Raw genomic sequence first — 461373 nt, forward strand, 5'->3', positions numbered from 1 at the left:
TCGTTACCGAAGGGGTCGACGGCGACACCGTCGTACTCGAAGGGGATGCTCACCTCGCGGGTGACGTCCTTGATGGTGAGGTTGCCCTCGACGTCCAGGCCCTCGCCGGCCGCGGTCACCTTGGTGGAGGTGAAGCGGATGGTGGGGTAGGTCTCGACGTCGAAGAAGTCGCCGGAGCGGAGGTGACCGTCGCGGTCCGCGTTGCCGGTGTCGATGGACGAGGCCTGGATGACCACGTTGATCTTGGCGTCTTCCAGGTTGGCACCGGTGGCGGCCGTGCCCTCAAAGTCGGTGAACGAGCCGCGCACCTTGGTGACCATGGCGTGACGGGCGGTCCAGCCGATCTCGGTGTGGCTGTTGTCGATGACGTAGTTGCCGGACAGGGCGGTGAGTGCAGTCATGGGGTTCTCCCGGGATTGGGGCGAGCTCATCACTCACCGGTTGTTGAAGATGCTACTACTCTAGCGACACTTACTTGAAACGTCAACTATTGACGAATCGAGGGTCACCGATTCACGCCCGGGCCCTTGGGACTAGGCTCACCGAATGACGACGTGGTGGGGCTGGGCTGCACGCCGTGCCCGCGCCTCATCGCTCCTGCTGGCGACGCTGTTGGCCCTGGTCACCGTCACCACGGCGATCCTCGCCTTCGTCGTCGGGCAGGCCGGCACGCTGGCCACCGACGCTGCGCGCGCCGCCCTCTCCACCGCCGCACCGGGCGCCGGGGCCGTCCAGGCCCAGACCCGCCTCGGCCCGGATCCCAGGGCCCAGGACGGGGTGGCGCGCAGCGCGCTCACCGAAGGCTTCTCCCCCGCGCCCGTCACTGTCCACACCACCCACGTGTCCGAGCCGCGTCGCCCCACCGTGGACGGCGGCGAGGCCGCCCAGCGGGTGACGCTGTGGTCCGGCGAACACCTCTCCCCCGGCCTGCTGAGTGTCAACAGGGGCGCCTGGCCCTCTGCTGCGGACGAGGCCGCGCTCCATTCCGGGGCGGCCGCCGAGCTGGGGCTCTCCACGGGAGACACGCTGACGGTCGACGGCCACAACCTCAGGATCACCGCCCTCTGGGAGGCCTCGGAACCGTCCTCGCCGCTCTGGTTCGGCGACCCCCTCGTCATGGACGGCGCGGACCCCGCTTCGGTGGGTCCGCTCATCGTGGACCGCTCGGTTCTGACGGGCGGCAACCCGTTCATCCGGTGGTCCGTGGTCCCGGATGCGGAGCGCATCACGCCCGAGGCACTCGACGTGTTGGCCGCCGGGGCCGACCGCGCCAAGGCGCTGGTGGCCGGGGCCGACGTCACGGGGCGGGGCATCGTCGTCGACGGCGACTTGGCGTCGACGGCGGAGCGGGCCTCCCGCGACTGGGAGGTGGGCCGCGCCTTCGGCATCGTGCCGGTGAGCGTGCTGCTGCTGGTGGCCGCCGTCGGCCTGGTGCAGGTCTCGGGGCTCCTCGCCGCCACCCGACAGCGGGAGCATGAACTGCTCGCCGCCCGCGGCGCTGCCCGCCGCCAACTCCTCGTCACAGGGCTGGCCGAGTCCACCCTGGTGGCCGTGGTGGGGGTAGCACTCGGCTCCGCCATCGCGCTGGGGCTGCTGTGGCTGACATCGCGCAACACGGCGCAGTTCGACATCGTGTTGCTGGGCGGAGCGGGCAGCCTCCTGCTCACCGTCGTGGCGCTCTGGACCGTGACCATCCGCGCCACGTCCTCCCTGACGGGACGGCTGCCTGCAGACAGGGTGCGGGCCGTGGCGGGCGCAGCGGCGCTGGTGGTGGTGTTCGCGGCCGCCGCCCTCACCACGTGGCAACTCCGCGGAGCGGACAGCCTGCAGTTCCTGCCGGCACTGGCCCCCGCCTTCCTCCTGGCTGCCGCGGCCGTCCTGGGCCTCGCAGCCCTCGGCCCCATCACGAGGCTCGTCGAGGCGGCGGGCAGGTTGGCCGAGACCTCTGCCTGGCTCGCCGCCGCGCAACTGGCCCGCGGCCTGCTGGTGCACGCGGTGCCGGTGACACTCACCATCCTGGCCACCGGCACGGCGACCTTCGCGTCGCTCTATGCCGGCACCGCGGCCACCACCCACCGCGACCTGACCATGCTCGTCACGGGCGCCCCCCTGCGCGCCACGCTCTCCAGCCTCGACGCCGGCACCCAGGGTCTGCAGCTTCCAGACCTCGCGGCTGTCGACGGGGTGTCCGCCTCGGTACCCGTCTGGCTCGACGACTCCGGCAGGGTCGGCGACACCCCCGTCGCTGTCCTCGCAGGGCCCCTGGACCGCCTGTCGGAGGTGGCCACGCTCCCGGCCGGCCTGGCGTTCCCCGAGCTCCCGGGTCGCGTCGAGGGCGTCGAGCCCCTCACCGTCCCCGACGGCGCCACCACCCTGCACGCCCAGTTGGACGGCCGGGTGTACCTCGATGAGTGGCAGCAGGAGTACTTCGACCGGGCGGACGAGTTCAACCGCGCAAGCGCCGCGGACCTTCCGCCCCAGGAGGCCGAGTTCCTCGCCCAGGTGTGGACGGAGGACTACCTGGACCGCGTCTCGCGGACCTCGTCCTACTCCCTGCGCCTCACGCTGCGGGACGTGACCACCGGGGTGAGCCGCACTGTCAACGGGCCGTCCGTCTCGATCAACCAGTCGGACCCCGACGGCGCCACCCCTCCGGGGGACCGGCCCTTCTGGAACGACCTCGTGGGCACCGCCGCCGCCGACATCGCCCTCCCGCAGGATGGTGCGGTCGTGGTGGACAGCGTCCAACTCGTCGGCCCACCCGATGACCACGCGGACCGCAGCACGCGGCTGGAGATCACGCTCAGTGCCGACGGCGTGCCCCTCGGCGGGGTGGGGGACTGGACCTCGGACCTGGCCGTCACCGAGGAGTTGGCCGGGCCCTACCGGGAGGCCCTGGCGGCCGTGGCACCCGCCTGGGAACCGCGCACCGACACCGTGACCTTCGAGGACGGCACGACGCAGACCTTCCACAACCCCGTCAGCAACAAGCCACCCGTGCCCCAGGCCACCGTCGACGCCCGTGGCGAGGTCTGGCGCGTCGAGACCAGTCCGGCGCTGCCACTGATCACCTTCGGGGCCAACGTCTCCTTCGAGGGGCACGACCCCCAGGGCGTGATGGCGGGGGCGGCTCCCGCCCAGCCCGCACCCGTGCCTGTCGCCATCACCACGGAACTCGGCGACGCCACCACGCTCGGCCCCGGAGACGCCCTCGACCTCGCCGCGTTCGGCCGTCGCATTCCCGCCATCGTCGCGGCCGTGACACCGGCCCTGCCGGGCCTCACCACCGAGCTCGGTGTCCTTGCAGATTCCGGCGCGGTGTCGGCCCACCTCGCCACCACCGCCAACGCGTTTCGCTGGCCCTCGGAGCTCTGGGCCACTCTCGATGGTGACCCCAGCGCGGTCCGGGCCGCCGCGGCGCAGTTCCCCGGCATCTCGGCCCTCCGCACGCCGGACGAGACGCCCAGCCGCACGGCGACGGCGGCCCGCTCGCTCTGGATCGCCGCCGGGTGCGCGCTCCTCCTGTCCCTCACCGGCCTCGCGGCCGCGGCCGCCACCCAGCTGGCGGCCAGGCGCTCCGAGGTGGCGGTGCTCCGGGCGCTCGGCATGACGCCCCGCGCGCAGCGGCGCAGCCGCACGCTTGAGTCCGGCGGGCTGCTCGTCATCGCCACGCTGGCCGGCATCGCCTCGGGCGTCGCGGTGGCGTGGCTCGTCGTCGACCCCCTCGTGCAGGCCGCCCAGCCGGCCGGCCCCGGCTACCGCAGCCCCCTGACCGCAGAGGTCCTCCCCTGGGCGGCCCTGCTCGGCGCGGGCGCCGTGGCGTTGCTGCTCATCCTCTGGCTGGTGGGACGCACTGTGCAGCGTCAGGCGCTGGACCCGGAGTACCGGGAGGAGGTCCGGTGACCGCGCTGAAACTCCTGTGGCGGCAGTTCTCCTCGGAGCGCTGGCCCGCTCTGCTGCTCGCGCTGAGCGTGCTGATCATCGCGGCACTCACCACCGCCACCCCACGCCTGATGGCGAACCTCGACGACCGTCAACTCGCCCAGACGCTCTCCGGCCTCTCTGCCCTCCAAGGCGATGTCGCCGGCACCTGGGCACAGGACACCATGAACTCCCCGGTTGCGGGCCTCCAGGACCCATGGGAACCGCATCGGGAGTCGCTCGAGACCCTCAGGGGTGCCCAGCCGGAGCCCCTGCGCTCGCTCCTGGCGGCGCCCCAGTTCATGGCGGAGGTGCCGTCCGACCTGACCGTGGCGCCGCCCACGGCCACGGGCTACTTCGAGGCGCGCTTCCTGTTCTTCGTCGACCCTGACCTGGCCGAGCACGCACAACTGGTGGCCGGTTCCTGGCCCTCCCCGCGGCCAACCACCGAGGGCCCGGAGGGTGCCACACCCACGGGCCCCCAGAAGGTCGCGGCGCTGGCGGAAGTGGCTGAGCGCCTGGGCTGGGAGATCGGTGAGCAGATCAACGAGTCGGTGACCCTGAGCGGCACGTTCCGCCCACTCGATGAGCGGGACACCCGCTGGGAGCACATCCCCTACGCCCGCACCATCGTCGAGCAGCAGGACGCGAATCTCGGTACCCGCCTGGTCACCGGCCTCTTCCTCCCGCCGTCCTACCTCTCCAGCGGCATCCCGGTCGAGAAGCTGGGCCCCGGCGTCACGGAGACGCTCACGATGCACGCCTGGTTCGGCGTCGATACCGCCGGCCTCGCCGACGTGGACGTCCGCGAGCTGCGAGCGCAACTGACCGGCCTGCTGGCGCAGCGCCACCCGGTGCTGCCCGCGGACCCGGAGTCCGACGGCCCGTCCCCCACCCAGTTCCGGCTGGAGTCCGAACTGGGTGGGGCGCTGACCTCGGTCGCCGCCCAGCAGGACGTCACCCGTGCGGCCGTAGCCGTGGCCGCGGTCGGGCCGCTCGCAGTGGGGCTCGCCCTCCTGGTGCTGGCCGCCCAACTGGTCATCGAACGACGGCGGGGCACCGTCGAACTCGTCACGGCACGCGGCCTGTCCTGGCACCAGTTGCGCTCGTTGCTCAGCCTCGAAGGGCTGCTGCTGGGCGTGCCCGCGGCGGTGCTCGGTCACCTGCTGGGGGAGGCCGTGACGCCGGGTGGCAACTCACCCTGGGGGTGGGCCGCCACGCTGCTCATCGGGGCGGCAGCCGCCCTCACCCTGTCCTGGGCTGCCAGGCACATCGGTCCCGCCAGCATCCGTGCCGACCTCACCCTGCGGCCCGGCCGGTGGCGCGTCGTCGCGGAGGTCCTGACCGTCATCTCCGGCGCCGCCGGCCTCTGGGCCCTGCTCAGCCGCGGCGACACCCCCACCGGGGGCCTGGACCTCCTCGCCACCGCCACACCGGTCCTCCTCACCGTGGCAGCCTGCCTGCTCGCGCTCCGGCTCTATCCCCTCCCTCTGCGGGTGGCGGCCCGATGGCTCCGGCCGGGGCGGGGGGTCGCCGGGTTCCTCGGCTCGGTGCGCGCCCACCGGGATCCGGCGGGCGGCCTGACGCCGGTGTTCACGGTTGTCATGGGCACCACCATCGCGGTTCTCAGCGCCACCCTGCTCGGCTCCGTCATCGCCGGCACCGAGCGCGCCACGTGGGAGGCCAACGGCTCGTCGGTGCACATCAGCGGCCCCCGGATCACCGACGAGATGCTCGCGGAACTGCAGCGCGTCGACGGTGTGCTCGCCGTCGCCCGCATCCACGACGCCGGCTCCAACCACCGCCTCAGCCAGGGCGGCGAGACCCGGGTGCGGCTGTGGCTGGCGGAGCCGGCCATCGAGGACGCCTACGCGGCGTCACCGTTCGGGTCTGCCCTCCCTGCGGGGATGTTCGCCTGGGAGGGTGCGCCGGGGATCGTGCTCGGCGACTCCGTGCCGGTGAAGGCCGGCGTCGCTCGGCTGGAGGGCATCGGGGACGTGACGGTGCTCGACACGTTGCCGGCGCCGCCGGGCGTCCGGACCGGAGCCGCCTGGGCGATGATGAGTGCAGAGCGCTGGGCCGAGGGCCAACCCCTGCCGCCCGCCACCCTGGCGTTGGTGTCCTTGGCGCCCGGCACCGATTCCCGGGCCGCCCGCGCACGGATCGGCGAGGTGGTGGGCAACGCGCGCATCACCGTCGCCGACGAGGAACTCCGCGCCATCCGTGAGACGCCCACCGTGTCCGGGCTCACCACCACCTTCGCCGCCCTCACGGCAGCCACCGCCACCCTGCTGACGCTCACCCTGCTGGGTTCGCAGCTGATGGCCACCCGGGCACGCACCCGGCTCGGCGCCGTCCTGCGGACGCTCGGCATGGGGCGACGGGAACTCCGGGCGCTGACGGCCTGGGAGATCGCGCCCAGCGCTCTGCTCGGCCTCCTCCTGGGTGTGGGGGTCGGCATCGCCCTGGCGGCGCTGCTGCTCGCCACCCTGGACTTCCGCAGCCTCACCGGCGGCTCCCAGCCGCCCCCGCTGCACCTCGACCCGGCGCTGCTCGGCGGCGTCGGCGCCCTGTTGACCCTCACCGTGGCCGTGGCCATCGCCGCCACCGCCTGGCTCGTGGGCCGAACCAATCTCGCACAGGAACTCCGCATCGGAGAGGAACGATGAACGACACCATCACCCGCAGTCACCACGGCCCAGACATCTGGTGCGAGGACCTCGTTCGCATCCACACGACGGAGGGCGTCGAGGTCCAGGCCCTGCAGGGGCTCAGCCTCACCGTGGACCCCGGCGAGGTGGTCGCGGTGGTCGGCGCCTCCGGCTCCGGCAAGTCCACGCTGCTCAACATCCTCTCCGGTCTCGACCGGCCCACCGGCGGCCGGGCCCGGGTCGCCGGGCATGACCTCACCGCGATGGGCAGGCGGCAACGCATCGACTTCCGTCGGCACAGCGTGGGCTTCGTCTTCCAGCAGACCTCCCGCAACCTGCTGCCGTTCCTCACTGGCGCGGAGAACGTGACGATGCCCATGGTGATCGCCGGGCGCTCCCAGCGGCGGGGGCGGGCGCTGCAACTGCTCGAGCTGCTGGGCGTGGCCGACTGCGCCAACCGCGTCCCCCGGCAGCTGTCGGGCGGCCAACAGCAGCGCGTGGCCATCGCCACCGCACTGGCCAACTCCCCCGACGTGCTGCTGGCGGACGAGCCCACCGGCGAGCTGGACGAGGTGAATTCAGCCGAGGTCCTCGACCTGATGCGCGCGGCGGCCACGGAGCTGGGCACCACGGTGCTGATCGTGACCCACGACCCGATGGTCAGCGACCACGTGGCGCGCACCGTCCAGATCCGCGACGGCCGCACCTCCACCGAGGTGCTGCGCCGCACGGAGATCGGCCCCGACGGGGTGGCCCGCGAGGTCGCCGAGGAGTACACCGTGATCGACCGTTCCGGCCGGCTGCAGCTGCCGCCGGCACACGTCGAGGAACTCGGGCTGCACGACAGGGTGCGCATTACCCGCGAGACCGGCCACGTCGGGGTCTGGCCCAATGGCTCGCGCGCCCGCCGTTCGGCCCCTGAGGAGGACGCATGACCACCACAGCACGGATCGCTGGCGTTGACCTGCGCCGCACCTTCGGCGCGGGCGACACGGAGGTGCACGCCCTCGACGGCGTCAGCATCGAGGTGCACGCCGGCGAACTCACCGTCGTCACCGGCCCGTCCGGCTCCGGCAAGACCACGCTGTTGAACCTGCTGGGCGGCCTGGACCGGCCTACCGGCGGCCGCGTGGTGCTCGACGACGGGCGGGTCCTGTCGGAGCTGCCGGAGAGCGAGGTGCTGGCCACCCGCCGGGAGCGGATCGGGTACGTCTTCCAGACCTTCGGGCTGATCCCCGTGTTGTCTGCGGCGGAGAACGTCGAGGTGCCGCTGCGGCTGGCCAACGTCCCTGCGGCGCAGCGCACCGAGCGGGTCGCGGCGATGTTGGAGCGGGTGGGCCTCGCCCGGCACGCCAAGCAGCGGCCCCACGAGCTCAGTGGCGGTCAGCAGCAGCGGGTGGGCGTCGCCCGCGCCCTCGTCGCCCGCCCTCACATCCTGATCGCCGACGAACCCACCGGTCAGCTCGATTCAGACACCGCAGCCACCATCATGGACCTCATCGTGGAACTCACCCACGAATTGGGCATCGCGACGGTGGTGTCCACCCATGACCCGTTGCTGCGGCAGCGGGCCGACAGGGTCGTCGAACTGCTCGACGGGGTGCTCGCCGGTCAGCCGACGACCACCACGTAGGCCACGAAGGCCGCCACGCTGACCAGCGTGTACAGGCTCAACACGTTGTTGGCGAACGTGATCTCCGCCGACCGCCGCGGCGGCAGGTACAGGGGCACGATGAACGGCGGCGGCAGGATCAGCAGCATGAACACCGCGGCCTGCACCGGCACCCCCAGCCCGAGCCACCGCCCCACCACGAACAGCGAGACCACGACGGCCAGGACCAGGCAGACCAGGAAGCGGACGGCCACGAACCCCGCCGCCTCCCGCACTCCGCCGAGGGTGAGCCGGGCGCCGAAGCCGACGATGACCAGGATCAACGGCACGATCATGGCGGCCAGGTAGCCGGCCGCCGCCAGCAGCGCGCCGGAGAACGGGTTCGCCTCCAGGGTGGGCCTGAGTCCGAGCGCGTTGAGCGCCAGGCCGAGCGCGATCGCGATGATGACGGGCGACGTGGCGAAGGAACGCACGGTCTCCGCCAGCGACGAGGCCCCGTCGCTCTGCCGCTTCAGCAGCGTGACGAAGACGAACCAGATGAAGAACTCGTGCCCAAGGCCGACGATGGCGGCCACCGGCGCCCGCTCCAGGCCGTAGGCGGCGGTGAACAGCGCGAGGCCCACCATGCCGAACTCGAACCCGGTGAACAGGAAGGTGCCGACCGGCGGCACCTTCAGCCAGCCGGTGACAAGCTTCCCGGCCCCGAGCAGCAGCACGCACAACAGCGGCACCAGGATGATCAGGGCGACGTACTCGCGCTGGAACTCCAGGCCCAGGAAGGCGAGGAACAGCACGGCCGGCAGGACGACGTTCAGCACGAACCGCTTGAGACCCTCGACGGTGGTGGCGTCGAGGACGTTGAGCCGGCGCAGCAGGACGCCCAGCGCGATCAGCAGGAGGATGGGCACGATGCTGGCCAGAGTGGGGCCGAGGGCTGAGCTCATGCTCCGATGATCGCAGGGCGGATACCGGCCCCTGACCCCGGTGGGGCTTATGCCCCCGCGGGAGGCGGCCCACCTCGTCGCGCGTCGGTCAGATACGCAGCGGGGGTCAGACGAGGACGGCGGCGCCGGGGCCTTCCACGGCTTCGACCTCGCCCAGCACCCAGGACGGGACGCCACGGCCGTTCAGCAGCCTCAGCGCGGCGTCGACCTCGCTCTGCGGCAGCATCGCGACCATGCCCACGCCCATGTTCAGCGTGGCGTCGATGTCCGGCTGCGAGATCTCCCCCACCTCCTGCACGAGGCGGAAGATCGACGGCGGGGTCCAGCTGGAGCGCTGCAGCACGGCCGTCATGTCCGTGGGCATCACGCGGGCCAGGTTGTTGGCCAGGCCGCCGCCGGTGACGTGGCTCATGGCGTGCACCTCGACGTTGCGGATGAGGTCCAGCACGTCGAGCGCGTACACCTTGGTGGGCTCGAGCAGTTCCTCGCCGAGCGTGCGGCCGAGGTCGTCGACGTGGCGGTCAAGGTTCCAGCCAGCCTGCTCCAGCAGGACGTGGCGCACCAGCGAGTAGCCGTTGGAGTGGAGACCGGAGGAGGCCATGGCGATGACCGCGTCGCCCACGCGCACGCGGTGCGCGCCGAGGATCTTGGACTTCTCCACGACGCCGGTGGTGGCACCCGCGATGTCGTACTCGTGGGGGCTGAGCAGGCCGGGGTGTTCGGCGGTCTCGCCGCCGATGAGGGCGCAGCCGGCGGCGACGCACGCGTCGGCGATGCCCTGCACGATGGCGGCGATGCGCTCCGGCACCACCTGACCGCAGGCGATGTAGTCGGTCACGAACAGCGGCTCGGCGCCGGCGACCACCAGGTCGTCGACGAGCATGCCGATCAGGTCGAACCCGATGGTGTCGTGCTTGTCCATGGCCTGCGCGATGGCGACCTTGGTGCCCACACCGTCCGTGGACGTGGCCAGCACCGGGTGGTCGTACTTCTTGAACGCGGCGGCGTCGAAGAAGCCGGCGAACCCGCCGAGGCCACCCAGCACCTCGTGCCGGTTGGTGCGGGCCACGTGGGCCTTCATGAGTTCGACGGCGCGGTCTCCGGCCTCGATGTCGACGCCGGCGGCGGCGTAGGCACTCTGGTTCACATTTCCTCCAGGTTCAGCAGCTTGGCCTGTGCGCGTGGGATGGCCACGGGGTACTTGCCGTCGAAGCAGGCGCGACACAGGTTGTCCGCCGGCACGGTGGTGGCGTCCGTGAGCCCCTCGAGCGAGATGTAGCCGAGCGTATCGGCGCCGATGGAGCGGCGGATCTCTTCCAGCGAAAGGCCGGGGGCCAGCAGTTCTGCACGGGTGGCGAAGTCGATGCCGAAGAAGCACGGCCACTCCACCGGCGGCGACGAGATGCGCACGTGCACCTCTGCGGCGCCGGCTTCGCGGAGCATCCGCACCAGGGCGCGCTGCGTGTTACCGCGCACGATGGAATCGTCCACCACGACGAGGCGCTTGCCGGCGATGACGTCGCGCAACGGGTTGAGCTTGAGGCGGATGCCCAGTTGCCGGATGGTCTGCGTCGGCTGGATGAACGTGCGGCCCACGTAGGCGTTCTTGACCAGGCCCTGCCCGTAGGGGATGCCTGAGCCCTGCGCATAGCCGATGGCCGACGGGGTACCCGAATCCGGCACCGGGATCACGAGGTCAGCGTCCACGGGGTGTTCCTCGGCCAGCTTGCGGCCGATGTTGACGCGCACCGAGTGCACGTTGCGGCCGGCGATGGTCGTGTCCGGGCGGGCCAGGTAGACGTACTCGAAGATGCAGCCCTTCGGATCCGGCGCGGCGAACCGCTGCGACCGCAGGCCACGCTCGTCGATGGAGATGAACTCGCCAGGATCCACCTCGCGTACGAAGGTGGCGCCGACGATGTCCAGCGCCGCGGTCTCCGAGGCGATCACCCAGCCGCCCTGCAGCCGACCGATGACCAGCGGCCGCATGCCGTGCGGGTCACGCGCCGCGTACAGGGTGGTCTCGTTCATGAACGACAGGCAGTAGGCGCCCCGGAGGCGCGGCAGCACCTTGAGCGCGGCCGCTTCCAGGCCGCCCTCGTCGAAACTGGCGATCAGTGCCGAGATCAGCGCGGTGTCGCTGGTGGAGTCCATGACGCGGTTCTTGTGCGGCACGGATTCCGCGGGCGCGATCTCGTGCAGCCACTCCTCGAGTTCCTCGGTGTTGGTGAGGTTGCCGTTGTGGGCCAGAGCGAGGCCGCCGTGGGGCGTGGCGCGAAACGTGGGCTGGGCGTTGTTCCACTCGCTGGCGCCGTGCGTCGAGTAACGGGTGTGGCCGATGGCGAGGCGGCCCGGCAGCGATTTCAGGGTGGATTCGTCGAACACCTGGGACACCAGCCCCATGTCCTTGAACACCATGATGCGGTTGCCGGTGCTGGCCGCGATGCCCGCCGATTCCTGTCCGCGGTGCTGCAGGGCGAACAGCCCGTAGAAGGTCAGCTGGGCGACATCTTCCTCTGGCGCGAAGACGCCGAAGACGCCGCACTCTTCCTTTGGACCCTCGTAGTCGCGGGGATCGTCATTGCTGATCACCCGCCAAGACTACCGCCCGAGCGCCTGGGCGCTGTCATCGCGATCAGCCCTGATACAACGCAACCTGGGTCGCCTTGAGGACCGCCAGCACCCGGTCCCCCGGCGCCAGCGCCATCTCCCGGACGGCTTCCGGGGTGAGGTCAGCGGCCAGGCGGTGCCCCGCCACGCGCAGGATCACGCGCTGCACCGGCCACCGGTCCTCCACCAGTTCCACCACCGCTGGCAGCACGTTGCGCGGGCTCCCGTGCGGAGCGGTACGGAAGACGGACACCGCCGTGGGAGGGAAGACGGCCCGCGCCTCGCCGCGGGTCAACCCGTGCTCCGCGAGCCCGGCCACGGCGACCCCCTCGCCCAGCGCCAGGGCCCCGTCGTCGTCGATGACCCCGCGCAGCAGGTTGAGCCCCACGAAGTGGGCCAGAAACTCCGACGACGGCCCCTGCGCCACGTCCTCGACGGCGCCGCCCCCCACGACGGAACCCTTTCCCAGCTCGATGACGTGGTCCGCCAGCGACACCACGTCGAGGAAGTCGTGGGTCACCAGCACGGTGGTCAGCCCGCGCAGCCGGGCGCGCAACAGTCGCCGGAGTTCGGGAGTGACCGTGGCGTCGAGCGCCGCGAAGGGTTCGTCGAGCAGCATCACGTCGGGATCGATGGCCAGGGCCCGGGCCAGCGCCACGCGCTGCGCCTGGCCCCCGGACAGTTGCGCCGGCCGCCGCTGCCCGAGTTCCCCCAGCCCGATCTCCGCCAGTTCCCGCGCCGCGCGCTCCTGCGCCTCAACCTTCGACGCGCCACGGGAGCGCGGCCCGTAGGCGACGTTCTCGAGCACCGTCAGGTGCGGGAACAGCAGGGCGCGCTGCTCCAGGTACCCCAGCCTGCGACGGTGCGCGGGCAGCATTCGGCCGGGTGCCGACACCGTGCGGCCGAGCATCGTCACGGAGCCGGTATCCGGGGCCAGGCTCCCGGCGATGAGGTGGATGAGGCTCGATTTGCCGGCGCCGTTGGGCCCGACCACTGCGACGGTCCCGCCCTCAGGGATGCCGACGGCGAGGTCCAGGCCGCGTGCGGCCACCGTCGCCTCGATGCGCACCGCGTCAGTCATGCATGCTCCTCAGCCCGTGCGAGAGGCCCACCACCAGCGCGGCGACGGCCAGCAGCACGACGGCGAGCGCGAGCGCCAGGTCAGTGTCGCCCTCGCGGAGGAGGTAGATCTCGAGCGGCAGCGTGCGGGTGACGCCCTGCAGGGAGCCTGCGAAGGTCAGCGTGGCGCCGAACTCCCCCAGCGCCCTGGCGAAGGCGAGCGCGGTGCCGGAGCCGACGGCCGGCGCCAGCATGGGCAGCGTCACGGTGAAGAAGGAGCGGGAGGGGCTGGCGCCGAGGTAGGACGCGGCCCGTTCGTAGTCGCCGCCGGCGGCGCGGAAGGCGCCCTCCAGGGAGACCACCAGGAACGGCAGCGCCACGAAGGTCTGCGCCACGATCACGGCCGCCGTGGTGAAGCCGATCTCGATCCCGAGCACCGACAGGTGCTGACCGATCAGCCCCCGGCGCCCGAGCGTGATCAGCAGCGCCAGGCCGGCCACCACGGGCGGCAGCACCATGGGCACCGTCACCAGGGTGCGCACCCACCGCGCCCAGGCGGCCCTGGAGCGGGCGAGCACCAGCGCCGTGGGGGTGCCGATGACCAGCACGATCAGGGTCGAGACGACGCACGTGGCGAGGCTCAGCGTGAGCGCGTCCATCGCGCGTTCCGAGGCCAGGAGTTCGGGGAGGCGCCCCCAGGGAGCGCGGATGACGAGCGCCAGGAGCGGGACGGCCAGGAGGGCCACCGCGACGCCGAACGGCAGCCAGGCCCACCGTGGGACGTTCATGACGGCGAACCGAACCCGAAGCCCTGCAGTTGTGCGCCCCACTGACCCGCGAGCCTTTCCGCGTAGGCACGCGCAGCTTCGGGGCGGGCGGCGCCCTTCAGCACGGCCACCCAGTACGTGGTGGGATCCTGCTCCGCCCCGGGCACCGGGAGGATCTCGACGGCCTCGGAGGTGGCCGCATCGGTGGCGTAGACCAGCCCGGCGTCCGCTTCGCCCGAAGCCACCTTGCCGAGCACGTCGGTGACCTTGGTCTCTTCCGACACGGGGCTCAGCGCCACGCCATTCGAATCGGCCAACCGCCGGCTGGCGGCGCCGCAGGGCACCTCCTCGGCACAGACCACCAGCTTCACACCGTCGAGCGAGGCGTCGAACCCCGTCACGCCGCCAGGGTTGCCGGTTGGCACCACCAGGACGAGGTGGTTCGTCGCGAACATCACGGGCTCGCCGTCGATGAGTCCCTCCCTGACCGCGCGGTCCATGGTGTTCCTGTCCGCAGAGGCGAACACATCGGCCCGTGCGCCACCGGCGATCTGGTCGACGAGGCCGGAGGACCCGTCGAATGAGTAGTCGGCATCCGGCTCGAGTTGCGGGAGCACCTGATGGAGCGAGGCTGCGGCGAAGACCCGCAGCGGGCCCCCGGAGGTGGGCGCGCACCCGGTCAGGGCCGAGGCGGCCAGTGCGAGGCCGAGCACCCAACGCATGGCACCCCTCCTCGCCTCGTCGCCAACGCCGTCCTCCACAACCTATCGCCTAGGCTGGAATCCATGAGCCATCCCGCCGCCGTGATCACCTGCTCGGACCGCGCCTTCGCCGATGTCTACGAGGACCGCTCCGGCCCCGTGGCCGTCCTCGCCCTGAGGGAAGCGGGGTTCGACACGCCGGATCCGGTGATCGTGCCTGACGATCCTGAGCAGATCCGGCTCGCCGTCGCCAGTGCGGTGGACGCGGGTGCCCGCGTGGTCGTCACCAGCGGGGGTACCGGGGTCAGCCCCACGGACATCACCGTCGAGATCACCCGCGACCTCATCGCCTACGAGGTGCCCGGGCTGATGGAGGAGGTCCGCCGCCGGGGCGCCGAGAGGCAGCCCCTGGCGCTCTTGAGCCGCGGCGTGGCGGGCGTGCTGGCCCTCCCCGACGCGAAGCGGGCGTTGATCATCAACGCGCCGGGGTCACGCGGCGGCGTTCGCGACACCATGGCCGTGGTGGGCCCCCTGTTGGGTCATATCGTCGACCAGCTCGACGGCGCGGACCACGACATGAGCGCGCCCCCGTCGCAGCCCTAGGGGCGCACCCAGTCGCCTGAGCGGCCACCGCTCTTGGCTGTGATCTTCGCCGAGACGATCTCCGCGCTGCGGTCCACGCCCTTCACCATGTCGACGATCGCCAGGGCCGCGACGGTGACCGAGGTGAGGGCCTCCATCTCGACGCCGGTGCGGTCAGCCGTGCGCACGGTGGCGGTGATGTCCACGCCGCCGTCGGTGATCTCGAGCTCCACCGTGCAGCCGTGCACCCCGATGACGTGCGCCAGCGGCAGCAGGTCGGGCGTCTTCTTCGCCGCGGCGATGCCGGCGACGCGGGCGACGGCGAGCACGTCGCCCTTCGGCACCGTACCGGACCGCAGCGCCTCCACAACCTCGGGCGAGGTGCGCACGGTGGCGACCGCGGTGGCCGAGCGGACCGTCGGCTGCTTGGCGGTGACGTCGACCATGAAGGCCTGGCCCTGACCGTCGAGGTGGGTGAATTCCATGCGCCAAACCTACCGTGCGGGCTGCGGACCGGATGGGGGCCCGAGCGCCTAGCCTTGGTGGATGCCGTTGTTCACCGTCGGACATTCAGACCGCAGTATCGAGGAGTTCATCGACCTGCTCGCCGCCCACGAGGTGGGCGTGCTGGCCGATGTGCGCAGCCTGCCCGGGTCGCGCAAGTTCCCGCACTTCAACAGCGAGGCGCTCGCCACCTCCCTCCCGGAGCGCGGCATCGAGTACCTGCGGATCGAGGACCTGGGTGGGCGCCGGAACAAGTCGAAGACGGTGGACCCCTCGGCCAACGGGATGTGGCGCAACCAGAGCTTCCACAACTACGCGGACTGGGCCATGGGCGAGGATTTCGGGCGGGCGTTGCAGCAGTTCCGGGCGCTCGGGCCCCGCCGACCCACCGTGATGTGTTCCGAGGCGGTCTGGTGGCGGTGCCACCGCCGGATCATCGCGGACCACCTCCTGGCGCTCGGCGACGACGTGCGGCACATCATGTCGCCCGCCAAGGCAGACCCCGCCACCCTGACCCCCGGGGCTCAAACCGACGGCGCGACCGTCACCTACCCTGCCGAGGACCCCCCGTCCGGAGATGACTTCAGCGGGTGATCAGCACCTCGACGGTCTCCCCAGGCGACTCCCGGTCCTCAGGCACCATCGCCATGCCGTCGGCACGGTGCAGTGACGCGATCAGGTGCGAGCCGGAGCCCAGCCCGTGGGAGGGGGCGACTCCCCCGTCGACGAGCCGCACCGGGATGTACTGGCGGCGGCTGGAGGATTTGCGCCAGGTCTCGCGCACCGGCAACTGGAGGGTGAGGGGCTTCTTCGCCGCTCCGGTGAGCTCGGCCAGGAGCGGACGGAGGAACAGCCAGGCGGAGACCCAGGTACTGACGGGGTTGCCTGGGAGGCCCAGGAAGGGCACGCCCCTGCCGTCCGCGGCTCGCAACAGCCCGCTGGCCTGCGGTTTCCCCGGCTGCATGTTCACCCGGACGAACTCGATGTCGCCTTCCACCACCTGGCGCACCACCTCGAAGGCCCCCACGGAGACGCCGCCCGTCGTGACCACGACATCCGCGGCGAGCGCCTCGTCGAGCGCCGCGCGGAACTGGGCTGTGTCGTCGCCGACGGCGCGCCTCAGGACGACGTCGCCGCCGAAGCGCGACACCAGCGCCTCGAGCAGATAGGAATTGGAATCCGGGATCTGGCCGAAGCCCAGTTCTTCACCCGGCGCGACGAGTTCGTCTCCCGTGGCCAGCACCGCCACCCGGGGGCGACGACGCAGCGGCACGCTCCCGTAACCGATCGACGCGGCGGCCGCCGTGGCCTCCGCACTCCACACAGTTCCCGCGGGCAGCACCAACTGGCCGACCGGCACGTCCTCGCCCCTGTGGCGCACGTGCCTCCCCGCGTCGACGGTCTCGTGCACGACGACCCACTCCGGCAGGGGCGCGTCGCCCATGGGCTGGTCCGTCAGTTCCACCGGCACCACGGAATCGGCCCCGGGCGGCAGTGGCGCCCCCGTCATGATCCGCGCGCACTCCGCCGCGCCGACGGTGGGGGCCCACGAGGCGCCGGCGGGCACGTCGCCGATCACCCTCAGCCGCACGCCGGCCGAGAGGTCTGCGGCCCGGACAGCGAAACCGTCCATCGCCGAGTTGTCGAAGGGCGGCACGGCGAACCGCGCGGAGAGTCCCTCGGCCAGCACGCGGCCGACGCCGTCGGACACCGCCACGTCCTCCGCAGGCACCACGGTGGCCAGGCTGACGACGCGCGCGAGGTAGTCCTCAACGCTCAACATCAGGCGGCCCTTCTCAGCGGGAGCACAGCCCAACGGCCGCGGGCCGCGTCGAGCACCATCACCCGCCCGACCAGCGGTTCGCCGTAGCCGGCCAACAGCTTCACGGCCTCGGTGGCCTGTAGGGCGCCGATCTGGCCCACCATGGCCCCGAGCACGCCGATGTCGGTGGCCTTGGGATAGTCGCCCTCGGCCGGCTCGACGGGGATGAGGTCGCGCAGGTACAGCCTGTCCCCGTGCGCATCAGGGACGCCGAAGACGGAACACTGGCCCTGCATGCCCACCGCGGTGGCCCACACGAGGCGTGCGCCCACGGCCTCCGCGGCGTCGGAGATGAGGAACTTGGCGCCGAAGGTGTCACAGCAGTCCATCACCAGGTCGAACCCGGTGAACAGTTCCTTGGCCCGCTCGAGATCGATGTACTCGGGGAACTCCTCGACGGTGACGTCCGGGTTCAGCGCCCGCAGCCGCTCGGCGCCCGAGGCGGCCTTGTTGCGGCCCAGTTCGGTGTGCAGCACCTGGCGCTGCATGTTCTTGAGTTCCACGTGGTCGCCGTCGACGACTCCGATCCGGCCGACGCCGGCGGCGGCCAGGTACGGCAGCGCCGCGGACCCCAGGCCCCCGGCGCCGATCACCAGCACCGACGACGACAGGAGCCTCTGCTGCCCTTGAACGCCCATGCCCACCACGTCGATGTTGCGGACGTAGCGCTCGAGTTGTTCCTCCGTGAGCGGTGCCGGCGTCACGGGCATTCGGACCACTCGTGCGTGCCGTCCGCGAGGAACTGCTTCTTCCAGATGGGGAGGCTCTCCTTGACCCGGTCCACGAGGTCCGACGCGCACTCGAACGCCTGCTTGCGGTGCGAGGCCGCGACGGCGACGAACAGCGCCACTCCCCCGATGTCGAGGTGACCGACGCGGTGCTGGGCGGCGATGGCGTGCACGCCGTCGCGACCCACGAACTCCTCCACCACCTGACGCATCACCTGGTCCGCCGACGGGTGCCCGACGTACTCGATGCCCGTGACGGCCTTGCCGTGATCGTGGTCGCGGACCACCCCGGCGAACGAGACCACGGCGCCGGCCCGGTCGTCGTTCACGGCCGAGAGGAGCGCGCCGGTGTCGACGTCTGTGGAGGTCACGCCAGCGGTTCGGATCATGGCTGCCATGGTATGTCCTTCGATCGTTTCCCTCGCTCCCCTCGCAGGGTCACCGTGCCGGCTCAGCTGGGCTTCGGGGCACCGGGCCGCGCGTAACGAACCCAGGCGATGCCGATGCACATCACCGCGAAGACGGCGCCGATGATGTAGAACGTCGTGGGCGACATGATGGTGAGGCCCACGCCGAACAGGAACGGCCCGAACGCGGCGATGGCGCCCGTCCAGCCGATCACACCGCCCGCCTGGCGTCGCTCGAAGATCATCGGCATCTGCTTGAACGTGGACGCGTTGCCGATCCCGGAGAACAGGAAGATCGCCAGCATGCCCCAGAGGAACAGGTTGAACGAGCCCTGAAGGGCCTCCGCGCTGGAGTAGTCCGGCGTCAACGACGGGATGGTGATGAGGATGGACACGAAGATGCCGATGCCGGACACGAGGGTCCAGACCGCACCGCCCATGCGGTCCGTGAGCGGTGAGAACAGGATGCGCGCACCGGCCCCCACCAGCGGGCCGAGGAAGACGAACTTCACCGGATCCGGCACCGAATAGCCCTCGATGAGCACCTGCGCAGCGGCACCGGCGCCCTCCACGATCTGCGGGTTCGCGGCACCGTAGAGGTTGGCCATCAGCAGGCCGAACTGCGCCGACAGGCCCGAGAACGTGCCGAAGGTCATGATGTAGAGCAGCGTCATCAGCCAGGTGTCCGGGTTGTTGAAGATGTCGAACTGCTGCTTGATGTTGGCCTTGACCGGCACGGACTTCAGGACGATGTAGGCCCAGATGGCGCCCGCGATGATGAAGGGGAGGTAGACCAGCGCCGAGTTCTGGTACCAGATGGTGACCGGCTGCTCACCGGAGACCGCCATCTGCTGCGAACCCAGGAACGTGAACATGCCGAACGAAATGAGCCAGGGCGTCAGCAGCTGCACGAGCGAGACACCGAAGTTGCCGATCCCGGCCTGCAGGCCCAGCGCGGTGCCCTGCATGCGCTTGGGGAAGAAGTAGGAGGTCGACGGCATGAAGCCGGAGAAGGCGCCGCCGCCGATACCGGCCAGGAACGCCAGCCCCATGAGGCGCCAATAGGGCACGTCGGGGTTGGTCACTTCGAAGCCCCAGCCGAGGACCGGCAGGATCAGCAGCAGGGTGGTGAGCACCACCATCTTGCGGGTGCCGATCTTGGGCGGGAGCACCATCCAGACCAGACGCAGGAGGCCACCGGAGAGGCCCGGCATCGAGGCCATCCAGTACAGCTGCGCCTTGGTGAAGGTGAAGCCCAGCGCGTTCAGCTTGGGGATGATGGCGCTCGGCAGGAACCACGCCACGAAACACAGGGTGAGCGTGAACGTCGACACCGTCAACGTGTTCCAGGCGAGCTTCTTGTCCCACTTGGACTCGTCCTCGGGGTCCCACGAGACGAGCCAGTCGCCCTTCGTCTCCAGCTTTGTACTCATTGCGTGGCCTCCTCCATGGGGCGTTCGATCGTGCCGGCGAGTTGCGGGGTCTCCTCATGGAGCATCCGGACGATGGTGATGTGCATCCAGGCGGCGCAGATCACCGTGAGGACGAAGATGACGAAGAACGTGCTGCTCGGGAACCCGGACCACGTCTTCGAGTAGGCGAACAGGGGCGGCAGGATGAAGCCGCCCAGGCCGCCGAGCGTGCCGACGAGCCCGCCGACCGAGCCGACGTTCTCCGGGAAGTACTCGGGGATGTGCTTGAACACCGCCGCCTTGCCGAAGCCCATGGCACAGCCCAGCAGGAACACCACGAGGACGAACCAGGGCAGTTGCATGGAGTAGTGCAGGTGCTGGGTCTGGGCACCGTCGGGATGCACGATGGTGATGTGGCCGTTGGGCATCATGAGGATGCCGCTGGTGACCAGCATCAGGGCGAACGTCCAGTACATGACCTTGCGGGCGCCCCACCGGTCGCTCATCCAGCCGCCGACGGGCCGCAGCAGCGACGCCGGGAAGATGAAGGTGGCCGTCAGCAGGCCCGCGACGGCGAGGTCGACGTCGAAGTTGTCCACGTAGTACTTCGGCAGCCACGCCGACAACGCCACGTAGGCGCCGAACACGGCCACGTAGTAGACGCTGAAGCGCCACACGCGCACGTTACTGAGCGGCTTGAGCATCTCGGAGACGGGCTTCGCGGTGCCGGGGGCGCGATCCACGCGCGGCACGATCAGCCACGTGGCGACGCCCGTGATGACAAGCAGCACCGCGTAGATCACGGGGATGAGCCGCCACCCACCCTGGATGCCCAGGAAGAAGGTGGAGCCGGCTGTGGTGGTGATCAGGACGGGGCCGATGAATTTGGTGACCGACGCGCCGACGTTGCCGGCCCCGAACACGCCCAGCGCGAGACCCTGGCGGCTCTTCGAGTGCCACGCGGAGTTCCAGGTGGTGCCCACGGAGAAGAGGTTGCCCGCGAAGCCCACGAGGAACGCCAGGACCAGGAGCATCGTGTAGTTGTCCGCGAGCGAGACCAGATAGGCGGGGACGGCACAGGCGAACAGCAGGAAGAGCGTGACCTTACGGCCGCCGATGCGGTCGGCGATGATGCCCGCGGGCAGCCGCCACATCGACCCGTTGAGGACGGCCAAGGCGGCGATCCAGCTGAGTTCTTCGTCCGAGATCCCCAGTTCCTTCTGGATGGGGATGCCGAGGATGCCGAACATGAGCCACACGGCGAACATCAGGGTGAATGCGATGGTGGACATCGTGAGTACCCGGCCTGCGCCCTTGCCGGTGTCGTGGATGGGCGCGACCTCGATGAGGTGTTTGGTCAACGGGGGTCCTAGCGGCGGGTTTTCTCGTTGTCACGGGTCCCCACCGGATCCCATCCGCGACCCGTGCGGGTGGCGGAGTGGCGCGGCGAGGTGTCGCGGGTGCGGTACACGATGTAGGGACGGAACAGGTAGTGGAACGGTGCTGAGAAGGCGTGCACCAACCGGGTGAACGGCGTGATGGCGAACAGCAGCAGGCCGATGACCACGTGCGTCTGGAACTGCCAGGTGGAAGCGGCCATCGCGTCCACGTCGGGCTGGAGGACGAACAGTGAGCGGAACCAGATGGAGACGGTCTCGCGGTAGTTGTGTTCGGTGCCGTCGGCGAACCGGTCGCCGGTGAGGGTGGCGACCATGCCCAGGCCGATGACCGTGGCGAGGACCAGATACATGATCTTGTCGTTCCAGGTGGTGGCCGCGAACACCGAGCCGGTGCGCCGACGACGCCAGATCAGCAGGGCCAGGCCGACGACGAGCGCCAGGCCGGCGAGACCGCCGCCGTAGTAGGCACCCAGGTGGTACGAGTGCTGGTCGAGGCCGACCCAGTCCGTGAACACCTTGGGGATCAACAGGCCCACGAGGTGGCCCATGAGCACGGCGATCAGCGCGAAGTGGAACAGCGGGGAGGCGACCTTGAGGAGCTTGGACTCGTACATCTGCGACGATCGGGTGGTCCAGCCGAACTGGTCGAACTTGTAGCGCCAGATCAGGCCGCCCACCAGGACGAAGAGAACGACGTAGGGCAGCACGCCCCAGAGCAGGAATTTCATCGTGCGGCTCCTTGCATCGTGGGATATGGCAGGAGGGTCTGCTCCAGGCCGACGGTTTCAGCAGGCGGTCCGGCCATGAGGTCGCGCACCTCGGCGCGCGACTGCGGCGAGGCGCCGCCCAACTCGGCGCAGATGGCGGCCAGCAGCCCTGTCTGGGGCAGCTTGTCCTCAGCCAGGCCGATGCGCAGCAGTTCGAGCGAAGCCCGGAACTTGTTGAGCAGTGCGACGCCCAGCTCGGGATTCCCGACCGCGGCGAATTCGAGCACCATCGGCAGGAAATCCGGCAGTTCGCCGTCGAGGTCGACGAGCAGGCCGGAGTCGCGGTAGGTCTGCTTGATCGCGGCCAGCACCTCCCCGCGACGGCGGGTGTCGCCGTCGGTCCAGTACGTCAGGTGGAGCGCGTGGCGGCGGGACAGGTCGAACTCCTGGACGTGCCAGGACTGCAATTCCATCAACGGCATGGAGCGCAGGTGGGCGATCGTCGGCGCGAAGTCGGCGGCGGCGCGGGTCTGCCCCACCGCCTCCTCCACGAGGTCGAGGCGGCTCAGGAGCTCCTCATCGGGGTACGTCAGCAGCAGGCCGGCGGCCTGGAAGATGACGGCGCTCATCACACCGCCCCCGGGTCCGTCTGGCGGGCCTTCGCCGAGGCGAAGCTCTCGATGGCCACGGGGATGGGACGCCCGGACGACGAGCCGAACGGCCCCTCGCCACCGGCGCCCGGTCCGCCTTCGAAGTCGAGCGAGCAGCCCATCTCCTCCAGGTTGTGGGCGTCCTCCCGGTGCGCCTTGGGGATGACGTAGCGCTCGTCGTACTTCGCGATGGCCAGCAACCGGTACATCTGCTCCAGCGCCTTGGGCTCCATGCCGACGGCGTGCGCCAACTCCGGCTGCCGCTCGCGGCCGAGCGTCACGTCACGCATGTACGAGCGCATGGCCGCCAGCTTCTGCAGCACCAGGGTGACCACGTCGGCGTCGCCCGCGGTGAACAGTTCCGCCAGGTACTCCACGGGGATGCGCAGCGTGTCGATGGCGCCGAACAGGTTGCCGCCCGCCTCGGAGTCGTGGCCCTGCGCCTTCAGCAGGTCCACCACCGGCGACAGCGGCGGCACGTACCAGACCATCGGCATGGTCCGGTACTCCGGGTGCAGCGGCAGCGCGACCTTGAAGTGCTTGATCAGCGCGTAGACAGGGGAACGCTGGGCGGCCTCCAGCCAGTCCGACGGGATGCCGTTGGCCTTGGCGTCGCGGATGACCTCGGGGTCCTTCGGGTCCAGCATCAGGTCGAGCTGGGCCTCGTAGAGGTCCTTGTCATCGGCGAGCGCGGCCTTGGTGACCATGTCCGGGTCGTAGAGGATGATGCCGATGTAGCGCAGGCGCCCCACGCAGGTCTCGGAGCACACCGTCGGCAGCCCCACTTCCAGGCGGGGGTAGCACATGGTGCACTTCTCGGCCTTGCCGGAGCGGTGGTTGAAGTAGATCTTCTTGTACGGGCAACCGGTGATGCACTGGCGCCAGCCGCGGCACTTGTCCTGGTCCACCAGCACGATGCCGTCTTCCGCACGCTTGTAGATGGCGCCCGACGGGCAAGCGGCCATGCAGGACGGGTTGAGGCAGTGCTCGCAGATGCGGGGCACGAAGAACATGAAGGTCTTCTCGTACTCCGCCTTGATCTCCTGGTTCGCCTCTTCGCGCAGTTTGCGCACGATGGGGTCCTGGTCGATCGTCTCGCTGATGCCGCCCAGCGAGTCGTCCCAGTTGGCCGAGGCCGAGATCGCCATGTTGTCGCCGGTGATCAGCGACTTGGGGCGCGCAACCGGGAAGTCGTCGCCGAGCGGGGCCTGGATGAGGTTCTCGTAGTCGTAGGTCCACGGCTCGTAGTAGTCGCCCAGTTCAGGCTGCACGGGCGAGGCGAAGATGCTCAGGAGCTTCTTGAACCTGCCGCCCGAGCGCAGCTTCAGCCGGCCCGACTTGGTGCGGACCCAGCCGCCCTGCCACTTCTCCTGGTCCTCGTACTGCCTGGGGTAGCCGAGGCCCGGGCGGGTCTCCACGTTGTTGAACCAGACGTACTCGGTGCCGGCGCGGTTGGTCCACGCCTGCTTGCACGTCACGGAACACGTGTGGCACCCGATGCACTTGTCCAGGTTCATCACCATGGCCACCTGGGCCATGACACGTCGCTGCTTTGCCATCAGTACTGAACCTCCTGCGAGCGGCGGCGCACCGTCGACACGATGTCGCGCTGGACGCCGGTGGGGCCGATGTAGTTGAAGGCGTACGCCTGGTGCGCGTATCCGCCGATGAGGTGCGTCGCCTTGAGCAGGATGCGGGTCACCGAGTTGTGGATGCCGCCGCGGCGGCCGGTGGCCTCCGACTTCGGCACGTCGATGGTGCGTTCCTGCGCGTGCTGCACATAGGCCACGCCGTCGGGCAGTTTCGGGGTGACGACGGCGCGGGCCACGAACACGCCATTGGCGTTGGTGAGCTCGATCCAGTCGTTGTCCCGGACGCCGATCGACGCCGCGTCGGCCACGCTCAACCAGGCCTGTGGACCGCCTCTGCCCAGGCTCAGCATCAGGAGGTTGTCCTGGTACTCGGAGTGGATGGACCACTTGTTGTGCACCGTGAGGTAGCGCAGAGTGATCTGCTTCTCCCCGGTGGGGCCAAGTTCAGGCTCGCCATAGGCGGCCGTCATGTCGAGCGGGGGCCGGAAGGTCGGCAGGTTCTCGCCCGCGTCCGTCATCCAGTCGTGGTCGAGGAAGAAGTGCATGCGGCCCGAGAGGGTGTGCCACGGCTTGAGCCGCTCCACGTTGATGGTGAACGCGGCGTAGCGGCGGCCACCGGTCTCCGAGCCGGACCACTCCGGGGAGGTGATGACGGGCTGCGGGGCCTGCTGGGTCTGGGCGAAGGTGATCCGGCGCTCTTCGAGGCCCTCCGACAGGTCTGCCAGGCGGCGGCCGGTCTTCTTCTCCAAGGTGCGGAAGCCCTGCGTCGCCAGTTCGCCGTTGGTGGTGCCGGAGAACATCAGGATGGCTTCTGCCAGGCGCTTGTCGGTGTTGATCGCCGGGCGACCGGCGGCCGGGCCCGAGGGGTAGACACCGTGCAGCTTGCCGAGCTCGCCCACCTGGTGCGAGACGTCGTAGGTGATGTTCTTGACCGTGAAGCCCAGCTCCTCGGCCAAGGGGCCGACGGTGAGCAGCTTGTCGGCGATCGCCGTGTAGTCGCGCTCCACCACCTGCAGGATGGGCAGGTTCCTGCCGGGCACGGCCGGAAGATCCGTGCCCCGCCAGTCCGGCACCGTGCCGCCCGGCTGGGCCAGCTGGCCGGGGGTGTCGTGCTGCATCGCCACCGCGACCAGGTCCCGGCGGGTGTCGAGGCGCCCCTTGGCCATCTCGGAGAACTTGATGGCGAGCTCAGCGAACACGTCGAAGTCCGATTTCGTCTCCCACGGCGGGTCGATCGCCGGGGTGAACGCGTGCACGTAGGGATGCATGTCGGTGCTGGACAGGTCGTACTTCTCGTACCAGGTGGCGGCCGGGAACACGATGTCGCTCAACAGGGTGGAGCTGGTCATGCGGAAGTCAGCGGTGATGAGCAGGTCGAGCTTGCCCTCCGGGGCCTCGTCGTGCCACTTCACCACCTCGGGACGGAGGTCTGCCCCGTGCTGGTTCTCCATCACGTTGTTGTGGGTGCCGAGCAGGTGCTTGAGGAAGTACTCGTTGCCCTTGGCGGAGGAGCCGAACAGGTTCGAGCGCCACAGGATCATGGTGCGCGGCCAGTTCTGGGGCGCGTCGATGTCCTCCACGGAGCTCTTGATCTCACCGGACTTCAGTTTCGCGGCCACGTAGTCCTGCACGCTGGCGGCCTCACCCCGGTCGACGGCGGCCTGCGCCTCGTCCGCCAGGTCCAGCGGGTTCGCGTCGAACTGCGGGTAGAACGGCATCCAGCCCAGCCGGTGCGACAGCGCCACCGCATCAGCGGTGTGCACGCCGTCGAGGCTGCCGGTGGACAGCGGCGACTTGATCCGGTCTGCGGAGAAGCCGTCGGTGCGCCACTGGTCGGTGTGCATGTACCAGTAGGCGGTGCCGATCATGGTGCGCGGCGGGCGCGACCAGTCCATGGCGTTGGCCATGTTGAACCAGCCCGTCATGGGGCGGCACTTCTCCTGGCCGACGTAGTGGGCCCAGCCGCCGCCGTTCTTGCCGATACACCCGGTGAGCATGAGCAGCGCCATGATCGAGCGGTAGGTGGTGTCGGCGTGGAACCAGTGACAGATGCCGGCCCCGATGATGATCATCGTGCGGCCCTTGGATTCCTCGGAGTTCTGCGCGAACTCGCGGGCCGTGCGGATGCAGGCCTCGGCGGGCACGCTGGTGATCTCGGCCTGCCACGCCGGGGTGTAGGGCGAGTCGACGTCGTCGTAACCCTTCGCCCAGGTGCCGGGCAGGCCGTCGCGGCCGACGCCGTACTGGGCGAGCATCAGGTCGAAGACGGTGGTGACCAGGTGGTCACCGACCTTCCGTGCGGGGACGCCTCGGCGGATGATGGAGCCCACACCCTTCGGGTCCTCGAAGACGGGCAGGGCCACTTCGACGCCCTGGGTGCCGTCCTGGCCGAGGAGCGACAGGGCCGGGTCGATGCTGCCCAACTCCAGGTTCCACTGGCCGGCGCCGTCCTCGTTGTAGCGGAAGCCCATCGAGCCGTTCGGCACGGCCGGCCCGGCGGCGGCCTGGTCCCACATGACGGTCTTGAAGGCCGCGTCCGGCTTGTCGGCGTGCTCGGGCAGGTCTGCCGCGGTGAGGAACTTGCCGGCGGTCAGGCCGTGGCCGTTCGGGTGCTCCACCAGCGTGATCAGCATGCCCAGGTCCGTGTACTGCTTCACGTAGTCCTGGAAGTAGGGCACCTGGCGGTCGACGAAGTTCTCCTTGAGCATCACGTGGCCCATCGCCATCGCCAGGGCGGCGTCGGTGCCCGCCTGGGCGGGGAGCCACTCGTCGGCGAACTTCACGTTGTCCGCGTAGTCCGGGGCGACGGTGACCACCTTCGTGCCGCGGTAGCGGACCTCGGCCATCCAGTGCGCGTCCGGCGTGCGGGTGACCGGCACGTTGGAGCCCCACATCATGAGGTAGGTGGCGTCCCACCAGTCGCCGGATTCCGGCACGTCGGTCTGGTCGCCGAAGACCTGGGGCGACGCGACGGGAAGGTCGGCGTACCAGTCGTAGAAGCTCGTCATGGCGCCGCCGATGAGGTGCGTGAAGCGCGTGCCGATGGCGTGGCTGACCTGGCTCATCGCCGGGATGGGTGAGAACGACACCACCCGGTCAGGGCCGTAGTTCTTGATGGTGTTGACGTAGCTGGCGGCGGCGATCTCGAGCGCCTCGTCCCAGCTGATCCGCACGAGGCCACCCTTGCCGCGGGCCTGCTGGTAGCGGCGGCGCTTGGCGGGGTCCGTCGAGATCTCGCGGAACGCCTCCACCGGGTCGCCGAGCCGCTTCTTGGCCTCGCGGTACATCTCGATGAGGACGCCGCGGCCGTACGGGTAGCGCACCCGCGTCGGGGAGTAGGTGTACCAGGAGAACGCGGCGCCGCGGGGGCAGCCGCGCGGCTCGTACTCGGGGCGGTCAGGACCCGTGGTGGGATAGTCGGTCTGCTGGGCCTCCCACGTGATGATGCCGTCCTTGACGTAGACCTTCCACGAGCAGGATCCGGTGCAGTTCACGCCGTGCGTCGAGCGCACCACCTTGTCATGGCTCCACCTGTCGCGGTAGAACACGTCGCCTTGGCGTCCGCCCTCGCGGAACACGGCCCGATCATCGTCTGTGGTCTCCCATTGAGTGAAGTACCGCCCGAGTTTGAGGAGGGCGTCAGAGGCGGGGCCGTCAAGGCGCGCGGAATCTGTACTCATGCGCCACAGTCTGCCTGCATCGGGGCCCGTTTGTTCGACATTTTCGAAATTATGTCTTACGGCGTGTCGTAGAGCAACCGGCCTGCTTGAGCGAACTGATCCGGGGTGTCCAGGTCTGCCGTGACCGACGGCGGCGCGGGCAACTCGGCGACGTCCAGGCCGCCCAGGAAACGCCGCACGGAGAGGTCACGCACCTCTCCCACGTCGTCGACCGCCCGACGCAGCGCGTCGAGGCGGTAGCGGCCCGCGAGGTACTGGCGCCACCCCTCGGCATCGACCAGCACCACACCGTCCTTTCCCAGCTGTGCCACGGCCAGGAGGTCGACGACCGCGTCGGGGTTGGCCAGGTCCCCCGCCAAGATGACCACCGAGTCCACCGGGTCGTTCCCGGGTGGTGTGTCCAGGGCCAGCAGCCCGGCCACGATGCCCGCCACCGGACCCCCGTAGGGCGGGTCCTCCAGCGCGAACTCGACGTCGAGCCCGGGCTGCTCGTGACCCGCCACCACCACGCGCGCGGCGACGCCGGCTGCGGCCGAGCAGGTGCGCGCCAGCAAGGTGGCGCCGTCGAGCTCCAGGGCCAGTTTGTCCGTGCCCATGCGGGCCGATCGGCCACCGCCCAGCACGATGGCGGCGATCACCGGCTCATCCCCCGGCGAAGGGCGGCAGCACGTCCAGCGACTGGACCTCTGAGAGGTCCGTGCTGCGGTCCGTGATGCGGGTGCCGTCTGCCAGCAGGGCGCTCACGTTGAGCACCTTGGCCAGGCGTTCATTGCCCTCGGCGAGTTGGCTCACCACCTGGTCCGCGGTCAGGCCGCGGGCCTCGATGATTCGGCTGTCGGCGCCTGCCGCTTCGGCAGCGCCGGCGAAGAACCGGACCTCCACAGATTCATCTCCCTACTGTCAACCGCCGATGGCGCTCATCGTGCGGTCTGGCTGGACAAAATCCACCTCGTCGATCCCGTGGGCCTTCGGCTTGGTGCGGTGGGCGCCGGTCCAGGCGGCGACGAGGTCGTCGTCGGAGCCGCCATCGCGCAGGATGGCGCGCAGGTCCGTCTCCGTGCGGGAGAACAGACAGGTGCGTACGTGGCCGTCCGAGGTGATGCGGGTGCGGTCGCAGTCGCCGCAGAAGGGGTGCGTGACCGAGGCGATCACGCCGACGAGCCCACCGGGCTGCGCGTCGTCGGCCGCGACCCGCCACAGCTGCGCCGGCGCCGCACCGCGCGGCTCTTCCGCGGGGCTGAGGTCGAACTGCTCCTCCAAGGCACCGAGGATCTGGGCGGCGGTGACCATGGCGTCGCGGTCCCACTCCCCCTTGGGGCCGAGCGGCATCTGCTCGATGAAGCGCAACTGGTAGCCGCGCTCCAGGCAGAACTGGGCGAGCGGCACGATGTCGGGCTCGTTCGCCCCGCGCATGATGACGGCGTTGATCTTCACCGGCTCCAGACCGGCGCGTTGCGCGGCTTCGATGCCGGCGAGCACGTCTGGGAGCCGGTCGCGCCGCGCGAGCTGCGCGTAGCGTTCCCGATCCAGTGAGTCCAGGGAGATGTTGACCCGGTCCAGCCCTGCAGAGACGAGCCCGTCGACGCGCTTGTCGAGGCCGAGGCCGTTGGTGGTCAGCGCCAGTTCCGGTCTGGGTGTCAGCGTGGCGGCCACCGCGACGATGCGCTCGAGGCCGGCACGCAACAGGGGCTCACCTCCCGTGAACCGGATGCGGGTCACTCCGAGCCGCTCGACGGCGACCTTGATGACCCGCGACACCTCGTCGTCGGTGAGGGTCTCCTCGACGGGCTGCCAGAGCAGGCCCTCTGCGGGCATGCAGTAGGTACAGCGCAGGTTACAACGGTCAGTGAGCGAGACGCGCAGATCACGCGCCGTACGTCCATATCCGTCAACCAGCATGTCCCGCATGCTACCCGGACTTTCACCACACCCCTCGTGCAAATGCCCTGCAACGCTGTGTTTAAATGGTTGGATGCACGGCCTAGGTCCCACTCGTACCCGCGTTCTGTCACTCCTGCAGTCGGCCAGCGGGCCATTGACCGTGGGCGCAGTGGCCCAGCAACTGGACCTGCACAAGAACTCGGCCAGGTTCCACCTCGACGCCCTGGTCGACTCCGGTTTCGCGGAGCGCTCCACGCAGCCCAGCGGCCGCACCGGCCGCCCACCGCTGCTCTACTCCGCCACCAGCGAGTCCCCCACCATCGGCAACACGCACCTCCTGGAACTGGCCAACGCTCTGCTGGGCGAGTTCGTCGCCCCGGAGAGCGACGGCCCCGAAAGGGCCCGGCACGCCGGCAAGAGTTGGGGCGCACGGTCCCGGGACCCCGAGGCGCTGGATGTCGAGGGCCTCAAAGCCCACCTCAGCCAGCGTGGCTTCGGCGTGCTGACCACGGAGGACTCGCTGACGTTCACCCGCTGCCCGTTCCGCGAGGTCATCGATGTCGACCAGCTGCCGCTGGTCTGCTCCGTGCACCAGGGCCTGCTGGACGGCATCACCGAGGGCTCCCGGTTCACCGTGGGCCACCTCGAGGTGGGCCCACGGGTCTGCCGGGCAGCGCTCAGCGTCGACGCCTAGGCCTTCTGCGCCTCGCTTCCTGGGCGAGAGGTCGACGGGGACCTGTGGCGTCAGCCCTTCACGCCACCTGCCGTCAGGCCGGAGACGATGTACTTCTGGAGGTACATGAACAGCAGGATGATCGGGATGGCGGCGATGACCGCGCCCGCCGCGAACAGCCCCCACGGGGCGTTTCGCTCATCGGAACCCCAGACGTACAGGCCCACCGCCAGCGTGTAGTTCTCCGGGCGGGCCAGGATGACCTTGGCCAGGATGAACTCACCGTAGGAGCCGACGAAGCTGAGCAGGCCCACCACCGCGAGGATGGGCGTCACCAGCCGCATGATGATGCCCCAGAACACCTGGGCATGCGTGGCTCCGTCGATCTTGGCGGCCTCGTCGATGTCCATCGGGATGGTGTTGAAGAAGCCGTACATCAGGAAGGTGTTGGCGCCCAGCGCGCCGCCCAGGTAGATGGCGATGAGCTGCAGGTGCGAGCCGATGCCGAGGATCGGGAAGATCTCGCCGAGGGTCAGCGCCAGCAGAAAGATGGCGATGAAGGCCAGCATCTGCGGGAACATCTGGATGATCAGCAGCGCCGTCAGCCCGCCACGGCGACCTCTGAACCGGAAGCGACTGAAGGCGTAGGCCGCGGCCGCGCCCATCAGCACGGTGCCGATGGCGGTCACCGAACTGACGAAGAACGAGTTGATCATCCACTTCGTGAAGTCCGTGGTGAACAGGCGCTCGTAGTGCACGCTGCTGAACGCTCGGAACAGCCGGTTGGAGCCCGTCAGGGTGCCGCCCGGGTTGAGTGAGGCCGACAGCACGTAGAGGATCGGGAACAGGCAGTAGGCGATCACCACCAGGGCGAGGATGTGCTTCCACCCCACTTGGCCCCACCAGCGGCCGCCGCGCAGGCGGGTGTCGTTGTCACCGTTGGCTAGCTTCCTGGCCATCACATGATCTCCTCAAGCTTGCGGGTCTGGCGGAAGCCCAGCCACGAGATGAAGCCGACCACCACGAAGATGAGGATCGACATCGCGCTGGCCAGGCCGAACATCCGGTTGCCGCCCTCGAACGCGATGGCGTAGACCATCGAGATGAGGATGTCGGTCTCACCGATCGGCCACGGTGCGCCCGCATAGTTGGGCCCACCGCCGGTCAACATGAAGATCAGCGAGAAGTTGTTGAAGTTGAACGCGAAGCTCGCGATCAGCAGCGGAGCGACCGACACCAGCAGCAGGGGCAGGGTGATCGACCAGAACCGGCGCAGCGGACCCGCGCCGTCCACCACCGCGGCCTCGGTGAGCTCACCGGGAATGGACTGCAGCGCTCCGGTGGCCACCAGGAACATGTACGGGAAGCCCAACCAGAGGTTCACGCCCAGGATGGCCAGCTTCGCCATGGTGCCGTCCGTCAACCACGGGATGGCCGCCCCTCCCAGCAGCACCTCGTTGATGAAGCCGAAGTCGCGGTTCAACATGCCGCGCCAGACCAGCGCCGCGAGGAAGCCGGGGAAGGCGTAGGGAAGGATGAACAGGGCCCGGTAGAGGGTGCGGCCCTTGATCCGGGGATCGTTGAAGACCACTGCCAGCATCATGCCGAAGGCGAAGGTGGTGAGCACCGACAGGATGGCGAAGGCGAACGTCCAGCCCAGCGCTGCGAAGAACGGTCCGGCCAGGCGGCCGTCGGTGAACATCGTGGTGAAGTTGTCGAAGCCGACGGTGACCCGCCAGCCGGGCGTCAGCGTCGAGCCGTCCTCGGCGACGAACAGGCCCTGGCTCTCGTCAGCCGTGTAGACCTTGCCGTCGGGATCCGTGAAAGTGTCGGCCGCCTCGTCATAGGTCAGCAACGACTTCGCTACATAGGCCATGGCGGCGTTGTCGGTGCGCAACCACCCGTCGTCGGGGTTGTCCGTCATCGACACGCGCAGGTCGAGCACGTCGCGTTGGCGTTGCTGGATCTCGGCGAGCGTGAGCACGTCGGCGCCCGGCACCTCGGTGACCCTGTCACCGTCGACCACCGCGTCGGCAATCTCCTCGAGCGGGGTATCGGTGTCGCCCACCTTGGCCACGCCGTCCTGCACGACGGCGAACGCCACCTCGCCTTCGCGCTCCAGCACGGTGACGGGATAGGTCTGGGTGCCCTCGACGCGGCGGTCGGCCGTCTTCATGATCTGCGTGATCGCGGGGGCCTTGGCGTCGTTGTGGCCATCGCCGTAGTTGGTGAAGGCCACGTAGGCCGTGTTGGCCATCACATAGATCTGGAACACGATCAGGAACAGCAGGCCCGGCACGAGGTACTTCGCGGGGACTGCACGCTTCGTGAAGTACACGTAGTCGACGACGATGAGGGCCAGGGCCAGGAAAATGAGGACTCCCCATTCCTGCTGGCCGTAACTGGCCAGGATGCCGTACAGGCCAAGGGCGTTGACCAGCATCATCAGGACGAGCTTCACATAGAAGCCCGGGCGCGAGATGTCGCGCGCGTGGGAGAGCCGCGGCGACGGGTCTGTCGAGCTGCTCACAGTTGATCCACCTTCGCTTCGTTGCGGGATTGATAGTGACTATAGGGGTACGGATCGCTCCGGGCGTGGAAAAGGGGCCGCGCCGGCGTACGGCGCGGCCCCCCGATCAGGTGTTATCAGCCTTCGACGGCGCCGAAAGCTTCCTTGATGTTGGCGTTCATGGCGTTCCAGGCTTCGGCCGGAGCGGCCTGGCCGTTGATGATGCTGACCTCAGCACCGCCCCAGAACTGCCACACGGCGCCCATCTCCGGGATGGCCGGCATGGGCTGGCCGTCCTTGCCCGCCTCGCCGAAGCCGGCGAGCAGTTCGTCGGAGACGGCGTCGGCGGACTCGGTCAGTGCCGGCAGACGGCCGCCGTCCTCGAAGAGCACGTCCTGGGCTTCCTTGGTGGCCATGTAGTCGATGAACTGACCCGCGAGGATGGCGTTCTCGGACTGCGAGGAGAGGAACACGCCCTGGACGCCCACGAACGGGGCGGCGGGCTGGCCGCCGGCCGAGGGGACAGGGAGGACAGAGATGTCCATGTCAGCGGCCGCGAACTCGGTGGTCCACCAGGGGCCGGTGATCATGTACGGGGTCTTGCTGTCGAGGAAGGCCTGCTTGGCCTGGTCGCCGCCCATGGAGACGGAGACGACGCCCTCGTCGGCCAGCTTCTTCAGGTACTCGGCGAAGGCAAGCCCCTCGGGGCCTTCCATGCCGAGCTCAGCGGTGTAGTCGCCGTTCTCGTCGGTCGTGAACACCGGTGCGCCGAACGAGGTCTGGATCGGGTACAGGTGGTACGCGTCACCGTCCGGGCCCTGCTGGATCACGACGGGGAACTCGGCGCCTTCGGCGGTCTTGCCCTGGGCGATCAGCTCGTCGAACGTGGCGGGGGTGTCCTGCACCATGGCGTTGTTTCGCACCAGCGCGATGTTCTCGACGGCGTAGGGGACGCCGTAGGTCTGGCCGGCGTTGGTGAACGCGCGGAGCGAGACGTCGGCGAAGGCGTCGGCCTTGTCACCGAGCTCGACTGGAGAGATGACGCCGTTCTTGACGAGGTCGCCGGTCCAGTCGTGCGCGCCGACGATGAGGTCGGGACCCTGGCCCGTGGGGGCCTGCGCGATGAAGTCGGTCTTGATGTCCTGCGACGGCTTCTGGACGACGTCCAGGGTGACGCCGGTGGAGGTCTGGAACGTCTCGCCGAGGGCCTTGAAGCCTTCGATGCGGGTCTCGTCGACCCAGACGGTCAGCGTGCCGGTCGCTTCGGCGGGAGTGGATTCGGTGCTCGCGTCCGCCGAGGCCGAAGCCTCGGTCGAGGGGCTGGCGCTGCCGGCGGTCTCTTCGGCAGGGGGCTCAGTGGTCGTCGTGGCGCCGTTGCCGCCGCCACAGGCGACGAGCGTCAGCGAAAGCCCGGCCGCGGCAACGGCGAGGAGGCTCTTGCGCATGTGGGTTCTCCTTGGTTTGGGTCGGGTCGCCTCGGTGCTGACCCGCTGAATACGATAGTAACGGTTTTTGCAAAGTTTGCAACCCCCTTGCGTAACAAGTCGATAACGAACAGGGTGACGTCGGCTACGTCACCGAAGCCCCACACCCCGGACGCCGTTTCCGTCGCTCATGGCGGGGATTCCGCGCGCCGGACCAGTTTCTGCAAAGAGCTTGCAACGGGTTGCAAAGTGTTGCAGGATGGGCGGCAACTGATCAGTTGCAACGCGCACGTCTTTTCAACGGAGAGGAGGCAACGTGATCCCCCAGGGCGCAAAACTCGCGGACCTCGCTCGGGCCGCCGGAGTGTCGACCGCCACGGTGTCCCGGGTCCTGAACGGGAAACCAGGCGTGGCAGAGGCCACGCGCCGGACGGTGCTGTCCTCCATCGAGGCGCTCGGCTACTTCGTCGACGACCAGCGCGCCGGTGCGGACGACGGGTTCATCGCCGTGATGGTCCCCGAGCTCGGCAACCCGGGGTTCGCTGCCTTCGCCGCCGAACTCTCCCTGCAACTATCGGCGGCCGGCCGGCACATGATCCTCTGCACCGCCGGCCCCGGAGCCACCACGGAGGTCGCCTACCTCGACGCCCTGCTGGGCGTGGAGATCTCCGGCATCATCTCGGTGTCCGGAACCCTCGCCGACAAGCTCGTCGGGCACGACCACTACCAGCGGCTCATCTCCGCGGGAGTGCCCGCGGTCTTCATCAACGCCCATGACCCGAACATCGACGGATCGTTCTTCTCCACCTCCGACGCGGAGGCCGTGGCCATGTCCCTGGCCCACCTGCGCCAGTTCGGGCACGTGAAGATCGGGCTCGCCGTCGGTCAACAGCGGTACCTTCCGGCCCAGCGCAAGATCGACGCGTTCCTCGCCCACGGCCTGTCGCGCGGCAGCATCGTGTCCACCATCTTCAGCGTCGAGGGCGGGCAGTCCGCCGCCGCGCGCCTCTTGGAGGCCGGCCATACCGCCATCATCTGCGGCTCGGACCTCATGGCGCTGGGCGCCATCCGCGAGGCGCACGCCCGGGGCCTCGACGTCCCCCGCCACGTTTCGGTGGTCGGCTACGATGACTCGCCAGTGATGGCTTTCACGTCTCCCGGGCTCACCACGGTGCGTCAGCCGGTGGCCGCTCTCTGCCAGGCCGCCGTCGGCGCATTGATGAGCGCGATCCGGGGTCTCCCCACAGATTCAACCGAGATGTTCTTCCATCCCGATCTCATCATCCGACAATCAACAGGACCTCACCATGGCAACTGAGTGGTGGCGCGACGCCGTCATTTACCAGATCTATCCTCGCTCGTTCGCAGACTCCACCGGCGACGGTTACGGAGACCTGCCCGGCATCATCGACCGGTTGCCGTACCTGCGCCAACTGGGCGTCGACGCCGTGTGGTTGTCGCCGTTCTACACCTCCCCCATGTCGGATGCCGGCTACGACGTGGCCGACTACTTCAGCGTCGACCCGCTCTTCGGCGACATCACGGACGCCGAACGGCTGATCGAGCGTTCGCACGAGCTCGACATCCGGGTGCTCGTGGACCTCGTCCCGAACCACACCTCGGACGAACACAAGTGGTTCCGCCAGGCGCTGGCCAGCGGGCCCGGCTCCCTGGAACGCGGCCGCTACCACTTCGTGGACGGCCTCGGGGAGAACGGCGAACTGCCCCCGAACAACTGGAAGTCCGTCTTCGGCGGCCCGGCCTGGACGCGGGTGAGCGACGCGGCCGGCAACGGTGAACGCACCCAGTGGTACCTCCACCTCTTCGACGTGAAGCAGCCGGACCTCAACTGGAGCAACGAAGAGGTCCGCCAGGGCTTCGACGAGATCCTGCGGTTCTGGCTGGACAAGGGCGTCGACGGTTTCCGCGTCGACGTCGCCCACGCCCTCGTCAAGGAGCACGGCCTGCCGGACTGGGACGAGGAGCAGGCCATGCTCGACGGCCTCAGCGGCCCCATGTGGGACCAGGACGGCGTGCACGACATCTACCGCCGCTGGCGCCGCATCCTTGACGAGTACGACGGCGACCGCAGCCTGGTCGCGGAGGCCTGGGTCTCAGACCCGGACAGGCTCGCGCTGTACCTGCGCCCAGACGAGATGCACACGGCCTTCAACTTCCAGTTCCTGGACAGCCGGTGGGATGCCGAGGAGTACCGCACCAAGATCGCGCGGACCCGCGCGGCCGACGCGGAGGTGGGTGCGCCCACCACCTGGGTGCTGAACAACCACGACGTGGTGCGCAGCGTCAGCCGGTTCGGCCTGGCAGACCCCGGCTCCAGTCATGAGGGCCTCGGCTCCGAGGACGAGCAACCCGACAACGAGGTGGGCCTCCGGCGCGCCCGGGCGGCCGCGCTGCTGATGTTGGGCCTGCCGGGCTCCGCCTACCTCTACCAGGGCGAGGAGCTCGGCCTGCCCGAGCACACCACGCTCCCCGACGAACTGCGTCAGGACCCCACGTGGTTCCGCTCGGAATTCACCCGGGTGGGCCGCGACGGCTGCCGCATCCCCATGCCGTGGGAAGCGGACAGGGGGGCGTTGGGCTTCTCGCCCAACGGCGCGCGCTGGCTGCCGCAGCCACCCGAGTACCGCAGCCTCGCCGTCGACCAGCAGGTGGGGGTGGAGGGGTCCACCTGGGAGCTCTACCATTCCGCCCTGGCACTGCGGAAGGAGCTGGGCCTCGGTTCCGGTTCGCTCGACTGGGTGCACGCGGGCGAGCACGTCGTCGCCTTCGACAACGGGCGCGTCAGGGTCATGACCAACGTACTGGGCGAGACGGCGCCGCTGCCCGAGGGTTATCGCGTGCTGCTCTCCAGCACTCCCCTCGACGACGGCGTGCTGCCGACGGACGCGTCCGCCTGGCTCACCGCCGAGTGACGCCAACCGTCAAACCAGTTGCAGCTCCCCGACCGCCGCTGACCTCGCGTCAGTGGCGGTCGGTGCTTTGAGCACCGCTTCGGCTGCGCGGCGGCACTTCTCGACGGAGACCTTCGCCAACTGCACACCCACTCCTGGCACGGCCGCCGCCGCCATCGACAGGCTGGTGATGCCCATCCCCACCAACACACAGGCCAGGGCGGGATCCGCCGCCGCCTCGCCGCACACCCCCACCGGCTTCCCCACCCGCTGGCCGGCATCGGCGGTCATCTTCACCAGCCGCAGGACACCCGGCTGCCAGGGGTTGGTCAGATGGGCCAACTCCGGTGCGAGGCGGTCCGCCGCCATCACGTACTGGGCGAGGTCGTTGGTGCCGATCGACACGAAATCCACTTCCCGCAGGATCTCCTCGGCCAGCAGCGCGACGGCGGGCACTTCGACCATGATCCCGGCGACGAGGTCCCGCTGCCGGCATTCGCGGGCGAATCCGCGCGCCTCGTCGACGGTGGCGATCATCGGTGCCATCACCCAGGGCCTCGGCTCGCGACCCCGGGCGGCGAGTGCGATGGCGTCCAGCTGCCGCCGGACCAGGCCCGGTTGCGACATCGCGAGCCGGTGCCCGCGGATGCCGAGGGCGGGGTTCGGCTCGTGGGGCAAGGAGGCGAAGGGCACGGGCTTGTCCGTGCCCGCGTCGAGGGTGCGCAGGACGACCTTGCGCCCCGGGAACGCGTTGAGCACCTGGGCGTACGTGTCGGCCTGCTGCGCGACCGGTGGCTCGGTGAGGGAGTTGAGGAACCCCAGTTCCGTCCGGTAGAGGCCGACTCCGCTCACCGGGCCGGTCGCCGCGGCGCGGGCGGCGGCGCCGTCAGCGACGTTGGCCAGCAACTGGACGGCGGTGCCGTCGGCAGTGGCAGCCGGGCCCGTCCACCCGTCGATGACGGCGCGCCGGCGCAGGTCGGCCGCGACGAGCGCGTCGGCGTCCAGCTCCGAGAGCCGCCTGGAGAGGGTACCGGCGGCGCCGTCGAGCAGCACCACGTCACCGTCGGCGATGGACTCCAGGTCCGTGACGCCCACGACGCAGGGCAGGCCCCGCTGCCTGGCGATGATGGCGGTGTGGCTCGTGGGCCCGCCGAGACGGGTGGCGATGGCGATGATGAGATCGAGGTCGAGATCTGCGGTGTCGGCCGGCGACAGGTCGTCGGCGAGCAGGATGGAGGGCCGCTCCGGCGTCGGCACCCCGGGCTCCGGCTGGCCGGACAGCCTCGACACCACCCGGTCGCGGATGTCGCCCAGGTCTGAGACCCGCTCCGCCATCACCCCGCCCAGGCGCCGGAACGTCGCGGCGATGGATTCGATGGCGTTGATGGCGGCGGTGGAGGCCGGCACGCCGGCGGCGATGGCCTTCAGCGCGGGCCGCACCCAGCCGCGGTCGCTGGCGAGTTGAGCGGTAGCCGTGAGCACCTTCGCCGCGGCTCCATCGGCCCGACGGGCCCGCTCCTCGTACCCGGCAGAGACGCTCTGCACGGCCTGCATCAATTCCTCAGCGGCCGCCTCGCGGTGGTCCGCGGCAAGCGCGTAGAGCGGCGCGGGAGGCGTCAGGTTCGGCCGCTTCCACACCACGGGCGCCTTCACCACTCCGGCAACGACTCCAGTGCCGCGCACGACGTCAGTCATGGTCCTCCCACCTCCAGGGTCGACGCTGTCAATGTACTTCCCCTTCGGCCACATGGCTATGCTGGGGCGGGAGTCCGCGCAAAGTCGCGCCTGGGCCGTGAAAGGAGCCGCTCGTGCCGAGCAAGACTGTGACCGTGGGGTCGACGGTGGGCCTGCATGCCCGCCCCGCAGCCCTCATCGCCGCCGCCGCCGGGGAGTTCGACGACGACATCACGCTGTCCACGGGGGGCGAATCGGTGGATGCCGCATCCTCATTGCTGATCATGACGTTGGGGGCCGAGAAGGGCCACCAGGTGACGGTCACCTCAGACAACGTCGCTGCGGTCGAGCAGATCGCCACGATGATCGAGCAGGACCTGGACGCGTAGCGCCTCACACATCGAACCAACCGTCGCCGGCCGTCTCCAGCGCCGCCTGCGTGGTGTTGCCCACCTCACGACCGACGGCGGCGTACTTCTCGTAGGCCCGCGTCAGGTAGGTCTTCACCGAACTGAGAGAGATCGGCGGGTCGAACTGCCGGCCGATGGCCTTCACCGGCACACCCTCCCCCGCCAGCCGGAGGCACTGCAGTTCCTGCGGCGAGAGGCTGGGGACGCTCTCGGCCTCTTGGAGGAGCGTGGCGGCCATGACGCTGCTCTGCGACCATCCCCCGTCGGCGACATCGCGGATCGCCTGGACCAGCACCTGGGCGGGGTCCGATTTCAGCACCAGCCCCCGGGCACCCGCCTGCATGGCCAGCATGACCGGCACCCTGCGGTGCTCCGCGGTGAAGGCGATGCTCCACACGTTGCGGGCGGTGAGCGCCTCGATCGTTTCGTGTCCGGAGATCCGGCCGTCGAGGAAGAGGTCCACGACGGCGACGTCCGGGCTGATGCTGTCCAGATCGGCGAGCATGGCCGACGGCTCCGTGTAGGAGCCCACCATCTCGAGGTCGCCCCCTGCGAGCTGGGGCAGGTCGCCCAGCGAACGCAGAATGAACTCGTGGTCGTCGAGGACGACAACCCGGATGGGTACAGGCTGAGCCACGTCAACTCTCCTTGCCGGTTCTGAACTGGGTGAAATCCGGGTCAGCAACGCTGACCCAGCGTTGCAGGGGTGAATGCTCCGCCATGGCGACGGCGGGGGTCGCCGTCACGGTGGCGGTGCCCTCCTCGGCTGAAACCAGCAACTGGGCCTGATCCTCGCCGGGCCGCCCCAGGTGCCCGAGCAGCTCAGCGAGATCGTCCGACATCGAGCCGACGTCGCCGGTCAGCAGCCGGGCATCCCACCCCGCACCGCGGAGCCTGTCGAGTTCCGAGGCGAGGCGCAGTGGACCCGGCCACAGGCGCAGTTCATCGCGCATGCGGGCGCCGAGGCGGGCCGCACGCGCACGCGTCTCCGGGGCGAAGGGGTCGCGACTGCCGTCGGCGATCTCTCCGAGGAAGGCGCCGGTGAGTTTCTCGGCGCGCGCGAGCCAGCCGTGCCAGACCCCGTCGCGCACCTGCGCCGCCTGGGCGCGGAGTTCCGCGGCGGCGGCGAGACGTCGGGTGACATGCAGGTGCCGCGACACCGCCTGCGCCCCGAACACCAATACCAGCGTCACGATCGTGTAGAGAAGCACGGCGAGGATGCCGCCGAAGTGCGAGCCGATCGTGGCCTGCCAACCGAGCGTGAGCCAACTGGTGGTGACCGCGCCCACCACCACGACTCCGGCCAACGGCACCGCCACCCTGACGGGCTGGCCGGGCAGGCCGATGATCAGGAGCGCCGACACCAGCGACGGTGCCCACAGGTCCCAGTCGGTGCTCGGTCCGCCCTGGACGGCGGCGTAATTGACGATGAACGTGATCATGCCGACGCCGCACAGCACCGCCGACTGCCACGGCGCCAGGCCGCCCCCGCGCACCGCGACGGCGCCCACCGCGATCAGCAGGGCGACGATGACCGTGATGGCCATGGGGAAGGCCGCGCCGGGCCACTCCAGGGTCAGGATGTGCAGGGCGCTGGCCGCGACCAGCGGAAAGGGGCACCAGGAGATCAGGCGGCGGGCCCGCTCCCCCAGGCCGCCCGGCTCGGGAGGCGGCGCCGGCCACTGCATCTCGACCGTCGTCCCGTTGGCCCCGGAATGCACGCGCGCCTCGCCCCCGATGGCCGCTACGCGCTGCACCACGGAGCCTTCGAGGCCCAGGGACTGCCCGCGCGGTGCCATCACGTCGAATCCCGGCCCCTCGTCGGTCACGGTCACACGCACCGTTCCGCCGCGCTGGACCAACAGAACCTCCGGGATGCCCGACGTGTGCTTCAAGGCGTTGCGGACGGCCTCCCTCGTGGCGCCGACCAGGGCCTGGGCAACGGAGAGCGGGACGAGGAGGGTCTCCGGTTCGCAGGTGATGACCTGCCTGCGGGGCTTCAGTGAGCGGTGCAGCATGGCACACACGTCGACGGGCTTGTCGTCTGTGAGCGGCTCCGGCATCTGGGCGAGTCTCTGGCGGGCCTCCTCACAGGACGCGCGCACCTCGTCGGCGCTGGCTGCACTCCACGTCGCGCCCATGCGCTGCAGGGCGTGCAGCAGCGAATCATGCATCTCGCGCCGCAGACCGGCGAGGGCCTCTGCGCGGGCGGCCGACTCCCCCGCCTCCTGCTCCTGTTCGGCGCGCAACTGCCGGCTGGCGAGGTATTCCTCGGTGATGGCGATCGTGATCAGGCGGGCCACCACGAGGACGCCGAGCCCACTGAGCGTGTAGGCGAGGCTGCGGACCTGCGGCCTCCATTCGAGCTGCTGGGTGCCCACGACGACGGCCAGGCCGAGCACGAAGGTACCGGCGAGGACCACGAGTTGAGGCTTGTTGTGGCGCAGCACGATGCCGTAGGTGAGCAACGTGCCGAACCACGCGTCGGTGCGCCAGTGACCGGGCACCGCGAGGCCTTCCCCCAGTTGGCCGACGACGATGATGGCGGTGGCGACGACGGTGAGGCCGACGATGAGCCAGCCGAGCCTCCGGAACCACAGGCAGTCGATGGCGACGAGGACGTGAGCGACGAAGAGGATCCCCACGCCGGTGAGGAGGTACGTGGGGTCGTCCTGGGAGATGCCTCCGACGAGCTTGGGCATGCCGAGGATCGCGATGATCGCGACGGCGACTTCGATCGGCCTCTCACGTGACGCCCCGCCTCCGCGCGGCCAAGGCCGCAGAACCTCCTGCGGCCGACCCTGCCGGCGGTCAACGTCCGGCGGCTCCGTCGTCTCCAGCGCCACGGGTTCACAATAACGCGAAAAGGAGGATGATGCCCCTGGTCTCCCCCAAATGGCCAGGGACATCACCCTTCACGAGAAGGACCCCCCATATGCGCCCGACTCTGGTCATACTCCACCACTGTCCGCGACGTCCGTACAGTCGTCCATACGGACGACACTGGAGGCGGCTAGGGTGGGGCACCCCGGCAACGTCGCTAGGAGGCCCCATGCCGCTCCCAGAACCACTCGCCCGCAGACTCCGCCTGCCCGTGGTCGCCGCTCCGTTGTTCCTGGTCTCCGGCCCGGAACTGGTCATCGCAGCCTGCCGCGCGGGCGTGCTCGGCGCGTTCCCGGCGCTCAACCAGCGCACCACGGAGGGGCTCGTCAGCTGGCTCGAACGGATCGACGGCGCACTCACCGCCTCGGACGCGCCCTACGCGGTGAACCTCATCGTCCATGCCACCAACACCCGGCTGACCGCCGACCTCGAGGCCGTCGTCTCCCACAGGGTGCCGGTCGTCATCACGTCGCTGGGCGCGGTGCCTGACGTCGTGGAGGCGGTGCACTCCTACGGCGGGCTCGTGCTGCACGACGTGACCACGCTCCGGCACGCGCAGAAGGCGGCCGACGCGGGGGTGGACGGCCTGATCCTCGTCTCGGCCGGAGCCGGCGGCCATGCGGGCACCACCAATCCGTTCGCACTCATGGCATCCGTGCGGCCATGGTTCGACGGCATCGTCGCACTGGCCGGCGGCATCACCAGTGGGGCCGACGTGCTCGCCGCGCAGGCGCTCGGGGCGGACCTCGCGTACATGGGCACCCGCTTCGTCGCCACCGCGGAGTCGCGCGCCTCGGACGACTACCGCAGGCTGATCGTCGAGGCCGGAGCCGCCGACATCGTCTATACGCCCGAGGTCAGCTCCATCCCTGCGAACTTCCTCGCCGCGAGCCTCGCTGCGGCCGGTGACGAGACCCGCGACGAGTACACGGCGTGGCGCGACATCTGGTCCGCCGGCCACGGGGTGGCGGGCATCCATGACATCCCGACGGTCGCCGAACTGGTCGACCGCCTCGCGGCCGAGTACGACGCGGCCCGCACGCGGGTGGGTTAGGACTGGTCGCGGCGGTCGGCCGCGTCGAGCTTCTCCTCCATCTGCGCGATGAGTTCCGGCGTCATCGCCGGCAGGCGGCCCGTGTCGAAGAGCCCGCCGGAAAGGTCCGCCGGGTCTAGGGCGTCGTCGATCTCCTCCGCGGTGAGGTTGCCCTCCGCCAGCACCAGTTCCCGGATCGAGCGCCCGCTCGCGAGGGCCTCCTTGGCGATCTTGCTGGCATGCAGGTAGCCCAGCTTCGGCATCAGCGCCGTGACCACGCCGACGGACGTCGACACCTGCTTGTCCAGGCTCTCGCGGTTGACGGTGATGCCGTCGACGCAGTTGATCCGCAGCGTGCGCACAGCGCGGCGCAGCCAGGTGCAGTTCTGCAGCAGCACGTGCGCCATGACGGGCTCGAACGCGTTGAGCTGGAGCTGCCCGGCCTCGGCCGCGAAGGACACGGTGATGTCGGCGCCCGCGATCACGAACGCCACTTGGTTGACCGCCTCCGGGATCACCGGGTTCACCTTGCCCGGCATGATCGAGCTGCCGGCCTGCACGGGCGGGAGGTTGATCTCCCCGAAGCCCGCCTGCGGCCCCGAGCTGAGCAGCCGGAGATCGCTGCAGATCTTGCTGAGCTTCATCGCGGCGCGCTTCATCACCGACGACGCGGAGATGAACACGCCGGTGTCGCTGGTGGCCTCGATCAGGTCCGGGCCGTTGTGGAGTTCGGGGTGTCCCGTGATCACGCGCAGGTGCCCGATCACCGCCTTGGCGTAGCCGTCGGGCGCCGTGATGCCCGTGCCGATGGCCGTGGCGCCCAGGTTCATCTCCTCCAGCAGCGGCAGGACGTCCTGGATGCGGTCGATGTCCTCGCCCAGGGTGGTGGAGAACCCACGGAACTCCTGACCCACCGTCATGGGCACCGCGTCCTGCAGCTGGGTGCGCCCCACCTTCAGCACGTCCTTGAACTCGCGGCCCTTGGAGGCGAAAGAGTTTCGCAGCAGCCTCATCTCCTGACTGAGCCGCTCCATGGCGTAGACGAGGCTGAGCTTCACCGCCGTCGGGTAGGTGTCGTTGGTGGACTGCGAGCGGTTCACGTGGTCATTGGGCGAGATGTAGTCGTAGTCGCCGAACGGCCTCCCGGCCAGCTCCAGCGCGCGGTTGGCGATCACCTCGTTGAAGTTCATGTTGGTCGAGGTGCCGGCCCCGCCCTGGATGACACCGACGACGAACTGGTCGTGGAGTTCGCCGTCGACGATGTCCTGGGCCGCCCTGTCGATGAGGTCGGCGCGCTCCGCGTCGAGCACCCCGATGTCGCGGTTGGCTCTCGCCGCGGCCTGCTTCACCTGGGCGTAGGCGACGATCAGGTCCGGGTACACCATGATCTGGCGACGGCTGATGTAGAAGTTCTCCACTGCCCGCAGCGTGTTGATGCCCCAGTAGACGTCATCCGGGATCTCACGCTCCCCCAATGAATCACGCTCGATGCGGACCACGATTCCTCCTCGCTGAAGAACAACACCGTCACGCTACCCGACATGGTTGAGTTACCACCATGGATCTGATCGCCTGGGTGATTCTGAGGGACGACGTGGACCGCGTGCTGCTGGCACGGCGCAGCGGCACCGTGCTGGCCGACGGGCTGTGGAACCTGCCCGGCGGCCACATCGAGGACGGTGAGCCCGCCGTCGTCGCCGCGGCACGGGAGGCGTGCGAGGAGATCGGGGCCACCGTCGACGCCGGGGACCTGTCCCACGTCGGCCTGCAACGCTTCGACGTGCCCTACGGCGCCACCCGGGCGCAGGGCTTCAACTTCTTCTTCGAGTCGACCGTGTGGCACGGCGACCTGGCGCCGGGCGAGGCGACGTCCGAGGTGGGATGGTTCGCCGTCGACGACCTGCCGGAGGACTCGCTTACGTGGCTGCCCGCGGCCCTCCACACGCATCTGGTCGAGGGCCGCTTCTACGTCGAGGATGTCGGCTGACAGGTATTTTTGCCCGCCGGACCCTTGCACTACATAACGTAGTAGAGTCCCCGTAACTCCACCCACCGTCGTCGAGGAGGCGAGCAGCGTGGCCCGGCCCGGCATCAGCACCTGGTTGACCGCCCCCAACATCCTGCGCGCCCTCATCATCTTCGTCATCGGATCCCTGTTCGGAGTGGGCCTCTTCACCTTCGGCTACGCGAAGGGCGCCTCCTACCTGAGCAACAACCCCGAGACCTGCATCAACTGCCACGCGATGGAGAGTCAGTGGGACGGGTGGAAAGCCAGTAGCCACAGCGCTGTGGCGGGCTGCAACGACTGCCACGCCCCCCACGACAACCAGGTGCACAAGTGGCTGGTCAAGGGCGAGAACGGCTTCTGGCACGCGCTGAAGTTCACCACTGGGTGGTATCCGGAGAACATCGAGATCCGTGAGTCGAACCTGAAGGTCACGAACAACGCGTGCCTGTACTGCCACGCCGATTACGTGGACGAGATCCACCTCACCAGGGCCGAGGGACAGCAGGTCACCTGCACCCAGTGCCATTCCGACGTCGGACACAAGTAGGGATCATGAGCACCAGTGCACACCAACCTCGCCAGAAGAGACTGTGGGCGGACTCCGGTAAGTGGATCGTCGCCATCGCCGTGGTGGCGGTGGCCACGTTCGGGCTGACCGCACTGCTGATCACCATCATGGAGCGCCAGACCGAAGCCCAGGCGCCGTTCACCAAGGTGGTGGAACTGGAGGAGACCACCGTCGATCCTGCGGTCTGGGGCCAGAACTTCCCGGTGCAGTACCAGGATTACCTGAAGACGGCAGAGATGGGCCCGACGAAGTGGGGCGGCAGCCACCCCGTCGCCCAGGACGTCGACGGCGACCCGCGCACCGAGATCTCCTCGAGCCGCCTCGAAGAGGACCCCCGTCTGGTCACCATGTGGGCCGGCTACGCGTTCGCGACCGACTACCGCCACGCGCGGGGCCACGCCTACATGCTCGAGGACCAGCGCCACACGCTGCGCGTCCAGGACTTCGACCAGCCGGGGACCTGCCTCAACTGCCACGCCTCCACCGTCGCGCTCATGGACGAGCTGGGCGACGGCGACCGAAACGCCGGCTTCGCGAAGATGAACTCCATGTCCTACGCCGAGGCGAGCGACATGGTGGACCACCCGGTCGCCTGCCTCGACTGCCACGACCCCGACACCATGCAGCTGCGCATCACCCGCCCCGCCTTCGAGGAGGGCATCAAGGCACTCAAGGCCTCCGAGGGCATCGAGGACTACGACGTCAACAGGGACGCCACGGCACAGGAGATGCGCAGCTACACCTGCGCCCAGTGCCACGTCGAGTACTACTTCGAGAAGGACACCAAGGAGCTCGTCTTCCCCTGGACCAAGGGCATTGACATCGACGACATCTGGGAGTACTACGAGGAGGACGGCCACGTCGACTGGGTGCACAAGGAGACCGACGCCGAAATGCTGAAGGCCCAGCACCCCGAGTTCGACATCTGGTCCAACGGCATCCACGCCGCGTCCGGCGTCAGCTGCGCTGACTGCCACATGCCCTACGTGCGCAACGGTGCGCAAAAGGTGTCGGACCACCACCTGCAGAGCCCCCTGTTCGACGCCAACGCCTCCTGCGGCACCTGCCACAACGAGAGCGGCGAGGAGATGACGACGCGGGTGGAGAACATCCAGGACCGCTACCTCCATTCCCGCAACCAAGCCTTCGACGCGCTCGTCGACCTCATCGACGGGATCAAGCGGGCGCAGAGCGACGGCGTGGACGCCGCGCGGATAGCCGAGGCCCAGGAACTGCAGAAGAAGGCCAGCTTCTACCTCGACTACGTCTACTCGGAGAACTCCAACGGGTTCCACGCCCCCGCCTACATCCACCGCATCCTGGGCGACTCGCTCGACGCGTCCCGCAAGGGCCAGATCGTCCTGACCGGCGTGCCGGTGGCCGACTTGGGTCCGAGCGACGTCACCAGGCAGTACGAGGAGCTGATCGCCGGTGAAGACAACTGACATCCTCGAGTTCCTCGACACCGCCCCGGACGAGGTCCGCCCGTGGGCGGAGGAACAACAAAGGGTCCTGCGGGCCGGCGGGGAACCGGCCGCTGCAGCGAAGGGTGTGCCGCGCCCCCGCTTTCGACGCCTGATCGACACGTGGGCCAAGCCGCTACTGATGGCGGCGACCGTCTTCGCCATCATCTTCGGCGTCTGGTTCCTCGGTCGGCCCCCCGCAGAGCCCGCAACCGCCCCGCAACAGACGCAGCTGGGCGAGGCGGCCTCGCGTTCGGTCGATGTGCAGCGGGTGGCGGAGTTGACCGCCCAGGTGCGGGCCACCCCGTCGGACATCGACGCCCGGCTCGAGCTGGGCGTCCTCCTGCTGGAATCCGGCGACCCGGTGGGCGCCGAGGAACAGTGGCTGGCGGCCGCCGACCTCGACGCCGAGCGGGTCGAAGCAATCTACAACCTCGGCTTCCTCTACATGTCGAAGGAGCCGGCCGACGAACAGAAGGCCCGCGACGCCTGGGAGCGGGTGCTCGAGATCGAACCAGATTTCCCGCAGGCCGACGTCATCCGAAACCACCTGCCGCAGGGATAGCCCATGAGCCAGCTCGACGACCGACCCCTGAGCGCCCCCGAGGACCCGCTCGTGCTCGGTGATGAGCCCGAGGACGCGCCGAGGGGGCGCCGCGAAGGGCCGTTCCGCTCCGTCTACCGGTTCCTGCACAACAAGGTCGTCGGCCTCGCCATCATCCTGGCCATGGCCTTCCTCACCCTCCTCGGCACCCTGGTGGCGCAGGCGCCAGGCAGCGTGCTGGATGACCCTGCCTCGGCGCAGCAGTGGCTCGACTCCGTCCGCCCACGCTTCGGGGGCTGGACCGATGTCCTCCACTTCCTCGGCTTCTTCAACATGTACCGGTCGGTGCCCTTCCTCGCCGTCGTGGCCCTGCTGGCCCTGTCGATCATCGCCTGCACCACCCACCGGGTCCCCATGCTGTGGAAGCGCGCCACGCGTCCCCACCTGCACGTGACCGAGGGCTTCTTCAGCCACGCCCGCTACCGCGCCGGGCGCACCATCCCCGTCGCGCCGGAGCGGGTGGAGGCGGTGGCCCGCAGGGCGCTACGGGGCCGGCGCTTCCGGGTGCTCGACGACGACCGCGGCCCCGGCCTGAACCTCTACGCCGACCGGTTCCGCTGGGGGCCCTTCGGCACCGCGATCGCCCATGCGAGCTTCGTCATCATCCTGATGGGTTTCGTAGTGAGCGCGTTCTGGGGACTCGACACCCACCTCAACGTCCCCGTCGGGACGAAGGTCGCCGTCGGCAACGGCACCGGCTACGAGGTGGAGGCCGTCTCCTTCCATGACGCCTACAGCGAGGACGGCCGCCCCGTCGACTACGTCTCGCACCTGGTGGTGCACGAGGACGGCGTCCCGGTCGCAGAGCAGCGCGAGGTGCGGGTCAACGAGCCGCTGCGCTTCGACGGCGTCAAGTACCACCAGGCCAGCTTCGGCATCGCGACGATGATCCTCGTGGCCGAAGGCGACACCACCCTGTTCATCGGCGGCGTGCCGCTGCAGTGGACCAGCCGCGACGGCAGCAACGCGCTCGGCCGCTTCGAGATCCCCGACAAGGGCCTCGAAGTCATCGTCGTCACCCCCGCGTCGGGCCGCTCGGGGTCGACGATCCCCGCCGGCGAGGCCGTCTTCGAGGTCTACCCCGAGGGCGCCGACGAGCCGCTGGCCGTCCTGCCCGCCGCGCAAGGTGCGCCCGTGGAGGCTGGTGGGCTCACATTCACGTTCGAGCGCGAGATCCAGTTCACCGGTATCACGGTGCGCTCCGACCCGGGCACCGCGTGGGTCTGGGCAGGATCGGCGCTGATGGTGTTCGGCATGTTCCTGACCTTCATGCTGCGGCACCGGCGCATCTGGGTGCGCATCACCCCCGACGGCGACGGCAGTTGCGTGCGCGTCGCGTCGTCGGAGAAGGTCGACGTCCTGTTCGAGCGCGAATTCACGCGCGTCGTCTCTGAGATCACCACCGGAAGGGCACCGAAGCCATGATGGAACTCGCTGAGTACTGCCTGACGGGCGCGGTCATCGTGGCCGGGTTGGCGCTCCTGCTGAACATCGGCGCCGTCACCTCGAAGAAACGGGCCCTCGAGCGGGCCGAGGCTGCCACGTCGCGGGAACTCGTGGGTAGCGGCGGGCCCACCGTCGGTGGCCTGCCAGCGCCCGATTACGCGGACTACGGGGTCACGCCGCAGGCCGACACCGCCCGCACGGGCAGCCACGGCCTGGCGTGGTACGGCACCGCGTTCACGGTCATGTCGCTGCTGCTGCTGACGGCCTACATCGGCATCCGCATGTCGGTGACGGGCCACGGCCCGTTCTCCAACCAGCACGAGTTCGCCGTGGCCTTCGCCTGGGGCATCCTGCTGGCCTATCTGGTGTTCGAGTGGCTCTACCGGCTCCGCGCCCTGTCGCTGGCGGTGCTGCCGGTGTCGCTCGGGATGATGGTCTACGCGATGAACCTCGACGCGACCGTCAATCCGCTGGTGCCGGCACTGCAGAACTCGGTGATGCTGACGCTGCACGTCGGGTTCGCTGTGATTTCCTACGGCACCGCCTGCGTCTCGTTCGCCGCCGCTGTCCTCTGGCTGGTGCGCCCGAAGGTCAAGGCGCGCTGGCTGCCCGGCCAGGACACCCTGGACGACATCGGCTACCGCGCCGCGGCGCTCACGTTCCCGCTCATCACGATCATGATCGTGCTGGGCGCGATCTGGGCCGACACCGCCTGGGGTCGTTACTGGGGCTGGGACCCGAAGGAGACCGCAGCGTTCGTGACGTGGCTGATCTACGGCGGCTACCTGCACGCCCGTGTGGTGCGGAACTGGCGCGGGAAGAAGGCCGCGTGGTTGCTGGTCATCGGCTTCGCCATGGTGCTGTTCGCCTACTTCGGCAACCACTTCTTCGGCGGGCTGCACTCGTATGGGTAACAACCGCATCGTCTCCGTCGTGGTGCTCGTGCTCACCACCGCTCTGATCCTGGGCGGGGTCTGGCTGCTTCGCGGCGGCACCGCCGAGGGCGCCGTGAGCGAGGTGACAGTCGCCGAAGGTGGCGGCCGCGCCCCGAGGGTCGGCGAGAGCGCCGCCGACTTCGCCGCCCTCACCATCGACGAAGCTGCCGTGCGGCTCTCCGATTACGAGGGCAGGCCGGTGTGGCTGATGTTCAACGCGACGTGGTGCGCCTCCTGCCGGGCGGAGAACCCCGACGTCCAGGCAGCCCATCTGGCCCACGACGACGTCGAGGTGCTGGCCGTGTACCTGGGCGAGACCACGCGCGACGTCGCGCCCTACGCCGAGAAACTCGGGCTGTCGTACACGCACCTCGTGGACCCCACCACGCAGGTCTCGGCCCAGTACCAGGTGCGCGGCGTGCCTATGCACTTCTTCATCGACGCGGACGGCAGCGTGCGGTCTGTCCGCGCCGGCACCCTGAACCGCGCCCAGATGGACGAGGAACTAGCCAAGATCGCCGGTTGAGAGCTTCTGCAGGAGGAGGGTTTCCGCCAGCGCAGCTTTGGCGAAGTCGCCCAGGTCCAGGGACTCGTCGGTGCCGTGCATCCGCGAGGTGGGATCCACCACGGCGGTGACCAGCACCAGCGCGCCCTCGTTGCGGCTGGCGAACTCACCGACGATCGGGATGGAGCCGCCGATGCCCATCTCCACGGGCTCGACACCGAACGCCTCGCGGATGGCGGCAACGGCGGAGCGGGCTCGCTCGTCGTCGAGCGAGGTGCGGCTGCCCGCTCCCCCGCGCTCCGACTGGATGTCGATCTGGGCCCCCCAGGGGGTGTGCCTGATCAGGTGCTCGCGCAGCGCCCGGTCCGCGGCGACGGGGTCGTCGCCCGGGGCGAGGCGGACGCTCACCTTGGCGCGGGCCGACGCGATGAGCGTGTTCGACGCGTCCTTGACGGACGTGGCGTCGATGGCCAGCACGGAGCAGGCAGGCTTCGTCCACATGCGCGCCGAGGCCTTGCCCTCGCCGATCCACTGCACGCCGTCGAGGATGCCCGCCTCCGCACGGAGCTGTGCGTCGTCCTCGTAATCAATGGTGGGCTCGGGGTCGACGGCCAGCCCCTCGATGGCGACGTTGCCCTTGTCGTCGTGCAGGGTGGCCAGCACCCGGCACAGGGTGGTCAGCGCGTCTGGCGCGAGGCCGCCCCATTGGCCGGAGTGCACGCCAGATTCGAGCGTGGAGACCGTGACCACCGCGTCGATGAGGCCGCGCAGCGTGGTAGTGAGCGCCGGCTGGCCCACCGTCCAGTTCATGGAATCCGCGATGATGAAGACATCGGCGGCCAGTTGTGCGCCGAAGGTGTCCAGGAGTTGCTGCATCGACGGGGAGCCGATCTCCTCCTCGCCCTCGATGAAGACCTTCACGCCCACCGGGGGCTTGCCCTCGAAGGCGCGCAGCGCGGCCAGATGAAGCGCGACGCCCGCCTTGTCGTCCGCGGACCCGCGCGCGTACAGGCGGCCGTTGCGCTCCGACGCGCTGAACGCCGGCGTGGTCCACGCCTCGGGATCCCCGATGGGCTGGACGTCGTAGTGGGCGTACAGCAGCACTGTGGGCTGCCCCTCGGGCGCCGGGAAATGACCGTAGACGGCCGGCTTGCCGCCGGCCTCGAGGAACTCCACCTGGGGGCACCCCGCCTCGCGCAGCAGTTCGGCCACCATCTCCGCGGCTGTCAGTACGTCATCATCGTGCTGGGGCACCGACGAGATCGAGGGGATGGCGATGAGACGCTCGAGGTCGGCGAGGACGGACGGCAGTACAACGTTGACGCGGTCATGCAGGCTCATGGGCCCAGACTACTACTTCCGCGTGAGCCGAAGATGTATTCTGTTTGCATGAAACAACGGCCCCCGATGATCGCGCCGCTCCTGCGCACGGACCTCCAGGGGGAACTGCTGGCCGCGCTGTTCCTGCACCCGGAGAAGGAGTACACGCTCACCGACCTCTCCCGCCTCCTCGACGCGGGGCTCAGCACGGTGCACACGGAGGTGGAGCGGCTGGCCGAGGCCGGCATCATCCGCGAGCGCCGCATCGGGCGGGCCCGGCTGGTCCGGGCGGATCCCGCGCATCCGCTCACGCCGTCGCTCACCGAGATGCTGACGCTCACCTACGGACCCCCCGCGGTGCTGCCGTCCCTGCTGTCACGGCTGAAGGGCGTGGAGGAGGCCTACCTCTACGGGTCCTGGGCCGCGCGCCGGTTGGGCGACCCCGGCCCGTACCCCGAGGACGTCGACGTGCTGGTGATCGGCGCCGTGTCCCGCCGCTCGGCGAGCCGAGTGCAGGCCGAGGCGACCGGGCTCCTGCGCCGCGACGTCAACCTGACGGTGCTCCCCGCGGAGGAGTGGCACCAGCCCACCACGGGCTTCGCCAAGACCGTCCGCTCCGGCCCACTCGTGCCACTGACGCTGTCGTAAGCTGGCAGCATGTCGCGCTCGGCCCTGGCAGACCTCATCAAAGAGCGCCGCGTCGAGTCCGTGGCGCGGGACCCCCAGCAGGTGGCCACCCTGCGCGAGCAGGCGCGGGCACACCTGGCCAGTTCGCGGATGATCGGGCACACGGACGTGGCCGGCGCCTTCTCACTGGCCTATGACGCCATCCGCAAGGAACTCACGGCGCTGCTGCTGGAACACGGGCTCCGGGCGAAATCCGCCGGCTCGCACGCGGCCACCGGTCAGGCCGCGGGCATCCTGCTCGAGGGGTTCGACACCTTCGGTTTCGAGTGGTTGCGCCTGGTGCGCAACGCCACCGAGTACGGATCGACGAAGCGCCCCGGCGCCACCATGGAGGACGTGGAAGAGGCGTGGGAGTTCGCGCGCGAACTCGGCGAGTTGCGGCCTAGGCCATCGCAGCGGGAATCGGCGAGAGCCAAACGCTCCTCGCCTCCTCAGCCGACACCGTGAACTGACCGACGAACTCGAACTCGTCACCCTCCGTGACCTCGCCCAGGCGCTGCACCGGCACGCCGTGCTCGGCGCAGAGCGCCTCGAAGTCGGCGACGTCGCCGCCGGCCAGCGACACGATCGCGCGCGCCGCGGACTCCGCGAACAACTCGACGGTGGGGTCGCCCTCGGGCAGCGTCACCGCGAAACCGGTGCCACCCTTGAACGCCGACTCCGCGAGCGCCACCCCCAGGCCGCCCTCGCTCAGGTCGTGCGCCGACGAGAGCAGGCCGCGCCTGGCGGCCTCGCCCATGACCTTGGCCAGTGCCATCTCGGCGCCCAGCTTGACCACCGGCGGCAGGCCGCCCAGGTGGCCGTCGTGCGCGGCCGCCTCCCAGATGGAGCCGGAAAGTTCCTCGCCGGTCTCGCCGAGCAGCAGGATGGAATCACCGGGATGCGTGAACGACGCGCGGATGCGGGTGGCCACGTCGTCGATCACGCCGAGCACGCCGACGGTGGGCGTGGGGAGGATGGGCTCCTCCGCCGTCTGGTTGTACAGCGACACGTTGCCGCCGGTGACAGGGATGCCCAGCTCGCGGCAGGCGTCGACCAGACCCAGGATGGCCTCCGCGAAGGTCCACATGACCTCCGGGTCCTCCGGCGAGCCGAAGTTCAGGCAGTCCGTGATAGCCACCGGTTCCGCGCCGGTGACCGCCACGTTGCGGTAGGCCTCGGCCAGCGAATGCTGGGCGCCCAGGTACGGGTTGAGGTAGGTGAAACGCGAGTTGGCGTCCAGCGCGAGCGCGATGCCCAGGCCGGTCTCCTCGTCGATGCGCAGCATTCCCGAGTTCTCCGGCTGCGCCAGGATGGTGTTGCCGCGCACGTAGCGGTCGTACTGCTGCGTGACCCACGTCTTGTCCGCCACGTTGCCGTGCGCCAGCACCCGGAGCAGCGCGGTGCGCAGGCCCTCGGCGGTGTTGTCGCGCGGCAGGTCCTCGGCGCGGTCCGCCTGCACGTCGTCCAGCCACTCGGGGCGGTGGTACGGGCGCTCGTAGACCGGGCCCTCGTGCGCGACAGTCTTGGGATCGACGTCGACGATGGTCTCGCCGTTCCATTCGATCAGCAGGCGGTCACCCTCGATGACCTCTCCCACGACGGTGGCCTGGACGTCCCACTTGCGGCAGATCTCCATGAACCGCTCGACGTTGCCGGGCTCGACCACGGCCATCATGCGCTCCTGCGACTCGCTCATGAGGATCTCCTCAGGAGCGAGGTTGGGGTCACGCAGCGGCACCAGGTTGAGGTTGACGAACATGCCGCCGTCGCCGGCGGAGGCCAGTTCCGAGGTGGCGCAGGAGATGCCTGCGGCGCCGAAGTCCTGGATGCCGTTGATGATGCCCGCCTGGAACAGCTCCAGGGTGCACTCGATCAGCAGCTTCTCCATGAACGGGTCGCCCACCTGGACGCTGGGGCGCTTCGCCGGGCCGTCCTCGTCGAACGTCTCCGACGCGAGGATTGACGCGCCGCCGATGCCGTCGCCGCCCGTGGCCGCACCGAACAGGATCACCTGGTTGCCGACACCGGAGGCGTGCGCCAGGTGGAGGTCCTCGTGGCGCAGGACGCCCACGCAGAGGGCGTTGACCAGCGGGTTGCCCAGGTAGGAGGTGTCGAACTGGACCTCGCCGCCGATGTTGGGCAGGCCGAGGCAGTTGCCGTAGCCGCCGACGCCGGAGACGACGCCGGGCAGCACCCGCCGGGTGTCGTCGGCGTCGAGGGGGCCGAAGCGCAGCGAATCCATCACGCCGATGGGACGCGCGCCCATGGCCAGGATGTCGCGGACGATGCCGCCGACGCCGGTGGCGGCGCCCTGGTACGGCTCGACGAACGACGGGTGGTTGTGGGACTCCGCCTTGAACGTGACGGCGTAGCCCTGACCGATGTCGACGACGCCGGCGTTCTCGCCGATGCCCGCCAGGAGCGGTCCCCGCGGGGTCTCCTGGGACAGGGTGCCGAACTTCTTCAGGTGCACCTTCGACGACTTGTACGAGCAGTGTTCGGACCACATCACCGAATACATCGCCAGTTCCGCCGACGTGGGGCGCCGGCCGAGGATGTCACGGATCATCTGGTATTCGTCGTCCTTGACGCCGAGCGCAGCGTACGGCTGCTCGACGTCGGGGCTCTGGAAGGCATTCTCAACGGTGTCTACCACGGGGACAATCTACCGCGCCGCGCTCGGAACCGCCTCGCGTGCTCAGCGACGACGTCCTGACCCCCAGGGGTGGAAGACCCGCCTGTGCCGATCGGCAAGGGGAGAGACTGACCTCCTCGTCCTGCATGATGACCCATTCCTTCTCCACGACGAAGTAGTCGTGGACATTCCCAGGTTGGATCCGTACGAGGTCCGGACGCTGCTCACCACCACTGCTGACCCCTTCATCTGAGGCTTCTTGCCCCAAGATGGGCTGGCCGAACCGGTGCACCGCCAGGGCGGCGGCCTCGTGGACATCCCGCACGCCATCAGGGCCGCGGTAAGCGCTGACCCCTGACCGAGGTGGCGATCTCGTCCTCGTGGATCTCCTCGCGGACGAGTCGCACCAAGGTCGCCGGGGCGTCGGGGTGCGAGGCGAGCCAGTCACGGCCCGCCGCGTGCCCGCCCTCCGGGAACCCGCCCCGCACGAGCCGCATGGCGATCTCGATGGGGTGGTCGCGCCACACCTCCTCAAGCGAGGCGAAGTACCGTCCCGCGTACGGTTCCCTCAGTTCCCGTTGGCCGGGTGCCGTGAAGCCGGCCAGCAGGGCGTCGACGGCGTCGTTGGTCTCCCCGCCGACGGCGTGCGCCCGGCGCCACGCCTCCTCCTTCACCGCCGCCTCCGGGCGCGAAGCCCAGGCCCACAGGCGCGCCGTGCGCCCGGCCGCGGTGTCGTCGGCCGCCAACGCGGCATCGAGTTCGGCATCGGTGGCGGCGCCCTGCGTCGAGAGGCTCTGCCACGCCAGCCAGGTGAGATCCGGCGAGAGTTCGAGCCCGTCGATCCCACCGTCGAGCACCCACCGCACGTCCTGGGCGGCCAGCGCGGCCGCGCGGAGGTACGCGCGGGCCCATAGCAACTGCTCCGGGGAGCCGGCCTCGGCGGCCCCGGTGGCCGCGCGGGCACCGTCGCGCCACTGCTCGGCCAGGCGCGGGTCGGTGCTGTACCGCGACACCGCGATGAAGGCGCGCTCGAGCAGCGAGGCGAGCACGCCGGTCTGCCTCTCGCCAGCCCCCAGCACCGACGCGACGAAGGCGCCCGTCTCCAGGTGACCGGCGCGGACGTCCTGCCACAGCGCGGTCCAGGCGACGGCCCGCGGAAGCGGCTCGAGGTCGCCGACGTGGCCCAGCAGGTAGCCGCGCGACGTCTCGTCGAGGGCGACCCGGGCGAAGGTGTGATCCAGGTCGTTGAGCAGCACGGCGTCCGGCAGCGGCCGGCCGACGGCGGCGGCCACGGGCGTTTCACCGGCGGTGAGCACCACGTCGTGGCGGCTGTCGAGCTCCAACCGGTCACCCACCAGGCGGTAGAGGCCCACCGTGGTGGCGTGGGGCCGGCACGCGTCGGTGTCGCCGGCGCCGAAGAAGTCGCGGTGCACGACGAGTTCGCGCACGGTGCCGTCGTCCGGCTCGGCCAGGACGGTGGCGCTCAGGGTGTCGTGGCCGGAGGTCTGCAGCCAGGCAGCGCTCCAGGTGCTCAGGTCCCGGTCGGTCTCTGCGGCCAACGCGTCGATGAAGTCCGCCAGCGTGGCGGAGGAGAAGGCATGCGCCGTGAAGTAGCGACGCGATCCCGCGAGGAACGCGGGGAGGCCGACGAAGTGCACCAGCTGCGTGAGAGCGGAGGCGCCCTTGGAGTAGGTGATGCGGTCGAAGTTGGTCTTGGCCGCCTCGAGGTCCGGGATGTCGGCGACCACGGGATGGGTGGTGGGCATGGAATCGGCGAGGTAGGCGCCCACCTTGCGCTGGGTGGCGAAGTTGACCCAGCCCTCGTCGAAGCCCGCGGCCTCGACGGAGACGTGGGTGCCCATGAACTCGGCGAAGGATTCCTTCAGCCACAGGTCTCCCCACCAGCGCGGGGTGACGAGGTCGCCGAACCACATGTGGCTCATCTCGTGCAGCACGGTGTTGGCGCGCCCCTGCAACTGCGCCGGCGTGGGAGTGGAGCGGAAGAGGTACTGCTCGGTGAACGTGACCAGCCCCGGGTTCTCCATGGCGCCGAGGTTGTATTCGGGCACGAAGATCTGGTCGTACTTGGTGCCCCACGGGTACGGGCCGAAGTTCTCGGTGAACCAGTCGAGGCCGGCCCTGGTGACGCGGAACAGTTCCTCGGCGTCCAGGTGCTGCACGAGGCTCCTGCGGCAGAGCAGCCCGAGTTCGAGTTCCCGGGTTCCTGACGGGCCCGTGGGTTGGCGAGCGCCCAGCGGAGCACCGGTCCACGCCGCGGTCACCCGGTGGTACGGGCCCGCGCAGAGGCAGGTGATGTACGTCGACAGCGTGGCCGTGGGCTCGAAATCGACCCGCACCACGCCGTCGGAGACCGGCGTCCGGTTCGCTTCGGGCTGGTTGGAGCCGAACCACCAACCAGCCGGACCGGTGAGCGAGAAGGTGAAGGGGGCCCGCACATCGGGCTGCTCCATGGTGGGGAAGACGCGCCGCGCGTCGGCGGGTTCGTACTGCGTGTACAGGTAGGTCTCGCCGTCCACCGGGTCCACGAAGCGGTGCAGGCCCTCCCCCGTGCGGGAATAGCGGGCGCGCGCCCCGACCAGCACCTCGCAGCGACGACCCACCGGCAGGTCGGTGAGGCGGAGCCGGGCGCCGTCATACTGCACGGGTTGCGGCTCGCCGTCGAAGAGCAGACTGTCCACTTCGCCGAGGAAATCGAGCCACGTCTCGCCCTCGGCCGCGGTGAGGGTGAGGAGCGCCGCGACGGGGAAGTCGTGGTGCGCCGGATCGACCGCGTCCCGCACGTCGACCTCGACGTGGTACGCGTGCACCTCGAGGGTGGCGGCACGATGGGCGGTTTCCTGCTGGCTGAGGTTCGCAGACGACATGGAGCCTGAGTCTAGACGTGAGCATCGCGCCACCTCGGCGTGCGCCTCCGGTGTGGAGCAGGATCGTCCAGTGGGATCGGCCCGGTGACAGGGGGTACTTCAGGTTCGGGGGTGCGGTTAGGGTTTCCCTAGAAGTAAGGGATACTTCCATGGCGAAAGACGAGGATGTCTCATGTCCTACACCGTGAACTGCTCCATCCTCCTGACCGGGCTGCCGCTGCTCGAGCGCGCGCAGGCAGCACGGGACGCGGGATTCGATGCGGTCGAGTTCTGGTGGCCCTTCGCCACCTCCATCCCGCAGGCAGCCGAGATCGGGGCCTTCGAGGCCTCGCTGCGCAACGCGGGCGTGCAACTCACCGGCCTCAACTTCAACGCCGGGGACATGGCACGGGGTGAGCGTGGCCTCGTGTCGCTCCCGGGCCGAGAGGATGAGTTCGTCGCCAACCTGGACGTGGTCGCCGGCATCGGGGAGCGCACCGGCTGCCGCGCCTTCAACGCGCTCTACGGCCTACGCGACGACGCCTACACCCCGGACGAACAGGACGCGCACGCCGTAGCGATGCTCCGCAAAGCTGCGGACGCCGTCGACCGGATCGGTGGCACCGTGCTCGTTGAGCCCGTGTCGGGTGCCGAGGGCTACCGCCTGAAGACCGCCGCCGATGTGCTCGCCGTCATCGCCGAAGTGGGTCGTGACAACGTCAAGCTGCTCGCCGACTTCTTCCACCTCGCCGCCAACAATGACGACGTCGCCGCCGTGATCGAGGACCACGCAGCCGACTTTGGCCACATCCAGATCGCCGACTTCCCCGGCCGGGGCGCCCCCGGCACCGGCAGCCTCCCGCTGGCCACCTGGCTCGAACGCTCGAAGGAACTCGGCTACGACGGCTACATCGGCCTTGAGTACAAGCTGCCCGACGAGCCCTTCGCCTTCGTCGGCCAGGGAGTCCTCCCCGGCATCTGACCCGCTCCCACCCATTCTTCGAAAGGCGTTCTCATGACCAACATCGCATTCATCGGCCTGGGCATCATGGGGCTCCCCATGGCAAGGAACCTCGTCAAGGCGGGCCACCCCGTCGTCGCCTTCAACCGCAGCCCAGGGAAGGTGCAGCAGTTCGCCGCCGAAGGCGGCCAGGGCGCCACGTCCGTCGCCGAGGCAGTGAAGGACGCCGACGTCATCATCACGATGGTGCCGGATTCTCCCGACGTCGAGGCCGTGGTGACCGGTGACGAGGGAGTGTTCGCCAACGCGAAGCGGGGCGCCATCTGGATCGACACATCCACCATCCGCCCAGACGTCGCCCAGCGCCTCGCGCAACAGGCCACCGAAGCCGGCATCCGCGCCATCGACGCCCCCGTGTCGGGCGGCGAGGCCGGTGCGGTCGAGGGCAGCCTGTCGATCATGGTGGGCGGCGACTCGGGCGTGTTGGAGGAGGCCCGCCCCGTGCTCGAGGCCGTCGGTACCACCATCGTGCACGTCGGCCCGGCCGGTAGCGGCCAGACGGTCAAGGCTGCCAACCAGCTCATCGTGGCCGGCACCATCCAGCTCGTGGCCGAGTCGCTCGTCTTCCTCGAGGCCCACGGCGTCGACCTCGAAGCCGCCGTTCAGGTACTCGCCGGGGGCCTCGCCGGGAACCGCATCCTCGACCGCAAGGCCGCCTCGATGATCAAGGGCGAGTTCGCTCCCGGGTTCCGCATCGACCTGCACCACAAGGACCTCGGAATCGTCACCTCTGCGGCCCGCGAGGCGGGGGTCATCCTCCCCGTCGGCGCGATCGTCGCCCAGCTCATGAACTCCGCCCGCCAGCGCGGGTACGGATCGCTGGACCACTCGGCTCTGCTGAAGCTCGCGCAGGACCTGGCCGGCAAGAGCTGAGCCACTCCCCCCAGCCGGACCATCCACGACGACGACAGTCGCACCCACTAAGGAGACCCCTCATGACCCGGTCCTCATCCACCTGCGTATCGACGTCCAGATGACGGAGCTCGAGTCCGACATCGAGACCCGCGGACCGTCGCCCGCCGGCGACTGAGGAGGCCTTCGTGTTGGTCGTCATCGCCCCCGACAAATTCAAGGGTTCCCTGGCTGCGGATGAGGTTGTCGAGGCCATCGCCGCGGGTATCCGCGACGTGATGGGTGAAGGCGCAGAGATCGTGTCCCTCCCCGTCGCCGACGGCGGGGAGGGCACGGTCGAGGCGGCCATCTCGGCCGGTTACGAGCGGCGCACCGCCACGGTGCACGGCCCACTCGGCCACGGAGTCAACGCCCACTGGGCACTTCGCGACTCGGAGGCCGTCATCGAGATGGCGGCGGCCTCCGGCCTCGAACTCATCCCCGCAGCTGAACGCGATGGTCTCCGGGCCTCGTCGTTCGGCACCGGAGAACTGGTGCGCGAAGCACTCGATGCCGGGGCCAGCACCATCGTCCTCGGCGTGGGCGGCTCCGGCTCCACCGACGGTGGCGCAGGCATGTTGGAAGCCCTCGGGGTCCGGCTCCTTGCCGCCGATGGCTCCCCAGTGGGTCCCGGTGGCGGTCCGGTGGCCGACCTCGCACTGGTCGACGCCTCCGGGCTCGACCCGCGGCTGGCCGCCACGCGTTTCGTGCTGGCCAACGACGTGGACAACCCGCTCTGCGGACCCAGAGGCGCCGCTGCCGTGTTCGGGCCCCAGAAGGGCCTGACCCCGGACGCCATCCCCGTCATCGACGACGCCTTGGGGCGCTGGGCGAACCTCCTCGGCGAGGCCATCGGGCTTCCGCCAGGAGTGGATCTGCTCCCGGGCGCGGGCGCGGCCGGTGGGGTCGGCTTCGCGGCCCTCGCTGGGCTCGGGGCTGAATCACGACCGGGGGCCGAACTCGTGGCCGAGCTCGTGGGCGTGCCTCAGGCATTGGTCGGGGCGGATCTCGCCATCACCGGCGAGGGCAGCCTGGACGAGCAGTCCCTGGGAGGCAAGGCCCCGATGGGCGTGCTCGCCGCCGCCAGGAAGGTCGGGGTGCCCGCCGTGATCGTGTGCGGCAGGTCCCTGCTCGACGACGACCAATGGCAGCAAGCAGGATTCACCGCTCTCTACGCGCTCACCGATCGGGCCACCAGCCCGGAGGAGAGCATGCGCGAGGCGGCGAGGCTCCTGCGCGAGGTCGGACGAGAGTTCGCGATGTCGATGTTGACGCCGCTCCCCCAGCGAAAAGGCCACGCCTGACGAACTACCAGCCCCAGGGCGCCGTCGGCACCTGCAACGTGCCGACGCGGAAGAGGCGCTGCGTCAGCGCCGTATGCCGCGCGGCGCCCGGCCGGGCGGTTGTTGACCCGCGGCGAGTAGGGTCAGTCAGAGCTATCCGACAGGGTGCCGCTCACACCTTGGCTGCCCGGTACCCGGCCGCCTCTGCCGCGCTACGCGTTGCGAAGCACTCCTCGGGCTGCGTGCGGCTGTAGTAGCGCTGATCGGGCATGTGGTAGATCATCGAGTTCGCGTTGCCCTTGATGGGATATGCCGACGGGCAGTTCCAGCCATTCGGCGAGGCGGACCCCGACGTCGGCGCCGGGGCCACCGTGACGGGAGCCGCGATCGCCGCTGGCCTGGGCGCGGCAGCTGCGCTGAGGAGTTGCTTGGGGCCCGGAGCCGGCGGCGCCAGGTACGGTGCCGGGGCCGGGATCGTCGTCACGGCGGGTACCGTGGAGGTGGAGAAGCGCACCATCGAGTTGAAGACCTCCTTGGTCTCCTGCTTCACGACTCCCCCGGCCTCCGAGGCGACGGTGGCGACGATGTAGTTGCGGCACGCGCCCCAGCCGGTGGCCGCGGTGTCACACTCGGTGCGCCACGTGCGGCCGTCCGTCGAGGTCCAGGAGCCGGTGTTGCCCAGCGGGTTCGATGCCCACGCCTGGCGTGCCGAGGGGAGGTAGGCGAGGTTGTTGAAGGCCCAGGTGTTCTGCTTGTACCACTGGCCGTTCTCCATGAAGACCTTGGTGGCGAAGATGTCCGTGGTGCACCGGATGATGGTCGCCGAGTAGTTGGAGCACGACGTCTGCCAGTAGCGGTCGTTGATGAGTTGCACACCGGGCGTTGAGTACACGTCGCCCGTGGTGGCCTGTGCGGGCGTCGGGACCAGTAGCCCCGCCGTCGCTATGACGGCTGCGGCGATCCCCGCGAGAATTTTGCGCATGGACATGTCATTTCCCCAATCACCGGGACCCCCGCCCGGTTCCGAGCAGTCTGACACAGCCGGAACTGGGCGCCATCCCCGGGGTGGGGCTATGCAGCCGAAAGCGTCAGACGCGGGCGCCGAGGAACCCGATGACCGACTCGAAGAACCTCGCGCCGTCCGTGGTGGGCGACGTGAGCGGCTCGACGTTGTGCTCCGGGTGCGGCATGAGACCGACGACGTTGCCGCGCTCGTTGGTGATGCCGGCGATGTCATTGGCGGAGCCGTTGGGGTTGTCCAGGTACCGGAAGACGACCTGGTCGTTGTCCTCGAGCTTGCGCAGCGTTTCGGGCGTGGCCTGGTAGTTGCCCTCGCCGTTCTTCAGCACGATGGTGATCTCGTCGCCCTTGGTGAAGGCGGCGGTCCAGACGGTGTCGATGGTCTCGACGCGCAGACGCTCGTCGCGGCAGATGAACTGCTGGCCGGCGTTGCGGATCATGGCGCCCTCGAGCAGGTGCGCCTCGCAGAGGAGCTGGAAACCGTTGCAGATGCCGAGAACGGGCATGCCCTTGTTCGCGGCGTCGATGATGGTGTCCATGATCGGGCTGAAGCGGGCGATGGCGCCACAGCGCAGGTAGTCGCCGTAGGAGAAGCCGCCGGGCAGGATGATCGCGTCCACGCCGTCGATCGAATCCGAGCCGTGCCACAGCGGGACGGCCTCGGCGCCGGTGAGTTGCACAGCGCGCAGCGCGTCGTGGTCGTCGAGCGACCCCGGGAAGGTGACGACGCCGATGCGGGTCATCAGTCGGTCACCACATCGAAGGATTCGATGACCGTGTTGGCCAGCAGGGTCTCTGCGGCCTTACCGATCTGCGCGAGCATCTCGGGGGTGACGTCGCCGTCAACCTCGATCTCGAAGCGCTTGCCCTGCCGCACGGACATCCCGTGGAAGCCCAGCCGCTGCAGGGCACCGGTGACGGCCTTGCCCTGAGGATCCAGGATCTCGGGCTTGGGCATGACGTTGACAACGACGCGTGGCATGGGGGCAATCGTACCGGAAACGGGCTGGGCGGCCCGAAGTGTCTCTCCGAGCCGCCCACGTCCTGTGTCTGATCAGCTGAACAACACGATGTTGTTCAGGCGCCAACCGGTGTGCTGCTCGAACCGGTAGGCCCCGGCGGGTCCGGGCTTGGCCGACACCGCCGTCGCCCGGACGTAGGAGCGGCAGGCGCCATGGCCTGTGGCGGCCGTGTCGCACTCGGTTCGCCAGTCACGGCCGTCGGAGGCCCGCCATTCACCGGTGGCTGCGAGGGGGTTGCCCTCCCAGACCGCGCGTTCCACAGGGAGGTAGGTGAGGTTGTTGAAGGCCCAGCCCTGGCGCACCTCGTACCGGCCGTCCATCTGGGTCACGGTGGTGGCCCAGATGTCGGTGCGGCAGCGTTCCGTGACCGAGTAGGTCTCGCAGTCGGTGTACCAGCGGCGACCACCTACGTCGTGGAGCCCGGGCCGCGTGTAGGGGGCGGTGCGCCCAGCCGTCGCCTGCACGGTGTGCGTGACCACCGCCGTGGCGGTCACGGTGGGCGCCGGCACCGGCATGGCGGTCTCAGTGACGACGGCGGTGGCGGTGACGGTGGGCGTGGGGACGGGTACCGGGTCAGCGGCCGTCACGAGCACGGAGCCCGCGAAGGTACCCCGGCCGGTCACCGTGCTGTTCCAGGTGAGCGTGTACGCCCCCGGCTCCTCGAACACCAGCCGCCCGCCGACAGTGCGGCTGACGGTGGCGGGCAGCGTCAGGGCCACGTCCGACCCATCGAGGTGCGTGATGGACGTCGCGTTCACGGCTCGGCCGGTGTCCACCTGCTGCTCCACGCTCTGGTAGCGCGCCCGTACCTTGCTGGCATCCGTGACCACGAGGTCCTGCAGCGGGCTGAGGTCGACGATGGCGTTGCTGCTCAGGTCGAGGGAGGTGAGCGACTCGAAGGCCGCCAGCGGCGTGACGTCCGAGATCTTGTTTTTCGACACCAGCAGCGACGCCAAGGAAGGCAACCCGCTGAGCGGAGCCAGATCGGAGATCTGGTTGCCCTGGGCGGCGAAGGTCTGCAACGACGTGAGCCCGCGCAGCGACTCGAGCGAGGAGAAGCCGTTGTCGTGCGCTACCACCCGGGTGAGGTTGGGCATCCCGGAGAGGTCCAGCTCGGCGATGGAGTTGGCGTCGATGGTCAGGTCGCCGATCGAGTCGCTCACCAGGTTGCTGACGCTGGTCAACTGGTTACGGCTGAGGCCCACGGTCTTCAGCCGCAGCAGGGATGACAGTGCGCCGGCATCGGAGACTGCGTTGGAATTCAGCATGAGCGAGGTCAGATCGGTCAGCCCAGCCAGCGGCGTGACGTCTGTGATCTGATTGGTCGCCAGCCACAGGGAGGTCAGCCCCGTGAGGCCGGCCAGCGCCGAGACGTCGGTCAGCGCGTTGCCCGTCAGGGTGAGCGTCTCGAGGTTCTTGAGCCCGCTCAGGGGCGTCAGGTCCGCCACCTTGTGTCCGCTGAACGACAGCGACGAGATCCCGGTGAGGTGCTCGGCGCCGGTGACGTCCGTAATGGTGCGGTACTTCGACGCGGCGCAGGTCAGTTCGCCGGTCAGCCCGGTCAGGAGCTTCTGCGAGAGTGGCTTGTCAGCCGCGATCCCGAGCCGGTCGGTCAGGCACAGACGGAACTTCGCGTCCGGCACCTCCACCGCCGTCGGGTCGGTCACGGCCAGGCCTGCAGGCTCACTGCGCAGCGTCCCGGCCTCGTTCGTTGCCACTGCACGCACCTGGCGGCCGTCATCGGCCAACGCGACGGAGGCGAGCGTGAGGGTGGCGCCTGTGGCGCCGTCGACGGGGACCCAGGCGACGCCGTCGGTGGAGGACTCCCAGGTGATGACAGGCGTGGGCCGTGCCTTCACCGCTACGGTGAACCGCGCGTCGTACCCGGTCTCGGTGACCACATCCACCGGCTGGGCCTCGATCACCGGGGCGAAGGGCGCGGGATCCGGCAGTTCCCCGGGCGCGTAACCCGCCCACCGCGGAGCAACCCCGCCGAACACCGACGACGGCGACACCGACCAGCCCTCCACGCTCCCGGGCTCGGGGGTGTAGCTACTCGCACCCAGGTCGGAGAGCGTCCAGCTTCCCCAGCCGGAGTCGTCACTCCAGTGCCGGTGCCAGTAGGTCCACCACTGCCCGTCGAGCACGAAATCGGCCCGGATGCCGTTGATGACCTTCACGAACGACGGGTTGTCCACCGTGAAACCGGCTCAGGCAAGTGCGGCTGAACCGGTGGCGAATTCCGTCGCGCAGCCGCCCAGGAGTTCACCGGCCCCGGGGTCGACGAGGACCCAGACGTTGTCGTCGTAGATGCATTCGAGCACGTCCGTGTCCGTGAAGGTGAACTCGGTGTCGGCCCGGGCGACCGGTGAGAGCGAGAGCCCCATGGCGAGGGTGAGGGCGCCCACGAGGGCGCGTTTGATGATGGTGGCGTGTTTCATGCTGCCTGTCCTTCTCGCGACGAGCGTGACCAGGGCAGCAGAGCCGCACCGGACGCAGCTCGCTATCCGCGGCGATTACTGATTCCTGGAACAGGTTTTGGTCCGGCTCGCCGGAGTGCGGGACTCCGGTCACGGTTGCGGGTCAGCCTGGGATTTGCACCCAGTTCGCCACCTGTCTGGGCAGCACCCTATCCCTTTCTGCGGACAGGGTCAGGCGGCGAAGGCCGCCACCAGCTCTTCCAGGCTCACCTGCGGTTCACCCGCGACGGTGCCGTCCGGGTTGACGTCGACCTGGTGCAGCGCGTCGTCCGAATGCCAACAGACGCTCCAGTCGACCCGGGCCGTCAGGAGTTTCTCGATGGTGCGGTCCACAAGCTCTCCGGCCTCAGTGACCGAACAGTTGAGCCCGAGCGTCTCCTCCTGGCCCATCAGGAACACGGCGCACGAATCCTCGTACCGGAAGGCGAAGATCGATTGGGTCTCGCCCAGCGGCGCGATGACCTGCAGGTGCTCGGTGGCTGCCGCCACCGTCGAGGCCAGCTGGCGTTCCAGCCCTCGGGCGCTGTTCGTGGAGACGGCCGGCGACAGCGGGAGATCCTCCGGCGTCATACCCAGCAGGCTGAGCGCGAGCCGGCCTTCTTCCCCAGAGGCCAACAGTTCCAGGAACTGCGGCACCGCCAACACAACTGCACCTTCGGATGTGGTCATCTTGCCCCCCAAGAATCGACACGGGTGGAAATCCACCGATTATCAACAATAACAGCCTAGAATCCCCGCGCGATACGCTCTGCTGCATGCCTTCCCGTCGTTCCGCAGTGCCGCCGTTCGAGGTGATGACCGTCCTGGACCAGGTCGCCACGATGCGCGCCGCCGGCCGCGACGTGATCTCCCTCTGCGCCGGCGAACCCGCGGGCGGTGCGCCGGCGGCCGTCAATCGCGCCGCGGCAACGCTCCATGCTTCGGGGCGGGTGTTCGGGTACACCTCGGCGCTGGGCATCTGGCCCCTGCGCGTGGCCCTCGCAGAGCACTACCGACGCTGGTACGGGCTGGACATCGACCCTGCCCAGGTGGCAGTCACCACGGGTTCATCGGGAGGCTTCCTCCTGACCTTCCTGGCCGCGTTCGAGGCCGGTGACCGGGTGGCACTGGCGCGCCCGGGCTACCCGGCCTACCGCAACATCCTCACGTCGCTCGGGTGCGAGGTGGTCGACATCGAGAGCGGCCCCGACGTGCGCTTCCAGCCGACCGTCGAGCAGCTCGCCGCAGCACACGCTGAACGGGCGTTGCAGGGGCTGATCCTCGCCTCCCCTGCCAACCCCACCGGGACCATGGTCAGCCGCGACGAACTGGCGGCCCTGGTGGACTGGTGCCGGGCCGAAGGCGTGCGGTTGATCAGCGATGAGATCTACCACGGCGTGACGTACCCCGTCGGCGGCCACCGCGGCACCTCCGCCTGGGAACTGAGCGAGGACGCCGTCGTGGTGAGTTCATTCTCGAAGTACTGGGGCATGACGGGCTGGCGCATCGGATGGTTGTTGCTGCCTGCCGGTCTGGCCGACGCGGTTGACGCGCTGGCCGGCAACCTCGCCCTGTGCCCGCCGGCCCCGGCGCAGTACGCGGCGCTCGAGGCGTTCACCGACGAGTCCTATGCGCAGTGCGACGCCGCCGTCGCCGGTTTCGCAGAGGCCCGCGGCCTGCTGCTGGCCGCGGAGGACCGGCTGAACTGGGGCGTGGCCGCGCCGGCGGACGGCGCCTTCTACTACTACGCGGACCTGGGTCCCCAATTGGAGCATTGGGCCGACTCTCGGGCGTACGCCTCGGCGCTGCTCGAGGCGGCCGGGGTCGCAGTGACGCCCGGCCGGGATTTCGACACCGTGCTCGGTGACCGCACCGTCCGGCTGTCGTTCGCGGCCGGGGCCCCGGCCATCGCTGAGGCGATCGAACGGATCGTGGCCTTCCAGTCCTAGCAGCTCCTGGAGTTATCCACAGCTGCATCGGTAGCCCTTGTGAAGATCCCCCGGGGCTCTATCTTTTAGAACATGCATGTTAATCGACGCAGCACTCAGGGGGCCCTGGAGGTCGCCCGGGAGGCGTTGTCGTCGATCGATCACAGCGAGCGCGAGGGGTTGACCGCGGCGGAGTTGGTGGGGCTGATGCAATTGGCCCGCAACCTGGCGGACCGGTTCTCCGCCTTGGCATCGACCGTGACCAGCGAGGTGGACCGCCGCAGGTCTGCGCGGGAGGCAACCGGCACGGAACTGACCGCGTTGATCTCCACGACGGAGGGCCTGGATTCGCGCGATGCAGCGGGTCAGGTGTTTCAGGCGGCGGAGATCAGCAGACACGAACCCGTGCGCGACGCCGCCCTGGCCGGCGATATCTCACCGAAGCAGGCCGCCGCGGTGGCCAAGGGCATGGCCACACTCCCCGAGTTGCCGGTGGAGATTCAGCGCAAGGTCGAAGAGGCCTACGTCGGCAGGGCTCTGGAGATCGGCGCCACACCACGCAAATTGAGGGACATCGCGCCCTTGGTGCTGGCGGAGGTGGCACCGGAACTGCTCCCCTCACGGGAGTCGGCGCAGGAGCACTTGGCAGCCCAGGCGGAGCGTGCCAGGGCCAGGCGGTATTTCGACTACGCGGACGACGGTGCGGGTGCGGTGAAGTTCCACGGCTGCCTACCAGAACTCGAGGCCGTGCCACTGTTGAAACTGGTGGAGGGCTACGTCGAGCGTGATCGCCGCGCCCAGCGCCGCCGGTTGGCCGGGCTGGCAGGGGCCAGGGCCAGCGCCTCGGCAATCCGGTCCCAGCGGGTGCTGGACCTGAACCGGACCCCCGGGCAGCGTCGCGCCGACGCACTCCTCGCCCTGATCGCCGACCACAGAGAGGGGCCGGTCACCTCCGGAGACCGGCCACGAGTTGTCGTTGAGATGACGCTCCAGGAACTGCGGGGGCACGCGGAGGAAGCCCGGCTCCTGCCTGAGGGGAAGCAGGTCACGGCAGGGGACCTGCGGCGGCTGCTGTGTGACGCCGACGTGATGCCCGCCGTCCTGGGCGGCCGCTCCGAGGTGCTGGACGTGGGCCAGGCGCAGCGGCTGGTGACCCCCGCGATGCGACGGGCGTTGACAATCCGCGACAAGGGCTGCATCTTCCCCGGTTGCTGCAAACCCGACGCCTCATGCGAGGCCCACCACGTGATCCCCTGGTGGGCCGGCGGTGCCACCTCGCTCCGAAACCTGGCGTTGTTGTGTCCCTTCCACCACTCCCAGGTCGAACCGGACAGGTACCGGCGATCCGATCAGTGGAAGGTCATCATGGACCCCCTCACCCAAAGACCCAGAGTCGTCCCACCCGACAGGCATTCGGTGTTCACCCGTAGGGGATCAGGATCGGCCAGGGGGCCGGACTAGGCGCGCCCGCGGGAGACGGTGGGGTCGTCAGCGATGGAGAACCGCAGCGGGTAATCCGTGGCCACGCTGATGCCCACGCGCGGACCGGACACTGTCACGGGCGCGGGGCCGGTGCGAGGGCTGAGGAGCAGGCCGGTGGAGCCGTCGAGCGGCGCCCCGGTATCTGCGAGGGTGATGCCCATGGCCACGGTGAGCCTGGCCGGGCCCGCGGCGAGGTCGTGATCGGTGCGGGTCCGCCCCTTCGCGGAGCGGCGGGCACGCGCTATGTCCACTCCCTCGACGACCTCCCCGGCGCGCACCAGCACACCGGTGGCCGTGCCCTCCGGTCCCACCTTGATGTTGAAGCAGGTGTGGAGCCCCATGTGCCGGTAGACGTAGGCGTGCCAGGGCGGGCCGAACATCGCCGCGTTGCGCGGGTTGGGGCCGCGGTAGGCGTGCGAGGCCGGGTCGTGCGGCCCCGCGTACGCCTCCACCTCCGTGATCCGCAGGGTCACCGGCCCCGGTTCGCGGTCGACCGTGAGGTGGGCGCCCAGCAGCCCCCGGGCCTCTCGGGCCACGAGGTCGAGGGCCGCCAGGGCGTCGGCACCGAGGTGGGTGAAGAGGATGTCGCGGGGAACCAGCACCCCTCCGACTCTACGTGTCTCCGCTAGCCTGAGAGCCAGTTCAATGACGAGCGGAGGCAACAAGAGCAGGGTGTTAGTGGCGGGCGAGTCCTGGGTCAGCGCCGTGGACGACCACAAGGGCTACGACGTCTTCCCCCATACGCAGGTCCACATCGGCTGCGCTGAACTGCTCGTGGCGCTGGCGGAGGCGGGCACGAGGTGACCCACCTGCGCTCCCACGACGTCGCCACGGATTTCCCCCTCACCTTGGAGGAACTCGACGCCTACGACGTGGTGATCCTCTCCGACGTCGGCGCCAACACCCTGCTGCTGCCGCCCTTCGCCGCGAACTGGATCGTGCCGCTCACCTCGGTGCGTCAGCCCCCCGCGACATGAGCGAGACCGCTGCGCGACTGCTGATCGACCACGTGACCCATCCCGGGCACGAGCACCAGAGGGTGGTGCTGGAACCCGTGCTGGTGGTCCGCCGGTCGTCGGGCTGCTACGAGGAGTAGCCGGGCATCTTCAGCAGGCGGCACACGTCGTCGTGGAGCGGCGACACGGGCAGCTCACGGCCATCGGCCTGCGTGATGCGCGCGGCCAGCCGGCCGCTGGACAACAGCCAGGCACCCCGGGCCCGGAAGAGGTCGTCGACGGTGATGGGCTTCACTTCCACACTGAGCCCTGCGGCGGGTGCCTCGTCGAGGAGTTCGGCGATCGTGATGGAGCGCAGGATGCCCTCGAGCGGCGGAGTGGTCAGCACCCCGTCGAGGTCCAGCACGACGCTGGAGGTTGGGCCCTCGAGGATGGTGCCCGACGGGGTGATGAAGATGACGTCGTCGGCGCCGTTGGCGATGGCGTAGCGGCGCGCGGCCATGTTGATGCCGTAACTCAGGGACTTGGCGCCGGGCAGCAGCCATGGCAGGTCGACGATGCCGGAGCCTTCAAAGCCCCGGTCGAGCATCAGGACGCGCACGCCGTCGCGGCGCTCGCGCAACGTGCGCTCGTCCATGGGGGCTGCCATCACCCAGCCGTTGGGCTCCTCGATGCCCTCGGCCCCGCGGGTCATGATGAGGCGCAGCACCGCTTCCCGGTCGGCCTGCCAGTCCCAGGCCCGCACGACCGCCTCGATCGCCCGCCGGTAACCGGCGGCATCCGGCGCAGGCAGGTGCAGGATCTCGGCGGACCTCGCCAGCCGCGCGAGGTGCTCCTCGACATGGAGCGCGGCCCCGTCGACCGCAAGCAGGGCGTCAAACACCCCGTCGCCCCGGACGACGCCCTGGTCGTCGGCGCGGACAATGGGTTGGGAGGGGTCGATGATCGTGCCGTCGAGGAGTGCAACCATGCGGATAGCCATGGCTGGACTCTACGCGGCCGGCGCTCAGGCGGGGCCTGACTGACCGAGGAGATCCTCGGCCTGCTGCCGGTGGGGCGCCGGGTCGATTCCGTGCTCGGCCAGCCATGAGTCGTGACCGTAGGTGGCCGCGTAGCGCTCGCCGGAGTCACAGATCAGCGACACGATGCTGCCGTTCTCCCCCGCCTCGTGCATCTGGCGCGCGATCTGCAGCGCGGCCCACAGGTTGGTGCCGGTGGAGGGCCCGACGGTGCGGCCCAGCACACCGGCGACGGCCTGGGCCATCGCCACGGAGGCTCCGTCCGGCACGGCGATCATGCGGTCGACGACCCCTGGCACGAAGCTCGGTTCCACCCGGCTGCGGCCGATGCCCTCGATGCGCGAGCCGCGGTCCGTGTGCACGCCAGGGTCGCCGTCGCGCCAGCCGGGCAGGAACGCGGAGAAGTCCGGGTCCGCCACCGCGAGGCGGGTGTGGTGACGGCGGTAGCGCACGTACCGCCCGATGGTGGCGGCCGTACCGCCGGTGCCGGCGCTCACCACGACCCACGACGGGATGGGATGACGCTCAAGCTCCAGTTGGGAGAAGATCGAATCGGCGATGTTGTTGTTGCCCCGCCAGTCCGTGACCCGCTCGGCGTGCGTGAACTGGTCGAGGTAGTGCCCCCCGGTCTCGCTGGCGAGGCGGGCGGCCTCGTCGGAGATGGCCGTCGGGTCGTCGACGAGGTGGCAGGTGCCGCCGGCGCGTTCGATGAGGCCGATCTTCTCCCCACTGGTGGAACGCGGGATGACGGCGATGAACTTCAGCCCCAGCAGCCGCGCGAAGTAGGCCTCGCTGACGGCCGTGGAGCCGCTGGAGGATTCGATGACGGTGGTGTGCTCATGGATCTGCCCGTTGCACAGCGCGAAGAGGAACAGCGAGCGCGCCAACCGGTGCTTGAGCGAACCCGTCGGATGCGTCGATTCGTCCTTGAGGTAGATGTCGACGCCGGGATAGGCGCGCAGTGGCAGCCTGAGCAGATGCGTCTCCGCGGAGCGGTTCGCGTCGGCCTCCACCTTGCGGATGGCCTCGTGGACCCAGGCGCGGTCCACGGCGTCCGAGCGGTCGATGTCCTGGCCAGGTGTCATGTCAGGCCGCCGTGAAGTCCTCGCCCGTCAACCGGCGGTAGGCCTCGAGGTAACGGCTGCGGGTGGCGTCGACCACGTGCTCGGGCAGTGCCGGCGGCGGGGTGTCGGAGGCCCTGTCCCAGCCGGATTCCTTCGCCAGCCAGTCACGCACGTACTGCTTGTCGAAGCTGGGCAACGACTCGCCCGGCGCCCAGAGGGCGGCGTCCCAGAAGCGCGACGAATCCGGGGTGAGCACCTCGTCGGCCAGCACCAGCGTGCCGTCGGGGCGGCGGCCGAACTCGAACTTGGTGTCGGCCAGGATGATGCCGCGCTCTGCGGCGATCTCGGCTGCCCGCGAGTAGATCCGCAGCGTGAGGTCGCGCAGCTGTGCAGCGAGCTCCTCGCCGTGGATGCCGGCGATGGTGGCGTAGTCGACGTTCATGTCGTGCTCCCCCATCGGCGCCTTGATGGCCGGCGTGAAGATGGGCTCGGGCAGCTTGTCGCCGTCGCGCAGGCCCTCGGGCAGCGGCACCCCGCACACCGTGCGCGACTCCTGGTACTCCGTCCATCCGGACCCGGTGAGGTAGCCGCGCGCAACGCACTCCACCTCGACCATGTCCAGCGACTCCACCAGCGTGGCGCGGCCGGCAACCGCCTCGGGTACCTCCGTCGAGACGACGTGGTTCTCGACGAGGTCCGTGAGCTGGGCGAACCACCACAGCGACAACTGGGTCAGGATCGCGCCCTTGTCGGGGATGAGCGTGCTCAGCACGTGGTCGTAGGCCGAGATGTTGTCCGTGGCGACCATCAGGATGCGGCCGTCCGCTTCGTACAACTCGCGGACCTTGCCCGCGTGCAGGAGGGGGAGGTTGAGGAGGTGCCCGTACTGACTCACCGGGTGAGCGTACCAATCCCCGCGCCGTCGCCCTGCGCCTGATCGAAGTCCTCTTCGATCAGCGCCCTGTTCTCCGCACCGCCCGTCATGCCCCCGGCTCCCAGCCCGCCGCGCATGTGCGCCGTCTAGGGGTTGTGTGGGCTGCCAATGTCCACCACGAGGACCCGACGACCGGCGTGCCCATGCCGGAGATCTGCCAGGCATTCTTCAGAATCGCCTGAGGGCGCGCCGAGGCCCAGTCAGGCGACCAGCGCTGGCGCCGCCGGATCCGCGTGCCGCGGCACAGTGACGGTGTGGTCGCCGTTCACGCGCGCCACCAGGAGATCCGCGAAGGCCCCGGTGTCGCCGATGGCACCGGGCACCATGTCGATGCCGAGCGCTGCGCACCGGTCGACCATGCGGTCGCGCAGGATGCCCTCCGCCACCATGAAGCTCACCGCGACCACCCGCGACGCCTCGTCGCGCAGGCGCGGGACGACCTCTTCGACGGCGTCCCCACCGTCGAGCGCCGCCACGGCCCAGCGGCCCCAACCCAGCCGGGGCGAGGCGGCGATGGTCTCGGCCACCGCAGTCACGGCGGGGCGGTCGGAGGATCCTGCGACGAACACCAGCACCGCGGTGTCCGGTTCCGGCGGCACACCGGCCGCAGCGAGCGCCTCCTCGCAGGCCGCGAGCAGGCGAGAGTCCGGGCCGAGGGGCGGCGTGGGCGTCACCGGGGAACCGTGCGCCCCGAGCGCCGCCACGGCGGCCGGGATGTCGACCCTCGCGTGGTAGGCCTTGGTCAGCAGCACGGGGGCCGCGACGGCGGGCCGGCCCTGCAGTGCGTGGGCCACGTCATCGATCGTCGGGCCGTGGTGGTCCAGGTACGACGTGTGCACCTCGCGGCCCGGCTGGCGCAGCCGCACGGCGTCGGCGATCCGCTCGATGGCGGCCGCGTGGCGCGGGTCCGGCGAGCCGTGCGCGATGAGCACGATGTCCATCAGATCTCCGCCCCCGCGTAGCGGTCCGGGGCGTCTGCCATCCCGGCGGCCATCGTGGCACCGTCGGCTTCGTCGATCAACAGGAACGCTCCGGTGCGCCGCAGCTCGTGGTAGTCGTCGATGGGCAGGTCATCGGCCAGCCGGATGCGGACGCGGCCGATGTCGTTGAGCTCCAACTGCTGAGGGGCGCGGGTGTATTCGACGGCCTCGATGTCGAGCTGGTCCAGGATCTCCTCCACCAACGCGCGGACGGTGCGGGTGCCGGCCCGCAGCAGCACGCGGTCGCGGGGGCGCACCGGACGCTCGGAGAGCACGCACACCATGCCGCTGACGGTGCGGGTGACGTGCCCGGGCTCTTCCGCAGAGGCGAGCAGGTCGCCGCGCGAGATGTCGATGTCATCTGCCAACCTGACCGTCACCGACTGCGGCGCGAAGGCCTCAGTGAGCTCGCGCACCGTGCCGTCGGCCTGACCCTGGTCGATGCCGACGACGCGCGAGCGGCGGCCAGAGGGCAGCACGGCGATCTCTTCGCCCACCCGGACGATGCCGGCGGAGATGCGTCCCGCGTAGCCGCGGTAATCGCGATGCCCGTCCGATTGCGGGCGGAGCACGGCCTGCACGGGCAGCCGCAGCGGCTGGGTGGCCGGGTTTGTGCCCACGGGCACCGCCTCGAGGTGCTCGAGCAACGTCGGGCCCGAGTACCAGGGTGTGTTGGCGGAGCGCTCCACCACGTTGTCGCCCCGCAGCGCCGAGAGCGGCACCGCGAGCACGTTCTGGATGTCGAAGCGCGCGGCCACCGTGCGGGCATCAGCGACGATCTCGGTGAAGCGGGATTCATCCCAGTCGACGAGGTCCATTTTGTTCACCGCGATCGCGACGTGCCGCACTCCCAGCAGCCCCGTCACCGCGAGGTGCCGACGCGTCTGTTCGACGACGCCGTGCCGCGCGTCCACCAGGATCAGCGCCAGCTCTGCCGTCGAGGCGCCGGTGACCATGTTGCGCGTGTACTGCACGTGGCCGGGGGTGTCGGCGAGTACGTAGGAGCGATTGGCCGTCGAGAAATAGCGGTACGCCACGTCTATGGTGATGCCCTGTTCGCGCTCGGCGCGCAGACCGTCGGTCAGCAGCGCCAGGTCCGGTCCCTCGAGCCCGCGCTCGCGGGACACCCGGTCCACGGCGTCGAGCTGGTCCGCCAGCACGGATTTGGTGTCGTACAACAGCCGGCCCACGAGCGTGGACTTACCGTCGTCGACGGAGCCCGCGGTGGCCAGACGGAGAAGGTCGTGCGTGCTCATCAGAAATACCCCTGCTTCTTACGGTCTTCCATCGCAGCCTCGGAGAGGCGGTCGTCGGCACGCGTGGCGCCGCGTTCCGTGATCCGCGAGGCAGCCACCTCGAGGATGACGTCCGACACCTCGCGGGCATCGGATTCGACGGCGCCGGTGCAACTCATGTCGCCGACGGTGCGGTAGCGCACCGTGCGGGTCTCGAGCGTCTCCCCGTTGGTCGGGCCGCCCCAATCGCCTGGCGCGAGCCACATGCCGTCACGCTGGAACAGTTCGCGTCGGTGGGCGTAGTACAGGCTGGGCAGTTCGATCTGCTCCCGCTCGATGTAGCGCCAGACGTCCAGCTCCGTCCAGTTGGACAGCGGGAACACCCGCACGTGTTCGCCCGGCGCATGCCGGCCGTTGTACAGGTCCCAGAGTTCGGGCCGCTGCCGACGGGGGTCCCAGGCGCCGAACGAGTCGCGCAGCGAGAAGACGCGCTCCTTGGCCCGGGCCTTCTCCTCGTCGCGGCGGCCGCCCCCGAAGACGGCGTCGAACCGGCCCTTCTCAATGGCGTCGAGCAGCGGCACTGTCTGCAGCGGGTTGCGGGTACCGTCGGCGCGCTCACGGAGCCTGCCGTCGTCGATGTAGTCCTGCACGCTGGCCACGTGGAGCCTGGCGCCGACGCGCTCGACGGTGCGGTCACGGTAGTCAAGCACCTCCGGGAAGTTGTGCCCGGTGTCGACGTGCAGCAGCGAGAACGGCAGCGGGGCGGGCGCGAACGCCTTGAGCGCCAGGTGCAGCATGACGACGGAATCTTTGCCGCCGCTGAAGAGGATCACGGGGCGTTCGAACTCGCCCGCGACCTCGCGGAAGATGTGGATGGCCTCTGATTCGAGGTGTTCCAGGTGGCTCAGGATGTAGCTCATGTGTGTAGTCCGCATTCCGTCTTGTTCTTGCCCGACCATCGGCCGGCCCGGGGATCCTCGCCGGCCGCGACCGGCCGGGTGCAGGGCTGACAACCGATGGACGGGTAGCCCTTCTGGCGCAGCGGGTTGAGGTGGACGTCCTCCTCGAAGGCGAACCGGTCGACGTCGTCGTCCGTCCACGCCGCGATGGGGTTGATCTTGATCATGGCGCGCTTGGCATCCCAACCGACGAGCGTGATGTCGGTACGGGTGGGCGCGTCGACGCGGCGCATCCCCGTCACCCATGCACTGTGCCCACTGATGGCGCGCTCCAGGGGCTCGACCTTGCGGATCGCGCAGCAGCGATCGGGGTTGGACTCGAAGAGCCGTGGCCCGTGCTGGGCAGCCTGCTCGTCGACGGTGAGCAGCGGCAGGACCGTCCGCAGCCGGACCCGGCCGGCGTAGTGGTCGCGCGTCTCGAGGGTTTCCGGGAAGTGGAAGCCCGTGTCGAGGAAGAACACGTCGAGCGACGGGGCGCTCTGGGCGATCAGCTCGACGAGCACCTCGTCGCCCATGGACGAGGCGGCCGTCACGTCGGAGCCGAACGTGTCGGCCGCCCAGCTGAGCACCTCGCGGCTGAGCGCCACCCGCCCGAGGTGCCCCTGATACCGCTCATCGGCCTCCAGCCCCGTGAAACGCGCCTGCGCCTCAGCCGCGGTGTCGATGAGGGTCATCGGAGGTCGTCCTCCTCCGCGCGGTGCGCCCACTGACGGAAGGATTCCCCGTCGATCCGCTGCGCGAGGAAGGTGCGAGCGAGCCGCTCGATGTACTCCGGCAGGTCTTCGGCCGCGACCTTCAGCGCCCGCGTCTTGCGCGCGAGCTGGGGCTCGAAGCCCAGGCCGCCGCCCAGGTGCACCTGGAAGATCTCCGTCAGGTTGCCGTCGGCGTCCTGCTGCACCATGCCCTTGAGGCCGACGTCCGCCACCTGAGTGCGGGCGCAGGCGTTCGGGCACCCGTTGACGTGGATGGTGAACGGCACGTCGAAGTCCGGCAGCCGAGCCTCGAGTTCCTCGACGACGGTGCGTGCCCGGGCCTTGGTCTCGACGAGCGCCAGCTTGCAGAACTCGATCCCGGTGCAGGCCATCACACCCCGGCGGAACTCAGAGGGGCGCGCCTGCAGGTCGAGTGGGTTGAGCGCCGCGACGAGGGCCTCCGTGTTCTCCAGGGGGACGTCGAGCACCAGCAACTTCTGGTGCGGGGTGAGGCGGACGCGCCCGGACCCGTACTGCGACGCCAGGTCGGCGATGCGCTTGAGGCGCGTGCCGGAGACGCGGCCGGCGATGGGGGCCACGCCCACCCAGAACAGCCCGTCGTTCTGCGGGTGGATGCCGATGTGGTCACGGCGTGCCTGCGACACGTCCGGGGCCGGACCGTCCACGAGGCGGCGGTGGAGGTACTCGTCCTCCAGCACCTGCCGGAACTTCTCCGGGCCCCAGTCCGCCATGAGGAACTTGAGGCGTGCCTTGTTGCGGAGGCGGCGATAGCCGTAGTCGCGGAAGATCGACGTGACGCCGGCCCACACGTCGGGGATCTCGTGCAGCGGCACCCATGCGCCCAGCCGCTGCGCGAAGATCGGGTTGACGGACAGTCCGCCGCCCACCCACAGGTCGAAGCCCGGCCCGTGCTGCGGGTGCACCACGCCGACGAACGAGATGTCGTTGGCCTCATGCACGATGTCGAGCGTGGTGTTGCCGGAGATGGCTGTCTTGAACTTGCGCGGCAGGTTGGAGAACTCCGGGTTGCCGATGTAGCGCTCCAGGATCTCCCGCACGGCGGGGGTGCCGTCGACCAGTTCGTTCGCCGCGATCCCCGCCACCGGGGAGCCGAGGATCACTCGCGGCACGTCGCCGCAGGCCTCGATGGTGGAGAGCCCCACCGCTTCGAGACGCTCCCAGATTTCAGGGACGTCCTCGATGCGGATCCAGTGGAGCTGGATGTTCTGGCGGTCCGAGATGTCCGCGGTATCGCGCGCGAACTCGGAGGAGATGCCGGCGATCACCCGCAGCTGATCGTTGGACAGGGCGCCGCCGTCGGAGCGCACGCGCATCATGAAGAATTCAGCGTCGAGCTCCTCGGGCGCCAGCGTGGCCGTCTGGCCACCGTCGATGCCCTCCTTGCGCTGCGTGTAGAGGCCCCACCACCGCATGCGGCCCCGGAGGTCGTCGCCGGGGATCGACGCGAAACCCTGCTTCGAGTACACGTCGATGATCCGCTGGCGGACGTTCAGGCCGTCGTCGGCCTGCTTGAGTACCTCGTTCGGGTTGAGCGGGGTCTTGTCGCCGTCCGCCCACGCGCCGGTCACCTGTACGCGCTTGGGCCGCGCTGCCACATCAGTCATGGGGGGTCCTTCTCTGGGGCCTTGTCACCCGCCCACAACCTCCCAGGGGGCCCACGTCATTCCCCACATCGCCTCCAGCGAACATGTCAATCGTTCAACTACGCGTCACGGGTACGCCCCGTGCGGTACCCCCGCCCTCGACGGCGATGCCGTGGATGCCGATGAGGCCGAGGAACACGGTGTCATAGGTGCCCCGCACCGTGACCTGAGCGCCCGAGGCCTGCGTGAGCCGGACGTCCGCGGTGTAGCCGGCTGCCTGGGCGAAACCGAGGGCCTCGCGCTTGCCGGCCGCGATGTCCAGCCTGACGCCGGCGTCCGTCAGCGACACCTGATGCGTGGCGGCGCGGGCTGCCTGGGCCGCGATCTCCCGGGCCTCCTGCTCGGCCGCGGCGTGTCCGGCGAAGTCCACCCCGAGGCCGACGGTGACGATGAACGCGGGGAGGGCCACCGCTGTCCAGACGGACAGCGACAGCCCTCTCTCGTTTCTGCGACGCATGCCGCCATTGAACAGGTCTCCCGGGTCACCGTGTCCGGTGCTGCGGTCAGGCTGTGGACAACTCAGAGCACGGATCCCGGGCGGTAGGCCGCGGCCTCGGGATCAGCCTCGACGATCTCCGCCACCCGGGCGACGACGCGCGCCACCTGCGCCTGGGCCGTGCCGGCCAACTCGAGGGGGCTGCCCACGAGCCCGCCCAGTTCGTCGCGCGTGAGGCCGAGCCTGTCGTCGGAGGCCAGCCTGTCGAGCAGGTCGTTGGTGCGCGCGCCCTCGCGCAGATCCAGCGCCACGGCGACGGCGTGCTCCTTGATCGCCTCGTGCGCCACCTCGCGGCCGACGCCCTTGCGCACCGCCGCCATCAGCACCTTGGTGGTGGTGAGGAAGGGCAGGTAGCGCTCGAGTTCGGCCTCGATGACAGCCGGGAAGGCGCCGAAGTCGGCCAGCACCGTGAGGAAGGTCTCGAACAGCCCGTCGAGGGCGAAGAACGCGTCGGGCAGCGCGACGCGGCGCACCACGGAGCAGGACACGTCGCCCTCGTTCCACTGGTCGCCGGCGAGCTCACCGAGCATCGACACGTAGCCGCGCAGGATGACCGCGAGGCCGTTGACGCGCTCGCAGGAGCGGGTGTTCATCTTGTGGGGCATGGCCGACGAGCCGACCTGGCCCTCCTTGAACCCCTCGGTGACCAGTTCGATGCCTGCCATCAGGCGGATGGTCGTGGCTACATTCGAGGGAGCGGCGGCGATCTGTGCGAGGGCGCTCACCGCGTCGTAGTCCAGGGAGCGCGGGTAGACCTGACCGGTGGAGGTGAACACCGCGCCGAAGCCGAGTTCCTCAGCGATGCGGCGTTCCAGCTCGGCCAGCTTGTCGGCGTCGCCCCCGAGAAGGTCCAGCATGTCCTGCGCCGTCCCGACGGGGCCCTTGATACCGCGGGCCGGGTAGCGGGCGATCAGGTTGTCGAGCCGGTCGAGCGAGACGAGCAGTTCGTCGGCGGCGGTGGCGAACCGCTTGCCGAGCGTGGTGAGTTGCGCGGCGACGTTGTGCGAGCGGCCTGTGAGTGGCTGGTCGGCGTACTGCGTGGCCAGGCGGGCGAGCTCGGAGAGCGTGGCGACGACGCGGACGCGTACCACCCTCAGCGATTCGAGCACCTGCAGTTGCTCGATGTTCTCGGTGAGGTCGCGCGAGGTCATGCCCTTGTGGATGTGCTCGAACCCGGCGAGCGCGTTGAATTCCTCGATGCGGGCCTTCACATCGTGGCGGGTGACGCGCTCGCGCTCATCGATGGAAGCCAGATCCACCTGGTCGACGACGCTCTCGTAGGCCGCGATCACTTCGTCGGCGTCAGCACCGCCGAAGTCGACGCCGAGGTCGCGCTGGGCGCGGAGCACGGCGAGCCACAGCTTCCGTTCGGAGATGATCTTGGCCTCCGGGGCCCAGATCTGGCGCATCTGCGTCGATGCGTAACGGTTGGCCAGCACATTGGGGACGCTCATGGCGCGTAATCCTATCGTCCGGGCACCTTCGGACATTTTGACCGCGCGAAAAACAGGCACCGTGCCCGGCAGGGGGCGACGTGTGCCTGTCTCGCACGCTCCAGCTATGTCACCGCGCGGTGAGCGCTCCCACGAGGTGGGGCTTGCCCTCTTTGTTCACCACGGCGAAGGTGGAGGCGCCGTCGTGACCCGCGGCGGTGAAGCCCACCTTGCCGGGCAACATGATGGGTTTGGCGAACTGCACCTGCACTTCGTACGCCTCCGGCAGGCGACCTCCCAATGCGGCCACCGCCCGCGCATGCGTCCACATGCCGTGGATGATCGGGCGCGGGAAGCCGAAGAGCCTCGCCGTGAGCGGGTACAGGTGGATGGGGTTCGAGTCACCGGAGACCCTGGCATACTGGCGGCCGAGATCCGCGGGCAGCCGCCACAGTTGCGACGGCGCCGTCGTGGGCGCAGGCAGGCGCACCGACTTCCCTGGTTCGCCGTCGACCTTCGCGCCGGTGGCCAGATAGTTGGAGGTGCCGCTCCACACCAGTTCGTCGCTCGCATGGATCTCGCCGACCATGTCGAACGCCGCGCCCTTCGCATGGGGCGCCAGGTTCTCCGTCCGCACCGACATCCTCAGGCGCTCCCCCACCCGGACCGCCCGGTGGAGACGCATCGTGTTGGTCACGTGCACGAGCCCGGCCAGGGAGAACGGGAAGTCGTCCTGCGCCATCAGCGCCGCCTGGAGCGGGAACGTCTGCACGTGCAGCCACGTGGCCGGCACCTCGTCGCGGAGGGAGAAGCCGGTGACCCGGCAGTACTGGGCGAGCCGCGCCACGTCCTGCTGGTGGTCCATCACCAGGAAGGATCGGTCCGGCAGTTGGGCGCGTCGGCCCTTCTTGGTCACCGCACCGGTCAGGGCCTTGAGCAGCAACTTGTTGACGTCGGGCAGTTCCCGCAGCTCAATCACATCGCGTCCCATGGCTCACGCCCCCACGAGGTTCTGGCCACACACCCGGAGGACCTGGCCGTCGACTCCGCCGGAGGCGGGGCCGCAGAGGTAGGCGAGCGTCTCGGCGACATCGACGGGCTGACCACCCTGGCTCAGCGAGTTGGTGCGGCGGAAGATCTCGCGCTGCAGGAACGGGATGGCCGCGGTCATCTCCGTTTCGATGAAACCCGGAGCTACCGCGTTGGTCGTGATGGGCCGGTCCTTGAGTTCGTCGCGCATCGCCCACACCAGGCCCATGACGCCTGCCTTCGAGGCCGCGTAGTTGGTCTGGCCCTTGTTACCGGCGACACCGGAGGTGGAGGCGATCCCGACGATTCGGGCCTCCTCGCTGAGCCCGCCGGGCACGTCGTTGTTCAGGAGGTACTCGTTGATACGCATCTCGGCGGCGAGATTCACGTCGAGGACGGAGCCCCACAGTTTCTCGTCGAGGTTGGCGAGCATCCTGTCGCGGGTGATGCCCGCGTTGTGGACGACGGCCCAGATTTCGCGGCCCGGGTACCGGGAGGCGACATGCGCAGCGATGCGGGCCCCCGCGTCGGGAACCGTGATGTCGAGCTGCAGCGCGGAGCCGTGCACCTCGTTGGCGACCTTGGCCAGCGCGTCGCCGGCACCGGGGATGTCGACGGCGACCACCAGGGCGCCGTCGCGGGCAAAGGTGCGTGCGATCGCCGCACCGATGCCCCGGGCGGCGCCCGTCACCACGACGATGCGGTCCGCGAACGGCCGGTCCGTCACGTCATGGGCGATCTTCGCCGGCCCGACGCGCCACGCCTGGCCGGAGACGAACGCCGAGCGGCCCTCCAGCAGGAACGACATCGTCGACGCGAGGTCCGAGGCAGACGCCCCACCGCGCAGGAACACCAGGTTGGACGTGGCGCCGCCCCGCAGTTCCTTACCGACGGTGCGGTTGATGCCGTCGATCGCCTGGGCCACGGTCTTCGCCTCGAGGCCCTCGACCTCCGAGGCATCGGTGGCGAGGAGGATGACGCGCCCGGAGGGTTCCAGCCCGCGCATGACGGGGCGCAGCAACTGGCGCAGACCTTCCAGCTGGGCGATCTCCCGCAGCCCCGTCGCGTCGACGACGAGGGCACCCGGTCGTTGGGGATAGCGCGGCGCCTGGGCGCGCCCCTTCTCGTCCTTGGTCCGGTTGTCGGCCACGTCCAGCAGCGGCTCCCCTGGCGTCACGCCCAACAGCGCGAGCGTTTCGCGGGCGATGCCGCCGCCGTCGAGTTCACCCAGCAGCACCTCGCCCGTCGGCATGGTGCGGCCACGACGCAGGGCGGGGGGTTCTGACACGCCCAGCTTGCCGGCGACGAACTTTCCGGCGGGCGTGCCGTAGATCATTTCGAGGATGTCCATGTCAGGCCTCCAGAATGGCGACGATGCCCTGGCCACCGGCCGCGCAGATCGAGATCAGCCCGCGCGAGCCGGGCCCCTTGGCTGCCAGCATCTTCGCGAGCGAGGCGGCGATCCGGCCGCCGGTGGCGGCGAACGGATGCCCCGTGGCCAGCGACGACCCCTTCACGTTCAGCTTGGCGCGGTCCACTTCGCCCAGCCCCTGCTCCTCGAGCGACTTGAGGGTGGCCACCACGGTGGATGCGAACGCCTCGTGGAACTCGTAGAGGTCGAAGTCCTGCAGCGTGAGCCCGTTGCGCTTCAGCAGTTCCGGGATGGCCCGGGCGGGGGCCATCAGGAGGTCCTCGGAGCCGGTCACGTAATCCGACGCGGCGACCTGCGCATCGACGACCTTCGCCAGCACCGGCCACCCCTTGGCCCGGGCATGTTCCTCCTCCGCGAGCAGCACCAGCGCGGCACCGTCGGTGAGTGCCGTGGAGTTGCCGGCCGTCATGGTGGCGTTGTCCCTGCCGAACACGGTGCGCAGCTTGCCCAGCGCGTCCATGGTGGTCTCGGGCCGCAGGATGCCGTCCTTCGCGACATTCAGATAGGGGGTGACGAGGTCGTCGAAGAAGCCCTCGTCCCAGGCCCCGGCGAGCCGCTGGTGCGACTGGTAGGCCAGTTCGTCCTGCTCTTCGCGACTGACGCCCCACTTGGTGGTGGTCATCGCCTGGGACTCGCCCATGCTGAGCCCGGTGCGGGGCTCCACGACGGCGGGCGGCACCGGCATCAGGTCCGCCGGGCGCAGCTTGCTCAGCGCGGCCAGTTTCTCGGGTACGTTCCTCGCCCGGTTCAGGGCGAGCAGAGCCCGACGCAGCGGTTCAGTGACGACGATGGGCGCATCCGAGGCGGAGTCGACACCGCCGGCGATCGCCACGTCGGCCTGGCCGAGCCGGATCTTGTTCGAGGCGTAGACGACGGCCTCCAGGCCGGTTGCGCAGGCCTGCTGGAGGTCGCACGCCGGCGTCAACGGCGACAGTGCCGAGCCGAGCACCGCCTCGCGGGTGAGGTTGAAGTCGCGGGTGTGCTTCAGGACGGCCCCGGCCACCACCTCGTCGACCTTCTGCCCGGCCAGCCCGAAGCGGGCGACCAGGCCGTCGAGGGCGGCCGTGAGCAGGTCCTGAGCGGAGGCCGCGGCGTACTTGCCGCCGGCCTTGACGAACGGGGTGCGGTTACCGCCGACCACCACCGCAGTGCGTGAGTTCATGAGGGATCCTCCGGAGCGCGGAAACATTATGTGTGACCGAGGGTAGCAGGTACGCGGAGTTTCGGGTACCGTGAGTTACATGAACAAGGTTGAGCAGATCGTCGACGGTCGCGCCGCCCGCTGGGAGCAGCACAACACCGAGCGTCGGCAGACGCTGGTGGAGGGCGCCGTAAAAGCGATCCGCAAGCACGGCCCGGGCGTCGGCATGGATGAGATCGCCGCCATGGCGCAGACCTCCAAGACGGTGTTGTACCGGCACTTCGGCGACAAGGCCGGGCTGTACCAGGCCGTCGTCGCGTCGGTGCACACGTTCATCCTGCGGAAGTTGCCGCTGGAGAAGGGCGAGCACATGCACCCGGCAGAGCTCGTCTCGCAGGTGGCCGACGCCTACCTCGCCGTGGTGGAACGCGACCGCAACCTGTACCTGTTCGTGACCTCGCGACCCACGGGCGACACGCCCACGTCAGACCCGGTGGGCTCCATCACCGCCCGGATCGGCGACCAGGTCGCGGAGGCGATGCGTGCCTGGTTACGGCGCGAGGGGCTCGACGAGGACCCCGCCAACATCTGGGCCCACGGCGCCGTCGGTTACATCTGGGCCGTGGCAGACCGGTGGATCGTCACCAATCTGCGCCGCCCCAGAGCCGACGTCGTGGCCTACATCAACCAGTTCTTCACCCCGGCTTTCGAAGCACAAAAGACACAAAGGAGTGACACCCCATGACCATCACCCCCACCGGCGAAGGCCTGCGACGTGCCCTGGACGGTCCGTTCCATGCGCTGAAGCAGCGTTGGCGTAACGAGGTGAGCGCAGACGACGTGGTCCGCGACACCGACCTCAGCATCGAAGAGGCCCGCGAGTGGACGTTGGACAGGCTCAAGCGGCTGGCCCAGCGCGAGTTCGTGACCGCCGGCTTCCCCGCCGCGCAGGGCGGCACCGGCACCTCGGCCGAATCAGTGGCCAACTTCGAGATGATGGCCATGGGGGACCTCTCCCTCACCATCAAGTCCGGCGTCCAGCACGGCCTGTTCGGCGGCGCCATCACCAACCTCGGTACCCAGTGGCACCACGAGACGTTCCTGCCGGGCGCGATCGACGCGTCCCTTCCCGGTTGCTTCGCCATGACGGAACTGGGCCACGGCTCGGACGTGCAGTCCATCGAGACCTCCATCACCTGGGACGCGGAGACCGGCGAACTGGTCGTCCACTCCCCCAGCCCGACGGCGGCGAAGGCCTACATCGGCAACGTCGCCCGGGACGGCCGCATGGCCGCGGTCTTCGGCCAGCTGTGGGTCAACGACGTGCACCATGGCGTCCACGTGGCGCTCGTGCCCATCCGCGACGAGCAGGGCGACCCCATGCCCGGCGTCACCATCGGCGACCACGGCCACAAGGGCGGCCTCCTGGGCGTCGACAACGGCACCCTCATGTTCGAGCACGTGCGCGTGCCGCGCCGGATGCTGCTGGACCGCTACGGCGGCGTCGACGAGAACGGCGACTACCACTCGCCGATCGAGTCGCAGAACGCGCGCTTCTTCACGATGCTGGGCACCCTGGTGCGCGGCCGCATCTGCGTGGGGGGCGGCGCCGCGTCGGCCACCCGCAAGGCGCTGAGCATCGCGGTGCGCTACGCCAACCGCCGCCGCCAGTTCCGCCAGCCGGGTCTGGGCGAGGAGATCCTGCTGATGGACTACCTGCAGCACCAGCGCAGGCTGCTGCCGGACGTGGCACGCGCCTACGCCTACGGCTTCGCGCAGAACGAGGTGTCGCTGCAACTGCAGCGGATCATGGAGGCCGACGGCTCGGATCCGCAGGCCGCCCGCGAACTCGAGACGCGGGCAGCCGGGATGAAGGCCGTGCTGACCCGCTGGGCCAACGACACGTTGCAGGAGTGCCGCGAGGCCAGCGGCGGCGCCGGCTACATGTCGGACAACGGCATCACACTCGCCCGCCAGGACGCCGACATCTTCGCCACGTTCGAGGGTGACAACACCGTGCTCCTGCAACTGGTGGCCAAGGCGCTGCTGCTGGACTACAAGTCCACCTGGGGCGACATGGACCTGGCCGGCACCGCGCAAAAGACGGCCAAGCTCCTGGGCGGCCGCTTCCTGGAGCGGACCACAGCCCGTTCGGCCATCGACAGGCTGGTGGCGACGGCGAAGCGCAAGCCGGAGGCAGAGCAACTGCGGGCCCGAGGTTGGCACGTCGAGATGTTCGAGTACCGCGAGCGCCACATGGTCGAGGGCCTCGCCCAGCGCATGCGCGCGGCGGGCAGGGCCAAGTCGTTCGAGGCGATCAACGCCTGCCAGCCGCACATGATCGAGGCGGCCAAGGCCCACGTCGACCGCGTGGTCCTGGAGGCCTTCATCGCGGGCATCGAGGAGTGCGGCGACGACTACGTCAAGGCGTTGCTGATCAAGGTGTGTGACCTGCACGCGCTGGCCACCATCGAGACGAACCGGGCCTGGTTCCTCGAGCACGAGGTGTTCGACGCCAGGCGCAGCAAGACGATCACGTCCACCGTCGATGCGTTGTGCGGTGAGTTGCGCCCGCAGTCGCTGGCGCTGGCGGAGGGTCTGGGCGTGCCGGAGGAATGGCTCGTCCATCCGCGCAGGGCCGTGCCGCCGATGATGCAGGCTGAGGCTCCCGTCGCCGAAGCGGAGGAGTTGCGCAAAGTCAGCTGATCGCGATCTCGGACTGAGTGTGGGGCAACTCCACCCAGGTGCGTCCGGGCGCCATCGCCAGGGGTCTGCCGCCGGCGACCGTGAAGGTGAACTTCTCCGCGATGGCGCCCTTCGCCCAGGTTCCCGTGACGGCCTTGCCGCCTTGGAGGTAGAAGAACGGACCGCTGTTGTCGACGATGTCGACGACGGGGTCGGCCGCGCCGCCGCCCTTCCAGATCTTGTCCATCCGCCAGGCGGCCTGGATGATGAGCACGTTGTCGCAGACCAATTGGATGTCACCCTCGACGATGTGCGGTCCCCAGGGCTGCGTGCGGGCGTACTGCCGGCTGCCGGGGTCGTACTCGTAGCTCATGGCGAAGTCGCGGCCGTAGGGCACCTCCACCCTGTGACCGGCGCTGCCCGCGGTCGCTGACGACTGCGCGGGGTCTGCCACGAAGGGGAGGTAGTCGGCCGGGGGCGGCGCCGTCATGCGTTCGGCGAGCCGGGCCATCTCCGCGGGGTGGGCCATGATCGCCCGGTCGAACTGGCTCTTGCCGTTGGCCTTGTAGATCCGTGACCGGTCCACGCTGTAGGCGCCCTTGTCGCGCCACTCGAGGTAGGTCATCCGCTCGAGGTGCTCGTCGTGGGCCTTGACGTAGTTCATCACCCATTCCGCCGCCCCGGTGTTGCCCAGCACCGGGCCCATGGGGCTCAGCAGCGGGACGTCGACCGGGCGCATGGAGCGGATGGGGCCGACTGCCGCGGGGTACCTGCTGTGGAACACCGGCACGAGGCGCGTGTAGGAATCGCCGTTGGGCTGGCAGAACCACATGTCCGCGTCGGCGAAGCCGGCGGTCTGGGGGTTCTCCTGCTTGAGGTTGGGCACCTTGACCGCGACGGCGGGGCCGAGCAGCGTCGCGGCGTCCTCCACCGGCAGCCAGGTGAGGGGCGCGCGTGTCACCGGGGCAGGCGACGGGCTGGGCGAGGGCGACGGCTTCGGCGACGCCTTCTTCGACGGCGAGGGGCTGGGGGTCGGCGACTCGACGGTGGGCTGTTGATCCGTGGCGCAGCCCGCCAGTGCAGCGGTGCCGCCGAGCATGCCGAGAAGTAGGTGCCGACGCGTCGTCACTGACGTCCCCCTTGGTCGCTTACAAAATCGCCTCATGCTAGCGGAGGCGGACGCGGCCGATCAGCGCGGGAGACGATCAGCGCCAGAAGTGATCAGTGCGGGATGCCGATGTCTGTGCGGTTGAACCCGTCGGCGTAGTCGATGCGACCCAGGAGTCCGTAGGCGTTGGCGCGGGCCTCGTCCACGTCGGCGCCTCTGCCCACCACGCCCAGCACGCGCCCGCCGGCCGCGACCAACTGGTCGCCGTCGAGGCGGGTTCCGGCGTGCAGCACGTAGGCATCCGTCTCGTCGTAAGGCAGGTTGATCGCACCGCCGGGAGACGGGACGCCCGGATACCCGGCCGCGGCCTGCACGACGACCAACGCGGCACCGTCGCGCCACTCGAGCTCTCCCACGGTGTCGAGCTCACCGCGGGCCGCGGCCCGGAGCACCCCGGCCAGCGGGGTCTTCAGCAGGGCCAGAACCGCCTGGGTTTCCGGGTCACCGAAGCGGACGTTGAATTCGACGATGCGCAGCCCCTTCGACGTGAGGGCCAGGCCCGCGTAGAGCAGCCCGACGAAGGGCGTACCGCGTCGACGCATCTCGGCGAGGGTGGGGTTGATGACCTCGTCCATCACCTGCTGGGTGAGGCCGGGCTGGGCCCACGGCAGCGGGCAGTATGCGCCCATTCCGCCGGTGTTGGGGCCGGCGTCGTTGTCGCCCACCCGCTTGTAGTCCTGGGCGGGCAGCAGGGGCAGCGCCCGTTCGCCGTCGCAGATGGCGAACAGCGAGGCTTCGGGGCCGTCGAGGAAGTCTTCGATCACGACGCGCCCGCAGCTCTCCGCGTGCGCGAGGGCCTCGTCGCGGTCGTTGGTGACGACGACGCCCTTCCCGGCCGCGAGGCCGTCGTTCTTCACGACGTAGGGGGCGCCGAACTCATCCAACGCCGCTTCGTACTCGTCGCGGGTGGTGCAGACGCGCGCATCGGCCGTCGGCACGCCTGCTGCGCGCATGACCTCCTTCGCGAACGCCTTGGAGCCTTCGAGGACCGCCGCCTCTCTCCCGGGGCCGAACGCGTCGATGCCTTCGGCGCGCAACGCATCCGCGACTCCGGCCACCAGCGGCGCCTCGGGGCCGATCACGACGAGGTCGATGGCGAGCCGTCGCGCGAGGTCCAGCACCGCTTCGGGGTCCGCGGGGTCCGCGGAGTGGAGCGTGGCGATGGCGGCGAGCCCGGGGTTGCCTGGCACGGCGTGCAGCTCGGTGACGGAGGGATCAGCGACGAGGGCGCGGCCGAGCGCATGTTCGCGGCCGCCCGAGCCCAGCAGGAGGATCTTCACCCGCGACAGCCTAGTGGGCTACCGTGAGATCAGAGCGCAGGCGGATGTTCGTCGTCGGCGATGGGCTCGTGCTCGACGTCTTCTTCGATGTGCTTCTGGGTGCCGATCCGCATGCCGAACCAGGCCACCAGAGCTGTGGCTCCCACGGGGATGACCCACCACCAGTTCCACGGGAAGCCGCCCTCGCTGGTGGCGGCGATGATGAACCCGAGGCCGAACAGGGCGGCCCCGACCGCCAGGGCGATCACGATCCATTTCATTCTCGGCTGCACGGCCCCTCCTCGGATGGTTGATTGTCCGACCCTACGCATCTGACGGGTCACGATCACCACCCCGAGAGGTGCCACGGGTGGGCTCCACCACCGGCCAGGCGACATGGACGCACCCGTCCCGCAGGCTCACGCAGGCCCGCAGCTCGCCGATCGCGACCTTCTCGATCTGCCGGATCCGCTCGCGGCCCACGCCGTAGGCCCGGCCGATCTCCTCCAGGGTCTGCGGCTCCCCGCAGAACCCGAACCGGCGGCCCAGCACGTCCACGGCGCGCGCATCGCTGAAGACGAGCGGGTCCAGGAGCACGCGGCGCAGCCACTCCCCCTCGAGCGCCTCGCCGACCCCGGCCGTCTCGTCCACGAGCACCCCGCCGAGCCAGTCTGCGCCCAGCCCGTCCTCGCAGAATTCCAGGCCGACGGGGGTGCGTAGCTCCGCCAGCCACCTGATCATCTCCGGGTTGATCCCCTCCGATTCCAGGAACTCCCGGTTGTCCTCGGTGAACCGGCGCCAAGAGCCGCTGCCCTGGGCGGCGAAGAGGCCCGCCGCGCGTCGGTACACCGCATCCGTGTGGACCGGGATGCGGATGAGGCCCCCCTGGTCGGCTTCGGCGCGCCTCACCGTCTGCGCGAGCCACCAGAGGGCATACGCGGCGAACGTGGTGCCCAGTGTGTGGTCGAACTTCTCGACGGCGCGGACCAGCGCTGCGGCGGCTTCCTGGGCCCGGTCCTCCGACGGCAGCCGGCCGTTCCCCGACGCGCCAGCCACCCGCAGCACCAAGGGCAGGTGGCGTTCGATCACCCGCCTCTTGGCCTCGGCCCCCGCCTCGGTCACCCGTTCCAGTTTGGCCCGGGCCCACCGTCGATCCCCCTGCGCCAGCAGGTGGGTGGCGTAGAGCCCAGCCTCGATAGCCGTCCACGTGCCCCGCTCGGCGCTGATCCGCTGATGCATGGTCGCTCCCCCTCATCCGGTTGGGAACGACGCTATTAGGACACTCGGACAATTCCGGGCGACGGCCCGGCTGCTAGGGGGCGTCTCCAGGGTGCTGGGCGTCGTACTCGGCGTCCGCACGGTCGGCCGCTTCCTGGGAGCGCTGGATCACCAGGCGGAACCCGACGATCACCGCGATGAACGCGCCGCCGAGGGGCACGGCCCACCACCAGTCCCAGCCGATGCTCTCCTGGGTCACGGCGATGATCACCGTGCCGATCATGAACACGGTGATCAGCGCGATGAGCGCAATGACCAGGGGACGAACCCGCACGTCAGATCAGGTTGTGGATGGCGACCGACTGCTCGCGGCCCGGCCCCACCCCGATGCCGCTGATGCGCACGCCGATGAGGTGTTCGAGGCGCTTGACGTACTCCTGTGCCTTGACCGGCAGCTCGTCGAACGTGCGGGCGCCTGAGATGTCCTCGTGCCAGCCGTCGAGGTATTCGTAGACGGGCTTGGCGTGGTGGAACTCGGACTGCGTCATCGGCATGACGTCGTGGCGCACGCCGTCGACCTCGTAGGCGACACACACGGGGATCTTGTCCCAGCCGCTGAGGATGTCGAGCTTGGTGAGGAACACGTCGGTGAAGCCGTTGATCTTGCAGGCCTGCTCCACCAGCAGTGCGTCGAACCAGCCGCAGCGACGGGGGCGTCCGGTGGTGGCGCCGAACTCGCCGCCGATCTCGCGCAGCTTCTCCCCGTCCTCGTCGAACAGTTCGGTGGGGAACGGGCCCTCGCCGACACGGGTGGTGTAGGCCTTCGCGATGCCGACGGTTCGGTCGATCCGCGTGGGGCCGACGCCGCCGCCCGTGGTGGCACCGGCCGCCGTGGGGTTCGACGAGGTCACGTACGGGTAGGTGCCCTGGTCGACGTCGAGGTGGTGCGCCTGGGCGCCCTCGAACAGCACGACCTTGCCCTCGTCGAGCGCATCGTTGACGAAGCGGCCGGAGTCGATGATGTAGGGCCGGATGGTGTCGGCGTGCGCGAGCAGCGACTCGACGATCTCCTCCGGCATGATCGGGCGGCGGTTGTACACCTTGACCAGCAGCTGGTTCTTCTGGTCGAGCGAGGCTTCGATCTTCTGCCGCAGGATGGACTCGTCCAGGATGTCCTGGATGCGGATGCCGAGGCGGTTGACCTTGTCGGAGTAGCAGGGGCCGACGCCGCGGCCGGTGGTGCCGATGCGGCGCTTGCCGAGGAAGCGCTCGGTCACCTTGTCGATCACCTTGTGGTACTCGGTGATGATGTGCGCGTTGGCCGACACGTAGGGGTGCGGCACGTCGACGCCGCGGTCCTTCAGCACGCGCAGTTCACCGGCCAGGACGTCGAGGTCGACGACGACGCCGTTGCCGATCACCGTCGTGGTTCCGGGGTTCAGGATGCCGGACGGCAGCAGGTGCAGGACGAACTTCTCGCCGCCCACCACCAGCGTGTGTCCGGCGTTGTTGCCGCCGGAGTAGCGCACACAGAGATCCACCCTGTCGCCCAGCTGGTCCGTCGCCTTGCCCTTGCCCTCGTCGCCCCATTGCGCTCCGACAACCACCACACTCGGCATCTGGCTACTCCCATTCGTACATAGAGATGGCCCCGCGCGTCGCTTGGGGCCGTGCCACCGCAGTCTACCCCTCCAGGGTGGACCCCACGCGGCGCTCCTCAAAGGGCGGCGAAAGGTTGGGCACAGAGCCCCCACCGATTGCGCACGGATGGAAGAATAGAACCTGACGCGCGCACGCGCGCCGTGCAAAGACGCAGGAGTAGCGTGATGAAGAAATTGATCAATTCCCCTGACGACGTCGTCCGGAATGCTCTGAAGGGCGTCGAGGCCTCAGATCCGGAAGTCCGCGTGGATCACGACAACCGCATCGTCTACCGCGCCCAGCAGAAGGACCAGGGCAAGGTCGCCCTCATTTCCGGCGGCGGTTCCGGCCACGAGCCGATGCACGGCGGCTTCGTCGGGTTCGGCATGCTCGACGCCGCGTGCGCCGGTGAGATCTTCACCTCCCCCACCCCGGACCAGATGCTCGTGGCGACCACCACTGTCGACGGCGGGGCGGGCGTGCTGCACATCGTGAAGAACTACACCGGCGACATCATGAACTTCGAGATGGCGGCCGAGCTCGCCGCCGACGCGGGGATCACCGTCGAGACGGTCATCGTGGCCGACGACGTGGCGGTGCAGGACTCCCTCTACACGGCGGGTCGCCGCGGTGTCGGCACGACGGTGCTGCTGGAGAAGATCGTCGGCGCCGCAGCCGAGGAGGGCCGCGACCTGGCGGCAGTGAAGGACCTGGCGCAGAAGGTCGCCGACAACGGCCGTTCGATGGGCATGGCGCTCACGTCCTGCACCGTCCCCGCCGCTGGCCGGCCCACGTTCGACCTCCCGGAAGACCAGATGGAGATCGGCATCGGCATCCACGGTGAGCCGGGGCGGCACCGCGAGCCCATCGGCGACGCGAAGTCCGTGGCCAGGCAACTGGTGGAGCCCATCCTGCACGACCTCGACTTCACCGGCGCCCCGGTCATCGCCATGCTCAACGGCATGGGCGGCACCCCGCTCATCGAGCTGTACCTGATGTACGGCGAAGTCATCGACCTGCTGGGCGAGGCCGGCGTCCGCGTCGAGCGCAACCTGGTGGGCAACTACATCACCAGCCTGGACATGGCCGGCTGTTCGCTCACTCTGCTGCGTGCAGATGACGACATCATCGGCCTGTGGGACGCGCCAGTGCGGACCGCCGGGCTACGGTGGGGCCTGTGAGCGAGAACGAACTGACCCTCGACGACCTCGCGGAGTGGCTGCGCCGGTTCGCGCAGATCGTCGACGAGAACAAGATCTACCTGACCGATCTGGATTCGGCCATCGGTGACGCAGACCACGGTGCCAACATGGCCCGCGGCACCGCGGCCGTCGTGACCACGCTGGACGAGGCCAACAGCATCGATGCGCTGTTGAAGAAGGCGGGGATGACGCTGGTCAGCACGGTCGGCGGCACCGCCGGCCCGCTCTACGGCACGCTGTTCATGAAGATGGGCATGGCCACGGGCCAGGTCGTCACGCTAGGCGCGGCAGACTTCGCGAAGGCCCTGCGCTCCGGCATCGACGGCCTGATCGCCCGCGGGAAGACGGAGCTCGAGGACAAGACGATGGTCGACGCGCTGCTGCCGGCCATCGACGCCCTCGACGCCGCGCTGGACGAGGGCGCCACCCTGAAGGACGCCATCGAATCGGCACAGGAGGCCTCGGCCGCCGGTCGTGACGCGACCGTCCCGCTGGTCGCCCGCAAGGGCAGGGCCAGCTACCTCGGTGAACGCTCGGCCGGCCACATGGACCCGGGAGCAGCCTCGGCCACCTACCTCTGGGACGCGTTGTCGCACGTGGTGCAGGCCTGATGGCTGTCGGCATCGTCGTCGTCTCCCACTCGCGGCGGCTCGCTGAGGCGGCCGTCGACCTCGCGCTGCAGATGGTCCACGACGACCCGCCGCCCATTGCCCTGGCGGCCGGCACCTTCGACGGCGGCATCGGCACGGACGCGACGGCGGTGACTTCTGCGATCTCAGAGGTGGACCAGGGCGACGGCGTGGTGATCTTCGTCGACATCGGGTCCGCCGTGATGAGCGCGGAGCTGGGTATCGAGCTCTACGGCTTCGGCGGCCACGACATCCGCCTCCTCGCCGCGCCCTTCGTCGAGGGCATCATGGCCGGGGTGATCAAGGTGGCCAGCGGAGCCGGCATCGACGAGGTGGAGGCCGAGTGCGTGGCGGCGATGGGCCCGAAGCAGGCCCACCTCGGCACCCCGGAACAGGTGAGTGCGGCCCCCGAATCGAACCGATCGGCGCAGGCGCGCGGTGAGGCGCGGTTGGTGAACGAGGCAGGGCTCCACGCCCGGCCGGCTGCGATGTTCGTCGCAAAGGCCCGTCAGTTCGACGCCCAGGTCCTGGTCAGCAAGGGCGTCATCGGCCCGGTTCCCGCCACGAGCAGCATCGGGCTCGCCACGCTGGACGCCCGGATGGGCGACTCCCTCTTCATCGAGGCCACCGGCGCTCAGGCGCAGGAAGCCGTCGACGCACTGGTGCGTCTGATCGAGTCCGACTTCGCAGGCTGAGCCTTCAGGCAGGCTCGGTGGCGAGCGCCTGGTACGCCTCTTCGGACGAGTCACGCAGGAACTGCGCGCAACGGTCCTGTTCCTGGGCTTCACCGATCCGACCCGCCGCAACGCTCAGCGCGTACAACGCCCGGAGGAAGCCCCGGTTGGGCTCGTGCGCCCAGGGGATCTGACCGCTGCCCTTCCAACCGTTGCGACGCAGCAGGTCCAGCCCGCGGTGGTAGCCGGTGCGGGCGTAGGCATAGGCGGCGATGTCGTTGCCCAGGTCGCCTTCAGCCAGGCAGGTCTCGGCGAGCAGTGCCCAGCAGAGCGAGCTCTCAGGATGCGACGCCACGACGTCGAGGAAGCCCCCGCTGCCCCGCTCCACGATCGCTTCGAGAGCGGGGTCCTCGGGCAGGTGGACCACGACGTCGGATGCCATGAGATTGGGGTGCGTCTCGCTCATGGCGACAGCCTACACAGCCCGCGTCACAGCACCCCGAAGGCACTCCGCGTCGGTCCCCGGCGACGCCCCGGCGTCCAGCACCGATGCTCAGACGTTTGCTCATGCACCTCACTGGTACCTCCAGCCTGCTCCCCGCCGACCGGCGACACCATGGAGCTACGTCGCGTATGCGGGCCGACACGTCAGTTGCGTCAGTCGAGGCAGAACTCGTTGCCCTCGGGGTCCTGCATCACGATCCAGCCCGCCTCCCCGTTGTCGGGCGCAGGTTCCTCCCGCCGCACCCGTCTGGCGCCGAGGCCGACGAGCCGCCCGCACTCCGCTTCCAGCACCTCCATCCGGTCGGCCCCCACCTGCCCGGGCGCGACCCGCACGTCGAGATGGAGCCGGTTCTTGACCACCTTGCCCTCCGGCACCCGTTGGAAGAAGACCCTCGGGCGCACGCCGTCCGGGTCGATGATCGCGTTGATCGAGTTCCACTGGTCCCGGGGCACACCCCAGGCGACGAGCTGTTCCTCCCAGGTGTCGAATTCCGGCGGCGCCTCACGCACGTAGCCCAGCACCTCGCACCAGAATTGGCCGAGCGCCAGGGGGTCAGCGCAGTCGAAGGTAACCTGGAAGTCGAAGCGTCGCGGCATGCCACCAGTGTGGGCCTTTTTCTCCGTGGCCGCTTGCGGGCCGTACACTTTCCCGCGGCCCTCCGCCTTCTATCTCTGGGAGACCCCCATGCCCCAACGTTCCGATCTGCGTAACGTGGCGATCATCGCCCACGTCGACCACGGAAAGACCACCCTCGTCGATGCCATGCTGTGGCAGTCGGGTGCTTTCCGGGAAGGCTCGGACGTCAACAACCGGGTGATGGACTCGATGGACCTCGAGCGCGAGAAGGGCATCACCATCCTCGCGAAGAACACCGCCGTGCACCACCGCCGTCCCAACGGCGAGGACACCATCATCAACATCATCGACACGCCCGGCCACGCCGACTTCGGCGGTGAGGTCGAGCGCGGCCTCGAGATGGTCGACGGTGTGATCCTTCTCGTGGACGCCTCTGAGGGTCCGCTCCCCCAGACCCGCTTCGTCCTGCGCAAGGCGCTCGCGAAGAAGCTCCCGATCATTGTGGTGGTCAACAAGGTGGACCGCGCGGACGCCCGCATCTCCGCCGTCGTCGAAGAGACCTACGACCTGTTCATCGACCTGCTCGACGACGACGCGGCCGATGGCCTCGACTTCCCCATCGTCTTCGCCTCCGCCAAGGCGGGCCGCGCGTCGACGACCCAGCCGGCGGACGGCACCATGCCCGACAGCCCCAACCTGGAACCGCTGTTCGACACCCTGTTCGACACCATCCCCGCCCCCGAATACGAAGAGGGCGCCACGCTGCAGGCGCACGTCACCAACCTCGACGCCTCTCCGTACCTGGGTCGCCTCGCGCTGCTGCGCGTCGTCGCCGGTGAACTGAAGCGCGGCCAGCAGGTGGCCTGGTGCAAGACCGACGGCACCATCCAGAACGTCAAGCTCACCGAACTGCTGCGCACCGAGGCCCTCGACCGGGTGCCCGCGGAGAGCGCCGGCCCGGGCGACATCGTCGCCATCGCCGGCATCCCGGACATCATGATCGGCGAGACCCTTTCGGATCCGGAGAACCCCAAGCCGCTGCCGCTCATCGCGGTCGACCAGCCGTCGATCTCCATGACCATCGGCATCAACACGTCGCCGCTCGCCGGCAAGTCCGGCAAGAACCTGACGGCCCGCCTCCTCAAGGCCCGCCTGGACCAGGAACTCATCGGCAACGTCTCCATCCGCGTCTCGCCCACCGAGCGTCCCGACACCTGGGAGGTCCAGGGCCGAGGCGAACTGCAGCTCGCCATCCTCGTCGAGATGATGCGCCGCGAGAACTTCGAGCTCACCGTGGGCAAGCCCCAGGTGGTCACCCAGGTCATCAACGGCAAGGTCCACGAGCCGATCGAGCGCCTCACCGTCGACATCCCCGAAGAGTTCGTCGGCACTGTGTCCCAGCTCATGGGGCTGCGCCGCGGCCGCATGGAACAGCTGGTCAACCACGGCACCGGCTGGGTCCGCCTCGAGTTCATCGTCCCGGCACGCGGCCTGATCGGCTTCCGTACCGAGTTCCTCACCGAGACGCGCGGTACCGGCATCATGAACCACGTCGCCGAGGGCTACGAGCCCTGGGCCGGCGACTTCCGCACCCGCCCCACAGGCTCGCTGGTTGCGGACCGCACCGGCTCGGTCACGTCGTACGCGCTGTTCAACCTGCAGGAGCGCGGCACGCTGTTCGTCTCCCCCGGCGCGGAGGTGTACGAGGGCATGATCGTGGGCGAGAACCCGCGTCCCGAGGACATGGACGTCAACCCCACCAAGGAGAAGAAGCTCACCAACGTGCGCTCCTCCACCGGTGACGAGCTCGAGCGGCTGATCCCCGCCAAGCAGATGTCGATGGAACAGCAACTGGAGTTCTGCGCGGCCGACGAGTGCCTCGAGGTCACCCCGGCCGTCGTGCGCATCCGCAAGGTGGTCCTCAACGGCAACGAGCGTCAGCGCGAGCGCAACCGCCAGAAGAAGAACTAGCCCGGACACGTAGAACGCCGGGCGTGCCTTGGGGGGATCTGCACGCCCGGCGTCCATGTTGCGGCCACGTTGCCGCTAGGCAAACACTCCGCCGACGGTGGAAAACCGTGTGCATCTACGGTACGACGGCAGGAGGGTCATTTACAAGGATTCTCCGGCCAGTTCACGCTCAAGATTGGCCCGCGCGGAGCCCTCCCACCGCTCCAGGCCAAGCTCCGTGGCGAAAATACGGGGCCGCTCCAGCATGCGCTGGGCGAAGGCCCGACGGCGGGCCCGCCACTGCGCCGGAGGCAGCCCCGGGAGCTCCGCCCTGATCGCCTGCACGTTGGCCAGGTACCGCTCCCAGGTGAGCCCCAGACCGTGCAGATCCGCATCCGCGACGCGGGCGGCCCGCTGGTCCCCGGCTGTGGGCGCGTGGGAAATCGTGATCAACACCAGCCGGCACACCTCATCCACCTCAGTGGGAGTCAGGTGCGGTGCGAGGAGAGCGCGGGCCACCTCTGCCGAGGCCAGTTCGTCCTGGGGGGAGGTGTTGGTGTGCACCGCGTCGTGGCACCAGTAGGCCAGACGCTCGAGGTCACCGGCCCCCAGCAGCTCAAGGGCCTCCAGCCCGTCGGCGAGGTGCGAGACGCCGTGGTAGCGACGGTGGGGTTCGCGCCAGCGGGCCAGCAGCTCCGCCGCCACCTCCTCCGGGAGCGGGTCCGTCACCACAACCGCACCACCCCGTAGGCGATGCCCGCCCACAGCGCGGCCCACAGCACGCTGGCGAAGGTGCCGATGATGAACAACTCACCCTTACGGGAAGTGCCGGACGCAGAGGTGGTCTTGAGGTCCGCGTAACGCCCGAGCCCCTTGACCGCGAGCACGATGGCGATGCCCTCCGGGAACCCCGCCACGAGGCAGCAGTAGATGGCGATGCGCTCGAGGATGCCCACCCACCGCCCGCCGGGCAGTTCCTGCTGGGCCGCCACCAGGCCCAGATTCCTCCGGGTCTGTTCCAGATCGTCTTCCACCCTGCGGGCAACCTGGTCGATGCGGCGCAGCAGCCAACGGATCACCCCGTTGCCGAGCAGCGCGAACGCTCCGCCCGCCACCAGGACGGCACCCTTCATCAGCAGATCCAGCACGCGTCAGACGCTACACGGCGACACCGACACCCGGGGGCCGGAAGATGGGGCACTTGCCCGATGCGCAGGGCCTACGCCGCTGTCACCGAGGTGGTTGAGCCGGGCGTGCTGCGCTGATCTGATCGCTGCACGGGACCTTCACTTCGCCGTTCTTAAGCTAATATCTTCATATGGCACAAATGAAGGCTTGGTCTAACGTGGTCGGCGTCCTCTTCGACGTCGTCGGCTCCCGCGGTGAATCCCGCGCGCAACGTCACCGTGCCCTGCTGTCCGCCGTCGACGACACCAACAGGCGGGTGTCGGCGCTGGACGCCCTGCGGTTCACCGTCGGCGACGAACTGCAGGGCATCTACGCCTCATTGGAGGAGGCGCTACGGGCGGCCTACTTCCTGCGCCTGACCCTGGCGCCGGAGGTGGACCTGCGCGTGGGCCTCGGCGTGGGCGAGGTGAAGGTGATCGACGAAGAGCGGGGCATTCAGGACGGCACCGCCTGGTGGCGCGCCCGGGAGGCGGTCGACGCCGTGCGCGCCAAGGCTTCTGACGCCGGCTACCGGGGAACCCGGACGGCCATCGTGGGCCTTGAGCCCCCGTCGGTCCTGCCCTCGACGGTGGGGCTCATCGACGCGCACCTCGCCCGGCTCCGGGGGGCCACCGTCGGGTCCCTGCTGGGCCTGCTCGACGGGCTGAGCAACGCGGAGATCGCGGAGCGGGAGTCCATCTCGGAGTCCGCGAACTCCCAGCGGGTGATCAACAACGACCTCCGGCCGCTCGCCGACGCCATCCGGGCGGTCACGGGCTGCTAGCCCGAGGCTCAGTCCTCGTGCTCCTCTGGCTCCTCGGCCATCCGGTTCTTGCGGCCCATGGTCACGATCAGCGGGTCGACCGGCTTGATGACCGAGGGGTCCTTGCCGTCGTAGTCGTGCAGGCCGAGGAACAGGCGCATGGCGTTGAGCCGGGCGCGCTTCTTGTCGTTGGACTTGATGCGGTACCAGGGGGCGATCGCCGTGTCGGTGTGCTTCAGCATCGCGTTCTTCGCGGCCGTGTAGTCGTCCCACCGGCCCAGCGACTCCAGGTCCATCGGCGACAACTTCCACTGCCGCACGGGATCGATCTGACGGATGGCGAAGCGCGTGCGCTGCTCGCGCTGCGTGACGGAGAACCACAGTTTCGTCACCGTGGTGCCGGCCTCGATGAGCATCTCCTCGAACAACGGCGCCTGCCGCACGAAGGTGTCGTATTCCTGGTCCGAACAGAACCCCATCACGCGCTCCACGCCTGCCCGGTTGTACCAGGAGCGGTCGAACATCACGATCTCGCCCGCCGTCGGGAGATGCTGGATGTAGCGCTGGAAGTACCACTGGCCCCTCTCCCGTTCCGTGGGCACGCCCAGTGCCACGGTGCGGGCGTAGCGGGGATTGAGGTGCTCGGTGAATCGCTTGATGGCGCCACCCTTGCCCGCCGCGTCGCGGCCTTCGAACAGGACGACGTGCTTGGTGCCGCGGTCCTGCGCCGAATACTGGAACTTCAACAGTTCGATCTGCAGCTGCCGCTTCTCGATCTCGTACTCGTTGCGCCCCAGGAGGACGTCGTACGGGTAGCGGTCGCGCCAGGTCTCGACGGCCTGTCCGAGCGGGTCGATGAGGTATGGGTCCTCGCCGTGCACATCAGTGACGGCGAAACCATCCGCGAGGAGTTGGTCGATGTATTCGCGCAGGCTCGATTGACTCATAGCAGGATCCAACCACTTCCGGGTGAACAGAGGGCGAACACACGCGCGACCACCCCTGTTCGCCGACAGGGGACGAGACGCACCGGTCGCCGTTTGGTTGCATGGGCAAGGATCGGGGCATGGCTGATATCACCCACAAAGGAAACCCCGTCCGTACCGTAGGCGAACTGCCCGCAGTCGGCTCCACCGCCCCGGATTTCGTGGTCACCGGCACCGACCTCGCCGAGGTCCGGCTGTCCGACTTCGCCGGCAGGAAGCTGCTCATCAGCATCTTCCCGTCGCTCGACACCGGAGTGTGCGCCACCTCGCTTCGCACCTTCAACGAGAGCGCAGCCGGCCTCGAGGGCGCCACCGTCCTGAACGTCTCGCGCGACCTACCGTTCGCGCACGCCCGGTTCTGCGAGTCTGAGGGCATCGACAACGTCGTGGTCGCCTCCGATTTTCGCACCGACTTCGGCGAGAACTACGGCGTCACGCTGGAGACCGGCGCGCTCAAGGGCCTGCTCTCGCGCTCCGTCATCGTGATCGACGAGCACGGCAAGGTCGTCTACACCGAGCAGGTGCCGGAGATCGGCCAGGAGCCGGATTACCAGGCCGCGCTGGCCGCGCTGAACTGACCCGAACGCGACACCCCCACGCTCGGCTGATGCCGAGCATGGGGGTGTGTGTCGTTGGCGGCGGCGTCAGCCGAGCACGGGCCGGATGTGCAGGCCGACCTCCGGGTCCACCAGCATCTCCTGGGCCGCGGCGATTCCGTCGGCCAGCAGTTCCGCGTCGACAGGAACGTTGCGCTTCACCAGAGCAAGGGCGATGGGGCCCAGTTCGTGGTGGCGGGCCGACGAGCCCACGAAGCCGACGGTGCGGCCGCCGTATTCAACAGGGGAGCCCTGTTCCGGCAGCTGCGACAGTGAACCGTCCAGGTGCAGCTGCACCAGCCGCCGGGGCGGCCGGCCCAGCGTGTGCACGCGGGCGACCGTCTCCTGCCCGCGGTAACAGCCCTTGTTGAGGTGCGTGCCGACCAGGCCGATCTCGTTCGGGATGGTCTTGTGGTCCGTGTCGACGAAGAAGCGCGGCACACCGGCGGCCACGCGCAGGGCGTCGAACGCCCAGGTGCCGACGGTGGGCTCCACCTCTGCGTCCACCGGGAGGAAGACGTCCAGCCCGCCGACGTCGGAGTCGCGGACGCGCCACCGGGGATCCAGTGGCACCCTGTGCCCGACCCAGGCGAGGCGCAGGTCCGTGCGCCGGGTGACCTCCACGCGCATCACGAACCGCATGGAGTCGAGGAACTTCACCAGCGCTTCGGCCCTGCCCGGTTCGGTCCAGGCGAGGAAGCTGGTGCCGTCGTCGATGCCGTAGAGCACGTGCTCGATGTGCCCCGTGGGAGACAGGATCAGCGCCGTGGTTGACTGCCCCGCCCCCAGGCCGGACAGGTGTTGCGTGGTGATGGAATGCAGCCAGGTGAGGCGGTCCGCGCCGGAGATCTCGACGACCTCGCGGTTGCGCAGGTCCACGACACCCTCGCCCGAGGCGAGCGAGCGGGCCTCTGCGACGGGGTTCCCGAAGTGCCAGATCAGCCCCGCGTCGAGGCCCTCATCCATGGCGACGGCGGCCATCAGACCCTCTTCAGGCGGGCCCACATGTGCGGGCGCAGGTCGTGGGCGGTGGTGGAGCGGTCGAGCGCGTACATGAGGTCTCCCTCGACCTTGCCGTACAGCCGCTGTCCGGACATGTGCTCGACGGCGGCGGACTCGCCGCGCACCACCGCGTCTGTGGTCATGTCGATGCGGGTCACCTGGATCTTGCCGATCAGGATCTCGGTCCAGCCCTCGGAGTTGGCCAGTTCCACCTCGACGGAGGCGTCGGGCTTCGGGCGCCAGAACCCGGTCTCCATGCCGAGCACCTTGGTGGCCCGGCCGATACCGTGCACGGCCTCCTGCTGCTCGGCGGGGTCTGCGTCGAGCAGGAAAGTCTGTGAGATGTAGTAGAGGTAGTCGTCCCCGTTGTGCTGGAACTCCATGCGCTGTTCGAACTGGAAGCCGTTGCCCTCATGGTCCGTGCCGTGGCCGGTGCCTTCCCAGCGACCGACCATCCAGCCCAGCGCCGTCAGTGCGGGATTGAGCCCCTCAGGGACCTCGATGTCAATATTCATCTGCGGTTCGGTCGACATGCGGGCCAGTATACGAAGCAGCCACAATGGGCACCATGCGTGTTGTGGTGACCAGGGTGCTCGAGGCCTCCGTGAAGGTCGACGGCGAGTTGGTCGGTGCGCTCGAGCGCCCCGGTCTGCTCGTCCTGGCGGGCGTCGGCCACGACGACACCTCCGACGACGCGGCAGCGCTTGCCCGCAAGATCTGGTCGCTGCGGATCCTCGCCGACGAACAGTCGGCCAGCGACATCGACGCACCCCTGCTGGTCGTCAGCCAGTTCACCCTCTACGCCTCGACGCGGAAGGGGCGCCGGCCGTCCTGGAGCCGCGCGGCAGGCGGCGGCGTGAGCGAGCCGCTCGTCGAGGAGCTCTGCCGGCAGTTGGAGTCGTTGGGCGCGACGGTGGCGCGGGGCCGCTTCGGCGCCCACATGCTCGTCAGCTCCGTCAACGACGGCCCGGTGACCATCACGATGGACACGAAGAACTGGGAGTGAGCCGGTTCAGGCCGGGGTGAGGAACTCCACCGAGCTGAGCGACACGGCGTCGGCGTTGGCCTCGCCGTCTCCTGGAGCCGTGGCGTCCAGCACCGTCATGGTCACGCCCGTGGCGGCCAACGGCGGGAAGCGCACCTCCTGCGGGTTGCGGTTGTTCGCCGCCAGGCCCTGCACGAAGAAGGACCCGTCGTCGAACTCCCACCTGATGCTGAGGATGCGCCGCTCCGTCAGGTAGCGGTCGGACCAGGCGGTGTTGCCGTTGACCACGCGCACGCCGACGAGGGGCCGGCGCCCGCTGAACGTGAACGTCACCTGCTCCCCCACACCCTCGCCGTTGCAGCGCCACAGGGTGCCCGAGTCGTCGTCGATCAGCATCGCCGGCGTGTCCCGCGTGCCTCCCTCCAGGCACTGCCCCTCGGCCGCCAACACGTTGGCGACCACGACGGCGTCCGAATACGGCACGCCCGCGGTGCTGGGTGGGGCGGAGGTCGTCGCGGTGGGCAGCGGCGCAGGGCTCACGGTCACCATCGGATCCTGGTTGCTGCGGAAGAAGAACAGTCGCCCGACGGCGAAGGCCAGCAGCACTGCGAGCACCAGGATGCCGGCCAGCATGCGCAGCGAAATCCCGTCCTGCCCCAGCGGGACCGTCTTGACCGACGACCGCTCGGGCGCGTGGGACCGCTCCGGTTCCCGGCGCGCCTCCTCGGGCCCTTCCTCGGCCCCTTGCCGGAACAGATCGTCCGGAAGGTCCTGCGTCATGGGCAACATGGTAGCGGTGGAGCTCAGGCCGCCCCCGGAACGTGCGTATCGCGGGGGGCGACGTACCACTAGGATGAGGTCGTCCCGCGGAGCGCGGAAGGAGGGCAGCCATGAGCAACATCGTGTTCGTCTCCTCCAAGGAAACGCCTCCGGAACTGGCACTGCTGAGCCACCAGATCACCACCGTAACGTCGGCCGCCCAGGCGTTGATCGACGCGGAGGGCGCTGATGTCGTCGTGGTGGACGGCACCGTGGACCTCGCGGGCGCCCGCTCCACCTGCCAGGCGCTGTCGCGCGGCGGGAACGCCCCGGTGCTGCTGATCGTGGCGCTGTCCGGCCTTGCCGTGCTGTCGCCGGACTGGGGCTTCAACGACTTCGTGGCCGCGGGCAGCGAGCCGGCCGAGATCGACGCGCGCATCCGGGTGCTCACCCGCTCCAGCGCAGACCCCGATCTGCTGGTGGCCGGGCCCATCCGCGTGGACGGTGCCGCCTACACCGCCACTCTCGACGGGGCACCGCTCGACCTGACCTACACGGAGTTCGAACTGTTGCGCTACCTGATGCAGCACCCCGGCCGCGTGCTGTCGAGGGAGACCCTGGTCAGCCAGGTGTGGGGGTACGACTACTACGGCGGCACCCGCACCGTGGATGTCCACGTGCGCCGGCTTCGGGCTAAGCTCGGCCAATTCGACTACTACATCGGCACTGTGCGCAACGTTGGTTACCGCTTCGCCAGTGCGAGGGAGGCTCACCGTGCTGGTTAGCTTGACGACGCTGACACCGACGATGCGCGACGCCCTGCGCGGCCTCGTCGACGCGATCACTGAGCATGACGGCATCTCCCCGGTCAACGAGTCGGGCTCGCTCGGCATCGACGGCGTGCGCGAGGCCGACTTCTTCTTCATGGGCAAGCGCAAGGACCCGTACGGCTTCGTCGTCTGCGACGAGCGCGACGGCACGCTGCTCGTGGGCGTCCATCCGGACCACCGTCGTGAGGGCATCGGCACCGAGCTCCTGACGGAGGCGCTGCGGGCCCACCCCGAGTCGTCGGCATGGGCCTTCGGGACGCTGCCCGGCGCGCCCCAACTCGCCACCCGCGTCGGCATGCAGCCGGTCCGGTCCCTGCTCCGCATGGAATCCCGCGCCGACTACTCGCAGCCGGTCACCGGCTCCCTACCTGAGGGCTACACCCTCGACACCTTCACCCCTGCAGACCGGGAACAACTGGTCGCCGTCAACGCCGCCGCGTTCGCCCACCATCCCGAGCAGGGCCGGCTCACCGTCGCGGAGTTCGACGACCTCACCCGCCAGCCGTGGTTCGATCCCCACGGCCTGTTCGTCGCCCGTCAGGACGGCGCCGTGGTGGGCTTCCACTGGACCAAGCGCCATGGCGGCGGCCTCGGGGAGGTCTACGTGATGGCCGTCGCGCCGGAGCACGAGGGCAGGGGCCTGGGTCGCGTCCTGCTGGCCGCCGGTCTCCACCACCTCGCACAGCAGGGCGACGACCGCATCCAGCTCTATGTCGAGGGCAGCCAGGAGCGCGTGGTGGACATGTACCGCAAGGCGGGCTTCGAGATCGTCCAGACCGACACGAGCTTCCACGCCGAGAGGACCCCTGCATGAGCGATCCCGCCATCGACGCCACCGACGACGCACGGTTGCCGGCAGACCGCTACCTCGACCGTGAACTGAGCTGGCTGGCTTTCAACAACCGCGTCCTGGACCAGGCCAAGGACGCGCTCCGCGTCCCGCTGATCGAGCGCGCCAAGTTCCTGGCGATCTTCTCGTCGAACCTGGACGAGTTCTTCATGGTGCGCGTCGCGGGCCTGAAGCGCCGCATCGCGGCCGGCGTGGCCGTCCCCACAGTGCTTGGCAAGATGCCCGGCGAACTGCACGCCGAACTGCTCGCCAAGGTGGGTCGCCTGGTGAACGAGCAGTCGTTGGTGTTCCAGAAGGACGTCCGCCCCGCGCTGCGCGCCGAGGGCGTGGAGATCCTCAAGTGGGAGGAACTCACGGCCAACGAGAAGGACGCGATGCGGGCGCTGTTCGCCGAGCGGATCTTCCCCGTGCTCACCCCCCTCGCCGTGGACCCGTCGCACCCCTTCCCCTACATCTCGGGCCTCTCACTGAACCTGGCGGTGCTGCTGCGCAACCCCGTCACGGGCACCAGGCAGTTCGCCCGCGTGAAGGTGCCGCCGGTGCTGTCGCGCTTCGTCCGCCTCGCGGAGGGCCGCTACCTGCCGCTGGAGGAGATCATCTCCCGCCATCTCGGGCAGTTGTTCAGCGGCATGCAGGTGCTGTCCCACACCACCTTCCGGGTCACCCGGAACGAGGACATCGAGGTGGAGGAGGACGACGCCGAGAACCTCCTGTTCGCCCTGGAGAAGGAACTGCTGCGACGCAAGGTCGGTCGCCCTCCGGTCCGCCTCGAGGTCGAGGACGACATCGACGAGAAGATGCTCGACATGCTCATCAGCGAGCTCGACATCAACGCCAACGAGGTCTACCGGCTGCAGGCGCCGCTGGACCTCACGGGCCTGTTCTCGCTGGACGACTCCAACCGGGAAGACCTCAAGTACCCCAACTTCCTGCCCATCACGCACCCGGACCTGGCGGAGGTGGAGAGCGCCAGCCCCGCGGACATGTTCAAGGCGCTGAAGCTGCGCGACGTGCTGGTGCAGCATCCGTACGACTCGTTCGCCACCTCGGTGCAGCGCTTCATCGAGCAGGCGGCGGCTGATCCCGCGGTGCTCGCCATCAAGCAGACGCTGTACCGCACCTCCGGCGACTCCCCCATCGTCGACGCCCTCATCGAGGCGGCCGAGATGGGCAAGCAGGTCCTGGCCATCGTCGAGATCAAGGCCCGCTTCGACGAGCAGAACAACATCGGCTGGGCGCGGAAGCTGGAGAAGGCCGGTGTCCATGTGGTCTACGGCATGCTCGGGCTGAAGACCCACTGCAAGCTGTCGCTGGTGGTGCGGGAGGAGGCAGACGGCCTGCGCCGCTACGCCCACATCGGCACCGGCAACTACAACCCGAAGACCGCCCGCCTCTATGAGGACATGGGTCTGCTGACGGCGCACCCCATCATCACCGACGACCTGGCGCGGCTCTTCAACCACCTCTCGGGCATGACGCAGGAGACGCACTACCGCCGCCTGCTGGTGGCCCCGGACGGCATCCGGCGCGGGTTGCTGGACTACATCGACGGCGAGATCGCCAATCAGCGACGCGGCCTGCCGTCGGGCATCAAGATCAAGGTCAACTCCATCGTCGACGAGGCCATCATCGATGGCCTCTACCGCGCGTCGCAGGCCGGCGTGCCGGTGGACATGTGGGTGCGCGGCATCTGCACGATCCGGCCGGGAGTCCCCGGCCTGAGCGAGAACATCAGGGTCCGGTCCATCCTGGGCAGGTTCCTCGAGCACTCCCGCATCTATTCGTTCGTGGGGGGCGGCCAGCCCATCGTGGGCATCGGCTCGGCAGACCTCATGCACCGCAACCTGGACCGCCGTGTGGAGGCCATCGTCGGGCTCAGCAACCCGGCGCATCTGCGCCACATCGACGAACTCTTCGCGATGGCGTTCGACCCGGGCACCGTGCACTGGGAACTCAACGATTCGACGTGGACGGCGCACACCACCGGGCCGGACGGCTCCCCGTTGAGAGACATCCAGGAATGGCTCATCCAGCAGACCGCGGCCCGGCGCTCGACCCGATGAGCCGCCGCGTCGCCATCCGCGCGGCGGGTGCCGTCGTGCTGAGGGGCACCGGCGACGACGTCGAGGTGCTGATGATCCACCGCCCGGCCTACGACGACTGGTCACTGCCGAAGGGCAAGGGCACCGTCGACGAGCTCGCACCCCGGACGGCGGTGCGCGAGGTGTTCGAAGAGGCCGGGGTCGCCGTCCGGCTGGGGCTGCGGCTGCCCCCCATCGAGTACAAACTCTCCAAGGGGCTCAAGGCCGTCCAGTACTGGCGCGCCGAGGTGCTGGCGGAGCATCCCTTCGAACCCAACCGCGAGGTCGACAAGATCCGCTGGGCCCGGATCGACAAGGCCATGCGCACCCTCACCTACGCCGACGAGCGGCGCCTGTTGTCGACGGCGCTGCTGAAGCCGCGCACCACCCCCCTGCTGCTGGTGCGCCACGGCAAGGCCATGCTCCGCAAGGACTGGAGCGGGCCGGACCAGGAGCGTCGTCTCACGGGGCGCGGCCGGCGCCAGGCCAGGGATCTGGCCCAGTTGTTCGGCGCCTACGGCGTCGAGAACCTGGTGAGTTCCTCCTCCACCAGGTGCGTGCAGACGTTGCGCCCCTACGCGGATCAGCGCGGGCTGGAGATCGTCACGGAGGACGTGCTCACCGAAGAGGAGGGCACGGTGCATCCGAGGGAGGTCCGCCGCTTCGTCGCCCGCCTCTTCAAGCGCACCACGGCGCCCACCGCGCTCTGTGGGCACCGCCCCGTGCTACCGGCGATGTTCGAGGGTCTGGGGATCAAGGCCAAGCCCATGGTCGTGGGCGAGGTCGTCGTCGTACACCGGGACGACGACGGTGGCCTCGTCGCCATCGAAGTGCACAAGCCGACGGCCTGAGCCCGGATCTCTGTCCTGGGATGCCCGGGGGGTAACGCTCCCGTCACAAATACCCGAGAAAACCCCGGGCGGGGCGAGAACTCGTCCGCCGTTCATCATCTGTTAACCAAACCCGGACCATTCGGTTACCTGGTCGTCCTACGTTCACATGCAGGAACACACAGTTCGTTCAGTTCCAGGGCCAACTTGCGGCCCATTCCCGTCTCGGAAGGTATCCCGAAATGAAGATCCGCCTGACCGCCGCTGCCGGCCTCTCGGCCGCCCTCCTCCTGTCGGCCTGCGCCGCCAACGAGGGCACCACCAACGCTCCCGCGGAGAACACCCCCGCAGCCAGCGCCTCCGAATCGGCTGGCACCGAAGAAACCGCCAGCACGGAAGCGGCCGCCCCCGCCTCGAACCTCGAGGGCACCCTCTCGGGCATCGGCGCCTCGGCGCAGGAAGTCGCCCAGCAGACCTGGATCGCCGGCTTCCAGACCGCTAACGAGGGCGTCACCATCAACTACTCCCCCGAGGGCTCCGGCGCCGGGCGCGAAGCCTTCATCGGCGGCGGCGCGGACTTCGCCGGCTCCGACCGGGCCTTCAAGCAGGAAGAGATCGACGAGAACACCTTCTCGCAGTGCGTCGACAAGCCGATCAACCTGCCCGTCTACATCTCCCCCATCGCCGTTGTCTTCAACGTCGAGGGTGTCACGGACCTGAACCTGGACGCCGACACGCTGGCTGCCATCTTCAAGGGCGACATCACCAAGTGGAACGACGAGAAGATCGCCGCGCTGAACGAGGGCGTCGAACTCCCCGACCTCGACATCACCGCCGTGCACCGCTCCGACACCTCGGGCACCACCGAGAACTTCACCGACTACCTCGCCGCCGCTGCCCCCAGCGTGTGGGACGCCGAGAAGTCCGGTGACTGGCCGTACGAGGGTGGCGAGGCCGCCGCTCAGACCCAGGGTGTTGTCTCCGCCGTCTCCGGCGGTGTCGGCACCATCGGTTATGTCGATGCCTCGCAGGCCGGCGACTTCTCCACCGCCAAGCTCGGCAGGGACGGGTCGTTCCACGGCCCCACCACTGAGGCCGCCGCCGCCATCGTCGAGAACTCGCCGGTGGAAGATGGCCGCGCCGAGAACGACATGGCCATCAAGGTCGACCGCGAGGCCGAGGGCTACCCCATCGTGCTCGTGTCGTACCTGATCGCCTGCCAGGATTACCAGGACGACGCCAAGGCTGAGCTCGTGAAGGCCTACGCCACCTACATCGCTTCGGAAGAGGGCCAGTCGGCCTCCGCCGAGCGCGCCGGTTCCGCGCCGCTCTCCGCCGCGCTGTCCGAGCAGGTCACCGCCTCGATCGACTCCATCCAGTGATCATCAGCCTCTGATCGATGCGAAGTCGCGTCGCCCGAAACGGGTGACGCGACTTTGCACGCTCAGGGGCGTGTAATCTGCAAACCGCTACTCTCGTTTCGATTCAGGAGCGCCCATGTCGGCAACGGAAGCCCCCGAAGCCCCGCAGACAGACACCGGACCCGAGTCCGAGTCCCATTCGCTCACCCGCAGCAAGAAGCGTTTCGGCGATTCCTTCTTCCGGGGTCTGTCCACCGGATCGGGCGTCCTGATCCTCGTCATCCTGGCCGCCGTGGCCGCCTTCCTCGTGGGTCTGGCGCTGCCGGCACTCCTGGCAGACCCCGAGACGTTCCAGTTCGGGCGCGGTCAGAGCTTCTGGTCCTACGTCGCCCCGTACGCCTTCGGCACGATGTGGTCCGCCCTGCTGGCCATGGTGATGGCCGTCCCTGTCGCCGTCGGTATCGCGCTGTTCCTCACGCACTACGCGCCCAAGCGGGTGGCCTCGTCGTTCGGCTACATCATCGACCTGCTGGCCGCCGTGCCGTCCGTCGTCTTCGGCCTGTGGGGCATCGCGGTGCTGGCGCCGGCCATGCGCCCGCTGTTCCTCTGGCTCAACGAGAACGCCGGCTGGATCCCGCTGTTCAGCGGCCAGGTGTCCGGCACCGGCCGCACCATCTTCACCGCCTCCGTCGTGCTGGCCGTCATGATCCTGCCGATCATCACCGCCATCTCCCGGGAGGTGTTCCTGCAGACGCCGAAGCTCCATGAGGAGGCTTCGTTGGCGCTCGGAGCCACCCGCTGGGAGATGATCAAGCAGGCCGTGATCCCGTTCGGCATGCCGGGCATCGTGTCGGCCTGCATGCTCGGCCTCGGCCGTGCGCTCGGTGAGACGATGGCCGTCGCCATGGTGCTGTCAGGCTCGGGCATCATCAGCTTCAAGCTCCTCACCAGCCAGAACCCCAACACCATCGCGGCCAATATCGCGCAGTCCTTCCCCGAGGCGCACGACATCGGCCGCAACGAGCTCATCGCAACCGGCCTGGTGCTGTTCATCATCACCCTGATCGTCAACATGACCGCGCGGTGGATCATCAACCGCCGCAAGGAATTCTCGGGAGCCAACTGATGAGCACGACACAGACCGCACCGTCCCCGAAGACGAACGTGACGCCGAAGCCCACCCCCCTGACACACGGCAGCCTCCCCGCGTACACGGGCGTCGCGGCGCTCGTCGTGTCCGTGGCCGTCGCCGCGGGCCTGTTGGCGCTCCTGAAGTCGGCCAACATCGCCAGTGTGGTCGCGGTGGCCGCCGTGCTGTTCCTGCTGGCGATGTTCGTGCTCTCCAGCGCCGTCGAGGGCGGCCGCCGGGCCAAGGACCGCCTCGCGAAGTACGTCGTGACGGGGTTCTTCCTGATCGCGCTGACCCCGCTGGTCTCCCTGGTCTGGGGCACGGTGGCCAACGGTCTGGCCCGCTTCGACGGCGTCTTCTTCTCCTGGTCGATGCGCAACATCCTCGGGGAGGGCGGCGGCGCCGTCCACGCCATCTGGGGCACGCTGATCGTGACTGGCATCGCCACGCTGATCTCGGTGCCCGTGGGCCTGATGACGGCGATCTTCCTCGTCGAATATGCCGGCAACGGCAAGCTCGGGGCCGCGATCCGATTCTTCGTCGACGTCATGACGGGCATTCCGTCCATCGTCGCGGGCCTGTTCGCCTACACGTTGTTCTCCATGGTCTTCGGCGCCGGCCACAAGTCCGGCATGTCGGGTGCCGTCGCGTTGTCGGTCCTCATGATCCCGACGGTGGTGCGTTCCACCGAGGAGATGCTGCGGATCGTCCCCAACGAACTGCGCGAAGCCTCCTACGCCCTGGGTGTGCCGAAGTGGCGCACCATCGTGAAGGTGGTCCTCCCCACCTCGATCGCGGGCATCGTCACCGGTGTCGTGCTGGCCATCGCCCGCGTCATCGGCGAGACCGCGCCGCTGCTGGTCACGGCCTCCATCACGTCGTCGATGAACCTCGACCCCTTCGACAACCCCATGGCCACCCTGCCGGTGTTCGTGTACAACCAGTACATGTACGCGCCCGGCATTGATACGGCGGCGTACCATGCACGTGCATGGGCCGGCGCGCTCACCCTCATTCTGATCGTTATGGGACTGAACGCCATCGGGCGATTCATCGCCTGGAAGTTCGCCCCCAAGGCCGGACGCTGAGTTAAGGAACCTGGAAATGTCCAAGCGTATTGAGATCAAAGACCTTGACATCTATTACGGCAAGTTCCATGCCGTGAAGTCGGTCAACATGACCATCGAGCCCCGCGCGGTCACCGCGTTCATCGGGTCGTCCGGCTGCGGCAAGTCCACCGTGCTGCGCTCGCTGAACCGCATGCACGAGGTCATCCCCGGCGCCTACGTCGACGGCCAGGTACTCCTCGACGGCGTGGACCTGTACGCCGCCAACGTGGACCCGGTGCGCGTGCGTCGCCAGGTGGGCATGGTGTTCCAGCGCCCCAACCCGTTCCCCACGATGTCAATCAAGGAGAACATCCTGGCCGGCGTCCGCCTGAACAACGCGCGCATCTCCCGCAAGGACGCCGACGAACTCGTCGAGAAGTCGCTGCGCGGCGCCAACCTGTGGAACGAGGTCAAGGACCGCCTTGAGCGTCCCGGCTCGAGCCTCTCCGGTGGCCAGCAGCAGCGTCTGTGCATCGCCCGCGCCATCGCCGTCGAGCCTGACGTGCTGCTGATGGACGAACCCTGCTCCGCGCTCGACCCCATCTCGACCCTGGCCATCGAGGACCTGATCAAGGACCTCAAGGAGGACTACACCGTCGTCATCGTCACGCACAACATGCAGCAGGCTGCTCGGGTGTCCGACCGGACGGCCTTCTTCAACCTGAAGGCCCACGGCCAGCCGGGCGAGCTCATCGAGATGGGCCCGACGGAGAAGATCTTCCACAACCCGGAGCAGAAGGCCACGGAGGACTACATCACCGGCCGCTTCGGCTGAGCCTGGGAACCACCGAGTGACGGCGTCGCCTCTGGCGGCGCCGTTTCCCGTCTGGGGTCGGCGTCGGTGCCGCCAAATCTAGATTCGGGGTCGTCCGGCACCACAGATCCAGATGCAGTTGCTTCCTGCCTTCGGCCAGGAGCGACGCCGCACACCCCAAATCTAGATTCGAGGTCGTCCGGCACCCCAGATCCAGATCCAGGTCCTCCGGGACCACCCGCCGGTCGCTCGCGATGGTTACGCCATCACCCCCGGGGAGCCGACGACGGACGCCACGGAGGTGCGCGGCAGTGTGCTGCAGTGTTGTCCGAGTGGGCCACGGTGTTGTCCAACGGGCGCCAGGTGTTGTCCCTCCACCTCCTGGTGTTGTCCGTTGCAGCCCAGGTACAGACAACGAGCCACCCTGCATGCGAGCGTCGGCACATGTACCCGCGTCAGTCTCTGCCCATCAACCTGGTCTCCCTCGCCAGGCAACAGGCCGGCATGCTCACCACGAGGCAAATGCTCGACGGTGGCCTCAGCCGTACTGTCATTCGTCGCTTGACCGGACCATGGACCCGTCTCATGTACGGCTTGTACTGCACGGAGCGACCCACCTGGAAGTCGGCCGTCTGGGCCGGCCTCCTGGCTGGTGGGGACTCCGCCTCCGTGGGCGGCGCAGCGGCGCTCTACCTGGACGAGATCCTCCGCGATCCCCCAGAGCTGGTTACCGTGTGGAGCGCCGAAAGCCGGGCCAATCTCGCCTTGGGCGAGTGGTCGATCCTGCTCAGGCGCGGAGAACGCACCACGACCGGAACCGTCCCCCGGACGCGTGTGGAGGAAAGCCTACTGGATATGGCGGACCACGCTGCCCAGGATGACCTGACTGACGCCGTCGTACGGAGTTTCACCAATGGGAGAACCACGGCCAGTCGTCTTCTCGAAGCCCTGAAGGCGCGGGGTCGCAACGCGCATCGTCGGCACCTGCACGATCTTTGCCAGCATGCCGCCCGAGGCATCGAATCGGCCCTCGAATGGCACTTCAGTCGCTCGGTGATCGCGGCGCACGGGCTGCCGGAACCGATACTCCAGCCGAAGAGCGAGCACGGTCGCTCAGATGGCCATTGGCCAGAGTTCAGGCTTCGGTTCGAACTGGATGGTCGCCGCGACCATACAGACGCAAGTAGAGACTGGTACAGGGACAACGCCCACAAGATCCACAACGACGAAGACACTCTTCACTACGGCTGGAACTCGTCCACGAAGCAGGCGTGCCGCACGGCAGCGCAGCTCGAGGACGGTCTGCGGAAGCTGGGCTGGCCGGGGCGAGCCCGCCCCTGCAGGGCGGCGTGCGACCTGCATACGCTTCGCGCAGCCTGAACCCGCCGTCGGGGAGTTCCCGAATCTGGATCTGGCGCGGTCCGCGACCTCGAATCTTGATTCGGGGTCCATCGCCAACCGGAGCCAGATTGGACCGAATCGTGATGTGGGTCCGTCCGCGACCCCGAATCAAGATTTGGCGTCTCCCCCGTGCGTCAGCGCTTCGCCGCGGCAGCGGACGACGCGACCCGGGTCCGGGAGCGACGCGCCACCCAGCCCATGCCGCCGGCCGGCAGGATCAGCACCGCAGCGACCAGCGCGAGGCCCCCATACCCCAGCCAGGCCAGAACGGGGCCGCCGATGAGCGCGGCAGCCGCGCCCGCGTAGTTCATCAAGGCATCGGTGGCGCCCTGGAGGGGCACGCGCATGTCGCCGGAGTTCGTGCGCGCCAGCAGCGCGGAACCGGAGATCATCGTGAACGACCAGCCGACGCCCAACAGGACCAGCGCCACCGTGACCAGCGGGAAGGACTTCGGGGCGACGAGGATGATCCCGGCCGTCGACGCCAGGAGCAGCAGGCCGACGGCAGCGGTGCTCATGGCGCCGAAGCGGTCGGCGAGCCAGCCGACGACGGGGCTCAGCGCGTACATCCCCATGATGTGGAGGCTGATCACCAGGCCGATGGCGGACAGCCCGTGCCCCTCGTGCCCGAGATGCACGGGGGTCATCGACATGACGCCCACCATCACGGCGTGCCCCACGACGATGAGCAGCACCGCGAACCGCGCCACGGGGTGCGTGGCGGCCCACCTCAGTGCCGCCACGGCGCCAGTCTTGGAGGCCGGAACCGCCACTGCCGCCGTCACCGTCGTCACCGCCGGCGCGACGGAGGGCCGGTTGCTGCGGTAGAGCGCCACGATGGCCACCCCCGCCAGGGCGAAGCCGGCGACGCTGAACAGGTAAGGCCCCGCGAGTTCCGGTAGCCGGATGCCCGACCCGAGCGCCGCACCGGCGCCGCTCAAATTCGGCCCCACCACTGAGCCGATCGTCGTCGCCCACAGCACGATGGACATCAGGGTGGCCCGACGGTCCGGGCTTGCCAGGTCTGCCGCCGCGTAGCGCGACTGCAGGTTTGTCGCCTGCGCAGCGCCGAACGCCACGAGCCCCGCGAGGACGAGCAACAGCGAACCCAGCCAGGCGCCGATCAGGACGACCACAGCACCCGCCGCCGCGATCACGTAGCCCAGGACCAGCGCGAGCCGACGGCCCCGTCGCACCGCCAGATTGGCCAACGGCACCGCCAGCACCGCCGCGCCGAAGATGCTGACCGCCTGACCGGTGCCGGCCAGGTGATCGCCGCCCATGGAGGCGACCAGCAGGGCCCCGACGGCGATGCCTGACGCCACCCCGATCCCCCCGAAGGTGTTGCTCAGCAGCAGAGCGGTGATCGACCGGCGGGAACTCATGCCGGGAGGCGGGGCTCGACGCGCCAGTAGTAGAGCGGCTCGGCAGGCTTACCGCAACTGAAGGGGGCCGCGCCGTCCGTCGTGACGCGGTGCACGTCCACCGTGATCTCCCAGCCCCGCAGCCGCACGCGCACGGCGGCGCCGTCGTCGATCAGTTCGCTGGAGAGGTCGACGGCGGGGACAGGCATGAGCGAGATGCCCGCCGTATCCGGGTGCGGGGTCTCGTCGCGGCGTCCGAACTCGGCCAGCGCCCAGGCCTCAGCGGCCTGCTGCTCCGGCGGGAGGTGGGAGCGGCCCCGGTCCTTGCGAGCACCGCCCGGCCACAACGCCTTGCTCTCGGCCGCGCGGTAGGCGCTCACCGCTGCCACCGCATTGAGCCGCCCGAGGACCTGGCCGGTGGGCAGCAGCAGCATGGTGGGGGCGAAGCGGTGCCCGCCCAGGTGGGAGGCCTCCCAGATGGATTCGGGACCCACCTCTCTGGTGAGCGCCGCCAGGATGGGACGGCCTGCCAGGGCGCAGCACTGGTCGCGCCGGGCGTGGCTGCACACCAGCATGGCGGCACCGCCGTCGCGGCCTTCCGGCACACCGGCGCCACCCCAGGCTCGGATCATTTCGAGCAGCTCGGTGGGATCCGAGACCTCCGAGCGGCGCAGCCAGCCACCGTCGTCGAATCCTCCGGACAGGAGCACGGCGAGGGGATCCGTCCCGATCGTGCGGCGCTCCGGGTGCCGGATCAAGATGAAGCGGCCGCCCAGCCCTGTGATGGTGTCCTCCAGTTCCGCGCCCACCGCGGGATCCAGCAGGCGGGCGCCCGTCGCGGCGAGCGGGCCCCAGGGGCCGGGGATCTCCAGGCAGACATAGAAGGTGGCGCGCGCGGCGGTGCCCCAGGCGGGGAGGTCGGCGCGCGACCACTCCATCGAGCAACGCAGCATGGGGTCGAGACTACTCGTTCGGCACCTGGACACCGGGTGACGCCACGGGCCGGTACCCCCGGTAGGTGAGCCTCACCTTGATTGAAGAAGCCGTTCGAATGGCGAAGACTGGCGTCATGGCTGGCTTCATCAGGCGTTACCCACTCGTGGCGGCCACCCTGACCGCCCTGGTTACGGTGCTCGCGCTCCACTTCGCCGGGCAGGGCGTCGCCGCCCAGTGGATCGGCACCGGCTACGTGGTCTTCATCGTCGCCCTCACCGCCGTGGGCATGGCCAGGGACATCGCACGGGGGCACTACGGCCTCGACATCCTCGCCGTCGTCGCCATGGCAGCGGCCATCGGCGTGGGGGAATACATCGCGGCGATGATCGTGGTGCTGATGCTGACCGGCGGCGAGGCGCTGGAGGACTTCGCCGCGGCCCGGGCCACCCGCGACCTCGACGCGCTCCTCAAGCGCGCCCCCGTGACCGCCCACCGCCTGGCTTCCGAGGAACCGACCGCCGCCGTCACCGACATCCCGGTCGACGAAGTCCGCCCCGGCGACCTGCTGCTCGTCAAGCCCTCCCAGGTGGTGCCCGTCGACGGCGACCTCCTCACCGATGAGGCGACCTTCGACGAGTCATCGCTCACCGGCGAATCGCTGCCCGTCGCGAAGACCCTCGGCGACCCCGTCCTCTCGGGCTCGCTCAACACCCAGCGCGCGGTCCGCATCCGGGCCACCGCCGACGCGGCGTCGTCGCAGTACCAGCAGATCATCGCGCTCGTGCAGCAGGCGGAGGACGCCAAGGCCCCCACCGTGCGTCTCGCCGACCGCTACGCCATCCCCTTCACCCTCATCTCGCTGGTGCTGGCGGGCCTCGCCTGGTGGCTCTCCGGCGACCCCGTCCGCTTCGCCTCCGTCCTGGTCCTCGCCACCCCGTGCCCCCTGCTCATCGCCGCACCCGTCGCCTTCATGGGCGGCATGAGCGCCTCCGCGCGCTCCGGCATCATCGTCAAGGGCGGCGCCACCCTTGAGGCCCTCGCCAGGGCGAAGTCGATCGCCTTCGACAAGACCGGCACCCTCTCACACGGCGAGCCCGAACTCGTCGACGTGATCACCGCCAACGGCACCTCGCCGGAGGAACTGCTGAGGCTAGCTGCGTCCGCGGAGCAGTACTCGTCGCACGTCCTCGCCAAAGGCGTGATCCGGGCCGCCCGGGAGCGTGGCCTGGCGCTCAGCAGCACCCACGACGCGGAGGAGATCGCCACCAACGGCGTGCGGGCGCGCATCGACGGCCGGCGCGTCGTCATCGGCAAACTCGCCTTCGTGCGCGCCGAGGACCCCGCCGCCCACTCCGTGCCGCTGGGCGCCGGCCAGACCTCCGTCGCGGTCGCCGTCGACGGTCGCTTCGCCGGCACCCTCCTGCTGGCGGACCGGCTCCGGGAGAACGCGGCCCTGACCGTCGAGCAATTGAGGGGGCTAGGTTTCGAGAAGATCGCGATGCTCACCGGTGACAACCAGGACACCGCCGGGACCCTCGCCGATCAGGCCGGGATCGGGCACGTGCACGCTGAACTACTGCCCGCAGAGAAGGTGGAGCGGATCCGCGCGATGCCCGGCCCCGTGATCATGGTGGGCGACGGCGTCAACGACGCCCCCGTGCTCGCCATGGCGGATGTCGGCATCGCCATGGGCGCCCGCGGCTCCACGGCCGCCAGCGAATCGGCGGACGCCGTCATCGTGCGCGACGACGTGCACCGGGTGGTGCGCGCCGTTGAGATCGGCCGGCACACCTATCGCGTGGCGCTGACCGCGATCTGGATCGGGATCGTCCTGTCGCTGGGCCTGATGGTCGTGGCCGCGTTCGGGTACATCCCGCCCGTGGCGGGGGCGCTCACGCAGGAGGTCGTGGATCTCGCGGCCATTCTCTACGCACTGCGCGCGCTGACAGGCGGTAAGCCCGACACTCAGGCGCAGTCCACCAGCCCGACGGCCGACTTGAGCCGCAGCACGCGGCTGGTGGAATCCAGCACCTGAGCCGCGAACGACTCGTCGTCGCCCGCCGCTTCCAGGGTGGCTGTCACCATGTCGCGCATGATCGACGGGTTGGCGTTGATCACGAGGTCACCGCCGGCGTCGAAGAACCGGACCGCGCGCTCCCCCGGCTTCACGGCCTTCACGGCGGCGGCGGCGCCGAGGTCGTCGGCGATCACCACACCGTCGAAGCCCAGTTCCCCGCGCAGCAGTTCCGTGATGACGATCTGCGAGAACACGCCCTCGTTGTCCGGATCGATCTCCTCGAACACGGCCGACGACACCATGACCGAATCCACCCCCGCCTCGACGGCGGCACGGAACGGCTCGAGGTTCGGCGAATCCCGGGTTGTGTCGGTGTCCTGCGCGGCGCCGTGGTCCGTGTTCGTGGTGACCTCACCCAGGCCCGGGAAGTGCTTGACCGAGGTGGCGATCCCGGCTGACCGCATGCCTTCGATGAACCCCACCACCGAATCAGAGACAGCTTCAGGATCGGCACCGAAATCTCGCTTCAGCTTGCCGATGGGCTCGTTCGACGAGCGCTTGCCCTCGGGCACCACGTCCGCGACGGGGGCCAGGTCGTAGCGGACCCCTGCCGCATGGAGTTCCTCTGCCCAGCCGGCCGCTGCGTCGCGCAGTTCGGACGCGGGCAGGGCGCCCTGGTCGCGTGCCGACGGGATGGCGTCGAAGCCCGAGCCCTTCAGCCGCTGGACCGCGCCGCCCTCCTGGTCCACCGCGACGAGGAGCGGTAGCTGCGCGGTGCCGAGGCTGCCGAGTTCCGCCGTCAGCTTCCGCAGCTGGCTGGTGCCCGCCGTGGAGTTGCCCAGCAGCACCACCGACCCGATGCGGGAATCCGAGATGGCCGAGCGCGTCGTCGGGTCAAGCCCGCCGGTGTCGACGCCGACCATGAACAGCTGGCCCACCTGCTGCTCCAGCGACAGCTCCTCCGCCAGCGCGCGGCACTCGTCGGCGGGCGCCGCCTCGGGCGAGATCAGTTCCTGTGTGGTTGTCCCGCCGTCCGCGACGGGGGCGGACTGCGCCGACTCCAGGGCCGGCTCAGCCGTGCGGTACTGCGGCGGGATCAGCGGTTCTGTGGCGCAGCCGGTCAGCCCGAGCGCCGCCACCCCCACCGCTGCCAGGATGCGCCTCACTTGTGCTGCTCCGCATGCCGCTGGGCGGAGAGCAGGCCGAGCAGCGCGTTCTCCACCACCTCCGGCAGCGCGGGGTGGATCCAGTACTGGCCGCGGGCCATCTCGTCGACCCGCAGGCCGAAGCTCATCGCCTGGATGAGGGGCTGGATGAGGGTGGGCGCCTGGGGGCCGATGATGTGGGCTCCCAGCAGCCGCCGGCTCCCCGGATCTGCGAGCAGCTTGACGAAGTGCCCCTCGTCCTCGAGCGCCCAGCCGTACGCCACGTCGCCGTAGCGCTGGCGGGCGGCGACATACGGGGTGCCCCAGTCCTTGAGCTGCTCCTCCGTGGCGCCGACGGCCGCCACCTGCGGGTCTGTGAAGACGGCGTAGGGGACGTAGCGGTGGTCCGTCTCGATGGGGCGCTCCGGGTGCAGGAGGTTGTGCTGCACCGTGCGCATCTCCGCGTTGGCCACGTGCTTGAGCAGGTAGTCCGACGAGACATCGCCCAGCGCCCACACGCCCTCGGCGCTGGTGCGCTGCTGCGCGTCCACCCGGATCTGGCCGAAGGCGCGCATCTCCACTCCCCCGGCGGCCGGGTCCAGGGCATCGGAGTTGCGCTCCCGTCCGACGGCCACCAGCACGGCGTCGGCGTAGTACTCGTACTCGATGCCGTTGCGGTCTGTGGTGACTACGGTGACCCCGCCGTCGGCGCTGCGCTCGAAGGACGACAGCGCCTGGTTGAGGCGCAGCTGCACGCGCCGGCCCAGCTTGTGGGCGAACTGCTCCGAGATCTCGCGGTCCGCGCCGCGCAACAGCACCTCCGAGCGGTTGATCAGCGTGACCTTCGTGCCGAGCGAGGCGAACACGTGCGCGAACTCAGCCGCGATGAAGCCACCGCCGAGGATCACCAGACGCTTGGGGCGCTCGTCGACCCGCATGATGGTGTCTGAGGTGTAGAGGCTGCTGCGGATGTCGTCGATGCCCGGCACGTCCACCATGCGGGGCCGCGAACCCGTGGCCAGCACGATACGGTCCGCGCTGATCTGGACATCCCCCACCTGGAGGGTGCGCTCGCCGATGAAGCGCGCCTCGTCACGGAAGACGGTCACGTTCGGCGACCGCATCCGCCAGTCGAGGCCGCCGGCGGAGATGGGGTCGATGCGGCCGAAGATGCGGTCGCGGATGGCCGCCCAGTCTGAACCCTTGTACTCCAGGTCCACCCCGAGGCGGGCGGCCTCATGCGGCGAGGCCGCCAGGTCTGCCGGCAGCACGAACATCTTGGTGGGGATGCAGCCGCGATTGAGGCAGGTGCCGCCGAACGTCTCGTCCCGGTCGATGAGTGCGATGTTCCACTTGTCGAACCGTTCATCGATGAGGGAGTTTCCAGAGCCGGAACCGATGACCACGAGATCGAAATGCTGCATGGCGCCCATTGTTCCATGCGTAAGGTAAAGGCCATGAGCAACACGTGGTCTGTGGTTACCGGAGGATCGACAGGGCTGGGGGTGGCGTTCGCCGAACGCCTCGCCGCCGAGGGCAGCGACGTCTGGCTCGCTGCCCGCAGCGAGGAGCAGATGCAGGATGTCGCCCGCCGGCTGGAGTCCGAGTACGGCGTCGCCACCCGTATCTCGACAGTGGACCTGACGCACCGTGAGGCGCGGCGCGCGTTCGTCGAGGAGGTCCGTGCGGCCAAGGTGGGCCACCTGGTGAACAACGCCGGCTTCGCCCAGCTCGGCCGGTTCGCCGCCTCAGACCCCGAGGGCACCACCGACATGTTGGAACTCAACATCGTCGCGCTCACGGACCTCACGCACGCCGTCCTGCCGGGGATGCTGGAGCGCGGGCGGGGCGCCATCGTCAACGTCGCCTCCACCGCGGCGTTCCAGGCGACGCCCAACATGGCCGCCTACGCGGCGAGCAAGGCGTACGTCCTGCGATTCAGCGTCGCGCTGTGGCGCGAGCTCAAGCCCACCGGCGTGCGGGTCATCGCCAGCTGTCCAGGGGCGACCGAGACCGGGTTCTGGGCCCGGGGCGGCGACGAGAACATGATGCGCAACCGCCGCGCCCCGGAACAGGTGGCGACGGTGACGTTCGACGCGCTGCGGAAGCACCGACCGTTCGTCGTGGACGGCACCGTGAACCGGGTGATGGCGTTCGCCACCCGCCTGGTCCCGACGGGCCTGCAGACGCAGCTCGCCGACGTCGTCACCTCGTCGCGTTAGGAGACCGTGACGGCCTTGTTCTCCTTGACCTCGGTCGGCGGATCGCCGTCGAGGACGGTCACGGTGATGTCGAGGCTGCCCTTCGGCAGTGAGGTGGTCACCGTCCACACCCGCCAGCCCTCGACGTTGACGCCGGCCGTGGTCTGAGCGGTGGTCTCGAGGATGACCTCGCCCGAATCCTGATCCGTGATCCGGACGACGGGCACACCCACGCCCTCCTTCACGGTCCCGATGATCGAGGCCTGCCCCGCGCTCAGGGTCGCCCGGTTGCGGGGTGAACTGATCCACACCGCCGGCATCGGGGCCAGACCGGTGCGCCCGTACCCCTCGGGATCGTCGAAGCCCTCGGGCGGGGTGCCACCGTCGGAGCGGAAGAACACCTTCAGCCGCGGGTTGCCCACCAGCTCGGAGGCCGTGTAGATCACCTGGTCACGCGCGCGGGCGATGGCCACGGGTGACGTCAGGCCCTCGTAGGCCTCCGCCGACAGGTCCACGACCAGCTCGTCGCCGTGGATCTCGGCGCTCAGCAGCTTCCCGGCACTCCAGACGGTGCGGTAGTCCGGGTCCATCGGCACGAGGCCCAGCAGCGAGTTGAGCGCCGCCCGCACCAGGTTCCCGGTGGAGGGCAGATCGCGCAGTTCCCGGTAGAGCCGCCAGTCGCTGGCCACGTAGTACAGCGGCGTGTTGCGCACCGTGGCGTTGATCGACCGCGACTCCACCGCCGTCGGTGTGACCACCGGTTCAGCGGCGGGTTCGACGGTGGTGCCGATGTCGTCGCGCATCAACGCGGCCAGCACGATCCCGACGAGGACGGCGAGCACTGTCAACACCACCACTGCACGCGGCCGGAACCTGGTGCCGCGGTCTTCGGAGATGTGCTCCAGTTCACCCTCGAGCATGTCCGTCTCCGGCACCGCGGTGACGCGGGCCGCGGAGCGCAGCGCGGCCGTCAACTCCTGGGAGAGTGACTCGATCACACCGGGCTGGCTGCCGAGCGTCGGCGCACCGACCCTGGCACGCAGTTGTTCGAGCGCCCCCTCGAGCTTGACGTTCGCGCCGCGCACCGAGAGCCGCATGATGCCGGCCAGGTCCGGGCCGAACACCGAGAGGTAATGGCTGACGATGAGGAGCTCCGCGGTGCGCGGAGCCATGGCCGACACGGCGCGGAGGATCTCGTCCTGCCGGGGCTCATCCACCTGCGGCAGGTGCAGGGGCTGCAGCGCAGGCCGCGTGGCGCGCGCCAGATGCACGACGTGTTCCTGCACGAAGTAGACCCGCTCGACGGGGTCGATGAGCCGGTTGGACCGGCGCTGCAGCGCCAGCAGCGCGCTACGCACGATGGTGGCGGACCGGTCCTCGGCACCGAGGAGGACGCAGAGCCGGTGCAGGGTCGGCCCTTCCTCCTCGTACAGCCTGGGGAGCCAGTCTTCCGCCTCGTCGCCCGCCACGGGTCAGATACCGGCGTACGAGTGCAACCCACTGAACAGCAGATTGACGCCCACGAAGTTGAACCAGAAGGCGAACACGCCGATGACCGCGATGATCGCGACCGGGCGGCCACGCCAGCCCGCCGTCGCGCGGGCGTGCAGGTAGGCCACGTACACCACCCACGTGATGAACGACCACGTCTCCTTGGGGTCCCAGTTCCAGAACCGTCCCCAGGCGTACTGCGCCCAGATGGAGCCGGCCACGATGGTGAACGTCCAGAGGGGCACGGCGAACGCGTGCAGCCGGTAGGAGAGGAGGTCGAGCTTCGCGGACGACGGCACCTTCGCCAGGTAGCCCCGGATTTCACCCTGCCCCGCCTGGGCCCGGCTCTCGGCGCGTTCCCGGAGCAGGTAGAGGATCGAGGCGAGCGCCCCCACGTTGAAAGCCGCTCCGGCGATGGCCGCGGCCACGATGTGGATGACGAACCAGACGCTGTGCAGCGCCGGCACGAGCGGCGCGACCTCGACGTACCACTGCGTGACGGCCAGTCCGACCCCGACGGTGAACAGCAGCGTCATGCCCAACCCGAGCCAGCGCATCCCCCACTTCAGGGCCACCACGAGGTACAGGACCGCAGCGAAGGCCATCGTCGAGGTGATGAACTCGTACATGTTGCCCCACGGCGGACGCCCGGCCGCCACGCCCCGCAGCACGACGGCCGAAACCTGCATCAGTGCGGCCACCACGGTGAAGATCAGACCGAGCCGGCCGAACAGGTCCACGCGGGTGCGGGCACCGTCCTCAGAACCGTCGAGGGGACGCACCGGGGACTGTCCGCGCGCGGAGGACCATTCGACGGTGTGCGCGGCGAACGCGATGAGGTACACCACCGCGGCATAGACCATCAGGGTGTAGGACCACTCGGACAGGGTCGTCATGCAACGGGCTCCTCGTTGTCGGGGTGGGGCGCGGCCCCACCATTGTGCCCCGGTTCGCCGGTCACCGCCCCCAGCAGGGCGGCCACCTCCTCGTCGAGGCCTGTTGCCGTGTCGGTACGGTCGAGGCCGCCGACGATGACCTCACCGTCGGCGATGCGCACGAACAGCCGCCGGGGCCGGATGTACAAGCTAAGCGTGAGGCCGATGACGCCCACCGAGATGGCGATGAGGGTGAGCACGTTGCCGGGGGTCTCACTGACCTGGAGGCGCACCCACCGCTTGTAGCCGTCGAAACTCACGGAACCGAGGTCGTCCGGCAATGACATGTGCGCGCCGGGCAACATCCGGGCGCTCAGCACCTGCCCGTCATCGCCCGGCACCTGCTGCATGCCCTCGCTGTTGAGGACGTACACGTTCTCCGGCGCGCCGGTCTCGACGGCGGGCTCACCGAACCACGCGTTGAGGAAGACCTCCGGGTTGAGCGCATCCGGGAACACCGAATGGGGACCGGTCTCGTCCAGCACCGCAGTGGGGAGGAACCACGCCTCGAACGCCAGGCGCTGGGGGCGCGCGTCCGGCACCTTGATGACGCCGGCGGAGGAGAAGTTGCCGTCCTGGGGCAGGAACACGACGGGGCCGCTGAAGGCCACGTCGCCGTTGCCGTCCGTCACGGTGAAGATGGGGGCGTAGCCGTGGGCCTGCAGGTTCACCTGGGTGCCGCCGGCCGTGATGAGCGGTTCGTTGACCGTCATCTGCACGGGGCGCGTGCCCTGGGAATCCGAGAGCGTGACGTCGGCGTCGAAGACCCGGGCGGCGCCGCGCTGCACGTCTCCCGTCTCGAACTCGGCATGGAACTCGTCGATGGTGACGCTGAAGCGCTCCAGGTGGTCCGTGTCGAGGAAACCACCGGAGGTGAAGTCGTCGTACTGCGTGATGACGTTGGAGAAGCCGCGGCCCTCGACGACGATCGCGCTGCCGGAAAAGCCCCACAGGTTGGACCAGGCCAGCCCCACGAGCACGGCCAGGAGGGACAGGTGGAAGGTGAGGTTCCCGAACTCGCGCAGGTAGCCGCGTTCGGCGCTGACGCCCGCGTCGGTCACCCGGGTGCGGTACCGCTTGGACTCCAGCCACGCCTCCGCCCGCGCCTCGGGGGCCTGGCCCGCGGACGCCGTCGGGGCAAGGGCTGCGCGTGCCGTCACCGGCAGCCGCTCGATGCGGGCCGGCACGTTCGGCGGGGGTTTGCGCACCGCGCGCCAGTACTTCGTCACGCGCGGGATGATGCAGCCGATGAGCGAGGCGAACAGCAGGAGGTAGACGGCCGAGAACACCGCCGAGGTGTAGATGTCGTAGAAGCCCAGCGGCTCGAGGATGCGGTCCCAGAAGGGGTTGGCGGCCTTGAAGTCGATGACCTCGATGGGTTCGGTGTTGCGCTGCGGGATGATCGAGCCCGGGATGGCGGCGATGGCCAGGAGGAACAACAGCAGCAGCGCCGTGCGCATGCTCGTGAGCTGACCCCAGGCCCACCTCAGTGTCTCCGTGACGGGGTTGCGCCGGTTCACAGGATCGTCCCGAAGTTGGCGGCCCACTGTCGGAGCACCACCATCAGCATGTCCCAGAGGCCGGTGATCATCGCGACGCCCACCAGCATCATGACGATGCCCCCGATGCGCTGCATCAGACGTTGGTTGCGCTTCATCCAGTTCAGCCGCGGCGCCAGGGTCGTGAAGGCCAGCGCGAAGGCGACGAACGGCAGGCCGAGGCCCAGGGCGTAGAAGAAAGCCAGGATGCCGCCGCGCGTGGCGGAGCCCTCATTGAGCGCCATGGTGAGCACCACAGACAGCGCGGGTCCGATGCAGGGCGTCCAGCCCAGGCCGAACACCATGCCGAGGAACGGCGAGGCCCACACCCCCATCTTCGGCGTCACGCTGGGCGTCCACATGCGCGGCATGGGGAGGAAGCCGGCGAACGCGGCGCCCAGCACCAGGATGATGAAACCGAGCACGATCGTGATGAGCGAGGAGTTGCTGAGGAGCGCGCCACCGATGCCGCCGATCAGCGCCCCGGTGAGCACGAAGACCACGGAGAAACCGAGGATGAAGCCGAGGGTGCCGAACAGCAGCAACCGCTTCTTCGCCGTGCCGTCGGCGATCTCGCTGGCCCCCAACCCCGACGCGTAACTGAGGTAGCCGGGCAGCAACGGGAGCACGCACGGGGAGGCGAAGGACACCAGGCCGGCGAGCACCGCGACAGGGATGGCGAGCAGCATCGACGACCCGAGGGCCGTCTGCACCCAACTCTCCAACAGGATCACGAGGCGTTCACGTCCTCCACGATGCCTTTCAAGGTCGATGCGCTGACCTCTCCGAGCACGCGTGCGGCGACGCGGCCCTCCGCGTCGATGACCACCGTGCTGGGGATGGCCTTGGGCGGCAGCTGGGCGAATTCCAGCAGGAGGACGCCGTCGGGGTCGTGGAGCGACGGGTACCCGATGCCGAACGAGCGCTCGAACGCCAGGGCGGCGGCAACGGTGTCGCGGGTGTTGATGCCGAGGAAATTGGCCGTGCCCTCGAGTTCTTCGGAACTCTTCACCAGCTCGGGGGCCTCCGCGCGGCACGGGGCGCACCAGGATCCCCATACGTTGATGATCAGTGGCTGCCCGGCGAAGTCCGCCGTCGAGAGCGTCTCCCCGTCGAGCGTCTCGCCTTCCAGCACCGGGGCCTCGGAGCGTTCCTCCGGCGCGATGATGGTCACGCTGCCGTCGCCCCCGACGAAACCGGCCGTGCCCCCGGCGCCTTCGTCCTCTGCCGTGGAACAGGCGCTCAAGAGGAGCGCGGCAGCGGCGAGCCCGGCGACCAGTCGGGTCACGTGCCCACCCTCCACCTGCGGCCGGCCTTGACCGGCAGGAGGTCTGCGGCGGGCTCCGCGTAGTCGACGGCGGTCACCCGGCCGTCGCGGAGGGTGAAGCTGGTCACGGAGCAGAGCGTGCACTGCCGCTTCCGCGGGTCGTGGGCGAAGCGGCGGCCCTCCGCGGCCATCCGCGCGATCCAGATGGACAGCTGGTGGCTCACGACGAGGGCCTGACCGCCGTCACCGGCGGCGACGGCCGCGTCCTGGATGGCGGCGGCCATCCGCTTGGCGATCTCCGTGTACGGCTCACCCCAGCTGGGAAGGAGGGGGTTGCGCATGTGCCAGAACATCCTGGGGTCCCGCAGGGCGCGGTTGTCGCGGCCGAAGGACTTGCCCTCGAACTTGTTGTCGGCCTCGATGACCCGCTCGTCCTCGACCACCTCGAGCTGCGGGAACAGCGCCGCCGTGGGCGCCAGGGTCTCCTTGGCGCGCTGCAGCGGGGAGGTGCGCAGGTGCGTCAACGGCACGTCGCGCCAGTGGTCGGCCATGCGGGCGGCCATCTGGTGGCCGAGTTCTGAGAGGCCGAAGCCGGGGAGTCTGCCGTAGAGCAACCCGTCCGGGTTGTGCACCTGGCCGTGCCGCATGACGTGCACCGTAGCTGTGGTCATGGGGAGAGCCTACGCAGTGGCTTCAACGGGCTTGCGCCGGCGACGCCGCTTCCGTTGCGAGGGCTTCGTGAGCGGCAGCCCGGCGTCGATCTGGTCCTGCCTGCGGCGGTCTGCGAAACGGGCGAGCGACTCGGCCAGCGACTCGAACGTGGGAGCGTCGGCGGTCACGTCGACGCGGAGCCCGTGGATCTCGCAGGCGGCGGCAGTTGCCGGCCCGATGGCGGCCACGACGGTGGCGGCGTGGGGCTTACCCGCGATGCCGATCATGTTGCGGACCGCGGTGGCGGACGTGAAGACGACGGCGTCGAAGTTGCCGGTCTTGATGTCCTCGCGCACCTCCGGCGCGGGAGGCGCTGCACGGACGGTGCGGTAGGCGGTGACCTCTTCCACTTCCCAGCCGAGCTTGCTCAGCCCGACGAGGAGGGGCTCGACGGAAACGTCGGCGCTGGGCACGAGTACCCGGTCCAGCGGGTCGATGAGGTCGTCGTAGGCCGGGAACTCATGGGCGAGGGCGCCGGTGGTGTTCTCCACCACGGGGACGAGGTCCGCCTTGATGCCCAGCCTGGTGAGCGCCTCGACAGTGCCGCGACCGACGGCGGCGAGGTTGATTCCGGAGAGCGCGCGTGAGTCCAGGCCGTACTCGTCGAGCCGCTCGGCGATGGCGCCCACGGCATGGGGCGAGGTGAACACGACCCACAGGTAGCGACCGTCGACGAGGCCGCGAACGGCGCGTTCCATGGCCTGCTCGGTGCGGGGCGGCTCAATGGTCATGGTCGCCACGATCTCCGTGGAGGCGCCGTAGTGGGCGAGTTCCTCGACGAGGGGATCGAGCGGGTCCTTGGTGCTGGGGGCGACCACCCGCCAGTCGAACAGGGGCTTGCCCTCGAACCAGGCGTAACGCTGGCGGCGGGATTCCTCGATGCCGGGGCCGACGATGAAGAAGCACTCGTCTGCGTCCGAGCTGTCCACCTCGGCCCAGGTGAGCAGTTCGCTGACCTGGCCAGTGCTGCCCACGCCCGTGAGCGAGAGGCAGGAGCCGTCGGCGCCGTAGCGCTGGATGGCCTGCTCGGCCAGCCGGCCGGCGGATTCGCCGGTGGCGCGCACGATCAGCGTCTCGGCGGCGGGCCATCTGTTGATGTCCGGCACCTCGAGCGTGGCGTCGAGAGCAGCGAACGACGACGTCGCCGCAACGGCACCGAACGACAGGGCGGCGCTCCACCGGTTGATGCCCGGCACGACGTTGACGCGCAGACCTGCGGCCTGGAGAACTTCCGGCAGCACCCCACCTGCGTCGGCGTCGGTGAAGAAGTCTCCTCCGTGGAGACGGACGACCTTTCGCCCCTTGGCGACCGCACTGAGAATGGCCGTGACCTCGTCGTCGCCACCCGCGAACCGGAGTTCTGCGTGAGCGGGGACGAGATGACTGACCGGTTCCTCGTCGTCGTCCTCGTCGATGATGACCAGATCCGCCATCCGGAGGGCGCGGGACCCGCTCATCGTCAACAGGCCCAGGTCTCCGGGGCCAGAGCCGACGAAGGTCACAGAACCTCCAGTTGGTTCAAACTCCGGCGGGGAGGCCGGGGAGGTTGGTTCCAAGGAGCTGGTCACGTCGAGGATTTTCCGTTCTTAGGCCTTCAGGGGGTCCAGTCTGCGGAGGTGAGCTGAGGCGCGCTGGTAACCAGCGCCGCACGCAACGCCTTCTCGTCGACGAACCAGTAGCCGTGCAGCTCCTGATCCACGAAGGTCACCGGGACGTGGTCTGTAAACCGCGCCCGAAGATGTTCGTGGGTGTCGACATCAATGACGCGCCAGCCCACTCCCATATCCTCACAGGTTCTGCGGATGACGGCTTCGGCTTCCACACAGAGGTGGCAACCGTCGCGGGTCAACAGCAGTACCCGGGAGGGTGGAGTCACTACTTACCGGCGCGGCGACGCTGAATACGAGTGCGCTTCAGCAGCTTGCGGTGCTTCTTCTTCGACATGCGCTTACGGCGCTTCTTGATGACAGAACCCACTGTGTGCCTTTCTAGCCGGGGTTGTACTACGGACGTATCGACTGTCCTGCGGACGGTCAGACTCTCAATCTTAACCTGCACCGGGCAGGTTCAACCAATCCCGCTCCCGCGCGGGCACGGTCAGTGACTAGCTCTTGCCCATCTCGATGCCGCGGGTGCGGCACGCCTCGATGGCGTCGAGGAACGCGGCGCGCACGCCGTGGTCGTCGAGCGAGCGCAGGGCGGCTGCTGTGGTGCCTGCCGGCGACGTGACCATCTCACGCAGTTGGGTGGCCGACTTGCCGGTTTCAGCCAGCATTGCGGCCGATCCGACGAACGTCTGCGTCACCAGCTCGGTGGCCTCCGCGCGGGTGAGCCCCTGGTGCACCCCGCCTTCGATCATGGCCTCGGCGACATAGAAGAGGTAGGCGGGACCGGAGCCCGACAATGCGGTCAGCGCGTCCAACTGCTTCTCGTCGATCACGACGGCGCGGCCCACGGCGTCGAGGAGCCCACGGACCCGCTCGACGTGCTCCACGGTGGCCTGGTTGCCGCGGACGACACCGGCCATCCCCTTGCCCACCAGCGCGGGTGTGTTCGGCATGACGCGGATGACTGCGCGCCCCGGCACGGCGCTCTCCAGCGCTGCGAGGGTCACGCCGGCGGCGATGGAGACCACCAGGCTCTCCCCTGCCAGGTCGTCCTTCAGCACCTTCAGGATGCCGTCGATCTGGTGCGGTTTGACCGCCAGGACGACGGTGTCTGCCTGCGCAGCCTCCGCGAGCGACACCCCGGTCACGCCGTGGCGCTCCTCGAGCTCCTGCACGCGCGGCTCGTAGGCGTCGACGATCACGATGTCGGAGCTGGGGATGCCAGAAGCCAGCCAGCCGGCGATGAGGGCCTCCCCCATGGCCCCGGCGCCGATGACCGCGATCATTTGACGAGCAGTTCTGCGATCTGGATGGTGTTCAGCGCGGCGCCCTTGCGCAGGTTGTCGTTGCTGATGAACAGCACGAGGCCCTTGTTGCCCTCGATGCTGCGGTCCTGACGGATGCGGCCCACCAGCGACGTGTCGCCGCCCGCGGCGGCCAGCGGCGTGGGCACGTCGGAAAGTTCGACACCGGCGGCTTCCGCCAGCACGGCGCGCGCCTCGTCCGGGGTGATGTCGCGGTCGAAACGGGCGTGGACGCTGAGCGAGTGACCGGTGAACACGGGCACCCGCACGCAGGTGCCGGCGACGAGCAGGTCAGGGAGATGGAGGATCTTGCGCGACTCGTTGCGCAGCTTCTTCTCCTCATCCGTCTCGCCCTCACCGTCGTCGACGAGGTTGCCCGCCAACGCCACCACGTTGAACGCGATGGGGGCGACGTACGGGCCGGTGCTGGTGGGCTGGAACTGCGAGCCGTCGTGCGCGAGCACGGTGGGGTCCTCGATCTGGCCGAGTTGGCCCGCGAGCGCCTCCACCCCGGCGACGCCGGAGCCGGAGACGGCCTGGAACGTGGTCACCTGCAGCGCGGCGAGGCCCGCCGCGTCGTGGAGGGCCTTGAGCACCGGCATGGCCGCCATGGTGGTGCAGTTGGGGTTGGCGATGATGCCGAGTTCGGCCTTGTCGACGTCCTCCGGGTTCACCTCGGAGACGATCAGCGGCACGCGCTCGTCGAGGCGCCAGGCGCTCGAGTTGTCGACGACGGTGGCGCCCGCTGCGGCGACCTTCTCGGCGTACGCCTTGGAGGTGGAGCCTCCCGCAGAGAACAGGGCAACATCGAGACCGGCGAAGTCTGCCTTCGCCATGTCCTCCACGATGATCTCCTCGCCCTTCCAGGGCAGCGTCCGGCCGGCGGACCGCTCGGAGGCGAAGTAACGGATCTCATCGACGGGATAGTTGCGCTCCTCGAGCAGGGTACGAAGGACTCCGCCGACCTGCCCCGTGGCACCAAAAATTCCAACACGCATGGGCGCATTGTAACCGCCGATGCCGACGTCGCCATGGTCGGCGAGTGGCTGTGGACGGCTGGGGCAGAACGCGCTCGTCCGCACGGGCACAAGCTGGAAATGGCGGGCTTCAGGTTCCAGACTCAGTGCTGGGTTTGGCGCCGTCCTTGGCATCAAAGCCAGCAGTGAACAGCCAACCCGATTTCGCTGCTGGATGTGGCGCCCTTGACGATGGGCACCGTCAAACCGGAAGGCTGACCTCAGAGGCCGACCCACCCCATCACCACGGGCAGCAGCGGTGCACCGAGGAAGGCGACGATGTCCAGCAACGTGTGCACGACCACCAGCGGCATGACCCGCGTGATCTTCAGGTAGAGCCAGCCGAAGACCAGGCCCATGACCAGGTTGCCGATGAAGCCGCCGAAGCCCTGGTAGAGGTGGTACCCGCCCCTGATCACGGCGCTCACCACGAGGATGACCCACATCTGGCCGCCTCGCTGGGCCCATCGGGTGAACAGGTAGCCCACCATCACGACCTCTTCGAGCACGCCGTTCATCACCGCCCTGGCCAGCAGCATGGGCACCGTCCACCAGTTGTCCGCCAGGTTCGCCGGTTGGACCTGGGTGTTGATGCCGATCTGGAAGGCGAAGATGAAGAAGGCCAGGCCCGCCACGCCGATGACGGCGAACACGCCGAGACCCCACGCCACGTCGAAGCCGGGTCTGCGGAGGTCGAAACCCATCACGCGCCAGGGCCCCTCGGCCGGGCGGTGGTGCACGGCCAGCAGAAACAGGACGAGCACCACGGGCATCAGCGGGAAGATGAGGCCGGCCAACTGGTACGCGAGGTCGAGCCAGGGCCGGTCCGGTGTGGTGGACGTGTTCATCCGCGTCACCTGCTGCGCCAGCGGCTCCGGGCGGGTGAGCTTGTTGATGATCGACAGCAGTGCGTAGACCGCGGACTGGCCGAGCGAGATGAGCAGCACCACCACGATCTCGGTGCGCAGGCGCTGGAGCCCCGGGCGGGGAACGGACGTGACTGTCATGGCCTCAACTCTTGTCGGCCACCGCGCGCAGGTAGCTGAACGCTGTGCGGGGGCGGGCGGCGATGCGGGTGGTCAGGTACTCGAACCAGCCCGGCCCGAAGGGGACATAGGTGCGCGACGTGAAGCCGATGTCCGTCAGGCGACGCTGTTCCAGCGGCCGCACGCCGTAGAACATCTGGAACTCGAACCCGTCGCGGGGGATGGCGTTGCGGCGCGCAAGGTCCTGGGCGATGGCGATCAGCGTGGGGTCATGCGAGGCCAGCATGGCGTAGGAACCCGATTCCATGGCGACGCGGAGGCAGCGCACCAGGGCAAGCTGCTTGTCGCGCTCCCTGCGGTAGCCCATCGACGGCGGCACGGGGTAGGAGCCGACGCACAGCCGCACGCGGGCACCGGCACCGGCAGCTGTGGCCAGGTCACGCTCGGCGCGTCGGATGTCGGCCGGCAACGTGATGCCGAGGAGGGGGTGGTCCAACCGGGCCCGCTGCCAGAGGTCCAGCGTGGGCTGGTACTTGTCTGCCCCCTGCATCTCCAGCGTGATCAGGGCCCCGGCGTCATCTGCGGCCCGGCACAACCCGTCCAGCACCGCTGCTGCTGCCACGCGGTCGTCGCGGAGGCCGAGGGACGACGGCTTGACCGACAGTTCAGCGCCCCGGGCGAGGTCCCCCAGATGCTCGAGTGTCTCGAGGATCCGGCCCGGCGACTCCGACTCGTCGTCGCTGGTGGGCAGGTAGGCCAACGAGATCTCGAGGCCCTGCTTCTTCAGCTTACGGGCCACCGCGATGGCGTCGGCCTCGGCGGGCACCACGTACGCGCTGGCGAATTCCTCGGCCACGCCGCTACTGAGGGCGGCACCCTGAACCCACCGAGACCGGATCACGGAGCGCACTGCGCTGTGGAGCCGCGACATATCAGTGGGCCCCGGCCTGCGCCTTGGCGAGCGTGTCGCGCACGGTCTGCAGGGCCCCGCCCAAGAGGTCCTCGCGTTCGTGGCGCGAGCGGGCGCGGCGCGTCGACACCTCGAGCACGATGTGCCCCGTGTACCCGGCACGCACGATCTCAGCCAGGACGCCCCAGGCGTTCTGGTCCCCCTCGCCGGGAAGCAGGTGTTCGTCCTTGAAGGACCCGCGACCGTCCGTGAAGTGCACGTTGGCCAGCCTGTCTCCCCAGGCGTGCACGAAGTCCATCGACTGACGCTGCGAGGTGGAGGCATGGGACAGGTCCAAGGTCAGGTGGTCATAGTCATAGGGCGTGGGATCCCAGCCGGGCAGGTAGGTCTGCATCGGACCTGCAGGCGTACGCCAGGGGAACATGTTCTCCACGCAGAACTTCACGCCCCCCTCGGCGTTGAGCCGCTTGATGCCGTCCACGAAGCCGGCACCGTACTCACGCTGCCAGCGGAAGGGGGGGTGCACCACGACGATGTCGCCGCCCAGGTGCTGCACCGCCTCGCCGGATCGCTTGAGTTTGCCCCACGCGTCGGAGCCCCAGGTGCCCTGGGTAATCAGCAGGGTGGGCGCGTGCACCGACAGCACCGGCACGCCGTGGTAGTTCGCCAGTTTCTCCACAGCCGCGATGTCTGTGGACAGGGCGTCGACGCCGACCATCAGTTCGATGCCGTCGTACCCGAGCGCAGCCGCCAACTCGAATGCGCTGGCGGAGGCTTCCGGATACACGGAAGTGGTCGACAAGAGAACCTTCGACTGGGTCACATCGCCACCCTACCGCGCACACAGATCCCGCCGGTTGACCCGTGGGATCGCGATCGCCGACACCACGCCGATAGCCGCCCGGCAAGCCCCGATTAGTCGTTTCGCCCCCACGAGGGGAAGAATGTCGGTATGCACGTCGACCATTTGATCTTCGCAACCGGTCCCGCAGGTCTCAAGGGTGAGGCTGAACGACTGGCTGACGCACTGGGCACCGAATACAAGGACGGCGGTTTCCACCCCCGGTTCGGTACGCGCAACCACATCATCCCCTTGGCGGACGCCCGCTACATCGAGGTGGTCGAGGTGCTCGACCACCCCGCAGCGGACAAGGCCGCCTTCGGCCAAGCCGTCCGCGCCCGCTCCGAAATGGGCGGCGGCTGGCTCGGCTGGGTACTGAGCGTCAACGACATCTCCCCCTACGAGAAGCGCCTCGACCGCTCCGCAGTGCCCGGCTCACGCCTGTTCCCCGACGGCCGCCGGCTCGAGTGGGTCCAGATCGGCATCCGCGGGCTCATCGCCGATCCGCAGCTCCCCTACTTCCTCGAATGGAAGTCGGACGATTCGCTCCGCCCCGCCGCCCTCCACGGCGACTGCGCATTGAAGGAACTGCAGATCTCGGGCTCGGCGGACCGCCTCTCCGAATGGCTGGGCGTGGACGTCGCGGACCAGATCGACGGCATCAAGCTGGACCTGGTGTCGCCCAACGGCACCCCCGGCCTCAACTCCGTCACGTTCGACACCCCCTCCAAGGGCACCGTCACCATCTAACTCGTGGCGCCATCGACGACGGCTCGTCCGACTTTGTCTGCGCCGTGACCTAGGCTCAAGCGCGTGGCGAAGAAACAGGACACCTACAACTGCACCGAGTGCGGCTGGACGTCCGTGCGCTGGGTCGGCCGCTGCGGCGAATGCCAGGCCTGGGGCACGGTGGTCGAGCGGGGGGCGCCACGGCTGCGCGCGGTGGCCTCCTCCGTGCCCATGCAGCAGGCGGTGCCCATCTCGCAGGTGCCCACGGATTCGGCCCAGCGCAAGCTGACCACCATCGCCGAACTGGACCGCGTGCTGGGTGACGGCCTCGTTCCCGGTGCGGTCGTCCTGTTGGCAGGCGAGCCCGGTGTCGGCAAATCCACGCTCCTGCTCGACGTCGCCGCCAAGTGGGCCCGCTCCGGTGAGAAGACCCTCTACATCTCCGGCGAGGAGTCCGCGTCCCAGGTGCGGCTACGCGCTGAACGCACCGGCGCCGTCGACGACGAGCTGTACCTCGCCTCGGAGACAGACCTCGGCACGGTGCTGGGCCACATGGAACAGGTGCGCCCCTCCCTGCTGGTGCTGGACTCGGTGCAGACCATCTCTGCCGCGGACGCGGACGGCGCGCCGGGCGGCCCCAGCCAGGTCCGCGAGATCACCGCCGCCATCGCCCGCGTCGCCAAGCGTGAGAACATGGCGGCGATCATCGTCGGGCACGTCACGAAGGACGGCGGCATCGCCGGTCCCCGCACGCTGGAGCACCTGGTGGACGTGGTGCTCACCTTCGAAGGGGACCGCCATTCAGGTTTCCGCATGGTGCGGGCCACGAAGAACCGCTACGGCCCCGCAGATGAGGTGGGCTGCTTCGAGATGAGCGAGAACGGCATCGTCGAGGTGCCGGACCCGTCCGGGCTGTTCACCACCGCCCACAATGAGCCGGTGCCCGGCACCTGCGTCACCGTCACGCTCGAAGGCCGGCGTCCGTTGCTGGCGGAGATCCAGGCGCTCATCGCCCCCTCGCCGCAGTCGTCGCCGCGCCGCACCACGCACGGGCTCGACGGCTCCCGCATCGCCATGGTGCTGGCCGTCCTCGAGCGCAAGGTCAAGCTGCCGCTGTCGGCGCTCGACGTCTACGCCTCGACGGTGGGCGGAGCCCGGGTCACGGACCCTTCGGCAGACCTCGCCGCGGCAGTGGCCATCGCATCAGCCGCCCTGGACAGGCACTACCCCAAACGGCTCCTGGCCCTAGGCGAGGTGGGCCTGGCCGGAGACCTCCGCAGGGTGCCGGGTGCCGAGCGTCGCCTGGCAGAGGCGGGCCGGCTCGGCTTCGAATTGGCCATCATCCCCACCGGCTCGCGCGACGTCACGGCCCGGGTGCCGAAGCTCGGGAACCTGCGCGTGGTCGAGGTTCCCACTCTGGCAGACGCCCTGGGGGTACTGGATCTCCGGCGGCCCTGACCTCGCCCGGCCCCGTTGGGCGATTTTGCCGCGGTGACAGGATGCGCACGCCGCCACCGCGCGGCGCGGCTTAGGATACGAGGGCGCAGACAGCAGACGGAGGGCAGCAACACGTGAAGACCACCACCTCCATCCCGGGGCTGTTGGTACTGCACCTGAACGTGCAGTACAACGACGACGGGTGGTTCAAGGAGAACTGGCACCGGGGGTCCTTCGGTGCGGCCGGGTTGCCGGATTTCGGGCCGGTGCAGCAGAACGTCACGCACACCGTGGACCGCGGCGTCACGCGCGGCTTCCACGCCGAGCCATGGGGCAGGCTCATCACGCTCACCAGCGGACGCGCCATGGGCGCCTGGGTGGATCTCCGGCCCGGCGAGTCCTTCGGCCGCACCTTCTACTGTGACCTGGACACCTCGGTGGCCGTGTTCGTGCCGCGCGGGGTGGCCAACGCCCACCAGGTCCTGGAGGACGGCACCACGTTCTCCTACCTGTTGGAGCACCACTGGACCCCCGATGCGCGCAAGCAGTCCGCCACCGCGAACCTCTTCGACCCGGCGCTGAACATCCCGTGGCCGATCTCACGGGACCGCGCGCTCGTCGCCCAGCGCGACGCGTCGCTGCCGCTACTGCAGGACGCCCCGCCGATGCCCCCACGACGCACGCTGGTCGTCGGCACCGACACCTCGTTGGGCAGGGCCCTGGCCCGCCAACTCCCTCAAGCCGTGGGCCTGCCCTCCTCCGCCTTCGATGCTGGAGCTGCCCCCATCGACCTCTGGGCGTTCGACACCATCATCGGGGCAGCCGGCAGACTCCCCACCGGGCTCCCGGACCAGTTCGAGCGCGAAGAGACGTGGTCGTCCGCCGCCGTCCGGGCACACCGGCTCGCGGAGATCGCCCGCACGCACCGGCTGCGCTACGTACACCTCTCGGACGACGGGGCACTGCAAGGCCCGGGTCCGGAGCACGGTGAAACCGACGCGCTGGACCTCGGTCATCCGCACGGGCAGGCGCTGGCGGCCGGCGAACTGATCGCCGCGACGGTCCCCCGCCACCTGATCATCCGGACCGGCTGGGTGATGGACCCGGATGAGGGGTTCCTCCGCGACATGACCGCCCGGGCCCGGCACCATCAGCCCGTCACCGTGCTGGGAGATCACTTCGGCCGGTTGACCTTCACGGACAACCTCGCGGCGGGAATCATCCACCTCGTCCGGACGGTGGCCGCTCCCGGCGTCTACAACCTGACCGGTGACGGCCGGTCGGTGAGCTGGGCGCAGGCGGCGCAGCGGGTGTTCCAGATCGTCGGCGCAGATCCGGCTCTGGTGCACAGTTCGGCTGTTGCCGATGCCCCATCCCCCGCCCTGCTGCGGCTCGACAAGATCAAGGCCACCGGCTTCACACCGGACAACGCGTGGCTGGGCCTCATCGACAAGGTGCACGGGGCCAAGCCCGCACCGCTGCAGGCCACCGGGGAGGCCGCTACAGCAGCGGCAAGGATGCCGGGCAGGCCCTACACGGTCATGTTCGTCTGCACGGCCAACATCTGCCGCTCGGCCTATGCAGATGTCGTCGCCCGGGCGCGCAGGGTGCCGGGTCTCCGCTTCCTCTCGGCAGGGATCCAGGCCCTCGTCGGGCATGAGATCGACCCGCCCATGGCGGCACGTATCGTGGACGGCGACTCCTCCACCCACCGCGCCCAGCAACTGACCCGGGCCATGCTCGAAGAGGCAGACCTGGTGATCGCGATGGCCGCAGACCACCGTCGCTACATTCTCGACAGTTGGCCGGCGCTGGGCCGCAAGGTGTTCGTCATCGGGCACATCGCCCGGGAACTCGCCACCCTGCCGGAGTCCGCCACCCTCAGCGGAGTCACGGAGCACCTCTGGAGGCACCGCACCTCGGACACCGCTGATGACGTGCCGGACCCGTACGGCCGCGGCGACGCGGCGGCCAGGACGGCAGCGGACAGCATCGACACCCACCTCGACATCATCCTCGGGGCTCTGACCGAGCTGGCCGGCCGTGACTGAGTGGCTCCGCATCGGCGAGGTGTCACGCCTCACCGGCCTGACGCACCGCACGTTGCGGCACTACGACGAGCTCGGCCTGCTGGTGCCAAGCGGCCGTTCCTACTCTGATTACCGGCTCTACTCGCCGGAAGACATGGAGCGGCTGCTGGCCGTTCAGCACCTCAAGTCGCTGGGCCTCAGCCTGGACGAGGTGCGGCAGGTGCTGGACGACCCGGGAACGGACGCGGCTGAACTGATCGGCCGGCACATCGTGGCCGTCGAGGCGCGCATCGGCGAGGAGCAGGAACGGCTGGCCCGGCTCCAGCGGCTGCGGGCAGCCGCGCAGACCGGGTGGGACGACGTGCTCGACGTGCTGTCGCTGGGCGAACAACTCCAGCACGAGGACCCCAATGTGCGGTTCCGGGCCGCGCTCACCGAGCAGGGGGCGGCCGCCGTCGAAGACCTCGTGGAGAGGCTCCGCTCAGATCCGGAGCCGGGCGTCAGGGAGGCGGCCACCTGGGCGCTGGTGCACCGCGGCGCCGTCGTGATGAACGCCATCGCGTCGCTCGGAGACGGTGACGAGCAGGCCCGCCGGTCACTGGCCCACGTCCTGGGCAAACTCCGCGACCCGGTGGGGATCGCCACGCTGGGAGAGCTCGCGCACGACGACTCCGAGGAGGTCGCCGCCAGGGCTGCCTTCGGGCTGGGACAGGTCGGCGGCGAGGCCGCAGCGAAGCTGCTGGTGCCGTTGCTCTCCGATGAGCGCGGCGCGGTGCGTGAGGAGGTGACCCGGAGCCTCGGGCGCATCCCCGAAGCTGGATGGTTGCTCAGGGACGCAGCCGTCGACGCTTCGGCCGTCGCGCGCTTGCACGCCATCGAGGCCCTCGCGGGTCACTCGGACCCGGCCGACGTGCCGGTGCTCATCGCCGCGCTGCACGACGCGGACCCCGAGGTGCGCCTGGCCGCCCTGCTGGCGCTGGGCGAACGACCCGAACCCGAGGCGGCCGCCGCCATCCGGGAGGAGGCCTCGTCGACAGACGATCGCACCCGGTTGGTGGCGCGGCGGTTGCTCGGGTCGTCCTAGCCCGCCGCCCCACGTCGCGTCGCCGCTGACCGCCGATTGAGCGCCCCGGCTGGTAGCGTCGATCACCCGAAACAGGAGGACGGCAATGAACAGCGACCAGTACCACGGCAGCGGCCAGCTCCCAGAGGACATCACTCCCCTCCCCGGCGTGAAGGCGCAGGACCCGGACACGGGAGCGGAGGACCCCCGCCGCTCGGACGAGGAGATCGCCGACGAACTCGAAGACGATCCGGCGATCGATTCCGACACCGGCACCGTCCTGGATGCGGACGACGACAACCTTGACGATGACATCGACGAGGACGGCACCGACGACCTCGGCGCGGTGCCGTTCACACCCGTCCAGCCCAAGCATCTCGGCGGCTGACCGGGGCCTGTCGGATTGACCGACGGGCCCCGGCCGCCACTGGAGCTCAGGAGGGGTTGTGCACCCGCTCCTCGAGGAAGCGACGCGCGACGGCCGCGAGCGAGCGGTCGTCGCCCTCAGCCACGCGGGCCAGTGCTTCGTCAGAGGCGTAGCCCAGTTGACCGAGCGCGGAGACGGCGGCGAGCCGCACGTCGGCGTCCTCGTCGGCCGTGGCCTTCTCCAGGGCTTCAGCGGCGCTGTCCGCCTCGGGTCCGCCGACGTAGCCGAGCGCCTCGGCGGCGTGCTCACGCACGGCCGTCGACTCGTCGGTCAGCCGTGCCACCAGTGCGGCCACACCGCCCTGGCCGAGCTTGCGGAAGGCGTCACTCAGCGCGTCGCGTTGCCAGTCGTCGCCGTCGCCCAAGCGGGCGGCCAGGTCACCGGCGGCCAAATGGCCGCCCGTGTTGGCAGCGGCCCGGTACGCCTTGAGCGCGACGTCCTTGTGCGGGTCCGCCACCAGCCCACGGACGTGCTCGAAGTGCTCCGGGTTGCCCACCTTGCTCACCACGTGGGCCCCGGTGAAACGGACGTGCTCGGAGTCGCTCTGCAGCATGGCGAGGATCTCGTCGTTAGCCTCGTCGGCGTGCTGCACCACGGCCCACGTGAGGTCCTCCCGCACGCGTCCGTCGGTCTCCGTCTTCAGGTGCGCCAGCAGCGCCGGGACGACGGCCGGGTCCTTGATGGACCCGAGAGCCAGCGCGGCCATGCGACGGTCGGTGCCGACGGGGGAATCGAGCTGATTGATCAGGGTCTGGGCATTTCGTGTCATGCCTCAGAACGTAAAGCCTCACGTCGCGTGAAGGTCAACCGGCGAAACCGGGGTCGACTACGCTGTGGGCAGAACCAGGGACAGGGAGCAACGATGCCGGACATGGCCATGATCACCAGGTTGGGCACGCTGCTGGTGCGCCACATGGGCGCCTTCAGCACGCAGAGCTCCGAGATCCCTGGTGACTCGCCGGACAGCAACAAGACGGCTGAGGACGCGCGCAACTTCACGCGGTCGCTCGAGGAGATGGGCCCCACCTTCATCAAGTTCGGGCAACTCCTGTCCACGCGGCGTGACCTGCTGCCCGCCGTCTACACCGACGAGCTCAGCCGGTTGCAGGACGACGTCGAAGTGGTGCCCGTCGAACAGATTCGCGCGCGCATCGAAGAGTCGCTGGGCGCGTCCGTGAACGCGATGTTCTCGGAGTTCGACGACGTGCCGATCGCCGCCGCCTCCCTCGCGCAGGTGCACCGGGGGGTGACGAAGTCCGGCCGCGACGTCGTCGTGAAGGTGTTGCGCCCCGGCGTGCGCGACCGGGTGCGCAACGACCTGGATTCCCTCGCAGGCCTGGCAGATTTCGTGGACCACAACACACCCGTCGGCCCCCGCCTCGGTGCCGCGCGGATGCTGGCCCAGTTCCGGCGCTCCATGGCCGACGAGCTGGACTACCGCAAGGAGGCGGCGAACCTGCGCCTGTTCGCGGACCTCGCCGAGGACGAACGCGACCTCGTGGTGCCCACCCCCATCGACGACTACTCCACAGACGAGGTGCTCACGCTCGAGTTGATGCCCGGGAAGAAGATCACCGACGTCGGCAGGATCGAACTGCTCGACGTCGACGGCCCGGCGCTGGCGGGTTCGCTGTTCCACTTCATGCTGAAGGCCATGCTGGTGGACGGCATCCTCCACGCGGATCCCCACCCCGGCAACCTGTTCCTCACCCCGGACCACCGCATCGCCATCCTCGACGTGGGCATGGTGGTGCGTCTGCCCGCGCGGGTCCGGACGTCGCTGGTGAAGCTGCTCGTGGCCATCGGCGACGCCGACGGCGAGGCCGCGGCCATGGTGCTGGCCGGGATGGGCCACCCGCTGGAGGACTACGATGCGGCGGCCTTCCGTGACTCCGTCACCCACCTCGTGTCCACCACGCTCGCCATGGGCCCGGATCTCCAGGCGGGCACCGTGCTGATGGAACTGGCCCGGCTCTCAGGGGAACACGGACTCCGTCCTCCCGCGGAGATGACGATGGTGGGCAAGGCGCTGCTGAACCTGGATCAGGCCACGCAGCACCTGGATCCCGGCTTCACGCCCATCGAGGCCATCCGCGCCAACGTCTCCACCATCCTCCGCGCCGGTTTCAGCCCGAGCGCCGGCCAGACGCTGCTGAGCGGGCTGGAGGGCAAGGAGTTCATCGAGCGGCTCCCCCGCCGCGCGAACCGCATCCTCGACTCCCTCGCCGAGGGCGAGTTGAGCTTCAACATCAACGCCGTCGACGAGGACCGGCTCCACATGGTGCTGCACCAGGTGGCCAACCGGGTGTCGGTCGCGCTGATCCTGGCCGCGATCACGGTGGCGGCCGCCCTGCTGATGGTCGCCGACGTCGGGCCCCACCTACTGGGCTACCCCGCGCTGGGCGCGATCTTCTTCCTCATCGCCGCCATCGGGGGCCTCGTCATGGTGGTCGGGATCCTCTTCGAGGACCGGCCCCCGGTCCGACGCGTCAAGCGCCGTGACAGGCGCCGCAAGCTGTACGACGACGCCCCGTAGACTGACCCCGACGTAAGGAGTCCAGGTGCCAAGGTCCGCCATCCGCCGCTATCTGCGGTTGCTCGCGCCGGGCACCCAGCTGCGCGGGGGCCTGGATCGCATCCTGCTCGGCCGCACCGGCGCCCTCATCGTGCTCGGCAACAACACGAGGGTCCAGCAGGTGTGCTCGGGCGGCTTCCAACTCGGCGTCGACTGCACCGAGCAGAATCTCCGCGAACTCGCGAAGCTCGACGGGGCGATCATCCTCTCCAACGACCTCAGCCGCATCGTGGCCGCCGGCGTGCACCTCGTGCCGGAGGGCGATCTTCCCACGGCCGAGACGGGCACCAGGCACCGGTCGGCGGACCGCACGGCCCAGTCTGCCGGCGTGCCGGTGGTCACCGTATCGGCCTCTATGAGCACCGTCTCCCTCTTCCTGGGGGGCCGGCGCCATCCCGTCGAGACCGTGCCCCAGGTGATCAGCCGGGCGAACCAGACGCTGGCCACTCTGTCGCGCGTCGTCACGCGGCTCACAGACCAGATGGAGCAGTTCACGCTGCTCGAGATCGGCGAGCAGGTCACCCTGCGCGACCTCACCCACGTCGCGCACCGCCTGGAACTCACCCGCAGGTTGTCCACGGAGATGCAGTTCCATGTGGACATCCTCGGGGTCGAGGGGAGGATGGTCGCGCTGCAGCACACGGAACTGGCCAGCCACTTCGAGGGGGTCGCGGATCTGCTGACGGAGGACTACGCGCACAACCTGTCGGACCCCTCGGAATTCGACCTGCTGGCCCTGCACAACTTCTCTCCCGAGGAACTCTTCAGCGGCGGCCTGGTGGCGGAGCGGCTGGGGTTCGGGGCGAACGCCAACCTGGAACAGAGCCTGGAGACGCGCGGCGTGCGACTCCTCTCCCGGGTGGGCCGGTTACCGGCGCCGATGGTGTCGAAGCTGGTGGGCAGGTACACCCTGCAGGAGATGTTCGGCGCCTCCGTGTCGCAGTTGATGGAGATCGACGGGATCGGCCCACGCCGTGCGCGCCAGATCCGCGACGCCCTGCTGCGGATCACGGACTCCAGCGGTTCCTGACAGACGCCCGTCAGCCGCGAACCCCCTGGAGAGCACTTCCCGGACTGCGCTAAGGTGGACGCCGAACACAGGGGAGCGCCACCGGGGCGCTGAGAGTGCGGGAGGCCGCAGACCCTCAAACCTGATCCGGTTAGCACCGGCGTAGGGAGTTGGGAATTCTCCTCGGCATCCGCCGAGCCCTCCTCTTGAAGGAGCGGACATGAAGTTCTTCGTACACTCTGCCATCGCGGCCGCCGCCGTGCTGGCGCTGGCGGCCTGCGGCGGAGCGGCCACCCCGGGGGGCACGGAAGGCCCCGCGCGCGAGACGTCCGAGGCGCTCACCTCGTCGTCGACCTTGACGGTGGTGACCCACGATTCGTTCAGCCTGCCGGACGACCTCAAGGCCCGGTTCGCCGAGGAATCCGGCCTGGACGTGACCTACGTCCAGCCCGGCGACAGCGGCACCCTGGTCAACCAGCTCATCCTCACGAAGGACTCGCCGCTCGGCGACGTGGTGTTCGGCATCGACAACACCTACGCCTCGCGCGCCGCGGAGGAGGGTGTCCTCTCCGGTTACGAGTCAGAGGCCCTCCCGGAGGAGGCCAGGGCCATGGCCACCGAGGGCCTCACGCCCATCGACTTCGGCGACGTGTGCATCAACGCCGACAAGCGCTGGTTCGCCGAGCACGACCTGACCATCCCGGCCACCCTCGACGACCTCCTCAAACCCGAATACAAGGACCTCCTCGTCGTGACCCACCCGGCGTCCTCCTCGCCGGGCCTGGCCTTCCTGCTCGCCACCATCGGCGAGAAGGGCGACGGCTGGCTCGACTACTGGTCCGCCCTGGCGGACAACGGCCTGAAGGTCGCCTCGGGTTGGACCGAGGCCTACTACACGGACTTCTCGGGCGCCGACGGCGCAGGGCCCCGCCCGCTGGTGCTGAGCTACGCCACCTCCCCCGCGTACACAGTGGACGGGGACGAATCCACCACCGAAGCGCTGCTGGACACGTGCTTCCGCCAGGTCGAGTACGCCGGCGTCCTCGCGGGCGCCCAGAACGAGGAAGGCGCCCGCGCCTTCGTCGACTTCCTGCTCAGCCCCGAGGTGCAGAGCGTGTTCCCCACCGAGATGTACATGTACCCTGCGGCGACCGACACCGAACTGCCCGAGGAGTGGGCCCGCTTCGCGCCGCTGGCACCGTCGCCGGTGGAGGTCTCCCCCGAAGAGATCGACGCGAACCGCGACCAGTGGATCCGTGACTGGACCGAGGCCATGGGGTGAGATCGACCCTGGGTTGGCGGCTGGGATGGGCGCTGACGGCGCTCGTTCCGGCCGCCTTCCTGACGCTCTTCTTCGCGTGGCCCGCCGCCGCGCTCGTGCTGCGGGGCTTCCACGACGACACCTCATGGACGCTCGAGGGTTTCAGTTCAGTCTTCGGCTCCCGCCGCACCTGGGGGGCCATCTGGTTCACCCTCGGCACGGCCACCGCCTCCACGCTGCTGTGTCTGGTGCTCGGGTTGCCGGGCGCCTACCTCCTCTACCGCTGCCGGTTCCGCGGCCGCGACACCTTGCGCGCCCTCATCACCATCCCCTTCGTGCTGCCCACGGTGGTGGTGGGCGTCGCATTCGGCTCATTGCTGCGCCCCGACGGGCTGCTCGGCTGGCTCGGCCTGGCCGGCACCCCGGCCGCCATCCTCGCCGCGATGGTGTTCTTCAACTACTCCGTGATCGTGCGCACGGTGGGCACCCTCTGGGCGCGCCTCGACCCGCGCCTGGCCCAGGCCGCCGGCACGCTGGGCGCCTCTCCCCTCCGCACACTGCGCACCGTGACGCTGCCGGCCCTGACGCCGGCGATTGTCTCCGGCGCATCCCTGGTGTTCCTGTTCAGCGCCTCCAGCTACGGCATTGTGATGGTGCTGGGCCAGACCCGCTACCGCACCATCGAGACCGAGATCTGGTTCCTCACCACGCAACTCCTCGACCTGCCGTCGGCCGCCGCCCTGTCGATCACCCAGCTCGTCATCGTGTCCGCCGCTCTCTGGCTGAGCGGCCGCGCCCAGGCCCGCATGACCCGCGCCCTGAGGCTGCAACCCGACGTCGACTCGGAGCGCGGCCTCTCCCTGCGCCGCGACGGTCCGGCGCTCGGCCTGACGCTGGCCGTGGCCGTGGCGCTGCTCGGCCTCCCCCTCGCCAACCTCGCGTGGCGCTCACTGCACCGCGACGGTGGGTTCACCGTCGTCAACTACCTGCAACTCGCCGCCGAGGGCGGCGCCGGAGTGAGCGTGTGGGCAGCACTCCGCACCTCACTGGTCACAGCCATCGCAGCGACGGCCATCGCCGTGACCCTCGGGCTGCTCGTGGCGCTCGTCGCCTCCAGGCGACCCCGACGCGCGGCGGGCAGATCCGCACTGGCCGTGGTGGAGTCGCTGTTCCTGCTGCCGCTGGGCGTGTCCGCCGTCACCGTGGGCTTCGGCTATCTGATCACGCTGAACCGGCCGCCGCTGGACCTCCGCTCCAGCATCGTGCTCATCCCCGTGGCCCAGGCCGTCGTCGCCCTGCCGCTCGTGGTCCGCACACTGCTGCCCACCCTGCGCGCCATCGACCCCCGCCAACTCGAGGCCGCGGCCACGCTGGGCTCCACGCCCTGGCAGGTGGTGCGCCGCATCGAGCTGCCCCATCTCGGCCGGGCGGTGGGCCTGGCGGTGGGGTTCGCCTTCGCCACCTCGCTGGGTGAGTTCGGTGCCACGAGTTTCCTGGCCCGGCCGGACAACCCGACGCTGCCTGTGTTGATCTTCCGGCTGTTCGGCCGCCCGGGCGCAGAGAACTACGGCGTGGCGCTGGCCGCCTCCGTGGTGCTGGCAGGATTGGCAGGGATCACGATGGCCGCCGCCGAACGCCTGCGGCCGAAGGAGGTGGCCGCGTGGTGACCGGTCTGGAAGTACACGATGTGTCGGTCCGTTACGGCCGCACGGTCGCCGTCGACGACGTGTCGCTCCGGGTGGAGCCGGGCACGATCGTGGCGCTGCTGGGCGCGTCCGGATCCGGCAAGTCGACGCTGCTGCGGGCCATCGCCGGCCTGCAACCCCTCTCGTCGGGGGCCATCCTCTGGGACGGCGAGGACCTCGCCCCCGTGAAGGTGCACAAGCGCAACTTCGGCCTGGTGTTCCAGGACGGCCAACTGTTCCCGACAATGAACGTGGCCCGCAACATCGCCTACGGCCTGGGCAGACTCCCCAAGCCGGAGCAGTACGAGCGCGTGGAGGAGATGCTCGAACTCGTCGGCCTGGCAGGCTACGGCAGCCGCCGGCCCACCGAACTGTCCGGAGGCCAGGCCCAGCGGGTGGCGCTGGCCCGCTCGTTGGCCCCGTCGCCACGGGCCCTCCTCCTCGACGAGCCCCTCTCCGCGCTCGACACCGGTCTGCGCCGCCGGCTGGCCGACGACCTCGCCAGGATCCTGCGCGAGACCCACACCACCGCCGTCTACGTCACCCACGACCACCAGGAGGCGTACACCATCGCGGACTTCGTGGCCGTGCTCGACGAGGGCCGGCTGCTCCAGCTGGCCTCCCCCGAGATCCTGCGGGAGCGGCCGCACAGCAGGCAGGTCGCCGCCTTCCTGGGCTACCGCGCGTTCGTCGTCGAGGCCGAGGCGCGCCGCCTGGGCTGGACGGGCAGCCTGGCCACGGGCGAGCTGCTGGGCATCGGCCCCGCCTCGCTCCAGTTGGATCCGCACGGTCTCGAGCTGGCGGTCGTCGACCAGACGCTCACCATCGACGACGTCGAGGTGAAGGTGCTGTTGCCCGACGGCCAGACCGCGACGGTGGCCTCGCCGTCGAAACTCGACACGCTCTCAGTTCGGGTGACCCTGGTCGGGGGCGCGATCGTTCCGGCGTGACACAATGTCGCCATGCCGAAGATCGCCGCTGCCTCCGTCGCGGAGCACCGCGCGCAGGTTGAGGTCAAACTCCTCGACGCAGCCGAGGCGCTGCTCCGCGCCGGGCTACCCCTCACCGCTGGGAAGGTGACGCAGGACGCGGGCATCGCGCGCAACAGCATCTACCGCTACGTGGACAGCATCGACGACCTGCGCGGCATGGTCGTGGCCCGCTACCTCCCCCTGTGGTCCAAGACGGTCGGTGATGCCGTCGCCGAAGTGACGGACCCCGGGGACCAGGTTGTCGCCTGGGTGCGGGCCAACCTCGAGGAGGCCGCCAGCAGCGGTCACGGGTGGCTCATGCAGATGGCCCAGCAGCCGGGCGCCTCCAAGGTCACCTCCGCCATCGCGGACCAGGCCCACACCGTGCTGCGCGCCTCGCTCATCAGCGCCTGGCGCGCGCTGCTGAAAGACCCTGACCTGGTCCGGCTCAACGTCGCGCTGACCCGAGGCATCCTCCAGGCGGCGTTCGTGCAGATTGATCAGGGATTTCCGCCTGAGAAGCTGATTCCCTCCGTGGTGGACGCCGCTCGGGCGATGGTGGACGCCGCAACCGGCACCGCCGCACGCGTAAATTAGTTTCGGGCCCCTGCCCCCGCAGCGGTACCCGGGGATAAGATTGGCCCGAACGGTGCCGGATGGGCGCGGAAGGTGCGGGGGCATGTCACCACAGATGGCAGATCGGCTGGTCGCCGTCCTCGCGCGGCTGTCGCCGGGGGTGGTGTGCGTCAGCGGAGGCGCAGCAGCTGACCGTTCCACCCTCATCCTGGGGGCCCTGCAGCGGTTGACCAGCCAGTACCGCGAGCCCTCCCACGTCGACCTGACCACGCTCGACGCCGATCAGGCACTGGCTCGGGTCCTCACCGCGATGCGCAGGCTCCCGGCCCGCCGAACCTCGGCACCAGGGCGGTCCTCCATGTGGGAGCCGGAACTCCTCGTCGCACACCACGCCGAGAACCTCGCTGGCCGCGAGGCCCAGACCGCGGCCGCCGCGGAACGCGAAGGCGTGACCGTGCTCGCTGTGTCCCAGCACCGCCTCGGCGGCGGCCTTCTCGCGTCCCTCTCCCTCGGCCCGGTGGACCACCGACAACCGCCCCGGGCGTCGTCGGAGGACGGCGCGCCGGTGGGCCCCGAGCAGTACGCAGCCATCGCCCGGCAGGCGGCCCTCCACCGTTCAGGCGGCGACGACCTGTCGGCCATCGCTCTGCTGGCCTCCACCTACGATGCCGCCAGGGGGGCCGTCCACGAGCTGGAGGCGGTCAACCCGCCGATGGCGGCGCGGCTCGCCGTCGACCTGCTGCCGGAGGCGGACCGCCGGGGCGACGAGGACATCATCGGCGACGTCCTGTACCGCCTCCTGAAGAGGGCCGACACTCCCCTGGAGGTGAAGCTCGACGGTTTCACGTGGCTGGCCCTCATCGAGTCGTTCACCTCCGACGCGGTCCAACGGGTGCCACGCATCCAGAAGAACCTCAACACGGGGGTGGCGATAGCGGAGGCCCTGGGGCGTCCTGAGGACCTGCTGTTCCCGCGCCTGGCCGAAGTCCTGACCCTGGGGGTGCTGCGCGACTACGACCGCGCCGGCAAGGCCGCCGCTGACGGTCTCGAGATCGCGACGCGCCTCGGACTGGACGGCTGGCGGGCCCGCTTCGAGTTCGGTGTCGCCACCATCCGCCACGTGCTCGGCGACCACAAGGGTGCCACCGACATCGCCATGTCCGCCTGGCAGCGGGCCGAACAGGCCGGGGACCAGAAGGCGATGATCTACAGCGCCCTGCTGCTCGGGCGGCTGCCCTCGACCACACCTGATTCTCCCGGCGGCCTGCCGGCGCTGCGACGGGCCCTGGCGCTCGCCCGCGACCTGGGAGACCGGCGCCTGGAGTCCTTCACTCTGGTCCTCCTGGCGGTTCAGGCGCTCTCTACGGCAGACCCGGCCAGCTCCGCGCCCTGGCTCATCGCGCGCTACCGGCTCGTCGCCCGTAACCGCAACGGCAACGCCCTGGTACCCCACGTGCTGCTGACGCTGCGGCTGGCCGCCCGGATGGGGCACCCCAGGGTTGCGGCCCGGTTGCACGGCTCGCTGCTCCAGTGGAACGAACTCATCCTCGGCGCGCTCCCCTCGGTGCTGCAGACCCAGTACTACGAGGCCGTGGCGATGGCCAGTGCCTCGTTGGGCGAGAACGAGTTCGACCGATGCGCCGAGGAGGGCACGTACCTCTCACTGGAGAGCGCCGCGGCGGAGGCGGTCGATTACGTGCTGCGGATCGCGAACCCCGGTGCCGCGGAGGCACCCGCCTTCTCACCGCCGAGCGAGCTGACCGCCCGCGAGCGCGACGTGCTACGCCTCCTGGTGAGCGGTCACCGCAACAAGGAGATCGCCGAGCGGCTGGTCCTCTCGCCGAAGACCGTGATGCACCACACCAGTGCCATCTACCGCAAGCTCGGGGTACGCGGGCGGGCCGAGGCCGCCGTCGCCGCCGTGCGGGTGGGCATCATCCCGCCCCCGTGAGGCGGGCAGGAACGCAGCGTGGGGTGGGCCCTTTCGGACCCACCCCACGTCGTCTGTGCGGACGCTTACTCCGCGGTCTTCGCCGGTTCCAGTTCCTCGACGGCGGACTTGGCGACGCCGGTGAACGAGAACGGCAGTTCCGATCCCTCTTCCGCGACATCCACCAGGACGATCTGACCGGCGATCAGGTCACCGAAGAGAATCTTCTCGGCGAGGATGTCCTCGATGTCGCGCTGCAGGGCACGACGCAGCGGGCGGGCACCCAGCACGGGGTCGAAGCCCCGCTTGGCGATCAGCGTCTTGGCCGCGGACGTGAGCTCGATGCCCATGTCCTTGTCCTTCAGGCGGCCCTCGATCTGGGCGACCATCAGGTCGACGATCCGCTCGATGTCCTCCTGCGGAAGCTGGTGGAACACGACGATCTCGTCCACGCGGTTGAGGAACTCGGGGCGGAAGTGCTGCTTGAGCTCGTCCGACACCTTGTTCTTCATCTTCTCGTAGCTCGAGCCATGGTCGTCGGCCCGGGAGAATCCCAGGTTGACCGACTTCGAGATGTCGCGCGAACCGAGGTTCGTCGTCATCACGATGACCGTGTTCTTGAAGTCCACGACCCTGCCCTGCGCGTCCGTGAGGCGACCCTCGTCGAGGATCTGCAGGAGCGAGTTGAAGATGTCCGGGTGGGCCTTCTCGATCTCGTCGAACAGCACGACGGAGAACGGCTTGCGGCGCACCTTCTCCGTGAGCTGGCCGCCCTCCTCGTAGCCGACGTAGCCGGGGGGCGAGCCGAACATCCGGGAGGCGGTGTGCTTCTCGGAGTATTCAGACATGTCGAGCGTGATGAGCGCGTCCTCGTCGCCGAACAGGAACTCCGTGAGCGCCTTGGTCAGCTCGGTCTTGCCGACGCCCGAGGGGCCGGCGAAGATGAACGAGCCGCTGGGACGCTTCGGGTCCTTGAGGCCTGCGCGGGTGCGTCGGATGGAGCGCGACAGTGCGTGCACCGCGTCGCTCTGGCCGATGATCCGCTTGCCGATCTCGTCCTCCATGCGAAGCAGCCGCTGGGACTCCTCCTCCGTCAGCTTGAACACCGGGATGCCGGTGGAGCCGGAGAGCACCACCGCGATCTCCTCCTCACCGACGACGGCGGGGATGTCCGAATCGCCCTGCTTCCAGGCCTCCTCCTTCTCCGCACGCTGCGCCCGGAGCTTCTGCTCCTCGTCGCGGAGACGGGCTGCCTTCTCGAAGTCCTGCGCGTCGATCGCGGAGTCCTTCTCCCTCTTGTTGGCAGCGATCATCTCGTCGAACTCACGCAGGTCCGGTGGGGCGGTCATCCGCTGGATACGCAGGCGCGCGCCGGCCTCGTCGATCAGGTCGATGGCCTTGTCCGGCAGGAACCTGTCCTGGATGTAGCGGTCCGCCATGGTGGCCGCGGCCGCCAGGGCCTCGTCGGTGATCGTGATGCGGTGGTGGGCCTCGTAGCGGTCGCGCAGACCCTTGAGGATGTCGATGGTCAGCGCGACGGAGGGCTCGGCAACCTGGATGGGCTGGAACCGGCGCTCCAGCGCGGCGTCCTTCTCGATGTGCTTGCGGTACTCGTCGAGTGTGGTGGCACCGATGGTCTGCAGCTCACCGCGCGCCAGCATGGGCTTCAGGATCGACGCTGCGTCGATGGCACCCTCGGCCGCGCCGGCGCCGACGAGCGTGTGGATCTCGTCGATGAACAGCATGATGTCGCCGCGGGTCTTGATCTCCTTGAGCACCTTCTTCAGGCGTTCCTCGAAGTCACCGCGGTAGCGGGAGCCGGCGACCAGCGCACCCAGATCCAGCGTGTAGATCTGCTTGTCGCGCAGCGTCTCCGGCACGTCACCACGGACGATTGCCTGGGCCAGACCCTCGACGACGGCGGTCTTGCCGACGCCGGGCTCACCGATCAGCACCGGGTTGTTCTTGGTGCGGCGGCTGAGCACCGTCATGACGCGCTCGATCTCGTGCACGCGGCCGATCACCGGGTCCAGCTGGTTCTCGCGCGCAGCCTGCGTGAGGTTGCGGCCGAACTGGTCCAGCACCTGCGAGCTGGACTTCTCCGCGCCGGTCTCGGGCGCACCGGACATGGAGGACTCGCGTCCCTGGTAGCCGGTGATGAGCTGGAGCACGGTGTTGCGCACGCGGCTGAGATCCGCACCGAGCTTGATCAGCACCTGGGCGGCCACACCTTCGCCTTCGCGGATGAGGCCGAGCAGGATGTGCTCGGTACCGATGTAGTTGTGGTTCATCTGCAGAGCCTCGCGGAGCGAGAGCTCGAGCACCTTCTTGGCGCGCGGCGTGAACGGGATGTGCCCCGTCGGCACCTGCTGACCCTGGCCGATGATCTCCTCGACCTGGTCACGCACGGCTTCGAGGGCGATGCCCAGCGATTCCAGAGCCTTGGCAGCCACGCCCTCGCCCTCGTGGATGAGGCCGAGCAGAATGTGCTCCGTGCCGATGAAGTTGTGGTTGAGCAGCTTAGCCTCGTCCTGCGCCAGCACTATCACGCGGCGGGCTCGGTCCGTGAACCGTTCGAACATAAGAACTTCTTCCCTTCCCGTTGCCGCGCGACGCGCACGGAGGCAACTTGAGTCTCAAGCTTACTAACGCTTGGAGAGGAACAAAGGTCCTACGCTTCTCCCGCGGCGAACAGAGCCGCGGATGGACCAAGGTGCCCGGCGGTGGTAATCCGCCGGGAGATCAGTTGGCGGCTTCGTACGCGGCGACGATGTCGGCTGCGATCCGGCCACGGTCGGAGACCTTGTACCCGTTGGCGCGAGCCCAGTCGCGCACGTCCGAGTTGGTCACCTTCTTGGCACCACCGCGACCGGAGGAGGCACGCCGACGGCCGACCTTGTCCGCCTTGGCGATGTAGGGGGCGAGCAGTTCCCGCAGCGCCTCTTCGTTTTCAGGCGTGAGATCGATCGTGTAAGCGTCTCCACCGATAGAGAATTCCACCGGCTTAGCCCCCTCGGCGCCGTCGAAGTCGTCGATGTGAACCACGCGGACCAGTCGGGCCATTGAAATCTCCTTATTAGTGTATCCGGTGAAAGCTAGGATAGCCAGCAGATTAGCGCTTCGGTCGGGTCTATGAATAGAGGGTGCCACGGTGAATTCCACGAGATACAGCGTTGGCGGGCTCGCATTCCCTGACCACCAACCGATCACCCTGGGTCCACGCCACCCCACGAGCGCCGGCCTGATCACGCTCGCCGTGGATACGGAGGCCGATCGTATCGTCGCCGCAGATGTGACCAGCGGTTACGGCCACCGGGGCGCGGAGAAGCTCTTCGAGGTACGGGATTACCGGGCCATGATCATGCTCGGGGACAGGCACGATTGGCTCGCGGCATTCAGCGGTGAATTGTCGCTGACCCTCACGCTGGAGAATGCGATGCGCCTCAGCGCGCCGCCGCGGGCAATCATTCTCCGCACCCTCCTCGCGGAATTGGCCCGCATTCACTCCCACCTTTCATTTCTCAGCTATTTGTCATCCGGCACGGAGCCGAATGAGCGTCTGTGGCGGGTGGTCGAGGAGATCCGCAGCCGCTTCCTCGCCTGGACCGGCAACCGGGTCCACCCCATGCTGAACCGGGTGGGCGGCCTCGCCACAGATGCCCCCGACGGATGGCTCGCCACCCTGGACGAACTGTTGGACGACGTTGCCCGGCTCTCTGCAGACCTCCGCGCGATCCTCGACCGGACCAGCCGGTTCTCCGGTCTGGGTATTCTCGACCAGTCCGCGTGCCTCGGATTCGGGTTGACCGGCCCGGTGGCACGGGCCGCCGGATTCGACCCGGATCGGCGAGCCGACGGCTACCTCGCTTACGGGAGCGTCTTCCGCCCCGTCCACACCCGCACCGCCGGCGACGCCGAGGCCCGCCTCGGGGTGCTGATCGACGAGGTGGGGACCTCCGTCGACATGATCCGCGTGGCCCTCGCCCTGGCCGCCCAGACGCCTGGAGAGGTCAACATCAAACTCTCTCGTCGCCTCCGGGTGCCGGAGGGTCAGCACAGCACTGACATCGAGGCACCGTGGGGAATCGCCTCGTGCCTGATGAACTCGCGGGGCGGGCAGACGCCCTGGCGGGTGGCGCTGCGCACACCGTCGTTCGCCAACGTCTCGGCGCTGGGAAAGGCCCTCGAGGGCGCCACCACAGCACAGATCCCCGACGTCATAGCCTCATTGGGCTACTCCATCGGGGATCTGGACAAGTAGGGCGGGGCTGCGCCTCTCAGGCGTGCCTGCGCAGGTCCGGCAGTACGTCGAGGTTGAGCTTGGCGATGTCCACCATGGTGGGGTGCTCGTCCTCGCCCCAGATGTCGTCGATGCTGGGATGCAGCGCGCGGCTGGGGAGTTCGACGATGTTGGCGGTGTTCTCGGCCTGACGCTCGGCGCGCTCCGCCTCCAGGTCCGCGATGCGCTTCTCCAGGGCGACGATGCGGGCCTGCCGCTCCGCCACCTCGGCACGCAGCCAGACGCTGTTGCCGCGCATGGAGCTGAGCTCCGACTTGGCGGCTCCCAGCTGGCCACGCAGCTTCGCGATGACCGCCTTGAGGTTGTCTGCACGGGCGTTGTACCGCTCGATCATCGCGACGGATTCGGCGTGGTGCCGGTCCGCCTGTTGCGAGCGCAGATCCACCTCATGCTTGAGTTCCTCTGAGTGCAGCACCCGCTCGAAGCTGAGCTGACGCCACACCACGTAGACCGCAGCGACCGCCATGAGGACAGCGACGATGACCCCCGCACGCACGAGCCAGACGTTGCCCGCCATCGAGGCGAGCGAGACAACGGTGCCGACGGCGAGAATTGTGAGTGCAATAGTGCGCTCTGAGGACTTGTGAGCTGCGCGACGACCAACCATGGCGCCCATTGTAGGTACGCTCGAACAAACACCCGTGTATTGAAACGGGCATGTTGCGGTGTTTCCCAGTGCGTCGCGCCGCAGGCTGCTATTTCAGGCCGGCGAGGGCGAGGAGCCGTCGGGCTTGTCCTCGTCATCGTCGTCGTCGTGGATGACGCACGCCCGCTCCAACAGCGCGCCGGCGCCGGCCAGGAGGAGGGCGGCGGCGATGGTGGCGCTGCCCTGGATCACGCGGGCCGACGGCAATGCCGCGTCCAGCTGGGAGAGGTAGCGCATCACGTAGACGATGTGCCCACCGGCGAACAACGCACCGGTCATGATCATCGACTTGCCGACGGCGAGGGCGGCCAGGCCCTCCTGCGGCACGAGGCGCTTCTCCTCGATCCGCTTGGGCAGGGCCCTGCTGTAGATGGCCACGGCCAGGGCTAGGCCGACCAGCATGATGGGCACGGACCAGGGCACCACAGGTGGGAAATGGCCGGCGGCCTCGAACCCGAGGATGACTAGGGCGAAGATCACCGCCCCGGACAGGACAGACACGACGGCCTGGCGAGGTGTGGTCAACCCCAGCTTCGGCCTGGGTTCCCTGCTGCTCAAAAGCCAGTGTTGGCTTGGATCGTGATGTCGCGGCGTGGCGTGAGCACGCTGACATCGATGTCGTCCAGCAGCTCAGCGATGGGGCCGTGACCTGCGATCTCGCCGTTCGGGTCCACGTCGTGCCACGGAACGAGGACGAAGGCGCGCTCGTGGGCGCGGGGGTGGGGCAGCTCGATGTCTCCCTCGGAGATGCGCTTGCCCACCATGATGATGTCGATGTCGAGCGTGCGGGGGCCGTTGCGGACCTCGCGGCTGCGGCCGAAGTTCTCCTCGATCGCCAGGCAGCGGTCCAGGATGGTGAGCGGCTCGAGGGTGGACTCGGCCACCACCACCATGTTGAGGAAATCGCTCTGGTCCGGGCCCTCCCCCACCAGTTCGCTCTGGTAGACGGGCGACACATCGACGAGGATCAGGTCAGGCGTCTCCGCGAGGAAATCAACTGCTTCCTGGAGGATTGCGGCCGAGTCACCGAGGTTCGAACCCAGGCTGAGCACCACCTTGGAGATGGGGCGCAGGTTGCCGAGGGTGTCGACATCGATTTCGAAGGGGCCGTTAGACATGTCTGCTCCTGCTGATCGTGACGGATACGTCCGTGAAGGTCTGGTTGATGGGGGCCTTGGGCTTGTGCACCGTAACCGTGACCCGGTCCACTCTCCCATGGCTGAGGCACCTGTCCGCAATCTCGCCTGCGACGGTCTCAATGAGATTTCGCGGTTCGCCGGTGACGACGGCTTCGACATCTGCGGCGATCTCGGCGTAGTTCACGGTGTTGGCCAGTTGGTCGCTGACGGTGTCAACGGTCAACTCCAGTTCGACGTCGACGACGAAGGGTTGACCCTCGCGGCGTTCCTGCGGGAAGACACCGTGAAAGCCGGTGGCCGTGAGCCCGGTGAGCGTGATTCGGTCGATGACGGGGTCCCCCTTAGCTTCCACTGGCACCTTACCGGACCTCTTTCCCGAGGGGAGCTTCGCGGTCCAGTCGACGGGCGACGGCGATGGCGTCGGCCTGCCCACCGACGTCATGGGTGCGCACCGCCCACACCCCGTGGAGCGCGGACCAGAACGACACGGCCGCCGTCGCGCCGTCGCGGCCCAACGGTTCGCGGCCGCCGAGCAGTTCACCGAGGAAGGCTTTGCGGGAGGCGCCTACCAGCACCCGGTGCCCCAGTCCCTGGAACCGGTCGAGGTGGCGCAGCAGTGTCCAGTTGTGGTCCCACGTCTTCGAGAATCCCAGGCCAGGATCCAGGATGATCCGGCCTTCGGGGATGCCCGCCTCGAGGGCCTTGTCGCGCTGCCCGAGGAGTTCGCCCAGCACATCGGCGACCACGTCGCCGTACTGCGCGGTGGACTGGAACCGGGCGGAATGGTCGCGCCAGTGCATGAGCACGAAATCCGCCGACGACTGGGCCACCACCCCGAGCATGTCCGGGTCCGCCAAGCCACCGGAGACGTCGTTGATGATGCGGGCACCGGCGTCGATGGCGGCCGAGGCCACCTTGGCGCGCATGGTGTCGACGGAGACGGTGATGCCGTCCGCTGCGAGCGCGGCCACGATCGGCACCACCCTGCCCAGTTCTTCCCGCAGACCCACCCGGGCCGAGCCCGGGCGCGTCGACTCGCCGCCGACGTCGATCATGGACGCCCCGGCGGCCAGCATGGCCCGGGCGTGGGTGATGGCGACATCCGCGTCCAGGTAGGCGCCGCCGTCGGAGAACGAATCGGGCGTCACGTTGAGGATGCCCATCACGAGTGTCATCAGGTCACCGCCCGATGATCAGGCTCATGGCCTCCGCCCTGGTGGCAGGGTCGCGCAACAGGCCGCGCACCGCCGAAGTCACCGTGCGCGAGCCCGGCTTGCGCACGCCCCGCATGGTCATACAGGTGTGCTCGGCCTCGATCACGACGATGACGCCCCGCACACCGAGGTGCTCGACGAGGGCCTCGGCGATCTGCGACGTGAGGCGTTCCTGCACCTGGAGGCGACGGCCGTACATCTCGACGAGGCGGGCGATCTTGGACAGGCCCGTCACCCGGCCGTCGGTCGACGGGATGTAGCCCACGTGCGCCACGCCGGTGAACGGCAGGAGGTGGTGTTCACAGAGGCTCACGAGCTCGATGTCCTTCACCAGGATCATCTCGTCGTGGGAGATGTCGAACGTGGTGCCGAGGATCTCGGTCACGTCAGCGCGGTATCCGGCGCTCAGCTCCCCCCAGGCGCGGGCGACCCGGTCAGGGGTCTCCAGCAGCCCCTCCCTGTCGGGATCCTCGCCGAGGGCGATGAGCAGTTCCCGGATGGCGGCCGCGGCGCGCGGCTGGTCCACGGCCATCAGTGGCTCGGGGGTGCGGTGGGGGGCCCCCACGGGGAGGGACCTGTCTCGGGCAGCGGCAGCTTCGTGGGCTGTTCGGGGAGCGGTTCCGGTGCGGGGGGCACCTCGACCGGGGGTTCGGTGGACGGGACGCGGAGATCGGAGCCAGTCCAGGCGGGACGCTTGTCGCGCCTGGCGAGCCCCTTGAACACCTCGTCGACCTCCTTGCGGTTCAGCGTCTCCTTGGCGAACAGTTGACGCACGAGTTCGTCGAGGACCGCTCGGTTCTCCACGAGCACGTCGAACGCCTCCTGGTGCGCGGTGTGGATCAGCTTGGCCACCTCCTCGTCGACGATCGCGGCCATGTGCTGCGAGAACTCCTGGCTGGAATCCGTGCCGCGCATGCCCATGAACGGCTCCGAGTCGCCGCCGCCCAGCTTGACGGAGCCGACGCGCTCGCTCATGCCGTACTGCATCACCATCGCGCGGGCCACCTTGGTGGCCTTCTCGATGTCGTTGGCGGCGCCCGTCGTCGGGTCGTGGAAGATGAGTTCCTCCGCGGCGCGGCCACCCATCATGTAGGCCATCTGGTCGAGCAGTTCGCCGCGGGTGCGGGAGTACTTGTCCTCGTCCGGCATGACCATCGTGTAGCCCAGCGCGCGGCCGCGGGGAAGGATGGTGACCTTCTGCACCGGGTCGTTGCCCGGCATGGCCGCGGCGACCAGGGCGTGGCCGCCCTCGTGGTAGGCCGTGATGAGGCGTTCGCGGTCGTCCATGAGGCGGGTGCGCTTCTGGGGGCCTGCGATCACGCGGTCGATGGCCTCGTCCAGCATGGGCTGGCGGATCATCTCCTCGTTCATGCGGGCAGCCAGCAGCGCCGCCTCGTTGAGCACGTTGGCCAGGTCCGCGCCGGAGAAGCCGGGGGTGCGGCGGGCGATGGACACGAGGTCCACGTCGCTGGCGAGCGGCTTGCCCTTGGCGTGGACCTGGAGGATCTTGGCGCGTCCGTCGGCGTCCGGGGCGTCGACGCCGATCTGGCGGTCGAAACGGCCGGGGCGCAACAGCGCCGGGTCGAGCACGTCGGGCCGGTTGGTGGCGGCGATGAGGATCACACCGCCGCGCACGTCGAAGCCGTCCATCTCGACCAGCAGCTGGTTGAGCGTCTGCTCGCGTTCGTCGTGGCCCCCGCCCATGCCGGCACCGCGGTGCCGGCCGACGGCGTCGATCTCGTCGATGAAGATGATGGCAGGGGCGTTCTCCTTGGCCTGGTTGAACAGGTCACGCACGCGGGAGGCGCCCACGCCGACGAACATCTCGACGAAATCAGAGCCGGAGATGGAGAAGAAGGGCACGTTCGCCTCCCCCGCGACCGCTCGCGCGAGGAGGGTCTTGCCGGTGCCGGGCGGGCCGTAGAGCAGTACGCCCTTGGGGATCTTGGCGCCCAGCTTCTGGAACTTCGCGGGCTCCGCCAGGAACTCCTTGATCTCTTCCAGTTCCTCGACGGCCTCGTCAGCGCCGGCGACATCGCCGAACGTGGTCTTGGGCGTGTCCTTGGACACCAGCTTCGCCTTCGACTTGCCGAAGGACAGCGGTCCGCCTGCGCCGCCGCCGGACATGGAGCGCATCAGCCAGAAGAAGACCAGGATGATGATGAGGAACGGCAGGCCCGTGTAGAGGAACATCTGCAGCAGGCCGGGCGTGGGGTTGCGGCCGGTCCACTTGTCGATGGTGCCGTCCTCGGCACGCTTCTCGAGCAGCGGCACCACGTCGTCGACCTGGTTGCCCACCCACTGGGACTGCGTCTTCTTACCGGTGTGGTCCGTGACCTGGATCTGCTGTTCGCCGTCCACCAGGATGACTTCGGTCAGCTTCGTGTCGCCGGCGAGCAGTTCCAGGGTCTCCGAAGTGGGGACCGTCTGGTAGCCGGTAACTGAACTGATCATCTGCATCCCCAGCATGAGGAACACGATGCTGATGAGAATCCAGGCGAACGGGCTCTTGAAAAATCTCTGCAACTTAGGGTCAGCTCTCTGGCGGCGTTAAGGACGCGCCCTGAGTTGACGCGGGCGCACGATCACATTACCAGCGGCCGCAAGACCTCCGGCTCCGCTGAGAGCGGACGGGGCGCAGGCTCAGGCGTAGATGTGGGGCGCGAGCGTGCCGACGTCGCGCAGGTTGCGGTACCGGCCGGCGTAGTCGAGGCCGTAGCCGACGACGAATTCATTGGGGATCTCGAAGCCCACGTACTTGACGTCGACGTCCATCTGGGCGGCGTCGGGCTTGCGGAACATCGTCATGATCTCGAGGCTCGCGGGGTTGCGGGTGGCCAGGTTGCTCATCAGGTAGCTGAGGGTCAGGCCGGTGTCGATGATGTCCTCCACCACGATGACGTCGCGGCCCTCGAGGTCGGCGTTGAGGTCCTTCAGGATGCGCACGACACCGGAGGACTGTGTGCCTGCGCCGTAGCTGGACACGGCCATCCAGTCCATCTCCACGTGGCTGCGCATCGCGCGCTGCAGATCACTCATGACCATCACCGCGCCGTTCAGCACCCCCACCAACAGCAGGTTGCGACCCACATAGTCGGCGTCGATCTGGGCGGCGATCTCGGCCACGCGGGCCTGGATCTCGTCGTTGGTGAAGAGGACCTTCTCGAGGTCGCCTGAAACGTCTGCAGCATCCACGAGGACGAGCCTATCGCACGGTGAGCAGGTGTCCGACCCTCAGCACCTGGCCACCCGGGACGGCGAGGGCCCCCTGACCGCGCCAGTCCGTGACGAGCGCGTCGACGGCGAGCACGTGCTGGAATTCCACCGTGGGCGACACCCGGGCCAGCCAACGGTGCAGTACCCGCCAGCGCAGCGCGTCTGGCAGGGGGGCGAGGTCGTCGACGGTGAGGTCGCCGTCGACCGGCACCGCCCGGGCGGCCAGTTCGTCGAGCAGGTCGGCATCCGCGCGGGCGAGCTGCGCAGTGCGCGCCAAGGACGGCGCGAGGTCGCGGCCGACGGCCCGCCTCAACTCCGTGAGGTGCTGCCGGAAGGCGACCCTGGCGAACCTGGGGTCGTCGTTCATGGGGTCCTCCCAGGGCGTCACGTCCCAGTCGCGACAGGCGGCTTCCGTGTCCGCGCGCCGGAGCCCGAGCAGCGGCCGCAGGAGGGTCACGGCCCGGGCGTCGCCCCCCGGGGCGGACGGGGCTGCGGCGAAGGAGGTGGAGGCGGCCATCCCCGAGAGCGACCGCGTACCCGAGCCGCGCAGGAGGCCCAACAGCACCGTCTCGGCCTGGTCGTCGAGCGTGTGGCCGAGCAGCACCGGCAGGCCGGCGGCGGTGAGCGCCCCCAGCCGGGCCTCCCGGGCGGCGGCCTCCAGCCCACCGTCGGACCCGTCCACCGTGACGCGCACCACCTCTGCCGCGATCCCCCGATCGTCGAGCAGCGAAGCCACCCTGACCGCGACCTCGGAGGACCCCGCCTGGAGACCGTGGTCCACGACCACTGCCCTGACGCTGCTGCCCCGCTGCCGCGCCGCCCACTGGGCGCCGAGCGCCAAGGCCAGCGAGTCTGCCCCACCGGAGCACCCGACGACGGCCGCCTCCGGCAGCACGGCATGGACGGCGTGCGCGACGCGCAGCGCGGCCTGGCCGAGCTCGCGCCTAGCCATGGACCCGCTTCAGCCAGAGCGCCGGATCAGAGATCTCCTCCGCGGTGGGCAGGTTGTCGGGCCGTTCGAAGGCCCGCTTCAAGGCGGCGCGGTTCTTCAGCCGCTGTACGCGCAGACAGAACTCGAGCCCGTCGCGGTACTGGGCGTTCTTGTCCAGGGACTTCGACAGCCGGGCGAGCAGCCCCGCCCGCTCCGGCCTCGCGAACGCCCGGCGCATGCCGGGGATGGTGGGCGCGTGGCGCCGCCCGGCGTAGTCCGAGGTGTAGTCCGCGTGGCCTTCGAGGAACGTCATCGTCGCCGTGAGCTCGGCCATCGCGGTGGCCGCGTCGGCAGAGGTCAGGAGGGCGGAGGCGTCCCGCGTGCGGGCCCACCGGAGCAGGCCCTCGCCGAGCGGCACCTCGTCGTGGACCACCAGGCGCATCCGTTCGGCCACGTGGTCACGCAGCCACGGCGCCAACCGGAACTGCAGGGCGTGGGTCTGCTCATGGAGCGCCACCCACATCCGGAAGTGGGCAGGGGTGAAGCGGTGCGAGCGTTCGTGGGCGACGATCGTGGGCGCCACCAGGTAGAGGGTGTCCGAGCCGGTGAAGGCGTCGTACTGCCCCAGCAGCCGGCGGCTGACCGCCCGCATCCCCACGCCGATCAGCAGGCCGTTGCGCACCGCGGTGCCCCGTGCCGCGATACCGGCGTCGGCGGGTCCGAGGCCGAGTTCGGCCACGGCGCCGTCCACCATGCCGCGCACGCCCCTCCCCCAGCCGTCCCAGTCGACGACGCGGATGCGGGTGGCGCCCACCGCCTGCAGACCCAGGTGCTTCGCCGCGATCTCGCCCGCGCGCCGCGCGGTCACGCGGAGGTCCGCGACGAGGCGGGTGAGTTCCCGGGAGGTGAGGTCCGGGAGGTCGTCGGGGCGCAACGCCGCGACCTTGTGGGCCAGGCGCCAGTTGATGCTCGGGGCGTGTTCCATCAGCAGCCGCACGACGCGAGGGTGCCGGTGGCCTGGTCCGTCCAGACCCGCGCGGCGAAGCCATCCGGCGTGCCGTTGATGAAGAAGGCGAAGGCCAGGAGCCGGTCGTCCGCAGTGAGAGTGGTGCCGCCGAGAGTGGCCACCAGCGACAAAGAGCCGGTCTTGGCCCGGGCGATGCCGCGGGCCGGGCGCGAGACGGGGTCCGCGAACCTCTCGGCGAGGGTGCCGGTGACCCCTGCGGTGGGCAGCCCGTCGAGGATGACGGAGAGCCGGGGCTCCGACGCGAGCGTGGCCAGGGCCGCCGCGAGCATGTTCGGGGTGAAGCGGTTGCCCCGCGAAAGGCCCGAGGCGTCGTGCAGGACGGTGCCCTCATCCCAGATCCCCAGTTGCGTGAGCTGCTCCTGGATGGCTGCCACCGAGCCGGCGAACGTGGCCGGGTGCCCCGTCGTGACCGCCAACTGGTGACCCATCACCTCGGTGAAGGAGTTGTTGGAGCGCTGCATGAACTGTTCCACGAGGATGTGCACCGGCAGGGACTCGATCCGGGCGATCTCCTCGGCGTCGCCGGAGCCGGGCGCGGCGACCGGGGCACCGGTCACGGCGACCCCCAGGGCGCTCAGCTGAGCGGCGAACGTGGTGGCCGCCGACAGGGCGGGGGTGAGACTTCGCGGGCCGCCCCTGGGGCCGCGCCCCTCGTCGATCCACAGGGCCGAGATGGCCGTGACCTGGTCGCGGTAGTTCTCCGGCCAGGTCTCGTTCCAGCCCGGGCCGGCGAAGTGCGATTCGTCGTAGCCGAGCGTGACCGACGTCACCCCGGCGGCGCGCAGGGCCGCGACGGTGCGCTTGGCCAGTTCCTCGGTGGTGGGCAGCTGGGGGTAGGCGCCCTCCGCGTTGGCGATGCTGCGCAGCATGGGGTCGCCCCCACCGACCAGCACCAGCTGACCGGGGGCCGGCTGGACGACCCGTGTTGCGAACGTCTCAGAGCCCTCGAACGCGTTCATCACGGCCAGCGCCGTCAGCGTCTTGGTGTTCGACGCGGGGATGAGCGGGGTCTTCTCCTGCGCCGCAGCCACCACTTCGCCGCTGGCGACATCGATCACCTCGTAGCCGATCACCACGGGCTCACCGCCCTCGGCCGGGACGAGCTTGGAGGTGTCCAGGGCGCCGATCTTCGCCTCGAGCGCGGCGCGGTCCGGCAGCACGCCGGGGGCCGGCAGCTCCACTGCAGCGACCAGCCCGGTGCCGGCCGGGGGCGGCGTGGGGGACTTAGCGGGCGGCGCCTCCGGGGTGCTGGGTGGGGCGAAGAGGGTGGGGCTGACGGTGGCGGGGGCCCCGTCGCGGGTGAGGCCCGTGACCGCCAGCGCTTCCCGGTGGAACACGGAGATCAGGAAGCCGCCGGCGAGCAGTACACCAACCACGAGCCAGGTGATCACCCACTCCGCGACGCGTCCACGGCTCCGCACACCGACCTCCAAAGGGGTATCCTGCAGGGACCCGCAACGATGCGCGGGCAACGACACCAATCATAGGAGTGCCCAAGTGAGCGAAGACGCGCCTGTTGGTCTGCGGCCGATCGATCCCAGCCGTCGGGTCCTGTTCGACGTCACTGTGGAGATCCCCAAGGGCACCAAGAACAAGTACGAGATGGACCACAACACCGGCCGCCTCCGTCTGGACCGCGTGCTGTTCACCTCGACGCAGTACCCCTATGACTACGGGTTCGTGGAGGGCACGCTGGGCCTCGACGGCGACCCGCTCGACGCCATGGTCATCGGTGCTGATCCCACCTTCCCCGGCTGCCTCATCGAGTGCTACGCCGTGGCGATGTTCCGCATGACGGATGAGATGGGCGGCGACGACAAGGTGCTGTGCGTGGCCACTGCGGACACCCGCCGTGCCAACATCACCGATCTCGCTTCAGTGCCGGAGCACATGCTGCTCGAGATCGAGCACTTCTTCTCGGTGTACAAGGACCTGGAGCCTGGCAAGTCGGTCGAAGGCGCCACCTGGACCAGCCGCGCAGAGGCCGAAGCCGAGGTGCACGCGTCGTTCGAGCGCGCCAAGGGCACGCCCTACGAGCACCACCACGTCAACCTGGCCTAGTCAGCCGGTCAGCGTCCCCGTCCAGGCGGCCAAGAGACAGCCTGCGATGGTGACCAGCGAGTAACCGACGGCGATCTCGGGCCGCCTGCGGCCGAACTCGCGGGCGGCCTGCCAGCAAGCTGACGAGAACGTCGTGAAGGCACCGCAGAACCCGGTGCCCACCACCGCCAGCCAACTTCCCGAGAGGTGCACGGACGCGGCGCCCAGGATGAAGGACCCGACGAGGTTGACCCCCAGCGTCGCCTTCCAGGGTGCCCAGCGCCGGGCGACGATGACGTCGACGCCGGCCCGGGCCACAGCACCGAAGCCTCCGGCCAGGCAGATGAACCAGATCACCTGTGCTCCCGCACCGTGCTCCGCCACCCGGCGAGGTGGCCCATCCCCGCCGCGAACACGCCGAAGGCCGTCTCCAGCACCGCGGTGAGCACGCCACCCACGGACAGCGACTGCACGGCCAGCGTGGACCAGGACGTGAACGACGCCACCCCGCCGACGGCGAGGAACAGCCGCACCAGGGTGACCTTGCGGCGGTAGAGGCCCGAGATGAGGCCGAGCGCGAAACAACCGAGCAGGTTGATGGCGGCCAGGGCGATCACCTCATGCCCGATGAGGTTGAGGAGGCCCAGACGCAGCCCCGTGCCGAGCGCGCCGCCCGCGAAGACCGCCGCAGCCCTCGCCCACCATGTGTCCACCATTCCTGCAGCCATAGCTGGCAAGGATAACGCCTGGGGTTTGTGGGAAACTGACCAGATGCCCCGTTATCTGATGCTGCGCACCCCGTCTGCCAACCGTGTCTACGCCGGCGAATCCGGGCCGCTGACCGCCGCGGAGCTCGAGATCACCGCGCCGTTCGCCACGGAGATCGAAGAGCAGGACATCGCGGGCGTCGGCTACCTGGCGTTCCAGGCGCCTGAGCTGAACGAGGGGCAGTTGGCCACCGTCGCACGGCAGTCGGCGGCGTTCGCCCTCTTCGAGGACGCCACGCCTGAGGGCCTTCTGCGTCCCGTGGCGATGCCCCGGCCGTTCCTGTTCGACGACGACCTCGTCACCATCCCGAAGTACCAGGGCAAGACCAACGAGCAGTTCACCCAGCTGCTGCTGAGCGTGACGCTGGCCGCGATCACCCGCGAACCGACGGGGCCCCGGCAGGTCCTCGACCCCCTGGCGGGGCGCGGCACCACCCTCTCCATGGCACTGCTGCTGGGTCACGACGCGTTCGGCGTGGAGGGCGACGCCAAGGCCTTCGAGATGATGGCGTCCTTCTACAAGACGTATCTTCGCCGCAGCCGGATCAAGCATGTCGCCGACACCACCCCGGTGCGGCGCGAGGGCAAGAACGTGGGCAAGCGCTTCGACGCGGAGATCACCACCCCCGAGGGCAAGAGCATTCTCACGGCATTCACCGGCGACACCAGGGATTCAGCCGCCCTGTTCGGCAAGAAGCGCTTCGACGCGATCGTGGCCGACGCCCCCTACGGCATCGCGCACGGCTCCACCACAGACGTCCGCGGCGTGTCCGGCAAGCGCGACCGCTCCCCCGCCGGGCTCCTGAAGGAGGCCATCCCGGTGTGGGCCGGGCAGTTGATGCACGGCGGCGCGCTGGGGCTGTCCTGGAACACCTTCGGCCTCTCCCGGGAGGACCTCGCGCACCTGCTCACCTCCAACGGCCTCACGGTGCAGGCCGGTGGCGCCTGGGAGCGCTTCGCGCACCGCGTCGACTCCGCCATCAAGCGCGACCTCATCGTCGCCGTCAAGCGCTGATCTCCGCCGGGAGGTTTCTGCCACATCGCGCCGTACAGGGCCGATGTGGCAGGAATCTCCCTCGTTCTTCCGGGCGTAGAGTGGCCGGATGAGACGACTGGTCCTGATGCGGCACGCCCACACCGAGCCCACCAACGTCCACGGCGACAAGGCCAGGCGCCTGACCCCGCGCGGCATCCAACAGGCGCAGGAGGCGGGCGTCGAACTGCGTGCCCTCGGCGTCGACCACGCGCTGGTCTCGGCCGCGGAGCGCACCCGTCAGACCTTCGCGGCACTCGGCCTGGACGTCCCGGCCGAGTTCCAGGACGCCCTCTACCACCAGGGCACCGAGACGATCATCCAACGGATCTCCGAGACCGACGACGACGTGCAGGCGCTCCTGGTGGTCGGCCACGCCCCCACCATCCCCAGCCTCGTGGCCGAGCTGGCCTATGCCAGCAACCGGGCGGCCGCCGACGACGCCCAGTGCCACTTCCCCACCTCCTCCTACTCCGCGTTCTCCTTCGACGGGAGCTGGGCGGAGCTCGCCGACGGCGACTTCGGCCACGTGCGGCTCGATCACCTCGAGCGCCGCTGAAGTAACGCTGTCGCAACAACCGCGACCCCAGGTTGAAACCCTGGGCCCGGATCGCTAACGCGTTCGTTACCCTGCGGTGCCCACAGCCGAAATGTGCCCCCACGAGGATTCGTTGACATGGAACTCCTCGAAATTGATACCGGCGACACAGCCTGGGTCCTCATCAGCGCAGCGCTGGTGCTCCTCATGACGCCTGCCCTGGCGTTCTTCTACGGCGGCATGGTCAGAGCCAAGTCCGTCCTCAACATGCTCATGATGTCGATCGCCACCATGGGGGTCGTCGGGGTCCTGTGGATCGTCGTCGGCTTCTCGATGTCGTTCGGCAACGACATCGGCGGCGGCCTGCTCGGCAACCCGTTCGAGTACGCCTTCCTGAACGGGCTGATGTCGCCTGATGCTGTCGTCGGCACCATCCCGACGGCCGTCTTCGCCGGCTTCCAGGGCGCGTTCGCGATCATCGCGGTGGCACTGATCTCGGGCGCGGTGGCCGACCGGATGAAGTTCTCCGCCTGGCTCGTGTTCTCGGCTGTGTGGGCGCTGCTGGTCTACTTCCCCGCAGCGCACTGGGTCTTCAGCTTCGACGAGAGCGTCAGCGCCGAGGGTGGGTTCATCGCCAACTCCATCCAGGCCATGGACTTCGCCGGCGGCACCGCCATCCACATCAACGCCGGCGCGGCCGCGCTGGCACTGGCCCTCGTGCTGGGGCCGCGACTGGGCTTCGGCAGCGTGCCGATGCGCCCACACAACCTCACCCTGGTGATGCTGGGCGCCGGGCTGCTGTGGTTCGGCTGGTTCGGGTTCAACGCAGGCTCGGCGCTGAGCGCCGGCACGCTGGCCGGCGTCGCCTGGGTCAACACCCTGGCGGGCGCTGCGGCGGCGATGCTGGGCTGGCTCCTGGTGGAGCGGCTCCGCGACGGCCACGCCACCTCGCTCGGCGCCGCGTCGGGCATCGTGGCCGGCCTGGTCGGCATCACGCCGGCCGCGGATTCAGTCAGCCCGCTGGGCGCCCTCATCATCGGCCTGCTGGCCGGCGTGGCCTGCGCCTACGCCATCAGCCTGAAGAACCGCCTGGGCTACGACGACTCGCTCGACGTGGTGGGCGTCCACCTCGTCGGCGGCCTCGTGGGCACCCTGGCCATCGGCCTGCTGGCAGACCCGGCCTCCCCGGCCGAAACGGCCGGCCTGCTCTACGGCGGAGGGGTCGACCAACTGTGGCGGCAGACGCTGGGCGCCACCGTGGTGCTGGTCTACTCCTTCGCCGTGACGTACGCCATCGCCAAGGTCCTGGACCGGGTGATGGGGCTGCGCGTCCCGGAGTCCGCCGAGACCCACGGCATCGACACCGCCGTGCACGCGGAGACCGGCTACGACCTCAGCCACGTCGGCTACTCCACCTACGGCGTCAAGCAGACGCTGATCGTTCCTGTCCGAGAGGATGCCCGTTCATGAGGCTCGTCACCGCCATCGTCCAGCCCACCATGCTCACCGCCGTCCAGATCGCCCTGGCGCACCACGGCGTCGCCGGAATGACCGTCACCGAATGCTCGGGCTACGCCCGGCAGCGTGGGCACAAGGAGTTCTACCGCGGCGCGGAGTACACGATCGACTTCATCACCAAGGTGAAGATCGAGGTGCTCGTCGAGGACGCCGAGGCCGAGGCGGTGATCGGGGTGATCACCGAATCCGCCCGCACCGGCTCCGTCGGCGACGGGAAGGTGTGGTCCACCATGGTCGACGAGGTGGTCCGCATCCGCACCGGCGAGAGCGGCGCGGCCGCCGTCTAGCCGGTCACGAAGGGGAACGCGGCGAACTGCTTCTCGAGCCTGGAGGCCGTCGCCGGCGTGATGTCGGTGAACGCATCGATCTCGAACTGCCGCTTCCCCGGACGACCGCTCCTCGTCCACACGCCCACCACCGTGCCGCCGATCACCACCGAACGCCTGAACACCCCGTTGTTGCCGGGGACCAGCCGCTGGTGGTGGTCGGCGGTCATGGCGAACAGGCGGTCCTGGTAGCCGAGGACGAACTCATCGAAACCGGGCAGCAGCAGTGGCGCTGACGTGGCCCGGCCCAGTTCCCGTGACTCCTCCAGGAGCCCAGGACGCCAGTAGCTGGGCTCCTCCGCCCCGTCGGTCTCAAACTCGCCGACGATGAGCGCCAGGCCCCGCCGGATCTGGGCCAGCGTCAACTTGGTCCACCACGCGAAGTCGCGCACCGTGGCCGGCCCGTGGGTGGTGAGGTAGCGGCGCAGGAATTCTGCGGTGGCCGCGTCGTGGTCGCCGTTGAAGCGGCCCTCCAGATCTGTGCCCCGCGGCAGCCAGGCGTCGGCCAACACCACGTCCTGCTCCGTGCCGTTCCACGGCCCGTAGACGACGGTCCCCTCGGCGATGAGGTGGAACAACAGGTGGTACCCGCGCCCCCCTTTGGTGCGCAGGCCGTGCTCATCCCAGAGCTCGAACAACTCCGCCCGGGAGAAGGGCTCCCCCAGCAACCCGACGGCGAGGTCGCGCGCACGGCCCAGCTGCTGCTGGTCCAGTTCGAGCTGCTGCTTGCGCCTGTCCGCCGCCCGGATGGAGGGCCACGAGCACAGTTGAGTGATCCAGGCCGCGTCCGCCGCGGGCATCAGGAACACAGTGCCGCGCATGGGGTAACCCCGCACGATCTGGGCCTCGTTGAGGGCTGTCAGCACGTCGTCGACCGAGTTCGACGGGGTGCGCAGCGCCGCCGACGCCAGCACGCCCGGCAGGTCCTGGCCCTGCATGGCGCCGAACGCGGTGAGGGCATCAACCGGGGACGGGTAGGGACGGGTGATCAGCCCCTGGGCGACAAGGCGGCTTCTGCCGAGCGTGGATGCCATGCGCCCCAGTATTCCCGGTGGCGGGGACAGTCAGGCCAGGTTGCGTGCCACCACGGCGGCGACCTCGCGGCCGCTGCGCACCGCACCCTCCATGTAGCCGTTGAAGCGGGTGGAGTACTCCGCGCCCGCCCAGTGCAGCACGCCGTCGGGTTCTGCCAGCACCGGCCCGTTGGTGGTCCAGACGCCGGGCGAGAAGTGGGCACCGTGGCAACCGCCGGTGAACTTCTCTGTGGCCCAGTCGCGCTCGATGTAGGTGAGCGGCTCTGCCGCCTCCTGCCCAAAGCTGCGCACCACGGAATCCGTGAAGGCGCGCTCACGCAGGGTGATGGAACGACGCGACAGCGAATCCGCGTCTGCGCCCTCGAAGAAGCCCATGAGGTGTCCCTTGGAGGCGCCCACGGCCGTCGTGTCGAAGGTGACGCGGACGGCGCCCTCATCGGCGGAGGACTGCCCGCTGAGGCCGCGTTCGCGCCAGAAGGGGGTGTCGTAGATCAGGAAGGCCTTGATCACGTTGCCCGGAGCGACCTTGTCGGCCGCTTCGCCGCGCCACGCCGGCAGCGGCGGCTCATGCTCGAGCGACATCGCGAGACGGGGAGGCAGGGTGGAGATGACCTGCTTGGCCTCGATGACCTCACCGTCGGCGAGGTGGAGGGTGGCGGACAGGGGGCCGTGCTCCACCTTCACCACTTCGGCGCCCAGCCGGACGACGTCACCGAGCCTGGCGGCGAGGGCCTCAGCCACCGTCGCCATGCCGCCTTGGACGCGACGCTGGTGGAGGCCACCGTTGCTGGCGAGCATGGTTTCGAGGTCCGGGCCGGAGTTGACCTGGATGAGGCCCTCCAGCAGCGTGCAGTCCTTCGGCATGGGGCCGAACGCGGCGGAGTAGACCTCCGAGAAGCGACGCTGCGCCCCCTGCGTGCGCAGGTTGGTGGTGATCCAGCGACGGAGGGCCTGGTTCAGCCAGGCGTCGTTGGCCTTGCGCCAGGCGTTGTCGGAACGGAAACGCTCGGCGAGGCGGCGCAGGCGCAGCAGGCCCTGCCCCAGGTCTGAGACCTCGAACGGAGTGAGGGCCGGTTCGTCCTCCGACGACGGCACGGCCAGGGCCTGCCCGCGGAGACGGATGATGAGATTGCCCTCGGCGGGCAGCCCGATGACCTCGAGGCCGAGGTCGTCGATGATCTCGAGGAGCGAGTCGAATCCGGGGCCGATCCACTGGCCACCCAGTTCGACGTAGCTCCCATCGGGGAGGGTCTTGTTCTCCACGCGCCCGCCGACGCGGTTGCGAGCCTCGAGCACGGTGACACTCAGCCCTCGATCCACAAGATGCTGTGCGGCCACCAGCCCTGCAAGGCCAGCCCCGATGATGGCGCAGTCGAACACGAGTTTCCTCCTCTACCGGACGTCTTGGGCTCGTTCCCGAAACGCAGACACCAGACTACAAGGCGACCGGTGGCCCGATCCTCCTGGGTCGGCCATGGGACTTCGCTCACCCCCACCGACGCGTCGCGGCCACAAAGGCTCAGGCCCCCGGTCGGGGACCGGGGGCCTGGTTGGAGCCGCCCACGGGAATCGAACCCGTGACCTACGCTTTACGAGAGCGTCGCTCTACCGACTGAGCTAGGGCGGCAGCAAGACGGAACTATACAGAACCACGGGCACCTTGTGCCAACCGGCTAGGAGCAGCGCGTCCCCTCGTCCGGGACCACCCCGTCGTACAGGAACTCGTTGACCGCATCGCGGATGCAGGTGTTGTCGCCGGTGACCGCACCGTGACCGGCACCCTCGAGCGTGAGCAGCGCGCCCGACTCCAGTTGCTCGGCCATGGACACGGCCTGTTCATACGGCGTGGCCGAGTCGCCCGTCGTGCCCACCACGAGAATGGGGGGCGCACCCGGGCCGGTGATCTCCAGTTGCGGAGCCGAGCCCGCCGTCCAGAACTCGCAGGCATACGACGTGCCCATGTTCGGCGCCATCACCGGCGCGACGGAGAACGTCTCCTTCCACGCGGGGAGCACTGCGGCGGCGCCCTCATCCACCCCGTCGACGCAGCCCATCGCGGGGAAGGCGTACAGCGGGGTGCCGTAGCTGTCCGGCGCGCGGCCGTTGTACAGGTCCGCCAACATGAGCAGCGACTCGCCATCGCCGGCGATGGCCTCTCCGATGTACTGCGCCAGGGAGCGGTAGGCCTGGTCGTCCTCGTACAGCAGCACCGCGATGCCCAGCGCCGCCAGCGTCTGCGTCAACTGCCTCCCGTTGACCTCCAGGGGCCTCTGGTCCAGACCGGTCAACATGCTCTCGATGTCGGCCCGGATGGCGCCGGCGTCGTGGCCCAGATCACAGAGGTCTGAGCCGGCGCACCAGTCGATGAAGTTGTTCAGGGCCAGTTCGAACCCGGCCACCTGGGGCGTGGGTTCGCGATCCGTGATCTCGACGGCGGCGTCGAGCACCAGCCGACCGGTGGTATCCGGGAACAACTGGGCGTACATGGCTCCCACGTAGGTGCCGTAGGACACGCCCAGGTAGTTCAGCTTGGGCGCGCCGGAGAGGTGGCGGAGCAGGTCGAGGTCGCGCACCACGTCGATGGTGGTGAGGTGGTCGAGCAACTTCCCGGAACCGTCGCGGCACTGCTGCGCGAAGTCGATGGAGCCCTGGCGCAGCGCCTTGTCCTCCGCGGTGTCATCGGGGCTGCCGTCGAGCAGCACCATCTGCTCGGTCTCCTTGAACGTGCCGCACACCACGTGCGTCGACCCGCCGGTGCCGCGCGGATCCCAGCCGTAGGTGTCGTAGTTCTGCCAGCGGCCGGCCAGCGAGATCGCCATGTCCTGGCCACCGAACCCGGGCCCGCCCGGGTTGACGAACAGCGGGCCACGCGAGGAGTCCCCGCCGGGCACCCTCGTTATCGCGAGTTCGATCGCGTCGCCTTCGGGGTCCTCCCAGTCGAGGGGGGCCAGTACGGTGGCGCACTGGGCGCGGCCGCCCTCGCCGCATTCCTCCCACTCGACCGTCTGGGTGGCGTACTCGCCGTAGCCGCCCAGCCCGTCCAGGAAGTCGACGCTGGGCTGGCCCTCGGCCTGGTAGTCGAGTTGCCGATCCGCGTTCGCGTTGTCCACCGGGGGCATCGTGGGCTGCTCGGAGATGGCCTTCTCCGGAACTCCCGGCATCCGGGAACCGGAGGGCACCGGCGAGGGCGTCACGGTGCCTGGCCTGGTGGGTGAGGCGGGCGTGTCGCGGCTGCGGCCGCCGACCATGCCGCCGAGGAACAGGGCACCGACGAGGGCCAGCGCGATCATCGCCAGGATCATCTGGGCGACCTTGACCGACCTACTCATCAACAACCTTTCCCGCCACGCGTTCCCTACGCGCCCGCGCCGTCGAACATACCGACTCCAGCGGACAGCGCACGACCTCGCCCGTGGGCCGACGCACCGTCACGGCGTTGGACGGCACGTCGTGTCCCACCACGAGGCCGCCTGCTCCGTCGTCCGTGGTCACCTGGTCGCCGATCGACGGGGCCTTCCGCAGGAAATCCACGTACAGCGGATGCTCATACGTCAAACAGCACAGCAGCCGCCCGCACGCGCCGGAGATCTGCAGCGGGTTCGCCGGCAGCCCCTGCAGCTTCGCCAGCCGCATCGAGACCGGCTCGAAGTCCTCCAGGAAGGTGGCGCAGCAGAGGTCCCGGCCGCACTGGCCGATGCCGCCCAACACCCTGGCGGCGTCCCGTGAGCCGATCTGCCGCAGATCTATCCGGGCGTCCAGCGCCCGGGCGAGGTCGCCCAGCAGTTGGCGGAAATCCACCCGGTGCGGGGCGGTGTAGTAGATCGCGACGACGCGGTCATACTCGGCCGAACGGTCGAGGAAGTCGATGCCGACCACCTTCATCGGCAGCCGCCGCTTGGCGATCAACTCCCGGGCCACCGTGTTCGCGTTGGCGCGGAGCAGTCGGTTGCGCTCGTCGCGCTCCATATCCGCTTTCGACGCCGGGCCTGCGCAGCGCGGGAGGTCACCGTCGGCGAACTCCACGTCTTCAGGTGCCCACACGCACTGGGCCACCTCCACACCGTCGGCAGTGGGGTACCGGACCCAGTCGCCGACCGTGTAGTCGCGCTCTCCTGGGTCCAGGTAATGCAGTTGGCCGTGGCGCTCGAACGCCACCGCCATCACCCGAGTCATGCGCATAGCCTAACCAACGGCTCAATCCGCCGGAACGGGGGCGTCCCCGCGAGGAGGACCTCGCGGGGACGCTGACAGTGTCAGGCGGTCAGGGCGTCAGCTCCGGCGCGCCTCACGTGCATCCTCACGGCTGCGGTGGATGGCGCCGTCGATGCCGAACCGGCCGCCGCCGAGCGACAGGAACAGCACGCCGATGCCCGCGAGCAGCAGGTCCTTGTCGCCGAGGAACCCTTCCATGCCCTCGACGAACGGGCTGAAGCTGCCCCACCGGACCAGTACGAGGGTGGCGACGGCGAGCGCCGTCAGGAGGACGCCCACGACCCGCACGCCCAGCCCGATCACGAGCATCACGGCCATCGCCGCGAGGGTGAACCCGACGATCCAGGCCACCAGACGGGGCTCGGGAATCAGGGGCTGGCCGGCGAGGAAGTCCGCGGTGTCGTCGATGCTGTACAGCACCTGGTACGCCAGGATGCCGAGGACGCCGGCCGTGATGAGGCGCAGCACGAACAGGCCGAAGCTGCCGAAGCCGCCGACGCCCCTGCGGCGGGGACGCATTTCGCGCTCCGCGTTCGCCTGGGAGGTCTGCACCATGCCGAGGCGGCGGTCGCGCTCCTCCTTCTCGGCGCGCAGTGCTGCGGCGCGGGCCTCTTCCTCCGCGGCCTCGTCCGCGAGGCTGCGGCGCTCCGCCGTCGTGTCGAGCACCTGGGTCTCGTCGGCGTCCGTGCGGTACAGGCCCGCCATCCCGGGCGCGGCGAGGCCACCGGCGCTCGCGCCCGCGGCGCCGCCCGTGGCGGCCGCGACGGCGGCCAGCGACGTCGTGGCGTCAGCGTCGCCCGAGGGGCGGCCGAAGCTCGACTCCTCCGGGCTGCGGACGGTGGTGGGCTCGTCGTCGTCGACCCTGGTGGCGCCGGTGTCGCCGGGGCGCTCGTCGTCCAGGTACTCGTCGTCGTGGGTCTCGGTGCCGGTCTGCGCCTCGGGCAGTTCGTTGTCGTCGACGATGGTGGCGCCGGTGTCGCCGAGGCGCTCATCGTCGATCCACTCCGACACCTCACGCGTGAGGTCTTCGTCGGCGGTGTCGACCGGGCGGTCGTCCTCGAACACCGTGGCGGTGCCCGGCACGTCGTCGTCCTGGGCGGCGGCGCCGGTGATCTCCTCGGGCGTCTCCCCCAGTTCGACGGTGGACACAGGCTGGTCCTCACCGGCAACCGCGTCGTCCGGATCCGGGGCGGTGGGCAGGCTGGAGCGCTCCGCGACCGACTCGTGGCTCGCCCCGTCCTCCGGCGTTTCCGGGAGCACCGGCTGCTCTGGTGTCTCCGGCTGCGCGGGAGGATTGGGCGCCGGCATGGCCTGCTCCGACGAGTAGTCGTCCCACTCGGTGGGCTCGACGGGCACACCGTAGTCGTCGGCCTCTTCCGTCCACTCCGCACTGTCGTGCGGCGTGCCTTCCTGGACCCAATCATTGTTGGACATCGGCTGTTCCTATCCCTGGGCAGTCTTGATTTTCATCTTGGCACCGACTGGAGCCCCTGCCCGGGGTGACACGCCCGTCCGGCTCAACTCCGGCGCGCGAGCGACAAGCTGATCAGGAGCGACTCCAGCGCGAGCAGCGGGGCGACGTTGCCTTCCAGTGCGGTGCGCGCCTGCAGGATGGCGTCCAAGGCATGCACCGTCTGTTCGGGCGTGGAGCGGCGCGCGACGGGCTCGATCTCGTCCGCCAGGTCCGCGTTGACCAGCGGCACCCCCGGCGCGGTCTGGGCGGCCAGCACGTCGCGGTAGTAGCCGGTCAGTTCCGTCAACACCCGGTCGAACGAGTCGCGCTGCAGACGCTTGCCCCGCATCTTCTGCTGGTCCTCCAGTTCCCGGATGGCGGCCTGGGCGTTGCGCGGCTTGGCGCTCCCCCGCCCCCCGATGCCGAGGGCCTCCTGCAGCGCAGCCATCTCCTTGGCATCGAGTTCCGTGGTGGTCTGCTCAGCCTCCTCCTTCGCGGCGGCCACGAGGTTCTCCGCGGCGGTCAGGCAGGCCGAGACGGAGGTGAGCTTGCCGGGCAGCGTGAGGATCTCATGACGACGGATGCGGGCGGTCTCTGAGCGCGCCAGCATGCGCGCCCGGCCGACGTGGCCCTGGGCCGCGCGGGCGGCGTGGGCGGCGAGCGCCGGCGAAATGCCGTCGCGCTCCACCAGGAGCCGGGTGACCGCCTCGTCGCTGGGGGTGGCCAGCTTGATGGTGCGGCAGCGGGAGCGGATGGTCACGATCACGTCGTCCGGGTTGGGCGCGCACAGCAGGAACACCGTGCGGGGAGCCGGTTCCTCCAGGCCCTTGAGCAACGCATCCGCGCCGCGCTCGGTGACCCTGTCTGCGTCCTCTACCACGACGATCTGGTGGCGCCGCTTGACCGGAGCCATGTTGGCGCGGCCCACGAGCGCCCGCACCTCGTCGACACCGATGGACAACTGCTCCGTGCGCAACAGCGTGACATCCGGGTGGGCGCCCGAGAGCGTGGTGCGGCACTCCTGACACTCACCGCAGCCACCGCGCGGGCACTGCAGGGCGGCGGCGAAGGCCTTCGCCGCGTTGGACCGACCGGACCCGGGAGGACCGACGAACAGCCAGGCGTGCGTCATGGCGTGCCGGTGCCCGTCGACGGCGCGGCGCAGCGTGGCCACCGCCCGCTCCTGCCCGATCAGCTCAGAGAACACATCACCCATGGGGTTCATCCTGCCATCAGGCGGTGACAGCATCACCCTCAGCGACCTCACCGGCCACGCGGGACTGCTCGACGCGCCGGGCCCGCAGGTGCGCCCGCAACGACCAGCCGACGGCGGCCGCACCCAACGCGAACACCAGGAGGTAGGCCGGCAAATGTAGGCCCTCCGGCACACCGAAGCTTCGGACGAGCGAGCGGGCGTTGACCAGCACGATGGTCGCGCCGGCCGCCGCGCCCAGCACGCGGGGCGGCAGGTGCCGGACGAGCCAGGCGGCGATCGGCGCGGCGATCAGCCCTCCGAGGAGCAGCGCCCCCGCCATCCACGGCACGATCGCGCCGCCGCCCAGGCCGAGGAGGAATCCGACCGAGGCGGCGATCGCGATCAGGAACTCCGAGGCGTCGATGGTGCCGATCACCTTGCGCGGCTCCATGTGCCCCGACGCCAGCAGCGCCGGGGTCCCGACGGGACCCCAGCCACCGCCGCCGGTCGCGTCGACGAACCCTGCGAACAGGCCCAGCGGCGCGAGGAACTTCGTCGGCAGCCGCTGGCCGAGCTTGCGGGTGGAGATCCCGAAGAACGTGAAGCGCACCAGGACGTAGGCGCCGAGCACCAGCAGGATGATGGCCATCAGCGGCGCTGCGGCCTCCGTCGAGAGCCGGGAGAGGAACGTCGCACCCGCGAACGCGCCGATGGCGCCCGGGACGCCGATGCGCAGCACCACCTGCCAGTCGACGTTGCCGAAGCGGTGGTGCGAGATGCCTGAGGCCAGGGTGGTGCCGATCTCGGCGAGGTGGACGGTGGCCGAGGCCATGGCCGGGTTGGTGCCGATGGCCAGCAGGAGCGTGGTCGACGTGACCCCGTAGGCCATACCGAGGGAGCCGTCGACGAGTTGGGCGGCCAGGCCGACGAGGGCGAGCAGGACGAAGTTGAGCATGAGGTGCCTTTGTTGTGTCTGGGGTGGTGTGGGCGTGCGGGAGCGGCTAGCCCAGACACATGGCGCTGGTGGTGCGCATCAGGACGACAGGCGTGGGAGACGTCGGTGCGCTCTCGGCGGCGGAGTCGAACATGCGGAGAGTCAAGCAGCTACATCGGCGCTTCTTAACATCGAATCCCCCGGTTTCGCTGCACGCGGAACGCGGAATATCTTGCTGTCAGCCGCATGCGCGGCCGGGAAACGTCTCAGCCGGCGAGGAGCGACTCGACGCGGCCCGCGATCTTGGCGGCCATGAGGTCCCTGCCCTCCAACGCCTTCATCACGAAGTACTCCTCGGGCCGCTCGGCGGCCAGCGCGAGGAGGTGCCGGCGCACCCTGCGATGGAACTCCAGGCCCGCGCTCTCGAGGCGGTCCTTGTCCTGCTTGATCGACACCGCGTCGTCGGGATCGGCGTCGAGGAGGATCGTGAGGTCCGGCCGTAGACCGCCCACGGCCCACCAGGCGATATCGGCGACCTCGCCCAGCGCGAGGTCCCGGCCCGCACCCTGGTACGCGATCATCGAGTCCACGTAGCGGTCGCAGACCACCACCTCGCCGCGCTCCAGCGCCGGGCGGATCACCTCGTGCACGTGCTGCGCCTTGTCCGCCGCGTAGATCAGCGCCTCCGCGCGGTGGTCGACGTCGCCGGATGCGGGGTCCAGCACCAGTCGGCGCAGGGTGGCGCCGAGTTCGGTGCCCCCCGGTTCGCGCGTCACGATGTGCGGCAGGCCCCGGGTCATCAACCACGACTGCAGGCGCCGAACCTGCGTGGACTTGCCCACCCGGTCGCCGCCCTCGAACACGATGAACAGTCCGCTCATGAGGGGGGCTTCTTCAACTGCTTCGCCTGCTTCTTCCTGGCCTTCGCCAGCAGCTTCCGCGCCTCGGCCACCCGCTCGGGCCAGCGCTGGATGAAGTCGCGTCGACGCAGCGCCGCCCCGCCCCGGGTCCGCTCGTAGTCGAGGCCCAACTGGTAGGCCTGAGACGGCGACAGCCCGTCGAGTTCGGGGGTTCCGCTGCGGAGGCCCTTGGACGCCCTCCGCAGTTCGTCGAGCACCTCGTCGAGCGAACGCAGCATCTTGCCCATCATCTTGGGCATCATCGGGGCCAGCACGTTGGCTGCCACCTCCAGCTGCTCGGCCGCCCGCAGGGCCGCCTGCCAGGCCTCATCCGGCGACGCGGGCGTGAGGCTGCGGCAACGGTCGGCCAGGATGAACGTGGCCTGCTCGGCACGCTCGAACAGCAGTTTCGCGGCCGGCTGATGCGACAGGTCGCCCAGCCTGGGCGCCCGGGCCCCGGTGACCAGCGCGTCGATCGCGTGCAACGTGGGCTGCTCGATGTCCCTGGCCGAGGCGAAGGGCAGGCCGGTGAGCCCGCTCTCGACGCTCTCCCGCCAAGCGGGTTCGAGCACGGTCGCGAGGCCCCGGAGGTCACGTCCGAACTCCCACAACCGGTGGTTCAGCGCGCCCACCTCGTCGGGGTCGCCGGTGCGTCTGTCGAGGTCTGCCCGCACGATGTGGCCCAGGTGCCCGGCGAAGAGCGCGGCGACGAACTCCTCGAGGGACGCGTCGCGCCACAGTTCGCGGGGCTTGGGGAACCCGGTGAGGCCTGTGGCGGGGGCGCCCAGCCGCTGCTGGAGGTGGGGGAAGTCCGTCACCAGCGTGGACCCCCCGGCCTGGGCGGCGCTGAGCAGGAACTCGCGCTGCTGACCGGTCAGGGCCTCGCTGGGCGTGAACGTGACCTCGCGGTATTCGGAGCTGAGCACACCGTCGCGGCGCACCTGGACCTTGTCGTCGCGGACGATGGCGGCGGTCGCGTTGTCCGCGTCGCGAAGGAACCACTCGTCGCGCTCGCACGTCATGGCCGCGATGGGCCCGAGCGTCGCGCCGCGCACGAACGGCTTCACGAGGCGGGCGAACCGTTCCGGGAGGTCGCCGCTGCCGGACACGGGCTCCGCCTGCTCGCTGGGCAGGTGCGGTTCCCACGCGGGGGCGGCGAGGTACCACTGGCCGGTCCCGGCCACCACGCGGTGGGCGACGACGACGCCGGCCCTCAGCAGGCGACCGTCCGGCGCGTCGATGATGGTGCTGTCCATCACGAAACTCGCCGAGGGCCTGCGCACGAGGCGCTCCAACCCGACCGCGGTGGAGGTGAATTGTGGTGGTTCCGAGGTGAACGGGACCTCGAACCGGATCGCGCCCTTGGGCGTGCCCTTCTTCGCCATGGCTGTCAGCCTAACTACTTCTTGGGGGCTGCCTTGCGGGTGGTCGTCTTGCGCGTGGTCGTCTTGCGCGCAGGACGGGTCGACGGGCCCTTGGCCCGCTTCTCAGCGATCAGTTCGAAGGCGCGTTCCGGGGTGATGGCCTCGGGCGCGTCGTCACGGCGCAGGGTGGCGTTGGTCTCGCCGTCGGTGACGTAGGGCCCGAACCGGCCGGACTTCAGCACCACAGGCTTGCCGGATACCGGGTCTGCGCCGAACTCCGCCAGCGGGGCGGCCGCGGCGGCGCGTCCGCGCGTCTTCGGCTGGGCATAGATGGCCAGCGCCTCCTCGAGCGTGATCTCGAAGATCTGGTCCTCGGTGGTCAGCGACCGCGAATCCGTGCCGCGCTTCAGGTACGGGCCGTAGCGTCCGTTCTGGGCGGTGATCTCGTTGCCCTCCTCGTCCTTGCCGACGGTGCGGGGCAGGCTGAGGAGCTTGAGGGCGGTGGGCAGGTCGAGCGAGTCCAGCGACATCGACTTGAACAGCGAGCCGGTCCGCGGCTTCTTGGACTTCGGGGCGTCCTCGGGCAGCACCTCGGTGACGTACGGGCCGAAGCGGCCGTTCTTCGCCACGATCATGAGGCCGGACGCCTCGTCGACGCCGAGCTCGCGCTCCTCGTCGAGTGGCTGGGTGAGCAGCTCCTCGGCGACGGCGACGGTGAGCTCGTCCGGCGCCAGCTCCTCCGGCACGTTGGCGCGGCGGCCGTCAGAGGCCTCCACGTAGGTGCCGTAGCGGCCGACCCGTACGTCGATGCCGGAATCCTTCAGCGGGAAGGTGGACAGGGCGCGGGCGTCGATGTCGCCGAGCTCGCTCACGAGGGATTCGAGGCCGTGATGGGTGTCGCCTTCGGCGCCGCGGTAGAAATCCGTGAGCACCTGGAGTCGCTGCGCCTTGCCGGAGGCGATCTCGTCGAGCTGGTCCTCCAGTTCGGCGGTGAAGGCGTAGTCCACCAGTTCGGTGAAGTGTTCCTCGAGCAGCCGGGTGACGGCGAACGCCAACCACGTCGGCACCAGGGCCGAGCCCTTCTTGAAGACGTAGTCACGCGCGGTGATGGTGCGGATGATGGAGGCGTAGGTCGACGGGCGGCCGATCTCCAGTTCCTCCAGCTTGGCCACCAGCGACGGCTCGGTGTAGCGCGACGGGGGGCGGGTCTCGTGGCCCGCGGGCTCGGCCTTGGCGACGGCCAGCTCCTGCCCCTCGGTGAGCACCGGGAGGCGCGACTGCGCGTCGTCGGAAGTCGACTCATCGTCGACGCCCTGCACGTAGGCCTTGAGGAAGCCGGGGAAGGTGATGGTGCGGCCCGAGGCGACGATGCCGGCCGAGGTGGTCTCGGCGTCGGCGACCGTGGTGGCGCCGATGGTGGCGTCGATCCTGATCGAGACGGACTCGCCGCGGGCGTCGGCCATCTGGGAGGCCAGGGTGCGCCGCCAGACCAGCTGGTAGAGGCGGTAGGCGTCGCCCGAGAGACCGGTGTCGTCCGGGTGGCGGAACGAATCACCGGCGGGACGGATCGCCTCGTGCGCCTCCTGCGCATTCTTGACCTTCGAGGCGTAGACGCGGGGCTTGTCGGGGAGGAACCGCTCGCCGAACAGCGCGCGCACCGCCTTGCGGGCGGCGGTGATGGCCTCACCCGAGAGCGACACCGAATCGGTTCGCATGTAGGTGATGAAGCCCTTTTCGTAGAGTTCCTGCGCCACCGACATAGCGCGCTGCGACGAGAAGCCCAGCTTGCGGCCGGCCTCCTGCTGCAGCGTGGTGGTGCGGAAGGGCTCGTAGGGGCGGCGGGTGTAGGGCTTGGCCTCGACGGAGGCGACGCGGAGGTCACCGTCGGACAGCGCCCCAGCCAGCGCCTTGGCCGAGGCCTCGTCGAGCACCAGCGCGTTGCCGGCGGTGAGTTCGCCGTCGGCGTTGAAGTCGCGGCCCTGCGCCACCTTCGCGCCACCCACCTCGACGAGGCGGGCGGGGAAGTTGCGGGGGTCCGTGTCCGGGCCGCCGTCGAGCGTGAGGTCCAGGTCCCAGTAGGACGCGGGGACGAACGCGATGCGCTCGCGTTCGCGGTTGACGATGAGGCGGGTGGCGACCGACTGCACGCGGCCGGCCGACAGCTTCGGCATGACCTTCTTCCACAGCACCGGCGACACCTCGTAGCCGTACAGGCGGTCGAGGATGCGGCGGGTTTCCTGCGCGTCCACGAGGTCGACATCGATCTCGCGGGGGTTGCGGACGGCCTCCTCGATGGCGGACTTGGTGATCTCGTGGAACACCATCCGCTTGACCGGCACCTTGGGCTTGAGCTCCTCCATGAGGTGCCACGCGATGGCCTCGCCCTCGCGATCACCATCCGTTGCCAGGAAGAGTTCGTCGACGTCCTTGAGCTTGGCCTTCAGGTCCCGGATGGTCGCCTTCTTGTCCGGCGAGACGACGTAGATGGCGTGGAAGTCGTCGTCGACGTTGACCCCGGTGCGCGCCCAGGCCTCGCCCTTGTACTTGGCGGGCACCTCGGCGGCCTTCGTGGGGAGATCGCGCACGTGACCACGGCTCGACTCCACGATGTAGTCGCCGCCGAGGTAACCGGCGATCTTGGTCGCCTTGGTCGGCGACTCGACAATCACGAGACGCTTGCTTGACATGCAGATCTGTCCTTTAACAACGGGGAAACTCGTGAGGAACAATAGCCTGAGCTGTCAAGCTTGCCCGCTTCGGGCACTCGAACCCCTAGCCGCGGCGACGTCTGCCCTTGGCGTCCCACTGCACTTCGGCACCGGTGCGCGGGTCGATGATGCGCTCCTTCTTGGAGAGTCGCAGGAACCAGCCACCCCAGGCCGCCAGCAGGACCACGCCCAGCGTCAGCGACGCCCAGACGGGCATGCCGAACGGCAGCTCCGTCCCGTCGGAGAAGAGCGCCAGGACGCCGCTGACGAGGAACCAGCCGGCCACCGCGGTGTAGCCGAAACCGGCGAGGGCGAACAAGACCTGTCCCCGGAAGAGGCGCATCAGGAAGGGAGCGGATTGATCCGCGACGGCGACCCCGGTGGCGCTCGCCCGTTCGGCCGCATACGCCTTGACGGGGCCGAAGGCCTCGACGGGATCCTCCCCCGTCTCGGCGACGTGGGACTCCACTTCGGCCAGGATCTCCCCGATCCGGTCGCCGGGGACGTCGAGCAGGCGCAGTTCGAGAGCGAGGTCGTCGATGTAGTCGGTGGCGTTCATGAGTGCTCCTTCAGGAGGGCGGAGAGGTTGTGGGAGAAGGCACGCCAGGTGTCCGCGCGGTTGCGGAGGTCCGCCGCGCCGTCGGCGGTGAGCCGGTAGTACTTGCGGCCGGGGCCGGAATCACCGGCGCGCCAGTCGGTGTCGACGCACCCGGCCTCTTCGAGGCGGCCGAGGATGGGATAGAGGGTGCCGCCCTTGACGGTGCCGAAGCCGGCGTCGTTCAGGCGGCTGGTGATCTCGTAGCCGTAGGTCTCGCCCTCGGCGATGATCGCAAGAACGGCCACTTCGAGGAAGCCCTTGAGCCAACTCGACGGCCAGGGAGTTGCAGGTACCATGACTAGATCGTATATCTATCTAGTCAGCGATGCAACCTATATCGCGTGGGAACCATCGTCGGCGAGGATCAGCATCTGGTCGAGGAGGGCCTGACGGATCTCTGGAAGCAGCGCGGCGGCCAGCTCCGCAGCGTTGAGGTCGAGGACCTGCGCGACGGCGGCCACCACCTGGCCAACGGTCAACTCGCCGTCGAGCGCGCCGAGGGCGGCGGCCAGGGCGGTGTCGGCCTTGATGGCGCGCAGCAGCCCCACCCGTTGGCGGAACACGACGTGCTCGGGGTCTTCGGCTCCCGGCCGGCCGATGGTCTCCTGCTCGACGTCGACGAGCCGGGGCCGGGCGGCCAACAGCTCCGCGGTCGGTAGCTGGAACGCGTCGACGGCGGCAAGATGCCGGGCGAAGACGTCTCCCACCGGCTGGGCGACAGCGTGCGGCCAGCTCTCGAAACGGCGGTACGGCTCGGCCCGCTCCGCCCTGGTGACGAGCACCCATCCCATCCCGATGCTGCGCACGCCCAGGCGCTCGAAGTAGGTCAGCCACTCGTCGTAGGCCTCCCTCCACCGGTCCGTACCCGCCAGCCCTGCGTCGGTGAGCCACATCTCGATGTAGGAGAACACGTCCAAGCGCTCCCGCTCGATGATCCAGGCGTCACAGGTGTCCGGGATCCAGGCGCCGAGCCGCTCCTCCCACGGTTCATCGGTCACGGCCCAGTTGGTCAGCAGTTGGAGCGACCCCCCGGGATTGAGGTGGTCCGCGGCACCGCGGATCAGGGTCTCGACGAGGGAGTCGCCCTCGAAGTTCGCCTCCCGGTAGGTGAGGGTGTCGGCCTCGTCGGTGGGCGGACTCATGACGAACGGCGGGTTCGACACGATGAGGTCGAACCGCTCCCCCGCCACCGGCTCGTAGAGGGATCCGTTGCGGTAGTCCACCTCGACACCGCCCAGCCCGGCGGTCACCCTCGCCAGTTCAAGGGCGCGCTCGTTGACGTCCGTGGCGACCACCCGGCCGGCGTGCCGGCTGAGATGCAGCGACTGCACCCCACAGCCGGTGCCGAGGTCCAACGCGGTGTCCACAGGCGTGCGCATGGTCAGCTGTGCGAGCGTGGTGGACGCGGGCGACACTCCCAGCACGTAGTCAGGGCGGATAGGCGACATCCCGTGGTCGAGGCCCGGGGTGGGGTCGGCCACCACCCATCCGGACGCTCCGTCGTCGGGCGAGCCGTAGGGGCGGATGTCCACGACGGCGCGGACCGAATCCGCGTCCGCCCGCACGAAACCCTCCTCCAGCAGGGCGTCCACATCGACCGCAGCGGCCACCGCCTCGCGCGGCACCGCCTGTTGGAGGATGAAGAGCCTGATCAGCGCGGCCTGCGGGTCTGCGGCGGCGCCGAGCGCCACGTAGGCCGGCACGGTGCAGTTGCGCCCCAGCCCCGCCTGGCCATCCTCACCGATCCGGTCGACCACCGCATCTGAGGTGTAGCGGGCGGCGGTGAGCTGGTCGCGGAGCGCGGCGGTGTCGATGGCCATGGCGACATCTTAGGCAGGGCGGCGTCGGACGAATCGCCATCGACGAGGCCTGTCGGCCTGACCCTCCCGGTTGCGACCATGGGCGCATGGCACTGAAAAGGAACGTAGTGATCGCCGCCATTGCGGCGGCAGCATTGGGGGTCAGCGCCTGCAGCGGAACCGCGGAGACCCCCCAGACGCAGGCCCCGGCCAGCTCCACCGCAACGGCCCAGGAGACCGGAGCAGGCGGCTCGAAGAGCACTGCGGTCGAGACCTCCGCCGAGGCGACGCCGACGCAGGAGGATTCGCCCGCTGCCGAGCCGAGCGAGGAGGAGTCGCCCCCCGAAGAGGCGTCCGGCGAGCTCCCCTGGGACGAAGGCCCCGTGGACACGGAGGCCTTCCTCGACCTGTACCGCCCGGTGCAGGAGTCGATCACGACGATGAAGATGACCACCTCGACGTCGGTCCCAGGCTCCGAAACCGTCACGTACGTCGACAGCACGGACCCGACCAATCCCCGCACCTACACGGTGCTCGAGGCCGCCGGGAAGAAGGTGGAGTCGGTCACGGAGGGCACCACCGCCTATACGCGGACCGACGGCGGGGCCTGGCAGGAGCAGCAGATCCCCGACTCGGCTGAGGGGACCAAGCCCACCCTCGATGCCGAGACCCTCCGTGGCCTCGTCGAATCCATCGAACTCGTGGACAAGGACGAGCGGAAGTTCACCGTGGTGCTGGATCTGGGGGCGCTGGTGCCCTCCGCGGCGCCCGGGACGGAAGGGATCCCCACCACCTGGTGGCTCGATGACCAACTGCGCCTGGTGAAGCAGGAAATGACGATCATGGAGGCGACGGTCATCACGGAGTACTCCGAGTTCAACCAGCCGGTGGACATCCCGCAGGTGCCGTAGGCCTGAACTGGAGCGCCCGCGACGGGGACGGATCCCTGCCGCGGGCGCTTCTGCACTGGGCGAAGACGAGCGCTGCCTTGTTCCGTCACACGGAGTCGGTGGCTCCCTGCCAGAGGTTGATGCCTCCCACTCCGGAGTGCTCGTCGATCGCCGAGAGCTCGTCCTCGGTGAAGGCCAGGTTGGTGAGGGCGTCGAGATTCGCGTCGAGCTGGCGCACCGACGAGGCGCCCAGCAGCGCGGAGGTGACGGACGCTTCGCCCTGGTCGCGGAGCACCCAGGCGATGGCCATCTGGGCCAACGACTGCCCGCGGCCCTCGGCGATCCCATTCAGCGCGCGGAGGTGTTCGAGGTTCTTCTCGTTCAGCAGCCCCTCGTCGAGCGACTTCCCCGCGGCGGCGCGGGAATCAGCCGGGATGCCGTCGAGGTAACGGTCGGTGAGCATCCCCTGCGCCAGCGGCGAGAAGGCGATGACGCCCATGCCGTTGGCGGCCGCGGACTGCAGGAGGCTGGGCTCGCCGTCCTCAACCCAGCGGTTGAGGATGGAGTACGACGGCTGATGGATGACCAGCGGCGTGCCGAGTTCACGCGCGATCTGCTGGGCCTTGGCTGTCAACTCCGCCGAGTACGAAGAGATCCCGGCGTACAGGGCGCGGCCGGAGCGGACGATGAAGTCCAGGGCCTGCATGGTCTCCTCGACGGGGGTGTCCGGGTCAGGGCGGTGGTGGTAGAAGATGTCGACGTAATCGAGACCCATGCGCGCCAGCGAGTCGTCGCAGGACGCGACGAGGTACTTGCGCGAGCCGCCGAAGCCGTAGGGGCCGGGCCACATGTCCCAGCCGGCCTTCGAGGAGATGACCAGTTCACCGCGGTACCGCTTGAAGTCCTCGGCGAAGTGGCGGCCGAAGTTCGTCTCCGAGGAGCCGTAGGGCGGGCCGTAGTTGTTCGCGAGGTCGAAGTGCGTCACGCCGCGGTCGAAGGCGCGCCTCAGGATGTCGCGCTGCGTCTGGAGCGGCTTGTCGTCTCCGAAGTTGTGCCACAGGCCCAGCGAGATCGCGGGCAGTTTCAGGCCGGAGGTGCCGAGCCGCCGGTACGGCATGGAGTCATAACGGTCTTCCGCTGCAACATAAGTCATGCCGTCAGCCTATTGGCACGCCGGAGGCGGTGCTGGAGGCGGTCACGTTCCCGCGGTGGCGCTGCGCAGAAAGGTCCGTGGCGCACCAGGCAGGGCCGGCTCCAAGGGGGCACGGACCGCGATCTCGACGACGACGTGCCGGCCGCCGCCCCGCACGGCGCACTCCGCGACCGAGACCCCGTTGCGGACCGCAGCCTCGCCCGCCGCGGAGCAGGGGTCAGCGCCCTGGACCGACGCCGACACCGCTGCGAGGGCGGCGAGCTCGGCCGCCTGTTCGGCGTGCCTGGCCGCCGAGAACCACGCGATCAGGACCCCAGCCACGGTGAACGACGCCAGGAGTGCCAGGCTCATCCCCATCGTCAGCAGCACCCCTGCCGAACCGCGCTCGGTGTGGCGGCTCACGGCCCGATCCCCGGTTCGTAGGCGGCCCAGGCCCGGGCCGAGACGTCGACGACGCCCAGCCTCAGAACGGGCACCGGCAGCGTCACGCTGGCCTGGACCCCGAGGTGCTCCCTGACCACCTCTATGCGTGCGCCTTTCGGCACCCGGGCCCTGGCTTCGGCGAAGGCTTCGTCGTCACCCCGGGCGGCCTGCCGGGCCAGCTGGGCGCTGGCCTCGGCGGCCGTTGCCTGGGCCACTCCGAGGAGGGAGGCCCCGACCAGGCCAACGGTGAGGACCACGGCGAGCAGCAACCCGACGCAGAGCTCGACGGCGACCATCCCCTGTTCACCCCGCCGGGTCCTCCCTCCTCGGATCACCCTCCGACCTTGAGCAGATCGGAGATGTTGAAGTCGCCCTGCAGCACCTTGCCGAAGACGCCGGTGACCCAGTCGAAGAGCACCTGGAAGAACGCGTTGTCGGAGAAGACCCGGACCAAGAGGATGGCGACGGTGGCGGCGGCGAGCAGGCCGATGGCGTACTCGACGGTGGTGAGGCCCCGCTCAGTGAGGCGGCGCAGCTGTGTCCTACGCTGGGGGTGGAGCACGAGGTTGGACATGGAGGTTCCTTTCCCGAGGTCGGCCGCCTTTCGGCCGGTCTCACCCCCATTGATCGGAAAAGGGCACCCTGAATCACCGCGTCAACCCGCGTGTGTGGATTAGTCAGGCGGACAACACCGCGGGCTGTGGACAACGGGTGATCGCCCTAGACTCCGCGTCGAGCAGCAGCCCGAGCAGCTCGGCCGCATCCGGCTTGTTCAGCACCTGGTTGGCGTTGCCACACTTGGGCGACACCACGCAGGCAGGGCAGCCCTCGGCGCAGCCGCACCGGGTGAGGCGCTCGAAGGTGGCTGCCAGCCACTCCCCGATGACCTCGTAGCCCCGGTACGCGAAGCCGGAGCCACCCGTCATTCCGTCGTGCACGAAGATCGTGCAGAGGCCGGTGTCCGGGTGCAGGGCGGTGCTGACGCCACCGATGTCCCACCGGTCGCACGGCGCGAACGCCGGCAGGAGCCCGATGGCGGTGTGCTCCATGGCGTGGGCGGCTGCGCCCATCTGGAGTTCAGCCCAGCCCAGGCGGCCGGCGAGGTGCGCCGGGACCGTCCACCACACCGCCTGCGTGGTCATCCGGTGCCGCGGCATCTCCAGGGCGGTGGTGTCCCACACTTCATGGGTCACCTCGTCGCGCCGGAGGTAGGCCAGCACCTGGGAATCCAGCCGCACGTCACCCCGGCAGACCTCAGTGACGCCCAGCCGCTTGCGGTCCACCTCGCGGAGGATCTCGATGTCGAACGACGACTGCGGTTGCGTGTAGTACCTCGGCCTGCCCTGGACGACGAATGCCTGGTGCTCCTCGCGGTCCAGTTCATCGACGAGGAACGTTTCGCCTTGGTGGAGGTACACCGCGCCGGGGTGGACGGTGCGGTCTGCGGCCGCCATGTCCACCACGCCGACCACCCGGCCGGTGTCGCGCTCGATGATGTCGACGGGGCGCTCCCCGATGGCGCGCAGGTCGATGAAGTCGACAGCCCGGTCCGGCCTCGTCCAGAAGTAGCGGCCGGCGCGGTTGCGCAGCACCCCCTGCTGCGCCAGCGCGTCAGCCACCATGGAAGTGGTGGGGCCGAACCACCGCTCGTCGTCTGCTGACAGCGGCAGTTCCTGGGCGGCTGCGGCGAGGTGGGGCCCGAGCACCCGGGGGTTCTCGGGGTGCAGCACCGCCCGCTCGACGGGCGCGTCGAAGATCAGTTCCGGATGCTCGAGGAGGTAGACGTCCAGCGGGTTCTCCCGGGCGAGGAGCACCACGAGGGCGTCCTGGCCGCGGCGCCCCGCGCGGCCCGCCTGCTGCCAGAAAGACGCGAGTTTGCCCGGATAGCCGGACACCAGCACCGCATCCATCCCGGCGACGTCGACGCCGAGTTCCAGCGCATTGGTGGAGGCCAACCCCCGCAGCTCGCCGCTGTGCAGGGCTGCCTCGAGTTCGCGCCGGTCATAGGCCAGGTAGCCGCCGCGGTAGGAGGCGACCCTGGTGGGCTCGCGCGCCACCTCCTGCGCAGCCAGGGAGACCAGTTCGGCACCCTGGCGGGAGGGCACGAACGCGATCACCTGCCTGCCCTCGTCCGTCAGCCCCGCCAGCAGGCGGGCTGTGTCGTCGCGCAGCGACTTCTCCGGCCGCCACAGCGCCACCGTGCGGCGGCCCGACGGCGACGAGTCCTCGTCGACCACCTTCACCGGGCCGGACCCGATGAGGGTCTCCGCGAACTCCCCGGCGTTGGGCGCCGTGGCCGACGACAGCGCGACGACGGGGTCTGCCCCGTACTGCGCCGCGATCCGCCGCAACCTGCGCAGCACTTGCGCCACGTGCGCCCCGAAGATGCCCTGATAGCGATGGGCCTCGTCGACGACGATGTAGCGCAGCGAGCCCAGGAACCTCGACCACCGCTGGTGGTTGGGCAGCATGGAGAAGTGCAGCATGTCCGGATTGGTCAGGATGAAGCTGGCGTGGTCTCTGGCGAAGCGCCGCTCGGCCTCGTCCGAGTCACCGTCGAGCGGGGTGATGCGCCAGGTCTGGGGCCCGAGTGCCGCCGCCGCCCGGGCCTGGTCGTGCGCCAGCGCTTTGGTGGGCGAGATGTACAGCGCGGTGTGCCGAGGGCCGGTGAGCCGGGCACGCATCGAATCCACGCTGACGCCCACCTTGCCGTGCACGGCGCCGGTGATGATGGGCATGAGGTAGCCGAGCGACTTGCCGGAGCCGGTGGGCGTGCACACGATGCTGTGCTCGCCGTGGAACAGGGCGTCCGCGAATTCCACCTGGTGCCGCCAGGGTGCGTCGATGCCCGCTGCGGCGATCTGTTCTGCGGCCTTGACCGGCAGCCAACTGGGCCACGCCGTGGGCACGCCAGAGGAGGCGTCGCGCTGCGAAACAGCGGTCACCTCGTCGCGGCCCAGCACCCAGGAAAACGTCACCCCTCAACTGTGCCAGCCGCCACCCACAATTTCTGAATCGACCGCCGTGTCGATTCAACCCGAGAAGAAGTTCTGGATCAGCCCGGCGATGATGGGAACCACTCCGACCAGCATGAAGGCGGGCAGGAAGCACGCCATCAGGGGCACGACCGACCGGACCCCCACCGTCCGGGCAGCCTTGAGCGACCGATCACGGAAGTCCTGCCGGGCGTCCTCGGCGTGCACCCTGAGCACGCCGGAGAGGGACGCCCCGGATCGCTCGGCCCGGGCGATGTCCGCCGCCGGCTGCCCCCAGACCGGGTGCTGCCGCAGCCGTGCCCACGCCTCAGGCCCTGCCCGGCCGAGCGCGAGCTGCGCCGCCACCTCCCGTAACAGCTTCTGCGTGGCGGGTGGTGACACGTCCGCGACCGCCTCCACTGCGGCCGACATGGGTTGGCCCGCTTCCAGGCAGACGCGGAGGAACCCCAGGGCGTCCGGGAGCTCCGCCGCCAGTTCCCCCGTGTCCGGCCGTGGCGCGCGGTACCCCAGCAACACCACCGACCCCAGACCGACCACCAAGCCACCCGCCATTGCGAGCATCCCGTCGAGGGCCAGCATCAGGAGAGCGCCCATGGCCAGGCCCAGGAGCGCCCGTTGACGCAGCGGCAGGGCCCCCTCCCTGCCCTCCAGCCACGCAGGGACCCTCCGTTCGGGCCGTGCCCGGAGCCGCTCCAGCGCCGCAGCCGGCGCGGGCATCGCCACCAGCACCGCCAGGAACGCAGCCAGGGCGGCCATGAGTAACTGGTTCACCTGACCTCCCTCCTTCCCTGCGCGAGCTTGTCGATCCACAACACCCCGGCGGCCGTCAAGGTCACCGCCGTGAGCACCAGCACCTGACCGATGACGCCGCCGAACAGGAATTCCAGTGGGTCTGCGCCGGCTGCGAAGCCCAGGCCGACGGCCAGGAAGGGCAGCGCGGCCATGATGTGGCCACTCGCGCGCGCTGCAGCCAGCTCGGCCTCGATCACGGCCTGCAGTTGCCGTTGGCGCCGCAGATTCTCTGACACCGACGACAGGACGTCCGCCACCGGGGCCCCACTCCTCTCGCTCACCCGCCACGCGGAGGCGACGGACCGCATCCCGCCCTGACCGGGGACGGAGGCAACCCGCTCCAACTCCGCCCCGACATCCGAGCCCAACGCGGCGGCCGCGGCAGCAGGGGCGAGGACAGGCGAGTCCCGAGCCGCCTCGGCAAGCGCCACGGTGGGGATCTGGCCGGAGCGCAGCAGGGAACTCAACACGCGGGCGGCCGCGGCGCACTCGCCGGCCCGCCGGGAGGCGCTGCGTCGACGCCGCACGCTCGCCACCAGCCAGCCGCTGGTGCCGAACGCGATGGCGCCCACCGCCATCCAGCCGACCGCCCGGAACCCCAGCGCCCCCGCCGCCCCGACCACGGCGAGCACCCCGAGCACCACCCACGGCGACACCCGCGTGGGCAGGCGACGGCGGCGCGGCGCCAGGCGACGCAACCCGGGGGCCGGCCCGATCAGCGCCGCCGCGGAGAGGGCGGCCACCAGCGCAGCGCCGGTCACCATCCCACCAGCCTGGTCAGTTCGGCGCCGGCCTCCCCCTCGTAGCGCACCCGTCCCCCGGCGAAGGACGCCGCCGGCGCGATCTCGACCCGGCCGTCGGCGCCCCGCCTGAACAGCCCGATCTGATCCACCGCCCGGGCACCTGAGCGGCTCCGCCGGAGATGGATCACCAGCCGTAGCGCCGCGGCCACCTGGGCGTGACACGCCTCGCGCCCCAGCCCACCCAGTGCCGCGAGGGCTTCCAACCGGGCGGGCACGTCCTGCACCGAGTTGGCGTGCACCGTGCCGCAGCCCCCTTCATGCCCGGTGTTCAACGCGGTCAGCAGGTCCGTCAGTTCGGCACCGCGCACCTCGCCCAGCACGACGCGGTCCGGGCGCATCCGCAGCGCCTGCCGCACCAGCGTGGTGAGCGTGAGGGCACCTGTCCCCTCGGCGTTCGCCGGCCGGCCCTCGAGCCGCACACAGTGCGGATGATCCGGCACCAGTTCCCGCGCATCCTCCACCACGACCAGGCGCTCCTCACCGGGCACCAACGCCAGCAGGGCGGAGAGCAGCGTGGTTTTCCCTGTGCCGGTGCCACCGGAGATCAGGAAGGGCAACCGTGCCGCCACCACGGCCTGCAGCAGGCGCTCGCCCTCCGGCGGCAACGAACCGGCGGCCACGAGGTCTGCCACCGAGAAGCTCCGGCGGGCCGGCACCCGCAGCGACAGGCAGGTGCCCGGAGCCGCCACCGGCGCGAGCACCGCATGCAGCCGCACCCCGCCCGGCAGCCGCCCGTCGACGAAGGGCGACGAGTCATCGAGTCGTCGCCCGGCGGCGGCCGCCAACCGGATGGCGAGCCTGCGCACCTGTTCGTCGTCCACGAAGCGCACCTCAGCGCGCTCCAACCCCCGGCCGCGGTCCACGAACACCTCGCGGGGGCCGTTGACCACCACATCAGAGACCCCGGGCTCGGCCAGCAGGTCGTCGAGCGGGCCGGCCCCGACGCTGTTGCGCCGCAGCTGGGCGAGCACGTCGTGCACCACCGCATCGGTCACGATGACGCCCATCCCGCGCAGCGCGGTCGCCACGTCCACCGGGGTGTGGGTGCGGCCCAGCCCGGCCAGGCGGGTCTGGAGCACATCGAGTTGCACCTCAGCCACCGCGCACCTCCGCCAGCAGGGCCGCAACCGCTCTGCGGTACCGGCGCGCAGCCGTGCTGACAGGCGACAGCCCCAGCTCAACCAACCGGACCACCGCCTTGTCGTGTGGGATGGCCGCCAGGCAGGGAAGGCCCAGCGCGCGCGAGACGACCTCCGCGGGGATGGACCGGCCGGGCCCACGCCGGACCACCACCGCAGCGGGCTGCACGGACCGGCCCTCGACCAGCATCCGCGCTGAGGCGACGGACCTCACGTCCGCGCCGACGACGAGCAGCGTCCGGTCCGGCTCCACCTGCGGCGCCTCACGGCCGGCATCGATGACCACGAGGTCTGCGGAGCGGGCCAGCGAGCCGACGGCGGCCGCCACCGCCGCCGCCGGTGGCGCGGAGGGCGACTCCCGGCCCTGCGCCAGGAACGCTGCCCCCTCGGCCATGGGCAACCCGCCGATGAGATCTCCCAATTCGCCCCGCGCGTGACTCAGGTCTGGCCACCGCACGCCGTCGACGATCTCCGCTCCGACGATGAGGTCCAGCCCGCCGCCCGCCTGCGCCAGGTCCACGCACGCCGCGCGCATCCGCTGTGCCGCCGCCACCAGCGCCAGCGAGGCCGCCAGCGTGCTCACGCCCAGACCGCCGGAGGCGCCCACCAGCGCCACGACCGTGGCCCGCACCGCGTCCGCGCGCACCGCCGTCGAGATGGCCTCCGCCAGGTGACCACCGTGGTCAGGCAGCGGCAGCACCGGCAACGCGAGCGCGGCGGAGCAGCGCGCCAACTCCCGCGGCGAGTCGCCGACGAGGTGGGCCTGCCCGGGCGCGACGCCCGTCCAGCGCGTGGCGACCTCTGTGGACACCAGCCGCAGGGCCGCCTCCGGCCAGGCCAACCGCACCTCGTCAGGGTGGTGGGCCACGCGCAGCGGCACCTCGAAAGCGGCCGCCGAGACCTCCACCGCCTCGATGACGGCCGGGTCCCGGGAGCAGAGCAGAACGTAGGGTTCCATGCCCACCACTGTGGTCAACGGGCGGGCCGAATTTCGACGGATGTGCCCCGTTGTGGATAACCTTCCCCGGCGCGGCATCCTCCGTCGTGACGCACAACCCGCCAGCTAGGCTGGCCCCACCACATCAGCTACGCGGAAGGACGGCATGAGCATCACCCTGCCCGACGAGGCCCTCACCTGGCTCTCCGTGTGGCAGGACGTGCGCGGGCTGGTCCTGGCCGGCGACACGCATCTCACGCGCCGGCTCTCGGCCGCCGGGCACACCCTGTTCGCGCTGACCGACAGCCCCGCCGTCCACGTGCGGCTTGCCGAGCTCACGCGGGTCACGCCGCTGCTGGCGCGGCCGGAGGCGGTGCCGACGGATCCGCTGCAGTTCGAAGTGGTCTTCGCGCACCAGAGCCTGCACCGCTACAACCTTGACCAAGCCCTCCCCCAACTGGCCCGCGTGCTGCGCAGTGGCGGGTGCGTTAGCGCCTCCTACCTCGTGCGCGACGACTCGGTGCCCTGGGTGCGGCGCCTCGCGGCGCTGCTGCGCCGCTACGACCCCATGGCCATGAAGGGCGACTACGGCCACCAGAGCCTCGACGTCCTGGGCCGCTCCAAGTACTTCCCAGAGGTGGAGCGCCGCGCGTTCCGGATCTGGCAGGCCGTCAGCCGCGACGACCTCATCGCCATGGTGCGCAGGCAGCCGCTGGCCGGCAACCTCGACCAGAGCCAGCTCGACACCCTCATCGGCCAGGTCGTCGACCTGTTCGACGGGGCGGTACGCCCCGGCGAGAACCTGCGGCTGCCCTACCAACTGCTGTGCTGGCGCGCCTGGGTCAGCCACGAGGAACTGACCGGCCCCGTCGAATTACCCGATAGCGGCCTGGCCATCCCACTGTGATCTATGCGGTACTAGGCTGTGAGCTGCGAAAGGAGCATCCAATGCCCGCTGAGCCCCGCCACCCGTTGGTCGACATCAAGGACTCGCTCTCCGAGTTCGTCTCGAAGACGTCCGAGCTCGCCTCCGCCGAGATCAAGCCCGCCGCCAAAGCCGCAGGCGTGGGCGCCGGGTTCTTCGCCGGTGCCGCCGTCTTCGCCCTGCACGCCATCTGGATGCTGGTCATCCTGATCGCCCTGGGTGTCGGCCTGCTTCTCAACGCACTCACCTCCATGGGGCCGTTCCCCGCGATCACGCTGGGTTTCCTGGTCAGCGTCCTGTTCTCACTGCTCGTGGCCGCCGTCCTGTTCACGCTGGGCCGCGGCAAGTTCCGGGACGTGAAAATGCCGGAGGCCACCATCTCCGAGGCCCGGATGACGCTCGACGCGGTGGTCGACGCCGTCGCCTCCCGCACGAAGGACACCGACGTCGTGATCCGCTCCGAGGACCTCCCCCAATTCCGCGACGCAGACCTCGAGAAGTCGTTCGGCCGTCCGTAGTACCTTGTCTCCCATGATCAAGTGGGAATACTTCGTCGCGCCCGTCCTGTCGCACGTCGCTCAGCAGCTGCTCAACAACTTCGGCTCGGATGGCTGGGAACTGATCCAGCTCGCCCCCGGCCCCAATCCGGACACGCTGGTCGGTTACTTCAAGCGGCCCATCCAGGAGGCCTGATGCCCGCCTCCGAGCGCCTGACCGCACTCGGCATCGAACTGCCGCCGGTAGCCGCTCCCGTCGCTGCCTACGTACCGGCCACCCGGGTGGGCAACCAGATCTGGACCTCCGGCCAACTGCCGTTCGTCGACGGTGAACTCGTCGCCGTCGGCAAGGCGGGGGGCGCGGTGTCGCCCGACGACGCCGCGGCGGCAGCCCGCACCGCGGCGCTCAACGCCGTGGCGGCCGCCGCAGATCTCGCCGGTGGTGTCGACAACATCCGCCGCGTGCTGAAGGTGGTGGTCTTCGTGGCCAGCGAGCCCGGCTTCACGGCGCAGCCCGCCGTCGCCAACGGCGCCTCGAACCTGCTCGGTGACATCTTCGGCGAGTCCGGCGTCCACGTGCGCAGCGCGGTGGGCGTGGCGGTGCTCCCGCTGGATTCGGCCGTGGAGGTCGAACTCGTCGTCGAGGTCTGAGGTGGACCAGCCGGCGATCATCAACGAGACGCTCGCCGAGGCCTACCCCGACGCTCGGTGCGAGCTGGATTTCCGCACCCCGTTCGAGCTGCTCGTCGCCACGGTGTTGTCGGCGCAGTCGACGGACCGCCGGGTCAACGCGGTGACCGCAGACCTCTTCCGACGCTTCCCCGACGCCACGGCGCTCGCGGAGGCGGACAGGGAAGAGGTTGAGGTCATCATCGGACCTGTCGGGTTCTACCGGAACAAGACCACCGCCATCATCGGGCTGAGCCGGCGCATCGTCGATGAATTCGACGGCGAGGTGCCGGGCACACTCGAGGAACTCGTCTCGCTGCCGGGAGTGGGGCGCAAGACCGCCAATGTGGTGCTGGGCAACGCGTTCGGCGTGCCCGGTGTCACCCCCGACACCCACCTCATCCGCCTGGCCAACCGCTTCGGCTGGGTGGACAACACCAAGCCGGACGTTGTGGAGCGCTCGGTCGGGGCCCTGTTCCCTCCGGAGGAATGGGTGATGCTCTGTCACCGCGTCATCTGGCACGGTCGACGGTGTTGCCACGCCCGGCGCCCGGCCTGCGGAGCCTGCCCCGTCGCCGAATGGTGCCCCAGCCGCGACATCGGCGAACAGGATCCGGCCAAGGCCGCCAGGCTCATCCGCGAGCCGAGGAACTGACGTCGCACCGTTGGCGGCGACGGGCTGAGGCCCTGCCGCCGTGGGGTAATCTCGCAGCACGATGAGGATCAGGTCTGCCATCGCCGCGCTCGGCGCGGCTCTGTTGCTCGCCGCGTGCACGCCCGGCCAGAGCACCACCCCCACCGCGCCCGCCACGCCGCCGCCGGATCTCGCGGCGCTGCGCGTCGAGTACGGGCTGCCTGACTGCCCGGACACGGATCCGGCCGCCGGGCAGGTCGACGGCGGGCTCCCCCACACCCAACTGACCTGCCTGGGCAGCGACAAGACCGTCAACCTGGCCGGCCTGGAGCGCACGCCCACCATCATCAACGTGTGGGCCCAGTGGTGCGGCCCCTGCCGCGAGGAGGCGCCCTTCCTTCGTGAGGGCCTTGCCGAACTCGACGGCGTCGCCTTCCTCGGAGTCGACTACAACGACCCCCTCCCCGATTGGGCCATCGAGTTCGCCGGCCTCGTCGGCTGGTTCTACCCCCACGTGACGGACCAGGACAAGACGCTGCAGGTGCCTCTCAAGATCCCTGGCATCCCGTCGACATACTTCATCGACGCCGACGGGAAGATCGCCGGGGTCCACGCCGGGCCCATCGAATCCACCAAACAGTTGCAGGACCTGGCCGCCCGGTACCTGGGGGTCTCATGAGCATCGAGCGCGTCTTCGGCCGCCTCCGCGGCGCGCTGGCGCAACCCCAGGAGGCCCGCCACATCGGGATCGACCGCACGCCGCGCGGCGAACGCTCAGCAGCCGTTCTGGCCCTGTTCACGGACGACGGCGACCCGTCGCTGACCTTCATCACCCGGGCCACCACCATGCGCCGGCACGCCGGGCAGATCGCACTGCCGGGGGGCGCCGTCGACGACACGGACGTCGACCGTGCGGACACCGCGCTCAGGGAGGCGCGCGAGGAGATCGGACTCGACCCCACGCAGGTCACGGTGTTAGGACAATTGCCGGCGCTGTGGGTGCCGGCATCGCGCTACGACGTCACCACCGTGGTGGGCGCGTGGCCGGGTGGGGACGAGCTCAGCGTCGTGGACCCACGCGAGGTGGCTGAGGTGCACCACTACCGGGTTTCGGAACTGGCGGCCCCGGAGACACGCGTGATGGGACGCCACCCCAGCGGGTTCATGGGCCCGTCGTTCGTGGTGGGCGACCAGTTCATCTGGGGCCTCACCGGGCACCTCGTTGACTGGGTTCTGGACCTGGCCGGATGGGCACTTCCGTGGGACCGGGGCCGGGTGGCAGACGTGCCCTCGCGTTTCCTGCGGGACTGACTGATGGGTGTGGAAGCGGCGGGTGGAGTGATCCACCCGCCGCCTCTCTCTAGTGCTTCAGAGGTGGTCCACCGGCACGACCGTGAAGCCCGTGCCGTTGGTGTAGTTGACGAGCACGTCGAACCACGAGTCGATGTCGGGTCGCTGTCTCAGCAGTGCTCGACGCTCACGTTCGGTCATTCCCCCCCAGACACCCCATTCAATCCGGTTGTCGAGCGCCTCCGCGAGACACTCAGATCGGACCGGGCATCCGACGCAGACTGAACGAGCCCGTTTCTGATCTTTACCTTCTGGAAAGAGTGCGTCCGCCATGTCCCGGCATTTGGCCTGGAGCGTCCATTCACTAACCTCGGCGAGCGACATCAGCTGCCCTCCCTTGCGCAGTTTCGTCCTGTGCATCGACCGTAGCGCATGTCATGGCGTTTGCAACAGGGGGGTTCGGGTTACCGCCCATGCCAGCGGCCATTGAAACGTCTGACAAAGGGGTTTTGGACCCTCTCACGTAGAATGCGCCGTATGAAGTCTGCCTCCCTGGGCCAGAAGGGCTATTCCCTCCTGATGTTCTTCGCGGTATCACTCCTGTCGGGCCTCCTGCTCGCAGGGCTGGCCGTGCCGATGACCGCTCTCGCCGGCAACGGCGTGAAGATGGCTGCCGAATCGCTGGAGCAGTTGCCGGCCGAGTTCGAGACCCCGCCGCAGTCCGAGCGATCGCGCGTCCTGATGGGCGACGGCAAGGTGTTGGCCACGTTCTTCGACGAGAACCGCATCTACGTGCCGCTCGAGGACATCTCGCTGTTCATGCAGCAGGCGCAGATCGCCATCGAGGACCACCGCTTCTACGAGCACGGCGCTATCGACTTCCAGGGCTTCGGCCGTGCGGCCGTGAAGACGCTGACCGGCGACACCCAGGGCGCGTCGACGCTGACCCAGCAGTACGTGAAGCTCGTGCGCGTCGAGACCGCGTCGATGAACAACGACCAGGAAGGTGTCCGCAAGGCCACCGAGGTGTCCCTCGAGCGCAAGATCGTCGAGATGCGCTACGCCATGGCCGTCGAGGAGAAGCTCGCCAAGGACGAGATCCTCGAGCGCTACCTCAACATCGCCTACTACGGCGACGGCGCCTACGGCGTGGAGGCCGCGGCCCAGCACTACTTCCAGGTCTCAGCCAAGGACCTGGACCTGGCGCAGTCGGCGATGTTGGCCGGCCTGGTCCAGAACCCCGTGCAGACCAACCCCACCAAGTACACGCAGCGCGCCATCAACCGGCGCGACACCGTGCTGAACCGCATGGCCGAGCTCAAGCTCGTCACCAAGGCGGAGGCCGCAGCCGCCAAGGAGACGACGTTCGATCCGTCGAAGATCAAGCGCCTCCCCAACGGCTGCGTCGCCTCCCAGTTCCCTTTCCTGTGTGACTACGTGCAGCGCACGCTGATGACGATGCCGAGCATGGGCGAGACGGAGGAAGAGCGCCGCAACATGCTCAACCGCGGTGGGCTCACCATCCACACGCTGATCGACGCCGAGGCCCAGCTCGCCGCTGAGGCGGCTGTCGCCTCCCTGATCGCGCCGCTCGACCCAGTGTGGGGCTCCTCCGTGCTGGTGCAGCCCAGCACCGGCCTGATCGTGGCGATGGCTCAGTCACGCCCCAAGATGGGACCGGACGAGGCCGTGGGCGAGACGTTCAAGAACATCAACGTCGAAGGCTCCATGGGCGGCATCGAAGGCTTCCAGGCGGGCTCCACATTCAAGGCCTTCACCATGGCGGCCGCGCTGGACCTGGGCATGACTCCGGACCAGAAGTACGACGCCCCCAAGGAACTCGAGATCGACGGCGAGACCTTCACCAACTGTGAGGGTCCGTTCACGACCCGTGCGGACCGTCCGGTCAGCAACTACGACAGGGGCTACGGCACCATCGACATGCGCAAGGCAGCCGAGTCGTCGGTCAACACGTACTTCACGCAGCTCATCCAGGCGGTGGGGATCTGTAACACCACCACGATGGCCGAGAAGGTGGGCGTGAAGCTCGCCAACGGTGACCCCATGAGCTCCCAGGCCTCGTTCCCGTCGTTCACGCTGGGCACCGCCTACATCACGCCGCTGTCCATGGCCGAGGCCTACGCCACGTTCGCCAACCGCGGCATCCACTGCACCCCCATCATCCTGCAGTCGGTCACGACCAAGGAGGGCAAGAAGCTCGAGGTGCCCTCGGCCAACTGTGAACAGGTCATCCGGCCGGAGATCGCCGACGGCGTCAACTACCTGCTCCAGGGCGTGGCCATGAACGGCACCGGTCGCCGGGCGGCGCTGCGCGACGGTCGCGACGAGGCTGGCAAGACCGGTACCACCAACGAGAACAAGGCGGTCTGGTACGCCGGCTACACCCCGGAGATGGCGGGCGTCGCCATGATCGGCGTCGACACCGCTAACCCGTGGTGGAAGACCAACACGCAGACGGTCAAGGGCACCATGCCCGCCAGCGGCACGTACCTGGAGGGATCCGGTGGCGGCGACGCGGGCCAGATCTGGAAGGCCGCCATGACCTCGGCGCTCGCGGACAAGCCCAAGACGAAGTTCACCGAACCCACCAAGACCATCCTCGAGGGCCAGCTGGTGCCGGTGCCCGACGTGAAGGGCATGGGCTACAACGAGGCCAAGGAGACCATCGAGGCGGCCGGCTTCACCACCCGCACCCAGCGGGAGTACTCGAGCCGCCGCAAGGGCGCCTTCCTCGGCATCACGCCCTCTGACCAGGCCGTGAAGTTCTCCACCATCACGCTGCGGGTCTCAGCCGGTCCGGAACCCGCGCCGAAGCCTGCGCCGAAGCCCGTGGTCACTGAGCCCGCGGCGACGGCCCCCGCTGCCCCCGCTGCGCCCGCCGCTCCTCCGGCAGCACCTCCCGGCCAGCAGCCGGGTGGCCCTCCGGGCCAGGGCGGGGACGACGGCGACTGATGCGCGCCGCCACCAAGACCCTCGGCGGCCTGGCCGGCCTGGGCGCCGCCTGCTTCGGCTGGGGCCTCGTCGAACGGAGCCTGTACACCGTGCGCCGGGTGCAACTCGACGTGCTGCCGAAGAGCTCCACAGAGCTCCGCGTGCTTCACGTGTCGGACTTCCATCTCATGGACTCCCAGCGCGGGAAGCAGGAGTTCATCGCCGCCCTGGCTGGGCTGGAGCCGGACCTCGTGGTCAGCACCGGCGACAACATCTCTCAAGCCAGGGCCATCCCTGCCCTGATGGCGTCGCTGGAGCCCCTGCGCGGCATCCCCGGCGTGTTCGTCTTCGGGTCCAATGACTACTTCGCGCCACAGTTCCGCAACCCGCTGAGGTACCTCACACACGGGTCGTCGAACGGCCACAAGCAGCCGGAGCCTCGCCCGCTACCCACAGCCGAGCTCGCCGACCGTCTCGAGGAGCTGGGCTGGGTGAACCTCACCCAGGGCCGCGCCGTGCTGGAGGTCGCGGGGCATCGGCTGGCCTTCCGGGGCACGGACGACGCCCACCTGCGCCGCGACGACTACCCCGCCGTCGGCGGGCCGCCGGAGCCGGGCGCAGCGCTCAACATCGGCGTGACCCACGCGCCGTACCTGAGGCTGCTGGACGCCATGACCGCGGACGGCATGGACCTGATCTTCGCCGGCCACACCCACGGCGGCCAGGTCTGCGTGCCGGGCTACGGCGCGCTGATCACCAACTGCGACCTCGACACGGCCCGCGTCAAGGGCCTGTCCACCCACACCTCCGCGGGCCACACCGCGCACCTCCACGTGTCCGCGGGATTGGGCACCTCCCCCTTCGCGCCGTACCGGTTCGCATGCCGCCCAGAGGTGACGCTGCTCACTCTGGTTCCCCGGCCGGATACGGACTGACGCTCGCGGTCCCGTGGGCAACCGTGAATTCGCACCCGGGCCCGCCGTGCGCTAATCTGTTCCTTGGCTCAAAGAGCCATCGGGGTGTGGCGCAGCTTGGTAGCGCGCGTCGTTCGGGACGACGAGGCCGCAGGTTCAAATCCTGTCACCCCGACCATGTGATGTCTCAGGACATCGGACTAGCCTGAACCCTCTGGGTTCAGGCTTTTATGGTTCCCGGGGCTGGTGGTCCGCCGCGGCCCGCGGAGCGGCTCAGTAGACTGCGAGCTTGCCCTGATCGTCGTTGCAGACGAGGCCCACTCCGGTGGGCAGTTCCAACCCGGTGAGCTCCGCGCAGTCCGGCGTCGCCTGGAGCACCGTCAGGAGATGCCACTGGCGCGTCTCGCCGTCCTCTCCCCAGATCGCCTGGCCACCACCACAGTCCGTGCTGATCGTGCCGAGGATGAAGCCGTCCTGGTGCTTGCTCATCACGCTGAGGCCCAGCACGGTGCAGCCGTCCGTACCGGCGGACGTCATCGCGTTCTCCGCGTAGTCGCGGAACGCCGGTGACGCCTCCTCAAGCAGGTGGAGCTGCGAGTAGGCGACATTGTGGATGTGGCGGTCCTCCCACCCGTTGGTGGGTTGGAAGTCCGGACCCGCCCCAGCCGACTGCATCGAGGTGAGCTCGCTGGAGCGCGCAGCCGCCCTCGACATGACCTCGTCCACCTCGGCGGCGGCCTCGGCCTGCTTCTCCGCGGCAACGACCTCCTCCGGGAGCTCTTCATCGGCGGCATCCTTGGGGACACCGAACGACGGGGCCAACTGCCTGGCCGACACGGCCGACGACACCATGGAATCCGGGGCGCACGCGGGCAACAGCAGCAGCGCCGCGGCCGGGGCCGCGAACCAGGTGGCCCTCATCAGAAGTCCCGGGCCGAACCGTCGTCGCCCAGACAACGCAGGCCCGGGGCGCCTGCGGGGATGCCGTTGTAGGCGAGGTCCGCGCAGGGCACGGGGTCGCCGAACTGAACGATGTAGTGCCACTGGTTGTCGGTGATGCCCCACACCACTTCGCCGCCCGCGCAGTTCGACTCCTCAGTGCCATAGGCGAAGCCGTCGGAGTGAATGCCGTGGAGGATGACCTCCTCGGTGACGCAACCGGTCTCGTCCTCGACGCCGACGCGGCTGGTGAGGAACGCGCGCAGCGACTCCGGCAGTTCGGTGGCCTTGATGATGTCGGCACCCGAGCGCAGCGTCAGGTCCAGCTTCGTCCAGGGGCCGCCCTCCTGCGGGGGCTGTTCGACCGGGGACAGGCTGGTCGTCGACTCTGCGGTGGGAGGCGGGGCGGACTCGCTGGCCGACGCGGATTCACTGGGCGAAGCTGACTCCGACGCCACGATCTCCGTCTCCGCCGTGGGCGGTGGTTCAGTGGCGCCGGGCGTGGTCATGTCAACCGCCGGCGCCGTGGGGGACGGCGCGGCCGGTTCGGGGGAACACCCGCCCAGTGCAGCTGCACACGCGAGCACGCCCGTCAGGATAACTGCCGTTCGCACCCCAGCACTGTAGCAGCGTGAGACAAAGTCCCATCAAGTAGCAATGGATGAAAATGTCTGGCTATGGTGGAAATGGAAGCGCTCAACGGAGATGCGTGATTCCACCGCAACGAAGGGGTCCCATGACAACCGCCACCCAAGTTCACCGGAAAACACGAGCGGACCTCCCCGCCACGGGCGAGGCACCCACCCACCCGAAGCTGGTGGCATGGCTCGATGAAGTTGTCGAGCTGTGCCAGCCCGACGCCATCCATTACTGCGATGGTTCCGACGCGGAGTACGACCATCTGGTCCGCGTCCTCGAAGAGGCGGGCACTGTCATCCGCCTCAACGACGAGAAGCTACCCAACTCGATCTACGCTCGCACGGACCCGGACGACGTGGCCCGCGTTGAGGACCAGACGTTCATCTGCTCCGAGGACGAGCGCAACGCCGGTCCCACCAACAACTGGATGGCCCCGGCCGAGATGAAGCGCGTGATGAAGGGCCTCTACGACGGCTGCATGCGCGGGCGCACCCTGTACGTCATCCCGTTCTGCATGGGCCACATCGAGGCCGATGACCCGAAGTTCGGCGTTGAGGTCTCCGACTCCGCCTACGTGGCGTTGTCGATGCGGATCATGACCCGGATGGGCGCCGAGCCGCTCAAGGCGATGACGGACACCCAGGCCGACTTCGTCCCCTGCCTTCACTCGGTTGGCCTGCCCCTCGAGGAGGGCGAGCAGGACGTGCCATGGCCCTGCTCGGAGACCAAGTACATCATCCACTTCCCCGACGAGCGGATGATCTGGTCCTACGGCTCCGGCTACGGCGGCAACTCGCTGCTGGGCAAGAAGTGCTACTCGCTGCGCATCGCCTCCGTCATGGCGCGCGACGAGGGCTGGATGGCCGAGCACATGCTGATCCTGCGGCTCATCTCCCCCGAGGGACGCAAGTACCACATCGCGGCCGCGTTCCCGTCGGCCTGTGGCAAGACCAACCTGGCCATGCTCGAACCGACGGTCCCCGGCTGGAAGGTCGAGACCCTGGGCGACGACATCGCCTGGCTCCGCTTCGGTGAGGACGGCCGGCTGTACGCCACCAACCCGGAGACCGGCTTCTTCGGCGTGGCTCCCGGCACCAGCTACGAGACCAACCCCAACGCGATGCGCACCATCGCCAAGGGCAACTCGATCTTCACCAACGTCGGCCTCACCGCCGACGGCGACGTGTGGTGGGAGGGCATGACCAAGGACAAGCCCGAGAACATCACTGACTGGAAGGGTCGCCCCTGGAGCGGCTCGACCGGTCCGGAGGGTGGCCGCAAGGACGAGAAGGCGGCGCACCCCAACAGCCGCTTCTGCACGCCTATTGAGCAGTGCCCCATCCTGGCGGACGACTACCACAACCCGCAGGGTGTGCCGATCGACGCGATCGTCTTCGGCGGCCGTCGGGAGAACACCATCCCGCTGGTGACGCAGTCGCGCAACTGGAAGCACGGCGTCTTCATGGGCGCCACCTGTTCCTCGGAGACCACCGCTGCGGCGAAGGGTGCGGTCGGCGTGCTGCGCCGCGACCCCATGGCGATGCTGCCGTTCATCGGCTACCACGTGGCCGATTACGTGCAGCACTGGATCAACATCGGCAAGAAGGCCGACGAGGCCAAGCTGCCGAAGGTGTTCTATGTCAACTGGTTCCGCCGCGACGGGGACGGCCGCTTCATGTGGCCCGGGTTCGGCGAGAACTCCCGCGTGCTGAAGTGGATCGCCGAGCGCGTCGACGGCAAGGCCGACGCCGTGGAGACCCCCACCGGCTTCGTCCCCACGAAGGAGTCGCTCGACGTCGACGGACTCGACATCTCCGACGAGGACCTGGAGGCCGTGATCAGCTACCGCCCGCAGGAATGGCACGACGAGGTCCCGCGCATCGGACGCTGGTTCGACAGCTTCGGCTGGCGTCTCCCGCGCGAACTGGTCGACGAACTGCGTCACCTGGAGGTCGCCGTCGGGCGCGCGCCCAGCTCGATGTGGTGATGAACCTGCACCGACCTGCCCGCTGAGCAACGATCGCCGGCATCGCCCCGTTCGGGCGGTGCCGGCGATCGTCGTGCGGGGGATCAGCGGACGATCTCGAGCCCGTCTGCCACCTTCTGGTCCAGCGGCGACCAGTCGGTGACCGGGTTGTTCTTCAGGGACAGGAACGTCAGGTTCTCCAGAGCCGCGAACGGGGAGACGTCGGTGATCTCGTTGTCGTCCAGATTGATTGCCACCAGCAGCGGCAGCTCCGTGACGAACGAGGCGCCGGTCAGGCCCGCGTTCATGGCCATGAACGTCTCAAGGCGATCGAGGTCGGTCACGTCGGAGGCCTTCAAGCCGGTCACCGGGGCGTCGGGGCCGCCGATGAGTAGATGCTCGAGCCCGCGGAGCGCGTTCAGGTCGGACAGGTCGGCCAGCGGGACCTGGTACAGATTGAGGCTCGTCAACGTCGACAGCGAGGTCAGGGGATCCAACGAGAGGGCCCCGGCGGTGTAGCGCCGTCCCTGGATGTCGAGTTCCGCGAGATCCCTGGCCACCTCGATGCCTCCGAGGTCCTGGACGGTATATCCGTTGGCCGTGGCGCATTTCAGGGTGATCAGCCCCTCCACCTCCGAGCGCAGGATCCGGTCGTGCCCCGTCTGCGCCCGGACGCAGTTGGTCAGGGAGCGGTCAGCGAAGGTGACCTCGTCCACGGGCTGGGTCGGCTCGGGCGACGCGGTGACGGTGGGGATCCCGATCGGCACCTCAGCCACCGTGCGGTCGTCGGTGAAGCGGACGATGTTGTTGAAGACCCACTGGTCCTGCCAGCCGTAGACGCCGGCGGCACGCTCCCCCGCGGTCTGGGTGACGACGCGGCCGTCCGCGGCCGTCCAGTTGCCCGGGTTGGCGAGCGGGTTGGAGCCCCAGAGCTTCCGTGATGCGGGGAGGTAGGTGAGGTTGTTGAAGGCCCAGCCTGTAGTGCGCGTGAACGTGCGCTTCGCACCGTCGTCGAGGTGCGCGTAGGTGATCACGGTGGCCTTGATCTCCGTGCGGCACCGGGTGGTCCGGGAATACGGTTCGCAAGCGGTGCGCCATTCCCGCCCGTTGACCACGTGGATGCCCTCGGTGGTGTAAACATCGACCTCTGCATGCGCAGGCCCGGCTGGCCCGAGGAGTGCCGGCACGACCACCAGCACTGCCGCGAGAAGGAGCTTGAACCAAGAACTCATCATTGCCCCCATCACCGTGCCGTCATCGGCGCTGAGGGCGACCCTGACAGAGCCGCCGCCTCGGCCGGGCGCGACCTCGCCTAACCTGGGGCCATGCAGCGGTTCACGTGGCTCATCGTCCTCATCGCCGGTCTGGCGTTCGCCTTCTCCATCGAGGGCTGGAAGGTGACCGCCGTCAGCGCACTGCTGGCGGTGTGCGTGATTCTCCTCGCCTGGTGGATGAGCCCGTTCTCCGGCGGCCGCACCAAGCGGCACGCCGACGTCATGGCGCTGCCCGCCGAGCAGCGCCGCGTCGTGGCCTACTGGCGGCCAGGCTGCATCTTCTGCCAGAGACTCCGGGGCGGCCTCGGGAGCGATGCGAAGAAGGTCACGTGGATCAACATCTGGCAGGACCCGGACGCGGCGGCATTCGTCCGCAGCGTCAACAACGGTGATGAGACCGTCCCCACCGTCGTGGTCGACGGCGAGGTGCTGGTCAACCCTGATCCGAGGACGGTTCGCGAGGCCCTCTGAACCGCCGTTGACAACGCATTCTCTTGAGTGAGACGGTGCATGGGTGAGCGGTTCTGTGCTGGTGAGTGGTGGTCTGGTAGTCGGTCTCGACGGGGAGGGCGAGCGGGCCGTCGACGTGCGGATCCGCGACGGCGTGGTCACCGAGGTGGGGCCGGATCTGCCCGTCCGGGGCGAGGAGGTCGTCGACGCCTCGGGCTGCTGGCTGATCCCCGGGCTGTGGGACAAGCACGTGCACTTCGGCCAGTGGGCCCGCTCCACCACGTGGATCGGCCTCGCCGGCACCGCGGGCCCGGAGGAGGTCTGCGCCAGGGTGGCGCAGGCCCTGGAGATGCGTCGCGACGACGACCGCATCGCGGTGGGGTTCGGCTACCGGTCCGCGGCGTGGGAACGCGTGGGCACCGTCGCGGAACTGGACGCGGTGTCCGGATCCCAGCCCGTCGTACTGATCTCCGGCGACGCGCACAACGGCTGGCTGAACTCGGCTGCACTGGAGCGCCTGGGGGTCGCAGCCCGCCCGGACCCCATGAAGGAGAACGAATGGTTCGCCACGCTGGCCCGGCTGACGGCGATGCCGGAGCAGGCCGCAACCGTTGAGGAGGAGGGCGCCGCCGTCGGGTACCTGGCGTCGCGCGGGCTGGTGGGCATCGTGGACCTGGAGTTCGCCGACGCCTTCCGCCACTGGCCCCGCCGCGTGGCCGCCGGGATCCGCCGGCTGCGCGTGCGCGCCGGCGTCTATCCTCCGCAACTGGACGAGGTCCTCGCAGCCGGCTGGCGGACCGGCGACACGCTGCCTGGTGGCGACGGATTGATCACGATGGGACCGTTGAAGATCATCACCGACGGGTCGCTGGGCACGCGTACTGCGTGGTGCTGCGAGCCGTACCTGGGCCTGGCCGCCGACGACCCCCACGCCTGCGGGGTGGTCAACGTGGCGGGCGACGAGTTGGAGGGGCTCCTCGGACGGGCCCGCGCCGCCGGCCTGGCCCTGGCCGTGCACGCCATCGGCGACCGCGCGAACCAGGCGGCCCTCGACGCCTTCGAGGCCACCGGCGCGGCCGGCTCGATCGAGCACGCGCAGTTGCTGCGCCGCGAGGACGTGCCGCGATTCTCGCGATTGGGGTTGACGGCCAGCATGCAGCCGCACCACCTCGTCGACGACCGGGACATGTCCGAGCGCTGGTGGGGCGACCGCGCGGACCGGACGTTCCTGGTGAAGTCATTGCTCGATGCCGGCGCCACTCTCGCATTGGGTTCCGACGCGCCGGTGTCGCCGCCGGATCCGTGGCTCGGCATCGCCGCCGCGGTGCACCGCAGCGGCGACGACCGGCCGGCGGTGCAGCCGGAGGAGTCGCTGACCGCGCGCGAGGCCCTTGCCGCGTCCGTCGACGGCCGGCGCATCAGCGTCGGCGGTCCGGGCGACGTGGTGCTCCTCCGCACGGATCCGCTGGCGGACCATGGGTCGCCTGTTGCCACTGCCGCTGCCCTGCGTGCCATGGAGGTCGTCGCCACCATCTGCGACGGGGCCCTCACCTCCCAGCCATAATGGGGCCCATGATCACGCTGCCCACTTCCCGTGTCCCGGACCCAATGACCGCTCCCCCGCTGCGCTGGGGGGTGCTGGGCACCGGCTGGATCGCCGAACGGTTCTTCGACGCCGCGCACACGCACACGCAGCAGCGGCTGACCGCCGTCGGCTCCAGAACCCAGAGCAGGGCCGACGAGTTCGCGGCCCGGTTCCAGGCGCCCTGCGCGCACGACACCTACGAGGCCCTGGTAGCAGACCCTGATGTCGACATCGTCTACGTCGCCACGCCCCACAGCGAGCACCTGGCCAACGCGAAGCTGGCCATCGAGGCAGGCAAGCACGTGCTGGTGGAGAAGGCCTTCACCGAGACCGCAGCCCAGGCCCGCGAGCTCATGGACACAGCCCGCGACGCCGGCGTCGCCGTGATGGAAGCCATGTGGACGCGGTTCATCCCCCACATGGATGTCATCCGCCAGCTGTTGGCCGACGGCGCGCTCGGCGAGATCGAGACCGTCTTCGCCGACCACGGCCAGTGGTTCGCCGACGACCCGGAGTCGCGGCTGTTCGACCCTTCCAAAGCCGGCGGCGCGATGCTCGATCTCGGCGTCTACCCCGTCTCCTTCATGCACTTCGCGCTCGGCTCCCCGGGCCGTGCGCTGTCGCTCGGCACGCGGGCCTTCACCGGCGTCGACCGGCAGATCTCCGCCGTCTTCGACGGCTTCGAGGCTAGCCCGAACGCGAACGCGCTCATCAACACCACATGCAAGGCGCTCACGCCCACCCGCGCCTTCATTGCGGGCACGAAGGCCACCGTCGACGTGCCCACCTTCTTCTACGGCCCGCAGCGGTTCACCCTGCGCACCGTCGACGGCGAGACCCAGCTGAGCGAGCAGCCCACGCTGCTCGAGCACGAGGGGCTGGCCTACGAGGCCGCCCATTTCGCCACCATGGTGGCCGAGGGCCGCGTCGAATCCGAGTGGATGCCGTGGGACGAGTCCCTCGCGGTGATGGACACGATGGAGGCGCTGATCACCTCGCTGCCGCGCGCCTGATGACCTTGACGATCTCCTCGTAGACCAGGACAGCGACGCCTGCGCCCACGGCCACCGCCCAGTGGGCCAGGTCGAGCGACGTGGTGCCGAACGCGTGCTGCAGGAACGGCACCTGCACGACGGCGACCTGCGCCAGAGCGGCCCCGAGCAGCGACACCCACAGCCACGCGTTGGTGAACAGGTGGCTGAAGGCGCTGCCCATGTCGGAGCGGGAGTTCAGCGCGTTGAACAGCTGCATCATCACCAGCGCGGTGAACACCGTGGTGCGGGCGACGGCGAGCTGCTCGTCGGCCGGCGCGAGATGCTCCAATCCGCCGACGAGCCCGCCGGGGAGCGTCAGGTCGTAGATCAGCAGGCTGATCACGCCCATCACCAGGCCGATGCCGATGATGCGGGTCCACATGTGCCGGTCGATGATCCGGTCGTCATAGGCGCGCGGTTTGCGGTCCATCACGTTGTCGATCTCCGGGTCCACACCCATGGCGAGAGCCGGGCCGGAATCCGTGACGAGGTTGATCCACAGGATCTGCGTGGCCAGCAGCGGCACGACGGTGGCGCCGGGGTTGCCCGGATCCGCCAGGCCGATGACCGAACCCAGCACGACGCCGAGGAACACGGTGGCCACCTCGCCCATGTTGGAGCTGAGCAGGTAGCGGATGAACTTCTTGATGTTGTCGAAGATCACGCGGCCCTGCCGCACCGCGGCAACGATGGTGGAGTAGTTGTCGTCGCCGAGGATCATCTCCCCGGCTTCCTTGGTCACCTCGGTGCCGGTGATGCCCATCGCGATGCCGATGTCTGCGGACTTCAGCGCCGGGGCGTCGTTGACGCCGTCGCCGGTCATCGAGACGATCTGCCTGTCTGCCTGCAGCGCGTCGACGATGCGCAGCTTGTGCTCGGGCGAGACCCGGGCGTAGACGTTCGTGCGGCGCACAACCTCGGTGAGCTCCTCGTCGGAGAGGCCCTCCAGCTCCCGCCCGGTGACAGCCCCTCCGGTCCCCGAGTGTTCCCGAGGAACGAGGGAACGTATCGAGGGGTCCCCCTCCGTGATCCCCAGATCCTGCGCGATGCGGGCCGCGGTGACGGGATGGTCGCCGGTGATCATGACGGTCTTGATGCCCGCCCGGTGCGCCTGCGTGATGGCCTCGGCGGCTTCGTCGCGGGGCGGGTCGATGATGCCCACCACGCCCACCCACACGAGATCGCGCTCCGCGCTCTCGTCGAACGTGTCCGGGTCCTCGTCGTCGGCGGGCCGCCAGGCCACACCCAGCGTGCGGTAGCCCTGCTCGCTCAGCTCCACGACGGTGCGGGAGAGCTCGTCGCGGCGCTCGTCGGTGAGCGGGCGCTGGCCGCGGCCCACCTGCTCCTTGACGCAACGCTCCAGCAGCACGTCGGGCGCGCCCTTGGAAAAGACGCGCTTGTGCTCCTCGCGGTGGCCGAGGACCGACATCATCTTGCGCTCGGAATCGAAGGGCGCCTCCGCGTCGCGCTCGAACCAGCCGACGCGCTCGGCCACGCCGTCGAGCTTGTGCTGGGCCACCAGGAACGCGGCCTCGGTGGGATCGCCCTGGATGCTCCAGGTGCCGTCCTCGTCCTGATCGAGCTGCGCGTTGTTGGCGAGCACGCCGGAGGCGAGCAGGCGGCGGGCCTCCGCGGCGGCCTCGTCACCGCCGTCGACCTCCACGTCGCCCTCGGGGGCGTAGCCGGTGCCGCCCAGCTTCACGCGACCGGAGGCGGTGACCACCTCGCGCAGGGTCATTTCATTCCTGGTGAGCGTGCCGGTCTTGTCCGAGCAGATCACGGACACGGAGCCGAGGGTTTCGACGGAGTGGAGGTCCTTCATCACCGCGTTGCGGCGCGCCAGCACCTGCACGCCGATGGCGAGCACCAGGGACAGGATGGCCGGCAGCCCCTCGGGCACGGCGGCCACCGCCAGCGAGACGCCCATCAGCAGGATCTCGACGCCCTCGCTGAGGTTGGAGACGCCGTTGACCAGCGCGACGGCGGCCATCACCACCACGGCGATGATGATCACCAGCAGGCCGAGCATCTTGGAGATGCCGGCGATCTCCTGCTGCAGCGGCGAGGGCTCGTCCTCGGTCTCGTCGAGCAGGGTGGCGATGCGGCCCATCTCGGTGTCCATGCCGGTGCCGGTGACCACCGCGCGGCCCACTCCACGGGCCACGGCGGTGCCCTTGTAGACCATGTTGCGGCGGTCACCGAGCGGAGCCTCCCCGTCGAGGGTCTCGGTGTTCTTCTCCACCGCCTCGGATTCGCCGGTCAGCGAGGCCTCCTGCACCCGCAGGGACGACGATGTGAACAGCCGCGCGTCGGCGCCCACCGCGTCGCCCTCGGAGAGCACCAGGACGTCGCCGGGCACGATGTCGGCGGAGGCCACGTCGGTGAGCTTGCCGTCGCGCAGCACCGTCGCGTGCGTGGCCGTCATGTCGGACAGCGCCGCGACGGCGTCCTCGGCCTTGTTCTCCTGCACGAAGCCGAGCACGGCGTTGGCCACGACGATCAGCGCGATGACGAGGGCGTCGATCGGCACCCCCGTGGCGCCTTCGGCGAACCACGCCACGATCGAGATGACGATGGCGGCCAGCAGGAGGTAGACCAGCGGGTCTGTGAACTGCTGGAGGAACCGCTTCCAGGCGGGGTCCCGGACGGCGCCCCGGAGCTCGTTGGGCCCGTGCTTCTCGAGCCTCTCCCTGGCCTCCTGGGCGCTCAGGCCCTGCTGGGGGTCGACCGAGACCTCTGTTGCCACGTCCTGCGCAGCCCTGGTGTACGCCGGTGCCGACATGCTTTCGCCTCCACGGATGATGTTGTGTCATCCACGCTACGCCTTGCGGGCAAGGCCCGACGTTGGTCCCTGAGCGTCCGCCCGCGAGCTTGCGAGCCAGCGGACGACGAAGGGCGCCCGCAGCCGATCCGACACCTCAACCACTGTGGTCAAGATCACGATCACGCTACGGGCGCCCTTCGTCGTCGGTGGCTTCGTTCCTCGCCCGCGACGCTCAGGGACCAGCTCAGCCGACGAGGCTGCGGATCTCCTCGTCAACCAGGACAAGCACCGCCTCCCGTGCCTCGGCGGGCGACGGCGAGGCGAGCACCGCGTCGAGCATCTCCCGGCACTGCGCCAGGTCGTGGCGCGCCAGCGACGCCTTCACGGCGCCCACGCGGCCCACGGCCATCGACAGCGACGAGATCCCGGCGCCGGCGGCGACCAGAGCGAGCAGCGGGTCGCCGCCCACCTCGCCGCAGATACCGACGGGCTTGTCCCCTGCACCGCGCACCGTCATGACGATCAGTTCCCACAGGGCCGGCTGCCACCCGTTGAGCAGGCCGGCCAGGCGGCCGTCCATCCGGTCGGCAGCGAAGAGGTACTGAGACAGGTCGTTGGTGCCGATCGACGCGAAGTCGCACGCCGACAACACGTCAGATGAGCGCACGGCGGCGGCGGGAACCTCCACCATGGTGCCCGCCTTGGGCAACCCCACCTCACGGCAGCGGGCGGTGAACCACGAGGCCTCCTCCGCCGTCGCCACCATCGGTGCCATCACCCACACGTCGGCGCCGGTTGCTTCGCGGGCGCGGGCGAGTGCAGTGAGCTGATCATCGAGCAGGTCCTCGCGGGCCCGCTGCAACCGGAGTCCGCGCACGCCGAGGGCCGGGTTCTCTTCCTCGCCCAGGTCGGCGAAGGCGAGCGGTTTATCCGCTCCGGCGTCGAGCGTGCGCACCACCACCTTGCGGCGGCCGAACGCCTCGAACACACGCGTGTAGGTGGCGGTCTGCTCCTCCACCGACGGGGCCTCGGCCCGGTCCAGGAACAGGAACTCGGAGCGGAACAGGCCCGACCCCTCGACGTCTGCCAGTGCGGCACGCAATGCGTCGTCGACCGTGCCGATGTTGGCGAGGATCTGCACCGCATGCCCGTCCCTGGTGGCTCCTGGCCCCTGAGCCATGGACTGCAGCGCGAGCCTGCGCTCGTTGCGCTCCATCAGGGCGGCGGCCACCTCGTCGGACGGCTCGAGGACGACCTCACCGGTGGCGCCATCGAGACCGACGGTGGCCGGACGCGACACCATCACACCGGGCGCCTGCACCACGGCGGGGATGCCCAGTTGCGCTGCGAGGATGGCGGTGTGGGAGGTGACTCCCCCGCCCTCGGTGACGATGCCGAGCACCTTCTCCGGGTCGAGCGTGGCGGTGTCCGCCGGGGCCAGGTCGAAGGCGACCAGCACCGACGGCGTGGTCAGCGCCGGCACGCCGGGCGCGGGCAGGCCCATGAGGCGGGCGCCTGCGCGCTGGAACACGTCGCGCAGGTCGTCCTGCCGCTCTGCCATGTAGCCGCCGAGGCCGGCGAGCATCTCGCAGTACTGTTCGACCGCGCGGTACAGGGCGTCGACCGGGCCGTGGCCCTCCGCGATCTGCATGGACGCGGCCGAGAGCAGGCCGGGGTCGCGCGCCATGGTGGCCGTGGCCTCCAGCACCGGCCGGGCGGATTCCGGGGCAGTGGCAACCCGGGCGTCCATGTCCTGAGCCACCGCCTCGAGCGCCTTGGAGACGGAGGCCTCCGCCAGTGCCGGGTCATCGACGCGCTCTCCGGGCGGGGTGATCTTCACCGTCGAGACGACGACGGCGGGTCCCACCGCCGCCCCGGGGCTCACCCCGATGCCCTGGATGCTCATGCGTCCGTGGCGTCGTGGTCGATCTTGAGGAACTCGACGAGCGCGTCGAGGGCAGCATCGGCACCCTCACCCTCGGCGGCCAGGGTGACCACTTCGCCGTGCTTGACGCCCAGCGTCATGATGCCGAGCAGGCTACGCGCGTCGACGGGCGGGCGGCCCTCCTTCTGGAGCGTCACGGACAGGCCGAGCTTGTTCACCTCCTGCACGAACAGGTTGGCGGGGCGGGCGTGCAGCCCGACGGAGGATCCGATGGCAACTTCGCGGCTGGGCATCTCTACTCTCACTTCCAGATCGTGTCGAAGACATCTGCGACCAGTTCGTCGAAGATGCCGAGCTCCCACGCCACGTCGAGCGCGGTGTAGCGGGAGCGGTAGTACATGGCCTTGGGGAACATGGCCCGCACGTCGTCGCGGGTCAGGCCGATGTCCTCAGGCCGGGAGGGGGCGCCGGCGCGGCGCAGCATGTCGCTGAGCTCGGCGGTGGTGACCAGTTGGGCGCGCAGCTTCTCGACGGCGGCGGGCCACTGGTCGATCAGCGGCTGCAGCCGGGCGACGAGATCGTCTCCGGCGGCATACTTCTCGCGGGTCTCACGGGTGGCGTGATCGGCGAGCGCACCGTCGAACCGGCTGCGGATGTCGGCTTCGATCTCATCCCACGGGGCGCGGGCCGCCGCGATGGCGGGGAGATCGAGATCAGCGAGGTCGCGGGCCAGCAGCGCCTCGTAGAAGGCGCACATGGCCAGCGAGCCGATGGCCACCTTGAACCCGTGCGACAGCGGGGGCGTGCGCTCAGCGCCAAGGCCTTCGATCTCCCACAGATGGCTGAAGTAGTGCTCCGCACCCGATGCCGGGCGGGTGCCGCCGTAGGCCTGCATCGCCAGGCCGGACAGGCACAGGCCTTCCACGAGTCCGTCGAAGGCATCGGCATTGCCGGCTGCCAGGTCGTCCGGCCGGGCCAGCGCGGTGCCGACGCCGGACTGGACCATGTCCCACACATCCGCGTCGATGGGCTCGATGCCGGTGTAATCGGCCAGGATCCAGTCGGCGCCGCCGGGGATCTTCGCCACGAGGTCGCCGTAGCCGGAGGCTGTCATCGTGGGTGGGGCGGCGGCCACCACGTCGAGGTCCATGATGACCACGACGGGGGCCTTGCAGTTGCGGGTGGCCTTGACCCCGTTCTCGGTCATGGGAGCGCCCGCGCCCGTGTAGCCGTCCATGGAGGCGGCCGTTCCGACGCAGGCGTAATCGCGGCCCACCTCGAAAGCGGCGAGCTTGACCAGGTCGTTGATGGTGCCGGAGCCGAGCGCGATGGGGCTGGCGCCCCGCTCGCGGATGGCCCGCTCGATGACCACCGCGTTCTCGATGGAGGCGTAGAGCACGGGCTGGCCGGGGAAGATCCGCGGCTCAGCCAGCTCACACCCCGCATCACGCAGCGACTCGGACAGCGCCTCCCCCGCCACCGCCCAGGTGTTCTCGTCGGCGACGATGAGGTGCGGGCCGGCCCCGAGGTGGGCGGCGATCAGCCGCCCACTCTCGGCGAGAACTCCGCGCCCTACGGCCGCAGCCACCGTGTCGGTGGCGCGGGAGAGTGCATCACGCAGAGTGTCACTGGTCACTGCCGAACACCACCTCGGCGCCGAGGGTCAGGGCGGGGGTCTCGGCGACCCCGCCCAGATGGATGGCCCCCGGCATGCGCGGCTCCGCCTCACCGTCGAAGATGAGGGTCACGTGGCCGAGGTCGCGAAGGTTCTTCTCCGCGAGCTCGCCCAGCGCGGTGAGCGTCCAGGCCTGGTTCCCGATCCGCACGGGCATCCCGACGGCGAGGCTGCCGGTGAGCTCGGCGTCATCGATCAGGAAGCAGTACGAGCGCAGCGCCTCCGGCGCCTCCCCTGAGAAGGTGATGGCCATCTTCTCTTCGAGGAAGACGGGGGCGTCGGGGCCGACCTCGACGACGGTGGTGGTGTATCCCATGATCAGTTCCTTTCGGGTTAAGAAGTGGTGGAGTACAGGCCGATGCTGGCCAACCACGCTATGGCAACGCGCGGCACACCGTTGAGGAACCGCGAGTACAGCACTGCGGGCACGCCCACCTGGATGGTTTCGGGCTTGGCCTCGCCGAGGCCCATGCCCACCGGGATGAAGTCACACGCGTTCTGCGTGTTGATGGCGAACAGTGCGGGCAGCGCGAGGTGCGGCGGGATGTTGCCCTTGCCGATCTCCACGCCGATGAGCGTGCCGATGATCTGCGCGATGACGGCGCCAGGGCCGAGCAACGGAGACAGGAACGGCAGCGAGCAGATGAAGCCCAGGATCATCAGGCCCCAGCCGGTGCCGGCCAGCGGGGTGAGCAGGTTGGAGAACCAGGTGCCCAGTCCGGAGGCCTGGATGATGCCGATCAACATCGCGACGAACGCCATGAACGGCAGGATCGTGTTGATCATCATCTGCACGGCGTTGCGGCCGGCCTGGTAGAACACCGAGATGACGCGACCCGCACCCAGGCCGATGGTCTCGAGCAGGTTCTTCTTCCGCTTCTGTGCCATCTGCTCGGTGAGCTTCATGGGCCGCCCGTCCTCGCGGGTGGGGATCGTCGCTCCCGTGCTGGCGGCAGCCTCGGTGGCTCCCACGCCCGTGGTGGCCTCCGCCTCAGAGGCTGCGACGGCCGCGAGCGCGGCATCGTCGGCCGGCTGCACCTGTGCGGCGCCAACTGCCGAGACGTAGATGCCCTCGTGGATGAACTGGGCCAGGGGCCCGGACTTGCCTGTCGGCACCACGTTGACGGTGGGGATGTTCTTCTTCGGGTAGAGGCCGCAACGCAGGGAGCCGCCACAGTCGATGACGGCGACGAAGTGCTCGTCGTCCGGCACGGAGGTGTTGAAACCGTTGACCGGCTCAGCGCCCGTCAGCTCGGCGATCCTGTCGACCACCTCGGGGCGCTGACCGCCGCCGATGATGTAGACGATCTTGTTGCGCTTGGCGTCAGGGGTGAGGGTCAGGGGGCCACCGTAACCGCTGGGGCCGCGGGTGATGGTGATGGAGCGGTACTCAGACATTGGAGTGGACCTCCTTGGGCAGGACGACGCCCTGCTGCTTGGAGACGAACTTCGTGGTGAAGTCCGTCACCCAGCCGCCGATGAAGTTGAGCACGGCGCCCAGCAGGAGGTAGCGGATGGCGAGGTCGCCGGTGGGCAGGCCGAGGGTGATGATGCCCTGGGCGATGCCCATCCAGACGAACAGTTCGCCGGGGTTGTTGTGGGGGAACAGGCCGTTGTTGGTGTGCACCATCTGGGCCACCGACGCGTAGTAGCCCGGCTTGTAGCGCTCGGGGAGGAAACGGCCCAGCGTGAAACACGCGGGGTTCGTCAGGAAGAACGCACCGATCCACGGCAGCAGCAGGTAACGGCTGATGACGTTCTTACCGGCTTTCTGCGCGAACCTGTCGATGCGCTCCTCACCGATGAGGGCGATCAGTGCGTTCATCGCAACAAGCAACATGAGCACCAGCGGGACGATGCCGGACATCCAGGACAGAAACACTTCTGCGCCTGTGCTGAAGAGTCCGACGAACCACTCCGCGGCTCGTACGAGGTATTCCACCTCAGCTCCTTTCTAGGGGGCGGGTTGTGGGGCTGATGCCCCGGTTGGTTGACGTTGGTTGAGCCGCAGGTTTCGACACTGCTCGCAGAGCTCGCAGGCTGAACCAGCGTCGGAAGAGCTCGCAGGCTCAACCAGCGTCGGCAGAGCTCCCAGGCTCAACCAGCGTCAGGCGGGTTGCTTCGCCCGTCGGGTGACGACGATCTTCTGCGCAGGCGCCGCGGGCACAACGGCGGCGGGGCTGGGCAGCGTCTTCTTCTTCGGCTTGATGCCGGGAAGCTTGTCGAGCGCACGTCCGACGGCGGACGGCGGCTCTGCGGGGACCCCACCGTCGACGACCACGCGGTAGTTGTCGCGGGCGTTGGCCACGGCCCTGACCACGGATGTGCCGTAGCGGGTGGCCTCGCGGGGCTCCACCATGGACATGAAGCGCCCGTTGTAGAGGCCGAACTCCTTGAACCTGGCCAACACCGTGATGCCGTTGAGCCGGTGACCCTCGACGACGCGGTCGTCGTCGTCGAGCACGAACATCACGATCGAGCCGGCGACGACACCGCCGCTGAACTTGCCCATCGCGACCCTGCCCTTCTTGCGCAGGCTGACGAACAGCTCAGTGAAGGCCTTGGTCTGTTTGAACGACAGGAACGACTGGGCGACCCAGGCGATCCCGATCGCGGCGATGAAGATCCAGAACATGTCCCGATCACCTCTCTGTGGTGGGGTTCTTCTCGAGGAAGTAGTAGAAGTCTTCGAAGGTGGTCAGCTGGCAGAGTTGGCCGATGAGGTCGCGGCGGGCGCCCAGCCTGAGCACCTCGTCGTAGACCTGGACCAGCACGTCCTCGCTGTGGGTGGAATCGGCGGGCACGCCGAGCAGGACGATGAGCCGCACCCCGTCGTCGTCCGCCTCGCGGGGAATGACGCCGACGGCGAGCATGATGTGCTCCTGGCCCTCCAGGGTTGCGTGGGGGAAACCGACCCAGGGGTCGAGTTGCGTCTGGGCGCGGGCCTCACGCTCGCGGATCCGTTCGCCGAAACCCTTCTCCACCAGGCCGCGGGCCTCGAGGTGGCCGGCCATGAACTCGACGGCATCCTCGTACCCGGTGCCACCGGGAAGCGCGAAGAAGTGCTGTTCGTCGAGGGCGCCGGCGAGCACGGAAGCGCCGCCGGCGTCGACGTTCATGGGGATGCGCAGCTTCAGCCGCTCCAGCTGGCGGGCCAGCGCCTTGCGGTCCAGCACGCGGGTCACGTGCAGGACGGGGGCGGTGGTCTCGAGGTCGGCTTCGCCGGCCACCACCACCAGGTCCGCGCCGCGGAGCGCTTCGGGTGTGGCGTCGGCGCGGGCGAGAAGATCGAACTGCGTGGAGTTCGGCAGCACCTTGGCCAACTGCAGGCGGACGAGTTCCGCGCTGGTGCGGCCCGTGGTGCCGACGATCACCACCCGCAGATACGCAGCTGTGCGCTCACGGGCCTCGAGGAACACCTGGAAGTAGGTGGCGAGGAACCCCAGTTCAGCGTCCTCGACCGGCAGGCCCATGCGCCGCTCGATCACCCGGGAGGCGACGGTGGCCATCTGATAGGCGACGGGGAACTCGCCGCGCACGTCGGCCACGTCGGTGTCGTCCACCCAGATCCGGTAGCGCATCCGGTTGAGCATGTAGGCCAGGTGGCGCGAGAACTCGGCGAGGAAAGCAGTGCCGGTGAGATTGATGTCCATCTCGGCACGCACCGTGGTGAGCACGTCGTCGACCAACTCCTGGGCGTCAGCGGCGGCTGGGCCGCTGAGCCGGGCGGCGACCTCTGCGTCTCCGGGTGCCCGCATCCCCGCGATGGGGAGGGTGAGGAAGATGCGTTCGGCCTCGTCCAGCTCAAGGTTGAAGGCCTCGGCCAGCCTGTCGGCGACGTCGGTGGCCAGCTCGTGCGCGGGAGCCGCGGTGAGGCCTGAGTAGCGGGCGGGGAGGTACTCGATGGGCCGGGCCTGGCGCGTGCGGTCCACGCTCACCGTCGCCCAGCGGGCCAGTTCCAGGGCGTAGACCTTCTCCAGGCCCACCTCCTCAGCCCGCCGCCGCACAATCTGTTCGACGCGTTGCTGCAGGTCGTCGGCCGGGTAGGCCATGGGGAAGTGACGGCGCAGCACGTGCAGGCGTTGCTGCAGTTCGGGGCCCTCGATGGTGAGGCCCACGTTGGGCCGTCCCGCGACGGCGAGGTCGTCGTCGGCGAGGAGTTCCCGGACCCGCACGAGATCGGTCACCACGGTGGTGCGACCCACCGCCATGGCCGCGGCCAGCTCTTCCGTGCGAACGGGGGTGAGGGCACGGAAGAGCCTGGCCACGATGTAGGACGCCCGGACATCAGGGTTGTTGAACGAGATGTCATCGTCGACGGAGGTGCGCACGGCGCGGTAGCGGTGCGGGTCGGCGATCATCAGGCGGTAGCGGCCGTCGGTCAGGGAGATGGAGGCGGAGGTGCCGAGGAGGTCCTGCAGCGTGGCCACTTCGCTGGCGACGGTGCGCCGGCTGATGTCCAGCTCGGCGGCGAGGTCGTCGGCAGGCACGTGGCGCGCTGCCTCCAACAGCGCCAAGATGCGTGCCTGCCTGTTCATGACCTAACTCCTTTGTCGGTGTCGTGTGAATGGGTTGCTGAGTCCCGAGTGCCTCGCGAGTCGCCGGGTGTCACCGCAGTGTGCCTGTGCTCGCGAGGTGTATCGAGGGACGTCAGCTGCCGGAGCCGTCGGTGCCGAAGAAGGCATCCCAGGGGACGTTGACCTGCTGGTCAAGGCCGACCACCTCATAGAGGTGGCGCAGCAGCGGGAACTTCTCGGGCGCGACGACGCCGCGCTCGGTGAGCTTGACCATGGCCTCGCCGATCACCTTGATGGCGGCGGCGCCTTCGAGGGTGACGCCGGGCATCTGGCCGCGGGCCTCGCTGAAGGTCATGCCGCTGCCAACGAGGCGTCCGCACTTGACGTTGCGGCCGCCCATGGAGGTGACGAAGCAGTCCCCGATGCCGGGGAGGCCCAGCGGGGTGGTGGGCTTGCCGCCGAGCAGATCCATGAACTGGATCATCTCGATGGAGGCCTGGCCGAAGAGGGCGGCGCCGTAATTGAAGTTGACGTAGCGGTCTCCGGCGGCCTCGCCCATGGCGTCGAGGATGCCGCTCATGAAGCCGGCGCCGAAGGCGTAGCAGTTCTTGGTGGCGGCGCAGACCTCGACACCCACGAAATCGGTGTTGGTCCACACATGGTAGTAGTCGGTGGCGAAGAGCTCGCGCCACATCTGGAGCACCTCGGCGTTGTCGCCGGTGAACACGACAGATGTGTGGCGGTGCACGGCCACCTCACCGGCGATCGACGGGCCGGCGATGGCGGAGAAGGTGAGCTGGTTGCGGAGGTCCTCGGGGATCTCGCCGGCGAGGACCCGCGGGAGGATGGTGAGGTTGCCCTCCTCATCGGCCTGCATGCCCTTGGCCAGCGCGATGACGTGCATCCCGGGGCGGAGCAACTCGGCCAGTTGCTGTCCGGCCCACTGGACGCCGAACGAGTTGACGCCGCTCATCACGAGATCCACGCCGTCGAACGCGTCCGCGGCCTCCTCGAGCTGGTAGGCGGTGGTGCCCTCCGGCAGCTTCAGGCCCAGGTTGGGGTGGATGCCGGTGGCCTTGATGGAGTCGATGATGTCGCGGTCCAGGTGAGTGCCCACCAGTCGCATCGAGTGCCCGTTATCGGCCAGCGGGGTGGCCAGCGCGCTGGCCATGATGCCGGCCCCGAGAACTGCGATCGTCGCCATGAAGTGCTCCTTTGCGTGTCGCGCTGCTGTGCGCGTGATGTCGATAGTGCGACGCTACGACCAATCCGGCCGCAGATCGAGCCCCATTGATGCGGGGTTCTGCGAAGGGTCTGCAAAGCTCCGGCCTAATCCCGCCCGATGTCGTCCGGGCTGCTGGCAGGGTGGAGGGTAGCCAAACCGGAAGGCCGCCATGATGCTCACCTCCCCCACCCAGTGGTACGACGCCTACGTCTTCGACCTCGACGGCACCATCTATCTGGGTGACGACCTGCTCCCCGGCGCGGCCCGGCTCATCGAGGAACTGCGCGCCAACGGCCGCACCGTGAAGTTCCTGTCCAACAACCCCACCAAGGATCCGCACCAGTACCAGGAGAAGCTGGAGCGCCTCGGCCTGCCCACGCCCCTCGAGGACATCGCCAACACCGTGGTGACCACGACGCGGTGGCTACTGGATCACCATCCGGAGGCCGCGCTGTTCGTCATCGGGGAAGAGCCGCTGCAGCGCGCGCTGCGGGAGGCGGGCTTCAGGCTCACGGAGGATCCGGCGGAGGTGGACATCGTGGTGGCCTCGTACGACCGCACGTTCGACTACCGCAAGCTGCAGATCGCCTTCGACGCCATCTGGTTCCACAAGCGGGCGTTCCTGATCCAGACCAACCCGGACCGGTTCTGCCCCTTCCCCGGTGGCCGCGGCGAACCGGACTGCGCCGCGATCACTGCAGCCATCGAGTCCTGCACCGGGGCGAAGTGCCAGGTGTCGCTGGGCAAACCGTCGGCGCTGATGCTGGAGGCGGCGCTGGGTGGCACGGGCGTGGATCCGAGCCGCGCGCTGATGGTGGGCGACCGGCTGATGACCGACATCCAGATGGCCATCGACACCGGCATGGCCTCAGCGCTGGTGCTCACGGGCGAGTCAACCGTGGACGACGTGCTCGCCCAGCCGGAGGGCAACCGCCCCACCTACATCGTCGAGCGCATCGATCAGCTGCTGCCCGGGAGGCCCTGAGGTCAGCGGAGGAAAAGGGCCCTGAGCCTCTTGGTGGCGACGGTGACCCCGATGAGGATCATCACCGCGAAGTAGCCGAGGTGCGCCCACATCGACGGCTGGATCAGGCCCGTCGTCAACTGGCGGATCATGTCCACCCCGTGCCAGAGCGGCAGGGCCATGATCACCCACTGCACCGCCTCCGGGTAGACGGTGATGGGGAAGAACGTGGCCGAGAGCAGGAACATCGGCAGCATCACGAAGAACACCAGGTCGAGGTGCTGGAACGACGTCATGTAGCTCGTCGCCGCGAGGCCCACGGAGGCGAAACCGCAGGCCACGACCAGCGCCGCGGGGATGGCCAGCAGCGCCGTCCACGAGAGGTTGAGGCCGAGCAGCGTGGTGACCACCATGAACCCGCTGGCGTAGAGGAGCCCGCGGAACAGCGCCATGAAGATCTCGCCGAGCGCCACGTCCATGGGGCCCAGCGACGTCGAGAGCATCTGCTCGTACAACTTGCCGTAGCGCATCCGGAAGAACACGTTGGTGGTGGAGTCGTACAGCGCGCCGTTCATGGCCGAGACCGCCATCAGCGACGGTGCGATGTAGGCCGCGTAGGGCACCTCGCGGCCGTAGAACTCGACGCCACCGATCAGTGCTCCGAGGCCGAGGCCCATGGACAGCAGGTAGAACACCGGCTCGAAGAACCCCGACAGCACGACGAGGTAGTTGTTGCGGGCGATCACCTTCATGCCGCGGGCGACCACCGAGCGGGTGTTGCCGCGGTAGATGCCGCGCAGCGCCCTCGGCACCCGCGCCTGCCGGGCGAGGGAATCTGTGCTCACTGATCCAACCTCCTGCGGAAGTGGCGCACGGACAGCAGCCCGCCGACGACGGCCATGACGGCCAGGAAGCCGACGTGGATCAGGCCCATGCCCACCGTCAGGGGCGCGCCGTAGAGGGCGGTTCGGCCCAGTTCCGCGGCGTGCCACAGCGGCGACACCCAGCCGATGGGTTGCAGGTAGCCGGGCAGCGTCTCCAGCGGGAAGTAGGTGCCGGAGAACAGGGTCAGCGGCACGATGATGAACCGCTCGATGAAGCTCAACTGGCCGCGTTCATCCTTCTGCGTCGAGACCCACGCCATCACGCTGAAGCCCACCGCCACGGCGAGCAGCAGCCCGATGGGCAACAGCAGCAGCACGCCCCACCACCGGCCGATGCCGAACACGAGCAGCGCCACCAGGTAGAACCCGATCATGGGGAGGACGCGCACCATGACCGCAGCCTGGAAGCCGCCCGCCATCTGGCCAGGCGTGATGGGGGTCAACCGCATGGCGTTGAACAGGTTGGTCCACTTGAAGCCGCCGAACACGCCGAAGGTGTTCTCCTGCGAGGCCACCTGCATCGCGCTGGCCAGCACCAGCGCCGGCGCGACGAACGTGAGGTACGGCACGCCCTCGATGCCCTTGCCGTCGTCGACGAGGACCCCCAGCCCGGCGCCGAGGCCCAGGAGGTAGATGAACGGTGACCCGATCCCGGTCAGCAGCAGCGTGGCCAGGTAGGCGCGCATGTGCATCACCCACTGCTCCACCACCGCCCACCAACCCATGCGGGCGACGACGCGGTGGTCTGCCGTGAGCCGGGTGTCGATCACAGGCTTGTCCGTGGTGAGGCTCATTCGATCAGGCTCCTGCCTGTGAGGCGGAGGAACACGTCCTCCAGCGACGACCTGCGCACCAGCGAGGTGACGGGCTCCAGCCCCCGCTCGACGACGGACTGCAGCGCGTGTTCTCCGTTGTCGGCGTAGATCAGCACCCTGTCCGGGAGGAGTTCCTGCCGCTCGCCGATCCCGTCGAGCTGTCCCGCGGCCGCCTGGTTGCGCGCCGAACCGAAGCGGACCTCCAGCACCTCGCGGGTGGAGTACTGCCTGATGAGCTGCTGCGGCGAACCCTCGGCGACGATCCTGCCCTTGTCGATCACGACGAGCCGGTCACACAACTGCTCCGCCTCGTCCATGAAGTGTGTGGTCACCACCAGCGTGACGCCCTCCTCCTTCAGCCGGAAGAGACGGTCCCAGAGCACGTGGCGGGCCTGCGGGTCCAGGCCGGTGGTGGGCTCGTCGAGCAGCATCACCTTGGGGTTGTTGATCAGGCCGCGGGCGATGGTGAGGCGGCGCTTCATGCCGCCGGAGAGCCCGTCGACCCTTGCGGTGCGCTTCTCGCGGAGCTGCGCGAAGTCGAGGAGCTCCTCGGCCCGTGCCCTGACGTAGGCGCGAGGCAGCCCGAAATAGCGGCCGTAGACGTAGAGGTTGTCGATGACGCGCAGTTCCTCGTCGAGGAGGTCACCTTGGGGCACGATGCCCAACTGCGCGCGGATCTCCGGGCCGTGCCGGTTGGTGTCCAGGCCCAGCACGCTGAGTTCGCCGTCGGAGCGGGTGGATGTGGCCGCGATCATGCGCATGGTGGTGGACTTGCCGGCGCCGTTGGGCCCGAGGAACCCGAACGACTCACCGGGCGCGATGTCGAAGTCGATACCGTCCACGGCCGTGAAACTGCCGTAGCGCTTCGTCAGCCCGCGGGCGGAGATCACTGGAGTAGGCACCCCAGAAACCTACAACCTGCCCCGGACAAACCGCATCAGTCGGGCGGATCGGCGAAGGCTTTGGCCAGGGTGATCATCCGGCCGCGGAAGTCGTCGGAGGCCGGCGCGTACCCGGCCGCCCAGACGGCGTTGAGCACGAGCCGGACGAAGGTCCAGGCGTAGGCGCGGTCGAGGTCGAGCCCCGCGGCATCGGCCACGACGTCGGCGCGCAGCCGCACATGGGCCCGCAGGTTGTGCGCGCGGGCCGCCACGTCGGCGCGGTTCCACACCACCGGGGCCACGGCATAGGCCCACTCCCCGACGACGGGCTTGGGGTCGATCGCGAGCCAGTCGCCGCGTGCCGGGTCCAGGGGCGCGAGCACGTTGGCGTCGTGGAGGTCCTCGTGCACCAGCCGGCCGGGGAGGGGGGCGGCGAGGAGGTCGTCGAGCGTGCTGAGTGCCTGCTCCGCGAGGCGTCGGGGAAGGGCGCGGTCGGCCTCGGCCAGCTGGCCGCGCCACCGTCTGGCCTTGTCGGCGACCCTCGGGAACTGCGGCGAACCCTCGCGGTCGAGGCTGCGGAAGAGTCCTCCGATGGTCTCGCAGGAATCCAGGACGGAGGCTGAGGTGAGCGGACGGGAGGCGTCGAGGCGTTCCAGCAGCAGCGCGTCGGCCGCCGGGTTGGCGGCGATGAGCCGGACGGCGCCGTGGCCGGCCCAGAGCCGCAGGGCCAGGTGCTCGAGATCGGCCTCGTGGTGCGGCCAGCCCACCTTCACGACGGCGGGCTGCCCGTCGTGGAGCACCGGCAGCACCAGCGCGTTCTCGCCGTGCCACGGGTCGCCGTCGGGCGTGAGGTCCCAGCGGGCCAGGTGCTCGTCGATCAGCTTGGGGAGCCGGGCCAGCCAGGTGTCGCCGTCGACGGGGCGCGCACCGAGCACGTCGGCCGGGCGACCGGCGACCAGTGCGCGGAACGGAGCTGGGATCACGGACCCCACGCTAGTGGGGATGCGAAAGGGGCGGGCCGCCGGAGCGGCCCGCCCCCTCAGGTGGGTGTCACTTGATCTTGGCGGAACGGTTGCCCGAGGTGCGGGTCACCTGGACGACGGAGGGGCGGGGTGCCGCCACCTTGTCGCCCACCTGGACGGGGCCGCCGGCCGAGAGCTGGTCCGGCCACAGCGAGGTGTGGGCGCCCCACCTGCCGTCCTCACCCGGATGCTGCACGGCGACGAAGACCGAATCGTCGCGGTCATGGATGACGGGGCCGCAGGTCTCGGAGGCCGATGGCACGGCGAGGAACTGCTCGACGCGGCCGCGGTTCGGGCCGTCGACGGTGACCTTGTGCAGGGCATCGCAGAGGCCCAACGTGCCGGGCTGACCGTCAGTGGAGATCCAGAGGTTACCCAGGGAGTCGAAGGCGATGTTGTCGGGGCACGAGATCGGCGACACCTTGTCGGCCGGGTAGCCCGAGAAGTAGGTGCGGGTCGAGGTGCGGGGGTCCCCGCAGAGCATCAGGATGTTCCAGCTGAACTTCTCGGCAGCGTGGTCGTTGCCGTCCTCGACCATCTCGACGATGTGGCCGTCGCGGTTCGCGGTCAGCGGGTTGGCCTCGTCGACGGCGGTGCGGCGCGAGTTGTTGGTGAGCGCCAGGTAGACCGTGCCGGAAACCGGGTTGGTCTCGAGGTCCTCGGGCCGGTCCATCTTGGTGGCGCCGACGCGGTCCGCGGCGAGGCGGGTGAAGACGAGCACCTGCTCCGTGGTCATACCGGGCACCAGCGACTCGGTGCCGCGTACCAGCGGGACCCACTCGCCGTAGCCGTCGAAGGAGCCGTCGGCCGGGAGGTCGCCGTCGCCGGTGATCTCCGCCTCGAGCGAGTTGCCGTGGTAGCGCGCCACGTAGAGCGTGCCGTCCTCGAGCAGGCGCATGTTGTGCTGCTTGTCGCCCTCGATGAAGGTGCGCGACGACACGAACTTGTAGACGTAGTCGTGGCGCTCGTCGTCGCCGGAGTAGACGACGGCCTGGCCCGACGGCGCGATGACGCAGGTGCCGGCCTCGTGCTTGAAGCGGCCCAGAGCGGTGTGCTTGACCGGGGTGGAGGAGGGATCCTCCGGGTCGATCTCGACGATCCAGCCGAAGCGGTTGCCCTCGTTCGCGTACTCCTCGTTGCGGAGGTCGAAGCGGGGGTAGACCGTCTCCCAGCCGCGGCCGGTGGCGCCCGAGCCGATGCCGTAGCGCGCGTGCTCGGCCGAGCCGTTGCCGCGGAAGTACTGGTTGAAGTTCTCCTCGCCGGAGAGGACGGTGCCCCACGGGGTCGTGCCGCCGGCGCAGTTGTTGAGGGTGCCCTCGACGAGGGTGCCGGTGGGGTCGTCGGCGGTCTTCAGCAAGTCTGAGCCGGCGGCGGGGCCGGAGACCGAGAACGTCGTGAAGCCGGTGATGCGCCGGTTGCGACGGCCGGCTCGCACGTACGTCCAGGGCTGACCCTGCTTGTCGCGCCGCAGGTCGACCACCGAGAATCCGTGGGCGGCCAGGGCGATATCGACGACCTCCTTGGCGTTTCCGGTGCGGAAGGCGTCGGAGAACATGATGCCTTCGTTGGTGTATTCGTGGTTGCACACGAGGTAGCCCGAGCGGTCGTTGCCGCCGTCAGAGATGACGTTGAGATAGTCGCAGTTGTAGCCGAACTGCTGGGCCTGCGCGACGCCGGTCTGGTTCTCGATGTCGAAATCCGGGGCGTCGGCGAAGATCGGGTCGCCCCACCGGATGATCGGGTCCCAGCGGTAGCCGCGGGGGACGGTGACGGTGTCGACGGAGCGCGGCACCGGGGCGATGGCCTCGAAGGGGAGCTTCCCGCCGCCCTGCGGAAGCACGCCGTTGTCCGCGGCGGCGGTACCGGCCGTGACGTGCGACACGACGAGCGCGCCGGTGATGCCTGCGGCGCCGCCCAGTGCGGCACGGCGGGAGAACACGGCCGAAACGATGTCGCGGAACGACTCGTTCCCAGTGGTGTTCGGCTCGGGGTGCGAACAGGCGTTGCCGCACTTCAGTTCGCAGGTGATGGGCGAGCGGTTGCCGCGCGTGTGGCCGAGCATGGGAAGTAGACGCTTCATTCGAAACCCCTTGGGTGGTAGGCGATCGGGCACAGCTATCCCATCGGACCAGATGGGCAGAATCCGGTCGTCCAAGGTGACCGGTGAGTGAACAGTTGTGGACGACTGGGCCAACCGTCCGGGCGCGCCGAGCCTGCGTCGGCGGCCCAGCGGTCTGGACCGACGGAGCTCGTTGCGGCGAACGAAACGATGGGCCAGTGGGTAGGCTGCGGCCATGCACATCGACGCGTTCCGGGAGCTCCTGCTGGATCGCTCCCCCGGGGCCGCACCGCTGCCCGTGCAGGTGGCGGCCGGCATCCGCGACTTCGTCGCCCTTGGCTCCCTGCTCCCGGGCGAGGCGGTGCCGTCGACGCGCGCGGCCGCCGTCGCCCTGGGTGTCTCGCGCGGCACCGTCGCGGCTGCCTACGACCAACTCGTCGCCGAGGAATACCTCGTGGCCCGCGACCGCTCCGGCACCGTCGTCAACCCTGACCTGCGCTCGGTTTCGGCCCCCACCGTGAGCAAGTGGATGGGGTCATCGCCCCGACACGCCGGAAAACGGCCCGAAACCAACCGTGACCCCATCCAATTGCTCACGGGCTCCGACGGCGGGGCCTGGCCCGACGACGCCGCCTGGCGCAGTGCCTGGCGGCGAGCCGTGACGGACGAGCCGGTCCCCGCATTGGCGGAAGCGGTGGCCGAACACCTGCGCCACATGCGCGGCGTGGTGGTGGAGGCGGACGGCATCACTGTGACGTCCGGTGCGCGCTCCGGGCTGTCGTTGCTGCTCGCGGTGGCGGCGAGGAGGGCGGGCAGGCGCCCGCGGGTCGCCGTCGAGTCGCCCGGCTTCCCGGGCCTGCGGCGACTGCTGGAACATTCGGCCGTGGACACCGCGGCGCTGCCCGTCGGCGCGGCGGGCCCGCACCTGGAGGCGCTGAGCCGCGCCCACCGCCGCTCCCCCATCGACCTGGCGATCGTCACACCCAACCACCAGTACCCCGACGGCGGGGCGCTGTCCGCCCGCCACCGGCAGGCCATGATCGCCTGGGCGCGCGACGAGGGCGTGGTGCTGGTGGAGGACGACTTCGACTCCGAACGCCGCCACCTGGGCCCGCCGCTGCCCACGCTGTGGAGCCTAGACCCCACCGTCGTGGCCCACCTGGGCACGTTCGCGGCGGTGATCGGACGGGGCGTGGGCACCGGTTACCTGGTGGCGCCGGCGTCGTGGCATGCCGAGATCGTCGGCGCGGCCGACGCGACGGGCGCCGCTCCCCCACTGTTGCTGCAACGCGCCGTCGCCTCCTACCTGGCCGACGGCGGCCTGCGCCGGCGCCTGGCACGGGCCCGCCGTCGCGCCTCCTCCACGAACCGCGAACTCACGTTCCGCTGAAGGCCGCGCTCAGTCGACGATCTGGAACTGGACGCCCTGGTCGTCCTCCACGGTGGCCACCCGACCGTTGGGAGAATCCATCGGCCCGTCGACGAGCCGGCCACCCAGTTCCTGGATCCTGCCGATCGCCTCGTCGGTGTCCGCCACCGAGAAGTAGACGCGCCAGTAGGACACGGGCACCTTGGAGGGGACGAACTCCGAGGCGTCGCACAGGCCGGCCACCGCGTCGTCGCCCTTGCCGTTGGTGGCGTACCGCCACTCCATCCCCTGGTCGCCCACGGGCTGCACGTCCCACTGGAAGACGTCGCGGTAGAACGTCAGCGCCTCGTCGTAGTTGCCGGTCATGAGTTCGAACCAGACGGGGGCGCCCGGCTTGTCCTTCGCCTGGATGGCGACGGTGTCGCTCTGCCAGGCACCGAGGGCGGCCCCGGTGGAGTCGCTGAGGAACGCCATCGTGCCCTGCCCGGGGATCTCCATGGGCTCGACGTGGATCTCGCCGCCCGCCTGCCTGGCCCGCTCCGTCATGGCGCGGATGTCGTCTGAGCTGAGGTAGACGCACCAGGTGGGGATGCCCATCTCGGGCTGCTGCACCATGGCGCCGCCGACGACCTCGTCACCGCGCATGATCATGTGGTAATTGCCGTACTCCTCGCCGGAGTTGTCGAACCGCCAGCCGAACAGGCTGCCGTAGAAGGCCTGGGCCCTGGGGAGGTCCTGCGCGTAGAGCTCGACCCAGATGGGCGCGCCCTTGAGAGTGGTGTCGGTCATCGTTGGCCCTTCTCATCGTGAGCCCGGTGGCTCACTGAGCAGCCTAAGCCGACGGGTGGGGCAGGTCCATAGCCTTCGTCACCCGGCTGGTGCGTGCCGTTCGATGAGGATGCGGCGGCCCTCGAACGCCCTGCTCAGCGTTGCCTGGTCCGCGTATTCCAGGTCTCCGCCGACGGGTAGGCCGGACGCCGGCCTGGTCACGCGGACACCGAAATCATTGAGCATGCGGCTCAGGTACGACGCGGTGGCCTCGCCCTGGGTGTCGGGATCCGTGGCGAGGATGACCTCCTGCACCTCGCCGTCGGCGAGGCGCTGGAACAACTCGCGGGTGTGGAGGTCTGCCGGGCCGCGGCCCTCGATGGGCGAGATGGATCCGCCCAGCACGTGGTAGAGCCCCCGGAACTCGTTGGTGCGCTCGATGGCCACCACGTCCTTGGATTCCTCCACGACGCACAACTGCGAGCGGTCGCGCCGGGGATCGCGGCAGATGCGGCAGCGCTCCTCCTGCGAAACGTTGAAACACACCTCGCAGAAGCGGGCGAGCTGCTTGACCCTCCGGAGCGTGTCGGCAAGCGCGTAGACGTCCTCCTCAGGTGCATCGAGGAGGTGGAACGCGATGCGCTGCGCGCTGCGCGGACCGATGCCCGGCAGCCTGCTCAGCTCATCGATCAGTTCCTGGATTGCGCCTTCGTACACTCAGCCCCCGAAGCCCGGCATGCCGGGCATGGTGGGGAGTTCGGGAAGCGTGGCGGCCGTGGCGGCGTCCACCTCTGCCCTGGCGGAGCGGAACGCGGCCACGATGAGGGCCTGCAGCGTCTCGATGTCGTCGGGATCCACCGCGGCGGGCTGGATCTCGACCTCCTGCATGTCGCCCTTGCCGCTCAGGGTGACGCTGACGAGCCCGCCGCCGGCGGTGCCGGTGAACGACTGGTTGCCCAGTTCCTCCTGCGCCGCCTGCAGGTCTGTCTGCAGCTTCTGCGCCTGCTGCATCAGCGCGTTGATGTCAAAGTCACCAAACATGTGTCACTCCTGAGTGGGGGTCGGTTACAAGCATAGAAGCCCTGCCGGATGGCCGGGATCAGTCGTCGTCGGCATCCCGCACCGAGATGACCTCGGCGCCGAACGCAGTGCTGAGCAGTTCCTCAGCGTTGTGGCCCGCGTCGAGCACCGCGTCGTCCGCCGACACCTGCTCCGACGGCGGGGGCGGCTCCATGCGGTCGCGCTCCTGCGGCTCCGGGTGCGGCTCAGGCTCCACCGGGGCGACGGGTGCGCCCTGGGGCCGCTGCGCCGGGCGGGCATCCTGCTCGCCGCTGGCCAGCACCGACTGGATGCGCAGCTCGACGCCGATCACCTCGATGAGCGCGTCCGCCAGCACATCGGCGCTGCCGCCGGAACCGAAGTTCTCCCGGGGGCCGGGCGCATCGAAGCCGAGCACGAGGGCGCCGTCGGTGATGTCGACCACCTGGGCGTGGTTGCTGAGCAGCATGAACGTGAACCGACGGCGGCGCTTGACCTCGTCGAGCACGTTGGGCCAGACCCGCCGCAGCTCGGCAGCGGTGAGTTGTCCCTGGGAAGCGGGGCGCCGCTGCTGCACGGCAGGCTCCGGGGCGGCCTCCGGCTGCGGGGCGGGCCGCTGCTCAGGAGCCGGTCGCTGCTCGGGGGCCGGGCGCTGCTCGGGGGCCGGGCGCTGCTCGGCCGCGGGACGTTGGGCTGGAGCGGGACGTTGGGCGGGCTGCTCGGGCGTGGGCCGCTGCTGTTCAGAGACCGCCGCGTCCTCGGCGGGTGCGGGCGCCGGTGCTGGGCGCTGCCGCTCATGCTCCGCCGCGCGCGGCCGCTCGGGCTGGCGCGGGCGGGCCGCACCGGTGTCCTGCCAGTCTTCGACGGGGGCTGCCTCGCCGCTGCCCATCATTCCGACGCGGCGCTCGAGCCTGTCCATCCGGGCGTGCAGGCCGCGTTCGTCGGCGTCCGCACCGGGCAGCAGGACGCGGGCGCACATCAACTCCAAGTGGAGCCGGGGCGCCGTCGTGCCGCGCATCTCCGTGAGGCCGGTGGCGATCACTTCTGCGGCGCGCGTCAGCTCGCCCGAGCCCATCCCCGCCACCTGCGTGGCGAGGCGCTGCGCCTGATCTGCCGCCACTTCGAGCAGGCCGTTGGTGGCGGCCTCCGGCACGGCGGCGAGGATCACCAGGTCACGGAGCCGGCGCAGCAGGTCTTCGGCGAAGCGCCGGGGGTCCTGGCCCACCTCGATGACCTTGTCGATGGTGTGGAAGACACCTGCGGAATCGCCGGCGGCGAAGGCGTCCATGATGTCGTCGAGCAGCGCATCCGGCGTGTAGCCCAGGAGCGCGGCGGCCTGCGAGTAGCTGACGCCCTCCTCGTTGGCCCCGCCGAGCAACTGGTCCAGCACCGACAGCGAATCGCGTACCGAACCGGCGCCTGCGCGCACCACGAGCGGGAGCGCGGTGCGGTCCACCGCCACGCCCTCGGCGTCACAGATGCTGGCCAGGTAGTCACTCAGCACCTTCGGCGGCACCAGCCGGAACGGGTAGTGGTGCGTGCGGGAGCGGATGGTGCCGATGACCTTCTCCGGCTCCGTCGTGGCGAAGATGAACTTGGCGTGCGGCGGCGGCTCCTCCACGAGCTTGAGCAGCGCGTTGAAGCCCGCCGTCGTGACCATGTGGGCCTCGTCGACGATGTAGATCTTGTAGCGGCTGGCCACAGGCGCGAAGTAGGCGCGCTCGCGCAGGTCACGTGCGTCGTCGACGCCACCGTGCGAGGCCGCGTCGATCTCGATCACGTCGATGGACCCGGGGCCACCGCGGGCGAGGTCCACGCAGGACTGGCAGATCCCGCACGGGGTGTCCGTGGGGCCCTCCACGCAGTTGAGGCAGCGCGCCAGGATGCGCGCCGAGGTGGTCTTGCCGCAGCCTCGGGGGCCGGAGAACAGGTAGGCGTGGTTGACGCGGTTGTTCTTCAGGGCGCGTTGCAGGGGGACGGTGACGTGCTCCTGGCCGATCACGTCAGCGAACGAATCCGGACGGTAGCGGCGGTAGAGCGCCAGCGGTGCCGCGGGAGCCTCGATGCGCGGGCTGTGGTCGAGCTTCGACGGCGGCACGTGCGTCACGGCCGGCAGCTCAGGCTCCACGTCCGGCTCCACCTCCGCGAAGAGGCTGGGGCCCGTCTGCTCAGGGATGGCACCGGGCGCCGGCTCATCGTCGAACAGGCTGGGCCCGTCCATGGGCTCGGAGCCGGGACCCTCATCAGCGATGGGGGCGTACTCGTCTTCTTCGATGTACTCGTCGTCCACGATTCCCACCCTATTGCAGCCTCCGGACATTCACCGGGCAAAAAAAAGGGCCCCTCGCGCACCCGGAAGAGCTCACTTGCCCTTGCTGCCTTCCGACCCTGGGGGAGTTGGGCGAGTTACCGCCGCGCGAGGAACCTTGGATCACTCTACCCCATCCTGACCGGCGCTTCACTTCGGCGGTTTCCCCCGAATCCAGATGTGGGGCGGTCCGGTGCCCCGAATCTGGATTTGGGGCCTTCCCCGCGCGGCGGCCCGACGCCCCGGATCTGGATTCGGTCCCGTCCGGCACCACGAATCTGGATTTGGGGTCTTTCCGGCGGCGGTGGCAGGGTGGCGGAATGGTCAGCAGTCTCGATCCCGCGCTCGCCGAGGTGTGGCGCGGCCCGTACCTCGAAGCGATCCACCACGGGGCGGTCGCCATCACCGGCCCCGACGGCGTGCGCCTCGCGCTGGGGGACGCCTCCACCCCGTTCCTCGCCCGCTCAGCGGTCAAACCCATCCAAGCCGTGGCCATGCTGCGCCACGGGCTCGACGTCGAAGGCTCCGAGCTCGCGCTCGCGGGCGCCTCGCATGACGGCGAGCCCATCCATGTCGACGGCGCCCACCGCGTCCTCGAGGGCGCCGGCCTCTCCCCCGCGCACCTGCAGACCACGCTCGCCTTCCCCTCCCGCGTCCCCCTCGACGCCTGGCTCGCACAGGGCAGGGGCGCGGAGGCGATCGCCCACAACTGCTCCGGGAAACACTCGGCCATGTTGCGCACCTGCGTGCGCGCCGGCTGGCCCACCGACACGTACCGGAACCCGGACCATCCCCTCCAGGTGGCCATCCGCGAGGAGTTGGCGGTCCAGACCGGTGCGCCGGTGGGCGACCCCGTCGTCGACGGTTGCGGCGCCCCCGCCTTCCCCACCAGCCTCACCGGGCTGGCGCGCGCCTTCGGGAAGCTCGCCGGCGCGACGGATGGCCCCGAGCGGCGGCTGGCAGACGCTTTCCGCGCCCACCCCGAGTTCGCGTCGGGCACCCGGCGCGACGAGGTCGTCTACCACCGTGAGGTCCCCGGCCTCATCTGCAAGGCCGGCGCAGAGGGCACCCTGGCGCTCGGCCTGCCCGACGGCACGGGAATCGCCATCAAGATCACCGACGGTCGCCACCGCGGCACCGTGCCCGTGGCGGTCGCGGTCCTGAAGGCGCTCGGCCACACGACGGCGGCCCTCGAAGCGCTCGACCCCGAGCCCGTGCTGGGCCACGGCGACAAGGTGGGCCACCTCGCGCCGTCGCAGCAGTTGCTGGCAGCGCTGGCGGAACTCGACGCCTGACCCGGTGCGGCGCCGGAGGCACCTGGCACTTAAGATTCTCCCCGGCCCCCTGTCACCTAGCCCCCGAAGGCTGCCCATGAACGCCGTCGTGCTGTCCGTCCTCGTGATGCTGATCCTGTCGGTACTGCGCGTCCATGTGGTCCTGGCGCTGTTCCTCGGCGCACTCATCGGCGGCCTGACCGCCGGGTTAGGCCTCGAGGCGACGATGGTGGCCTTCCAGGACGGCCTCGCCGGCGGCGCGAAGATCGCGCTCAGCTACGCGCTGCTGGGCGCGTTCGCCATGGCCGTGGCGCACTCCGGCCTACCGCAGCTGCTCGCGAACTGGTTCATCGCCAAGCTCGACAGCGCCGACATGTCCACCTCGCAGAAGGTGGTTGCCTGGGCAAAGTGGGGCATGCTCACCGGCGTGCTGGCGATGGCGATCATGAGCCAGAACCTGATCCCCGTGCACATCGCGTTCATCCCGCTGCTGATCCCCCCGCTCCTGGTGGTCATGAACCGGCTGCGGCTCGACCGCCGCGCCATGGCGTGCGTGCTGACGTTCGGTCTGGTCACCACCTACATGTTCCTGCCCATCGGCTTCGGCAAGATCTTCCTGTACGACATCCTCTACGGCAACATCAACAAGTCCGGGCTCGACGTGAGCGACGTGCCGGTCATGCAGGCCATGTGGATCCCGGCGCTCGGCATGGTCATCGGCCTGGCCCTCGCCGTCGGCGTCACCTACCGCAGGCCGCGGGGCTACGACACGACCGCCGTCGTGGACGTGGAGTCGCCGAAGGTGATCGACAGGAAGAAGGTCTTCATCGCGCTGGTGGCGATCGTCGCCTGCTTCGCCATCCAGACCTGGCTGACGCTGATCGACTCGGCCGCGGACTCGCTGCTCGTTGGGGCGCTGGTGGGTCTCTGCATCTTCGTGGTCACCGGCGCCGTGAAGTTCACCGACGCCGAGCACGTGTTCACCGGCGGCATGAAGATGATGGCGCTCATCGGTTTCATCATGATCTCGGCGCAGGGCTTCGCGGCCGTCATGCAGGCCACGGGCGAGATCGGCCCGCTCGTCGAGGGCACCTCGGAACTCTTCGGCGACAACCGCGGCATGGCCGCGTTCGCCATGCTGCTCGTCGGCCTGCTCGTGACCATGGGCATCGGCAGCTCGTTCTCGACGCTGCCCATCATCGCCGCCATCTATGTGCCGCTCTGCCTGGCGTTGGGCTTCTCACCGCTGGCGACCGTCTCGATCATCGGCACCGCAGGCGCCCTCGGAGACGCCGGCTCGCCCGCGTCGGACTCGACGCTGGGCCCCACGGCCGGCCTCAACGCCGACGGCCAGCACGACCACATCCGCGACACCGTCATCCCCACCTTCCTGCACTTCAACCTGCCCCTCCTGGCCGCCGGCTGGGTCGCGGCGATGGTGCTCTGACGCTCGGGCGGAAAATCCTCCGCCGGCTCTGCAACCTTCTGGCCGGCCACCGCGTATTAGTCGATGAAGGCCCTGGCCGCCCGGGGTTAGGAAATGACCGCGGCGCCGTTTACGATTGGCAACGATGTTTGCCTGGGAGGAAGCTCGAAATGCGTAAGAAGCTGTTGGGGGTCGCAGTCGCTGCCTTGGCGATGACACTGGTCGCACCGTTCGCGACCGCTGAAGAAATCAACCCCACCCCGCCGGGGGAACTGCCACCGCTGGCGGCCTCCCCCACACCCACACCCACCCCGACGCCCACGCCCACGCCCACGCCCACGGTGCAGCCGAAGCTGACACCCGAGCAGGCCGTCTACGTCACCCCGGGCTACCACCTGGTGGCCGGCCGCTACTGGTACACCCAGTGCGAGATGTACTCCTCGACGACAGTGCGGTGCCGCACCAGCATCTACGCCTCCACGGTCTTCCAGAAGGACGGCCAGTGGTTCACGCAGAACGCGTGGGTGTTCAACAACCTGACCTACCTGCCGTCCCCGCGCTCCGTGTGGGCCAACAACCCGTTGGGCAGCACCGGCGAGTGGACCGCCACGGACGGCCGCAAGTGGCGCTCCGAGTGCGACACCGCAGCCACCGGCCGCGGCGCCTGCCGCAGCTACGCCGTCGCCACCACCGCATCGGTGGCCACCGGCCAGGTGACGCAGAAGACCGATTGGGTGTTCAACGGCATCGTCAAGTTCGACAGCCAGTACAGCCCGTGGGTCAAGAGCATCCCCGCCAGCAACCCGCGCCCGGCCGGCGTGCCGTACCCCACCGCCCCGGTGCCCGTCGTCACGCAGCCGCTCGTGCAGTCCGGCTTCCGGCTGGACCAGCGCTGCATGACCGGCCGCGCGTTCTGCGTCTCGAAGGACCAGAACAAGATGGCCTGGGTGATCAACGGCAAGGTGCAGACCATCGTCGACGTGCGCTTCGGTAGGACCGCCACTCCCACCCGCAACGGCGCCTTCAAGATCGGCTGGAAGTCGCGTGACCACTTCTCCAGCATCTACAAGGTGGAGATGCCGTTCGCGCTGTTCTTCGACGGCGGCATCGCCATCCACTACTCCGCCAACTTCGCCCGCGTGGGCTACAGCGGCGGCTCCGGTGGGTGCGTCAACGTGCGTGACTACGCTCAGATGGAGCGCTTCTTCGACATCGCCCGCGTGGGCGACAAGGTGATCGTCTACAACTGATCCACCCTTCCCCAGGCACTTCGACGGCGCGCCCACCCCGGGCGCGCCGTCGCTGCTTTTCGGCCGATTTGAGGCCAAGCGCGCAACTCCGGTAAGTTTCTCCCTGGAGGATTCGCCTAGAGGCCTATGGCGCTCGCTTGGAAAGCGGGTTGGGTTAACGCCCTCACGAGTTCGAATCTCGTATCCTCCGCCACTGCGATTCCCGCCCTGACCAGGGCGGGAATCGCTGTTTCTAGTTCAGAACTGTGTCCGAAACGCGATTCGTGCCCCAAATGTTCCCCGAGTCTTTTTGGAGTGCGGGGCTTCATGGGGGCCCTCGTATCAATTACCGAGCGGGCGCAGGACCGAATCTCGCACCCCGACGCCGCAAAATGAGTTCCGTCATGGGCGTCACCATCCACCCCCAAGCCAGCAACCATCCTTGCCCCGAATAGTTGTCCCTCCAGCAGGCTGCGCTCTTCTACGGCGTCACCACGGTCGACGGTCCCGAAATTGACTATCGCGGATCGCGGATGCATCCTTAGCGGCAGATACACGTATGCGTGCTCTGGGGGCGGTGAAATTCCGCACCGGCGGTGATAGTCCGCGACCCGGCCAACTTGTTGGCCGGTTGATCAGGTGGAAATCCTGGACCGACGGTCAAAGTCCGGATGGGAAGCGCACGCTACGGTCAGCGGCAGCGTACCTGCCGCCTGATCGTGTTGCCCCCGAGCGCGCCCGATAAGGGAAGTGGGGGCGCCGTGACCGAATCACCGGCGGAACTGGCCGCGATGCGACGCGCCCTCGGTTTGGCCGTCGCCGACGATGCGCCGATCGGGCCGAATCCGCGCGTGGGCTGCGTACTGCTGGCGCCTGAGGGTCGGCCCATCGCCGAGGGCCACCACCGCGGCGCGGGCACGCCGCACGCTGAGGTCGACGCGCTCGCGGCAGCCGGTGATCGCGCGAGGGGCGCGACCGCCGTCGTGACGCTCGAGCCGTGCAACCACACGGGCCGCACCGGACCGTGCACCGAGGCGCTGATCGCGGCCGGGGTGCGTCGGGTGGTGTTCGCACAGGCCGATCCCAACCCGGAGGCCGCCGGCGGCGCCGGGCGGCTGCGCGACGCTGGCCTGGACGTCGAGGGCGGGGTGCTCGCTGACGAAGCGGCCGAGGTGAACCGCCGGTGGACAGTCGCCGTCACCCGAGGCCGGCCCTATGTCACGTGGAAGTTCGCCGCGACCCTGGACGGGCACACGGCCGCCGAGGACGGCAGCTCGCGCTGGGTGTCCTCCCGCGCCGCGCGTGCGGACGCGCACCTGCTTCGCGCACGCTGCGACGTCATCCTCGCCGGGACCGGCACCGTGGCCGTCGACGACCCGCACCTCACGGTCCGCGACCCCGACGGCGCCCCGCTCCGGACCCAGCCGCTGCGTGCCGTCATGGGGTTTCGCGACCCGAAACCGGGAAGTCGAGTGCTCGACACGGCTGCTGAGACGGTGCATCTGCGCACCCGCGACCCACGGGCCGCCCTCGCCGAGTTGCACCGCCTTCAGCGACGGCACGTGCTACTCGAAGGCGGCCCCACCCTGGCGGCCGCGTTCCTGCGCGAGGACCTGATCGACGAGGTGGTGGCCTACCTCGCACCCACCCTGCTGGGAGCGGGAACGCCCGTGATCGGCGACCTCGGTATCACCACCATCACCGACGCTCTGCACCTGAGCCTCACCGAGGCCACCCTGCTCCCGCCGCTCGACCCTGGCGACCCGCCCAATCTGCGGCTCACCCTGCAACCGACCCCTCCCGCCCCCCTCCAAGGAGAATGATGTTCACCGGAATCATCGAAGAACTGGGCCACGTGGTGGCCCTGGAGCCCTACCCTGACGCGCTGCGCCTGACGATCACCGGGCCTTTGGTCACGAGCGACGCGACCCCGGGCGACTCGATCTCGGTCAACGGCTGCTGCCTGACCGTCGTCGCCCTCGACGGACCCACGTTCACCGCCGATCTGATGCAGGAGACCCTCGACAAGACCTCCCTCGGATCCCTCGCGCCTGGCAGCCCGGTCAACCTCGAACGCCCGGTCACCGCCACCGCACGACTCGGCGGCCACATCGTCCAGGGCCATGTCGACGGCACCTGCCACGTGGTGTCCCGCGAGCCGAGCGAGCACTGGGACACCGTCACGTTCTCGCTGCCCACAGAGCTGGCCCGCTACGTGGTGGCGAAGGGATCGATCGCCGTGGACGGCACCAGCCTCACGGTGATCTCGGTCGACGACGACGCTGGGACATTCACCGTCGGCCTGATCCCGGAGACGCTCGCCCGCACCACGCTGGGCCTGCGGCAGGTGGGCGACCCGGTCAACCTGGAGGTCGATATCATCGCCAAATACGTCGAGCGGCTGGTCACGCGATGATCCGCCTGGACACCATCGAGCGGGCGATCGCCGACGTCGCCGTTGGCCGGGCCGTGGTGGTCGTCGATGACGAGTCCCGCGAGAACGAGGGCGACATCATCTTCGCCGCCGAGAAGGCCACCGCCGAGCTGATGGCCTTCACCATCCGGCACTCGAGCGGCGTGATCTGCGCTCCCATGCCCGGAGATCTGCTGGACCGCATGCAGATTCCGCTGATGACCCGAGACAACAACGACCAGTACCGCACCGCCTTCACCGTCACCGTCGACGCCCGCCACGGCGTCGGCACCGGAATCAGCGCCGCCGACCGCGCCCACACCGTCCAGGTCCTGGCAGATCCCGACACGCAACCCGCCGATCTAACCCGCCCTGGCCACGTGTTCCCGCTGCGCTACCGCGAGGGCGGAGTGCTGGCCCGCCGCGGACACACCGAGGCCGCCGTCGACCTGGCCAGGCTCGCCGGGCTGCACCCCGTCGGCGTCCTGGTGGAGATCGTCAACGACGACGGCACCATGAAACGCGGCCAACAGCTCCGCGATTTCGCCGACGAACACGGCCTCGCGATGATTTCCATCGACGACCTCGCCGCGCACCGCGAGCGGGCCGAGCAGCTCGTCGAGCGTGTCACCGAGGCCCTGCTCCCCACCCGCCACGGCGACTTCCGCGCAGTCGGCTACCGCAGCAGACTCGACGGAGAGGAACAGGTGGCCTTGGCGCTCGGCGAGATCACCGGCCCCGAACCGGTCCTGACCCGCGTGCACTCCGAATGCCTCACCGGCGACGTGTTCGGCAGCATCCGCTGCGACTGCGGACCGCAACTGGACCTCGCCATGGCCAGGATCGCGGCAGAAGGCCGCGGCCTGCTGGTCTACCTGCGCGGGCACGAAGGTCGCGGCATCGGCCTGGTGGCCAAGATCAACGCCTACGCCCTCCAGGAGACCGGCCGGGACACCGTCGACGCCAACACCGACCAAGGGCTGCCCATCGACGCGCGCCGCTATACCCTGGCCGCGCAGATCATCCGCGACCTCGGTGTCGACGCCGTCCGCCTGATGACCAACAACCCCACTAAGGTCACTGCACTCCAGAGGCTGGGCACCAACGTCGCCGGACGTGTCTCCATCGTCGTCCCGCCAGGGGCTCACAACCTCGACTACCTGACCACCAAACGCGATCGCATGGGACACCTGATCCCCGGCCTTCCGACCGAGCAGAGAAGAGCATTGACATGAGCAGACACGGCGCACCAGAAACGCTCGACATCGACGCCCGCGGCCTCACCGTCGCCATCGTCGCAGCCAGCTGGCACAAGGAAGTGATGGACGGTCTCCTGGCCGGCTCGCTCCGCGCCTGCACCGAGGCGGGCACCGAACCGACGGTGGTCCGTGTCCCCGGCAGCTTCGAGCTGCCGATCGCCGCCGACGCGGTGGCCCGCACCCACGATGCCGTCGTCGCACTCGGCGTCGTCATCCGCGGCGGCACCCCCCACTTCGACTACGTGTGCTCGGCCGCCACCGACGGACTCACCCGAGTCGCACTCGACCACGCCACCCCCGTCGGCTTCGGTCTCCTGACCTGCGACACCGAAGAACAGGCCCTCGCCCGAGCCGGACTCGCAGACTCAGTAGAGGACAAAGGATACGAAGCCGCCCACGCCGCCATCGACACCGCACTCACGCTGCGACGCCTGCGCTGAGACCCGCGGCGTGGGGTGCCCCTGGTGTACTGGGTGGCTGAAGACGGATCCCTGCCTACGCGCTGGTCACCGAATGACCTCGAAGTTTGGCAAGCTGGGCCCATGGACCGCCTCCTGGATGACGACTTCGACCCGCTCGCGCCGGTCCACGTCGCCGACCCTTCAGACGAGGTGGCGGAGGAGGACGCCGCCAACTCCATCGCAGACCCCCAGCGGATCGTGCGGCTGTGGTTCGAGGACGGCCGCCTGACCAGGGTTTCGGTCTCCCCCATCTGGCACCGCAAACTGGGCGAACACCGCACCCTCGGCAGCGCGTTCGCGGCGGTGCTGGCCGCCGCGCGGATCCGCATCGCGGAGCCGGAGGAGCTGCCGGAGCCGGATCTCGACGGCGTGGACTTCTCCGGCCTCTGGCGCTTCGGCCCGGATCCTTTCACCACGTTCCAGTTGGCGTTGGAGAACGTCAACCGACGCTGGCAGGCCGCGGCCCAGCGGCACCTCGAGCAGCCGACCGCTGCGTCGGAACCAGTGAGCGTGGTCCAGGAGGGCGCCCTGGGGGTGCGGCTTGACGAACAGGGCCACCTGGTGGCCGTCGAGTTCGACGAGGACTGGCTGGACGAGGCGGACGTCCGCGAGATCAACGACGGTGTGCTGAGGCTCGCGCAGCAGGCCTATGCCCGCTACGCTCCCCCCGCCGATACCGCCGGCGAACTGGCCGCCATCACGCGCGAGCACGAGATTCTGATGGCCGGCCTGCGCCGGATGCTGACGGGAAGGGACCCAGCATGAGCAGCGACGAAGAACTCTGGGATCAGCTCGCGTTCCGCGTGACCCGCTCCCAGGTGGGCGGCGTCCGTGCTGAGGACGACGACCTCCTCGCCGCCGCAGACCTCCTCGAGGCCAGCATCAACCCCCACCGCGGGGCCCAGGCCGGCATGGCCGGCGGCGGCTCCCCCGGGATGATGCCTCCCATGATGATGGGCGGCGCCGGCGGCGCGGCCGGTGGTGCCGCCGCCTCCGCAGGCGGCCTCGGCGCCGGCGGGCGGCTGGCGGACCCGGCTGCCGGCCCGCTGTCCGTCCCCGCGTCAGCACCGGCGGCAGCGGGCGTCCCCGGCGACGCCACGGCCCTCCCGCGCCAGAGCGGCGGAGCGGGCGGCGGCACCGGTGCCGGCGGCATTGCCGGCGGCGCAGGGCCCGCTCCCCTCGCAAGCGGCGGCGGCCCCGGTGTCGAACCCGCGGCGGCAGCGGAGGTTGCGCCCCCCGTCGAGCAGGCCGGCGAGGTGGCGGGGCTGGCGATGGTGGCCGGTGAGACCGCAGCTCTCGGGCGTGCGGTGGCGGTGGCGCCGGCGTCGGAACCGCTCGACGGGTTCGAGGCAGACCCCACGCAGTTGCACGGGCTGGGAGAGCGCTGGTCAGGGCTTGCCGAGCAGGTCGCCGGATTGTCGCGGCATCCCGAGGCGGGCATGGGGCTGTTCAATGACGCCCAGCAGGCGCAGCACTCCCTCAGCCAACAGCTGGACTCATGGCGCACCGGCGCCGTGGAGGAGTTCGAGGCGATGGCCGAGCGGCTGCACGTGACGGCGGCCCGGTACGGCCGCGTCGACGACGAGGGAGTCGCCGAACTGCGCCGCACGGAAGGGCTGGACGCATGACCACCCGGACGCTCGTGATGAGGCTGGCACAGGTGCAGGCAAGCCTGCTGCGCCAGCAGGACGCCAACGCCACCGCCCCGAAGGCGGACTTCGACGCCGTGCGCGACGCCACCTGGGGGCTGCAACGCTCGGCTCAACGGGTGCTGGACGCGGATCTGAAGCAGAGCCGCGAGGCCGTCGCGGAGATCGCCCGTCAGCACCCGGAGATGCAGACGATCATCGGCTACCTCGTGGCAGACGGCGAACGAGCAGCCAGGGCGGATCTCGAGGAAGCGGTGGGCGAGCTGCGCAGCGCAGTGAACAGCCGGCTGAACCCCCATTCCCCCGTCCCCACCCGGCTGGAGACGCAGCAGGGTGAGGTGCTGGCGCAGGCGGACCACCTCGACGAGGCCCGGCGCACCGCCCAGGAGCTGCAGGATTGCGGCACCTGGCAGGGAGAGGCCGCCCAGGCGTACCGCACGTCGGCGGACACGCAGGCCAACGCGCTGCAGGAGTACGCGGCGGTGACGCGCGCGTCGGCGGAGTACCTCGGCCAGGCCGCGCTCCTGCACCGCGCCACCTTCTTCCTCTGCGCGGAGTCCCTGAAGGCCGCCGCCGCCCAGGTCGACGTGCTGGTCGCCGGGGATGCGGGGCACCTGTTCGCCCGCACGCGCCGGGCGATCGCGCAGGTGAACCGGGCCACCTCCCAGCTGGGCCGCGACCTCGACGGGGCCCTGCACGGCACCCCCGCACTGGATCTCGCCCGGGGACTGGAGGACCTGGTGCGGGGCGCCGAGCTCCTCAAGGGCAACTGGCCGCAGGGCGGCGAACCGCCGAAGTGACGCTGCACTCCATCGCGTGCCACGACCGCGACTTCACCCAGTGGCGCGGCGGCGCGGACCACGCCCTGATCTGGGCCGTGCTGGCTGACGTCGACGACGTGCGCGCCGCCGTCGACTCCGCCCGCGCCCACTGGGCCGACGTGCTGCTGCCGCGCTATGACCGCCAGCCCCACATCACCGTCGGCTACGGCGGGCCGGTGCCGAAGCCCGGCGCCACCCCGGAGGATGAGCCGTATACCCCCGAGCGGATCGACGCGGACCGGGCCGCCGTCGAGGCGTTGGGCCTGGCGCCGTTCGAGGTGCGGATCGGCGGCTGGGACACGTTCCAGATGGTGCCGTACCTGCGCGCGGAGGCACCCGAGCTGCAGGCCGTGGCCGGGGCGCTCCGGGAGGACCGACGGCGGCCGTACGTGCCGCACGTGACCATCGGGCTGTACGCGGTGTCGGCGCCGCTGAGCGAGTTGGCCGGGCGGGCCGCCGGGTGGGAGTCGCCGTCGATCACGCTGCCCGTGACCCGGCTCAGCCTGCTGCGCTACGACGCGGCGGACGTGGCAGGGCCGCTGACAGAGGTGGACGCGATCGACCTCAGGCGGCCAGCGCGAACGCCACGAGGAACACCGTCTGGATGACCTCGATCAGCGAGCCGAAGGTGTCGCCCGTCCAGCCCCCCAGCCGGGTCAGGAGGTGCCGGCCCCAGAGCGCGCCGACGAGAGCCGCGGCCGCCAGGCCGATCGCTGCGGCGAGCAGCGTCTGGTAGCCGCCGGCCCACCAGGCACCACCGAGGACGACGCCGGCGACGGCGACCAGGGTGATCGCCGCGGTCCTGAACTTCGTGACGCCAACGAAGAGCGCCCCGAAACCCTGCTGCCGGGCCGAGAGTTTCGAGACGCTCGCCACGGTGATGCCCAGCCGACCCGCGGCGGCCGCGGCCGCCAGCGCCACCCCGCCCAGCAAGGGAGTGGGCATGGAGGCGAGCGCGGCAGCGTCGATCAGCAGCACGAGGACGAGGGTGGCCACCCCCATCGGCCCGATGTCGGAGCGGCGCATGATCACCAGCGCCTCCGCCGGTGGGCGGCGGGAGCCGAGACCGTCGGCGGTGTCGGCCACCCCGTCGAGGTGCATCGCGCCGGTGACTCCGGCGAGGAGCGCAAGGCCGAGCATGGCCCCCAGGAACGGGCCGGCGAGGTGCCAGGCGCCGAACACGACCGCTCCCCCAGCGGCGCCGATCAGCAGCCCCAGCCAGGGGAAGGCGGCCATGGCGCGGGCAGCGAGCCTGCGGTCCACCTCGAACGCGCGCACGGGGATGATGGTGAACAGCCCCGTGGCCGCGCCGAGCGGATTCATGCCCACCGCTTCGCGATGCCGGCCACGCAGAACCAGACCTCGTCGACGGCCGTCGCAAGGCTGGCGTTGAGGCGGCCCAACTCGTCGCGGTAGAGGCGACCGGAGGCGGTGGCGGGCACCACGCCCAGACCCACCTCGTTGCTGACGAGGATGACGCTGCGGCGGGTGGCGCGCACCGCCTCGACGAGGGACTGTGTCCGGGCCGCGACGGTGTCGCGCCAGCCGGGCGCGTCGTCCCAGGCCCCGGCCTCGAGGAGGACGCGGTCGAACCAGACGGCGACGCAGTCCACCAGGACCGGCGCCTCGTCGTCGGCCCCGAGGACGGCGCCGATGTCGAGGGTCTCCGTGGTGCGCCAGGTGCCGGGCCTGCGCTCACGGTGGAGGGCCACGCGGTGCGCCCACTCGGTGTCGCCGTCGCGCAGCTCGGAGGTGGCCACGTACTCCACGTCGGCGACTCCCGCGAACTGGGCCTCGGCCCAGGTCGACTTGCCCGATCGGGCCCCACCCAGCACCAACGCGGTGCCACCACCTGTGAACTGCATCAGCCCTCCGAGACGCCTGCGCTGGCGAAGGTCGCCATCTCGCTCAGGATACGGGCGGCCGCCTGGACCATGGGCAGGGCGACGGCGGCGCCGGACCCTTCGCCGAGGCGGAGGCCGAGGTCGACGAGCGGGCGGAGCCCGAGGTGCGTGACGGCGGCCTGGATGCCCGGCTCGGCGCCGGCGTGGCCGGAGACGAGGTAGCCGCGCACGTCGTCGTTGAAGGCGACCGCGACGCACGCCGCGGAGCACGCGATGACACCGTCGAGGATGACCGGGACCCTGCGCGAGGCGGCGCCCAGGATGAACCCTGCGATGGCGGCCTGCTCGAGCCCGCCGATGGCGGCGACGGTGCCCAGCGCGTCAGTGGAGTCGGGGCGGTGGAGCGCGATGCCGCGCTCGATGACGTCCACCTTGCGGTTCAGCATCTCGTCGTCGGCGCCTGCACCGCGGCCGGTGACAGTGGCGGCGCCGGTGCCGGTGAACACGGAGATCAGGGCGCTCGAGGGCGTGGTGTTGCCGATGCCCATCTCGCCGGTGAGCAGGCACTTCGCCCCGCCGTCGATGGCCTCGAGGGCTGTCTCGATGCCCACCTCGACCGCGGCGCGGGCCTCGTGAAGCGTCATGGCGGGTCCCTCCGTGAAGTCGGCGGTGCCGGGGCGCACGCGGCGGTTCCGGATGGCGGGGTGCTCGGGCGCATCGTTGGCGACGCCGACGTTGGTGACCCAGACGGTGGCCCCGGCCTGGCGGGCGAGGGCGTTGATGGCCGCGCCGCCGGCTCCTATGTTGAGCATCATCTGCACCGTGACCTCCTGGGGCCAGGGGCTGACACCCTGCGCGCAGACACCGTGGTCGCCGGCGAAGAGGCCGATCACGGCGGGCTCCGGGACGGGGGGCGGGCAGACGCCGGCGATGGCGGCCAGCCGGTTGCCCACCGTCTCCAGATGGCCGAGGCTGCCGGGCGGCTTGGTCAGCTGGTTCTGGCGTTCCTCAGCGGCGGCCAACGCCTCCGCGGAGACGGGCTGGATGGCGGCGAGTGTGGTGTCGAGCAGCGACATGGGTTTCCTTCGGGTTGGATGGTGGGGTGATCTTGATTCTGGGCGGCACCGCGGAGGGGCGCCGGTTGGCGGCCGCGCTAGGAGGCGGGGCCGTGCTCTCGTTGGCCGGACGGACGGAGGACCCCTTGACGGTGGGCGACACCCGGCGCGGCGGCTTCGGCGGCGCCGAGGGCTTGGTGTCGCACCTGCGGGAGCACCGCGTCGAGGCGGTGCTGGATGCGACGCATCCGTTCGCCGCCACCATGTCGGCCAACGCGGTGGCCGCCTGCGCCCGGGCAGGGGTGCCGCTGCTGCGTGTGGTGCGGCCCGGCTGGGGCGGGCACCCCCTCGCAGCGACGTGGCGCTGGGTGGATTCGCACGCCGAGGCCGCGGCTGCGGCTGCCGAGGGCGAGCGGACGGTGCTGCTCACCGTGGGGCGGCAGCACACCGTCGACTATGTGCCGGCGCTGGCGGGGCATCGCGTGGTCGCGCGGGTGGCGGAGGCTCCCTCCCAGACCCTTCCGGCGGGCTGGGAGGTGCTGACTGTCCGCGGGCCATTCACCGTTGACGGCGAGCGGGAGTTGTTCCGCCGGTACGGGATCGGCGTGGTGGTGACCAAGGACTCGGGAGGCGCGGCCACTGAGGCCAAGCTGACCGTCGCCGAGGAGTACGGGGCCGAGGTGATCGTGCTGCGGCGGCCCGACCTGCCGCGGGCCGACGAGGTGGCGAGCGTCGAGGACGCCTTGGCGTGGGTCCGTCACCGGCCCACCGCCACCTGACGCAGGGCGGCCACCAACTGCGCGTGCACGCCGGGTGTTCGAACGGCGAGGCGCAGCCAGGTGGGACCGAGGCCGGGGAAGGTCTCCCCGCGCCGCACGGCGAAGCCTCGCTGAGCCAGCGCTCGACGTGGCCCTTCCATGAGCAATGGGATGGGGTCGTCGGAGGTTTGGGGTGCTTTCCTCGGCGTGTCGCGCCGTGACCCCGTCCAATTGCTCACGGTGTCGACCAGCACGAACGGGGCGGCCCCCGGCACAGGGTAGAGGCCGAGATCCGTGAGGCGCATGACGAGGTCGCGACGATGGGCAGCGGCGTCCCGCGCGAGCCCGGCCGCCTCCGCCTGGGCGCGCGGGGTGAGGCAGGCGAGCGTGGCCCGGATGGCCGGGGTTGAGACGGACCACGGCGGCTGCTGACGCTCGAGCGCCTCGATGAGGGCGGGGTCACCGACGACGTAACCCGCGCGGAGACCGGCCAGCGCCCAGGTCTTGGTGAGCGACCGCAGCACCAGCCGCCCGGGCATGCTGGGCGCGATGAGCGTCTCGGGTTCGCCGGGCACGGCGTCGAGGAAGGCCTCGTCCACCACCAGCACCCCGGCGCGCAGCGCGGCCAGGTCAGCCCCGGAGTGCAGCACCGCCGTCGGGTTGGTGGGGTTGCCCACCACGATCAGGTCGGCCGGCGGCACGACGCCGGGGTCGAGTTGAAAGTCGCTCTCGGGGGTCAGTACGTGGCGCTGGGGTGTGCGGCCGGCGGCCAGCAGAGCGGCCTCGGGTTCGGTGAACTGCGGATGCACGATCAGGGAGGAGCCGGTGACGGCGCGGGCGATGAGGGTGAAGGCCTCGGCGGAGCCTGCCGTCGGGAGCACCATCGCGGGGTCGACGCCGTGGTGCTCCGCGATGGCCAGCCTGGCGGGTTCCGGGTCCGGGTAGGCGGCCCAGTCGGCGTCGCGCATGATGGCCTCCACCAGCCACGCCGGGGTGCGGGGCTGACGGACGTTGACGGCGAAGTCGATGAGCCCCGGCGCGAGATCCTTGTCGCCGTGGTGCCACAGGTCCGTCATGCGCCCACCGCCTCGGCGAAGCGGGCCGCGAGTTGCGGGTGGCCGGCCCAGTGGACGTGGAGGTAGGACGCGTGCAGCGTGGCGGTGGCAACGCCGTCGGGGTCCGGGAGCAGCCAGGCGGGACCGGCGGCTGGACGGTTGAGGAGCCGGGTGCGGTGGAACTCGTGGCCGGTGATCCCCTCCCCCGGGCGGCCCAGCAGCGAGGCGCGCTCCGTGGTGGCAGTGCGGTACCCGAGGGTGAGCCGGGGTGCCATCGCCGCGTCCGCCTCGATCGCACCTGCCATGGGGACGCCGTCGAGGCTTCGGCAGAGGTACAGCAACCCGGCACATTCGGCGACCGTGGGGAGGCCTGAGCGGACGGAGTCGCGGATCTCCCCCATCAGGGTGGCATTGGCCGCCAACTCGGCGGCATACATCTCGGGGAAACCGCCGCCCAGCCAGAGCCCACGCGTCCCTGCAGGGAGGGAGTCGTCGAGGAGGGGGTCGAACTCGACGACGCGGCAACCCGCGGCGGCGAGCAGCTCGTCGGTCTCGGGATAGCGGAAAGTGAAGGCCCGGCCCCCCGCCACGGCGATGGTGGGCGTGCCCTCCACGACGCAGCCCGGATCCGGGCGCCACGGCACCACGCCCAGGGGTGCTGCGGTCCTGGCCACCGCCAGCACCGCGTCGAGGTCGACGTGCGCGGCCACGGCCTCGCCCATGGCGGCGATCTTCGCGTCGTCGCGCTCCGCCGCCGGCACCAGGCCGAGGTGCCGCGACGGCGCCTCGATCTCGAGGTTGCGCGGCAGCACGCCGAGCACCGGCAGGCCCACCTCCTCGACGGCGGCCCGGGCCTCCGTCGCGTGGCGGTCACTGCCCACCTGGTTGAGGATCACCCCCGCCACGCGGATTGCAGGGTCGAAGCGCGCCATCCCCAACGCCACCGCGCCGACGGTGCGCGAGGTGTGCCGGGCGTCGACCACCAGCACGACGGGGGCGTCGAGCAGCCTCGCGACATGGGCCGTCGACCCCTCACCCCCCGTGCCCAGGCGACCGTCGAAGAGGCCCATCACGCCCTCCACCACGGCGACATCGGCCCCTTCGGCCCCGTGCCTGAACAGCGGCGCGATCAACTCCTCGCCGCACAGCACCGGATCCAGGTTGCGCCCGGGCCGCCCGGTGGCGAGGCCGTGGTAACCGGGGTCGATGTAATCCGGGCCCACCTTGAACGGCGACACCGTCAGCCCGCGCGCCCGGAGGGCCGCCATCAGGCCCGTCGCGACGGTGGTCTTCCCGCTGCCCGACGACGGCGCGGCCACCACGATCCGGCTCACCATTCGATGCCCGCCTGCCCGCGCTGGCCCTGCGTGAAGGGATGCTTCACGGGCACCATCTCGGTGACGAGATCCGCAGCGTCGATGAGCGGCTGTGGGCACCGTCGGCCGGTGATGACCACGTGCTGCGTGCCCGGGCGCTCGTGGAGCACGGTGAGCACCTCGCCGAGGTCCACCCAGCCCCAGGCGATGGGGTAGGTGAACTCGTCCAGCAACCAGAAGCGGTGTCGCTCCTGGGCGATGCCTTCGCGGATCCGTGCCCATCCTTCGCGCGCCCCGGTCTCCGGGTCAGAGGCGGTGTGGGCCCGCGACCAGCTCCAGCCGGTGCCCATCCTCTCCCACGTGACGTCGCCGGGCAGCGCCGCGAACGCCGCCTGCTCCCCGGTGCGCCACTTGGCCGACTTCACGAACTGGTACACGCCCACGCTCCAGCCCTGGGCCCAGGCGCGCAGGGCCATGCCGACGGCGGCGGTGGTCTTGCCCTTCCCGTCGCCCGTGTGGACGGCGAGGACGGGCCGGTTGCGCAGTTCCTTCGTGCTCATCGCTGCAGCGCCCACGTCACGACGGTGCGCGCCGGGGTCCAGCCCAGCAGGCGACCGATCGGCTCGGCGTGCTCGACGCCGACCCTCGCCAGCGCGCCGCCCCACCGTCGATGGGCCGCGACGCACACCTCTTCGGCCTCCACGGTCACGCCGTGCACGACGATCCGGCCGCCCTCCGGCAGCCTGCCGATGGCCTGTTCCACCAGGGCGGGCGTCGCGCCGCCGCCGATGAACACGGCGTCGGGGTCCGGCAGCTCGGCGAGCGCGTCCTCGACGGCGCCCCGGACCAGCGTGTAGCTCCCGGACGGCGCCAACCGCCTGGCGTTGGCCTCCGCCCGGTCAGCCCGCCGGTCGACCCGTTCCACAGCGACGCAGCGGCAGCCTTCCGCCGCGCGGCACCACTCGATGCCCACCGACCCGGCGCCGGCGCCCAGGTCCCACAACAGTTCACCCGGCATCGGCCGCAGGTGCGCGAGCGCGCCCGCGCGCAGCGTCCGCTTCGTGATCAGCCCGTCGTGCTCGAAGACCTCCTCCGGCAGGCCGGGGGTGCGGCCGAGGACGGTGCAGTGCGGGTCGTTGATCATCGTGCCTCCAGCAGTGCGGTGACGTCGTCGAGGTGTCTGGGGGTGCCGGCCAACCCTAGGCGGCCGGCGAGCTCCAGCGGCCACGGGCGGTGCAGCCGGGCGGCGGTCAGCAGCGCAGCGTCGTTCAGCAGCGACACCGGCCCCTGCCGCACCCGGCCGTCCACCACCACGGCGACCTCGTCGGCCCAGGCCAGCGCGAACGCCACATGGTGCGTGGCCAGCAGGATCCCGGCGTCGAGGCCGTCCAGGGCCGCGAGCAGTTCGTGGACGCCCTCGGGGTCGAGGCCCGCGGTGGGTTCGTCCAGCAACAGGTAGTCGGGCCGCATCGCGACGGCGCCCGCGAGCGCCACCCGCTTCCGCTCGCCGTAGCTGAGGCGATGCGTCGGCCGCGCGGCGAGGTGCGCGATGCCCAGTTGCCGCAGCGTCTCGTCCACCCGCACTGCGGCGTCGGTCTCGGACAGCCCCAGGTTCAGCGGCCCGAACGACACGTCCTGGCGCACGTCGGCGGAGAACAACTGGTCGTCGGGGTCCTGCAGCACGAGCTGCACGCGGCGACGGTGGGCGCGCAACCCGGCGCGCGACCGCTGCAGCGGCTGATCGTCGAGGAGCACCCTGCCGGAGCGCAGTTCCAGGGCCCCGGCCAACGCGTGCAAGAGCGTGGTCTTCCCGGACCCGTTGGCGCCGAGCAGCGCCACCTTCCCGCGCCCCACCTGGATGGACGCGCCGGACAGCACGGGCCGGTCCGGGTAGGCGACCGTGATCTCCTCGGCAACCAGCATCACGCCACCGCCCAGACGGCGAGCCAGATGCCGACGACGAGCGCGGCGTCGCGCAGCACGCTCAGCCCGGCAGCGCCCGGGGCGGGCCGCAGGGTCGGCAGGTCCTCCTCGTAGCCGCGCAGCGCCAGGCCGTGCTGCAGGCGCGTGGCGCGGTCCCAGGTGCGCAGCAGGACGGTGCCGGTGGCGTCGGCGGCGTAGCGCAGCCGGCGGGTGAACGGGGCGTCGGCGGACAGTCTGGCCTGCTGCGCCTGCTGAAGAGCGACGGCGGTGCTCAGCAGCACGAACACCAGCCGGTACATCAGCTCGGCGATCTCCAGCAGCGGTGCCGGGATGCGCAACCCGCGACACCAGGCGAGCAGGTCCACCATGGTCGTGGTGGTGACCAGCAGCAGCAGGGCGAGCGTGCCCGCGACGCCATGTGCCAGCACATCCAGCGCCCTGGCCCCGCCGTCGGGCGCCCACGAGAGCACGGCAGCGCCGCCCACCTGCACGGCGAGCGGAAGGACCCCCACGGCGATGAAGACCACCGGCGGCACCGTGACAAGCGCCACGAGGGAGGCCCGGATCCGCGCGGAACCCAGCATCAGCGCGACGGCGACCGCAGCCACCAGCGCGGACCCGGGCCAGGCCGGGGTCACCAGCGCCGTGAGGACCAGGGCGAGCGACAACGCCACCCTGATGCCGACGGGACGCGCGCGCCACGGCGACCCCCAGGCCGCGTCGTCGACCGTCGCCAAGTGCGCCATGGCCCTACTCCTCCGTAGCGTCGGGAGGGACGCGACGGGTCAGGCGGCCCAGCAGGAAGCCGAGAACGACTCCCCCGACAGCCGCCTGGATGGCGAAGAGGCCGGCCTCCACCTCCGGCCCGTAGCTGGCGGGCGAGAAGAGGGGCTCTGCCCAGGGCTCGGCGGGGAGCATCGCCCCCACCGTCGCATCCGTTCCCTCGAAAGTGGCGCCGTCGGGAGCGAGGACCACCGCGAGGAGGTAGCCCACCACCAGCGCGGCGATGAGGGCGATGACGGTGACCAGCTCCCAGGTGCGGAACCTACCCCTAGACATGGGCGCCCTCGCTGAGCAGGCCCAGGCGCACCAGTTCGGGGCGCGCGGCGCGCGCCAGAAACCCGAAAACCAGGACGCCCAGCACTCCCTCTGCCGCGGCGAGGGGGATCTGCGTGAGCGCGAACACCGTGGCGAACTTGGCGAAGGCTGCAGCGAAGCCGCCCGCAGCGTCGGGGTACGCCAGCGCCAACTGCGCGGAGGTGACCAGGTACGTGGTGAGGTTGGCCACGAACATGGCGCAGCACACCGGCAGCCATGCCGGCGGGCGCAGGGCCCGGACGAGGCGGAAGGCGCCGTAGGCGGCCCACGGGCCGGCCACCGCGAAGGAGAAGACGTTGGCGCCGAGTGTCGTGAGGCCCCCGTGCGCCAACAGCAGCGCCTGGAAGAGCAGCACCAGCGTGCCGATGAGCGCCATCACGGGCGGGCCGAACACCGCGGCCCCCAACCCGGTACCGGTGGGATGCGACGACGAACCGGTCACCGATGGCAGCTTGAGCGCGCTCAGCACCAACGTGAAGGCACCGACGGCGGCGATGAGCAGTTTGTTCTCTGGACGCTCGCGTGAACTCCGCACCACGGCGACGGCGCCGTGGATCACGAACGGTGCGGACGCTGCGAACCAGGCTGCGCAATGCAGCGGTGGCAGCATCCCCTCTGCGATGTGCATGGGGATTCCTTTCGGCCGGGATGTCGCGTCCCGGCGATCGGGTGGTGGGGATCCAGTTCCTGACTCTCCGCCCGGCTGGGCGGTTCACAGTGGCGCGACCGTGCCGGCTTGTTCCGGCTTCCTGGTCTCCTCACGGGGGGTTTTGTGTTGTGTCCCCATCCAACCAGACACCCCTCCCGAGGACCGCCGGGGGGTGCACTACGGTGTCGGCGTGACCTACGACTACCTCACCGACGGCTCCGAGATCTACCGCGAAAGCTTCCGCATCATCCGGGAGGAGACCAACCTGGAGCGCTTCCCCGAGGACATCAGCCGCGTCGTGGTGCGCATGGTGCACGCCAGCGCGGCCACCGACCTCGCCGACGACGTGGACTTCACGCCGGGGGTCGTCGCAGCGGCCAACGCCGCGCTGCGGGCCGGGGCGCCCATCTTCTGCGACTCGTCGATGGTCGCCACCGGCATCATCCGCTCGCGTCTCCCGCGCGACAACGAGGTGATCTGCCACATCAAGGACCCAGCACTGGCCCAACTGGCCGCTGACAAGGGCATGACCAAGACGATGGCCGCCATCGACCTGTGGCTGCCCCGCCTCGACGGCGCCGTCGTCGCCATTGGAAACGCCCCCACCGCGCTCTTCCGGCTGCTCGAGATGGTGGCAGAAACCGGGCTCCGACCCGCCGCCGTGGTGGGCATCCCGGTGGGTTTCGTGGGCGCCGCGGAATCGAAGGCGGCGCTGGCCGCCAACAGCCTCGGCCTGGAGTACCTGGTGGTGCACGGCCGACGCGGCGGCTCGGCGTTGACGGTGGCCGCGGTCAACGCGATCGCCAGCGTGGACGAGTTGACCAACACGTCCCGGCAGGAGGGCTGATGGGCCGCGAGGTGGCGCTGATCGGCATCGGCGCGGGCGACCCGAACTGGCTCACGCTCGAAGCGGTCGCGGCGATCCGCGAACTCGACGTCCTGTTCGTGGTGGTCAAGGAGGACGAGTACGAGGAGCCCGTCGCGTTCCGGCGTGATCTGGTGGCCCGGCACCGGGGATCTGATCTTCCCGGTGTGCGCGTGGTGGAGTTGACAGACCCGCCCCGGCCCTGGCGCAGCACGCCCGACTATCCCGCCGCTGTGACCCGGTGGCGGCAGCAGCGCTTCGAGCAGTGGGGCGCCGCCATCGACGGGGCGCTCGGCGCCGGCGAGACCGGCGGCTTCCTGGTGTGGGGCGACCCCAGCCTGTACGAGTCGACGCTGGCCATCGTCGAGCGCATCGCGGAGGCCGCCGTCGAACCGTTCTCGGTCCGCGTGCTCCCAGGGATCAGTTGCGTGCTGGCGCTGGCGGCGCGGCACCGCATCCCGCTCAACCGGCAGGGCAGGGCCGTGCAGATCAGCCCAGCGCGGCTCCTGTCCGACGGGCTGCCCGACGGCGTGGACGACGTCGTCGTGATGCTCGACGGTAAGCAGACCTTCGCGACGATCGATCCCGCCGGGATCGACATCTACTGGGGCGCGTACCTGGGCACGCCGGATGAGATCCTCCTCAGCGGCCCGTTGGCCGACGTCCGGGAGGAGATCACCCGGGTGCGGGCCGAAGCGGCGGCCCGCAAGGGGTGGATGTTCGACACCTATCTGTTGCGGCGGGCGGGTCTCGACGGCTGAGTCAGCCGCCTGCGGCTGGTCGAAGGATCCCGACGCCGACCGCGATGCCCACCCGCCCGTGATCGGCCACGTGACGACGGAAATTGTCAGAGGTCAGTGCTAGCACAAGTTGCTTCTGACAACGCGTTTTCCCTTGTTTTAGACCGTGTGTTCCCTTAGAATAGTTCACATGAGCGAGGCGCGGGAACTGATGCAGCAGGGTATCGCTGCGCTCTGGGACGCCGCAGGCTCACTCCGCACTGATTCACCGGCCGCAGAACGGTTGGCCACCATGGTGCACACCGTTACCGAGGCCGAGGCCCAACTGGCCGGGCTGCGTCTCCACCTCCTGCACGAAGCCCGGCTCTCCGCCGCCGACGCAGTCGTCGAAGACGTCCGCCAGTCCGTGCGCACCACCACAGCCCAGGCCACCGCCTCGCTGAAACTGGCGCTGGATCTCGGGGAACGCTTCCCGCTGATCGCCGCGGCGTTGAACGACGGGGAGATCTCGCTGGCGCAGGCCGAGGCGATCGTCTCCGGGCTGCGGAAGCTGCCCGGCCGGTTGACCCGGGCCGATCTGGTGGAGTGCCAGAAGTCGGTGCTTGAACACGTGGACACGCTGGGGCCTTCGGAGTTGCGGGAGTTGGCGTCGCGGCTGGTCGAGGTGATTGATCCTGACCTGGCGGAGTCTGACGACGCGAAGCGTCTGGCGGCCGAAGAGCGGGCCGCGCGCAGGGGAAGGTTTCTGCGGCTGTCACCGGACCATCACGGCTCGATCCGGATCACCGGCCTGCTGCCGGTGGCAGATGCCGCGTTGTTGGCCGCGCAACTGGAGGCGTTGCTGCCGTCGGCCTCCTCCTACGCGGACGCGGGCGAAACGCCCGGGCCGGACGCTCGACGCGCCGACGCCCTGGTACTGCTGGTCCAGGCCGCCGCCGCTGGCGGTGACCTGCCTGCTCATGGCGGAGACCGGCCGCGGGTCCACATCACCATGAAACTCGACACCCTCACCACCGGGCTGGGAACGGTCGGGTTGCCGGGCCTCGACGTCGACGGCCTCACCGCAGGCGAAGCCCGACGCCTCTCCTGCGACGCGGGCGTGATCCCCATGGTGCTCGGCAGCGACTCCCAGCCCCTCGACGTCGGCCGCGAGCATCGGTTGTTCACCCCCGCCATCCGCGCTGCCCTGATGCTGCGGGACGGGGGCTGCGCGTTCCCCCACTGCACCGCCACACCGGCCTCGTGTGACGCGCACCACATCGTCCCCTGGTGGGCAGGCGGAGAATCCTCACTCGCCAACGGCGTTCTCCTCTGCCCGCACCATCACCGGCTGGTCGAGCCAGACCCACAACAGTCACCCGAATCGCAGTGGCAGGTCCACCTCGACCCGGACACCGGAAGGGCATGGTTCACCCCACCCCGACATGTCGATCCGGCGCGCAGACCCAGGCAACACCGCAGGCACCTCCTGCGCGAACACCTCGTCACCTCCACCATGGCACCACCCTGTCCAGACGAATCCGAGCCCCCTGACTTCAGCAAGCTCGACGAACTCATCGCCCGCACCGCCGCAATCTGGCAACCCGCCCGCTGAGCTAGGGCTGGCTCAGGACACGACGCTCAGGAGTCGGGGTCCGCGACGATGGCCACCACCGCGTCGCGTACCGCGCGGGACAGGCGCGGGTCCCGGTTGCCGATCACCGCGACCGTCAGCCCGTGGGCGTCCGCCGTTGCCGGCGTCCACGCGGTGCCGGCCCGTGCGTCGTCGGCCCGCACGCAGAACCGGTGGTGCGCCTCGGCCATCTGGGAGGCGGCGCGGTTCGCCGTCGGGTCATCGGTGGCGGCGAGGATGTACCAGGCGTCGCCCAGGTCGGAATCGAGGAACGCCCGCCGGGTCCATTCGAACCGGCCCTCCTCAGCGAGCGTCCGCAGCGCGGGCGTCAGATGGGGCGCCACCACCCTCAGCCGCGCCCCGGCCTCCAGCAGCCGGGGCACGCGGCGCTCCGCGACCTTGCCACCGCCCAGCACCAGCACGTCTCGGTTGCGCAGCAACAGCCCCGCCAGATAGGTGGGCGACCCATGCGGCGGCGCCTCCGGCAGCATCTCCAGGTAGCGCTCCACCACCACGTCGGCCAGTTCCGCGCACGCCCCGATCACATCGGCCACCCGCACCTCGGCATCTGGGTGGGCGGCGGCCCATTCGTCGGTCTGCCGCTGCGTCCAGGTGCTGAGCATGCCGGGGAACAGCCAGTGCCCCATCACCACGATGCGGCGTGCCCCCGCCGCGTACGAACGATCCAGGGCGGTGGGCAGCGACGGGCGGGTGACCTGGATGAACGCCGGTTCGACGTCGGCCCACTCCCCCCGCTCCAGCAGCATGCGGGCCAGGCGCACGTGATCGGCGTTCGCGTCCGGCACCAGGGCGCCACGGCCCACGAACACCACGCTGGTCTCGGCAGGTGCCCAATCGCCGCGGGCCGCGTGGAGCCGGCCCTCGACGGCCTCCATCAGGCGCGGATGCGGGCCCAGATGCGCCGCGTAGTCCACGTGCGCCCCGGGCACCGCCGAGCGAGCCTCCGCAATGAACTCCGGGATATCGGAGCGCACGTGCCCGCCGGTGCCCAGCATCAGCGGGACGACGACCGCGCGCGGCCCATGCTGCTCCAGTGCCTGGGTGAGGGCTGCGGTGATGGACGGCTCAGTGAGTTCGACGAACCCCACGTTGACCGGCACGCCAGGCACCCTCTCGCGCACCAACTGGGCGAGTTCCAGGCACGCCTCCACTCCCGCTTCGAGCCGCGTGCCGTGGGCCGCGATCAACAGGGGGGTCCTCATGCGTTGTCCTTGGGGTGTAGTTCGGGCGCCGGTCCTTGGTGAGCCTGCAGCTCGTTCGCGGCGCCCTGCTCTTCCAGAACCACCGACCCTGTCCGGTGTATTCCCTGCCCCTCTGGAACCGCCGGATCCATCCAGGTGTAATCCCGCGGGGTGACCATCAGCTGGCGCCCCCCGCCGGACGTGACGTACTTCGTCGACGACGAGCCCACCACGACAAGGGAATTCATGTCCACCCACTCGGGCCGGAACTCCGCCAGCGTACTCAGGATGACCTTCTGTCGAGGGCGCTCCGCCTGCTGGACCACCGCCACAGGGGTGTCGGGTGGGCGGTGCTCGCCGAGGATCTCCAGGGCCCGCGGGAGATGCGCCACCCGCTTGCGGGAGCGCGGGTTGTAGAGGACCGTGACGAAGTCGCCGACGGAGGCGCCGTGGAGGCGCCGCTCAATGGACTCCCAGGGGGTGTGCAGGTCGGACAACGAGATGGTGGCATGGTCGTGGCCCAGCGGCGCGCCAAGGATGGCGGAAACCGCGAGCGAGGCGGTCACGCCGGGCACGACGTCGACGTCCACGCCGTCGGTGCCCTGCTCCAGCACGGGGCTGGCCATCGCGTAGATCGCCGGGTCGCCGCCGCAGACCAGTGCGACGTTCTCGCCGGCCCGGGCCGCGTCGATCGCCGAGGCCGTGCGCTCCTCCTCGGTGCCCATCTTCGTGGCCATGATGCGGGCGCCGGGGCGGATGAGGTCGCGGATCTGCTTGACGTACGGGGCGTACCCGACGACGTAGGTGGCCTGCTGGAGACGCTGCTTCGCGCGGGGCGTGAGGAGGTCGCGGACCCCGGGGCCGAGCCCCACGACGCTGAGCCGCCCCCGCGCGGGGATACGGCCGACGGCGCACGTGGCGTCCTGGGTCTTCTGCTTGGGCACGATGAGGCGGGCGCCGCGCGCCATCACAGAGGCCTCCGAGACCGACGGCGTGCCGACGTGCTCCAGCGCGTACTGGCTGGGCGTCGGCACGTCGAAGACGGCCAGTTCCGCGGCCGGGTAGTCGAGGAGCTTGACGCCCAACTGATGGGCGAGCTGGATCAGCCCGAGCTCGCCGGCCTTGGCGTCGATGGTGGTGAGCGCGGTCACCGACTCGAGGGCCAGGCTGTGCTCAGCGAGGGTCGCCTCGAGGAGTCCGCGGAGGTGCTCGGCGGAGGTGCCCTTGTTGCAGCCCATGCCCACCACGAGGCTGGGGGGATGCAACACGACGGTGGGGACTGTTTCAGTCTCAACCAGCGTGTGGTCCGTGACGAGGATGCGGGCGACGGGGCGTTCGGCGTTCTCTGACACGTTGGCCGGCAGCGGCGGCAGCGGCCACGGCTGCCGCTTCTCCACGAGCGCCGGCCCGCCGTCGATGATGGCCCGGGTGACGGCCGCGACGTCGCCGGAGTAGGCCCAGCCCAGGGTGTCCAGGGCGGGGATGTTCAGCGCGTCGGTGGCGGTGGTCAGCACCGGCGTGGCGCCTGTGGCCTCGGCGATCCGCCGGGCGAGGTCGTTGGCGCCGCCCGCATGCCCGCCCACCAGCGGGACGGCGAACCGGCCGGCCTCGTCGACGACGACCACGGCGGGGTCGGTCTTCTTGTCCCGCAGCAACGGCGCGATGATGCGCGAGGTCGCTCCCAGGGCGAGGTGGCTGACGATGAGATCGCACCGCTGCCAGGCGGCCGCCAGCGCTTCGCGGGCCGGGCCGTCGAAGCGGAGCGTGGCTCCGACGATGCCGTCGATGGCGTCGGCGTGCCGTCGGGCCGCCGCCGAGTTGGTGATCTGACCGATGACGTTCCCTGAGCCGTCGCCGCGCCCTGAGCCGGCCCCAGCGCTGAGCGCCGGAACGGTCGAACGGCGGACGCCCGGGCCGTCGAGGATGATCACGACGTTGGGCTCCGCCACGTCTGCCGTCAGCGCCTCCTCGGGCGAGAACCAGCGCACCCGTTCGTCGGCTTCCCCCAGCCGTTCGGCGACGACGAAGCGCAACCCCTCGCCAGGGGCGAGCGCCACCGCGATCTCGCGCAGGCCGGTACCCGGCCCGGTGAGCACCGCGACCTTCGGGTGCCTGCGCGCCGCGGCCACGGCGTCGTCGATGGGGCGCCCGTGGGCGGAGACCACGACGGCGTCATCCCAGGGCAGCGCGACGGCGGCGAAGGCGGCCGCCACGGAACTCACCGCCGGCCGCACCGAGAGCTCGAAGCCGTCGGCACGGAGCCGGCGCACGATGCCGTGGAAGCCGGGGTCGCCGCTGGCGATCACCAGCGCGTCGGCGCCGTCCGGCAGGGAGCGCAGCCGCTCCAGCGCCGGGGTCAGCGCGCCGAGCACCACCCGGCGCGGCTCCTCCACACCCAGGGCCTCCAGGTGCCGCCGGCCGCCGACCACCAGCGCCGCCCGCTCGGCCAGCGCAACCGTCTCCGGGGCGAGCTGCCCCAGGTACCCGTGGACGTGGATCATGACAGTTCCTCCGTGACGCCCCGCGTGCCGTGGGCGCGCAGGTCTGCCTGCGCCTGGGGTTCGGCCGCGCGGTACTCGTGCCGGAACCCGGGATGGTAGAGATGCGAGCGGGTACTGAGCGGTCCTTCAGCCAGCGCCGGGCCCACCAGGACGACGGTGTGCTTCCACAGCTTGTGCTCGCGCATCGTCGCCGAGAGTTCGTCGAGTGCGCAGCGCAGCATCATCTCGTCGGGCCAGGTCACGCGGTACCCGACGATGCACGGGGTCTCCGGCGGGTAGCCGCCCGCCAGGAGCTCGTCCTGCAGCACCTTGTTGCGCGCCGCGGACAGGTACAGCGCCATGGTGGCGCCGTGCGCGGCGAACGAGCGCACTGTCTCCTTCGGGGGCATCGGCGTGCGGCCGCCCTCCAGCCTGGTGAGGATCAGCGACTGCGACACCTCCGGCACCGTGATCTCCACCTCCATGCGCGCGGCCGCGGCCGAGAAGGCGGAGATGCCGGGCACGGATTCGAAGTCGAGCCCCAGTTCGCGGATCAGGTCGCGCTGCTCCGCGGTGGCGCCGTAGATGGAGGGGTCGCCGGTGTGCACCCTGGCGACGGTGAGCCCCTCGTCGCGGGCCCGCTCGTAGAGGGGCGCGATGTCCTCCAGCGAGGCGGAAGCGGAATCGATGACCTCGGCCCCCGGTTTCACGCCTGCGACGATGTCGGGATGCACCAGCGAGGACGCCCAGATGACGATGTCGGCCTCCCCGATCACGCGCGCCCCGCGCAGCGTGATGAGATCAGCGGCGCCCGGACCGGCGCCGACGAACACAACCTTGCCGCTCACAGCGCACCGCCCGTCCCCGTGCGGCGCGGCGCGCTCAGCACGGTGGAGAAGTAGGGTGCCCGTTCGTCGTCGGTCAGGTCGTCCAGCGCCACGAGTCGCTGCCCCTCGAGGGACACGTTGACGCCCAGCACGGCGTCGCGCCCCTCCTCCCGGAGCACGCGCACCAGTTCGGGTAGCTTCCGGCCACCCTTGTAGGCGACCACGGTGTCGGCGGCTCCCAACAACTCCCGCACCCGGTCGAGGCCGACGGTGACCGGAACCAGCGCCAGGATCTCCTGCCCCTCCACGAGCGGCGTCTTCGACTCCGCGGCCAGCGCCTGCATCGCTGTGATCCCGGGAATCACCTCCACCTCGACGCCCTGCCGCGACTCCACGACGTGCGCCGCCAGGTACGAGAACGTCGAGTACACCGACGGATCGCCGACGGTGGCGAAGGCCACGCGCTGGGCCCCGCCGTCGAATTCCTCCAGCGCGGCCGACGCGGAGGTGAGCCACGCCTCCTTCCGCCTGTCCGAGACGCCGCTTCGGTCCGCCATGGAGAACGGGATGCGCCGGATCCGCGCGTCGGGCGCGACCTCCGCGACGATCAGCTCAGCGCGGCCCGGACCGTCGCCGGAGGCCTCCGTCGCGGGGACGAGGACGACGTCGGCCGCCCTCAGCGCCAGCGCAGCTTTGATGGTGGTGAGAGTGGGATCTCCTGGGCCGACACCGACGCCGATCAGACGTCGTGGGGCAGGGGTGGGGACGGTGGACACCGTGGCCTCCTGTGGGTTCGCTCGCCCGGACAAAGTGGCCGCGCAGACAGAGTTCCTGACTCACCCGTTAGGGCTCACAGTGGCGGGACCGCCCCGGATTCACACCGGGTTCCTCTGACGCTCTGCGCGTTGGCAGTCATCCTCGCAGACCCCCTTCCGGCGCCGACGGCGGGGTCAGCCGAACGACAGGATGCGCTCCACGTCCGCGTGTTCCTCCAGCGCGTCGGCCACCGCTTCGAGCATCATTTCGCGCCGCTGCGCGAACCCGGGCGCGGCCGACGGCGTCCAGTCACGCCCCGCGGCCTGGGCCACGACGGCGAGCCAGGCCCGGCGAAAGTCGTCTGACTCCAGCGCGCCGTGCCACATGGTGCCCCACGTCTGCCCGACGCGGACGCCGCCGAGGAACTCCTCGCCCCCGGGCGAGGGGCGCATTCGGCCGTGGTGGATCTCGTAGCCCTCCACTGGAATCCCGCGCCACTGACCCTTCGGCCGGCCCAACACCTTCTCCGCCTCGAACCGCACGTCCACCGGGAGGAGCCCCAGACCCGGCACGGGGGTGTCGTCGCCGCTCTCCACCGGGTCGACGATGGCGCGGGCCAGCATCTGGAACCCGCCGCAGATCCCCAGCACCGGCCGCCCGCCCGCCGCCCTCGCGGTCACCGCCTCGGCCAGGCCGGTCTCGCGCAGCCACGCCAGGTCGTGCAGCGTGGCCCGCGACCCCGGCAGCACCGCCAGGTCCGCCGCGGCCACCTCTGCGGGATTCGTCGTCACGCTCACGTGCACCCCCGGTTCCGCAGCCAGGGCGTCCACGTCCGTCGCGTTGGAGATGCGCGGCATCCGGATCACGGCGACGGTGAGCCCGCCGTCGGCCTTCTCCTCGCCGCGCCACCGGGCCACCTCCAAGGCGTCCTCGCCGTCGACCCACATGCCAGGCAGCCACGGCACCACGCCGAAGTTGGGCAGGCCGCACCGGCGGGTGAGTTCGTCCAGCCCCGGGTCCAGGACGGCCTGGTCGCCGCGGAACTTGTTGATGAGGTAGCCGGCCAGGAGCGCCCGGTCCTCGGTGTCGAGCAGGGCCCAGGTGCCGTAGATGGAGGCGAGGACGCCGCCGCGGTCGATGTCGCCGACGAGCAGCACGGGCAGGGTGAAGGCCCTGGCCAGGCCCATGTTGGTGTAGTCGCCCGCGCGGAGGTTGATCTCGGCCGGGGAGCCGGCGCCCTCGCAGATCACCAGGTCGTGCCGGGCCGCGAGCTCGCGGTACGCGTCATGCGCGGCTTGCGCCAAGAGCCGCCGTCCGGTGGCGTACTCCCCCGCCCGCAGTTCGCCCGCTGGTTGGCCGCGGAGGATGACGTGCGCGCGCCGGTCGCTGCCCGGCTTCAGCAGCACTGGATTCATCGCGGTCGACGGCGTGACCCCGGCCGCGATGGCCTGCAGGTATTGCGCGCGGCCGATCTCGCCGTCGGCCACCACCATGGAGTTGTTGCTCATGTTCTGGGCCTTGAACGGCACCACGTCGATGCCCCGCCGCCGCGCCGCTCGGCACAGCCCGGCGGTGATCAGCGACTTCCCCGCATCCGACGACGTGCCCGCCACCAGGAAACTCATCGCCGCCCCCTCCTCAGCAGGGCGAACCCCGCCGCCAGAGCCGTCGCCGCGCCGGTCACGAGCGTGACCAGCTGCGCCGCCTTGCGCACCTCACACGCGCCCGGTCGGGGCCCGTCGCCGAGCCGCCCCCGCTCCTCCACGCGATTGGCGTACACGTTGCGCCCGCCCAACTGCACGCCGATGGCGCCGGCCCAGGCGGCCTCGCACCAACCGCCGTTGGGCGAGGGGTGGTTGCCCGCGTCGCGCAGCGTGATGGCCCAGGCGCGCCGGGCCCAGCCGCCGACCGCGGGAGCGAGCGCCGCACCCAGCACCCCGGTGAGGCGTGCCGGCAGGAGGTCCAAGGCGTCGTCCAGCTTCGCCGACGCCGTGCCGAAGCGGCCGTAGCGCTCGTCGCGGCGCCCCACCATGGCGTCGAGCGTGTTGACGGCCCGGTGCGCCAGCAGGCCGGGGACGCCCAGCAGGGCTCCCCAGAACAGCGAGGCGACGGCGGAATCCGCCGTGTTCTCCGCCATGGATTCGACGGTGGCGCGGGCCAGTTCCGGCGCGTCGAGCTGGGCGGCGTCGCGGCCGCAGAGGTTGGGCAGCTGCGCGCGGGCGCGGGCGAGGTCGCCGATCTCCAGGCTGTCGGCCATCGTGTCGCCCTCGCGGGTGAGGCTGCGGGCGCCGAGCACGGCCCAGGTGGCGAGCGCCGTGGCAGCGGTGTGGAGCACGGGGTGCCGGCGGGTGAGCCGCTCGGCCGCGGCCCCCAGCGCCACGACGGGCGCCACCGTCGCCGTCGTGTAGACCGCCCCGGCGGCGACGGTGTCGTCGTAGAGGGCGCCTTCGGCCCGGGCGGCGAAGGAGCCGAACCAGGCCACCGGGTGGTGGCGCCGGGGGTCGCCGACGATCTGGTCGGCGAGCACGCCGAGAGCGAGGCCGAGAGCTCTGGAGATCACGGGGGAAGGCTATCGGGCCAGGTTGTGGGTGCGGACCTCGCCGTTGCCGAACTCGTGCCATTCGACGCTGCGGTGGTCCCGGCCGTCGAGCACTGCGAGCAGGATCCGCAGCGTGTCGCCGTGCGAGACGAGCACCACCTCACCGTCGACGTCCGGCAGCCCCGCCATGAAGATCGTGAGGCGCTCGTGCACGTCGCGCACCGATTCGCCGCCGCCCCAGCGCACCTCCGAGATGTGGACGCCGTCGGGCACCGGCTCCTCGATGAGGTCGTCGTAGCTGAGCCCCTCGAGCCGGCCGAGGCCCTGCTCGCGGAGCGCCGGTGTCGCCTGGACGGGCACGCCCAGCGCGCGGGACACGGCGTCGGCGGTCTGCAGCGCGCGCACCTGGTCCGAGGACCAGATGGCGGAGACCGGCCTGCCGGCGAGCAGCTCGGCGACCGACGCGGCCTCGGCATGGCCCTGCTCGGTCAGCGGCACGTCGGGGGTCTGGCCCTGGAGCCGGCGCTCCAGGTTCCAGGCGGACTGCCCGTGCCGCACCAGATGAAGAATCACGCCGGTGAGTCTAGGGTGAACGCATGAGAGACGCCGTGGACGACCTGATCTGGGACGAGGCCCCCAAGGAGGCCGGAGCGATAGCCATCCTGGACGCGCCCGCGCTCGTGGAGGACGCGCTCACCATCGCCGATGACGTGCGGGTCTTCTGCGACGACTGGCGCGACGCCGCGTCGGTGGCCCCGGAGTACCTGGTGGCCAACCCCGACGACCTCGGCGGCGTCGACCTGGCGCTCGCCCGCCTCCCCAAGAGCCTCTCGGCGCTGGACCACCACGCGGCCGTGGTGCAGGGCGCCCCGGACGTGACGTACCTGGGCGGTGCGCGCATCCGGCACATGAACCACACGATGAACGAGGTGCTCGCCAAGCACTTCGTGGCCGTGGCGGCCTCGCTGGGCCGCTCGAAGTCGCGGGTGCTGCGCGCCTGGGGGCCGCAGGGCCTGGAATCCGACTGGCCGAAGGTGCGCCAGCATGAAGACCTGGGCTACGCAGTCGCCGCCTACGGTGCGACGTTCGGCGGCACGAAGGTGGACCCCGGCACCCGCCTGCTGCTCATGGCGCTGGCCGGCGGCGGCGACCACGCCCCGCTCGAGGCCGACACCGTCCTGGACTGGGGCTGCGGCAACGGGTCCGTGGCGATGTGGCTGGCCAAGGAGGGCGTCGACACGGTGCTGGCCCGCGACGTGAGCTGGTCGGCCGTGGCCGGCACCTCCGTCGCCGCGGAGGTCAACGGCTTCCAGGTGGACGCCACCTGGGGCGACGGGCTCGACGGCTACGCCGACCAGAGCGTCGACGCGCTGGTCACCAATCCGCCGTTCCATCAGGGCACGGCGAAGGACTCCAGCGACACGCTCGACATGTTCGTGGACGCCCGACGGGTGCTGAAGCCCGGCGGCCAGCTGTGGTGCGTGTACAACTCGCACCTGCCGTACCGCCGGGCCCTCAACGAGACGCTCGGGCGCACCCGGGTCGTCGCGCAGGACAGGCACTACACCGTCACGGTCACCTCGTCGGGTCGGTGACCCGCATAGGTCCGAAGCTGACACAAAGAAACCTCACAGGAATCACATAGACTGGACGGGTTATCTAGGCGCGTACCCACCAAGGAGCCCAGATGAGCAACGAGCAGAACCAGCAGCCGGATCCGATGAACCGCCCTCCTCAGCAGTGGCAGCCCCCGGCGCACCCGCAGCCTTCTCAGCAGCAGCCCGTCCAGCCCCAGCAGCAGTACCCGCCGCGGCCCACCTACCAGCAGTCGGGTCCCTCCTTCCAGCAGTCGGCCTACCCGCCCAGGCCCGCGTACCCCAGCTACCAGCAGTCGGGGGCCACCAGCACCTCGACGCGGCCCCCGCAGAAGCGCGGCGGCGCCCAGGTGGCGGGCGTGCTCGCCATCGCGATGCTCGCGGCCGGCGTCGGCGGCGGCACGGGATTCGTCGCCTCGCGCTACGCCGCTGAGGACGCCGCGGCCCCCGGCATCACGTCGACGACGCCGAGCGCCGGCCCCTCGACGGAGACCACCGAGGACGCGTCGGGCGGCCAGCAGACCACGGTGGTACAGGGCGACCCCACGAACCCCGACTGGAGTGCCGTGGCGGAGGTGGCGTCGAAATCGGTCGTGGCCATCCAGGTGACCGGTGGCGACGGGGGCAGCCAGGGCTCGGGCGTCGTGATCGACGGCGACGGCCACATCGCCACCAACAACCACGTGGTCGCCAGCGCAGGCACCGGCGCGCAGATCACCGTGCTGCTCGGCAACACCGCCTACCAGGCTGAGGCCGTGGGCTTCGACCCGTCGACGGACCTCGCCGTGATCAAGATGATCGACCCGCCGGTAGACCTCGCCGTGATGGGTTACGGCGACTCCCGGAAACTCGTCGTGGGCGACCCCGTGATGGCCATCGGCAACCCGCTGGGGCTGGCGGACACCGTGACCACCGGCATCGTCTCCGCGCTGAACCGCCCGGTGACCACGCGAGCCGTGTCGAACGAGACCGTGGCGCAGCAGACCTCCGACAGCGTGGTGGTGACCGCCGCCATCCAGACCAACGCCGCCATCAACCCGGGCAACTCGGGTGGTGCGCTGGTCAACAGCGCCGGCGAACTGGTGGGGATCACGTCGTCGATCGCCTCCATCCCGTCGCCCGGGCAGAACCAGGCCGGCAACATCGGCATCGGGTTCGCAATCGGCTCGGACCAGGTGCAGTACGTGGCCGAGCAACTGATCGCCACCGGCCGGGCGGAGCACCCGCAGCTGGGCGTGAGCGCGAGCGACGTGCAGAGCTACGGCCCGCTGGGCGCCGAGATCGTCCAGGTCGTGCCCGGCTCCCCCGCTGAGCAGGCCGGCATCGCCGTGGGCGACCAGATCACCCAGGTGGACGGCCAGCCCGTCAGCTCCACCGAGTCGCTCGTCGCCCTGGTGCGGGCCGGACGCGTGGGTGAGGAGATGGAGATCACCCTGCTGCGTGGCGGCCAGGAGACAAAGGTGGCGGTGACCCCCATCGCCGCACCCAACTGACGCCCCGGCCCGCTCGGGCATCCCAGCCGAGGCCGAGTGAAGTTGTGCAGCTACTCCGCTGCACAACTTCATTCTGCTTGGGGGGCCGGCTGGCCGCTGGGCGCCGGACGACGGCGGTGCAAACCCCCTCTAAAGTTGGGGTCCATGGACATCCGCGTGACGCTGGCGGCCGTGGGCCCCATCCCTGAGTCGCTCCTCGCCTGCATCCCCGACCCGATCTCCAGGACCGTGGACCGCACGGCCTACGGGCAGCGGATCAACGTCTACGCCCGCCATGACGAGCCGGAGCAGTTGCGCCAGGCGCTCCGCGCCGTCGCGGGCAAGGTCGCCGTCGGGGTACTCACCAGGCCGCTTGCCGCGCAGCCGGCACAGCTGCTGCTGATGGACGTGGATTCCACGCTCACGACGACGGAGGCCGTGGACCTGCTGGCCCACCATGCGGGCGCGGGCGAGAAGGTGGCGGAGATCACCGAGCGGGCCATGCGCGGCGAACTCGACTTCACCGCGTCCCTCCGCGAGCGCGTCGCCACCCTGGGGGGATTGCCCGTCTCGGTGTTCGAAGACGTGGCGCCGGCCATGACGCTGTCGCCGGGCGCCGAGGACCTCATCCGCGCCGCGCGCGCCGTCGGGGCGAAGGTGGGCGTCACCTCCGGCGGGTTCACGCAGCTCGTCGGCCCCCTCGCTGAGCGCCTCCGGTTGGACTTCTTCCACGCCAACGAACTCGAGACCGAGACCGTCGACGGCGTGGAGCGGCTCACCGGCCGCGTGATCGGCACCGTCGTCAACCGCGAACAGAAGGCCCGCGACCTCCTGCGCTTCGCCCACGCCCACTCCATCGACCCCGACATGACGGTGGCCGTGGGCGACGGCGCCAACGACATCGACATGTTCGACGCGGCCGGCCTCTCCGTCGCCTACTGCGCCAAGCCCATCACGGCCGCGGCCGCGGATGTCGCCATCCCGTTCGCCAGGCTCGACGCGGTGGCCGCCTTCGCCTTCAACCGCTGAGCGGCACCGTCGCGGCGACGGCCCAAGGCGCCCCTCTGGACACAGAACAGCGCCTGAGCCTCCACGGCTCAGGCGCTGCCATCGACGGTTCCCGTCAGGTTCAGCTCACGAGGTGGCGCAGCGCCGCCTGGTAGAGCTCCACGAAGCGGTACTCGCGGGCGCCCTTCTCGTCGGCGTCGAACTGCTCCTCAGCCGCCAGGAAGTCGGCGATCGACTCCCCCTCGGCCAACGTGGGCTGGCCCAGCTCGTCGATGCTGGCTTCCTTCATGAGGGCCTGCACGGCCGGATCGGCGCGGAAGGCCTTCGCCTTCTCGGCCAGCATGAGGTACATCTCCATGTTCGCCTTGGCGGAATCCCAGATGCCCTGGACACCCTCGGTACGCGACGGCTTGTAGTCGAAGTGGACGGGCCCTTCGTAGCGGGGCGCCTCCGGCGAGAACGGGAAGCCGTTGACCAGGAGGTCGACGGTGAAGAAGGCGCTGATGAGGTCTCCGTGGCCGAACACGAGGTCCTGGTCGTACTTCAGGCCGCGCTGGCCGTTGAGGTCGATGTGGAACAGCTTGTTCGAGTGCAGCGCCTGGGCCAGCCCGTGGGTGTAGTTGAGGTTGGCCATCTGCTCGTGGCCGACCTCAGGGTTGAGGCCCACGATGTCGCCGTTGTCGAGCGTCGCGATGAGAGCCAGCGCGTGCCCGATGGTGGGCAGGAAGATGTCGCCGCGCGGCTCGTTCGGCTTGGGCTCGAGCGCGATGCGCAGGTCGTAACCCTGCTGCTTGATGTAGCCCGCGACGGTGTCGAGGCCCTCGGCGTAGCGGGCATGGGCCGCGTAGAGGTCCTTCGAGGACTCGTACTCGGTGCCCTCACGGCCGCCCCACATGACGAACGTGCTGGCACCGAGCTCGGCGGCCAGGTCCACGTTCTTCAGCACCTTGCGCAGGCCGAAGCGACGCACGGACCGGTCATTGGCGGTCAGCCCGCCGTCCTTGAAGACGGGGTGCGAGAAGGTGTTGGTGGTGACCATCTCGATGACCAGCCCGGCCTTGTCTGCGGCGTCCTTGAGGCGGCCCACGCGGGAGGCGCGCTCCTCGTCGGTGGAGCCGAACGGGAAGACGTCGTCGTCGTGGAACGTGATGCCCCACGCGCCGAGTTCGGCGAGCTTCTCGGCGTATTCCCACGGGTCGAAGGCGGGGCGGGTGTTGCCGCCGAAGGGGTCCGTGCCGGTCCAACCGACGGTCCAGAGGCCGAAGGAGAACTTGTCTTCAGGGGTTGGTGTGCGGTTCATGTTCTTCACTTTCCTGGGTCGGGAGAAATTATCCGGCGCGGCCGGCGGCGCGGGACTTGTTGAGAAGGTCGAAGGCCACGGCCAGCGTCAGCACGAGGCCCTTGATGATCTGCTGCCACGACGGGTCGACGCCCATGATGGAGAGGCCCATGTTGAGCACGCCCATGATCAGCGCACCGATCACGGCGCCGGACACGCGGCCGATACCGCCGGTGACGGCAGCCCCACCGATGAAGCAGGCCGCGATGACGTCGAGTTCGTAGCCGGTGCCCGCCGCCGCAGCCGCGGCGCCTGCACGAGAGGTGACGACGACGGCGGCCAGACCGCCGAGGACGCCCATGTTCACGAACAGCCAGAAGTTGACCTTCTTCGTGTTGATGCCCGAGAGCTTCGCGGCGGCGAGGTTGCCTCCTATGGCGTAGATGTGGCGGCCGAACACGGTCGAGTCCATCAGCCAGGCGTAGAGGAACACCGCGACACCCACGATGACCAGGACGTACGGCAGCGCCAGGGCGGAGCGGGCGATCCAGTAGGTGGACAGTCCGATGGCGACGGAGAGGCCCACCAACTTCGACCAGAACAGCACGCCGGGTTCCACGTCGAGGCTCCGCTTCTGCAGCGCGCGCCGCCTGCGGATGGAGTAGAACAGGACTGCGAGGATACCGATGACACCCACGATGAGGGTGAGGGCGTCGAGCATCCCGACGTATCCAGTGAGGCCCGCGACGCCGCGGTTGGAGATGGCGATGAAGTTGTTCTCGAAACCGGAACGGGTGTAGCCGACGAGGACCAGTGCCGCGCCGCGGAAGATCATCATGCCGCCGAGCGTCACGATGAAGGCCGGGACGCCCACGTAGGCCACCCAGAAGCCCTGCCACGCTCCGATCAGGCCGCCGATGACCAGGGCGACGATGACTGTGAGCCACGTGCTCCAGCCGAAGTCGATCATCAGGACGCCGATCACGCCGCCCACCGCGGCGACGACCGAGCCGACGGACAGGTCGATGTGGCCGGCGACGATGATCATCAACATGCCGACGGCAAGGATCAGCACATAGGCGTTCTGCTGCACGAGGCTGGTGACGTTGTTGGGCTGCAGCAGCCGGCCGTCGGTCAGTACCTGGAACAGCAGGACGATCAGCACCAGCGCCAGGAAGATGCCGTACTGACGTAGGCTGGCGCCCACGTTGAACACGCGCGGTGGGGTCTCCGCCGCCCGGTCCGGCTTGGTTGTTACTGCTTCGCTCATGCTCGCGCTGCCTCCATGGTCATAAGTTCCATCAACGACTCCTGGGTCGCCTCTCCTCTGGGCAACTGCCCGGTGATGCGCCCTTCGCTGAGCGCATAGATGCGGTCGCACAGACCGAGGAGCTCAGGCAACTCGGAGGAGATCACGACGATCGCCTTCCCGCTCGCCGCGAGCTCGTTGATGATTTCGTAGATCTCGTACTTCGCGCCGACATCAATGCCGCGCGTCGGTTCGTCGAGGATCAGCACGTCGGGATCCGAGAAGACCCACTTGCTCAAGGACACCTTCTGCTGGTTGCCGCCAGACAGGTTGCCCACCAGCTGCTGGATCCCCGAGGAACGGATCCGCATCTTGGTGCGGAAGTCGCGCGCGACGGCGTTCTCCCTGGTCTTGTTGAGCACGCCACGCCTGCTGATCTTCTCCAGCGCCGCGCCGCTGATGTTGTGCCGGATCTCCGCGATCAGGTTGAGCCCGTACTGCTTGCGGTCCTCGCTGACGTAGGCCAGGCCGTGGTCGATGGCGCGCGGCACGGTGTCCGTGCGGATCTCCTTGCCGTCCTTGATGACCTTGCCGGAGATGCGGGAGCCGTACTGGTGACCGAACAGGCTCATGGCCAGTTCCGTGCGTCCTGCGCCCATCAGCCCGGCGATACCCACGATCTCGCCACGGCTGACCGTCAACGAGGCGCCGTCGACGACGACGCGCTGAGGGTCTTCCGGGTGATGGACGGTCCAGTCCTCCAGGCTGAGCAGCTCCTCTCCGATCTGCGGTTCGCGCGGGGGGAAACGGTGGTCCAGCGGCCGACCCACCATGGAGCGGATGATGCGGGCCTCGGTCGCCCGGTCCCCCGCACCCTCCTCGTTCGACATCGTCTCGACGACCGAACCGTCACGGATGACGGTGATGTTGTCGGCGATGGCCATGACCTCATTGAGCTTGTGGGAGATGATGATCTGGGTGACCCCCTCCGCACGCAGTTGCCGCATGAGGCCCAGCAGGTGGGCCGAGTCCTCGTCGTTCAGCGCGGCGGTGGGCTCGTCCAGGATCAGGAGCTTGACCTCCTTGGACAGTGCCTTGGCGATCTCGACGAGCTGCTGCTTGCCCACGCCGATGTCCAGGACGCGGGTCTCCACCTTTTCGCTCAGGCCCACCCGGTCCAGGAGTTCCCTGGCCCGGCTGTTCGTCTCGTCCCAGTCGATGACGCCGAGCCTGGAGCGCTCGTTGCCGAGGAAGATGTTCTCGGCGATCGACAGGTAGGGAGAGAGCCCGAGTTCCTGATGGATGATGACGATGCCCTCGGCCTCACTGTCGCGCAGCGATCGGAACTTCGCCTCTGAGCCCTGGTACCAGATCTCCCCCCCGTACGTGCCGTGGGGGTAGAGCCCGGAGAGGATGTTCATCAGCGTCGACTTGCCGGCGCCGTTCTCACCACAGATCGCGCGGATCTCGCCGGGCATGACCGTGAGGGTCACGTCCTGCAGGGCCTGCACAGGGCCGAAGGCCTTCCCGATGCTCCGCATTTCCAGAATCGGGTCTGTCACTGTTGCACTCCTCCTCTCCGGGTCACGTGTCTCAGAGACCGACGTCCGACGCCGAGTAGAACTCCGAATCGACCAGCTGTTCCTGGATGTTCTCCTTGGTGACGACGACCGGGTCGATCAGGAACGTGGGCACGACCTTGACGCCGTTGTCGTAGGTTTCGCTGTCATTGACCGCGACCTCTTCGCCCTTGACGATCTGGTCGACCATCGTGGCCACCTGCTCGCCGAGCATGCGGGTGTCCTTCCAGACGCTCATGGTCTGCTTGCCCTGCACCATGGCCTGCACGTTGGCAAGGTCTGCGTCCTGGCCGGTCAGCAGGGGCCAGTCGACGCCCGGCTCATAGCCGGCACCTTCGAGCGCCTGCTGGATGCCCAGGGCGAGCGAGTCGTTCGGGGACAGCACGATGTTGACCTTCTTGCCGTCACCGTAGAAGGAGTTGAGGCGGTTCTCCATCTCGGACTGAGCGCCCGAGGAGGCCCAGTTCTGGATACCGATGGAGGCCCATCCCTCGGAATCGGCGGGAGCCTTGCCCGACGGCACGGTGAGCTCGCCGCTCTGCACCTTGGGGCCGATCAGGTCCCACGCGCCGCCGAAGAAGAAGCGGACGTTGTTGTCGTCGGGGGATCCGGCGAAGGGCTCGAGGTTGATCGAGCCGTCCTCGTTCTTGTACTCGTCCATGTGGTCGAGGACGTACTGACCCTGCAGCTGGCCGACCTTGTAGTTGTCGAACGTGGCGTAGTAGTCGACGTTCTCGGTGCCGTTGATGAGTCGGTCGTAGGCGAGCACCTTGACGCCGGCGTCGGCGGCCTGCTGGAGGACCGGGCCCATCGCTGTGCCGTCGATGGAGGCGACCACGACGACCTTGGCGCCGTCGTTGATCATGTTCTGAAGCTGGTTGTTCTGCTGGTCCTGCTTGTTGTCGGCGTACTGGAGGCTGGTTTCGTAGCCCATGTCCTGGAGCAGGCCCTCGAGGTGGGCACCGTCGCGATTCCACCGCTCGAGGCTCTTGGTGGGCATGACGATGCCGATGAGGCCGCCGGCTGCGGGGGCGCTGGTGCTGGTGCTGGGGGCAGCTTCGCTGCCGTCTGCGGGTGCCGGGCTGGCGCCCCCACCACGCTCGCTGCTGCAGGCTGCCAGCGTGCCCACGGCGAGCGCCGCGGCAGACATGGTCAAGAGGTTTCGACGTGACAGTGCCATGCGTGACTCTTCCCTTCCGGTGCGGCCCCTTCGCCGCACTCGATTGAAGTGAGACGCGTCATCGATGGCGCCCTCACTTTTGTTTCGTCATGAGACTAAAAACAATTGGACTGCGAAGTCAAGCCGATGCGATAACGATTCGGACACGTTGTAGTCCTACGCCATGCACAGACCGGTCCGCCGCCGCTCCGCCGTCCAATTTCGCCCCGACAGCCCCGGGGAAACGTCAGCCGGTATGGTGGGCCACGCCACCGAAATTCTTCAAGGAGGACAGATGTCAGGTCGCATCCGATACGAGGCGTTCAAGAACAAGGTGATGTCGGCCCACGACGCCGCCGCCCTCGTCGAAAACGGATGGAACATGGGCTTCTCAGGGTTCACCGGTTCCGGTTACCCGAAGGCGTTCCCCGAGGCGCTCGCCGCCATCATCGACGCCGCGCACAACCGCGGCGAAGAGTTCAAGATCGGCGTCTGGACCGGCGCCTCCACGGCCCCTGAACTCGACGGCGCCCTCGCCCGCACAGGCGGCATCTCCTACCGCGCCCCGTACCAGTCGGATCCCGACATGCGTAACACCATCAACTCCGGCGTGTCCTACTACCAGGACATCCACCTGTCCCACATGGGCCCCCAGGTCTCCCAGGGCTTCCTGGGCAAGCTCAACGCGGCAGTCATCGAGGTGACCGCCATCACCGAGAACGGCGACCTCATCCCGTCGTCCTCGGTGGGCATGAACCGCACCTACCTCGAGCACGCCGACAAGGTCATCATCGAGGTCAACGAGTGGCAGTCCGAGGGTCTCTTCGGCATGCACGACATCTACTACCCCATCGGCGCCCTGCCTCCGAACCGCGTCCCGCTGCCCATCCAGAACCCGGGCGACCGCATCGGCGGCAAGTACCTCACGGTGGACCCGGAGAAGGTCATCGCGATCGTCGTGACGAACTCGCCGGACCGCAACACGCCGTTCAAGCACCTCGACGACGACTCCCGCGCCATCGCCGGCAACTTCCTGGATTTCCTCGGCCACGAGGTCAAGGTCGGCCGTCTGCCGGAGAACCTGCTCCCGCTGCAGTCCGGCGTCGGCAACATCGCCAACGCCGTGCTCCAGGGCCTGCTCGAGGGCCCGTTCGAGAACCTCACCTCGTACACCGAGGTGATCCAGGACGGCATGGTGGATCTGCTGGATTCAGGCAAGCTCAGCGTCGCCTCCGCGACGGCCTTCTCGCTGTCGCCGAAGGCCGCGGAGAAGATGAACGACAACGCCGCGCACTACGCCAAGAAGATCGTGCTGCGCCCGCAGGACGTGTCGAACCACCCCGAAGCCATCCGTCGCATGGGCGTCATCGCCTGCAACGGCATGATCGAGGCCGACATCTACGGCAACGTGAACTCCACCCACGTGATGGGCTCGCGCATGCAGAACGGCATCGGCGGCTCCGGCGACTTCACCCGCAACGGTTGGATCTCGTCGTTCGTCACCCCCTCGACGGCCAAGGGCGGCGCCATCTCGTGCATCGTGCCGATGGTCAACCACGTGGACCACACCGAGCACGACGTCCAGGTGATCATCACCGAGCAGGGCCTGGCGGATCTGCGTGGGCTCGCCCCGCGGCTGCGCGCCAAGGCGATCATCGACAACTGCGCGCACCCGGATTTCAAGGAGCCGCTGCGTGAATACGTGAAGCTCGCGGAGAAGAAGGCCAACGGCATGCACACGCCGCACGACCTGGCCACCGCGCTGGGCTGGCACGTGCGCTTCCTCGAGACGGGCACCATGGCTCAGTGAGCTGACAGCCGCACGGGCACCGGGGGTGGGTTTCCACCCCCGGTGCCCTTTTCTGTGGGCCGGCGACGCCGGATCGTGGCGGGGCTCTGTGGCGGGCTCTGAACCTGCGTCGCCACCCGCCCCCACGCGGGCGGCCGGACTCTGGCAGGCTGAGCAGCGTCGCGCCCTGAAAGGAGCCCCCACCCCGTGCTTTCCGCCGCCTTGACGTTCTTCCTGGTCATGGACCCGTTGGGCAACGTGCCCCTCTTCCTGACCGCACTGCGCAACACCCCGGAGGAACGGCGACAGTGGGTGATCCTGCGCGAACTCCTCATCGCCCTGGCCGTCATGGTGGCCTTCCTGTTCGCGGGGGGGAGCCTGCTGGACCTGCTCAACATCGGCAACGCCGCGCTCGAAACAGCCGGTGGAGTGATCCTGTTGCTCATCGCCATCCGGATGGTGTTCCCCACCGCCGAGCGGAACCTGCGAGAGCCCCACACCGACGACGAGCCGTTCATCGTCCCGCTGGCCGTGCCCTATGTCGCCGGGCCGTCGCTGCTGGCCGTCGAGGTCGTGCTCATCTCGCAGAACCCGGCAGATTGGCCGATCTTCCTGGGGGCGCTGATCCTGGCGTGGTCGGTGACCGCCGGGATCCTCTACCTCTCGGGCTTCCTGCGCCGGGTCGTCGGCGACAAGACCCTCATCGCCATCGAGCGGTTGATGGGAATGATCCTGGTGATCCTCGCGGTCCAGATGATGCTGGGCGGCATCAAGGCCTTCTTCACGGGCTGACGCGGGGCGGCCGTCCGCCGCGACTGGTATGAATAGGGCCATGATCGACCTGGTTGCCCTACGCCGCGAATTCCATCAGATCCCCGAGGTGGGCCTGCAGCTCCCCCAGACCCAGGCCCGCGTCCTCAGCGCGTTGGAGGGGCTGCCGCTGGAGATCACCCTGGGCGAGTCCGTGACCAGCGTCGTGGGCGTGCTGCGCGGCGGGAAACCGACGCAGGGCAAGCGCCCCGTCGTGCTGCTGCGGGCGGACATGGACGCGCTGCCCGTCGAGGAGTTGACCGGCCTGGAGTACGCGTCGGCCAACGGCAACATGCACGCCTGCGGGCACGACCTGCACATGGCGATGCTCATCGGCGCCGCCCACGAACTCTCCGCCCGCCGGGCGGACCTCGCCGGCGACGTGGTCTTCATGTTCCAGCCGGGTGAGGAGGGCGTTGACGGCTGCCGCTACATGCTGGAGGAGGGCCTCCTCGACGTGGCAGGGTCGCGGCCGGACTGGGTCTACGCCATCCACGTGTGGTCCGCGCTGGACCCCCATGGCACCTTCAGCACCAAGCCCGGCACCGTCATGGCCAGCTCGGACGTCGCCCGGGTCCGGGTGGTGGGTCGCGGCGGTCATGGCTCCACCCCGCAGCTCGCGGCAGACCCGGTGCCGGCGCTGGCGGAGATCACCACCGCGCTGAACACCATGGTCACCCGCCGCTTCGACGTGCAGAACCCCGTCGTGGTCACCGTCGGGTTGCTGCAGGCCGGCACCATCGCCAACGTCATCCCGGAGGACGGCCGCCTCGAGGCGACGCTGCGCACCTTCGACACCGGAGTGCGGGCCAAGCTCATCGAGATCATCCCCCAGGTGGTGGAGGGCATCGCCGCTGCGCACGGCGTCACGGGCGAGTTCTCCCTGGTCGAGCAGTACCCCGTCACGGTCAACGACGACGCGGAGGCCGACGCCGTGGCCGCAGCGGTGACAGACCTCTTCGGCTCGGAGCGCCACCTGCGCTGGGAGAAGCCGCTCGCCGGCGCAGAGGACTTCTCGCGCCTGCTGGAGGAGGCGCCGGGCTGCTTCATCGGCCTGTCGGCCTGCCCGCCGGATCTGGACCCCGCCAGCGCACCGTTCAACCACTCCGCCTACGCCCTCTTCGACGACGCCGTGCTGGCGGACGGTGCCAGGCTCTTCACCGAACTGGCCCTGCGCAAAATCGCCTGAAAAGGCGCACCGCCACCGTACGGGTGTGGCGGTGAGGGGGCGGGTCACGGGTACTGTCGAAGGATGGAACTCGACGACGCCGTTGCGGCGGCACTGGCCCACCCACTGGTGGTAGCCGCCGCGCCCAGCAGCGAGCATCCGGGAATGGTCACGCTCACGCTGCTCACTGGTGAAGACATCATCTGCAACCCGCAACTCGCCGAGCCTGATCCCGGCGAGTCGGACGAGGACGCCCTCATGCGCTTCCATGCGTCACTGGACAAGCTCCTGGTCACCGTCCAGACCACGCTAGACGAGGAACACAGCCTCGACGACGCCATCCCCCTGGTGCGCAGCGCCGACTACTTCACCAGGCCGGAGGCCAGCCCGGCCCTGACCTTCCCCCTCACCGACTACATCGGCGTCGGGCTCGCCTTCGACCTACCCACCGCCGTCATGCCCATCAGCGAGGACCAACTCGCCGGCGACACCGCGGAGGAGGCCGTGAACCGCGCGGCCCGCGCGGTGTTGAACCTGCGCGACATGGCTGAGCAGTTCGGTCTCGCCCCCGTCGTCGAGGACAATTCGATCCTCGTCGTGCACGCCACCGAGGGCAACGACTCCGCCTGGTTCGCGGACCTCCAGACCATGGAGGCGGCGCTCACCCAGATGGAGAGCGTCACCGGCTCGGAATGGGCAGCGGTGCCCGCCTCCCGCGAGGACCTCTTCCTGCTGGACACCGACACCCTGCACTGGCCGGAGTTCCTGGACGTGCTGGAGTCGGTGCACGGCAGCCACAAGGAGGTGTGCCCACTGCCCCACGTGCAGGCGGACCACGCGTGGCGCGAGTGGCTGCCACCAGCGGGGCACCCAGCGGAGCAGAGACTGACCCGGCTGCGCGCCGACATCCACGCCCAGCAGCACGCCGAGCAACGCGAGCGGCTCCAGGCCGGCGGGTCGTTCCCGTCGTCGATGCTGCAGATCGAGCGCTCCGGCCGCTGGGAGACCCTCGCGGTGACCGCCGACGACGTGACCAGCATCCCGCGCACGGACCTGGTGGTCTTCTTCCGCGACGGTGACCAGGAGCCGCTCGGCGTGAGCCTCGGCGACGCACTGGTGCTGTGCCCGCATCTCTTCTCCCTGCACGAGGGCACCTTCCCGCCCCGGCTCCTCGTCAAGCCGCCCACGGACGACGACCGCCGCGCGCTCGATCAGAATCGCGTCCAGTGGGGCGCCCGCGCCTGACAGAGGGGACAATGGGCCGATGCGTCCCATGCTCGCCACCCCCACCGCCACGCCCGGGGTGCCACCCGTCGGGCCGGGCTGGGTCCACGAGATCAAGTGGGACGGCGTGCGCTCGATCGCCGAGACCCGTGGCGGGGAACTGATCCTGTACAACCGCACCGAGGGGCAGATCACCATCGCCTACCCCGAGGTGGTAGCGGGCGCCCGCGGCCTACCTGACGGCCTCATCATCGACGGCGAACTCATCGCGCTGAACAGCGACGGCGTGCCGTCGTTCCACGCCATCCAACCGCGGATGCACGTGCGCAACGCGGCGCGGGCGGCCAGGTGGTCCGCCGAGCGGCCCGTCACGTTCGTCGCGTTCGACCTGCTGAAGCTCGCCGGCGAGGACCTGACCCGGCTGCCGCTGGCAGAACGGCGCGCACGGCTGGAGGAGCTCGACCTCACCCGGCCGCACTGGCAGTTGTCGGACCAGCACGACGACGGCGAGGCGCTCGCCCGGGCCACCCGCGACGCCGGGCTCGAGGGCGTGATCAGCAAACGGGCCGAGTCCGTCTATCTTCCCGGGGCACGGACCGCGCACTGGGTGAAGACTCCGCACCGCACCGAACTGGTGGGAGTGATCGGCGGTTGGCTCCCGGAGACCACCAACCCGGCACGGCTGGGCGCGGTGTGGATCGGCCACCCGGCTGACGAGGCGACGTTCGAGACCGAAGCGGTGCTGTACTCACTCGGCCGCGTGGGCTCCGGGCTGAGCCACGCGGAGAAGGACATGTTGCTCGAGGTCCTCCGCACGACCGAACGCCCCACCCCGCCCTTCGATCCCGTCCCCTCAGACCCGGCAGTCCGTCGCACGCACTGGGTGGAACCCATGCTGTGCGTCGAGGTGCGCTACCTCAACGTCACGCCCGACGGGGTGCTGCGGCAGCCGGTGATGATGCGGCTGCGCCCGGACGTGTCGCCGGCCGAGGCGGCCGTCGCCGAGACCGGTTGAGCCGCCGCCGCTCAGTTGAGCCGCTGCGCCACCAGCACCACGTCGTCGCGGTGCTGGGCACCGGCCCCGTGGGTGACGGAACGCTCGCGGTTGTCGAGGGTGATGACGCTCCACCCGTCGGGCAGTCGTTCGGAGATCAGTTCCGGGCTGAGGAGTTCCCTGCCGTAGGCGGGATGGTCCTCGTGCACCTGGGTGTCGAAATCTGCGTGGTGCACGACCACGAGGTGTCCGCCGGGCGCTACCAGGCTCGTGAGGAGACCGGCCGTGTGCGCATCCGTGAACAGCGGGACGTAGCTGGCGGTGACCAGGTCGTACTCGGCGTGCGGCAGGAAGGCGGAGCCGAGCTCGCCGTGCACCCACTCCACCTCGACGCCGGCGGCCTTCATGGCCCTGGTGGCACGCTCGATGGCCACCGACGACGGCTCCAGCCCGACGACCTCCCACCCCTGCTGCTCGAGCCAGATGGCGTCGGCGCCCTCGCCCGAGCCGACGTCCAGGGCCAGCCCCGGGGAGAGCTTCGAGGCCTCCGCCACCAGCGCCGCGTTGGGGTTGCCGGACCACATGGCCTCTGAGTGGCTGTAGGTCTCGTCCCAGTCGTGGTCGTGCATGGCTCAAGTATGCCTCTGCCACCGGGGCCGGACGGCTTGTAGTCTTGGCGGCGATGGACACCACCAAGCAGATCGCGACCCTCCCGCCGCTGGAGGAACTGCAGGGCGGCGTGCCGCTCAGCAGGCGCACGGGCGAGCCCCGGCGCCCCGTCGTGCTCGCGGTCGCGTCGGTGCTGCTCTACCTCGCCGTCGCCTCGGCCCTGGGCGCCTACGCCTGGCACTGGTGGATGGCGGCGCACCCGGCCAGCTACGCCAACTCCGCGTGGCTCATCGCGTGGACGGATCCGGCACCGGGCACGTGGTTGTCGCTGACGCTGGAGGTCGCGCTGGCGGCCGCTCTCGCACTGGCCGCGGGGGCCGCTGGCATCGCCGGTTTCCAGGCCTGGAACGGGTGGCGCTGGGCGCGCTGGGCCGGCCTCGTCGCGGCTGCGCTGATGGGCGGCTTCATGGCGATCACCCATTGGTACGCCGCGGTGCCCGTCGCCCTGACGGTGGTTGGCGCCGGCCTGCTGTTCCTGCCGCCCGTCACCCGCTACTTCCGGCACTGGACGCAGGTGCGCGCCACCCCGCCCGCCCCGTACCGCCGGCCCGGTGAGATCCACTACGGCCGGCTCGCCCGGTTCCGCTGACTTATAGACTCCCCAGCATGGCCAACTCGCTCCTCAACGGTCTCTTCCGCGTGCTCCGCGACGCGGCCACCCGCTCGCTCCGGCGCCCGCAGGACGCCCCCAGCGGTGGACCCCGCACCCGCGCGCGCTTCAAGCAGAACGAATCGCCGCAGGAGCGGCGCAGGGAGGAACCCTCGGGCGACTACCCGGGGGACTTCACGCAGATGCCGGAGATCAGCTACGCCCCCCATCTGGACGGCCGTCCGGACCCGGGCGAGATCGTCTGGACCTGGGTGCCCTACGAGGAGGACCACAGCCGCGGCAAGGACCGCCCCGTGCTGCTGATCGGGCACGACGGCCCCTGGCTCCTGGGGTTGCAGATCACCAGTCAGGACCACGACCGCGATGAGGAGCAGGAAGCGCGCGCCGGCCGATACTGGCTGGACATCGGCGCCGGCGACTGGGATTCGCAGCGCCGCCCCAGCGAGGTGCGGGTCAACCGGATCATCCGCATCGATCCGGATACCGTGCGCCGTGTGGGCGCCATCCTCGACGAGTCCACCTTCCGCACCGTCGGACGCGAGGTGGGCAACCACTACTGAGCGGCCATCAGGACGCCGCCTCAGCCTCCAGCAGCAGGCGCTCGAGCCGGTCCGTGTACGGGCCGGGGTGCGTGAGGTTCACCATGTGGGTGCCGTAGCCCAACACCACCAGCCGACCACGCCGGGCCGCGCGCGCGAAACGCCGCTCCTGCCCCCGGAACTGGTCGAACCGACCGTTGAGGATGGTCACGGGGGCGCCGATGGAGGCCAGGTCGGCGAGCAGGTCGAACTGCGCCGCCGCCCGCACCCCCGCCGCCACCGCAGCCAGATCGGCACGGCCCCGCCGCAGATAGGCCTCCGCGCCCGCCGGGCCCAGCACGCGGCGCAGTGGCGCCTCGCCCGCCCGGTCCGTCCAGCCGATCAGCCGGCCGTAGAACGCGGCGCTGCGCCGTCCCGGCTGGGTGGAGCACCCGGCCGCCACGAGCGAGCGGACCACTTCAGGGAAGCGGGCGGCGGCGTGGATCGCCAGCATGCCGCCCAGCGAACAGCCCACCAGGTGAGCCGGCCCCGCCGTCGACGCTTCGAGCAGGGCGGCCCTGATGGTGTCGAGGGCGCTCTGAGAGGTGAAGGTCTCGTCGCGACGGCTTCCGTGCCCCGGCAGATCCGGGCTGATGCAGGTCCAGCCGCGTTCGCGGAGCCGCTCCACCTGGGGGTCCCACATGGTCGACGAGGTGCGAAGGCCATGGACGAAGACCACCGTGCGGCTCATCTGTCCAGCTTAGGCAGCCGGTACGCCGGTGGTGAACAAGGGGCCGGCCGATTCGGAGCGCCGGGCCGGCGAGTGGTTGAATGACTGTGCTGAAGCACAGGAGAGTCCATGATCACCGTCACAGACCTGCGGAAGGTCTACCACCAGGGCAAGCGTGAAGTGCGCGCCCTCGACGGAGTGTCGCTCACCGTCCCCGCCGGGTCCATCCACGGCGTGATCGGGCACTCGGGCGCAGGCAAGTCCACCCTGGTGCGTTGCCTCACCCTGCTGGACCGGCCGTCGTCCGGCACCGTGGAGATCAACGGCGTGGACCTCACCGCTGCCCGCTCCGACGCGCTGCGCACCGCCCGTCGTCGCATCGGGCTCGTCTTCCAGCAGGCCAACCTCTTCGATTCGCGCACCATCCTGGCCAACGTCGCCTACCCGCTCGAGCTCATCGGCGTGGGCCGCGAGCAGCGTCGCGAGAAGGCCCAGGAGCTGCTGCGGCTCGTCGGCCTCTCCGACGCGGGCAACGCCTACCCGGCACAACTGTCCGGCGGCATGCGGCAGCGGGTCGGCATCGCCCGGGCCCTGGCCACAGATCCCGACGTGCTGCTCTTCGACGAGCCCACCTCGGCGCTGGATCCGCGCACGACGGACGAGATCCTCGACCTCATCGTGTCGCTGCGCGACCGCAGCCCCCAGGACCTGGCCGTCCTCGTGATCACGCACGAGATGCACGTCGTCAAGAAGATCTGTGACTCCGTCTCGCTCCTCGAAGCCGGCCGGATCGTCGAATCCGGGCCGCTCACGCACGTCGTCCAGCGCCTCAGCGGCAGGCTCAGCCAGGCGCTGCTCGGCATCCCGCCGCACTCCCCCGTCGAGGCCAGCGACGCGACTCTCGTCGACGTGCTGGCCAGCGGTGACCGCGCCGCCCTGCCGATGATCGCCCACACCTCCGGCGCCGTCGGCGCGGACCTCGCGATCGTCGCCGGCTCGGTGGAGCAGCTCGCCGGCACCACGTTCTCCCATCTCCGGCTCGCGGTGCCCCACGGCGCCGACGCCAACCGCGTCGTCGACGAGCTGAAACTGCTGGGTGCCGACGCCCGCCTCACCACCGAGATCCGTCAGGAGGAACCCATCGCATGATCCTCCTCGACACCTGGTTCAACAACCCCGCGCTGCAGAAGGCGCTGCTCCCCGCGTTCGTCGAGACCATCCAGATGGTGGGCATCTCCAGCATCGCCACCGTCCTCATCGGCCTCCCCCTGGGCGTGGTGCTGTTCGTCACCCAGCGCGGCGGGCTCGCGGAGAACCGGGCGCTCAACTTCGCACTGTCGCCCATCCTGGTCAACATCACCCGGTCGCTGCCCTACGCCATCCTGATGGTGGCGCTCATCCCGTTCACGCGCTGGCTCGTGGGCACTTCGCTGGGCCCCATCGCCGCATCCGTGTCGCTGGCCATCGCCGCCATCCCGTTCTTCGCGCGGCTGGTTGAGACGTCGCTGCGCGACGTGCACGTCGGCAAACTGGACGCCGCCCACGCCATGGGCTCGACGAAACTGCAGTCGGTCGCCAAGGTGCTGATCCCCGAGGCCATGCCCGCGCTCGTCGCGTCGATCACCACCACGGTGGTCACCATCGTCGGCTACTCGGCCATGGCCGGCCTCATCGGGGGCGGCGGCCTGGGCCGGTTGGCCTACAACTACGGGTTCCAGCGCTACCAGGCGGACGTGATGATCGTCACCGTCGTCATCCTGGTGGTACTGGTCCAGGTCATCCAGATGGCCGGCGAGGCCGTCACCAAGAAGATCGACCACCGCTGACCCACCCCACAGACTCCCGCCGTCAGGCGGGCGGCCCTTCGGGGCCACAGTAAGGAAGATGGCCGACTTGTTGTCGGCCCAGTAGCTAAGGAGAAAGACCTATGCGCAAGATCCTCACCGCCGTCGCTGCCTCGTTGGCAACCGTCATGGCCATGACGGCCTGTGGCTCTGACGCCGCCACGCCCGGAGCCGACGCCTCGCTCGACTCGGCGAACCCCACCAAGGTCGTCGTCGGTGCCAGCCCCGTGCCGCACGCCAAGATCCTCGAATTCGTCAAGGAGAACCTGGCTGCCGAGGCAGGCATCGAACTGGAGATCCAGGAGTTCGACGACTACGTGCTGCCCAACGAGGCGCTCGCGTCGGGTGAACTCGACGCCAACTACTTCCAGCACGTGCCGTACTTCGACAACCAGGTGGCTGAGAAGGGCTTCGAGTTCGAGCACGGCGAGGGCGTCCACATCGAGCCCTTCGCCCTGTTCTCGGACAGGCACGAATCGGCGGACCAGGTGCCCGACGGTGGCGTCATCGCGCTGACCAACGACCCGTCGAACCAGTACCGCGGCCTGAAGCTCCTCGAAGAGGCCGGCCTGCTGCAGGACATCGCCGAGGACACCACCGCGCTGACCATTTCCGACGAGCAGAACCCGAAGGGACTGAAGTTCGAGGAGGCGCAGCCCGAGGTCGTCGTGCAACAGCTCGAGGACCCGAAGGTCGACGCGGCGCTGATCAACGGCAACTTCATCCTCAACGCGGGTCTGAACGCCGATGACGCGATCGCCATCGAAGCCGTCGAGGGCAACCCGTACGCCAACATCCTCGCGTGGCGCACGGACAACACCAACCCGGGTGTCGCCAAGCTCGACGAGCTGCTGCACTCGGACGAGGTGGCCGAGTTCATCAAGCAGGAGTGGCCTGCCGGTGACGTGATCCCCGGCTGATCACATCCCTTTGACGACGGGGCCACGCGGTTGATCCGCGTGGCCCCGTCGCCGCGTTTCCCCTTGTGACATTCGGTTTCGCGGACTCTTCACCCCGGGCACACCCGGGCGTACATTGTTTTCAAGACCCGGGCGACGCCGCCCGAGCCGGTTGGAAACAGGGGGATTCTGATGCGGCACATCTCGAGGTGGATCATGGCTGCGCTGACTGTTGCGTTGGTCGCGGCGGGCTGGGTGGCGGCGCCCCCGGCCCAGGCCTTCGACGTCTACACCACGCCGGGGGTACACATCAGCGCCGGACGTCAATGGCGCACCTGGTGCGAGCCCTACTCGCAGACCGCGCGCTGCACGTCGCAGCTCAAGGTGGGCGGCGTGTGGACGTTCAACAACCTCACGTACCTGCCGTCACCGAGGAGCCTGTGGACCGGCAATCCCCTGGCCACCCCGGGCGAGCACCACATCAACGGGCGCACCTGGTGGACCGAATGCGAAACGGCCACCACCGGCCGCAACGGCTGCCGTTCCTACCTGTGGAACGGGCGGCAGTTCGTGTTCAACAACATCGTGCAGTTCGGCACGATCCGCCCGGATCTCGCCACTCTCTACTGGTACCGGCCGCCCGCGACGCAGGCGCCGTCCGTGCCTGCACCGAGCGCCTACAACATCAACAAGGGCCCCAACGCGACGAACCGGGTGACTCTCACGTTCGATGACTGTCCCACGTCGCTGTCGGCCTTCAAGACCACCGTCAGCGCGGCCACGGACTTGGGCATCGCGCTGGTGCTGTTCCCGACGGGCAACTGCATCAGCGCCGGACGGTTCGACGCCGCCTACGCCCGTTCCAAGGGCCACTACGTGTTCAACCACTCGATCACCCACCCCAACCTGACGACGCTGACCTATTCGCAGGTCGTCCACGAGCTGGGCGCTCCGGGCGTGGTGACCACCTACGGCCGGCCACCCGGTGGTTCCTACAACACCGACACCGTGAAGCGGGCCTACGCCGCCGTCGGGATGAAGATCTGGCTGTGGAACCTCGACACCTTGGACTACCGGGGCCGCACCAGCGAGCAGCTGATCAACACCGTCGTCACCTCGGCCCGGCCCGGCGACAGCGTGCTGATGCACATGAAGTGGTACGCGTTCAACGGGCCCACGCTGAGGGCGATGCGCGACGGGCTGAAGGCCCGCGGCATCGGGGTGTGCGTCAACCGCGGCCCTGTCGTGGCGAAGCCCGCTGGGCTCGCCTGCTGAGCCACACGAGATCCATGTCCAGCGGCCGGCCATGCTTCTTGATCGAAGCCGAGGGGAAAGTTGAGCAGATCCATACATTGTCGAGGAACAGTGGACGTATCAGCCGGAAGGACCGGCACCTGAATGAGGGAGACCACCATGATCACCAAGCGCAGGATCGCCGCCATCGCCGCCGCAGCCGCGGCAGTCGTCGCTATGACCACCACCTCCGCCGGAGCAGTCGAACCCACTGGCCGCGAGTTCGCCGACCACGTCCGCATGATGGCCCAGTCAGAGATGGGCCTCGACGGCACCCACAACCCCGGCATGCACCAGGGATTCTCCGGCATGGAGCACCACCACTCCTCCTGACCGGAAGGTCACCTCGTCACGCGATCCCCACCTGGCCACAAGCCGAGCGGGGATCGAACAGGTTGCCCGTGCCGAGCCTTCCCCCGCCCCGGCCCCGCCGCCACCGCGCCAGAACCACAGCGTGTCTTGATCGATTCTTGACCCTCCGCGGGTTGGTTCCCGAGCTGAGGGTGAATAGCCTCGAGGGGAGTCCGGCGATCCCCGTCGGCCAGGAACGGAGCACCAACACATGTCACGTACGAAGCGGATCACCGCCACCGTGGCCGGGCTGGCCCTCACAGCCACCCTGGCAGCCTGCGCAGACCAGAGCGCCACGACCTCTCCGGCAGCCTCTGCCTCCCCCACAGTTACATCCAGGGCCACGGAGTCAGCGTCTGCGAGCGCCTCGTCAGACGTCGCCGCGGACCACAACGAGCAGGACATCACCTTCACTCAGATGATGATCATCCATCACGAGGGTGCCATTGAGATGTCTGAGCTGGCCATCGAACGGGCCGAAAACGCCGAGGTCGTCGAACTCGCCAAGCGGATCTCCGCAGCCCAAGGACCCGAGATCGACGAGATGACCACCTGGTTGGGCGCTTGGGGCGAAGACGTCTCCCCCGACGACCACGGCGGCATGGACATGGGTGGCATGGACATGGACGGGATGACCCAGGAGGAGATGATGACTCAGCTCGACGCACTGTCCGGCGCCGAGTTCGATCAGGCGTTCCTCGAGGCCATGGTCGCCCACCACCAGGGGGCGATCGGGATGGCCGAGCAGCAGTTGGCTGAGGGCCAGAACCCCGATGCTCTCTCGTTGGCGCAGAAGATCATCGACGACCAGCGGGCTGAGATCACCGAGATGCAGGAGTTGCTCACCAGCCTCTGATCCGACGCCTGGTGCGCGGACAAAGGTCAACCGTGCCGAACCGGCAGTTGACCACGCGATGCGGTGGCTAGGGTTGTCCTCATGACCCGCGCTGTTCTCTTCGACCTCGACGGCACGCTCGCCGACACCGTGCCGCTCATCGCCGAGTACATCGCCGGGGCGCTCAATGCTCACGGCATCGAGTGCGTCCCGCGCGACGTCTACCCGCTGATCGGCCGCCCCATCGAGTTCGCGATGGGCGAGTTGCACACGTTCGCCGACGACCCGGAGCGGTTGAACCGCATCATCGTGGAGTACCGCGACGCCCTCCACCTCGCGGTCAACGCCGCCGGTTCCCAGCTGGTCCTCCCCGGCGTGCGGGAGATGTTGGAGGACCTGCGTCTGGCGGGCTACCGCATCGGCGTGGTGACGGCGAAGGGCACCGCCTCGGCCATCCACCTGCTCGACATCACGGAGTTGAGCCACCTCATCGACGCCTTGGTCACCACCGAGGACGTCGAGCACGGCAAGCCCGCGCCGGATTCGGCGCTGCTGGGCCTCGAGCGCCTCGAGGTCCAGGCTGAGGGCACTTGGTACGTGGGCGACGCCGTGAGCGACATGACCATGGCCATCGCGGCCGGGATGCGGCCGATGGGCATCACCACCGGCGCCGCGACCCGCGAAGAGCTGCTCGCCGGCGGGGCCGAGGTGGTTGTGGACTCCGCCGCTGAGGTCACGGCACTGCTGACCACCGACCGCTGAAAATTCAGAGGGAGGTTTCTGCCACATCGGGCCATAAGCGGACGATGTGGCAGGAATCTCCCTCCGTTTCCCGGTCACCTCGGGCTGGGCGGTCGCAGATGCAGGCCGGAACGCAGTTCCGCCTGCAAGGAGAGCTTCGTGGCCTCCCAGGAGTGGTGCACCTGGTTGAAGGCCAACCCCACGGGCGTGTAGCCGAGGTCACGCAGGCCGAGGTAGCGCTCGTAGTCCTCGTCGCGGTACTCGTGGAACTCCGCGCTGTCGCACTCCAGGACGAGGGACCTGCCCACAAGGAGATCGACTCTCCCCACACCCGCGATCCATACCTGGGCCTGCACCGGGATCCGTTGCTGCTGCAGCCAGAGCCGCACCCGGGTCTCGGAGCCGGATTCCGCCAGCGGGCTGAAGAACTTCAGCACCCGCTGCTTCCGCGCCGGGGCATCGGCGATCAGCAGCTCCGCTTCGGTGCGGGTGATCAGTTCCTTGTGGGCTGCAGATTCCAGCACCATCAGCGCCTCTTCCGGGCTGTGGTGCCGGATGACCTGAGCCAGACAGTCCTTGACGGGGAAGACCGCCTGTCCCGGAAGCGCCGCGGTGTGGCGGTGCCAACCTGCCCGCCCCACCGTGACCCCCTTCCCCACGACGATGTGCGGCTTCGGATGAGAAGGGGTCCAAAGTCCGTGATGCTTGCAGCCAGACAGGCAGCCCAGCCGACCGCCCACCCGCACAGCCGCGATCAGCCAGGATTCCGCAGTGGGGTGGGCGTACCAGCCGTGGGCCACCCTGGTCAGGGTGCCCGCCGACACGGCCGCTTCGATGTTCTTACCCGTCCATTCCTTGGCCAGGAGGTCGGCACGGGAAATGACGAGTTGGGTCATCGGAATCTGGAGGGAGATTTCTGCCACATCGGGCTGTTTACGGGCGATGTGGCAGGAATCTCCCTGCGAATTTCAGTGCCATGTTCCATGGCAGCACTGTGGCCGGTCAGGCCACCGATTCACCGTTGTCCACAGCTTCCGCCACGCTGGCCTCGAAGCCGCCCTCGGCGTAGACCGGGTAGAAGCCCAGCGCCTCGTTGACCTGCAGCATGTGGCGGTTCTCCTCGGCGTTCCACGTCAGGATCGCCCGGGCGTTGGGCTCCTTGTCGCGCACCTGGATGAGGTTGGCGGCCTTCACGAGCATGCCCAACCGGTGGCCCCGGTGGTCCGGCAGCACGATCGTGTCCCACTGGTCCACGAAGGCCAGCGGATTGGCCCGGTCCACGTGCATCTCGCTCAACGCCACGAGGTCGCCGGTGGGCAGGTGCCGCACCACGGCCCGGTAGATCCGGTCCGTCAACAGCCTTACCGCCTCGGCCTGTCGGACTCGCTCGGCGTCCCATCTGCGTTCCACGACGGTGAGCTCACCCTGCGGGGGATCCACCGCCATCCGCTCCATCAGAACCGCGTAGCCCGCCAACATTCCCTCGGGCATCGGCCCTTCGACGGTGACCACCTCGTACTCGGCACCCGCCACCCCCTGCGCCTCGGCCAGCGCCTCGGCGGGATCGACGAGAGGCCGGGCGAAGTCGTACCGGCTGACGCGCTCCGCCTGCTTGAGCTTCAGCCCGTTCGCCAGCGCCAGCTTCACTCCCCCGTGGCCGGGGTCCACTCCGCCGAAGCCCGACGACGGCCTCAGCGGCTCGTCGACGATGGGCGTGGTGATCCACACCTGGAACATGGTGACGCCCTCGGCCACGAGCACCTCGCGCACCGTGTCGGCCAGCGCCTGCCCCAACCCGGTCCCACGGTGGGACGGGGTGACGTACAGCGTGACGTAGGCCAGCTCCGGCTGGTCCACCATGTTGCGGGCCGTGCGCGCCCACCCCGCGGCGACTTCGGCGTCGCGGGCCAGGAACCACCGGGTGGCCCATTCCTTCTCGGCCCTGGCGGAGACGAGATCCGCCTCCGGATCGACGTCCCACTCGGGCCCGCCGATGATCTCGCGGTTGCATTCGGTTTCGAGCCGCTTGTGGTCCGCCCAGTCGGGGTCGGAGGCCAGTTCGGGCAGAGGGATTTCAAAGATGTTCATGATGAGTCCTGAAGAGAGTGCGATGAGGTCGTCGGGAAAGGCAGCAGCGGCGTTGCCCGGGGCCGCGAAAACACATCGGCACACACAGCGACAACGCCTGGGAAAACCCGCGCGCTCAGAGCCTCATCATCATGGAAAACACCTTGGCACTGGGACGACGGCTGCGCAAGACCCCGTGCGGAAATTAACCCGAGCGTGCGGCCCGGTCTACAGTGGAGGCGCACTCGAGAGAAAGCACGATCTGCATGAGCGAGACCCCCGTCGAGTCGGAGCACCGCGACACTGACGCGTCCCCCGTTCTCCAGCCGGATTCCTTCGGTCGCTGGATGGCCCGGCTCCTCAAGGGCATCGCCGTCGGCGTCGGCGCGATCCTGCCAGGCCTGTCCGGTGGCGTGCTCGCGGTGATCTTCAAGCTCTACGACCCGCTGATCCGCTTCCTCGCCAATCCGCGCCGCAACTTCCTGCGCAACGTGTTGTTCTTCATCCCCGTCGGCATCGGCGTCGGGCTCGGCATCCTCGGCTTCGCCGTCGTGGTCGAGGCGGCCTTCGGCAAGTACGCCGCGCAGTTCGTGTGCCTGTTCATCGGCTTCGTCATCGGCACATTCCCGTCGCTCTACTACCAGGCCGGCAAGCGCGGGCGCAGCACCAAACACCTCATCATCATGGCGGTCTCCGCCGCCGCGATCTTCGCGCTGATGCTGGTGGGCGGCCAGTCCGGCGAACTCCTGCACGTGGAGCCCAGCATCCCCGCCTGGTTCGGCTCCGGCGCCCTGATCGGCCTGGGCCTCATCGTCCCCGGCATGAGCCCCTCGAACTTCCTCATCTACTTCGGCCTCTACGACAAGATGGCCAGCGGCATCAAGGCGCTGGACCTGGGCACGGTCATCCCGCTCGCGCTGGGCCTCATCGTCTGCGTGCTGATCTTCGCCAAGGCCGCAGCGTGGGCCTTCGACCGCCACTACGCGGGCATGTACCACTTCATCCTGGGCATGGTGGTCGGTTCCTCGCTCGCCATCTTCCCGACGGTGGTCTTCCCCGCCTTCTCCGCCGAGGGGCTGCGCGCCGCAGACCTGAGCTTCACCAACGCGGTGCTCTTCGCCGTCGTGCTCCTGGTGGTGGGCGTCATCGCGTCCTGGCTGTTCAGCAAGGTGGAGGACCGGGTGACGGATCAGCGCGAGGCCCTGGTGGAAGCTGCCGACGAATAGCTCCGGGCAGCAATGGAGCGGGCGACGGGAATCGAACCCGCGTGTTCAGCTTGGGAAGCTGACGCTCTACCATTGAGCTACGCCCGCGTTTGCGAACCCAAGACTAGCAGGCATCCAGCCCCCGTCCGCAGCACCCCGAAATTGGCAGGACATGAGTAGGCTTGGAGCCGTGACTGACGCACAGCCCCACCTCAAACGGGATGAGCGCGCCATCACGCGCCTGGCCATGGCCCACGACGCGTCACATTTCCTGTTGACGCCGGCCGCCGTCGTCACCCCCACCAGCGTGGAGGACGTCTCAGACCTGATGGCGGAGGCCTCCTTCATCCGTCAGCCCATCACGTTCCGCTCAGGCGGCACCAGCCTGTGCGGGCAGTCGGTGACCGACGGAGTGCTGGTCGATGTGCGCAAACACTTCCGCGGGGTGGAGGTCCTCGACGGCGGCGAACGGGTCCGCGCCGGAGCCGGAGCCACTCTCGCGGCGGTCAACGCGCGGCTCGCGCCGTACGGCCGGCGGATGGGGCCGGACCCCACCAGCGAGGTGGCGTGCACCATCGGCGGCATCATCGCCAACAATTCCAGCGGCATGCTGGCCGGCAACCACGAGACGGCCTATCACACGCTCGAGTCGATGGTGTTCGTCCTGCCAAGCGGACGCATCGTCGACACCGCTGATCCCACGGCCGACATCACTCTCCGGCTGGAGGAGACCAAGCTGATCGGCGGGCTCCACATGCTGCGCAACCGGTTGCGCACCAACCCCACGTCCATCGCCGAGATCAACCGCCTCTTCAGCATCAAGAACACCATGGGTTACGGCATCAACGCGCTGCTGGAGTTCCACCGCCCCGTCGACATCATCCCCCACCTCCTCGTCGGCTCCGAGGGCACGCTGGGGTTCGTCGCGGAGGCCACGTTCCGCACCGTGCCGCGCTACAGCCACTCGGCGGCGGCGCTGGCGGTGTTCCCCAACCTCGACGCCGCGGCCACCGCCGCCCAGGGCCTGGTGGAACACGGGTTCGAGGCGATCGAATTGATGGACGTGGCGGCGCTGCGCGTCGTGCGCGAGCAGCCCACCGCGCCTTCGATCATCCGCGACGCGGACCTCACCACGCAGGCGGTGCTGCTCGTCGAGCTCCACGACACCTCCGCGGAGAACCTCGCGGAGCGCGTCGCCCGGGCGGAGAAGGCGCTGGGCGAACTGAACGCAGTGGACGTCGTCGAACTCACCACAGATCCCACGCAGCGCAACGCGCTCATCGAACTGCGCCGGGGCCTCTACGCCCTGGTGGCCGGCGCGCGTGCCTCGGGCACCACCACCCTGCTGGAGGACCTGAGCCTGCCGCTCGAGAACTTCGCAGACATGTGCAAGGCCCTCGACGTGCTGTTCGACAAGCACGGCTACGGCATCGACAACGTGCCCCTGTTCGCCCATGCGCGTGACGGCAACATCCACTTCCTGCTCAGCGAACGCTTCAATCAGCCCGCCGGTCTGCTGCGCTACCGGAAGTTCACCCGCAGCCTGGTGCGCGAGGTGTTGCGCCGCGGAGGCGTCCTCAAGGCGGAGCACGGCACGGGGCGCGCCATGGCGCCGTTCGTCAACGCCCAGTACGGCGACGAGCTGTACGAGGTGATGCGCGAGATCAAGCACCTCTTCGACCCGGCGGGCATCATGAACCCCGGCGTCATCATCTCCGACGACCCCGACGAGCACCTGCGCAACCTCAAGCTCATGCCCACCATCGAGCCGGAGGTGGACTCCTGCATCGAGTGCGGCTACTGCGAATCGGTGTGCCCCTCGCGCGACCTGACGATCACCCCCCGCCAGCGCATCGTGCTGCGCCGCGAACTGGCCGCCCGCCAGTCGGACCACGAACTGCTCGACCAGATCACCGACGACTACCTCTACGCCGCCATCGAGACCTGCGCCGTCGACGGAATGTGCTCGGTGGCGTGCCCCCTCGGCATCAACGTCGGCGACCTCGTACGTCACCAGCGCCAGGAACTCGCGCAGGGCGTGGAGAAGACCGCCTGGACGTCGGCGGCGAAACACTGGGGGCTGGCCACCCGGATGGGCTCCGCGGCCCTCACCATGGCCAAAACCACCACCCCGCTCGCCCTGGCCGTCACCAGCGCCGGCCGACGCCGGCTCGGCGAGGAGGCCGTCCCCGGCTACGACGAGGACCTGCCACGCGGAGCCGGCCTGAAGCGCAGGCCGAGCAGGAAGGACCGCGGCCGGATCTACGGGGTGGCCGCGTACTTCCCCAGCTGCCTCCAGACCGTCCTCGCCCCCGCCGGGCAGGGCACGTTCCAGGCGTTCCGCGACGTCTCCAACCGGGCGGACGTCTCCGTCTCGCTGATCGACGCCACAGACCTGTGCTGCGGCGCCCCCTGGAAGGCCAAGGGTCTTGTCGAGGGCTACGAGATCATGACGGCCAAGACCCTCAAGGGCATCGACGTGCACGGCCCCGACGGCGCCAGCCTGCCCATCGTGATAGACGCCTCCAGCTGCGCCCTCGCGCTCCAGGAGATGGCCGAGGGACACGACATCGAGGTCCTCGACCTCGTCCAGTTCACCGCGGAGCACCTCCTCCCCCACCTCAAAGTCACCCACCCCATCGACTCCATCGCGCTGCACCCCACGTGCGCGTCCACCCGGATGGGGATCAACGAGCACCTGCTGGCCATCGCCAACGCCATCAGCGACGACGTGGTGGTGCCGGACAGCTGGGCCTGCTGCGGCTGGGCCGGCGACCGGGGGGTGTTGCACCCCGAGCTGACGGAGTCGGCGACGCGGGAGATGGCCGAGGAACTCGGAGGGCGGCAGTTCGCCGCGTACGCGTCCACCAACCGCACCTGCGAACTCGCGATGACCCGCGCCACCGGGCAGACCTACCGCCACATCATCGAACTGCTCGCGCAGGCGACCCGCCCTTGAGCTGACCGCCCGGTCTCGCCCGGGCGTCCCTCAGGAGGCGTCGGCGGCGGCCCGGATCAGCTCGGCGAGCCCCAGGTCGCGCGACTCGGGCGTGAACCCCATCCGCACCACCACCAGGTCCAGGCTGGGCGCGACATACATCCGCTGGCCGTCGTGGCCCTGCGCCCAGAACAGGTCCTCGGGGAGGTCCGGGTGTGCCAGGGTCCCGTCGCCGCGCAGGTTCGTCCACCACGACGACGCGTAACCCGCCTCCTCCGTGGCGTACTCCCCGGTGTCGGCGCCGGTCAGCGGCACGACGGTGGTGGACTCCTTGACCCAGCCCTCCGGCAGCAACCGGACATCGTCGACCACGCCGTCGTCCAGCACAAACTGGCCGATCCGGGCCCAGTCGCGTGGCGTGGCCCACAGGTAGGACCCGCACACCGGCGTGCCGGCCGCGTCCGGTTCCAGCACCGCTGAGGCCAACCCGAGCGGGGCGAACAACTGTTCGCGTGGCATGGTCGGGCCCGCCCCCAGACGATCGTTCAGGACCGAACACACCAGGGTCGTCGACCCCGACGAGTACTGCTGGAACGTCCCCGGCTCGTGCGCCGCAGGCTGCCCGGCGACGTAGGCAGCCATGTCGTCGGAGTTGAACAGCATCTCCGTGATGGGCGTGCCCAGGTCGTACTCCTCGTCCCATTCCAGCCCGCTGGTCATCCGCAGCAACTGGTCGACGGTGATCCCAGCGCGCACATCCGTCCACTCCGGGAGCAGGTTGGCGTCGTCGAGGGCCACCGCCCCCTGCATCACCGCCCGCCCCGTCACGAGGTTCGTCACGGACTTGGTCATCGACCAGCCGAGCTGGGGCGTGTTCGCCGTGAAGCCGTCGGCGTAGCGCTCGCCCACGATGACGCCGTCCTTCACCACCACGATGGCACGGGTGCCCAGCGCCCCCGCCTCGTCGTCGGACAGCCCGTCGCCGAACGCGCGGCCGATCGCCTCGTCCAGGGAGGCGTCGAGGGCGGGCTCGTCCGTCAGCAGGGAGGTGGGCGGCAGCGCCTCGGGGGTCGGGAAGAGGGGGCGCCGCGGCGACAGCGTGCAGCCCAGGCCCTCCGTGTAGTAGGCGGTCTGGCCCGCGAACAGTCCGAGGACGTTGACGTAGGCGTAGCCGCCGTTCTTGAACTGCGTCAGGAAGGGCACCAGCGGGTTGGGCGGCAGGTCCTCCGACGCGTCGGTGCGCCCCGCGACCTCGGTGACCGCGCACAGGCTGTGCGCCGCGTAGCCCGTGCCCGTCCGCAGCAGCGGCCGCACGTAGAGATAGCCCGCCAGCACCATCGACACCACGATGGCGAGCACCACGCCCACCACGACCCACCGGGGCCGGCGGCGTCCCACCCTCGTGGCCACTCAGTCTCCCAGGTTGGTGCCGACCCCGCGCGCGGCGCGGACCCACTCGTGGTCCACGGGCACGGTCTTCAGGTTGCCGGCGACGTCCTCCAGCGGGACGGGCACCGCCGCGCCGCACTGCGAAGCGACCGTGATACCGAAGGTGCCTTCCGCCACGAGATCCGCCCCGGCAGATCCCAGCAGGGTGCCCAGCACCCTGTCGTTGGCGTCCGGGATGCCACCGCGCTGCACGTACCCCAGGATGGTCACGCGCGACTCCAGCCCGGTGATCTGCTCGAGCGATTCGGCCAGCTTGAAGGCGTTGTTGCGGTGGCTCGCCACCACGGCGTCGCGGTGCTTGTCTGCGGCCGCCTTCGCCTCCGCGGTGGAGGCGTGCTTGCGCAGCACCTCCGCAGCGGCCAGGTCCGCCGAGTCCTTCTCGTCGCGGGCGCCCTCGGCCAGCGCGATGACGGAGAAGTTGCGGCCCGAGGCGGCCCGCCGGTGGACCGATTCCGCCACCGCCTCCACCGAGTACGGGATCTCCGGGATCAGGATGACGTCGGCCCCGCCGGCGATGCCTGCGCCCAGCGCGAGCCAGCCGGCCTTGTGGCCCATGATCTCCACGACGATGATGCGGTGGTGCGAGTGGGCTGTGGAGTGCAGCCTGTCCACGGCCTCCGTCGCGATGCCCAGCGCCGTGGAGAAGCCGAAGCTGGTCTCGGTGTGCGCGATGTCGTTGTCGATGGTCTTCGGCAGGTGGATGACGTTGAGCCCCGCCGCGGCGAGGCGCTTTGCGTTCTTGGCCGTGCCGCCGCCCCCGATGCACACGAGGCCGTCGAGGTCGTTCTTCTCGTAGTTCTCGACGATCGTGGACGTCATGTCGCGGACCTCGCCGTCGATCACCATCTTGTGCGGCTTGTCCCGCGAGGTGCCGAGGATGGTGCCGCCGATGGTGAGGATGCCCGACAGCGCGTCCGAGTCGAGCACCTGGAAGTTGTTCTCGACGAGGCCCTTCAGCCCGGATCGGAAGCCGAGCAGCTCCATGCCGTGCTGCCCGATCGCAGCCTTGCCGAAGCCGCGGATGGCCGCGTTCAAGCCGGGCGAGTCGCCGCCTGCCGTCAGAATCCCGATGCGCTTTGCCATGTGCCCACCCTAGAGCGGCGGGGCCCCGCCCGTGTGCCGTTCCGCGCCCGCAGCCCCCGGCCATCCGTGGCATCCCTGAACCGACCCGGGATGCGGCCCGCCCGGCTGTCGGCGGGACGGGTAGACGACCTACAGTGGATCCATGTCGATCGAACAGAACCGGCTGCAGGAACTGCGGTGCGCGGACCAGGACCGTGAGTTGGTGGCGCAGTTGCTGAACAACGCCTACGCCGACGGCCGGTTGACGTTCGACGAACACGCGGACCGCATCGCCAAGGCCTACGACGCCAAGACCTTCGGCGACCTCACCCCCCTGACGACCGATCTGGTGGCCCCGCAGCCCCAGCCCGTCGTGGAGCCGTATTCGGCCCCCACCCCGGCGGGGTCGCCGGACCGCAGGCCGGTGCCCGCCCAGTTCGCCGGGCCGCCCGCGGTGCCGGGGATCGACGCGTTCACCGGCGGCAACGCCGTGATGTCGACGTTCAAACCCGGCCAACTCCACACGATCGCGTCCAACGTGACGATCAACTCGTGGCTGGGTGATGCCAGGATCGACCTGGTGGGCGCGGCCTTCGAGAGCCGCGACACCACCATCAACGTCGGCGGGCTCATGGGCGAGATCAGCATCCGCGTGCCCGAGGGCGTTTCCGTGGACCTGTCCCGGTTGAACATGATCATGGGCGAATCGAAGGTGGACGGTGCCGTGCCCCACCCGGACGGTATCCGGCTGCGGCTCGTCGGCACCTTCATCATGGGCGAAGTGACCGTGTTGGGCCCTGACACGACCCGCGTCCGCAAATACCAGAGGTTCACCCGTTGATGAATGACCTGTTCGACCCGCCCGGCACCCCCTGGCAGCGTCTCTCCGGTAACTACCTGACCCAGAAAATGATCCTCATCCCGCTGGGATGGGGGTTCTTCTTCGCGTTTCTCGCGGTGCCCGTGCTCCTGTGGGGCACCAGTTGGATGCGCTGGTCCTTCTTCGCCCTGGCGGTGGTGGTGATCGCGTGGCGGATGATCCGCGCGCCGCGGGTCTTCCGACGGTGGGGTTACGCCGAACGCGACGAGGACGTCTACCTCACACGCGGCCTCTGGAGCCGGAGCCTGCAGTGCGTGCCCTACGGCCGCATGCAACTCGTCCAGGTCCAGTCCGGGCCGCTCGACCGGTTGTTCGGCCTTGCCACCGTTCAGATGATCACGTCGTCCACCAGCGGCACCGTCACCATCCCTGGTCTCCCCGCCGCTGACGCGGCCGCTCTGCGCGACCGCCTGATCGCCCGCGGCGAGCAGCAGCAGGCCGGGATCTGATGACCCACGGGCCTGATTTCCTCCCGCCCCTGCCTCCCCCGGATCCGGCGGACCGCGTCGAGGCGGCAGATCCGGTGGTGGCGCCGTCCTTTGCTCCGCCTCCGCCGATCGTCCCCCACGACGACACCCCGGTGCAGCAGCCCGGTCCGACGGCCTTCCCGCCGCCCCACCCGTTCGAGCCGCAGGCCCCCCGCGCCAAGATCATCGAGCGTCCCCATCCCCTCACGGGCCTCGCCCGCGGCGGGATCGCGCTGGTGGCGGGCGGCTACTTCCTCACGCGCGAGATCCTCGAAGGCTCCTCGGGCTTCGGCAGCAGTGCCCTGTTCATCGGCGGCGGTCTGCTCCTCGTGGCGCTGATCGCGGGCGTCTCGGGGATCTTCACCTGGCGCACCACCACCTTCATCGCCGACGACGACGAGTTCCGCGTGGAGCGACGTTTCCTCTCCGAGACGTCCACGAAGGTGGACTACACCAAGGTGCAGTCAGTCGAGGTCTCCCAACCGCTCATAGCGCGGCTCATGGGGTTGGCCAAGGTGCACATCGATGTCGGCGGCGCCGGCGGTGTGGACCTGGCGTTCCTCTCCCGCGGCCGCGCGGAGTCGATGCGCGAGCACCTCGTCGCGCGGATGCGGCGGGCCCACACACCCGTCGCCGCCCCGAGGTATCCGGCCGACGTCGCGCCCACCCTGGGCGGCCGGCCCCCGGCGCAACTCCCCCAGGCCGGGGAGGACCTGGTGGTGGCGGTGCCGGCCGGCAACCTGCTGCTGGGCGCACTCGTGTCGCTGGGCACCGGGGCTGCAGTGGTGGGCGGCGGCATCCTGGTGGTCTTCGCGCTCCTCGCCCAGACACCGGTCACCATGCTCGCGGCGGCACTGGGCATCGGCGGCTGGATCTGGAACCAGACCGGCCGCAACTGGAACTTCCGCATGACGCGCAGCGACGGCGCGCTGCGGCTCACGCGCGGTGCCCTGAGCACCACCAGCCAGGGGCTGCGCCCCAACCGCATCCAGGGCGTGGCCATCAAGCAGGACCTCCTCCAGCGCGCCACCGGGCTCTACCAGATGACGGTGACGGTGCTGGGCTACGGCGAGCCGTCCGGCGATGAGAACCGGCAGACCAACGCCGTCGTCCTCCCCTACGGGACCTGGGACGACGTGCTCACGGTGCTGCGCGCCCTGTGGCCCGAGGTGGACCTCACCCAGGTGCAGGCGCACCCCCAGCCGGAACGGGCCCGCTGGCTCACGCCGTTCAACTTCAGCAGCCACACCTGGGGCATCGGCGAGCACGTCGTCGTGACGCAGCACGGGTTGCTCGAGCGGGTCATCAGCATCGTGCCGCACCGGCGGATGCAGTCGGCGAGTATCCACCAGGGCCCCCTGCAGCGCCGCCTGAGACTGGCGCACGTGCACGTCCACACCACCGACGGCCCGGTCACTCAGAAGCTCTACCACCTCGACGAGGCCGACGCCCGGCGGGTCTTCGACGAACAGGTCGCCCGCGCCCGCATGGCCCGCGCCACCGCCTGAGTCCCAGCAATCCGGGTGCGCCCCATTTGATCGTGCCAAGCTCCGCTACGCTTGTGCGTCATGAGCATCATCCTTGGCATCGATGTTGGCGGCTCCGGCATCAAAGGCGCACCCGTCGACCTGGCAGCGGGCGACTTCCTGACGGACCGCAAGCGCATCCCCACGCCGGAGAAGTCCACCCCGAAGAACGTCGCAGCCGTCATGGTCGACATCATCGAGGAGTTCAAGGAGCAGATCGGTGACGGCCCCGTTGGCATCACCATCCCGGCCCCCGTGGTGCACGGCCGCATCCCGTTCATCGCGAACCTCGATCAGAAGTGGGCCGGCTTGCAGGCCGACCAGTTCCTCGAGGACAAGCTCGGCCGCAAGATCACGTTGGTCAACGACGCCGACGCCGCCGGTCTGGCCGAGGTGCACTTCGGCGCCGCCAAGGGTCACCCCGGTCTCGTCATCCTGACCACGCTCGGCACCGGCATCGGCACCGCGATCATCTACCGCGGCGTGCTGATCCCCAACGCAGAGCTGGGCCACATCGAGATGATGGGCAAGGACGCGGAGACGCTGGCCGCCTCGTCGGTCAAGGACAAGGAGGGCCTGTCCTACCAGGTCTGGACCGAGGAGCGCCTGCAGCCCTACTACTCGCGCCTGGAGATGTTGCTGTCGCCGGATCTGTTCGTCGTCGGCGGCGGCGTGAGCCGCGACTGGGACAAGTTCGGCCCGCAACTCAAGCTCACCACGGAGATCATCCCGGCCAAGCTCCGCAACCGCGCCGGCATCATCGGTGCGGCCATCGCCGCGCAGGACGCCGTGGAGAACCCGGACCTCCTCGCCAAGCCGCACTGACGCCGTCAGGACTCGCTGTGCCCCTTGCCCAGCGGGTCCGGACCGGGGACGGGGTGTGATGCTCCTGGGGTGGCAACGCCGAGGTTGACGTCGCCCGCCTCGTACGTGGCATTGAGCCGTCGGTAGGTGCGCGTGAAGAAGACCAGCGTCGTCAGGATCAGGCCGCCGATGCTGACGATCACGAACACCAACGCGATGCCCCGCGCGTCGCCGTGCCCCAGCAACCAGCCCCACTGTCGCCGCCCGGCGGGCGACTCCGCGTAGGGAATCAGCCAGAACTGGGCCATCGGCCCGATGATGAAGGCGCTGATCGGGGCCGCGGACACCTCGACGGCCTGCGCGAACCCGAACACCCGGCCCTGCTTGGCCAGCGGCACCACCTGTTGCAGCAGGGTCTGCTCGGCGCCCTCGATGAACGGCATCAGCGCCATGTAGGTCACCAGGCCCGCCACCAGGAGCACGACGGAATCGCGGATGGTGAACGCCCCGGCGATGACCCACATGGCCAGGCTGGCGAACAGCAGCGTGCGCAGCGGGAGCCGGCCCAGGCCCTTCCTGGCGATGATGCCGCCGCCGATCAGGAAGCCGACGCCCGACAGGCCGAACAGGATGCCCCACCATTCCACGGACACCAGTTCCAGGCCGTACGGGTCGAGCAGGCCCATGAAGACGCCGCCCAGGAAGTTGTTGAAGGTGGAGAACAAGATCAGCCCCATCAGCCCCGGGACGGCGGCGACGGCGAGCCACGCGCCCTTGAAGTCCACGGCCTTCGGCGCCCCTTTGGCGTGCACGATCTCCGGCTCCGGGATCCGGATGGTCAGGAGGTGCACCAGGGAGACCAGCACGATGGCCAGGGAGATCATCAGCGTCCAGAACAGCCCCAGCTGTCCGATGGCCAGGCCGGAGAAGATCCCCGTGACCATCATGGTCATGCCGTTGACGGTGCCCACCAGGCCGTTGGCGTTGGCGCGCCTGTCGGACTCCACGAGGATGGTCACGCAGGTGGCCAGCGCGATGGAGCGGATGCTGGCGAGCATGGCCCCGGAGAGCACCAGGAGGCAGAACACCCAGAACCACGGCCGCCCCAGGTCGACGAGGACCTCGGGCGGCGTCAGGAGATAGACGGCCACGGCCAGGAGGAACACCAGAGCGGTTCCGACGGCGGAGGCCACCATCACCTTGTGCTTGTGGTGCCGGTCCACCAGGGTGCCGAACGGTACGCCCATCACCGCCATGCCCAGCATGTAGGCGCCGCCGAGGAACGATGTCGCGAGCACGGACCTGGTCTCGAGGTAGGCCCAGAAGGTGATGCCGAACCAGATGAAGGCGGTGCCCAGCATGGCCGCCGCCGTGGTGCCCAGGACGCGGCCGAAGGTGCCGGGTCTTGCTGCCTCTCGTGAACCCACGAGGCAACCTAACACGCAGCGATGCCCCCCGGAACCCGCGATCCGCGTCAGGTACGCGGGAGCGGCGCGACCTCCCGGTGGGTCACATCCGGTCCGGCGCGTCGATGCCGATCAGGTCGAGGCCCTTGGCCAGCACCTGCTTCGTCGCCGCGCACAGGGCGAGGCGCGACGCTCGCACGTCACCCTCGGACTTCAGCACCGGGCACGCCTCGTAGAACGACGCGAGCGCGCCGGCGAGGTCGTAGAGGTAGGCGCAGAGCTTGTGGGGCTGCAGGTGGTGGGCCACCTCGTCGACCGTCTCGCCGAACCCGCTCAGCAGCAGCGCGAGCTGCTGTTCGGCCGGCTCCTCGAGCACGGTGACCGAACCCCAGTGGATGTCCTCGGCCTCGGCCTTGCGCAGGATCTGGTTGACCCGGGCGTGGGCGTATTGCAGGTAGGGGCCGGTGTCGCCGGTGGTCTGCACCATGCGCTCGGCGTCGAAGGTGTAGTCCTTCTGCAGGCCGTTGGAGAGATCGGCGTACTTGATCGCGGCCAGCGCGATGTTCGGCGCCGCGACCTCCTCGGCCGCGTCGAGCAGGGAGCCCAGGGTGGCGGCGGAGCCGTCGCGGGTCTTGAAGGGGCGGCCGTCGGTGCCGAGCACCATGCCGTAGCCGACGTGCTGCGCGGTGACATCGCCGGGCAGGAAGCCCGCCTTGCGCGCGGCCGCGAAGACCTGCGCGAAGTGACCCGCCTGGCGCAGGTCCGTGACGTAGATGATCCGGTCGGCGTGCAGTTCGTTCACGCGGCGACGGATCGCGGCCAGGTCCGTGGTGGCGTAGCCGTAGCCGCCGTCGGACTTGCGCACGATCAGGGGCGCCTCGAAGCCGTCGACGAACACGCAGAGGGCGCCGTCGTCGACCACGGCGACCCCGCTCTCCTCAAGCTCCTTGACGAGGACGGGGAGGTCGGCGTTGTAGGTGGATTCGCCGGCGAGGTCGTCGTCGGTGAGCTTCACACCCAGACGGCGGTAGGCCTCGTTGAAGGCGGGCTTGGAGATGTCCACGAGCTGCTGCCAGATGCTCAGCGACTGCTCGTCACCCCCCTGGAACACGGCGACGCGGGCGCGGGCACGCGTGGCGAACTCGGCGTCCTCCTTGAACCGGGCGGCGGCGCGCTTGTAGAGCGCATCCGCCTCGTCGAGGCTCAGCGCGGAGACGTCGAGCCCCTCGTCGAGGACCTGCTCGATGAGCATGCCGAACTGGGTGCCCCAGTCGCCGATGTGGTTCTGCGGGATCACTGTGTGACCGAGCGCGGAGAGGACGCGGTTGAAGCAGTCGCCGATGATGGTGGTGCGCAGGTGGCCCACGTGCATCGTCTTGGCCACGTTGGGCGCCGAGTAGTCGATGACCACGCGCTGCGGGTGGTTGGCGGGGTTGATGCCGCCGTGGGGGTCCTCCAGCAGCGACGACACAGCCGCCGCGAGGACGTCGGAGCGCATCCGGAAGTTGATGAAGCCGGGGCCCGCGATCTCCAGGGGCTCGCACAGGTCGTCGACGTCGAGCTTGGCCACGATCTCCGCCGCGACCTCGCGCGGCGGCCGACCCTGCTGCTTGGCCAGCCGCAACGCGACGTTGGACTGGAAGTGACCGAACTGCGGCTTGGTGGCGGGACGCATCTCGGGGTCGACGCCGGTGACCTCACGGAGACGCGCGTCCAGGAGCGCGGGGAGAGACTGCATGAGGGCCATTGTTTCACCTGACGTGAAGCAGTCCCAACCGACGGCCGTTCGGCCGCACCGGCGCGCAATGAGCGGGGGCTGATGGGGCCCGACCGGGTTGGGTGGGGCGGGCCCCGATGAGACCCTGCGGAACCGGGGCCCCACCCCGAGTGCCGGCCTCAACGGAGCCCGGCGAGATCAGCTGGCGTCGACCGCGGCTCGCTCGATGGCGAGGCCCCGACGGTAGCGCTCCATGAACTGGTTGAAGCCCTCGACGTCGCGGGGGTCCGGGTCCATCGTCGAGATCTCGGCCCCGGCGAAGACCTTCGTGGCCAACCAGTCCGCCAGGCTCACGTCGCCCGCGTCGAGGAACGCGGCCAGCAGTGCCATGCCCCAGGCACCGCCCTCACCGGCGACCTCGCCGACCGACACCGGGGTGTTCATGGCTGCGGCCAGGAAGCCCTGCGCGACGCCCTCCGTCTTGAAGAGCCCGCCGTGGGCGAACAGCGAATCGAGCCGCACGCCCTCGTCCTTCAGCAGCACGTCCATCCCGACGCGCAGCGCGCCGAACGTGGAGAACAGGTGGGTGCGCATAAAGTTGGCCAGATTGAACGCGCTGGAGGGGTGCCGCACGAACAGCGGACGACCCTCCTCCATGCCGACGACGTGCTCGCCGGCCAGGTAGTTGTAGGCGAGCATCCCCCCGCCGTCGGGGCTGCCGTTGAGGGCCGCGCGGTACAGCGACTCGAACAGGGTGTTCGTGTCCACCTCGGCGCCACAGGCTGCCAGCGCCTCCCCGAACAGCGACACCCAGGCCGCAAGGTCCACCGCTCCGTTGTTGCAGTGCGCCATGGCCACCAGGTCCCCCGCAGGCGTCGTGACCAGGTCGATCTCCTCGTGCAGGGCCTTCAGTTCGCCCTCGAGCACGACCATCGCGAAGATCGAGGTGCCCGCTGAGACGTTGCCCGTCCGCTGAGCGACGGCGTTGGTGGCCACCATGCCGGTGCCCGCGTCGCCCTCCGGCGGCGCCATGGGCGCCCCGGGCTGCAGCGCGCCGGTGGGATCCAGCAGGCGCGCGCCCTCGTCGGTGAGCGTTCCGGCGTCCTGACCGGCGCTCAGCACGGCGGGCAGGATGTCGCCGATCTTCCAGCCATAGCCACGATCTGCGACCAGTTCGTCGAACTGCCCGAGCATCCGCTCATGGAAGGCGCCGGTGGCGACGTCGATGGGGAACATGCCGCTGGCGTCGCCGACGCCCAGCACCCGTTGGCCCGTCAGCCTCCAGTGGACGTAGCCGGCCAGGGTCGTGAGGAAGTCGATGGACCCGACGTGTTCCTCGCCGCGCAGGATGGCCTGCTGCAGGTGGGCCACGCTCCACCGCTGCGGGATGTTGTGCTGGAACAGCTGCGTGAGCTCCGCCGACGCGTCCTGCGTCATGGTGTTCTGCCAGGTGCGGAACGGGGTGAGCAAATGGCCGTCGGCGTCGAACGGCAGGTAGCCGTGCATCATCGCCGAGACGCCCAGCGCCTTCACCTGCTTCAGCTCGACCCCGGCCGCCTGGCGCACCGCTGCGGCCAGGTCCGCGTAGGCGGCCTGCACGCCCGACCACACGTCGTCGAGGCTGTAGGTCCACACGCCGTCTGCCAACGTGGAGCGCCATTCGTGGCCGCCGGTGGCGATGGGCTGCAGGTCCGGGCCGATGAGCACGGCCTTGATGCGGGTGGAGCCGAACTCGATGCCGAGCGAGGCCCGGCCCTGCTCGACGGCGGTGCGGGCGTTGACGATGGGATCCACTGTGACCTCCGGAAAGAGTTTGTGCTCCCCCATCATCCCGCAGCACGCACGGGGCGCGCACCTCCACCCCCGATTCCTGGCTAATCTGTGGGCCATGCGTATTTCTGTGATCGGTTGCGGTTACCTGGGAGCTGTCCACGCGGCCTGCATGGCCGAGTTGGGCCACGATGTGGTGGGCCTGGACGTGGACGAGGCGAGGATCGCGAAACTCTCCCAGGGGATCGCGCCGTTCCATGAGCCAGGGCTCCCGGAACTGCTCCTCAAACACGTGTCCACCGGCCGGCTGCGCTTCACCACGGACGCCTCGGCGATCGCCGACGCCCAGATCCACTTCATCGGCGTGGGCACGCCGCAGCTCCAGGGCAGGCTCGGGGCAGACCTCACCTACGTCAACCAGGCCGTCGACACCATCCTCGAGCACGCCGTCGTGCCCGAGGACGGACAACCCGTGCTGGTGGCGGGCAAGTCGACGGTGCCCGTGGGCACCTCCGAGGGCATCGCCGCGAAGCTCACCGCGTCAGGCAAGGACATCCTCCTGGCCTGGAACCCGGAGTTCCTCCGCGAGGGCTACGCGGTGGGCGACACCCTGACGCCGGACCGCATCGTCTACGGCCTGTCCGAGGACAAGGAGAGCGGCCACCGCGCCAAGGCCCTCCTCGACGAGTGCTACGCCATCCCGCTGGCCGCGGGCACCCCTCTCATCCTGTCCAACTACCCCACAGCGGAGCTGGTGAAGGTGGCGGCCAACAGCTTCCTCGCCACCAAGATCTCGTTCATCAACTCCATGGCTGAGTTGTGCGACGCCACCGGCGGCGACGTCACGCGGCTGGCCGAGGCCATCGGGCACGACGACCGCATCGGCAAGAAGTTCCTCCAGGCGGGCATCGGCTTCGGCGGCGGCTGCCTGCCCAAGGACATCCGCGCCTTCATGGCCCGCGCCGGTGAGCTGGGCGTCGACGAGGCGCTCACGTTCCTGCGCGAGGTGGACACCATCAACCTGCGCCGCCGCGACCACGCCGTCAACCTGGCCGAGGAGGCCGTCGGGGGCCGCCTCGTCGGCAAGAAGATCGCCGTGCTGGGCATCACCTTCAAGCCGGACACCGACGACCTGCGCGACTCCCCCGCCCTCGACATCGCCGGCCGGCTCTGGGCCCGCGGCGCGGAACTGGCCGTCGTCGACCCCGCAGCCGCCCACACGCTGCGGCAGCGCCAGCCGGAGCTCAACGTCCCCGAAACGGTCGAGGAGGCCGTCACAGGAGCCGACGTCGTCATGCTGCTGACCCCGTGGCGCGAGTACGTGGATCTGGACCCCGCGTCGCTCATCGACCTGGTCAAGACGCCCAACATCATCGACGGCCGCAACGTGCTGAACCCACACGACTGGGCCGACGCGGGCTGGACCTACTACGGCATGGGGCGCAGCGTCTCCACCTGGTGAGCCGACGACCGGCTCAGGTCAGGTGGAAGCGCTCGGCCTTCTCGATGGGGCCGGTGACGAGGATCTCGTCCTCGGCCGACAACACGGAGTCGCCTGAGACGTCCACCCACCGCCCGTCCGCGCGCTTCGAGGCGATGACGGTCACCCCGAACTCGGAGCGGACGTGCACCTCGCGCAGCGGCTTGCCCAGCACGGCTGCGGGCGCGGTGGTGCGCACCAGCGCGTAGCCGCCACCCAGATCGATGTAATCCTTCAGCTGGGCGCGCACCTGGTGGGCCACGCGCACGCCGCTCTCCCGCTCCGGATGGACGACGTGGTGTACGCCGATCTGCTCCAGGATGCGGCCGTGGGCGTCCGAGACGGCCTTGGCCCAGACATGCGGGATGCCGAAGCCGATGAGCAGCGAGCTGGTGAGCAGGCTGGCCTCGACGGAGTCGCCGATGGCGACGACGGCGTGCGTGGCCTCGTGGATCCCCAGCTGCCGCAGCACATCCTCGCGGGTGGCGTCCGCCAGCACCGCGTGGGTGATCCTGCCGTTGAACTGCTGGACCAGGTCTTCGTCGCGGTCGATGGCCAGGACGTCGGCCCCGTCGTTCATAAGTTCGAGCGCGAGCGACTGGCCGAACCGGCCCAGCCCGATGATGACGATGCTGTCGGCCAGGGGCACGTTACCCGGCCTCTTGAGGGGGCGCAGATTAACCAATGATCGGCCTTTCCTTGGGGAGTTCGTAGAGCCGCTTGCGGGGGCTCAGGGCGAGCGCAGAGGCGAACGTGATCGGGCCGAGGCGGCCGACGTACATGAGGAAGCACAGCACCAACTGCGACCCGCCATCCAACTGCGCGGTGATGCCGGTGGACAGTCCCACCGTGCCGAAAGCCGAGATGACCTCGAAGAGGACGTCGTCCAGGCGGAAGGGGCTCAGCAGCAGGACGGTCATGGTGGCGAGCACCACCAGCGCCACCGCCAACAGCGCGACGGAGATGGCCTGCCGGTGCACGGCGCGCGAGAGGCGTTTGCCGAAGATGTGGACGGCGGTGTCGCCGCGCACCTCCGTCCAGATGATGAAGAAGAGGACGGCGAACGTGGTCACCTTGATGCCGCCGCCCGTGCCGGCAGGGCCGGTGCCGATGAACATCAGTACGTCCATCCCGAACAGCGTGACGGCGTGCATGGCGCCGATGTCGATCGAGTTGAAGCCGGCGGTGCGGGTCTGCACCGACTGGAAGAAGCCGGCCAGCAGCTTGTCGTCCCACGCCAGGGGGCCGAGCGTGCCGGGGTTGGTCCATTCCAGCCCTGTGATGAAGACGGTGCCGCCCACCAGTAGCAGCGGCGTCATGATCACCACGATGCGGGTGTTCATGGTCCACGCGAGGAGGTCGGCGTGGTGGCGCCACAGCTGCTGCAGCACGGGGAAGCCGAGGCCGCCCAGGATGGTGGCGCCCGCCATCGGCAGCAGGAGCCAGGGGTCGGCCACGAAGCCCATCAGGTTGTCCGCGAACAGCGCGAAGCCCGCGTTGTTGAACGCCGACACCGAGTGGAAGAGCCCGCGCCACGCCGCCTCGGGCAGGCTGTGCCCGTACCCCAGCCAGAACCGCAGCGTCAGCAGCAGGGCCGTCACCGCCTCGATCGCGAAGGTGGTCTTCATGATGCCGCCCAGCACATGGGGCACCCCACCCGGGCCCTCCATGTGGCTCTCGACGGCGGCGGTGAGGCGTGAGCGCAGCGACAGCTTGCCCAGCACCGTCAGGCCGATCAGGGTGGCCAGCGTCATGACGCCGAAGCCACCGATCTGGATCAGGGCGAGGATGACCACCTGCCCGAACGGCGTCCAGTAGGACGCCGTGTCCACGATGGTGAGGCCCGTGACGCAGATGGCGGAGGTGGCGGTGAAGATGGCCTCGATCAGCGAGGCGCCGCCGGCGCCCCGCTTGGAGATCGGGAGCATGAGGAGGCCGATCCCCACCCAGGCCGCCGTCGTGAAGGCGACGAAGATCGCCCGCACCGGGGACAGCCGACGTAGCGCGTTGAGCACGGCGTCACACTAGACCCCCGCGGGGCCGCGCACCACTGCGGAGTGTTACTTGAAGCGGACGATGTTGTTGAAGACGTAGTCGACCTTCGACGTGAAGGTGTAGCCGCCGCCGGCCTTGGCCGTGGCGGTGACGACAGGAGTCTGGATGTAGGAGCGGCAACCGTTGCGGCCGGTGGCTGCAGAGTCGCAGTCGGTGCGCCACTTGCGGCCGCTGATGACGTGGTCGCCCTTGGTGGCCAACGGGTTGCCCGCCCACAGGCTGCGCGCCGACGGCTGGTAGGTCAGGTTGTTGAAGGCCCAGCCGGTGCTGCGCTGGTAGTTGCCGCTCTTGTAGGAGATGACGGTGGCCCAGATGTCCGTGCGGCAGCGCTGCGTCTGGGAATACGGCTCGCAGGCCACCTTCCACAGGCGGTTGTTGTAGGCGTAGGTGCCGGTCTTGGAGTAGACATCGTCGGCCTTCGCCGGGTTGACCGCGGTGATGTTCTGCTGCACGGCGGTCAGCCACTGCGTTCCCGAGTCATAGGCGGTGCCGGCGTCGATCAGCGGCTCCTTGTAGAAGTTCACCGCGGCGAAGATCTCGGATTCGGAGCGCACCAGGCCCACGGCGATGTGGGTGTAGGACGCCTCCAGGATGTTGGCGCGATGGCTGTCCGAGGCCATCCAGTCGTCCATCATCGTCTGGACAGGATTGGTATAGCCGACGTTCCAGCCGACGTTCTCGCCCCAGGCCTCGGCCCCGTCCCAGCGGAAGTCGTCGTTGTGGGAGATCTTGCCGGCCTTCCGCATGGAGATGGCCCAGTCCTGCGCGATGGCCGCGGCCACCTTCGGCACGAACCTCAACGGTGTGAGTCCCTTGGACACCCGGATGGCGTTGTGCGCATCGACCATGGCGGCGATGTCGGCGACGTTGGCCTTCTGCGACGCCTCGTCTGCCTCCGCACGCGGGGCGACCAGCCCTGCGAGCGCAACGGCGACGACGAACATCAGGGCGAACAGTCTCTTCACGGTGAGCACCTTCCGGGGAAGTGGGGGCTTGCGGTTAAGACGGTAACACCGCCCCTGCCACCGACGGACAGCGGCACGCGGCCCGGCGCCAGATTCAGGACTGGGCGGCGGCCAGCAGCGACGGGTCCGGCGCGTCCGCCTGTGGGCGCCGCCCGGTGAGGAGGTCCCACTCCATCTTGAGGTTCGCCGGGAACTCGCGGACCCAGCCCTTGACCCAGTTGTACGGGAAGCGGCCGAGCATGGTGGTGTCGCCGACACCCACGGTGTCGACGCCCACCTCGCGGCAGATCGCGATGGTGCGGCCCAGGTGGTAGTCCTGCGTGATGACGGTCATCTCCGCCACGCCGAACACGTCGCGGGCCCGCACGCACGAGTCGTAGGTATCGAAGCCTGCCGGGTCCTCGACGATCCGGTCCGCCGGCACGCCCCGCTCCTCCAGGTACCGGCGCATGATGAGCGGCTCGTTGTTCGACCCCGGCCCGCCGTCGCCGGTGACCAGCACGGCGCGGATCTTGCCCTCCTGGAACAAGCGCAGCGCCACGTCGAGCCGAGCGGCGAGGAACGCCGACGGCCCGGAGGGGTCAGCCTTGGCGCCGAGCACCATGCCCACGGGCCGCTCCGGCACGTCCTGCACCGTGTGCACGTGACCGGACGCGATGAACGCCACCCTCCCCGCGCTCAGCACCACCGGAAGCGCCCCCAGCAGGGCGACCACCCCGACGGCGATCAGCGCGGTGCGCCACCGTCGAGGCCGGGTGGAGGGCTGCGGTTCAGTCACGGTTCTGTAGGTACCAGCTGACGAGGGACTGCGTTGACGGATCCTGCTGGGCCAGCGCCTCGGCGTCGCCGAAGACCGCCGGGGCGATCTCCAGGGCGAGCTTCTTGCCGAGCTCGACGCCCCACTGGTCGAACGAGTCGATGCCCCACACGACGCCCTGGACGAACGTGATGTGCTCGTAGAGGGCGATGAGCTGGCCGACCACCGACGGGGTGAGCGCCGGCGCCATGATCGAGGTGGTGGGCTTGTTGCCCTCGAACACGCGGGCGGGCACGATCTCCTCCGCCGTGCCCTCCGCACGGACCTCCTCGGCGGTCTTGCCGAACGCCAGCGCGGCCGTCTGCGCGAAGAAGTTGGCCAGGAAGAGCCCGTGGACGTCGGTTTCGCCGTCCTTGACGGGGTGCGCCGGGTTGGCCACCGCGATGAAATCTGCCGGGATGATGCGGGTGCCCTGGTGGATCAGCTGGTAGAACGCGTGCTGGCCGTTGGTGCCCGGCTCGCCCCAGAAGATCTCCCCGGTCTCCGTGGTGACGGGGCTGCCGTCCCAACGCACGGACTTTCCGTTGGATTCCATGGTGAGCTGCTGCAGGTAGGCCGCGAACCTGTGCAGGTACTGGGCGTAGGGCAGCACCGCGTGGCTGTGCGCGTCGAAGAAGTTGACGTACCAGACGTTGATCAGGCCCATCAGCAGCGGCACGTTGCGCTCGGCAGGCGCGGTGCGGAAGTGCGTGTCGACGGAGTGGAAGCCGGCCAGGAAATCACGGAACCCGTCCGGCCCGATCGCGATCGCCACCGGCAGGCCGACGGCGGAGTCCACCGAGTACCGGCCGCCCACCCAGTCCCAGAAGCCGAACGCGTTGGCAGGGTCGATGCCGAAGTCGGCCACCTTGTCCAGCGCCGTCGAGACCGCGACGAAGTGCCTGGCGATCGCGCCGGCCCGGGCCTCATCGGAATCGTCGATGGCCCCGTCGGCGACGAGCGCGTGCAGGAGCCAGTCGCGGGCCATGCGGGCGTTGGTGAGGGTCTCCAGGGTGGTGAAGGTCTTCGACGCCACGATGAACAGCGTCGTGGCGGGATCGAGGTCCTTGACCTGCTCGTAGCAGTCGTTGGGGTCGATGTTGGAGATGAAGCGGCACTCCAGGCCGTCCTGCTTGTACGGCAACAGGGCCTCATAGACCATCACGGGGCCCAGGTCTGAGCCGCCGATGCCGATGTTGACCACCGTCTCGATCCGCTTGCCGGTGACGCCCTTCCACTCGCCCGAGCGGACCTGGTCCGCGAACGCGTACATGCGCCCGAGGACCTCGTGCACGTCTGCCACGACGTCCTGCCCGTCGACGGTGAGCTCGGCATCTGCCGGCAGGCGCAGGGCGGTGTGGAGCACGGCGCGGTTCTCGGTGACGTTGATGCGCTCGCCGTTGAACATCGCGTCACGACGCTCGGGCAGGTTGACCTGCTCAGCGAGGCGCACCAGCGCGCCCACGACGTCTTCGGTGATGAGGTTCTTGGAGAGGTCCACCCGGAGGTCTGCCAGGTCGAAGGTGAGTTCCTCGGCGCGATGCGGATCAGCTTCGAACCAGTGGCGCAGGTCGGGGACGAGAGCGTCCTTGAGGATGCGAAGGTCTGCCCAGGCCTCTGTGGCAGTGGCGTCTACCGGAGTGTTCATGGGCCCAGCCTAGAACGCTCCCCCGGTCGGCGTCCCGCCGGGGCGTCACACAGACGCGAGGGTGCAGTTGGTCCCCTGCCGGACACCGGCCACAATGAGGGGCATGAAGCGAGCGCTCTTCGAGGATGACCAGTACGGCGACGAGACCCCCGACCAGGGCACCGACGACGACGCGGGCCGCGCGAAGAAGCGGCGCGGCCCGCTGTTCGTGTTGTTCATGGTGTGCATCCTCGTGCTGCTCATCCCCGCCCTGGTCGTGGCGTTCTACGTCGGCCGGGGCTGGGTGGCACTGGACAGCATCGAGCGCGACCCGGGGCTCACGCCGTCGGAGTATGTGGGCCGCCCCTCCCCCGCCGCCCCCAATCCGGACAAGCCGGAGGCCACCGCGCCGGTCAACTTCGTGCTCATGGGCTCGGATTCCAGGGAGGGTGAGACCGGCCGTTCCGATTCGCTCATGGTGGCCCACGTCTCGGGCGACCGCGAGCACGTCTACCTCATCTCCTTCCCCCGCGACATGTGGGTGGAGGTCCCCGAGCGGGGCGAGGCCAAGATCAACGCCGCCTACGCGTGGGGCGGCGCGCCGCTGACGGTGCGCACGCTCGAGAGCCTGCTGGACGTGCGGATGGACCACACCGTGGTCATCGACTTCGAGGGGTTCGTCAACCTCACCGAGGCCGTCGGCGGCGTGACCGTCCACAACCCGTGGCCCTCGGGGCAGGGCCCGAACCGCTTCGAGGAGGGCGAGATCAGCCTGGAGGGCGAGCGCGCACTGACCTACGTCCGGGAGCGCAAGTCGCTGCCCAACGGCGACCTCGACCGCGCCTACCGGCAGCGCACCGTGGTCAAGGCCATCATCCGCAAGCTGGCGACGCCGGACACGATCACCAACCCGGCGCGGTTCAACGACGTGGTGGGGCAGGTGGCGGACACGCTCACGGTGGACGACCAGATGACCAACGGGTACGTCACGAACCTGGGCACGCAGCTGCGGATCTTCGGCGCCGACGGGGTGCGGATGCTGCAGGCACCCATCCGCGGGTTCGCGACGATCGACGGGCAGTCGGTCGACGTGGTGGACCAGGGTCGCCTGGAGATGCTGGCCAAGGCGCTGTCCACCGACACCATGGAGCACTACTTCAACAGCTACGGAGCAGACTCCTACGCCAAGCTGCCACAGGTCGACCCGGACCAATGAGTGGCGGCGCCCCGTGGGGGCGCGGAGTCCGCGTGGTCAGGCCTCTTCGAGCGCCTTGTCGGTGTATTCGGGGAGGAACCACGCGGCCACCATGGCCATGGCGAACATGGCGCCCAGCACCATGAACAGGGTGGGCCGGCCCGCGGCGCCCACGATCACGGGCACCAGCAACGGCGCGGCCATGGCCGCGATCCTGCCGAACGCCGTGGCCGCACCCGCACCGCTGGCCCGCACCGCCGTCGGATACACCTCCGGCGTGATGGCGTAGAGGGCGCCCCAGGCACCGAGGTTGAAGAAGCTCAAGGTGCAGCCGGCGGCCAGCGTGATGGCATAGGCGGCAGAAGTGTTGCCCGGCGCCAGCGACTCTGCGATGGCGGGCGCCATGCCGAAGGCGAGGGCGCCGACGACGGAGCCGCCGAGGAACGTGACCAGCGTGGGGCGGCGACCCCACACCTCGATCAGGATGGCCGCGACGAGGTAACCGGGAAGCTGCGCCAGCGTCATGTACAGCGTGAACTCGAACGAGCGGACCAGCGTCATGCCGCCCTCGAAGAGCAGCGTCGGCAGCCAGATGAAGGCGCCGTAATAGGAGAAGTTGATCCCGAACCACACCAGCCACAGCGCGACGGTGCGCCGGCGGAAGCGATCGCCGAAGAGCTCCTTCTTCGTCACCTTCGCCCCTGCGGTCACCGGGGCATCGGGGGCCTTGTCACGCTCGTCGACGGTGACGCCCGCGGCGTCCTCGAACTCGCGCACCGCCTGCTCCGCCTCCGCGTGCCGGCCCTTCGCCTCCAGGAAACGGACGGATTCGGGCAGCCCGAAGCGGACGAACAGCGCGTAGGCGGCCGGCACCGCGCCCAACGCGAGCGCCCACCGCCAACCGTTCTCGGACGGCACGACGAAATAGCCGATGGTGGCGGCGCCCAGCCAGCCGATGGCCCAGAACGACTCGAGCGCCACCACGACGCGGCCGCGGATCCTGCGCGGCGCGAACTCGCTGACGAGGGTGGACGCCACCGGAAGTTCTGCGCCGAGGCCGACTCCGACGATGAAGCGCAGGACGATCAGCATCACCAGGCCGGTGGACAGGGCCGAGATCCCCGTCGCGATGCCGTAGATCAGCAACGTGAGCGCGAAGACCTGGCGGCGGCCGATCCTGTCTGCCAGCAGCCCGCCCAGCGAGGCGCCCACCGCCATCCCGACGAAGCCGATGGAGGCCAGCATGGACAGCTGCCCGGAACCCAGCCCCCACTCCGACGCCAGCGCGGCCATGATGAAGGAGATGAGCCCGATGTCCATCGCGTCCAGGGCCCAGCCGATGCCGGAGCCGAAGAGCAGCTTGCTGTGCTTGCGGGTGTAGGGCAGTTCGTCGAGACGCTGCGCGCGGCTGAGGTTGAGGCTCATGCGCGGAAGCCTAGGCCCAAGCCGGGGCGCCGCGATAGGGTCGCCGGTTCGGGCGACGACGGGCGTACGGCAAGATGGTCGCCATGAATCTGCGTGGAATTGTGGTGTGCCTGCCTGATGCGTCGCTTGACGACTTCGTCGGCGTCATCGAGGTGCTCATCCAGGAGGGGTTCTCGCGGTTCGCCCTGCCGGCCGGCGCGGCGGCCTTCACGGACGTGACGACGATCTTCGGCGCGCGGGCCGTCTTCGGCGCGCTGAGGGTGTCGTCGAGCGCTGACGTGCACCGCTCGGCCGACGCGGGCGCCGCCTTCGTGTTCTCGGACGTGGCTGACAGCGATGTCGCCGACGCGGCCGACGAGCGCGGGCTCGAATGCTGGTGCTCCGCGATGACCCCGCGCGAGGTGCGGGCTGCGCTGCAGCTGTCCAACGGCGCCCTCCTCTACCCCGCGGACGTGGTGGGTCACGCCATGGCCGCCCGGCTGAAGGAGCTGGGCGTCGTCGACCGGGTCATCCCCATGGGCGGGATCGGGGCGTACGCGGCGGGCGAATGGTTCAAGGCCGGCTCCCCCGCCGTCGGGGTGGACCAGACGTTGCTGGGCGACGCGTTCGACGGCGGCTCGTTGTCGCAGCTGCGGGACCGCTGCAGCTCCTTCATAGCGCTGGAGCGCCGCCTCGTGACGGACCCGGAGAACTGACCTTCCGGCATTGACTGGAGTCGATGTCTCTCAGCTTGGATTCCACTCAAGCACGACCTATTCTGAGAAAATCTTAAGGCATTCTCAGGAAAGACGAAGGTATGGGAACACCACGAAGGGCCGCAGCCGACGACGCAGCAGTGCACGACGATGCAGGCGAGCTCCAGACAGTCACCGACGCCCGCACGGCGGCCGGCCTCACCCGGGGACGAGGCAGGGCGGTGCGCTTCGCCATGGCGCCGCTCGCCATGCTGACGGTCGGCGGGCTGGCCGCGGGTGTGTTCTGGTTGGGACAGCCGGCTGACAGCACGGAGACGGTGCAGTCTGCGCGCCCGGTGGCCAACCTCGGGGTGTCCCGGAGTCAGGCCAGGCCGGAGTTGTCGCCGTCGGCCTCGCCGTCGCCCTCCCTGGAGCCGCTCGACACTGCTGCCGCCGCTGCCGCGAATCCCGCGTTGCCGACGCCCACTGCCGTGGTGACGCCCAGCACCCCCGCCCCCGCCCCGGCGCCGGCCAAAGCGATCTCCGGCGAGGCGGCCTCCGGCGAGGTGGCCGGTGTCGCCGAGTCCGCCCCTGCCGCGGCCGAGTCGGCAGAGCCGGTGGCGGAGGTCGTCGAGGAGCCCGCCGTCGACTACACCGCCCTGGGCGAGGCGTCCAGCACGCTGTTCGTCACCGCGGCCGTGAACGTACGCACCGGCCCCGGCACGGAGTTCGATGTGCGGTCCTCGCTGGCTGAAGCCGCCGAGGTCGCGACGACGGCCTGGGAGGTGGACGGCTGGCGGCAGGTGTCGCTCGACGGGGAGGCCGGCTGGATCAAGGGCACGTTCCTCACCGACAGCAAGCCCACCGTCGAGGCCGTGCAGGAGGCCGCCTCGGGTTCGGGTTCCAGCTCTGCGGCCGCAGCACCCGCCGCGGTGTGCGAGCAGGCCTCCGGCCTGGAGCGCAACCTCACCAACCGCACCGCCAACGTGCTGCGGGTGGTGTGTGCCGAGTTCCCGCGAGTCACCTCCTACGGCGGGTACCGCCCCGGCGACACCGACAGCTACCACGGCAGCGGCCAGGCGATCGACGTCATGGTCAGCGGTGAGTACGGCTGGGACATCGCCCGCTGGGCCCGCGCCAACGCCGGCGAGTTGGGCATCATCGAGGTCATCTACGAACAGCAGATCTGGACGGCGCAGCGCGCCGGCGACGGCTGGCGGCCGATGTCGGACCGCGGTTCCGTGTCCGCGAACCACTACGACCACGTTCACATCTCGGTGCGCTGATGGGTGACCACCAGGGGTCAGGAACCGTCGGGCGCGACCTCTGGCGGTGCCGCGCTGCCGCCGGGGCTCTCCACGGGGACGACGCTGACCGCTCCCCCGTCGAGCCCCACCTCGGCGCGGCTGAGGGCCATGAATTGCAGCGCGGCGTAGTCGCCCGCCTCCCAGATCACGCCGAGGCGCCCGTCGGGCAGTTCAGCCGCAACGGAATAGGCCGCGGCTCCCGCGTCGAGGAGCACGGAGTCGCCCCAGGTGGCGCCGCCCAGCTCGCCCGTCGGTTCCGCCCACGCCGGCACCGAGTACGGCCCCCAGTGGACGAAGAAGCCCAGCTTGGCGCGCCGGAACCACTCCGGCGTTGCCCTGTCATTCAGCGCCTCCCAGCGCTCTTGGTCATCGACCACCGAAACCTCCGATATTCATGCCTCGGGACAGCTGGCGCTGCATGAGGAAAACAATGATGAGAGAAAACGCCACGGCGACGGAGCAGGCCGCCATCAGCGGACCCCAGTCGGTGCCGCGCTCGCCCGAGAACATGGACAGACCCAACTGCAGCGGGGCCTTGGCCGGATCAGTGATGATGATCAGCGGCCACAGGAAGGCGTTCCAGTAGTCGATGAAGGCGAACGCCGCGACGATGGCGATGGGTCCGCGCAGCAGCGGCACGATCACGTGCCACAACAGTTGGATCTGGCTGGCGCCGTCGATCCGCGCGGCCTCTTCGTAATCCGGGGGCAGCGACAGCAGGAACTGGCGCAGCAGAAAGGTGCCGAACGCGCCGAACGCGAAGGGCAGGATGATCATCGAATAGGTGTTGACAGCACCGAACTCGTTGGCCCCGATGAACAGCGGGATGACGAGCACCTCGATGGGCAGCATCAGCGTGGCGATGAACACGGCGAACAACTGGTTGCGGCCCTTGAACTGCAGGCGGGCGAACGCGAACGCGCTGAGCACCGAGACGGTCACTGCGATCAGCGCGCCCATGCCGGCGATGAAGAACGTGTTGAGCAGGATTCGAGCGAACGGGATGGCCGTGAAGACCTCCCCATAGTTGCTCCACCGCACCTCGGAGCCCACCAGGTCGGCCCCGCCCAACAGCACTTCCTGGCTGGGTTTGATGGAGCTGATGAACATCCAGAGAAACGGCACGAAGAACACGAAGCCGAACATCGCGAGTAGCACCTTGCTGATGATCTTCGTGGGGCGCACACGGCGCGCCCTGTTGCTCGCTTCGGCGACCCGGAGGGTTTCTTCCCTTGTCAAGGCGTCAGGCATCGTAGCTCACCCACTTCTTCTGCCCTAGGAACTGCAGGGCGGTAAACAGCATGATGATGACGAACAGCACCCACGCCATGGCCGACGCGAACCCGAGGCGGTCGTAGGAGAAACCGGCGCGGTAGAGGTACAGGACGATGGTGTTGGTGGTGTCGCCGGGGCCGCCCTTGGTCAGCATGTAGGGCTGCGTGAACACCTTGAAACCGCCGATGACCGTCATCACCGAGGCGAAGAACAGCGACGGGGACAGCATGGGGAACGTGACCCGCCAGAAGCGGCTCCACGCGGTGGTGCCGTCGATCCTGGCGGCCTCCATCACCGAGGGGTTGATGTTGTTGAGGCCTGCGGCCAGCACCACGATGTTGTAGCCGATGCCCTGCCACAGCGACATCATGATCAGCGACACCAGCGCCCAGTTGCCGTCACCCAGCCAGGAGGGGCCAGTGATACCGATGTTGCCCAGACTGGTCAACACGTTGCTGGGCAATTGTATGAGCAATGTTAACGTACGTCAAGGGTAAATGCTAACGTTCTCATTCACCCTTATGGCGTACGATTCAACTGATTCGCGGCTTCGGCGACGTCCCACCCCTCGGGCGTGGTCACCATGTACACACATGCTCTGCGTGCCAGTAGGCTCTCCCATATGGTTGATCTGGCCCCGTTGAGTTGGGCCGCCCTCGTGGCCGCAGCGCTGTTGATCGGCGTCGCGAAGACGGCCGTTCCAGGAGCAGCCATCATCTCGGTGGCCGTCTTCGCAGCGGTCCTCCCGGCCAGGGAATCGACGGCAGCGCTCCTGGCGCTCCTGCTCGTCGGGGACCTGCTGGCCGTGTACGTCTACCGCCACAACGTCGACTTCCGGGCGCTGCGGCGCCTGGCGCCGTCGGTCGTGGTGGGCCTCGTGCTGGGCGCAGCACTGCTCGCCTTCAGCGACGACACCGTGATGCGCCGCTCCATCGGAGTCATCCTGCTGACCCTCACCGCGTTGACCCTGTACCTGATGCGCCGCGGCGTCCTGAGCAGCGATGACACGCTGGCCAATCCCCATGTCCGCGGCCTCTACGGCGCACTGGGCGGGTTCACCAGCATGGCCGCCAATGCGGGCGGCCCGGTGATGACGCTCTACTTCGTGGCGGCGCGCTTCGACGTCATGCGCTTCATCGCCACGCAGGCCTGGTTCTTCTTCGCCATCAACGTGGCGAAGCTGCCGTTCTCCATCGGCCTCGGCCTGTTCCGGGTGGAGACACTCCCCATGCTCGCGATCCTGGCGCCGGTGGTCCTCCTCGGCGCCTTCGCGGGCCGCCGCTGGATCCGGCGCCTGGATCAGCGCCTCTTCACCCGACTGGTCATCGGGCTGACGATCATCTCGTCGCTGTACCTACTGCGTTAACGGTTGTACGTCACGCCGTCGACCGAGGGCACGTCGTGCCACCGGCCGTCGGCGGCCGACGCCATGGCGGCTTCGTCGATCTCAGCGGCCGCCAGCCCGTCATAGACCGACGGGGCCAACTGCTGGCCGGTGAGCACCGACCCGATGAACTGGGACGCCTCGACGACCTTCAGGTCGTCGAAGCCCATCGACGTACCAGGGGAGGGCTGGAAGTTGCCGAAGCGCGGGAAATCGTGCCCCGCCATGACGTGCGTGTAGCCGGTGAACTCCTGACCACGTCCCACGGCCACCAGCAGGTCGTTGAGGTGTTCGAAGTTCCAGCGCACCGAACCGTCGGAACCGTACACCTCGACGATGTACTCGGCTCGCGGGCCGGTGGCCACACGGCTGGCCTCGAGCGTGGCCAGGGCCCCGCCCTCCAGGCGACCGATCATCGCGATCCAGTCCTCGTTCTCCACGGGACCCTTCTTGTCGCTGACCTCCCAGCCGCTGTGCCCGACGCCGGCCTTGAGCGGGATGGGGCGCTCGGTGATGAACTGCCCGGTGGCTGCGGTCACCGATTCGATGCGCCCCACCAGGTACTGCACGAGGTCGACGCCGTGGCTCATCAGGTCGCCGATGACACCGCTGCCGCCGTATTCACGGCTGTCGCGCCAGGTGAGCGGCCCGTCCGGCGACGAGGCGTAGTCGGCGATCAGCCAACAGCGCACGTTGGTGATCCGGCCGAGACGGCCGCCGCGGATCAGTTCGCGGGCCCGCTCGATGGCCGGCGTGTGGCGGTAGTTGAAGCCGACGGCGGTCACCACCCCGGCGGCACGCGCGGCCTCGGCGATGTCGCGCGACTGCGCGGCGTTGGTGCCCATCGGCTTCTCGATCCAGAACGGCTTGCCGGCGGCGGCCGCGGCGAGGGCGATCTCGCGATGGAGGAAGTTGGGCGAGCAGATGGACACGACCTCCACCTCGGGGTCGGCGATCACCTCGCGGTAGTCCTCCACCGCCCGCTGGAATCCCATGCCGTCCACAGCGGCCTTCCGCGTCTCGGGCTGCGCGTCACACGCGCTCACCAGCCGAACCGTGGCGCCGAGCTCAGGGAACTTCTCCGCGAGGGCGCGGTAGCTGCGCGAATGCAGCCGCCCCATCCACCCGAGACCGATAACTCCCACACCGATGCTGCGATCCGCCATTGGACCCACCCTTCAGAACGTGCCCCTGGAGCACTACGTATGTTGTCATAACATAGCAGACCGCTTGATCTGCGCAATGGCATCCCAGCGCTGGGTGGGGCCGACTATTGACAGTACATAAGAAGGGCTCTAGCCTGAGCGTGAGCCCAATGTAGTGCCATCCCGAGAGGACCGCCGTGGAACGTCAATCCAAGGTTCGTGACACCGACCCCCGTTACTCGAAGCTCGCCGTCGGCGTGTGCCCCGACCAGTGGGGCGTCTGGTTCCCGGAGGATCCCCACCAGATCCCCTGGGAGAAGGCTCTCGACGAAATGGCGGAGGCCGGCTTCTCGATCATGGAGACGGGCCCCTTCGGCTACTTCCCGACCGAGCCCAAGCGCCTCGCAGAGGAGATGGCCAAGCGCGGTTTCACGGTCGTCGCCGGCACCGCCTGGGGCGTCCTGCACCAGGCTGAAGCCTGGGCGACCACCGAAGACCTCTTCCGCCGCGTCGGCGAGACCCATGCCGCGGTGGGCGCCGAGTACGTCGTCCACCTGCCACCCATGTTCCGCGACGAGCACACCGGCGCCTTCACCGACGTCCGGCATCTCGACGGTGCCGCGTGGGACCTCTACGTGAACAACGCCAACCGCCTCGGGCGGATGATGAAGGACGACTACGGGTTGCAGTTGGTGCTGCATCCCCACGGCGACTCGCACATCGAGACCCGCGAGGACATCGACCGCATCTTCCAGGCCACCGACCCGGAGTACGTCGGCTTCTGCCTCGACACCGGCCACATCGTCTACGGCATGGCGGACAACATCGACCTCATCAAGAGCTACCCCGACCGCATCCAGTACGTGCACATCAAGGCCATGGATCCGAAGATCGTCAAGCAGGCCCACGACGAGGACTGGCCGTTCGTCAAGGCCGTGAAGGCCGGCTGTTCCGTGCCTCCCCCGGAGGGCGAGCCGGACATGCCCACGCTGATCGAGGCGCTGGCCGACCTGGACAAGGACCTGTACGTGATCTGCGAACAGGACATGTACGGGTGTGACCCCGCCTACCCCCTGCCCAACGCCATCAAGGTGCGCGAGTACTTGGCCTCCATCGGCCTCGGCCAGAAGTGAGCTGACATGACCCTTCGCATCGGCATGATCGGGCCCGGCGGCATGGGCCGGGCCCACATCGAGCGCATCCATACCGTGATCTCCGGCGGCCGCGTCGTCGCGGTCTCCGACGTCAACGCGGAGAACGCCCGCGCTGTCGCCGAAGAGATCGGCGGCATCGCCTTCGCCTCGGCGGAGGATCTGATCGACTCCCCCGAGGTCGACGCTGTCATGATCACGAGCCACGGCCCGGCCCACAAGCCGGATGTGATCGCCGCGATCCGCGCCGGCAAGTACGTGTTCTGCGAGAAACCCCTCGCCCCCACCGCCGAGGAATGTGCGGAGATCATGGCGGCCGAACAGGAGGCCGGCAAGAAGCTGGTCACCGTCGGATTCATGCGCCGCTTCGATGCCTCGTACCGCGAGCTGAAGCGCATCCTGGACGACGGCGAGGTGGGCGAGGCGCTGATGGTGCACTGCGCGCACCGCAACCCCACGGTGCCGGACTTCTACACCTGGGACATGGCCATCAACGACACCGCGATCCACGAGATCGACACCATGCGCTGGCTGTTGGGCGAGGAGTTCGTCTCCGCCCGCGTGGACAAGCCGAAGAAGACGTCGCTGCGCTTCGAACACCTGCAGGATCCGCTGGTCCTCATCCTCACCACAGAATCCGGCGTGCGGGTCGACGACGAGGTGTTCGTCAACTGCCAGTACGGCTACGACATCCAGTGTGAACTGGTCGGGGAGACAGGCGCTGTGCGGTTGGGCGACCAGGAGCTGGTTCAACGCGCCGATGCCCATGGCCGGCGCAACCGTCTCACGATGGACCACAACCAACGCTTCGATGCCGCCTTCGTCACCGAGGTGCAGGAATGGATCACGGCAGTGGCCCAGGACCGCCACACCGGCTCCACGAGCTGGGACGGCTATGCCGCCGCGGTCGTCTGCGACGCCGGCGTGCGCGCGCTCACTGCAGACGGCGATGTCGACATCGCCATGATGCCGAAGCCCGACTTCTACGCCTGAGGAGGCACCCATGGTCAAGATCCTGCTCGATCCCTCGATGTACCACCCCCACCTCACCGTCGCGGAGGAGCTCCGGAAGGCGGCCGACCTCGGGTACGAGTACATCGAGCTCTCCCCTCGCGCCGACTTCCACGAATGGCACCACTACCCCAAGGTGGACGACGCCGAGATCGCCCGGGTCAAGAAGGCAATGGTCGAAACGGGCGTGCGGATCTGGTCGCTCAACCCGGTGTTCAACTGGGCCTCGCCCAACGAGATGGAACGCCAGCACCAGGTGCGCAACTGGAAACGGCTCCTCGAGATCGCTGAGGACCTCGAGGTGCCCCTCATCGCGACGGAGTACTCGGGTGACCCGAACCAGCCGCTGATCAGCGAGGGCCAGTTCTACCGATCCATGGAGGAGCTCATTCCGTTCTTCGAGAAGCGGGGGCAGGAGTGTGCCGTCGAAGCACATCCGTACGACTTCGTGGAGACCAACGACAGAGCGGTGCAGATCGTGCGGGGCGTGAACAAACCCTGGTTCAACTACCAGTTCTGCCTGCCGCACATGTTCTACCTCGGCCAGGGCAGCACTGACGTGCGCTCGCTCATGGAGTACGCGGGCGACCGCCTGGCGCACGTGCACGTCGCGGACGTGTACAACCATCTGGCCAACGTCGGCAACCGCTACATCATCAACCCACCCGGCGTCGATGCGAGGATCCACCAGCACAACGAGATCGGCCACGGCGAAGTGCCGTGGGAGGACGCGTTCGGTCACCTCCGCGACACGGACTACGACGGCGCCCTGTCCGTCTGCGTCTTCGGTTGGGAAGAGGAGGCCGACGCCATCCACGTGCGCATGAGGGAGCGTATCGAGGCGGAGCTGTCCCGCTGACACAGAACATTCCATGTTCATAACGATCCAGTAATTGTCTTGACAAACCAGCCGGATTCCAGCACGCTGAGTTCAGTGCCGGCGGCTGCGCCAACCGGCAACCACTGATCCGGGTGCAAGGTCGCACCCCGACGAAAGTAGGAACAACAATGACGCGACTTCTCAAGGTAGGCATCGCAGCTGCGGTGGCCTTCACTCTGACCGCCTGCGGCACCACCGCAGGCACGCCTGAAGAGACCACCGCCAACGGTGGCACCACCAACGAGTCCGCCGGCTCCAGCGAACAGCCCAGCAGCGGCGCCACCGAGGAGTACCAGCCCAGTGAAGTCGTCAAGCCCAAGGACGGCAAGAAGCTGAAGATCGGTGCCGCCTTCCCCATCCTGGACCAGTTCCTCCAGACCGTGGCCGACGGCATGACGGCGCGCGCCGAGGAGGCCGGCGTCGAGTTGGTCGTCGTTTCCGCTCAGGAGCGTGCGGACATGCAGCTGAGCCAGATCGAGAACTTCATCAGCCAGGACATGGACGCGATCATCGTCCTCCCCCAGGACACCGACGCCACGGATCCGATCACCTCGGCCGCCACCGCCGCCGACATCCCGCTGGTCTACGTGAACCGCCGCCCAGCCGCGCTGCCGGCCGACATCCCCTACGTGGGTTCCAACTCGCTGATCGCCGGCCAGCTCCAGATGGAGGCTCTCGGCGAACTCATCAACTGGGAAGGCAACGTCGCCATCCTGCAGGGCGACCCGTCACAGGAAGCGGCTCAGATGCGCACGCAGGGCTGCAAGGACGTCATCGACGAGCATGAGGGCCTGAAGCTCATCCGCGAGCAGGCCGGCAACTGGTACCGCGACAAGGGCCTCTCCATCACGGAGAACTGGATCCAGTCCGGCGACCAGATCGACATCATCTGCTCCAACAACGACGAGATGGCGCTCGGCGCCATCCAGGCACTCAAGGCCGCCGGCCAGCTCGAGGACGTGGTCATCGGGGGCGTGGACGCCACCAGCGACGCGCTCGTCGCGATGGAGGCCGGTGAACTCGAGGTCACCGTGTTCCAGGACGCCAAGGGTCAGGGCGCCGGCGGTGTGGACACCGCCATCCGCCTCTACAACGGCGACGCCGTTCCTTCGGTGATCGATGTCCCCTACCTGCTGGTGACTCCGGAGAACATCAACGAGTTCAAGTGATCTGAAACGGTGGGGGACGTCGGAACCGGCGGCCCCCACCTCCATTCCCGCACCAGCCAACGAGGGCAGGAGAGACATATGACGAATGACGTGATCCTTGAGATGGAGGGAATCCGTAAAACGTTTCCCGGAGTCGTCGCGCTCGACGACGTGAGCGTGGTGGTGCGACGCGGCACCGTGCACGCCCTGATGGGCGAGAACGGCGCTGGCAAGTCCACTCTGATGAAAGTGCTCATCGGCATGTACCAGCCCGATGCCGGCACCGTGAAGATCAACGGTGAGCTCAAGGAGTTCACCTCCACCCGCGACGGCCTGAACAACGGCATCTCGATGATCCACCAGGAACTGTCTCCAGTACCGGAGATGACGGTGGCAGAGAACATCTGGCTGGGGCGCGAACCCCGCAACAGGTTCGGGCTGGTGGACCCCGAAGAGATGGTGCGCAAGACGCAGGCGCTGCTGGACGAGTGGGACATGGATATCCCGCCCCGCACCCGCATGAAGAAGCTCACCGTCGCCCGCCAGCAGATGGTGGAGATCGCCAAGGCGATCAGCTACGACTCGCAGATCATCATCATGGACGAACCCACCTCCGCCATCCCCGAACGCGAGGTGGAGCACCTGCACGGCATGGTCCGGCGCCTCCGCGAATCCGGGGTGGCGATCATCTACATCACCCACAAGATGGACGAGGTCTTCACGATCTCCGACGACGTCACGATCTTCCGCGACGGCAGGCACGTGGCAACGAAGCCTGCCTCCGAACTGGACCGGGACCAACTCATCACGATGATGGTGGGCCGCGAACTCACCAACCTCTTCCCCAAGCTCGACACCGAGATCGGCGAAGTGGTCCTGGAGGTGCGCAACCTGGAGCGCGGCGCCCTGGTGAAGGATGTCTCCTTCCAACTGCGCCGCGGTGAGATCCTGGGCATCGCCGGCCTCATGGGCGCTGGACGGACGGAAGTGCTGGAGACCATCTTCGGCATGCAGCCGGCCGAGAGTGGCGAGATCCTCGTCCACGGCAAACCGGTGAAGATCCGTCAGCCGAAGGACGCCATCGCCGCGAACATCGGGCTCCTTACCGAGGACCGCAAGCTGAACGGCATCATGGGCGTGCTGTCGGTCCGCGACAACATGTCCGTGGCCGCCCTGACTACATTCTCACGCTACGGCTTCATGCAGACCCGCAGGGTGCAGAGGGCGTGTCAGCAGCAGCGGGAACAACTGTCGGTGAAGACACCGTCGCTCAGCCAGCGCATCCAGAATCTGTCCGGTGGTAACCAGCAGAAGGCGCTGATCTCACGCTGGCTCCTGACTGAACCCGACATTCTGATGATCGATGAACCCACCCGCGGTATCGACGTCGGCGCCAAGAGCCAGATCCACCACCTGATGTCCATGCTGGCGCAGCAGGGCAAGGCCGTGATCATGGTGTCCTCCGAACTGCCTGAGATCCTCGGTATGAGTGATCGCATCCTCGTCATGCACGAGGGCCGCCTCTCCGGCGAACTGAGCCGCGAAGAAGCAACTCAAGAATCCATCATGCACCTCGCCACCGGCGGCAACGCCGCCGCCTAGAAAGGACTCCACAGCATGTCCTCTGAAGCCTCCATCAAGTCGAGACCCAAGTTCGACACCAAGGGATTCTTCAACACATATGCGATCCTCCTGATCCTCATCGGGTTCGTGGTCGTGCTCGCCATCATCACCGGTGGCAGCTTCCTGCGCATCGACAACCTCCTGAACGTCATCGTCCAGGTCGCCCCCATCGGGATCATCGCGCTGGGCATGATGTTCGCGATCATCACGAAGGGCATCGATCTCTCCGTCGGGGCGATCGTGGGCCTGTCGGCAGTGATCGCCGCCTCGCTGGCGCAGGAGCGCACCGCTGCACTGCCGTTCTTCGAGAATCTCCCGGCGCTTCCGGTCATCGTGCCGATCCTCGCCGGCCTGCTGGTGGGCACCCTGGTGGGCGCCGTCACCGGCGGCCTCGTCGCAGTGTTCCGGATCCCCCCGTTCATCGCCACGCTGGGCATGTTGACTGCCGCCCGCGGCGTCGCCCTGATCTACACCGGCGGACGCCCCATCTCGCAGCTGGCCGACGGCTTCAACTGGCTGGGCCAGGGCCGCTTCCTGGGCATCCCCATCCCGGTGTACCTGCTGGCGCTGTGCGCTGGCATCATCTGGGTGGTGCTCAACCGCACCCGCTTCGGCCGCCACGTCTACGCCATCGGTGGCAACGACCAGGCCGCCCGGGTCTCCGGCATCAACATCGACAAGGCGCAGTTCTACATCTACGCGCTGATCGGTACGCTCTCAGGTCTCGCCGGCCTCATTCTGGCCGCCCGCATCGGTTCCGGTAACCCGCAGTTGGGCATGACCATCGAGCTCGACGCCATCACCGCCACCGTCATCGGCGGCACCTCGTTCTCCGGCGGTGTGGGCACCGTCTGGGGCGTGATCGTCGGCGCCCTGATCATCGGGGTGATCAACAACGGCCTGGACCTGATGAACGTCTCCCCGTTCATGCAGATGGTCGTCAAGGGCGCCATCATCGTGGTCGCCATCATCATCGACGAGCGCAAGAACCGCTAGTCACCCACAACACGAGAAAGGCCCGGAGCTGATGCTCCGGGCCTTCCTGGTCTCTGGGGGTCATGCCCGACGGGATGCCCACCGGTCCTTGGCGTCGATGAGCACCTCGGCGGCGGCCTCGAGGCCCTCCACCCGCCCGAGCTCGGTGTCCTCGTGTTCGATGTTGAGCCACATGTCGGGATCGATCTCGTGGAGGGCGGAGATGAACTCGGCCCAGTACTCCACGTCGTGGCCCTTGCCCAGCGCCACGAAGTCCCACGACGAATCCTTGGGCCACTCGTTGGCCCACTCGTCGCCACCCAGGTTGGTGCGGTCCTCGTCCTCGCGCAGGCGGCGGAAGCCGTTGTCCAGCACGCCGTTGAGCGCGGCGTGGCGGGTGTTGATCCGCACGTCCTTGGCTGCCGCCTGGTAGATCAGGGGGCCGAGGTCGCGGGCGACGGCGATGGGGTCGGCCTGCTGCCAGAAGAGGTGCGAGGCGTCCAACTCCACGCCGATGTGCTTGGCGTCGATGAGGTCCACGAGCTTGCGGACGTCGCGGGCGTTGAACACCAGGTTCTGGGGGTGCAGTTCCAGGGCGACCTTCACGCCGTGGTCCCCCGCCAGCTTGTCGATCTCGGCCCAGAAGGGCGCTGCGATCTCCCACTGGTGGTCGAGCACGTCGAGCGAGGCGGAGTTCCACGCGTTGACGATCCAGTTCGGCAGCGTGGCGCCGGGCTCCCCGCCGGGAAGGCCGGACATGGTCACGACCCGGTTCTGGCCCAGGGCCGCCGCCGCCCGGATCGACACGCGGATGTCTTCGGCGTGCTTGTCCCCGATGGTGGCGTTGGGGTGCAACGGGTTGCCGTTGCAGTTGAGGCCCGCCAGGACGACACCGGTGCCGTCGAAGCGTGCGAGGTACTTCTTCGCCGCAGCCGGGTCGACGGCGATCTCGGCAATGTCGGGGATGTGCACCGGGGGCAGGAACCCGCCGGAGTTTACCTCGATCCCCTCCAGGCCGCAGCCGGCGATGACCGCCAGCGCCTCTTCGAGCGAGCGGTCGTGGAGGACTGCGTTGTAGACACCGAGTCTCACAGCGTCACCTTCTTTCCGTTGTCGGCGGCCGATTCAGCCACGGCCGCGAGGATCTCCATGTTGTGGACGCCGTCGTCGAACGTCGCGTTCCGCGGCAGCGACTCCGCCTCGGGGAGCCCCGCCACCTCCTCCAGGAAGGCACGCGCCTGGAAGGCGAAGCCCTCGTTCTGCCCGAAGCCGACACCGGAGACGTCCATGGGCATACCGCCCTGCACGTAGGGGTGGTCCGAGCCGAGGTTCACGGTGCGGTACCCGTTGGTGCCCGGCCTGTCGTCGTGCAGGTACAGGCGCACCTGCGAGGGGGTGTCCTGGTGGTAGCTGGCCGCGCCGTTCTCGCAGAACACCTCGAAGTTGAGGCCGTTCGGGTAACCGGCCGCCACGCGGGAGACCTCCAGGCTGGCGTCGCAGTCGCGCAGGTGCGCGCTGAAGGTGGCGTAGTCGTCGTTCTCGACGGGTTCTGTCTGGTCCGAGACCTCGACGTGCGCGTGGCCCACCGTGGCGCGCAGCGGAAGCGGCCGCTCTGTGATGACGGTGCTCATGACCCCACCGGACACGGCTTGGACCGGGCCGCCGAGGAACTCTGCGATGTAGGTCAGGTGGCTGCCGACATCACCCAGCGCGCCGGAGCCCATCGGCCCCTTGTAGCGCCAGCTCATGGGCGCCTTCGGCGAGCAGGAGTAGTCACACCAGTACCGACCGCTGAAGTGCAGCGGGCGGCCCAGGGTGCCGTCGGCGATCCAGCGCTGGATCGCGGCCACGCCGGGGGTGCGGCGGTAGGTGAGCCCGATGCGGGCCACGGAGCTGGCCTCGCGGGCCAAGCGGGCCATCTCGCGGCCCGATTCGAGTGTGTCGCTGAGCGGCTTCTCACACAGCACGTGTTTTCCGGCCTCGAGCAGCCCGCGGACCACCTCGAGGTGGAGGCTGTTGGCGATGACGACGCTGACGACGTCGATCTCCGGGTCATCGGCGATGGCGCGCCAGTCCGTGACCGACTCTTCGTAGCCGTAGCGACGGGCGGTGGCCTCGCCGAGCTCTGCGTTGATGTCGGCGATGGTCTTGAACCGGATCGGCGGCAGGGTGGACTGGTACAGGGTGGGCGCGACGCGATACGCGGCTGCGTGGGCTTTGCCGGCCATGCCGGCTCCGATGACGGCCACAGAAATAGTCACGGCATCCTCCTTGATGTCGGTGGGTATACGTTGACGAAAGAGCCCGGCACAGGTACCGGGCTCTTTCGTTGTCTAGGTGGTGGACGAGCTCACTCTTCGCGCTTGAAGGACATGGTCGCTTCGAAAGTACGCTCGGAGGGCCAGCGGCTGGTGACAGCCTTCAGGCGCGTGTAGAAGGACACGCCCTCGGGGCCGTGGATGTGGTGGTCGCCGAGCAGCGAATCCTTCCAGCCACCGAATGAGTAGTAGGCGACGGGGGTCGGGATCGGCACGTTGATGCCCACCATGCCGGCCTGCACGTCGAGTTCGAAGCGGCGGGCGACACCACCGTCGTTGGTGAAGATCGCGGCGCCGTTACCGAACGGGGAACCGTTCACGATCTCGATGGCCTCGTGGTAGCTGTCCGCCACCACGATGGTGAGCACAGGGCCGAAGATCTCCTGGTGGTACGCCGGGGCATCCAGCGGGACGTTCTTCAGGACGGTGGGACCAACCCAGAAGCCATCCTCGTAGCCGTCGACGGTGAGGTCGCGGCCGTCGAGCACCACCTCGGCGCCACGCTCCTCGGCGTCGGTGATGAGGCCCTTGATGCGCTCCTGCGCCTTGCGGGTGATGACGGGGCCCATCTGGACGCCCTCGTCGAGCCCGAAGCCCACCTTGATCTTGGCGCCGTTGGCCTTGACCAGCTCGGCGAGCTTGTCCTCCACACCGCCGACGGCGACGACGACCGGCAGCGCCATGCACCGCTCACCGGCGGCACCGAAGGCCGCAGCGGAGATGTGCTGGGCGGCGAACTCGAGGTCCGCGTCGGGCATGACGATGGCGTGGTTGTTCGCGCCGCCGAGCGCCTGGACGCGCTTGCCTGCCAGGGTGGCCTTCTCCTGGATGATGTGGGCCACCGGGGTGGAGCCCACGAAGGAGATGGCGTCGATGCCCTTGTGCTCGAGCAGACCTGTGACGGTCTCGACGTCGCCGGCGACGACGTTGAAGACCCCGTCGGGGAGGCCGGCCTCCTTGTAGAGCCGGGCCACGACCAGCGACGCGGTGGGCGTCGGGGTGGCGGGCTTCAGGATGAAGGCGTTGCCGGTGGCGATGGCGATGGGGTGCATCCACATCGGGACCATGACCGGGAAGTTGAAGGGGCACACGCCCGCGACGACCCCGACGGGCTGGCGGATGCTGTGGATGTCCACGCCGGAGGAGATGTCGTAGGAGTGGTCGCCCTTGAGGGCAGTGTTGATGCCGCAGGCGAAGTCGAGGGTTTCGCGGCCGCGCTGGATCTCGCCGATCGCGTCGCCGTAGTCCTTGCCGTGCTGGGCCACGATGGCCTTGGCCAGCTCGTCCTGGTTCGCAAGCACGAGCTCGCGCATCTTGAACATGATGGCGGTGCGCTTGGCCAGCGAGGTCGCGGCCCAGCTCTTCTGCGCTTCGCGGGCAACCTCGACGGCATGGTCGATGTCGGCGAGCGACGCGGCGAGCAGCTCACCGGTCACCTCACCGGTTGCCGGGTTCTCCACGGGGATGCGGTGTGTGGGCGAGCCCTCGTACGGGGCTCCGCCGATCCAGTGGGTGATGGTCTCAGTCATGGCTCAACCTTCCGGGTGACGGGCACCTGCGCCCATTTGTTAGTACATTAGCACTATCTGCCGCGCGGTACAAGAATTCTTGCGCTCCGGAGCTGCACTATTTTGCCTACACAAAGCGGACCTGCCCAGCAGCATCCCTCGTCGGAGACACTCGGCCGAGGTCGTAGACCGGAGCTGGCGTCGCAGACAGTGAACTGTCTGCGACGCCAGCGACGGTCTGCGAAACGAACACTCAGCCAGCGTTCTTTATGGCGTCAAGCGCCTCCTGGGCGTTCTCCTGCGTAAACACCTCGTTCTCAACGATGGTCTCGGCCTCGACGTCCTTACCCTCGATGAGATCAGCCGCTGCGTCAGCAGCCAGGCGGCCCTGCTCGGAGGTGCCTTGGCCGATGGTGGCGGTCATCCTGCCGTCAATGACGGCCTGCAGACCCTCTGACGTGGCGTCGACGCCGTAGATCTTGACCTTGTCCCCCAGACCGGCATCCTGCACAGCCTGTGCGGCACCGATGGCCATGCCGTCATTTTGCGACACAATGGCGTCGACGTTCTTGCCCGAGTTGAGCCAGTTCTCGACCATCGTGAGGGCCGGCGCGGTCTCCCAGTTGGCGGCGCCGTCGAACACGACCTGGAAGCCTTCGTTGGCATCGATGACCTCCTGGAAACCTGCGGAACGACCGACCTGACCATCAGAACCCATGGGGCCGAGCAGGAGGGCGAGGTCGCCTTCATTCCCCAAATCCTCCGCAACCTGCTCCATCACGATCCGGCCCGTCTTGACGGCGTCAGCACCGATGTATGCGGCGGCCAAGTCGGGCTCACTGATGCGCTGGTTGACGATGATGATGTTCACGCCGGCCTGATTGGCCGCCCTGACAGCCGGCACGACGCCGTCGACGGAGACGGGCTCAATCACGATCGCCCCGACGCCGAGCCCGACAGCCTGCTCGATCTGCGTCTGCTGCCGTTCGGCATCCTTCTGGGCATCGTAGACGCGGAACGTGTACCCGCGCTCTTCAACCTGAGCCTTCACGGCATTGGAGAGGGTGATGGTGAATTCGTTGCTCATGTGGGTCATGAACAGGGCGATCTCCTTGGACTCGGTGGCCGTTCCGCCGCCGTTGGTCTCGGAGCCCGCAGGCGATGAGGAGTCTGTCCCGGGCTGATTGATTTCGGTGGCCGGGGTGCAGGCGGCGAACAGTGCCACCATCACGACCCCGATGATCAGTTGGATGAGCTTGCGCATGGTTGGTCCTTCCGGAGCGGAGTTGAGCGAGTTACTTGGAGATAAGGTTCTTGCTGCGCTGATCGAAGTAGACAGCGATCGCGATGATGGCGCCCTTGATGATGGCCTGATAGTTGGAATCGACGCCGAGGATGTCGAGGCCACTGCTCATGACCGCGATGAGCAGCGCACCAATGAGGGTGCCGTACCACTTGCCGGAGCCGCCGCTCATACTGACGCCACCGATGACGACGGCGGCGATGGCATCAAGCTCATAGCCGACGCCGGCCGTCGGCGAGCCCTGCATGGTGCGGGAGGCCACGAGGATGCCGGCGAAACCGGCCAGGGTGCCGGCTAAGGTATAGACACCCAGTAGGTAGCGCTTCGTGCGGATGCCAGAGACGATGGCTGCCTCCTCGTTCCCGCCGATCGTGTAGACGCGGCGGCCGAAGATGGTGCGGTTGAGCACAAAGCCGGCACCGACGATGACGAGGACGAAATAGAGCACGAGGATGGGCACGCCGGAAAACAACACGCTGGAGGCGATGTTGGCGAACTCAGGGGGCAACCCGAAGGCCGGTGCGCCGCCGCTGAGGATGAGCGCCAACCCTCTGACACCCGTCATGGTGGCCAGCGTGATGATGAAGGCTGGCAGGCCTAGATATGCGACGCCGAAGCCATTGACGAAGCCGACGCCGGCGCCAGCCAGCAGCCCGCCGAAAATTGCCACGCTCAGCGGCAGGCCGGAGATGGCCATCGTGGCTGACACCACCCCCGCCAAGGCCACCGTCGACCCGGACGATAGGTCAATGCCTCCGGAGATGATCACGAACATCATGCCGGTGGCGATGATCCCGTTGATGGCCGCTTGTCGGACCACATTGATGAGGTTCCCAGGCTGAGCAAAACCTTCGGGTGAGATCACCATGAAAAAGGCGATCAGCAGCACCAGTACCACCAGGATGCCGAAATCCCGGAGGTAGTTCACAACACTTCCCTTGATTGCCACGATGCGATCCTTCAGGTCTTATTCGTTGTCGATGAGGGTTTCCGAAGCCGCAGCCTCGGTGCTGACGAACTTAGAGGCGAGCGCCAGAATCCGTTCGGAGTCGAACTCGCCCTTGGTGAGTTGCCCCGTCAGGCGCCCTTCGCACATGACCGCTATCCGATCAGCCATGCCAATCAGTTCATTCATCTCGGACGAGATCATGATCACCGCCAGGCCGTTGGCTACAAGCAGGTTGATGAGCCTGTAGATCTCCTGCTTGGCCCCCACATCGATCCCTCGCGTCGGTTCATCGAGGATGATGACCTTCGGATCACTCTCGAGCCACTTGGCGAGCACCACCTTCTGCTGATTGCCGCCACTGAGGTTAAGCACAGGCGTCTGCACGTTCGGAGTCTTGACCCTGAGCCGGTCGACGGCTTTGACGGCGGCATCGCGCTGGGCATTGCGACTCACCACGCCAGCCCGTGAGAACTTCTTCAAGGCCACCGTCGCGATGTTCTCCGCGACTGACGCAATGAGGTTCAGACCGGTGCCCTTCCGATCCTCGGTGACGAAGGCGATGCCCTCCTTGACGGCGTCCGCTGGATGGGCGATGCGTCGCGGGTCGCCATCAATGCGGATCTCACCGGCCGTGACCGGACGGATGCCGACGACCGCCTCCATGAGCTCAGATCGGCCAGCGCCGACGAGGCCGGCGAGGCCCAACACTTCACCTGACCGCACGCCGAGGGACACATCCACGGCGCGATCGGATGAGATGCAGTCGAGTTCGAGGACGACCCCGCCGATTTCAGTGGACCGATCCGGGAACATCTCATCGAGCTCGCGATCCACCATGAGAGTGATGAGCTTGTCGTCATCCAGTTCCCCTGCCTGGTAGGAACCGACGAGCTGTCCGTCACGCAGCACGGTGATGGCATCAGCGATGCGAAAGATCTCATCCATCTTGTGTGAGATGTAGACGAAGCTGACCCCCTTTGCCTTCAGCTTCTCAACCTGGGAGAAGAGCAGCTCGGCTTCGGTCTCCGTGATCGCAGAGGTGGGCTCATCAAGGACAATGACACTGGCATTCATGGAAATTGCGCGTGCAATCTCAACAAGCTGCATCTGGGCGACGCTAAGAGTGCGCATCAAGCGTGCCGGGTCAATATTGATCCCGATTTCCTCGAAGACGGCCCTCACTTCCCGCCTCATCCTGCCGAGGTCCACCACCGGAGACATCCGGCCGCCAAGGGCCAACTCGCGCCCGACGAAAACGTTCTCGGCCACGCTCATGTCGGGCACCGTCAGGAGTTCTTGATGCACCATTGCGAGGCCTGCCGCCATCGCTTCGTGTGGACCCGCGAAGTTCACTTCGTGACCGTTGAGGTAAACGCTCCCGGAGTCCGCACGATAGATGCCGTTGAGCACCTTCATGAGCGTCGACTTGCCGGCGCCGTTCTCCCCCATGAGCGCCATCACCTCGCCCTTCCGAACCCGCAGGTCGACACCGTTGAGCGCCACCACCCCGGGGAATGTCTTGGTGATGTCGAGCATCTCCAAGCTGAACTCTTCGGCCATTACCGCTCCCTTGCGTCAGCCAGCCATCTGCGAGAAGTCTGACACTCACCATGAGTCATGTCAAGACATTTACTGAGAATTTGCCTGTCTTGTCTAGACAATAACGCATTCACCTGCTCGTGTCTCATAGGGGCGAAAGGGCGCAGACCGGAGCCGGCAGAGTCAGCTTGCGAGGGCGGACAGCGCGTCCAGTGAGGCCTTCGCGTTGGCCACGGGGCCACCGTCTGCCGGGGGCTCCTCGTCGAGCATGATGTCCTGCTCGAGCACGTAGTAGCCGTCGAAGCCGGCCTCGTCGAGGAGGGCGACGATGGCGGAGAAGTCGATGTCGCCCTGGCCGATGGGAGTGAACATGCCGGCCTTGATGCCCTCGCTCCAGCTGAGCTCGCCAGTGAGGAGTCGGTCCGTGAGGTCCTTGCGGATATCTTTTGCATGCACAATGTCGACGCGGTCGGCGTAACGGCGCACCAGGTCGACGACGTCCGCGCCGCCGGCGCTCAGGTGACCGGTGTCGAGGCACAGGCCCACCGTCGAGTTGTCCAGCACGCGCTCCACCTCGTCGAGGTTCTGCACCATCGTGCCCCAATGGGGGTGGATGCAGGCGGTCACGCCGCGGGCGGCGCACACCTCGGTGATGCGCGAGAGGTTGCCGAACAGCGTCTGCCAGCCGGTCTCGTCCAGGACAGGACGGTCGTCGTAGCCCTCGCTGCCGGAATCTGCGGCGAGGATGAGGAACTCGCCCCCGGCCGCCTCGAACGCGTCGAGCTCCTGGTTGACCTGCGGGATGGGATCGAATTCGGGGTCGTGCATGACGGCGAGGAAGAAGGAGCCCACCGGCTTGAGGCCGAACTCGCGCACCGCGGCAGCGCGCTCCTCGGCGTCGATCGGCAGCCAGCCCTGCGGGCCGAACTCCGTGGCGGTGAGGCCGATCTCCTTCATCTCGGTGAGCACCCGCTGGGGGCTCATCTGGTAGCCCCACCCGGGGACCTCGCATACGCCCCAGCTGATGGGGGCACCGGCGATCTTCATGGTTCTCCTATTTCTCGGTCAGAGGTAGTGGCGCTGGGGGGCGCGGTTGGTTTCGTAGCGGGCGCGGGCCTCCTGCGTCGAGGAGATGCGCGACACCTCGGCGATCGGCACGTCCCACCAGCTGCTGCTGGGCGGGTTGGGGCCGATGAGGGCCGTCTCGATGTAGATCATCACGGCGCGGTCCATGGCTTCGGCCTCGCGGTAGGCGGCGCGGAATTCCTCCATGGTCTTCACCCGCAACACTGTGACGCCCCAGCTCTCGGCGTTGGTGGCGATGTCGACGGGGAGCAGGTCACCGTCCCGGTTGTGCGGCACCGAGCCCTTGCGGTACCGGGTGCCGAAGCGCTGCGAGCCGTGCGATTCGGACAGCGCGCCGATGGACGCGAACCCGTGGTTCTGCAACAGGACCAGGATGACCTTGAGGCCCTCCTGCACGATGGTGGCCAGTTCCATCGGCAGCATCTGGTACGTGCCGTCGCCGACGATGGCCACCACTTCGCTGTCCGGCAGCGCGAGCTTGACGCCCATCGCGGCGGGGATCTCGTAGCCCATGGTGCTGAACGCATACTCCACGTGGTACTGCACGGGGGTCTTGGCGCGCCACAGCGACTGGAGGTCGCCGGGCATGGAGCCGGCCGCGTTGATCACGACGTCGTTCTCGCCCATCATCTCGTTGAGCGCGCCGAAGACCTCGATCTGGGCGGGCTGCGGCTGATGGCCGACGTTGACGCACTCGTCCGTGGTGGTGGCCCACTCGTCACGCAGGCGGGCGACCTCGGCGGAGTACGCCTCGTCGACCCGGTAGCCTTCGAGCGCCTCGCTCAGGGCCACCAGGGCCTCGCGCGCATCGGCCACCACCATCTCGGCGGCGTGCTTGGCCGCGTCGAAGGCGCCGACGTTGATGTTGACGAACCGGAGGTGCGGGTTGCGGAACGCGGTGTGCGACGCGGTGGTGAAGTCGGAGTAGCGGGTGCCGATGCCGATCACCACGTCCGCCCCGCGCGCCAGTTCGTTGGCCGACTCGGCGCCGGTGGAGCCCACCCCGCCCACGGAGCACTCGTGGTCGGCGTCGATCGCACCCTTGCCGGCTTGGGTGTCCGACACCGGGATGCCGGTGGCCGAGGCGAAGGCACGTAGCACGTCGCTGGCCCCGGAGTAGATCGTGCCACCCCCGGAGACGATGAGCGGGCGCTTGGCGCCGCGGATGATCTCGGCGGCGCGCTCGATGGCGACCCTCTCCGGCGCAGGACGGCGGATCCGCCAGACCCGCTTGGCGAAGAACTCCACCGGGAAGTCGTAGGCTTCGGCCTGCACGTCTTGGGGCAGGGCGACGGTGACGGCTCCCGTTTCGGCCGGATCGGTCAGCACGCGCATGGCCTGCATCAGCGACGGGATGAGTTGTTCGGGGCGTGTGACTCGGTCGAAGAACCGCGACACGGGCCGGAAGGCGTCGGTGGCCGCCGTTAGCGGCGACACCGGGTCCTCTACCTGCTGCAGCACCGGATCCGGCGCGCGGGTGGCGAACTGGTCCGAGGGGAACAGCAGCACGGGCAGCCGGTTGGTGGTGGCGACGGCGGCGCCGGTCACCATGTTCAGCGCGCCAGGGCCGATGGACGAGGTGCACATCCATGTCTGCGTGCGGTTGGTGGACTTGGCGTACGCGGCGGCGGCGTTGACCATGCCCTGCTCGTTGCGGGGCATGATGTAGGGCATCTCACCGCCGTCGGGTTCCGGGTCGAGGTCGTTCTGGAGCAACGCTTGGCCCATGCCGGCGACATTGCCGTGGCCGAAGATGCCGAAGGCGCCGGCGATCAGGCGGCGCTCCACGCCGTCGGATTCCGAGAACTGGTTGACGAGGAATCGGACAACAGCCTGCCCGACGGTAAGGCGAACGGTGGTGGTCATGCTCACTCCTGGGGATTGAGGGGGGTCATGGGGAGACGGGGGTCGACCTCGGACTCTTCCCAGGCCTGACGGATCCATGTGTAATGGGGGTCGTCGGTCATCAGCCAGGTGGAGTCCTCCGAGGGACCGGCCATGACGTTGAGGTAGTACAGGTCATAGCCGGGGGCGGCGACCGACGGGCCGTGGTAGCCGAACGGCATCACCACGACGTCGCGGGAGTTGACCTCGGTGCACACGTCGATGGGCTTGCCGGGCGACGGGTAGATGCGCTGGAGCGCCATCCCCTTCGAACCGTCTCGGCCGGGGCGCACCTCGTAGTAGTAGATCTCCTCGAGGACGCGTTCGTCCTGAGTGTGTTCGTCGTGCTTGTGGGGCGGGTAGCTGGACCAGTTGCCGCCGGGCGTCAGCACCTCGCACGCCAGCAGGTGGGACGTCTCCAGCGGGTTGCCCAACGCGTAGTTGTTGACCTGCCGCGAGCAGTTGCCGGTGCCGCGCAGCGTCGTGATGACCTGCGACGACGGGCAGTACACGACGGGGAGGTCCTTGGTGGCCTTCGACCCGGGCAGCGCGAACCGGCCGCCCTGCTCGCTGTGGATGACGGCGGTCTTGCCGCGCGGAACGTACAGGTAGTCGGTGATCTCGGTCCAGACCTCGCCGCGGCCCTCCAGGCGGTGTGTCTCACCGTCGACCTTCACGGTGCAGGATCCGCTGAGCGGCAGCACCAGGATCTCCTCGCCGCCGGTGTCGACGGTCTGCGCGGCCCCGGCCGGCAGCCCGAGCACGCGGATCGAACACCACTCCCAGCCGGCGCGCTGCGCGGTCACGTCCGTCTCGAAGTTGCCATGGGCAGTTTCCCCCGCAGGGATGACGTACTTGGCGTTGTCGTTCACAGAACCTCCACGAGTCGGTCGACCGCGCCGGCCACATCACCGTCGCGGGGGAAGAGCAGGGCGCGCCCGATGACGAGCCCCTTCACGCTGGGATTGCGCAGTGAGTTGGCCCAGGCGTGGACGGTTTCGTCCATCTGCTCCGGGACCGGGCCGCCCAGCAGCAGGACCGGCAGCGTGGTGGACTCCAGCACGCGGTCCATGTCCGCCACGCACGGCAGCTTCAGCCAGGTGCGCGCCGAGGTGTGGCCCAACGCGGAGGCCACGCTGATGGCGCGGATGACTTCGTCGGGCGACAGGTCGTTGGTGAGTTGACCCTCCACGCGGCGGCTGATGAAGGGTTCCAGCATCGCGATGCGCCCCGCCGCGGCCAGGTCGTCGACGGCGCGCGCGGCCTGTTCCAGCATGGCAGGGGTGGCCGGATCCTGCAGGTCGATGCGCAGGAGGAGTTTGCCCCCGTCGAGGCCCGCCTGCTCGATGCTGGGCGCGGTGTAGCCGGTGATGCGGTCGTCCACCTCGAACGCGGAGCCGGCCAGGCCGGAGCGGTTCATGGAGCCGAACACCAGCTTGCCCTCGAGGGCGCCGAGGAGGGCGAGTTCCTCGATGAGGTCCGGGGTGCCGAGGAACCCGCCGACGCCGGGCCGGGCGATCGCCACGGCGCACCGTTCGAGGAGCACGCGGCGCGACGCCATGGCCAACTCGTCGCTGCCGGCCTTGAGGGCGCCGCGGCCCGGGTGATCTGCCGCGATGACCAGCAGCTTCTCCCCCGGTGCCGGCATGACGCCGGGCGCGCGGGCAGCGAGGGCCGCAGCCACTGCGTCGGGGCGCGTGAAGCGCAGGTCAGTGAGGTCGTCGAAGGTGATCACGCCTGCCCCCGTGCGTCGGTTTCCGGGTGGCGGGCCAGCATTTCCTCGACCTCAGCCTGGTCCGGCATGGCGGGGGCGGTCTCGAGCTTGGACGCCACGATGGCGCCGGCCGCGGAGGCGAACCGGATGAGCTGCGGCAGTTCCCAGCCGTTGAGGAGGCCGTGGCACACCGCGCCACCGAACGCGTCGCCGGCGCCGAGGCCGTTGACGACCTCGATCCGGTTGGCCGGCACGAAGGTGCTCTGGGTGCGGGACTTGGCGAAAGTGCCGACGGGGCCCTGCTTGACGATGGCGATGTCGACGCCCCGGTCGAGCAGCGCGTCGGCGGCTCGCTCCGGGTCCGTCTCACCCACCGCGATGCGACACTCCTCGAGATTGCCGATCGCGACGTCGGCGTGTTCCAGCATGGAGCTGATGTGCCCCGAGGCGGTCACCTCGTCGTCCCAGAAACGGGCGCGGTAATCCAGGTCGAACACCAGCATCCCGCTGCGCTCCGTGCGGGCCAGGGTTCGGTGGGTCTGACGTGAAGGCTCAACCGACAGGCCACTGGCGGTCATCCAGAGGATGCGGTAGTCGGCGAGGTCGGCCGGCAGATCTTCCGGACGCAACTCGAGATCCGGTGCGGTCGGCGCGCGATAGAAGTAGAGCGGGAAGTTGTCCGGCGGAAAGATCGCGCAGAATGTCACGGGAGTGTTGAACGCGGGATTGGTCACCACGTGCGAGGCGTCCACACCCCGCCGACCCAGCTCAGCGATGATGAAACGGCCGAACGGGTCGTCGCCCACGCCGGTGAGCGCCGTGACGGTGCGGCCGTAGCGCGCCGCCGCGACCGCGACGTTGGTGGCGGAACCGCCGAGGAACTTCCGGAAAACGCTCACATCCTCAAGGTGGACCCCGACCTCGAGCGGATACACGTCGACGCTGCAGCGCCCCACCACGAGAATCTCGGGCACGTGTTCGCCATCCACAGTGATGACCTCCTTCGTCGGCCCTCAGTCTGCCCGACTGGAACACCGTGGTCAACTCTTTGTGCACACATTCGAGACGCGCGCCTCCGGAGTATGATCTGGTCGCAATACCGCTCTGGCGGTTCACACCGCTGCCAAAGTCGGCCAGGTCAAGGAGTATGCATGGACGAGACCTACACCCCGGACATCACAATCGACCGCAACTCGGATCGTCCCCTGTATGACCAGATCGCCCAACCCATCGAGGCGGCCATCCTCTCCGGTGAACTCGCAGCAGGCGCGCGCATCGAGGACGAGGTCTCGATGGCCCAGCGCCTCGACGTCGCCCGCCCGACGGCGCGCCGCGCTCTCCAGGAACTGGTCGCCAAGGGCCTGCTGACCCGCCGACGCGGCGTCGGCACCCGCGTCGCCCCGCCCCACGTGCACCGCCCCATGAAGCTCTCCTCCCTCAACGAGGACCTCGTGGAGGCCGGCTTCTCCCCCTCCACCAAGGTGCTCCACTACCAGGTGCGCGAGGCGACCGCCGACGAGGCCGAGAAGCTCGGCATGAAGGCCGGCGAGGGACTGCTCGAAGTCAGCCGCCTGCGCTACGCCGACGACCACCCCCTGGCCATCCTCACCAACCTCATCCCGCTCGACATCGCCCCCACCTGGCAGGAACTGGGCGAGCACGGCCTCTACCAGTGTTTGCTGAAGCGCGACGTGCTGATCGCGGCGGCGCAGCAGTCGGTCGGCGCCCGCGGCGCCACGGCTGAAGAGGCGGAGCTCCTCGGCGAGGACAAGGGCGCGCCGCTGCTGACGATGCACCGGGTGGGCCGCACGGCCGAGGGCCGTGCCGTCGAACTGGGCAACCACGTCTACCGCCCCTCGCTGTACTCGTTCCAGTTCACGTTGTTCACGTCCTGAGGCGAATGTTCTGACAATGTCTTGACTATGCATAGACAATGCGATTAACTGAGGTCATGTACGGCGACGCCGCCGCTCTCCGTGAAAGCAGGAGCCAGATGACTGACTACACCCCCGGCCCGCTACTGGCCGCAGCGCAGACCACCCCCACGTCCCTGTGGAACGATTCCTCGGATCTCGATGAGCTGAAGCAGTCCATCGCGTTCGGCGGGGTCGGGGCCACATGCAACCCGGTGATCGCCTACACCACCATCAAGCAGCACCTCGATGAGTGGCGTCCGCGCATCGAGGCCATCGCGGCCGAGCACCCCACCTGGGGCGAGTCGCAGATCGGTTGGCAGGCCGTCAAGGACATGTCCGTCGAAGCAGCCGCGCTGCTCGAGCCGATCTTCAGGGAGCACAACGGCCGCAACGGCCGCCTGTCGGTACAGACCGACCCGCGCCTCCACCGCGACGCCCAGGCGCTCGCGGACCAGGCCGTGGAGTTCCATGAGCTCGCCGACAACATCGTCGTGAAGATCCCGGCCACCAAGACCGGCCTGGAGGCCATCGAAGAGGCCAGCTACCGCGGCGTGTCCATCAACGTGACCGTCTCCTTCTCCGTACCCCAGGCGGTGCAGGCGGGAGAAGCCATCGAGCGCGGCCTGAAGCGCCGCGAGGCCGAGGGCCATGACATCTCCGAGATGGGCCCCGTCGTCACCATCATGGTGGGACGCCTCGACGACTGGCTCAAGGAAGCCGCCGAGCGCGAGGGACTCTCCGTGGACCCGGAGGCCCTCGATTGGGCCGGCGTCGCGTGCATGAAGCGTGCCTACAAGATCTTCCAGGAGCGCTGCTACCGCTCGCGCGTCCTGTCCGCCGCGTTCCGCAACGTCAACCACTGGGCTGAGTTCGTGGGCGGCGACGTGGTGGTCTCCCCGCCGTTCAAGTGGCAGAAGACCATCAACGAGTCCGGATATGAGACCGTCCCCCGCATGGACGAGCCCGTCAAGCAGGAGCACCTCAACGAGCTGCTGAAGATCGAGGACTTCCGCCGCGCCTACGAGGTCGACGGGATGACGCCCGAGGAGTTCGAGGACTTCGGCCCCACCCGCAAGACCCTCCGCCAGTTCCTCGCGGCAGACGCCGATCTCGACGCTCTCGTCCGCGACATCATCGTTCCAGCCCCCTGAGGAGTGGGTACATGACAGACAAGTTGCTCCGCGTAGCCATCATCGGCGCCGGCCGCATCGGCCGGGTGCACGCCCAGGCGATCGCGTCGCACCCCCGCGCCGAGCTCGTGCTCGTGTCGGATCCGTTCGGCACCGCGGCAGAGGATCTCGCCGCCGCGCATGGCGCACGGGCCGTGAAGGACGCCGCCGAGGTGTTCGCGGATCCTGAGGTGGACGCCGTGATCATCGGCTCGCCCACCCCGCTGCACGCCGAGCAGGTCCTTGCCGCGGCGCGGGCCGGCAAGGCCGTGCTCTGCGAGAAGCCGGTTGCTTCGTCGGTCGCGCAGGCGCGCGAACTGGAGGCCGATCTGGCCACCTTCCAGCACCCGCCGGTGATGGTGGGCTTCCAGCGTCGCTACGACCCGTCGATCAAGAAGGCGCACGATCTCGTCGCCGCCGGAGAGATCGGCCGCGTCGAGCAGATGACCATCCAATCGCGTGATCCCGCCGCTCCCCCGGCGAGCTACATCGCGCAGTCGGGCGGCATCTTCAAGGACTGCACCATCCACGACTTCGACCAGGCCCGGTTCTTCATGGGCGACATCGCCGAGGTCACCGCGTTCGGACAGAACAACATCCCCGAACTGGCGGACACCGGCGACTTCGACGGCGCGGTCGTCGTGCTGCGCAGCGTCGACGGTGCCGTGGCGTCGATCACCAACAACCGCCACTGCGCCGCCGGCTACGACCAGCGGATGGAGGTGCACGGTGCGGACGGTTCGCTGTTCGTCGACAACCTGCGCCCCACGTCGTTGACCGTGAACAAGAAGGACTTCAGCGCGGCCCAGGACCCATACCTGGACTACTTCCTGGAGCGCTACGCCGACGCGTACCGCGACGAGCTGGCGTCCTTCATCGACGCGATCAACGAGGGCGGCGAGGTGTCGCCGACCATCGGTGACGGCATCGAGGCCCTCGTGCTGGCCGAGGCGGCCGAGGAATCGGCTCGCAGTGGTCGCCCTGTGCGCGTCGAGTAGGAAGATGCGATACCGCCGGGCGTTGGATTGCTCCAAGGCCCAGCGGTTGCGCATGCCCCCGCACCTCACAGCGAACGCCCAGGTGCGACACCTTCTGCTCCGCCCTTCGCGACATCTAGTCTCTTCACCATGCTGGAAGACATCCTCGGGCTGCCGGCCCACCCACTGTTCGTGCACCTGCCCGTGGTCCTGTTGCCGCTGTCGGCGCTCGCCATCATCGCGCTCACACTGAAGCCCGCCTGGCGCCCCCGGTTCGCCATCGCCGTGCTGGGTCTCGTTGCCCTCGGCGCTCTGGGTGCGGTCGCGGCCTGGGGAACCGGCGACGACCTGGCCGCGAAGGTTGGCCTCCCCGTCGCCCACTCAGAACTGGGCATGTGGACCGCCCTGGCCTCCGTGGTGCTGCTGCTGGTGGGCGGGGCCTGGCTCTGGCGCGTTCGCAAGGCCGACGTGGCGTCAACGCGGGGCGTGTTCGGCTGGGTGGTCTCCGCGCTGGCGATCGTGGTGCTGGTGCTGGTGACCCTCACCGGCCACTCGGGCGCGACGGCGGCCTGGTCCGGCGTGGCGGTGAGGGCTGCGGCACCTGGGCAGAGCGCCTACACGATGGCCGACGTGGCGGCCCACAGCACGTCCGCCGACTGCTGGATCGCCGTCGATGGCAACGCCTACGACGTCACCAGTTGGATCCCGCAGCACCCGGGCGGCCCCGAGCGGATCGAGCCGCTGTGCGGCACGGACGCGACGGCACAGTTCACCGGCCAGCACGGCCAGAGCGAAGTCGCGCAGCCGACGCTGAAGAGCTACCTGCTCGGCCCACTGGCCTGACGGCGCTCGCTGACCCGGGTACCGGTGGCAGGTCAAGCCCAGCGGGACCGCGGGCGACCGCGGACCAGCACGGCGGAAGCGGTCAGGACCACCAGCGCAGATACCCAGAGGTTCACCTCGCCCCAGAGCCAATGAGCGCTGCCGTCCTGCCCGCCTACTGCCTCCACGATTGCTCCGACGGCGAAGGTCAGGACCGCGCCGGCGACCACTACGCCGACGAAGAACAGCACGCGGATCCACCTGCGGGCGCCGCCGGTTGCTGCGGCGACGAGTGCGACAACGGCGATGACGAACGCCAGCAGCCCGCCGAAGAAGAGCGGGTCTTCGAGAGGGCTCCTGCCAGGTCCGCCGGCGATGCCGATCGCAGCAGCCTTGAGTGCCCAGATGATGACGGCCGCGACGGCGGCCCATAGCGCGAGTCGGTGTGCATTCATGGGTTCAACGCTCGCTCAGGCAGGGCAGTACCGTCATCCCTCCGGAGAGTGACGTGTGATGAGATTGCGGTGACTAAACTCGGTTTCGTGACACGCAGGGTCATTGCGGCCACACTGTTCGTCTGCTGCGGACCGGTGTCTCTCTTGGCCGCCTGGAACGGCTTCGACTGGTATCTCGACGGGCCCACGCTCCTCATCGCGATCCTCGCGGGGTACACGGCCGGTGCCTGGTTGCCGCGCCTGGAGGCCGCTGGCAGCGTCGTGCTGAGTACCAGCCTGCTGGTGCTCGCCAACCAGGCCCTCGGCGACGGGTTCCATTGGCTCGACGACCTCGTGTTCTTCGCGGTACTCGTCGGGGGTCCCGCGCTCGCCGGGGCCGCCGTCAAGGCCCGCGCGCTGCACGTCGGTCGGCTCGCTCGGCTCCAGGCGGAGTTGGAGGAGCAACAGCGCATCGACGTCGAGGCGGCGCGGCTGGACGTGCTCAACGGGGTGCAAGCCGAGGTGCACGCGGACCTGGCCGAGCGGATCGCCGGGATCGCGCTCAGGGCCGAAGGCGCACTCCGCGGCGGTGACCGCACCGCGTTGCCCGTGCTCGAGCGCCAGGCGCGCCAAGTACTTGACCTGCTGCGCGACGCGGTCGGCTCCATGCGCGAGGAGACCCCGACGGCGGCGGACGTGCCGGAGCCGGAGCCCACGGCGCCCCGGACCGACTGGTCTCCCTCGGACGCCCTGATGGCAGCCGCGCTGGCCGTCGCGATGGGGGTCGAGGTGGCGTTGACCTCCGACGCGCGGGGCCCGCTCCTCTGGGTAGATGTCGTCGGGGCTGCCGCCGTATGCACGCCCCTCGTCTGGCGCCGGACCCACCCCATCCTCGCGGCTGCCGTCTCCTCGGCGCTCGGGGTACTGATGAGCGCGTGGCTGACGCCGATCTCCTCCCTCGTCACGGGCATCGCTCTGCTTTCGGCCCTCTTCTACAGCATCGGCGCATGGTGCCCGGCGCGCCGGTTGCTGCTGGGCGGGGCGATCACCGCCGCCGGTGTGGTCGCGATCGAGCTCGTCGGCCCTGGAGAGGGCGTTGGGCCCGTGCTTCTGTGGTCGCTCAGCGCGCTCCTACTGGGCCGAATCGTCAGCGGATGGCAGGAACGGCTGCGCCGGACACGGGAGGTGGTGGAAGCGCTCGAACGCGGGCGGGGCGCGGCGGTCCGGCTCGCTGTCGCGCGGGAGCGCGAGGCGTTGGCCAGCACGCTGCACGACACCGTCGCACATGGGATGACCGTCGTCTGCCTGCATGCGGGCGCACGGCAGCGGCAGGGATCCGGCCAGGATGCCACGCTGAGCCTCATCGCACAGGTCGCGGCGCAGAGTCTCGACGAGCTGAAGAACGGCCTCGAAACCATCGAATCCCGCGCGGCACCCCTGGACCCGGCCCGCCTCGCCGCCATCGGCCGACGAGCCGGCGTCGACGTCACGGTGAGCGCGGACCCCGTGCCCGCCGGCGCCGCCGCCGTCCTCGCGCACCGTATCGTCCGCGAGGCGATCATCAACGTCGCCCGCCACGCCGCCGGAGCGACGGCGCAGGTGCGCGTCAGGAGACTCCCAGGGGCGATCATGCTCGAGGTCCTCGACGGCGGCGCTGAGCACACCGGCAACGCGCTCCCCGGTACCGGCACGGGCACGGGACTGAAGGGGCTCGCCGCGGCCATCGCGGCGGCCGGAGGAACGCTCGACACCGGCCCCACCGCCGGGGGCGGCTTTCGCGTCGCGGCCACCATCCCTCAGGAGAACCCATGACCACCATCCTGCTGGCTGACGACCAGGAACTCGTCCGCACCGGCCTGAGGATGATCCTCTCCGCGGAAGATGACCTCGACGTTGTCGCTGAGGCGGCGGACGGGCGGGAGGCGATAGACCTGGCGCGCACGCTCCGCCCGGACCTGGTGCTCATGGACATTCGGATGCCGAAGGTCGACGGCATCGACGCAACACGAGCGATCATCACCGCCACCACGGGCGTCCGCGTCGTCATGCTCACCACCTTCGACCGGTCCCAACTCGTCTACGACTCGCTCGTCGCCGGCGCCAGCGGCTTCCTGCTCAAGGACGCACCCACAGACCAGCTCCTCTCGGGCGTGCGCGCCGTTGCCCGGGGAGAGGAACTCCTGGCGCCCAGCATCACCAGGCGGCTGATCGAACAGTTCACGCGCACAGGACACGCGGGCCCGCCGCCGGGATACCACTTGCTCACCGAGCGGGAGACCGAGGTGCTGACCCTCATCGCCCGGGGGAAGTCGAATGCGGAAATCGCCGAAACGCTGTTCGTCGGCATCCAGACCGTGAAGACGCACGTCGCGCGGGTGTTGCAGAAACTCGGGCTCCGGGATCGCGTCCAGGCTGTCGTCCTGGCCTATGAGCACGGGATCGTCCGCCCCGGGGAGTGACCAGTCAGTACGGGTTCAGGGAGAAGTAGATCCACCCGGCGATCACGAGGATGAGCACCATCGTCGAGACAATGATCCGCGCCGTCCTATGCTGGACCACGCCCGTGACGATGCCCCAGGTGGAACCCAGGCACAACAGAATTGCGACCACCACGTCGGCCTCCCCAGGACCCCGGGCCGCGCGTCAGCCCGTGGGCTGATTCTGTCATCCCGCGTCCCCCCATGCACCGTTCCGCGCAACGGCCCAGGACCGCCCCTGCTACTACGCCGCTGCGTACCCATGCCATCTGTTCAAGGACGACTGCGCCATCCCTTGTGTCAGGTTTGTTCAACGTTTACAGTCGCTCCATGGATAAGCACACGACTCCGGCGGAGCACGCCGCTCATCTCGACGACCTCATCAAGGGCCGGCGCTTCGTGATGGTCACCACGCGCGACGCCGACGGCGCGCTCATGAGCCGCCCCATGACCATCGCGGAGCGGGAGGAGTCGGTCTTTCGTTTCATCACACAGGGCGACAACGACGTCTCGACCCAGTCCGACGGGCAGCAGGTGAACCTTTCGATCATGGATGGCAGCGCCTACGTGTCGATGTCGGGCACTGGTCGGGTCGAACGCGACACGGCCAAGAAGCGCGAACTGTGGAACCGCATCCAGGAGGCGTACGCCGGAGATGCCGAAGACCCGGCCAACGTCATCCTCGAGGTGAACGTCAACACCGCCGAGTACTGGGACGGCGGCAGCCAGGTGGCGACGCTGATCGGGTTGGCCAAGGCCGCTGTCACGGGCAAGCGACCAGACCAGGGTGAACACGGCACGGTCCAACTCTGACCCTGACCACATCGCGCTGCGTCGCGACAGGCTGCGTCGCTCCAGGCTGCGTCGCTATAGACAGGAAATCCCCAGCCAGGGTAGCTGGCTGGGGATTTCTCATCTGTTGCTGGTGGTGCGCGCGAGAGGAGTTGAACCTCCACGCCCTTGCGGGCACCGGCACCTGAAGCCGGCGCGTCTGCCATTCCGCCACGCGCGCATCCGGGTCTCTCGACCCGACGTCAAACCTTAGCACCCCCTCGCCGCGGCGCACAAAACGGCGACAGCCAGGGGGCACCGCGGCATCACGGGACGAGGTACCCGGCGGCCCTGAACAGCTCGTACCACTCGGGGCGGGTGAGCTCGACGTCTGCCCCGGCGGCTGCCTTTGTGACGCGCTCGGGAGTGGTCGTGCCCAGCACAACCTGGATGTTGGCCGGGTGGCGGGTGATCCAGGCGGTGGCGATACCCTCCGGCGCGACCCCGTACTTGGCAGCCAACCGGTCGATGACGGCGTTGAGCTCCGGGTAGTCGGCGTTGCCGAGGAACACGCCGTTGAAGAATGCAGCCTGGAACGGCGACCACGCCTGGACGGTGATGTCATGGAGGCGGCAGTAGTCGAGGATGCCCAGGTCCAGGCTCACCGACTGCTTCACGTCCACCATGTTGGCCGCCACGCCCTGCGCGACGATGGGCGCGTGCGTGATCGACAGCTGCAACTGGTTCGCGACGAGGGGTTGACGCACGTATCGCTTCAGCAGCTCGATCTGGTTCGGGGTGTGGTTGGAGACGCCCACGTGCCGGACCTTGCCGGCGGTCACCGCCTCATCGAGCGCCCGGGCGACCTCCTCGGGTTCCACCAGCGCGTCCGGACGGTGGAGGAGGAACACGTCGAGGTAGTCCGTCTCCAGGGCGGTCAGCGAATCGTCGATCTGGCGCACGAGGTGCTCGTAGGAGAAGTCGAAGAAGGGGCCGTCCTTGTTGATCCCGGCCTTCGTCTGCAGGATGATCTCCCCGCGCTCCGCCGCGCTGAGGCGCAGCGCCTCCGCGAACCGCTTCTCGCACCCGTGGTAGGGCGCCGAGCCGTAGATGTCGGCGTGGTCGAAGAAGTTGATCCCCGCCTCGCGGGAGGCGGTGTACAACGCGCGGATCTCGTCGTCGGTCTTGTCCTGGATGCGCATCACGCCGGTGACGACAGCGGGAACCTCAAGGTCCGTCGTGCCGAGCCGATGAGTCTTCATGGGGCCCTCCTAGCCGCCCGTCACCACTGACGGGTTCTCAGCCCCAGCCTATTGCCCGCGCTCACGGAGCACTCAGGTCAGGCACCGATGGCGCGACGGTGGCCCGGGCGTCGCTCGAGCAGGTCCCGGTGCACCGCAGCCAGGTCCGTGGACACCTCGAGCAGGTCATGCTGGGCCGCCAGCAACCGCCCGGCCTCGGTCAGGTCCGGCGCCTCGCCGGAGAGGACGGCCCGCGCCGTCGTCTCGAACTCGCGGGTGGTGGACGCGCGGTGCACGGCCACCTCGTGGAGCCAACCGTCGTACACGGGGATGTCGCGCACCAGCACAGGTACACCGCTGGACAGCGCTTCCAGCACGACGATGCCCTGGGTCTCCTCGTGCGACATGAAGCAGAAGAGGTCCGCCCCTGCGTAGGCGTCGCGCACCTCGTCCGGCGGGATGTGGCCCAGCAGGTGGAGGTTCGACGGCGGGTGGGCCAACGCGGCCCGCACATCCGGCGTCATCGCGGCATTGGGTGCGGTGCCCGCCCAGTAGAAGTCCGCCTCCGGCATGGAGCGGGCGAGATCGATGTACTCGAGGATGCCCTTGCGCACCATCAGGTGCCCGACGCTCAGCACCACGTGGCGATCCGACGCGATGCGGTGCCGCGCGCGGAACCGCGTGCGGGCCTCCGCGCCACCGGAGAAGAAGCGCGTGTCGACGCCGTTGGTGAGCACGCGGATGGGCGCGGTGATCCGGTAATTCTCGATGATGCCGCGCGAATAGGGCGTGGGGGTGACCACGACGTCGCCGCGGCGGTACACGACGCCCAGCCACTTCTCGAACAGCGGCGCGAAGGTTCGCGCGCCCACCCAGGACTGTTCGAAGTCCTCCCTGGTGGAATGCGCGAACACGACGACGGGGATCCCCAACGCCCTGGCGAGAACGCCGACGAGCACGGAATCCGGGAAGATGGTGTTGAGCTGCACGATGTCGGGCCGCTTCCACAGCTTCACCAGTTGCGAACCCAGATTGAGCAGCATCTTCGCCTGATGCCGCATGGCGGATCCGACGCCGCTGCGTTCCATGAGCCGGCCGGCTCCCGAGTAGAGACAGACCCGCAGACCTGCGTCGGGGTGCGTCTCCGCTGCTGGCACTAGAGACCCAGCCATGGGAACACCACCTTCAGAATGGTCATAACGCCTGTTGTGTAGAGCACCACTCCCCACGGCTTGCACAGGAAGATGATGAGCAGGTAGGTGCGCCACCGCATGTTGGTGAGCCCAGCCATGTAACACAGTACGTCGTCAGGGGCCAGTGGAAGGGCAATCGCGATAGCGAAATACTTCATGAACTTTGGATGGTCCAGCCATTTGCCGTACCGCTCCAGTGTGCGCTGCGAGAAACGGGCGACGACCATGTCGCGGCCGACGTGGCGCGAGACGAAGAACACCAGGGTGGAACCCAGCACGGTGGTGAGGTACGCCCAGAGGGTGCCCTCGATCTGGCCGAAGATGATGGGCGCCGAGATGATGGCGCCGGAACCCGGGATCACCGGCACGACGGACTCGAGCGACCCGATGAGGATGAAGGCCACGGGGGCGAGGAGCCCGAAGCCGTCGACGAACTCACGCAGGGACGCCACCGACGTCAGCACCCCGCTGGAGAACCCCAGGACGATGAGGGTGATGACGCCGGCGAGGCCGATGAGGGTCAACACGTGGATCAGCCTCTTCAGCCGTTTGGCTCGCGCCGGATCCGCCGGCGTTGTGACGTCCTCGTGTTCCAGCGGCTCCATGACCTCCCCTTGCATCGGGACAGTTCTCCCCTGCCCAGTGTGCACGTCGGAGGTCTCAACAGTCGTCATGGACCTCATCCTTCACCAGAAATCAGTTGGGCCGCATCAGGCCAACGTCTGGTTGCAACCCCTACTTCAGTTGGATATCCCCGGGGTTTGACTCGGGGTCGGCCGGCACCGGGAGTTGGTGCGCCAGGGCGGGGTGGCGGGGAGGAGCGACTCGTATTCGGCCACCAGTGCGTCCTGGTACTCGCCGCGATAGGTTCCGTCGAAGAAGCGCGCGAAGACCCCCTCGTTGCGCTGTGAGATCCGCCACGAGTCGGTCTTCGCTCCGTTGCTGTGGGTTACGGTGTCAACTCCACCAGAGTTGTCGGCCAGTGGTCGCCCCCGCCACCCCACGCGGCCGGGCGGTGGCAACTTGCTGCAACACCTCCGGCGCCACCACCACCACGCGACATGCTGGAGCCACACACCGTAGAAGGAGAACCCGATGGCACTCGCCACCCCCACCCCGTCCAGCGCTGACATCGGCGTCACCGGCATGGGCGTCATGGGATCCAACCTGGCGCGCAACCTCGCCCGCCACGGCCACAAGGTGGCCATCCACAACCGCACCGCCGCCAAGACCGAGGCCGTGATGGCCCAACACGGCGACGAGGGTACGTTCATCCCAGGCGAGTCGATGGACGACTTCGTGGCCTCCCTCACGTCGCCCCGCGTCGCGATCATCATGGTTCAGGCCGGCCCCGCCACCGACGCCGTCATCGAGGAGCTCGCCTCCCGCATGGACGAGGGCGACATCATCGTTGACTGTGGCAACGCGCTGTTCTCCGACACACGCCGCCGTGAGGCTGCGCTCCGCGAGCGCGGGCTGCACTTCGTCGGCTGCGGCGTCTCCGGCGGCGAGGAGGGCGCGCTGCTCGGCCCGTCGATCATGCCCGGCGGCTCGGAGGAGTCCTACCGCCGCCTCGGCCCCATGCTGGAATCCATCTCCGCTCATGTCGACGGCGAACCCTGCTGCACCCACGTGGGCGCGGACGGCGCCGGCCACTTCGTCAAGATGGTCCACAACGGCATCGAGTACGCCGACATGCAGGTCATCGGCGAGGCCTACGACCTCCTCCGCCGCGCGCTGGGCCTCAGCCCCGCGGAGATCGCCGACATCTTCGAGGAGTGGAACAAGGGCGACCTCGATTCCTACCTGATGGAGGTCTCCGTCGAGGTGCTGCGCCAGGTCGACGCCCGCACCGAAACGCCGCTGGTCGACGTCATCGTCGACGCGGCCGGCCAGAAGGGCACCGGCGCCTGGACCACCCAGACCGCACTCACGCTGGGGGTGCCGGTCACCGGCATCGGCGAAGCGACCTTCGCCCGCGGGTTGTCGTCGTCGCCCGTCCAGCGCGAGGGCGCACACGGCTTCGCGTCCGAGGCCGCCGGCTGGTACATCGAGGACAGCGACGCCTTCATCGAGGACGTCCGCCAGGCGCTGTACGCGTCGAAACTGGTGGCCTACAGCCAGGGCTTCAACCTGATCCAGGCCGCCGCCGCCGAATACGACTGGGACATCAGCCTCGGCGACATGGCCCGCATCTGGCGCGCCGGCTGCATCATCCGGGCCCGCTTCCTCGGGGAGGTCACCCGCGCCTACGAGGGCAACCCGGATCTGCCGCTGCTCATCGCCGACAAGTACTTCTACGACAAGGTGGTGGCCGCGCTCCCGTCGTGGCGCCGCGTGGTGAGCCTGTCGGCCCTGCACGGCGTGCCGGCCCCGGTCTTCTCGTCGTCGCTGTCCTACTACGACGGGGTGCGCAGCCCCCGCCTGCCCGCCGCGCTCATCCAGGGTCAGCGCGACTACTTCGGCGCCCACACCTACAAGCGCGTCGACGACGAGGGCAGCTTCCACACCCTGTGGGCAACCGACGAGCGTCAGGAAGTGGTGAGCTGACATGCAGCTACGGGAAGATGCGAAGTGGGCACTTGTGGTGCCAACCTCCATGGGTGTGCGGATCACGCCGGAGAACCGGCAGCCGGTGCACTCCTCGAGCCGCTACCTGATGCAGGCCACCTCGGCCGAGACCAACGTCGCCTCCGTGGCGTCCCATCTTGGCCTGCCGGTCAAGGTGCTCACCAGGTTCGTCGACGGCTCCCCCATCTCGGCGTTCATCAAGGCGGATCTGCGCGCCCGCGGCATGGCCTACGAAGGCCCTGAGGTGCCGCAGGGCGACGCCTGGGGCAACCGCCACCAGTTCAACATCGCCGACGCCGGGTTCGGCGGCCGCGCGCCGCGCGTCTGGAACGACCGCGCCGGCGAGGTGGGACTGGACCTGAAGGTCGCCGACTACGACCTGGACAAGCTGTTCCGCGACGAGGGCGTGAAGATCCTGCACCTGTCCGGCCTGGTGGCGGCGCTGTCTCCCCAGACCTCGACGTTCTGCGTGGAGCTGGCCAAGAAGGCCCGCGAGCACGGCACGGCGATCAGCTTCGACCTCAACTTCCGGGCGTCGTTCTGGAAGGGTCGCGAGGACGAACTGCACAGGGCCTTCCACGAGATCGCCCAGCTCTGCGACATCCTCTACGGCAATGAGGAGGACTTCCAGCTGTGCCTGGGCATTCCCGGCCCGGAGGCCGGCGGCGAGGACATCGCCGACGAGATCGGCAGCTTCAAGGCCATGATCGCCCGCATCTCCGAGCGGTACCCCCGCGCCTCGTTCATCGGCACGTCGCTGCGCGAGGTCATCTCCGCCAACCACCACCGCTGGGGCATGGTGCTCTGGGGCGAGGGTGAGTTCCACGTCGCCCACCTCCGCGACATCGACGTTCTCGACCGCATCGGCGGCGGCGACGGCTCTATCGGCGGCGTCCTCCACGGCCTGCTGCGCGGTTGGCCCGCGGAGAAGTGCATGCAGTTCGGCTGGGCGACGGGGGCCCTCGCTGCCACGTCCCTCAACGACTACGGCTCCCCCATGGATGAGGCGCAGGTTTGGTCCATCTGGGAGGGCAACGCGCGTGTCCAGCGATGAATGAAGCCGCTGAGCCGTCCCACGCCCCAGGTGCGGGACGACCGGCCGGACGTAGGGTGGTCCCATGACGAAGCTGTATCCCGGAGTGCCCGACGCTGCAACCGTCGGAGGCCCAGACCAGGTCCTCACCGAGGAGCAGATCCGCACGTTCGTCCTCGATGAGCTGCGTCGCTACGACTTCGACGGCAAGCGCGTCACCCTCGTCGTGCCGGACGGCACGCGCCACGCCCCCGTCGACATGGTGGCCAAGGTCATCCACGAGGCCCTCGGCCAGCGCCCGAAGGACGTCCGCGTGGTCATCGCGCTGGGCACCCACGACTACATGGGCGACGAGGCCATCGGCCGGCTCATGGGCTCGGCGCCGGGACGGTTCGAGGAGACCTACCCCGGTTGGGAGATCCACAACCACGACTGGCGCAACCACGACACCTTCGCCCACCTCGGCACCATCCCGGCCGCGCGCATCGGCGAGCTGACCGACGGCCGCCTGACTGACCGCGACATGACGGTGCTCGTCAACAAGATGGTCGTCGACACCGACATCTCGCTGGTGCTCGGCCCTGTCCTTCCCCACGAGGTGGTGGGCATCTCCGGTGGCAACAAGTACTTCTTCCCCGGACTCTCCGGCCACGACGTCATCGACATGTCCCACTGGGTGGGCGCCCTGATCACCAGCTACGAGATGATCGGATCCGTCGGCATCACCCCCGTGCGGCAGATGATCGACGCGGCGGCCGCGCTCGTCCCGTCGACGAAGCTGCTGCTCGGCATGATCGTCAAGCCCGGCTCCGACGACCTGCAGTTCATGGCCTTCGGCGACACCCGCTCCTCCTGGGAGGCCTGCGCCGAGGTGTCCAGCCAGGTGCACGTGAAATACGTGCCAAAGGCGTACAAGCGGGTGGTCTCCGTGATCCCGCAGATGTACGAGGACATGTGGACGGGCGCGAAGGGCTTCTACAAGATGGAGCCCGTCGTCACCGACGGCGGCGAGTTGATCATCTACGCACCGCACATCAAGGACGTGTCCGTGATGCACCCGGGCGTCGAGGAGATCGGCTACCACAACCGGCAGTACTTCGTCGGGCAGTGGGAGCGGTTCAAGAACCACCCGTGGGGCGAACTGGCACACTCGACGCACCTGCGCGGCCTGGGCGACTACGACCCGGCCACCGGGGTCGAGACCAACCGCGTGACCGTGACGTTGGCCACGGGCATCCCGCGCGAGGTGGTGGAGAAGATCTCGCTGAACTACCTGGACCCGGCCGACGTGGACCTGGAGGCGATGTCGGCAGACCCGGACACGCTCGTGGTGCCCAACGCCGGCGAACTGCTGCACCGGACTGAGGAGCAGAGGGGCAGGCTCCCCGCCTGAGACGGGAGATCGGGCCCGCGAAGACGCGGTGCCAGATCCCGCACTACGGCCCGGACACGTCGCGTAGTGCGAGATCCCGCACCGAAGTCTGTGCTGGAACCGCCACTACGACGGCGGGCCGACCCGTCTTGCGACTCTTGCCCCCGTCCGTACATCACCGTCAACCCCCAGGCGCCCTACCGGCCGCCACCACCGCGTCGTCCGCGCATTGCTGCCATCCACCGCGGCCACGGACGACCCGCAGCCGGTCAACGGGTGACTCCCGACCAGCTGGGGCCGTCGTCGCTCACCCGCTGGAAGCCGAGGCCGAGGATGGTGACGCTGAGCAAGGCAGTCAACACGGCAGGTCGGCGCCAACCACGCCCGCCCGGCCAGCTTGGCCGTCCTTGGCGAACGAGCACGGTGCCAGATCTCGCAGTACTGCGCAGGCGCGCCGCGTAGTGCGAAATCTCGCACCGACGTCGGTGCTGGAACCGACACTCCGACGGCGGGTCGAGCCGTCTTGCGACTTCTGCCACCGTCCCATCAGCACCGCCAACCATCGAGCTGGCATTGGCCTTCAGCACCCGCGTCGTCCACGCATTGCTGTCACCAGACCAGCTCAGGCCGCCACCACGCGTTGGACGCCCCGCTGGACGGCCAATCAACGCTCGAAGTGTTGTCCGACGCCCACCAGGTGTTGTCCGTTTCCAGTCAGGTGTTGTCCGTTGGCCCAGGCCCCTTCCCCGCCCTCGGCTCCCGTTCCAGGCTGGACCCGTGTATGCACGCAAGAACATCCCAGACCCGTTCCTCAAGCAGATCGGCGAACAGGCCCAGGTCGTCAGCACCCGGCAACTACTCGACGGCGGGCTGAGCCGACGCATCATCGCCCGCATGGCGCAGGAGTGGACCCCGGTTGCGCCCGGTCTCCACCTCCTTGGCCCACCGTCGTTCGCGGCCGCAGCGTGGGCGGGGCTGCTGCGCGGCGGCAGCGAGGCCGTGGTGGGCGGGCTCGCCTCGGGCCACCTGCACGACGCGGTGCGCGACGCCCCGTCGAAGGTCACCGTCTGGGCGCCCAAGGCCCGGGCCGACTTTGATCTCGACCGATGGCAGATCAGGTTCCGCCGCGCCACCCGGCACGGTGCGCTGAGCCTCCGTCGGACCAGCGTCGAGGTCACGCTGCTGGACATCGCGGACGAGACGACGGAGAACGACGCCGTCTCGGCAGTCGCGCGCGCACTGGCGAAAGGACTGACAACCCCCGAGCGGGTCCTCAAGTAACTGGAGGCGACACCCGGGGTCAGGCACCGGGCTGTCCTGCGCGAACTGTGCGGCCAGGCGGGCCGCGGAATCGAGAGTGCCCGGTGACCGACACGTCACCTCGACCCCCCGTCGTAGTGACAGATGTGGCACCCCGGACGGTTCCAGAATCGTCACGACGCGGGCTCCGGAAGCGTTGTGTCGAGTTCGACACCCGGACGGCAGCGAAACGGCCCCCGCACCAGGAGTGCGGGGGCCGTGCCGAGGGAACAGAGGTCACTCGCGCGGATCGTTGGCGATGTTGCCGCGGCGGGCGCCGGTCTCGCCGTGGGTCACACCGCTGGCGGCCGGGATGACGTCGGCGGCGGCCGGGTCGACCGACTGAGCCGAATCGGGCTCCACAGCGGAGGCGCGGGCCTGCAGCGTCTGGAAGTTGTCCATGACCTGCCTGCGGCCGAGCGGGTACCAGAAGAGCATGATGGCGGAGGTGATCAGGTACAGGATGCCCGGCACCAGGAGGAACAGCAGGTAGATGCCGTTCTTGGTCTCCAACGACTGCTGGACCCCTGCCTGCGCGGCCTCGGAGCTGTAGCCGACGGAACCCACGGCCCAGCCGACGACGTAGCCGGCGGCGGCCTGACCCAGCTTGCGGCTCCAGCTGTAGATGGCGTACACGGTGCCGTCGTCGCGCTCGCCGGTCTGGATCTCCTGGTAGTCGAGGACGTCGGTGATGACCGCCCAGACGAGGGTGTTGTACATCGCCACGCCGATGGAGAGGACGAAGAACAGTGCGATGAACAGCCACGGGTTCGAGATCTTCATGATCCACATGACGATGGAGAGCAGCCCGGAGACGGCGAGCATCGTGCCGATCATCTCCTTCTTGCCGAACTTCATGGCCAGGCGGGTGGCGACCAGCGCGATGATGAAGACAGGGGCGATGGCGACGATCTGCGCGGTCGACATCATGCCGCCGTTGTTGGAGTAGTCCTTCCACAGGTACGCGGTGGTGGTGGAGGCGATCTGGTTGCCGATGAGGAAGACGATGGCGCCGACGACCAGCGCGATCAGGGGGCGGTTCTTCGTGAGGGTGCCGAGCATCTGACCGAACGAGGCCTGCTGGTCCTTGGGCTTGAGGATGGACTGGACGCGCTCCTCGACGTTGAAGTAGCACAATGCATAACAGGCGACTGCGGCGATGGCACAGGCGACGGCGGCCAGCGCCATCCGGGTGGGGTCGAGCTGGTCGACGCCGTTGGCATTCTCCACGAACACCACCTGGGGGAGCACGGCGGAGATCAGCAGGAAGGCGAGCTGGGCGCCCACGGAGCGGAACACCGACAGCGACGCGCGGTGCTCGGGCTTGTTGGAGATGACCGCGGCCATCGAGCCGTAGGGGATGTTGATCATCGTGTAGAAGACCGAACCCCACACGATGTAGGTGACGATCATGTAGAGCACGCGCATCGCGTAACTCGCGTCGACGGCGAACGGCATGAACATCATCGCGCCGGCCAGGGCGACGGGGATGGCGATGCGGAGGATCCAGGACTTGAAGCGGCCGCTCGACGAGGGCTTGAGCACGTCGACGAGGCGCCCCATGCCCACATCGGTGAAGGCGTCCAGGAGGCGGGCCAGCAGGAACAGCAGACCGACATGGGCCGGGTTGATGCCCCATCACGTCGGTGTAGAACACCATGAAGAACATCATTTGGAGCATGAAGGTGAAGTCGTTGCCGAAGTCACCGAAGAGGTAGCCGATCTTGTCGCGCCACCCGAAGGGGCGAACCGTCCGGTTCTGAGTGCTGATGGACATTTGTTTCCGTCTCCTCGACGAGGCAGCACCCGTGCTGCCGAGGCCAGTGCAGTTCGGTACCGCACCGATCTGCTCCCATAGGTTGATGAAGTAAATGTCTCATTCGAGTCGCTGGCCACCTCAAAGTTGCCGCCTGTTGCACTCCTGTCAACTTGACAGTTCAACCACCACTGTGGGGTGTCGAGCCATTCCCGGGCACTGCAACTTATGGCAATCTGGAGGAAGGCAAAGTTGCCGCGGGTTGAATTGAGGCACTGACCCGGACCCTCAAGCAAAGGAGCTCACATGTTGGGCGCCCGTACCTCCCTCTCCCGCACCATCACGTCGCTCGACGGTGTGTGGGACTTCTCGGTCGACACGCAGAACAGCGGCATCGAGCAGCGCTGGTTCGCCGGGCCCCTGGAGCAGCCGCGCCCCATGCCGGTGCCGGCGTCGTACAACGACATCACCACCGAATCCGCGGTCCGCGACCACGTCGGCTGGGTCTGGTACCAGCGCACCGTCACGGTGCCCCGCCTCGCGGACGGCGAGCGGTTGTTCCTCCGCTTCGGCTCGGCCTCGCACGAGGCCCGCGTCTGGGTCAACGACGACGAGGTGGCCTCCCACGTGGGCGGCTACCTGCCGTTCGAGGCCGACGTCACGGATCTCGCCGGGCGACAGTTCCGGCTCACCGTCGCCGTCGACAACCGCCTCAGCTGGCAGAGCATCCCGCCGGGCTTCGTGTCCGTGGACGAGCTGGGCAACGCCACCCAGTACTACTTCCACGACTTCTACAACTACGCCGGCCTGCACCGCAGCGTGTTGCTCTACACGCGCCCCCAACTGGCGGTGACCGACGTGACCATCACCACGGGGATCGACGGCAGGGCCGGCGTCGTGGACTACGCCGTCGAGGTCGCGGATGCAACTCAGGGACCGGCGGAAGCGGCGGCCACCCAGGTGTCGGTGCGCGTCCTGGACGCCGCTGGCGTGGAGGTCGGCAGCGCAGCGGGGGCCGCCGGCCGGGTCCGCGTCGAGGACGCCGAGCTCTGGGAACCCGGCCGCGGCTACCTCTACACGCTGGAGGTCACCGCCGGCGAGGACGTCTACCCCCAGCCGTTCGGCATCCGCACCGTCGAGGTGAAGGACTCGCAGTTCCTCATCAACGGCCGGACATTCTACTTCCGCGGCTACGGCCGGCACGAGGACAACCTGGTGCGCGGCAAGGGCCACGACGACGCGCTCATGGTGCACGACTTCGAACTCATGGCCTGGCAGGGCGCCAACTCCTTCCGCACCTCGCACTACCCGTACGCCGAGGAGGTCATGGACCACGCCGACCGGATGGGCTTCGTCGTCATCGACGAGACCGCCGCCGTCGGCATGAACCAGGGCCTCTCGGGCGGCATCTTCGGCGACGGCAAGCCACGCTCCACGTTCTCCCCTGAGACCATCAACGACGAGACCCGGCGCGTCCACGAGGCGCACATCCGCGAGCTCATCGCGCGCGACAAGAACCACCCCAGCGTCGTGCTGTGGTCGATCGCCAACGAGCCCGAGACCTGGTCGGACGCGAGCCGCGCCTACTTCGAGCCGCTCGTAGCCGCCACGCGCGACGCGGACCCCAGCCGCCCCGTCGGCTACGTCAACGTGCAGCTGTCCACGCCGGACAAGGAGAAGGTGGCAGACCTCTACGACGTCGTCATGCTCAACCGGTACTACGGCTGGTACTGGGACAACGGCAACCTCGAACTCGCGGAGAAGCACCTCCGTGAAGAACTCGACGGGTGGCTCACCCTCGCCCCCGGCAAGCCCATCCTGTTCACCGAATACGGCCCCGACACCCTCAACGGGTTGCGCGACTTCCACCGCCGCCCCTGGTCCGAGGAGTACCAGGTGGACATGCTCGCCATGTTCCACCGGGTGTTCGACGACTACCCCGAGGTGGTCGGCGAGCAGATGTGGAACTTCGCTGACTTCCAGACCACCCCCGGCATCATGCGCGTGGGTGGCAACAAGAAGGGCATGGTCACCCGCGACCGGCTGCCCAAGTCGGCCGCCTACGACGTGCGCAAGCGCTGGCACCAGCTGCGCTCCGAGCAGGGCAACTGACGGCCGCCATGCAGCCCATCGACCTCCACGCGCCGTTGCCGCGCAGTCTCCAATGGGTCGCCGACGGTGTGGCCGCCTCGCTGGCCGAGCCCGGCGCGAACCGCATCCGCGTCGGTGTCGCCTACTCGGGCGGAGTCGACTCCACCGTGCTGGCGGCCCTCACCGCCCGCGCCGTCGGCGAGGCGAACACGGTGCTGCTGCTGGGAGTGTCGCCGTCGTTGGCCAAGCGGGAGCGACGGCTCGCCCACCGCCAGGCGGAGCAGCTCGGGCTGCCCCTGGTGGAGGTCGCCACCAACGAGCTCGCCAACGCCGACTACGCCGCCAACCCGGTGGACCGCTGCTACCACTGCAAGGACGAGTTGTTCACGGTGCTCGACACCCGTGTGGCCGTCGCACTGCAGCTGACGGCCATCGCCTACGGCGAGAACGCCGACGACGCCTCCCGGCCGGACCGTCCCGGCAGCCGGGCGGCCGCCGAGCACCGCGTCCTCCATCCCCTCGCCGACGCCGGCGCCAGCAAGGCCGACGTCCGCGCAGTCGCCGTCGAACTCGGCCTGGCCAGCGCCCTGAAACCCGCGGCCCCCTGCCTCGCCAGCCGGATCCCGCACGGGGAACCGGTCAGCGCGGAGAAGCTGACGGCCATCGACCTGGCGGAGGACGCCGTGCTCGCCGCCGGATTCTCCGACTGCCGGGTGCGTCACCACGGCAGCATCGCCCGCATCGAGGTGCCCGCGGACGAGTTCCACCTCATCGCCGACACCGCCGTGCGCCAGGAGCTTCTGAGCCGCGTCAAGGCGGCGGGTTTCCAGCACGCCACGCTCGACCTGGGCGGCATCCAGTCCGGGACCTTCACCCTCACCCTGCTCAACCGCCGCCCGGAGGCCCTGTGATGGACATCGCCACCCTCGACTTCGACCGCTTCCGCCGCCGCGGCTACCCGGAGGCCGTGTTCTGCATGGGCAAGACACTGGCCCAGGTGCACGCCATCGCCCGCGCGTGGCGGCAGAAGTCGGAGCAGACCGACCAGGAACTGGGCACCGTCCTGTTCACCCGCGCCACACCTGAGCAGCTCACCGCCATCCGCGACGAACTGCCCGGCGTCTTCATCGACGACACCGCCTCCCTGGCCGCCTGGCCGGGCGAACCCCCGGCGCCCAGCGGCGGTCGCGTCGTCGTCGTCTGCGCCGGCACCTCGGACCTGCCCGTCGCCCGTGAGGCGGCGCTGACGGCCCGCTACCTCGGGCGCGAGGTCACCGAAGTGGTCGACGTCGGCGTGGCGGGCCTGACCAGAGTCATCGCCCGTCTCGACGAACTCCGCGAGGCCGACGTCATCGTGCTCGCCGCGGGGATGGACGCCGCCCTGGTGCCCGTCGTGGCCGGTCTGGTGGCCTGCCCCGTCGTCGCGGTGCCGACCTCGGTGGGCTACGGGGCCGCGTTCGAGGGGGTCGCGGCGCTGTTGAGCATGTTGAACTCCTGCGCCCCCGGCGTGGGCGTCGTCAACATCGACAACGGCTACGGGGCGGGCCACTTGGCTGCCCAGATCGCGGCGCCCGGGAGGCATCATGCATGACATCCCCACTGGTGGGAGCCACTCCCACCACCATCACCATCCCCACGTGACCACCGCAGACGGCGACTCCGTCCCCTCCGGCACGAGGGTGCGGCCGACGCAGGTGGCCCCGTCACCGGAGCGCACCCGTCGCCTGTGGATCGACGCGTCCCAGGGCGCTGCCGGCGACATGTTGCTCGCCGCCCTCATCGACGCCGGGGCCGACGCCGGCTCGGTCGCCGCGGTCCTCGATCTCGTCGCCCCAGGGAAGCTGCACCTGCAGACCCGACGGGTGCGCCGCGGCCCGTTCGACGCGTTGAAGGTCGACGTCATCGCCGACGAGCCCGACCCGCCGGCCCGCCACCTGAGCGACATCCAGCGCCTGCTCTCCGCCGACGGCATCCCGGCCGTCACCCGCAGCCTCGCCCTCGCCGCGTTCCGCCCCCTGGCCGAGGCCGAGGCCGCCGTGCACGGCACCACCGTCGAGGAGGTCCACTTCCACGAGGTGGGCGCGCTCGACTCCATCGGCGACATCGTGGGCGTCGCCGAAGCCGTCCGCACCCTAGGCGTGAAGGACGCCTCCAGCTCCGTCGTCGCGGTGGGCACCGGCAGCGTCCGCACGCAGCACGGGCTGCTCACCGTGCCGCCGCCCGCCGTCGTGGCACTCGCCAGGGGCTGGCAGGTCGAGGCCGGCGGCCCGCCAGAGGCCGGTGAACTGACCACCCCCACCGGCATGGCGCTGATCCGCGCCCTCTGCAGCCAGGTGGAGGCCCTACCCACCATGACCCTCGACGGCGTGGGCACCGGCGCCGGCACCCGCGTCCGCAAGGACCTCCCCGGTGTGGTGCGCGTACTGCTCGGCACCGCCCCACGCATCGCGCCACGGGACGAGACCCCGTTCGAGGTGCAGGAGATCGCCGCCAACGTCGACGACCTGGACCCGCGGCTCTGGCCCGCGGTCCTCGACCGCCTGCTCGACGCCGGCGCCGTCGACGCCTGGCTGACTCCCATCATCATGAAGAAGGGCCGCCCGGCCCACACCGTGACCGCGTTGGCGTCGAAGGCCGACACCGGCGCCGTGGTCGAGGCCCTTGTCACGCACACATCGACCATCGGGGTGCGCATCGCCCACCCGTCGCACCGCCGGGTGCTGCAGCGGACGTGGCGACCGGTCGACATCGACGGCCACCAAGTGCGGATCAAGCTCTCCGGCGACGGGGAGGGCAGCCCCATCCAGCAGGCCACCGCCGAGTTCGTCGACGTGCAGGCGCTGGCTGAGGCCCTCGGGGTCGCCGAGCGGGTGGCGCTGGGGCGGGCCCACGCAGTCGCCTGGGCGCAGGGTCTGCACCCCGGAGCCCCCTGGCCGGAGCAACACCATGAGTGAGCCGAAGAAGCGCCGCAAGCAGGTCACGATCTACGACGTGGCGTTGGAGGCCGGGGTGTCGGCGTCGACGGTGTCACGAGCGTTCTCGAGGCCCGGCCGCGTGAACGCCGAGACCAGTGAACAGATCCACGCCGCCGCCACGAAGCTGGGCTACCGCACCAAACCGGTGCAGCACCCAGAGCAGGGCGTCGCGAAGAAGGCCCTCGGCCTGGTGGTGGCGGACGTCACCAACCCCGTCTACGCCCACATCATGCGGGGCTTCCAGCAGGAGGCGGCGCAGGCCGGATACACGGTGCTGCTGATGGACTCACAGGAGGACGGGCACACCGAATACCAGGCCATCCAGGCTGTGCTGCCGCTGCTCGACGGCCTGGTGTTGTCGGCCTCCCGCCTCACGGATTCGGCGATCACCCAGATCGTGAAGCGGATCCCGGTGGTGGCCACCAACCGGATCATCGCCGGCCTGCCGTCGGTGGTACCGGATTCCGGCCGCGGGATCCGGCGCGCGGTGGAGCACCTGGCCGGGCTGGGGCACACCCGCATCACGTACCTGGCGGGCCCTGAGGCCTCGTGGGCCAACGGCGTGCGCTGGCGCGCAGCGACGGAGGCCTGCCACGAACTCAGCCTCCAGTTGCGCCGCGTGGGCCCGTGCACGCCGTCGATCCAGGGCGGCGTGGACGCGGCCAAGGTGTGGCGCGAGCACCCCACCACCGCCGTCATCGCCTTCAACGACATCATGGCCATCGGCTTCATGAAGGCCGCACAGAGCTACGGGCTGAGCCTGCCGCAGGACGTCTCCGTGGTCGGCATCGACAACTCCATCTCCTCGGTGCTCACCACTCCCACCCTGACGACGGTGTCGCCGCAGCCCAGCCTGATCGGCGCCCGCGCCGCCCGCGCGCTGCTCAGCCAACTCAAGCACCGCAACGCGCCCACCATCGACACCATCGTGGTGCCGATGGATCTCATCGCGCGCGACTCCACCGGCATCGTGCCGCCCCATCCCCCTGTATTCACCGCCGAAATGTAAGTAGAACCCATGTCCCCCACCCCCCTCGCCCCGCACGCCGACCGGCTCCTCCCGGCGGACCCGGGCACCCGCGACATCGCGCGCGAGCTGTACCGCACCGTCGCCGATGCCCCGATCGTCTCCCCCCACGGGCACGTGCCCGCCGAATGGCTGGCCGACGACGAGCCGTTCTCGGACCCGACGTCGCTGCTGCTGACGCCAGACCACTACACCAACCGGATGCTGCATGCCGCCGGCGGCGTGGACCTCGCGGACCTGGGCGTCCCCGTCGGCACCGAGCTGAGCGAGGAGCAGTCGCGCGGCGCCTTCCGGAAGCTGTGCGAGAACTGGAAGGTGCTGCGCGGCACCCCGGTGCAGTTCTGGTTCGAGTCCGAGTTCCACGACGTGTTCGACGTCAAGGTGCGGCCCTCCGCAGAGACCGCGGATCAGATCTACGACCAGATCGCCGGCTGCCTCACGCGCGACGAGTACCGGCCGCGCGCGCTGTACAAGCGGTTCAACATCGAGGCCATGGCCACCACCGACGACCCCTGCAGCCCGCTCGACGCGCACCAGCGCCTGGTGGCTGACCCCACGTGGGACGGCCGCGTCGTGCCGACCTTCCGGCCGGACCAGTACCTCGAGCCGGCCCGCCCCACCTGGCGCACGCTGACGCAGAACCTGGCGGCCGTGACCGACGTGGAGATCGACGGGTACGCCGCCCACGTCGAGGCCATGCGGGTGCGCCGCCAGTTCTTCAAGGACAACGGGGCGGTCTCCACCGACCACTCGCACGCCGACGCCGGCACCCAGCGCCTCTCTGACGCCGAGGCCGAGCGGCTTTTCCGCGAGGCGCTGGCCGGGACGATCACCCCGCCCGACGGTGACGCCCTGCGGCGCCACATGATCAACGACCAGGCCAGGCTCGCCGTCGACGACGGGCTCGTCATGACGCTGCACCCGGCCGTCCACCGCAACCACGACTCGGCGACCTTCGAGCGCTTCGGAGCCGACGTCGGCGGGGATGTCCCGCACGCCGTCGAATTCACCCGTGCGCTGCAGCCCATGCTCGATGCCTACGGCAATGCCGAGGGCTTCCATCTGGTGGTCTTCACCATGGACGAGACCGCGTTCTCGCGCGAACTCGCGCCGCTGGCCGGCTGGTACCGCGGCCTGTTCGTCGGCGCCCCCTGGTGGTTCATCGACGAGGCCGACGCCATCATGCGGTTCCGTCGCTCCGTCACCGGCTACGCCGGCTTCGCCAAGACCTCCGGCTTCATCGACGACACCCGAGCGTTCTGCTCCATCCCCGCCCGGCACGACGTCTCGCGCCGTGTCGACTCCGCCTTCCTCGCCACCCTCGTCGCCGAACACCGGCTGGCGATGGACGAGGCCCTCGAAACCATCGTCGACCTCACCTCGACCCAGCCCAAGAAGGTGTTCAAGCTGTGACCACGCTCACCCGCGCCGATTTCGGCCGCCCCGCCGCCCCCGTCCGCATGGTCCACCTCGGCCTCGGCAACTTCACCCGCGCCCACCAGGCCTGGTACACCGAACACGCCTCGGACGCCGCCGAATGGGGGATCGCGGCCTTCACTGGGCGTCGGCCCACAATGTCGGACCTGCTCACCCCGCAGGACGGGCTCTACACGCTCGTCACCCAGGGCGCCGACGGTGACCACTTCGAGGTCATCTCGTCGGTCGTGGCCGTGCACCCGGCGTCGGATTTCCGCGCGCTGATGGACTACTTCGCCTCGCCCGGGCTCGCCGTCGTGACCTCGACGGTGACCGAGGCCGGCTACTACCGGCTGCCGTCCGGGGCCCTCGATGTCGCCGATGAGGCGGTGGCCGCCGACCTCGCGGCGCTGAAGACGCTGGTGGAGGAGGGCCGGGTGAGCGTCGACTCCATCGCGGAACTGGACATCTCCACTCCCCCGGCGCGCATCCTGGCCGGTCTGCTGGGCCGCCGCGCCGCCGGCTCGGGCGCACTCACCGTGCTGCCGTGCGACAACATCCCGGACAACGGCACCGCCTTCGGGCAGGTCGTGCGGGACGCCGCCCAGCAGGTGGACCCCACCCTCGTGGGGTGGATGGACGAGAACGTGGCATGGGCCACCTGCATGGTGGACCGCATCACGCCGGCCACCACGGAGGCCGAGGTGCGGCTCGTGGCGGAGACGCAGGGCTACTCCGACGCCTCCCCCGTGCCCACCGAGCCGTTCTCCGAATGGGTCATCTCGGGCGAGTTTCCCGCGGGCCGCCCCGACTGGGAGTCGGCCGGCGCGCAGCTCGTGACCGACGTGGAACCCTACGAGCAGCGCAAGCTGTGGATGTTGAACGGTTCCCACTCGTTGCTGGCGTATGCAGGCCCCATCCTGGGCGTCGAGACCGTCGCCGAGGGCATCGCACACCCCGTCCTGCGCGAATGGGTGTTGACGTGGTGGAACGAAGCCGGCCCCGGCCTCCAGGTGCCGTGGGAGGACTACGCCCGGGCCCTCGTCGAGCGCTACCAGAAGCCCAACATCCGGCATCTGCTGGCGCAGATCGCCTCCGACGGTTCGCTGAAGTTGCCGGTGCGGATCGCCCCGACGCTGCGCGCCTGGCGCGGCCGCGGTGAGATGCCAGTGGCCGCGGTGAAGGCCGTCGCCGCGTGGCTGCTGCACCTGCGTGGCCTGGGCGCCCCGGTGAAGGACGCCCAGGCAGACGTGGTGCTCTCCCTGGCCGCCGGTGAGCTCCCCGAGGCCGCATCCCGCGTCGTCGGCTTCGTGGCGCCGGATCTGGCCCAGGACCGCGCGCTCATCGACGCGGTGGTCGCCGCTGCGGAGGACCTGGGGGCGCGCCGGCAGTAGGCTCGCTCCATGCGGGTCGCCTTCATCTCCATGCACACCTCACCGGCCGAGCGGGCGGGCACCGCGGACGCCGGGGGATGAACGTGCTCATCCGCGCCCTCGCCACCGCCCTGCAGAAGACGGCGGGCGTCGACGTCGAGTTCTTCACCCGCCGCTCGTCGGCGGAGCAGCCCGACGTCGACACGCTGGACGACGGCATCATCCTGCACCACGTGACGGCCGGCCCGGCGCGGCCGCTGCCGAAGAGCGAGATCGACCAGTACATCGACTCATTCCGCAGCAACCTGGAACCCCTCCTGGCCGCAGGACGCTTCGACCTGGTCCACTCGCACCACTGGATGTCCGGCGTCGCGGCCATCCCCCTGGCCCGGGCGGCCGGCGTCCCGCACGTGATGACCTACCACTCCGTCGCCGCGCATCCCAACTCCCCACTGCGCGACGGCGAGCCGCCGGAGTCGCCGGCGCGGCTCGACGGCGAGGTCCAGTGCGCGCGGGAATCCGACCTGATCCTGGCCGTCTCACACCACGAGGCCGCCGTCGTGATCGGGCGTTGCCAGGCTGACCCGGAGCGCGTCGCGATCGTGCAGCCCGGCGTCGACATCAGCCTCTTCCACCCCGCCACCCCCGGCGACACCTGGACGCCCGCCCCTGGCGTGGATCCCGGTTACCTCCTCTTCGCCGCCCGGCTTCAGCCCCTCAAAGCACCGGACATCGCCATCCGCACGCTGGCGCTCCTGCCGGCCGACGAGCGGCCCAGCCTGGTCGTCGTGGGCCAGGTGTCGGCTGATTTCGCCGTCTACGAGGCCGAACTCCACTCACTGGTGTCGGAACTCGGGCTGGAGGGCAGGGTCACCTTCCTGCCCGGCCAGGACCGCGAGTCCTTCGCCCAGATCATGCGCCACGCCTCCGTGCTGCTCGTCCCGTCGCACTCCGAGACGTTCGGCCTGGTCGCGCTGGAGGCGTCGGCCTCCGGCATCCCTGTCCTCGCCGCGGCTGCGGGCGGCCTGACCGAGGCCATCTGCAACACCCACACCGGCCTGCTGCTGCCCACCCACAATCCGCACGACTGGGCCGCGGCCCTCCGCCCGCTGCTGCGTGACGCGGCCGGGCGCGACAAGCTCGGCCGCACCGGCCGCGAACGCGCGGAGAAGATGACGTGGGCGCACACGGCCCAGCACACCGTCGACAACTACCGCCGGGTGCTGGCGGAACGGTGCGTCAAGCGGGTCACCTTCGTGCACGCGCATCCCGACGACGAGACGCTGGCCTCCGGTGCCCTCATCGCCCACCTGGCCGACGAAGGGGTGAAGGTCTCCCTGCTCACCGCCACGCGCGGCGAGATGGGCGGCGTGGTGCCCGGCCCCCTGTCCGTCCTGGCCGGCACGCCGGAACTCGAACGGCGCCGTGAGGCGGAGCTCGCTGGCGCGATCGACGAGCTCGGTGTGGCGGCGCACGCGTATCTCGGGATGCCCCCGGCCCGCGCGGCGGGGGAAGAGCCGCGCCGCTACCTCGATTCGGGGATGCAGTGGATCAACGACACGGTGGCGGGCCCGGGCGACACCGCGGACGCTCGCTCACTCTTCGCCGCGGACGAGGCCGAGGCGGTGGCCGACATCGCCGCGTTCCTGCGCCGCTCCAACGCCGACCTTGCCGTCAGCTACGACGCCGACGGCGGCTACGGCCACCCGGACCACGTCCGCCTGCACCACCTGACCAGGGCGGCGGCCGACGAGCTCGGGATCCCCTACGCCTCCCTGACGGCCGACCGTTCGAAGGCCGACGTCTGGGTGGAACTCGAGCGCTACCGCCCCCGCGTCGCCACGGCCCTGCGGCACCACCGCACGCAACTGACGGTGCACGACGAGCACAACATCACCCACAGCGGCGGCCAGGCCGACACCATCGTGACCTCCACCGGTCTTCGGGGCGACGTCCCCCGGTTGCCCTGACCCCTCCGCAATTTCAGGGTCGCTGCCCGGCTGGCTAGGCTTCGGCTCATGCGCCTGATCCTGATTCGTCACGGGGAGACCGATTCCAACGTCAACCGTCAGCTCGACACCGCCCACCCCGGCGCCCCGCTCAACGAGACCGGTCTGGCGCAGGCTGAGGCCCTCGTCGAGGCGATTGCGGACGAGAAGATCGACGTGCTGTACGCCTCCACGCTGATCCGCGCGCAGCAGACCGCCGCACCCTTGGCGGAGGCCAGGGGCCTGGAGCCCATCATCATCGACGGCATCCACGAGATTGCGGCCGGCGTCGAGGAGATGAACACCGACTGGACCGCGTACGTGGGGATCCTCAACACGTGGCACCCGGAGAACATGGACATCGGCCTGGAGGGTGGCGAGACCGCCCGCGAGTTCATGACCCGCTTCAGCAACGCCGTCGCGGCGATGGAGCAGGCGGGCGATGACCACGTCGCGCTCGTCAGCCACGGTGCCGCCCTGCGCGTGTGGGCCATCTGGCAGGACCCGGAGTTCGGCTTCGACAACGCACCGCCGCTGAAGAACACCCAATGGATCGTGCTGAACGGTTCGACGGCGGACGGCTGGCGGATCGAACGCTGGGGCGACTTCACCGTGGCTGCCACCAACTGACAATGACGCCCCTGAGCGGTGGACGCAGCCGCGTGGACGCTCATGTCACCGGACAAAGATCAGCACATATTCGCGTCTTAATACGTCGCTGCATCTAGACTGTCATCAACCAGCCCAACGGCGGGCTGCCCCAGGGGAATCACGGGAAGCAGGGTCGGACGCACCATGCCGAGCACCAAACCATACGTAGTGGACATCACGATCGACCGCGACAGCACGGTCCCACTGCACGCGCAGATCGCCGAACCCCTCGCCAGCCTCATCGAGACGGGCGAGATCGCGCCGGGCACCCGCCTGGAGGACGAGGTCTCCATGGCCGCACGCCTCCGCGTCTCGCGGCCCACCGCCCGGCGCGCGATGGAGACCCTCACCAACCGGGGTCTCATCGTGCGTCGACGGGGCGCCGGCACCCAGGTCACCCCCATGCGCGTGCACCGCCCCATGTCGCTGACCTCCCTCAACGACGACCTCGAGAAGTCCGGCGTGGACCCCAGCACCACCGTGCTGTCGTGGCTGCAGGAATCGTCGACGCCCGGGGTCGCGGCCGCGCTCAACCTCGATCCCGGCACGGAGGTGGTCTACTTCAAGCGCCTGCGCATGCTCCGCGACGAGCCGCTCGCCGTGATGCAGAACTGGTTGCCCGCCACCATCGCCCCCAACCGCGAGGAACTCGAGGAGAAGGGCTTCTACGCCTGCCTGAGGGAGCGCGACATCAAGGTGACCGTCGGCTACCAGCAGATCGGCGCCAGGCTGGCCACCGCGGAGGAGGGCCGGCTGTTGAACGAACCTGCGGGCAGCGCGCTCCTGACGATGCAGCGCACGGCCTACGACGAGCAGCACCGCGCCGTCGAATTCGGCATGCACGTGTACCGGGCGTCGATGTACTCCTACGACCAGACGGTGCTGGCCTAGACCTTCGGCTCGCCCTCCTTCTCGGGCGAACCCCTGGACCAGCCCAGCGGCAATGCCAACCACACCACGGAGAAGAAGAGGACGGCGACCCCGCCGCTGACGGCCGCGGCCACCCAGCCCGCCACCACACTGAACACCAGCACCGACACCAGGGTCAGCGACAGCGCGAGCAGCGCCAGGCCCAGCTTGGTGACGGTGGCGGAGACCCGGATGAGGTTCTGCCGGAGCCGACGGCGGAACAGCGCCCGGTGGAAGGCCACCGGCGCGATCAGCAGCGCAGCGCTCAGCGTGGCGAACGACACGGCCCCGAGGTAGACCCAGCGTTGCGCCTGGTCGACGGCCTCGAACCGGGCCTGGAACGGCAGCGTGTAGAGCAGGCCGGCGAGAATCTGCACGCCCCCCTGCGTGACCCGCAACTCCTGGAGAAGCTCGTTCCAGTGCCGGTCCAGCCGCTTGTGGGGCGGTTCCTGGTCGCGCCCGATGTCGTCGGGCCTGGGCTGCTCGTTCGCCATCCGAGAAGCGTACTTCGCGCTGGGTCGATGAGGGCCGAGCGCGCGTCCGCAAGATCCGGAACCGGCAGTTGGGGCGCCACCGTAAAATGTCCGGCATGAGCAAAATCCGCCTCATCGTGACCACGGCCTCCGGCGTCATCGCCGCGACAGCCACGCTGCTGTCCGCGCTGCGCGACAACCCCCAGATCTCCGAGAGCATCGACGGTGCCGTGGCCAAGCTGAAGGAGGCCACGAACTCGGAGAACCCGAAGCTCCGCTTCGAGGCCAAGCTCAACGCGATCGAGGTGGCCGCCGAGGCCGTCTCCGAGACCTTCCCCCAAGCTGTGGAGCCCACCGGTTGGCGACGACAGGCCCAGGCGCTGCGGATGCGCGGTGAACTGGCGTGGCACGCCAACAGCGGCGCCACCCGCCGCAAGGCGATGAAGTCGCTGAACGCGGAGACCGCCGAGGTGCTGGCCCAGGTCAACGAACGCCTGACGCAGTTGCAGACCTCCCCGACCGAGGTGACGGACGGCCTCTGAGCCGGCCGCCTCCAGAGAAACCGAAGACTTCGCCCGACGCGAAGCTCAGAGCCGCGACTCCGCCGAGACGAGCGTGAGCGCCCCGCCCACTGCGGCGATCCCGGTGCCCACCAGCAACATCAGCGGCACCCCGCTCGCATCCAGCAGCAGGCCGCCCAGCAGCGAGCCCACCACCGAGCCAGCGGTCGCCGTCATGGTCATGTAGGCCTGGCCCTTGATCCGGTCGCGCGCCGGCAGCATCCGCTCCACGTAGTACACCGAGGCCATCACCATCGCCGCGAAGGCGCCGATCTGAAGCGTCTGTGCCCCGTAGATGCCCAGCACGCTGGGCGCGAGCCAGGTCAGCGCCGTCTTCACCACGAAGAAGACGCCGGACAACTGCAGGAGGCGTCCCGGCGACCAGCGGCCCATCACCCTGCCCCAGAGCACCATCACGGGCAGTTCCATCAGCGCCGCGATCATCACGGCGGTGCCCATCTCGCCGGTGTCACCGCCGTGGTGGCGCATGACCTGCAGCATGTAGTTGTTGATCATCGCGTGGGAGGTCATGAGCACCGTGATGCCCGCCAGCAGGACGAAGAAGCGCTGCCACCGGGCGCGCGTCATCGGCTGGGTGGGCGCCGCCACCGGTGCGTCGGGGGCTCCCGACACAACGGCGATCCCGCCCCGGTGCACGAAGGTCACCGTCGCCACGAGGAAGGCGATCTGGAACGCGATGATCAGGAGCGGCACCATCACGCTTCCGGCCACGGCCACGACCCAGCCGGCCCCCACCGACACGAGCGCGAAGACGCCGGAGCCCGCCGCCCGCGCCACCCCGAAGTTCAGCCTCACGCCGCGCGCCATCGCCGCGATCCCCAGGGCGTTGACCAGGGGCTGCAACAGCTGCACGGTGAGCACCAACAGGCCGAAGAACACGGCGGTGAGCAACCAGTGCAGCCCGGGGATGAGGAGGATCGCCCCCACGGCCACCAGCAACGCCGAGAGGGCAGCGGCCCACATGCGGAGCGGCACGCGTCGCGACCTGTCCGCAGCCCCGGCCACGACGGGCTGCAGCACCGCTGACAGCGCGCCTCCGGCGGCGATCACCAAGCCGATCTGGGAGTTGGTCAGCCCCGCGTCGAGAAGGTAGGCGCTGGCGAAGAGCAGCACCATGCAGAAGCCGCTCCAGTAGGCGGCCTGGATCACGCCGTAGCGGGTGGTGGGGGCGTGCATCACCCTCGCATCCTACGGCCGCCGCTCGCCTGAGCTCGCCGTCGCTGCCTGGGACCGGGGTTCGGCGGCGGCAGGGTGGGCGATAATCGACCCCATGCGACGCGTCCTCGGCATCCTCCTCACTGCGACCCTTGCATTCAGCGCCTGTTCGCCTGCCTCCGAAGCGCCCTCGGACACCACACCGTCGACGACGACCTCGGTGGCTCCGGCGCCGGCCACACCCCACGTCGGGGTGCAGCTGTTCCAGTGGAACTGGAAGTCGGTCGCCCGCGAGTGCACCGACGTGCTAGGCCCCGGCAAGTTCAGCTTCGTGCTCCTCTCCCCCGCCCAGGAACACATCGAAGGTGAGCAGTGGTGGACCTCCTACCAGCCGGTGAGCTACCGGATCGAGTCCAAGCTGGGCACCCGCACCGAGTTCCAACAGATGGTGACGGACTGCCACGAAGTCGGGGTCAAGGTGATCGCCGACGCGGTCATCAACCACATGGCCGGCATCGACGGCGGCACCGGCGTCGCCGGCAGCGCGTTCACGCACTACGACTACCCCGGGCTCTACACCGAGGCGGACTTCCACGACTGCGCCACACCCTCAGGCGACATCGAGAACTACCTCGACCAGCAGGAGATCCAGGAGTGCGAGCTCAGTAACCTCGCGGACCTCCGGACGGGAGAGCCCGCGGTCCAGCAGAAGATCTCGGCCTACCTCGACGACCTCCTGAGCCTCGGCGTCGACGGCTTCCGCATCGACGCCGCCAAGCACCTTCCCGCCCGCGACGTGCGGGCCATCGTCGACTCCCTCGACGGCGACCCCCTCATCATCTCGGAGGTCATCCGCGGCTCCGGCGAACCCATCCAGCCGGAGGACTACCTCGACGCCGGCTCGGTGTTCGCGTTCCAGTTCGCCAAGGACATCGCCGGCATCGTCCCCGGCGGCGCCGTCCACCGGGCCCTCGAGGTCCGCGACGGCGAGGTGCCGGCCGAGCAGGCGTACACGTTCGTCACCAACCACGACACCGAACGCAACCGCCAGACGCTGTCCTACAAGGACCCGGAGAAGTACCACCTGGCCAACATCCTGCTGCTGGCGGTGCCGTACGGCACCCCGGTGCTCTACAGCGGGTACGCCTTCACGGACCGCGACGCCGGCGCGCCCCAGTCCGACGGCGTGGTCACCGACACCGAGTGCGCCCAGCCGACGCCCACGGACAAGCCCGAACCGGGCACCTGGCTCTGTCTCCACCGCAGCTACGCGGGGCTGGTGGAGTGGGCCGCCGTCGTGGGCGATGCAGAACCGGAGAACCTGTGGCAGGAGGGCTACGCCGTCGCCTTCGACCGCGGTGACCTCGGCCTGATCGCGATCAACGGGAACTCCACCAAGGCCATCGAGCCGGAGCTGACCACCAACCTCCCCGACGGCACGTACTGCGACGCTCTGGTTCCCGAGAACTGCACCTTCGAGGTGAAGGACGGGAAGGTCAAGGTCACCGTGGAACCCATGACCGCCGTCGCGCTGCACGCCTAGACTCGGCGCCATGTTCTCCTCGCCTGCGCCCCTCGTCCTCGGAGGCCGGCGCTTCGATGCGTCCCGCCCAGCCGTCATGGGCATCATCAACCGCAACAGCGATTCCTTCTACACCGCAGCCCGCTACGCCGACACCACCGCAGCCGTCGAACGCGCCAAGCAGATGATCGACGAGGGCGTGGACATCATCGACATCGGCGGCGTCCGTGCGGGTCAGGAAGGCGAGTGGGTCACCGGCACCGAGGAGATCCAGCGCGTGCTACCGGTGCTCGAGGCGCTGCGTGCACTCCCGGTGCTCACCTCCGTCGACACCTGGCGCACCGAGGTCGCCCAGGCGTGCGCCGGCCTGGTGGACCTCATCAACGACACCTGGGCGGGGGCCGACGCCGACCTCGTCCACGTCGCCGCCGAGACCGGCGCCGGGTACGTCATCTCCCATACGGGCGGGCTCCCGCCGCGCACGGATCCCACCAGCGTCGACTACGGCCCCGGCGACGCCGTCGTCGAGCACGTCCTGGACGGTTTGCGGGAGGGCGCACGTCGCGCGGAAGAGGCGGGGCTTCCCCGGGAGCGCATCCTCATCGACCCCACGCTCGACTTCGGCAAGACGACGCTCAACTCGCTGGCACTGGTGGCCAACACCCACCGCATCGTCGCCCTGGGCTACCCCGTCCTCCAGGCGATCTCCCGGAAGGACTTCGTGGGCGAGACCCTCGACCTGCCCGCCGACGAACGCCTCGAAGGCACGCTGGCGGCAACCGCAATCTCGGCCTGGCAAGGGGCGACGGTGTTCCGCGCGCACGACGTGCGGGCCACCCGGCGGGTGCTGGACATGGTGGCCTCCATCCGCGGGGACCGCGCCCCGGTCCGCGCCGACCGGGGACGCTGAGCCACTGGCGCCGCATCCGGAGGGAGAATTTTGCCACATCCCTCCGCAGCTGCGCCGATCCGGCAGAAAAATCCCTGCAATTTTAGCCGCACCGATTCTCGTTCAATCTCTGGCCTCGGGTTATGAGTGAAAAGCGCTGGTCTACGGTTTGAGTTGTGGGTTTCACCCCCTAGAAAGACGGAGAGCTATGAGCGATCAAGCCACCAGTGCGGCCGATCTCAGCCTGGCCGCGGACTTCGATACTCCTTCCCAGGCGGACTGGGAGAAGGAGGTCCTGAAGGTCCTCAACCGCAGGCGCCCCGAAGGGACGGAGCTGAACATTGAACAGGCGTACAAGCGTCTGACCAGCACCACCGTCGACGGCCTGACCATCAAGCCGCTGTACGTGAAGAGCGACGGCACGGACGACCTGGGCTTCCCCGGCGTCGCCCCGTTCGTGCGTGGCACGACCGTGCGAGACGGAAGCATGGATGCCTGGCACGTCGCCCAGCTCCACGAGGACCCCGACGCGGCGGAGACCCGCCGCTTCATCTTGCAGGACCTGGAGCGCGGTGGCACCGCCGTCTACCTCCGCGTCGACCCCGACGCGATCCAGCCTGAAGACCTCTCAGCCGTGCTCTCCGACGTCCTCCTGGACCTCGCGCCGGTCTACCTCACCTCGAAGACCCAACAACTGGAGGCGGCCAGGGCGCTGGCCGCCGTGTTCGAGGCGTCCGACAAGGACAACTCCTCCTTCACCGGTAACTTCGGCATCGATCCCATCGGTGCGGCCGCCCTGGCCGGCACCGAACCCGACCTCAGCGTCCTCAAGGACGCCGTCGACCTGGCCGAGCCGTTCCCCGGCGTGCGCCCGGTGGTCGTGGACGCCACCATCTACCACAATGCCGGCGCCGGCGACGTGCACGAGCTGGCCTATGCGGCCGCGGTGGGCGTCGAGTACGTCCGCGCGCTGACCGACGCCGGGCTCACCGTCGACGATGCCTTCGACGCCATCCTCTTCCGCGTCTCCGCCACCACGGACCAGTTCGCGACCATCTCGCGGCTGCGGGCCCTCCGCGGCGTGTGGAACCGCGTCGGCGAGGTGCTCGGCGTTACCGACACCAAGCGCGGAGCCGTCCAGCACGCCGTCACGTCGGAGCGTCAACTGTCCCGCGACGACGCCTACGTCAACCTGCTGCGCGGCACCATGTCGTCGTTCGCGGCGGCTGTCGGTGGCGCCGAGGTGCAGACGGTCCAGCCGTTCGACACCGCATGGGGCCTCCCGTCGGAGTTCTCCCGCCGGACCGCCCGCAACACGCAGATCCTCCTCGCCGAGGAATCCAACGTGGGCCGCGTCAACGACCCGGCCGGCGGCGCCTGGTTCGTCGAGTCGATGACCCGCCAGATGAGCGAGAAGGCCTGGGCAGTCTTCCAGGCGCTCGAGGCCGACGGCTTCGCCAAGGCCCTGGCCGATGGCACGGTGGCGGCGCAGCTCGACGAGCTCAACGCGTCCCGCAAGAAGCTGCTCGCCACCCGCAAGCTCCCGCTGACCGGTGTGTCGATGTTCCCCAACCACGCGGAGAAGCCGGTCGAGGCCAAGCCCCGCCCTGCCGCCCCCGAGTTGGGCGGACTGAAGCTGGTGCGCGACTCGCAGGACTTCGAGAACCTCCGCGACCGCGCCAACAAGGCCCGCGCAGCGGGCAACGCCCCGAAGGTCCTGTTGGCCTGCCTGGGCCAGCGTCGCGACTTCGGCGCCCGCGAAGGCTTCACCGGCAACCTGTTCCACGTCGGCGGCATCGACACGCCGCTGGCCGAGGGCAGCTCGCCGGAGGACTTCGCGCGTCAGTTGAAGGAGCAGGGCACCACCGTTGCGGTGCTGTGTTCCTCCGCCAAGGTCTACGCCGATCAGGGTGTCGCCGTCGCTGAGGCCCTCCGGGCCGCCGGCGCGCAGACAGTGCTCGTCGCAGGACAGATCAAGGAGCTGGGCGAGGGCGGAGAGACCGCCGTCGACGGCAACGTGTTCGACGGCATGAACGTGGTCGAGCTGCTCACCACCACCCTCGACCAGTTGGGAGCTGAGAAGTGACTATCCCCCGCTTTACCGATATCGACTTCGCGTCGGCCGTGCCGGCCAACGCGGAGGAGACCTTTGACGCGATCAACCACGAGGTCGGCCACTCCGCCGGATGGCAGACGCCGGAGCACATCCTGGTGCCGCCGCTGTTCCGCGGCGCGGACCTGGACCAGCTCGACTTCCTCGAGACCGCGCCGGGCATCCCGCCGTTCCTGCGCGGGCCCTACGCCACGATGTACGTCAACCAGCCCTGGACCGTGCGCCAGTACGCGGGCTTCTCCACCGCTGAGGAGTCCAACGCCTTCTACCGCCGCAACCTCGCGGCCGGCCAGAAGGGCCTGTCCATCGCGTTCGACCTCGCCACCCACCGTGGCTACGACTCCGACCACCCGCGCGTGGCCGGCGACGTGGGCATGGCCGGTGTCGCCGTCGACTCGATCCTCGACATGCGGCAGCTGTTCGACGGCATCCCGCTGGACCAGATGTCGGTGTCGATGACGATGAACGGTGCGGTGCTTCCCGTGCTGGCGCTGTACGTCGTCGCCGCCGAGGAGCAGGGCGTCAAGCCCGAGCAGCTGGCCGGAACCATTCAGAACGACATTCTGAAGGAGTTCATGGTCCGCAACACCTACATCTACCCGCCGTCGCCGTCGATGCAGATCATCGCCGACATCTTCGCCTACACCTCCAACAACATGCCGCGGTTCAACTCGATCTCCATTTCGGGTTACCACATGCAGGAGGCCGGCGCGACGGCCGACATCGAGATGGCCTACACCCTGGCCGACGGCGTGGAGTACATCCGCGCCGGCGAATCGGTGGGCCTCAACGTGGACCAGTTCGCACCCCGCCTGTCCTTCTTCTGGGCGGTGGGCATGAACTTCTTCATGGAGGTCGCCAAGATGCGCGCCGCCCGCATGCTGTGGGCGCGTCTGGTGCGCGACTTCGGGCCGAAGAACCCGAAGTCGATGTCCCTGCGGACGCACTCGCAGACCTCCGGCTGGTCGCTGACCGCGCAGGACGTGTACAACAACGTGGGCCGCACCTGCATCGAGGCCATGGCCGCGACGCAGGGCCACACCCAGTCGCTGCACACCAACGCGCTCGACGAGGCCATCGCGCTGCCGACGGACTTCTCCGCCCGCATCGCCCGCAACACCCAGCTGTTCCTCCAGCAGGAATCCAAGACCACCCAGACGGTCGACCCGTGGGCCGGCTCCGCGTACGTCGAGAAGCTCACCGAGCAGCTCGCGCGTCGCGCCTGGGAACGGATCCAGGAGGTGGAGCAGGCCGGCGGTATGGCCAAGGCCATCGAGCAGGGCATCCCGAAGATGCGCATCGAGGAGGCGGCTGCCCGCACCCAGGCGCGCATCGACTCCGGCCGCCAGCCGGTCATCGGCGTCAACAAGTACAACCTCGACACCGAGGACGCGCTTGAGGTGCTGAAGGTCGACAACCGTGCGGTGCGTGGTGCGCAGATCGCCAAGCTCGAGCAGCTACGCGCCGAGCGCGACGAGACTGTCACGCAGGAGATGCTGGAGCGCCTCACCTGGGTCGCAGCCAACCCGGATTCGACGGACCCTGATCGCAACCTGCTGAAGGTGGCGATCGACGCGGCCCGCGCCAAGGCGTCGCTGGGCGAGATCTCCGACGCGCTGGAGAAGGTTTACGGGCGCTACACCGCGCAGATCCGTACGATCTCTGGTGTGTACAGCAAGGAAACCGGCAACAACGAGGCGGTGGAGAAGGCGCGCGCCCTGGTCGAGGAGTTCGAGACCAAGGAAGGCCGACGCCCGCGCATCCTCATCGCGAAGATGGGCCAGGACGGCCACGACCGTGGCCAGAAGGTCATCGCCACCGCCTATGCCGATCTCGGCATGGACGTCGACGTAGGCCCGCTGTTCCAGACCCCCGAGGAGACCGCACGCCAGGCCGTCGAGTCCGACGTCCACGTGGTGGGCGCCTCCTCGCTGGCAGCCGGCCACCTCACCCTGGTGCCTGAGCTGCGCAAGGAGCTGGACAAGCTCGGCCGCAGCGACATCATGGTGGTCGTCGGTGGCGTGATCCCCGCGCAGGACTTCGACGAGCTCCGCGAAAGCGGCGCCGACGCGATCTACCCGCCCGGCACGATCATCCCCGAGGCAGCGATCGACCTGCTGACGAAGCTGAACGAGCGCCTCGCAGACTGAGCACAGCGAACCCCCCGAGCACCACGCTCGGGGGGTTTCGTGCTGCCTGGACGACTACGTGCGCAGCAGCCAGGCGACCTCGTTGAGCAACAGCTGCCGACGCGACGCAGACTCGTAGGACAACTCGTCGTGGCCCAGGCCGTCGAAGACCACCTGGCCACGGACCGCCCAGCCCATCACCTCGTCGCGTCCCTCCAGCGTGTGCTGAACCAACGGCGTGACACCCTCGTCGATGTCGAGGCGTGAGTACTTCTCGTCGAACACCTCGACGGCGTCCAGACCCGCCCACACCGGGTGCGTCTCGGCGCCGGCGGCCGGTTCGAACGTCGCGTCGGAGATCTCCGGGTGCCACGAGTCCGGTCCCCAGTTCCCGCCGACGGCCGCCCGCCACTTCGGCTGCTGCCGGAAGGCTCCGTTGGAGGTGTGGATGCTGAGCGCACGTCCGCCTGCGTCCAGGTATTCCCCCAGCGCGCCGAGGTCGTCGTCGAACTCTGCCGACGGCGACTCCGGCTCGTCGGCGATCCCGCCGCCGGCGTTGACGACCAGCAGGTCGAAGGAGGCCAGGTCGAGCATCGAGCCGGCGACGGTCTCGCGCACCTCGACCGCGTGGCCGGCGTCCCGCAGCACCTCAGCGACCGCCGGCGTTGTCCGCTCGAACGGGTGCCAGGGGTCCGCGTACGGACCCACGCCGCTCAACACCAGAATCCTGCCCATGGAGATCCTCTCCCGCGTTTGTTCGACGCCGCCACTTTATCGCCGCGTTCTTCACCGCACTCAGAACCCGGCCGAACGGCGGCCGCTACGCTGAGCCCATGACCACAGTGCTCGTCACCGGCGGTGCGGGATTCATCGGCAGCAACTTCGTGCACTGGGTCATCCAGCACACAGATGCCTCCGTCGTGGTCCTCGATGCCCTCACCTACGCCGGCAATCCCGCCAGCCTCGCCGGGCTGCCCCCGCACCGGTTCGAGCTGGTCACGGGCTCCATCACCGCCCCCGGGCTGGTCAACGACCTGGTCGAGGCCAGCGACGCCGTCGTCCATTTCGCAGCGGAATCCCACAACGACAACTCGCTGGAAGGTCCCGGCGCGTTCATCGACACCAACATCGTGGGCACCTACCACGTGCTGCAGGCCGTACGCCTGTTCAACAAGCGGCTGCACCACATCTCCACCGACGAGGTGTTCGGGGACCTGCCCCTGGGATCGGCGGAGCGGTTCACTCCGGAGAGCGCGTACCGGCCGTCGTCGCCCTATTCGGCCTCCAAGGCCGCCAGCGACCACCTGGTTCGCGCCTGGGTGCGGTCCTTCGGTGTGGAGGCGACGGTGTCCACGTCGTCGAACAACTACGGCCCCCGCCAGCACGTGGAGAAATTCATCGCCCGCCAGGTCACCAACCTCATCACCGGCCACCGGCCCAAGCTCTACGGGTCCGGCGACCACGTGCGCGACTGGCTGCACGTCGACGACCACAACTCGGCCGTCTGGGCCGTCCTGACGAAGGGCCGGGTGGGCGAGACGTACCTCATCGGTGCCAACAACGAGAAGAGCAACCGCGAAGTGGTGGAGCTCATCCTGCAACTCATGGGCCACGCCCCCGACTGGTACGACCACGTGACAGACCGCCCCGGCCACGATCTGCGCTACGCGATCGACGCAGGCAAGCTCCGCGACGAACTGGGTTGGGAGCCGCGGTACACGGACTTCGCCGAGGGGCTCGACGACACCATCACCTGGTACGAGGACAACGAAGCGTGGTGGCGGCCCATGAAAGAGGCCACCGAGGAGCGCTACGCCGCCCGCAACCAGTAGCGGCGCCTCACCAGCTGCTGCCGCTGGTGCCGCCGCCTCCGCCGCCGCCGCTGCTGCCCGACGAGAAGCCGGAGGATCCCCCCGAGCTACCACTCGACGCGGGCGGCGCGGAGGCGCTGGTGACCTCGCGGCTGAAGCGGCTCATCTCCCTGTCAAAATCCGCGAACGACGCGGAGCCCACCCAGAACGACGTGTCGACCTCGTCGATCCTGCCCTGCGCGGCCCACTCGCGGCACACGGCGGTCCACCTCTCCGTGAGTCCCAACACCACCGCCCAGGGCAGGTAGCGGCGGTAGATGTCGCGGTCCGCCTCGAAGTTGAGCTGCTTGGCCTCGGCGGTGTTGATGTACTTCCGGAAGCCCTCCAGCTGGTCGCGGAGCGCGGTGCCGTCCGCCGACAGGATCGCCTTGGGCAGCAGCCTCTTCCCGAGGATCGCGCCCGCCACGCCGCCGATGAACAGCCCCAGCCCGATGCGGAAGCCGCCGTCGGGCAGCGGATTGTCCACGAGCAGTGCGTACGCGGTGAACAGCACCGCCGGCAACAACGGCAGGAAGAACACCAGCAGCCCCCGCTTGGTGGGCGCATAGGGCTGGAACCATCCCGACGTCGCAATCTCGTGCTCGGCGGCCTCCTCCATGATCTGGCGCATCTGCCGGGCATTCTTGGCCGGCAACTTCTCCCGGCTGTCCGTCGCGTGGAGGAGCACCCGCCACTCCGTTCCTGAGGCTCCCTCGCCGGAGCCGTCGACGCGCTGCACCATGAGCGGCTTCGAGTCGAGCACCACCAGGTTCCGCACCGCCAGCTGCACCAGCGTGGCGGCCAGGTGCACGGGCTTGAACTGGCGGTCCAGCAGCAGGCCCGCCTGGCGCGGCTGGATCTCCGGTGGGTGGAAGCGGACCGGGACGTCCTCGTTGCGTCGCACAGCGCGGACGACGCCGGGCGCGCCGACGAGGCCGGGCGCCACCGTCGCGTACCTCTCATCGCGGCGACGTCCGACCAGCGCGGCCGCAGCCCCCGCCGCGATCACCGCGCCCCCGCCGCCCAGGCCGAGCAGCGTGCCGGCGGTGCGGCGCTCGTTCCGGGCGGCGTCGAGGCTGGGCTCCAGCGGCACGGTCGAGGTGAAGGCAGCGGCCGGCAGCGCGAAGTCGGTGACCAGCGGCGGGTACTCGTTGCCGAGCAGGTCGAGGCCGGCTGTCACCGTGGCGCCGTCGACCTGCGCAGGGAACTCGCAGGGCCGGCCGGGGCCCTCCCGGTAGTAGCTCAGGTCTAGGCAGGCGGTCCCCTCGGGGGCGGCCGGGAGGCGCCACACGGCGGTGGCGCCGCTGAGGTCGTACGTGCCGCTGTGGACGATGGGCACGCGGAGGCGGGCGGTGTCGCCCTCGACGGCGACCGCCCCGGCGATCCGGTACGAGAGGTGGAAGGTCCTGAGCACCTGCTGGGCGCCCGGGTTGTCGGCCCGGAACGTGAGCCAGCCCACGAGCGTGCTCTGCGCCGAATCCGAGCGCCAGACCTCGGGGGTCACCTCCCCCCCCCCTGTTCGTCCCGGATGCGCACGTCGGAGATGTCGATGACCTGGTCGAGGTCCTCAGACCACGGCGCCCTGACCACGAAGTCCAGCTGGATCCGCTCCGAGGCGTCGGCGGGGAACATGAACTCGAGGCGCTGCTGCACCTCGGCGGAGCCGTCGGGGAGCACCTCCACGGTGCTGTACAGCCCACGCAGTTCGTGGCCGATGAGACGCTTCGGCTCCAGCACCGGTTCCGCGCGGGTCACGGACCCGGGTGGGAGCTCGGCCACCACGCTGGTCACGCCCCGCCCACCGTCGTGCGAGAAGCTGGCCACCCCGTCGTCGACGGCGGACTGGCACTCCTCGCTACCGACGAGGCACCGCGCCCGCGCGACACCCTCGGGGCCGGTGACCGTCGCCGTGAACTTCCGCACCTGCGGGAGGTCCGGGCTGTTGACGTCCCAGAACAGTTGGGGCGCACCCTCGAAGGTGCGCAGCGCACCGGCCATCGTGTACTCGACGACGTAGGTGGCGTCCCTGGTGCCGAGCTCGACGTCGGGGTCGCCGATGCGCAGGCTCACCGCCTCGGTGGAACCTGCACCCCGCGTCGTCTGGGTGAAGCCGGCGGGGGCCCCGCTGGGGCTCGACACGGAGACGTCGGTGATGTCGTAGAGCACGTCCTGGCTGTAGTCCTGATCCCATGGTTCGCGGGTGGCGAAGTCGAGGATGATGCCGTGGCGGTCCTTCACCGGGAAGTGCCACTGGACCTCGTAGCGGACGTCGACGGTGCCGTCGCGCTGGATGTCGTAGGTGACGTCGAGATGGCTGATGTATTCGTCATCGGCCCAGGCGGGGGTCGCCCAGAGCATCGGGAGGCAGACGAGAGTCAGCACGGCCAGCATGCGTCCGAGGCGTTTCATGGGGGTGACGGTAACAAAGGGCGGGTTCGCGGCACAGCCACCGGGGCCCCGATCCCCGGAGGCACCCGGAAGCGGGAAAACCCCACGCGATAGGGTCAGCATCATGCGCAAGGTGAGTGTCGAAGATCTGGCTCAGGGCATCGTCGAAGGGTCCCGCGGGCACATCGCGCGGGCGATCACGCTCGTCGAGTCACTCAAGCCCGCGCACCGCGAACAGGCCCATGAACTGCTGCAGAAGATCGCGCCCCTGACAGGTCGTGCGTTCCGCGTCGGCATCTCCGGCGTACCCGGCGCCGGGAAGTCGACGTTCATCAACGCCATGGGCGTCAAACTCATCGAGGAGCGGGAGCACAAGGTGGCGGTGCTGGCGGTGGACCCGTCGTCGTCGCGCACCGGCGGCTCCATCCTGGGCGACCGCACCCGGATGGCGGAGCTGGCCCAGCACGACAACACCTTCATCCGGCCCTCGCCCTCGGCCGGGCACCTGGGCGGCGTCGCGCGGGCCACCCGCGAATCGATGCTGGTGCTCGAGGCCGCCGGCTACGACGTGGTGCTGGTCGAGACGGTGGGCGTGGGGCAGAGCGAGGTGGCCGTGCACGGCATGGTCGACACCTTCCTCATGCTGCAGGTGGCGCGCACCGGAGACCAGTTGCAGGGCATCAAGCGCGGCATCCTGGAGCTGGCCGACGTGATCGCCATCACGAAGGCCGACGGCGACAACGAGCAGGCGGCGAGGGTCGCCGCGCGGGAACTCAGCATCGCGATGAAGCTCATCACCAGCGACAACGAGAAGCGCCGGGCTCCGGTGCTGACCTGTTCGTCGTACACCGGGGAAGGCCTGGACACGCTCTGGGACGCGGTGGTCGCGCACCGCAACGAACTGGAGGAGGAGGGCTCGCTGCAGGCGCGGCGCCTCGACCAACAGCGCGACTGGCTGTGGAACATGGTGCGCGACGAGCTGATGGAATCGCTGCGCACCTCGCCCGAGGTGCGGGCGGTGGCAGACCGCGTGGAATCGCGGATCGCCCACGAGTCGCTGTCCGCCCTGGAGGGGTCTGCGGCCATCCTGCGGGCCTTCAGCCAGCACATCGACACGTTCCCCTGGGCCCGTCCCACCGGCTCGTGACCCGAACCACCGGGGGCCACCACCGCGGGGCAGGAATGAAGCGGGCGTCAGCAAACACCCTGCGTGAATCGAAGTGGCCTCATCCCTGAGGGTAGACTGCGCGGGTACCGTTGCGTCCGGACGACTCGGGAAGGAGGCGCATGGGAGTCTTCGACAAGGCTGAGAAGCGGATCGAATCCGCCGTTGGCAAGGTCTTCGCACGGGCCTTCAAGGGCTATGTGCACCCCGTCGAGATCGTCGCGGGGATCCAGCGTGAGCTGGACGCCGAAGCCAAGCTCCTCTCCCGCGACAAGCGCCTGGTGCCCAACGCCTTCACCATCGGCCTGTCCCAGGGCGACTACGACAGGCTCGCGCCCTACTCCAAGACCCTCAACGCCGAGATCCTGCCCTCCATCCGCGACCATGCGGCAGACAGACAGTACGTCTTCAACGGCCCCATCTCCATCGACTACGAACTGGACACGTCCCTGCCGACGGGCCAGTTCACCGTCGCCTCCGAAGCCATCGCGCCGGAGACCCGCAAGGAATCGCCGCGCCCCGGCCGCCTCGTACTGGAGGTCAACGGCGTGCGCCACCCCCTGATCGCCCCCGGCATCCTCATCGGTCGCGGGAACGAGGCGGACCTGCGCCTCAACGACCCAGGAGTCTCCCGCCGCCACGCGCTCATCAGCGTCGCCGGAGACCCGCAGCACCCCGTCATCACCATCGAAGACCTGGGTTCCACCAACGGCGTGCACGTCAACGGCAGCCGCATCAGTAAGACGAGGATCGGAGAAGGCACCCGCATCGAGATCGGGAACACCAGAATGTTGGTCCACACGCCTTCGGAGACCTGAGTGTCGGATCTCGTGATCGCGGCGATCAAGATCGCCTTCCTCGGCCTGCTCTGGCTGTTCATCCTCTTCGTGGCCAACGTGGTGCGCACGGACATGTTCGGCCGTCGCGTGCCCGTGTCCTCGCTGAGCGCCATCCCCGCAGACCGGGGCCGCGGCAAGAACCGCTCCAAGCTGCCCACCCGCTTCGCGGTCACGGCCGGCCCGCAGCAGGGCGCCTCCGTGCCGGTGGAGCCCACGATCAACCTCGGGCGGGCCGCGGATTCCACGCTGCTGCTCGACGACGACTACGCCTCCGCCCGGCACGCGCAACTGGTGCAGAAGGACGCCACCACGTGGGTGATCTCGGATCTGCAGTCCACCAACGGCACCTATGTCAATGGCAAGCTCGTCACTGAGCCCACCAGGGTCACCGTCGGCGATGTGGTGCGCATCGGCAAGACCCTCATGCGACTGGAGATCTAGTGACCTTCAGCCTCCGCTTCACCGCCCACTCAGAGGTCGGCCGCATCCGGAAGAACAACCAGGACGCCGGCTACGCCTCCCCCACCATGCTGCTGGTGGCAGACGGCATGGGCGGCGCGGCAGCAGGGGACCTGGCTTCCGCCGTGGCCTCCACGGAGGCGGCCCGCTCAGACGTGCACGACGAGGTGCGCGCGGCGGACGGTGAGGAGCTCCTCTCGCGGATCGCCGGCATGATCGCCCGGTCCAACACCAAACTCACAGACCTCATCGAATCCAACCTCGAACTCGACGGCATGGGCACCACTTTCTGCGGCGCCCTGTTCAACGGGACAGAGTTCGGACTGGCCCACATCGGCGACTCCCGCGGCTACCTCCTCCGCGAAGGCACCCTCACCCAGCTGACGCACGACCACTCCTGGGTGCAGTCGCTGATCGACGAGGGCAAGATCACGCCCGAACAGGCGGCCACCCACCCCCACCGCTCCCTCATCCTCAAGGTGCTCAACGGGCAGGTGCACTTCGAACCGGACCTCATGGTGCACGAGGCGCAGCTGGGTGACCGCCTCATGTTCTGTTCCGACGGGCTCAGCGGCCTCGTCGACGACGACGTCATCGAGGAGGTGCTGCGAGGCCAGGACCTCAACGACGCGGTGGCCACGCTGGCCCGTTTCGCCAACGACAACGGCGGCCACGACAACATCACCATCGTCCTGGGCGAGGTCGTCGAGGCCGATCCGGAACTCGACGCCACCCCGGCCCTGCTGGTGGGCTCCGCCGTCGAGGTGGAGATCCCCCGCACCGGCGGCCCCGCGGCGCTGCACACTGGTCACGGCTACCCCACCACGCCGTCGGACGTGCAGGTGGAGCACGACGCCGAAGAGGCCGCCCGCTACGCGCCCACGGAGGACAAGCCCCGCTGGCCGGGCATCATCGCCACCTTCCTCGCGATCGCGCTGGTGGTGGCCGGCGGCTGGTGGGCCACCTCCTCGTACGTCTCCAGCCGGTACTTCGTCTCGGCCGACGACGGGCAGGTCGCCGTCTTCAACGGCGTGCCCGGCAACGTGCTGGGCGTCGAGCTGCACAACCTGGTGGAACGCACCGACATCCCGGTGGACAACCTTCCGCGCTTCTTCCGCGGCGAGGTCGAGGCGTCCATCACGGTGGGCTCCGTCGAGGCGGCGGAACGCACCGTCGGGACCCTGCGGGAACTGGCGGACAACTGCGTCGCCATCCGCGAGGAGCGTCGCCAGGAGCGCGAGAACCCTCCCGCGTCCCCATCTCCTGAGCCGCAGGAATCGGCATCGCCAGGGCCGGCCGATGAGTCGCCTGAGCCGGTAGAAGAGGGACCGGGCCTGCCCGGGGACCCGCTGCAGACCACGTCGCCCGGGTCGCCGATCACCGCGCACGTCCCCCCGCTGCTGGCGCCCCACACCCCTGAACCCCTGGAGACGCCCACCCTCGGCGAGGAGTTGGCCACGCTGGAGCCGGCCCCGGGCGAAGAGGCCGACCTGGAGGACTGCTGATGTCCGCGCAGGCGCAGGTGATGCCCCAGGTGGCGGATGAGGTCATCGTCTACAAGAAGCGGCGCAACGTCGAGCTGCTGCTGCTCGTGCTGGCGCAGAGCTTCGGGTTCGCCGGCTGGGTCATCACCAACCTCAACCTCTACGGTGAGCTGCCCACCACCATGCCGTTGACGGCCGCGCTCTGGTACGGCCTCGGGCTGGCGACGCACCTGGTGGTGCGCTTCAAGCTGCCCTACGCAGACCCCGTGATCCTGCCCACGGTCTTCCTCCTCAACGGCCTCGGCCTGGCCATGATCTACCGCATCGACCAGATCCCTGAGCCGGTCCGCACGGATTCGACGATGCAGCTCGTCTGGACGACACTCGGGCTGGTGCTCTTCGCGCTGGTCGTCTTCCTGCTGCGCGACCACCGCCGCCTCCAGCGCTACCCGTACCTGCTGTTCATCGGCGGCCTGATCCTGCTGCTGCTGCCGCTGGCGCCGTTCATCGGCCACGCGTCGGGCGGCGCGCGGATCTGGATCCGCGTGTTCGGCTACTCGTTCCAGCCGGCCGAGATCGCCAAGATCATGCTGGCCATCGCGTTCGCCGCCTACTTCTACGAGAAGCGCGACCTCCTGGCCCTGGCCGGCAAGCGCTTCCTCGGCATCGACTTCCCGCGCGCCAGAGACCTCGGCCCCATCGCCGTGATGTGGCTCGCGTCGCTGGCCGTCATGGTGTTCCAGAACGACCTGGGCACCTCACTGCTGTTCTTCGGCCTGTTCACCGTGATGATCTACATCGCGACGGAGCGGCCGGCGTGGCCGATCATCGCCGGGCTCGCGTTCGTCGCCGCCGGCATCGCGGCCTACAACTTCACCAGCCACGTGCCGCGCCGCGTCAACGCGTGGCTGGACCCGTTCTCCGACTACGACCGGAACCTCCAGATCATCTCCGCCCAGTTCGGCCTGGGCTGGGGCGGGCTGTTCGGCCGCGGCTGGGGGCTCGGCCGCCCCGGGCTCACCCCGCTGGCGAAGTCGGACATGATCGCCGCCGCCATCGGCGAGGAACTGGGCGTGGTCGGCCTGATGGCCGTCATCCTGGCCTACGCGCTCCTGATCGCCCGCGGCTTCAAGACCGCCGTGACCTCGCCGGACGGTTTCGGAAAGATGCTCGCCGCCGGCCTCAGCTTCGTGTTCGCGCTGCAGGTCTTCGTCATCATCGGAGGCGTCACGCGCCTGCTGCCGCTGACCGGTCTCACCACGCCGTTCATGTCGCAGGGCGGCTCGTCGCTGATCGCCAACTGGATCATCATCGGCATCCTGATGGTCATCTCGCACCGGAGCCGGCAGCCCCAGGCCGCCACTGCGGCGCCGCAGGATGTCGCCCAGCTCGAGGCCTCGTCCCTCGACGACGCGACGGCGGTGATCCACCGGTGAACGGACCCATTCGCAAGGTCGCCTCCTTCGTGGCACTCCTGCTGGCCGCGCTGTTGGTCAACCTCACCTGGATCTCCGTGGTGCGGACGGACTCGCTCAACGAGGACGGCCGCAACCGCCGTGTCCGCGACGCGGAGTTCTCCCGCAACCGCGGCACCATCCTGGTGGGCAACACGCCCATCGCGCAGTCGGTGGAGCGCTCCGGCCGGTTCCCCTACGTGCGCACCTACCCCGCCCCTGAGCTGTGGAGCTCGGTGACCGGGTGGTACTCCTACGACTACGCCCGTTCCGGGCTCGAGCAGAGCTACAACCAGCAACTCGCCGGCACGTCGACGTCACAGGCGGCGAGCCGGGTGGTCGACATCCTCAGCGGCAGGCAGGGGCGCGGCGCGAACCTGTCCACCACGCTGAACCCCGCCGCCCAGGCGGCGGCGGTGGCCGCGCTCGGCAACCAGCGCGGCGCCGTCGTCGCCATGGACTACACCACCGGCGCCATCCTGGCCCTGGTCTCCACGCCCACCTACGACCCCAACAGCCTCGCGACGGTGGACCTCGCCGCGGAGCGCGACGCCTGGTCAGCACTGCTCAACGCCCCCGAGGAACCGCTGAAGAACCGGGCAACGCGCGAGGTCTACCCCCCGGGGTCGACCTTTAAGCTGATCACCGCGGCGGCCGCCCTCGAGGACGGCATGGTGCCCTCAACGGAGGTCGACGCGCCCGCGTCGCTGCGGCTTCCCAACTCCTCGCGGTCGATGGGCAACTCCACCAACTGCGGCGGCACCACGGTCACCCTCGAGCAGGCCATGAAGACGTCGTGCAACACCGCCTTCGGCAACATCGGGCTGGAGCTGGGCGCCGAGAAGATGATCGAGATGGCGGAGAAGTTCGGGTTCAACCAGGACCAGACCATCGACATCTCGGCAGCCACCTCCCGCTTCCCCACGGAGATTGACGAGGCCCAGACCGCGCTGACCGCCATCGGCCAGTTCGACGTGGCCGCCTCCCCGCTACAGATCGTGCAGGTGGCGGCCGCCATCGCCAACGGCGGGGAGATGATGCGCCCCCACCTGGTCTCCACCGTCACCAACCGCGACCTCACCGTGCTCACCGCCACCCAGCCGTCGTCGCTGGGCCGCCCCATCTCGGAGTCCACGGCGCAGCACCTGCGCGACATGATGGTGGCCACCGTGGAGGACGGCACCGGGCGGCCCGCGCAGATCGACGGCGTCGTCGTGGGCGGCAAGACGGGCACCGCCCAGACGTCCCCGGACCGCCCGCCGTACGCCTGGTTCGTGGGGTACGCCGAAGACCCGAAGGTCGCCGTCGTGTCGTTCATCGAGAACGCCGACGTGGAGCGCGACGACATCTCCGGCGGCCGCCTGGCCGCCCCCATCTTCAAGGCTGTTGTGGAGGCCCTGCGGTGAACTTCTCAGACTTCTCTCATGTGCATGCTTCAAGATGGTGCGTGACAAACCGAAAGGACCGGGTGCGATGACAGAGCGAGGAGCCCTGCTCGGCAACCGCTACGAACTCGATCAAGTCATTGGTCGAGGTGGCATGGCCGAGGTGTGGCGCGCGCGGGACGTGCGGCTGGAACGTGACGTCGCGATCAAGCGGCTACGCGTCGACCTGGCCAGCGACCCGACGTTCCAGGCCCGGTTCCGTCGGGAGGCCCAGTCGGCCGCGGGGCTGAACCACCCCAACATCGTCGCCGTCTACGACACCGGCGAGCAGCTCGACACCATCTCGAACGTGTCGGTGCCCTACATCGTGATGGAACTCGTGGAGGGCGTCACGCTGCGTGACGTGCTGCGCGGAGGGCGCAAACTCGTACCCGAGCGCGCGTTGGAGTTCACCGCCGGCGTGCTGGACGCACTGGCGTACTCGCACCGCGCCGGGATCATCCACCGCGACATCAAGCCGGCCAACGTCATGATGACGTCCAACGGCACCGTCAAGGTGATGGACTTCGGCATCGCGCGCGCCGTGGCGGACACGTCTGCCACCATGACGCAGACCGCCGCCGTGATCGGCACCGCCCAGTACCTGTCGCCGGAGCAGGCGCGCGGCGAGAAGGTCGACAACCGCTCCGACATCTACTCCGTCGGTTGCCTCCTCTACGAACTGCTGACCTCGCAGCCGTTGTTCAAGGGCGACTCGCCGGTGAGCGTCGCCTACCAGCACGTCCGCGAACAGCCCGTCCCACCGTCGCAGATCGACCCTGAAGTCACGCCGGAGATGGACGCCATCGTCCTGAAGTCGCTGTCGAAGGACCCGAGGGACCGGTACCAGGACGCCTCGGAGATGCGCGAGGACATCCTGCGCTCCCTCAGCGGCCAGCCGGTGTTGGCCGCCGCTCCAGCGGACGTGCCCACGCAGGTGATCCCCTCTGACCCCATGACGACGACCGCCCGCCGCGGCGTGATGCCCGCAGACCCCACCGTCGCCTCCACGAACTCGGCGGTGGCGCCACCGCCGATGGTGCCCATCGAGCACCTCGCCGACGAAGAGGACGAGCCCCGCTCCCGCACCGGCATGATCGTGCTGGCCGTCGTGGGCGGGCTCGTGGTCATCGGCCTGATCATCGGCCTCCTGATGCTGCTCAACCCGCCCGGCCCCACGGAGACCACGCCGTCGCCCACGCCGTCGGTGTCGCTCTCGCCGTCGCCGTCGCCCAGTACCGAGTCGCCCACGCCCAGCCCGTCCCCCTCGCCGTCGGAGAGCCCGACGGTGGAACTGGCGCTCATGCCGGACGTGATCGGCATGAACCGCGCCCAGGCGGAGAACGTGGTACGCAACGCCGAACTCCAGCCCGTCGTCGAGGAGCGCCCCGGCACCGCCGACGACCGTGGACAGGTCGTGGAGACCGACCCTGTCGCCGATGTGGAACTGGAACCCGGCTCCGAGGTGACGCTGTTCGTGTCCACCGGCGTCGAGACCCGCACCATCCCGGAGACGGTCACGGGTATCAACTACGACGCCGCCGTGGACCTGCTGACCGCCAGCGGTTTCACCAACATCCAGGAGGCCGTGCAGGCCGATCCCAGGGAGGAGGGCCCGCAGGCCAACCTGGGCGACGTCATCAAGACCGAACCGGCCCCGGGCACCGCAGTCGCCATCGACACGCCCATCACGCTGTATGTGGCGACGGGCAACTCGATCGTTCCGCGCCTGACCGGCCTGAACCAGGCCGACGCCACCGCCGCCGCCGCGGAACGTGGCTTCACCATCACAGTGGTGGAGGAGGAGTCGACTGCGCAGGTGCCCGGAGTCGTCTTCGAGCAGGAGGCCGTGTGGGATGAGCCGTGGCCGCGGAACCAGCCCTTCGAGGTGAAGGTCGCCAAGGCCCCCGCCTCGGAGCCCCCGGCAGCCTCCAGCCCGGCGGCATCACCGACGCCGTAGCCGGCCGCACCCGATAGACGTCCGCCAGATGCAGGTACCCCCCTCGAAAAGAGGGGGGTCACCCCACCTGGTGGACGTTTACCGTTCTCCTGCCGTGGGTACGTGCCGGTGGAGAGGCGGGGCCACACCGCGCCCGCGGTGGCACAATGGCTCAGTGGCCCGCATCCTCGTCATCGACAATTACGATTCGTTCGTCTACAACATCGTGTCCTACCTCGCCCAGATCGGCGCGGAGGTCGAGGTGTGGCGCAACGACGACCCCCGCTTCGCGGACGAGCGCTGGCACGAGAGCTTCGACGGCATCCTGATCTCCCCCGGCCCCGGCACGCCTGAAGCCGCCGGCGTCTGCATCGACGTGGTGCGCACCCTCAGCGGCGTGAAGCCCATCTTCGGCGTCTGCCTGGGCCTGCAGGCGATCGGCGTCGCGTTCGGCGGCGTCGTGGACCGAGCGCCCGAGCAGCTCCACGGCAAGACTTCACCCGTGTTCCATGAGGGCACGGGCGTGTTCAAGGGGCTGCCCTCGCCCGTCACCACCACCCGCTACCACTCGCTGGCCATCATGGAGGACTCGGTTCCAGAGGTCCTGGAGGTCACCGCGCGGACCGAGAGCGGCGTCATCATGGCGGTGCGGCACCGCGAGCTCGCCGTCGAGGCCGTGCAGTTCCACCCGGAGTCGGTCCTCACCGAAGGCGGTTACCAGATGCTGGCCAACTGGCTCACGGAGTGCGGCGACACCGACGCCCCCGCCCGCGCCGCGGGGCTCTCGCCCCTGGTCACGGCGGACCTGAGCCGCTGACCAAGAGCACGCGGAAGCCGCCCGGATCCTGACGGATCCGGGCGGCTTCTCCCATTCAGTCGAGCGGCCACGACGCGCGGTCGGCTCTCACGAGTCTGGTCAGGCCAGGTTGTCCTCGAAGAGCTTCATGCGGTCAGCGTCGTTGGCGAAGACCTCGGCGGCGTTGGCCTTGGTGACGACGACGGGGTCGAGCTGGTAGATGTCGACGTCCTTGGTGCCGTTGTTCTCCTGGGTATCGGCGGCAGGGAGGCCTGCTCCCGACTGGAGGGCCGTGATCAGCTCGACCGTCTTGGCGACCAACGCGTCAGTCGGCTTGGCGACGGTGGAGTACTGCTCGCCCTTGGCGATGGAGACGATCGACTCGTTCTCGGCGTCCAGTCCGTCGACCACCGGGATCCTCGACTGACCGGCCTGCTTCACCGAGGTCAGGATGGCGCGGGCGATGCCGTCATTCGGCGAGAGGACGCCGTGGATCTCCTTGTCGGAGTAGAAGCCTGAGAGCAGGGAATCCATGCGCGACTGTGCCTTGGCGTTGTCCCAGTCCTGCGTGGCGACCTGGGTGAAGTCGGTCTGGCCGGACACGACGACGAGCGTCCCGTCGTCGATCTTGGGCTGCAGCACGCTCATGGCGCCCTTGAAGAAGTTCGGGGCGTTGGGATCGGCCGGGCCGCCGCCGAAGAGTTCGATGTTGTAAGGGCCGGGGCCCGTGGCCTCCAAGCCTTCGAGGAGCGACTCGCCCTGCAGTTCACCCGTGCGGACCGAGCCGAACTGCACGACCGCGTCGACGGCGTCGGTGTTCTCGATGAGCCGGTCGTAGCCGATGACGGCGACTCCAGCGTCGTGTGCCTTGGTCAGCACGGAGCCCAGTTGGGTGCCGTCGACCGGGCCGACGACGATGACCTTGGCACCCTGCTCGATGAGGGCCTCGATCTGCTGCTGCTGTTGCGGCACCTTCTGGTCGGCGCTCTGGATGAGGGGCGTGAACCCGGCCTCCGTGAGCTGCGCCTCGAACATGGTCTCGGCTTCCTTCCAGTTCTGGGTGCCCAGCCACGGGAGGGCCACGCCGATGGTGGCGTCGGCCGGGAAGCCGCCCTCGGTGCCGGCGGTGCTGGCCTCACCGGCGGCCGGGGTGGTGCCGTCGCCGGCCGCCGTGGCGTCGCCGCCCCGTCCGCCGCCGCAGGCCGTCAGGCTGAGGGAGGAGATCAGAAGTGCTGCCACGACTGCGGCTGTGCGCTTCAACTTCATGGTGGTGTTCCTTTCGGAGATTTTGGGCAGCATCGCCCAGGGGTGGGGTGGCGGAATGCCGGTAAAGGGGGGTGACAAGGGGTGCCGGTGTCGGCCGGGATCAGGACGGAATGGTGGCCTTGGTGTCGGTCGCCGGGCCTTCGACGGGGACCTCGGGGGTACCTGCCAGCTGCTGGGCCTCGGGCGTCCCGGCGGGGACCTCCGCGACGTCGGGCTTCTTTCCGACGTTGCGCATCAGCGTGCCGATGATCGACGGCTTGCCCTGGTTCTTGTTGTGCACGTCGAAGGCGACGGCGGCCAGAAGGACGAGGCCCTTGATGACCTGCGTCTGGTCCGCGCCCACGCCCATGAGCATGAGTCCGGAGTTCAGGACGGCCATGACCAGGCCACCGACCATCGAGCCGACGACGGTGCCGATACCACCGGAGACAGCGGCGCCGCCGATGAAGACCGCGGCGATGGCGTCGAGTTCCCACATGGTTCCGTCGGAGGGGCCCGCGGCGGTGGAGCGACCGATGAACAGGATGCCCGCGACGGCCGCGAGGAAGCTCATGTTGGTCATGACGAGGAAGTAGGTGCGCTGGGTGTTGACGCCCGAGAGCGCGGCCGCAGCCTTGTTGCCGCCGACGGCGTAGATGTGGCGGCCGAAGCGGGTGCGCTGCGTGATGGTGTGGTAGATGATCACGAGCACGACGAGGATCAGGCCGGGGATGGGGAACGACGTGCCGGGGCGGCCGCTGCCGAACAGCCACGTGACGTAGCCGATGACGGCTGCGATCAGGACCACGCGGGTGCCGGTGACCCACAGCGGGATCTCGGAGCCGCGGGCCTTGGCGTGGCGGCGTCGGTTGACCTCGCTGTACGCGAACCAGGCCAGCGCGAGGAGCCCGAGCAGCAGCGTCGAGTTGTTCAGACCGGTCCAGGCCGGGCCCCACTCGGGCAGGTAGCCTGCGCCGAGGTAGGAGAACTGCGCGGGCACCGGCACGGAGATGGAGTGCGACATCCAGATCACCAGACCGCGGAAGATCATCATGCCCGCCAAGGTGGTGATGAACCCGGGGATGCCCATCTTGGCCAGCCAGAAGCCGTGCCACATGCCCACGAGCACGCCGAGGACGAGGCCGAGCAGGAGGCCCGCCCACCAGGGGAAGCCGTACTGGGCGATGGAGATGGCCACGCTCATCCCGACGAAGCCGGCCACCGAGCCGACCGAGAGGTCGATCTGTCCGATGACGATGACCATGACCATGCCGATGGCCAGGATCAGCACGTAGGCGTTGCCCGAGATGAGGTTCTGGAAGTTGGACGAGGTCAGCATCCGGCCGCCAGAGATGACGTTGAAGACGACGACGAGCGCGATCAGCGCCAATGCCATCGTGTACTGCTGGAGCTTGCCTCCAAAGACCTGCTTGAGAGCTTTCATGATGGTTCGATCTTCCATGGTGACTGCGCCGTCAGGCGGAGAGAGCCGGGGCCGCCGGCGCGGTGGACGTGGTGGTCATCCGGCGCATCAGGGTTTCCTGATCCGCCTCGGACGCCGGGAGGTCGCCGGTGATCCGGCCTTCGCAGATCGTGTAGATCCGGTCGCAGATGCCGAGCAGTTCGGGCAGCTCCGAGGAGATGACGATCACGCCCTTGCCTTCATCGGCGAGTTGATGGATGAGTTTGTAGATCTCGTACTTGGCACCGACGTCGATGCCCCGCGTCGGTTCGTCGAGGATGAGCAGCTCGGGTGAGGAGTACATCCACTTGCTGAGCACCACCTTCTGCTGGTTGCCGCCCGAAAGCGTGGCCACGCCGACGTCGACCGAAGAGCTCTTGATCCGCAGCTCGCGCCGGTACCGTTCAGCCACCTCGGCCTCGAGGCGCGGCTGCAGCAGGAACCGTCGCACGATGCCGTTGAGGTTGGCCGAGACGACGGTGGCCTTGATGTCGTCGCTGAGGTTGAGGCCCAGGTTCTTGCGGTCCTCGGTGACGTAGGCGATGCCGGCGGCGATGGCCTTCTGGACGGTGTTCGCGTGCACCGGCCTGCCGCCGATGAGCAGTTCGCCGGAGCGGTAGGTGCCGTACGAGTGGCCGAAGATGCTGCGCGCCAGTTCGGTGCGCCCGGCGCCCATGAGGCCGGCGAAGCCCACCACCTCGCCACGCGCCACCGTGAAGTTGGCGTCCTTGACGACGAGGCGGCCGGGGACGCTGGGGTGTTCGACGTTCCAGCCGCGCACCTCGGCGAGGGTCTCACCGATCTTCGGGGTCCGGTGCGGGTAGCGGTTCTCGAGCGAGCGGCCCACCATGGCGCGGATGATGCGGTCCTCGTCGACCTGCCCGGCCACCACGTCGTAGGTCTCGACGGTGCGGCCGTCGCGGATGACGGTGACGGCGTCGGCGACCGCGGCGATCTCGTTGAGCTTGTGGGAGATCATCAGGCAGGTGATGCCGCGGGCTTTGAGCCCGCGCATGAGGTCCAGAAGGTGCGCGGAGTCGTCCTCGTTGAGCGCCGAGGTGGGCTCATCGAGGATGAGGACCCGGACGTTCTTGGACAGGGCCTTGGCGATCTCCACCAGCTGCTGCTGGCCGACGCCGAGCGTCTTGACCTGGGTGTCGGGGCTGATGTCCAGGCCGACGCGGGCCAGGAGGTCGACGGCCTGCCTGCGGGCCGCCTCCCAGTCGATCAGCCCTCCGCGCATCACCTCTGAGCCGAGGAAGATGTTCTCGGTGATGGACAGTTCCGGGATGAGGGCCAGCTCCTGGTGGATGATCACGACGCCGTGCTCCTCGGAGGACTTGATGCCGTTGAAGCGCATCTCCTCCCCCTCGAGCAGGATCTCGCCCTCGTACGTGCCATGTGGGTAGACCCCGGACAGCACCTTCATGAGGGTGGACTTCCCGGCACCGTTCTCCCCGCAGATGGCGTGGATGTCGGCGCGACGCACGGACATGGTGACGTCGTCGAGCGCCTTCACGCCGGGGAACACCTTCGTGATGTTGCGCATCTCGAGCAGCAGTTGCTCAGCGGTCATCTACGTCTCCTTCGACTGTCGCTGTCCTCTATGTCAACGATGTCATAAATGTACGGGCCTCCACCATTGACGTCAAGCCTTGAACTCAACCGTTACCGTTTCGTGATACTGCGTTCAAGCCTTGATGCGCTGCTAGGGTTGCCGCATGAGGGAAAGCAGCGGAGCGCCCGGCTCCCAGGCCTCGCTACGCGAGGCGAACAGCGCCCGCATCCTCGAGGCGGTGAAGCTCTACGGCCAGCTCACCCAGGTCGAGCTCGCTGCCGCCACGGGCCTCTCCCCCGCCACCGTCTCCAACATCGTGAAGCAGTTGCTCGCGGCCGGCGCCGTCGAGACGTCAGCGACGACGCGCTCCGGACGCCGCGCCCAGCTCGTCACGCTGGCGCGCGTCACCTCCCTCGCCCTGGGCATCCACATCCGCCCACGCGCGCTCGAGATGTCGCTGGTCGACGCCGGCTACACCCAGGTGGCCCGGCAGCACCTGCCGCTGCCGCCGGAGCATCGCTTCGACACCACCCTGGACCGCGCCGCGATGCTGGCCGCGGAACTCGCCGATCAACGCGGGCTCGCGGTGGGAGAGCTGGTGGGGATCGGCGTCGCGATGCCGTCCGCCAACCGCGGCGGCGCCGTCGTCGGCCTGCCGACGTGGGACGACGTCGACGTGGCCGACGTCATCGAGCGGCGACTGCACCGGCCCGTCCTGGTGGAGCGCGAGACCGACGCCGCCGCCCTCGCGGAGGCCCGCATCGGGGCCTTGCGCGGCGCGGCGTGCGGCGTGTACGTGCGCGTGGGTGAGGTGACGGATTCCACGATCGTGCTCGGGGGTGCCGTGCTGCGCCCGGGTTCGGCTCCCGCGGCGGGGCTCGGTCACGTCCGGGTCGCTCCGGACGGGGCCATCTGCCGTTGCGGTGCCCGCGGCTGCCTGAACACCGTCGTGTCGATCGAGGCCCTGCGCGAGTTGGTCCGGATCAGCCACGGCCCCCTGTCGCTGCGCGACATGGTGGCGGCGGCGAACTCGGGCGACAGGGGCTGCCGGCAGGTCGTCGCCGACGCGGGGGCCGCGATCGGTGCCGCGCTCGCAGACATGGCCACCACCGTCGGGCCGGACCGCATCGCCGTGGGCGGGCCGCTGGCCCAGGCCGCCGACGTGCTGCTGGGGCCCATGCTCGACGCCCTGGGCGCCAGACCACTCCTCGCCGACGCGGGCTCCCTCCTGGTGCCGGGGCAGCTCGGGCAGGAAGCGGAAACCCTCGGCGTCGTCGCCCGCGTCTTCGACATGATGTCCTTGACGTCTGTGCTGGAAACATCTTCGGGAGGGGAACAACGTGGCTGAACCGCTGTTGGAGCTCAGATCCGTGCACAAGACCTTCGGCGGCGTGCAGGCGTTGGTCGACGTGGACCTCACGGTCCGCGCGGGCGAGGTGGTCGGCCTCGTCGGCGACAACGCGGCCGGCAAGTCCACCCTCGCCCGCATCGTCGCGGGCGTCTACCAGCCCGACGCGGGGCAGGTCCGGCTGGCAGGCCGGCCGGTGGCCATCGCATCGGCCAAGGCTGCCATCGCGCTCGGCATCGCGACGGTGTTCCAGGAGTTCGCGCTGGTGGAGAGCCTGGACGTGCCGTCGAACATCTTCCTCGGCCGCGAACTGACCCGCAGCGACGGGCTGCTGGACGAGTCACGCATGGAGCTCCTAGCCCGCCAGTACCTGGACCAGCTCAGCAGCCGCATCCCGGACTTGAGCGTCCCCCTCCACCAGCTCTCGGCCGGGCAGAGGCAGTGCGTGGCCATCGCGCGCACCCTCGTCACAGACCCGCGGCTGGTGATCCTGGACGAGCCCACGGCGTCGCTGTCGGTGGGCCAGACGGCAGAGGTGTTGAGCCACGTGGAGCGACTCCGGGAGCTGAACCTCGGCGTCATCCTCATCAGCCACAACCTGGCGGACGTGCGCTCCGTGGCGGACCGCATCGAGGTGCTGCGCCACGGCCGCAACAACGGCTCGTTCGCGGTGGACGAGGCAACCTACGAGAACGTGCTCTCTGCCATCACCGGCGCCACGCGCCACACGAAGCCCGCCGCGCGCCTCTGAGCCGACGGCTCGACGGCGCGGAGCCCATGGTCAGGAACGCCCGGCTGTGATCTCGCCGGAGCCCCGGACGATGAGGCGCGTCGGCACCACCACCTGCTCCGGGCTCAGGCTCTCCCCCCGGACGCGGGCGATCAGCCGGGTGGCCGCCAGCTCTCCCAGCGCGTCGGGGTCCTGCGCGATGACCGTGATGCCCGGTCGCACCAGGTCGGCCAGCGGGATGTCGTCGAAGCCCACCAGCGCGACGGAGCGTTCCAGACCCAACCGCTGCAGCGCCCGGACGGTGGCGATCGTGATGTCGTTGCGGCCGGACAGGATGGCTGTCGGCGGCGCGTCGGATCCCATGAGTCGCTCGATGGCGGCGATCACGGCCGCCTCGTCTCCCAGGTCCGTCGTCACGGTGCAGTCCGGAAGGTCACGGGTGGCCTCGCGGAAGCACGCGGTGCGTTCCCTCGAGGTGCTGATCACCTGCAGGTTGGACAGGAAGGCGATCCTGGTGTGCCCGTACCCGCGCACGTGCTGGACGGCCGCCCGGACGCCGCCGGCGTTGTCGGAGGTCACGGAATCACAGTCGACGTCGGGAGCCGGGCGGTCAGCGAAGACGACGGGCCAGCCGCGCTCGAGTTCACGGGCCAGCAGCGAGTGGTCCTCGCGCACGGTGAGCACGATCAGCCCGTCGAGCCGGCGCGCCACGAAACCGCGCAGGCGCGCGAGTTCGACGTCCGGGTCGTCCTGCGTGCTGGCCGCCAGCGTCATCATCCCGTGGTCGTTGGCGACCCGCTCCACCGCTCGGTGCAGGTGCGAGTCGAAGGCGTTGCCCACACTCGACAGCAGCAACCCGATCGCCCCCACGCCCCCGTCGCGGCGACGCAGGTCCGAGGCCTGCTGGTGCACCACGTAGCCCATCTCGTCCGCCGCGCGGAGCACGCGCTCCGCCGTGGCGGACGCGACGTTCGGCTCGCCGTTCATGACGCGGGAGACGGTCTTGATGGCCACTCCTGACGCGCGGGCGACGTCACGCATCGTGGGGCGGGAGGAGTTGGGGAACATGCGAGTCATTTTGCCGTCAAATCTCATGAACGGCGAACTAACGATCAAGGTGACCCCACCCTTTGTTAGCCTCTGCCATGACAACGTTGTCACCAGAAGGGAAACAACCAATGGAACGACTGACCAGGGCAGGAATCGCCCTCACGGTGGCGCTCGGCGCCGCCGTCGGACTCCCTGCTGCAGCCGACGACACGGCCGGGCAGGAGCCCTACCGCCCGGCCTACCACTACACGCCGGAACGCAACTGGATGAACGACCCGAACGGGCTCGTCCACCACGACGGCGTCTGGCACCTCTACTACCAGCACAACCCCTCCGCGGACACGTGGGGCAACATGTCGTGGGGCCACGCCACCAGCCCGGACCTCCTGCACTGGAGCGAGCAGCCGCTGGCCATCGCCCAGACGTTCAACGGCGAGGGGCAGTCGGTCGAGGACATCTTCTCCGGCTCCATCGTGGTCGACACGGAGAACACCAGCGGCCTCGGCACCACCGACAACCCGCCGCTGGTGGCGCACTACACCAGCGCCTACACCGGCGCACATCCCACGCTGGCGGGCATCCAGGCACAATCGGTGGCCTTCTCGCTCGACGGCGGCTACACCTGGGAGAAGTATGCGGGCAACCCCGTGCTGGACCGGGGCTCGCAGAACTTCCGCGACCCGAAGGTGAGCCGCTACACATCGCCGGAGACCGGCGAGTCGTACTGGGTGATGGTCGCCGTCGAGGCGCTCGACCACCAGGTGGTGCTCTACCGCTCCGACGACCTGCTCGAGTGGACCTACCTCTCCACCTTCGGCCCGGCCAATGCCACCGGCGGCATCTGGGAGGTGCCAGACCTGTTCCCGCTGACGGTCGACGGCACCGACGAGACCAAATGGGTCATGGTGGTCAACCTCAACCCCGGATCCCCCGCGGGCGGCTCAGGTGCCCAGTACTTCGTCGGCGACTTCGACGGCGTGACCTACACCGCCCAGAACGTCGTCTCGGGTGACGAGGTGGTGCCCGGCACCGTCGTCGAGGACTTCGAGTTCGGGACGTGGGCGGATTCCGGGTGGACCGTCGCCAACGACCCGGGCAACGAGTTCAACGGCCCCTTCGGCGACGGCCCCCAGCCCGGCGCCTGGCGGGACCAGCAGGCCATCAACGGGCACCGCGGCGACCGGCTGGTCAACAGCTTCGTCGGCTGGGACTGGCCGGTCGGCACGATGACCTCAGCGCCGTTCAGGGTCGAGGAACCCTGGCTCAACCTGTTGGTGGGCGGCGGCAACCACCCGCGCGTCGACGGTGGCCAGCTCGGCAATGAGCCCCCTGCCGGCACAGCGCTCTGGAACGGCTTCGAAGGCCTGCGCGACGGCGGCAGCCTGGCCGACCTGGGCTGGGTGGGCACCGGCGACCTCGCGGCCACCGACAGCCCGGCCTACGCCGGCGGTGACTACTACCTGGGCGACGCCCGCATCAACACGTGGGAGGGTGGCCCCAAGGGCGACGACAACACCGGCACCCTGACCTCGCCGTCGTTCCCGATCGACGACGACCACCTCTCCTTCCTGGTCGGCGGCGGTCGCGAGCGGCCGGGCCTGGCCGTACAGCTCATCGTCGACGGCGAGGTGGTGCGCACCGCGGGAGGCCAGGACGCCGGCGCGCTGCAGTGGACCAGCTGGGACATCGCGGAGTTCCGCGGCCGCGACGCCGCGTTGCGCATCGTCGACGAGGTCGGCGGCGGCTGGGGCCACCTGACGCTCGATCACGTGGTCATCGGCGACGAGCCGGCCGTACCCCGTTCCTCCGAGACCACCGTCAACCTCGTGGTCGACGGCGAGGTCGTGCGCACCGCGACCGGGCGCGATTCGGAGCTGCTCGACTGGGTGGCGTGGGACGTCGCCGAGTTCGCCGGCCAGGAGGCCCAGCTCCTCATCGTGGACAACAACCGGTTCGGGTGGGGCCACATCCTGGTCGACGACATCGTGGCCGCGGACGCCCCGCAGCCCCGCCGCGTCGAGACCTACGACTGGCTGGACTGGGGCCCGGACCACTACGCGGCCATCTCCTTCGCCAACGTCCAGGACGGACGCCGCATCATGATCGGATGGGTGAACGACTGGCGCTACGCCAACGCCATCCCCACGGCCCCGTGGCGCAGCGCCAACACGCTGCCGCGCGAGGTCACGCTCGAGCTCGTCGACGGTTCCTACGCGCTGCGCCAGGTGCCGGTGCGCGAAGCGTCCTCGCTCGAGGTGCCTTCTGAACGGCTGCGGCGCACGAACGTGGCGGTGGACGATTCGGTCGTCGCGCTGCCGTGGGCGTCGGATGCGTTCAAGCTCGACGTGACCGTCGAGCCGCGGGACGCCTCGTTCGCGGGGGTCGCCGTACGCACCGACACCGCCTTCGGGACCGACAGCGGCGAAGGCACGCTGGTGGGCATCGACGCGAAGACCAACCGGCTGGTGGTGGACCGGACCCGCTCCGGCGCGACGGGCTTCCACTCGCAGTTCGCCGCCGTCGACTCGGCACCGTTGGTCAACCCGGACGGCACCGTGACGTTCACGGTCTACGTCGACCGGGCATCGGTCGAGGCGTTCGCCGAGGGTGGCCTCCGGACGATCACCAGCCAGGTCTTCCCTGATCCCGGATCGCTCGGCCTGTCGCTGGTGAGCGAGGGTGGCACGGCACGATTCGTCTCCGTGGTCGCCACTCCCCTCACCCCCAGCGTCCACACCGGGGCACAGCCGATGGACGCCTCGGTGGTGTCGGCGAACTGCGAATCCGGTGTCGTCGTCGAGGTGTCGAACCCGACGGACGAGCGGCAGGCAGTGCGGCTCTCGTCGGTCTCCGGGGTCCGGAACGTGACGTTGGCAGCCGGTCAGACGACCAGGGTCACGCTGGCGGGGCAGCCGTCACTGGCCGCCGGCTCCCTGTCTGTGGCGGCGACGGCGAAGCCCAGCCAGACCGCCAGCTGGACGTCAGTGAGCATGCCGGCGTGCAGCTGACCTTCTGCGAGTCGGCGCGGGCCGTGGCGGTGGCCGCGGCCCGCGCCGTTCGCTGTGCCATCAGTTCGGGCGGGCGAACCGCACGCCCGTGGACCCACTGAACGCCGGCAGTTCCAGCGTTCCCACGCCCTCCACCGAGTAGCCCAGCCGGTAGGCCTCCACGTACTGCCGGTACACCGACACCGCGGGAGACTCGTCGAGCGCGGCCTGCATCTGGGTGCGGTCGCCGATGGCCTCGATCACATACGGCGGGGCATAGGGGATGCCGTGGAGCACGACGGTGTTGCCCACACACTTGATGCCAGTGGTCGCGATCACCCGCTGTCCCTGGATGGTCATCGCCTCGGCGCCACCGGCCCAGAGCGCGTTGACCACAGCCTGGATGTCCTGCTGATGCACCACGAGCGCATCGTCGTCCACTCCGGGGGGCCGCACGTCGGCGGGTGCGTCCGTGAGCGTCACCCGGATACCCGGACCCGTGACCGCCACCATGCTCGCCTCGCGCTCCGCGAAGACCAGTTCCGAGGTGAAGTCACCCGAGCCCTGCCGGCTGGTGAGCTCGTTCACCTCTGCCTGGAGCGCGTCGACCTGCGTGCGCAGCTCCTCGTTGCGCCGGCTCTGGCTGATGATCAGGTCACGCATGTCGGCGGTGCGGTCGCTGCGCAGGTCCGTGCCGCGCGCAGCGATGGCAGCCACCGTCATCATCAGACCGGCGATGACACACACCAGGATGGTGGTGGTGCGGCCCCGCGGCGACCGGGAGCGCAGCTGGTTGCGCGCCATGACGGTGCGCACGGCGGAGACCCGCTCCCTCAGCACCGGCCACAGTTTCATGCGCCCAGAGTACGTGGCGCGGGGGCATCGACGAGGGCCCGAGCCCGCCGTCGTCCATCATGAGCGCGCAGATGTGGGCATTGTCGCCGGCGTCAATTAGGCTAGGCGAGATCGTAGAAGGAGACATCGTGGCGGAATCCAAGGTTCGCAAGCAGGCTGCTGACAAGCAGAAGCGCAAGCGCCTGTCTGAACTCGCTGAGCAGCGCGCCGAAACCGCGCGTCTCGCCCCAGGCGGGCGCAACTGGGTACCGGGCGTGTTCATCCCCATCGGGCTCCTGGGCGTCGCGTGGATGGTTGTCTACAACCTCGCGGGCCAGGACATCGGCTTCATGCGCTCCATCGGTGACTGGAACGTCGCCATCGGGCTCATCCTGATCGTCGTCGGCTTCTCCGGCATGACGCTCTGGAAGTGACCCGCACCCTCGGCGTCTTCGACGCCGTCATCTTCGATTTCGACGGCACCCTCGCAGATTCCACCGCGGCCATCGTGCGCGCCGCCTCCACGTGGGCCACGGAGTTCGGCGTGGAACCCCGTCACCACAGCCAGTTCACCGGCCTCCCCAGCGACGTCATGGTGCGCGCCCTCCTCCCCGCCGACAGATTCGACGAGGCGCACGCCCGCATCGAGGAACTGGAGATCGAGGACGTCGCTGATGTGATCGCCCTGCCCGGCGCCCTTGAGGCGCTGCAGTCAGTGCCGGCCGAGCGGGCAGCTATCGCCACGTCCTGTTCGGCGCCGTTGCTTGATTCCCGCATGGTCGCCACCGCGCTGCCCCGTCCGTCGGTGGTGGTGACGCGTGACGAGGTGGTGTTGGGCAAGCCGGCGCCGGAGTCGTTCGAGCTCGCCGCCCGGCGCCTGGGGTTCCCCGCTGAGCGTTGCCTCGTGGTGGAGGACGCTCCCGCCGGCGTGGTGGGTGGCCGTGGAGCCGGTTGCTCCGTGCTGGGCGTGCTGACGCACCACACGGAGGACGAACTCGGCGCCCACTGGCACGTGACAAACCTGTCGCAGGTGGCCTTCGAGGCCCGGGCCGACGGTGTCGCCGTCGTGTGGGCCTGACCCCTTTACTCCTGACGCAGCCGCACCGCGGTGCCGTAGGCCGCCAACTCGCTCACGGTGTCGCTGATCTTGCCGCCGTCGAAATGCACTCCCACCACCGCGTCCGCCCCGGCCTCCTGCGCCTGTTGCACCAGGGCGCCGATGGCATCCTGCCGCGCGGAGGTGTTGATGAAGGCCATCTCAGGGTTGTGCGCCAGGTCCCGCGGGCGGGTGGCGATGCCGATGACAATCCCGAGGCTCGCCGCGATCTCCCGCCCCGGTAGCGAATCCGTGGTGGACAGCGGCAGGTCATAGGTGACGAAACGCGGCCGCCGCGGGTCTGTGTCCCGCTGCGCCACCGGCGAAATCGGCTCCGGCGGCACCGGCACCGCGCTTCCGGAGGCGGGCACGACAGGCTGCGGGCTCACCGGGCGGGGACGGGGGCCGGGCACGACGCGGGGTAGGGCGCGGGTGGGCTCGCCTGATGGGAGCGGAGCAGGCATCTGCGGCTGTCCGTGGCCTTGCGGGGGCTGGCTCATTCCGCCAGCCTAGCTGCGGCCCCGGCGAAAGTGGCGTCCCGCACCCGCGACGGTAGGATGACGCGCGTGACTGAGACCCCTGACGTGCAGCCCACCGACTCCGAGCAAACCGTCGTCCGCAAGGAGAAGCGCGCCCGCCTGCTGGAACAGGGGATCGAGGCCTACCCCGCAGATCTGACCCGAAGCCACACCCTGCGTGACATCCGCGCCCAGTGGGGCCACATGGAGGCCGGCGAGGAGACCCAGGACGTCGTGACCACCGGCGGCCGCGTCGTGTTCATCCGCAACACCGGCAAGCTGGCGTTCGCCACGCTGCAGGACGGCTTCACGCCGGAGGAGAACGGCGAGCGGCTCCAGATCATGCTGTCGCTGGCGGAGGTGGGCGAAGAGGCGCTCGCGGAGTGGAAGCACACCGCAGACCTCGGCGACTTCGTCTGGGTCACCGGCCGCGTCATCGTCTCGAAGCGCGGCGAGTTGTCGATCATGGTCAGCGAGTGGCGGATGGCCGCCAAAGCGCTGCGCCCGTTGCCCGTCATGCACAAGGACCTGTCCGAGGAGTCGCGGGTCCGCCGTCGCTACGTGGACCTCATCGTCCGCGACGATGCGCGTGAGATGGTGCGCAAGCGCTCGGCCATCACGCGGGCCATCCGGGAGACGCTGTACGGGCAGGGCTACATGGAGGTCGAGACCCCCATCCTGCAGCTCATTCACGGCGGCGCCGCGGCGCGTCCCTTCGAGACCCACATCAACGCGTTCGACATCCGCATGACCATGCGCATCGCGCTGGAACTCCACCTGAAGCGGACCATGGTTGGCGGTGCGGACAGGGTGTTCGAGATCGGCCGTGTGTTCCGCAACGAGGGCATCGACTCAACGCACTCAGCGGAGTTCACCATGCTCGAGGCGTACCAGGCCTGGGGGGACCAAGGCACCATCGCACTACTCATCCAAGACATCATCCTGGCCTCGGCAGACGCCGTCGGCTCGCGGCAGTTCGAGACGCCGAAGGGCGTCATCGACCTCGACGGCGAGTGGAGCTGGCTGTCGGTCTTCCCCGCGCTCTCCGAGCGGCTGGGCGAGGAGATCACTGTTGAGACCCCGGCCGAGGTGCTGCACAGGTTCGCCGACGCTCATGAGGTCGAGTACGACAAGGCGTGGGCCGCGGACAAGATGGTGATGGAGCTGTTCGGCGAACTCGTCGAACCCGGCCTGCTGCAGCCCACCTTCGTCTACGACTACCCCTCGATCGCCCAACCGTTGGCCCGCCGACACCGCAGCGACGCGGGCAAGGTCGAAGCCTGGGACCTGATCATCGGCGGCGTCGAACTGGGCACCGGTTACACCGAGCTGGTGGACCCGGTCATCCAGCGCGATGTGCTGATGACGCAGTCGAAGCTGGCCGCCGCGGGCGACCATGAAGCCATGGAGTACGACCAGGACTTCATCGAGGCGCTCGAGTACGGCGTCCCGCCGATGGGCGGCCTCGGCCTGGGCGTGGACCGCCTGATCATGATGCTGACCGGCGTCGGGATCCGCGAGACCATCCTGTACCCGCTGCTGCGTCCCTCCTCCGAGCGCTAAGCCCTCCCGAAACCCGGCCCCGCCGGAGCACGCCGAAAATGAAACCGGTTGCATCGGCTCACGTCGTCGCCTAGCATGTAACCGGTTTCATTCGAGGAGGAACAACCGTGGGCACACGAGGGAGCAGGGCGTCGCTGGCCACTGTGGCCATCCTCGTCGTCACCGCGATCTGGGGCTCGACGTTCTTCATCATCAAGGACGCCGTCGACAGGATCGATCCCATCGATTTCCTGGCGGCCCGGTTCTCCATCGGCGCAGTCATCCCCGCCGTCGTGTTCTGGCGGCGACTCCGCGGGCTGACGGCCCAGCAATGGCAGATCGGCCTGGCGCTGGGTGGGCTGTACGGGCTCGCGCAGATCGTGCAGACCGTCGGCCTGCAACACACCGACGCGTCCGTCTCCGGCTTCATCACCGGCACCTACGTGGTCCTGACGCCCATCATCCTGTGGATCGCCTTCAAGGCGCGGCTCACCCGCATCACCTGGGTCGCCGTCGGCATCGCGGTGGTGGGGCTGGCGATCCTCAGCCTGTCCGGCGTGGGCTCCGGCGGCGTCGGCGAGTCCCTCACGCTCGTCGGGGCCACCCCGTACGCGCTCCACATCGTGATGCTGGACCGCTGGTCCCGCAGCATGGACGCCATCTCCCTCACGGTCGTGCAGCTCATCGGCATCGCCGTGACCTGCACGTTCCTCGGGCTGCCCGGTGCGTACCGGATCCCGGCCGACGCGACGGTGTGGGGCTGCTCGATGGGAACGGGTAGCCCTCATCGGTGTACTGGAGGTGGCCGTAGCCGTCGAGCTGCCACAGGTGGGGCACGGTGACGGTGTCCCACCCGGGCTGGTGGGCGGACGTGAAGGCAGCGGGGATCCGCAGCGGGTTGTCGAACAACCGGAACTGCCAGTCGCCAGACATGCTGACGAAGCCGCGCGAACGGGTGCGGTCTCGGGTGGCGGCGTCCTCTTCGGTGGCGTAGCCGAAGAAGTAGGCGCGGGCCCGGAGCCTGTTGCGCCCCGTGAGGGAGGGGTTCTCCCAGTCACGTGGGTCGGTCATTGGACTCGATCTCCTTTGCTCGAGAGCCGGCATTCTCCTGCGATGTAACCGGTTTCATTTAGACAATATACACAACCACCACGCGAGCGCCACCCGGGGGGCCCTAAATGAAACCGGTTTCTTTTCTTGGCGCGCCGTCGGCCAGACTGGTGCGAGAATAGGCTGCACCGAAGGACAGGAGGGGGCCGGAGTTGGACTCGATCAAACGCGCCACCATCGGCGACGTCGCCCGGGTGGCCGGAGTGTCGCGGGCCACGGCCTCACGCGCCCTCAACGACTCCGCCCAGGTCACGCCGGCCACCAAGGAGCGGGTGCGCGAAGCGGTGCGCGAGACCGGATTCGTGATGAACAAGATGGGCCGGGCCCTAGCCGTCGGCCGCTCGGAAACCATCGCGATCCTTGTCACTGAGCCCCTCGACGAGTTCTTCAGCGACCCGCCGTTCCTCACCGTGCTGCGCGGGATCACCGAAGGCCTGGCCGAGACTTCCACCATGCCGGTGCTACTGCAGGCCTGGTCCGACGCGGAGCACAAGCGCGCCCTGCGCCACTTCGAACGCCGCGCGGTGGACGCCGTGATCTCCATCTCGCCGTATGTCGGCGGCGACATGCTCGAGGCGCTGCGGGAGGGCACGCTCCCCGTCGTGCTCTGCGGCCAGGTGGAGGGCCACCCCTACCTGGGGGTCTTCGCGAGCGTCTACGCGGATGACGTGGCCGGCGCCCAGCTCGCCGGGGACCGGATGATGGCCCGTGGCCGCCGTCGAGTCGCCGTCATCAACGGCCCGCAGGACAACCCCGCGGCAGTGGACCGCCTGCTGGGATACCGGGCCGCGATGAGCGGGGTCTTCGACCCGGAACTCGCGGTATGGACAGGCTGGGACGAGGCCTCCGGCTTCGACAGCATGCGCACGCTCCTAGAGCGCGACCCTGCCATCGACGGCGTGCTCGCCGCCTCAGACCGCATCGCCGCCGGCGCGCTCCGGGCGCTCTCCCTGGCCGGCCGGTCCGTCCCCGGCGACGTGTCGGTGATCGGCTTCGACGACCACAGCCTGGCCGCTTCCACCGCTCCACCGCTGACCACCATCAGGCAGCCCATGAACCTGCAGGGCAGGCTGGCCACCCAGTTGGCCATGGAGATGATCGACGGCAAGAAGGCCCGCAGCGTCGTCCTCGACATGGAACTCGTGGAACGAGCTTCGGTCTGACGCTAGCCTGGGAGCATGAACTTAGGTGAACCTAACTCGGCACCCGCAGGCATGAGCAGCGTCGCGTCCGTCACGACGGAGCGCCCGGCCCGGTACGGGAAGCAACTGGTCGGCCACCTGGGGCGCCGCGCAGGCGGCGAGTGGTCCGCGGAGACCGAATCCGGCTGGGTGCAACTGGGTGACCTGGGCCGCGCCGAACTCACCGCGGAGACCGACACCCTCGTCCTGCAGGTCTTCGGCCCCGACGCGGAGGCCATCGAGCGGCTGGAGCAGGTCGTGGGCCGCCACCTCGTGCGCTTCGGCACCAAGGACGAGCTCGCCGTCGCCTGGGTGCGCGACGACGGCACGCCCGGCACGGAGCAGCGCTTCTCGGATCCGGAACCCATGCACGCGGGCTGAGCCATGGGCAGGATCCTCTTCGACACCGCCACCAGCATCAACGGCTGGATCGCCGACGAGCACAATTCGCTGGACTGGCTCTTTGCGGTCGACGGCGGCGACCACCCCGACGAGGGCCTGTTCCCGGACGGAGCCACCGTCCTGGTGGAAGGTTCCACCACGTACCAGTGGTTGCTCGACCATGACGACATCCTGCACCACCCAGAGAAGTGGCAGGACTTCCACGGGTCGCGGCCCGCCTTCGTCTTCACCACGCGCCGCCTGCCCCGGCCAGAGGGCGCGGACGTCCGCTTCGTTTCCGGTGCGGTGACCGACCACATCGGGGCCATGCGTGAGGCGGCCGGCGACGGCGACATCTGGGTGGTCGGCGGCGGTGACCTGGCCGGCCAGTTCCTCGACGCCGGGCTGCTGGACCAGATCGCGCTGTCGGTCGCCCCCGTCGCCCTCACCGGCGGCGCGCCGCTCCTACCGCGGCGCCTGGAGTCGGACCGCCTCCGGCTGGTCTCGGCGCAGGCGCACGGCCAGTTCGCCCGCCTCCTCTACGACGTCGTTCGCTGACTTTCCCCGCCTGACAGGATGGAATCCATGACCGACCAGCTGATGATCGATCCCGCCCTCACGCTGTGGTCCACGGAGCAGCGGGCGGGTCTTCCGCTGCTGGTGCTCCTGCACGGCTTCGGCTCCAACGAGGAGGACCTGTTCAGCCTGGTTCCCTACCTCCCCGGCGGCATCGCGGTGGCCTCGCTGGCCGCTCCCGGCGCCCCGCCGGCGCCCATGCCCGGGCGCGCCTGGTTCCCGATGGGCACGCTGGGCAACACCCACGAGGTCATCGCCGACGCCGCCGCCGCGGTCCGGCGCTGGATCGACGCGGAGGCCGGCACCGCACCGTCGGTGGCCCTGCTCGGCTTCTCGCAGGGCGCCTCCGTCGCGCTGGAGGCGCTGCGTCAGGGCCCGGAGCGGTTCGACGCGGTGCTCGCCCTGAGCGGCGTGGTGTCGCCGTTCGGCTCCGACGGCGACGCCCGGTTGGGCGAACTGCGCCCGCCGGTCTTCTGGGGCCGGGGCTCGCTCGACACGGTCTTCGCAGAGGAGCTCATCGACCACACCGCGCAGTGGCTGCCGGAACACTCCACCCCCACCGTGCACCTGTACCCTGGCCTCGGCCACGGGATCGCGCAGGAGGAGTTGGGCGACATGGCCACCTTCATCGAGGCCTGGCGCGATTCGGCCTGCTGAGCGTCCACCCTCACTCCGGCCGCAACACCGCGAACGGGTCGGTCACCACCAGTTCCCTGTCAACGAAGCGGAACACCCGCGCGGGCCGGCCGCCCTTCGCGCCTGAGACGGTCAGCTCGCCCGTCGATTCCAGTTGCCCACGCCGCGTCAGCACCCGCTGCAGGTTCGTGGGCGCGACGTCGTGACCCAGCGCCGCCACGTACACGGAGCGCAGCTCTGCGATCGTGAACTCCTCCGGCATCAGCGCGAAACCGATATTCGTGTACGACAACTTGGCCCTCAGCCGACGCACGGCGTGCGCCACGACGAACCGGTGGTCGAAGGCCATCTCCCCCACGCCGTCGACGTCCACCCAGGCGGCGTTCTCCGGTAGCTCCGGCTCGGCGCCCGCAGCCACCAGCCCGAGGTAGCTCGTCCCGATGGTGCGCTGCGCCGGGTCCCGCGAGGGATCGGAACTGGTGCCCAACTGCTCCAGGTGCGCCAACCCGGCGATATCGACCTTCGCCGCCAGGTGCCGCAGCACCGATGCCTCCAGGGTCTCGCCCGGCTCCACCGGCCCCGACGGCAGCGCGGGCGCGCCGGCGAAAGGCGCCGAGCCCCGGATCGCCGTCAGCACGCACAGCCTCGCGTCGGGGCCTCCGCCGCGCACCTGCAGCACCGCGCCGATTGCCTCGTGGCGGTAGAGGGCTACCCCGGCGGAGTCGCGGATTTGGCTGCTGGTCATGGCCGCATGCTACAGTGACGCAAGTTTCCGCCTGAGAGACGAAAACCCACGGAGGGACACCCGCCATGACGCTCACCCTGAACCGCACCTGGGAGCAGTGGACCGCAGACGAAGTCGCGGAGTGGCGGGAGCGCGTCCACGCGTTGGCCGTCGAGCGCGACGCGGTGATCCTGGCGCACAACTACCAGTCCGGCATCATCCAGGACGTGGCGCACCACGTTGGCGACTCCCTCGCCCTCAGCCGGCTGGCCGCCACCGTCGATGCCGAGACCATCGTGTTCGCCGGCGTGCACTTCATGGCCGAGACCGCGAAGATCCTCTCCCCCGCCAAGCGCGTCCTGATCCCGGACCAGAACGCCGGCTGCTCGCTGGCCGACACCATCAACGCCGGCCAGCTCCGCGCCTGGAAGGCCGAACACCCTGACGCCGCCGTCATCTCCTACGTCAACACGACGGCGGAGGTGAAGGCGCTCACCGACATCTGTTGCACGTCCTCCAACGCGGTCGAGGTCGTGCGCAGCATCCCGGAGGACCGCGAGATCCTGTTCCTCCCGGATCAGTTCCTGGGCGCCCACGTGCGCCGCGCCACCGGCCGGAAGAACATCCAGGTGTGGCTCGGCGAGTGCCACGTGCACGCCGACATCTCTCCGTCGAACCTCATCGACGCCGTCCGCAGCAATCCCGACGCGGGCCTCTACGTGCATCCGGAATGCGGCTGCACCACCTCGGCCCTGTGGCTGGCGGAATCCGGCGAACTGCCGGAGGGCCGCACCCATGTGTTGTCGACGGGCGGCATGCTCGACATGGCGCGCAACGAAACGCGTAGCCAGGTGCTCGTGGCCACGGAGATCGGCATGCTGCACCAGCTCCGCAAGGCCAACCCGACGACGGATTTCCGCCCCGTGAACGCCCAGGCGTCGTGCCCGTACATGAAGTTGATCACGCCGGAGAAGCTCGAGGCCTGTCTCGGCGACCCGGCCACCACGGCGGCGTACGAGGTCGACGTGGCGCCCGAGATCGCGCTCAAGGCCCGCCAGGCGGTGGAGCGCATGATCGCGATCGGCAACCCCGGCTCGGGCGAGTGATGCGCGCGCGGGTCGTGGTGGTGGGCACCGGCGCCGCCGGCCTGTCCACGCTGCTCCACCTCGCCGCGGCGGGCGTCGACACCATCACCGTCACGCGGGCGGGTGTCACCGATTCGGCCACCGGCTGGGCCCAGGGCGGCCTCGCGGCGGTCTGGAACGCGGGCGACTCCTTCGAGGCCCACATCGCCGACACCCTCACCGCCGGGGTCGGCCTCTGCGACGAGACCGTCGTCCGTGACCTGGTCACCTCCGCCCCCGGCTCCATCACGCGGCTCATCGAGCTGGGCGCGAAGTTCGACCGCACGCCGGATGGGGAACTGGACCTGCACCTCGAGGGCGGCCACTCCCACCGGCGCATCATCCACGCCGACGGCGACGCCACCGGCGCCGAGATCGAACGCGCGCTCTGGGCGGTGCTGTCGCGCGCGCTGGAGGGCAGTTCCGTCCGCATCCTGGAGGACACCCGGCTCGTCGACATCCTGACAGAGGACGGCCGCGCCGTCGGCATCCGCGCGCTCGGTGATGAGCCCTTCGACATTCGCGCCGACGCCGTCGTGCTCGCCACCGGCGGCATCGGCCAACTGTGGCCCGTCACCTCCAACCCGACTGTGGCCACGGGCGATGGCGTGGCCGCGGCCCTGCGCGCCGGCGCGGCCGTGCGCGACATCGAGTTCGTCCAGTTCCATCCCACCGTCCTCGCGGACGAGGCGGCCACCGCCCGCGGGGTGCTGATCAGCGAGGCCGTTCGGGGCGAGGGCGCATTCCTGGTGGACTCGTCGGGCCGCCGCATCATGGCTGGTGTCCATCCCCTTCAGGACCTGGCTCCCCGCGACGTGGTCTCCGCGGCGATCGTCGCGCACCTCACCGCCACCGGCCAGGCCCACGCGTTCCTCGACGCCACCCACTTCGGGGCCGCCACGTGGGAGGCGCACTTCCCGGGCATCCTGGCGCTCTGCCGGGAACGGGGCGTCGACCCCGTGACCGAGCCCATCCCCGTGCATCCCGCCGCGCACTACTCGTGTGGCGGCGTCGCGGCCACGCTCGACGGCGAGACCAGCGTGCCGGGGTTCTTCGCCGTCGGGGAGGTCGCCGCCACCGGCCTGCACGGCGCGAATCGCCTGGCGTCCAACTCGCTGACTGAGGCCCTGGTCATGGGCGACCGCCTGGGCCGGCGGCTGGCCGCCGCTCCGGTCGGGCCCACCTCGCACCGCGGAGTGGCGACTGAGCGGGTGGGCGTCAGCACCGAGCCGCGCCTCATCGACCCCTCGTCGACGCCCGCGCTCCGCGCCGCCATGCAGCGCCACGCCTTCGTCGCCCGCACCGCCGACGGCCTGGCCGCACTGCTCCGCGACCTCGGGGCAGCCCCGTCCACCGACACCCTGACCGACCGTTCCCTCACCGCCACCAACCTCCATACGGTCGCCGTGGCGATCGCGACGGCAGCCCTCGCCCGCCAGGAGTCCCGGGGCGCGCACCGCCGCGCCGACTTCCCCGGGCGGGCTGAGGCGCACCGCCTCCTCGTCACCCTCACCCACGGCGCGCTCAACTGCAGCGCCGAACCCCTCACCACCGTCGAAAGGACCGCCGCATGACCACCCGGCAGGAGACGACCACCGAGGCCCAGGCCGAACTGCAGCGCCTCGTCGACATCGCCCTCGACGAGGACCTCCGCTACGGGCCGGACGTGACCACCCTCACGACGGTGCCCGCTGAAGCGCAGGGTGTCGCCGAGGTCGTCAGCCGCGAGACGGGCGTCATCTCGGGGATCGACGCCGCCCTCGTCGCGCTCACGACGCTGGCCGACCGGGTTGGTTCCAGCGCCTCGGCCGAGGTCGTCGCGCCGGACGGCACCCACGTGGCCCCCGGCGACGTGGTCCTGCGCATCTCCGGCCCGGTGCAGACCCTGCTCACGGCCGAGCGCACGCTCCTGAACTTCCTGGGGCAGTTGTCCGGCGTGGCCACCGCCACCTCCCGCTGGGTCGAGGCCGTCGCCGACACCGACGCCAAGATCCGCGACACCCGCAAGACCGTCCCCGGCCTGCGGGCGCTGCAGAAGGCCGCCGTCGTTGACGGCGGGGGCGTGAACCACCGGATGGCGCTCGGCGATGCCGCTCTCATCAAGGACAACCATGTCGCTGCTGCGGGCTCGGTGGAGGCCGCGTTCCGTGCGGTGAAGCACGCCGCGCCCGACATCTCCGTCGAGGTGGAGTGCGACACGCTGGAGCAGGTCCGCGAGGCAGTGGAGGTCGGCGCCGAACTCGTCCTCCTCGACAACATGGCCCCCGACACGATGCGTGCCGCCGTCGAGATCTGCCGACCGGCCGGCGTGAAGACCGAGGCGAGCGGCGGCCTGACCCTGGAGTCGGCCCACGCCGTCGCAGCGACGGGCGTCGACTACATCTCCATCGGCGCGCTGACCCACTCGCCCCGTGTCCTGGATCTCGGCCTCGACCTGCGCACCGCCACCGCGTAGACCGCTCGCCGGCGGTCCGACCCACGCAGTGGGCAGCGCCGATCCTGTCCCAGAGACGGCGCCGAGAGGCAGACTAGGTAGATGGCAGTCCTGATCGATCCCCCGCGCTGGCCCGCGCACGGCACCGTCTTCGCGCACCTCGTGTCTGACACCTCCCTCGATGAGCTCCACACCTTCGCCCGCTCGGCGGGGCTCCCGCCGCGGGCCTTCGATCACGACCACTACGACGTCCCCGCTTCCGGCTACGACGACCTCGTCGCCCAGGGAGCTCAGCCCGTCGGCGAGATGGAGCTCATCCGGGCACTCAGCGCCAGCGGGCTGCGGGTGCGCAAGCCCCAGAAGTCGCCGACGCGGGCGGAAGCCCTGGCCGTCGCCCACCGGTCGTGGAGCTACCTCGGTCTCCCGGACGACCTGCGCGATGAGTTGCTCGCCCGGTGGCAGCAACCGGACCGCCACTACCACGACGTCCGCCATCTTGCCCACGTGCTGATGGCGCTCGGCGACCTCGGTTGCACCGACCCCGTCGTCATCCTCGCGGCCTGGTTCCACGACGCGATCTACGACGGCGTCCCCGGCCAGGACGAGGAGGCCTCCGCCCAGCTGGCGGAGGATTCGCTCGCGGGCCTGCTCAGCGCGGCAGACGTCGCTGCAGTCGGCCGGCTCATCCGCATGACCGCGACGCACTCCCCCGGCGACGAGCGCGAGGCGACTCTCTCTGACGCCGACCTCAGCATCCTCGGCCAGATCCCCGGCCGCTACCACGTCTACGTCCGCGACGTGCGCCTCGATTACGCCCATGTCGACGATGAGGCCTGGCGCCAGGGACGCTCCCAGGTGCTGCGCCATCTCCTGGCCAAGGACCCGCTCTTCCACACGGAACTCGCCCGCGACCTCTGGGAAAGCCCGGCCCGCGCCAACCTCGCCGACGAGCTCCGCAGCCTGAGCGAGAACCCGCCCGTTTCGTGAGCCAGAAGGGGCACTACGCTCGCTGGATGGCCGACAACCCGACGCCCGAGGCTTTCGATGCCCTCCTCGCACCGCTCGCTGGCGAGGACGACGCCCTCATCGCCGCCCGCACGTCCACCGAGGTGACGCGGCCAGGCATCGAGGTCTCGCCGTCCATGGGCCGCCTCCTCCATATCCTCGCCTCCGCCTCCGGCGCCAGGCGGGTCCTGGAGTTCGGCACGCTGGCGGGCTACTCGACGATCTGGCTAGCGCGGGCCGTGGGGCCCACGGGCCGCGTGGTCAGCCTCGAACTCGAGCGCAGCAACGCCGACGTGGCCCGTCGGAACCTCGATGCAGCGGGGGTCAGCGCCTGGGTCGACATCATGTGCGGCCCTGCGGCGCGCTCGTCGGAGAGATTGGTCGAGTTGCAGGTCGAGCCGTTCGATCTCGTGTTCATCGACGCGGACAAGGCGTCGCTGCCCACGTATCTGGAGCGCTCGATTGCGCTCACCCGCCCGGGCGCGCTGATCGTGATCGACAACGTCGCACGGGGCGGCAAAGTGCTCAACCCGGACGACGACGACTCCCGTGGCGTCCGCGCTGCCCTGACTACTGCCGGCGCGGACCCGAGGCTAGACGTGGCAGCCATTCAGACCGTGGGCACCAAGGGCTGGGACGGGTTCGCGGTACTCCGTCGCACGGCCTCCTGAACCGGGCCGCTACCGCTCCCGGTACGCCGGCCAGCAAGCACCATCCGCGGTGCAGATTCTCACGCTGAGCGCGGGTGGCTATAGAGAATTGTGGGTTGAGCATCCGTTGCCCCGGGCGAACTGTGTGATTCCAGTCCACCCGGGGGTCGGGTGCTCTCCGACAGCTGTGCCGTCGGCTTCAGTAGGGGCGGTTGAGGCCCAGGAGTGATACATAGTGCTGTTCGCGAGATTCACGGTCGAGGTGTTCCTGGTTGACGAGTCGCTCGTCAGGGTGCCGCTCGTTTCGCTCGTACCTGATGCTCCAGAGAAGCATCCAGAGGCCGATGCGCATCGCGACGCGTTCAGCTAGGCCCAGCCGACGCTCAGAATGCTCGAGTAGATGGTCATTGAGTACGGGTATTCGTTCCGCTAGGAGCGTGTTCATCAGATGGTTTCATTTCTCTTTTGGGTGCGAGAATGCACAGGAAAATGGCATGCCGATAATCATCAGCAAAGGGGGTATTGACGGCCCGCAACGACGCGGGCGCGCCGCAGACCCTCAGTAAACGAGGGTGTCAGAAGGGGTTGTGAACGCGTCAGGCGTTCTGGGAACCCGCAAAGGAGGCAGCCCCGTTGGCACGGCGCAGGCGGTGCGCGGTAGTGAACTTCAACATGGGACCTCTCCTTTCAATTGCGTATCCAGAGAGAAGGCTATGCCCAACGGAAGACCAATGTCAACACACAATCGAAATGGGCTTGAAGTCACCTTGAAAGCGCTTGATTCACCGCCCCACGCGCCGGCTGACAAACCGAGGGCCACGGAGACGCGAGACCTGGTCAGCGTTTCGTGTTGACGGCCTGGTATTCCCCGACGAGGTAGTCAGCACTGCGCGACAGCGTGAACGGCAACATGCCCGAGCGGCCGGCGCCGCTCCAACTGACCGCCCAGTGCGATGTCGCCGTCACCTCGTAGGTCCCCATCTCCTCGTACATGTGCCCGCAGTCGGGCGACTTCACGTTCTTTCCACCCTGGGTCCGAACCGCCGACCACGGCGTGCCCTTCCCGCATGTCACGGTGGTGCCGTCGCCCATGTCCCAGTCGACGCGCTCCACCTCGGCCCGCAGGGTCACCGTCACACCGCTGACCGAATCCGACGAGGTGATCGGCCCCCACTGCTTCTCCGACGGCGACTCGGCCCACATCCAGTTCTGCCATCCCACAAAACTCAGGCGCACATCGTTGTCGCCGCGCGGGAACATCCCCAGTTCGACGGCCTCGAGGTCCAGCCGCGCCAACAGGCGCAGCGCAACCTCCCGCGGATCCACCTGCACCGCCTCCGGCGGCGCCGGCAACCACCGCGTAGCCACCATGCGTGGATCGGGCACGAGATCTCCGCCTGGACGCGTACAAACGTAGACGGCGCCTTCAGTGCGTCCACCCCACGCGGGATCCGATAGCGGGGGCTGCGGTTCGGCCTTGCGGCACCACGCCGAGGCGAGAGCGCTCCAGGTTCCCATCGGGGTTACGCACTCGACGGACCTGCCGCCCCATGTGCACTCTCGGGTTCCTTTGGGCGCTTCGGCTTCGCCTTCCTCGCGGCCAGCGTTACCGGAAGAGACGCCCTCCCCCTCCACTTCGTAGAGGCACAGGCCAAGATGGTTGACAGCCCCGCACTCCGGAGCAGGTTCCTCCGCGTGAGCAGAGATCGGTACCAGGGCGGACATCAGGAGCAGGAGCAGCAGCGTTAAGACCTCGACGAGTCGAATCAGCATTCCTCGTCCTGATCGTTTCGGATCAGGGAGACGCGCCACACTCCGTCGGCCCCCTCCTCCATCACGGCCGTCTCCCTGAACCGAGGGGCCAGTTCTGACGTCGGGTACTCATCCCCGGAATAGGTTTCGACCTTCATGCCACTGCGGTCCAAGCAATAGCTCAGCTCTGCTTGTCGGGCGCCTCCAGGTGTTTCGGTGACATCCCCCAACGTGAGGCCGGCAAACGCGATGCCGCCGAGACTTCGGATTTTGTTCTCCCTATGGAGTTCGACATCTCGGAGAATGTGGTTGCTCTGGTCACCCGTCGTGACGTATTGCGTCTCCGAGAAGTCCGTGTAACCCTCTGGATCGGCGAGGTACTTGGCCAGGACTCGCTGATACTCCTGCCAGCCAGCAATGATGGCCGCCGACTCCGTATCCTCCGTCGGCAGTTCACCCGGGTACGACTCAAACGTCGTCGGCGACGGACTCGGGCTGGCACTCGGCGACACACTCACACTCGGCGACATCGACGGCGAAGCGGACACCATCGTCCGCTCGACCTCAGGCTCCGGCGACTCCACCGCCCCGGCCGTACACCCAACCAGCAACGCAGCGCCGGCAACGGCGGCCACACACAGCCTCATGAAGAACTCCGATCCACAATCCGAGCCCCATCTAAACAACGCCGGGGGTCACTTGCCCTCCCTATCAGCGAAGCTGTGGATAACTTACGGCGACCAGCGGTACATCGCCCCGTCGATCCCCCACATCGCAGAGCCGACGGTGAGCGCAAGCGCGACGGGAACCATCACCCACGGCGACACCCGGGCGAACAACCGCGCCAGTGGCAACCACAGCGCGAACCACGGCAGCAGCAGCGCCCCCATCCCCTCGACCCGCCCCTGCATCAGCGCGAGTACCACTGCCAGCGCCGCCGGGACGATCACCAGCCAGTGCTCCCTCATGTAGATCAGCACCAGCACGAGCACCACTGCCACGGCCACAGCAACCGCATCCGTTCCGGCACCGCCCCACGTCACGCCGTCGGCCTGACCCGTGAGCACTCCCCACACCCGCACCAGCCCGTCCAGAGGCGACCCTAGCCCGCCATTACGGCCCGCGAACATCTCCGGGAAGCCGCTCGCCGCACCCATGCGGTAACCGACGTACAGCCAGTACAACCCGAGCCCCAAAGAGCCCAGGAGGGCGGCGCCCAGCCGGTCGAGGCGCACCTTGGACCGCCAGCCACGTTCCCGCCGGCTGCCGCCCACGCCCGCCAGCCACCACAGCCACAGCGTCGCCAGGTACGGCAGGCCTGACACGTGGGTCAGTCCGGCGAGCAGTCCCATGATCCCGGCGAGGAAGGATCGGCGGGTCAGCATCGCCCAGATTCCCCACGCCACAAAAGCCGCCACCCAGCCCTCGGCGAAACCCATCGCCTGGAGCTCTGACCGAGGCGCCACGGCCCAGCAGAACGCCAACCAGAATCCGACGGCGCCCGAGCCGAGTTCATGGCCCACCCGCTGGATCCCGATGACCGCCACCACCGAGCCCAGCCACGCTGCTGCCAACAGCGCCAACTCGCCCGGCACCCCGAGGGCCAGCGCGATGTTGGTGAGCCCAGGCAACAGCGGGAAGAACGCGAACCCACCCGGGACCGCCTCCGGGTACCCCTCCCCGGCGATCCTCAGGTACCACCCCGCGTCACCGGCCGTCAATTGGGCGAGCGGGAAGGCGCCCACCACAGCGGCCAGGGCAGCGATGAACACCGTCTTGACCGTCAGGAATGCGCCGACGCCGCCCACCGCTGATTTCCACACGCCAGCACCCTACCGGCGGGGTCCCACAACTACGCGGTTGGCGGCACCTCGTCACGCCGGGGGTAGGACGCCTGAGCCCCCCGTCGCGTTACGGCGACACCCGCCACCTGCGCAGCGAACGACGCCGCCTCCGCCAAGCCTGACCCCTCCGCCAACCGCACCGCCAACGCACCGACGAATGCGTCGCCGGCGCCGGTGGTGTCCACCGCCTCCACCACGGCGGCCGCGATGTGCACGGGCTCCGACGACCCCTCAGCCACGAACGCCCCCGCACCGCCCATCGTCACCACGGCAGACCGGGCGCCCCGGGCCAGCAGGCCCCGGGCGAGCTGGGCCCCGTCGTCGGGTTCCACGCCCAGGAGGAACGCGGCCTCGGACTCGTTGACCACCAAAGGGTCACATTCGGCGAGCAGCTCGGCGGGCAACTCCCGGGCCGGCGCGGCGTTCAGGACCAGGCGCGCGTTCGGCGCGTGCCACACCGCCTCCACCACCGATTCCATCGGGATCTCCAGCTGTGCCACCACGACGGTGGCCTCAGCCAGCAGGTCCGCGTGCGAGGCCACAAACTCCGGGGTCACCCAGCGGTTGGCGCCGGGCGCCACGATGATCGAGTTCTCGCCGTCCGGGGTCAACATGATGATGGCGACCCCGGTGGGCGCCTCCACCCGCGACATCCCAGCCAGTTCGACGCCGGCCCCTGCCAGCGAGCCGATCAGCAGGTCGCCGGTGGAGTCCGTGCCGACGCAGCCGAGGAACGCCACCCGACCGCCCACCAGCGCTGCGGCGACCGCCTGGTTCGCGCCCTTGCCGCCCGGGGTGAACGCGAGGTCTGAGCCGAGGATGGTCTCCCCGCCGTCGGGCCGGTGGTCGATCTCGACGACATGGTCGACGTTCGCCGACCCCACCACGACCACATCCGCCATGTTCGTACCCTCCAGCTCTCGACCGCACCGTTGCGGTCGTTGCCAGACTAACGAATCCGGCGCACCTCGACAGGTGCACCGCAGCGCGACATAGGCTCGAGTCACCACTCCAGGAGAAGGGTTCCCCATGACAGACCGTCTCAAGTCCCTGACAGACGCCGGAGTTTCCATCTGGCTCGACGACCTCTCGCGCGACCGCCTCACCACGGGCAACCTCGCCGAACTCATCGCGACGAAACACGTCGTCGGGGTGACCACGAACCCCACCATCTTCGCCAAGGCCCTCAGCGACGGCGAGGCGTACGCCGAACAGCTCGCGGATCTCACCGATGTCGACGAGGCCATCCGTCTGGCCACCACCACCGACGTCCGCGACGCCGCAGACCTCTTCCGCGACATCTACGCCTCCAGCCACGGGTTCGACGGTCGCGTCTCCATCGAGGTCACCCCGGACCTGGCCCACGACACCGACGCCACCGTCACCCAGGTCCAGGAACTTTACGACACCGTGGGCCGCGAGAATCTCCTCGTGAAGATTCCGGCGACCAGCGCGGGTGTCCCCGCCATCGCGGAGTCGATCGGGCGCGGCATCTCCGTGAACGTGACCCTCATCTTCGACGAGGGCCGGTACCGCGAGGTGATGGACGCCTACCTCACCGGCCTCGAGACCGCCGACGCGGCCGGGCGCGACCTCAGCAAGATCCACTCCGTCGCGTCGTACTTCATCTCCAGGGTCGACGCCGAGATCGACGCCCGGCTGGAGAAGCTGGGCCACGAAGAGCTGAAGGGCAAGGCCGCCATCGCCAACGCCCAGGTCGCCCTCGGCGCCTACGAAGAGGTCTTCGGCTCCGAAAGGTTCGCCGCGCTGAAGGCGAAGGGTGCCAACCCGCAGCGACCCCTCTGGGCCTCCACGAGCACGAAGGACCCGTCCTACCCTGACACGATGTACGTCAGCGAGCTGGTCGCCCGCGGCGTGGTGAACACCATGCCCGAGAAGACCCTCGAGGCCTTCGCGGACCACGGCGTCGTCGGTCGCCCCATGGAAGGCACCGAGGAGGAGGGTCGCCGGGTCCTCCTGGAGATTTCCGACGCGGGCGTGGACCTCGCTGACGTCTTCCAGGTGCTGGAAGACGAGGGCGTGGAGAAGTTCGCCGTGAGTTGGAGGGAACTCCAGGAGACGGTCCGCGCCGCGCTCGCCTCCGGACCTGCCAACCTATAGGCAACTGCTCACCCAAGAGCGTGGATCCTGGAGCGCGCACGCCTGTTCCTGGCTAGGGTCCTGCCCATGGGGGAAACACGGTCAGCACCGGATTTTGCTTTCGACGGGCAAGGCATCAGCCAATCCCGCGGCAGCCAACGGCCCAGTTACAGCGATTGGGCACCCGCTGGCGCCCCTCCACCTGATCCCACGGTTGACCTGCTCTACTCGACGGCGGGCTCACGGCTGTCGGCCCAGGCTCAGGCGGCGCGCGCGGCCGAGGCGACGGGCCCATTCGTGCAGCAACCCTATGGTCCTGCTGCCGCCCCGTCGCCCTGGGAGATCGGCAGGGTGGGCGAGCAGGTTGTGGCGCACGAGTTGATCCGGCTTCGCGAGCTCGACCCGCGCTGGGGCTATCTCCACTCCATCCCCGTCGGCCAGAACGGTGCCGACATCGACCACCTGCTCATCGGCCCCGGCGGAGTGTTCACCATCAACACCAAGCATCACGCGGGCGGGAAGCTGTGGGTGGCCGGTGGGACCTTCATGGTGAACGGGTACCGACAGCCCTATGTGCGCAACAGCAGGCACGAATCTCAGCGCGCCGCACGGCTCTTGGCCAGAGCACTGGGCAGGCCCATCCCCGTGGTTGGTGTGATCGTTCCGGTGAAGGCCCGGGCGCTGGAGGTCCGTGAGCAGCCGGGTGACGTGTGGGTGATCCCGTGCGAGCACCTCGCAGGCTACTTCTACTCCTGTCGGCCCGCCCTCCCCCAGGAGACGGTGATCGCGATATTCGACGAAGCACGCAAACCTCAGACCTGGTTGACGAAGGCCGCCCCACAGACAGAATGCGCACCGCGGTCGCAGCAACCCGGTCCCACCCAGGAACCGATGGAGACGGATTCCTTCACATTCCGACGGTGGCGCAATTTCGGACATGACCGCCTCTACGTCGCTCGCAAAGCAGATGGCCATCAGCTCGGCTATTGGAATCTGGGCACGAACGGCTCACACCCCACGGATGACGAAGTCAAGGGCGAGTTGAGCCTGGCCTTCTACGAATGGAAGCAGGCCAACGGTTCCGAGTAGATCACGCCTGCGCGCGCTGGTGTCCTCCCGGGCAACGCTCCGCTCGCCAGTGCAGGTGGCAGTAGAACGCACCACACTCCACACAGTGGCCGAGCAGGTCGTCGCTCACGGACTCCAGAGCCTCGACGTCACCCTCGGACAACCGACGGTGGAGCGCTGCGGCGCTGTCGTCGTCCAGTTCGATGGCCTCACCCACCACACCGTTGTCCAGCCCGCCGGCCTGCATCATCATCCGCCAGCCGTCGGTGTCCGTCCGGTTGGAGTGCAACTGCTGGGAGCGGGCATCCCAGCATCCCCAGCGCTCCGGCATGTCGCCTGGCCCGAGCACCTCGAAGACCCCCGTGCTCAGGCCGCACTTGGCGCACTGCGGCGCGAAATAGAAGCCGCGGCGGCCGGGGTGCTGACTCATGAATCCCAAGATACGACAACCCGGAGCACGAACCGGTCCTGCAGCGCGGCAACCTGCTGTCCACGGACTTCTGCGGTCACGCCACGAGGTCCTAGTCCTTGTAGAGGGGGACTTCCTCCTCGAAGCGCTGCTCGATGGTCTGTAGCAGGATCGGGTCGACGCCCACCTCGGCGATCTTGGGACCGCCGTTGGAGCCGAACCAATCGCGGGCAGAGTCGATGATCCGCCGCACGGCCTCGTCCTCGTTCACCTGGGAGGTGTCCACCACCAGGTCATAGCTGTCCTCTGCTGCCCAGTTCTCCCCGTAGTAGCGGCGGACGAAGCGGGTCTTCGTGTCGACATCGCGCTCGACCAGCTCCCCGGCGACGCCCCGGGACACCCGGTTGTCTTCCATGACGCGCCTGACCCGGTCCTCGTCCGGCGCCGTTACGAGCACGTTGAACACGTCGGAGTGCCCCTTCAGCACGGCGAAGCCGCCGCGCCCCAGGATGACGACGTCGTACTTGGCGGCCAAGGTCACCAGCGTCTTGTTCATCCAGTCGATGGTCTGCGAGGTGTTCTCGTTGAACAGGTCGAGCAATGTCGGGGGCTTGTCGTAGAGCTCCGAGAGCCTGATCAGTCCGAACTCACTGATGACGCGATCGACGAAGGGGCGGTCCGCGAACTTCCAGCCCAGCTCCTGGGCTACCCGCTCAGCGATTCGCCCACCGTACGATCCAAGTTTGCGGGAAACGGTAATGGCACTCATGTCAGTCCCTCCTCAGGGAGTCCGCGCTACGGTGCGCCTGCTCGGGTACCCAGTCTACCTGGCGGGTTCCAAATATGTCACGACATTCCTTCGAAGAACAGCCCATGCCCGCGGTACGCATCAGGACTCGATGACGCGTTTCACACGTGCCATCTCACTCGCGGAGTTCAGCGCCAGGTGGGGAAGCGCGGGATCCATGCTCCGGTACTGGCCCGGACCCACCTCCTTGAACCGGCCCTGAGCCGTGCCTGCGGTCACATAGCTCCCGTGCTTCCCGGCCTCCGCGAGGAAGAGCAGATCGGGCAGGTCGCTCGGCAGATCAGGCCTGCCAGCCATTTCGTAGGCCACACCGCCCACCACACCACCCACTTCGAGGATCTCAATCTCCTCGCCGGTCTTGAGGTTGCCCGCGAATGCCTGCGTGACCACAGCTTGGTAGACCGTCGTCGGGGTCCCCAGTTCCTTGAGTTCGGCTGGGGACGGCGTATTCGTGGTGCCTGCGTAAGGGTTGATGAGTGGGTCGTCGAAACTGTAGTCGGGGAGCACCATCTCGCCGCGCGATCCGACGATCCGCACCGAGACCATGGCATCCGACTTCGCTGCCATGTCATCAATAGTTTCCTAGAAGACCGGCGACGCCAGGATAACTACCGTGGCAGTGGGAGACGGGGGTGCCGGCGTGGGCGTCGCGGCACCGGAAGGAGAGGCGGAAGGCGCCGTGGCCCCGCAGGCGGTCAGCATCAGGGCGAGCCCGAGAACGAGTCTCTTCATGGACACAAGCTTCCGGTAGCGGGTGAGACGTGGAGTCTGTCGAAATGCTACCGATACCGTACGCCCGACAGCGGCGACCCCGCTGAGGGCGCTGCAAAAGGGGTTGTAAATGCAACAAACCCCCCGAACGAGGTTCGGGGGGTTTGCTATAAAGAAGTCCGGCGGCGTCCTAGTCTCCCACGAGGTCCCCCTCGCAGTACCATCGGCGCAGAGAGGCTTAACTTCCGGGTTCGGGATGGGACCGGGTGTTTCCCTCTCGCTATGGCCACCGTAACACTATGGGAAATAGCGTTCGGATACACCTTGCTCAAGTCTGTGTTGAGTTGTGTGTCCCCGACCGTATCTCGGGAACCTCACAGTGGACGCGTAGCATCTTTGTAGAAAGACAAGCCCTCGGCCTATTAGTATCGGTCAGCTCCGCACATTGCTGTGCTTCCACATCCGACCTATCACCTCGTGGTCTACAAGGGGCCTTACCAGATTATTCTGTGGGAGTCCTCATCTTGAAGTGTGCTTCCCGCTTAGATGCTTTCAGCGGTTATCACGTCCCAACGTAGCCAACCAGCCGTGCTTTTGGTAAACAACTGGCACACCAGAGGTTAGTCCGACCCGGTCCTCTCGTACTAAGGTCAGCTCTTCTCAAGACTCCTACGCGCGCAGCGGATAGGGACCGAACTGTCTCACGACGTTCTAAACCCAGCTCGCGTGCCGCTTTAATGGGCGAACAGCCCAACCCTTGGGACCGACTCCAGCCCCAGGATGCGACGAGCCGACATCGAGGTGCCAAACCATGCCGTCGCTATGGACGCTCGGGCAAGATCAGCCTGTTATCCCCGGGGTACCTTTTATCCGTTGAGTCCTGGCGCTTCCATGTGCCACCAGAAGATCACTAGTCCCGACTTTCGTCCCTGCTCGAGATGTCTCTCTCGCAGTCAAGCTCCCTTGTGCACTTACACTCGAAACCTGATTGCCAACCAGGCTGAGGGAACCTTTGGGCGCCTCCGTTACCTTTTGGGAGGCGACCGCCCCAGTCAAACTACCCATCAGGCACTGTCCCTGATCCAGATAATGGACCTAGGTTAGATAACCAGAGTGACCAGAGTGGTATTTCAACGATGACTCCACCTGAACTGGCGTCCAAGCTTCAAAGTCTCCCACCTATCCTACACAAGTCACACCGATCACCAATACCAAACTATAGTAAAGGTCCCGGGGTCTTTCCGTCCTGCTGCGCGTAACGAGCATCTTTACTCGTAATGCAATTTCGCCGAGTTCGTGGTGGAGACAGCGCCCAAGTCGTTACTCCATTCGTGCAGGTCGGAACTTACCCGACAAGGAATTTCGCTACCTTAGGATGGTTATAGTTACCACCGCCGTTTACTGGGGCTTAAGTTCTAAGCTTCGCCGTGAGGCTAACCCTTCCCCTTAACCTTCCAGCACCGGGCAGGAGTCAGTGCGTATACATCGTCTTACGACTTAGCACGCACCTATGTTTTTAGTAAACAGTCGCTTGGGCCTGGTCTCTGCGACCCTCAACGCTTTCGAAGTAAATTCTAATACGCATCAGGTCCCCCTTATTCCGAAGTTACGGGGGTATTTTGCCGAGTTCCTTCACCACGATTCTCTCGATCGCCTTAGTATTCTCTACCTATCCACCTGTGTCGGTTTGGGGTACGGGCGGCTAATATCTCGCTCACGAAGCTTTTCTAGGCAGCATAGGATCACTCTTACGACAACCAAAGTTGCCGACACATCATGTCTCAGGCTTAATGAAACGCGGATTTGCCTACGTCTCGCCCTACACACTTGACCCGGTATATCCAAAACCGAGAAGAGCTACCTTCCTGCGTCCCTCCGCAGCTTGCCTACTATGAACTTGGGTCACAGACTCAGTGAAGATCCGTCCGAAGACATCACCACACCTCGCGTGCTTAGCATCATCCAGTTCGGCAGGGGCGATATTTCGCCGGTACGGGAATATCAACCCGTTGTCCATCGACTACGCCTGTCGGCCTCGCCTTAGGTCCCGACTTACCCAGGGCAGATTAGCTTGACCCTGGAACCCTTGGATATTCGGCGGACGGGTTTCTCACCCGTCTTTCGCTACTCATGCCTGCATTCTCACTCGTGTGCTCTCCACGGCTGGGTCACCCCGCCGCTTCACTGCGCACACGACGCTCCCCTACCCATCCACACAACCTTACGGTTTAAACGTGTGAATGCCATAGCTTCGGCGGATAACTTGAGCCCCGCTAAATTGTCGGCGCAGAATCACTTGACCAGTGAGCTATTACGCACTCTTTCAAGGGTGGCTGCTTCCAAGCCAACCTCCTGGTTGTCTCCGCAACTCCACATCCTTTTCCACTTAGTTATCGCTTAGGGGCCTTAGCTGATGATCTGGGCTGTTTCCCTCTCGACTATGAAGCTTATCCCCCACAGTCTCACTGCCGCACTCTCACTTACCGGCATTCGGAGTTTGACTGATTTCGGTAAGCTTGTGGGCCCCCTAGACCATTCAGTGCTCTACCTCCGGTAAGAAACATGCGACGCTGCACCTAAATGCATTTCGGGGAGAACCAGCTATCACGAAGTTTGATTGGCCTTTCACCCCTATCCACAGCTCATCTCCTCGGTTTTCAACCCAAGTGAGTTCGGTCCTCCACGACGTCTTACCGTCGCTTCAACCTGGCCATGGATAGATCACTTCGCTTCGGGTCTAGAGCACGCGACTAAAAACGCCCTATTAGGACTTGCTTTCGCTACGGCTTCCCCACACGGGTTAACCTCGCCACGTACCACTAACTCGCAGGCTCATTCTTCAAAAGGCACGCCGTCACCCCGAAAGGCTCCGACGGATTGTATGCGATCGGTTTCAGGTACTATTTCACTCCCCTCCCGGGGTACTTTTCACCTTTCCCTCACGGTACTTGTCCGCTATCGGTCACCAAGGAGTATTTAGGCTTAGCGGATGGTCCCGCCAGATTCATGCGGAATTTCAGGGGTTCCGCATTACTTGGGGTGACGCTCCAGAGTGATCAACTTACGCCTACAGGAGTCTTACCTTCTCTGCTGTGCCATTCACAGACACTTCAACTTCACTGATCATTTTTTACTCTGTGGCTGCTCGACAGCGCAACCAGAACGGCCCCACAACACCCCGCATGCAACGCCTGTCAGCTATCACACACACGAGGTTTGGCCTCTTCCGCGTTCGCTCGCCACTACTAACGGAATCACTATTGTTTTCTCTTCCTGTGGGTACTGAGATGTTTCACTTCCCCACGTTCCCTCCAACTGCCCTATATATTCAGGCAGAGGTTGCCGGACATGACTCCGGTATTTCAAGGTTTCCCTATTCGGAAATCCACGGATCAAAGCTCGTTTACCAGCTCCCCATGGCTTATCGCAGGTTACAACGTCCTTCATCGGCTCTTGGTGCCAAGGCATCCACCGATCGCACTTAGTAGCTTGTCAAAAAATCTACAAAGATGCTCGCGTCCACTGTGAAGTTCTCAAAATACGGGCGAGCCCAGGACAACAACCACCCCGAAAGGCGACTGCCACCATGGTCCGCTAGAAGGCGTTGCACAAACAACCGACCCTTCAGGACCCAACAGCGTGCTTAGCCCGACACCAACCATCCCCCGAATTTCCACTCCCAGACCACAAGGACCCAGGCTGTACTGACGAGAAACGACTTCCTCCGAACTTCAAAAGTCAATGTTCCACATTCCGGTGCCGGCCGCGCTGGAAACACCTGTCCCAGAACACGACCATGAGCACCACAGTCAAAAACCGTGCTGCTACAGGCTCCTTAGAAAGGAGGTGATCCAGCCGCACCTTCCGGTACGGCTACCTTGTTACGACTTAGTCCTAATTACCGGTCCCACCTTCGACGGCTCCCTCCCACAAGGGGTTAGGCCACCGGCTTCGGGTGTTACCGACTTTCATGACTTGACGGGCGGTGTGTACAAGCCCCGGGAACGTATTCACCGCAGCGTTGCTGATCTGCGATTACTAGCGACTCCGACTTCATGGGGTCGAGTTGCAGACCCCAATCCGAACTGAGACCGGCTTTTTGAGATTCGCTCACCCTTGCAGGTTCGCAGCTCTTTGTACCGGCCATTGTAGCATGCGTGAAGCCCTGGACATAAGGGGCATGATGACTTGACGTCATCCCCACCTTCCTCCGAGTTGACCCCGGCGGTCTCCTATGAGTCCCCGGCATTACCCGCTGGCAACATAGGACGAGGGTTGCGCTCGTTGCGGGACTTAACCCAACATCTCACGACACGAGCTGACGACAGCCATGCACCACCTGTAAACCGACCATAAAGGGGCACCTATCTCTAGATGTTTCCGGCATATGTCAAACCCAGGTAAGGTTCTTCGCGTTGCATCGAATTAATCCGCATGCTCCGCCGCTTGTGCGGGGCCCCGTCAATTCCTTTGAGTTTTAGCCTTGCGGCCGTACTCCCCAGGCGGGGTACTTAATGCGTTAGCTGCGGCACGGAGTTCGTGGAATGAACCCCACACCTAGTACCCACCGTTTACGGCGTGGACTACCAGGGTATCTAAGCCTGTTTGCTCCCCACGCTTTCGCTTCTCAGCGTCAGGAAAGGTCCAGAGAACCGCCTTCGCCACTGGTGTTCCTCCTGATATCTACGCATTCCACCGCTTCACCAGGAATTCCATTCTCCCCTACCTTCCTCAAGTCTGCCCGTATCGGAAGCAGGCTCAGGGTTAAGCCCTGAGTTTTCACTACCGACGCAACAAACCGCCTACAAGCTCTTTACGCCCAATAAATCCGGACAACGCTCGCACCCTACGTATCACCGCGGCTGCTGGCACGTAGTTAGCCGGTGCTTCTTCTGCAGGTACCGTCACTCTCGCTTCGTCCCTGCTGAAAGCGGTTTACAACCCGAAGGCCGTCATCCCGCACGCGGCGTTGCTGCATCAGACTTGCGTCCATTGTGCAATATTCCCCACTGCTGCCTCCCGTAGGAGTTTGGGCCGTATCTCAGTCCCAATGTGGCCGGTCACCCTCTCAGGCCGGCTACCCGTCGAAGCCTTGGTGAGCCACTACCTCACCAACAAGCTGATAGGCCGCGAGTCCATCCTTGACCGCCGGAGCTTTCAAACCAACACGATGCCGTGCAGGCTGGTATCCGGTATTAGCACCTGTTTCCAGGAGTTATCCCAAAGTCAAGGGCAGGTTACTCACGTGTTACTCACCCGTTCGCCACTCGTGTACCCCCGAAAGGGCCTTACCGTTCGACTTGCATGTGTTAAGCACGCCGCCAGCGTTCGTCCTGAGCCAGGATCAAACTCTCCGTTGAAAATTATCAGTACAGACACCCCAAAAGGCACCTGCTCAACTGTCAACTAGTTTGATACCGACAAAATCCAAAAAACTGGACTTTAATCAATATTAATTCAAAGGAATCCATCCCCAACCAAAGCTGGGAGACGGGTTCGCACGACAAGACTCCGAAAAGCCTTGCCAGTGCATGTATTTGGCATTGACTTAAAGCACACTGTTGAGTTCTCAAGTTTCGGGTGCGACCCGCGCTTCAACCACACCATTTTCCGTGCGATTCCCGCTTGGGGCAACTCGATCAACTTTACTTGCCGTGTTCCAGCCTGTCAAATCGGCCGGTTTGGCTTGTTCCGTTGAGTTGTATTTGCCGCTTGGGCAACCCGCAGAACTTTACTTGTTGGCCTCCCCGTGTCAAATCGCTTGATCTGGGTGGATCAGCCGCAAATAAGCATGAATTCCCATGTGACTGGGGGTTTTGCTTGTTCAGCAGTCGCTTGCGCGAAGACCAATACTAGACAGACTCTGCGGAGAAGTCAAAATCGGTGTAGGGCTGGGCTCGCCTGCCGGCTGCGCGTCGCGTCGAGTCGCGAGGCGATGTCGTCCTGACAGGGGCTTGTGCTCCCACGAGGCGAGTGCGGAGCGTTCGCCATGAGACGTCGGTGGCGGTGAGCTCCCGCTGTGGTTGGCTTCAGACACCCCACGGGTGCCCGGGCACGGGCTGAGATCAAGCTGATGCCGCTTGCGACCGTCGAACCTGTCCGGGTCATGCCGGCGAAGGAAGAGAGTCAGATGGAAATCCATCCGCAGCATCGTGCCGTCACCATCTCCGATGGCGACATCCACGTCCCGGTCACCGCCATCAGCTTGGCGGACTCCCCTGGTGACGTCCCCAATGCCGACGTGCACGTCTACCGCACGTGTGGCCCCACCGTCGATCCTGTGGAAGGGCTTGCCCCGAAGCGCCGGGAGTGGATTGCCGGGCGAGGTGACACTGAACTCCATTCGGCGCGCTCCACCGACCTGGCCGACGACGGCCGGGCGGCCGTGCGTCGTGGCGCGGCCTCCGATGAATGGCGCGGCCGCAGGCAGGAGCCCATCCGAGCCATACCCGGCAAGAGGGTGACGCAGCTGCACTATGCCCGCAATGGCGTCGTCACCCCGGAGATGCGTTACGTGGCGCTGCGCGAGGGCGTCGCCGTCGAGAAGGTGGTGGAAGAGGTGGCGTCCGGCCGAGCGATCATCCCCGCCAACATCAACCACCCTGAGGCCGAACCGATGATCATCGGCAGGGCGTTCCTGACGAAGGTCAACGCCAACATCGGCAACTCCGCCGTCACCAGTTCCATCGCGGAGGAGGTGGACAAGCTGACGTGGGCTACCCGCTGGGGCGCCGACACAGTCATGGACCTCTCCACCGGTGATGACATTCACACCACGCGCGAATGGATCGTCCGCAACAGCCCCGTGCCCATCGGTACCGTGCCGCTCTACCAGGCGCTGGAGAAGGTGGACGGCAAGGCCGAGGAGCTCACATGGAAGGTGTACCGGGACACGGTCATCGAGCAGGCCGAGCAGGGCGTCGACTACATGACCGTCCACGCCGGCGTCCTCTTGAGGTACGTGCCGCTGACGGCTGATCGCGTCACGGGCATCGTCAGCCGGGGTGGGTCGATCATGGCCGGCTGGATGCTTGCTCACCACCGGGAGTCGTTCCTCTACGAGCACTTCGACGAACTGTGCGAGATCTTCGCGGCCTACGACATCTCGTTCAGCCTGGGCGACGGGCTGCGGCCCGGCTCCATCGCCGACGCGAACGACGAGGCTCAGTTCGCCGAGCTGCGCACCCTCGCCGAGCTGACGAAGCGGGCCTGGGAGTACGACGTGCAGGTAATGGTGGAGGGCCCCGGCCACATCCCGCTGAACCTCGTGGAGGAGAACGTACGCCTCGAGCAGGACTGGTGCCACGGCGCGCCGTTCTACACGCTGGGGCCGCTGGTCACCGACATCGCCCCGGGGTACGACCACATCACCTCCGCCATCGGGGCCGCAGTGATCGCCATGCACGGCACCGCGATGCTCTGTTACGTCACCCCCAAGGAACACCTGGGGCTGCCGAACCGCGACGACGTGAAGACCGGCGTCATCACGTACAAGATTGCGGCCCACGCCGCCGATGTCGCCAAGGGACACCCCGGGGCGCAGGTCCGCGACGACGCCTTGAGCAAGGCGCGGTTCGAGTTCCGGTGGCACGACCAGTTCGCGCTGTCGCTCGACCCGGACACCGCCATCGCGTTCCACGACGAGACCCTGCCCGCGGAGCCGGCGAAGACGGCGCACTTCTGCTCGATGTGTGGGCCGAAGTTCTGCTCGATGAAGATCAGCGGCGACATCAGGGCCCGGTTCGGTTCCGGTGTCGACGCGGAGTCGGGCATGGCGGCGAAGTCGCGGGAGTTCAGGGAGATGGGTGCACAGGTGTACCTGGACATCTCCGAGGCGCAGAGCGCCTGATTCTGGCGGGCTGGCCGCGGCCCGGAGGGATCGCGGCTAGCCTCGGCCCATGGGGGACAAGTCGTCGACCGCGTTCAATTTCAAGCGGTGGAAGCACTTCGGTAAAGATCGCTTATACGTGATTCGCTCCAGTGACGGGGTGCAGCTGGGTTATCAGGACATGGATGCCCACACGCTGCACCCAGAGTCACCGGAGCTCTCCGCGGAACTCGAGGCGGCCGTTGGCTATTGGCGCCGCCCAAGTGCCGAGCCGAGCCAATCGACGAAGCCGCCGGCGAGGCCGAAGGATCCCGCGGCGTTCACCGCATCCCGCCCCCCGGGACGGGCCGTCGGGGCAGTCCCCAGCAAGCCCACTCCCGTCCTCGACCTCATCCACAACACACCGGGCGTATCGCTCCAGGCACAGATCGAGGCCGCCCACGCGGTCGGCCAGCGCGCCACCATCCTGCGAAGCATCCTTCTTGGGAAGCACGCGCGCTCGCCGTGGGAGCGGGGTGCCATCGGTGAGCGGCTGGTGGCCGCTGAGCTCGAGAGATTGCGGAAGGCGGATCCACGATGGCGCTTCCTTCACTCGATCCCGGTGGGAACGAAGGACTCAGACATCGACCACCTACTGATCGGTCCAGCGGGCGTCTTCACCATCAATTCGAAGAACCACGCCGGGATGAAGGTATGGGTGGGCGGCAACACGTTCATGGTCAACGGCGTGCGCCAGCCCTATATCCGCAACTCGCGCCACGAGGCCAGCAGGGCAGCCAAGCTCCTCGGGAAGGCCGCGGGCTTCGCCGTCGCCGTGCGCGGCATGGTCGTGCCGGTGAACGCCGACACCTTCGTCGTGAAGGCGGCACCCGAGGACGTCACCGTCATCAACCGCAGCCGCCTGGTGAGGCACCTCCGGCGCTTGCCGGAGCGACTCCCTCAGCACACCGTCGAGAAGGTGTTCGAGCTTGCCCGCCGGAGCACCACGTGGCTCGGTTGAGCCGCTGAGCTACGACCTACGGGCGGGTGGAGGCGACGAACGCGGCCACGAGGCGGGCGACGACGCCGGGCGCGGCCCGGTGGATCGCTTCGGGCTGGGGGCGCGTCAGGATGGCGATGGCCGCGATGAACTCGACCGCGCTCAGGTCTGAGTTCAGCGCCCGCCTGTCGCTCAGCGCCTTCAACACAGCCGAGACGCCGGCGAGGGAGCGCTCCTGCGCCTCGGTCACTTCAGCCGGGAGGTCTGTGCCCTGCCCGGACAAGGCGTGGGTCAATGCCCCGACCTCCAGGGCGACGAGGCGGTTCACCAGCCCGACCCACGTCGCCTCCGGGTCTGCGTCCAGCCCCTCCGCTGCGTCGGCGACGGCGGCGTCGATGTCCGCCAGCAGGTCGAGCATCACGGCGGTGACGAGCGCGTCGCGGTCTGGGTAGTTGCGGTACAGCGTCGCGATGCCCACCTCCGCTGAGTGCGCCACGGCCTCCAGCGGAACGGCGACTCCCTGCCCGGCGAACAGGTGACGTGCCTCGTCGAGGATGCGGCGCCGCCGTGCCAACGCGTCTGCCCTCATGACCGCCTTCACCTCCCTGGTTTTGACTTCGTCATCCTATCCGGAGGAAACTTCTCCGTAAACGGAGGATTTTCCTCCATAACGCAAGGAACGCATGCCCGTCACCACCGAAGCCCCCATCCGTCCCACGCTGCGCAGGCGCGCGCGAGCCATCCGCTGGTTCGGCCTCACCGCCGGCCTCTCCGTCATCCTCGTCGGCCTCCTGCTGCTGTTCATCATGCCGACGCTGAAGTCAGGCCCCCGTGACCTCCCGCTGGGGGTGGTCGCGGAGGGACCCACCGTCGACGCGATCGCCGCGGCGTTGGAGGAGCACGCGCCGGGCGGGTACCTCGTCGAGCAACTCAGCTCCAGCGCGGAACTGGACGAAGCCATCCGCTCCAAGGAGGTGCTGGGCGGGCTCGATCTCACCCGTGGCGGGTCTGCCCGGGTCGCCGTCGCCAGCGCCGGATCCACCGCGATCTCCGGCACCGTCGCCGCCACCGGCAGCGCAGTCGCCGCACAACTGGGCCTGGCAGCCACCGTCGACGATGTCGTCCCCCTTCCCGACGGCGACCCCATCGGCGCGGGCATCGGCGGCCTCGCCTTCCCCTTGGTGTTCGGCGGGATCGTGCCCGCCGTCGCGTTCCGCAAACTCCTGCCCGGGCACCGGCGCCTGGTCCTGCTGGGGTTGCTGGGCTTTTCGCTGGTGGGCGGGTTCGTCGTCTCGACCGTGCTGCGCTACGCCTTTGGGAGCATCGACGGGTCGGTCTGGTCCGTGGGTGCGGCGATCGCGCTCGGCATCGCGGCCCTGGCCGTGCCCTTGGCCGCGCTCAACGACGCCCTGGGCGCGAAGGGTTTCACCGTCGCGGCCATGACGATGATGTTCATCGGCAACCCGTTCGCGGGCATCGCCACCAGCGCGGTGTGGCTGCCCGCCGGCGTGGCGACTCTGGGGCAACTCCTGCCCCCCGGTGCGGCCGGCACGTTGGTGCGCGCCGTCGCCTACTTCGACGGCGCGGGCGGCGGATGGGCGCTGCTGACGCTGGCCACCTGGGTTGCGCTGGGCCTGGCTCTGTACGTGGCGGCGCCTCGGGTCGCATCGAGGAGCATGGGAACCGCCGGCTGAGGGCAGCGGGAAGGCTCGCGCCCCGGGGCGCGAAGCCAGCAGGTGCACGCGCCGGGACATAGTCTTGCGAGATGACTGCAGAGATGATCGCCGCGCTCGCCGCCGGCGTCCTTGCCCTCGTCGGGCTCATGGGGATCGTGGTGCCCGTCCTGCCCGGCAGCCTCGCCATCGGCATCGGCGCACTGGTGTGGGCGATCTGGGGCGGCTCGTCCTGGGGATGGATCGCGTTCGGCTTCGCCGCATTGCTACTGATCTTCGGTGCCCTCAGCAGCTGGATGCTGACCGGCCGCTCGCTCCAACAGCGTCAGGTGCCCAAGTGGCCCGTCGTCATCGGTGTCGTCGCCGGCGTCATCGGCGTCTTCGTGCTTCCCGGCCTGGGCCTCCCGATCGGCTTCGTACTCGGCCTCCTGCTGGCCGAGTGGTACCGGCTACGCGACTTCCGCATGGCGCTGGCCACCAGCTGGACGACCGTCAAGGCGTTGGGGATGGGGATGCTGGTGGAACTGGGCTGCGCGATGGTGGCGGTGGCCATTCTGGCGGTCAGCATCGCCACCGCCTGGTGAGCCGGACTCAGAGGCCCAGCACGCCCAACGCTCCGTTGACGATCGAGCCGGCGTCTAGGTGATTCTCCCGGTAGAGCGCGTCGATCGAGCCGCTCTGGCCGAACCCGTCGACGCCCAGCGACGCCGCAGGGACCCCGAGGGCTCCGCCCAGCCACGACAGGGCGTGGCTGGAGGCGTCCTGCACGGTCACGACGGGGCGGCGGTCCGGGAACACTGCCCGCAAGGCGCCGGGTAGATCCGGCACGCGCGCAGTTCGCACCCCCTCGGCGATCCCGCTGCGCCACGCGCGATAGAGGCGACCCGGGCTGGTGACGTCGACGACGTCGACGCGAATCCCCTCGTCTGTGAGCTCCTCCGCGGCGGCGAGCACCTCGGGCATGACGGCTCCGGTCCCCACCAACGCGACGGCGGGGCCGGTGCTGTCCTGGCCCGTGCGCGAGTCGCGCAGCAGGTAGGCGCCCGCCAGCACCTGCCGCTGGATGACAGCAGTGCCAAGCCGCTGCTCGGCCGCCTCGAAGGCGCCCTGTTCGAGTGGCCGCGTGCTGAGCCTGAAGTACGCCGCGTCGGCGGTCTTCCCGTCCGCGGCGAGAACGCGGTTGGCGGCGTCGCACACCAGCCAGTCGAGCGGCTTCACGAACGCCGGTTCATGGAGGGTCAGCCCGGGCAGTTCCATCCCGATGGATGCGGTGATCGTTGACTGGTGGGCGCCACCTTCGGGTGCCAACGTCACTCCGGCAGGAGTGCCCGCGAAGATGAACGACGCTCCTGAGTAGACGGCGTAGATGAGCGCGTCGAGCCCGCGGCAGACGAAGGGGTCGTACACCGTGCCGATCGGCAGAAGTCGTTGCCCGGAGAAGTGACCGGCCAAGCCGAGCTGGGACAGGAGCAGGAAGAAATTCATCTCCGAGATGCCCAGCTCGATGTGCTGGCCCGCGGGGCCTTCGCGCCACCGGAGCATGGGGTCGTGCGACCACACCTGCCGCTCATGCTCGGCAAACACCCCGGCCTTGTTGATCCAACCGGCCAGGTTCGTCGAGGTCGCCACGTCGGGCGAGGTGGTGACGAGGAACCGACGCAGCCCGTCGTCGCGGGCGAGGTCAGTGAGGATCCGGCCGAACGCCTCCTGCGTGCTGACCGCGCGGCTCGTGCGTGGACCGGTGCTCGTCGGAACACGAGGGGTGGAATGCACCGCCGGCAGCGATCGGCGCAGGTGGGCCGCGCGCTCCGCGAGCAGCTCCGCCTCGGCCGAACCGGCGGGGAACCCCGCCCACCAGTCGTCGGCCGGGATGCCCAGCTCGACCCGCAGCTCCTCCACCTGTTCGCTGGAGAGGACGGCGGCGTGGTTGCGGGCGTTGCCTTGGATGGGCAGACCCCACCCCTTGTGGGTGTAGGCGAAGATCACCGACGGCCGCTCGGGGTCGGCGTCGGCCTGCTCGAGCGCCTCGATGACGCTGGGCAGGTCGTGCCCCCCCAGGTCGGTCACCAGCGCCGCGACAGACGCGTCGTCCTCCTGTGCCAGCAGGTCGACCACGTGGCGCGGCGCCCCGTCGAGGAACCGGGAGCGCAGCGCGGCCGGCTCCAGCCCGAACAGCGACTGGTACCTCTCGTTGGGCATGCCGTCGATCCAGTCGCGCAGCGGCTCCCCGTCGTGTTCCTCCACGAACCGGCGGAACCGCCGTCCGTACTTCAGCTGGATCGTCTGCCAACCGTGCGCCTCGAACGCCGCGTGCCAAGGGCTGATGCGCATGTCGGGGACAATCCGGTCGAGGCTCTGCCGGTTGAAGTCAACCAGCCAGGTCACCTGCCCCAGCCGGTTCGACGCGGGGTCGTGCACGGCTTCCCACACGTTGCCCTCGTCCAACTCGGCGTCGCCGAGCAGCGCCACGAACCGCGACTCCGGGCGCTCACCGAAGTGGGCATTGACGTAGTTGCGCGTGGAGGCGGCGAAGATCGTCGCCGCCGGCCCGAGCCCGACCGACCCGGTGGAGAAGTCCACCCGGTCCGGGTCCTTGGTGCGCGACGGATACGCCTGCAGGCCGCCGAAATCGCGCAGCCGCGTGAGATACGACCGGTCCAAGTCCCCCAGCAGGTACTGGATGGAGTGCAGCACCGGGCTGCCGTGCGGCTTGACCGCCACGAAGTCGTCCGCGTCGAGGTGGTGCAGGTACAGCGCCGTCATCAGCGTCACCATCGACGCGCACGAGGCCTGATGGCCTCCCACCTTGAGGTGGTCGAGGTTGGGGCGCACGTGATTGGCGTGCTCGATCATCGCCGTGGACAGCCACAGGATTCTCTGTTGGATCGTTTCAAGCGTGGCGCCGTCCATGCGGCATCACTTCCTTCTCTGGAGTTGCGTCAGCCCTTCGTGGCGCCCTGCGTCAGACCCGCGACGATCCAGCGGCTGGCGAAGGCGAACAGCACCATGGTGGGCAGGATGGTGAGGACGGCGGCCGCCGACATCGGGCCCCACTCGATGTTGAAGCTGGAGATGAAGCCGTTGAGGGCCGTAGGGATGGTCTTGCGATTGTCGGTGTTGATGAGCGTCACCGAGAGGAACAGTTCGTTCCAGGAGTTGACGAAGTTGAAGATGAAGGTGGCGATGATGCCGGGCGTCATCACCGGGACGACCACCCTCCACAGCGCGCTGAACCGTGAGCAGCCGTCCACCATGGCGGCTTCCTCGAGGCTGTCGGGCACGTTGTCGAAGAACCCGCGCAGCATGATCGACGCGAACGGGATGGTCATGGCGGTGTACACCAGGCTCAGGCCGAAGCGGCTGTCGACCAGACCCAGCTGCGTGAACATCTGGTACAGCGGGCCCAGCGCGATGAACGCCGGGATCATCTGGGTCACCAGGAACGCCAGCATGACCGCGCCCTTGCCCCGGAAGGTGAAGCGGGAGAGCACAAACCCGCTCAGCAAAGCGATCAGGGTCGCCACCAGAGCAGCGGACGCCGACACGATGATGCTGTTGAGAAGGTACGACCCGAACTGGGCCTTCTCGAAGAGCCCCGTGTAGTTCTCCAGCGAGAACTCCCGCGGCCAGTACCTCACGGGATATTCCGCGATCTGACTGGCCGGCTTGAACGAGGTCAGCAGGATCCAGTACAGCGGGAAGAGCGTGATCAGCAACCACGCCGAAAGGCCGATCCCGCGGAAGGCCTTGAGCAGGAAGGGGTCCTTGTTGATCATCGGGCGCGCCCCGTCCGGTTCAGGAGAAGCAGGTAGAAGCCGGTGAAGGTCACGAGCACCGCCATCACGATGAAGCCCAGGGCCGAGGCGACGCCGTAGTCGCCCTGCTGGGTGTACTGGATCATCCACGTGGTGACGATCTGTGTCCGGTCAGCCGGACCGCCGCCGGTCATCGCGTAGATGATGTCGGGGAAGTTGAAGATCCAGATGACGCGCAGGAGCACCGTCAGCACCAGGGTGGAACGGATGGTGGGGATGGTCACCTGGAAGAGGGTCCTGAACCTGCCCGCACCGTCGAGCGCAGCAGCTTCGTACAACTCATCGGGCACCGATTGGAGGGCCGCGAGGATCATGATGGCGAAGAACGTGACGCCGTACCAGATGTTCGCGATGATCACCGAGGTCATGGCGAGTTCCGGCTTGGCCAGCCAGGGCACCGGGGTGGACACGAGGCCGACGCGCATCAGCAGGTCGTTGACGACGCCGAACTCGGAGTTGAACATCCAGCGGAACAGGATGCCGATGAGGAAGCCGGACACGGCCCACGGGTAGAAGACCACCGCCTGGTACAGGCCACGGAAGCGGAACTTCTTCCTGAGCCCCAGCGCGATCAGGAACCCCAGCAGGAACTGCGGCACAAGCGACCCGACCACCCAGATGAGGGAGTTCCACATCACCCGCGGGAAGTTCGAGTGCGTCAGCACCGTGACGAAGTTCTCGAACCCGACGAAGGGCGTATCGGTCAGGTCCCACATGCTCCAGCGGCGGAAGGCCATCTGGCTGCCGATCAGCATGGGCAGGTAGGTGAAGACACCCACGAAGACGATGGCCGGCGCCAGGAAGCCGAGGACCTGGAGCCCCTTCTTGACCGAGAAAACGCGCCTCGGCGCGTGGCGGGGGCCGTTCACCCCCGCCACGCGCTCATCGGTTCTTCTGGTCGACACGAAGGATCAGCCGTTCCACTTCTGGGTCCAGTACTCGTCCCAGTCCGCGAGCAGTTCCGTGGTGGTCTTGTTGCCGAGGAGCACTTCCTGAAGGTCCTTCTCGGACTTGGTGGCCCATTCGAGCCACCAGGCGACACCGCGGGGTTCGCTGACCGCGAGGTAGGTGTCTGGGTTCGCGCTCATCTCGACGTACGCGGCCCAGGGGCCGGTGCTGAAGAAGGGATCCTCGTCGGCGTTCTGCTGGATGGGGACCAGGCTGTTCTCCTTGGCGAAGCGCGTCGAGACTTCGCCGGAGAGCCACTCGACGAGGGCCACGGCCTCTTCCTTGTGCTCGCTGGATTCGGCGACGCCCCAGCCCGCCGTCGCGACGACCCACGCGGCCTTGCCTGTGGGGCCGACCGGGTTGGGCGCGACGTTCCACTGGTCCTCGGTGAGCGAGGACTCGTTGACGGCCGCGATGACCTCGGGGTCCTGCAGGAGGAAGGCGGTGGAGCCGTTGGTGAATCCCTGCACCATCTCGGGGTAGCCCCACGCGATGGAGGATTCGGGAGAGCCGGTCTTGAACAGTTCGATGTACTTGTCGGCAGCAGCCTGCGATTCGGGGGTGGTGAAGATGGTGTCGCCGCTCTTCACCTTGAACGCGTTGGCCGGGTCGAGGTTGTCGCCGTTATAGGCCTCCATGATGGCCAGCAGCTGACCGTTGGAGTTCTTGCCGCCGCGGAAGGCGTAGCCGTAGCGGTTCTGCGACGGGTCCTGGATCGCGGCAGCCTGCTCGACGAGCTCCTCCCACGACTTCGGCGGGCCATCGAAGCCGGCTTCCTTGACGAGGTCGGTGCGGTAGAAGAGGCTCAGGCCGTAGAAGCCGTAAGGGATGTAGTACGACTTGCCGTCGGCGCGGTTGGCGACCAGCTGGGCGTTGGGCGTCAGCGCCTCCATGCCGTCCCAGTCCTTCAGGTCGCCGGACATGTCGTAGAGCCAGTTGTTGTTGCTGAAGGGGCCCTCGGTGAGGTCGCGCACCTCGAGCACGTCGACGCCGGAGCCGGCCTGGAGCATCTGCTGGATCTTCTGGTCCGCCTGCTCGGTGGGCGGGGTGACCAGCTGCACCTTGATGCCGGGGTTGGCCTCTTCGAACTCGGCCAGCATGGACTTCAGCAGCTCGGTGCGGCCGGGGCTGGACAGGCTCTCGACCATCTGCAGCGTCACGTCGCCACCCGAATCGGAGCCTTGCGTTTCGCCTCCGTCGGCGCCGCCGCCGCAGGCCGTCAGGGCCAGCGACGACATGATGGCCACCGCGGCCATCGAAGTGATCTTTCTCTTCATTGCTCCTCCTTGAGCGATTGCGAGGGGTCAGTTGTTTCCCTGATCCTGGTTGAGTGACCAGCGGTGGAGTAGGGGGATCCCCACCGTGGCCAGTTCTTGGTAGTCCTCGACGGTGTTGTAGAGGTGGGCGGACAGCCGCAGGTAACCGCGGCCGTCGAAGCTGGTGAAGGCGACCACGCAGCCGGTGGCACTGATGAACGGCACGCGCAGCGCGTCGGCGAGTTCCCGAGTGGTGGCCAGCGGCCGCGGGAGGCCCAGGAGTCGCATGGGGCCGACGGGCTGCCCGACGTCGGGGACGGGCTCGTCGACCAGTCCGTCCAGCGCGCGGGCGACGATCTCGACGCCGCTGTCCAGCACGCGCTGCGAGGTGACCCGGATCTCGTCCCAGCCCACCTGGGTGGCGAGGTACTGCCAGGCGAAGGGCGCCACGAGCCACTGGGTGAGGTCCAGGGTGCCCTGGCTGTCGAAGCGCTCCGGGAACGGGAAGGGCGCGCCCCAGGAGTCGATGCTGGGGAACAGTTCCTGGCCGTCGCCGCGGGAGACGAGCAGGGCCGTGCCGCGCGGGGAGCAAGCGAACTTGTGGAGGTTGCCCACCCAGAAGTCGGCTTCCTCTTCGATGGGGTGGGCCAGCACGCCGGGCGTATGGGCGCCGTCGACGAGGGTGAGCACCCCCATCCCGCGGGCGTCGCGGCAGATCTCGGCGGTGGGGAACGCGCGGGCGGTGGCCGAGGTGACCTGGTCGATGACCAGCAGTGTGGGGCGATGCCGCTCCATGGCATCGGCCAGGAGGGCGCGCACCTCGGCGGCGGTCGCGTTCAGGGGCACCTCCACCGTGGTGGCGGTGCCGCCGGTGCGGGCGGCAAGCCGCTGCGCGCCCATCGACACCGCGCCGTAGCCGTGGTTCGTGGTCATGATGTCGACGGGGCCGCGCGAGTCCAGGGCGTCGTAGACCACCGAGGCTCCGGCGGAGGCGTTGAGGACGAAGGCGGTTCGGTCTGTGGGGGCGCCGATGAGTTGGGCCATCTGGTGTCGCGCCTCGCCCACCCTCTCCGCGAGCGTGGAGAACCACGAGACGGGGTCGGCCTCAACGATGCGGCGCAGCCTGTCCTGCTCCTGGGCCACGGCTTCAGGAACGGCGCCGAAGGAGCCGTGGTTCAGGTGGCGGAGGGCAGGGTCCAGCAACCACGTCAACGGGTCGCGCGTTTCTCCGCTGAGGGACCCTTCGGCCAACTCCATCGTCATGCTGCCTCCTGTCGGACAACTATGACATGGCGACCCATAAAAGTGAACAGTTTCCTGGATTTTCTGGATGCATTGTCTGACAATCGTTAGATAGCGAGGGAACGAGGGGCGCATGAGCGCGGTAGATGTGGCACGTGAGGGCCTGTGTCGGATGATCTCCAAGGGCGAGCTGAGCCCGGGCGATCCCCTGCCCAGCGAGCAGGAGCTGTGCGACCGTTTCGGCGTGTCCCGCAGCTCGGTGCGGGAGGCGCAGAAGATGCTCGTGGTAGCCGGTGTGCTGACGGCCAAGCCCGGGGCCGGCGCCTCGGTGTCGGCCATGAGCGCCCGCGACATCATGGCGGGTCTGGAGATGGTCGTGCCGCTGCTGCCGCTGGACCGCTACCTTGAGCTTTTCGAGCTGCGAGAGGTGCTCGAGGGCCACATCGCGGCCAAGGCTGCGGCGAAGCGGAGCGACGAGCAGGCCGACCGCCTGCTCGCCCTGGCTCTTCAGCTCGCCGACACGGAACCGTCGTTGGAGGCGCAGCAGGTCGACTCCGAGTTCCATGAACTCATCGGCGAGTGCGCCGGCGACGAGCTCATCGGCGCGATCCTGTCCGTCATGCGCCAGCGCGGCCGTCACTACCGCATCCTCGAGGCCAAGGACGTCGGGCCCGCACTCAAGGCGCTCAGCGACGACGAGCACGTGGAGCTGGCCCAAGCCATCAAAGACCGCGACCCCTCCGTCGCCCGGCTGCTCGCGATGAGCCACGTCCGCACCACGCGCAAGTGGCTGGAGGGCGCCCGCCCGGCACCCCAGGTCGACGAGGTGGGCTCCGACTAGCGGTTGACCTCGCAGGCCACGGCGCAGGGAAGGTCGCGCCCCGTCGGGAGCGTGATGGTGTTCTCCTCGATGGCAAGGGTCTCTCCTGATGCGAGGTCCGTGGCGCCCGTGACAGCCCACGGGAGTTCGACGGCGGCCGGGCCCTCCGTCGTGGCCAACAGGTAGACGTGGCCGTCGCGCTCGACGGCGTAGGCGCCGTCGGGGAGCGGCAGGAAGAGCGGCGTCGTGTCGTAGATGGCGTCGCCGCAGGATCCGAGCCAGTCGCCGATCTCCTCGAGCCGCTGGGCCTGGATCTCGGGGATGGTGCCGTCGGCTCTGGGCCCGACGTTGAGCAGCAGGTTTCCGCCGAGGCCCACCGTGCGCACGAGGAGATCCAGCAACTCGGCGGCCGTCGCGTAGTCGGTGAGGGTCTCGGCGCGGTTGTAGCCGTAAGACTTGCCGATGCCGCGGCTCTCCTCCCACGGGTGGACGGCGCCGTAGGCCTCGACGTCGTTGTATTCGGTGGAGTAGTAGTCGCCGTGGGTGCCGGGCATCCCGACGTGCATGCGGTCATTGACCACGACGTCGTCGCGGTTGGGCGCCTCCGTGTAGAGCCAGGTGAGCAGTTCGCGCGAGCGCGTGTAGTCCTCGCCGAGGTCCCATTCGCCGCCGTCGGTGAAGATCACCGACGGCTGGTAGCGCTCGTTGAGCTCCTTCCACTGCGGGTGGAGGATCTCCTCTGGGTAGCGGGCGGGGTCCATGCCGAACCGCTGGACGTCGCGCTCCGGGATGAAGTAGCCGCCGTCGCAGCGGTGGCTGGGGTGGGTCTCCCACTCGGGCATCGAGTAGTAGAGGCCCATCTTCATGCCCTCGGCGCGGACGGCGCCGGTGAGGTCGCCGACGAGGTCGCGGCGCGGGCCCACCTCGCCCGCGTTCCACCCTCGCTTGTGCGGGTTGTCGGTGGGCCACAGGCAGAAGCCCTCGTGGTGCTTGGACGTGAGGACGACGTAGCGGGCCCCGGCGCGCTTGAAGAGGGCGGCCCAGGCGGCGGGGTCGAAGTCTGCGGCGGTGAAGTCGTTGGCGAAGTCGCGGTACACATGGTCTGCGCCGTAGGTGCGGGCGTGGTAGTCGCCGTCCTGGTTGCGGAACGGCCCGTACACGGAGGCGTAGTACCACTCGGCGTAGCCGCCGAACAGATCGTCGGAGAGGGTGCGCCAGGCGGGTACCGAGAAGATGCCCCAATGGATGAAGATCCCGAACTTGGCCTGTTGGTACCAGGTGGGGATCGGCCGGGCGTCTAGTTCGGCCCAGGTCTGTGGCGTACCCATGCTGTGCTCCTCGTTGTGCTGCAGCGTCGAGGAGGACGATACCTGCAGCCAGCACGGCACCTTTGACCACCCCTTACACACCGGGCTCAGCGGTCAGGCACTGTGGGCCAACCTGTCGTGTGATGCTCCCGACGGGCCCTGATCCAGCTGATGCGTGTTCAGGGCCCGTCGGGAAAGTGGGACAATACCTACTTCCCCACTCCGGAAGCAGCAGCCACTCGCACCAGCTTGCCCCGGTCGGAGCCGCTCAGTCCGCCGAGGCTATCGAGCACCTGATTCACGTGCATGACGAAGTGCCCGTGAGTGGGGTACTCGCCGTGCTCGTCGATGAGCTCATCCAGACATCCGTCGGGGGTCTCGGTGTTCACCACTCCCGTGTCGACGCCCCCGATGATCACGGTTGGCCGCAGGACCGAGCAGCTGACCTCTGCACCCACGGTGAACGTCGCGGTCCAGGCCTGGCCATCAGGACCATCGAGCTGGACCTCACCCTGCCAAGGACCGGCCCCCATGTACGTGTGACTGCCGAGGACCTCGTAGAGCGAGTTCCCCAGCTTTCCCGCAGCCACACTTCCAGCAAGCTCACCCGCCGACGACGTGCCGTCGCCCCAGTCGATCGACGCGCTGAGTTGCCCAATGGGGATGGTGGGTGTGGCGAAGGTCGCCATCGCCCCACTCACCACGCCGTCGGCACCCAGTGGATGGACAGTGCCCGCAAGCCGGTGCTGCCACGCGACATCGGGATCAGGCCAGAAGTTGGTGCCCGCGAACTGCCACCGAGCCCCTTGCACGGCGAGTCGTTCGAGGAAGGAACGCGAATCCGTCGTCAGTTCCCTCGGCGACCACGCGAGGTCAAGCACCGCCGCCAGCCTGGGGAACACCTTGTGCTGGACATCGACGATCCCGCCGCTGTTGTTCTCACCCCACGCCGGGCCCTCAATGCCGATGATGTTCTCCTCCTTGAGGCCCCAGTCAGACAAGGGCGCGAGGCGATAGTCGTCCACCACCGTGTACGGGTCCCAATCGTGCGTGCTCAAGGAGTCGAACTGGGGGTACGGGTAATCGAGGTAGACCTCCGCGGTGGGCGAAAGGATGACGTCGTTGGCGTTGTCGAACCACTCCGGCTCCATCTCGAAGCTCTGGTCGCGCCAGTACTGGTGGATCGAATCCGGCTCCAGCCCCGCCATCGGCACCGGTGTCCAACCGACCATCCGCAGATCGTGGGATCTGACGATTCCCTCGACCAGCTTGATGAACTGGATGTAGGGCTCGCCCGAGATGGACTCGTCGCCACCGATGTGGAACATGTCGCTGTTGGTGAGCGGTGCGATCTCGCCGATCACGTCGTCGATGAACTCGGCGACGATCGGCGCCGTGGGGCACAGGGTGCCCGAGGAGCCGCAGGCCAGTTCCGGGTAGGCCGCAATGGCGGCTGACGAGTGGCCCGGTACGTCGATCTCTGGTGTCACGACGATATGCCGCTGATCGGCGTACTCCACGATCTGCTGGAACTGCTCCTTCGTGTAGAAGCCGGAGCGCCCACCCGGCATCGACATCGGTCCGCCGACCTCGGTCAGTCGCGGCCACGAATCGATTTCGATGCGCCAGCCTTGGTCATCGCTGAGGTGCATGTGGAGACGGTTGCCCTTCATCGCGGCAAGTTCATCGATCACATCAAGGACTCCCTGCACTTCGATGAAGTTGCGAGCCGGGTCGAGCATCACACCGCGGTGACCGAAGCGGGGGTAGTCGACGATCTCCACCGCGTCGATGAGCCATGGCCCAGGGCGCACGGTGGCTCCGACGATCTCTGCCGGCAGTAGCTGCAGCAGCGTCCGCCCAGCATTGAAGAGGCCATGACCGGTCGCGGCTCCAATCCGCACTCCGGCGGCCGAGGCGGACATGGTGTAGCCCTCCTGGGCGGCGAGATCGGATCCTGTCGGGGCCTCCTCATCTCCCAAGACCAGCGTGATGTCGTGGCGACCCGTTTCTGCTGCCACGACGGGCAGGGGGAAGCCTGTTGCGGGCCGGAGTGCTTGAGCCAACAGCTCCGCCTCAACCGCAGCGTTCCCACTGGCGACGATGCGCGATTCCTGCGCCAGCTCAAAGGGAGCACCCTCGCCTTCTGTCAGTGACACCGGCGCAGGCACGACGACGCCGCCCGGCGCAGGAGGCGGCAGCGGCGCCTCAGGACCGGACCAGATCTCGAAGTCCCACAGGGAGTACCCGTACTGAGTCGCCGTTGCGACGCCTTGCATGCGGACGAACGACACGGGCTCGACCACACCGAGGACGTACTCCGTCACGCCGATGATCGGGGTGCTCTTGACCTCACGCACGGTCGTCCAGTTTTCGCCGTCGTTCGACACCTGCAGGGCGAACTGGCTGGGGCGGGCGAACTCCCAGTTCAGGACAACGCTCCAGACAGGTGACGGTTCGGCCAGTTGGACCTGGATCCAGTCGCTGCTGGGATCGTGATCGCTGGCCGGGGGTTCGATGATGCCGTCGCGCGGGTAGTCGGAGCCCCAGCGGGAGGACGAGTTGCCATCGATGGCCAGCCGGGCGGCGCGCTGTTCCGGAAGCCCCGTGTAGACGGAGGCTGCCTCCGCAATTCCGGTGCGGGCCACGTCGACGCCGTACTCCCAGTCATCGGGATCAGGTTCAGGGATGACTGACCCGGGCGAGTCCCAGATCTCGAACGACCACAGGGAGAGCCCCCAGGGACTGCTCAGCACGAGGGTCTGGACACGGACGAACAAGACCGGGTCCGTGATGGTCATCTCATGCACGTTCACGCCAACAGCGGGGTTGCTGACTTCTTGGACATTCGTCCAGGATTGGCCATCGCTCGACGTCTGGATCACATAGCGGTCTGGACGTGCTGTTTCCCAGTCGAGGACGACCCTGCCCACGGGCGACGGCGAGGCGAGCTCAATCTGGACCCAGTCGTTCGACGGGTCGTAGCCGATGTCCGGGTACTCGGGAAGGCCGTGGGCGTAGTTGGAGCCCCATCGCGTGGCCAGGTCGCCGTCGTTGACGTGCTCGACGACGAAGCGCGGGTCAGGGAACTCGGAGGCAGCCGTCGGGGTGCCTGTGCGGGCCACGTCGACGGGCTCGGCGGCCGAGGCTCCGCCGGACTGCGGGATCAGAAGGAGGAGGGCTGCGGTAGAGGCCACGATGCCTCGCCATCCGCGCCTGAAGTTTCGCGATTTCACGGTTTCTCCTGTCATAGGAACCGGACGGTGTGTCCCCGGACAGTAACTCTGGGAATGGGCACTACTCCGACGCTCCTCCAATCGCTCACTCTTATTGATCGCTTTGAGTTGGGCGTCCTCGATGACCTGCACGTCGCAGAACTGCAAGCGCCTCCCCCGTCCTACTCGGACCCCCTCGTCGTCTTGTCAGCGACGCCCCTTAGAGTCACTTCGATCGCAGACTTCGAAAAGGGGAATCATGGGGCTGCTTCGCAACATTCTTGGGCTGGTATCGGGATCGTCGAAGGAGATGGCATGCGAGACGAGGCCACCTTTTGCTTCCGCCCGGCTCTTCGGCCCTCCGCCGGCGGAGCGCTTTGTGGTGGTGGATGTGGAGACATCCGGCCTGTCGCCGCAGAGGCACCGCGTCGTCGAGTTGGCCATGGTGACGGTGGCTCCGAACGGGGCCGTGGTCGACGAGTTTGTCACCCGCTTCAACCCGGAGGGGCCAGTGGGCCCAACACACATTCATGGCATCCGTCAGCATGAAGTGGCCTCCGCTCCGTTCTTCCGTGATGTGGCGCCCACCGTTGCCCAGCGCCTGGCTGGCGCCGCAGTGGTCGCGCACAACGCGTCATTCGATCTGGCCTTCCTCCGCGAGGAGTACCACAGGGCCGGCTGGTCCATGCCCGCCGTCGAAGCCTTCTGCACCCTGGAGGCGTCGCACTATTACCTTCCGCATCTGCACCGACGGACTCTCTCCGATTGCTGCCAGCACACGGGGGTGCAGCTGGCCAACGCACACTCGGCGTTGGGCGACGCCCGCGCTGCGGCCGGTCTGCTCCGCTGCTACCTCAACCCACAACTGGCGCCCTCGCCGCGCCCCGAAGATCTGGCCATCATCCGCCGCGCCTACCAGGTGCGCTGGCCGGCTGGCCCCACGCAACCGCCCATTCCCTACGTTGCGCCTACCGATGACGCGCCGCGCTGGATGAAGCTCCCACCCAAGCCGAAGTCCGCAGCGTTGGCCCAGTTGGTCTCGACGTTCTCGTTGGAGCGAGCACTGGAGCAGGGCGCCCAGCCGTCGACCATCGCGTACCTCGAGAAGCTTGCTGAAGTGTTGGACGACGGTGTGCTGACGGCGGAGGAGGAGTCGGATCTCGCCGACCTCGCCGAGGCGTTCGGCTTCGACGACGACACCATCGCCGCAGCCAACCGGGCCTTCATGCTGGCCTTGGCGCACGAGGCGCTGCACGACGGCAGGGTGTCCCAGGCCGAGCGAGCCGAGTTGAAGAAGCTCGCTTCCATCCTCGACGTTGGAGAGAAGCTGATCCCTGGTCTCCTCAAGAAGGCCGAGCAGAGCCGGATCGAGCTGCTCAGCGAAGGTCTGGCGCCCCTCCCCGATTGGTGGTCGCTGGGGGCACCGCTATGCGTGGGTGACCGGGTGGTCTTCACGGGCTGCGACGATGAGGAGCGCACGATCCTCGAGGAACTCTGCGAAAAGGCCGGGGTGCTGGTGATGAGCGGGGTGAACAAGAAGACGGCGATGTTGGTGACCGACGGCTCCATGCTCGGCCAGAAGTTGGCATCAGCTCAGGAGCTAGGCATGAGGATCGTCTCGCCGTCGGACTTCCGCACGCTCCTGCGGCATATCCAGCCAATCGGCGCCTGACGGTCAACCAGCCGCGATGATGGAGAGATGACCGACATCACACGGGTCTGGCGTCGCATTGAAGCGCATGCGGGCGAGGTCTTCATGACGATCACGGGCCTGGAATTCACCTACCGCGTTCCGGGCCAGTATCTCCGCGTTACGCGTGACGGGAAAGAGATCAACCGTGGTCTGTCACGCACCAACTTCGCCAAGGCGCTGGAGAGGATGCCGACGCCGCGCCCGAGCGACATCAAGGATCGCCAAGGCTCGGCTTACACGTGGGCGATCCTCATGGACGCCCGCGTCCGTCTACAAGACTGGTAAGCGCAACGATCGTGCTAGCGAAGGATCCAAGGCGTGCTGATCGACACAACGTTCAACTTCCTCGATGACACGCCTGCGGGAAAAGACGCAGACTCCCCCGGGGCCTGACGTCGTGATCGGTCTGGAAAGTGAGTCACACCGATGACAACGGAGGCGCTCGGCGCCGGAGGGATCTATCTGAATCTGCATGAATTACTGGATCGCCTGAAACTGTCGGGTCTATCCATCACACTGGTGCGCGTAGCTAGCGCGAGAGCAGCACGAGAGCAGTAGGGGGATGCGCGATGCGAGATATCGCGGCCAGCGACACCGTGGAGTTGCTGCAGCACTTACACGAGACGCTCGCCGTCCACTTTGGCAATCTTCGCGACTCCCGTTATCAACTCGGCATCAGCGCGCCAGTCTTCGCACTTGAGCACGATTTGTCTCACGACGACCTTGCGCTTCTCAAGGAGGCGGTACGTGAGGCAATTCGGCGTTGCCACCTCGCCCACTACCAGGCTTCCTGGTTGCCGTTCGTTGTATACGCCGCTGAGATGGGCTATGGATATGCGGGCGAGGAGTACTGGACCACGTTTTCGTCGCTGACGCCTCGTTGGACGAGCAACGAGCGTTCAACAATACGAGATTGGTTCATGCGGTTTCATCAGCAGTTCCGTGGCGCCCGTCCGGCTGGAGCATGGGCGAACCAATTCACGATCATCGCCTGGCCCATAACCCATGCCGTTCTGCCTACCTATCTTCAGCGGCACCTAGCGCACCTGCTGTTTGAGTTCCGTGGCGCACTCACCTCCGACCTGCTCGACGATCCGGAGGGTCTCGGCACGCGGTTGGCTCGTCGCGCGTCGGGTTACCCCGAGCGCTTCCGAGTCTTTTGCCAGAACACGGCGTTGGTCGGCCAGGTTGCCGTCGCACTCCTCTCCGGTGATCGCGAACCGACCCCGTACCTGTCTCCCTCTACGCTTGCGCGCATCGTGGAGAGCCTTTCCCAGGAGTCACGGACTCGCCACTGGCTCAAGTCCGCCCGAGGCTCAGCGCGTCTGGTGCGTGGATTCCGATCAGGAGATCGATCACCGGCTGCTGGAGAGCCTTCAAAGGGCCTGCCCCGCGCGACCGACCCCCGGCTCTTCTTGAGGTACGTGAACGGCTGGGCTGCCTTCGCAGAACTACCTGACCTTTCTGCGCTCGTGCCCTCCGGAGATGAAATCCACACCCAGCTTCGGATGTCTCGAGCCACTGTGGACGGAGGGGGACGACCGATCCCGCCGAGTGGATTGCTCTACCCGGGACAAGAGGTGCGCCTCGCCCGCTGGCCCCGCCCCGATGAGCCATTCCTCCAGCTAGAGCGCGGCGACGCTGGAACTAACGCCTTCTTGGCGGCCCTGTGCGCCATCACGAAGGGACCGTGGTGGCTGTTTCGATGTCACACCCCAGGTCTCGCGGTCGAGGTCAGGGGCAAGTTCGTCCGACCGGGACACCACTACGTTCTGATCGGCTCAGAAAGTGCGGTCGCCCCGAGAGTGCCTTGGTGCGAGGAAGCTCACCTCGAGGTTTCCGGTGTCAAGGCGTACGAATTCCTCGTCCCGCCGCAACTCTGCGACGACGAGGAGGCTGCCCTCCTTGCTGCTGGAATCTCGGTTGTCTCGCATGTGGGGATTCGGCCAGTGGGCCTGGTCGCCAGTTCATGGGACGGTGAGGGCGAGGTCGAGTGGCTGGCGGGAGAGCCCGCAATGCTAGGAGTCCGTTCCGACCTTGTTCCGAACCGTGCTCGAGTTGTTGTCGGCGGGTCGCCGTACGTCTTCGACTGGGCTCCAGGGGAGGCTGAACTTCTATTCACGCTTGAGGGCCTGTCTGTGGGGAGCCACCAACTAGATGTGACGCTCCTGGACGAGGCTGACCGCTCGCTGGCCTCTGGCACCCTCGTCGCCACTATCCGCGACCCTCGGGTTCGACCCGAAGGGGGCGCTGCAGGTGAGGGCATACGTCTGCTCGCCACCCCCAACCGCCCGACAATGGCAGAGTTGTGGGACCAGCGGGCAGTGGTTACGGTCGACGGGCCCCTTGGCGCTGAGGTTGAACTCAACGTGAACCTGCTGAGTGGCGATAACGAACCTCTCGCTGGACTCCGCCGCACCGTTCGCCTGCCAGTGGAAGAGGCCGACTGGCGCTTGGCCGCCAAGTCGATCCGCACCGATGCGCGGTTTACTGGCGCCTACGACGGTGCCGAATCCTGCGTTGTCACTGTGGTTCGCGACGGCATCGGCTTCGCCACCCTGACCTGTGAACGAGGATTCCAGCCGCTTAGGTGGCGCTTCACTCGGAATCACGACGGCCAGGTTTTAGCCGCTCTTGTGGACCGAACGGACGGAGGAGCCACCAGCCTTGAATTCTATGACGTTGAGGCGCCTCTGACGGCTGTCCGTAAGGATCCGGCCGAGGTGTTGATCGTGCCCCCGCGCGGCGGACTGAGCATCGCTACAACTGGCGACGAAGTCGCTGCCGCCATCTTACCGACCGACCCCAACGCCCTGATTCGCTTGCCCCCGGCACGACCAATCGTCACGGCGAGAATGCGAACATCCCGGGAAGTTCTCCGGCTGGTGGAAGGTCACCAGCGCTGGATCAGTGCCGAACTCCCAGCCGACGCGTTCGCTGCCTACCAGATTCAGACCGTCAGCGACGCCATCACGCGAGCCATCGGGACTCTCATTGGCGGGAATGAATGGGCGGCGATCGAGCGGAAGCTCACTAGCGCCCGGGACCATTGTGACCACCTCGAGGGGATGGTGGACGCAGTCGGCTCCTCAAGAGAGCACAGGTCGTTTGCCTCGGCCGTTGCTCGAAACCTCTACAAGTGGCTGAAGCCCGAGCAACTACTTGTCGGATTCCATGACGTCATCGGCCCACACCTCGCGGGATATGGGTTCGAGGGGCGGCCATCGGTGCCGCGTTTTCTCTTGACGTTGGCTGGGCGCCCCGGTTACGTCACCGAGTGGGAATCGAGCGAGGCAGTCCTCATCCTCGACCGAGTGTTCAAGGCGCCGGTGCTGTACCGAGCAGCAAGGTTCGCGGTCCTCGGCACGCGGGCACTCAACGACGCCGAAGACGCGGAGTGGAGCTTCTGATGAAAGTCACCACTTTGACCGCAGACTCAGCATCCCGCCTCGCAGTCGAGACGCTAGGGCTGGATCCGGACGCCGTTGGCCTGCCGTCCGCTGAGTGTGTCGCGGCTTCACTGCGGCGGGCAGCGTCGTTTATGTGCCCGACCAGCCCTAGCAGGCTTGTCGACGCCGTGCTAGGTGCTCTGCGGCCCATCCACCCGAACGACCTGCGGAGAGACGAGGTCGTCGATGTGCTCGATCAATTGATTGCATCGGGAGACCTCCTGGAGTTGCGCCTAGAGCGGGATCGATCGACACGGTTGTTGTACTTGGCGCCGCCGTCCTTCATCGAGCGAGCGCCGGGCTCCTATCTTCTCTTGGGCGCGCGCCCCTTCGGCGCACCCATTATCAGCGACGAGTTGGCGGCAGCCATCGAGTACGAGGGGCACACCCGCGTGCTGACGCTCGACGCCGCCGACTGCGAGACCGACCTGCGCTCACATGGACTGCAACCGGTGCCCAGAGAGCGATGGGTGGCGAGCCCCAGCGCTGAGCCTCCCACGGATCTGGTCGAACGGCACCGAGCCCGCCTAACCCTCGCTCCCGAAGCAGGTGAGCTCAGCGGCCTCCAACTGCTCGACCCTGCCGCGAAGGTTGGCTACTACCGAGGACGTTGGCGTAGTCCCGCCGCAACCGACACGGGTGACTATGTCGCGCGTCGGCCGCAGTCCTACGGCGCTGATCTGTGGTGTCTGGTCCGATTCGAGGCTGGGCAGCCGATACGCCTCATGGAGTTCCCTTTGACCGATCCGTGGCTACCCGGCCGCGATGAGGCGTGGCGCTACCAAGCGGCAGTCGACGCGATGAGGGGCACACCGCAACAGTTCCGCATCAGGCCGGGCGCCCGAGAAGACGCCATCCTCGACTTCTTTTCGCCGCTCCCTGGATTCGCTGAGCGCTACGTGCAACTCGCCGGGCTCACACTCGGCAAGACCCCAGGCGCCCTATTCTCGTTCCGGCTGCTACCTAGGGCAGGAGACGACGTGACGAAGTTCCTGAATAACATGCTTTGGATGACCTATAAGGAGGAGAGCAGTGACGACTCAAACGCCAACCATCGCGGAGACGATCGATGAGATCCAGGCCGCCCTGCGCGACTACATCGAGGCGACCTACCACGTGGGTCACCCGATGGTCATTGAGCAGCGCCGCCAACTCCTGACTTCGGAAGGCGTGCTGTTCAGGGCCCCGTACATCGAGAGCACTCCGCGCTACCAGACGAACCGACGGTTCGGTGAACTCGATGTCGACCCACAGATCCACGCCTTGTTCGGGATGCTCACCCAGAAGATGGGAGATCTCGACCGACTGCTTTACGACCCGCCTTACACCCACCAGGCCGAGGCACTGGAGTGGACCTCTCGGGACGGCAAGAGCCTGGCCATCACAACAGGTACCGGTTCCGGAAAAACCGAGTCGTTCTTGCTCCCCATGCTCGCCAAGCTGGCGACGGAGGCGGCACACCGACCGACGTCGTTCACCGCTCCGGCCGTCCGAACCCTGATCCTCTACCCGATGAACGCACTGGTGAACGACCAACTCGGTCGCCTCCGTCTGCTCCTTGGTGACCCACGCGTCACGACGCGATTCAACGCATGGGCCGGACGTCCGGCGCGGTTCGCTCGCTACACCAGCCGCACGCTCTACCCGGGCGTCCGGACCGTCAAGAAGGACCAGCAGCGGCTCGGCTCGATCGAGGATTTCTACCTGCTCCTGATCGGCCAGGCTGCCGACCCGAGCGCGCCGGGGCACGTGCAGGCGAAGGCCCTCAAGGCGAAGCTGGAGCAGCGCGGCAAGTGGCCCGCCAAGCCCGATCTAAAGAAGTGGTTCGGGCCAAAGGGTTCGCGCTGGAAGGACCCCAAGACCGATGAGTTCATCCGCGCCGTCATGCAGCCCAATGACCCAGAACTGCTGACGAGGCACGAGGTGCTGGCAGCGCCACCGGACGTGCTCATCACCAACTACTCGATGCTGGAGTACATGCTTATGCGGCCGCTGGAGCGGCCGGTCTTCGACCACACCCGTCAGTGGCTGGCCGACAACCCCGAAGAGAAGTTCCTCCTGGTGGTCGACGAGGCGCACCTCTATCGGGGGGCGGCTGGTGCCGAGGTGGCACTCCTGCTGCGCCGGCTGCGTTCGCGGCTCGGCATCACACCGGACCGTCTGCAGGTCATCACCACCAGCGCCTCTTTCACGACCCCGGAGTACGCGCGCGGCTTTGCCGCCCAGCTGACCGGGAAGGACCCCGACGACTTCCGCACCGTAACGAGCCAGTGGGCCCTTCGCGGCGGTGCTGCTGCGGGGTCGCAATCCGATGCCTCCTTGCTCGCGGGAGTCCCGCTGGAGGACTTCTACGCGGGCGACTCTGACGCGGAGCGCACGGCTGCCGTCACTGGTCTGCTCAATGAGCGCGGTGTCACCGACCAAGACCGAGGGATCGGCGTGCTGCTGGACGAAGCGCTGAACTCGTACGGCCCGATGAATCTGCTCGTCAACGAGACGATGCAGAAGGCACAACCGGTCAGTGAGTTGGGGCAGGTAGTCTTCCCGGGTGTCGATGCGGAGCAGGCGGACAAGGCCGTGACCACGCTGGTTGCGCTCGGCAGCGCAGCCCGAAAGACACCCGATGAGGCTGGCCTGCTCCCGTGCCGCGTGCATGCCTTCTTCCGGGGTCTTCCCGGGCTGTGGGCCTGTATCGATCCCGAGTGCGACGCGTTCGACCGCAGCGAGCTGCCACCTGGCCTCGGCCCCATCGGCAAGCTCTACGCCCAGCCCCAGGCAACCTGTGACTGCGGTGCTCGGGTGTTCGAATTCTACACGTGCCGTCACTGCGGGTCGGCCTACGCGCGGGCGTACACCGACAACCTGCAGGACCCGGACTTCTTGTGGCATGAGCCAGGCGGTGCGTTCCACACCACGAGTGGTTCGATCCCCGAACTGTTCCCGCTGGACCTCCTCCTTGAGGAGCCCTCCGCGGGCCAGGTGGACGTGGCCGAGATCGATCTCGTCACTGGTCGGCTCCGGACCGACCACCCGCCAACGCGCAGCCGCGTCGTGTTCCTCCCGAAGCTCCGGGCGGGCGAAACCGTTACCAGCGACGATGGTGACGACACCGACGATCAGGCCGAGGCCAACGGCGAATTCAAGCCGTGCGGCGTCTGCGGCCAGATGGCAGGCTTCGGACGTTCCTCCGTTCAGGACCACCAAACCAAGGGAGATCAACCGTTCCAGGCGCTGGTGAGCCGGCAGATCGAGGTCCAGCCGCCGAGCGCTCCCTACTCGGATTTCGCCCCGCTTCGGGGTCGCAAAGTGCTGGCGTTCTCCGACTCGCGCCAGGTCGCCGCTCGTCTCGCGCCCAACCTGCAGGCATATTCGATGCGCGACGTGATTCGCCCGCTCATCCTCAAGGGCTGGACCGACCTTGCCGCTCAGCCAGGTATCGACGCACGGCTCAGTCTGGAGCGCCTCTACCTGGCGGTCATGGTTGGCGCCAAGCAACTCAAGGTGCGACTGCGCCCTGAGCTGCGACAGGCCGAGTCCCTTCACGTCGTGCGCGACGTAGGCGAGGCTGTTGATAAGGGAGCTCTGACGGGCGATGGCGACGCCATGATCGACCTGCTCACCCTGACTGCCCAGCCGCCTCAGGCCTTGCTGCGCGCCATGTACGCCACGCTGACGGACAAGTATTACGGCCTGACGTCGCTCGGCCTGGCATCGCTGCGCGAGAAGGCAAGCCTGACAGACGAACTTCTCGCCAATCTGCCGGTCATTCCGGGCGTGGCTTCCACACACGATGAGCGGCTGGCGCTCCTTCGTCTGTGGCTGGCGCAGTGGGCCACCCCGGCACGCGGCATCTGGTTCACGGGGATGACCCAAGAATGGTGGCGGCAGAAGGGCGGCGTCAAGCCGCACTCAGGCAAGTTCCAGACGGTCGAGCGGTGGCTGGGCACCCCGGCTGCTAAGAAGGTCTTCAAGGACTCGTGGCTGCCGACGATCCTGCCGAAGTTCTGCGCGATGCAGGGCACCAAGTACCGGTTGCTAGCGGGCAATGTCTCGCTGGATATCGGAGGACTGTGGGGCTACTGCGAGCGATGCAGATTCACGCAGCGCCCGTTCCCTGGATCCCCCAAGTGCTTGAGCTGTGGCGCCGATAAGGTGCGCACACTCGATCCCGAGACGGACGAGGTCTTCCAGGCGCGCAAGGGCTACTACCGGAAGAGCGCTGAGCGCGCCCTGAAGGCCCCCGACAAGCCGGTCATGAGCATCATCGCGGCCGAGCACACGGCACAGCTCAACGCGGCGCAGTCCGACGCGGTCTTCTCCCGAGCGGAGGAGTACGAGCTTCTGTTCCAGGACGTCAACGTCGAATTGCCTCGGCCGGGCGAACAGGAGCGAGCGGCCATCGATGTGCTCTCATGCACGACCACAATGGAGGTCGGTATCGACATCGGCAGCCTGTCCGGTGTCGCGCTCCGCAACATGCCGCCGTCGCGAGCCAACTACCAGCAGCGAGCTGGTCGGGCCGGACGTCGTGGCAACGCGGTCGCTACCGTCGTGGCGTTCGGCAGTGCCGATACCCACGATGACCACTACTTCCGCAATCCAGATCTCATGATTCGCGGCGAGGTGGACGACCCGATCCTGACATTGGACAACAACGAGATCGCCCGTCGTCATGTCATCGCATACCTGCTCCAGCGCTACAACCAGGCGCGGCTACCGCAGATCGACCCCGAAGACCAGCCGCAGCTGTTCGAGGTGCTCGGCACGGTGCGGAGCTTCGTCGGCACGACCTCGCCGCTCAACCGCGCCGACTTCGAGGAGTGGCTGACCCAGAATGAGTCTGATCTCACCCGGGATGTGGACTCTTGGCTGCCCTCGGAGCTCAAGCCGGAGGATCGCCAAAGGACCCTCGAGGAGATGGTCAGCAAGGCCCTCAGCGAGATCGACAAGGCCCTGGACCTAGAGCCTGACGGCAAGCTCCCGGAACCGGAGGAAGGCGACGCC

The 461373-nt window shown here is 68.9% G+C and carries 416 protein-coding genes, 5 tRNA genes, 3 rRNA genes, 1 other RNA gene, 5 pseudogenes and 4 riboswitches (2 of these 434 running past the window's edge); of the genes and pseudogenes, 196 read left to right on the forward strand and 234 right to left on the reverse strand.

Annotated features, from left to right (window positions below; translation table 11 throughout):
• Positions 1-401 carry the 5' portion of a YceI family protein gene (locus tag ACX1DX_RS07090; RefSeq protein ID WP_459398074.1) on the reverse strand. Its footprint begins 322 nt before the window's first position, so only the first 401 of its 723 coding nucleotides appear in the window; its start codon is at positions 399-401; its stop codon lies off the left edge, out of view.
• A gap of 145 nt (positions 402-546) precedes the next feature.
• On the opposite strand from ACX1DX_RS07090, the gene ACX1DX_RS07095 reads away from it, so the two are divergent.
• The 4 genes from ACX1DX_RS07095 to ACX1DX_RS07110 are packed head-to-tail and all read left to right on the forward strand — an operon-like array spanning position 547 to position 8205.
• Positions 547-3903: an FtsX-like permease family protein gene (locus tag ACX1DX_RS07095; protein WP_459398075.1), complete on the forward strand. Its 3357-nt coding sequence runs from the start codon at positions 547-549 to the stop codon at positions 3901-3903.
• Positions 3900-6590: an FtsX-like permease family protein gene (locus ACX1DX_RS07100; protein WP_459398076.1), complete on the forward strand. Its 2691-nt coding sequence runs from the start codon at positions 3900-3902 to the stop codon at positions 6588-6590. The genes ACX1DX_RS07095 and ACX1DX_RS07100 overlap by 4 nt, the downstream gene beginning before the upstream one ends.
• Positions 6587-7507, forward strand: a complete 921-nt coding sequence (locus ACX1DX_RS07105; protein ID WP_182763875.1) for an ABC transporter ATP-binding protein — start codon at positions 6587-6589, stop codon at positions 7505-7507. Before ACX1DX_RS07100 ends, ACX1DX_RS07105 begins: the two co-directional genes overlap by 4 nt.
• Positions 7504-8205 (forward strand): ABC transporter ATP-binding protein, encoded by a 702-nt coding sequence (locus tag ACX1DX_RS07110; RefSeq protein WP_459398077.1) that lies wholly within the window; start codon positions 7504-7506, stop codon positions 8203-8205. The genes ACX1DX_RS07105 and ACX1DX_RS07110 overlap by 4 nt, the downstream gene beginning before the upstream one ends.
• Here the strand turns inward: ACX1DX_RS07110 and ACX1DX_RS07115 are convergent.
• The 6 genes from ACX1DX_RS07115 to modA all read right to left on the reverse strand — a co-directional run bounded on the left by ACX1DX_RS07115 (position 8184) and on the right by modA (position 14286).
• Positions 8184-9128, reverse strand: a complete 945-nt coding sequence (locus tag ACX1DX_RS07115) for an AEC family transporter (protein ID WP_459398078.1) — start codon at positions 9126-9128, stop codon at positions 8184-8186. The genes ACX1DX_RS07110 and ACX1DX_RS07115 overlap by 22 nt on opposite strands.
• Before the next feature lie 106 nt (positions 9129-9234).
• On the reverse strand, positions 9235-10275 hold the full coding sequence (purM, locus tag ACX1DX_RS07120; protein WP_459398079.1) for a phosphoribosylformylglycinamidine cyclo-ligase: 1041 nt from the start codon (positions 10273-10275) through the stop codon (positions 9235-9237).
• A complete protein-coding gene (gene purF / locus ACX1DX_RS07125; protein ID WP_182763879.1) occupies positions 10272-11720 on the reverse strand; it encodes an amidophosphoribosyltransferase in 1449 nt (482 codons plus the stop codon). Before purF ends, purM begins: the two co-directional genes overlap by 4 nt.
• A gap of 43 nt (positions 11721-11763) precedes the next feature.
• Complete coding sequence (locus ACX1DX_RS07130) at positions 11764-12819, reverse strand: sulfate/molybdate ABC transporter ATP-binding protein (protein WP_182763880.1); 1056 nt, start codon at positions 12817-12819, stop codon at positions 11764-11766.
• Positions 12812-13585, reverse strand: a complete 774-nt coding sequence (locus tag ACX1DX_RS07135) for an ABC transporter permease (RefSeq protein ID WP_459398080.1) — start codon at positions 13583-13585, stop codon at positions 12812-12814. The genes ACX1DX_RS07130 and ACX1DX_RS07135 overlap by 8 nt, the downstream gene beginning before the upstream one ends.
• Entirely contained in the window at positions 13582-14286 is a 705-nt protein-coding gene (gene modA, locus ACX1DX_RS07140; protein WP_182763882.1) for a molybdate ABC transporter substrate-binding protein, read from the reverse strand. Before modA ends, ACX1DX_RS07135 begins: the two co-directional genes overlap by 4 nt.
• Positions 14287-14349: 63 nt before the next feature.
• Here modA and ACX1DX_RS07145 point away from each other — a divergent pair, with 63 nt between their 5' ends.
• A complete protein-coding gene (locus ACX1DX_RS07145; protein WP_182763883.1) occupies positions 14350-14868 on the forward strand; it encodes a MogA/MoaB family molybdenum cofactor biosynthesis protein in 519 nt (172 codons plus the stop codon).
• On the opposite strand, the gene moaC is transcribed toward ACX1DX_RS07145, so the two are convergent.
• On the reverse strand, positions 14865-15332 hold the full coding sequence (moaC, locus tag ACX1DX_RS07150) for a cyclic pyranopterin monophosphate synthase MoaC (RefSeq protein WP_459398081.1): 468 nt from the start codon (positions 15330-15332) through the stop codon (positions 14865-14867). The genes ACX1DX_RS07145 and moaC overlap by 4 nt on opposite strands.
• 61 nt (positions 15333-15393) lie before the next feature.
• Between moaC and ACX1DX_RS07155 the strand changes: the two genes are divergently transcribed.
• Positions 15394-15945, forward strand: a complete 552-nt coding sequence (locus tag ACX1DX_RS07155; RefSeq protein ID WP_459398082.1) for a DUF488 domain-containing protein — start codon at positions 15394-15396, stop codon at positions 15943-15945.
• Here the strand turns inward: ACX1DX_RS07155 and ACX1DX_RS07160 are convergent.
• The 12 genes from ACX1DX_RS07160 to moaA all read right to left on the reverse strand — a co-directional run bounded on the left by ACX1DX_RS07160 (position 15935) and on the right by moaA (position 29648).
• Positions 15935-17134, reverse strand: a complete 1200-nt coding sequence (locus tag ACX1DX_RS07160) for a molybdopterin molybdotransferase MoeA (RefSeq protein WP_459398083.1) — start codon at positions 17132-17134, stop codon at positions 15935-15937. The genes ACX1DX_RS07155 and ACX1DX_RS07160 overlap by 11 nt on opposite strands.
• A complete protein-coding gene (locus ACX1DX_RS07165) occupies positions 17134-17883 on the reverse strand; it encodes a HesA/MoeB/ThiF family protein (RefSeq protein ID WP_182763887.1) in 750 nt (249 codons plus the stop codon). Before ACX1DX_RS07165 ends, ACX1DX_RS07160 begins: the two co-directional genes overlap by 1 nt.
• Entirely contained in the window at positions 17874-18290 is a 417-nt protein-coding gene (locus ACX1DX_RS07170; RefSeq protein ID WP_370585853.1) for a molybdenum cofactor biosynthesis protein MoaE, read from the reverse strand. The genes ACX1DX_RS07165 and ACX1DX_RS07170 overlap by 10 nt, the downstream gene beginning before the upstream one ends.
• A gap of 62 nt (positions 18291-18352) precedes the next feature.
• Positions 18353-19741 carry an MFS transporter gene (locus ACX1DX_RS07175; protein WP_182763889.1) on the reverse strand — a complete coding sequence of 463 codons (1389 nt, stop codon included), beginning with the start codon at positions 19739-19741 and terminating at the stop codon, positions 18353-18355.
• Entirely contained in the window at positions 19738-21081 is a 1344-nt protein-coding gene (locus ACX1DX_RS07180; protein WP_245243965.1) for an MFS transporter, read from the reverse strand. Before ACX1DX_RS07180 ends, ACX1DX_RS07175 begins: the two co-directional genes overlap by 4 nt.
• A gap of 8 nt (positions 21082-21089) precedes the next feature.
• The gene (gene narI, locus ACX1DX_RS07185; RefSeq protein WP_182763890.1) at positions 21090-21848 is read right to left on the reverse strand and encodes a respiratory nitrate reductase subunit gamma; all 759 of its coding nucleotides are present in this window, start codon (positions 21846-21848) and stop codon (positions 21090-21092) included.
• The gene (gene narJ / locus ACX1DX_RS07190; protein WP_459398084.1) at positions 21845-22456 is read right to left on the reverse strand and encodes a nitrate reductase molybdenum cofactor assembly chaperone; all 612 of its coding nucleotides are present in this window, start codon (positions 22454-22456) and stop codon (positions 21845-21847) included. Before narJ ends, narI begins: the two co-directional genes overlap by 4 nt.
• Positions 22456-24036 carry a nitrate reductase subunit beta gene (gene narH, locus ACX1DX_RS07195; protein ID WP_459398085.1) on the reverse strand — a complete coding sequence of 527 codons (1581 nt, stop codon included), beginning with the start codon at positions 24034-24036 and terminating at the stop codon, positions 22456-22458. The genes narJ and narH overlap by 1 nt, the downstream gene beginning before the upstream one ends.
• The gene (locus ACX1DX_RS07200; RefSeq protein WP_459398086.1) at positions 24036-27749 is read right to left on the reverse strand and encodes a nitrate reductase subunit alpha; all 3714 of its coding nucleotides are present in this window, start codon (positions 27747-27749) and stop codon (positions 24036-24038) included. The genes narH and ACX1DX_RS07200 overlap by 1 nt, the downstream gene beginning before the upstream one ends.
• Before the next feature lie 56 nt (positions 27750-27805).
• Positions 27806-28387 carry a molybdenum cofactor guanylyltransferase gene (mobA, locus tag ACX1DX_RS07205; RefSeq protein WP_182763894.1) on the reverse strand — a complete coding sequence of 194 codons (582 nt, stop codon included), beginning with the start codon at positions 28385-28387 and terminating at the stop codon, positions 27806-27808.
• 4 nt (positions 28388-28391) lie between these two features.
• Complete coding sequence (locus ACX1DX_RS07210; protein WP_182763895.1) at positions 28392-28631, reverse strand: MoaD/ThiS family protein; 240 nt, start codon at positions 28629-28631, stop codon at positions 28392-28394.
• Positions 28632-28649: 18 nt separating this feature from the next.
• Positions 28650-29648 carry a GTP 3',8-cyclase MoaA gene (moaA, locus tag ACX1DX_RS07215; protein ID WP_182763896.1) on the reverse strand — a complete coding sequence of 333 codons (999 nt, stop codon included), beginning with the start codon at positions 29646-29648 and terminating at the stop codon, positions 28650-28652.
• 73 nt (positions 29649-29721) lie between these two features.
• Between moaA and ACX1DX_RS07220 the strand changes: the two genes are divergently transcribed.
• Positions 29722-30324, forward strand: coding sequence for a helix-turn-helix transcriptional regulator (locus tag ACX1DX_RS07220; RefSeq protein WP_182763897.1), 603 nt, complete (start codon positions 29722-29724; stop codon positions 30322-30324).
• 50 nt (positions 30325-30374) lie between these two features.
• Here the strand turns inward: ACX1DX_RS07220 and ACX1DX_RS07225 are convergent, their stop codons facing one another.
• The 3 genes from ACX1DX_RS07225 to ACX1DX_RS07235 all read right to left on the reverse strand — a co-directional run bounded on the left by ACX1DX_RS07225 (position 30375) and on the right by ACX1DX_RS07235 (position 34257).
• Positions 30375-31262 (reverse strand): sugar ABC transporter permease, encoded by an 888-nt coding sequence (locus ACX1DX_RS07225; protein WP_076060974.1) that lies wholly within the window; start codon positions 31260-31262, stop codon positions 30375-30377.
• Entirely contained in the window at positions 31262-32833 is a 1572-nt protein-coding gene (locus ACX1DX_RS07230) for an ABC transporter permease subunit (RefSeq protein ID WP_459398087.1), read from the reverse strand. Before ACX1DX_RS07230 ends, ACX1DX_RS07225 begins: the two co-directional genes overlap by 1 nt.
• Positions 32834-32949: 116 nt before the next feature.
• Positions 32950-34257: a sugar ABC transporter substrate-binding protein gene (locus ACX1DX_RS07235; RefSeq protein WP_459398088.1), complete on the reverse strand. Its 1308-nt coding sequence runs from the start codon at positions 34255-34257 to the stop codon at positions 32950-32952.
• Between the two features lie 295 nt (positions 34258-34552).
• Between ACX1DX_RS07235 and ACX1DX_RS07240 the strand changes: the two genes are divergently transcribed.
• Together ACX1DX_RS07240 and ACX1DX_RS07245 are read left to right on the forward strand one after the other, a co-directional pair.
• Positions 34553-35554: a LacI family DNA-binding transcriptional regulator gene (locus ACX1DX_RS07240; protein ID WP_459398089.1), complete on the forward strand. Its 1002-nt coding sequence runs from the start codon at positions 34553-34555 to the stop codon at positions 35552-35554.
• The gene (locus tag ACX1DX_RS07245; RefSeq protein ID WP_459398090.1) at positions 35544-37169 is read left to right on the forward strand and encodes a glycoside hydrolase family 13 protein; all 1626 of its coding nucleotides are present in this window, start codon (positions 35544-35546) and stop codon (positions 37167-37169) included. The genes ACX1DX_RS07240 and ACX1DX_RS07245 overlap by 11 nt, the downstream gene beginning before the upstream one ends.
• A 9-nt stretch (positions 37170-37178) precedes the next feature.
• Here ACX1DX_RS07245 and ACX1DX_RS07250 read toward each other — a convergent pair whose 3' ends face one another.
• A complete protein-coding gene (locus tag ACX1DX_RS07250; RefSeq protein ID WP_459398091.1) occupies positions 37179-38843 on the reverse strand; it encodes a phosphoenolpyruvate--protein phosphotransferase in 1665 nt (554 codons plus the stop codon).
• 113 nt (positions 38844-38956) lie between these two features.
• Between ACX1DX_RS07250 and ACX1DX_RS07255 the strand changes: the two genes are divergently transcribed.
• Positions 38957-39211: an HPr family phosphocarrier protein gene (locus ACX1DX_RS07255; RefSeq protein WP_182763901.1), complete on the forward strand. Its 255-nt coding sequence runs from the start codon at positions 38957-38959 to the stop codon at positions 39209-39211.
• 4 nt (positions 39212-39215) lie between these two features.
• Here ACX1DX_RS07255 and ACX1DX_RS07260 read toward each other — a convergent pair whose 3' ends face one another.
• On the reverse strand, positions 39216-39869 hold the full coding sequence (locus ACX1DX_RS07260; RefSeq protein ID WP_459398092.1) for a response regulator: 654 nt from the start codon (positions 39867-39869) through the stop codon (positions 39216-39218).
• 1 nt (position 39870) lies between these two features.
• Positions 39871-42078: a sensor histidine kinase gene (locus tag ACX1DX_RS07265; RefSeq protein WP_459398093.1), complete on the reverse strand. Its 2208-nt coding sequence runs from the start codon at positions 42076-42078 to the stop codon at positions 39871-39873.
• A 206-nt stretch (positions 42079-42284) separates the two neighbouring features.
• Here ACX1DX_RS07265 and ACX1DX_RS07270 point away from each other — a divergent pair, with 206 nt between their 5' ends.
• Entirely contained in the window at positions 42285-43169 is an 885-nt protein-coding gene (locus ACX1DX_RS07270; RefSeq protein WP_459398094.1) for an NAD(P)H-dependent flavin oxidoreductase, read from the forward strand.
• Here the strand turns inward: ACX1DX_RS07270 and ACX1DX_RS07275 are convergent.
• Positions 43166-44647, reverse strand: coding sequence for an aspartate ammonia-lyase (locus ACX1DX_RS07275; RefSeq protein ID WP_459398095.1), 1482 nt, complete (start codon positions 44645-44647; stop codon positions 43166-43168). The genes ACX1DX_RS07270 and ACX1DX_RS07275 overlap by 4 nt on opposite strands.
• Positions 44648-44706: 59 nt before the next feature.
• On the opposite strand from ACX1DX_RS07275, the gene ACX1DX_RS07280 reads away from it, so the two are divergent.
• The 7 genes from ACX1DX_RS07280 to ACX1DX_RS07310 all read left to right on the forward strand — a co-directional run bounded on the left by ACX1DX_RS07280 (position 44707) and on the right by ACX1DX_RS07310 (position 50698).
• Positions 44707-45135: an NUDIX domain-containing protein gene (locus tag ACX1DX_RS07280; protein WP_459398096.1), complete on the forward strand. Its 429-nt coding sequence runs from the start codon at positions 44707-44709 to the stop codon at positions 45133-45135.
• 88 nt (positions 45136-45223) lie between these two features.
• Positions 45224-45703 carry a cytochrome c nitrite reductase small subunit gene (nrfH, locus tag ACX1DX_RS07285; protein ID WP_182763906.1) on the forward strand — a complete coding sequence of 160 codons (480 nt, stop codon included), beginning with the start codon at positions 45224-45226 and terminating at the stop codon, positions 45701-45703.
• A gap of 5 nt (positions 45704-45708) precedes the next feature.
• Positions 45709-47169, forward strand: a complete 1461-nt coding sequence (locus tag ACX1DX_RS07290; protein WP_182763907.1) for an ammonia-forming cytochrome c nitrite reductase subunit c552 — start codon at positions 45709-45711, stop codon at positions 47167-47169.
• Entirely contained in the window at positions 47156-47752 is a 597-nt protein-coding gene (locus ACX1DX_RS07295) for a tetratricopeptide repeat protein (RefSeq protein WP_459398097.1), read from the forward strand. Before ACX1DX_RS07290 ends, ACX1DX_RS07295 begins: the two co-directional genes overlap by 14 nt.
• A 3-nt stretch (positions 47753-47755) precedes the next feature.
• Complete coding sequence (locus ACX1DX_RS07300) at positions 47756-49216, forward strand: cytochrome c biogenesis ResB family protein (RefSeq protein ID WP_459398098.1); 1461 nt, start codon at positions 47756-47758, stop codon at positions 49214-49216.
• Entirely contained in the window at positions 49213-50151 is a 939-nt protein-coding gene (ccsB, locus tag ACX1DX_RS07305; RefSeq protein ID WP_459398099.1) for a c-type cytochrome biogenesis protein CcsB, read from the forward strand. The genes ACX1DX_RS07300 and ccsB (ACX1DX_RS07305) overlap by 4 nt, the downstream gene beginning before the upstream one ends.
• On the forward strand, positions 50144-50698 hold the full coding sequence (locus ACX1DX_RS07310) for a TlpA family protein disulfide reductase (RefSeq protein WP_459398100.1): 555 nt from the start codon (positions 50144-50146) through the stop codon (positions 50696-50698). The genes ccsB (ACX1DX_RS07305) and ACX1DX_RS07310 overlap by 8 nt, the downstream gene beginning before the upstream one ends.
• Here ACX1DX_RS07310 and ACX1DX_RS07315 read toward each other — a convergent pair.
• Positions 50678-52018, reverse strand: coding sequence for a dipeptidase (locus tag ACX1DX_RS07315; protein ID WP_459398101.1), 1341 nt, complete (start codon positions 52016-52018; stop codon positions 50678-50680). The two genes, ACX1DX_RS07310 and ACX1DX_RS07315, sit on opposite strands and share 21 nt — an antisense overlap.
• A 48-nt stretch (positions 52019-52066) precedes the next feature.
• Here ACX1DX_RS07315 and ACX1DX_RS07320 point away from each other — a divergent pair, with 48 nt between their 5' ends.
• A complete protein-coding gene (locus ACX1DX_RS07320; RefSeq protein ID WP_459398102.1) occupies positions 52067-52645 on the forward strand; it encodes an ArsR family transcriptional regulator in 579 nt (192 codons plus the stop codon).
• A 9-nt stretch (positions 52646-52654) separates the two neighbouring features.
• The gene (locus ACX1DX_RS07325; RefSeq protein ID WP_459398103.1) at positions 52655-53131 is read left to right on the forward strand and encodes a hypothetical protein; all 477 of its coding nucleotides are present in this window, start codon (positions 52655-52657) and stop codon (positions 53129-53131) included.
• Here the strand turns inward: ACX1DX_RS07325 and purL are convergent.
• Both purL and pepN read right to left on the reverse strand, forming a co-directional pair.
• Positions 53067-55322 carry a phosphoribosylformylglycinamidine synthase subunit PurL gene (gene purL / locus ACX1DX_RS07330; RefSeq protein WP_459398104.1) on the reverse strand — a complete coding sequence of 752 codons (2256 nt, stop codon included), beginning with the start codon at positions 55320-55322 and terminating at the stop codon, positions 53067-53069. The two genes, ACX1DX_RS07325 and purL, sit on opposite strands and share 65 nt — an antisense overlap.
• 308 nt (positions 55323-55630) lie before the next feature.
• A complete protein-coding gene (gene pepN, locus ACX1DX_RS07335; protein WP_459398105.1) occupies positions 55631-58186 on the reverse strand; it encodes an aminopeptidase N in 2556 nt (851 codons plus the stop codon).
• A 172-nt stretch (positions 58187-58358) separates the two neighbouring features.
• Between pepN and ACX1DX_RS07340 the strand changes: the two genes are divergently transcribed.
• The 3 genes from ACX1DX_RS07340 (at position 58359) to ACX1DX_RS07350 (ending at position 61381) form a co-directional block, all read left to right on the forward strand.
• Entirely contained in the window at positions 58359-59147 is a 789-nt protein-coding gene (locus ACX1DX_RS07340; RefSeq protein ID WP_459398106.1) for a hydroxypyruvate isomerase family protein, read from the forward strand.
• A 33-nt stretch (positions 59148-59180) separates the two neighbouring features.
• Positions 59181-60059: a 2-hydroxy-3-oxopropionate reductase gene (locus ACX1DX_RS07345; protein ID WP_459398107.1), complete on the forward strand. Its 879-nt coding sequence runs from the start codon at positions 59181-59183 to the stop codon at positions 60057-60059.
• A gap of 167 nt (positions 60060-60226) precedes the next feature.
• Complete coding sequence (locus ACX1DX_RS07350) at positions 60227-61381, forward strand: glycerate kinase (RefSeq protein ID WP_459398108.1); 1155 nt, start codon at positions 60227-60229, stop codon at positions 61379-61381.
• A gap of 151 nt (positions 61382-61532) precedes the next feature.
• Here ACX1DX_RS07350 and ACX1DX_RS07355 read toward each other — a convergent pair whose 3' ends face one another.
• The 6 genes from ACX1DX_RS07355 to ACX1DX_RS07380 all read right to left on the reverse strand — a co-directional run bounded on the left by ACX1DX_RS07355 (position 61533) and on the right by ACX1DX_RS07380 (position 66551).
• Positions 61533-62342, reverse strand: coding sequence for a sunset domain-containing protein (locus tag ACX1DX_RS07355; protein ID WP_459398109.1), 810 nt, complete (start codon positions 62340-62342; stop codon positions 61533-61535).
• A 106-nt stretch (positions 62343-62448) separates the two neighbouring features.
• On the reverse strand, positions 62449-63123 hold the full coding sequence (gene purQ, locus ACX1DX_RS07360; protein WP_182765290.1) for a phosphoribosylformylglycinamidine synthase subunit PurQ: 675 nt from the start codon (positions 63121-63123) through the stop codon (positions 62449-62451).
• Positions 63123-63362, reverse strand: coding sequence for a phosphoribosylformylglycinamidine synthase subunit PurS (gene purS / locus ACX1DX_RS07365; protein ID WP_459398110.1), 240 nt, complete (start codon positions 63360-63362; stop codon positions 63123-63125). The genes purQ and purS overlap by 1 nt, the downstream gene beginning before the upstream one ends.
• A 72-nt stretch (positions 63363-63434) precedes the next feature.
• Positions 63435-65600, reverse strand: a complete 2166-nt coding sequence (locus ACX1DX_RS07370; RefSeq protein ID WP_459398111.1) for a leucine-rich repeat domain-containing protein — start codon at positions 65598-65600, stop codon at positions 63435-63437.
• A gap of 12 nt (positions 65601-65612) precedes the next feature.
• A complete protein-coding gene (locus ACX1DX_RS07375) occupies positions 65613-65843 on the reverse strand; it encodes a hypothetical protein (protein ID WP_459398112.1) in 231 nt (76 codons plus the stop codon).
• 210 nt (positions 65844-66053) lie between these two features.
• A complete protein-coding gene (locus tag ACX1DX_RS07380; RefSeq protein ID WP_459398113.1) occupies positions 66054-66551 on the reverse strand; it encodes a hypothetical protein in 498 nt (165 codons plus the stop codon).
• A gap of 86 nt (positions 66552-66637) precedes the next feature.
• On the opposite strand from ACX1DX_RS07380, the gene ACX1DX_RS07385 reads away from it, so the two are divergent.
• Positions 66638-67810: a pyridoxal phosphate-dependent aminotransferase gene (locus ACX1DX_RS07385; RefSeq protein WP_459398114.1), complete on the forward strand. Its 1173-nt coding sequence runs from the start codon at positions 66638-66640 to the stop codon at positions 67808-67810.
• 72 nt (positions 67811-67882) lie between these two features.
• Entirely contained in the window at positions 67883-69250 is a 1368-nt protein-coding gene (locus ACX1DX_RS07390) for an HNH endonuclease signature motif containing protein (protein WP_459398115.1), read from the forward strand.
• Here ACX1DX_RS07390 and ACX1DX_RS07395 read toward each other — a convergent pair.
• Positions 69247-69873 (reverse strand): DNA-3-methyladenine glycosylase, encoded by a 627-nt coding sequence (locus tag ACX1DX_RS07395; RefSeq protein WP_245243971.1) that lies wholly within the window; start codon positions 69871-69873, stop codon positions 69247-69249. The genes ACX1DX_RS07390 and ACX1DX_RS07395 overlap by 4 nt on opposite strands.
• A 43-nt stretch (positions 69874-69916) precedes the next feature.
• Between ACX1DX_RS07395 and ACX1DX_RS07400 the strand changes: the two genes are divergently transcribed.
• Genes ACX1DX_RS07400 through ACX1DX_RS07410 form a run of 3 tightly spaced genes read left to right on the forward strand, consistent with a single transcriptional unit; the run spans position 69917 to position 70367 of the window.
• Complete coding sequence (locus ACX1DX_RS07400; RefSeq protein WP_459398116.1) at positions 69917-70075, forward strand: hypothetical protein; 159 nt, start codon at positions 69917-69919, stop codon at positions 70073-70075.
• Positions 70072-70248, forward strand: coding sequence for a glutamine amidotransferase (locus tag ACX1DX_RS07405; protein ID WP_459398117.1), 177 nt, complete (start codon positions 70072-70074; stop codon positions 70246-70248). Before ACX1DX_RS07400 ends, ACX1DX_RS07405 begins: the two co-directional genes overlap by 4 nt.
• Positions 70245-70367, forward strand: coding sequence for a hypothetical protein (locus ACX1DX_RS07410; protein WP_459398118.1), 123 nt, complete (start codon positions 70245-70247; stop codon positions 70365-70367). The genes ACX1DX_RS07405 and ACX1DX_RS07410 overlap by 4 nt, the downstream gene beginning before the upstream one ends.
• Here the strand turns inward: ACX1DX_RS07410 and ACX1DX_RS07415 are convergent.
• From ACX1DX_RS07415 to ACX1DX_RS07475, 13 genes and pseudogenes are all read right to left on the reverse strand, one after another.
• The gene (locus tag ACX1DX_RS07415) at positions 70355-71209 is read right to left on the reverse strand and encodes an aminodeoxychorismate lyase (RefSeq protein ID WP_459398119.1); all 855 of its coding nucleotides are present in this window, start codon (positions 71207-71209) and stop codon (positions 70355-70357) included. The genes ACX1DX_RS07410 and ACX1DX_RS07415 overlap by 13 nt on opposite strands.
• A gap of 24 nt (positions 71210-71233) precedes the next feature.
• Positions 71234-72331: a PLP-dependent cysteine synthase family protein gene (locus ACX1DX_RS07420; protein ID WP_459398120.1), complete on the reverse strand. Its 1098-nt coding sequence runs from the start codon at positions 72329-72331 to the stop codon at positions 71234-71236.
• Between the two features lie 22 nt (positions 72332-72353).
• Positions 72354-73205 (reverse strand): annotated as a pseudogene (locus ACX1DX_RS07425) (phosphoribosylaminoimidazolesuccinocarboxamide synthase); the annotation flags it as partial.
• A 239-nt stretch (positions 73206-73444) separates the two neighbouring features.
• A complete protein-coding gene (locus tag ACX1DX_RS07430) occupies positions 73445-74185 on the reverse strand; it encodes a sirohydrochlorin chelatase (protein ID WP_459398121.1) in 741 nt (246 codons plus the stop codon).
• Positions 74185-75480: a sulfate adenylyltransferase subunit CysN gene (cysN, locus tag ACX1DX_RS07435; protein ID WP_459398122.1), complete on the reverse strand. Its 1296-nt coding sequence runs from the start codon at positions 75478-75480 to the stop codon at positions 74185-74187. Before cysN ends, ACX1DX_RS07430 begins: the two co-directional genes overlap by 1 nt.
• On the reverse strand, positions 75480-76379 hold the full coding sequence (gene cysD, locus ACX1DX_RS07440; RefSeq protein ID WP_198928267.1) for a sulfate adenylyltransferase subunit CysD: 900 nt from the start codon (positions 76377-76379) through the stop codon (positions 75480-75482). The genes cysN and cysD overlap by 1 nt, the downstream gene beginning before the upstream one ends.
• On the reverse strand, positions 76376-77092 hold the full coding sequence (locus ACX1DX_RS07445; RefSeq protein ID WP_459398123.1) for a phosphoadenylyl-sulfate reductase: 717 nt from the start codon (positions 77090-77092) through the stop codon (positions 76376-76378). The genes cysD and ACX1DX_RS07445 overlap by 4 nt, the downstream gene beginning before the upstream one ends.
• The gene (locus ACX1DX_RS07450; protein WP_459398124.1) at positions 77089-78756 is read right to left on the reverse strand and encodes a nitrite/sulfite reductase; all 1668 of its coding nucleotides are present in this window, start codon (positions 78754-78756) and stop codon (positions 77089-77091) included. The genes ACX1DX_RS07445 and ACX1DX_RS07450 overlap by 4 nt, the downstream gene beginning before the upstream one ends.
• Before the next feature lie 94 nt (positions 78757-78850).
• Positions 78851-79252, reverse strand: coding sequence for a pilus assembly protein (locus tag ACX1DX_RS07455; RefSeq protein ID WP_182765279.1), 402 nt, complete (start codon positions 79250-79252; stop codon positions 78851-78853).
• A 62-nt stretch (positions 79253-79314) separates the two neighbouring features.
• On the reverse strand, positions 79315-80745 hold the full coding sequence (gene purB / locus ACX1DX_RS07460; protein WP_459398125.1) for an adenylosuccinate lyase: 1431 nt from the start codon (positions 80743-80745) through the stop codon (positions 79315-79317).
• A gap of 109 nt (positions 80746-80854) precedes the next feature.
• Entirely contained in the window at positions 80855-81715 is an 861-nt protein-coding gene (locus ACX1DX_RS07465; protein ID WP_459398126.1) for a MaoC family dehydratase, read from the reverse strand.
• A gap of 3 nt (positions 81716-81718) precedes the next feature.
• Complete coding sequence (locus tag ACX1DX_RS07470; RefSeq protein WP_459398127.1) at positions 81719-83104, reverse strand: 3-oxoacyl-ACP reductase; 1386 nt, start codon at positions 83102-83104, stop codon at positions 81719-81721.
• A gap of 1 nt (position 83105) precedes the next feature.
• Entirely contained in the window at positions 83106-84347 is a 1242-nt protein-coding gene (locus ACX1DX_RS07475; protein WP_459398128.1) for an acetyl-CoA C-acetyltransferase, read from the reverse strand.
• A 79-nt stretch (positions 84348-84426) separates the two neighbouring features.
• Between ACX1DX_RS07475 and ACX1DX_RS07480 the strand changes: the two genes are divergently transcribed.
• Entirely contained in the window at positions 84427-85071 is a 645-nt protein-coding gene (locus ACX1DX_RS07480) for a TetR/AcrR family transcriptional regulator (protein WP_459398129.1), read from the forward strand.
• Positions 85068-87032, forward strand: coding sequence for an acyl-CoA dehydrogenase family protein (locus ACX1DX_RS07485; RefSeq protein ID WP_459398130.1), 1965 nt, complete (start codon positions 85068-85070; stop codon positions 87030-87032). The genes ACX1DX_RS07480 and ACX1DX_RS07485 overlap by 4 nt, the downstream gene beginning before the upstream one ends.
• On the opposite strand, the gene ACX1DX_RS07490 is transcribed toward ACX1DX_RS07485, so the two are convergent.
• From ACX1DX_RS07490 to ACX1DX_RS07515, 6 genes are all read right to left on the reverse strand, one after another.
• Positions 87025-88140: a DUF3048 domain-containing protein gene (locus tag ACX1DX_RS07490; protein WP_459398131.1), complete on the reverse strand. Its 1116-nt coding sequence runs from the start codon at positions 88138-88140 to the stop codon at positions 87025-87027. The two genes, ACX1DX_RS07485 and ACX1DX_RS07490, sit on opposite strands and share 8 nt — an antisense overlap.
• 92 nt (positions 88141-88232) lie before the next feature.
• Entirely contained in the window at positions 88233-89459 is a 1227-nt protein-coding gene (gene purD, locus ACX1DX_RS07495) for a phosphoribosylamine--glycine ligase (RefSeq protein WP_459398132.1), read from the reverse strand.
• Positions 89460-89488: 29 nt separating this feature from the next.
• Positions 89489-89719, reverse strand: a complete 231-nt coding sequence (locus tag ACX1DX_RS07500) for a hypothetical protein (protein ID WP_076061967.1) — start codon at positions 89717-89719, stop codon at positions 89489-89491.
• A gap of 43 nt (positions 89720-89762) precedes the next feature.
• Positions 89763-90677: a sigma-70 family RNA polymerase sigma factor gene (locus tag ACX1DX_RS07505; protein WP_459398133.1), complete on the reverse strand. Its 915-nt coding sequence runs from the start codon at positions 90675-90677 to the stop codon at positions 89763-89765.
• A gap of 73 nt (positions 90678-90750) precedes the next feature.
• Positions 90751-90990, reverse strand: coding sequence for a hypothetical protein (locus ACX1DX_RS07510; protein ID WP_459398134.1), 240 nt, complete (start codon positions 90988-90990; stop codon positions 90751-90753).
• A gap of 1 nt (position 90991) precedes the next feature.
• Positions 90992-92275, reverse strand: a complete 1284-nt coding sequence (locus ACX1DX_RS07515; protein WP_459398135.1) for an adenylosuccinate synthase — start codon at positions 92273-92275, stop codon at positions 90992-90994.
• Between the two features lie 207 nt (positions 92276-92482).
• Here ACX1DX_RS07515 and dhaK point away from each other — a divergent pair, with 207 nt between their 5' ends.
• Genes dhaK through dhaM form a run of 3 tightly spaced genes read left to right on the forward strand, consistent with a single transcriptional unit; the run spans position 92483 to position 94823 of the window.
• Complete coding sequence (gene dhaK / locus ACX1DX_RS07520; RefSeq protein WP_459398136.1) at positions 92483-93478, forward strand: dihydroxyacetone kinase subunit DhaK; 996 nt, start codon at positions 92483-92485, stop codon at positions 93476-93478.
• Complete coding sequence (gene dhaL / locus ACX1DX_RS07525; protein WP_459398137.1) at positions 93475-94110, forward strand: dihydroxyacetone kinase subunit DhaL; 636 nt, start codon at positions 93475-93477, stop codon at positions 94108-94110. The genes dhaK and dhaL overlap by 4 nt, the downstream gene beginning before the upstream one ends.
• Entirely contained in the window at positions 94110-94823 is a 714-nt protein-coding gene (gene dhaM, locus ACX1DX_RS07530; protein WP_459398138.1) for a dihydroxyacetone kinase phosphoryl donor subunit DhaM, read from the forward strand. Before dhaL ends, dhaM begins: the two co-directional genes overlap by 1 nt.
• Positions 94824-94827: 4 nt before the next feature.
• Here the strand turns inward: dhaM and ACX1DX_RS07535 are convergent, their stop codons facing one another.
• Together ACX1DX_RS07535 and ACX1DX_RS07540 are read right to left on the reverse strand one after the other, a co-directional pair.
• Positions 94828-95268 carry a DUF3151 domain-containing protein gene (locus ACX1DX_RS07535; RefSeq protein WP_083665527.1) on the reverse strand — a complete coding sequence of 147 codons (441 nt, stop codon included), beginning with the start codon at positions 95266-95268 and terminating at the stop codon, positions 94828-94830.
• 191 nt (positions 95269-95459) lie between these two features.
• Positions 95460-95903 (reverse strand): VOC family protein, encoded by a 444-nt coding sequence (locus ACX1DX_RS07540; RefSeq protein WP_459398139.1) that lies wholly within the window; start codon positions 95901-95903, stop codon positions 95460-95462.
• 88 nt (positions 95904-95991) lie between these two features.
• On the opposite strand from ACX1DX_RS07540, the gene typA reads away from it, so the two are divergent.
• Positions 95992-97854 carry a translational GTPase TypA gene (typA, locus tag ACX1DX_RS07545; RefSeq protein ID WP_076061951.1) on the forward strand — a complete coding sequence of 621 codons (1863 nt, stop codon included), beginning with the start codon at positions 95992-95994 and terminating at the stop codon, positions 97852-97854.
• A gap of 141 nt (positions 97855-97995) precedes the next feature.
• Here typA and ACX1DX_RS07550 read toward each other — a convergent pair whose 3' ends face one another.
• Both ACX1DX_RS07550 and ACX1DX_RS07555 read right to left on the reverse strand, forming a co-directional pair.
• Positions 97996-98562, reverse strand: coding sequence for an HD domain-containing protein (locus ACX1DX_RS07550; RefSeq protein WP_143570970.1), 567 nt, complete (start codon positions 98560-98562; stop codon positions 97996-97998).
• Positions 98559-98981, reverse strand: a complete 423-nt coding sequence (locus tag ACX1DX_RS07555; protein WP_198928266.1) for a hypothetical protein — start codon at positions 98979-98981, stop codon at positions 98559-98561. The genes ACX1DX_RS07550 and ACX1DX_RS07555 overlap by 4 nt, the downstream gene beginning before the upstream one ends.
• A 179-nt stretch (positions 98982-99160) precedes the next feature.
• Between ACX1DX_RS07555 and ACX1DX_RS07560 the strand changes: the two genes are divergently transcribed.
• The gene (locus ACX1DX_RS07560; protein WP_459398140.1) at positions 99161-99784 is read left to right on the forward strand and encodes a SatD family protein; all 624 of its coding nucleotides are present in this window, start codon (positions 99161-99163) and stop codon (positions 99782-99784) included.
• 8 nt (positions 99785-99792) lie between these two features.
• Here ACX1DX_RS07560 and ppk2 read toward each other — a convergent pair whose 3' ends face one another.
• Positions 99793-100710, reverse strand: a complete 918-nt coding sequence (gene ppk2 / locus ACX1DX_RS07565) for a polyphosphate kinase 2 (RefSeq protein WP_076061944.1) — start codon at positions 100708-100710, stop codon at positions 99793-99795.
• 119 nt (positions 100711-100829) lie between these two features.
• Between ppk2 and tpx the strand changes: the two genes are divergently transcribed.
• Positions 100830-101327, forward strand: a complete 498-nt coding sequence (tpx, locus tag ACX1DX_RS07570) for a thiol peroxidase (RefSeq protein WP_182763964.1) — start codon at positions 100830-100832, stop codon at positions 101325-101327.
• Between the two features lie 66 nt (positions 101328-101393).
• On the opposite strand, the gene ygfZ is transcribed toward tpx, so the two are convergent.
• A complete protein-coding gene (gene ygfZ / locus ACX1DX_RS07575; RefSeq protein ID WP_459398193.1) occupies positions 101394-102329 on the reverse strand; it encodes a CAF17-like 4Fe-4S cluster assembly/insertion protein YgfZ in 936 nt (311 codons plus the stop codon).
• Positions 102326-102880: a heme-binding beta-barrel domain-containing protein gene (locus ACX1DX_RS07580; protein ID WP_459398141.1), complete on the reverse strand. Its 555-nt coding sequence runs from the start codon at positions 102878-102880 to the stop codon at positions 102326-102328. Before ACX1DX_RS07580 ends, ygfZ begins: the two co-directional genes overlap by 4 nt.
• A 35-nt stretch (positions 102881-102915) precedes the next feature.
• On the opposite strand from ACX1DX_RS07580, the gene dtd reads away from it, so the two are divergent.
• Positions 102916-103353 carry a D-aminoacyl-tRNA deacylase gene (gene dtd, locus ACX1DX_RS07585; RefSeq protein WP_182763966.1) on the forward strand — a complete coding sequence of 146 codons (438 nt, stop codon included), beginning with the start codon at positions 102916-102918 and terminating at the stop codon, positions 103351-103353.
• A 6-nt stretch (positions 103354-103359) separates the two neighbouring features.
• On the opposite strand, the gene ACX1DX_RS07590 is transcribed toward dtd, so the two are convergent.
• Positions 103360-104112 carry an NADase-type glycan-binding domain-containing protein gene (locus tag ACX1DX_RS07590; protein WP_459398142.1) on the reverse strand — a complete coding sequence of 251 codons (753 nt, stop codon included), beginning with the start codon at positions 104110-104112 and terminating at the stop codon, positions 103360-103362.
• Between the two features lie 110 nt (positions 104113-104222).
• Here ACX1DX_RS07590 and ACX1DX_RS07595 point away from each other — a divergent pair, with 110 nt between their 5' ends.
• The 9 genes from ACX1DX_RS07595 (at position 104223) to ACX1DX_RS07635 (ending at position 114415) form a co-directional block, all read left to right on the forward strand.
• The gene (locus ACX1DX_RS07595; protein ID WP_076061934.1) at positions 104223-104876 is read left to right on the forward strand and encodes a winged helix-turn-helix domain-containing protein; all 654 of its coding nucleotides are present in this window, start codon (positions 104223-104225) and stop codon (positions 104874-104876) included.
• Entirely contained in the window at positions 104866-105735 is an 870-nt protein-coding gene (mshD, locus tag ACX1DX_RS07600) for a mycothiol synthase (protein WP_459398143.1), read from the forward strand. The genes ACX1DX_RS07595 and mshD overlap by 11 nt, the downstream gene beginning before the upstream one ends.
• Positions 105732-107834: an RNA degradosome polyphosphate kinase gene (locus tag ACX1DX_RS07605; protein ID WP_182763969.1), complete on the forward strand. Its 2103-nt coding sequence runs from the start codon at positions 105732-105734 to the stop codon at positions 107832-107834. The genes mshD and ACX1DX_RS07605 overlap by 4 nt, the downstream gene beginning before the upstream one ends.
• Positions 107792-108703, forward strand: coding sequence for an NUDIX hydrolase (locus tag ACX1DX_RS07610; RefSeq protein WP_459398144.1), 912 nt, complete (start codon positions 107792-107794; stop codon positions 108701-108703). Before ACX1DX_RS07605 ends, ACX1DX_RS07610 begins: the two co-directional genes overlap by 43 nt.
• A 221-nt stretch (positions 108704-108924) precedes the next feature.
• A complete protein-coding gene (gene pstS, locus ACX1DX_RS07615) occupies positions 108925-110064 on the forward strand; it encodes a phosphate ABC transporter substrate-binding protein PstS (protein WP_459398145.1) in 1140 nt (379 codons plus the stop codon).
• Between the two features lie 115 nt (positions 110065-110179).
• A complete protein-coding gene (pstC, locus tag ACX1DX_RS07620) occupies positions 110180-111169 on the forward strand; it encodes a phosphate ABC transporter permease subunit PstC (RefSeq protein ID WP_076061924.1) in 990 nt (329 codons plus the stop codon).
• Positions 111169-112260 carry a phosphate ABC transporter permease PstA gene (gene pstA / locus ACX1DX_RS07625; protein WP_459398146.1) on the forward strand — a complete coding sequence of 364 codons (1092 nt, stop codon included), beginning with the start codon at positions 111169-111171 and terminating at the stop codon, positions 112258-112260. Before pstC ends, pstA begins: the two co-directional genes overlap by 1 nt.
• Before the next feature lie 16 nt (positions 112261-112276).
• The gene (gene pstB, locus ACX1DX_RS07630) at positions 112277-113056 is read left to right on the forward strand and encodes a phosphate ABC transporter ATP-binding protein PstB (RefSeq protein WP_076061919.1); all 780 of its coding nucleotides are present in this window, start codon (positions 112277-112279) and stop codon (positions 113054-113056) included.
• 423 nt (positions 113057-113479) lie between these two features.
• Positions 113480-114415, forward strand: coding sequence for a hypothetical protein (locus tag ACX1DX_RS07635; protein WP_459398147.1), 936 nt, complete (start codon positions 113480-113482; stop codon positions 114413-114415).
• 155 nt (positions 114416-114570) lie between these two features.
• Here ACX1DX_RS07635 and ACX1DX_RS07640 read toward each other — a convergent pair whose 3' ends face one another.
• Positions 114571-115821 carry an MFS transporter gene (locus tag ACX1DX_RS07640; protein ID WP_459398148.1) on the reverse strand — a complete coding sequence of 417 codons (1251 nt, stop codon included), beginning with the start codon at positions 115819-115821 and terminating at the stop codon, positions 114571-114573.
• On the reverse strand, positions 115818-116753 hold the full coding sequence (locus ACX1DX_RS07645; RefSeq protein WP_459398149.1) for a sucrase ferredoxin: 936 nt from the start codon (positions 116751-116753) through the stop codon (positions 115818-115820). The genes ACX1DX_RS07640 and ACX1DX_RS07645 overlap by 4 nt, the downstream gene beginning before the upstream one ends.
• Before the next feature lie 116 nt (positions 116754-116869).
• On the opposite strand from ACX1DX_RS07645, the gene ACX1DX_RS07650 reads away from it, so the two are divergent.
• Positions 116870-118771, forward strand: coding sequence for a heavy metal translocating P-type ATPase (locus ACX1DX_RS07650; protein ID WP_459398150.1), 1902 nt, complete (start codon positions 116870-116872; stop codon positions 118769-118771).
• Here the strand turns inward: ACX1DX_RS07650 and ACX1DX_RS07655 are convergent.
• Entirely contained in the window at positions 118702-119919 is a 1218-nt protein-coding gene (locus ACX1DX_RS07655) for a glycoside hydrolase family 3 N-terminal domain-containing protein (protein WP_459398151.1), read from the reverse strand. The two genes, ACX1DX_RS07650 and ACX1DX_RS07655, sit on opposite strands and share 70 nt — an antisense overlap.
• Positions 119916-121322, reverse strand: a complete 1407-nt coding sequence (locus tag ACX1DX_RS07660) for a mycothione reductase (RefSeq protein ID WP_459398152.1) — start codon at positions 121320-121322, stop codon at positions 119916-119918. The genes ACX1DX_RS07655 and ACX1DX_RS07660 overlap by 4 nt, the downstream gene beginning before the upstream one ends.
• 33 nt (positions 121323-121355) lie before the next feature.
• Between ACX1DX_RS07660 and ACX1DX_RS07665 the strand changes: the two genes are divergently transcribed.
• The gene (locus ACX1DX_RS07665; RefSeq protein ID WP_459398153.1) at positions 121356-122120 is read left to right on the forward strand and encodes an SDR family NAD(P)-dependent oxidoreductase; all 765 of its coding nucleotides are present in this window, start codon (positions 121356-121358) and stop codon (positions 122118-122120) included.
• Here the strand turns inward: ACX1DX_RS07665 and ACX1DX_RS07670 are convergent.
• The 14 genes from ACX1DX_RS07670 to ACX1DX_RS07735 all read right to left on the reverse strand — a co-directional run bounded on the left by ACX1DX_RS07670 (position 122117) and on the right by ACX1DX_RS07735 (position 134687).
• Entirely contained in the window at positions 122117-123568 is a 1452-nt protein-coding gene (locus tag ACX1DX_RS07670; protein WP_459398154.1) for a GerMN domain-containing protein, read from the reverse strand. The genes ACX1DX_RS07665 and ACX1DX_RS07670 overlap by 4 nt on opposite strands.
• Positions 123569-123571: 3 nt before the next feature.
• The gene (gene ccsB / locus ACX1DX_RS07675; protein WP_076061905.1) at positions 123572-124486 is read right to left on the reverse strand and encodes a c-type cytochrome biogenesis protein CcsB; all 915 of its coding nucleotides are present in this window, start codon (positions 124484-124486) and stop codon (positions 123572-123574) included.
• The gene (gene resB, locus ACX1DX_RS07680; RefSeq protein ID WP_459398155.1) at positions 124483-126072 is read right to left on the reverse strand and encodes a cytochrome c biogenesis protein ResB; all 1590 of its coding nucleotides are present in this window, start codon (positions 126070-126072) and stop codon (positions 124483-124485) included. The genes ccsB (ACX1DX_RS07675) and resB overlap by 4 nt, the downstream gene beginning before the upstream one ends.
• A complete protein-coding gene (locus ACX1DX_RS07685; RefSeq protein ID WP_459398194.1) occupies positions 126042-126752 on the reverse strand; it encodes a cytochrome c biogenesis CcdA family protein in 711 nt (236 codons plus the stop codon). Before ACX1DX_RS07685 ends, resB begins: the two co-directional genes overlap by 31 nt.
• A 41-nt stretch (positions 126753-126793) precedes the next feature.
• Positions 126794-127351, reverse strand: a complete 558-nt coding sequence (locus tag ACX1DX_RS07690) for a TlpA family protein disulfide reductase (protein ID WP_459398156.1) — start codon at positions 127349-127351, stop codon at positions 126794-126796.
• Positions 127348-128001: a histidine phosphatase family protein gene (locus tag ACX1DX_RS07695; protein ID WP_459398157.1), complete on the reverse strand. Its 654-nt coding sequence runs from the start codon at positions 127999-128001 to the stop codon at positions 127348-127350. Before ACX1DX_RS07695 ends, ACX1DX_RS07690 begins: the two co-directional genes overlap by 4 nt.
• 9 nt (positions 128002-128010) lie before the next feature.
• Positions 128011-129609, reverse strand: coding sequence for a uroporphyrinogen-III synthase (locus ACX1DX_RS07700; RefSeq protein WP_143570966.1), 1599 nt, complete (start codon positions 129607-129609; stop codon positions 128011-128013).
• A gap of 26 nt (positions 129610-129635) precedes the next feature.
• A complete protein-coding gene (locus tag ACX1DX_RS07705) occupies positions 129636-129917 on the reverse strand; it encodes a glutaredoxin family protein (RefSeq protein WP_076061899.1) in 282 nt (93 codons plus the stop codon).
• Positions 129917-130018 carry a 30S ribosomal protein bS22 gene (locus ACX1DX_RS07710; protein ID WP_074436903.1) on the reverse strand — a complete coding sequence of 34 codons (102 nt, stop codon included), beginning with the start codon at positions 130016-130018 and terminating at the stop codon, positions 129917-129919. Before ACX1DX_RS07710 ends, ACX1DX_RS07705 begins: the two co-directional genes overlap by 1 nt.
• Before the next feature lie 127 nt (positions 130019-130145).
• Positions 130146-130934, reverse strand: coding sequence for a pyrroline-5-carboxylate reductase (gene proC, locus ACX1DX_RS07715; RefSeq protein ID WP_459396147.1), 789 nt, complete (start codon positions 130932-130934; stop codon positions 130146-130148).
• The gene (locus ACX1DX_RS07720; RefSeq protein WP_459396148.1) at positions 130931-131950 is read right to left on the reverse strand and encodes an aspartate-semialdehyde dehydrogenase; all 1020 of its coding nucleotides are present in this window, start codon (positions 131948-131950) and stop codon (positions 130931-130933) included. The genes proC and ACX1DX_RS07720 overlap by 4 nt, the downstream gene beginning before the upstream one ends.
• A gap of 239 nt (positions 131951-132189) precedes the next feature.
• Positions 132190-132975, reverse strand: a complete 786-nt coding sequence (locus ACX1DX_RS07725) for a CPBP family intramembrane glutamic endopeptidase (RefSeq protein ID WP_459396149.1) — start codon at positions 132973-132975, stop codon at positions 132190-132192.
• Between the two features lie 4 nt (positions 132976-132979).
• On the reverse strand, positions 132980-133810 hold the full coding sequence (locus ACX1DX_RS07730) for a proline dehydrogenase family protein (protein WP_459396150.1): 831 nt from the start codon (positions 133808-133810) through the stop codon (positions 132980-132982).
• Positions 133811-133886: 76 nt separating this feature from the next.
• A complete protein-coding gene (locus ACX1DX_RS07735; RefSeq protein WP_459396151.1) occupies positions 133887-134687 on the reverse strand; it encodes a sugar phosphate isomerase/epimerase family protein in 801 nt (266 codons plus the stop codon).
• 129 nt (positions 134688-134816) lie between these two features.
• Between ACX1DX_RS07735 and ACX1DX_RS07740 the strand changes: the two genes are divergently transcribed.
• The 5 genes from ACX1DX_RS07740 (at position 134817) to ACX1DX_RS07760 (ending at position 140352) form a co-directional block, all read left to right on the forward strand.
• Positions 134817-135455 (forward strand): VOC family protein, encoded by a 639-nt coding sequence (locus ACX1DX_RS07740; protein WP_182763991.1) that lies wholly within the window; start codon positions 134817-134819, stop codon positions 135453-135455.
• Positions 135456-135518: 63 nt separating this feature from the next.
• The gene (gene radA / locus ACX1DX_RS07745) at positions 135519-136892 is read left to right on the forward strand and encodes a DNA repair protein RadA (protein WP_459396152.1); all 1374 of its coding nucleotides are present in this window, start codon (positions 135519-135521) and stop codon (positions 136890-136892) included.
• Positions 136893-137005: 113 nt separating this feature from the next.
• Positions 137006-138922: a dTDP-4-dehydrorhamnose 3,5-epimerase family protein gene (locus ACX1DX_RS07750; RefSeq protein ID WP_459396153.1), complete on the forward strand. Its 1917-nt coding sequence runs from the start codon at positions 137006-137008 to the stop codon at positions 138920-138922.
• Positions 138915-139985, forward strand: a complete 1071-nt coding sequence (locus ACX1DX_RS07755) for a HEAT repeat domain-containing protein (protein WP_459396154.1) — start codon at positions 138915-138917, stop codon at positions 139983-139985. The genes ACX1DX_RS07750 and ACX1DX_RS07755 overlap by 8 nt, the downstream gene beginning before the upstream one ends.
• Before the next feature lie 85 nt (positions 139986-140070).
• Positions 140071-140352 carry a hypothetical protein gene (locus ACX1DX_RS07760; protein WP_459396155.1) on the forward strand — a complete coding sequence of 94 codons (282 nt, stop codon included), beginning with the start codon at positions 140071-140073 and terminating at the stop codon, positions 140350-140352.
• 46 nt (positions 140353-140398) lie between these two features.
• Here the strand turns inward: ACX1DX_RS07760 and ACX1DX_RS07765 are convergent, their stop codons facing one another.
• Positions 140399-141160 carry a HEAT repeat domain-containing protein gene (locus ACX1DX_RS07765; protein ID WP_459396156.1) on the reverse strand — a complete coding sequence of 254 codons (762 nt, stop codon included), beginning with the start codon at positions 141158-141160 and terminating at the stop codon, positions 140399-140401.
• A gap of 102 nt (positions 141161-141262) precedes the next feature.
• Here ACX1DX_RS07765 and ACX1DX_RS07770 point away from each other — a divergent pair, with 102 nt between their 5' ends.
• The 7 genes from ACX1DX_RS07770 to ACX1DX_RS07800 all read left to right on the forward strand — a co-directional run bounded on the left by ACX1DX_RS07770 (position 141263) and on the right by ACX1DX_RS07800 (position 150419).
• Positions 141263-142927, forward strand: coding sequence for an ABC1 kinase family protein (locus ACX1DX_RS07770; RefSeq protein ID WP_459396157.1), 1665 nt, complete (start codon positions 141263-141265; stop codon positions 142925-142927).
• Positions 142928-142952: 25 nt separating this feature from the next.
• The gene (disA, locus tag ACX1DX_RS07775) at positions 142953-143996 is read left to right on the forward strand and encodes a DNA integrity scanning diadenylate cyclase DisA (protein ID WP_459396158.1); all 1044 of its coding nucleotides are present in this window, start codon (positions 142953-142955) and stop codon (positions 143994-143996) included.
• 59 nt (positions 143997-144055) lie between these two features.
• Positions 144056-144161: riboswitch (TPP riboswitch) on the forward strand.
• A 34-nt stretch (positions 144162-144195) separates the two neighbouring features.
• Complete coding sequence (locus ACX1DX_RS07780; protein ID WP_459396159.1) at positions 144196-145257, forward strand: thiamine ABC transporter substrate-binding protein; 1062 nt, start codon at positions 144196-144198, stop codon at positions 145255-145257.
• Entirely contained in the window at positions 145254-146903 is a 1650-nt protein-coding gene (locus tag ACX1DX_RS07785; RefSeq protein ID WP_182763999.1) for an ABC transporter permease, read from the forward strand. Before ACX1DX_RS07780 ends, ACX1DX_RS07785 begins: the two co-directional genes overlap by 4 nt.
• Positions 146897-147871 (forward strand): ABC transporter ATP-binding protein, encoded by a 975-nt coding sequence (locus ACX1DX_RS07790; protein WP_459396160.1) that lies wholly within the window; start codon positions 146897-146899, stop codon positions 147869-147871. The genes ACX1DX_RS07785 and ACX1DX_RS07790 overlap by 7 nt, the downstream gene beginning before the upstream one ends.
• 12 nt (positions 147872-147883) lie before the next feature.
• Positions 147884-148489, forward strand: a complete 606-nt coding sequence (locus tag ACX1DX_RS07795; protein WP_182764000.1) for a TetR/AcrR family transcriptional regulator — start codon at positions 147884-147886, stop codon at positions 148487-148489.
• An 82-nt stretch (positions 148490-148571) separates the two neighbouring features.
• On the forward strand, positions 148572-150419 hold the full coding sequence (locus ACX1DX_RS07800; RefSeq protein WP_459396161.1) for a helix-turn-helix transcriptional regulator: 1848 nt from the start codon (positions 148572-148574) through the stop codon (positions 150417-150419).
• A 65-nt stretch (positions 150420-150484) separates the two neighbouring features.
• Here the strand turns inward: ACX1DX_RS07800 and ACX1DX_RS07805 are convergent, their stop codons facing one another.
• Together ACX1DX_RS07805 and ACX1DX_RS07810 are read right to left on the reverse strand one after the other, a co-directional pair.
• Positions 150485-152980 (reverse strand): ATP-dependent Clp protease ATP-binding subunit, encoded by a 2496-nt coding sequence (locus ACX1DX_RS07805; RefSeq protein WP_459396162.1) that lies wholly within the window; start codon positions 152978-152980, stop codon positions 150485-150487.
• 160 nt (positions 152981-153140) lie between these two features.
• Positions 153141-153461, reverse strand: a complete 321-nt coding sequence (locus ACX1DX_RS07810) for a histone-like nucleoid-structuring protein Lsr2 (RefSeq protein ID WP_182764003.1) — start codon at positions 153459-153461, stop codon at positions 153141-153143.
• Between the two features lie 88 nt (positions 153462-153549).
• Here ACX1DX_RS07810 and ACX1DX_RS07815 point away from each other — a divergent pair, with 88 nt between their 5' ends.
• Positions 153550-154659 (forward strand): NADH-quinone oxidoreductase subunit D-related protein, encoded by a 1110-nt coding sequence (locus ACX1DX_RS07815; protein ID WP_182764004.1) that lies wholly within the window; start codon positions 153550-153552, stop codon positions 154657-154659.
• A 16-nt stretch (positions 154660-154675) separates the two neighbouring features.
• On the opposite strand, the gene ACX1DX_RS07820 is transcribed toward ACX1DX_RS07815, so the two are convergent.
• The 11 genes and pseudogenes from ACX1DX_RS07820 to dacB form a co-directional block, all read right to left on the reverse strand.
• Entirely contained in the window at positions 154676-155305 is a 630-nt protein-coding gene (locus ACX1DX_RS07820) for a hypothetical protein (protein ID WP_182765217.1), read from the reverse strand.
• Between the two features lie 93 nt (positions 155306-155398).
• Positions 155399-155845: a DUF3180 family protein gene (locus ACX1DX_RS07825; RefSeq protein ID WP_459396163.1), complete on the reverse strand. Its 447-nt coding sequence runs from the start codon at positions 155843-155845 to the stop codon at positions 155399-155401.
• A 53-nt stretch (positions 155846-155898) separates the two neighbouring features.
• Complete coding sequence (gene folK, locus ACX1DX_RS07830; protein ID WP_182764007.1) at positions 155899-156462, reverse strand: 2-amino-4-hydroxy-6-hydroxymethyldihydropteridine diphosphokinase; 564 nt, start codon at positions 156460-156462, stop codon at positions 155899-155901.
• The gene (gene folB, locus ACX1DX_RS07835; RefSeq protein ID WP_370585891.1) at positions 156455-156841 is read right to left on the reverse strand and encodes a dihydroneopterin aldolase; all 387 of its coding nucleotides are present in this window, start codon (positions 156839-156841) and stop codon (positions 156455-156457) included. The genes folK and folB overlap by 8 nt, the downstream gene beginning before the upstream one ends.
• 1 nt (position 156842) lies before the next feature.
• Complete coding sequence (gene folP, locus ACX1DX_RS07840; protein WP_245243983.1) at positions 156843-157658, reverse strand: dihydropteroate synthase; 816 nt, start codon at positions 157656-157658, stop codon at positions 156843-156845.
• 4 nt (positions 157659-157662) lie between these two features.
• Positions 157663-158229, reverse strand: coding sequence for a GTP cyclohydrolase I FolE (gene folE / locus ACX1DX_RS07845; RefSeq protein ID WP_182764254.1), 567 nt, complete (start codon positions 158227-158229; stop codon positions 157663-157665).
• Positions 158132-160223 (reverse strand): annotated as a pseudogene (gene ftsH / locus ACX1DX_RS07850) (ATP-dependent zinc metalloprotease FtsH). The gene folE and the pseudogene ftsH overlap by 98 nt, the downstream one beginning before the upstream one ends.
• Positions 160224-160340: 117 nt before the next feature.
• Complete coding sequence (hpt, locus tag ACX1DX_RS07855; protein ID WP_182764009.1) at positions 160341-160892, reverse strand: hypoxanthine phosphoribosyltransferase; 552 nt, start codon at positions 160890-160892, stop codon at positions 160341-160343.
• Positions 160893-160902: 10 nt separating this feature from the next.
• The gene (gene tilS, locus ACX1DX_RS07860) at positions 160903-161865 is read right to left on the reverse strand and encodes a tRNA lysidine(34) synthetase TilS (protein WP_459396164.1); all 963 of its coding nucleotides are present in this window, start codon (positions 161863-161865) and stop codon (positions 160903-160905) included.
• Positions 161858-162841, reverse strand: a complete 984-nt coding sequence (locus ACX1DX_RS07865; protein ID WP_459396165.1) for an Rv3626c family coenzyme F420 biosynthesis-associated protein — start codon at positions 162839-162841, stop codon at positions 161858-161860. Before ACX1DX_RS07865 ends, tilS begins: the two co-directional genes overlap by 8 nt.
• Positions 162829-164292: a D-alanyl-D-alanine carboxypeptidase/D-alanyl-D-alanine endopeptidase gene (gene dacB / locus ACX1DX_RS07870; RefSeq protein ID WP_459396166.1), complete on the reverse strand. Its 1464-nt coding sequence runs from the start codon at positions 164290-164292 to the stop codon at positions 162829-162831. The genes ACX1DX_RS07865 and dacB overlap by 13 nt, the downstream gene beginning before the upstream one ends.
• A 100-nt stretch (positions 164293-164392) precedes the next feature.
• Here dacB and ACX1DX_RS07875 point away from each other — a divergent pair, with 100 nt between their 5' ends.
• On the forward strand, positions 164393-164932 hold the full coding sequence (locus ACX1DX_RS07875) for an inorganic diphosphatase (protein WP_076063066.1): 540 nt from the start codon (positions 164393-164395) through the stop codon (positions 164930-164932).
• Here the strand turns inward: ACX1DX_RS07875 and ACX1DX_RS07880 are convergent, their stop codons facing one another.
• Positions 164933-165268: a fluoride efflux transporter FluC gene (locus ACX1DX_RS07880; RefSeq protein WP_459396167.1), complete on the reverse strand. Its 336-nt coding sequence runs from the start codon at positions 165266-165268 to the stop codon at positions 164933-164935. It lies immediately after the preceding gene.
• Complete coding sequence (locus ACX1DX_RS07885) at positions 165265-165639, reverse strand: CrcB family protein (RefSeq protein WP_459396168.1); 375 nt, start codon at positions 165637-165639, stop codon at positions 165265-165267. The genes ACX1DX_RS07880 and ACX1DX_RS07885 overlap by 4 nt, the downstream gene beginning before the upstream one ends.
• Before the next feature lie 43 nt (positions 165640-165682).
• Between ACX1DX_RS07885 and ACX1DX_RS07890 the strand changes: the two genes are divergently transcribed.
• The 4 genes from ACX1DX_RS07890 (at position 165683) to ACX1DX_RS07905 (ending at position 169054) form a co-directional block, all read left to right on the forward strand.
• Positions 165683-166693 (forward strand): TRM11 family SAM-dependent methyltransferase, encoded by a 1011-nt coding sequence (locus ACX1DX_RS07890; protein ID WP_182764015.1) that lies wholly within the window; start codon positions 165683-165685, stop codon positions 166691-166693.
• Between the two features lie 88 nt (positions 166694-166781).
• Positions 166782-167270 carry a SixA phosphatase family protein gene (locus ACX1DX_RS07895; RefSeq protein WP_182764016.1) on the forward strand — a complete coding sequence of 163 codons (489 nt, stop codon included), beginning with the start codon at positions 166782-166784 and terminating at the stop codon, positions 167268-167270.
• Positions 167271-167387: 117 nt separating this feature from the next.
• The gene (locus tag ACX1DX_RS07900; RefSeq protein ID WP_182764018.1) at positions 167388-168719 is read left to right on the forward strand and encodes an ammonium transporter; all 1332 of its coding nucleotides are present in this window, start codon (positions 167388-167390) and stop codon (positions 168717-168719) included.
• Positions 168716-169054, forward strand: a complete 339-nt coding sequence (locus ACX1DX_RS07905; protein WP_076063044.1) for a P-II family nitrogen regulator — start codon at positions 168716-168718, stop codon at positions 169052-169054. Before ACX1DX_RS07900 ends, ACX1DX_RS07905 begins: the two co-directional genes overlap by 4 nt.
• Here ACX1DX_RS07905 and ACX1DX_RS07910 read toward each other — a convergent pair.
• From ACX1DX_RS07910 to ACX1DX_RS07975, 14 genes are all read right to left on the reverse strand, one after another.
• Positions 169051-170127: a winged helix DNA-binding domain-containing protein gene (locus ACX1DX_RS07910; RefSeq protein WP_459396169.1), complete on the reverse strand. Its 1077-nt coding sequence runs from the start codon at positions 170125-170127 to the stop codon at positions 169051-169053. The genes ACX1DX_RS07905 and ACX1DX_RS07910 overlap by 4 nt on opposite strands.
• A 30-nt stretch (positions 170128-170157) precedes the next feature.
• Positions 170158-171507: a flavin monoamine oxidase family protein gene (locus ACX1DX_RS07915; protein WP_459396170.1), complete on the reverse strand. Its 1350-nt coding sequence runs from the start codon at positions 171505-171507 to the stop codon at positions 170158-170160.
• 171 nt (positions 171508-171678) lie between these two features.
• A tRNA-Thr gene (locus ACX1DX_RS07920) sits at positions 171679-171754 on the reverse strand.
• A 46-nt stretch (positions 171755-171800) separates the two neighbouring features.
• Complete coding sequence (locus ACX1DX_RS07925; protein ID WP_459396171.1) at positions 171801-173456, reverse strand: alpha/beta hydrolase; 1656 nt, start codon at positions 173454-173456, stop codon at positions 171801-171803.
• Entirely contained in the window at positions 173449-174300 is an 852-nt protein-coding gene (locus tag ACX1DX_RS07930; protein ID WP_459396172.1) for a PSP1 domain-containing protein, read from the reverse strand. The genes ACX1DX_RS07925 and ACX1DX_RS07930 overlap by 8 nt, the downstream gene beginning before the upstream one ends.
• Positions 174301-174396: 96 nt before the next feature.
• On the reverse strand, positions 174397-175773 hold the full coding sequence (locus ACX1DX_RS07935) for a DoxX family protein (RefSeq protein ID WP_459396173.1): 1377 nt from the start codon (positions 175771-175773) through the stop codon (positions 174397-174399).
• Between the two features lie 83 nt (positions 175774-175856).
• Complete coding sequence (locus ACX1DX_RS07940; RefSeq protein WP_370585855.1) at positions 175857-177008, reverse strand: DNA polymerase III subunit delta'; 1152 nt, start codon at positions 177006-177008, stop codon at positions 175857-175859.
• 16 nt (positions 177009-177024) lie between these two features.
• Entirely contained in the window at positions 177025-177942 is a 918-nt protein-coding gene (locus tag ACX1DX_RS07945) for a sulfite exporter TauE/SafE family protein (protein ID WP_459396174.1), read from the reverse strand.
• 245 nt (positions 177943-178187) lie between these two features.
• The gene (gene tmk, locus ACX1DX_RS07950; protein ID WP_182765197.1) at positions 178188-178802 is read right to left on the reverse strand and encodes a dTMP kinase; all 615 of its coding nucleotides are present in this window, start codon (positions 178800-178802) and stop codon (positions 178188-178190) included.
• Positions 178799-180205: an amino acid adenylation domain-containing protein gene (locus tag ACX1DX_RS07955; protein ID WP_459396175.1), complete on the reverse strand. Its 1407-nt coding sequence runs from the start codon at positions 180203-180205 to the stop codon at positions 178799-178801. Before ACX1DX_RS07955 ends, tmk begins: the two co-directional genes overlap by 4 nt.
• A gap of 14 nt (positions 180206-180219) precedes the next feature.
• A complete protein-coding gene (gene topA, locus ACX1DX_RS07960; RefSeq protein WP_459396176.1) occupies positions 180220-182871 on the reverse strand; it encodes a type I DNA topoisomerase in 2652 nt (883 codons plus the stop codon).
• 85 nt (positions 182872-182956) lie between these two features.
• Positions 182957-183451, reverse strand: coding sequence for an HAAS signaling domain-containing protein (locus tag ACX1DX_RS07965; protein ID WP_459396177.1), 495 nt, complete (start codon positions 183449-183451; stop codon positions 182957-182959).
• Positions 183448-183786 (reverse strand): PadR family transcriptional regulator, encoded by a 339-nt coding sequence (locus tag ACX1DX_RS07970; RefSeq protein ID WP_459396178.1) that lies wholly within the window; start codon positions 183784-183786, stop codon positions 183448-183450. The genes ACX1DX_RS07965 and ACX1DX_RS07970 overlap by 4 nt, the downstream gene beginning before the upstream one ends.
• A gap of 36 nt (positions 183787-183822) precedes the next feature.
• Positions 183823-185310 (reverse strand): DUF7059 domain-containing protein, encoded by a 1488-nt coding sequence (locus ACX1DX_RS07975; protein WP_459396179.1) that lies wholly within the window; start codon positions 185308-185310, stop codon positions 183823-183825.
• 86 nt (positions 185311-185396) lie between these two features.
• Between ACX1DX_RS07975 and ACX1DX_RS07980 the strand changes: the two genes are divergently transcribed.
• Positions 185397-186200 carry a hypothetical protein gene (locus ACX1DX_RS07980; protein ID WP_459396180.1) on the forward strand — a complete coding sequence of 268 codons (804 nt, stop codon included), beginning with the start codon at positions 185397-185399 and terminating at the stop codon, positions 186198-186200.
• Positions 186201-186285: 85 nt separating this feature from the next.
• Here the strand turns inward: ACX1DX_RS07980 and mgrA are convergent, their stop codons facing one another.
• The 9 genes from mgrA to ssd all read right to left on the reverse strand — a co-directional run bounded on the left by mgrA (position 186286) and on the right by ssd (position 194443).
• Positions 186286-187332: an L-glyceraldehyde 3-phosphate reductase gene (gene mgrA / locus ACX1DX_RS07985; protein ID WP_182765190.1), complete on the reverse strand. Its 1047-nt coding sequence runs from the start codon at positions 187330-187332 to the stop codon at positions 186286-186288.
• A gap of 42 nt (positions 187333-187374) precedes the next feature.
• Positions 187375-187734, reverse strand: coding sequence for an Rv3654c family TadE-like protein (locus tag ACX1DX_RS07990; protein WP_182764032.1), 360 nt, complete (start codon positions 187732-187734; stop codon positions 187375-187377).
• A complete protein-coding gene (locus ACX1DX_RS07995; protein ID WP_182765189.1) occupies positions 187731-188051 on the reverse strand; it encodes a TadE family type IV pilus minor pilin in 321 nt (106 codons plus the stop codon). The genes ACX1DX_RS07990 and ACX1DX_RS07995 overlap by 4 nt, the downstream gene beginning before the upstream one ends.
• Positions 188052-188086: 35 nt before the next feature.
• Entirely contained in the window at positions 188087-188329 is a 243-nt protein-coding gene (locus ACX1DX_RS08000) for a DUF4244 domain-containing protein (protein ID WP_459396181.1), read from the reverse strand.
• Positions 188330-188432: 103 nt separating this feature from the next.
• Positions 188433-190733: a DNA 3'-5' helicase SftH gene (gene sftH, locus ACX1DX_RS08005; RefSeq protein WP_459396182.1), complete on the reverse strand. Its 2301-nt coding sequence runs from the start codon at positions 190731-190733 to the stop codon at positions 188433-188435.
• A gap of 54 nt (positions 190734-190787) precedes the next feature.
• A complete protein-coding gene (locus ACX1DX_RS08010) occupies positions 190788-191522 on the reverse strand; it encodes a type II secretion system F family protein (RefSeq protein WP_459396183.1) in 735 nt (244 codons plus the stop codon).
• Complete coding sequence (locus ACX1DX_RS08015; protein ID WP_459396184.1) at positions 191519-192307, reverse strand: type II secretion system F family protein; 789 nt, start codon at positions 192305-192307, stop codon at positions 191519-191521. The genes ACX1DX_RS08010 and ACX1DX_RS08015 overlap by 4 nt, the downstream gene beginning before the upstream one ends.
• Positions 192301-193446, reverse strand: a complete 1146-nt coding sequence (locus ACX1DX_RS08020; protein WP_182764038.1) for a TadA family conjugal transfer-associated ATPase — start codon at positions 193444-193446, stop codon at positions 192301-192303. The genes ACX1DX_RS08015 and ACX1DX_RS08020 overlap by 7 nt, the downstream gene beginning before the upstream one ends.
• Complete coding sequence (ssd, locus tag ACX1DX_RS08025) at positions 193439-194443, reverse strand: septum site-determining protein Ssd (RefSeq protein WP_459396185.1); 1005 nt, start codon at positions 194441-194443, stop codon at positions 193439-193441. The genes ACX1DX_RS08020 and ssd overlap by 8 nt, the downstream gene beginning before the upstream one ends.
• A 145-nt stretch (positions 194444-194588) precedes the next feature.
• Here ssd and ACX1DX_RS08030 point away from each other — a divergent pair, with 145 nt between their 5' ends.
• The 7 genes from ACX1DX_RS08030 to ACX1DX_RS08060 all read left to right on the forward strand — a co-directional run bounded on the left by ACX1DX_RS08030 (position 194589) and on the right by ACX1DX_RS08060 (position 198458).
• Positions 194589-195329 (forward strand): class I SAM-dependent methyltransferase, encoded by a 741-nt coding sequence (locus ACX1DX_RS08030; protein WP_459396186.1) that lies wholly within the window; start codon positions 194589-194591, stop codon positions 195327-195329.
• A 41-nt stretch (positions 195330-195370) separates the two neighbouring features.
• Positions 195371-195865, forward strand: a complete 495-nt coding sequence (locus tag ACX1DX_RS08035) for a phage holin family protein (RefSeq protein ID WP_182764041.1) — start codon at positions 195371-195373, stop codon at positions 195863-195865.
• A gap of 13 nt (positions 195866-195878) precedes the next feature.
• Positions 195879-196040, forward strand: coding sequence for a Sp36 family protein (sp36, locus tag ACX1DX_RS08040; RefSeq protein WP_182764042.1), 162 nt, complete (start codon positions 195879-195881; stop codon positions 196038-196040).
• Positions 196040-196495 carry a RidA family protein gene (locus tag ACX1DX_RS08045; RefSeq protein ID WP_459396187.1) on the forward strand — a complete coding sequence of 152 codons (456 nt, stop codon included), beginning with the start codon at positions 196040-196042 and terminating at the stop codon, positions 196493-196495. Before sp36 ends, ACX1DX_RS08045 begins: the two co-directional genes overlap by 1 nt.
• Before the next feature lies 1 nt (position 196496).
• Entirely contained in the window at positions 196497-197168 is a 672-nt protein-coding gene (gene nth / locus ACX1DX_RS08050; RefSeq protein ID WP_459396188.1) for an endonuclease III, read from the forward strand.
• 61 nt (positions 197169-197229) lie between these two features.
• A complete protein-coding gene (locus ACX1DX_RS08055; protein ID WP_459396189.1) occupies positions 197230-197826 on the forward strand; it encodes a TlpA family protein disulfide reductase in 597 nt (198 codons plus the stop codon).
• On the forward strand, positions 197823-198458 hold the full coding sequence (locus ACX1DX_RS08060; RefSeq protein WP_459396190.1) for an NUDIX hydrolase: 636 nt from the start codon (positions 197823-197825) through the stop codon (positions 198456-198458). Before ACX1DX_RS08055 ends, ACX1DX_RS08060 begins: the two co-directional genes overlap by 4 nt.
• Before the next feature lie 57 nt (positions 198459-198515).
• Here the strand turns inward: ACX1DX_RS08060 and ACX1DX_RS08065 are convergent, their stop codons facing one another.
• On the reverse strand, positions 198516-198821 hold the full coding sequence (locus ACX1DX_RS08065) for a WhiB family transcriptional regulator (protein WP_209455118.1): 306 nt from the start codon (positions 198819-198821) through the stop codon (positions 198516-198518).
• A gap of 153 nt (positions 198822-198974) precedes the next feature.
• Between ACX1DX_RS08065 and ACX1DX_RS08070 the strand changes: the two genes are divergently transcribed.
• From ACX1DX_RS08070 to ACX1DX_RS08080, 3 genes are all read left to right on the forward strand, one after another.
• Entirely contained in the window at positions 198975-201410 is a 2436-nt protein-coding gene (locus tag ACX1DX_RS08070) for a transglycosylase domain-containing protein (protein ID WP_459396191.1), read from the forward strand.
• The gene (locus ACX1DX_RS08075; protein ID WP_459396192.1) at positions 201410-202324 is read left to right on the forward strand and encodes a metallophosphoesterase; all 915 of its coding nucleotides are present in this window, start codon (positions 201410-201412) and stop codon (positions 202322-202324) included. The genes ACX1DX_RS08070 and ACX1DX_RS08075 overlap by 1 nt, the downstream gene beginning before the upstream one ends.
• Before the next feature lie 80 nt (positions 202325-202404).
• Positions 202405-202481, forward strand: a tRNA-Pro gene (locus ACX1DX_RS08080).
• A gap of 95 nt (positions 202482-202576) precedes the next feature.
• On the opposite strand, the gene ACX1DX_RS08085 is transcribed toward ACX1DX_RS08080, so the two are convergent.
• Complete coding sequence (locus tag ACX1DX_RS08085) at positions 202577-203224, reverse strand: hypothetical protein (protein WP_182764048.1); 648 nt, start codon at positions 203222-203224, stop codon at positions 202577-202579.
• Positions 203224-203856: a hypothetical protein gene (locus tag ACX1DX_RS08090; protein ID WP_182764049.1), complete on the reverse strand. Its 633-nt coding sequence runs from the start codon at positions 203854-203856 to the stop codon at positions 203224-203226. The genes ACX1DX_RS08085 and ACX1DX_RS08090 overlap by 1 nt, the downstream gene beginning before the upstream one ends.
• Positions 203857-203978: 122 nt before the next feature.
• On the opposite strand from ACX1DX_RS08090, the gene ACX1DX_RS08095 reads away from it, so the two are divergent.
• Positions 203979-205868 (forward strand): phosphoenolpyruvate carboxykinase (GTP), encoded by a 1890-nt coding sequence (locus ACX1DX_RS08095; protein ID WP_182764050.1) that lies wholly within the window; start codon positions 203979-203981, stop codon positions 205866-205868.
• Between the two features lie 83 nt (positions 205869-205951).
• Here the strand turns inward: ACX1DX_RS08095 and ACX1DX_RS08100 are convergent, their stop codons facing one another.
• Positions 205952-207079, reverse strand: a complete 1128-nt coding sequence (locus ACX1DX_RS08100) for a leucine-rich repeat domain-containing protein (protein ID WP_459396193.1) — start codon at positions 207077-207079, stop codon at positions 205952-205954.
• Positions 207080-207172: 93 nt separating this feature from the next.
• Between ACX1DX_RS08100 and ACX1DX_RS08105 the strand changes: the two genes are divergently transcribed.
• The 3 genes from ACX1DX_RS08105 to ACX1DX_RS08115 are packed head-to-tail and all read left to right on the forward strand — an operon-like array spanning position 207173 to position 210169.
• On the forward strand, positions 207173-207592 hold the full coding sequence (locus ACX1DX_RS08105; RefSeq protein ID WP_182764052.1) for a glutaredoxin domain-containing protein: 420 nt from the start codon (positions 207173-207175) through the stop codon (positions 207590-207592).
• A 43-nt stretch (positions 207593-207635) separates the two neighbouring features.
• On the forward strand, positions 207636-209135 hold the full coding sequence (locus ACX1DX_RS08110; RefSeq protein WP_459396194.1) for an amidohydrolase: 1500 nt from the start codon (positions 207636-207638) through the stop codon (positions 209133-209135).
• Between the two features lie 8 nt (positions 209136-209143).
• Positions 209144-210169, forward strand: a complete 1026-nt coding sequence (locus ACX1DX_RS08115) for a Gfo/Idh/MocA family protein (protein ID WP_459396195.1) — start codon at positions 209144-209146, stop codon at positions 210167-210169.
• Here ACX1DX_RS08115 and ACX1DX_RS08120 read toward each other — a convergent pair.
• The 10 genes from ACX1DX_RS08120 to ACX1DX_RS08165 form a co-directional block, all read right to left on the reverse strand.
• On the reverse strand, positions 210147-212972 hold the full coding sequence (locus ACX1DX_RS08120; RefSeq protein ID WP_459396196.1) for a cation-translocating P-type ATPase: 2826 nt from the start codon (positions 212970-212972) through the stop codon (positions 210147-210149). The genes ACX1DX_RS08115 and ACX1DX_RS08120 overlap by 23 nt on opposite strands.
• Positions 212973-213198: 226 nt before the next feature.
• Positions 213199-214860: a phosphoenolpyruvate--protein phosphotransferase gene (locus tag ACX1DX_RS08125; protein WP_459396197.1), complete on the reverse strand. Its 1662-nt coding sequence runs from the start codon at positions 214858-214860 to the stop codon at positions 213199-213201.
• Positions 214857-215132, reverse strand: coding sequence for an HPr family phosphocarrier protein (locus ACX1DX_RS08130; protein WP_459398195.1), 276 nt, complete (start codon positions 215130-215132; stop codon positions 214857-214859). The genes ACX1DX_RS08125 and ACX1DX_RS08130 overlap by 4 nt, the downstream gene beginning before the upstream one ends.
• Before the next feature lie 8 nt (positions 215133-215140).
• On the reverse strand, positions 215141-216475 hold the full coding sequence (locus ACX1DX_RS08135) for a sn-glycerol-1-phosphate dehydrogenase (RefSeq protein ID WP_459396198.1): 1335 nt from the start codon (positions 216473-216475) through the stop codon (positions 215141-215143).
• The gene (locus ACX1DX_RS08140; RefSeq protein ID WP_459396199.1) at positions 216465-216830 is read right to left on the reverse strand and encodes a PTS glucitol/sorbitol transporter subunit IIA; all 366 of its coding nucleotides are present in this window, start codon (positions 216828-216830) and stop codon (positions 216465-216467) included. The genes ACX1DX_RS08135 and ACX1DX_RS08140 overlap by 11 nt, the downstream gene beginning before the upstream one ends.
• A 17-nt stretch (positions 216831-216847) precedes the next feature.
• Complete coding sequence (srlE, locus tag ACX1DX_RS08145) at positions 216848-217912, reverse strand: PTS glucitol/sorbitol transporter subunit IIB (RefSeq protein ID WP_459396200.1); 1065 nt, start codon at positions 217910-217912, stop codon at positions 216848-216850.
• Positions 217905-218456 carry a PTS glucitol/sorbitol transporter subunit IIC gene (gene srlA / locus ACX1DX_RS08150; RefSeq protein WP_459396201.1) on the reverse strand — a complete coding sequence of 184 codons (552 nt, stop codon included), beginning with the start codon at positions 218454-218456 and terminating at the stop codon, positions 217905-217907. Before srlA ends, srlE begins: the two co-directional genes overlap by 8 nt.
• 165 nt (positions 218457-218621) lie before the next feature.
• Positions 218622-219149, reverse strand: a complete 528-nt coding sequence (locus ACX1DX_RS08155) for a transcriptional regulator GutM (protein WP_459396202.1) — start codon at positions 219147-219149, stop codon at positions 218622-218624.
• 7 nt (positions 219150-219156) lie between these two features.
• A complete protein-coding gene (locus tag ACX1DX_RS08160) occupies positions 219157-221052 on the reverse strand; it encodes a BglG family transcription antiterminator (protein ID WP_459396203.1) in 1896 nt (631 codons plus the stop codon).
• A gap of 112 nt (positions 221053-221164) precedes the next feature.
• Positions 221165-222235: an NAD(P)H-dependent glycerol-3-phosphate dehydrogenase gene (locus tag ACX1DX_RS08165; RefSeq protein ID WP_459396204.1), complete on the reverse strand. Its 1071-nt coding sequence runs from the start codon at positions 222233-222235 to the stop codon at positions 221165-221167.
• A gap of 190 nt (positions 222236-222425) precedes the next feature.
• Here ACX1DX_RS08165 and ACX1DX_RS08170 point away from each other — a divergent pair, with 190 nt between their 5' ends.
• A complete protein-coding gene (locus ACX1DX_RS08170) occupies positions 222426-223241 on the forward strand; it encodes an HAD-IIA family hydrolase (protein WP_459396205.1) in 816 nt (271 codons plus the stop codon).
• 2 nt (positions 223242-223243) lie between these two features.
• On the opposite strand, the gene ACX1DX_RS08175 is transcribed toward ACX1DX_RS08170, so the two are convergent.
• From ACX1DX_RS08175 to ACX1DX_RS08195, 5 genes are all read right to left on the reverse strand, one after another.
• The gene (locus ACX1DX_RS08175; protein ID WP_459396206.1) at positions 223244-224065 is read right to left on the reverse strand and encodes an ABC transporter permease; all 822 of its coding nucleotides are present in this window, start codon (positions 224063-224065) and stop codon (positions 223244-223246) included.
• Entirely contained in the window at positions 224062-224898 is an 837-nt protein-coding gene (locus tag ACX1DX_RS08180; RefSeq protein ID WP_182764059.1) for an ABC transporter permease, read from the reverse strand. Before ACX1DX_RS08180 ends, ACX1DX_RS08175 begins: the two co-directional genes overlap by 4 nt.
• Positions 224895-225821 carry an ABC transporter ATP-binding protein gene (locus tag ACX1DX_RS08185; RefSeq protein ID WP_076062922.1) on the reverse strand — a complete coding sequence of 309 codons (927 nt, stop codon included), beginning with the start codon at positions 225819-225821 and terminating at the stop codon, positions 224895-224897. Before ACX1DX_RS08185 ends, ACX1DX_RS08180 begins: the two co-directional genes overlap by 4 nt.
• Before the next feature lie 35 nt (positions 225822-225856).
• On the reverse strand, positions 225857-226783 hold the full coding sequence (locus ACX1DX_RS08190) for an aminoglycoside phosphotransferase family protein (protein WP_459396207.1): 927 nt from the start codon (positions 226781-226783) through the stop codon (positions 225857-225859).
• A gap of 67 nt (positions 226784-226850) precedes the next feature.
• Entirely contained in the window at positions 226851-228902 is a 2052-nt protein-coding gene (locus ACX1DX_RS08195; RefSeq protein WP_459396208.1) for a PhoX family protein, read from the reverse strand.
• A gap of 214 nt (positions 228903-229116) precedes the next feature.
• On the opposite strand from ACX1DX_RS08195, the gene ACX1DX_RS08200 reads away from it, so the two are divergent.
• Positions 229117-230271: an aminotransferase-like domain-containing protein gene (locus tag ACX1DX_RS08200; protein WP_459396209.1), complete on the forward strand. Its 1155-nt coding sequence runs from the start codon at positions 229117-229119 to the stop codon at positions 230269-230271.
• 9 nt (positions 230272-230280) lie between these two features.
• On the opposite strand, the gene ACX1DX_RS08205 is transcribed toward ACX1DX_RS08200, so the two are convergent.
• The 5 genes from ACX1DX_RS08205 to ffs form a co-directional block, all read right to left on the reverse strand.
• Positions 230281-231039, reverse strand: coding sequence for a VOC family protein (locus ACX1DX_RS08205; RefSeq protein WP_459396210.1), 759 nt, complete (start codon positions 231037-231039; stop codon positions 230281-230283).
• Between the two features lie 78 nt (positions 231040-231117).
• Positions 231118-231735 (reverse strand): recombination mediator RecR, encoded by a 618-nt coding sequence (recR, locus tag ACX1DX_RS08210; RefSeq protein ID WP_076062914.1) that lies wholly within the window; start codon positions 231733-231735, stop codon positions 231118-231120.
• Positions 231736-232059, reverse strand: coding sequence for a YbaB/EbfC family nucleoid-associated protein (locus tag ACX1DX_RS08215; protein ID WP_076062911.1), 324 nt, complete (start codon positions 232057-232059; stop codon positions 231736-231738). It abuts the gene before it with no gap.
• A gap of 58 nt (positions 232060-232117) precedes the next feature.
• Positions 232118-234376, reverse strand: coding sequence for a DNA polymerase III subunit gamma and tau (locus ACX1DX_RS08220; protein ID WP_459396211.1), 2259 nt, complete (start codon positions 234374-234376; stop codon positions 232118-232120).
• A 12-nt stretch (positions 234377-234388) separates the two neighbouring features.
• Positions 234389-234485: signal recognition particle sRNA small type (ffs, locus tag ACX1DX_RS08225), an RNA gene on the reverse strand.
• A gap of 199 nt (positions 234486-234684) precedes the next feature.
• Here ffs and ACX1DX_RS08230 point away from each other — a divergent pair.
• The 12 genes from ACX1DX_RS08230 (at position 234685) to ACX1DX_RS08285 (ending at position 245504) form a co-directional block, all read left to right on the forward strand.
• Entirely contained in the window at positions 234685-235659 is a 975-nt protein-coding gene (locus ACX1DX_RS08230) for an asparaginase (RefSeq protein WP_076062907.1), read from the forward strand.
• A gap of 76 nt (positions 235660-235735) precedes the next feature.
• Positions 235736-237085, forward strand: a complete 1350-nt coding sequence (locus tag ACX1DX_RS08235; protein ID WP_459396212.1) for a Na+/H+ antiporter family protein — start codon at positions 235736-235738, stop codon at positions 237083-237085.
• 149 nt (positions 237086-237234) lie between these two features.
• Positions 237235-238314 (forward strand): L,D-transpeptidase, encoded by a 1080-nt coding sequence (locus tag ACX1DX_RS08240; RefSeq protein ID WP_459396213.1) that lies wholly within the window; start codon positions 237235-237237, stop codon positions 238312-238314.
• A gap of 105 nt (positions 238315-238419) precedes the next feature.
• Positions 238420-238507 (forward strand) — tRNA-Ser (locus ACX1DX_RS08245).
• A gap of 345 nt (positions 238508-238852) precedes the next feature.
• Positions 238853-238981: riboswitch (FMN riboswitch) on the forward strand.
• A gap of 103 nt (positions 238982-239084) precedes the next feature.
• Positions 239085-240116, forward strand: a complete 1032-nt coding sequence (ribD, locus tag ACX1DX_RS08250; protein ID WP_459398196.1) for a bifunctional diaminohydroxyphosphoribosylaminopyrimidine deaminase/5-amino-6-(5-phosphoribosylamino)uracil reductase RibD — start codon at positions 239085-239087, stop codon at positions 240114-240116.
• Positions 240116-240709, forward strand: coding sequence for a riboflavin synthase (locus tag ACX1DX_RS08255; protein ID WP_459398197.1), 594 nt, complete (start codon positions 240116-240118; stop codon positions 240707-240709). The genes ribD and ACX1DX_RS08255 overlap by 1 nt, the downstream gene beginning before the upstream one ends.
• Positions 240706-241941 (forward strand): bifunctional 3,4-dihydroxy-2-butanone-4-phosphate synthase/GTP cyclohydrolase II, encoded by a 1236-nt coding sequence (locus ACX1DX_RS08260; protein WP_459396214.1) that lies wholly within the window; start codon positions 240706-240708, stop codon positions 241939-241941. The genes ACX1DX_RS08255 and ACX1DX_RS08260 overlap by 4 nt, the downstream gene beginning before the upstream one ends.
• The gene (gene ribH, locus ACX1DX_RS08265; RefSeq protein WP_459396215.1) at positions 241938-242405 is read left to right on the forward strand and encodes a 6,7-dimethyl-8-ribityllumazine synthase; all 468 of its coding nucleotides are present in this window, start codon (positions 241938-241940) and stop codon (positions 242403-242405) included. The genes ACX1DX_RS08260 and ribH overlap by 4 nt, the downstream gene beginning before the upstream one ends.
• A 102-nt stretch (positions 242406-242507) precedes the next feature.
• Positions 242508-243191 (forward strand): hypothetical protein, encoded by a 684-nt coding sequence (locus tag ACX1DX_RS08270; protein WP_459396216.1) that lies wholly within the window; start codon positions 242508-242510, stop codon positions 243189-243191.
• The gene (locus ACX1DX_RS08275; RefSeq protein WP_459396217.1) at positions 243188-244054 is read left to right on the forward strand and encodes a hypothetical protein; all 867 of its coding nucleotides are present in this window, start codon (positions 243188-243190) and stop codon (positions 244052-244054) included. Before ACX1DX_RS08270 ends, ACX1DX_RS08275 begins: the two co-directional genes overlap by 4 nt.
• Entirely contained in the window at positions 244051-244875 is an 825-nt protein-coding gene (locus ACX1DX_RS08280) for a hypothetical protein (RefSeq protein ID WP_459396218.1), read from the forward strand. The genes ACX1DX_RS08275 and ACX1DX_RS08280 overlap by 4 nt, the downstream gene beginning before the upstream one ends.
• Entirely contained in the window at positions 244872-245504 is a 633-nt protein-coding gene (locus tag ACX1DX_RS08285; RefSeq protein ID WP_459396219.1) for a 2'-5' RNA ligase family protein, read from the forward strand. Before ACX1DX_RS08280 ends, ACX1DX_RS08285 begins: the two co-directional genes overlap by 4 nt.
• On the opposite strand, the gene ACX1DX_RS08290 is transcribed toward ACX1DX_RS08285, so the two are convergent.
• Together ACX1DX_RS08290 and cobT are read right to left on the reverse strand one after the other, a co-directional pair.
• Positions 245461-246219, reverse strand: a complete 759-nt coding sequence (locus ACX1DX_RS08290) for an adenosylcobinamide-GDP ribazoletransferase (protein ID WP_459396220.1) — start codon at positions 246217-246219, stop codon at positions 245461-245463. The genes ACX1DX_RS08285 and ACX1DX_RS08290 overlap by 44 nt on opposite strands.
• Positions 246216-247816, reverse strand: a pseudogene (gene cobT, locus ACX1DX_RS08295) (nicotinate-nucleotide--dimethylbenzimidazole phosphoribosyltransferase). Before cobT ends, ACX1DX_RS08290 begins: the two are co-directional and overlap by 4 nt.
• A gap of 26 nt (positions 247817-247842) precedes the next feature.
• On the opposite strand from cobT, the gene ACX1DX_RS08300 reads away from it, so the two are divergent.
• Positions 247843-248574, forward strand: a complete 732-nt coding sequence (locus ACX1DX_RS08300) for a cobalt-precorrin-6A reductase (RefSeq protein WP_076061054.1) — start codon at positions 247843-247845, stop codon at positions 248572-248574.
• Here the strand turns inward: ACX1DX_RS08300 and cobBC are convergent.
• The 7 genes and pseudogenes from cobBC to ACX1DX_RS08335 form a co-directional block, all read right to left on the reverse strand.
• Positions 248553-250945: pseudogene (gene cobBC / locus ACX1DX_RS08305) on the reverse strand (bifunctional hydrogenobyrinic acid a,c-diamide synthase/histidinol phosphate aminotransferase CobBC). The gene ACX1DX_RS08300 and the pseudogene cobBC overlap by 22 nt on opposite strands.
• A complete protein-coding gene (gene cobO / locus ACX1DX_RS08310) occupies positions 250939-251484 on the reverse strand; it encodes a cob(I)yrinic acid a,c-diamide adenosyltransferase (RefSeq protein ID WP_459396221.1) in 546 nt (181 codons plus the stop codon). Before cobO ends, cobBC begins: the two are co-directional and overlap by 7 nt.
• The gene (gene cbiT, locus ACX1DX_RS08315) at positions 251481-252068 is read right to left on the reverse strand and encodes a precorrin-6Y C5,15-methyltransferase (decarboxylating) subunit CbiT (RefSeq protein ID WP_459396222.1); all 588 of its coding nucleotides are present in this window, start codon (positions 252066-252068) and stop codon (positions 251481-251483) included. The genes cobO and cbiT overlap by 4 nt, the downstream gene beginning before the upstream one ends.
• Complete coding sequence (locus tag ACX1DX_RS08320) at positions 252065-252862, reverse strand: energy-coupling factor ABC transporter ATP-binding protein (protein WP_459398198.1); 798 nt, start codon at positions 252860-252862, stop codon at positions 252065-252067. Before ACX1DX_RS08320 ends, cbiT begins: the two co-directional genes overlap by 4 nt.
• Positions 252847-253593: a cobalt ECF transporter T component CbiQ gene (gene cbiQ / locus ACX1DX_RS08325; RefSeq protein ID WP_182764076.1), complete on the reverse strand. Its 747-nt coding sequence runs from the start codon at positions 253591-253593 to the stop codon at positions 252847-252849. Before cbiQ ends, ACX1DX_RS08320 begins: the two co-directional genes overlap by 16 nt.
• A 4-nt stretch (positions 253594-253597) precedes the next feature.
• On the reverse strand, positions 253598-253906 hold the full coding sequence (gene cbiN / locus ACX1DX_RS08330; protein ID WP_459396223.1) for a cobalt ECF transporter S component CbiN: 309 nt from the start codon (positions 253904-253906) through the stop codon (positions 253598-253600).
• Positions 253899-254573 (reverse strand): energy-coupling factor ABC transporter permease, encoded by a 675-nt coding sequence (locus tag ACX1DX_RS08335; protein WP_182764078.1) that lies wholly within the window; start codon positions 254571-254573, stop codon positions 253899-253901. Before ACX1DX_RS08335 ends, cbiN begins: the two co-directional genes overlap by 8 nt.
• 211 nt (positions 254574-254784) lie before the next feature.
• Here ACX1DX_RS08335 and ACX1DX_RS08340 point away from each other — a divergent pair, with 211 nt between their 5' ends.
• From ACX1DX_RS08340 to ACX1DX_RS08350, 3 genes are all read left to right on the forward strand, one after another.
• On the forward strand, positions 254785-255441 hold the full coding sequence (locus ACX1DX_RS08340) for a precorrin-8X methylmutase (RefSeq protein WP_459396224.1): 657 nt from the start codon (positions 254785-254787) through the stop codon (positions 255439-255441).
• The gene (gene cobF, locus ACX1DX_RS08345; protein ID WP_459396225.1) at positions 255441-256220 is read left to right on the forward strand and encodes a precorrin-6A synthase (deacetylating); all 780 of its coding nucleotides are present in this window, start codon (positions 255441-255443) and stop codon (positions 256218-256220) included. Before ACX1DX_RS08340 ends, cobF begins: the two co-directional genes overlap by 1 nt.
• 169 nt (positions 256221-256389) lie before the next feature.
• Positions 256390-257793 carry an HNH endonuclease signature motif containing protein gene (locus tag ACX1DX_RS08350; RefSeq protein WP_459396226.1) on the forward strand — a complete coding sequence of 468 codons (1404 nt, stop codon included), beginning with the start codon at positions 256390-256392 and terminating at the stop codon, positions 257791-257793.
• 26 nt (positions 257794-257819) lie between these two features.
• On the opposite strand, the gene ACX1DX_RS08355 is transcribed toward ACX1DX_RS08350, so the two are convergent.
• The 7 genes from ACX1DX_RS08355 to ACX1DX_RS08385 form a co-directional block, all read right to left on the reverse strand.
• The gene (locus ACX1DX_RS08355) at positions 257820-259034 is read right to left on the reverse strand and encodes a siroheme synthase domain-containing protein (protein ID WP_459396227.1); all 1215 of its coding nucleotides are present in this window, start codon (positions 259032-259034) and stop codon (positions 257820-257822) included.
• The gene (gene cobJ, locus ACX1DX_RS08360; protein WP_459396228.1) at positions 259031-261514 is read right to left on the reverse strand and encodes a precorrin-3B C(17)-methyltransferase; all 2484 of its coding nucleotides are present in this window, start codon (positions 261512-261514) and stop codon (positions 259031-259033) included. The genes ACX1DX_RS08355 and cobJ overlap by 4 nt, the downstream gene beginning before the upstream one ends.
• Complete coding sequence (cobM, locus tag ACX1DX_RS08365) at positions 261511-262341, reverse strand: precorrin-4 C(11)-methyltransferase (RefSeq protein ID WP_182764087.1); 831 nt, start codon at positions 262339-262341, stop codon at positions 261511-261513. Before cobM ends, cobJ begins: the two co-directional genes overlap by 4 nt.
• Positions 262338-263096, reverse strand: coding sequence for a precorrin-2 C(20)-methyltransferase (cobI, locus tag ACX1DX_RS08370; RefSeq protein WP_182765142.1), 759 nt, complete (start codon positions 263094-263096; stop codon positions 262338-262340). Before cobI ends, cobM begins: the two co-directional genes overlap by 4 nt.
• Positions 263097-263124: 28 nt before the next feature.
• Positions 263125-263255, reverse strand: a riboswitch (cobalamin riboswitch).
• Between the two features lie 15 nt (positions 263256-263270).
• On the reverse strand, positions 263271-264701 hold the full coding sequence (locus ACX1DX_RS08375) for a cobyric acid synthase (protein ID WP_459396229.1): 1431 nt from the start codon (positions 264699-264701) through the stop codon (positions 263271-263273).
• On the reverse strand, positions 264698-265636 hold the full coding sequence (locus ACX1DX_RS08380; RefSeq protein WP_459396230.1) for a cobalamin biosynthesis protein: 939 nt from the start codon (positions 265634-265636) through the stop codon (positions 264698-264700). Before ACX1DX_RS08380 ends, ACX1DX_RS08375 begins: the two co-directional genes overlap by 4 nt.
• Positions 265637-265645: 9 nt before the next feature.
• A complete protein-coding gene (locus ACX1DX_RS08385; RefSeq protein WP_459396231.1) occupies positions 265646-266188 on the reverse strand; it encodes a histidine phosphatase family protein in 543 nt (180 codons plus the stop codon).
• 23 nt (positions 266189-266211) lie between these two features.
• On the opposite strand from ACX1DX_RS08385, the gene ACX1DX_RS08390 reads away from it, so the two are divergent.
• The 3 genes from ACX1DX_RS08390 to serB all read left to right on the forward strand — a co-directional run bounded on the left by ACX1DX_RS08390 (position 266212) and on the right by serB (position 269711).
• Positions 266212-267210: a class I SAM-dependent methyltransferase gene (locus ACX1DX_RS08390; RefSeq protein WP_459396232.1), complete on the forward strand. Its 999-nt coding sequence runs from the start codon at positions 266212-266214 to the stop codon at positions 267208-267210.
• A gap of 92 nt (positions 267211-267302) precedes the next feature.
• Positions 267303-268703, forward strand: coding sequence for a S1C family serine protease (locus ACX1DX_RS08395; RefSeq protein ID WP_459396233.1), 1401 nt, complete (start codon positions 267303-267305; stop codon positions 268701-268703).
• Positions 268704-268847: 144 nt separating this feature from the next.
• Entirely contained in the window at positions 268848-269711 is an 864-nt protein-coding gene (serB, locus tag ACX1DX_RS08400; protein ID WP_459396234.1) for a phosphoserine phosphatase SerB, read from the forward strand.
• 100 nt (positions 269712-269811) lie between these two features.
• Here the strand turns inward: serB and xylA are convergent, their stop codons facing one another.
• Genes xylA through ACX1DX_RS08420 form a run of 4 tightly spaced genes read right to left on the reverse strand, consistent with a single transcriptional unit; the run spans position 269812 to position 274948 of the window.
• On the reverse strand, positions 269812-270990 hold the full coding sequence (gene xylA, locus ACX1DX_RS08405) for a xylose isomerase (RefSeq protein WP_459396235.1): 1179 nt from the start codon (positions 270988-270990) through the stop codon (positions 269812-269814).
• Between the two features lie 28 nt (positions 270991-271018).
• Positions 271019-272239, reverse strand: a complete 1221-nt coding sequence (gene mmsB / locus ACX1DX_RS08410; protein ID WP_459396236.1) for a multiple monosaccharide ABC transporter permease — start codon at positions 272237-272239, stop codon at positions 271019-271021.
• On the reverse strand, positions 272236-273780 hold the full coding sequence (mmsA, locus tag ACX1DX_RS08415; protein ID WP_459396237.1) for a multiple monosaccharide ABC transporter ATP-binding protein: 1545 nt from the start codon (positions 273778-273780) through the stop codon (positions 272236-272238). The genes mmsB and mmsA (ACX1DX_RS08415) overlap by 4 nt, the downstream gene beginning before the upstream one ends.
• Positions 273781-273811: 31 nt before the next feature.
• The gene (locus ACX1DX_RS08420; protein WP_459396238.1) at positions 273812-274948 is read right to left on the reverse strand and encodes a substrate-binding domain-containing protein; all 1137 of its coding nucleotides are present in this window, start codon (positions 274946-274948) and stop codon (positions 273812-273814) included.
• A gap of 304 nt (positions 274949-275252) precedes the next feature.
• On the opposite strand from ACX1DX_RS08420, the gene scpC reads away from it, so the two are divergent.
• The 5 genes from scpC (at position 275253) to ligD (ending at position 280963) form a co-directional block, all read left to right on the forward strand.
• The gene (gene scpC / locus ACX1DX_RS08425) at positions 275253-276767 is read left to right on the forward strand and encodes a succinyl-CoA:acetate CoA-transferase ScpC (protein ID WP_459396239.1); all 1515 of its coding nucleotides are present in this window, start codon (positions 275253-275255) and stop codon (positions 276765-276767) included.
• Between the two features lie 186 nt (positions 276768-276953).
• Positions 276954-277538: a MarC family protein gene (locus tag ACX1DX_RS08430; protein WP_459396240.1), complete on the forward strand. Its 585-nt coding sequence runs from the start codon at positions 276954-276956 to the stop codon at positions 277536-277538.
• Positions 277539-277578: 40 nt separating this feature from the next.
• Entirely contained in the window at positions 277579-278745 is a 1167-nt protein-coding gene (locus ACX1DX_RS08435; RefSeq protein WP_459396241.1) for a M20 metallopeptidase family protein, read from the forward strand.
• Between the two features lie 63 nt (positions 278746-278808).
• Positions 278809-279969, forward strand: coding sequence for a hypothetical protein (locus ACX1DX_RS08440; RefSeq protein WP_459396242.1), 1161 nt, complete (start codon positions 278809-278811; stop codon positions 279967-279969).
• 19 nt (positions 279970-279988) lie between these two features.
• A complete protein-coding gene (gene ligD / locus ACX1DX_RS08445; protein ID WP_459396243.1) occupies positions 279989-280963 on the forward strand; it encodes a non-homologous end-joining DNA ligase in 975 nt (324 codons plus the stop codon).
• 11 nt (positions 280964-280974) lie between these two features.
• On the opposite strand, the gene ACX1DX_RS08450 is transcribed toward ligD, so the two are convergent.
• Entirely contained in the window at positions 280975-281571 is a 597-nt protein-coding gene (locus ACX1DX_RS08450) for a class I SAM-dependent methyltransferase (RefSeq protein WP_076061102.1), read from the reverse strand.
• 53 nt (positions 281572-281624) lie between these two features.
• On the opposite strand from ACX1DX_RS08450, the gene ACX1DX_RS08455 reads away from it, so the two are divergent.
• Together ACX1DX_RS08455 and ACX1DX_RS08460 are read left to right on the forward strand one after the other, a co-directional pair.
• Positions 281625-282200 (forward strand): hypothetical protein, encoded by a 576-nt coding sequence (locus ACX1DX_RS08455; protein WP_459396244.1) that lies wholly within the window; start codon positions 281625-281627, stop codon positions 282198-282200.
• 17 nt (positions 282201-282217) lie between these two features.
• On the forward strand, positions 282218-282781 hold the full coding sequence (locus ACX1DX_RS08460) for a type II toxin-antitoxin system PemK/MazF family toxin (RefSeq protein WP_459396245.1): 564 nt from the start codon (positions 282218-282220) through the stop codon (positions 282779-282781).
• Positions 282782-282788: 7 nt separating this feature from the next.
• Here ACX1DX_RS08460 and ACX1DX_RS08465 read toward each other — a convergent pair whose 3' ends face one another.
• Entirely contained in the window at positions 282789-283490 is a 702-nt protein-coding gene (locus ACX1DX_RS08465) for an alpha/beta fold hydrolase (RefSeq protein WP_459396246.1), read from the reverse strand.
• 108 nt (positions 283491-283598) lie between these two features.
• On the opposite strand from ACX1DX_RS08465, the gene ACX1DX_RS08470 reads away from it, so the two are divergent.
• The 7 genes from ACX1DX_RS08470 to ACX1DX_RS08500 all read left to right on the forward strand — a co-directional run bounded on the left by ACX1DX_RS08470 (position 283599) and on the right by ACX1DX_RS08500 (position 289453).
• Positions 283599-284618, forward strand: a complete 1020-nt coding sequence (locus ACX1DX_RS08470) for a methionine ABC transporter ATP-binding protein (protein WP_182764104.1) — start codon at positions 283599-283601, stop codon at positions 284616-284618.
• Positions 284615-285295, forward strand: a complete 681-nt coding sequence (locus ACX1DX_RS08475; RefSeq protein WP_076061113.1) for a methionine ABC transporter permease — start codon at positions 284615-284617, stop codon at positions 285293-285295. The genes ACX1DX_RS08470 and ACX1DX_RS08475 overlap by 4 nt, the downstream gene beginning before the upstream one ends.
• Before the next feature lie 101 nt (positions 285296-285396).
• Positions 285397-286233: a MetQ/NlpA family ABC transporter substrate-binding protein gene (locus ACX1DX_RS08480; RefSeq protein ID WP_459396247.1), complete on the forward strand. Its 837-nt coding sequence runs from the start codon at positions 285397-285399 to the stop codon at positions 286231-286233.
• 171 nt (positions 286234-286404) lie between these two features.
• Positions 286405-287487, forward strand: coding sequence for a polysaccharide deacetylase family protein (locus ACX1DX_RS08485; protein ID WP_459396248.1), 1083 nt, complete (start codon positions 286405-286407; stop codon positions 287485-287487).
• A gap of 138 nt (positions 287488-287625) precedes the next feature.
• On the forward strand, positions 287626-287838 hold the full coding sequence (locus ACX1DX_RS08490) for a hypothetical protein (RefSeq protein WP_459396249.1): 213 nt from the start codon (positions 287626-287628) through the stop codon (positions 287836-287838).
• 229 nt (positions 287839-288067) lie between these two features.
• A complete protein-coding gene (locus ACX1DX_RS08495; RefSeq protein ID WP_459396250.1) occupies positions 288068-288712 on the forward strand; it encodes a DUF305 domain-containing protein in 645 nt (214 codons plus the stop codon).
• A gap of 81 nt (positions 288713-288793) precedes the next feature.
• The gene (locus ACX1DX_RS08500; protein WP_459396251.1) at positions 288794-289453 is read left to right on the forward strand and encodes an HAD family hydrolase; all 660 of its coding nucleotides are present in this window, start codon (positions 288794-288796) and stop codon (positions 289451-289453) included.
• Between the two features lie 74 nt (positions 289454-289527).
• Here ACX1DX_RS08500 and ACX1DX_RS08505 read toward each other — a convergent pair whose 3' ends face one another.
• Positions 289528-290355 (reverse strand): putative endonuclease domain-containing protein, encoded by an 828-nt coding sequence (locus ACX1DX_RS08505; RefSeq protein WP_459396252.1) that lies wholly within the window; start codon positions 290353-290355, stop codon positions 289528-289530.
• A gap of 79 nt (positions 290356-290434) precedes the next feature.
• The gene (locus tag ACX1DX_RS08510; protein WP_459396253.1) at positions 290435-291520 is read right to left on the reverse strand and encodes a GNAT family N-acetyltransferase; all 1086 of its coding nucleotides are present in this window, start codon (positions 291518-291520) and stop codon (positions 290435-290437) included.
• Between the two features lie 245 nt (positions 291521-291765).
• Between ACX1DX_RS08510 and ACX1DX_RS08515 the strand changes: the two genes are divergently transcribed.
• Entirely contained in the window at positions 291766-292725 is a 960-nt protein-coding gene (locus tag ACX1DX_RS08515) for a DUF368 domain-containing protein (RefSeq protein ID WP_459396254.1), read from the forward strand.
• A 13-nt stretch (positions 292726-292738) separates the two neighbouring features.
• On the opposite strand, the gene ACX1DX_RS08520 is transcribed toward ACX1DX_RS08515, so the two are convergent.
• A tRNA-Gly gene (locus tag ACX1DX_RS08520) sits at positions 292739-292812 on the reverse strand.
• 82 nt (positions 292813-292894) lie between these two features.
• Between ACX1DX_RS08520 and ACX1DX_RS08525 the strand changes: the two genes are divergently transcribed.
• Positions 292895-295663, forward strand: coding sequence for an FAD-binding and (Fe-S)-binding domain-containing protein (locus ACX1DX_RS08525; RefSeq protein ID WP_459396255.1), 2769 nt, complete (start codon positions 292895-292897; stop codon positions 295661-295663).
• Between the two features lie 30 nt (positions 295664-295693).
• Here ACX1DX_RS08525 and ACX1DX_RS08530 read toward each other — a convergent pair whose 3' ends face one another.
• Together ACX1DX_RS08530 and ACX1DX_RS08535 are read right to left on the reverse strand one after the other, a co-directional pair.
• A complete protein-coding gene (locus ACX1DX_RS08530) occupies positions 295694-297052 on the reverse strand; it encodes a serine hydrolase domain-containing protein (RefSeq protein ID WP_459396256.1) in 1359 nt (452 codons plus the stop codon).
• The gene (locus ACX1DX_RS08535) at positions 297053-298174 is read right to left on the reverse strand and encodes a 6-phosphofructokinase (RefSeq protein WP_076061132.1); all 1122 of its coding nucleotides are present in this window, start codon (positions 298172-298174) and stop codon (positions 297053-297055) included. It lies immediately after the preceding gene.
• A 142-nt stretch (positions 298175-298316) separates the two neighbouring features.
• Here ACX1DX_RS08535 and ACX1DX_RS08540 point away from each other — a divergent pair, with 142 nt between their 5' ends.
• From ACX1DX_RS08540 to ppgK, 4 genes are read left to right on the forward strand one after another with little or no spacing between them, the layout of a single operon-like run.
• The gene (locus tag ACX1DX_RS08540) at positions 298317-298994 is read left to right on the forward strand and encodes a DUF1707 SHOCT-like domain-containing protein (RefSeq protein WP_182764113.1); all 678 of its coding nucleotides are present in this window, start codon (positions 298317-298319) and stop codon (positions 298992-298994) included.
• A complete protein-coding gene (locus ACX1DX_RS08545; RefSeq protein WP_076061136.1) occupies positions 298994-299482 on the forward strand; it encodes a PH domain-containing protein in 489 nt (162 codons plus the stop codon). Before ACX1DX_RS08540 ends, ACX1DX_RS08545 begins: the two co-directional genes overlap by 1 nt.
• Positions 299482-301008, forward strand: a complete 1527-nt coding sequence (locus ACX1DX_RS08550; protein WP_459396257.1) for a PH domain-containing protein — start codon at positions 299482-299484, stop codon at positions 301006-301008. The genes ACX1DX_RS08545 and ACX1DX_RS08550 overlap by 1 nt, the downstream gene beginning before the upstream one ends.
• Positions 301009-301068: 60 nt before the next feature.
• Positions 301069-301851 (forward strand): polyphosphate--glucose phosphotransferase, encoded by a 783-nt coding sequence (gene ppgK, locus ACX1DX_RS08555; RefSeq protein WP_182764116.1) that lies wholly within the window; start codon positions 301069-301071, stop codon positions 301849-301851.
• A gap of 5 nt (positions 301852-301856) precedes the next feature.
• Here the strand turns inward: ppgK and ACX1DX_RS08560 are convergent, their stop codons facing one another.
• The 3 genes from ACX1DX_RS08560 to ACX1DX_RS08570 form a co-directional block, all read right to left on the reverse strand.
• Positions 301857-303257 carry an MFS transporter gene (locus ACX1DX_RS08560; protein WP_459396258.1) on the reverse strand — a complete coding sequence of 467 codons (1401 nt, stop codon included), beginning with the start codon at positions 303255-303257 and terminating at the stop codon, positions 301857-301859.
• 82 nt (positions 303258-303339) lie between these two features.
• On the reverse strand, positions 303340-304983 hold the full coding sequence (gene argS, locus ACX1DX_RS08565; protein WP_459396259.1) for an arginine--tRNA ligase: 1644 nt from the start codon (positions 304981-304983) through the stop codon (positions 303340-303342).
• Between the two features lie 168 nt (positions 304984-305151).
• Positions 305152-306747 carry a xylulokinase gene (locus ACX1DX_RS08570; protein ID WP_459396260.1) on the reverse strand — a complete coding sequence of 532 codons (1596 nt, stop codon included), beginning with the start codon at positions 306745-306747 and terminating at the stop codon, positions 305152-305154.
• A gap of 94 nt (positions 306748-306841) precedes the next feature.
• Between ACX1DX_RS08570 and ACX1DX_RS08575 the strand changes: the two genes are divergently transcribed.
• Positions 306842-308185, forward strand: a complete 1344-nt coding sequence (locus ACX1DX_RS08575) for a UDP-glucose dehydrogenase family protein (RefSeq protein WP_459396261.1) — start codon at positions 306842-306844, stop codon at positions 308183-308185.
• Positions 308186-308198: 13 nt separating this feature from the next.
• Here ACX1DX_RS08575 and ACX1DX_RS08580 read toward each other — a convergent pair whose 3' ends face one another.
• The 5 genes from ACX1DX_RS08580 to pgi all read right to left on the reverse strand — a co-directional run bounded on the left by ACX1DX_RS08580 (position 308199) and on the right by pgi (position 313667).
• Positions 308199-308852, reverse strand: coding sequence for a potassium channel family protein (locus ACX1DX_RS08580; protein ID WP_459396262.1), 654 nt, complete (start codon positions 308850-308852; stop codon positions 308199-308201).
• Between the two features lie 28 nt (positions 308853-308880).
• Positions 308881-310218 carry a TrkH family potassium uptake protein gene (locus tag ACX1DX_RS08585; protein WP_459396263.1) on the reverse strand — a complete coding sequence of 446 codons (1338 nt, stop codon included), beginning with the start codon at positions 310216-310218 and terminating at the stop codon, positions 308881-308883.
• A gap of 45 nt (positions 310219-310263) precedes the next feature.
• Positions 310264-311223, reverse strand: coding sequence for a CAP domain-containing protein (locus ACX1DX_RS08590; protein WP_459396264.1), 960 nt, complete (start codon positions 311221-311223; stop codon positions 310264-310266).
• A 94-nt stretch (positions 311224-311317) separates the two neighbouring features.
• On the reverse strand, positions 311318-312001 hold the full coding sequence (locus ACX1DX_RS08595) for a SanA/YdcF family protein (RefSeq protein ID WP_459396265.1): 684 nt from the start codon (positions 311999-312001) through the stop codon (positions 311318-311320).
• Positions 311994-313667 carry a glucose-6-phosphate isomerase gene (gene pgi, locus ACX1DX_RS08600; RefSeq protein WP_182764125.1) on the reverse strand — a complete coding sequence of 558 codons (1674 nt, stop codon included), beginning with the start codon at positions 313665-313667 and terminating at the stop codon, positions 311994-311996. The genes ACX1DX_RS08595 and pgi overlap by 8 nt, the downstream gene beginning before the upstream one ends.
• A gap of 103 nt (positions 313668-313770) precedes the next feature.
• Between pgi and ACX1DX_RS08605 the strand changes: the two genes are divergently transcribed.
• Positions 313771-314862 carry an LCP family protein gene (locus tag ACX1DX_RS08605; protein ID WP_459396266.1) on the forward strand — a complete coding sequence of 364 codons (1092 nt, stop codon included), beginning with the start codon at positions 313771-313773 and terminating at the stop codon, positions 314860-314862.
• A 36-nt stretch (positions 314863-314898) separates the two neighbouring features.
• Here the strand turns inward: ACX1DX_RS08605 and ACX1DX_RS08610 are convergent, their stop codons facing one another.
• Positions 314899-316266: an MFS transporter gene (locus ACX1DX_RS08610; RefSeq protein ID WP_182764127.1), complete on the reverse strand. Its 1368-nt coding sequence runs from the start codon at positions 316264-316266 to the stop codon at positions 314899-314901.
• A gap of 83 nt (positions 316267-316349) precedes the next feature.
• On the opposite strand from ACX1DX_RS08610, the gene ACX1DX_RS08615 reads away from it, so the two are divergent.
• Together ACX1DX_RS08615 and ACX1DX_RS08620 are read left to right on the forward strand one after the other, a co-directional pair.
• Entirely contained in the window at positions 316350-316961 is a 612-nt protein-coding gene (locus ACX1DX_RS08615) for a hypothetical protein (protein WP_459396267.1), read from the forward strand.
• 101 nt (positions 316962-317062) lie between these two features.
• Positions 317063-318226, forward strand: a complete 1164-nt coding sequence (locus ACX1DX_RS08620; protein ID WP_459396268.1) for a VldE C-terminal domain-containing protein — start codon at positions 317063-317065, stop codon at positions 318224-318226.
• Between the two features lie 17 nt (positions 318227-318243).
• Here ACX1DX_RS08620 and ACX1DX_RS08625 read toward each other — a convergent pair whose 3' ends face one another.
• Genes ACX1DX_RS08625 through ACX1DX_RS08635 form a run of 3 tightly spaced genes read right to left on the reverse strand, consistent with a single transcriptional unit; the run spans position 318244 to position 319973 of the window.
• The gene (locus ACX1DX_RS08625) at positions 318244-318624 is read right to left on the reverse strand and encodes an alpha-L-fucosidase (RefSeq protein WP_459396269.1); all 381 of its coding nucleotides are present in this window, start codon (positions 318622-318624) and stop codon (positions 318244-318246) included.
• A complete protein-coding gene (locus ACX1DX_RS08630; RefSeq protein ID WP_233120755.1) occupies positions 318614-319486 on the reverse strand; it encodes a carbohydrate ABC transporter permease in 873 nt (290 codons plus the stop codon). Before ACX1DX_RS08630 ends, ACX1DX_RS08625 begins: the two co-directional genes overlap by 11 nt.
• 4 nt (positions 319487-319490) lie before the next feature.
• Positions 319491-319973 (reverse strand): carbohydrate ABC transporter permease, encoded by a 483-nt coding sequence (locus tag ACX1DX_RS08635; RefSeq protein ID WP_459396270.1) that lies wholly within the window; start codon positions 319971-319973, stop codon positions 319491-319493.
• A 171-nt stretch (positions 319974-320144) separates the two neighbouring features.
• On the opposite strand from ACX1DX_RS08635, the gene ACX1DX_RS08640 reads away from it, so the two are divergent.
• The gene (locus tag ACX1DX_RS08640; protein WP_182764140.1) at positions 320145-320888 is read left to right on the forward strand and encodes a sulfite exporter TauE/SafE family protein; all 744 of its coding nucleotides are present in this window, start codon (positions 320145-320147) and stop codon (positions 320886-320888) included.
• On the opposite strand, the gene ACX1DX_RS08645 is transcribed toward ACX1DX_RS08640, so the two are convergent.
• Complete coding sequence (locus tag ACX1DX_RS08645; protein WP_459396271.1) at positions 320885-322072, reverse strand: Gfo/Idh/MocA family protein; 1188 nt, start codon at positions 322070-322072, stop codon at positions 320885-320887. The two genes, ACX1DX_RS08640 and ACX1DX_RS08645, sit on opposite strands and share 4 nt — an antisense overlap.
• Positions 322073-322248: 176 nt before the next feature.
• On the opposite strand from ACX1DX_RS08645, the gene ACX1DX_RS08650 reads away from it, so the two are divergent.
• From ACX1DX_RS08650 to ACX1DX_RS08675, 6 genes are all read left to right on the forward strand, one after another.
• Complete coding sequence (locus tag ACX1DX_RS08650; RefSeq protein ID WP_459396272.1) at positions 322249-323184, forward strand: TIM barrel protein; 936 nt, start codon at positions 322249-322251, stop codon at positions 323182-323184.
• Between the two features lie 6 nt (positions 323185-323190).
• A complete protein-coding gene (locus tag ACX1DX_RS08655; RefSeq protein ID WP_459396273.1) occupies positions 323191-324195 on the forward strand; it encodes a Gfo/Idh/MocA family oxidoreductase in 1005 nt (334 codons plus the stop codon).
• Positions 324196-324205: 10 nt separating this feature from the next.
• A complete protein-coding gene (locus ACX1DX_RS08660) occupies positions 324206-325072 on the forward strand; it encodes a sugar phosphate isomerase/epimerase family protein (protein WP_459396274.1) in 867 nt (288 codons plus the stop codon).
• A gap of 149 nt (positions 325073-325221) precedes the next feature.
• Entirely contained in the window at positions 325222-326262 is a 1041-nt protein-coding gene (locus ACX1DX_RS08665) for a sugar ABC transporter substrate-binding protein (RefSeq protein ID WP_459396275.1), read from the forward strand.
• A 78-nt stretch (positions 326263-326340) separates the two neighbouring features.
• The gene (locus tag ACX1DX_RS08670) at positions 326341-327843 is read left to right on the forward strand and encodes a sugar ABC transporter ATP-binding protein (protein WP_459396276.1); all 1503 of its coding nucleotides are present in this window, start codon (positions 326341-326343) and stop codon (positions 327841-327843) included.
• 15 nt (positions 327844-327858) lie between these two features.
• Entirely contained in the window at positions 327859-328860 is a 1002-nt protein-coding gene (locus ACX1DX_RS08675) for an ABC transporter permease (protein ID WP_459396277.1), read from the forward strand.
• A gap of 60 nt (positions 328861-328920) precedes the next feature.
• On the opposite strand, the gene ACX1DX_RS08680 is transcribed toward ACX1DX_RS08675, so the two are convergent.
• The 11 genes from ACX1DX_RS08680 to iolC all read right to left on the reverse strand — a co-directional run bounded on the left by ACX1DX_RS08680 (position 328921) and on the right by iolC (position 342114).
• On the reverse strand, positions 328921-329931 hold the full coding sequence (locus ACX1DX_RS08680; RefSeq protein WP_459396278.1) for a sugar phosphate isomerase/epimerase family protein: 1011 nt from the start codon (positions 329929-329931) through the stop codon (positions 328921-328923).
• Entirely contained in the window at positions 329928-331100 is a 1173-nt protein-coding gene (locus tag ACX1DX_RS08685) for a Gfo/Idh/MocA family protein (RefSeq protein ID WP_459396279.1), read from the reverse strand. The genes ACX1DX_RS08680 and ACX1DX_RS08685 overlap by 4 nt, the downstream gene beginning before the upstream one ends.
• Positions 331101-331189: 89 nt before the next feature.
• The gene (locus tag ACX1DX_RS08690) at positions 331190-332686 is read right to left on the reverse strand and encodes a CoA-acylating methylmalonate-semialdehyde dehydrogenase (protein ID WP_459396280.1); all 1497 of its coding nucleotides are present in this window, start codon (positions 332684-332686) and stop codon (positions 331190-331192) included.
• 232 nt (positions 332687-332918) lie between these two features.
• On the reverse strand, positions 332919-333929 hold the full coding sequence (locus ACX1DX_RS08695) for a sugar ABC transporter substrate-binding protein (protein ID WP_459396281.1): 1011 nt from the start codon (positions 333927-333929) through the stop codon (positions 332919-332921).
• 31 nt (positions 333930-333960) lie between these two features.
• The gene (locus tag ACX1DX_RS08700) at positions 333961-334917 is read right to left on the reverse strand and encodes an ABC transporter permease (protein ID WP_459396282.1); all 957 of its coding nucleotides are present in this window, start codon (positions 334915-334917) and stop codon (positions 333961-333963) included.
• 18 nt (positions 334918-334935) lie between these two features.
• Positions 334936-336477, reverse strand: coding sequence for a sugar ABC transporter ATP-binding protein (locus ACX1DX_RS08705; RefSeq protein ID WP_459396283.1), 1542 nt, complete (start codon positions 336475-336477; stop codon positions 334936-334938).
• 162 nt (positions 336478-336639) lie between these two features.
• Positions 336640-337503 (reverse strand): sugar phosphate isomerase/epimerase family protein, encoded by an 864-nt coding sequence (locus tag ACX1DX_RS08710; protein ID WP_459396284.1) that lies wholly within the window; start codon positions 337501-337503, stop codon positions 336640-336642.
• 18 nt (positions 337504-337521) lie between these two features.
• A complete protein-coding gene (gene iolD / locus ACX1DX_RS08715; protein WP_459396285.1) occupies positions 337522-339414 on the reverse strand; it encodes a 3D-(3,5/4)-trihydroxycyclohexane-1,2-dione acylhydrolase (decyclizing) in 1893 nt (630 codons plus the stop codon).
• A complete protein-coding gene (gene iolB, locus ACX1DX_RS08720; protein WP_076061198.1) occupies positions 339411-340298 on the reverse strand; it encodes a 5-deoxy-glucuronate isomerase in 888 nt (295 codons plus the stop codon). Before iolB ends, iolD begins: the two co-directional genes overlap by 4 nt.
• The gene (locus ACX1DX_RS08725; RefSeq protein ID WP_459396286.1) at positions 340295-341161 is read right to left on the reverse strand and encodes a Cgl0159 family (beta/alpha)8-fold protein; all 867 of its coding nucleotides are present in this window, start codon (positions 341159-341161) and stop codon (positions 340295-340297) included. Before ACX1DX_RS08725 ends, iolB begins: the two co-directional genes overlap by 4 nt.
• Positions 341158-342114 (reverse strand): 5-dehydro-2-deoxygluconokinase, encoded by a 957-nt coding sequence (gene iolC / locus ACX1DX_RS08730; protein ID WP_459396287.1) that lies wholly within the window; start codon positions 342112-342114, stop codon positions 341158-341160. Before iolC ends, ACX1DX_RS08725 begins: the two co-directional genes overlap by 4 nt.
• Before the next feature lie 177 nt (positions 342115-342291).
• On the opposite strand from iolC, the gene ACX1DX_RS08735 reads away from it, so the two are divergent.
• From ACX1DX_RS08735 to ACX1DX_RS08750, 4 genes are all read left to right on the forward strand, one after another.
• Complete coding sequence (locus ACX1DX_RS08735) at positions 342292-343035, forward strand: GntR family transcriptional regulator (protein WP_459396288.1); 744 nt, start codon at positions 342292-342294, stop codon at positions 343033-343035.
• Between the two features lie 98 nt (positions 343036-343133).
• A complete protein-coding gene (locus tag ACX1DX_RS08740) occupies positions 343134-344207 on the forward strand; it encodes a transaldolase family protein (RefSeq protein WP_459396289.1) in 1074 nt (357 codons plus the stop codon).
• Positions 344208-344230: 23 nt separating this feature from the next.
• Entirely contained in the window at positions 344231-345223 is a 993-nt protein-coding gene (iolG, locus tag ACX1DX_RS08745; RefSeq protein ID WP_459398199.1) for an inositol 2-dehydrogenase, read from the forward strand.
• Positions 345224-345352: 129 nt separating this feature from the next.
• Complete coding sequence (locus ACX1DX_RS08750) at positions 345353-346045, forward strand: cytochrome b5 domain-containing protein (protein ID WP_459396290.1); 693 nt, start codon at positions 345353-345355, stop codon at positions 346043-346045.
• A gap of 32 nt (positions 346046-346077) precedes the next feature.
• On the opposite strand, the gene ACX1DX_RS08755 is transcribed toward ACX1DX_RS08750, so the two are convergent.
• Positions 346078-346479, reverse strand: a complete 402-nt coding sequence (locus tag ACX1DX_RS08755; RefSeq protein ID WP_182764151.1) for a hypothetical protein — start codon at positions 346477-346479, stop codon at positions 346078-346080.
• An 87-nt stretch (positions 346480-346566) separates the two neighbouring features.
• Between ACX1DX_RS08755 and ACX1DX_RS08760 the strand changes: the two genes are divergently transcribed.
• A complete protein-coding gene (locus ACX1DX_RS08760; protein WP_459396291.1) occupies positions 346567-348270 on the forward strand; it encodes a sensor histidine kinase in 1704 nt (567 codons plus the stop codon).
• Positions 348267-348917, forward strand: coding sequence for a response regulator (locus ACX1DX_RS08765; protein ID WP_459396292.1), 651 nt, complete (start codon positions 348267-348269; stop codon positions 348915-348917). Before ACX1DX_RS08760 ends, ACX1DX_RS08765 begins: the two co-directional genes overlap by 4 nt.
• A gap of 4 nt (positions 348918-348921) precedes the next feature.
• Here ACX1DX_RS08765 and ACX1DX_RS08770 read toward each other — a convergent pair whose 3' ends face one another.
• A complete protein-coding gene (locus ACX1DX_RS08770; protein ID WP_459396293.1) occupies positions 348922-349071 on the reverse strand; it encodes a hypothetical protein in 150 nt (49 codons plus the stop codon).
• A 194-nt stretch (positions 349072-349265) separates the two neighbouring features.
• Here ACX1DX_RS08770 and ACX1DX_RS08775 point away from each other — a divergent pair, with 194 nt between their 5' ends.
• Positions 349266-349748: a pyridoxamine 5'-phosphate oxidase family protein gene (locus ACX1DX_RS08775; protein WP_459396294.1), complete on the forward strand. Its 483-nt coding sequence runs from the start codon at positions 349266-349268 to the stop codon at positions 349746-349748.
• Positions 349749-349861: 113 nt separating this feature from the next.
• Here ACX1DX_RS08775 and ACX1DX_RS08780 read toward each other — a convergent pair.
• From ACX1DX_RS08780 to ACX1DX_RS08795, 4 genes are all read right to left on the reverse strand, one after another.
• Positions 349862-349947 (reverse strand) — tRNA-Leu (locus ACX1DX_RS08780).
• A gap of 85 nt (positions 349948-350032) precedes the next feature.
• The gene (locus ACX1DX_RS08785) at positions 350033-350968 is read right to left on the reverse strand and encodes an aldo/keto reductase (protein ID WP_459396295.1); all 936 of its coding nucleotides are present in this window, start codon (positions 350966-350968) and stop codon (positions 350033-350035) included.
• Positions 350969-351045: 77 nt separating this feature from the next.
• Positions 351046-352119, reverse strand: a complete 1074-nt coding sequence (locus ACX1DX_RS08790; RefSeq protein ID WP_083665478.1) for a glycosyltransferase — start codon at positions 352117-352119, stop codon at positions 351046-351048.
• Entirely contained in the window at positions 352104-352814 is a 711-nt protein-coding gene (locus tag ACX1DX_RS08795; protein ID WP_459396296.1) for a TVP38/TMEM64 family protein, read from the reverse strand. The genes ACX1DX_RS08790 and ACX1DX_RS08795 overlap by 16 nt, the downstream gene beginning before the upstream one ends.
• Before the next feature lie 421 nt (positions 352815-353235).
• Between ACX1DX_RS08795 and gnd the strand changes: the two genes are divergently transcribed.
• The 4 genes from gnd (at position 353236) to ACX1DX_RS08815 (ending at position 358397) form a co-directional block, all read left to right on the forward strand.
• The gene (gene gnd / locus ACX1DX_RS08800; protein ID WP_459396297.1) at positions 353236-354690 is read left to right on the forward strand and encodes an NADP-dependent phosphogluconate dehydrogenase; all 1455 of its coding nucleotides are present in this window, start codon (positions 353236-353238) and stop codon (positions 354688-354690) included.
• Position 354691: 1 nt separating this feature from the next.
• Positions 354692-355765, forward strand: a complete 1074-nt coding sequence (locus tag ACX1DX_RS08805) for a PfkB family carbohydrate kinase (protein ID WP_182764161.1) — start codon at positions 354692-354694, stop codon at positions 355763-355765.
• 64 nt (positions 355766-355829) lie between these two features.
• Positions 355830-357137: a lactate racemase domain-containing protein gene (locus tag ACX1DX_RS08810; RefSeq protein ID WP_459396298.1), complete on the forward strand. Its 1308-nt coding sequence runs from the start codon at positions 355830-355832 to the stop codon at positions 357135-357137.
• Between the two features lie 756 nt (positions 357138-357893).
• Entirely contained in the window at positions 357894-358397 is a 504-nt protein-coding gene (locus ACX1DX_RS08815) for a hypothetical protein (RefSeq protein WP_459396299.1), read from the forward strand.
• 255 nt (positions 358398-358652) lie between these two features.
• Here the strand turns inward: ACX1DX_RS08815 and ACX1DX_RS08820 are convergent, their stop codons facing one another.
• Positions 358653-360047, reverse strand: coding sequence for an MFS transporter (locus ACX1DX_RS08820; protein ID WP_459398200.1), 1395 nt, complete (start codon positions 360045-360047; stop codon positions 358653-358655).
• Between the two features lie 430 nt (positions 360048-360477).
• On the opposite strand from ACX1DX_RS08820, the gene uidA reads away from it, so the two are divergent.
• From uidA to ACX1DX_RS08870, 10 genes are all read left to right on the forward strand, one after another.
• Positions 360478-362283, forward strand: coding sequence for a beta-glucuronidase (gene uidA, locus ACX1DX_RS08825; RefSeq protein ID WP_459396300.1), 1806 nt, complete (start codon positions 360478-360480; stop codon positions 362281-362283).
• Between the two features lie 8 nt (positions 362284-362291).
• A complete protein-coding gene (gene larE / locus ACX1DX_RS08830) occupies positions 362292-363173 on the forward strand; it encodes an ATP-dependent sacrificial sulfur transferase LarE (RefSeq protein WP_459396301.1) in 882 nt (293 codons plus the stop codon).
• Positions 363173-363853: a nickel pincer cofactor biosynthesis protein LarB gene (larB, locus tag ACX1DX_RS08835; protein ID WP_459396302.1), complete on the forward strand. Its 681-nt coding sequence runs from the start codon at positions 363173-363175 to the stop codon at positions 363851-363853. The genes larE and larB overlap by 1 nt, the downstream gene beginning before the upstream one ends.
• A gap of 46 nt (positions 363854-363899) precedes the next feature.
• Positions 363900-365216 (forward strand): nickel pincer cofactor biosynthesis protein LarC, encoded by a 1317-nt coding sequence (gene larC / locus ACX1DX_RS08840; protein ID WP_459396303.1) that lies wholly within the window; start codon positions 363900-363902, stop codon positions 365214-365216.
• Positions 365209-366246, forward strand: a complete 1038-nt coding sequence (locus tag ACX1DX_RS08845) for a LacI family DNA-binding transcriptional regulator (RefSeq protein WP_459396304.1) — start codon at positions 365209-365211, stop codon at positions 366244-366246. The genes larC and ACX1DX_RS08845 overlap by 8 nt, the downstream gene beginning before the upstream one ends.
• Positions 366247-366255: 9 nt before the next feature.
• Positions 366256-367677: a glucuronate isomerase gene (uxaC, locus tag ACX1DX_RS08850; protein WP_459396305.1), complete on the forward strand. Its 1422-nt coding sequence runs from the start codon at positions 366256-366258 to the stop codon at positions 367675-367677.
• On the forward strand, positions 367674-369074 hold the full coding sequence (locus tag ACX1DX_RS08855; protein ID WP_459396306.1) for a mannitol dehydrogenase family protein: 1401 nt from the start codon (positions 367674-367676) through the stop codon (positions 369072-369074). The genes uxaC and ACX1DX_RS08855 overlap by 4 nt, the downstream gene beginning before the upstream one ends.
• A gap of 77 nt (positions 369075-369151) precedes the next feature.
• Positions 369152-371023 (forward strand): glycosyltransferase, encoded by a 1872-nt coding sequence (locus tag ACX1DX_RS08860; RefSeq protein ID WP_459396307.1) that lies wholly within the window; start codon positions 369152-369154, stop codon positions 371021-371023.
• 48 nt (positions 371024-371071) lie between these two features.
• The gene (locus ACX1DX_RS08865) at positions 371072-371671 is read left to right on the forward strand and encodes a histidine phosphatase family protein (protein WP_459396308.1); all 600 of its coding nucleotides are present in this window, start codon (positions 371072-371074) and stop codon (positions 371669-371671) included.
• A 165-nt stretch (positions 371672-371836) separates the two neighbouring features.
• Positions 371837-372583, forward strand: a complete 747-nt coding sequence (locus ACX1DX_RS08870) for a GntR family transcriptional regulator (protein WP_076061250.1) — start codon at positions 371837-371839, stop codon at positions 372581-372583.
• On the opposite strand, the gene ACX1DX_RS08875 is transcribed toward ACX1DX_RS08870, so the two are convergent.
• A complete protein-coding gene (locus ACX1DX_RS08875) occupies positions 372580-373095 on the reverse strand; it encodes a DUF6328 family protein (protein WP_076061252.1) in 516 nt (171 codons plus the stop codon). The two genes, ACX1DX_RS08870 and ACX1DX_RS08875, sit on opposite strands and share 4 nt — an antisense overlap.
• Before the next feature lie 95 nt (positions 373096-373190).
• Here ACX1DX_RS08875 and ACX1DX_RS08880 point away from each other — a divergent pair, with 95 nt between their 5' ends.
• Entirely contained in the window at positions 373191-373616 is a 426-nt protein-coding gene (locus ACX1DX_RS08880; protein ID WP_143570939.1) for a hypothetical protein, read from the forward strand.
• Positions 373617-373661: 45 nt separating this feature from the next.
• Here the strand turns inward: ACX1DX_RS08880 and ACX1DX_RS08885 are convergent, their stop codons facing one another.
• Positions 373662-374831 (reverse strand): MFS transporter, encoded by a 1170-nt coding sequence (locus ACX1DX_RS08885; RefSeq protein ID WP_233120760.1) that lies wholly within the window; start codon positions 374829-374831, stop codon positions 373662-373664.
• A gap of 94 nt (positions 374832-374925) precedes the next feature.
• Between ACX1DX_RS08885 and ACX1DX_RS08890 the strand changes: the two genes are divergently transcribed.
• The 4 genes from ACX1DX_RS08890 to scpA all read left to right on the forward strand — a co-directional run bounded on the left by ACX1DX_RS08890 (position 374926) and on the right by scpA (position 381484).
• Positions 374926-376353 (forward strand): alpha-amylase, encoded by a 1428-nt coding sequence (locus tag ACX1DX_RS08890; RefSeq protein WP_459396309.1) that lies wholly within the window; start codon positions 374926-374928, stop codon positions 376351-376353.
• 10 nt (positions 376354-376363) lie between these two features.
• A complete protein-coding gene (gene folP, locus ACX1DX_RS08895; RefSeq protein ID WP_459396310.1) occupies positions 376364-377242 on the forward strand; it encodes a dihydropteroate synthase in 879 nt (292 codons plus the stop codon).
• A gap of 187 nt (positions 377243-377429) precedes the next feature.
• Positions 377430-379307, forward strand: coding sequence for a methylmalonyl-CoA mutase small subunit (gene mutA / locus ACX1DX_RS08900; RefSeq protein WP_459396311.1), 1878 nt, complete (start codon positions 377430-377432; stop codon positions 379305-379307).
• Positions 379304-381484, forward strand: coding sequence for a methylmalonyl-CoA mutase (scpA, locus tag ACX1DX_RS08905; RefSeq protein WP_182764179.1), 2181 nt, complete (start codon positions 379304-379306; stop codon positions 381482-381484). Before mutA ends, scpA begins: the two co-directional genes overlap by 4 nt.
• Before the next feature lie 54 nt (positions 381485-381538).
• Here the strand turns inward: scpA and ACX1DX_RS08910 are convergent, their stop codons facing one another.
• Complete coding sequence (locus ACX1DX_RS08910; RefSeq protein ID WP_459396312.1) at positions 381539-382198, reverse strand: ThuA domain-containing protein; 660 nt, start codon at positions 382196-382198, stop codon at positions 381539-381541.
• A 98-nt stretch (positions 382199-382296) separates the two neighbouring features.
• Between ACX1DX_RS08910 and rfbB the strand changes: the two genes are divergently transcribed.
• Positions 382297-383295, forward strand: a complete 999-nt coding sequence (gene rfbB / locus ACX1DX_RS08915) for a dTDP-glucose 4,6-dehydratase (protein WP_459396313.1) — start codon at positions 382297-382299, stop codon at positions 383293-383295.
• Between the two features lie 7 nt (positions 383296-383302).
• Here the strand turns inward: rfbB and ACX1DX_RS08920 are convergent, their stop codons facing one another.
• Together ACX1DX_RS08920 and ACX1DX_RS08925 are read right to left on the reverse strand one after the other, a co-directional pair.
• On the reverse strand, positions 383303-384817 hold the full coding sequence (locus ACX1DX_RS08920) for a DUF2207 family protein (protein ID WP_459396314.1): 1515 nt from the start codon (positions 384815-384817) through the stop codon (positions 383303-383305).
• Complete coding sequence (locus tag ACX1DX_RS08925; protein WP_459396315.1) at positions 384814-385722, reverse strand: DUF2207 domain-containing protein; 909 nt, start codon at positions 385720-385722, stop codon at positions 384814-384816. Before ACX1DX_RS08925 ends, ACX1DX_RS08920 begins: the two co-directional genes overlap by 4 nt.
• A 103-nt stretch (positions 385723-385825) precedes the next feature.
• On the opposite strand from ACX1DX_RS08925, the gene meaB reads away from it, so the two are divergent.
• From meaB to ACX1DX_RS08965, 8 genes are all read left to right on the forward strand, one after another.
• On the forward strand, positions 385826-386848 hold the full coding sequence (gene meaB, locus ACX1DX_RS08930; protein WP_076061278.1) for a methylmalonyl Co-A mutase-associated GTPase MeaB: 1023 nt from the start codon (positions 385826-385828) through the stop codon (positions 386846-386848).
• A gap of 140 nt (positions 386849-386988) precedes the next feature.
• Entirely contained in the window at positions 386989-387684 is a 696-nt protein-coding gene (locus tag ACX1DX_RS08935) for an FHA domain-containing protein (RefSeq protein ID WP_182764184.1), read from the forward strand.
• Entirely contained in the window at positions 387685-388146 is a 462-nt protein-coding gene (locus tag ACX1DX_RS08940) for an FHA domain-containing protein FhaB/FipA (protein WP_459396316.1), read from the forward strand.
• The gene (locus ACX1DX_RS08945; protein WP_459396317.1) at positions 388146-389669 is read left to right on the forward strand and encodes a PP2C family protein-serine/threonine phosphatase; all 1524 of its coding nucleotides are present in this window, start codon (positions 388146-388148) and stop codon (positions 389667-389669) included. Before ACX1DX_RS08940 ends, ACX1DX_RS08945 begins: the two co-directional genes overlap by 1 nt.
• Positions 389669-391084, forward strand: a complete 1416-nt coding sequence (locus ACX1DX_RS08950; RefSeq protein ID WP_459396318.1) for an FtsW/RodA/SpoVE family cell cycle protein — start codon at positions 389669-389671, stop codon at positions 391082-391084. Before ACX1DX_RS08945 ends, ACX1DX_RS08950 begins: the two co-directional genes overlap by 1 nt.
• On the forward strand, positions 391081-392508 hold the full coding sequence (locus ACX1DX_RS08955) for a peptidoglycan D,D-transpeptidase FtsI family protein (RefSeq protein WP_182764187.1): 1428 nt from the start codon (positions 391081-391083) through the stop codon (positions 392506-392508). The genes ACX1DX_RS08950 and ACX1DX_RS08955 overlap by 4 nt, the downstream gene beginning before the upstream one ends.
• 67 nt (positions 392509-392575) lie before the next feature.
• Entirely contained in the window at positions 392576-394486 is a 1911-nt protein-coding gene (pknB, locus tag ACX1DX_RS08960) for a Stk1 family PASTA domain-containing Ser/Thr kinase (protein WP_459396319.1), read from the forward strand.
• 154 nt (positions 394487-394640) lie between these two features.
• Positions 394641-395282, forward strand: a complete 642-nt coding sequence (locus tag ACX1DX_RS08965; protein ID WP_245244011.1) for an aminodeoxychorismate/anthranilate synthase component II — start codon at positions 394641-394643, stop codon at positions 395280-395282.
• A gap of 99 nt (positions 395283-395381) precedes the next feature.
• On the opposite strand, the gene ACX1DX_RS08970 is transcribed toward ACX1DX_RS08965, so the two are convergent.
• The 3 genes from ACX1DX_RS08970 to mmsA (ACX1DX_RS08980) form a co-directional block, all read right to left on the reverse strand.
• Positions 395382-396527 (reverse strand): substrate-binding domain-containing protein, encoded by a 1146-nt coding sequence (locus tag ACX1DX_RS08970; protein ID WP_459396320.1) that lies wholly within the window; start codon positions 396525-396527, stop codon positions 395382-395384.
• A gap of 100 nt (positions 396528-396627) precedes the next feature.
• Positions 396628-397950, reverse strand: coding sequence for a sugar ABC transporter permease (locus ACX1DX_RS08975; protein ID WP_459396321.1), 1323 nt, complete (start codon positions 397948-397950; stop codon positions 396628-396630).
• Positions 397951-397981: 31 nt separating this feature from the next.
• The gene (mmsA, locus tag ACX1DX_RS08980) at positions 397982-399544 is read right to left on the reverse strand and encodes a multiple monosaccharide ABC transporter ATP-binding protein (RefSeq protein WP_459396322.1); all 1563 of its coding nucleotides are present in this window, start codon (positions 399542-399544) and stop codon (positions 397982-397984) included.
• A 145-nt stretch (positions 399545-399689) separates the two neighbouring features.
• Between mmsA (ACX1DX_RS08980) and ACX1DX_RS08985 the strand changes: the two genes are divergently transcribed.
• Both ACX1DX_RS08985 and ACX1DX_RS08990 read left to right on the forward strand, forming a co-directional pair.
• Positions 399690-400874, forward strand: coding sequence for an ROK family transcriptional regulator (locus ACX1DX_RS08985; RefSeq protein WP_459396323.1), 1185 nt, complete (start codon positions 399690-399692; stop codon positions 400872-400874).
• A complete protein-coding gene (locus ACX1DX_RS08990) occupies positions 400867-401625 on the forward strand; it encodes an ATP-binding cassette domain-containing protein (RefSeq protein ID WP_076061300.1) in 759 nt (252 codons plus the stop codon). Before ACX1DX_RS08985 ends, ACX1DX_RS08990 begins: the two co-directional genes overlap by 8 nt.
• A gap of 30 nt (positions 401626-401655) precedes the next feature.
• On the opposite strand, the gene ACX1DX_RS08995 is transcribed toward ACX1DX_RS08990, so the two are convergent.
• Positions 401656-402672, reverse strand: coding sequence for a LacI family DNA-binding transcriptional regulator (locus ACX1DX_RS08995; protein WP_459396324.1), 1017 nt, complete (start codon positions 402670-402672; stop codon positions 401656-401658).
• A gap of 110 nt (positions 402673-402782) precedes the next feature.
• Here ACX1DX_RS08995 and ACX1DX_RS09000 point away from each other — a divergent pair, with 110 nt between their 5' ends.
• Positions 402783-405662: a GH32 C-terminal domain-containing protein gene (locus ACX1DX_RS09000; protein ID WP_459396325.1), complete on the forward strand. Its 2880-nt coding sequence runs from the start codon at positions 402783-402785 to the stop codon at positions 405660-405662.
• Positions 405663-405722: 60 nt separating this feature from the next.
• Here ACX1DX_RS09000 and ACX1DX_RS09005 read toward each other — a convergent pair whose 3' ends face one another.
• Positions 405723-406496: a DUF881 domain-containing protein gene (locus tag ACX1DX_RS09005; protein ID WP_245244013.1), complete on the reverse strand. Its 774-nt coding sequence runs from the start codon at positions 406494-406496 to the stop codon at positions 405723-405725.
• 128 nt (positions 406497-406624) lie between these two features.
• Between ACX1DX_RS09005 and ACX1DX_RS09010 the strand changes: the two genes are divergently transcribed.
• Together ACX1DX_RS09010 and ACX1DX_RS09015 are read left to right on the forward strand one after the other, a co-directional pair.
• A complete protein-coding gene (locus ACX1DX_RS09010; RefSeq protein WP_076061306.1) occupies positions 406625-406909 on the forward strand; it encodes a cell division protein CrgA in 285 nt (94 codons plus the stop codon).
• Entirely contained in the window at positions 406906-407553 is a 648-nt protein-coding gene (locus ACX1DX_RS09015) for an HAD-IA family hydrolase (protein ID WP_459396326.1), read from the forward strand. The genes ACX1DX_RS09010 and ACX1DX_RS09015 overlap by 4 nt, the downstream gene beginning before the upstream one ends.
• A 5-nt stretch (positions 407554-407558) precedes the next feature.
• Here ACX1DX_RS09015 and ACX1DX_RS09020 read toward each other — a convergent pair whose 3' ends face one another.
• On the reverse strand, positions 407559-408071 hold the full coding sequence (locus ACX1DX_RS09020; RefSeq protein WP_182764197.1) for a YbjQ family protein: 513 nt from the start codon (positions 408069-408071) through the stop codon (positions 407559-407561).
• Between the two features lie 57 nt (positions 408072-408128).
• Between ACX1DX_RS09020 and lysS the strand changes: the two genes are divergently transcribed.
• Positions 408129-409652, forward strand: a complete 1524-nt coding sequence (gene lysS, locus ACX1DX_RS09025) for a lysine--tRNA ligase (protein WP_459396327.1) — start codon at positions 408129-408131, stop codon at positions 409650-409652.
• 143 nt (positions 409653-409795) lie between these two features.
• The gene (locus ACX1DX_RS09030) at positions 409796-410473 is read left to right on the forward strand and encodes an EamA family transporter (protein ID WP_527252163.1); all 678 of its coding nucleotides are present in this window, start codon (positions 409796-409798) and stop codon (positions 410471-410473) included.
• Here ACX1DX_RS09030 and ACX1DX_RS15100 read toward each other — a convergent pair.
• Positions 410421-410735: pseudogene (locus ACX1DX_RS15100) on the reverse strand (hypothetical protein); the annotation flags it as partial. The gene ACX1DX_RS09030 and the pseudogene ACX1DX_RS15100 overlap by 53 nt on opposite strands.
• A 158-nt stretch (positions 410736-410893) precedes the next feature.
• Here ACX1DX_RS15100 and ACX1DX_RS09035 point away from each other — a divergent pair.
• The 4 genes from ACX1DX_RS09035 to ACX1DX_RS09050 are packed head-to-tail and all read left to right on the forward strand — an operon-like array spanning position 410894 to position 413536.
• Positions 410894-411904, forward strand: coding sequence for a LacI family DNA-binding transcriptional regulator (locus ACX1DX_RS09035; protein ID WP_459396329.1), 1011 nt, complete (start codon positions 410894-410896; stop codon positions 411902-411904).
• Positions 411905-411919: 15 nt separating this feature from the next.
• A complete protein-coding gene (locus tag ACX1DX_RS09040) occupies positions 411920-412303 on the forward strand; it encodes a DUF2218 domain-containing protein (RefSeq protein ID WP_459396330.1) in 384 nt (127 codons plus the stop codon).
• 3 nt (positions 412304-412306) lie between these two features.
• Positions 412307-412861: a dihydrofolate reductase family protein gene (locus tag ACX1DX_RS09045; protein WP_459396331.1), complete on the forward strand. Its 555-nt coding sequence runs from the start codon at positions 412307-412309 to the stop codon at positions 412859-412861.
• A 27-nt stretch (positions 412862-412888) separates the two neighbouring features.
• Entirely contained in the window at positions 412889-413536 is a 648-nt protein-coding gene (locus ACX1DX_RS09050; protein WP_459396332.1) for an alpha/beta hydrolase, read from the forward strand.
• A 10-nt stretch (positions 413537-413546) separates the two neighbouring features.
• On the opposite strand, the gene ACX1DX_RS09055 is transcribed toward ACX1DX_RS09050, so the two are convergent.
• Positions 413547-414260 carry an NUDIX hydrolase gene (locus tag ACX1DX_RS09055; protein ID WP_459396333.1) on the reverse strand — a complete coding sequence of 238 codons (714 nt, stop codon included), beginning with the start codon at positions 414258-414260 and terminating at the stop codon, positions 413547-413549.
• A 65-nt stretch (positions 414261-414325) separates the two neighbouring features.
• Here ACX1DX_RS09055 and nadA point away from each other — a divergent pair, with 65 nt between their 5' ends.
• The 5 genes from nadA to ACX1DX_RS09080 all read left to right on the forward strand — a co-directional run bounded on the left by nadA (position 414326) and on the right by ACX1DX_RS09080 (position 419473).
• Positions 414326-415345 (forward strand): quinolinate synthase NadA, encoded by a 1020-nt coding sequence (nadA, locus tag ACX1DX_RS09060; protein ID WP_076064018.1) that lies wholly within the window; start codon positions 414326-414328, stop codon positions 415343-415345.
• Positions 415345-416937 (forward strand): L-aspartate oxidase, encoded by a 1593-nt coding sequence (nadB, locus tag ACX1DX_RS09065; protein WP_459398201.1) that lies wholly within the window; start codon positions 415345-415347, stop codon positions 416935-416937. Before nadA ends, nadB begins: the two co-directional genes overlap by 1 nt.
• Positions 416934-417818: a carboxylating nicotinate-nucleotide diphosphorylase gene (gene nadC / locus ACX1DX_RS09070; RefSeq protein ID WP_459396334.1), complete on the forward strand. Its 885-nt coding sequence runs from the start codon at positions 416934-416936 to the stop codon at positions 417816-417818. The genes nadB and nadC overlap by 4 nt, the downstream gene beginning before the upstream one ends.
• A gap of 81 nt (positions 417819-417899) precedes the next feature.
• Entirely contained in the window at positions 417900-418784 is an 885-nt protein-coding gene (locus tag ACX1DX_RS09075; protein WP_459396335.1) for a DUF4031 domain-containing protein, read from the forward strand.
• A 26-nt stretch (positions 418785-418810) separates the two neighbouring features.
• On the forward strand, positions 418811-419473 hold the full coding sequence (locus tag ACX1DX_RS09080; RefSeq protein WP_459396336.1) for an O-methyltransferase: 663 nt from the start codon (positions 418811-418813) through the stop codon (positions 419471-419473).
• A gap of 816 nt (positions 419474-420289) precedes the next feature.
• Here ACX1DX_RS09080 and ACX1DX_RS09085 read toward each other — a convergent pair.
• The 4 genes from ACX1DX_RS09085 to ACX1DX_RS09100 all read right to left on the reverse strand — a co-directional run bounded on the left by ACX1DX_RS09085 (position 420290) and on the right by ACX1DX_RS09100 (position 423950).
• Positions 420290-420838 (reverse strand): hypothetical protein, encoded by a 549-nt coding sequence (locus tag ACX1DX_RS09085; protein WP_459396337.1) that lies wholly within the window; start codon positions 420836-420838, stop codon positions 420290-420292.
• Positions 420839-421218: 380 nt separating this feature from the next.
• Positions 421219-421839: a hypothetical protein gene (locus tag ACX1DX_RS09090; RefSeq protein WP_459396338.1), complete on the reverse strand. Its 621-nt coding sequence runs from the start codon at positions 421837-421839 to the stop codon at positions 421219-421221.
• A gap of 96 nt (positions 421840-421935) precedes the next feature.
• Entirely contained in the window at positions 421936-423027 is a 1092-nt protein-coding gene (locus tag ACX1DX_RS09095; RefSeq protein WP_459396339.1) for a hypothetical protein, read from the reverse strand.
• A 29-nt stretch (positions 423028-423056) separates the two neighbouring features.
• Entirely contained in the window at positions 423057-423950 is an 894-nt protein-coding gene (locus ACX1DX_RS09100; RefSeq protein WP_459396340.1) for a ribokinase, read from the reverse strand.
• Positions 423951-424077: 127 nt separating this feature from the next.
• On the opposite strand from ACX1DX_RS09100, the gene tal reads away from it, so the two are divergent.
• Complete coding sequence (gene tal / locus ACX1DX_RS09105) at positions 424078-425169, forward strand: transaldolase (protein WP_459396341.1); 1092 nt, start codon at positions 424078-424080, stop codon at positions 425167-425169.
• A gap of 276 nt (positions 425170-425445) precedes the next feature.
• Positions 425446-426237, forward strand: coding sequence for a nuclease-related domain-containing protein (locus ACX1DX_RS09110; protein ID WP_459396342.1), 792 nt, complete (start codon positions 425446-425448; stop codon positions 426235-426237).
• 1 nt (position 426238) lies between these two features.
• Here ACX1DX_RS09110 and ACX1DX_RS09115 read toward each other — a convergent pair whose 3' ends face one another.
• The 6 genes from ACX1DX_RS09115 to ACX1DX_RS09140 form a co-directional block, all read right to left on the reverse strand.
• Positions 426239-426646 carry a hypothetical protein gene (locus ACX1DX_RS09115; protein WP_076064039.1) on the reverse strand — a complete coding sequence of 136 codons (408 nt, stop codon included), beginning with the start codon at positions 426644-426646 and terminating at the stop codon, positions 426239-426241.
• A gap of 91 nt (positions 426647-426737) precedes the next feature.
• Positions 426738-427394: a cytidylate kinase-like family protein gene (locus tag ACX1DX_RS09120; protein ID WP_459396343.1), complete on the reverse strand. Its 657-nt coding sequence runs from the start codon at positions 427392-427394 to the stop codon at positions 426738-426740.
• A gap of 120 nt (positions 427395-427514) precedes the next feature.
• Complete coding sequence (locus ACX1DX_RS09125; protein ID WP_459396344.1) at positions 427515-428000, reverse strand: hypothetical protein; 486 nt, start codon at positions 427998-428000, stop codon at positions 427515-427517.
• Positions 428001-428321: 321 nt separating this feature from the next.
• A 5S ribosomal RNA gene (gene rrf, locus ACX1DX_RS09130) occupies positions 428322-428438 on the reverse strand.
• Positions 428439-428546: 108 nt separating this feature from the next.
• Positions 428547-431639, reverse strand: a 23S ribosomal RNA gene (locus ACX1DX_RS09135).
• 344 nt (positions 431640-431983) lie between these two features.
• Positions 431984-433504, reverse strand: a 16S ribosomal RNA gene (locus tag ACX1DX_RS09140).
• Together the 16S, 23S and 5S rRNA genes form the textbook arrangement of a ribosomal RNA operon.
• Positions 433505-434174: 670 nt before the next feature.
• A riboswitch (TPP riboswitch) is annotated at positions 434175-434283 on the forward strand.
• On the opposite strand from ACX1DX_RS09140, the gene thiC reads away from it, so the two are divergent.
• Together thiC and ACX1DX_RS09150 are read left to right on the forward strand one after the other, a co-directional pair.
• A complete protein-coding gene (gene thiC, locus ACX1DX_RS09145; protein WP_459396345.1) occupies positions 434275-435993 on the forward strand; it encodes a phosphomethylpyrimidine synthase ThiC in 1719 nt (572 codons plus the stop codon). It overlaps the preceding riboswitch by 9 nt.
• A gap of 118 nt (positions 435994-436111) precedes the next feature.
• The gene (locus ACX1DX_RS09150; RefSeq protein WP_459396346.1) at positions 436112-436972 is read left to right on the forward strand and encodes a nuclease-related domain-containing protein; all 861 of its coding nucleotides are present in this window, start codon (positions 436112-436114) and stop codon (positions 436970-436972) included.
• 16 nt (positions 436973-436988) lie between these two features.
• Here the strand turns inward: ACX1DX_RS09150 and ACX1DX_RS09155 are convergent, their stop codons facing one another.
• Positions 436989-437540: a TetR/AcrR family transcriptional regulator gene (locus tag ACX1DX_RS09155; protein WP_459396347.1), complete on the reverse strand. Its 552-nt coding sequence runs from the start codon at positions 437538-437540 to the stop codon at positions 436989-436991.
• Positions 437541-437634: 94 nt separating this feature from the next.
• Here ACX1DX_RS09155 and ACX1DX_RS09160 point away from each other — a divergent pair, with 94 nt between their 5' ends.
• The gene (locus ACX1DX_RS09160) at positions 437635-438645 is read left to right on the forward strand and encodes a hypothetical protein (protein ID WP_459396348.1); all 1011 of its coding nucleotides are present in this window, start codon (positions 437635-437637) and stop codon (positions 438643-438645) included.
• A 71-nt stretch (positions 438646-438716) separates the two neighbouring features.
• A complete protein-coding gene (locus ACX1DX_RS09165) occupies positions 438717-439208 on the forward strand; it encodes a DUF456 domain-containing protein (RefSeq protein WP_459396349.1) in 492 nt (163 codons plus the stop codon).
• 7 nt (positions 439209-439215) lie between these two features.
• Here ACX1DX_RS09165 and ACX1DX_RS09170 read toward each other — a convergent pair whose 3' ends face one another.
• Genes ACX1DX_RS09170 through ACX1DX_RS09190 form a run of 5 tightly spaced genes read right to left on the reverse strand, consistent with a single transcriptional unit; the run spans position 439216 to position 445906 of the window.
• Complete coding sequence (locus ACX1DX_RS09170) at positions 439216-441534, reverse strand: thiamine pyrophosphate-binding protein (protein WP_459396350.1); 2319 nt, start codon at positions 441532-441534, stop codon at positions 439216-439218.
• Positions 441535-441563: 29 nt separating this feature from the next.
• Positions 441564-442400, reverse strand: coding sequence for a carbohydrate ABC transporter permease (locus ACX1DX_RS09175; RefSeq protein ID WP_459396351.1), 837 nt, complete (start codon positions 442398-442400; stop codon positions 441564-441566).
• Positions 442397-443344, reverse strand: a complete 948-nt coding sequence (locus ACX1DX_RS09180) for a carbohydrate ABC transporter permease (protein WP_459396352.1) — start codon at positions 443342-443344, stop codon at positions 442397-442399. Before ACX1DX_RS09180 ends, ACX1DX_RS09175 begins: the two co-directional genes overlap by 4 nt.
• A gap of 6 nt (positions 443345-443350) precedes the next feature.
• The gene (locus ACX1DX_RS09185) at positions 443351-444664 is read right to left on the reverse strand and encodes an ABC transporter substrate-binding protein (protein ID WP_459396353.1); all 1314 of its coding nucleotides are present in this window, start codon (positions 444662-444664) and stop codon (positions 443351-443353) included.
• A gap of 27 nt (positions 444665-444691) precedes the next feature.
• Positions 444692-445906: an aminotransferase class V-fold PLP-dependent enzyme gene (locus ACX1DX_RS09190; protein ID WP_459396354.1), complete on the reverse strand. Its 1215-nt coding sequence runs from the start codon at positions 445904-445906 to the stop codon at positions 444692-444694.
• 112 nt (positions 445907-446018) lie between these two features.
• Between ACX1DX_RS09190 and ACX1DX_RS09195 the strand changes: the two genes are divergently transcribed.
• Positions 446019-446726, forward strand: a complete 708-nt coding sequence (locus tag ACX1DX_RS09195) for a FadR/GntR family transcriptional regulator (protein WP_459396355.1) — start codon at positions 446019-446021, stop codon at positions 446724-446726.
• On the opposite strand, the gene ACX1DX_RS09200 is transcribed toward ACX1DX_RS09195, so the two are convergent.
• Together ACX1DX_RS09200 and ACX1DX_RS09205 are read right to left on the reverse strand one after the other, a co-directional pair.
• Positions 446723-448033, reverse strand: a complete 1311-nt coding sequence (locus ACX1DX_RS09200) for an alpha-L-fucosidase (RefSeq protein ID WP_527252157.1) — start codon at positions 448031-448033, stop codon at positions 446723-446725. The two genes, ACX1DX_RS09195 and ACX1DX_RS09200, sit on opposite strands and share 4 nt — an antisense overlap.
• Positions 448034-448221: 188 nt before the next feature.
• Complete coding sequence (locus ACX1DX_RS09205; RefSeq protein ID WP_459396357.1) at positions 448222-451209, reverse strand: family 20 glycosylhydrolase; 2988 nt, start codon at positions 451207-451209, stop codon at positions 448222-448224.
• Positions 451210-451606: 397 nt separating this feature from the next.
• On the opposite strand from ACX1DX_RS09205, the gene ACX1DX_RS09210 reads away from it, so the two are divergent.
• From ACX1DX_RS09210 to ACX1DX_RS09230, 5 genes are all read left to right on the forward strand, one after another.
• Positions 451607-452899, forward strand: a complete 1293-nt coding sequence (locus ACX1DX_RS09210) for an exonuclease domain-containing protein (RefSeq protein ID WP_459396358.1) — start codon at positions 451607-451609, stop codon at positions 452897-452899.
• A gap of 27 nt (positions 452900-452926) precedes the next feature.
• A complete protein-coding gene (locus ACX1DX_RS09215) occupies positions 452927-453205 on the forward strand; it encodes a hypothetical protein (RefSeq protein WP_459396359.1) in 279 nt (92 codons plus the stop codon).
• 284 nt (positions 453206-453489) lie between these two features.
• Complete coding sequence (locus tag ACX1DX_RS09220; protein ID WP_459396360.1) at positions 453490-456330, forward strand: hypothetical protein; 2841 nt, start codon at positions 453490-453492, stop codon at positions 456328-456330.
• Positions 456330-457442, forward strand: coding sequence for a Druantia-type antiviral defence protein DruD (gene druD / locus ACX1DX_RS09225; protein ID WP_459396361.1), 1113 nt, complete (start codon positions 456330-456332; stop codon positions 457440-457442). The genes ACX1DX_RS09220 and druD overlap by 1 nt, the downstream gene beginning before the upstream one ends.
• A protein-coding gene (locus ACX1DX_RS09230; RefSeq protein WP_459396362.1) for a DEAD/DEAH box helicase family protein crosses the window boundary here: on the forward strand, positions 457402-461373 show its 5' portion. The gene runs 1599 nt beyond the window's last position; the window shows 3972 of its 5571 coding nt (coding positions 1-3972); the start codon lies at positions 457402-457404; its stop codon lies beyond the right edge, outside the window. Before druD ends, ACX1DX_RS09230 begins: the two co-directional genes overlap by 41 nt.

This window comes from Tessaracoccus zhenghani, from assembly GCF_054552775.1.

Bases quoted from the DNA above. Each gene is read 5' to 3' on its own strand.
- ACX1DX_RS07095 (WP_459398075.1), top strand. From the start codon at position 547: ATGACGACGTGGTGGGGCTGGGCTGCACGCCGTGCCCGCGCCTCATCG.
- ACX1DX_RS07105 (WP_182763875.1), top strand. From the start codon at position 6,587: ATGAACGACACCATCACCCGCAGTCACCACGGCCCAGACATCTGGTGC.
- ACX1DX_RS07110 (WP_459398077.1), top strand. From the start codon at position 7,504: ATGACCACCACAGCACGGATCGCTGGCGTTGACCTGCGCCGCACCTTC.
- ACX1DX_RS07115 (WP_459398078.1), bottom strand. From the start codon at position 9,128: ATGAGCTCAGCCCTCGGCCCCACTCTGGCCAGCATCGTGCCCATCCTC.
- ACX1DX_RS07130 (WP_182763880.1), bottom strand. From the start codon at position 12,819: ATGACTGACGCGGTGCGCATCGAGGCGACGGTGGCCGCACGCGGCCTG.
- ACX1DX_RS07135 (WP_459398080.1), bottom strand. From the start codon at position 13,585: ATGAACGTCCCACGGTGGGCCTGGCTGCCGTTCGGCGTCGCGGTGGCC.
- modA (WP_182763882.1), bottom strand. From the start codon at position 14,286: ATGCGTTGGGTGCTCGGCCTCGCACTGGCCGCCTCGGCCCTGACCGGG.
- ACX1DX_RS07145 (WP_182763883.1), top strand. From the start codon at position 14,350: ATGAGCCATCCCGCCGCCGTGATCACCTGCTCGGACCGCGCCTTCGCC.
- moaC (WP_459398081.1), bottom strand. From the start codon at position 15,332: ATGGAATTCACCCACCTCGACGGTCAGGGCCAGGCCTTCATGGTCGAC.
- ACX1DX_RS07155 (WP_459398082.1), top strand. From the start codon at position 15,394: ATGCCGTTGTTCACCGTCGGACATTCAGACCGCAGTATCGAGGAGTTC.
- ACX1DX_RS07160 (WP_459398083.1), bottom strand. From the start codon at position 17,134: ATGTTGAGCGTTGAGGACTACCTCGCGCGCGTCGTCAGCCTGGCCACC.
- ACX1DX_RS07165 (WP_182763887.1), bottom strand. From the start codon at position 17,883: ATGCCCGTGACGCCGGCACCGCTCACGGAGGAACAACTCGAGCGCTAC.
- ACX1DX_RS07170 (WP_370585853.1), bottom strand. From the start codon at position 18,290: ATGATCCGAACCGCTGGCGTGACCTCCACAGACGTCGACACCGGCGCG.
- ACX1DX_RS07175 (WP_182763889.1), bottom strand. From the start codon at position 19,741: ATGAGTACAAAGCTGGAGACGAAGGGCGACTGGCTCGTCTCGTGGGAC.
- narI (WP_182763890.1), bottom strand. From the start codon at position 21,848: ATGAAATTCCTGCTCTGGGGCGTGCTGCCCTACGTCGTTCTCTTCGTC.
- narJ (WP_459398084.1), bottom strand. From the start codon at position 22,456: ATGAGCGCCGTCATCTTCCAGGCCGCCGGCCTGCTGCTGACGTACCCC.
- narH (WP_459398085.1), bottom strand. From the start codon at position 24,036: ATGGCAAAGCAGCGACGTGTCATGGCCCAGGTGGCCATGGTGATGAAC.
- ACX1DX_RS07200 (WP_459398086.1), bottom strand. From the start codon at position 27,749: ATGAGTACAGATTCCGCGCGCCTTGACGGCCCCGCCTCTGACGCCCTC.
- moaA (WP_182763896.1), bottom strand. From the start codon at position 29,648: ATGCTGGTTGACGGATATGGACGTACGGCGCGTGATCTGCGCGTCTCG.
- ACX1DX_RS07220 (WP_182763897.1), top strand. From the start codon at position 29,722: ATGCACGGCCTAGGTCCCACTCGTACCCGCGTTCTGTCACTCCTGCAG.
- ACX1DX_RS07225 (WP_076060974.1), bottom strand. From the start codon at position 31,262: ATGGCCAGGAAGCTAGCCAACGGTGACAACGACACCCGCCTGCGCGGC.
- ACX1DX_RS07235 (WP_459398088.1), bottom strand. From the start codon at position 34,257: ATGCGCAAGAGCCTCCTCGCCGTTGCCGCGGCCGGGCTTTCGCTGACG.
- ACX1DX_RS07245 (WP_459398090.1), top strand. From the start codon at position 35,544: ATGGCAACTGAGTGGTGGCGCGACGCCGTCATTTACCAGATCTATCCT.
- ACX1DX_RS07250 (WP_459398091.1), bottom strand. From the start codon at position 38,843: ATGACTGACGTCGTGCGCGGCACTGGAGTCGTTGCCGGAGTGGTGAAG.
- ACX1DX_RS07270 (WP_459398094.1), top strand. From the start codon at position 42,285: ATGCCGCTCCCAGAACCACTCGCCCGCAGACTCCGCCTGCCCGTGGTC.
- ACX1DX_RS07280 (WP_459398096.1), top strand. From the start codon at position 44,707: ATGGATCTGATCGCCTGGGTGATTCTGAGGGACGACGTGGACCGCGTG.
- ACX1DX_RS07290 (WP_182763907.1), top strand. From the start codon at position 45,709: ATGAGCACCAGTGCACACCAACCTCGCCAGAAGAGACTGTGGGCGGAC.
- ACX1DX_RS07300 (WP_459398098.1), top strand. From the start codon at position 47,756: ATGAGCCAGCTCGACGACCGACCCCTGAGCGCCCCCGAGGACCCGCTC.
- ccsB (WP_459398099.1), top strand. From the start codon at position 49,213: ATGATGGAACTCGCTGAGTACTGCCTGACGGGCGCGGTCATCGTGGCC.
- ACX1DX_RS07310 (WP_459398100.1), top strand. From the start codon at position 50,144: ATGGGTAACAACCGCATCGTCTCCGTCGTGGTGCTCGTGCTCACCACC.
- ACX1DX_RS07315 (WP_459398101.1), bottom strand. From the start codon at position 52,018: ATGAGCCTGCATGACCGCGTCAACGTTGTACTGCCGTCCGTCCTCGCC.
- ACX1DX_RS07320 (WP_459398102.1), top strand. From the start codon at position 52,067: ATGAAACAACGGCCCCCGATGATCGCGCCGCTCCTGCGCACGGACCTC.
- ACX1DX_RS07325 (WP_459398103.1), top strand. From the start codon at position 52,655: ATGTCGCGCTCGGCCCTGGCAGACCTCATCAAAGAGCGCCGCGTCGAG.
- pepN (WP_459398105.1), bottom strand. From the start codon at position 58,186: ATGTCGTCTGCGAACCTCAGCCAGCAGGAAACCGCCCATCGTGCCGCC.
- ACX1DX_RS07340 (WP_459398106.1), top strand. From the start codon at position 58,359: ATGTCCTACACCGTGAACTGCTCCATCCTCCTGACCGGGCTGCCGCTG.
- ACX1DX_RS07345 (WP_459398107.1), top strand. From the start codon at position 59,181: ATGACCAACATCGCATTCATCGGCCTGGGCATCATGGGGCTCCCCATG.
- ACX1DX_RS07355 (WP_459398109.1), bottom strand. From the start codon at position 62,342: ATGCGCAAAATTCTCGCGGGGATCGCCGCAGCCGTCATAGCGACGGCG.
- purQ (WP_182765290.1), bottom strand. From the start codon at position 63,123: ATGACCCGCATCGGCGTCGTCACCTTCCCGGGGTCGCTCGACGACCAC.
- purS (WP_459398110.1), bottom strand. From the start codon at position 63,362: ATGCCACGCGTCGTTGTCAACGTCATGCCCAAGCCCGAGATCCTGGAT.
- ACX1DX_RS07375 (WP_459398112.1), bottom strand. From the start codon at position 65,843: ATGAAACACGCCACCATCATCAAACGCGCCCTCGTGGGCGCCCTCACC.
- ACX1DX_RS07380 (WP_459398113.1), bottom strand. From the start codon at position 66,551: ATGACCACATCCGAAGGTGCAGTTGTGTTGGCGGTGCCGCAGTTCCTG.
- ACX1DX_RS07385 (WP_459398114.1), top strand. From the start codon at position 66,638: ATGCCTTCCCGTCGTTCCGCAGTGCCGCCGTTCGAGGTGATGACCGTC.
- ACX1DX_RS07390 (WP_459398115.1), top strand. From the start codon at position 67,883: ATGCATGTTAATCGACGCAGCACTCAGGGGGCCCTGGAGGTCGCCCGG.
- ACX1DX_RS07400 (WP_459398116.1), top strand. From the start codon at position 69,917: ATGACGAGCGGAGGCAACAAGAGCAGGGTGTTAGTGGCGGGCGAGTCC.
- ACX1DX_RS07410 (WP_459398118.1), top strand. From the start codon at position 70,245: ATGAGCGAGACCGCTGCGCGACTGCTGATCGACCACGTGACCCATCCC.
- ACX1DX_RS07415 (WP_459398119.1), bottom strand. From the start codon at position 71,209: ATGGCTATCCGCATGGTTGCACTCCTCGACGGCACGATCATCGACCCC.
- ACX1DX_RS07420 (WP_459398120.1), bottom strand. From the start codon at position 72,331: ATGACACCTGGCCAGGACATCGACCGCTCGGACGCCGTGGACCGCGCC.
- ACX1DX_RS07430 (WP_459398121.1), bottom strand. From the start codon at position 74,185: ATGGACATCGTGCTCATCGCGCACGGCTCGCCGGACCCGCGCCACGCG.
- cysN (WP_459398122.1), bottom strand. From the start codon at position 75,480: ATGAGCACGCACGACCTTCTCCGTCTGGCCACCGCGGGCTCCGTCGAC.
- cysD (WP_198928267.1), bottom strand. From the start codon at position 76,379: ATGAGCTACATCCTGAGCCACCTGGAACACCTCGAATCAGAGGCCATC.
- ACX1DX_RS07445 (WP_459398123.1), bottom strand. From the start codon at position 77,092: ATGACCCTCATCGACACCGCGGCTGAGGCGCAGGCGCGTTTCACGGGG.
- ACX1DX_RS07450 (WP_459398124.1), bottom strand. From the start codon at position 78,756: ATGACTGATGTGGCAGCGCGGCCCAAGCGCGTACAGGTGACCGGCGCG.
- ACX1DX_RS07455 (WP_182765279.1), bottom strand. From the start codon at position 79,252: ATGCGTCGCAGAAACGAGAGAGGGCTGTCGCTGTCCGTCTGGACAGCG.
- purB (WP_459398125.1), bottom strand. From the start codon at position 80,745: ATGAGCGTCCCCAATGTGCTGGCCAACCGTTACGCATCGACGCAGATG.
- ACX1DX_RS07465 (WP_459398126.1), bottom strand. From the start codon at position 81,715: ATGGGACGCGATGTGATTGAGCTGCGGGAACTGCCCGACGTCAACAAG.
- ACX1DX_RS07470 (WP_459398127.1), bottom strand. From the start codon at position 83,104: ATGGACATCCTCGAAATGATCTACGGCACGCCCGCCGGAAAGTTCGTC.
- ACX1DX_RS07475 (WP_459398128.1), bottom strand. From the start codon at position 84,347: ATGAACTCACGCACTGCGGTGGTGGTCGGCGGTAACCGCACCCCGTTC.
- ACX1DX_RS07480 (WP_459398129.1), top strand. From the start codon at position 84,427: ATGAACAAGGTTGAGCAGATCGTCGACGGTCGCGCCGCCCGCTGGGAG.
- ACX1DX_RS07485 (WP_459398130.1), top strand. From the start codon at position 85,068: ATGACCATCACCCCCACCGGCGAAGGCCTGCGACGTGCCCTGGACGGT.
- ACX1DX_RS07500 (WP_076061967.1), bottom strand. From the start codon at position 89,719: ATGAAATGGATCGTGATCGCCCTGGCGGTCGGGGCCGCCCTGTTCGGC.
- ACX1DX_RS07505 (WP_459398133.1), bottom strand. From the start codon at position 90,677: ATGCATCAGCGGATCAGCGCCGAGCGGGGCACGTGGACGGCTATCGAG.
- ACX1DX_RS07515 (WP_459398135.1), bottom strand. From the start codon at position 92,275: ATGCCGAGTGTGGTGGTTGTCGGAGCGCAATGGGGCGACGAGGGCAAG.
- dhaK (WP_459398136.1), top strand. From the start codon at position 92,483: ATGAAGAAATTGATCAATTCCCCTGACGACGTCGTCCGGAATGCTCTG.
- dhaM (WP_459398138.1), top strand. From the start codon at position 94,110: ATGGCTGTCGGCATCGTCGTCGTCTCCCACTCGCGGCGGCTCGCTGAG.
- ACX1DX_RS07535 (WP_083665527.1), bottom strand. From the start codon at position 95,268: ATGAGCGAGACGCACCCCAATCTCATGGCATCCGACGTCGTGGTCCAC.
- ACX1DX_RS07540 (WP_459398139.1), bottom strand. From the start codon at position 95,903: ATGCCGCGACGCTTCGACTTCCAGGTTACCTTCGACTGCGCTGACCCC.
- typA (WP_076061951.1), top strand. From the start codon at position 95,992: ATGCCCCAACGTTCCGATCTGCGTAACGTGGCGATCATCGCCCACGTC.
- ACX1DX_RS07560 (WP_459398140.1), top strand. From the start codon at position 99,161: ATGAAGGCTTGGTCTAACGTGGTCGGCGTCCTCTTCGACGTCGTCGGC.
- ppk2 (WP_076061944.1), bottom strand. From the start codon at position 100,710: ATGAGTCAATCGAGCCTGCGCGAATACATCGACCAACTCCTCGCGGAT.
- tpx (WP_182763964.1), top strand. From the start codon at position 100,830: ATGGCTGATATCACCCACAAAGGAAACCCCGTCCGTACCGTAGGCGAA.
- ACX1DX_RS07580 (WP_459398141.1), bottom strand. From the start codon at position 102,880: ATGTCGACCGAACCGCAGATGAATATTGACATCGAGGTCCCTGAGGGG.
- dtd (WP_182763966.1), top strand. From the start codon at position 102,916: ATGCGTGTTGTGGTGACCAGGGTGCTCGAGGCCTCCGTGAAGGTCGAC.
- ACX1DX_RS07590 (WP_459398142.1), bottom strand. From the start codon at position 104,112: ATGACGCAGGACCTTCCGGACGATCTGTTCCGGCAAGGGGCCGAGGAA.
- ACX1DX_RS07595 (WP_076061934.1), top strand. From the start codon at position 104,223: ATGAGCAACATCGTGTTCGTCTCCTCCAAGGAAACGCCTCCGGAACTG.
- ACX1DX_RS07605 (WP_182763969.1), top strand. From the start codon at position 105,732: ATGAGCGATCCCGCCATCGACGCCACCGACGACGCACGGTTGCCGGCA.
- ACX1DX_RS07610 (WP_459398144.1), top strand. From the start codon at position 107,792: ATGGCTCATCCAGCAGACCGCGGCCCGGCGCTCGACCCGATGAGCCGC.
- pstS (WP_459398145.1), top strand. From the start codon at position 108,925: ATGAAGATCCGCCTGACCGCCGCTGCCGGCCTCTCGGCCGCCCTCCTC.
- pstC (WP_076061924.1), top strand. From the start codon at position 110,180: ATGTCGGCAACGGAAGCCCCCGAAGCCCCGCAGACAGACACCGGACCC.
- pstA (WP_459398146.1), top strand. From the start codon at position 111,169: ATGAGCACGACACAGACCGCACCGTCCCCGAAGACGAACGTGACGCCG.
- pstB (WP_076061919.1), top strand. From the start codon at position 112,277: ATGTCCAAGCGTATTGAGATCAAAGACCTTGACATCTATTACGGCAAG.
- ACX1DX_RS07635 (WP_459398147.1), top strand. From the start codon at position 113,480: ATGTACCCGCGTCAGTCTCTGCCCATCAACCTGGTCTCCCTCGCCAGG.
- ACX1DX_RS07640 (WP_459398148.1), bottom strand. From the start codon at position 115,821: ATGAGTTCCCGCCGGTCGATCACCGCTCTGCTGCTGAGCAACACCTTC.
- ACX1DX_RS07645 (WP_459398149.1), bottom strand. From the start codon at position 116,753: ATGCTGCGTTGCTCGATGGAGTGGTCGCGCGCCGACCTCCCCGCCTGG.
- ACX1DX_RS07650 (WP_459398150.1), top strand. From the start codon at position 116,870: ATGGCTGGCTTCATCAGGCGTTACCCACTCGTGGCGGCCACCCTGACC.
- ACX1DX_RS07660 (WP_459398152.1), bottom strand. From the start codon at position 121,322: ATGCAGCATTTCGATCTCGTGGTCATCGGTTCCGGCTCTGGAAACTCC.
- ACX1DX_RS07665 (WP_459398153.1), top strand. From the start codon at position 121,356: ATGAGCAACACGTGGTCTGTGGTTACCGGAGGATCGACAGGGCTGGGG.
- ccsB (WP_076061905.1), bottom strand. From the start codon at position 124,486: ATGACGACCCTGTCCGAGTGGTCCTACACCCTGATGGTCTATGCCGCG.
- ACX1DX_RS07685 (WP_459398194.1), bottom strand. From the start codon at position 126,752: ATGCTGCTCGCCATCCCTGTCGCGGTGCTCGCCGGCCTGGTGTCCTTC.
- ACX1DX_RS07695 (WP_459398157.1), bottom strand. From the start codon at position 128,001: ATGACCACAGCTACGGTGCACGTCATGCGGCACGGCCAGGTGCACAAC.
- proC (WP_459396147.1), bottom strand. From the start codon at position 130,934: ATGATCGCGGTCATCGGCGCCGGGGCCATGGGGGAGGCCCTCATCGCC.
- ACX1DX_RS07720 (WP_459396148.1), bottom strand. From the start codon at position 131,950: ATGCGTGTTGGAATTTTTGGTGCCACGGGGCAGGTCGGCGGAGTCCTT.
- ACX1DX_RS07725 (WP_459396149.1), bottom strand. From the start codon at position 132,975: ATGACAGTCACGTCCGTTCCCCGCCCGGGGCTCCAGCGCCTGCGCACC.
- ACX1DX_RS07740 (WP_182763991.1), top strand. From the start codon at position 134,817: ATGCACGTCGACCATTTGATCTTCGCAACCGGTCCCGCAGGTCTCAAG.
- ACX1DX_RS07760 (WP_459396155.1), top strand. From the start codon at position 140,071: ATGAACAGCGACCAGTACCACGGCAGCGGCCAGCTCCCAGAGGACATC.
- ACX1DX_RS07765 (WP_459396156.1), bottom strand. From the start codon at position 141,160: ATGACACGAAATGCCCAGACCCTGATCAATCAGCTCGATTCCCCCGTC.
- ACX1DX_RS07770 (WP_459396157.1), top strand. From the start codon at position 141,263: ATGGCCATGATCACCAGGTTGGGCACGCTGCTGGTGCGCCACATGGGC.
- ACX1DX_RS07780 (WP_459396159.1), top strand. From the start codon at position 144,196: ATGAAGTTCTTCGTACACTCTGCCATCGCGGCCGCCGCCGTGCTGGCG.
- ACX1DX_RS07795 (WP_182764000.1), top strand. From the start codon at position 147,884: ATGCCGAAGATCGCCGCTGCCTCCGTCGCGGAGCACCGCGCGCAGGTT.
- ACX1DX_RS07800 (WP_459396161.1), top strand. From the start codon at position 148,572: ATGTCACCACAGATGGCAGATCGGCTGGTCGCCGTCCTCGCGCGGCTG.
- ACX1DX_RS07805 (WP_459396162.1), bottom strand. From the start codon at position 152,980: ATGTTCGAACGGTTCACGGACCGAGCCCGCCGCGTGATAGTGCTGGCG.
- ACX1DX_RS07810 (WP_182764003.1), bottom strand. From the start codon at position 153,461: ATGGCCCGACTGGTCCGCGTGGTTCACATCGACGACTTCGACGGCGCC.
- ACX1DX_RS07820 (WP_182765217.1), bottom strand. From the start codon at position 155,305: ATGGTTGGTCGTCGCGCAGCTCACAAGTCCTCAGAGCGCACTATTGCA.
- folK (WP_182764007.1), bottom strand. From the start codon at position 156,462: ATGTCTAACGGCCCCTTCGAAATCGATGTCGACACCCTCGGCAACCTG.
- folP (WP_245243983.1), bottom strand. From the start codon at position 157,658: ATGACACTCGTGATGGGCATCCTCAACGTGACGCCCGATTCGTTCTCC.
- folE (WP_182764254.1), bottom strand. From the start codon at position 158,229: ATGGCCGTGGACCAGCCGCGCGCCGCGGCCGCCATCCGGGAACTGCTC.
- tilS (WP_459396164.1), bottom strand. From the start codon at position 161,865: ATGGCTAGGCGCGAGCTCGGCCAGGCCGCGCTGCGCGTCGCGCACGCC.
- ACX1DX_RS07885 (WP_459396168.1), bottom strand. From the start codon at position 165,639: ATGGCTGCAGGAATGGTGGACACATGGTGGGCGAGGGCTGCGGCGGTC.
- ACX1DX_RS07890 (WP_182764015.1), top strand. From the start codon at position 165,683: ATGCCCCGTTATCTGATGCTGCGCACCCCGTCTGCCAACCGTGTCTAC.
- ACX1DX_RS07895 (WP_182764016.1), top strand. From the start codon at position 166,782: ATGAGACGACTGGTCCTGATGCGGCACGCCCACACCGAGCCCACCAAC.
- ACX1DX_RS07900 (WP_182764018.1), top strand. From the start codon at position 167,388: ATGGAACTCCTCGAAATTGATACCGGCGACACAGCCTGGGTCCTCATC.
- ACX1DX_RS07905 (WP_076063044.1), top strand. From the start codon at position 168,716: ATGAGGCTCGTCACCGCCATCGTCCAGCCCACCATGCTCACCGCCGTC.
- ACX1DX_RS07910 (WP_459396169.1), bottom strand. From the start codon at position 170,127: ATGGCATCCACGCTCGGCAGAAGCCGCCTTGTCGCCCAGGGGCTGATC.
- ACX1DX_RS07925 (WP_459396171.1), bottom strand. From the start codon at position 173,456: ATGAGTAGGTCGGTCAAGGTCGCCCAGATGATCCTGGCGATGATCGCG.
- ACX1DX_RS07930 (WP_459396172.1), bottom strand. From the start codon at position 174,300: ATGACTCGGGTGATGGCGGTGGCGTTCGAGCGCCACGGCCAACTGCAT.
- ACX1DX_RS07935 (WP_459396173.1), bottom strand. From the start codon at position 175,773: ATGTCCAACAATGATTGGGTCCAGGAAGGCACGCCGCACGACAGTGCG.
- ACX1DX_RS07940 (WP_370585855.1), bottom strand. From the start codon at position 177,008: ATGGGTGATGTGTTCTCTGAGCTGATCGGGCAGGAGCGGGCGGTGGCC.
- ACX1DX_RS07945 (WP_459396174.1), bottom strand. From the start codon at position 177,942: ATGCTCAACTTCGTCCTGCTCGCCCTCGTCGGCCTGGCCGCCCAACTC.
- tmk (WP_182765197.1), bottom strand. From the start codon at position 178,802: ATGAGCGGACTGTTCATCGTGTTCGAGGGCGGCGACCGGGTGGGCAAG.
- ACX1DX_RS07955 (WP_459396175.1), bottom strand. From the start codon at position 180,205: ATGGCGAAGAAGGGCACGCCCAAGGGCGCGATCCGGTTCGAGGTCCCG.
- topA (WP_459396176.1), bottom strand. From the start codon at position 182,871: ATGTCAAGCAAGCGTCTCGTGATTGTCGAGTCGCCGACCAAGGCGACC.
- ACX1DX_RS07965 (WP_459396177.1), bottom strand. From the start codon at position 183,451: ATGAACGCCACCGACTACATCGACGACCTCGCTCTCGAACTGCGCCTG.
- ACX1DX_RS07970 (WP_459396178.1), bottom strand. From the start codon at position 183,786: ATGGTACCTGCAACTCCCTGGCCGTCGAGTTGGCTCAAGGGCTTCCTC.
- ACX1DX_RS07975 (WP_459396179.1), bottom strand. From the start codon at position 185,310: ATGGCCATCGACACCGCCGCGCTCCGCGACCAGCTCACCGCCGCCCGC.
- ACX1DX_RS07980 (WP_459396180.1), top strand. From the start codon at position 185,397: ATGGCACTGAAAAGGAACGTAGTGATCGCCGCCATTGCGGCGGCAGCA.
- mgrA (WP_182765190.1), bottom strand. From the start codon at position 187,332: ATGACTTATGTTGCAGCGGAAGACCGTTATGACTCCATGCCGTACCGG.
- ACX1DX_RS07995 (WP_182765189.1), bottom strand. From the start codon at position 188,051: ATGGTCGCCGTCGAGCTCTGCGTCGGGTTGCTGCTCGCCGTGGTCCTC.
- ACX1DX_RS08000 (WP_459396181.1), bottom strand. From the start codon at position 188,329: ATGTCCAACCTCGTGCTCCACCCCCAGCGTAGGACACAGCTGCGCCGC.
- ACX1DX_RS08015 (WP_459396184.1), bottom strand. From the start codon at position 192,307: ATGGTGACCGGCGCTGCGCTGGTGGCCGCCCTCTCCGCGGCGGCGCTG.
- ssd (WP_459396185.1), bottom strand. From the start codon at position 194,443: ATGGAACCCTACGTTCTGCTCTGCTCCCGGGACCCGGCCGTCATCGAG.
- ACX1DX_RS08030 (WP_459396186.1), top strand. From the start codon at position 194,589: ATGAGCATCACCCTGCCCGACGAGGCCCTCACCTGGCTCTCCGTGTGG.
- ACX1DX_RS08035 (WP_182764041.1), top strand. From the start codon at position 195,371: ATGCCCGCTGAGCCCCGCCACCCGTTGGTCGACATCAAGGACTCGCTC.
- sp36 (WP_182764042.1), top strand. From the start codon at position 195,879: ATGATCAAGTGGGAATACTTCGTCGCGCCCGTCCTGTCGCACGTCGCT.
- ACX1DX_RS08045 (WP_459396187.1), top strand. From the start codon at position 196,040: ATGCCCGCCTCCGAGCGCCTGACCGCACTCGGCATCGAACTGCCGCCG.
- ACX1DX_RS08055 (WP_459396189.1), top strand. From the start codon at position 197,230: ATGAGGATCAGGTCTGCCATCGCCGCGCTCGGCGCGGCTCTGTTGCTC.
- ACX1DX_RS08060 (WP_459396190.1), top strand. From the start codon at position 197,823: ATGAGCATCGAGCGCGTCTTCGGCCGCCTCCGCGGCGCGCTGGCGCAA.
- ACX1DX_RS08065 (WP_209455118.1), bottom strand. From the start codon at position 198,821: ATGTCGCTCGCCGAGGTTAGTGAATGGACGCTCCAGGCCAAATGCCGG.
- ACX1DX_RS08070 (WP_459396191.1), top strand. From the start codon at position 198,975: ATGAAGTCTGCCTCCCTGGGCCAGAAGGGCTATTCCCTCCTGATGTTC.
- ACX1DX_RS08075 (WP_459396192.1), top strand. From the start codon at position 201,410: ATGCGCGCCGCCACCAAGACCCTCGGCGGCCTGGCCGGCCTGGGCGCC.
- ACX1DX_RS08085 (WP_182764048.1), bottom strand. From the start codon at position 203,224: ATGAGGGCCACCTGGTTCGCGGCCCCGGCCGCGGCGCTGCTGCTGTTG.
- ACX1DX_RS08095 (WP_182764050.1), top strand. From the start codon at position 203,979: ATGACAACCGCCACCCAAGTTCACCGGAAAACACGAGCGGACCTCCCC.
- ACX1DX_RS08100 (WP_459396193.1), bottom strand. From the start codon at position 207,079: ATGAGTTCTTGGTTCAAGCTCCTTCTCGCGGCAGTGCTGGTGGTCGTG.
- ACX1DX_RS08105 (WP_182764052.1), top strand. From the start codon at position 207,173: ATGCAGCGGTTCACGTGGCTCATCGTCCTCATCGCCGGTCTGGCGTTC.
- ACX1DX_RS08115 (WP_459396195.1), top strand. From the start codon at position 209,144: ATGATCACGCTGCCCACTTCCCGTGTCCCGGACCCAATGACCGCTCCC.
- ACX1DX_RS08120 (WP_459396196.1), bottom strand. From the start codon at position 212,972: ATGTCGGCACCGGCGTACACCAGGGCTGCGCAGGACGTGGCAACAGAG.
- ACX1DX_RS08125 (WP_459396197.1), bottom strand. From the start codon at position 214,860: ATGAGCATCCAGGGCATCGGGGTGAGCCCCGGGGCGGCGGTGGGACCC.
- ACX1DX_RS08130 (WP_459398195.1), bottom strand. From the start codon at position 215,132: ATGCCCAGCCGCGAAGTTGCCATCGGATCCTCCGTCGGGCTGCACGCC.
- ACX1DX_RS08140 (WP_459396199.1), bottom strand. From the start codon at position 216,830: ATGGGATACACCACCACCGTCGTCGAGGTCGGCCCCGACGCCCCCGTC.
- srlE (WP_459396200.1), bottom strand. From the start codon at position 217,912: ATGTCTGAGTACCGCTCCATCACCATCACCCGCGGCCCCAGCGGTTAC.
- ACX1DX_RS08155 (WP_459396202.1), bottom strand. From the start codon at position 219,149: ATGTTCTGGATCTTCATCGCCGCGATCGGGATCGCCTGGGTCGCCCAG.
- ACX1DX_RS08160 (WP_459396203.1), bottom strand. From the start codon at position 221,052: ATGAACAGGCAGGCACGCATCTTGGCGCTGTTGGAGGCAGCGCGCCAC.
- ACX1DX_RS08165 (WP_459396204.1), bottom strand. From the start codon at position 222,235: ATGGCGACGATCGCAGTTCTCGGGGCCGGCATCATGGCCAGCGCGCTG.
- ACX1DX_RS08170 (WP_459396205.1), top strand. From the start codon at position 222,426: ATGATGCTCACCTCCCCCACCCAGTGGTACGACGCCTACGTCTTCGAC.
- ACX1DX_RS08180 (WP_182764059.1), bottom strand. From the start codon at position 224,898: ATGAGCCTCACCACGGACAAGCCTGTGATCGACACCCGGCTCACGGCA.
- ACX1DX_RS08195 (WP_459396208.1), bottom strand. From the start codon at position 228,902: ATGAAGCGTCTACTTCCCATGCTCGGCCACACGCGCGGCAACCGCTCG.
- ACX1DX_RS08200 (WP_459396209.1), top strand. From the start codon at position 229,117: ATGCACATCGACGCGTTCCGGGAGCTCCTGCTGGATCGCTCCCCCGGG.
- ACX1DX_RS08205 (WP_459396210.1), bottom strand. From the start codon at position 231,039: ATGACCGACACCACTCTCAAGGGCGCGCCCATCTGGGTCGAGCTCTAC.
- ACX1DX_RS08215 (WP_076062911.1), bottom strand. From the start codon at position 232,059: ATGTTTGGTGACTTTGACATCAACGCGCTGATGCAGCAGGCGCAGAAG.
- ACX1DX_RS08220 (WP_459396211.1), bottom strand. From the start codon at position 234,376: ATGTCCGGAGGCTGCAATAGGGTGGGAATCGTGGACGACGAGTACATC.
- ACX1DX_RS08230 (WP_076062907.1), top strand. From the start codon at position 234,685: ATGGTCAGCAGTCTCGATCCCGCGCTCGCCGAGGTGTGGCGCGGCCCG.
- ACX1DX_RS08235 (WP_459396212.1), top strand. From the start codon at position 235,736: ATGAACGCCGTCGTGCTGTCCGTCCTCGTGATGCTGATCCTGTCGGTA.
- ACX1DX_RS08240 (WP_459396213.1), top strand. From the start codon at position 237,235: ATGCGTAAGAAGCTGTTGGGGGTCGCAGTCGCTGCCTTGGCGATGACA.
- ribD (WP_459398196.1), top strand. From the start codon at position 239,085: ATGCGACGCGCCCTCGGTTTGGCCGTCGCCGACGATGCGCCGATCGGG.
- ACX1DX_RS08255 (WP_459398197.1), top strand. From the start codon at position 240,116: ATGTTCACCGGAATCATCGAAGAACTGGGCCACGTGGTGGCCCTGGAG.
- ACX1DX_RS08260 (WP_459396214.1), top strand. From the start codon at position 240,706: ATGATCCGCCTGGACACCATCGAGCGGGCGATCGCCGACGTCGCCGTT.
- ribH (WP_459396215.1), top strand. From the start codon at position 241,938: ATGAGCAGACACGGCGCACCAGAAACGCTCGACATCGACGCCCGCGGC.
- ACX1DX_RS08270 (WP_459396216.1), top strand. From the start codon at position 242,508: ATGGACCGCCTCCTGGATGACGACTTCGACCCGCTCGCGCCGGTCCAC.
- ACX1DX_RS08275 (WP_459396217.1), top strand. From the start codon at position 243,188: ATGAGCAGCGACGAAGAACTCTGGGATCAGCTCGCGTTCCGCGTGACC.
- ACX1DX_RS08280 (WP_459396218.1), top strand. From the start codon at position 244,051: ATGACCACCCGGACGCTCGTGATGAGGCTGGCACAGGTGCAGGCAAGC.
- ACX1DX_RS08290 (WP_459396220.1), bottom strand. From the start codon at position 246,219: ATGAATCCGCTCGGCGCGGCCACGGGGCTGTTCACCATCATCCCCGTG.
- cobO (WP_459396221.1), bottom strand. From the start codon at position 251,484: ATGAGCACGAAGGAACTGCGCAACCGGCCCGTCCTCGCCGTCCACACG.
- cbiT (WP_459396222.1), bottom strand. From the start codon at position 252,068: ATGATCAACGACCCGCACTGCACCGTCCTCGGCCGCACCCCCGGCCTG.
- cbiQ (WP_182764076.1), bottom strand. From the start codon at position 253,593: ATGGCGCACTTGGCGACGGTCGACGACGCGGCCTGGGGGTCGCCGTGG.
- cbiN (WP_459396223.1), bottom strand. From the start codon at position 253,906: ATGTCTAGGGGTAGGTTCCGCACCTGGGAGCTGGTCACCGTCATCGCC.
- ACX1DX_RS08335 (WP_182764078.1), bottom strand. From the start codon at position 254,573: ATGCACATCGCAGAGGGGATGCTGCCACCGCTGCATTGCGCAGCCTGG.
- cobF (WP_459396225.1), top strand. From the start codon at position 255,441: ATGGGCCGCGAGGTGGCGCTGATCGGCATCGGCGCGGGCGACCCGAAC.
- ACX1DX_RS08350 (WP_459396226.1), top strand. From the start codon at position 256,390: ATGAGCGAGGCGCGGGAACTGATGCAGCAGGGTATCGCTGCGCTCTGG.
- ACX1DX_RS08355 (WP_459396227.1), bottom strand. From the start codon at position 259,034: ATGAGGACCCCCCTGTTGATCGCGGCCCACGGCACGCGGCTCGAAGCG.
- cobJ (WP_459396228.1), bottom strand. From the start codon at position 261,514: ATGATCCACGTCCACGGGTACCTGGGGCAGCTCGCCCCGGAGACGGTT.
- ACX1DX_RS08375 (WP_459396229.1), bottom strand. From the start codon at position 264,701: ATGAGTTTCCTGGTGGCGGGCACGTCGTCGGATGCGGGGAAGTCGCTG.
- ACX1DX_RS08390 (WP_459396232.1), top strand. From the start codon at position 266,212: ATGAGAGACGCCGTGGACGACCTGATCTGGGACGAGGCCCCCAAGGAG.
- ACX1DX_RS08395 (WP_459396233.1), top strand. From the start codon at position 267,303: ATGAGCAACGAGCAGAACCAGCAGCCGGATCCGATGAACCGCCCTCCT.
- serB (WP_459396234.1), top strand. From the start codon at position 268,848: ATGGACATCCGCGTGACGCTGGCGGCCGTGGGCCCCATCCCTGAGTCG.
- xylA (WP_459396235.1), bottom strand. From the start codon at position 270,990: ATGAACCGCACACCAACCCCTGAAGACAAGTTCTCCTTCGGCCTCTGG.
- mmsB (WP_459396236.1), bottom strand. From the start codon at position 272,239: ATGAGCGAAGCAGTAACAACCAAGCCGGACCGGGCGGCGGAGACCCCA.
- ACX1DX_RS08420 (WP_459396238.1), bottom strand. From the start codon at position 274,948: ATGTCTGCCGCGGCGCTCGCCGTGGGCACGCTGGCAGCCTGCAGCAGC.
- scpC (WP_459396239.1), top strand. From the start codon at position 275,253: ATGTCAGGTCGCATCCGATACGAGGCGTTCAAGAACAAGGTGATGTCG.
- ACX1DX_RS08435 (WP_459396241.1), top strand. From the start codon at position 277,579: ATGATCGACCTGGTTGCCCTACGCCGCGAATTCCATCAGATCCCCGAG.
- ACX1DX_RS08440 (WP_459396242.1), top strand. From the start codon at position 278,809: ATGGAACTCGACGACGCCGTTGCGGCGGCACTGGCCCACCCACTGGTG.
- ligD (WP_459396243.1), top strand. From the start codon at position 279,989: ATGCGTCCCATGCTCGCCACCCCCACCGCCACGCCCGGGGTGCCACCC.
- ACX1DX_RS08450 (WP_076061102.1), bottom strand. From the start codon at position 281,571: ATGCACGACCACGACTGGGACGAGACCTACAGCCACTCAGAGGCCATG.
- ACX1DX_RS08455 (WP_459396244.1), top strand. From the start codon at position 281,625: ATGGACACCACCAAGCAGATCGCGACCCTCCCGCCGCTGGAGGAACTG.
- ACX1DX_RS08460 (WP_459396245.1), top strand. From the start codon at position 282,218: ATGGCCAACTCGCTCCTCAACGGTCTCTTCCGCGTGCTCCGCGACGCG.
- ACX1DX_RS08465 (WP_459396246.1), bottom strand. From the start codon at position 283,490: ATGAGCCGCACGGTGGTCTTCGTCCATGGCCTTCGCACCTCGTCGACC.
- ACX1DX_RS08470 (WP_182764104.1), top strand. From the start codon at position 283,599: ATGATCACCGTCACAGACCTGCGGAAGGTCTACCACCAGGGCAAGCGT.
- ACX1DX_RS08475 (WP_076061113.1), top strand. From the start codon at position 284,615: ATGATCCTCCTCGACACCTGGTTCAACAACCCCGCGCTGCAGAAGGCG.
- ACX1DX_RS08480 (WP_459396247.1), top strand. From the start codon at position 285,397: ATGCGCAAGATCCTCACCGCCGTCGCTGCCTCGTTGGCAACCGTCATG.
- ACX1DX_RS08485 (WP_459396248.1), top strand. From the start codon at position 286,405: ATGCGGCACATCTCGAGGTGGATCATGGCTGCGCTGACTGTTGCGTTG.
- ACX1DX_RS08490 (WP_459396249.1), top strand. From the start codon at position 287,626: ATGATCACCAAGCGCAGGATCGCCGCCATCGCCGCCGCAGCCGCGGCA.
- ACX1DX_RS08495 (WP_459396250.1), top strand. From the start codon at position 288,068: ATGTCACGTACGAAGCGGATCACCGCCACCGTGGCCGGGCTGGCCCTC.
- ACX1DX_RS08500 (WP_459396251.1), top strand. From the start codon at position 288,794: ATGACCCGCGCTGTTCTCTTCGACCTCGACGGCACGCTCGCCGACACC.
- ACX1DX_RS08510 (WP_459396253.1), bottom strand. From the start codon at position 291,520: ATGAACATCTTTGAAATCCCTCTGCCCGAACTGGCCTCCGACCCCGAC.
- ACX1DX_RS08515 (WP_459396254.1), top strand. From the start codon at position 291,766: ATGAGCGAGACCCCCGTCGAGTCGGAGCACCGCGACACTGACGCGTCC.
- ACX1DX_RS08535 (WP_076061132.1), bottom strand. From the start codon at position 298,174: ATGGCAAAGCGCATCGGGATTCTGACGGCAGGCGGCGACTCGCCCGGC.
- ACX1DX_RS08540 (WP_182764113.1), top strand. From the start codon at position 298,317: ATGTCGATCGAACAGAACCGGCTGCAGGAACTGCGGTGCGCGGACCAG.
- ACX1DX_RS08545 (WP_076061136.1), top strand. From the start codon at position 298,994: ATGAATGACCTGTTCGACCCGCCCGGCACCCCCTGGCAGCGTCTCTCC.
- ACX1DX_RS08550 (WP_459396257.1), top strand. From the start codon at position 299,482: ATGACCCACGGGCCTGATTTCCTCCCGCCCCTGCCTCCCCCGGATCCG.
- ppgK (WP_182764116.1), top strand. From the start codon at position 301,069: ATGAGCATCATCCTTGGCATCGATGTTGGCGGCTCCGGCATCAAAGGC.
- argS (WP_459396259.1), bottom strand. From the start codon at position 304,983: ATGGCCCTCATGCAGTCTCTCCCCGCGCTCCTGGACGCGCGTCTCCGT.
- ACX1DX_RS08575 (WP_459396261.1), top strand. From the start codon at position 306,842: ATGCGTATTTCTGTGATCGGTTGCGGTTACCTGGGAGCTGTCCACGCG.
- pgi (WP_182764125.1), bottom strand. From the start codon at position 313,667: ATGAACACTCCGGTAGACGCCACTGCCACAGAGGCCTGGGCAGACCTT.
- ACX1DX_RS08605 (WP_459396266.1), top strand. From the start codon at position 313,771: ATGAAGCGAGCGCTCTTCGAGGATGACCAGTACGGCGACGAGACCCCC.
- ACX1DX_RS08610 (WP_182764127.1), bottom strand. From the start codon at position 316,266: ATGAGCCTCAACCTCAGCCGCGCGCAGCGTCTCGACGAACTGCCCTAC.
- ACX1DX_RS08615 (WP_459396267.1), top strand. From the start codon at position 316,350: ATGAATCTGCGTGGAATTGTGGTGTGCCTGCCTGATGCGTCGCTTGAC.
- ACX1DX_RS08620 (WP_459396268.1), top strand. From the start codon at position 317,063: ATGGGAACACCACGAAGGGCCGCAGCCGACGACGCAGCAGTGCACGAC.
- ACX1DX_RS08640 (WP_182764140.1), top strand. From the start codon at position 320,145: ATGGTTGATCTGGCCCCGTTGAGTTGGGCCGCCCTCGTGGCCGCAGCG.
- ACX1DX_RS08645 (WP_459396271.1), bottom strand. From the start codon at position 322,072: ATGGCGGATCGCAGCATCGGTGTGGGAGTTATCGGTCTCGGGTGGATG.
- ACX1DX_RS08655 (WP_459396273.1), top strand. From the start codon at position 323,191: ATGACCCTTCGCATCGGCATGATCGGGCCCGGCGGCATGGGCCGGGCC.
- ACX1DX_RS08660 (WP_459396274.1), top strand. From the start codon at position 324,206: ATGGTCAAGATCCTGCTCGATCCCTCGATGTACCACCCCCACCTCACC.
- ACX1DX_RS08665 (WP_459396275.1), top strand. From the start codon at position 325,222: ATGACGCGACTTCTCAAGGTAGGCATCGCAGCTGCGGTGGCCTTCACT.
- ACX1DX_RS08670 (WP_459396276.1), top strand. From the start codon at position 326,341: ATGACGAATGACGTGATCCTTGAGATGGAGGGAATCCGTAAAACGTTT.
- ACX1DX_RS08675 (WP_459396277.1), top strand. From the start codon at position 327,859: ATGTCCTCTGAAGCCTCCATCAAGTCGAGACCCAAGTTCGACACCAAG.
- ACX1DX_RS08690 (WP_459396280.1), bottom strand. From the start codon at position 332,686: ATGACTGAGACCATCACCCACTGGATCGGCGGAGCCCCGTACGAGGGC.
- ACX1DX_RS08695 (WP_459396281.1), bottom strand. From the start codon at position 333,929: ATGCGCAAGCTCATCCAACTGATCATCGGGGTCGTGATGGTGGCACTG.
- ACX1DX_RS08705 (WP_459396283.1), bottom strand. From the start codon at position 336,477: ATGGCCGAAGAGTTCAGCTTGGAGATGCTCGACATCACCAAGACATTC.
- ACX1DX_RS08710 (WP_459396284.1), bottom strand. From the start codon at position 337,503: ATGAAGATCGCCGGTGCCCCCATCAGCTGGGGCGTATGCGAGGTCCCC.
- ACX1DX_RS08735 (WP_459396288.1), top strand. From the start codon at position 342,292: ATGGACGAGACCTACACCCCGGACATCACAATCGACCGCAACTCGGAT.
- ACX1DX_RS08740 (WP_459396289.1), top strand. From the start codon at position 343,134: ATGACTGACTACACCCCCGGCCCGCTACTGGCCGCAGCGCAGACCACC.
- ACX1DX_RS08750 (WP_459396290.1), top strand. From the start codon at position 345,353: ATGCTGGAAGACATCCTCGGGCTGCCGGCCCACCCACTGTTCGTGCAC.
- ACX1DX_RS08755 (WP_182764151.1), bottom strand. From the start codon at position 346,479: ATGAATGCACACCGACTCGCGCTATGGGCCGCCGTCGCGGCCGTCATC.
- ACX1DX_RS08765 (WP_459396292.1), top strand. From the start codon at position 348,267: ATGACCACCATCCTGCTGGCTGACGACCAGGAACTCGTCCGCACCGGC.
- ACX1DX_RS08775 (WP_459396294.1), top strand. From the start codon at position 349,266: ATGGATAAGCACACGACTCCGGCGGAGCACGCCGCTCATCTCGACGAC.
- ACX1DX_RS08785 (WP_459396295.1), bottom strand. From the start codon at position 350,968: ATGAAGACTCATCGGCTCGGCACGACGGACCTTGAGGTTCCCGCTGTC.
- ACX1DX_RS08790 (WP_083665478.1), bottom strand. From the start codon at position 352,119: ATGGCTGGGTCTCTAGTGCCAGCAGCGGAGACGCACCCCGACGCAGGT.
- ACX1DX_RS08795 (WP_459396296.1), bottom strand. From the start codon at position 352,814: ATGACGACTGTTGAGACCTCCGACGTGCACACTGGGCAGGGGAGAACT.
- gnd (WP_459396297.1), top strand. From the start codon at position 353,236: ATGGCACTCGCCACCCCCACCCCGTCCAGCGCTGACATCGGCGTCACC.
- ACX1DX_RS08805 (WP_182764161.1), top strand. From the start codon at position 354,692: ATGCAGCTACGGGAAGATGCGAAGTGGGCACTTGTGGTGCCAACCTCC.
- ACX1DX_RS08810 (WP_459396298.1), top strand. From the start codon at position 355,830: ATGACGAAGCTGTATCCCGGAGTGCCCGACGCTGCAACCGTCGGAGGC.
- uidA (WP_459396300.1), top strand. From the start codon at position 360,478: ATGTTGGGCGCCCGTACCTCCCTCTCCCGCACCATCACGTCGCTCGAC.
- larE (WP_459396301.1), top strand. From the start codon at position 362,292: ATGCAGCCCATCGACCTCCACGCGCCGTTGCCGCGCAGTCTCCAATGG.
- larB (WP_459396302.1), top strand. From the start codon at position 363,173: ATGGACATCGCCACCCTCGACTTCGACCGCTTCCGCCGCCGCGGCTAC.
- ACX1DX_RS08845 (WP_459396304.1), top strand. From the start codon at position 365,209: ATGAGTGAGCCGAAGAAGCGCCGCAAGCAGGTCACGATCTACGACGTG.
- uxaC (WP_459396305.1), top strand. From the start codon at position 366,256: ATGTCCCCCACCCCCCTCGCCCCGCACGCCGACCGGCTCCTCCCGGCG.
- ACX1DX_RS08860 (WP_459396307.1), top strand. From the start codon at position 369,152: ATGAACGTGCTCATCCGCGCCCTCGCCACCGCCCTGCAGAAGACGGCG.
- ACX1DX_RS08865 (WP_459396308.1), top strand. From the start codon at position 371,072: ATGCGCCTGATCCTGATTCGTCACGGGGAGACCGATTCCAACGTCAAC.
- ACX1DX_RS08870 (WP_076061250.1), top strand. From the start codon at position 371,837: ATGCCGAGCACCAAACCATACGTAGTGGACATCACGATCGACCGCGAC.
- ACX1DX_RS08875 (WP_076061252.1), bottom strand. From the start codon at position 373,095: ATGGCGAACGAGCAGCCCAGGCCCGACGACATCGGGCGCGACCAGGAA.
- ACX1DX_RS08880 (WP_143570939.1), top strand. From the start codon at position 373,191: ATGAGCAAAATCCGCCTCATCGTGACCACGGCCTCCGGCGTCATCGCC.
- ACX1DX_RS08885 (WP_233120760.1), bottom strand. From the start codon at position 374,831: ATGCACGCCCCCACCACCCGCTACGGCGTGATCCAGGCCGCCTACTGG.
- ACX1DX_RS08890 (WP_459396309.1), top strand. From the start codon at position 374,926: ATGCGACGCGTCCTCGGCATCCTCCTCACTGCGACCCTTGCATTCAGC.
- folP (WP_459396310.1), top strand. From the start codon at position 376,364: ATGTTCTCCTCGCCTGCGCCCCTCGTCCTCGGAGGCCGGCGCTTCGAT.
- mutA (WP_459396311.1), top strand. From the start codon at position 377,430: ATGAGCGATCAAGCCACCAGTGCGGCCGATCTCAGCCTGGCCGCGGAC.
- ACX1DX_RS08910 (WP_459396312.1), bottom strand. From the start codon at position 382,198: ATGGGCAGGATTCTGGTGTTGAGCGGCGTGGGTCCGTACGCGGACCCC.
- rfbB (WP_459396313.1), top strand. From the start codon at position 382,297: ATGACCACAGTGCTCGTCACCGGCGGTGCGGGATTCATCGGCAGCAAC.
- ACX1DX_RS08925 (WP_459396315.1), bottom strand. From the start codon at position 385,722: ATGAAACGCCTCGGACGCATGCTGGCCGTGCTGACTCTCGTCTGCCTC.
- meaB (WP_076061278.1), top strand. From the start codon at position 385,826: ATGCGCAAGGTGAGTGTCGAAGATCTGGCTCAGGGCATCGTCGAAGGG.
- ACX1DX_RS08935 (WP_182764184.1), top strand. From the start codon at position 386,989: ATGGGAGTCTTCGACAAGGCTGAGAAGCGGATCGAATCCGCCGTTGGC.
- ACX1DX_RS08950 (WP_459396318.1), top strand. From the start codon at position 389,669: ATGTCCGCGCAGGCGCAGGTGATGCCCCAGGTGGCGGATGAGGTCATC.
- pknB (WP_459396319.1), top strand. From the start codon at position 392,576: ATGACAGAGCGAGGAGCCCTGCTCGGCAACCGCTACGAACTCGATCAA.
- ACX1DX_RS08970 (WP_459396320.1), bottom strand. From the start codon at position 396,527: ATGAAGTTGAAGCGCACAGCCGCAGTCGTGGCAGCACTTCTGATCTCC.
- ACX1DX_RS08975 (WP_459396321.1), bottom strand. From the start codon at position 397,950: ATGAAAGCTCTCAAGCAGGTCTTTGGAGGCAAGCTCCAGCAGTACACG.
- mmsA (WP_459396322.1), bottom strand. From the start codon at position 399,544: ATGACCGCTGAGCAACTGCTGCTCGAGATGCGCAACATCACGAAGGTG.
- ACX1DX_RS08985 (WP_459396323.1), top strand. From the start codon at position 399,690: ATGAGGGAAAGCAGCGGAGCGCCCGGCTCCCAGGCCTCGCTACGCGAG.
- ACX1DX_RS08995 (WP_459396324.1), bottom strand. From the start codon at position 402,672: ATGTTCCCCAACTCCTCCCGCCCCACGATGCGTGACGTCGCCCGCGCG.
- ACX1DX_RS09000 (WP_459396325.1), top strand. From the start codon at position 402,783: ATGGAACGACTGACCAGGGCAGGAATCGCCCTCACGGTGGCGCTCGGC.
- ACX1DX_RS09005 (WP_245244013.1), bottom strand. From the start codon at position 406,496: ATGAAACTGTGGCCGGTGCTGAGGGAGCGGGTCTCCGCCGTGCGCACC.
- ACX1DX_RS09020 (WP_182764197.1), bottom strand. From the start codon at position 408,071: ATGAGCCAGCCCCCGCAAGGCCACGGACAGCCGCAGATGCCTGCTCCG.
- lysS (WP_459396327.1), top strand. From the start codon at position 408,129: ATGACGCGCGTGACTGAGACCCCTGACGTGCAGCCCACCGACTCCGAG.
- ACX1DX_RS09040 (WP_459396330.1), top strand. From the start codon at position 411,920: ATGAACTTAGGTGAACCTAACTCGGCACCCGCAGGCATGAGCAGCGTC.
- ACX1DX_RS09045 (WP_459396331.1), top strand. From the start codon at position 412,307: ATGGGCAGGATCCTCTTCGACACCGCCACCAGCATCAACGGCTGGATC.
- ACX1DX_RS09050 (WP_459396332.1), top strand. From the start codon at position 412,889: ATGACCGACCAGCTGATGATCGATCCCGCCCTCACGCTGTGGTCCACG.
- ACX1DX_RS09055 (WP_459396333.1), bottom strand. From the start codon at position 414,260: ATGACCAGCAGCCAAATCCGCGACTCCGCCGGGGTAGCCCTCTACCGC.
- nadA (WP_076064018.1), top strand. From the start codon at position 414,326: ATGACGCTCACCCTGAACCGCACCTGGGAGCAGTGGACCGCAGACGAA.
- nadB (WP_459398201.1), top strand. From the start codon at position 415,345: ATGCGCGCGCGGGTCGTGGTGGTGGGCACCGGCGCCGCCGGCCTGTCC.
- nadC (WP_459396334.1), top strand. From the start codon at position 416,934: ATGACCACCCGGCAGGAGACGACCACCGAGGCCCAGGCCGAACTGCAG.
- ACX1DX_RS09075 (WP_459396335.1), top strand. From the start codon at position 417,900: ATGGCAGTCCTGATCGATCCCCCGCGCTGGCCCGCGCACGGCACCGTC.
- ACX1DX_RS09080 (WP_459396336.1), top strand. From the start codon at position 418,811: ATGGCCGACAACCCGACGCCCGAGGCTTTCGATGCCCTCCTCGCACCG.
- ACX1DX_RS09100 (WP_459396340.1), bottom strand. From the start codon at position 423,950: ATGGCGGATGTGGTCGTGGTGGGGTCGGCGAACGTCGACCATGTCGTC.
- tal (WP_459396341.1), top strand. From the start codon at position 424,078: ATGACAGACCGTCTCAAGTCCCTGACAGACGCCGGAGTTTCCATCTGG.
- ACX1DX_RS09115 (WP_076064039.1), bottom strand. From the start codon at position 426,646: ATGAGTCAGCACCCCGGCCGCCGCGGCTTCTATTTCGCGCCGCAGTGC.
- ACX1DX_RS09120 (WP_459396343.1), bottom strand. From the start codon at position 427,394: ATGAGTGCCATTACCGTTTCCCGCAAACTTGGATCGTACGGTGGGCGA.
- ACX1DX_RS09125 (WP_459396344.1), bottom strand. From the start codon at position 428,000: ATGGCAGCGAAGTCGGATGCCATGGTCTCGGTGCGGATCGTCGGATCG.
- thiC (WP_459396345.1), top strand. From the start codon at position 434,275: ATGGAAATCCATCCGCAGCATCGTGCCGTCACCATCTCCGATGGCGAC.
- ACX1DX_RS09155 (WP_459396347.1), bottom strand. From the start codon at position 437,540: ATGAGGGCAGACGCGTTGGCACGGCGGCGCCGCATCCTCGACGAGGCA.
- ACX1DX_RS09160 (WP_459396348.1), top strand. From the start codon at position 437,635: ATGCCCGTCACCACCGAAGCCCCCATCCGTCCCACGCTGCGCAGGCGC.
- ACX1DX_RS09165 (WP_459396349.1), top strand. From the start codon at position 438,717: ATGACTGCAGAGATGATCGCCGCGCTCGCCGCCGGCGTCCTTGCCCTC.
- ACX1DX_RS09170 (WP_459396350.1), bottom strand. From the start codon at position 441,534: ATGGACGGCGCCACGCTTGAAACGATCCAACAGAGAATCCTGTGGCTG.
- ACX1DX_RS09175 (WP_459396351.1), bottom strand. From the start codon at position 442,400: ATGATCAACAAGGACCCCTTCCTGCTCAAGGCCTTCCGCGGGATCGGC.
- ACX1DX_RS09185 (WP_459396353.1), bottom strand. From the start codon at position 444,664: ATGAAGAGAAAGATCACTTCGATGGCCGCGGTGGCCATCATGTCGTCG.
- ACX1DX_RS09190 (WP_459396354.1), bottom strand. From the start codon at position 445,906: ATGACGATGGAGTTGGCCGAAGGGTCCCTCAGCGGAGAAACGCGCGAC.
- ACX1DX_RS09195 (WP_459396355.1), top strand. From the start codon at position 446,019: ATGAGCGCGGTAGATGTGGCACGTGAGGGCCTGTGTCGGATGATCTCC.
- ACX1DX_RS09200 (WP_527252157.1), bottom strand. From the start codon at position 448,033: ATGGGTACGCCACAGACCTGGGCCGAACTAGACGCCCGGCCGATCCCC.
- ACX1DX_RS09215 (WP_459396359.1), top strand. From the start codon at position 452,927: ATGACCGACATCACACGGGTCTGGCGTCGCATTGAAGCGCATGCGGGC.
- ACX1DX_RS09220 (WP_459396360.1), top strand. From the start codon at position 453,490: ATGCGAGATATCGCGGCCAGCGACACCGTGGAGTTGCTGCAGCACTTA.
- druD (WP_459396361.1), top strand. From the start codon at position 456,330: ATGAAAGTCACCACTTTGACCGCAGACTCAGCATCCCGCCTCGCAGTC.